Source organism: Polyangiaceae bacterium (assembly GCA_015075635.1).
Classification (GTDB): Bacteria; Myxococcota_A; Polyangia; order Polyangiales; family Polyangiaceae; genus JADJKB01.
Genome location: JABTUA010000002.1, coordinates 1,715,220 through 2,176,592, shown reverse-complemented (window position 1 = coordinate 2,176,592; position 461,373 = coordinate 1,715,220). Strand labels below are relative to the sequence as shown.

The 461,373-nt window shown below is 69.4% G+C and carries 394 protein-coding genes, 2 tRNA genes, 4 pseudogenes and 3 riboswitches (2 of these 403 running past the window's edge); of the genes and pseudogenes, 219 read left to right on the top strand and 181 right to left on the bottom strand.

The genetic code is table 11. The features are described from left to right. Positions 1-124, bottom strand: the 5' end (the start) of a protein-coding gene (locus HS104_25970; GenBank protein MBE7483412.1) for a cupin domain-containing protein. Its footprint begins 899 nt before the window's first position; only the first 124 of its 1,023 coding nucleotides appear in the window; its start codon is at positions 122-124; the stop codon falls past the left edge of the window. 141 nt (positions 125-265) lie between these two features. On the opposite strand from HS104_25970, the gene HS104_25965 reads away from it, so the two are divergent. Beyond that, positions 266-1,585, top strand: a complete 1,320-nt coding sequence (locus HS104_25965; GenBank protein ID MBE7483411.1) for a PhoH family protein — start codon at positions 266-268, stop codon at positions 1,583-1,585. Further along, positions 1,582-2,670, top strand: coding sequence for a DUF1704 domain-containing protein (locus HS104_25960; protein ID MBE7483410.1), 1,089 nt, complete (start codon positions 1,582-1,584; stop codon positions 2,668-2,670). The genes HS104_25965 and HS104_25960 overlap by 4 nt, the downstream gene beginning before the upstream one ends. Before the next feature lie 49 nt (positions 2,671-2,719). On the opposite strand, the gene HS104_25955 is transcribed toward HS104_25960, so the two are convergent. The 3 genes from HS104_25955 to HS104_25945 all read right to left on the bottom strand — a co-directional run bounded on the left by HS104_25955 (position 2,720) and on the right by HS104_25945 (position 3,793). Then, positions 2,720-3,112, bottom strand: coding sequence for a PIN domain-containing protein (locus tag HS104_25955; protein MBE7483409.1), 393 nt, complete (start codon positions 3,110-3,112; stop codon positions 2,720-2,722). Next, positions 3,109-3,297 (bottom strand): type II toxin-antitoxin system VapB family antitoxin, encoded by a 189-nt coding sequence (locus HS104_25950; protein MBE7483408.1) that lies wholly within the window; start codon positions 3,295-3,297, stop codon positions 3,109-3,111. Before HS104_25950 ends, HS104_25955 begins: the two co-directional genes overlap by 4 nt. A 190-nt stretch (positions 3,298-3,487) precedes the next feature. Then, positions 3,488-3,793: a hypothetical protein gene (locus HS104_25945; protein ID MBE7483407.1), complete on the bottom strand. Its 306-nt coding sequence runs from the start codon at positions 3,791-3,793 to the stop codon at positions 3,488-3,490. Positions 3,794-4,033: 240 nt separating this feature from the next. On the opposite strand from HS104_25945, the gene HS104_25940 reads away from it, so the two are divergent. Both HS104_25940 and HS104_25935 read left to right on the top strand, forming a co-directional pair. Further along, the gene (locus HS104_25940) at positions 4,034-4,768 is read left to right on the top strand and encodes a hypothetical protein (GenBank protein ID MBE7483406.1); all 735 of its coding nucleotides are present in this window, start codon (positions 4,034-4,036) and stop codon (positions 4,766-4,768) included. A gap of 10 nt (positions 4,769-4,778) precedes the next feature. Beyond that, positions 4,779-5,675 (top strand): hypothetical protein, encoded by an 897-nt coding sequence (locus HS104_25935; protein ID MBE7483405.1) that lies wholly within the window; start codon positions 4,779-4,781, stop codon positions 5,673-5,675. A gap of 346 nt (positions 5,676-6,021) precedes the next feature. Here the strand turns inward: HS104_25935 and HS104_25930 are convergent, their stop codons facing one another. Genes HS104_25930 through HS104_25920 form a run of 3 tightly spaced genes read right to left on the bottom strand, consistent with a single transcriptional unit; the run spans position 6,022 to position 8,710 of the window. Then, entirely contained in the window at positions 6,022-6,624 is a 603-nt protein-coding gene (locus HS104_25930) for a superoxide dismutase family protein (protein ID MBE7483404.1), read from the bottom strand. Positions 6,625-6,671: 47 nt separating this feature from the next. Continuing rightward, on the bottom strand, positions 6,672-7,439 hold the full coding sequence (gene xth / locus HS104_25925) for an exodeoxyribonuclease III (protein MBE7483403.1): 768 nt from the start codon (positions 7,437-7,439) through the stop codon (positions 6,672-6,674). A gap of 5 nt (positions 7,440-7,444) precedes the next feature. Continuing rightward, positions 7,445-8,710, bottom strand: coding sequence for a Glu/Leu/Phe/Val dehydrogenase (locus tag HS104_25920; protein ID MBE7483402.1), 1,266 nt, complete (start codon positions 8,708-8,710; stop codon positions 7,445-7,447). A 193-nt stretch (positions 8,711-8,903) separates the two neighbouring features. Here HS104_25920 and HS104_25915 point away from each other — a divergent pair, with 193 nt between their 5' ends. From HS104_25915 to HS104_25895, 5 genes are all read left to right on the top strand, one after another. Continuing rightward, a complete protein-coding gene (locus HS104_25915; protein MBE7483401.1) occupies positions 8,904-11,009 on the top strand; it encodes a hypothetical protein in 2,106 nt (701 codons plus the stop codon). 139 nt (positions 11,010-11,148) lie between these two features. Continuing rightward, a complete protein-coding gene (locus HS104_25910; protein ID MBE7483400.1) occupies positions 11,149-13,860 on the top strand; it encodes a TonB family protein in 2,712 nt (903 codons plus the stop codon). After that, the gene (locus tag HS104_25905) at positions 13,857-14,885 is read left to right on the top strand and encodes a hypothetical protein (GenBank protein MBE7483399.1); all 1,029 of its coding nucleotides are present in this window, start codon (positions 13,857-13,859) and stop codon (positions 14,883-14,885) included. Before HS104_25910 ends, HS104_25905 begins: the two co-directional genes overlap by 4 nt. Next, positions 14,882-15,274, top strand: coding sequence for a hypothetical protein (locus HS104_25900; protein ID MBE7483398.1), 393 nt, complete (start codon positions 14,882-14,884; stop codon positions 15,272-15,274). The genes HS104_25905 and HS104_25900 overlap by 4 nt, the downstream gene beginning before the upstream one ends. Next, the gene (locus HS104_25895) at positions 15,271-15,777 is read left to right on the top strand and encodes a DUF4863 family protein (GenBank protein MBE7483397.1); all 507 of its coding nucleotides are present in this window, start codon (positions 15,271-15,273) and stop codon (positions 15,775-15,777) included. Before HS104_25900 ends, HS104_25895 begins: the two co-directional genes overlap by 4 nt. Here the strand turns inward: HS104_25895 and HS104_25890 are convergent. The 4 genes from HS104_25890 to HS104_25875 form a co-directional block, all read right to left on the bottom strand. Next, positions 15,748-17,211, bottom strand: coding sequence for a hypothetical protein (locus tag HS104_25890; GenBank protein MBE7483396.1), 1,464 nt, complete (start codon positions 17,209-17,211; stop codon positions 15,748-15,750). The genes HS104_25895 and HS104_25890 overlap by 30 nt on opposite strands. Continuing rightward, positions 17,211-18,158, bottom strand: coding sequence for a hypothetical protein (locus HS104_25885; GenBank protein ID MBE7483395.1), 948 nt, complete (start codon positions 18,156-18,158; stop codon positions 17,211-17,213). The genes HS104_25890 and HS104_25885 overlap by 1 nt, the downstream gene beginning before the upstream one ends. Positions 18,159-18,184: 26 nt before the next feature. After that, complete coding sequence (locus HS104_25880; GenBank protein ID MBE7483394.1) at positions 18,185-20,032, bottom strand: serine/threonine protein kinase; 1,848 nt, start codon at positions 20,030-20,032, stop codon at positions 18,185-18,187. A gap of 63 nt (positions 20,033-20,095) precedes the next feature. Beyond that, positions 20,096-20,305: a hypothetical protein gene (locus HS104_25875; GenBank protein MBE7483393.1), complete on the bottom strand. Its 210-nt coding sequence runs from the start codon at positions 20,303-20,305 to the stop codon at positions 20,096-20,098. A gap of 62 nt (positions 20,306-20,367) precedes the next feature. Between HS104_25875 and sppA the strand changes: the two genes are divergently transcribed. Next, entirely contained in the window at positions 20,368-22,059 is a 1,692-nt protein-coding gene (gene sppA, locus HS104_25870) for a signal peptide peptidase SppA (GenBank protein MBE7483392.1), read from the top strand. A gap of 4 nt (positions 22,060-22,063) precedes the next feature. Here sppA and HS104_25865 read toward each other — a convergent pair whose 3' ends face one another. Beyond that, positions 22,064-23,398 carry a hypothetical protein gene (locus tag HS104_25865; protein ID MBE7483391.1) on the bottom strand — a complete coding sequence of 445 codons (1,335 nt, stop codon included), beginning with the start codon at positions 23,396-23,398 and terminating at the stop codon, positions 22,064-22,066. A gap of 92 nt (positions 23,399-23,490) precedes the next feature. Continuing rightward, a riboswitch (cobalamin riboswitch) is annotated at positions 23,491-23,615 on the bottom strand. 217 nt (positions 23,616-23,832) lie between these two features. Here HS104_25865 and HS104_25860 point away from each other — a divergent pair. The 5 genes from HS104_25860 to HS104_25840 all read left to right on the top strand — a co-directional run bounded on the left by HS104_25860 (position 23,833) and on the right by HS104_25840 (position 30,493). Next, the gene (locus HS104_25860) at positions 23,833-25,527 is read left to right on the top strand and encodes a protein kinase (GenBank protein ID MBE7483390.1); all 1,695 of its coding nucleotides are present in this window, start codon (positions 23,833-23,835) and stop codon (positions 25,525-25,527) included. Between the two features lie 223 nt (positions 25,528-25,750). Further along, complete coding sequence (locus HS104_25855; protein ID MBE7483389.1) at positions 25,751-26,467, top strand: hypothetical protein; 717 nt, start codon at positions 25,751-25,753, stop codon at positions 26,465-26,467. A 6-nt stretch (positions 26,468-26,473) separates the two neighbouring features. Next, a complete protein-coding gene (locus tag HS104_25850; GenBank protein ID MBE7483388.1) occupies positions 26,474-27,604 on the top strand; it encodes an alpha/beta fold hydrolase in 1,131 nt (376 codons plus the stop codon). A gap of 34 nt (positions 27,605-27,638) precedes the next feature. After that, on the top strand, positions 27,639-28,754 hold the full coding sequence (locus HS104_25845) for an isopenicillin N synthase family oxygenase (protein MBE7483387.1): 1,116 nt from the start codon (positions 27,639-27,641) through the stop codon (positions 28,752-28,754). A 5-nt stretch (positions 28,755-28,759) separates the two neighbouring features. Next, positions 28,760-30,493 carry an acyltransferase gene (locus HS104_25840; GenBank protein ID MBE7483386.1) on the top strand — a complete coding sequence of 578 codons (1,734 nt, stop codon included), beginning with the start codon at positions 28,760-28,762 and terminating at the stop codon, positions 30,491-30,493. Between the two features lie 9 nt (positions 30,494-30,502). On the opposite strand, the gene HS104_25835 is transcribed toward HS104_25840, so the two are convergent. Together HS104_25835 and HS104_25830 are read right to left on the bottom strand one after the other, a co-directional pair. After that, positions 30,503-31,669: a M23 family metallopeptidase gene (locus tag HS104_25835; protein MBE7483385.1), complete on the bottom strand. Its 1,167-nt coding sequence runs from the start codon at positions 31,667-31,669 to the stop codon at positions 30,503-30,505. Between the two features lie 61 nt (positions 31,670-31,730). Further along, positions 31,731-34,391 carry an aldehyde dehydrogenase family protein gene (locus HS104_25830; GenBank protein ID MBE7483384.1) on the bottom strand — a complete coding sequence of 887 codons (2,661 nt, stop codon included), beginning with the start codon at positions 34,389-34,391 and terminating at the stop codon, positions 31,731-31,733. Positions 34,392-34,458: 67 nt separating this feature from the next. On the opposite strand from HS104_25830, the gene HS104_25825 reads away from it, so the two are divergent. The 5 genes from HS104_25825 to HS104_25805 all read left to right on the top strand — a co-directional run bounded on the left by HS104_25825 (position 34,459) and on the right by HS104_25805 (position 38,177). Beyond that, positions 34,459-35,745 carry a HAMP domain-containing histidine kinase gene (locus HS104_25825; protein ID MBE7483383.1) on the top strand — a complete coding sequence of 429 codons (1,287 nt, stop codon included), beginning with the start codon at positions 34,459-34,461 and terminating at the stop codon, positions 35,743-35,745. Further along, positions 35,742-36,290, top strand: a complete 549-nt coding sequence (locus HS104_25820) for a response regulator (protein MBE7483382.1) — start codon at positions 35,742-35,744, stop codon at positions 36,288-36,290. The genes HS104_25825 and HS104_25820 overlap by 4 nt, the downstream gene beginning before the upstream one ends. A 92-nt stretch (positions 36,291-36,382) precedes the next feature. Then, positions 36,383-36,793, top strand: coding sequence for a FixH family protein (locus HS104_25815; GenBank protein MBE7483381.1), 411 nt, complete (start codon positions 36,383-36,385; stop codon positions 36,791-36,793). A gap of 17 nt (positions 36,794-36,810) precedes the next feature. Beyond that, positions 36,811-37,776 carry a hypothetical protein gene (locus HS104_25810; protein ID MBE7483380.1) on the top strand — a complete coding sequence of 322 codons (966 nt, stop codon included), beginning with the start codon at positions 36,811-36,813 and terminating at the stop codon, positions 37,774-37,776. Then, complete coding sequence (locus HS104_25805; protein MBE7483379.1) at positions 37,776-38,177, top strand: cytochrome c; 402 nt, start codon at positions 37,776-37,778, stop codon at positions 38,175-38,177. Before HS104_25810 ends, HS104_25805 begins: the two co-directional genes overlap by 1 nt. Before the next feature lie 148 nt (positions 38,178-38,325). Here HS104_25805 and HS104_25800 read toward each other — a convergent pair whose 3' ends face one another. Both HS104_25800 and HS104_25795 read right to left on the bottom strand, forming a co-directional pair. Further along, positions 38,326-40,827: a glycogen/starch/alpha-glucan phosphorylase gene (locus tag HS104_25800; GenBank protein ID MBE7483378.1), complete on the bottom strand. Its 2,502-nt coding sequence runs from the start codon at positions 40,825-40,827 to the stop codon at positions 38,326-38,328. A gap of 158 nt (positions 40,828-40,985) precedes the next feature. Further along, a complete protein-coding gene (locus HS104_25795) occupies positions 40,986-41,600 on the bottom strand; it encodes a helix-turn-helix transcriptional regulator (protein MBE7483377.1) in 615 nt (204 codons plus the stop codon). Between the two features lie 208 nt (positions 41,601-41,808). Here HS104_25795 and HS104_25790 point away from each other — a divergent pair, with 208 nt between their 5' ends. Next, a complete protein-coding gene (locus HS104_25790; protein ID MBE7483376.1) occupies positions 41,809-42,138 on the top strand; it encodes a response regulator in 330 nt (109 codons plus the stop codon). Here the strand turns inward: HS104_25790 and HS104_25785 are convergent. Further along, positions 42,128-43,483, bottom strand: a complete 1,356-nt coding sequence (locus HS104_25785) for an OmpA family protein (protein MBE7483375.1) — start codon at positions 43,481-43,483, stop codon at positions 42,128-42,130. The two genes, HS104_25790 and HS104_25785, sit on opposite strands and share 11 nt — an antisense overlap. Before the next feature lie 200 nt (positions 43,484-43,683). On the opposite strand from HS104_25785, the gene HS104_25780 reads away from it, so the two are divergent. Continuing rightward, on the top strand, positions 43,684-44,559 hold the full coding sequence (locus HS104_25780; GenBank protein MBE7483374.1) for a DUF481 domain-containing protein: 876 nt from the start codon (positions 43,684-43,686) through the stop codon (positions 44,557-44,559). Positions 44,560-44,563: 4 nt separating this feature from the next. Here HS104_25780 and HS104_25775 read toward each other — a convergent pair whose 3' ends face one another. From HS104_25775 to HS104_25755, 5 genes are read right to left on the bottom strand one after another with little or no spacing between them, the layout of a single operon-like run. Further along, positions 44,564-46,459, bottom strand: a complete 1,896-nt coding sequence (locus HS104_25775) for a SagB family peptide dehydrogenase (protein MBE7483373.1) — start codon at positions 46,457-46,459, stop codon at positions 44,564-44,566. A gap of 40 nt (positions 46,460-46,499) precedes the next feature. Then, positions 46,500-49,100 (bottom strand): winged helix-turn-helix domain-containing protein, encoded by a 2,601-nt coding sequence (locus HS104_25770; protein MBE7483372.1) that lies wholly within the window; start codon positions 49,098-49,100, stop codon positions 46,500-46,502. Further along, positions 49,097-49,693, bottom strand: coding sequence for a bifunctional precorrin-2 dehydrogenase/sirohydrochlorin ferrochelatase (locus tag HS104_25765; GenBank protein ID MBE7483371.1), 597 nt, complete (start codon positions 49,691-49,693; stop codon positions 49,097-49,099). The genes HS104_25770 and HS104_25765 overlap by 4 nt, the downstream gene beginning before the upstream one ends. Next, entirely contained in the window at positions 49,690-50,397 is a 708-nt protein-coding gene (locus tag HS104_25760; protein ID MBE7483370.1) for a hypothetical protein, read from the bottom strand. Before HS104_25760 ends, HS104_25765 begins: the two co-directional genes overlap by 4 nt. Then, positions 50,394-52,046, bottom strand: coding sequence for a BamA/TamA family outer membrane protein (locus HS104_25755; GenBank protein ID MBE7483369.1), 1,653 nt, complete (start codon positions 52,044-52,046; stop codon positions 50,394-50,396). The genes HS104_25760 and HS104_25755 overlap by 4 nt, the downstream gene beginning before the upstream one ends. A gap of 168 nt (positions 52,047-52,214) precedes the next feature. Here HS104_25755 and HS104_25750 point away from each other — a divergent pair, with 168 nt between their 5' ends. Continuing rightward, the gene (locus HS104_25750) at positions 52,215-53,267 is read left to right on the top strand and encodes a serine/threonine protein kinase (GenBank protein MBE7483368.1); all 1,053 of its coding nucleotides are present in this window, start codon (positions 52,215-52,217) and stop codon (positions 53,265-53,267) included. Between the two features lie 3 nt (positions 53,268-53,270). On the opposite strand, the gene HS104_25745 is transcribed toward HS104_25750, so the two are convergent. Beyond that, a complete protein-coding gene (locus HS104_25745; GenBank protein MBE7483367.1) occupies positions 53,271-53,660 on the bottom strand; it encodes a DNA-binding protein in 390 nt (129 codons plus the stop codon). Positions 53,661-53,781: 121 nt separating this feature from the next. Here HS104_25745 and HS104_25740 point away from each other — a divergent pair, with 121 nt between their 5' ends. After that, positions 53,782-54,177 (top strand): hemerythrin family protein, encoded by a 396-nt coding sequence (locus tag HS104_25740; GenBank protein ID MBE7483366.1) that lies wholly within the window; start codon positions 53,782-53,784, stop codon positions 54,175-54,177. 12 nt (positions 54,178-54,189) lie between these two features. Here the strand turns inward: HS104_25740 and malQ are convergent, their stop codons facing one another. From malQ to HS104_25705, 7 genes are all read right to left on the bottom strand, one after another. Continuing rightward, complete coding sequence (gene malQ / locus HS104_25735) at positions 54,190-55,710, bottom strand: 4-alpha-glucanotransferase (protein MBE7483365.1); 1,521 nt, start codon at positions 55,708-55,710, stop codon at positions 54,190-54,192. Positions 55,711-55,721: 11 nt separating this feature from the next. After that, entirely contained in the window at positions 55,722-56,684 is a 963-nt protein-coding gene (locus HS104_25730; GenBank protein MBE7483364.1) for a TerC family protein, read from the bottom strand. A 68-nt stretch (positions 56,685-56,752) separates the two neighbouring features. Further along, entirely contained in the window at positions 56,753-57,901 is a 1,149-nt protein-coding gene (gene pgsW / locus HS104_25725; protein MBE7483363.1) for a poly-gamma-glutamate system protein, read from the bottom strand. Then, positions 57,898-58,350, bottom strand: a complete 453-nt coding sequence (pgsC, locus tag HS104_25720) for a poly-gamma-glutamate biosynthesis protein PgsC (protein MBE7483362.1) — start codon at positions 58,348-58,350, stop codon at positions 57,898-57,900. Before pgsC ends, pgsW begins: the two co-directional genes overlap by 4 nt. Continuing rightward, entirely contained in the window at positions 58,350-59,573 is a 1,224-nt protein-coding gene (gene pgsB, locus HS104_25715; protein ID MBE7483361.1) for a poly-gamma-glutamate synthase PgsB, read from the bottom strand. The genes pgsC and pgsB overlap by 1 nt, the downstream gene beginning before the upstream one ends. Positions 59,574-59,642: 69 nt before the next feature. Further along, positions 59,643-60,449 (bottom strand): mechanosensitive ion channel family protein, encoded by an 807-nt coding sequence (locus tag HS104_25710; protein ID MBE7483360.1) that lies wholly within the window; start codon positions 60,447-60,449, stop codon positions 59,643-59,645. Between the two features lie 168 nt (positions 60,450-60,617). Continuing rightward, entirely contained in the window at positions 60,618-62,156 is a 1,539-nt protein-coding gene (locus tag HS104_25705; GenBank protein ID MBE7483359.1) for a GMC family oxidoreductase, read from the bottom strand. A 64-nt stretch (positions 62,157-62,220) separates the two neighbouring features. Between HS104_25705 and HS104_25700 the strand changes: the two genes are divergently transcribed. Further along, positions 62,221-63,852: a serine/threonine protein kinase gene (locus tag HS104_25700; protein ID MBE7483358.1), complete on the top strand. Its 1,632-nt coding sequence runs from the start codon at positions 62,221-62,223 to the stop codon at positions 63,850-63,852. 71 nt (positions 63,853-63,923) lie between these two features. Here the strand turns inward: HS104_25700 and HS104_25695 are convergent, their stop codons facing one another. Beyond that, on the bottom strand, positions 63,924-65,297 hold the full coding sequence (locus HS104_25695) for a hypothetical protein (GenBank protein ID MBE7483357.1): 1,374 nt from the start codon (positions 65,295-65,297) through the stop codon (positions 63,924-63,926). 297 nt (positions 65,298-65,594) lie between these two features. On the opposite strand from HS104_25695, the gene HS104_25690 reads away from it, so the two are divergent. The 7 genes from HS104_25690 (at position 65,595) to HS104_25660 (ending at position 72,167) form a co-directional block, all read left to right on the top strand. Beyond that, positions 65,595-66,080 (top strand): hypothetical protein, encoded by a 486-nt coding sequence (locus tag HS104_25690; GenBank protein ID MBE7483356.1) that lies wholly within the window; start codon positions 65,595-65,597, stop codon positions 66,078-66,080. Beyond that, on the top strand, positions 66,077-68,194 hold the full coding sequence (locus HS104_25685; protein ID MBE7483355.1) for a hypothetical protein: 2,118 nt from the start codon (positions 66,077-66,079) through the stop codon (positions 68,192-68,194). Before HS104_25690 ends, HS104_25685 begins: the two co-directional genes overlap by 4 nt. Before the next feature lie 87 nt (positions 68,195-68,281). Then, positions 68,282-68,518, top strand: coding sequence for a hypothetical protein (locus HS104_25680; protein ID MBE7483354.1), 237 nt, complete (start codon positions 68,282-68,284; stop codon positions 68,516-68,518). Positions 68,519-68,672: 154 nt separating this feature from the next. After that, on the top strand, positions 68,673-68,924 hold the full coding sequence (locus HS104_25675) for an antitoxin (GenBank protein ID MBE7483353.1): 252 nt from the start codon (positions 68,673-68,675) through the stop codon (positions 68,922-68,924). Next, positions 68,921-69,322, top strand: a complete 402-nt coding sequence (locus HS104_25670) for a PIN domain-containing protein (GenBank protein MBE7483352.1) — start codon at positions 68,921-68,923, stop codon at positions 69,320-69,322. The genes HS104_25675 and HS104_25670 overlap by 4 nt, the downstream gene beginning before the upstream one ends. Before the next feature lie 571 nt (positions 69,323-69,893). Continuing rightward, a complete protein-coding gene (locus HS104_25665; protein MBE7483351.1) occupies positions 69,894-71,723 on the top strand; it encodes a serine/threonine protein kinase in 1,830 nt (609 codons plus the stop codon). A 300-nt stretch (positions 71,724-72,023) separates the two neighbouring features. Continuing rightward, the gene (locus HS104_25660) at positions 72,024-72,167 is read left to right on the top strand and encodes a hypothetical protein (protein ID MBE7483350.1); all 144 of its coding nucleotides are present in this window, start codon (positions 72,024-72,026) and stop codon (positions 72,165-72,167) included. 36 nt (positions 72,168-72,203) lie between these two features. Here the strand turns inward: HS104_25660 and HS104_25655 are convergent, their stop codons facing one another. Beyond that, complete coding sequence (locus HS104_25655; GenBank protein ID MBE7483349.1) at positions 72,204-73,646, bottom strand: beta-glucosidase; 1,443 nt, start codon at positions 73,644-73,646, stop codon at positions 72,204-72,206. Between the two features lie 334 nt (positions 73,647-73,980). Further along, positions 73,981-74,604, bottom strand: a complete 624-nt coding sequence (locus tag HS104_25650) for a hypothetical protein (GenBank protein MBE7483348.1) — start codon at positions 74,602-74,604, stop codon at positions 73,981-73,983. Positions 74,605-74,869: 265 nt separating this feature from the next. Here HS104_25650 and HS104_25645 point away from each other — a divergent pair, with 265 nt between their 5' ends. After that, positions 74,870-75,034, top strand: coding sequence for a DUF559 domain-containing protein (locus tag HS104_25645; GenBank protein ID MBE7483347.1), 165 nt, complete (start codon positions 74,870-74,872; stop codon positions 75,032-75,034). 92 nt (positions 75,035-75,126) lie between these two features. Here HS104_25645 and HS104_25640 read toward each other — a convergent pair whose 3' ends face one another. The 3 genes from HS104_25640 to HS104_25630 are packed head-to-tail and all read right to left on the bottom strand — an operon-like array spanning position 75,127 to position 81,567. Beyond that, positions 75,127-76,521 carry a hypothetical protein gene (locus HS104_25640; GenBank protein ID MBE7483346.1) on the bottom strand — a complete coding sequence of 465 codons (1,395 nt, stop codon included), beginning with the start codon at positions 76,519-76,521 and terminating at the stop codon, positions 75,127-75,129. A gap of 8 nt (positions 76,522-76,529) precedes the next feature. Further along, positions 76,530-80,981: a FecR domain-containing protein gene (locus HS104_25635; protein MBE7483345.1), complete on the bottom strand. Its 4,452-nt coding sequence runs from the start codon at positions 80,979-80,981 to the stop codon at positions 76,530-76,532. A gap of 4 nt (positions 80,982-80,985) precedes the next feature. Further along, positions 80,986-81,567, bottom strand: coding sequence for an RNA polymerase sigma factor (locus HS104_25630; GenBank protein ID MBE7483344.1), 582 nt, complete (start codon positions 81,565-81,567; stop codon positions 80,986-80,988). Between the two features lie 201 nt (positions 81,568-81,768). Between HS104_25630 and HS104_25625 the strand changes: the two genes are divergently transcribed. Genes HS104_25625 through HS104_25615 form a run of 3 tightly spaced genes read left to right on the top strand, consistent with a single transcriptional unit; the run spans position 81,769 to position 84,276 of the window. Continuing rightward, positions 81,769-82,881, top strand: a complete 1,113-nt coding sequence (locus HS104_25625) for an aminoglycoside phosphotransferase family protein (GenBank protein ID MBE7483343.1) — start codon at positions 81,769-81,771, stop codon at positions 82,879-82,881. After that, entirely contained in the window at positions 82,878-83,399 is a 522-nt protein-coding gene (locus HS104_25620) for an adenylyl-sulfate kinase (GenBank protein MBE7483342.1), read from the top strand. The genes HS104_25625 and HS104_25620 overlap by 4 nt, the downstream gene beginning before the upstream one ends. Next, positions 83,392-84,276, top strand: a complete 885-nt coding sequence (locus tag HS104_25615) for a DMT family transporter (GenBank protein MBE7483341.1) — start codon at positions 83,392-83,394, stop codon at positions 84,274-84,276. Before HS104_25620 ends, HS104_25615 begins: the two co-directional genes overlap by 8 nt. Positions 84,277-84,329: 53 nt before the next feature. On the opposite strand, the gene HS104_25610 is transcribed toward HS104_25615, so the two are convergent. Then, the gene (locus HS104_25610) at positions 84,330-84,758 is read right to left on the bottom strand and encodes a ferritin family protein (GenBank protein MBE7483340.1); all 429 of its coding nucleotides are present in this window, start codon (positions 84,756-84,758) and stop codon (positions 84,330-84,332) included. Between the two features lie 256 nt (positions 84,759-85,014). Here HS104_25610 and HS104_25605 point away from each other — a divergent pair, with 256 nt between their 5' ends. Genes HS104_25605 through HS104_25595 form a run of 3 tightly spaced genes read left to right on the top strand, consistent with a single transcriptional unit; the run spans position 85,015 to position 88,177 of the window. Then, positions 85,015-85,920 carry a formamidopyrimidine-DNA glycosylase gene (locus tag HS104_25605; GenBank protein MBE7483339.1) on the top strand — a complete coding sequence of 302 codons (906 nt, stop codon included), beginning with the start codon at positions 85,015-85,017 and terminating at the stop codon, positions 85,918-85,920. A gap of 42 nt (positions 85,921-85,962) precedes the next feature. Beyond that, the gene (locus HS104_25600) at positions 85,963-86,433 is read left to right on the top strand and encodes a universal stress protein (GenBank protein MBE7483338.1); all 471 of its coding nucleotides are present in this window, start codon (positions 85,963-85,965) and stop codon (positions 86,431-86,433) included. 4 nt (positions 86,434-86,437) lie between these two features. Then, positions 86,438-88,177, top strand: coding sequence for a histone deacetylase (locus HS104_25595; protein MBE7483337.1), 1,740 nt, complete (start codon positions 86,438-86,440; stop codon positions 88,175-88,177). 1 nt (position 88,178) lies between these two features. On the opposite strand, the gene HS104_25590 is transcribed toward HS104_25595, so the two are convergent. The 3 genes from HS104_25590 to HS104_25580 all read right to left on the bottom strand — a co-directional run bounded on the left by HS104_25590 (position 88,179) and on the right by HS104_25580 (position 90,112). After that, the gene (locus HS104_25590; protein MBE7483336.1) at positions 88,179-88,661 is read right to left on the bottom strand and encodes a universal stress protein; all 483 of its coding nucleotides are present in this window, start codon (positions 88,659-88,661) and stop codon (positions 88,179-88,181) included. Between the two features lie 253 nt (positions 88,662-88,914). Then, positions 88,915-89,172: a hypothetical protein gene (locus tag HS104_25585; protein ID MBE7483335.1), complete on the bottom strand. Its 258-nt coding sequence runs from the start codon at positions 89,170-89,172 to the stop codon at positions 88,915-88,917. A 304-nt stretch (positions 89,173-89,476) separates the two neighbouring features. Continuing rightward, positions 89,477-90,112 carry an HNH endonuclease gene (locus HS104_25580; protein ID MBE7483334.1) on the bottom strand — a complete coding sequence of 212 codons (636 nt, stop codon included), beginning with the start codon at positions 90,110-90,112 and terminating at the stop codon, positions 89,477-89,479. 1,333 nt (positions 90,113-91,445) lie between these two features. Here HS104_25580 and HS104_25575 point away from each other — a divergent pair. Then, positions 91,446-91,832, top strand: coding sequence for an acyl-CoA thioesterase (locus HS104_25575; protein ID MBE7483333.1), 387 nt, complete (start codon positions 91,446-91,448; stop codon positions 91,830-91,832). A gap of 1 nt (position 91,833) precedes the next feature. Here the strand turns inward: HS104_25575 and HS104_25570 are convergent, their stop codons facing one another. Together HS104_25570 and HS104_25565 are read right to left on the bottom strand one after the other, a co-directional pair. Continuing rightward, a complete protein-coding gene (locus HS104_25570; protein ID MBE7483332.1) occupies positions 91,834-92,472 on the bottom strand; it encodes a bifunctional nuclease family protein in 639 nt (212 codons plus the stop codon). Positions 92,473-92,510: 38 nt separating this feature from the next. Beyond that, on the bottom strand, positions 92,511-93,521 hold the full coding sequence (locus HS104_25565; GenBank protein MBE7483331.1) for a retinol dehydrogenase: 1,011 nt from the start codon (positions 93,519-93,521) through the stop codon (positions 92,511-92,513). Between the two features lie 177 nt (positions 93,522-93,698). On the opposite strand from HS104_25565, the gene HS104_25560 reads away from it, so the two are divergent. Then, a complete protein-coding gene (locus tag HS104_25560) occupies positions 93,699-95,204 on the top strand; it encodes a hypothetical protein (protein MBE7483330.1) in 1,506 nt (501 codons plus the stop codon). Here HS104_25560 and HS104_25555 read toward each other — a convergent pair. After that, positions 95,201-95,629, bottom strand: a complete 429-nt coding sequence (locus tag HS104_25555) for an SRPBCC domain-containing protein (GenBank protein ID MBE7483329.1) — start codon at positions 95,627-95,629, stop codon at positions 95,201-95,203. The two genes, HS104_25560 and HS104_25555, sit on opposite strands and share 4 nt — an antisense overlap. Before the next feature lie 47 nt (positions 95,630-95,676). Between HS104_25555 and HS104_25550 the strand changes: the two genes are divergently transcribed. After that, positions 95,677-96,753 carry a hypothetical protein gene (locus HS104_25550; GenBank protein MBE7483328.1) on the top strand — a complete coding sequence of 359 codons (1,077 nt, stop codon included), beginning with the start codon at positions 95,677-95,679 and terminating at the stop codon, positions 96,751-96,753. Positions 96,754-97,055: 302 nt separating this feature from the next. Here HS104_25550 and HS104_25545 read toward each other — a convergent pair whose 3' ends face one another. Then, positions 97,056-98,105, bottom strand: coding sequence for a lamin tail domain-containing protein (locus HS104_25545; protein ID MBE7483327.1), 1,050 nt, complete (start codon positions 98,103-98,105; stop codon positions 97,056-97,058). A gap of 144 nt (positions 98,106-98,249) precedes the next feature. On the opposite strand from HS104_25545, the gene HS104_25540 reads away from it, so the two are divergent. After that, complete coding sequence (locus tag HS104_25540; GenBank protein ID MBE7483326.1) at positions 98,250-99,188, top strand: M28 family peptidase; 939 nt, start codon at positions 98,250-98,252, stop codon at positions 99,186-99,188. 7 nt (positions 99,189-99,195) lie between these two features. Here the strand turns inward: HS104_25540 and HS104_25535 are convergent, their stop codons facing one another. Together HS104_25535 and HS104_25530 are read right to left on the bottom strand one after the other, a co-directional pair. Beyond that, on the bottom strand, positions 99,196-99,729 hold the full coding sequence (locus HS104_25535) for a YcxB family protein (protein MBE7483325.1): 534 nt from the start codon (positions 99,727-99,729) through the stop codon (positions 99,196-99,198). Positions 99,730-99,833: 104 nt separating this feature from the next. Then, positions 99,834-101,663 carry a hypothetical protein gene (locus HS104_25530; protein ID MBE7483324.1) on the bottom strand — a complete coding sequence of 610 codons (1,830 nt, stop codon included), beginning with the start codon at positions 101,661-101,663 and terminating at the stop codon, positions 99,834-99,836. 185 nt (positions 101,664-101,848) lie between these two features. On the opposite strand from HS104_25530, the gene HS104_25525 reads away from it, so the two are divergent. After that, on the top strand, positions 101,849-103,447 hold the full coding sequence (locus HS104_25525; protein MBE7483323.1) for a hypothetical protein: 1,599 nt from the start codon (positions 101,849-101,851) through the stop codon (positions 103,445-103,447). Between the two features lie 54 nt (positions 103,448-103,501). Here HS104_25525 and HS104_25520 read toward each other — a convergent pair whose 3' ends face one another. Beyond that, a complete protein-coding gene (locus tag HS104_25520) occupies positions 103,502-104,254 on the bottom strand; it encodes a hypothetical protein (protein MBE7483322.1) in 753 nt (250 codons plus the stop codon). Positions 104,255-104,316: 62 nt separating this feature from the next. Here HS104_25520 and HS104_25515 point away from each other — a divergent pair, with 62 nt between their 5' ends. From HS104_25515 to HS104_25500, 4 genes are all read left to right on the top strand, one after another. Further along, positions 104,317-105,141, top strand: a complete 825-nt coding sequence (locus tag HS104_25515) for a TrmB family transcriptional regulator (protein MBE7483321.1) — start codon at positions 104,317-104,319, stop codon at positions 105,139-105,141. 191 nt (positions 105,142-105,332) lie between these two features. Then, complete coding sequence (locus tag HS104_25510; GenBank protein ID MBE7483320.1) at positions 105,333-107,021, top strand: hypothetical protein; 1,689 nt, start codon at positions 105,333-105,335, stop codon at positions 107,019-107,021. 24 nt (positions 107,022-107,045) lie between these two features. Beyond that, positions 107,046-107,414 (top strand): hypothetical protein, encoded by a 369-nt coding sequence (locus HS104_25505; GenBank protein ID MBE7483319.1) that lies wholly within the window; start codon positions 107,046-107,048, stop codon positions 107,412-107,414. Positions 107,415-107,451: 37 nt separating this feature from the next. After that, complete coding sequence (locus HS104_25500) at positions 107,452-108,114, top strand: hypothetical protein (protein MBE7483318.1); 663 nt, start codon at positions 107,452-107,454, stop codon at positions 108,112-108,114. A 2-nt stretch (positions 108,115-108,116) separates the two neighbouring features. Here the strand turns inward: HS104_25500 and HS104_25495 are convergent, their stop codons facing one another. Then, positions 108,117-108,722, bottom strand: coding sequence for a hypothetical protein (locus tag HS104_25495; protein ID MBE7483317.1), 606 nt, complete (start codon positions 108,720-108,722; stop codon positions 108,117-108,119). Between the two features lie 91 nt (positions 108,723-108,813). Between HS104_25495 and HS104_25490 the strand changes: the two genes are divergently transcribed. Further along, positions 108,814-110,349, top strand: coding sequence for a cobalamin B12-binding domain-containing protein (locus HS104_25490; protein ID MBE7483316.1), 1,536 nt, complete (start codon positions 108,814-108,816; stop codon positions 110,347-110,349). A gap of 48 nt (positions 110,350-110,397) precedes the next feature. Further along, positions 110,398-111,483, top strand: coding sequence for a hypothetical protein (locus HS104_25485; GenBank protein ID MBE7483315.1), 1,086 nt, complete (start codon positions 110,398-110,400; stop codon positions 111,481-111,483). Here the strand turns inward: HS104_25485 and HS104_25480 are convergent. Together HS104_25480 and HS104_25475 are read right to left on the bottom strand one after the other, a co-directional pair. Beyond that, positions 111,477-111,983 (bottom strand): CYTH domain-containing protein, encoded by a 507-nt coding sequence (locus HS104_25480; GenBank protein MBE7483314.1) that lies wholly within the window; start codon positions 111,981-111,983, stop codon positions 111,477-111,479. The two genes, HS104_25485 and HS104_25480, sit on opposite strands and share 7 nt — an antisense overlap. A 10-nt stretch (positions 111,984-111,993) precedes the next feature. Continuing rightward, positions 111,994-112,581 (bottom strand): hypothetical protein, encoded by a 588-nt coding sequence (locus HS104_25475; GenBank protein ID MBE7483313.1) that lies wholly within the window; start codon positions 112,579-112,581, stop codon positions 111,994-111,996. Between the two features lie 25 nt (positions 112,582-112,606). Between HS104_25475 and HS104_25470 the strand changes: the two genes are divergently transcribed. The 3 genes from HS104_25470 to HS104_25460 are packed head-to-tail and all read left to right on the top strand — an operon-like array spanning position 112,607 to position 117,103. After that, the gene (locus HS104_25470; GenBank protein MBE7483312.1) at positions 112,607-114,478 is read left to right on the top strand and encodes an adenylate/guanylate cyclase domain-containing protein; all 1,872 of its coding nucleotides are present in this window, start codon (positions 112,607-112,609) and stop codon (positions 114,476-114,478) included. A gap of 35 nt (positions 114,479-114,513) precedes the next feature. Next, positions 114,514-115,776 carry a hypothetical protein gene (locus HS104_25465; GenBank protein MBE7483311.1) on the top strand — a complete coding sequence of 421 codons (1,263 nt, stop codon included), beginning with the start codon at positions 114,514-114,516 and terminating at the stop codon, positions 115,774-115,776. 25 nt (positions 115,777-115,801) lie between these two features. After that, a complete protein-coding gene (locus HS104_25460; GenBank protein ID MBE7483310.1) occupies positions 115,802-117,103 on the top strand; it encodes a serine/threonine protein kinase in 1,302 nt (433 codons plus the stop codon). Between the two features lie 6 nt (positions 117,104-117,109). Here HS104_25460 and HS104_25455 read toward each other — a convergent pair whose 3' ends face one another. From HS104_25455 to HS104_25445, 3 genes are all read right to left on the bottom strand, one after another. After that, positions 117,110-118,135 (bottom strand): hypothetical protein, encoded by a 1,026-nt coding sequence (locus tag HS104_25455; GenBank protein ID MBE7483309.1) that lies wholly within the window; start codon positions 118,133-118,135, stop codon positions 117,110-117,112. Between the two features lie 13 nt (positions 118,136-118,148). Further along, positions 118,149-119,468, bottom strand: coding sequence for a hypothetical protein (locus tag HS104_25450; protein ID MBE7483308.1), 1,320 nt, complete (start codon positions 119,466-119,468; stop codon positions 118,149-118,151). A 181-nt stretch (positions 119,469-119,649) separates the two neighbouring features. Further along, a complete protein-coding gene (locus HS104_25445) occupies positions 119,650-120,708 on the bottom strand; it encodes a hypothetical protein (protein ID MBE7483307.1) in 1,059 nt (352 codons plus the stop codon). A gap of 143 nt (positions 120,709-120,851) precedes the next feature. Between HS104_25445 and HS104_25440 the strand changes: the two genes are divergently transcribed. The 3 genes from HS104_25440 to HS104_25430 all read left to right on the top strand — a co-directional run bounded on the left by HS104_25440 (position 120,852) and on the right by HS104_25430 (position 124,505). Continuing rightward, a complete protein-coding gene (locus HS104_25440) occupies positions 120,852-122,222 on the top strand; it encodes an insulinase family protein (GenBank protein ID MBE7483306.1) in 1,371 nt (456 codons plus the stop codon). Beyond that, on the top strand, positions 122,219-123,715 hold the full coding sequence (locus tag HS104_25435; protein MBE7483305.1) for an insulinase family protein: 1,497 nt from the start codon (positions 122,219-122,221) through the stop codon (positions 123,713-123,715). Before HS104_25440 ends, HS104_25435 begins: the two co-directional genes overlap by 4 nt. Positions 123,716-123,968: 253 nt before the next feature. Then, entirely contained in the window at positions 123,969-124,505 is a 537-nt protein-coding gene (locus tag HS104_25430; GenBank protein ID MBE7483304.1) for a hypothetical protein, read from the top strand. Between the two features lie 182 nt (positions 124,506-124,687). Here HS104_25430 and HS104_25425 read toward each other — a convergent pair whose 3' ends face one another. Beyond that, the gene (locus HS104_25425; GenBank protein ID MBE7483303.1) at positions 124,688-125,197 is read right to left on the bottom strand and encodes a hypothetical protein; all 510 of its coding nucleotides are present in this window, start codon (positions 125,195-125,197) and stop codon (positions 124,688-124,690) included. Positions 125,198-125,334: 137 nt separating this feature from the next. Further along, positions 125,335-126,339, bottom strand: a complete 1,005-nt coding sequence (locus HS104_25420; GenBank protein MBE7483302.1) for a hypothetical protein — start codon at positions 126,337-126,339, stop codon at positions 125,335-125,337. Between the two features lie 166 nt (positions 126,340-126,505). Between HS104_25420 and HS104_25415 the strand changes: the two genes are divergently transcribed. Continuing rightward, positions 126,506-126,844, top strand: coding sequence for a hypothetical protein (locus tag HS104_25415; GenBank protein MBE7483301.1), 339 nt, complete (start codon positions 126,506-126,508; stop codon positions 126,842-126,844). After that, positions 126,823-127,614, top strand: coding sequence for a ferritin-like domain-containing protein (locus tag HS104_25410; protein MBE7483300.1), 792 nt, complete (start codon positions 126,823-126,825; stop codon positions 127,612-127,614). Before HS104_25415 ends, HS104_25410 begins: the two co-directional genes overlap by 22 nt. A 357-nt stretch (positions 127,615-127,971) precedes the next feature. On the opposite strand, the gene HS104_25405 is transcribed toward HS104_25410, so the two are convergent. After that, positions 127,972-128,568, bottom strand: coding sequence for a class I SAM-dependent methyltransferase (locus tag HS104_25405; protein MBE7483299.1), 597 nt, complete (start codon positions 128,566-128,568; stop codon positions 127,972-127,974). Between the two features lie 122 nt (positions 128,569-128,690). Between HS104_25405 and HS104_25400 the strand changes: the two genes are divergently transcribed. The 22 genes and pseudogenes from HS104_25400 (at position 128,691) to HS104_25295 (ending at position 153,696) form a co-directional block, all read left to right on the top strand. Beyond that, positions 128,691-129,527, top strand: a complete 837-nt coding sequence (locus HS104_25400; protein MBE7483298.1) for a fibro-slime domain-containing protein — start codon at positions 128,691-128,693, stop codon at positions 129,525-129,527. 7 nt (positions 129,528-129,534) lie between these two features. Then, complete coding sequence (locus HS104_25395; protein ID MBE7483297.1) at positions 129,535-130,227, top strand: hypothetical protein; 693 nt, start codon at positions 129,535-129,537, stop codon at positions 130,225-130,227. Positions 130,228-130,231: 4 nt separating this feature from the next. Beyond that, complete coding sequence (locus HS104_25390) at positions 130,232-131,317, top strand: ferritin-like domain-containing protein (protein MBE7483296.1); 1,086 nt, start codon at positions 130,232-130,234, stop codon at positions 131,315-131,317. 13 nt (positions 131,318-131,330) lie between these two features. Beyond that, entirely contained in the window at positions 131,331-133,160 is a 1,830-nt protein-coding gene (locus tag HS104_25385; GenBank protein MBE7483295.1) for a VCBS repeat-containing protein, read from the top strand. 2 nt (positions 133,161-133,162) lie between these two features. Next, positions 133,163-135,520 carry a hypothetical protein gene (locus HS104_25380; protein ID MBE7483294.1) on the top strand — a complete coding sequence of 786 codons (2,358 nt, stop codon included), beginning with the start codon at positions 133,163-133,165 and terminating at the stop codon, positions 135,518-135,520. 78 nt (positions 135,521-135,598) lie between these two features. Beyond that, positions 135,599-137,977: a hypothetical protein gene (locus HS104_25375; protein MBE7483293.1), complete on the top strand. Its 2,379-nt coding sequence runs from the start codon at positions 135,599-135,601 to the stop codon at positions 137,975-137,977. Between the two features lie 34 nt (positions 137,978-138,011). Beyond that, positions 138,012-139,703, top strand: a complete 1,692-nt coding sequence (locus HS104_25370; GenBank protein MBE7483292.1) for a serine/threonine protein kinase — start codon at positions 138,012-138,014, stop codon at positions 139,701-139,703. 1 nt (position 139,704) lies between these two features. Continuing rightward, positions 139,705-140,589, top strand: a complete 885-nt coding sequence (locus HS104_25365; GenBank protein MBE7483291.1) for a hypothetical protein — start codon at positions 139,705-139,707, stop codon at positions 140,587-140,589. Positions 140,590-140,641: 52 nt separating this feature from the next. Beyond that, positions 140,642-140,869 (top strand): hypothetical protein, encoded by a 228-nt coding sequence (locus tag HS104_25360; protein MBE7483290.1) that lies wholly within the window; start codon positions 140,642-140,644, stop codon positions 140,867-140,869. Position 140,870: 1 nt separating this feature from the next. Beyond that, a complete protein-coding gene (locus HS104_25355; GenBank protein MBE7483289.1) occupies positions 140,871-141,173 on the top strand; it encodes a hypothetical protein in 303 nt (100 codons plus the stop codon). Positions 141,174-141,349: 176 nt separating this feature from the next. After that, positions 141,350-142,231, top strand: a pseudogene (locus tag HS104_25350) (RHS repeat-associated core domain-containing protein). Between the two features lie 761 nt (positions 142,232-142,992). Then, positions 142,993-143,271: a hypothetical protein gene (locus tag HS104_25345; GenBank protein ID MBE7483288.1), complete on the top strand. Its 279-nt coding sequence runs from the start codon at positions 142,993-142,995 to the stop codon at positions 143,269-143,271. A gap of 59 nt (positions 143,272-143,330) precedes the next feature. Next, complete coding sequence (locus HS104_25340) at positions 143,331-143,567, top strand: hypothetical protein (protein MBE7483287.1); 237 nt, start codon at positions 143,331-143,333, stop codon at positions 143,565-143,567. 173 nt (positions 143,568-143,740) lie between these two features. Continuing rightward, complete coding sequence (locus HS104_25335) at positions 143,741-144,016, top strand: DUF1778 domain-containing protein (GenBank protein ID MBE7483286.1); 276 nt, start codon at positions 143,741-143,743, stop codon at positions 144,014-144,016. Further along, a complete protein-coding gene (locus HS104_25330) occupies positions 144,000-144,530 on the top strand; it encodes a GNAT family N-acetyltransferase (GenBank protein MBE7483285.1) in 531 nt (176 codons plus the stop codon). Before HS104_25335 ends, HS104_25330 begins: the two co-directional genes overlap by 17 nt. Positions 144,531-144,715: 185 nt before the next feature. After that, complete coding sequence (locus HS104_25325) at positions 144,716-145,195, top strand: hypothetical protein (GenBank protein ID MBE7483284.1); 480 nt, start codon at positions 144,716-144,718, stop codon at positions 145,193-145,195. Between the two features lie 55 nt (positions 145,196-145,250). Further along, complete coding sequence (locus tag HS104_25320; GenBank protein ID MBE7483283.1) at positions 145,251-146,996, top strand: hypothetical protein; 1,746 nt, start codon at positions 145,251-145,253, stop codon at positions 146,994-146,996. 8 nt (positions 146,997-147,004) lie between these two features. Continuing rightward, positions 147,005-148,117: a DNA alkylation repair protein gene (locus HS104_25315; GenBank protein ID MBE7483282.1), complete on the top strand. Its 1,113-nt coding sequence runs from the start codon at positions 147,005-147,007 to the stop codon at positions 148,115-148,117. Positions 148,118-148,231: 114 nt separating this feature from the next. Then, positions 148,232-150,889 (top strand): Ig-like domain-containing protein, encoded by a 2,658-nt coding sequence (locus tag HS104_25310; GenBank protein MBE7483281.1) that lies wholly within the window; start codon positions 148,232-148,234, stop codon positions 150,887-150,889. Continuing rightward, positions 150,886-151,218 (top strand): Rieske 2Fe-2S domain-containing protein, encoded by a 333-nt coding sequence (locus tag HS104_25305; GenBank protein ID MBE7483280.1) that lies wholly within the window; start codon positions 150,886-150,888, stop codon positions 151,216-151,218. The genes HS104_25310 and HS104_25305 overlap by 4 nt, the downstream gene beginning before the upstream one ends. Positions 151,219-151,261: 43 nt before the next feature. Continuing rightward, a complete protein-coding gene (locus HS104_25300; protein MBE7483279.1) occupies positions 151,262-153,172 on the top strand; it encodes a hypothetical protein in 1,911 nt (636 codons plus the stop codon). Beyond that, positions 153,169-153,696, top strand: coding sequence for a hypothetical protein (locus HS104_25295; protein ID MBE7483278.1), 528 nt, complete (start codon positions 153,169-153,171; stop codon positions 153,694-153,696). The genes HS104_25300 and HS104_25295 overlap by 4 nt, the downstream gene beginning before the upstream one ends. Position 153,697: 1 nt before the next feature. Here HS104_25295 and HS104_25290 read toward each other — a convergent pair whose 3' ends face one another. The 5 genes from HS104_25290 to HS104_25270 form a co-directional block, all read right to left on the bottom strand. After that, positions 153,698-155,812 (bottom strand): TonB-dependent receptor, encoded by a 2,115-nt coding sequence (locus tag HS104_25290; GenBank protein ID MBE7483277.1) that lies wholly within the window; start codon positions 155,810-155,812, stop codon positions 153,698-153,700. 445 nt (positions 155,813-156,257) lie between these two features. Next, positions 156,258-156,551 (bottom strand): hypothetical protein, encoded by a 294-nt coding sequence (locus HS104_25285; protein MBE7483276.1) that lies wholly within the window; start codon positions 156,549-156,551, stop codon positions 156,258-156,260. Positions 156,552-156,571: 20 nt separating this feature from the next. Next, positions 156,572-158,992, bottom strand: a complete 2,421-nt coding sequence (locus tag HS104_25280) for an IS4 family transposase (protein ID MBE7483275.1) — start codon at positions 158,990-158,992, stop codon at positions 156,572-156,574. A 723-nt stretch (positions 158,993-159,715) separates the two neighbouring features. Then, positions 159,716-161,314, bottom strand: coding sequence for a hypothetical protein (locus HS104_25275; protein ID MBE7483274.1), 1,599 nt, complete (start codon positions 161,312-161,314; stop codon positions 159,716-159,718). Positions 161,315-161,346: 32 nt separating this feature from the next. Further along, complete coding sequence (locus tag HS104_25270) at positions 161,347-162,366, bottom strand: hypothetical protein (protein ID MBE7483273.1); 1,020 nt, start codon at positions 162,364-162,366, stop codon at positions 161,347-161,349. A 49-nt stretch (positions 162,367-162,415) separates the two neighbouring features. Here HS104_25270 and HS104_25265 point away from each other — a divergent pair, with 49 nt between their 5' ends. The 4 genes from HS104_25265 to HS104_25250 are packed head-to-tail and all read left to right on the top strand — an operon-like array spanning position 162,416 to position 165,932. Continuing rightward, the gene (locus HS104_25265; GenBank protein ID MBE7483272.1) at positions 162,416-162,910 is read left to right on the top strand and encodes a hypothetical protein; all 495 of its coding nucleotides are present in this window, start codon (positions 162,416-162,418) and stop codon (positions 162,908-162,910) included. Continuing rightward, on the top strand, positions 162,907-163,779 hold the full coding sequence (locus tag HS104_25260; protein MBE7483271.1) for an endonuclease/exonuclease/phosphatase family protein: 873 nt from the start codon (positions 162,907-162,909) through the stop codon (positions 163,777-163,779). Before HS104_25265 ends, HS104_25260 begins: the two co-directional genes overlap by 4 nt. A gap of 21 nt (positions 163,780-163,800) precedes the next feature. After that, on the top strand, positions 163,801-165,384 hold the full coding sequence (locus HS104_25255) for an aldehyde dehydrogenase family protein (protein ID MBE7483270.1): 1,584 nt from the start codon (positions 163,801-163,803) through the stop codon (positions 165,382-165,384). Beyond that, complete coding sequence (locus tag HS104_25250; protein ID MBE7483269.1) at positions 165,381-165,932, top strand: NUDIX hydrolase; 552 nt, start codon at positions 165,381-165,383, stop codon at positions 165,930-165,932. Before HS104_25255 ends, HS104_25250 begins: the two co-directional genes overlap by 4 nt. On the opposite strand, the gene HS104_25245 is transcribed toward HS104_25250, so the two are convergent. After that, a complete protein-coding gene (locus HS104_25245) occupies positions 165,933-167,780 on the bottom strand; it encodes an OPT/YSL family transporter (GenBank protein ID MBE7483268.1) in 1,848 nt (615 codons plus the stop codon). Positions 167,781-167,964: 184 nt separating this feature from the next. Here HS104_25245 and HS104_25240 point away from each other — a divergent pair, with 184 nt between their 5' ends. Then, positions 167,965-169,356: a hypothetical protein gene (locus tag HS104_25240; GenBank protein MBE7483267.1), complete on the top strand. Its 1,392-nt coding sequence runs from the start codon at positions 167,965-167,967 to the stop codon at positions 169,354-169,356. 65 nt (positions 169,357-169,421) lie between these two features. After that, complete coding sequence (locus HS104_25235; GenBank protein MBE7483266.1) at positions 169,422-170,456, top strand: SUMF1/EgtB/PvdO family nonheme iron enzyme; 1,035 nt, start codon at positions 169,422-169,424, stop codon at positions 170,454-170,456. On the opposite strand, the gene HS104_25230 is transcribed toward HS104_25235, so the two are convergent. After that, positions 170,437-171,153 carry an AgmX/PglI C-terminal domain-containing protein gene (locus HS104_25230; GenBank protein MBE7483265.1) on the bottom strand — a complete coding sequence of 239 codons (717 nt, stop codon included), beginning with the start codon at positions 171,151-171,153 and terminating at the stop codon, positions 170,437-170,439. The two genes, HS104_25235 and HS104_25230, sit on opposite strands and share 20 nt — an antisense overlap. A gap of 156 nt (positions 171,154-171,309) precedes the next feature. Here HS104_25230 and HS104_25225 point away from each other — a divergent pair, with 156 nt between their 5' ends. Genes HS104_25225 through HS104_25215 form a run of 3 tightly spaced genes read left to right on the top strand, consistent with a single transcriptional unit; the run spans position 171,310 to position 175,117 of the window. Continuing rightward, on the top strand, positions 171,310-172,596 hold the full coding sequence (locus HS104_25225) for a DUF362 domain-containing protein (protein MBE7483264.1): 1,287 nt from the start codon (positions 171,310-171,312) through the stop codon (positions 172,594-172,596). After that, on the top strand, positions 172,596-172,874 hold the full coding sequence (locus HS104_25220; protein MBE7483263.1) for a hypothetical protein: 279 nt from the start codon (positions 172,596-172,598) through the stop codon (positions 172,872-172,874). Before HS104_25225 ends, HS104_25220 begins: the two co-directional genes overlap by 1 nt. A 44-nt stretch (positions 172,875-172,918) precedes the next feature. Beyond that, a complete protein-coding gene (locus HS104_25215) occupies positions 172,919-175,117 on the top strand; it encodes a M3 family metallopeptidase (GenBank protein ID MBE7483262.1) in 2,199 nt (732 codons plus the stop codon). A 4-nt stretch (positions 175,118-175,121) separates the two neighbouring features. Here the strand turns inward: HS104_25215 and HS104_25210 are convergent, their stop codons facing one another. Beyond that, on the bottom strand, positions 175,122-176,528 hold the full coding sequence (locus tag HS104_25210; GenBank protein ID MBE7483261.1) for a prolyl oligopeptidase family serine peptidase: 1,407 nt from the start codon (positions 176,526-176,528) through the stop codon (positions 175,122-175,124). 299 nt (positions 176,529-176,827) lie between these two features. After that, positions 176,828-177,649 (bottom strand): amidohydrolase, encoded by an 822-nt coding sequence (locus tag HS104_25205; GenBank protein MBE7483260.1) that lies wholly within the window; start codon positions 177,647-177,649, stop codon positions 176,828-176,830. A gap of 25 nt (positions 177,650-177,674) precedes the next feature. Here HS104_25205 and sthA point away from each other — a divergent pair, with 25 nt between their 5' ends. The 6 genes from sthA to HS104_25175 all read left to right on the top strand — a co-directional run bounded on the left by sthA (position 177,675) and on the right by HS104_25175 (position 186,128). Next, the gene (gene sthA / locus HS104_25200; protein MBE7483259.1) at positions 177,675-179,078 is read left to right on the top strand and encodes a Si-specific NAD(P)(+) transhydrogenase; all 1,404 of its coding nucleotides are present in this window, start codon (positions 177,675-177,677) and stop codon (positions 179,076-179,078) included. Positions 179,079-179,140: 62 nt separating this feature from the next. After that, entirely contained in the window at positions 179,141-180,568 is a 1,428-nt protein-coding gene (locus HS104_25195) for a serine/threonine protein kinase (protein ID MBE7483258.1), read from the top strand. After that, the gene (locus HS104_25190; GenBank protein MBE7483257.1) at positions 180,565-181,521 is read left to right on the top strand and encodes a PEGA domain-containing protein; all 957 of its coding nucleotides are present in this window, start codon (positions 180,565-180,567) and stop codon (positions 181,519-181,521) included. The genes HS104_25195 and HS104_25190 overlap by 4 nt, the downstream gene beginning before the upstream one ends. Positions 181,522-181,524: 3 nt before the next feature. Beyond that, entirely contained in the window at positions 181,525-183,243 is a 1,719-nt protein-coding gene (locus HS104_25185; GenBank protein MBE7483256.1) for a hypothetical protein, read from the top strand. Between the two features lie 7 nt (positions 183,244-183,250). Next, positions 183,251-184,993: a hypothetical protein gene (locus HS104_25180; GenBank protein MBE7483255.1), complete on the top strand. Its 1,743-nt coding sequence runs from the start codon at positions 183,251-183,253 to the stop codon at positions 184,991-184,993. 337 nt (positions 184,994-185,330) lie between these two features. After that, a complete protein-coding gene (locus tag HS104_25175) occupies positions 185,331-186,128 on the top strand; it encodes a leucine-rich repeat domain-containing protein (protein MBE7483254.1) in 798 nt (265 codons plus the stop codon). Position 186,129: 1 nt separating this feature from the next. Here HS104_25175 and HS104_25170 read toward each other — a convergent pair whose 3' ends face one another. After that, positions 186,130-186,660 (bottom strand): hypothetical protein, encoded by a 531-nt coding sequence (locus HS104_25170; protein ID MBE7483253.1) that lies wholly within the window; start codon positions 186,658-186,660, stop codon positions 186,130-186,132. A 93-nt stretch (positions 186,661-186,753) separates the two neighbouring features. After that, complete coding sequence (locus tag HS104_25165; protein MBE7483252.1) at positions 186,754-189,024, bottom strand: potassium transporter Kup; 2,271 nt, start codon at positions 189,022-189,024, stop codon at positions 186,754-186,756. A gap of 372 nt (positions 189,025-189,396) precedes the next feature. Here HS104_25165 and HS104_25160 point away from each other — a divergent pair, with 372 nt between their 5' ends. Then, entirely contained in the window at positions 189,397-190,254 is an 858-nt protein-coding gene (locus HS104_25160) for an aminotransferase class IV (GenBank protein MBE7483251.1), read from the top strand. Between the two features lie 46 nt (positions 190,255-190,300). Then, positions 190,301-192,253, top strand: a complete 1,953-nt coding sequence (locus HS104_25155; protein ID MBE7483250.1) for a hypothetical protein — start codon at positions 190,301-190,303, stop codon at positions 192,251-192,253. A 3-nt stretch (positions 192,254-192,256) separates the two neighbouring features. Here the strand turns inward: HS104_25155 and HS104_25150 are convergent, their stop codons facing one another. Beyond that, positions 192,257-194,770 carry a hypothetical protein gene (locus HS104_25150; protein MBE7483249.1) on the bottom strand — a complete coding sequence of 838 codons (2,514 nt, stop codon included), beginning with the start codon at positions 194,768-194,770 and terminating at the stop codon, positions 192,257-192,259. Positions 194,771-194,833: 63 nt separating this feature from the next. On the opposite strand from HS104_25150, the gene HS104_25145 reads away from it, so the two are divergent. Together HS104_25145 and HS104_25140 are read left to right on the top strand one after the other, a co-directional pair. Then, complete coding sequence (locus HS104_25145; protein ID MBE7483248.1) at positions 194,834-195,478, top strand: hypothetical protein; 645 nt, start codon at positions 194,834-194,836, stop codon at positions 195,476-195,478. Further along, complete coding sequence (locus tag HS104_25140; GenBank protein ID MBE7483247.1) at positions 195,475-196,476, top strand: SPFH domain-containing protein; 1,002 nt, start codon at positions 195,475-195,477, stop codon at positions 196,474-196,476. The genes HS104_25145 and HS104_25140 overlap by 4 nt, the downstream gene beginning before the upstream one ends. 1 nt (position 196,477) lies before the next feature. Here HS104_25140 and HS104_25135 read toward each other — a convergent pair whose 3' ends face one another. Next, positions 196,478-197,017: a DUF4345 domain-containing protein gene (locus HS104_25135; GenBank protein ID MBE7483246.1), complete on the bottom strand. Its 540-nt coding sequence runs from the start codon at positions 197,015-197,017 to the stop codon at positions 196,478-196,480. Positions 197,018-197,065: 48 nt separating this feature from the next. Between HS104_25135 and HS104_25130 the strand changes: the two genes are divergently transcribed. Genes HS104_25130 through HS104_25120 form a run of 3 tightly spaced genes read left to right on the top strand, consistent with a single transcriptional unit; the run spans position 197,066 to position 199,779 of the window. Continuing rightward, positions 197,066-197,332 carry a hypothetical protein gene (locus HS104_25130; GenBank protein ID MBE7483245.1) on the top strand — a complete coding sequence of 89 codons (267 nt, stop codon included), beginning with the start codon at positions 197,066-197,068 and terminating at the stop codon, positions 197,330-197,332. Further along, on the top strand, positions 197,329-198,312 hold the full coding sequence (gene rsgA / locus HS104_25125; GenBank protein ID MBE7483244.1) for a ribosome small subunit-dependent GTPase A: 984 nt from the start codon (positions 197,329-197,331) through the stop codon (positions 198,310-198,312). The genes HS104_25130 and rsgA overlap by 4 nt, the downstream gene beginning before the upstream one ends. A 3-nt stretch (positions 198,313-198,315) precedes the next feature. Next, positions 198,316-199,779, top strand: a complete 1,464-nt coding sequence (locus HS104_25120; protein MBE7483243.1) for a DUF4339 domain-containing protein — start codon at positions 198,316-198,318, stop codon at positions 199,777-199,779. Between the two features lie 3 nt (positions 199,780-199,782). Here the strand turns inward: HS104_25120 and HS104_25115 are convergent, their stop codons facing one another. After that, complete coding sequence (locus HS104_25115; GenBank protein MBE7483242.1) at positions 199,783-200,604, bottom strand: hypothetical protein; 822 nt, start codon at positions 200,602-200,604, stop codon at positions 199,783-199,785. A 65-nt stretch (positions 200,605-200,669) separates the two neighbouring features. Here HS104_25115 and HS104_25110 point away from each other — a divergent pair, with 65 nt between their 5' ends. Continuing rightward, positions 200,670-201,956 carry a hypothetical protein gene (locus HS104_25110; protein MBE7483241.1) on the top strand — a complete coding sequence of 429 codons (1,287 nt, stop codon included), beginning with the start codon at positions 200,670-200,672 and terminating at the stop codon, positions 201,954-201,956. 6 nt (positions 201,957-201,962) lie between these two features. Here HS104_25110 and HS104_25105 read toward each other — a convergent pair whose 3' ends face one another. Continuing rightward, on the bottom strand, positions 201,963-203,246 hold the full coding sequence (locus tag HS104_25105; GenBank protein ID MBE7483240.1) for an AarF/ABC1/UbiB kinase family protein: 1,284 nt from the start codon (positions 203,244-203,246) through the stop codon (positions 201,963-201,965). A 107-nt stretch (positions 203,247-203,353) separates the two neighbouring features. Here HS104_25105 and HS104_25100 point away from each other — a divergent pair, with 107 nt between their 5' ends. Beyond that, a complete protein-coding gene (locus HS104_25100; protein MBE7483239.1) occupies positions 203,354-205,618 on the top strand; it encodes a DUF1343 domain-containing protein in 2,265 nt (754 codons plus the stop codon). 161 nt (positions 205,619-205,779) lie between these two features. Here the strand turns inward: HS104_25100 and HS104_25095 are convergent, their stop codons facing one another. Further along, complete coding sequence (locus HS104_25095; protein ID MBE7483238.1) at positions 205,780-206,145, bottom strand: hypothetical protein; 366 nt, start codon at positions 206,143-206,145, stop codon at positions 205,780-205,782. Positions 206,146-206,308: 163 nt separating this feature from the next. Between HS104_25095 and HS104_25090 the strand changes: the two genes are divergently transcribed. The 5 genes from HS104_25090 to HS104_25070 all read left to right on the top strand — a co-directional run bounded on the left by HS104_25090 (position 206,309) and on the right by HS104_25070 (position 212,532). After that, positions 206,309-207,664, top strand: coding sequence for an acetyl-CoA carboxylase biotin carboxylase subunit (locus tag HS104_25090; GenBank protein ID MBE7483237.1), 1,356 nt, complete (start codon positions 206,309-206,311; stop codon positions 207,662-207,664). 151 nt (positions 207,665-207,815) lie between these two features. Next, complete coding sequence (locus HS104_25085; GenBank protein MBE7483236.1) at positions 207,816-209,546, top strand: propionyl-CoA carboxylase; 1,731 nt, start codon at positions 207,816-207,818, stop codon at positions 209,544-209,546. Further along, positions 209,543-210,163: a hypothetical protein gene (locus HS104_25080; protein MBE7483235.1), complete on the top strand. Its 621-nt coding sequence runs from the start codon at positions 209,543-209,545 to the stop codon at positions 210,161-210,163. The genes HS104_25085 and HS104_25080 overlap by 4 nt, the downstream gene beginning before the upstream one ends. A 117-nt stretch (positions 210,164-210,280) precedes the next feature. Further along, positions 210,281-211,528 (top strand): thiolase family protein, encoded by a 1,248-nt coding sequence (locus HS104_25075; protein MBE7483234.1) that lies wholly within the window; start codon positions 210,281-210,283, stop codon positions 211,526-211,528. After that, a complete protein-coding gene (locus tag HS104_25070; protein ID MBE7483233.1) occupies positions 211,525-212,532 on the top strand; it encodes a hypothetical protein in 1,008 nt (335 codons plus the stop codon). The genes HS104_25075 and HS104_25070 overlap by 4 nt, the downstream gene beginning before the upstream one ends. A 21-nt stretch (positions 212,533-212,553) precedes the next feature. Here the strand turns inward: HS104_25070 and HS104_25065 are convergent, their stop codons facing one another. Next, the gene (locus tag HS104_25065; protein MBE7483232.1) at positions 212,554-213,054 is read right to left on the bottom strand and encodes a hypothetical protein; all 501 of its coding nucleotides are present in this window, start codon (positions 213,052-213,054) and stop codon (positions 212,554-212,556) included. 37 nt (positions 213,055-213,091) lie between these two features. On the opposite strand from HS104_25065, the gene HS104_25060 reads away from it, so the two are divergent. Then, the gene (locus tag HS104_25060; protein MBE7483231.1) at positions 213,092-215,080 is read left to right on the top strand and encodes a hypothetical protein; all 1,989 of its coding nucleotides are present in this window, start codon (positions 213,092-213,094) and stop codon (positions 215,078-215,080) included. Between the two features lie 79 nt (positions 215,081-215,159). On the opposite strand, the gene HS104_25055 is transcribed toward HS104_25060, so the two are convergent. Beyond that, positions 215,160-216,446, bottom strand: coding sequence for a metallophosphoesterase (locus HS104_25055; protein MBE7483230.1), 1,287 nt, complete (start codon positions 216,444-216,446; stop codon positions 215,160-215,162). A gap of 52 nt (positions 216,447-216,498) precedes the next feature. Here HS104_25055 and HS104_25050 point away from each other — a divergent pair, with 52 nt between their 5' ends. Then, a complete protein-coding gene (locus HS104_25050; GenBank protein ID MBE7483229.1) occupies positions 216,499-217,428 on the top strand; it encodes a hypothetical protein in 930 nt (309 codons plus the stop codon). Between the two features lie 3 nt (positions 217,429-217,431). Here HS104_25050 and HS104_25045 read toward each other — a convergent pair whose 3' ends face one another. Next, complete coding sequence (locus tag HS104_25045; protein ID MBE7483228.1) at positions 217,432-218,082, bottom strand: YceI family protein; 651 nt, start codon at positions 218,080-218,082, stop codon at positions 217,432-217,434. Between the two features lie 116 nt (positions 218,083-218,198). On the opposite strand from HS104_25045, the gene HS104_25040 reads away from it, so the two are divergent. The 6 genes from HS104_25040 to HS104_25015 all read left to right on the top strand — a co-directional run bounded on the left by HS104_25040 (position 218,199) and on the right by HS104_25015 (position 225,554). Beyond that, positions 218,199-219,149: a LysR family transcriptional regulator gene (locus HS104_25040; protein ID MBE7483227.1), complete on the top strand. Its 951-nt coding sequence runs from the start codon at positions 218,199-218,201 to the stop codon at positions 219,147-219,149. Between the two features lie 8 nt (positions 219,150-219,157). After that, positions 219,158-220,741: a GMC family oxidoreductase gene (locus HS104_25035; protein MBE7483226.1), complete on the top strand. Its 1,584-nt coding sequence runs from the start codon at positions 219,158-219,160 to the stop codon at positions 220,739-220,741. A gap of 6 nt (positions 220,742-220,747) precedes the next feature. Beyond that, positions 220,748-224,620, top strand: coding sequence for a protein kinase (locus tag HS104_25030; protein ID MBE7483225.1), 3,873 nt, complete (start codon positions 220,748-220,750; stop codon positions 224,618-224,620). Between the two features lie 35 nt (positions 224,621-224,655). Beyond that, entirely contained in the window at positions 224,656-225,045 is a 390-nt protein-coding gene (locus HS104_25025) for a hypothetical protein (GenBank protein MBE7483224.1), read from the top strand. A 102-nt stretch (positions 225,046-225,147) separates the two neighbouring features. Then, the gene (locus tag HS104_25020; protein ID MBE7483223.1) at positions 225,148-225,357 is read left to right on the top strand and encodes a hypothetical protein; all 210 of its coding nucleotides are present in this window, start codon (positions 225,148-225,150) and stop codon (positions 225,355-225,357) included. 32 nt (positions 225,358-225,389) lie between these two features. Next, positions 225,390-225,554, top strand: a complete 165-nt coding sequence (locus HS104_25015; protein ID MBE7483222.1) for a 23S rRNA (pseudouridine(1915)-N(3))-methyltransferase RlmH — start codon at positions 225,390-225,392, stop codon at positions 225,552-225,554. Here HS104_25015 and HS104_25010 read toward each other — a convergent pair. The 6 genes from HS104_25010 to HS104_24985 all read right to left on the bottom strand — a co-directional run bounded on the left by HS104_25010 (position 225,473) and on the right by HS104_24985 (position 228,912). Next, positions 225,473-226,060, bottom strand: a complete 588-nt coding sequence (locus HS104_25010) for a hypothetical protein (GenBank protein ID MBE7483221.1) — start codon at positions 226,058-226,060, stop codon at positions 225,473-225,475. The two genes, HS104_25015 and HS104_25010, sit on opposite strands and share 82 nt — an antisense overlap. Before the next feature lie 473 nt (positions 226,061-226,533). Beyond that, positions 226,534-226,965, bottom strand: coding sequence for a type II toxin-antitoxin system VapC family toxin (locus HS104_25005; GenBank protein MBE7483220.1), 432 nt, complete (start codon positions 226,963-226,965; stop codon positions 226,534-226,536). Next, a complete protein-coding gene (locus HS104_25000; GenBank protein ID MBE7483219.1) occupies positions 226,958-227,191 on the bottom strand; it encodes a hypothetical protein in 234 nt (77 codons plus the stop codon). Before HS104_25000 ends, HS104_25005 begins: the two co-directional genes overlap by 8 nt. Positions 227,192-227,491: 300 nt before the next feature. After that, positions 227,492-228,070, bottom strand: coding sequence for a hypothetical protein (locus HS104_24995; protein MBE7483218.1), 579 nt, complete (start codon positions 228,068-228,070; stop codon positions 227,492-227,494). A 151-nt stretch (positions 228,071-228,221) separates the two neighbouring features. Next, positions 228,222-228,680, bottom strand: coding sequence for a hypothetical protein (locus tag HS104_24990; GenBank protein ID MBE7483217.1), 459 nt, complete (start codon positions 228,678-228,680; stop codon positions 228,222-228,224). Positions 228,681-228,747: 67 nt separating this feature from the next. Beyond that, on the bottom strand, positions 228,748-228,912 hold the full coding sequence (locus tag HS104_24985) for a hypothetical protein (GenBank protein MBE7483216.1): 165 nt from the start codon (positions 228,910-228,912) through the stop codon (positions 228,748-228,750). A gap of 140 nt (positions 228,913-229,052) precedes the next feature. Here HS104_24985 and HS104_24980 point away from each other — a divergent pair, with 140 nt between their 5' ends. The 12 genes from HS104_24980 to HS104_24925 all read left to right on the top strand — a co-directional run bounded on the left by HS104_24980 (position 229,053) and on the right by HS104_24925 (position 238,104). Next, entirely contained in the window at positions 229,053-229,238 is a 186-nt protein-coding gene (locus HS104_24980; protein ID MBE7483215.1) for a hypothetical protein, read from the top strand. A gap of 318 nt (positions 229,239-229,556) precedes the next feature. Further along, a complete protein-coding gene (locus HS104_24975; GenBank protein ID MBE7483214.1) occupies positions 229,557-229,925 on the top strand; it encodes a hypothetical protein in 369 nt (122 codons plus the stop codon). 128 nt (positions 229,926-230,053) lie between these two features. Beyond that, a complete protein-coding gene (locus HS104_24970) occupies positions 230,054-230,251 on the top strand; it encodes a hypothetical protein (GenBank protein MBE7483213.1) in 198 nt (65 codons plus the stop codon). Continuing rightward, positions 230,248-231,678 (top strand): AAA family ATPase, encoded by a 1,431-nt coding sequence (locus HS104_24965; protein MBE7483212.1) that lies wholly within the window; start codon positions 230,248-230,250, stop codon positions 231,676-231,678. Before HS104_24970 ends, HS104_24965 begins: the two co-directional genes overlap by 4 nt. Positions 231,679-232,458: 780 nt before the next feature. Further along, the gene (locus HS104_24960) at positions 232,459-232,704 is read left to right on the top strand and encodes a hypothetical protein (protein MBE7483211.1); all 246 of its coding nucleotides are present in this window, start codon (positions 232,459-232,461) and stop codon (positions 232,702-232,704) included. Continuing rightward, complete coding sequence (locus HS104_24955; GenBank protein ID MBE7483210.1) at positions 232,701-233,447, top strand: hypothetical protein; 747 nt, start codon at positions 232,701-232,703, stop codon at positions 233,445-233,447. Before HS104_24960 ends, HS104_24955 begins: the two co-directional genes overlap by 4 nt. After that, the gene (locus tag HS104_24950; GenBank protein ID MBE7483209.1) at positions 233,444-233,764 is read left to right on the top strand and encodes a hypothetical protein; all 321 of its coding nucleotides are present in this window, start codon (positions 233,444-233,446) and stop codon (positions 233,762-233,764) included. The genes HS104_24955 and HS104_24950 overlap by 4 nt, the downstream gene beginning before the upstream one ends. Then, positions 233,757-234,200, top strand: coding sequence for a hypothetical protein (locus tag HS104_24945; protein MBE7483208.1), 444 nt, complete (start codon positions 233,757-233,759; stop codon positions 234,198-234,200). Before HS104_24950 ends, HS104_24945 begins: the two co-directional genes overlap by 8 nt. A 53-nt stretch (positions 234,201-234,253) precedes the next feature. Next, the gene (locus tag HS104_24940) at positions 234,254-234,484 is read left to right on the top strand and encodes a hypothetical protein (GenBank protein ID MBE7483207.1); all 231 of its coding nucleotides are present in this window, start codon (positions 234,254-234,256) and stop codon (positions 234,482-234,484) included. 394 nt (positions 234,485-234,878) lie between these two features. Continuing rightward, on the top strand, positions 234,879-236,216 hold the full coding sequence (locus tag HS104_24935; GenBank protein ID MBE7483206.1) for an IS4 family transposase: 1,338 nt from the start codon (positions 234,879-234,881) through the stop codon (positions 236,214-236,216). Positions 236,217-236,407: 191 nt separating this feature from the next. Continuing rightward, positions 236,408-237,052 (top strand): hypothetical protein, encoded by a 645-nt coding sequence (locus tag HS104_24930; GenBank protein ID MBE7483205.1) that lies wholly within the window; start codon positions 236,408-236,410, stop codon positions 237,050-237,052. Positions 237,053-237,228: 176 nt separating this feature from the next. Then, on the top strand, positions 237,229-238,104 hold the full coding sequence (locus HS104_24925; GenBank protein ID MBE7483204.1) for a matrixin family metalloprotease: 876 nt from the start codon (positions 237,229-237,231) through the stop codon (positions 238,102-238,104). A gap of 948 nt (positions 238,105-239,052) precedes the next feature. Here the strand turns inward: HS104_24925 and HS104_24920 are convergent. After that, positions 239,053-239,334, bottom strand: coding sequence for a hypothetical protein (locus HS104_24920; protein MBE7483203.1), 282 nt, complete (start codon positions 239,332-239,334; stop codon positions 239,053-239,055). A 26-nt stretch (positions 239,335-239,360) separates the two neighbouring features. On the opposite strand from HS104_24920, the gene HS104_24915 reads away from it, so the two are divergent. After that, on the top strand, positions 239,361-239,954 hold the full coding sequence (locus HS104_24915; protein MBE7483202.1) for a hypothetical protein: 594 nt from the start codon (positions 239,361-239,363) through the stop codon (positions 239,952-239,954). Between the two features lie 629 nt (positions 239,955-240,583). On the opposite strand, the gene HS104_24910 is transcribed toward HS104_24915, so the two are convergent. From HS104_24910 to HS104_24900, 3 genes are read right to left on the bottom strand one after another with little or no spacing between them, the layout of a single operon-like run. Further along, the gene (locus HS104_24910; GenBank protein MBE7483201.1) at positions 240,584-243,610 is read right to left on the bottom strand and encodes a hypothetical protein; all 3,027 of its coding nucleotides are present in this window, start codon (positions 243,608-243,610) and stop codon (positions 240,584-240,586) included. A gap of 24 nt (positions 243,611-243,634) precedes the next feature. Continuing rightward, the gene (locus tag HS104_24905) at positions 243,635-244,372 is read right to left on the bottom strand and encodes a hypothetical protein (GenBank protein ID MBE7483200.1); all 738 of its coding nucleotides are present in this window, start codon (positions 244,370-244,372) and stop codon (positions 243,635-243,637) included. Continuing rightward, positions 244,369-244,668, bottom strand: coding sequence for a type II toxin-antitoxin system RelE/ParE family toxin (locus HS104_24900; protein ID MBE7483199.1), 300 nt, complete (start codon positions 244,666-244,668; stop codon positions 244,369-244,371). The genes HS104_24905 and HS104_24900 overlap by 4 nt, the downstream gene beginning before the upstream one ends. A gap of 40 nt (positions 244,669-244,708) precedes the next feature. On the opposite strand from HS104_24900, the gene HS104_24895 reads away from it, so the two are divergent. The 6 genes from HS104_24895 to HS104_24870 all read left to right on the top strand — a co-directional run bounded on the left by HS104_24895 (position 244,709) and on the right by HS104_24870 (position 250,841). Beyond that, positions 244,709-245,152 (top strand): hypothetical protein, encoded by a 444-nt coding sequence (locus HS104_24895; GenBank protein ID MBE7483198.1) that lies wholly within the window; start codon positions 244,709-244,711, stop codon positions 245,150-245,152. A 1,105-nt stretch (positions 245,153-246,257) separates the two neighbouring features. Continuing rightward, entirely contained in the window at positions 246,258-246,851 is a 594-nt protein-coding gene (locus HS104_24890; protein ID MBE7483197.1) for a hypothetical protein, read from the top strand. Positions 246,852-247,121: 270 nt separating this feature from the next. After that, entirely contained in the window at positions 247,122-248,042 is a 921-nt protein-coding gene (locus HS104_24885) for a hypothetical protein (protein MBE7483196.1), read from the top strand. 497 nt (positions 248,043-248,539) lie between these two features. Then, complete coding sequence (locus HS104_24880) at positions 248,540-248,854, top strand: IS66 family insertion sequence element accessory protein TnpB (GenBank protein MBE7483195.1); 315 nt, start codon at positions 248,540-248,542, stop codon at positions 248,852-248,854. 239 nt (positions 248,855-249,093) lie between these two features. Continuing rightward, positions 249,094-249,609, top strand: a complete 516-nt coding sequence (locus HS104_24875) for a hypothetical protein (GenBank protein ID MBE7483194.1) — start codon at positions 249,094-249,096, stop codon at positions 249,607-249,609. Beyond that, complete coding sequence (locus HS104_24870; GenBank protein MBE7483193.1) at positions 249,609-250,841, top strand: tyrosine-type recombinase/integrase; 1,233 nt, start codon at positions 249,609-249,611, stop codon at positions 250,839-250,841. Before HS104_24875 ends, HS104_24870 begins: the two co-directional genes overlap by 1 nt. Here the strand turns inward: HS104_24870 and HS104_24865 are convergent, their stop codons facing one another. The 3 genes from HS104_24865 to HS104_24855 form a co-directional block, all read right to left on the bottom strand. Then, positions 250,842-251,570, bottom strand: coding sequence for a DUF4145 domain-containing protein (locus HS104_24865; protein MBE7483192.1), 729 nt, complete (start codon positions 251,568-251,570; stop codon positions 250,842-250,844). Positions 251,571-251,598: 28 nt separating this feature from the next. Then, positions 251,599-251,671: transfer RNA gene (locus HS104_24860), tRNA-Arg, on the bottom strand. 59 nt (positions 251,672-251,730) lie between these two features. Further along, a complete protein-coding gene (locus tag HS104_24855) occupies positions 251,731-252,435 on the bottom strand; it encodes a site-specific integrase (GenBank protein ID MBE7483191.1) in 705 nt (234 codons plus the stop codon). On the opposite strand from HS104_24855, the gene HS104_24850 reads away from it, so the two are divergent. The 4 genes from HS104_24850 to HS104_24835 all read left to right on the top strand — a co-directional run bounded on the left by HS104_24850 (position 252,434) and on the right by HS104_24835 (position 255,585). Continuing rightward, complete coding sequence (locus HS104_24850; GenBank protein ID MBE7483190.1) at positions 252,434-252,769, top strand: hypothetical protein; 336 nt, start codon at positions 252,434-252,436, stop codon at positions 252,767-252,769. The genes HS104_24855 and HS104_24850 overlap by 2 nt on opposite strands. After that, positions 252,766-253,122, top strand: coding sequence for an IS66 family insertion sequence element accessory protein TnpB (gene tnpB / locus HS104_24845; GenBank protein MBE7483189.1), 357 nt, complete (start codon positions 252,766-252,768; stop codon positions 253,120-253,122). The genes HS104_24850 and tnpB overlap by 4 nt, the downstream gene beginning before the upstream one ends. Positions 253,123-253,218: 96 nt before the next feature. Then, positions 253,219-255,045, top strand: coding sequence for an IS66 family transposase (locus HS104_24840; protein MBE7483188.1), 1,827 nt, complete (start codon positions 253,219-253,221; stop codon positions 255,043-255,045). Positions 255,046-255,147: 102 nt separating this feature from the next. Further along, positions 255,148-255,585 (top strand): hypothetical protein, encoded by a 438-nt coding sequence (locus HS104_24835; protein MBE7483187.1) that lies wholly within the window; start codon positions 255,148-255,150, stop codon positions 255,583-255,585. An 856-nt stretch (positions 255,586-256,441) separates the two neighbouring features. On the opposite strand, the gene HS104_24830 is transcribed toward HS104_24835, so the two are convergent. Then, a complete protein-coding gene (locus HS104_24830; GenBank protein MBE7483186.1) occupies positions 256,442-257,284 on the bottom strand; it encodes a hypothetical protein in 843 nt (280 codons plus the stop codon). 169 nt (positions 257,285-257,453) lie between these two features. Here HS104_24830 and HS104_24825 point away from each other — a divergent pair, with 169 nt between their 5' ends. Together HS104_24825 and HS104_24820 are read left to right on the top strand one after the other, a co-directional pair. Continuing rightward, positions 257,454-258,605 carry a hypothetical protein gene (locus HS104_24825; protein MBE7483185.1) on the top strand — a complete coding sequence of 384 codons (1,152 nt, stop codon included), beginning with the start codon at positions 257,454-257,456 and terminating at the stop codon, positions 258,603-258,605. A gap of 4 nt (positions 258,606-258,609) precedes the next feature. Continuing rightward, positions 258,610-259,167 carry a hypothetical protein gene (locus HS104_24820; protein MBE7483184.1) on the top strand — a complete coding sequence of 186 codons (558 nt, stop codon included), beginning with the start codon at positions 258,610-258,612 and terminating at the stop codon, positions 259,165-259,167. Between the two features lies 1 nt (position 259,168). Here HS104_24820 and HS104_24815 read toward each other — a convergent pair whose 3' ends face one another. The 3 genes from HS104_24815 to HS104_24805 form a co-directional block, all read right to left on the bottom strand. After that, positions 259,169-261,172 (bottom strand): OPT/YSL family transporter, encoded by a 2,004-nt coding sequence (locus HS104_24815; protein MBE7483183.1) that lies wholly within the window; start codon positions 261,170-261,172, stop codon positions 259,169-259,171. Positions 261,173-261,301: 129 nt separating this feature from the next. Further along, positions 261,302-261,592, bottom strand: coding sequence for a hypothetical protein (locus HS104_24810; GenBank protein ID MBE7483182.1), 291 nt, complete (start codon positions 261,590-261,592; stop codon positions 261,302-261,304). Next, on the bottom strand, positions 261,529-262,044 hold the full coding sequence (locus tag HS104_24805; protein ID MBE7483181.1) for an SRPBCC domain-containing protein: 516 nt from the start codon (positions 262,042-262,044) through the stop codon (positions 261,529-261,531). Before HS104_24805 ends, HS104_24810 begins: the two co-directional genes overlap by 64 nt. Positions 262,045-262,119: 75 nt before the next feature. Here HS104_24805 and HS104_24800 point away from each other — a divergent pair, with 75 nt between their 5' ends. Genes HS104_24800 through HS104_24785 form a run of 4 tightly spaced genes read left to right on the top strand, consistent with a single transcriptional unit; the run spans position 262,120 to position 266,896 of the window. Next, positions 262,120-262,476: a PilZ domain-containing protein gene (locus HS104_24800; GenBank protein MBE7483180.1), complete on the top strand. Its 357-nt coding sequence runs from the start codon at positions 262,120-262,122 to the stop codon at positions 262,474-262,476. 12 nt (positions 262,477-262,488) lie between these two features. Continuing rightward, the gene (locus HS104_24795; protein MBE7483179.1) at positions 262,489-264,390 is read left to right on the top strand and encodes an ATP-dependent metallopeptidase FtsH/Yme1/Tma family protein; all 1,902 of its coding nucleotides are present in this window, start codon (positions 262,489-262,491) and stop codon (positions 264,388-264,390) included. Then, complete coding sequence (locus tag HS104_24790) at positions 264,387-265,565, top strand: hypothetical protein (GenBank protein MBE7483178.1); 1,179 nt, start codon at positions 264,387-264,389, stop codon at positions 265,563-265,565. The genes HS104_24795 and HS104_24790 overlap by 4 nt, the downstream gene beginning before the upstream one ends. Next, positions 265,565-266,896, top strand: coding sequence for a hypothetical protein (locus HS104_24785; protein ID MBE7483177.1), 1,332 nt, complete (start codon positions 265,565-265,567; stop codon positions 266,894-266,896). Before HS104_24790 ends, HS104_24785 begins: the two co-directional genes overlap by 1 nt. Here HS104_24785 and HS104_24780 read toward each other — a convergent pair. Next, positions 266,890-268,098: a hypothetical protein gene (locus tag HS104_24780; protein ID MBE7483176.1), complete on the bottom strand. Its 1,209-nt coding sequence runs from the start codon at positions 268,096-268,098 to the stop codon at positions 266,890-266,892. The genes HS104_24785 and HS104_24780 overlap by 7 nt on opposite strands. Before the next feature lie 104 nt (positions 268,099-268,202). Between HS104_24780 and HS104_24775 the strand changes: the two genes are divergently transcribed. Then, the gene (locus tag HS104_24775; GenBank protein MBE7483175.1) at positions 268,203-269,048 is read left to right on the top strand and encodes a hypothetical protein; all 846 of its coding nucleotides are present in this window, start codon (positions 268,203-268,205) and stop codon (positions 269,046-269,048) included. On the opposite strand, the gene HS104_24770 is transcribed toward HS104_24775, so the two are convergent. Next, on the bottom strand, positions 269,035-271,158 hold the full coding sequence (locus HS104_24770; GenBank protein MBE7483174.1) for an enoyl-CoA hydratase/isomerase family protein: 2,124 nt from the start codon (positions 271,156-271,158) through the stop codon (positions 269,035-269,037). The two genes, HS104_24775 and HS104_24770, sit on opposite strands and share 14 nt — an antisense overlap. A 33-nt stretch (positions 271,159-271,191) precedes the next feature. Here HS104_24770 and HS104_24765 point away from each other — a divergent pair, with 33 nt between their 5' ends. From HS104_24765 to HS104_24750, 4 genes are all read left to right on the top strand, one after another. Then, positions 271,192-272,511: an SH3 domain-containing protein gene (locus HS104_24765; protein MBE7483173.1), complete on the top strand. Its 1,320-nt coding sequence runs from the start codon at positions 271,192-271,194 to the stop codon at positions 272,509-272,511. Positions 272,512-272,574: 63 nt separating this feature from the next. Next, on the top strand, positions 272,575-273,789 hold the full coding sequence (locus HS104_24760) for a hypothetical protein (protein ID MBE7483172.1): 1,215 nt from the start codon (positions 272,575-272,577) through the stop codon (positions 273,787-273,789). A 1-nt stretch (position 273,790) separates the two neighbouring features. Then, positions 273,791-274,198 carry an EVE domain-containing protein gene (locus HS104_24755; GenBank protein MBE7483171.1) on the top strand — a complete coding sequence of 136 codons (408 nt, stop codon included), beginning with the start codon at positions 273,791-273,793 and terminating at the stop codon, positions 274,196-274,198. A 45-nt stretch (positions 274,199-274,243) separates the two neighbouring features. Further along, the gene (locus HS104_24750; GenBank protein MBE7483170.1) at positions 274,244-275,920 is read left to right on the top strand and encodes a mechanosensitive ion channel; all 1,677 of its coding nucleotides are present in this window, start codon (positions 274,244-274,246) and stop codon (positions 275,918-275,920) included. Between the two features lie 16 nt (positions 275,921-275,936). Here the strand turns inward: HS104_24750 and HS104_24745 are convergent, their stop codons facing one another. Further along, positions 275,937-276,161: a hypothetical protein gene (locus HS104_24745; GenBank protein MBE7483169.1), complete on the bottom strand. Its 225-nt coding sequence runs from the start codon at positions 276,159-276,161 to the stop codon at positions 275,937-275,939. A 2,599-nt stretch (positions 276,162-278,760) separates the two neighbouring features. Here HS104_24745 and HS104_24740 point away from each other — a divergent pair. Then, positions 278,761-279,780, top strand: a complete 1,020-nt coding sequence (locus tag HS104_24740; protein MBE7483168.1) for a hypothetical protein — start codon at positions 278,761-278,763, stop codon at positions 279,778-279,780. 6 nt (positions 279,781-279,786) lie between these two features. On the opposite strand, the gene HS104_24735 is transcribed toward HS104_24740, so the two are convergent. The 4 genes from HS104_24735 to HS104_24720 form a co-directional block, all read right to left on the bottom strand. Beyond that, positions 279,787-281,286 carry an outer membrane protein transport protein gene (locus tag HS104_24735; GenBank protein MBE7483167.1) on the bottom strand — a complete coding sequence of 500 codons (1,500 nt, stop codon included), beginning with the start codon at positions 281,284-281,286 and terminating at the stop codon, positions 279,787-279,789. A gap of 92 nt (positions 281,287-281,378) precedes the next feature. Further along, positions 281,379-281,765, bottom strand: coding sequence for a hypothetical protein (locus HS104_24730; GenBank protein MBE7483166.1), 387 nt, complete (start codon positions 281,763-281,765; stop codon positions 281,379-281,381). Next, positions 281,762-282,925 carry a hypothetical protein gene (locus HS104_24725; GenBank protein ID MBE7483165.1) on the bottom strand — a complete coding sequence of 388 codons (1,164 nt, stop codon included), beginning with the start codon at positions 282,923-282,925 and terminating at the stop codon, positions 281,762-281,764. The genes HS104_24730 and HS104_24725 overlap by 4 nt, the downstream gene beginning before the upstream one ends. Positions 282,926-282,972: 47 nt before the next feature. Beyond that, positions 282,973-283,431, bottom strand: a complete 459-nt coding sequence (locus HS104_24720) for an NUDIX hydrolase (GenBank protein ID MBE7483164.1) — start codon at positions 283,429-283,431, stop codon at positions 282,973-282,975. A gap of 89 nt (positions 283,432-283,520) precedes the next feature. Here HS104_24720 and HS104_24715 point away from each other — a divergent pair, with 89 nt between their 5' ends. Further along, on the top strand, positions 283,521-285,080 hold the full coding sequence (locus HS104_24715; protein MBE7483163.1) for a L,D-transpeptidase: 1,560 nt from the start codon (positions 283,521-283,523) through the stop codon (positions 285,078-285,080). A 12-nt stretch (positions 285,081-285,092) separates the two neighbouring features. Here HS104_24715 and HS104_24710 read toward each other — a convergent pair whose 3' ends face one another. Beyond that, complete coding sequence (locus HS104_24710; GenBank protein MBE7483162.1) at positions 285,093-286,814, bottom strand: hypothetical protein; 1,722 nt, start codon at positions 286,812-286,814, stop codon at positions 285,093-285,095. A 196-nt stretch (positions 286,815-287,010) separates the two neighbouring features. Between HS104_24710 and HS104_24705 the strand changes: the two genes are divergently transcribed. Then, entirely contained in the window at positions 287,011-288,009 is a 999-nt protein-coding gene (locus HS104_24705; protein ID MBE7483161.1) for a DUF4325 domain-containing protein, read from the top strand. 10 nt (positions 288,010-288,019) lie between these two features. Here HS104_24705 and HS104_24700 read toward each other — a convergent pair whose 3' ends face one another. Next, positions 288,020-289,714, bottom strand: coding sequence for an acyl-CoA dehydrogenase family protein (locus HS104_24700; GenBank protein ID MBE7483160.1), 1,695 nt, complete (start codon positions 289,712-289,714; stop codon positions 288,020-288,022). 248 nt (positions 289,715-289,962) lie between these two features. Here HS104_24700 and HS104_24695 point away from each other — a divergent pair, with 248 nt between their 5' ends. Both HS104_24695 and HS104_24690 read left to right on the top strand, forming a co-directional pair. Continuing rightward, entirely contained in the window at positions 289,963-291,012 is a 1,050-nt protein-coding gene (locus tag HS104_24695; protein MBE7483159.1) for an amidohydrolase, read from the top strand. A gap of 40 nt (positions 291,013-291,052) precedes the next feature. Next, positions 291,053-292,648 (top strand): ABC transporter substrate-binding protein, encoded by a 1,596-nt coding sequence (locus tag HS104_24690; protein ID MBE7483158.1) that lies wholly within the window; start codon positions 291,053-291,055, stop codon positions 292,646-292,648. A 23-nt stretch (positions 292,649-292,671) separates the two neighbouring features. Here the strand turns inward: HS104_24690 and HS104_24685 are convergent, their stop codons facing one another. From HS104_24685 to HS104_24675, 3 genes are all read right to left on the bottom strand, one after another. Further along, the gene (locus HS104_24685; GenBank protein ID MBE7483157.1) at positions 292,672-293,676 is read right to left on the bottom strand and encodes a PEGA domain-containing protein; all 1,005 of its coding nucleotides are present in this window, start codon (positions 293,674-293,676) and stop codon (positions 292,672-292,674) included. Continuing rightward, on the bottom strand, positions 293,673-295,292 hold the full coding sequence (locus HS104_24680) for a serine/threonine protein kinase (GenBank protein MBE7483156.1): 1,620 nt from the start codon (positions 295,290-295,292) through the stop codon (positions 293,673-293,675). The genes HS104_24685 and HS104_24680 overlap by 4 nt, the downstream gene beginning before the upstream one ends. A 208-nt stretch (positions 295,293-295,500) precedes the next feature. Next, entirely contained in the window at positions 295,501-296,673 is a 1,173-nt protein-coding gene (locus HS104_24675) for a CAP domain-containing protein (protein ID MBE7483155.1), read from the bottom strand. Positions 296,674-296,766: 93 nt separating this feature from the next. Between HS104_24675 and HS104_24670 the strand changes: the two genes are divergently transcribed. Further along, on the top strand, positions 296,767-297,552 hold the full coding sequence (locus HS104_24670) for a thioesterase family protein (GenBank protein MBE7483154.1): 786 nt from the start codon (positions 296,767-296,769) through the stop codon (positions 297,550-297,552). 51 nt (positions 297,553-297,603) lie between these two features. Here HS104_24670 and HS104_24665 read toward each other — a convergent pair whose 3' ends face one another. Together HS104_24665 and ruvB are read right to left on the bottom strand one after the other, a co-directional pair. After that, positions 297,604-298,140, bottom strand: coding sequence for a hypothetical protein (locus tag HS104_24665; GenBank protein ID MBE7483153.1), 537 nt, complete (start codon positions 298,138-298,140; stop codon positions 297,604-297,606). A gap of 50 nt (positions 298,141-298,190) precedes the next feature. Continuing rightward, the gene (gene ruvB, locus HS104_24660) at positions 298,191-299,255 is read right to left on the bottom strand and encodes a Holliday junction branch migration DNA helicase RuvB (GenBank protein ID MBE7483152.1); all 1,065 of its coding nucleotides are present in this window, start codon (positions 299,253-299,255) and stop codon (positions 298,191-298,193) included. 123 nt (positions 299,256-299,378) lie between these two features. Between ruvB and HS104_24655 the strand changes: the two genes are divergently transcribed. The 6 genes from HS104_24655 (at position 299,379) to HS104_24630 (ending at position 306,023) form a co-directional block, all read left to right on the top strand. Continuing rightward, positions 299,379-300,824 carry a L,D-transpeptidase gene (locus tag HS104_24655; GenBank protein ID MBE7483151.1) on the top strand — a complete coding sequence of 482 codons (1,446 nt, stop codon included), beginning with the start codon at positions 299,379-299,381 and terminating at the stop codon, positions 300,822-300,824. 81 nt (positions 300,825-300,905) lie between these two features. Beyond that, on the top strand, positions 300,906-302,273 hold the full coding sequence (locus tag HS104_24650; GenBank protein MBE7483150.1) for a hypothetical protein: 1,368 nt from the start codon (positions 300,906-300,908) through the stop codon (positions 302,271-302,273). Further along, entirely contained in the window at positions 302,270-303,304 is a 1,035-nt protein-coding gene (locus HS104_24645) for a hypothetical protein (GenBank protein ID MBE7483149.1), read from the top strand. The genes HS104_24650 and HS104_24645 overlap by 4 nt, the downstream gene beginning before the upstream one ends. Continuing rightward, positions 303,294-304,955, top strand: coding sequence for a hypothetical protein (locus tag HS104_24640; protein MBE7483148.1), 1,662 nt, complete (start codon positions 303,294-303,296; stop codon positions 304,953-304,955). The genes HS104_24645 and HS104_24640 overlap by 11 nt, the downstream gene beginning before the upstream one ends. A gap of 352 nt (positions 304,956-305,307) precedes the next feature. Then, positions 305,308-305,559 carry an AbrB/MazE/SpoVT family DNA-binding domain-containing protein gene (locus tag HS104_24635; GenBank protein MBE7483147.1) on the top strand — a complete coding sequence of 84 codons (252 nt, stop codon included), beginning with the start codon at positions 305,308-305,310 and terminating at the stop codon, positions 305,557-305,559. Beyond that, the gene (locus tag HS104_24630) at positions 305,547-306,023 is read left to right on the top strand and encodes a PIN domain-containing protein (GenBank protein MBE7483146.1); all 477 of its coding nucleotides are present in this window, start codon (positions 305,547-305,549) and stop codon (positions 306,021-306,023) included. The genes HS104_24635 and HS104_24630 overlap by 13 nt, the downstream gene beginning before the upstream one ends. A 791-nt stretch (positions 306,024-306,814) precedes the next feature. Here HS104_24630 and HS104_24625 read toward each other — a convergent pair. The 5 genes from HS104_24625 to HS104_24605 all read right to left on the bottom strand — a co-directional run bounded on the left by HS104_24625 (position 306,815) and on the right by HS104_24605 (position 312,767). Then, positions 306,815-307,651 (bottom strand): nucleotide-binding protein, encoded by an 837-nt coding sequence (locus HS104_24625; GenBank protein ID MBE7483145.1) that lies wholly within the window; start codon positions 307,649-307,651, stop codon positions 306,815-306,817. Between the two features lie 121 nt (positions 307,652-307,772). Further along, on the bottom strand, positions 307,773-309,956 hold the full coding sequence (locus HS104_24620; protein MBE7483144.1) for a cytochrome c3 family protein: 2,184 nt from the start codon (positions 309,954-309,956) through the stop codon (positions 307,773-307,775). Continuing rightward, complete coding sequence (locus HS104_24615) at positions 309,953-311,317, bottom strand: hypothetical protein (GenBank protein ID MBE7483143.1); 1,365 nt, start codon at positions 311,315-311,317, stop codon at positions 309,953-309,955. The genes HS104_24620 and HS104_24615 overlap by 4 nt, the downstream gene beginning before the upstream one ends. Continuing rightward, positions 311,304-312,320 (bottom strand): cytochrome bc complex cytochrome b subunit, encoded by a 1,017-nt coding sequence (locus tag HS104_24610; GenBank protein MBE7483142.1) that lies wholly within the window; start codon positions 312,318-312,320, stop codon positions 311,304-311,306. The genes HS104_24615 and HS104_24610 overlap by 14 nt, the downstream gene beginning before the upstream one ends. Before the next feature lie 3 nt (positions 312,321-312,323). Beyond that, the gene (locus HS104_24605; protein MBE7483141.1) at positions 312,324-312,767 is read right to left on the bottom strand and encodes a Rieske (2Fe-2S) protein; all 444 of its coding nucleotides are present in this window, start codon (positions 312,765-312,767) and stop codon (positions 312,324-312,326) included. 222 nt (positions 312,768-312,989) lie between these two features. On the opposite strand from HS104_24605, the gene HS104_24600 reads away from it, so the two are divergent. The 10 genes and pseudogenes from HS104_24600 (at position 312,990) to HS104_24555 (ending at position 319,775) form a co-directional block, all read left to right on the top strand. After that, positions 312,990-313,688 carry a hypothetical protein gene (locus tag HS104_24600; GenBank protein ID MBE7483140.1) on the top strand — a complete coding sequence of 233 codons (699 nt, stop codon included), beginning with the start codon at positions 312,990-312,992 and terminating at the stop codon, positions 313,686-313,688. Beyond that, positions 313,685-314,224, top strand: coding sequence for a hypothetical protein (locus tag HS104_24595; GenBank protein ID MBE7483139.1), 540 nt, complete (start codon positions 313,685-313,687; stop codon positions 314,222-314,224). The genes HS104_24600 and HS104_24595 overlap by 4 nt, the downstream gene beginning before the upstream one ends. 2 nt (positions 314,225-314,226) lie before the next feature. Next, entirely contained in the window at positions 314,227-315,198 is a 972-nt protein-coding gene (locus tag HS104_24590; protein MBE7483138.1) for a 4Fe-4S dicluster domain-containing protein, read from the top strand. 16 nt (positions 315,199-315,214) lie between these two features. Then, entirely contained in the window at positions 315,215-316,477 is a 1,263-nt protein-coding gene (gene nrfD / locus HS104_24585) for a polysulfide reductase NrfD (GenBank protein ID MBE7483137.1), read from the top strand. Further along, positions 316,474-316,710 (top strand): hypothetical protein, encoded by a 237-nt coding sequence (locus tag HS104_24580; protein MBE7483136.1) that lies wholly within the window; start codon positions 316,474-316,476, stop codon positions 316,708-316,710. Before nrfD ends, HS104_24580 begins: the two co-directional genes overlap by 4 nt. Positions 316,711-316,918: 208 nt before the next feature. Beyond that, positions 316,919-317,233, top strand: coding sequence for a four helix bundle protein (locus HS104_24575; protein ID MBE7483135.1), 315 nt, complete (start codon positions 316,919-316,921; stop codon positions 317,231-317,233). A 315-nt stretch (positions 317,234-317,548) separates the two neighbouring features. Continuing rightward, a pseudogene (locus HS104_24570) lies at positions 317,549-317,833 on the top strand (four helix bundle protein). A 355-nt stretch (positions 317,834-318,188) separates the two neighbouring features. Then, the gene (locus HS104_24565) at positions 318,189-318,503 is read left to right on the top strand and encodes a four helix bundle protein (GenBank protein MBE7483134.1); all 315 of its coding nucleotides are present in this window, start codon (positions 318,189-318,191) and stop codon (positions 318,501-318,503) included. Positions 318,504-318,817: 314 nt separating this feature from the next. Continuing rightward, the gene (locus HS104_24560; protein ID MBE7483133.1) at positions 318,818-319,174 is read left to right on the top strand and encodes a four helix bundle protein; all 357 of its coding nucleotides are present in this window, start codon (positions 318,818-318,820) and stop codon (positions 319,172-319,174) included. 286 nt (positions 319,175-319,460) lie between these two features. Continuing rightward, the gene (locus tag HS104_24555) at positions 319,461-319,775 is read left to right on the top strand and encodes a four helix bundle protein (GenBank protein MBE7483132.1); all 315 of its coding nucleotides are present in this window, start codon (positions 319,461-319,463) and stop codon (positions 319,773-319,775) included. A 277-nt stretch (positions 319,776-320,052) separates the two neighbouring features. Here HS104_24555 and HS104_24550 read toward each other — a convergent pair whose 3' ends face one another. The 13 genes from HS104_24550 to HS104_24490 all read right to left on the bottom strand — a co-directional run bounded on the left by HS104_24550 (position 320,053) and on the right by HS104_24490 (position 340,618). Next, positions 320,053-322,176, bottom strand: a complete 2,124-nt coding sequence (locus HS104_24550; GenBank protein ID MBE7483131.1) for a cytochrome c3 family protein — start codon at positions 322,174-322,176, stop codon at positions 320,053-320,055. A 9-nt stretch (positions 322,177-322,185) separates the two neighbouring features. Then, positions 322,186-323,832, bottom strand: coding sequence for a NapC/NirT family cytochrome c (locus HS104_24545; GenBank protein MBE7483130.1), 1,647 nt, complete (start codon positions 323,830-323,832; stop codon positions 322,186-322,188). A gap of 13 nt (positions 323,833-323,845) precedes the next feature. Then, the gene (locus HS104_24540; GenBank protein MBE7483129.1) at positions 323,846-326,029 is read right to left on the bottom strand and encodes a cytochrome c3 family protein; all 2,184 of its coding nucleotides are present in this window, start codon (positions 326,027-326,029) and stop codon (positions 323,846-323,848) included. 435 nt (positions 326,030-326,464) lie between these two features. Next, positions 326,465-327,913 (bottom strand): ammonia-forming cytochrome c nitrite reductase subunit c552, encoded by a 1,449-nt coding sequence (locus tag HS104_24535; protein MBE7483128.1) that lies wholly within the window; start codon positions 327,911-327,913, stop codon positions 326,465-326,467. Positions 327,914-328,033: 120 nt separating this feature from the next. Continuing rightward, positions 328,034-328,783: a hypothetical protein gene (locus tag HS104_24530; protein MBE7483127.1), complete on the bottom strand. Its 750-nt coding sequence runs from the start codon at positions 328,781-328,783 to the stop codon at positions 328,034-328,036. A 66-nt stretch (positions 328,784-328,849) separates the two neighbouring features. Then, a complete protein-coding gene (locus tag HS104_24525) occupies positions 328,850-330,334 on the bottom strand; it encodes a hypothetical protein (GenBank protein MBE7483126.1) in 1,485 nt (494 codons plus the stop codon). 4 nt (positions 330,335-330,338) lie between these two features. Further along, a complete protein-coding gene (locus HS104_24520) occupies positions 330,339-331,505 on the bottom strand; it encodes a hypothetical protein (protein ID MBE7483125.1) in 1,167 nt (388 codons plus the stop codon). A 137-nt stretch (positions 331,506-331,642) separates the two neighbouring features. Next, positions 331,643-333,064, bottom strand: a complete 1,422-nt coding sequence (locus HS104_24515) for an amidase (GenBank protein ID MBE7483124.1) — start codon at positions 333,062-333,064, stop codon at positions 331,643-331,645. 34 nt (positions 333,065-333,098) lie between these two features. After that, positions 333,099-334,952 carry a HAMP domain-containing histidine kinase gene (locus tag HS104_24510; GenBank protein ID MBE7483123.1) on the bottom strand — a complete coding sequence of 618 codons (1,854 nt, stop codon included), beginning with the start codon at positions 334,950-334,952 and terminating at the stop codon, positions 333,099-333,101. Continuing rightward, entirely contained in the window at positions 334,949-336,346 is a 1,398-nt protein-coding gene (locus HS104_24505; GenBank protein MBE7483122.1) for a HAMP domain-containing histidine kinase, read from the bottom strand. The genes HS104_24510 and HS104_24505 overlap by 4 nt, the downstream gene beginning before the upstream one ends. Further along, the gene (locus HS104_24500; GenBank protein ID MBE7483121.1) at positions 336,343-336,915 is read right to left on the bottom strand and encodes a GNAT family N-acetyltransferase; all 573 of its coding nucleotides are present in this window, start codon (positions 336,913-336,915) and stop codon (positions 336,343-336,345) included. The genes HS104_24505 and HS104_24500 overlap by 4 nt, the downstream gene beginning before the upstream one ends. Positions 336,916-336,968: 53 nt before the next feature. Continuing rightward, complete coding sequence (locus tag HS104_24495; protein ID MBE7483120.1) at positions 336,969-339,512, bottom strand: serine/threonine protein kinase; 2,544 nt, start codon at positions 339,510-339,512, stop codon at positions 336,969-336,971. A gap of 92 nt (positions 339,513-339,604) precedes the next feature. Further along, complete coding sequence (locus HS104_24490) at positions 339,605-340,618, bottom strand: pyridoxal-phosphate dependent enzyme (GenBank protein ID MBE7483119.1); 1,014 nt, start codon at positions 340,616-340,618, stop codon at positions 339,605-339,607. A gap of 76 nt (positions 340,619-340,694) precedes the next feature. On the opposite strand from HS104_24490, the gene HS104_24485 reads away from it, so the two are divergent. The 4 genes from HS104_24485 to glnA all read left to right on the top strand — a co-directional run bounded on the left by HS104_24485 (position 340,695) and on the right by glnA (position 344,668). Further along, entirely contained in the window at positions 340,695-341,867 is a 1,173-nt protein-coding gene (locus HS104_24485) for an ATP-dependent 6-phosphofructokinase (GenBank protein MBE7483118.1), read from the top strand. 59 nt (positions 341,868-341,926) lie between these two features. Continuing rightward, positions 341,927-342,769 carry a hypothetical protein gene (locus tag HS104_24480; GenBank protein MBE7483117.1) on the top strand — a complete coding sequence of 281 codons (843 nt, stop codon included), beginning with the start codon at positions 341,927-341,929 and terminating at the stop codon, positions 342,767-342,769. Positions 342,770-342,891: 122 nt separating this feature from the next. After that, the gene (locus HS104_24475) at positions 342,892-343,230 is read left to right on the top strand and encodes a P-II family nitrogen regulator (protein MBE7483116.1); all 339 of its coding nucleotides are present in this window, start codon (positions 342,892-342,894) and stop codon (positions 343,228-343,230) included. Positions 343,231-343,255: 25 nt separating this feature from the next. After that, positions 343,256-344,668: a type I glutamate--ammonia ligase gene (glnA, locus tag HS104_24470; protein MBE7483115.1), complete on the top strand. Its 1,413-nt coding sequence runs from the start codon at positions 343,256-343,258 to the stop codon at positions 344,666-344,668. A gap of 108 nt (positions 344,669-344,776) precedes the next feature. Here the strand turns inward: glnA and HS104_24465 are convergent, their stop codons facing one another. Further along, the gene (locus HS104_24465) at positions 344,777-345,364 is read right to left on the bottom strand and encodes a Uma2 family endonuclease (protein MBE7483114.1); all 588 of its coding nucleotides are present in this window, start codon (positions 345,362-345,364) and stop codon (positions 344,777-344,779) included. Positions 345,365-345,471: 107 nt separating this feature from the next. Here HS104_24465 and HS104_24460 point away from each other — a divergent pair, with 107 nt between their 5' ends. Continuing rightward, positions 345,472-346,368: a GGDEF domain-containing protein gene (locus tag HS104_24460; GenBank protein ID MBE7483113.1), complete on the top strand. Its 897-nt coding sequence runs from the start codon at positions 345,472-345,474 to the stop codon at positions 346,366-346,368. A gap of 3 nt (positions 346,369-346,371) precedes the next feature. Here HS104_24460 and HS104_24455 read toward each other — a convergent pair whose 3' ends face one another. The 5 genes from HS104_24455 to HS104_24435 form a co-directional block, all read right to left on the bottom strand. Next, positions 346,372-347,661, bottom strand: a complete 1,290-nt coding sequence (locus HS104_24455; protein ID MBE7483112.1) for a hypothetical protein — start codon at positions 347,659-347,661, stop codon at positions 346,372-346,374. Between the two features lie 13 nt (positions 347,662-347,674). After that, a complete protein-coding gene (locus HS104_24450; protein ID MBE7483111.1) occupies positions 347,675-348,964 on the bottom strand; it encodes a hypothetical protein in 1,290 nt (429 codons plus the stop codon). A 151-nt stretch (positions 348,965-349,115) separates the two neighbouring features. Further along, the gene (locus tag HS104_24445) at positions 349,116-350,303 is read right to left on the bottom strand and encodes a hypothetical protein (GenBank protein ID MBE7483110.1); all 1,188 of its coding nucleotides are present in this window, start codon (positions 350,301-350,303) and stop codon (positions 349,116-349,118) included. Positions 350,304-350,650: 347 nt separating this feature from the next. Continuing rightward, complete coding sequence (locus tag HS104_24440; GenBank protein MBE7483109.1) at positions 350,651-351,901, bottom strand: methionine adenosyltransferase; 1,251 nt, start codon at positions 351,899-351,901, stop codon at positions 350,651-350,653. A gap of 139 nt (positions 351,902-352,040) precedes the next feature. Next, on the bottom strand, positions 352,041-354,674 hold the full coding sequence (locus tag HS104_24435; protein MBE7483108.1) for a response regulator: 2,634 nt from the start codon (positions 354,672-354,674) through the stop codon (positions 352,041-352,043). Between the two features lie 51 nt (positions 354,675-354,725). Here HS104_24435 and HS104_24430 point away from each other — a divergent pair, with 51 nt between their 5' ends. Continuing rightward, positions 354,726-355,739 carry an alpha/beta fold hydrolase gene (locus HS104_24430; GenBank protein MBE7483107.1) on the top strand — a complete coding sequence of 338 codons (1,014 nt, stop codon included), beginning with the start codon at positions 354,726-354,728 and terminating at the stop codon, positions 355,737-355,739. On the opposite strand, the gene HS104_24425 is transcribed toward HS104_24430, so the two are convergent. Next, positions 355,740-356,111 (bottom strand): hypothetical protein, encoded by a 372-nt coding sequence (locus tag HS104_24425; GenBank protein ID MBE7483106.1) that lies wholly within the window; start codon positions 356,109-356,111, stop codon positions 355,740-355,742. 83 nt (positions 356,112-356,194) lie between these two features. Between HS104_24425 and HS104_24420 the strand changes: the two genes are divergently transcribed. The 4 genes from HS104_24420 (at position 356,195) to HS104_24405 (ending at position 358,314) form a co-directional block, all read left to right on the top strand. After that, positions 356,195-357,244, top strand: a complete 1,050-nt coding sequence (locus HS104_24420; protein MBE7483105.1) for a heparin lyase I family protein — start codon at positions 356,195-356,197, stop codon at positions 357,242-357,244. A gap of 412 nt (positions 357,245-357,656) precedes the next feature. Then, positions 357,657-357,887, top strand: a complete 231-nt coding sequence (locus HS104_24415; protein MBE7483104.1) for a hypothetical protein — start codon at positions 357,657-357,659, stop codon at positions 357,885-357,887. Then, on the top strand, positions 357,880-358,056 hold the full coding sequence (locus HS104_24410; protein ID MBE7483103.1) for a hypothetical protein: 177 nt from the start codon (positions 357,880-357,882) through the stop codon (positions 358,054-358,056). Before HS104_24415 ends, HS104_24410 begins: the two co-directional genes overlap by 8 nt. Before the next feature lie 27 nt (positions 358,057-358,083). Further along, positions 358,084-358,314: a hypothetical protein gene (locus HS104_24405; GenBank protein MBE7483102.1), complete on the top strand. Its 231-nt coding sequence runs from the start codon at positions 358,084-358,086 to the stop codon at positions 358,312-358,314. Between the two features lie 9 nt (positions 358,315-358,323). On the opposite strand, the gene HS104_24400 is transcribed toward HS104_24405, so the two are convergent. Next, complete coding sequence (locus tag HS104_24400; GenBank protein MBE7483101.1) at positions 358,324-358,749, bottom strand: hypothetical protein; 426 nt, start codon at positions 358,747-358,749, stop codon at positions 358,324-358,326. An 805-nt stretch (positions 358,750-359,554) separates the two neighbouring features. Between HS104_24400 and HS104_24395 the strand changes: the two genes are divergently transcribed. Together HS104_24395 and HS104_24390 are read left to right on the top strand one after the other, a co-directional pair. Then, a complete protein-coding gene (locus tag HS104_24395) occupies positions 359,555-363,010 on the top strand; it encodes a hypothetical protein (GenBank protein ID MBE7483100.1) in 3,456 nt (1,151 codons plus the stop codon). Next, the gene (locus HS104_24390) at positions 363,011-365,086 is read left to right on the top strand and encodes a hypothetical protein (protein MBE7483099.1); all 2,076 of its coding nucleotides are present in this window, start codon (positions 363,011-363,013) and stop codon (positions 365,084-365,086) included. A gap of 87 nt (positions 365,087-365,173) precedes the next feature. On the opposite strand, the gene HS104_24385 is transcribed toward HS104_24390, so the two are convergent. Then, positions 365,174-365,389, bottom strand: coding sequence for a hypothetical protein (locus HS104_24385; GenBank protein MBE7483098.1), 216 nt, complete (start codon positions 365,387-365,389; stop codon positions 365,174-365,176). Between the two features lie 166 nt (positions 365,390-365,555). Then, positions 365,556-365,646: riboswitch (SAM riboswitch) on the top strand. Positions 365,647-365,651: 5 nt separating this feature from the next. Between HS104_24385 and HS104_24380 the strand changes: the two genes are divergently transcribed. Next, the gene (locus tag HS104_24380; protein MBE7483097.1) at positions 365,652-366,203 is read left to right on the top strand and encodes a hypothetical protein; all 552 of its coding nucleotides are present in this window, start codon (positions 365,652-365,654) and stop codon (positions 366,201-366,203) included. A 569-nt stretch (positions 366,204-366,772) separates the two neighbouring features. Here the strand turns inward: HS104_24380 and HS104_24375 are convergent. The 5 genes from HS104_24375 to HS104_24355 are packed head-to-tail and all read right to left on the bottom strand — an operon-like array spanning position 366,773 to position 369,386. Continuing rightward, positions 366,773-367,108: a hypothetical protein gene (locus tag HS104_24375; GenBank protein ID MBE7483096.1), complete on the bottom strand. Its 336-nt coding sequence runs from the start codon at positions 367,106-367,108 to the stop codon at positions 366,773-366,775. After that, a complete protein-coding gene (locus HS104_24370; protein MBE7483095.1) occupies positions 367,105-367,545 on the bottom strand; it encodes a hypothetical protein in 441 nt (146 codons plus the stop codon). The genes HS104_24375 and HS104_24370 overlap by 4 nt, the downstream gene beginning before the upstream one ends. Before the next feature lie 41 nt (positions 367,546-367,586). After that, positions 367,587-367,832, bottom strand: a complete 246-nt coding sequence (locus tag HS104_24365; GenBank protein ID MBE7483094.1) for a hypothetical protein — start codon at positions 367,830-367,832, stop codon at positions 367,587-367,589. A gap of 16 nt (positions 367,833-367,848) precedes the next feature. Next, on the bottom strand, positions 367,849-368,487 hold the full coding sequence (locus HS104_24360; protein ID MBE7483093.1) for a hypothetical protein: 639 nt from the start codon (positions 368,485-368,487) through the stop codon (positions 367,849-367,851). After that, on the bottom strand, positions 368,469-369,386 hold the full coding sequence (locus HS104_24355) for a hypothetical protein (protein MBE7483092.1): 918 nt from the start codon (positions 369,384-369,386) through the stop codon (positions 368,469-368,471). Before HS104_24355 ends, HS104_24360 begins: the two co-directional genes overlap by 19 nt. Before the next feature lie 175 nt (positions 369,387-369,561). On the opposite strand from HS104_24355, the gene HS104_24350 reads away from it, so the two are divergent. Both HS104_24350 and HS104_24345 read left to right on the top strand, forming a co-directional pair. After that, positions 369,562-370,665: a hypothetical protein gene (locus HS104_24350; protein MBE7483091.1), complete on the top strand. Its 1,104-nt coding sequence runs from the start codon at positions 369,562-369,564 to the stop codon at positions 370,663-370,665. 679 nt (positions 370,666-371,344) lie between these two features. Further along, positions 371,345-371,743, top strand: a complete 399-nt coding sequence (locus tag HS104_24345; GenBank protein ID MBE7483090.1) for a tyrosine-protein phosphatase — start codon at positions 371,345-371,347, stop codon at positions 371,741-371,743. 84 nt (positions 371,744-371,827) lie between these two features. Here the strand turns inward: HS104_24345 and HS104_24340 are convergent, their stop codons facing one another. Genes HS104_24340 through HS104_24295 form a run of 10 tightly spaced genes read right to left on the bottom strand, consistent with a single transcriptional unit; the run spans position 371,828 to position 400,599 of the window. After that, entirely contained in the window at positions 371,828-372,985 is a 1,158-nt protein-coding gene (locus HS104_24340) for a PD-(D/E)XK nuclease family protein (GenBank protein MBE7483089.1), read from the bottom strand. After that, on the bottom strand, positions 372,982-378,795 hold the full coding sequence (locus HS104_24335) for a DEAD/DEAH box helicase (protein MBE7483088.1): 5,814 nt from the start codon (positions 378,793-378,795) through the stop codon (positions 372,982-372,984). Before HS104_24335 ends, HS104_24340 begins: the two co-directional genes overlap by 4 nt. Then, the gene (locus HS104_24330) at positions 378,792-380,858 is read right to left on the bottom strand and encodes a UvrD-helicase domain-containing protein (GenBank protein MBE7483087.1); all 2,067 of its coding nucleotides are present in this window, start codon (positions 380,856-380,858) and stop codon (positions 378,792-378,794) included. Before HS104_24330 ends, HS104_24335 begins: the two co-directional genes overlap by 4 nt. Next, positions 380,855-381,805, bottom strand: coding sequence for a hypothetical protein (locus tag HS104_24325; protein MBE7483086.1), 951 nt, complete (start codon positions 381,803-381,805; stop codon positions 380,855-380,857). The genes HS104_24330 and HS104_24325 overlap by 4 nt, the downstream gene beginning before the upstream one ends. A 32-nt stretch (positions 381,806-381,837) precedes the next feature. Beyond that, positions 381,838-386,361: a hypothetical protein gene (locus HS104_24320; protein ID MBE7483085.1), complete on the bottom strand. Its 4,524-nt coding sequence runs from the start codon at positions 386,359-386,361 to the stop codon at positions 381,838-381,840. Next, positions 386,361-388,955 carry a hypothetical protein gene (locus HS104_24315; protein ID MBE7483084.1) on the bottom strand — a complete coding sequence of 865 codons (2,595 nt, stop codon included), beginning with the start codon at positions 388,953-388,955 and terminating at the stop codon, positions 386,361-386,363. The genes HS104_24320 and HS104_24315 overlap by 1 nt, the downstream gene beginning before the upstream one ends. After that, positions 388,952-390,340: a hypothetical protein gene (locus HS104_24310; protein MBE7483083.1), complete on the bottom strand. Its 1,389-nt coding sequence runs from the start codon at positions 390,338-390,340 to the stop codon at positions 388,952-388,954. The genes HS104_24315 and HS104_24310 overlap by 4 nt, the downstream gene beginning before the upstream one ends. Next, positions 390,340-392,328 (bottom strand): AAA family ATPase, encoded by a 1,989-nt coding sequence (locus HS104_24305; GenBank protein MBE7483082.1) that lies wholly within the window; start codon positions 392,326-392,328, stop codon positions 390,340-390,342. The genes HS104_24310 and HS104_24305 overlap by 1 nt, the downstream gene beginning before the upstream one ends. Continuing rightward, complete coding sequence (locus HS104_24300; protein ID MBE7483081.1) at positions 392,261-396,283, bottom strand: hypothetical protein; 4,023 nt, start codon at positions 396,281-396,283, stop codon at positions 392,261-392,263. Before HS104_24300 ends, HS104_24305 begins: the two co-directional genes overlap by 68 nt. Next, entirely contained in the window at positions 396,280-400,599 is a 4,320-nt protein-coding gene (locus HS104_24295) for a DEAD/DEAH box helicase (protein MBE7483080.1), read from the bottom strand. Before HS104_24295 ends, HS104_24300 begins: the two co-directional genes overlap by 4 nt. Before the next feature lie 339 nt (positions 400,600-400,938). Between HS104_24295 and tcmP the strand changes: the two genes are divergently transcribed. From tcmP to HS104_24280, 3 genes are read left to right on the top strand one after another with little or no spacing between them, the layout of a single operon-like run. Further along, positions 400,939-401,880, top strand: coding sequence for a three-Cys-motif partner protein TcmP (gene tcmP, locus HS104_24290; protein ID MBE7483079.1), 942 nt, complete (start codon positions 400,939-400,941; stop codon positions 401,878-401,880). Next, entirely contained in the window at positions 401,880-402,647 is a 768-nt protein-coding gene (locus tag HS104_24285; GenBank protein MBE7483078.1) for a phage Gp37/Gp68 family protein, read from the top strand. Before tcmP ends, HS104_24285 begins: the two co-directional genes overlap by 1 nt. A gap of 16 nt (positions 402,648-402,663) precedes the next feature. Further along, positions 402,664-403,932 (top strand): hypothetical protein, encoded by a 1,269-nt coding sequence (locus HS104_24280; GenBank protein ID MBE7483077.1) that lies wholly within the window; start codon positions 402,664-402,666, stop codon positions 403,930-403,932. Positions 403,933-404,080: 148 nt separating this feature from the next. Here the strand turns inward: HS104_24280 and HS104_24275 are convergent, their stop codons facing one another. Continuing rightward, the gene (locus HS104_24275) at positions 404,081-404,326 is read right to left on the bottom strand and encodes a hypothetical protein (protein ID MBE7483076.1); all 246 of its coding nucleotides are present in this window, start codon (positions 404,324-404,326) and stop codon (positions 404,081-404,083) included. Positions 404,327-404,448: 122 nt separating this feature from the next. Between HS104_24275 and HS104_24270 the strand changes: the two genes are divergently transcribed. Both HS104_24270 and HS104_24265 read left to right on the top strand, forming a co-directional pair. Beyond that, positions 404,449-404,763, top strand: coding sequence for a helix-turn-helix domain-containing protein (locus HS104_24270; protein ID MBE7483075.1), 315 nt, complete (start codon positions 404,449-404,451; stop codon positions 404,761-404,763). A gap of 44 nt (positions 404,764-404,807) precedes the next feature. Next, positions 404,808-405,116: pseudogene (locus HS104_24265) on the top strand (hypothetical protein). Between the two features lie 228 nt (positions 405,117-405,344). Here HS104_24265 and HS104_24260 read toward each other — a convergent pair. Both HS104_24260 and HS104_24255 read right to left on the bottom strand, forming a co-directional pair. After that, positions 405,345-405,680 carry a hypothetical protein gene (locus tag HS104_24260; protein ID MBE7483074.1) on the bottom strand — a complete coding sequence of 112 codons (336 nt, stop codon included), beginning with the start codon at positions 405,678-405,680 and terminating at the stop codon, positions 405,345-405,347. Between the two features lie 333 nt (positions 405,681-406,013). Beyond that, a tRNA-Thr gene (locus HS104_24255) sits at positions 406,014-406,088 on the bottom strand. A 56-nt stretch (positions 406,089-406,144) separates the two neighbouring features. On the opposite strand from HS104_24255, the gene argJ reads away from it, so the two are divergent. Continuing rightward, the gene (argJ, locus tag HS104_24250; GenBank protein ID MBE7483073.1) at positions 406,145-407,314 is read left to right on the top strand and encodes a bifunctional glutamate N-acetyltransferase/amino-acid acetyltransferase ArgJ; all 1,170 of its coding nucleotides are present in this window, start codon (positions 406,145-406,147) and stop codon (positions 407,312-407,314) included. Next, positions 407,311-407,655 (top strand): PDZ domain-containing protein, encoded by a 345-nt coding sequence (locus HS104_24245; protein ID MBE7483072.1) that lies wholly within the window; start codon positions 407,311-407,313, stop codon positions 407,653-407,655. The genes argJ and HS104_24245 overlap by 4 nt, the downstream gene beginning before the upstream one ends. Here HS104_24245 and HS104_24240 read toward each other — a convergent pair whose 3' ends face one another. Then, entirely contained in the window at positions 407,656-408,177 is a 522-nt protein-coding gene (locus HS104_24240; protein ID MBE7483071.1) for a TerB family tellurite resistance protein, read from the bottom strand. It lies immediately after the preceding gene. A gap of 235 nt (positions 408,178-408,412) precedes the next feature. Between HS104_24240 and HS104_24235 the strand changes: the two genes are divergently transcribed. Continuing rightward, on the top strand, positions 408,413-409,450 hold the full coding sequence (locus tag HS104_24235; GenBank protein MBE7483070.1) for a hypothetical protein: 1,038 nt from the start codon (positions 408,413-408,415) through the stop codon (positions 409,448-409,450). Here the strand turns inward: HS104_24235 and HS104_24230 are convergent. Genes HS104_24230 through HS104_24220 form a run of 3 tightly spaced genes read right to left on the bottom strand, consistent with a single transcriptional unit; the run spans position 409,438 to position 412,153 of the window. Next, entirely contained in the window at positions 409,438-410,346 is a 909-nt protein-coding gene (locus HS104_24230; GenBank protein ID MBE7483069.1) for an EamA family transporter, read from the bottom strand. The two genes, HS104_24235 and HS104_24230, sit on opposite strands and share 13 nt — an antisense overlap. Positions 410,347-410,348: 2 nt before the next feature. Continuing rightward, the gene (locus HS104_24225) at positions 410,349-411,989 is read right to left on the bottom strand and encodes a hypothetical protein (protein ID MBE7483068.1); all 1,641 of its coding nucleotides are present in this window, start codon (positions 411,987-411,989) and stop codon (positions 410,349-410,351) included. Continuing rightward, positions 411,986-412,153: a hypothetical protein gene (locus HS104_24220; protein ID MBE7483067.1), complete on the bottom strand. Its 168-nt coding sequence runs from the start codon at positions 412,151-412,153 to the stop codon at positions 411,986-411,988. The genes HS104_24225 and HS104_24220 overlap by 4 nt, the downstream gene beginning before the upstream one ends. A gap of 976 nt (positions 412,154-413,129) precedes the next feature. On the opposite strand from HS104_24220, the pseudogene HS104_24215 reads away from it, so the two are divergent. From HS104_24215 to HS104_24205, 3 genes and pseudogenes are all read left to right on the top strand, one after another. Further along, a pseudogene (locus HS104_24215) lies at positions 413,130-413,237 on the top strand (bacteriocin microcin). A gap of 157 nt (positions 413,238-413,394) precedes the next feature. Next, positions 413,395-413,811: a DUF420 domain-containing protein gene (locus HS104_24210; GenBank protein ID MBE7483066.1), complete on the top strand. Its 417-nt coding sequence runs from the start codon at positions 413,395-413,397 to the stop codon at positions 413,809-413,811. 148 nt (positions 413,812-413,959) lie between these two features. After that, positions 413,960-414,517 (top strand): hypothetical protein, encoded by a 558-nt coding sequence (locus HS104_24205; GenBank protein MBE7483065.1) that lies wholly within the window; start codon positions 413,960-413,962, stop codon positions 414,515-414,517. Between the two features lie 45 nt (positions 414,518-414,562). On the opposite strand, the gene HS104_24200 is transcribed toward HS104_24205, so the two are convergent. Next, positions 414,563-416,524: a protein kinase gene (locus tag HS104_24200; GenBank protein MBE7483064.1), complete on the bottom strand. Its 1,962-nt coding sequence runs from the start codon at positions 416,522-416,524 to the stop codon at positions 414,563-414,565. A gap of 148 nt (positions 416,525-416,672) precedes the next feature. Here HS104_24200 and HS104_24195 point away from each other — a divergent pair, with 148 nt between their 5' ends. The 5 genes from HS104_24195 (at position 416,673) to HS104_24175 (ending at position 420,250) form a co-directional block, all read left to right on the top strand. Further along, positions 416,673-417,122 (top strand): D-tyrosyl-tRNA(Tyr) deacylase, encoded by a 450-nt coding sequence (locus HS104_24195; protein ID MBE7483063.1) that lies wholly within the window; start codon positions 416,673-416,675, stop codon positions 417,120-417,122. A 40-nt stretch (positions 417,123-417,162) separates the two neighbouring features. Beyond that, positions 417,163-417,516, top strand: a complete 354-nt coding sequence (locus HS104_24190) for a histidine triad nucleotide-binding protein (protein ID MBE7483062.1) — start codon at positions 417,163-417,165, stop codon at positions 417,514-417,516. 3 nt (positions 417,517-417,519) lie between these two features. After that, on the top strand, positions 417,520-419,289 hold the full coding sequence (locus tag HS104_24185; protein ID MBE7483061.1) for a hypothetical protein: 1,770 nt from the start codon (positions 417,520-417,522) through the stop codon (positions 419,287-419,289). Further along, complete coding sequence (locus HS104_24180; GenBank protein MBE7483060.1) at positions 419,286-419,744, top strand: hypothetical protein; 459 nt, start codon at positions 419,286-419,288, stop codon at positions 419,742-419,744. The genes HS104_24185 and HS104_24180 overlap by 4 nt, the downstream gene beginning before the upstream one ends. 80 nt (positions 419,745-419,824) lie before the next feature. Further along, on the top strand, positions 419,825-420,250 hold the full coding sequence (locus HS104_24175; GenBank protein MBE7483059.1) for a GNAT family N-acetyltransferase: 426 nt from the start codon (positions 419,825-419,827) through the stop codon (positions 420,248-420,250). Between the two features lie 9 nt (positions 420,251-420,259). On the opposite strand, the gene HS104_24170 is transcribed toward HS104_24175, so the two are convergent. Continuing rightward, positions 420,260-420,436: a hypothetical protein gene (locus HS104_24170; GenBank protein MBE7483058.1), complete on the bottom strand. Its 177-nt coding sequence runs from the start codon at positions 420,434-420,436 to the stop codon at positions 420,260-420,262. Between the two features lie 70 nt (positions 420,437-420,506). Next, entirely contained in the window at positions 420,507-422,006 is a 1,500-nt protein-coding gene (locus HS104_24165; GenBank protein ID MBE7483057.1) for a radical SAM protein, read from the bottom strand. A gap of 106 nt (positions 422,007-422,112) precedes the next feature. Continuing rightward, positions 422,113-422,231, top strand: a riboswitch (cobalamin riboswitch). A gap of 295 nt (positions 422,232-422,526) precedes the next feature. Between HS104_24165 and HS104_24160 the strand changes: the two genes are divergently transcribed. Together HS104_24160 and HS104_24155 are read left to right on the top strand one after the other, a co-directional pair. Further along, positions 422,527-423,075 (top strand): hypothetical protein, encoded by a 549-nt coding sequence (locus HS104_24160; protein ID MBE7483056.1) that lies wholly within the window; start codon positions 422,527-422,529, stop codon positions 423,073-423,075. After that, complete coding sequence (locus HS104_24155; protein ID MBE7483055.1) at positions 423,066-425,024, top strand: TonB-dependent receptor; 1,959 nt, start codon at positions 423,066-423,068, stop codon at positions 425,022-425,024. Before HS104_24160 ends, HS104_24155 begins: the two co-directional genes overlap by 10 nt. 1 nt (position 425,025) lies before the next feature. Here HS104_24155 and HS104_24150 read toward each other — a convergent pair whose 3' ends face one another. Then, positions 425,026-426,120 (bottom strand): saccharopine dehydrogenase NADP-binding domain-containing protein, encoded by a 1,095-nt coding sequence (locus HS104_24150; GenBank protein ID MBE7483054.1) that lies wholly within the window; start codon positions 426,118-426,120, stop codon positions 425,026-425,028. 151 nt (positions 426,121-426,271) lie between these two features. Between HS104_24150 and HS104_24145 the strand changes: the two genes are divergently transcribed. Next, positions 426,272-427,003 carry a penicillin-insensitive murein endopeptidase gene (locus HS104_24145; GenBank protein ID MBE7483053.1) on the top strand — a complete coding sequence of 244 codons (732 nt, stop codon included), beginning with the start codon at positions 426,272-426,274 and terminating at the stop codon, positions 427,001-427,003. Between the two features lies 1 nt (position 427,004). Here HS104_24145 and arfB read toward each other — a convergent pair whose 3' ends face one another. Both arfB and HS104_24135 read right to left on the bottom strand, forming a co-directional pair. Further along, complete coding sequence (gene arfB / locus HS104_24140; protein MBE7483052.1) at positions 427,005-427,436, bottom strand: aminoacyl-tRNA hydrolase; 432 nt, start codon at positions 427,434-427,436, stop codon at positions 427,005-427,007. Beyond that, positions 427,433-428,305, bottom strand: coding sequence for an alcohol dehydrogenase catalytic domain-containing protein (locus tag HS104_24135; protein MBE7483051.1), 873 nt, complete (start codon positions 428,303-428,305; stop codon positions 427,433-427,435). Before HS104_24135 ends, arfB begins: the two co-directional genes overlap by 4 nt. Before the next feature lie 139 nt (positions 428,306-428,444). On the opposite strand from HS104_24135, the gene HS104_24130 reads away from it, so the two are divergent. Together HS104_24130 and HS104_24125 are read left to right on the top strand one after the other, a co-directional pair. Then, positions 428,445-428,750, top strand: a complete 306-nt coding sequence (locus tag HS104_24130) for a (2Fe-2S)-binding protein (protein ID MBE7483050.1) — start codon at positions 428,445-428,447, stop codon at positions 428,748-428,750. After that, a complete protein-coding gene (locus HS104_24125; protein MBE7483049.1) occupies positions 428,751-429,257 on the top strand; it encodes a TIGR00725 family protein in 507 nt (168 codons plus the stop codon). Here HS104_24125 and HS104_24120 read toward each other — a convergent pair. The 7 genes from HS104_24120 to HS104_24090 form a co-directional block, all read right to left on the bottom strand. Beyond that, complete coding sequence (locus tag HS104_24120; GenBank protein MBE7483048.1) at positions 429,254-429,805, bottom strand: hypothetical protein; 552 nt, start codon at positions 429,803-429,805, stop codon at positions 429,254-429,256. The two genes, HS104_24125 and HS104_24120, sit on opposite strands and share 4 nt — an antisense overlap. Before the next feature lie 313 nt (positions 429,806-430,118). After that, positions 430,119-431,339: a hypothetical protein gene (locus HS104_24115; GenBank protein ID MBE7483047.1), complete on the bottom strand. Its 1,221-nt coding sequence runs from the start codon at positions 431,337-431,339 to the stop codon at positions 430,119-430,121. Between the two features lie 174 nt (positions 431,340-431,513). Beyond that, the gene (locus tag HS104_24110) at positions 431,514-432,287 is read right to left on the bottom strand and encodes an ABC transporter permease (protein ID MBE7483046.1); all 774 of its coding nucleotides are present in this window, start codon (positions 432,285-432,287) and stop codon (positions 431,514-431,516) included. Beyond that, on the bottom strand, positions 432,284-433,210 hold the full coding sequence (locus HS104_24105; GenBank protein MBE7483045.1) for an ATP-binding cassette domain-containing protein: 927 nt from the start codon (positions 433,208-433,210) through the stop codon (positions 432,284-432,286). The genes HS104_24110 and HS104_24105 overlap by 4 nt, the downstream gene beginning before the upstream one ends. Next, positions 433,207-434,190, bottom strand: coding sequence for an NAD(P)H-quinone oxidoreductase (locus HS104_24100; GenBank protein ID MBE7483044.1), 984 nt, complete (start codon positions 434,188-434,190; stop codon positions 433,207-433,209). The genes HS104_24105 and HS104_24100 overlap by 4 nt, the downstream gene beginning before the upstream one ends. Before the next feature lie 208 nt (positions 434,191-434,398). Then, a complete protein-coding gene (locus HS104_24095; protein ID MBE7483043.1) occupies positions 434,399-435,358 on the bottom strand; it encodes a hypothetical protein in 960 nt (319 codons plus the stop codon). Further along, positions 435,355-436,167 carry a hypothetical protein gene (locus HS104_24090; protein ID MBE7483042.1) on the bottom strand — a complete coding sequence of 271 codons (813 nt, stop codon included), beginning with the start codon at positions 436,165-436,167 and terminating at the stop codon, positions 435,355-435,357. Before HS104_24090 ends, HS104_24095 begins: the two co-directional genes overlap by 4 nt. 277 nt (positions 436,168-436,444) lie before the next feature. Here HS104_24090 and HS104_24085 point away from each other — a divergent pair, with 277 nt between their 5' ends. After that, entirely contained in the window at positions 436,445-436,951 is a 507-nt protein-coding gene (locus tag HS104_24085) for a hypothetical protein (protein ID MBE7483041.1), read from the top strand. Here HS104_24085 and HS104_24080 read toward each other — a convergent pair. Further along, positions 436,941-437,819 (bottom strand): ROK family protein, encoded by an 879-nt coding sequence (locus HS104_24080; GenBank protein ID MBE7483040.1) that lies wholly within the window; start codon positions 437,817-437,819, stop codon positions 436,941-436,943. The two genes, HS104_24085 and HS104_24080, sit on opposite strands and share 11 nt — an antisense overlap. Next, positions 437,816-439,372: a Ppx/GppA family phosphatase gene (locus HS104_24075; GenBank protein MBE7483039.1), complete on the bottom strand. Its 1,557-nt coding sequence runs from the start codon at positions 439,370-439,372 to the stop codon at positions 437,816-437,818. The genes HS104_24080 and HS104_24075 overlap by 4 nt, the downstream gene beginning before the upstream one ends. 189 nt (positions 439,373-439,561) lie before the next feature. On the opposite strand from HS104_24075, the gene HS104_24070 reads away from it, so the two are divergent. Together HS104_24070 and HS104_24065 are read left to right on the top strand one after the other, a co-directional pair. Further along, the gene (locus tag HS104_24070; GenBank protein MBE7483038.1) at positions 439,562-441,097 is read left to right on the top strand and encodes a protein kinase; all 1,536 of its coding nucleotides are present in this window, start codon (positions 439,562-439,564) and stop codon (positions 441,095-441,097) included. A gap of 56 nt (positions 441,098-441,153) precedes the next feature. Further along, the gene (locus HS104_24065) at positions 441,154-442,602 is read left to right on the top strand and encodes a protein kinase (protein MBE7483037.1); all 1,449 of its coding nucleotides are present in this window, start codon (positions 441,154-441,156) and stop codon (positions 442,600-442,602) included. A gap of 1 nt (position 442,603) precedes the next feature. On the opposite strand, the gene HS104_24060 is transcribed toward HS104_24065, so the two are convergent. The 6 genes from HS104_24060 to HS104_24035 form a co-directional block, all read right to left on the bottom strand. Then, the gene (locus HS104_24060) at positions 442,604-443,830 is read right to left on the bottom strand and encodes a sigma 54-interacting transcriptional regulator (GenBank protein MBE7483036.1); all 1,227 of its coding nucleotides are present in this window, start codon (positions 443,828-443,830) and stop codon (positions 442,604-442,606) included. 118 nt (positions 443,831-443,948) lie between these two features. Next, positions 443,949-445,790, bottom strand: coding sequence for a PD40 domain-containing protein (locus HS104_24055; GenBank protein ID MBE7483035.1), 1,842 nt, complete (start codon positions 445,788-445,790; stop codon positions 443,949-443,951). A gap of 85 nt (positions 445,791-445,875) precedes the next feature. Continuing rightward, on the bottom strand, positions 445,876-446,895 hold the full coding sequence (locus tag HS104_24050; GenBank protein MBE7483034.1) for a hypothetical protein: 1,020 nt from the start codon (positions 446,893-446,895) through the stop codon (positions 445,876-445,878). Between the two features lie 127 nt (positions 446,896-447,022). Continuing rightward, a complete protein-coding gene (locus HS104_24045; protein MBE7483033.1) occupies positions 447,023-448,153 on the bottom strand; it encodes an acyl-CoA dehydrogenase family protein in 1,131 nt (376 codons plus the stop codon). A gap of 3 nt (positions 448,154-448,156) precedes the next feature. Then, positions 448,157-448,558 carry a hypothetical protein gene (locus HS104_24040; GenBank protein MBE7483032.1) on the bottom strand — a complete coding sequence of 134 codons (402 nt, stop codon included), beginning with the start codon at positions 448,556-448,558 and terminating at the stop codon, positions 448,157-448,159. Positions 448,559-448,572: 14 nt separating this feature from the next. Continuing rightward, on the bottom strand, positions 448,573-449,469 hold the full coding sequence (locus HS104_24035) for an alpha/beta hydrolase (protein ID MBE7483031.1): 897 nt from the start codon (positions 449,467-449,469) through the stop codon (positions 448,573-448,575). Positions 449,470-449,537: 68 nt separating this feature from the next. Here HS104_24035 and HS104_24030 point away from each other — a divergent pair, with 68 nt between their 5' ends. Beyond that, positions 449,538-450,989, top strand: a complete 1,452-nt coding sequence (locus HS104_24030; protein MBE7483030.1) for an SUMF1/EgtB/PvdO family nonheme iron enzyme — start codon at positions 449,538-449,540, stop codon at positions 450,987-450,989. Between the two features lie 94 nt (positions 450,990-451,083). On the opposite strand, the gene HS104_24025 is transcribed toward HS104_24030, so the two are convergent. Genes HS104_24025 through HS104_24015 form a run of 3 tightly spaced genes read right to left on the bottom strand, consistent with a single transcriptional unit; the run spans position 451,084 to position 453,769 of the window. Continuing rightward, complete coding sequence (locus HS104_24025; GenBank protein MBE7483029.1) at positions 451,084-452,298, bottom strand: hypothetical protein; 1,215 nt, start codon at positions 452,296-452,298, stop codon at positions 451,084-451,086. Next, positions 452,295-452,681, bottom strand: a complete 387-nt coding sequence (locus HS104_24020) for a hypothetical protein (protein ID MBE7483028.1) — start codon at positions 452,679-452,681, stop codon at positions 452,295-452,297. The genes HS104_24025 and HS104_24020 overlap by 4 nt, the downstream gene beginning before the upstream one ends. Next, positions 452,681-453,769 carry a hypothetical protein gene (locus tag HS104_24015; GenBank protein MBE7483027.1) on the bottom strand — a complete coding sequence of 363 codons (1,089 nt, stop codon included), beginning with the start codon at positions 453,767-453,769 and terminating at the stop codon, positions 452,681-452,683. Before HS104_24015 ends, HS104_24020 begins: the two co-directional genes overlap by 1 nt. A gap of 333 nt (positions 453,770-454,102) precedes the next feature. Between HS104_24015 and HS104_24010 the strand changes: the two genes are divergently transcribed. Together HS104_24010 and HS104_24005 are read left to right on the top strand one after the other, a co-directional pair. Continuing rightward, the gene (locus HS104_24010; GenBank protein ID MBE7483026.1) at positions 454,103-454,909 is read left to right on the top strand and encodes a hydrolase; all 807 of its coding nucleotides are present in this window, start codon (positions 454,103-454,105) and stop codon (positions 454,907-454,909) included. A gap of 17 nt (positions 454,910-454,926) precedes the next feature. Continuing rightward, entirely contained in the window at positions 454,927-456,270 is a 1,344-nt protein-coding gene (locus HS104_24005) for an NAD-dependent epimerase/dehydratase family protein (GenBank protein ID MBE7483025.1), read from the top strand. A 243-nt stretch (positions 456,271-456,513) separates the two neighbouring features. On the opposite strand, the gene HS104_24000 is transcribed toward HS104_24005, so the two are convergent. Then, positions 456,514-457,131, bottom strand: coding sequence for a DUF924 domain-containing protein (locus HS104_24000; GenBank protein ID MBE7483024.1), 618 nt, complete (start codon positions 457,129-457,131; stop codon positions 456,514-456,516). Between the two features lie 129 nt (positions 457,132-457,260). On the opposite strand from HS104_24000, the gene HS104_23995 reads away from it, so the two are divergent. The 4 genes from HS104_23995 to HS104_23980 all read left to right on the top strand — a co-directional run bounded on the left by HS104_23995 (position 457,261) and on the right by HS104_23980 (position 460,825). Further along, positions 457,261-458,637 carry a 4Fe-4S binding protein gene (locus tag HS104_23995; GenBank protein ID MBE7483023.1) on the top strand — a complete coding sequence of 459 codons (1,377 nt, stop codon included), beginning with the start codon at positions 457,261-457,263 and terminating at the stop codon, positions 458,635-458,637. Next, positions 458,634-460,073: a 2-oxoacid:acceptor oxidoreductase family protein gene (locus HS104_23990; GenBank protein ID MBE7483022.1), complete on the top strand. Its 1,440-nt coding sequence runs from the start codon at positions 458,634-458,636 to the stop codon at positions 460,071-460,073. Before HS104_23995 ends, HS104_23990 begins: the two co-directional genes overlap by 4 nt. Before the next feature lie 78 nt (positions 460,074-460,151). Further along, positions 460,152-460,412 carry a CopG family transcriptional regulator gene (locus HS104_23985; GenBank protein ID MBE7483021.1) on the top strand — a complete coding sequence of 87 codons (261 nt, stop codon included), beginning with the start codon at positions 460,152-460,154 and terminating at the stop codon, positions 460,410-460,412. Beyond that, on the top strand, positions 460,409-460,825 hold the full coding sequence (locus HS104_23980; GenBank protein ID MBE7483020.1) for a PIN domain-containing protein: 417 nt from the start codon (positions 460,409-460,411) through the stop codon (positions 460,823-460,825). Before HS104_23985 ends, HS104_23980 begins: the two co-directional genes overlap by 4 nt. Positions 460,826-460,833: 8 nt before the next feature. Here HS104_23980 and HS104_23975 read toward each other — a convergent pair whose 3' ends face one another. Next, on the bottom strand, positions 460,834-461,373 hold the 3' portion of the coding sequence (locus HS104_23975) for a glucosyltransferase-I (protein MBE7483019.1). It continues 1,317 nt past the right edge of the window; only the last 540 of its 1,857 coding nucleotides appear in the window; its start codon lies off the right edge, out of view; its stop codon occupies positions 460,834-460,836.

Here is a 461,373-nt window from a genome sequence, read left to right as displayed (position 1 = left end):
CGGCGAGCGGAATGAACGGCAACCCGTCCTTGGGTCCGGGCGGCGGCCACTTGGTTTCGGGCGCCGTGCGGGAGCAGCCAAGCAGGCAGAAGGCCGCGGAAAACAGCACGACCGTGCGCTTCATGCGCCGGAGGGTGGCTCGCTTCGCCGAGACCGGCAAGGCGTTTCGGCGATTGTGCGTTGCAGGGGAACCGACCTCAGAGGACACTGCTCATTCGACACGTACCGCGCACGTCCGATGGGAGGGGGGAGCCCAGGTCGCCTCATGAAGAAGAATTACGTCCTCGACACGAACGTACTGCTCCACGACCCATACGCGCTCTTCAAGTTCGAGGACAACGACCTGATTCTTCCGATCTACGTCTTGGAGGAGATCGATCAGTTCAAGCGCGACAACGCCGAGCGCGGCCGCAACGCCCGCACGGTGTCGCGGCTGCTCGATGGCCAGCGGGAGAAGTACGGCTCCCTGTCCGAAGGCGTGAAGACGGGCGAGGGCGGTACCCTGCGCGTCTACGTCCCGAGCACGCGACCCGAAGTGAAGATCGCGCTGCGCCCGTCCTCCGGCGATCACGCCATCTTGCAGTGCGCCGTCGAGCTGCGCGATCAGTACCCGGACCGGCCGACCATCTTCGTGACCATGGACGTGAACCTGCGCATCCGGGCGGACGCGTTCGGTCTGCGCACGGAGGCCTACGAGAACCAGTCCGTGGACGTGGAGCACCTGGACACGGGCGTGGTCGAGCTCCCGATCACGGCCGAGGAAATGGACCGGTTCTTCGAGACGGGAGCCATCCCCGCCAACGGCCGCGCCAACCTGTACGCGAACGTGTGCGTGCTGCTCCGGGACGACAGCCCGCGGCAGCGTACCGGTCTCGCGCGGTTCCACGCCGAAAAGGGCGAGATTCGTGCGCTTCGGACCCCGCGCGAGGGCCTGTCCGGCATTCGCCCGCGTAACAAGGAGCAGAGCTTCGCGCTCGATCTCCTGCTCGACGACTCGATCCGCCTGGTCACCATGGTGGGCAAGGCGGGCACGGGCAAGACGCTCTTGGCGCTGGCCGCCGGACTCCGGCGAACGGTGGACGACGGCGCGTACGCGCGCCTCCTGGTCAGCCGGCCCGTGATGCCGATGGGACGCGACCTGGGCTTCTTGCCAGGTGACATCGACGAGAAGCTGAACCCCTGGATGCAGCCCATCTTCGACAACCTGGAGTTCTTGTTGGCCGCGGGTGGCGGCAAGCGTCGCGGCGTGCGCGGCTTCGAGGAGTTGCTCGAGTCCGGGCAGATCCAGGTGGAGCCGCTGACCTACATCCGTGGTCGCAGCCTGCCGCAGCAGTACGTGATCGTGGACGAGGCGCAGAACCTGACGCCCCACGAGGTGAAGACGGTCATCACCCGCTGCGGCGAGGGCACGAAGATCGTCCTGACGGGCGATCCGTTCCAGATCGACAACCCCTACGTGGACAGCGCGACCAACGGCCTCAGCGTCGCGCTCGACCGGCTTCGCGGCGAGAACATCACCGCGCACATGTTGCTCGCGAAAGGTGAGCGCAGCGAGCTCGCGAACATCGCCGCAAACAAGCTATGACCGTCCGCCGCCGGGATCTCGAGCGGGGGCTCGCGCACGCCGAGCGTGTGATCGCGCTCGCCGAGCGCTGCCGCCCGACGAACGCCCGCGTCGAGCTCGAGCGCGTGCTCGAGGCGTGGCAACGCGGGCACGAGCGAGCGCCGGCGTGGCAATTCGCGCCGGCCGCGGGGCTCGCGGACGTGTGCGCCGGGCTCGAGCAGGTCGCACGGCACGCGGAGACCTGCTGCGGCTGGGGCCGCCTCTACGCAGACCGCGCGCGCGAGCTCGCCGTGGAAGCGGAGCTCGCGGAGCGGGTGGGGACCCCGGGTTTCGCGGCTCAGGCGGCGCGCCGCTACCCCGTCGAGTCCTCCGAGGACGGGAAGACCGCCCGGACCTGGGCCGAAGCCTGGGCGGTCGAGAGCCCGAGCGCCCAGCGCGGTGAGGCCGTCGACAGTGACGACGAGCACTGCCCAGAGAGCCTGCTCTCCGCCATGCGACGCGCAGTGGGTGCGCACCGGCTGCCGTTCCGCGTGGTGGTTCACGACGACCTGCTCTCCGCGGCTGCCACCGGGGATGGGATCATCGTCGTGCGCGGCGGCGCGCGTTACCGCCGGTTCGACGTCGAGCGCATCGTGCGCCACGAGATCGAGGGTCACGCCTTGCCGCGCGCCCGGGCAAGGTCCGAGAGCTCGGCCCTGTTCTCCGTCGGAACGGCGGGGGGCTCGGACGACGAAGAGGGGAGGGCCCTGTTGCTCGAGCAACGCAACGGCTGCCTGGGTGCAGAGCGCCGCGCAGAGCTCGGGCGCCGCCACCTGGCGGCCATCGCGGTCCGCCTTGGTGCCGACTTCGTCGAGACGGTGCGTCTGCTCCTCGCGCTCGGCGCGAACGTGGAGCAGGCGGTCCTGATCGCGAACCGGGTCCACCGGGGCGCCGGGCTCGCGCGGGAGATCGTCTACCTCACGGCGCTCGCGCGTGTGGGGCGGCTGCTCGCCCTGGACCCCGAGGCCGAGCGCTGGCTCGAGCGAGGGCGTATCGCCGTCGGCGCGGTCCCGGTGCTCCGGGAGCTCGGGGAGCCGCCGGAGCTGATGCGCGCGCGGGCGGCGTAGCAGGCAATTTCCTCGCGCACCAAAGGGACGGGCGTTGCGCCAGGCCTGGTCAAGGCGGCCATCGGCCCGGGAACGCGATGCCGAGAGCCGTCGCGACCTCGGTCAGCTTGCGGTCGGCAGTCCACAAGGTCGATGTCGCGACGAGCGCACTGGCCAGCAACTGCGCATCGACCCAGCCGATGCCGCGGCGTGCGAGCTTGCGCCGCTTGATGAACGTCAGGACTTCCTCATCCGTGATGTTTGGAGCGAAAGGCAACCTTCCGAAGAGGCTTTCTTCACGAGCCGAGAGCCCGCCAAGCACCAGCTCGCCAACTACCGCCGTGTGCACCAGTACAGCGCCGTCTTCGTCGAGAAGGGCCTCGAGCGATTGCCGGCTCTCTACACTCGACTTGCCCGCGAAGAAGCGCCGCCAGACGGACGTGTCGACGAGAACGGGCGTCATGAGCGACGTCGCGGAGTCGGTTCGAGGTCAGGCAACCTCCCAGCCAATGCGCTGAGGCGGCGCCTTGCTTCACGCTCCACCAAGAGCCGCAATCCCAGCTCGATGACCTCGGTCTTGGTCTTCGCCCCGCTCGCTCTCAGCGCCAGTCGTACCAGCTGGTCGTCGAGGTTCAGAGTCGTCCTCATGCATACGAGTATGCATGATTTCGATGCCTAGAGCCATCTCGCCGCACGCCAGTTCGGTTCTCCGCGAGTCGAGCGCTACTTCCGCCACCAAACACCATGGCGGTGGCCGGACGGGGCGGTGGGCCAACGCCGCCCAAGCACGAAACCCAGCCCAAGGAGCGCGAGCCACCCCGAGCCAACTCCACCAGTCCTACCCGCCGCGCGGCAACCACATCCCCCCTCGTCCGCCGGAGCCGCCGCTCCACCCCCGCCCGTGCCGCCCGTGATACCGCCCCCGGTGCCGCTCGTAGTACCGCCGCTGCCTCTTGACCAGGTACGGCGGCACCATACGCAGGCGTGGTGCGCCGCCCGCGTCCAAGAGCTGCACGCTGCCGGCGACGAGGCGCAGGCCCCGCACCTTGCCGCTCAGCGCCACCTCGTACTGGACCGACCGCTCCGCCGGTGCCTGCTCGAGCACCAGGAAGTCTTCTGTCCCCACCGCCGTCGGTCGGTGCACCGTGTCTTCGTCACCGCTGACGAGCGCTGCACACGCCGAGGGCTTCGACGTGGTCTTGCCGGGGGAGTGAGTCTCAGGAGCGCGTGCGCGTGTTGACGCGGTACCTCGAAGTCACGGCTGGAGGCGAACGCGAGCGCCAGGGCGAGAGCGAGGGCGCGGGCGCGCACCCGGATTTCACGCTCCGCGTGCGCCCCGTGGAAGCGGGTTGCGGCGCCCCGTCGGGTGGGCGAAGATGTGGGCATGAACCCAGCGGGGAGGTTGGCTCTGGCTTGCGCCGCTCTCGTGTGCGCCTGCACCGGCTCGACCGGCGGGGATTCCCCGAGCGGCGGGAACCCGAGCCTGGCTGGAGTCTGGGACGGTGTCGGCACCCGGTGGGGTAAGGACCCTGAGCAGGCGACTGTCGACATCGGCCCCGATCACTTCTTCGTCACCACGGGGGCGCGCGCTCTCACAGCCCAGCGCACGGCCACGGGCCTGCTGGTCATCTGGAACGACCCCACCGCTTGGAACGGGGATTCGAGCTTCGTGCTGACTGCCCACGGCGGTCCCGCGTTGTCCCTCGGCGCAATCCCGCTGAACGTCTCAGGGAACTGGACGGCCGACGCCCTGAACGGGAACCCGCTGTACGGTTGCTCGCTCTCGCTTCACACGACGGCCGATGGAGCGTGCAAACGGCTCACGGACAGCGACTTGGGTGGTCCGAAGGTCCCCGAGTGGCTGCCGAACCCCGAGAACGCGAAGTTCGCCGGCAGCCGCGTCTCAGCGGCGCCCTCGATTTTCGGTGACCTCGGAGGAGTGTGGAAGCTGGAGCAGCCCGGGGTCGGCAGCTGCACAGTCGAGTTCGCGGGCAACCGCATGGACGCTGCGTGCGCAGGCCATGGGAACACGAAGGGGACGCTACACGTCGAGGTGAACGGTTCGACGCTGAGCGGGTACACCAGTGCCGGTTTCGAGTTCTCGGCGCAGCGCCGTTAGGGCGCTCGGCGTGCTCGGCGTGCTCGGCGCATCCGGCCTGCTCGGATGGCGGATGTCGGGGCGCCGCACCGGCGGGAAGGAGCCCTGTGGCCCACTGCTCGCCTACCGCCAGGGCGTCGGAGCAGGCGCTGCGGCGGCGCGCCCGGGTGACGCGGTGTGGCTGGGCGTCATGACGCTGCCCGCCCGCGAGCGCGATCGGGTGCTGGAGCTGATGTCCGGTCTGCTGACGGCGCTGGAGGCTCGCACCAGCCCGACCGGCTTGGACCTCGTCTCGGGCGACCTTCGGGAGGAGCTCGCGGAGGTCAGAGGCTGGTTCGTGCCCGTGATGAACGCAGCACAAGAGGTGATCCAGGAGCGCTGGGTGGCCCACGATGTCGCGGTGCGGATCCTCCGCGAGGCCGCGCGGCCGGCTGACGGCGAGCGGCTCTTGGCGGCTTGGCCGAGCTCGACGCCCGAAGACGAGCTGGCCCGCCGAGCGCGCTTCGCCGCTTGGCCCATCACCGGCGGCGCCCTGGTGAGCGGGCTCTCGCCTGGGCAGCGCGAGCGCGTTCGGGATGCGCTCCGGGCCCGCATTCCCAGCACGGTGTCCGCGCTCGCGCTCGTGATCGACTCCGACCTTCAGGCCAGGCGCGACGCACCGGCTGCCCTCCGCTCCTTGCAGCAGGACTGCCGTGAGCGGCAGACCCACCTTCGCAAGGTGCGGGACCGCGACGCCTGGTCGCTTGCCGCGCTGGCCGAAGCGGACGACGCGCCGCTCTTACCCTGGCTGCCCCTCGGGACCGGAGAGCTCTTGGTCGTGCCGCGGCTCGGCGCGCTGGCGCGTTCGGCTGAGCTCCGGAGCGAAGTCGTCGACGCCCTGGCGGCGGCGCGGGCTCAGGGTCGCATCGCGTGTGCGCCGGCCGGGTGAGGACGAGGTCATCGTGCGCGACGCGAGGCCCTACACCCGGTTTGCAGGTAGGCGCTCTGCAGCTCCCGGCCGAGCTGGTCGCGCAGCGGGCCGTAGCCCCGCGGCAGCCGCCGCGCGATGGCATCTCCGCGGGTGAGTGCCTCGAGCGCGCCGCGGCAAGCACCGCGCTCGGTGTCGCCGAATCACTTCTTCCATGGCTTCCGATCGGCATGAGGCCGGCAGGTCCAGCGACCGCCTCATCCAATCGCGGCCGCTCTGGCCGATACCGATGACACTCTGCGTGGCCGGGCGCCCTCACAAAACCGGGGCGCCGCTCATCTCCTGTCGCCGATGATGGAACGGTGATCTAGCGCTTGATCACCCCGCAGCCGATTCTTCCGCCTGCGTTCCCGACGGGTTGCCCGCCGTCGTCCTTCTTCTCGTGGACGATGATGGCGCGGTCGAGGAACGAGCTCTTGTCGCCCGGCTTCAGGTTGGCGCCGGCGATGGTGATCTCGAGCTTGCCCTCGCCGTTCGCGGCGATCTCGATGTTGCCGAGATCTCCCAGGTGGCGCTCGGAACCGTGGGGCATGCCGTGCTTGTGACCGCCCGGGTTGAAGTGATCGCCGGCGCTCTTGCCGTCCGGTGAGCTGCAGTCCCCCTTCTCGTGGACGTGCGCGCCGTGCGGGCCCGGCGAGATGCCGCTCACGCTCAGGGTGACCTTCACGCCGTCCGCGGTCTCCTCGAGCGTGGCCTTGCCCGCGAGCTTGCTCCCGCTCTTGGCCTCCATCGTCACTTCGATGGGAGCGGGCGCGGGCTCCTTGGCCGCCTCGGGCTCGGCCTCGGGCTCAGGCTCCTTGGCGGCCGGCTCCTTGGCGGCCGGCTCGGGGCTTTCGGGCGGGGGCGGGGTGGAGCCTCCGCAGGCGGCGACCAACAGGGAAACACCCAGGAGAGGCAGGGCTCGGATCATGGTGGTCCGGTTCTTAACGCTCCCGGCCCGCGCTGCAAAGGCCCCCGTCAGACGAGGTCTACGAAGACCGGCGCGTGATCGGAGGGCTTGTCCCGCTGCCGCTCCTCCGCGTCGATGTGGGCGCCGGTGCAGCGCTCCGCCAGGTCGCCGCTCAGCAGCACCAGATCGATGCGCAGGCCTTCGTTCTTCGCGAAGCCAGCCCCCCGGTAGTCCCACCAGGAGAAGCGGCCGCCCTCCCGATGGTGCAGCCGGTAGGCGTCCACCAGCCCGAGCCCGAGCAGCTTGCCGAGCGCGCGGTGCTCGTCCGGGTGGAAGTGGAGCTGCCCGCGCATCCGCTCCGGGTCGAAGACGTCCCGCTCGTCCGGCGCGACGTTGAAGTCCCCGCACAGCACCAGCCCCCTCTTGTCGGGGGCCTGGTCCAACAGCGTCTTCGCCAGGCGATCGAAGAAGGCGAGCTTCACGGCGAAGCTCGGGCTGTCCACGGACTTCCCGTTGGGCACGTAGGCGGAGAGCACCCGGATCCCGCCGACGCTGGCGGCGATCAGGCGCTTGTCCGGGTCGTTCGCGCCGTCGGAGAGCCCGACCGACACGTCACGCATGGGCAGGCGCGAGGCGATGGCGACGCCGTTGTAGGTCTTCTGCCCGGCCATGGCCACCGCGTAGCCCAGTCGCTGCAGCTCGTCCGTCGGGAAGTCGTCGTCCACGACCTTCGTCTCCTGCAAACACAGGACGTCGGGCTCGTGGCGCTCGATCCACCCGACCACCGCGTCCACGCGCGCGCGGATCGAGTTCACGTTCCAGGTGGCGATGCGCATCGGGATTAGGCGTACAAGCCCCGCAACTCCGAGGCCTTGGCCACGCGCCCTATGGACACGATGAAGGCGGCGGTGCGCATCGGTACGTCGTGCTCGAGCGAGACCTTCAAGACCGTGTCGAACGCCGTGGTCATCATGTGCTCCAGATCCTCGAGCACGCGCTCGTAGCGCCAGTAGTAGCCCATGCGGTTCTGTACCCACTCGAGGTACGAGACGCCCACGCCGCCCGCGTTGCACAGGATGTCCGGGATCACGAAGACTCGCTTCTTCTCGAGGATGTCGTCGGCCTCGGGTGTGCAGGGACCGTTGGCGCACTCCGCGATGATCTTGGCCTTGATGCGGCCGGCGTTCTTGGCGGTGATCTGGTTCTCCAGCGCCGCCGGGATCAGGATGTCCACCGGCAGCTCCATCAGCTTCATCGGATCGGCCAGCTTCTCGACGCCGCGCACCTTCTCGAAGCCCTTGAGGTTCTTGTGCTTGTCCACGTGGTTGATGGCCACGTTCGGGTCGATGCCGTCCTTGCAGGTGAACGCCCCGGCGACGTCCGAGACGGCCACGATCTTGCAGCCTTGTTCCCGCAGCAGCTTGGCCGCGTAGGAGCCGGCGTTGCCGTAGCCTTGGATGGCCACGGTGGCGCCGCTCAGGCTCAGGCCCAGGTGCGCCGCGGCGCGCCTTACGCAGAACACCATGCCCTGCGCGGTGGCCGAGTTGCGGCCGACCGAGCCGCCGATCTCCAACGGTTTGCCGGTGACCACGGCCGGCAAGTAGTCGCCGCCGTGGTGCATCGAGTACGTGTCCATGAACCACGCCATCACCTGCGGGTTGGTGTTCACGTCCGGCGCGGGGACGTCACGGTCGGGGCCGAAGAGCTCGATCATCTCCGCGAAGTATCGGCGCGACAGCCGCTCGAGCTCACCGTGGCTGAGCTTCGTCGGATCGACGATGACCCCACCTTTGCCGCCTCCCATCGGGATGCCGATGGTGGCGCACTTGAAGGTCATCCAGAACGCCAAGGCCTTCACCTCGTCGAGGGACACGTCCGGGTGGAAGCGGACCCCGCCCTTCGCAGGCCCGCGGGCGATGTTGTGCTGCACTCGGTAGCCCTTGAAAGCGTGGATCGAGCCGTCGTCCATCCGAACCGGCAATTTGCACTCCACGATCCGTCGCGGCTCGCGGATGACCGCAACCTGGTCCGCGGTCAGCTTGATGATCTTGGCTGCTCTATTGAATTGAACGAGCGCGTTGTCGAACGCTGATGCAGGCCCTTTCAGCAAGGTGCCCTTCGAATTCGGAATGGGCCGTTTCTTCGTACTCGCCACGGTGAAGCTCCTACGTAGTCCGTTGTGGGACGCTGTCCGCACCTACCACGACTGCTGCCCGCCCGGAATTTCGCGGCTGCAAAAAGCGTAAGCGGATCGGAAGGCACACACGGCCCGAACGAGCGGTGTGTGGTAGGCTCGAGTCATGGTGGGATGGTGTAGGCTCACGGTTTCGGTCTTGTGTGCTGCCCCGCTGGCGCTCTTGGGCTGCGGCAGCGACTCGGGCGGCGACACCGGCTTGGGCGGCGACGCCGGCATCGACGGAGGCGGCAAGAGTTGCGTGGTCAGCTCGGACTGCGACGACGGCAACGCTTGCACCCTGGAGTCCTGCGCCAGCGGGAAGTGCAGCTGGCAGGTCGCGCCGGACGGGAACGCCAAGGAGCAGGAAGAGGGCGACTGCGCCAAGACCGTCTGCAAGAGCGGCATCCCGAGCCAGGTCCCCGACAACGGCGACGTCCCCAACGACGACGAGCAGTGCACGCTCGACACCTGCGAGAACGGCGCGCCCTTCAACAAGCCCGTGCTCGAGAACACGCCCTGCAAGATCGGTACGGGGGCTGGCCAGTGCAAATCCGGAAAGTGCCTGATCCTCTGCACGCCCTCCACCGCAGCCAGTCAGTGCAACGACGGCAACGGCTGCACCGATGACGCTTGCGTCCCGTGCAGCCTGCCGGAGTGTGCCGGCCAGGGGGTCTGCAAGAACCAGGGGCTGAGCGGCATCCCGACGCCCGGCGCGTCGCAGAAGACCGGCGACTGCCACGAACGCCGGTGCGTCGAAGGCAAGGACACGGACGACATCGACAACTTCGACGTGCCGGTGGACGGCAACGAGTGCACGGAAGACCTCTGCAAGAACGGCGAGCCGGCCAACCCGCCCGTCTCCGCGGGCACCACCTGCTCCTCGTCCGGCGGGGTCATGTGCGACGGCGCGGGCAAGTGCGTGGACTGCGTCAAAGACTCCGACTGCGATCCCACCAGCACCGGGAGCTGCACGATCCCGGCCTGCAAGAGCGGCAGCTGCTCGAGCACCTACATCCCGGCGGGCACGCCCCTGCCCGCTGCGCAGCAGACCCAGGGAGACTGCCGAACGATCGTCTGCAACGGCAGCGGCAGCACGACCTATCAGGCAGACTCCACGGACATTCAGGACGATCAGAACGCCTGCACGACCGACAGCTGCGTCGGCACCTCCCCGACCCACACCAAGCTCCCGGCGGGGACCGCCTGCGGCAGCGGGGGCCAGGTCTGCAACGCCAGCGGCACCTGCTGCGGGCCCACCTCCTGCGCGGCTGCGGGGAAGGTCTGCGGGAACTACTCGGATGGTTGTGGGACCACGCTCAACTGCGGCACCTGTCCGACGGGTCAGACCTGCACCACCGCTGGACAGTGCTGCACGCCCAAGGAGTGCGTCGCGGGCATCAGCTGCGGTTCGCAGAGCAACCTCTGCGGGGGCACCATCACCTGCGGCACCTGCGGCGCCGGTGACACTTGCCTGAGCGGCACCTGCGGCTGCTTCAACGGCGTCAAGAACGGCACCGAGACCGACGTGGACTGCGGCGGCGTCTGCGCCAAGAAGTGCGGCCAGGGCCTGACTTGCCTCGCAGGCAGCGATTGTACGACCGGATACTGCGCCGATGGCGTGTGCTGCGATGCCGCGTGCGCCGGCACGTGCAAGGCGTGCACCTCGATCAAGACGGGCCTGACTACCGGGACTTGCGGGAACGTGAAGGACGCCACCGATCCCGACAACGAGTGTCCCAACACGCTGTCCACCACTTGCGGGACGACCGGCATGTGCAAGGCCGGCGCTTGCGAGTACCACGCCGCAGGCACCGTGTGCGCCGCCGGTTCGTGCTCGGGGAGCACGCAGACCCTGGCGGACACCTGCAACGGCAGCGGCACCTGCGTCGACAACGGCACGGCCTCCTGCGGCGCGGGCTACGTCTGCTCCGGAGCGGCTTGCCAAAGCTGTTCGGACGGCTTCAAGAACGGGGCGGAGGTCGACGTGGACTGCGGCGGCTCCGGCGGCTGCCCGAAGTGCGCCACCGGGAAGAAGTGCACGCTCGCGGCCGATTGCACCTCCGGCAACTGCGTGGACGGCTACTGCTGCAACACGGCCTGCACGGGCACCTGCCAGAGCTGCGGCCTGGCCGGTTACTACGGGACTTGCAGCCCGATCGCCAACGGCGTGGACCCGGCCGACGAGTGCCCCGGCCAGAAGACCTGCAACGGTGCGGGCGGCTGCACCTGATTCCTCGCTGAACCCCCTTTTCACCTGCTGAGCCGCGCGCTACGAGTCGGGGCGGCGCGCCGCCGTGCTCGGTGCGCGTGAGACCCTCGTGCTCCGCCCCTCCGCGCGCCTCCCCCTCGCTCTTGGCACTGCTCTCCTGATGAGCGGTTGGTCCGCGCGCGCCGGCGCCCAGGACGAGGGCAGCGGGGCGGTGCCTCGCGGCGGGTCCGGCGCCGTCGTCAAGCCTCCGCCGGAGGAGGCCCAGCCGAAGAAGCCGGTCGTGGTGCCGCCCAAGCTGGTGAAGTTCGAGAGTGCGCCGTACCCGGCAGCAGCACAGAAGGCCGGCATCCAGGGCGACGTCGTGCTCAAGCTCAGCATCGACACCCAGGGCAAGGTGACCGACGCCGAGGTGGCCGAGCCCGCGGGCCACGGCTTCGACGAGGCAGCGCAGGCGGCGGCGCTGAAGTTCGAGTTCGAGCCCGCCACCCGCGACGGCAAGCCAGTCCCCGCCAAGATCCTCTACAAGTACTCCTTCACGCTGAAGGAGGCGCCCGCCGCCCCGGGCGAGAAGGCCCCACCCGCGGAGGCGCCCAAGACGGGAAACCTGGGCGGCAGCCTGCGCATCGCGGGCACGAACGTGCCGCTCGCCGGCGCGGAGGTGCTGGTCACCTTCCCGGACGGCTCGAGCCGGCGCATCACCACCGACGCCGACGGCAAGTGGGGCATCGAGAACCTCCCGCCCGGCAAGTACCGCGTGAAGCTCAGCGCCGACGGTTACCAGGCCCAGGAGAACGACGAGGATGTCGTCGCCGGCGAGGCCGCGGAGATCACCTATCGGCTGGCCCCGGAGGCGGAGGGCTTCGAGGTCACGGTCCAGGGCGAGCGGCCGCCGCGCGAGGTGACGCGTCGCACGCTGGAGCGCCGAGAAATCGCCCGCATCCCCGGGACGAGCGGCGACGCGCTGCGCTCCATCCAGAACCTGCCGGGCGTGGCGCGGCCCCCCGGGCTCGCGGGCATCTTGATCGTGCGTGGCTCGTCGCCGCAGGACACGAACATCTTCGTGGACGGCACGCTGGTGCCGCTCATCTACCACTTCGGCGGCCTGTCGAGCGTGATCCCCACGGAGCTGCTCGAGCGCATCGACTTCTACCCCGGCAACTTCAGCGCTCGCTACGGTCGGGTGATGGGCGGCATCGTGGACGTGGGGCTGCGCTCTCCGGACACGCGCTGCGACGGCCCCTACGGCAAGAAGACCGAGAAGAAGGGCTGCTACCACGGGCTCGCTCAGGTCGACCTGATCGACGCGCGCATGCTCGTTCAGGGTCCGATCGGCCCGCTGAAGGGCTGGTCCTTCGCCGCCGGCGCGCGCCGCAGCTGGATCGACACCTGGATCAAGCCGGTGCTCGAGGAGGCAGGCGCCGGCGTGACCACCGCGCCGGTCTACTGGGACTACCAGGTCATCGCCGAGAACAAGCCCGCGCAGAACAGCAAGCTCAGCTTGCGCGCCTACGGGACCGACGATCGCCTCGAGATCCTGATCCGGGATCCGCTGGCAGAGGAGCCGCTGATCGGCGGCAACATCACGCTCCGGACCGCCTCGCACCGCGCGCAGGTACTGTACACCGGCGAGCTCTCGAGGGACGTCGACGTGAACAGTATGTTCTCGGCCGGCAAGGACACGATCCAGTTCGCGCTCGGGAACCTGATGTTCGATCTCGCCACCTACCCCTTCTCGGTGCGCAACGAGTTCGGCTTCAAGGCGACGCGTGGCTTCAAGCTCTACGCCGGCTACGACTTCCAGATCGTGCCCTACGACGTGACGGTCCGCGCTCCGCAACCCCCGCGGGAGGGCGAGCCGGACCCCGGCCCCTTCGCCACGCGGCCCGTGGTGGAGGCGCAGCAGTCCGAGACCGGGTTCCGCCCCGCCTGGTATCTGGAAGGGGAGTGGACTCCGGCGCGGCGCCTGCGCGTCGTCCCGGGCTTCCGTGTGGACTACGCCCGCGACTCGGGACACGCCGACTTCAGCCCGCGCATCAACGGGCGCTACGATCTCGTACCCTCGACGGCCTCGCCCGAAGACGAGGCCATCGGCAGAAAGAGGCTGCGCACCACCGTCAAGGGCGGCGTCGGCCTCTTCCACCAGCAGCCGCAGTTCCAGGAGACGGACACCGTCTTCGGCACGCCGAATCTGCGCTCGAACCGCGCGGTGCACTACGCGCTGGGCGTCGAGCAGGAGCTGACGCGCCACATCGAGGTCTCGGTCGAAGGCTTCTACAAGGATCTGACCGAGCTGGTGAGCCGTGAGCCGTCCGCGACCGGCGCCTTCGCCTACAACAACCAGGGCGAGGGCTCCGTCGTCGGGCTCGAGACGCTGCTCAAGTACAAGCCGGACGCGCGCTTCTTCGGCTGGATCGCCTACACGCTCTCGCGCTCGGTGCGCCAGAACGGCCCGGACGAGCCCGAGTACCTCTACCAGTTCGATCAGACGCACAACCTGGTCGCCCTCGGCAGCTATCGCCTCGGTCGTGGCTGGGAGTTCGGCGCACGCTTCCGCCTGGTGTCGGGACCCCTGACCACGCCGGTGCTGCAGCCGCCGGCGCTGCCCTCGCTGTTCGCGGCGGACTCGGGCGCCTATGCCCAGCTGACCGGCGAGCAGAACAGCCGGCGCCTGCCCCTGTTCCACCAGCTCGACCTGCGCGTGGACAAGGCCTGGCAGTTCCAGGACTGGCGCTTCTCGGCCTACCTGGACCTCTACAATGCCTACAACAATCAGGCGGTCGAAGGCCTGACCTACAACTACAATTACACGCAAGAGAGCTACCAGACCGGGCTGCCCATCATCCCCAGCCTGGGCATCAGAGGTGAGTTTTGAGAGCGCGTGACCTGTCCTGCGTGGCGCTACTCGGCGTTGCGGCCCTGGGCTGCGGTGCGGAGTTCGACCCACCTCACGAGGTCAAGACGCTGCGGGTGCTCGGGGTGCAGAAGAGCGCGCCCTACGCCAAGCCTGGCGAGGACGTCGACATGCAGATGCTCTGGCACGACGGCTCGGAGAAGGCGCCGCGCCCCGTGCAGGTGGGATGGTTCTCCGGCTGCTTCAACCCGCCGGGTGACCTGTACGCGGGTTGCTTCGCCCAGTTCGCACAGGCGGGGCCGCCGGGTCCCGGTGGTCTTCCGCCCGGCATCCAGTTCGGCCTCGGGGACACCTTCACCTTCACGATGCCGGCGGACGTCATCTCCAGCCGTCCGCCCCCGGTGGATCCGAAGCAGCCGCCCTACGGTCTGGCCTACGTGTTCTTCGCGGCCTGCGCCGGCCAGCTCGGTCCGCCGCCGGAAGGTGAATCGGTCGCGTTCCCCGTCGCCTGCTACGGCCCGGGCGACGAGCTGCTCGGCGCCGACGACTTCGTGGCCGGATATTCGGCGATCTACGCCTTCGACGAGTACCGCAACGGCAACGCGATCATCACCGGCTTCCGCGTCGCCGGCCAGGACGCGAAGTCGAACTGCATCGACGGCGCCTGCGTCGGCAATCCGCCGCCCACAGCGCTCGACTGCGACACGGCGCCCTGCGTCGCTGCCTGCTCGGACGACGGCGACGACAGCTGCCCCGAGATCCCAATCCAGCCCGTCGTGGATCCGGCGAGCGCCGAGGTGGACCAAATCTCGGTGGACGCCTACGGCAAGAACTACGAGGAGCAGATGTGGATCCGGTATTACGTCAGCCGCGGAGGAGTGAAGAGCGACGCGCGCCTCTTGAACGACGCGCAGAAGGGCTGGAACGGCGACTACGGCACCAAGCTCTACGCGCCGAAGGAGCCGGGTCCGATGAGCATCTGGGCCGTCGTGCACGACAACCGGGGCGGCTCGGCGTGGGTGCGGCAAGAGGTGTTGGTCCAATGAGGCGCTGGTGGCTCTCCCTGTGTGCCCCCGCGGCGCTGGCGTGCCAGTCGCACAAACCCGAGGGCGAGGCTGGACCCGCGCCCAGCGCCAGCGCAGCGCCCAGCGTGCCGCGCGTCTACGCCAGGGACCAGCGGGGGGTGAAGTCGCAGGGCGCTGGTTCGGGCGTTCTGCCCGGGGTACCCGGCGAGACCGACGGGCGCGAGGTCGCTGCCGGCAAGAGCTTCCACGCCGAGGCCAAGAAGGGCTGCGGCGACACGCAGTGCGTGGGCAACAACTGCGCGAAGCTGTGCTCCAAGTGGACGAACGACAACCCCCCGAGCGCGCCAGAGCTGCGCAACAAGGTCTACTTGGGCTGTCTCGGGAATTGCCTGACGGAGGTGGACGAGTGACTGCCGAAGGCATCGAAGCCTTGCACGAAGCCCTGGCGCCAGTGCTCAGCGTCGTCGCTCGGATCGATCCGAGCGATCCGAGCGCCAAGGCGAAGCTCGACGCCGAGCTGCCGCTTCAGGGCCCCGCGCTCGAGAAGCTGCGGCAAGTGGTGCGCGCCGGCGTGGACGCGCGCTGGCTCGCGGACCGCGAGGCCGACGGTGTGCGCTGGTCGCGAGTGAAGAAGGCGGCGAGCCCGGGCGAGCTCAGCATCGACTGCGTCAACATGGATCGTCCGGGTCCCGGGCACACTCACCCGAACGGCGAGATCGACCTGTGCTTCCGCGTGGGCGGCGACCCGCGCTTCGACGGCCATCCAGAGGGCTGGACGGTCTACCCGCCGGGCAGCTGGCACGTGCCCAGCGTGTCCGGCGGAGTGATGGACATCCTGTACTTCTTGCCGGGCGGCGCCATCCGCTTCGAGCCCGAGCCCGCGTCAGCCGCAGCCGGGCGCAAAGACGTGTAGCGTGGTCTTCAGCGCGGGGGTGGTGCTGGGCGGAGTGAGCACGAAGCCGACCTTGCGGTTCGCCGCTACGCCGATCTGACCGACGCCGAAGGGCAAGACTGCGGTCGCCGTGCCCAGCGTGAGCGAGCTGCCGCTGCGCTGCACCGAGCGCACCAGCGTCTGCTGGGGATCCACCGGGTACGCCGTGGTCGTGAGCACGGTGTTCGCGTCCACCAGCGCGAGCGGCCCGCGGCGCACCGTGGACCAATCGGAGTCCGAGTAGCTGGCCAGATCGACCTCCAGCGCCGCATCGACGCTGTTCGCTCCCGCTGGCAGGGCCCAGCGCAGGGTCACCGCGTTGGTGAGCGGGTTGTCAGCGGTGTCGCGGAACACCTTGTTCGTGCTCCAGAGCACCGAGCCGTCGAACCCGCTCGCGAAGAAGTGAGTGGTCAGGTCCGGGGGCGCCTCGAAGGAGAGCGTCTGCTCGCTGCCGTTCTGAGCGTTCGACGTGCCGGCGCTCTGGACCAACGTGAAGGTCGGCACGACGGGGTTCGCCGTGGTGGCGACGCGGAAGCTCAGCAGGCGATCCCCGGCGGAGGCGACGATCGACGCGCCCGGGGCCAGCCCCGTCGAGGGGTACGCCGACACCGTGGCGTTGTTCGGCACCGGAGGCTGGAGCAGCGCCGCCGGGAAGAAGCTCGCCGCACTGTTCTCGACGATCAGGAACGAGCCGGAGCCCGCCGGGTAGATGGCGCTGGTCGCACCGGTGAAGTTCACGCCGACCTGGCTGAGCGAGAGCGCGGTGGCGTTCGGGTCCGCCGGCGGGTCCAGCCACGCCAGCTGGAGCTTGCCCGCGGCGACTGCCGACAAGATCAGCAGGCGTCCTTCGGCCGCGATCATGCGGGCGACGGTGAAGGTCGGCGCGTCGACGGTGAGCTTGACGGGACTGGCCGGGTTCGTGGTGCGCCAGGCGTGCAAGGTGCCGTCGGCGGTGGCGACGAACACCAGATCGGCGAACGCCGCCACGCAGCGCGAGGCGACGCCGTTGCAGCCGATGTTGTCGGTGAGCTCGATGCTGACGGCCTTGAAGCCGAAGCCCTCGGGCGCGCCGCACACCCCGGAGGTCTGCTCGCAGCTGCGCCCCGTGCACGCCGCGGTCGAAGGGCAGAGCTCGAACAGGCATTGCCCGCCGGCGCACAGGCCTTCGAGACAGGCGGCGTCGGTCTTGCATTGGGTGTCGGCGTCGCACGGGCCGCCGTCGCCTTTGCCGCCCGTTGCGCCGGAACCGCCGCTTCCGCCGGTCGAGCCGCCACCGCTGCCGCCGGCACCGCTTTGGCCACCGCTCGCGCTGGCGTCTCCTTTGTCGATCAGACTCTCGTCCAGGTCCAGCTTGCACGCCCCGAAGAGCGCGCCGAGCGCGGTCGCGCAGCCGGCCACGATCCAGAGCTTTTGCATCAGAACCGACCTCCAGCCATCACGGCGCCGGGGCCGAGCCGCAAGGTCAGCGCGCTGTCTGCCGGCGGCTTCTCTTTCTTCGACGGCCACACCACCAGGGTGACGCCCACCGCGGTCAGCACGCCGCCGGCGACTAGCATGATATTGGTGCTGCTCTCCAGGCCCTTGGCGTGGTCGAGGGTCTCCTGGCTCGGGCGCTTCTTGTAGGTGTCCTCGGCGTCTTTGGCCGAGAGCCCGAGCAGGACCCCGCCACCGAGCGCCGCGACACCGGCGCCGATGCCGACGAACCCGAGGGTCTTCCAGGGGCTCGGGCCCTTGGCGGGCTCGTCCACCGGCACCTTGCGCGGCTCGGAGAGCTTCACCTTCTTGACCTTGGGAGCGTCGGGCTGTGGCTCCGCCCGTTCGTCGGCGTCGACCTCCTGGGACTTGCCCGCCTCGAAGCTCAGCTTGCGTTCGTCGCTCGAACCGTCGGCGCGCGTGACGTAGAGCGTGTGCTCGCCGGGTGTGGCGTAGAGCTTGGCGGGAACGCCGACTTCCATGTGGTCGTCTAGCCGGACCCGCGTGCCTTCGTCGCCGTTCACCGCGACCACCCCGAGCTCCTTCGCGAGCTCGCTCAGGCGTTCGTCGGACTTCTGCTTCTGCGCGTCGTTCAGCTTCGGAGTGACGAGCGCGAGCGCGTAGGCGTCCGCGGCGCGAGCTGGCTCGCCGGCGAGCTCCCAGGCCTGAGCCGCGGTGTACAGCGCGACCGCGTTGGCCTTCAGGCGACCCGCCGCCTCGAAGGCCAGCGCCGCGTCCTTGTACTTCTTGTCACCCATCAGCTTCTTCGCCTCACCGTACAAGCGGCGAGCTTCGGCCGTCTGGGCGTCGTCATCCGCCCCGGCGCTCGCGCCCGCGGAGAGCACCGCGAGCGCCGCCACCAGGGCTGCCAATCGTTTGGAGCAACGCATCGGGGCGATTGTACACGACCCGGGGTTCAGAACGGATTGTCGGGGATGTCGACCTTGGTCGGGCCCTTGGGCTTCGGCTTGTCGCCGGCAGGCTCGCTCGCCTTCTCTCCGCCTGAGGTCGGGGCGCCGGACTTCGGCTCGGCGGGCTTTTGCTCTGCGAGCTTCTCGACCGGGATGGGTTGCTCGGCTACCGACTCTTCCTTGTCGAGCTCGAGCGCGATCTCCAGCTTCTCGGTCTTGTCGTCGAAGCGGAGCTCGCCCTCCTTGTACCCGTCGGCCCGCGCCGTGAGCTTCTTCGACACGCCGGGCGCCGGGCGCGCGAAGGAGAGCTGCCCCACCGGCTGGACGACGCCGTCGACCAACAAGGTCACGCCGCTCTTGGGGGTGACCAGCTCGACCAGGACCTCCGTCTGGACGGCGGTCGCCGCCGGCGCTGGTGCCGCAGCGCTCCCGGCCGCCGCGCCCGGCTGAGCTGCGGCGTGCGAACGCGCGCGCATCATGTACAGGCTGCCTCCGCCGACCGCGACCAGCGCGAAGACTCCCACGCCGATGGCGACGCCGAACAGCGCGGTCTTGGCGGCGCTCGAGCCGCCGCTGGGACGCGCCATGCTCTGGGACGGCGAGGTCTGGACCACCGGCGAGAATTGGCTGATGGCGCTCGGTGCCGAGGCGTGGCTGACGGTGCTGACGGCGCTCGGGGCAGAAGTGTGGCTGACGGTGCTGACGGCGCTCGGTGCCGAGGCGTGGCTCAGCGTGCTGACCGCGCTGGGTGCTTGTGCGAAAGAGCTGGAGGCCTCGTGGGGAGGCGGGGCGGCGAAGGGCGAGCTCGGTTCGGGCAGCGCCGAAGCCTCGGGCGCGGCGACGCGAGTTCGCTCCCGAATCCTCGCGATGCGCTCGTCCACGTGCCGGCCGACGCGCTCCCGCACCGTGGCCGCGACGTGGGCCTCGCTGACGACCGGACCGGAGTGCGCCAGCCACTCTTCCAGCGCCAGACGCATGGCATCGGCGCTGGGGAAGCGCTGGTCCGGGTCCATGCTCATCGCGGTGAGCACGATGGACTCGAGCTCTTTGGGGTAGCCCGCCACCACGGCGCTCGGCGGGTCGAAGCGGCCGGCGGCCAGGGACCTCATCACCTCGAGCTCGTTGGTCCCGGCGAACGGCCGGACCGCGGTCGTGATCTCGTAGAGCACGATCCCCAGGGCGAACACGTCGCTGCGTCGATCGATGGCCGCGCCGCGCGCTTGCTCCGGCGCCATGTACGCGACCTTGCCCTTCACCTGCCCGGCCATCGTGGCTTCCTGCTGCTTGGCCAGCGCCTTGGCCACGCCGAAGTCCGTGACCTTCACCACGCCGTCGAGCGAGATCAGGATGTTCTGGGGCGACACGTCGCGGTGGACCAACCCGACCAGCTGCCCGCTGTCGTCGCGGAGCTCGTGGGCGGCGTGCAGGCCCTTGGCCGCGTCCGCGACGATGCGCGCGGCGATGCGGGCGTTCAGCCGTTCGGACACGCCCTTCTCGCCCTTCGGAACGGGCGGCTTGACGATGCGGTTCAGCGCCTCGCCATTGACCCACTCCATCGCGATGTAGAGGGTTCCCTGCTCCTCGCCGAGGTCGAAGATCTCGCACACGTTCGGGTGATGGACGCCGGCGGAGAGGTGCGCCTCGTCGAGGAACATCGACTCGAAGGCGGGGTCCTTCGCCAGCTGGGGCAGGATGGTCTTGATGGCGACGAGCTTGCTGAAGCCGCGCTGCCCGTGCTGCTTGGCGGCCCAGACTCGCGCCATGCCGCCCTGAGCGACCGCGACCAGGATCTCGTAGCGGCCCAGACGAGTGCCAGCACGTACCTCGTGTACGGGGCCGCTCGGCAGGGACATGGTGACGTCAGTATACCAGGCGGCGGCGGATCCGCTCGGTTTGGGCCCTCGAAAAGGCCGGAATCAGCGGGAAGAAGCCAGCACCACCTTGTTCCCGTAAGCCGGGGGTGGCGCGATGAGCTTCGGCTCCTCCTCCCGGGGCTCGGGCTGGTCGACCCGGGTCCGCGGCTCTGCCGGAGGAGGCGGTTTGGGGGCTGGGGGCGTCGTGGTGGCGCACCCCCAAGCGAGGGCGCTCACGAGCAAGAGCGCGACGAGGAAAATTCGCCGCATCATGTCACCAAGCATAACGACGGACCCGTCGACGCGCACGCCGCGCCGCGTAATGATCCCGCGTCGTGCGCATCGTTTTCGCCTTGTTCTGGAACCTCGTCCTGCTCGGGCTCTCGCCGCTTCGCTGGCTGCGCAGGCGCTTCGCCGCGCCCCGCGGGGCCTGGCTCGAGGTTCGCATCGACGGCGGGCTGGTCGAAGTCGCACGGCGCGTGCCGTTCTGGCAGCGGCGGCACCAGCCCGTCGCGCTCCAGTCCCTCAGACGTCTGGTGTCCGTGGCGGCGATGGATGCACGCGTCCTGGGCGTGTTGATCCGCATCGAGTCGCTGCGCGTGGGCAGCGCCCGAGCGACCTCGCTCCGCGACGTGCTCTTGGAGTGTCGGCGTGCTGGCAAGCAGGTCGCGGTGTACCTGCCGCACGGCGGCGGCACGCTCGCCGCCTACGTGGCCAGCGCGGCGGATCTGGTGCTGCTCGGACCGGAGACGCACCTCGAGCTGACCGGATTCGCGGTCGAGGCGACCTACCTCAAAGCAGCCCTCGACCGGCTGGGCCTCGAGCCCGAGGTGTTCGCCAAGGGGCGCTTCAAGACGGCCGGCGAGTTCCTGGAACGGAAGAGCATGAGCGAGGCGCAGCGCGAACAGCTCGGCGCCCTGCTCGACGTCGCCCACGGCGCGCTGCTCGACGCGCTCGCCACGGGGCGCGAGGTCGAGCCGGACGTGGCGCGAGCTTGGGTCGAGGACGGGCCGTGGTCGGCCAAGGGAGCGCTGGAAGCCGGCCTGATCGATGGCGTCGTGTATCCCGACGAGCTGGCGAAGCACCTGGACTCCACCCGGCCGAACGGGGCGCCGATCCTCCCTGCGGCCCGCTACCTCCGGCGCCGCACGCCGCGCTTCGTTCCGCTCCGGCGTCCGCGCCACGTAGCTGTGATCGACGTCGTGGGGCCAATCGTCTCCGAGGCACCGCTGTCCCTCGTGCCCGTGGCCGCCGAGGGGCCGGTGTGTCGCACGCTCGAGCTCGCGCAGAAGGATCCCCGCGTGAGCGGAGTCGTCGTCCACGTCAGCTCGCGCGGCGGCAGCGCGCTGGCCAGCGACCGCATGCTGCGCGCCCTGTCGATGCTGGCCAAGGACAAACCCGTCGCCGTGTACATGGGGGACGTCGCTGCCAGCGGTGGCTACATGATCGCGGTCGGTGCACCGCTCATCGTCGCGCAGCCCACCACGGTCACCGGTAGCATCGGCGTCGTGGCGGCTCGGCTCGTGGGGGAGGCGCTGCTGTCGAAGCTGGGCGTCGCCATCGAGGTGGTGAAGCGCGGCGAGCACGCCGACATGATGAATCCGGCGCGCAGGCTCTCCGCCGGAGAGTCCCGCGCGCTCGCCCGCCAGCTCGACGACATCTACTCGAGCTTCCTCCAAGCCGTCGCGCGGGGGCGCGGCAGACCCGTCGAGCAGATCGAGCCGCTCGCGGGCGGGCGCGTCTGGAGCGGTCGCGACGCCCACGCGCACGGCCTGGTGGATCAGCTCGGCGGCTTCGACGTGGCGCTCCGCGACGTGTTGCGCCGCATCGGCCCCGGCGCGGAGGCGCTCGAGCCCGTCGTAATCGGGCCCGAACATTTCCGCCCGCCGGGGCCGCTGGCCCGCCTCGTGCGCGGCGGCTCCGCCGCGCTCGGGCTCGGCTCCGCGGTAGACCTGATCGCGGTGGCGCTCGGCGAGCCGCGCGCGCGCGCCTGGCTGTGGAGCGAGGTGGCGGGGGTGGGGGACTGACTCTTCAGCGCACCAGCGCGGTGCCGGACGCGGACGCGAAGCTCCCCGTCCACGGCGAAGCCACGACGCTGACCTTGGTCTGTGCGGTGAGGTCGTAGCGAACGACCTCGACGTTCGAGCCGGCGTCAGTGGTCGTGATGCTCACGCCGAGCAGGTGACCCTCGTCCTCCAGGCTCGGCGCCGCCGGGACGCCGGACAGCTCGGCGCCGAAGCTCGCCTGCGCGGTCGCCCAGGGGTACCAGTGCTCGCCGAAGCTCGGGTCGAAGGTGTTCACGAGCGCTTGGCCCGAGCTACGGACGAGGAGTCGCGAGAGGAAGTCCTGGTTCGGAGCCGTGTAGAGCGTGCTGGTCGTGCCGGCGCCGAGATCCACGGCCTCCACGCCGTGGCTCACCCGGATCGTGCCCCCGTCCGCCGGCGCGAAGCAGCCGGCGTTCAGCACCAGCAGCCGGTCTTGCGCGACGTCGAGCGCCGCGTCGACGGGGTTCACCAGCGACAGCTCGATGCCCTCGCCAGCCGCGCTGCCGTTCAGATCGACCAGCGTGTCGCTCGCCACGTCGATGGCCAGGAGCAGGGCCTTCACGCTCGGGCAGGCGAGCTGGTAGCTCGGCGCCGTCACCGTGGTTCGGTCGATGCGACCGAGCAGGAGGTAGATGCGGCCGGTGCCGGCGTGTTTGACGGGACTGGTCATGTCGACCGAGCCGTCGGCGTCGGAGCCGGCCTGATACGCCGCGAGGTCGATGGTCTTCGTCACGCTGCCGGCCGAGAGATCCACGACCGCCACGCGGTTCACGAGCTGGAGCAACACGTGCGCGCGCCAGCTCTTGCCCCCGTCGCTGTCGCTCTCGGTCGCGATCACGCCCACCGGATTCGTGGAGCCGGTCCCGCTGAGCCCGACGGCGCTCTGCCCGACGTCGATGCTCTTCGCCAGCTGGCCCGCTGCGTCCAAGTGATGCAGCTTGGACTTGGTGCGCTCGAGCACGAAGCCTTGCCCATTCGACTGTGCGGGGACGGCGTCGCCGTCGTCGAAGGTGACGGAGCCCAAGACCTGATTGGTCGCGAGATCGACGCTGGCGACCTCCGTCTTGGAAAAGAAATCGGTGCCAGCGACCAGGAGGCGTCCGGGAGTCGGCCCAGCATCCGTGCCGCCGCTGCCGGAGTCGGCCCCGGCGCTACCGCCGCTGCCGCCGCCGGAGCCCGCGCTGCCCCCGGAGCCGGCGGCCCCGCCGGTTCCCCCACCACCGGTTGCTCCGGCGCCCGCAGCCCCGCCGCTCCCCGGGCCGAGGGGCTCGTCCTCGCCACACGCCACCGCCAAAGCAACCGCGCAAGCGATCGCACCCATGCCAGCCGTTTTGTTCATTCTCGCCTCCGGACGCGACCCCCTCCGGGTCGCCAGCGCCTCTTCGCGAGGCGGGTTGTGGGGCACGCCGGGGCAGGTTTCCTGACTTCCGGTTCATCCTCCGGCGAGCCCTTCCCGGGCTCTTCGCCCAGTGGCAACGCTCGCCTTCGTTCCCGGTCACAGTGGCGGGGGCCGCGCCGGTCTTGCACCGGCTTCCCTTGGCCATCGACGTGAAGCCGGGATTTCGGTCCGGCCCGCCTCGGCCACTACCACGCCGCAGGCATTTGGGTCCACTCACCCGACTCGGTGACCACGGCGGGAACACCTGGCCAGGTTTTTCTCGCGCTTTCGCCTACATGGCGCGATGGACAATTGAATCATCGAGACAAATCGGGGACGCTACCTCCGGTGCTCGCGGGGGCGAGCCCAATCGCCGGATGTCCCAGTCCCCTCGAAACGTTCCGCCATTAGGGCAAGGCTCGGTGGTCAACGACCGCTACGAAATCCGCCAGAGCCTCGGCAAAGGTGGCATGGGCGAGGTGTTCCTCGCTTACGACCGCAGCACGCAGCAGCCGGTGGCGTTGAAGGTGGTGCGCGAGGAGTCGCGCATGCCCGGCGATGACGAAGCGCTCCGACAAGAGCTCCTGCTCGCCCGGTCGGTCAGCCACCCCAACGTGTGCCGGGTTCACGATCTGGCGCCGAGCCCGTGGGGACCGATCCTGGTTATGGAGCACATCGCCGGTCAGACGCTCCACACGCACATCCGTCGCCGCAAGGCCCAAGGTGGCTACACCTCGGACGAGTTTCGCAAGATCGCCAGCGAGGCTGCTGCCGGGCTCGCCGCGATCCACGCCCAGGGTCTGGTCCACGGGGATCTCAAGCCCGGCAACGTGATGGTGACCAACGATCGCGCCATCATCCTGGACTTCGGCTTCGCCCAGGAGCGCGCGCGGCTCAGCGCGCGTCGCCCCGGAGCACCTCCAGACGGCGGGACGCCGAACTACATGGCGCCGGAGCGGCTGCGCTCCGGCGGGGCCAGCCCCGAGGACGACATGTACGCGCTCGGGCTGACGCTCTGGGAGATGTGGACGTGTCGCGTCCCGGAGCCCGGGTACCGCCCGCGCGCCAAGCCGATGCGCTCGCAGATCATGTTCGACGTCCCGGCGGGGCTGTCGGTCGACGAGGTGAAGCAGGTCTACCGCTGCCTGGCGGAGGACCCGAACATGCGCCCGCAGGCCCGGCACGTGCGCTTCTTCAACCCGACGGCGCTCACCACCAGCCAGGTGCAGATCCCGCGCGAGCGCCTGAATCCAGGACCGCCGCTCGGCCGCCAAGCTGCGGAGTCCTTCATGCCCGGCGCCCAGGCGCTGATGTTGACCTTCGCCACGAACGCTCCCGAGGCGCCGTCCACACTGTTCTCGCTCGACAAGCCGCTGATGACCATCGGGCGTCGCAACAACCAGGACATGCTCTTGCCGGAGGCGACCGTCTCGGGCGCCCACGCCGTCATCCGCTGGCAGGCCGGCTCCTGGGTGGTGGAGGACGCCGGCAGCACCAACGGCACCTACGCGGACCACAGCTTCGATCGCAAGAAGAGCGTGGCGCTCTTGCACGGCGGCGAGGTGCAGCTGGGCGAGTGCCGCCTCAAGCTGGTGAGCTTCCAGGAGGGCTCGCCGCAGCACCAGCGCGCCAAGGCTTATCTGGGCAAGCGCGACGGACTGACCGGGTTGCTCCGTCAGGAGCACTTGGTGCGCGCGCTGAAGGACGACACCTCGTTCGCGGAGTGGGACGGAGTGCCGCTGACGGTGGCGCGCTACCACGTGCGCGGTCCCAACCGTCACGTCAGCGAGCGCCCGACCATCCTGGAGATGCTCGCGCTCAGACGCGCCGCGCAGCGGGTGATCGAGCTCACGGAGATGTTGCTCTTGAGCGTCGTCCCGGTCACCGCCGGGCTGAACGGCCCGCTGCGCTTCGCGGTGGCGATGACCGGGCCGAGCATCGACGAAGCTCGCCACGTGGTGGAGCAGGTCGTGTCCCAAGTACAGGGGCTGATGCCGGAGTCTCTGGACCTGGCGGCGACGTTGGTCAAGTGCGAACCAGGGCAGCCGGTCGAGTCGCTGCTCGAATCTTGAGTCGACGACCGCGCATCCGCGACGAGGCGCCCCGCGCTCCGCGATCGTTTCGGCGTCCGGCAGCGTCGGCGGCGGGTCGGGTCCTCGCACCCGTTCCGGCGGAGAAGTCCGTTCCGATATTCGATTCCTGGGGCCGTCGGGGCCCCGACCCCGACGGCGGCGCGCCGCAGCGGACCTCCGGAGCTGTCGCCGATGAGCGGCCGGTCATGTAGCTTGGCGGGGCATGAGCGTCCCGAGTCGCCCCTCCTTGCCCAGCGAGCCCAGCGTCAGGCGCCTCGGGGTCGGCGGCAGCGGCGGCGGCGGTGACCGTCCGTTTCGCGCGCAGCTGATCGTCGCGCTGGTGGTCGGCCTGGTCCTGCTGGCGGTTCCGCTCTACCTGTGGCGGCGGCCGAGCGGGACGGAGAACGCGCCGGTGGACGCTGGTGCTGCCGTCGACGCCCGTGCGCCGGCGCTCGATTCGGCAGCGCCCGCCCTCCCGGCGCCGGACGCCGGCGGTTCGACCGAGCGCGTGAAGCTCGGCAGCGTCCAGCGGGTGAAGTGCGGTGCTTCCGCCCGCAGCGGACAGGACGGCAGTGGCTGCGATCGGCTGCCGTTCTTCGAGGAGCAGCTCACCCGTGCGATCCGCGACAACGTCGACTGCGCGCCCAAGACCGGCAAAGAGGGCAGCGTGAACTACGTCCTGACGGTGGACTTCACCGCGCGCAAGGTCCACGTGTTTCCGGGCGCCAGCGGCAGTTGGAAGGGTCCGGCGGCCCGCAAGGCAGCCGCCTGCGTCAAGCGCGCGCTGTCGGCGCCGGACTGGGCAAGCCTCCCGCACCAGCACAAGTACTACTCGCTGGCGGTGCTCGCGACTTACCCCGCGCCGGCACCCCCAGCGCCGCCCGCGGCCTCCGCCGGACTACCGCCGACGGACGGCGGGCCGCCGCCGTTGTTCGAGTGAGGCAGCATGGCGCCGAGACGTTCCAAGAGTTTGGCGCGGCGAGCCCGCAAGTGGGCCGACCGCGCGGTGCTCTCCGCGGTGAACGGCTTCGTGTACGCCACCGAGGGCGCGGCGCGGCCGGGCAAGAACAGCGCCGCCAGCGACTTGGTCTTGTCTCGCGGCAAGCTCCGGCTCGAGCGGGTTCGTCCGATTCGCGACGTCGAATACGAGCTCGGGCCGGACGTCCACCGCATCTCCTTCGACCGGCATCCGACGCCACTGATGCTGATCCCGCCCCTGATGGTGCGGCCGTACGTTTATGACCTGCGGCCCGAGCACAGCATGGTGCGCACGCTGCGCAACGCGGGCTTCGACGTGTTCGTCGTCGATTTCGGCGTGCCCGATCGCCACGACGAGCAGGTGCGCCTCGACGACTACGTGCTCGATTACGTGCCGGCGTGCGTGGACGCCGCCCTCGGGGCGTCCGGAGCCCAAACGCTCACGCTCGCCGGTTACTGCATGGGTGGGATCTTCAGCCTCATGCACGCCGCGACTCATCGCGACGCCCGGGTTCGCAACATCGTGACCATCGGGGCGCCGGTGAACTTCACCAAGATGCGGGCCGCCTACGTCGCCTCGCGCATCGGCGCGCTGGGCATCGGCCCCTTGATGGACGTCGTCGGGAACGTGCCCGGCAAGGCCTCGTCGCTCGGGTTCAAGCTGATGAGCGGGGCTCGCGCGCTGACCAAGTGGGGCGACTTCGTCGCCAACCTCGACGACGAAGGTTTCGTCCGGTCGTTCGACGCAGTGAACACCTGGGTGAACGACCTGATCCCGTACCCGAAGGAGGCGTTCAAGCAGATGGTGCGCGAGGTGGTCAGCGGCAATCGACTGATCCGAGGGGGACTCAGCTTCGGAGACAAGCCCTGCGAGCTCTCCGCCGTCACGCAGCCGCTCCTGGCGTTCGCCGGCAGGAGCGACAACATCGCCACTCCGCAGGCGACCGCGGCCATCATCGACCTGGTGGCGTCCACCGACAAGTCGCTGGTGCCGGTGTCCGGCGGACACGTCGGCGTCGTCGCCGGCTCGGCGGCCCCAGAAGAGGTCTGGCAACCGATGATCGACTGGCTCCTGCCGCGCTCGCGCAGACCCGCATGACAGCGCCGAGCGAGCGGGGTAAGCCTCCCCGAGCATGAGCGAACCGGCCATCGTCACCGTCGACCTCGCCGACCTCGACTCCGGCGAACCGGCGCTCGCCCTGCGGGCGGCCAGCGCGATTCGTCAGGGCTTCGGCGTCTACGGGCTGGTTTACCTGAAGAACCACGGCGTCGATCCGGCGCTCCTCGATCGGCTGTACGACGCGTTCACGGCGTTCACGGCGCGCCCGGAGGCAGAGAAGCGGAAGCTGTGCCGCGCCGATCTGTGGTTTCAGCGCGGCTGGACGCCGCCGAACACCGAGCAGGCCGTGGTGTCCAGCGCCCAGCCCGACTTCAAGGAGTGCTACTTCGCGGCGCCGCTGCCGTCGCACACCGAGATGAAGCTCCAGTATCCCCAGATCCATGCGGACAACATCTGGCCCGAGGGCGACGGCGAGCTGCGCGAGCCCTGCTTGGAGGTCGGTCGCCAGCTGCACCGCGCCGGCCAGCGCTTGCTCGTCGGGGCCGCGTTGGCGCTCCGGCTCGCCTCTGACGAGCTGTCGAGCCGGGCCGAGGGCGGCCCCCACGTGTTCCGCCTACTGCGCTACTTGCCCCTCCGCCCGGAGCAAGTCGGGACGAAGATCGTCTGGGGTGAAGAGCACACCGACTTCAACCTGCTCACGCTCTTACCTGGGGGACAGTTCCGCGATCCGGAAGGGCGACGCTGTCCGCCGCCGGACGACGCCTCGGGTCTGTTCCTGCGCACCCGGCCGAGCGCGGAGCACCCGACCGGCGTCAAGGTGCGCGGCGTGGCCCCGCCCGGCTGCATCGTCGCTCAGGTGGGACAGGCCTTCGAGATCCTGACGGGCGGCGCGTTCCTGGCCACGCCCCACGTGATCACGGCGCCGAGCACGCCAGGTTACACGCGCCTCTCGGCAGCGCACTTCGTGCACCTGCACAGCCACCAGATGTTGTTCCCGCTGCCGGCGTTCCGCACCGAGCGCGCCATCGTCGACTACAGCCCGCCGGTGCTCGCAGGCACCTACGCGCTCAAGACGCTGGTCGACATCAAGCTCGCGCCTCCGGAGGCCGTCGACCGGCTGGGCTACCGCCACTACGACCGCCTGAGCTCGCTCCGGCACAGCGAGAAGCGCGGGCGCGAGATCGGTTGAGCTCCGTGGGCGCCTTCGCCGCGTTTCGGGCCAGGGCGCATTTCCCGTCCCTGGACGGCCTGCGCTGCCTCAGCATCTTGCCCGTGGTGTGGCATCACTCGACGCCGCGTCCGCTCGAAGGCGTGCTGGGCAAAGGGCCGCTGGGGGTTCACTTGTTCTTCGCCATCAGCGGTTTCTTGATCACCACGCTGCTCTTGCGCGAGCGGGACAGCCGCGGCGAGGTCGCACTTCGGAAGTTCTACCTGCGCCGGGCGCTCCGCATCTTCCCGCTCTACTACTTGGTGCTGGGCATCTACGCGCTCAGAGCTTGGCTCTTCCTCCCGGATTCGCCGCTCCGGGAGCACTTCTTCCGCAGCCTGCCGTATTACGCGACCTACACCGGCAACTGGTTCGTGGACTACGGCGTGCCCCATCCGGTCGTCTTCGGCTTCTCGTGGTCCTTGGCGACCGAGGCGCAGTTCTACCTGCTGTGGCCGCCGGTGGTGGCGCTCGCGCGCGGCTGGAAGCTCCCGACCGCGTTCATGCTGGGCCTGTTCGCGCTGGACTTCGGGACCGAGAGCGGCTGGCTCAGAGGCGTGTTCGGGGCGGAAGGCGCGGCCGTGCAGATCGTGACCAGCCTGTCGGCTCCCATCTGCCTGGGCTCGCTCCTGGCGCTGGGCCTGCATCACCAGCGGTCCTTTCGCCTGCTGGGTCTGCTGCTCGGGACGAAGCTCGGCGCGCCACTCGCGCTCTTCGGTCTCGCCGCCAGCGTCGCCGTCGACGCGCCGCTGCTGTTGATCCACGTGGCGATGGTGCTCCTGGTGGGAGCGGTCTCGGTTCGGCCAGATCATGGGCTCACGTGCGTCTTGGACGCTCGCCTGCCAGGCTACGTGGGGGAGGTGAGCTACGGCGTGTACCTGTTCCACGTCTCGGTGATCACGGTGAGCAAGTGGCTCCTGCCGGGGGCGAGCGCGTCGGTATTGTTCGTGCTCGCGTCGCTCGGCAGCGTGGCGGTGGCCGCGCTGTCCTACCGCTGGTTCGAGGGTCCGTTCCTCCGGCTTGCGGCGCGGCTCAGGCGAGAGGGAGCGAAGGTGGCTGCCGCGCTCACGGTCCTGGTCTTGCTGCTTCTGGGCAGCGGAGCCGCGCGCGCGGACACCTTTGGAGCACAGGCCCACTGGCTGCGCGGCTCGACGCACGTGCACCGGCTCAAGCTCGCGCCCAGCTTCGGGAGCTCGAAGCCCGCCGAGCTCGACGGCGAGCGCCCCAGGCTCTGGGGCTACGGCAGGCTCTCCGGAGTGAGCCTCCGCTTCGACGCTCTCTTCGGCTCGACCCGCGCCGGCGGCGGCCTGTCGTTCTTCGGTGTCGACGACGTCTCGGTGCACACGTCGGGCGGGACCAGCGTGCGAGCCACTGCGATCTGGGGCAGCAGCGCCGAGCTCTTCGTGGGGCAGGAGATCGGCCAAGGTCCCGTGTACCCGTACCTCGACCTGCGCGGCAGCTTCTCGCTGCTGCGGGCCGAGCTCGAGACCGCGACGGGCACGGCCGCCCAGTACCAGGCGTTTCGCCCCGGACTCGGGCCGCGCTTCGGCGTGTTGATCCCGATCGGACACTCCAGCGTGGTGGACGTGGCGATCTACCGGCGGCTCGTGGGCGGCGTGGAGGACACGACCATTGCGGTCGGCGTCGGCTTCTGGGAAAACGACCGCACCGACGACTTCTCGCAGTACCTGCGTGGCCACCGCTGGCGCGGCCAGATCTGATCCAGGTCCTCAGTTCTGCGACGCCGGCATCGCCATCGGGGCGCGGTCGGCGCAGCTCGACGCCGCCGACCACTCCTGGAACTGGATGGCCACCGTCGGGTAGGTGGCGCTGGACCAGAAGTTGCCCCACGGTACGCTGCCCGCCCCGCAGCCCGTCCCGGCGCTGCCGCACTCGCAGGTGGGCGCGCCCGTGTGGACCTTGGAGACCTGGAAGTGCAGGTGGACGCCCGTGGACCAGCCCGTGGTCCCCGCCTTCGCCAGCGCCTGACCTTGCTGCACCGTCGCGCCGCAGGTCACGCCCGACTGAAGCGTCATCCCGCCCAGGTGCAGGTACGTCCCCTGGGTCCCGTCGCCGTGATCGATGACGATGAAGTTCGCCTGGTTGACGCAGGAGCTGGAGCCACAGCCCGAGGTCGAGTTGATCTTGAGGTGCGTGATGGTGCCGCCGCGCGCCGCCGCGACCGTGAACGCGGTGCCGTTGGCGAAGTCCCAGGCGTACTTGTGGTCGCCGACGTGGTCGTTGCAGCAGGGATCGTTGCAGTCCTGCGTCAGCGTCATGGAGACCCCCGCCTTCCACGGCAGCTTGTAGCCCCCGGGCGAGGTGGTCGTCTTGCAATGGTCCGCCGTGCCGGCGGCTTCGACGACGCAGCCGTTGGGGCAAGGCGTGGAGCTGGTCGGCGGCTTGTTCGCGCCCGGGCACTGGTAGAGCGTGTTCGCGTCCGCGTCCTTCATCATGTCGTTGCCGCAGTACGCGCCGGCCTGCGTGCCGAGACAGATGGGGCTGCCGGGGGTGCCCCCGGAGCCACCGGTGTTGCCGGTGTTGCCGCTGCCGCCACTGCCGCCGGTGTTGCCGCTGCCGCCACTGCCGCCGGTGTTGCCGCTGCCGCCGCTGCCGCCGGTGTTGCCGCTGCCGCCGGCGTTGCCGGTGTTGCCGCTGCCGCCGGCGCCGCCGCCGGCGGCCCCACCGCCGCCTGCCGCGCCCGCGCTGCCGCCGCTGCTCTGGCCGGAAGCTCCGCCGGCCCAGCTGCCGCCGTTGCCCACGCCGCTCGAGCCGCCGCCGCCCGAGGCGACACCGCCGCCCCCGATCACGCCGCCTTCTTCGTCACTCCCGCCGGCGCACGCGACGGCGGACACGCACATCAGCGCCGCGCTCACACCCAGCCAAGCCCTGCTCATGGTGAACAGGATGGCCGAGGAGGGCAGGGACGCGCAATCCGGGCGATGGCGGAGGGGCCGTTCACAGTGCGGCTTCGTAGATTTCCAGGATCTCGCCCGGGTACGCGGGCCTCCGGGCAGCCGCCAGGTTCGCGATGTCCACGAAGGCGACCTCCGCACAAGCGGCGAGATCGCTCGCCGGCACGCCGACCTCGGCCAGGCTTGTCGGGTGATCGCAGGCGCGGAGCAGCTCGGCCACGGCATCGGCCGCCTTGGGTGCCGCGTCGGCGGCGGAGAGCCCGGCCGTGTCCACGCCCAGAGCCCGCGCGACCTCCAGCAAGCGCTCGTGCGTCACCCGCGCGCCGGCGTGAAAGCGCAGCACGTGCGGGAGCAGGATGCCGTTGCCCGTGCCGTGCGGCACGCCGTGGCGTGCGCCCAGCGTGTGGCTCATGCCGTGCACCAGCCCTACCTGAGCGCTCGAGATGGCCCAGCCCGCCAGCGTGGCTGCGCTCTGCATCTCCGCACGGGCTCCGAGATCGTCGCCGTGCTTGACCACCCGTGCCAGGTTCTTCGCGATCAGCCGAATGGCGTGCAGCGCCTGGGCGTCCGCCATTGGGTTGCTCTGTTTGCTCGTGAAGGCCTCGATGGCGTGGGTCAGGGCGTCCATGCCGGTGGCGGCGGTGAGGCGCGGCGGCAGGCCCACGGTCAGCGTGGGATCGAGCACCGCCAGGTTCGGCGTGATGAAGCGGTCCACGATGTACGTCTTGATGCGCAGCGAGTGGTTCTTGATCACCGCCGCGCTGGTCACCTCGCTGCCGGTGCCGGCGGTGGTGGGCACGGCGACGTGGAAGAGCTGCGGCTCGGTCAAGTGGTGCAGGCCGAGGGTCTCGATGGCGCGCAGGTCGCTGGCCAGCGCGACCGACACCGCCTTCGCGGTGTCGATGACGCTGCCGCCGCCGAGCGAGAGCACCGCATCCACGCGATGCTCCCGGCCCAGGGCTGCCGCGCGGTCGATCACCTCGAGGCCCGAGTCCTGCGGGATCTCCGCGAACACCGCCGCGATGCGTTCCCCCAGCACGGCCTCGAGCCGCGCGTACAAGCCTGCCGCCATCACGCCCGCGTCGGTGAGCACCAGCACGCGGGACTTGCCCTCTTGGGTGAGCTCAGAATGCAGTCGCGCCAGGCTGCCCGGCCCGGACACGATGCGCGTGGTTGGCTCGTAGTCGAAGGAGAGCGTCCGCGGCCGCTTGACCAGGAGCTTGTGCCCGAGCTTGGCGTTCGGGTCGAGCTGCGCTCCGACGTGGACGTGCTTGACCTCGGTGTACTCGGCCAGGCCGTGGTGGCCCATCTCGCGGCCCACCCCGCTCTCCTTGTAGCCGCCGAAGGGAGCGTGCTCGTGGAACACGTGCCAGTCGTTGATCCAGACCGTGCCGGTGCGGAGCTCTCGGGCGATGCGCTCCGCGCGGCCCAGGTCGCGGCTCCAGACGCCGCCCCCCAGGCCGTAGCGAGAGTCGTTGGCGATGGAGATGGCCTCCGCTTCGTCGCGGTATCGCAGCACCGAGAGCACCGGGCCGAAGATCTCCTCCCGGGCGATGGCCATGCCGTTGTCCACGTCGGCGAAGATCGTCGGCTTCACGAAGAAGCCGTCGAAGCCCGGCACCTCGGCTCGTTCGCCGCCCAGGACCAGGCGCGCGCCGTCGCGCTTGCCCAGCTCCACGTAGCGCTCGATGGTCTCGCGTTGCCGGGCGTTCACCACGGGTCCGATGCGCGTGCGTGGATCGAGTTGGTAGCCGACGCTGAGCTCCCGAGCCCGGCGCGCCAGCTCCTCCAGGAAGCGATCGTGCAGGCTGTCGGGGAGCAGGAGCCGCGTGCCGGACTCGCAGACTTGCCCGGTGTGCAAGAAGGTGGCGAAGAGGGCGCCGTCCACCGCCAGATCCAGATCGGCGTCGTCGAGCACGATGTTGGCGCTCTTGCCGCCGAGCTCGAGCGACACGCGCTTCAGGCTGTCCGCGCAGGTCTTCAGCACCTCCTTGCCGACGCTCGTGCTGCCGGTGAAGGCGACGCGATCGACGTCGGGGTGACGGCACAGGAGCTGTCCCGCTTCGCGTCCCGGCGCGACGACCACGTTGACGACGCCGGCTGGGATGCGCGTCTTCTGCACCAGCTTGCCCAGGGCGAGGGCCGACAGCGGCGTCTCGGGAGACGGCTTGAGCACGATGGTGTTGCCAGTGCAGAGCGCCATGCCGAGCTTCCACACCGCCATCAGGAGCGGGAAGTTCCAGGGGATGATCGCCGCGCACACGCCGATGGGCTCGCGGCGCACGCTGTTGGAAGCGGGGAAGAACGGGCTCTTGCCGGGCACGCGCTCGGTCCAGGGAAACTGGTGGGCGGCGTAGCGCGCCGTCTCGCGCAGGAAGCGAGCACCCTGGAACACGTCGCTGCCCGTGCGCGCGACCAGGCCACCGGAGTCGAGCGCCTCGAGCAGCGCGAGCTCGGCGATGCTGGCCTGGATCAGATCCGCGAGCTCCATCACGCGGGCCGCGCGCTCGACGGGATCGAGCGCGCTCCATTCGCCGGAGTCGAAGGCCCTCCGCGCCGCCATGACGGCGTCGTCGATTTCGCCCTCTCCGGCCGAGGCGACGGTCGCGATGGGGCTTCCGGTGCCGGGGTCCAGGGTCTCGAAGCGCGCGCCGTCGCGGGCATCGACGAGCTCTCCGCCGATGAACAAGCGGTGGTGGTCCATGACTCTGAGCTACCTCACCGGGTCACGGCCTGACAAGCGCGGGCGGCGGTGGTAGTCGTCGCCGCGCATGGCAACCCAGGCAGAGCGCACCCCGAGCTCCGAGCTGGCAGAGGTGAATCGCCTGAACCTGAGCTGGCTCGTGTGGCTGCGTTGGGCCAGCATCGCCGGTCAGTCCGCGACCATCCTGGGCGTGCACTTCGCCATGGCCGTGCCGCTGCCGCTGGCTCCCCTCGCAGCCATCGTGGCGGTCGAGGTGCTGACCAACGTCGCGTGTGCGCTCTGGCTGCGCAGAGACCCCGTGGTTCGAGAGCGCGGCATCGCGCTCCTGATCGCCCTCGACCTCCTGCTCTTCACCGGGCTCCTGTACCTGACCGGGGGACCCACCAATCCCTTCAGCTCGCTCTACCTGATCCACCTGGCTCTGGCTGCGCTGGCGGTGGGTGCGCGCTACACCTGGGCGCTCGTCGGGTTGACCTTGGCGTGCTCCGCGGCGCTGTTCCTCGGACACGTGCCGCTCGAGATGGGCGGCCACGACCACGCCGCGATGGGGCACTACGGCATGCACCTGAAGGGCATGTGGGTTGCGCTGGGGGTGTCCGCCTGCTTCATCGTCTACTTCCTGGATCGGCTGAAGCGAGCGCTCGTGGAGCGCGAGCTGGAGCTCCGGCGTGCGCGGGAGCGCACGGCGCGCCAGGAGCGGCTGGCCGGGCTGGCGGCGCTGGCGGCGGGCGCTGCTCACGAGCTGGCGTCGCCCCTCGCCACCATCGCCGTCGTCGCCAAGGAGCTCGAGCGGAGCCTCGCCCAGGAGCCCGACGCTCGGCGCTCCGAAGACGCTCGCCTGATCCGCAGCGAGGTCGGCCGCTGCAGCGACATCCTGGCGGAGCTGGCGGTGGACGCGGGGCAGGCTCGGGGCGAGCCGCCGAGCCGCGTCGGCGTGCGCGAGCTCGTGGCGGCGCTGACCAAGAGCGTCGGCGACGATCCTCGGGTGTCGGTCGAGCTCGCGCCCGAGGTGGCGGAGCGCCAGCTGGAGCTGCGCACGCGCCTGTTCACCCGTGCGCTCAAGAGCGTGCTCGACAACGCCCTCGACGCCAGCGGCGCGGACGGTAAGGTCCGGCTCGGCTGCGACTACCGCCAAGGCCGACTCTCGGTCGAGGTGAGCGACGACGGCCCGGGAATGGATCCCGACGTCAGAGCCCGCGCGCTCGATCCCTTCTTCAGCACCAAGCCCGAGGGCCAGGGCATGGGGCTCGGGCTGTTCTTGGCCGCCAGCGTCGCGGAGCAGCTCGGGGGGGAGCTGACTCTCGTATCCGAGACAGGGAGAGGCACCCGCGTGACCGTCGAGGTACCCGCATGAACGAGCATGAAGACCGCCAGAGCATCCTGATCGTGGACGACGACGAGGTGCTTCAGAAACGCCTGGTGCGCGCCTTCGCCGATCGCGGCTTCGATGCCCGCGGCGCCGGCGGCTTCGACGAGGCCGTGCGGCTCGCCGAGGCAGATCCGCCGGAGCTCTGCGTCGTGGATCTGCGCATGCCCGGGCGAGGGGGCCTCGAGCTGCTCACGGAGCTCAAGCGGATCGAGCCCCACACCGAGGTGGTGGTGCTCACCGGCTACGGCAGCATCGCCACGGCCATCGACGCCGTCCGGCTCGGCGCGGTGTACTTCCTGCCCAAGCCCGCCGACGCAGACGACATCTTGGCGGCGTTCGACCGCGGTCGCGCCCCGCCCTCCACGGACTCGGGGGAGGTCGCGGCGCCTTCCCTGGCACGCGCGGAGTGGGAGCACATCCAGCGCATCTTGACCGACACCGGGGGCAACATCTCCGAGACCGCCCGCCGTCTGGGCATCCATCGCCGCTCGCTCCAGCGCAAGCTGCACAAATTGCCGCCCTGGAAGTGAGCTGCTGCGGCATTTCGTCGCAGCCTGTCGCCCGTCAGCTGCGACAACGCGCCGCACCGCCGGGGCGGGCCAGCCGCGCTACGAAAGGGGGCATGTCGTCCCTGAAGTTGGGCCTGCTCCTCGCCTCGCTCGCGCTCGGCGCCTGCAGCAGCCAGAGCGAGCCGGGCAGCGAGAGTCTCGCCGGCGTCAGCTCGGAGAAGGGCGCGTTCATCGCCACCTTCTCCCCCGAGCCGAACCCGCCCAAGACGGGGGAGAACGCCCTCGCGATCTCGCTCGCCGGCGCCGATGGCGCGGCGATTACGGGCGCGGCGCTGCAAGTCGAGCCCTGGATGCCGGCCCATGGACACGGTACGTCGTACGAGCCCGTCGTCAGCGAGCTCGGCGACGGCGAGTACCGCGCGGAGAAGATCGACTTCATGATGCCGGGGCACTGGGAGCTCCGCATCGCGGTGACCGCTGGTGAGACGCGCGACGGCTTCGTGGTGTCTTACGAGGTGAAGTAGGCCCGCGAGGAGCCAGCGTGAGCAGGATCCTGACGTCCTTGGGGGTCGTCGCGGCGCTCCTCTCGGGAGCCCGGTCGGCGGCCGCGCAGGCCTGCTGCACGGCCACTGGCTCGAGCGAGCTCGGCGTGGTGGGGCGCTGCCACTTCGGGGTCATCGCGTCGCAGCTCGGCTACGACCGAGGGTTCGGCAGCTTCGACGCCGATGGCAGGTACGAAGAGCTCGAGGGCGCGGAGGTGGACGACGTGGTCTTGACCCTCGCCGGGGGCGTGCGCCTCGGCACGCCGGCGCTGCAGGTCCACGGCACGCTGCCCCTCCGGATGCAGTACCGCGAGCTCGCCGGGCTCACGGCGGCGACGCGCTTCGGCGCGGGCGACGCCTCCCTGGGGTTCCGAGCCATGCTGCTCGAGGACCTGGTCGCGGGCATCGACCTCTCGGAGCCCGAGACCCTCCTGCCCTTCGTCGAGCCGTTCCTCGGCGTGCGTTTCCCGACGGGTCGCGCCGCCAGTGACTCCGAGACCCCGACGCAAGCCGACGTGATGGGCGACGGAGCCTGGACGCTGCTCGGCGGCGCACAGGTCACGAAGTTCCTCACCCTGCACCAGGCGCTGGCGGTGACGGGTGCCTACGCTCACCGCTTCCCGCACCAGGTCTCGAGCGCGACGGGCCAGACCCGGCGCTACTCACCGGGTGACGAGATCGACGCGAAGCTCTCGTACGTGAACGTGCTCGACCTGTTCTGGTCGTTCAGCGTGTTCAGCACGGTGCGCTGGACGCTTCCCGCCGAAAGCGACGGCGACGAGATCCCGGACAGCGCCACCCGCCGCGTGCGCTTCGGCGCGGGCCTGTCTCATTACCTCACGTACCCGACCTGGCAGCTAACGGCGAGCGCGTCCTTCGATCCGCCGCTCGACGGGGTGAGCAAAAACGTCCCCTTCGCCGGTACCTCGGCAGCGCTGGGCCTTCAAAGGAACTTCACGTACTGATGTCCCGTCGCTCTGCGCTCCTGGTCTCCTTGGCGCTGGTCGCCTGCGCGAGCCGCTCCGGCTCGGGCCCGAGCGACGCGCAGCTCAGCGCCGCGCGCAAGGCCGCTCCCGCCGGCGCCAAGGTCTTCGCGTTGTACTGCTCCTCGTGCCACGGCGAGCACGGCGACGCCCCGTTCGCTCCGGCGGCGATGGGCAAGCAGGCTCTCAGGCGGCGACCCGGCCTGGAGAACGGCCTCGACCTGTTCCGCTACGTGAAGGCCCGGATGCCGCCGGGGGACAAGGCCGGCAGTCTGTCCGAAGAGCAATACTGGGCGGTCACGGAGTACATGCTGCGGGTGCAGGAGCGCCCGCTGCAGGAGCCGTTCGACGCCACGACGGCCCCGAGCGTGCGGCTCGAATGAAGCTCTGTCGAAAATTGGCCGGCCGATCGCCGGCGAAGCCGGCCCGCGTGGGGTGGGGCCCCAACGAATTCACTTCGTTGGGGCGGGGAGGCGCGTGCCTCCCGATGAAAAAGTGAAAGAGCTGTCGATTCTTTGACAGCTCTTGAGCTCAGGCTGGGTCCACGTACGGCTCGAGCTCGATGTGGACCGGCTCGACGTTCCAGATCTCTTTGGCGTACTGCCGGATGGTGCGATCGCTGGAGAACGTGCCAGAGTGGGCGATGTTCTTCACGACCATGCGCATCCAACCGGCTCGATCGGCGTAGCCCCGCTCCACTCGCGCCTGGCACGCGAGGTAGTCGGCGAAGTCCGCCGCGATCAGGTAGGGATCGTGCTGTCGCACGTAGCTCACGACGTCTCGGTAGAGCTCCGGTTCGTCGGGTGAGAAGAAGCCGCTGTCGAGCAGCTCGAGGGCGCCCGCCAGCTCCTCGCACGCCTCGATGTGCGGGCGCGGATCGTGACCGGCGGCGTAGGTCGCCGCCGCTTGCTCCGCGGTCAGCCCGAACAAGAAGAAGTTCTCCGCGCCCACTTGCTCGCGGATCTCGACGTTCGCGCCGTCCAGCGTGCCGATGGTGAGCGCGCCGTTCATCTGGAACTTCATGTTCCCCGTGCCCGACGCCTCCTTGCCGGCGGTGCTGATCTGCTCCGACAGGTTCGCGGCAGGGATGATGCGCTCCGCCCGCGAGACGCTGTAGTTCGGGACGAACACGCAGGCCAGGCGTCCAGCGACCGCGGGGTCCGCGTTCACGACCGAAGCGACGTCGTTGATCAGGCGGATGTGCTTCTTGGCGCGGGCGTAGCCGGGGGCGGCCTTGCCCCCGATGATGACCGCGCGCGGCAAGATGTCGCGGCTCTCGAAGCGCAGGCGCCGGTAGAGCACGATGGCGTGCAGCGCGCACATCAGCTGGCGCTTGTACTCGTGGATACGCTTGACCTGAACGTCGAACAGCATGTCGGGGTCGAGGGAGATGCCCAGCTCGTGCTGAATCGCCCGCGCGAACGCGGCCTTGTGCTGCTGCTTGATTGCCCAGAGCTCGTCCTGGAACCCGCGATCGTCGGCGAGCTCCGTCAGCTTCTTCAGCTCGTCGAGCTCCTTCTCGAACCCTCGGCCGATGCGCTGGCCGATGGCGGCGGAGAGCGGCCGGTTGCAGCCGAGCAGCCAGCGCCGCGGGGTCACGCCGTTGGTCTTGTTGTTGAAGCGTTCGGGCCAGAGCTCGGCGAACTCCGGGAACAGCTCGCGCTTCACCAGCTCGCTGTGCAGCGCCGCGACGCCGTTCACGCTGTGGCAGCCCACGACCGCCAGGTTGGCCATGCGGATCTGGCGAGGCGGCCCCTCGTCGATCAGCGAGAGGCGGCGCTTCTTCTCGTCGTCGCCGGGCCAGCGCACGTGCACCTGGCGCAGGAAGCGATGGTTGATCTCGTAGATGATCTGCAGGTGTCGGGGCAGGACGCGCTCGAACAGCTCCACGGGCCACTTCTCCAGCGCCTCCGGCAGGAGCGTGTGGTTGGTATAGGCGAGCGTCTTCTGCGTCAGCTCCCAGGCGCGCTCCCAGGGCAGTCCCTCTCGGTCCAGCAAGACGCGCATCAGCTCCGCGACGGCGATGGCCGGGTGCGTGTCGTTCAGCTGGATGGCGGCCTTGTTCGGAAGCTCGTCGAGGGTGGTGTGGAGCTTCTTGTAGCGACGCAAGATGTCGCGGATGGAGCAGGCGACGAAGAAGTACTGCTGCTTGAGCCGGAGCTCCTTGCCGGCAGGTGTCTCGTCCTTCGGGTAGAGCACCTTCGAGATGCTCTCGGAGAGCGCCTTCTCTTCGACGGCGCGCCGGTAGTCGCCGTCGTTGAACACCTCCAGGTCGAACTCCTGGGTGGCCCGCGCCGCCCAGAGGCGCAGCGTGTTCACGGTGTCGTTGCCGTGGCCCGCGATGGGGTAGTCGAATGGGACTCCGAGCACCCGCGTCCCGCCCACCCACCGCGGCGCGTAGCCGCGCTGGTCTTCGGACGCCTCGACGTGGCCGCCGAACTGGACCTCGACCGCGGTCTCTGGCCGGGCGAATTCCCAGGCGTTGCCGAACTCCAGCCAGTCGTCGGGGTGCTCGACCTGCTGGCCGTCGGCGATCTCCTGCCGGAAGATGCCGAACTCGTAGCGGATGCCGTAGCCGTAGCCGGGCAGCTCCAGCGTGGCCATCGAGTCGAGGAAACAAGCCGCGAGCCGGCCGAGACCGCCGTTGCCCAGGCCGGGGTCGCGCTCCTCGTCGAGCACGGCGTCGAGCTCGATGCCATACTCCGCGAGACCGCGCTCGGCGAAGTCGTACAGGCCCAGGTTGATCAGGTTGTTGCCCAGGAAGCGGCCCAGCAGGAACTCGGCGGAGAGGTAGTAGGCCCGCTTCGGGTCGCGCTCCTGATAGGTGCGCTGGGTCTTCATCCAGCGCCGCACCAGCCGGTCGCGCACCGTGTGAGCCAGCGCCATGTTGACGTCGAGCAGGGTGGCGGAGCGAAGATCCTTGGACTGCGTGAACGTGAGGTGGTCCAGCAGCGCCCGCTTCAGCGTCCTGGGGCTCATCCCGGTGCGGTCGTCCTCGACCTGGATCACCAGCTGCGCGTCTCTGTCGGCCATGAAGACCCTCCTCGGGCGGGGGACCGAAGATACGTCTGGCGAAGGTGCGAGTCGATAGGCCGGCTCAGACGAGCAGTCTCGATCGGTTCTCCCCGAGTCGAGCTGCGTCGCCACCACCGGCGGGGAAGTGTCTGTCCGGCCCGACCGAGCGGGGCTGCTCAGACGAGCCAGCGCAAGAGGTCGGTGCGCGAGTCGACTTCCATCTTCGACAGCACGTTGGCGACGTGAAAGCGCGCCGTGCGGTGCGTGATCCCCAGAGCCTGGGCGATGTCCGTCGTTCTCCGGCCCAAGAGCACGAGCTCGAGCACGGCGAGCTCGCGGGCCGAGAGCTTCGCGCGCTGCGCGCGCCGATCGAGGCGCGCCCGCGCGAGCCCGCTCACCACGGCGTCGGTGAGCTGGAGCACGTGCATCCGGAAGCGCCCATTGCCGAGCGGCTCCGCCAGGGCGATGCGGTAGCCCGCGCCCGGCGTGCCGAGCACGGCGATCTCGGTCTTGCTGCTCGAGCGACGAGGAGCCAGGGCAGGGCATCCCTTGCAGGGAAGCGGCTGGTTGAAGAGCGTCTCGTGGCAGCGGCCCGACCAACGCGGCGGTGCGCTCAGCACAAGCGGGTCGAAGTCCATGAGCTCGCCTCCGTCCACGGCGATCTCGTAGACCGCGGCCACGAAGCGGCCGTGCTCGCGCAGTCGAAGCTCGCTCGGGGTAGAGTCTCGACTCGGGGCCCCGGCCGCCCCCCGGCGCGTGCGGGGCGGCTTCGAGGGCTTCTTCGACGGCATGGCCCTCGATTCCCCCAGGGCTCGCGCTTCGGCACAACTGGCCTTTCGGCCAGGTACCCCCTCTCGCCTGGCCGAAAGGCCAGGTGACGCGGCCGAATCTGGCGCGCATTCTGCGCCTGGCTGGCCGGCGCTCGCCGGCGATGCACGGGGTGTGTGCGTGGCGGGGAGCTCGAGAGTCCGGATTCTGGTCATCGACGATGACGCCACGTTGCGTGGAGTCATCGCTCGCGCGCTCGAAGGGAGGTGCCTGGTGGACACGGCCGAGGATGCCGCGTCGGCGCGGCGCTGCCTGTCCGAGCAGGCGTACGACGCCGTCCTTTGCGACGTGATGATGCCGGATGAGACCGGACTCGATCTCTTGGGGACGCTGCCGGAACGCGACGCGGGGCGCTTGGTTTTCATGACCGGCGGTGTGGTCGGCGCCGACCTGCTCGAGCGCCTTCAGAGCTCGGGCCGCCCCGTGCTGCTCAAGCCCTTCCAGCTCGCTGCGCTCGAGCGCGTGATCGCCGAGATCGTCGGACCGAGGGTCACTGAGTGAGCAGCTTGAACTCGATGCGTCGGTTCTTCTGCTTGCCTTCGGCGGTCTTGTTGTCGGCGATGGGCTGATCGGGGCCGGCGCCGCGAGTAGTGATGCGTGCCGCGTCGACGCCCTGCGACACGAAGTATTCCTTCACCGCGTCCGCGCGTTTCTGGGAGAGCTCGACGTTCTTCTTGGCGTCGCCCACGTCGTCGGTGTGGCCGCTCACCTCGATGCGCACGTCGGGATTGTCACGCAGCACCTTCAGCGCCTCGTCGAGCACCGGCTTGGACTTGGGGCGAATGGTGGCCTTGCCGGTGTCGAACTCGATTCCCTGGATGACGCCCGTGAACTTCTTCACCTCGGCGGGGATCTCGTCCGGGCAGCCGTCCGCGTCCTGATAGCCGTTGGCGGTCTCGGCTTCGGTCGGACACTTGTCGTTGGGTCCGATGACGCCGTCCTTGTCGGGATCGGGATCGGGGCAGCCGTCGGGTGCGATGCCGGCCTGGTTCGGACACTTGTCGTCCCCGTCGGCAAATCCGTCGCCATCGGAGTCCTTGGGCAGCGGACAGCCGTGCTTCGTCGCGTCTTCGCTCTTCGGGCCGGCCTCGTTCGGACAGGCATCCTCGGCGTCCGCGATCTCGTCCGCGTCCGAGTCCGGGGCCTTCGGGCAGCCGTCCGGCGCAATTCCGGGCTCCTTGGGGCACTTGTCCGCGTCGTCGGCAATTCCGTCGCCGTCGCTGTCCTTGGGCGCAGGCTTTTCTTTCTTGCGCAGGTCCAGGGTGAAGGTGAGCCCCAACAACACCTCGGGGTGGTGGGCTTGCTGGCCCTTCGAGCCGCCGTTCTTCTGCGTCAGGTTGTCGCGCAGGTCCAGGCGCAGCCCGAGGAAGTCGTCCAGCGGCACCTTCACGCCAGCGCCGAAGTGCAGCGCCGGATCGCTGTCGCTGCCCAGCGAGTTGCTGCCAGCTCCGAGGCGGCTCATGCCAATCAGCGCAAACGGAGTCAGCCCACCGAGCGGCAGCTGTCCCAGCGCGTGAGCGCGCAGCGCCCACAGCCCCGCCGCCCCGTCGTCGTCTTTGGTCTTGGTGGGGGCGACGGCGCCTTCCACCTCGGCCCCCAGCATCGAGAGCGGGAAGTAGGCCACGCGGCCGCCGAGCTCGGGTGCGATCGACTTGAAGGACTGATGCGGCCGATTTTCGTCGTGGAAGTTGTGCTGCTCTGCGGGGAAGATTGCGCCACCGAACACCCCGACCTCGAAGTAGTTGGTCAGCGGTTTGCCTGTTTGGGCCTGGTCGGCGCGCGCCGACGGAGCGAGACCGAGCACGAGTGCGAGGCAGGCGGGGGCAAGGACGAGCGGGCTACGCATGGGGGATCTCCGGTGGGGAATGGCCCGCCAACCCTGCAACGCTCGTGCCGCGGGCGGGAGGCGTGAGTTCGGGGGAGTTTCCCCCGCCGCTGTCGGCTGCGTGCTTCAGCTTGTCGCTTCGAGCCCACAGCGGTCGGGTCTTTCGCTGACGAATGCGCGGCGCGCTCTGCTGGCACGTCGATTGCAGAGTTGTTTCGCCCATGACCTCCCGCATTTGGCTCCCCGCGACCCTCGCCGCCCTCGCCGCCTCTGCCAGTGCCAGCGCACAACCTGCGGGCTTGATGAAGCAAGACGCAGCGACGAGCGGGAAGACCGACGTCGCCGCGGAGGGCTTCCAGGCCGCCGAGAAGGATCAGGAAGACGCCAAGGACGCGACCGAAGCGAAGCTCCTCGCCGGCGGCCTGATGAGCACGGGCAACTCCCGCTCGCTCGCCGCGACCGGCTCCGGGCTCCTGCGCTTGCGCCGAAGCGCGAACCAGTTCAGCGCCGCGGCTGCCGTCAACTACTCGCGCTCCGCCGCCAAGCCCGGCGAGGACATGCAGACGACGGTGGAGAACTACCAGGGCAAGGTCCGCTACGACCGCTTCGTCAGCAAGCACGTGGCGCTGTTCTTGTCGACGTCGGCGCGTCGCGACCGCTTCCAGGGGCTCGACCTGCGCCTGAACCTGGACCCTGGCGTCGCGTACTACTTCATCGACGAGAAGACCCATCAGCTCTGGACGGAGGTCGGCTACGACTTGCAGTACGACGTGCGTCGAGACGACAACATCGAAGCCGCGGCGCTGAACGGCGAGACCGTGGACAAGACCGAGGTGCAGCACAGCGGGCGTGTGTTCGTCGGCTACTCGAACAGCCTGAACGAGCACGTGAAGTTCAACACCGGCCTCGAGTACCTCCAGGGTCTCCCCGAGACCGAGCGCTGGCGGCTGAACTGGGACGTCGGCTTGAGCTCGTCGATCGGCGGCGACTTCTCGCTCGCCACGACGTTCAGCTTGAAATACGACCACCACCCGCTGCCCGCCGTGAAGGAGCTGGACACCGTGACGGCGCTGAACCTTGTCTACACGGTGATGTGAGCGCTCACTTCTTCCCGACCGCGACCAGGTGGAGCGGTCGGGTGCCCGAGCCGAAGAGCTGGGCGAGCTCGTCGTCGAAGAACGCTCCGACGCCGCAGGCACCGAGCCCGCGCGCGCCCGCCTCGAGGTAGACCGCCTCGCCGGCCAGGCCCGCCTGCAAGAGAGCGTGGCGGAAGTCGCGGGGCTCGGCGGTCTCTGGCCGCAGGGCGAAGGTCACGACGAACGCCGCGCGGCCCAGCACCTCTTGACCGAGACCGGCCGCCTGAAGGCGCGGGGCGACGTCGGGGCTTGCTAGCGCGACCGCGAGAGCCTCGCCCAGCCGATAGGTGCCAGGGGCGAGCCCGGTCACGGCGCGGACCGCCACCAGCACCTCGACGAGCGCCGGCAGACCGAGCGCGCCGATGGCCCCTCGCGCCGCGTCGAGGACGGCATCGAGCTCCGCCCGGCTCACTGCCTGGCTCGAGAGATTGCGGAACGAGCGGCGCTCTCGCATCAGCGCCAAAGGATCGGCAGACCGGGCCCGCGGCTGCCACCCGAAGGCGGCGCCAGCGTCGCCCTCGGCTGGGGCGCCCTCGCCGAGTCGCCACGACGTCAGCCGGTGCGAAAGTCGGGTGAGCTCCATCAGGTCGGCGGAGTCCGGCAGGCTGACCGGGCCGTGCGCTGGGCGCTGCCGCGCCCCGCTGGGCGCTTGCCCGCCACATGCCGCCGCCAGGATCGCGCCCTCGCCGTCGGCGTCGAGCCCGAGCGCTGACGACAGCGCGTCGTCGTCGAACCAGGGCTCGAGCGTGCAGGGCAGGCCCAGCACGTCGGCGGCTTCGACGAGGTTCCATGCCACATGACCGGCGTCGAGCCCGACGTAGCGGTAGGCCCGGGTGTCGTACTTGAAGGCGCTCCGATCGAAGGTCGCACCGAGCACCACCACCAGAGGGGCGCTCCGCGCAGCGGAGTCGCCGGGCAACGCTCCGAGGGCGCGCGTCACGAGCTCGATCCCGCCGACGAACCGGAGCGCGTGCGCCTCGGGGTCGTAGTAGTGCACGCCGGCGGCGATGACCGCGTCACTCGGGGCGACGACGAACACGTCGGTCGGATAGAGCGCACCCGCGGACGCCGCGGCGCGGAACGGCAGCTCGTCGCCCGCCCGGGCAGTCACGCCATAGGTGTGGTGCAAGAGCTCTGAGAGCTTCGGCAGGTCGAGGCGCTCGGCCACGATGCGGGCGCCGGCGTCGGCTCGGGTCGGGTGGCCGAGCGCCCGAGGGCGGGGCAGGGTGACGCTCCGAGCGCCGTCCATCCGGCGCACGGCCGGCGGGCGCGGTGGCGCCACGCCCGGGGCTCGGAGCACTCCGCTCCGAGTGTGGCGCGACTCCGCCCACACGTACTCGGGCACGCTGACACGCTTGCCGTCGCGTTCGATCCACACGCTGCGCGACGCTAGGGCTGTGGCGCTGGCGGAGCCAGGGTTGGTGCCTCCCTCGATGCGGATGCGCTGGGCGGGCAGCGCGCGTCCGACCAACCAGGCGAGCGCAGGCGCGAGCAGCACGAGCCCGAACGCGATCGATCCGAGCGCGCGCATCGGCCGCGCGAAGCGCCTGCCGTCCGGGCTGAGCAGCCAAGCTGGGCTGGCACGTCGGAAGAACGCCGCCAGGCTCGGGACCTGAAGGGCCAAGTGAAGCGCGAGCACGAGCAAGAGGCCGTACCCGAACAGGTAGTGCCAGTCGAAGACGGGCAGATCCATCCTGGCGACCCAGAAGACTCCGAGGGCCGCCGTGACCACCACGTAGAGCAGGAGCACGAGCGCGACGGCCACGTTCGCCGAGCGGCGTGAGAGCCGGCCGCGCAGGAGCGCGACGGCTGCCCACAGCCCGAGCGCGAGGAGCGGTGCGGCTGCGATCCAGACTTTCACGCCCCGAGCGTACCCCCGAGCCTCTCGGGGTCGAGCTGCTTCAATCCGCGCCGTCCACGATCAAGCCCTCGGAGGCGACGAGTCGGTAGCCGTCCTCGTCCACCTCGAGCCCGAGCCCCGCCGGGGCCACGAGCTGGCGCAGCCGGCGCACGTTCTGCCAGAGCGGCGTGTCGTGCCGCAGCGGGTCGTAGTCGCTCCCCCACATGGCCCGCGTGAGCTCGTCTTTGGACACTACCGAGCCGGTGCGCGCCGCCAGGGTGTAGAGCAGTCTTCTCAGGACGGGGCGGCTCTTCAGCGAGGCTCCTCCGCCGGGCCAGCGGAGCTCGTGGCCGTTCACGTCGAGCACGGCGCTCGGCGCGCGCGCCGCCGGAGGCGGCTCCGAGACGGCTCCAGCACGACGGCGTGCCCACTCCTCGAGGGACACGAGCACTTCGGGGTCGGCGCCGGCGAGCGCGGCTTCGCGCCGAGCCTGGTCGATGAGACGTCGGGCCTCGCCGCTCTTGCCCGACCTCCGCGCCCCGAACGCCCGCGCGAGCACGGTGATGGCGAGGTCGAGCCCGAAGCTCTGGCCGTGTGCGCTCCGTTCGACGTCCGAGAGCGCGACCTCGGCGCTCGGGGCGTCGCCTTGCGCCGCGAAGCGCAGCGCGGCGATGGCTCGAGCTCGCACGAAGTCGCCCGTCTTGTCCCGCGGCGGCGTGGGCAGATCGGCCTCGAGCTGTGCGGCCGGATCGTAGCTCGGAGCTCGCTCCAGGCGCTCGGCCAGAGCTTGGCAGCCGAGCGCTCTCGCGCGGGCGAGCGCTGGCGCGAGCACGAGACGAGCCTCCCGGCGGCGCCCCAGCGCAAACAGGGTGCGCGAGTGCCAGAGCGCGCCGGTGAGCGCATAGTGCACGCCCCCCAGCGGCTCGTTGAGGCGCGCAGCCTCGCTCCGCAGGGCTAGCGACTCGACACGCTGGCCGCGGTCGAAGAGCAGCGACGCCTTGGAGGCCAGCATGAAGATCCGCGCGCTGTCGTCCTCCGGCTCGAGCTCGAGGTTCAGGCGAGCCAGGAGCGCGTTCGACTCTTCCATGCGGCCGGCACGGCTGTAGATCACCGCGAACGTCAGCGGCACGTAGATGGCGTTCTCGTCCAGCTGGGCGTCTTCGAGTAGCGCGCGCGCTCGCCCCAGGCTCGACGCCGCCTTCTCCCAGTTCTCCTCGGCGTTGTAGGTCATCGCCTCTTGCAGCGCGAGCCGAGCGCGCGTGTCGGGGTCGGTCTCTGTCTCGGCCGCTCGCGAGAGCAGCGCCCGCCCCGCTTCTCCGCGGCCCTGGAGCGTGAGCGCCGCAGCCAGCCTGACCACCGCGCGGGCTCGCTGCTCGGGGCTCGTGCTCGGCTGTTCGAGCAGCGGGAAGAGCAACGCCTCCGTCTCGTTCGGAAGGCACTGGTCGTAGGCCGCTTCTGCCAGCGCGTAAGCCAGCTCTGGAGGTGTCGAGCTGAGCTCGCGATGGAGGGCGCCAAGCTCCTCGTACGCGCGCTGCAGGTCGTAGTGGCGCCCGATGCAGCGCGCGCGCTCGATGCGCAAGGCCAAGCTGCGCCGCTCGGGCGGGACCAAATCCATGCAGCGCAAGAGCTCGCCGGTGGCCCCTGCACGGATGACCTCCGGCGCTCGCGAGCGCAACATTTGGTCGAGATCCTCGAAGCGTTCGAGCGCGACCAGCTGACGCGAGAGCTCCCGGACCAGGCTCTTGGGATCGAGCCCCGCGTTTGGCAGCACCCGGACCAGCTCGGCCCGCGCCGCACGCTGTTCCTCCGCCGACGCCCGCGCGAGCAGGGCCTCGCGGAACATGTCGTGGATGCGTGTCTCGCCCGTGCCCTCGACCTCGGCGACCAGCGAGGTGACCAGCGTGCGCAGGACCGGTCGAAGCCGGCCTTCTGGCAGGAGCTCCTCGAGCGCTGCGGCCCCGAGGGCGCGATCGGAGACCGCGAGCACCAGAGCGAGCAAGCGCGCGTCGCCGCTGAGCTCGGCGAGCTCGCCCCCGAGCAGATCTTCGTCGTCGAAGGGACCCGCGTGCGCGCGGCGCAAGAGCAGGGGATTGCCCGCACACTTGGCCTGGGCTTGGTCGAACCCGACGCGCGGGCCGTACAGCTCGTCCAGGGACTGCCAGAGCTCCCTCGACGCCTCGGCCGGCAGGCCTTCGATGGCGAGCTCGAGTCGATCCGGCGCGCGCGCGCCGACCGCCAGACGATGGCGCGAGGTGAAGATCGCCCGGCCTTGCCCCAGCCGGCTTGCCAGCACCTCCACCAAGCGGGCGGCCGGGCCGTCACCCAGCTCGTGGGCGTCATCGACGACCCAGGTAGCGCGCTGCGCGTTCAGGCGCGCGATCAGATCCCCGAGCCGCTGCTCGGTGTCCCGAGGCTCCGGGCGCGAGCGTGGGCCGAGCTCGCGGCGAGCGTCGTCGATGAGCGCGTCGAGCGGAGCGCTGCCCGCGTCGCAGAAGACGACCGGGCCCGGCGCGCGCCCGGCGAACACCCGCGCCAGCGTGGTCTTGCCGACCCCGCCGACGCCGTAGAGCCAGGCGACCGTGACTCGCGTCAGCGCCGAAGTGAGCCGCCCGAGCTCGTTGTCGCGGCCCACGAACAGGGGGGTGACGCCGAGGGCGCTCATTCCTCCCGACCTTCGGGCGACTTCGGCGCGACCTCGAAGCCCGAGAGCGAGAGCCTGTTTGCCTCTACTGTCAAGGCTCGCTTGCGCTCGCGCGGCTCGATGCGAGCGCGGAGCTCCGCCATGTGCTCGGCGAGCTCGGCCACGCCGGCCTCGCGCAGCCCCCGCTCGAGCTCGTCTCTGAGTCGTTTGCCGAGCGCCGGAGCCGTTCCGCCCGTGCTCACCCCGACGCTCAGCTTGCCGGCCCGCGCCACGGCGACGTGATCGAAGCCGTTGTGCCCGGGTTGGTCGACGGCGCAGAAGAGAATGCGACGCGAGGTGCAGGTCGGACCGACGCGCTCGAGCAGGTCGGCGTCGCGATCGGCGAGCACCACGAGCCAGCACTCGTCGAGGTCTTCCAGGGCGAAGTCCCGGGTCTCGAGCGTGATGCGGCCGCTCTCCGCCAGGAGCTCGAGCTCCGGACCAGGCGCGCTGCCGAGCGCGACAACGACGGCACCGGCGTCGGAGAGCTCGCGGGCGCGCCGCGCGGCCTCGCTGCTCGACCCGAGCACCAGGCAGCGCTTGCCCTCGAGCCTGAGCGCGACGAGGAAGCTCACTTCTTCTCCTTGGGCGGAGGTGGCGGCTTGTCGACCGCTGGGACGACGGTCTTGGTGGTGAACTTCAGCTCGCGCTCCGCCTCGCCGATGCGCTGCAGGAACAGCCCCGTGAAGGTGCTGAACAGCGCGTCGCCCGGCGCCGCGGTAGCGGTCCCGGTCGGACGGCTCACCCAGCGCTTGATCTTGTTGAGGATCTCGGTGCTGACCGGGTTCACCTGGACCTTGGCGGTCACGTAGATGCTGGCGCCGACCGAGACCTGCTCGCTGGTGCCCACCGGCAGGCGGCGCGCCTCGGCGCAGCGACGGATCACGCCGTCCACGGAGATTGCGGCGCTGGCTCGAGTTCCGCCGGGACGCGTCGTCTCGACCAGGTACACCTCGTCCCAAACGTGCCAGGTGATCTTGCAGGTCTGCGCCGTGGTGGAGACCGGGTCCTTCGAACCGACCTGGTGCACCGTGCCGGTGAGCACGATGGTGGTCGGCAGCCCGCGGCTGAGCTTGCGTCGGATCTCCGCGTCGATGATGTCGCGGAACGAGACGTCCACGAAGAGCTGCGTCTTCTGGTGGTTCCAGGTGAAGCGCGCGTCTCTGGGCGGGTCTTTCTTCTCCTGCGCTCGCGCCAGGCTGGTAGTGGCCAGCCAGACCACCGTGAAGAGCGCTGCCAGCGCGAAGCGTCGCCCGAGTCGCCGGGCGGTGGAGGTCACCGATTCCCCTCGTTGCGCACCGGCACGAAGCCGAGCACGTTGGAGAACGCGAACGCGAAGCCGCCGGCCGAGGTGTCCATGCGGAAGCCGACGTTGGCGGTGAGGTCCAGCGGGATCAGCTGCCAGCGCGAGTAGCCCCGAGGGGGATCCGTGAGATCGCGCCGGTGGGCGACCGCGTACATCCCCGCGCTCCCGAAGAAGTCGATGCCGTAGACCGCGCGCTGCCCACGATACAAGGGGATGCGGTACTCGCTGCCGATCTTGGCGGCATAGTGCCCGTAGCGAACCTCGACGATGGAGTTGTCCAAGAAGTTCGGCGGCGGGCGCCGGTCGACGTTCAGGCCCAGCACGCGCCCCGGCAAGAAGTCGCTGTAGTCACCGACGTAGTACTGCTCGAAGAACGGCGCGTCGCCGGAGATGGCGCCGCCGAACAGCTCGAGCCGGATGACGTGCTTCTTCCACGGCAGCGCCCACCAGCGTGAGGCGTGGAGATCCAGCTTCTGGTAGGAGTAGTCGCTGCCGAGAGGTGTGAGGCCGACCTCTCCCGTCACGCTCGCGAACCAGCCGCGAGTCGGCAAGAATGGGTGGTCGCGCGTGTCGTGCTGCAGGGTGCCGCGCGCCGTCGAGAGCACGCTGCGTCCCGGCAGGATGTCGAACAGAATCGGCTCGCGATCCAGGCCGCGGAGGTGAGACGCTGCCCGCGGCAGCTTGGCGTCGACGGACTCGAGCCGGTAGCTCAGCCAGAGCTGCGTCGGCACGGACAGGTCGCGTCCGACACCCAGCATTCCGCCGAAGCGTTTGTAGCGGACGACCGCGTAGTCGGGGACGGCGTCCAGCTGCGAGGTGTCGTCCCAGAGCACGTCGGCGTTGCCGAAGAAGTCCTTGGCGTCGTTGAACAGCACCATCCCGCTGGTCATCCAGCGCCCGCCCAGGAACGCGGGGTCGAGGAAGCGCACGCGAAGGGCGAGCTGCTCCTGCGCGAGCCCGACGGCGGCGCCCAGCGTGATTCCGGTGCCCGCCAGGTTGGTCTCGGCGACATCCAGGCCGCCATAGGCGGTCAGGGGCCGTGCGTTGCCGCGCTTGTCGGCGTCAGCGGACAGGCCCATCCACAGGTCGTTGACGATGACCGTGTTGCGCTCCTCGACGTCGATCACGAGCACCACCCGTCCGCGGGCCGAGCCCTTGCGGAGCGAGAACTGAACGTCGCGGAAGAAGCCGGTCCCGAGCAGGCGATACCGGGTGAGCTCGACCTCGGTGTCGTCCACGTCGATGATGTCGCCGAGCTTGAACGGCACGTAGCGCATCACCACGCGCGATCGCGTCCGGCGGTTGCCGCGCACCTCGATGGCCTCGAGCGTGTAGCGCACGCGGGACTCGCCGGACATGTCGGCGTCGGGCTCCGGCTCTGCGCGCGGCTCCTCCGGCGGGCCTGGCGGCGGCGAACGGCGCGACGGCTCCCCGCTCGCGGGCGAAGCGGGCGCGTCGGTGGTGCCCCAGGTGTCGGGCGGAGAGCTCGGTGACACGGCGGCGGACGAGGCCTCGGCGCTCGGCGGCGCCTCGGCGGTCAGGGGCGCCGCCGCCTGCGCGCGGAGCGCTCTCGGAGCGAGCGCGACGGCGAGCGCGATCAGGAGCGCGGCACTGTGCCGCATCCCGAGTTCGACGAAGGGGAGGTGGCGTCGATTCAAGCTGCTCTCTCCCCGTAAATGGGCGGCCGACGCCTCACGTTCCAGGAGCGTAGTCCAGGTCGGGGCCGCCGTCAGCGCGGCCGCTTTCGGCGCTCGAAGGGGTCCAGGGCGAGCGGTGCTAGACTGCCGGCCGTGCCGCTCACGAAAGGCAGCGCCATCGGGGGACGCTACACCCTGCGCCGACCACTCGGGGAGGGGGGCGTCGGTGTGGTGTGGGAAGCCGACAGCGCGCTGTTCGGCCCCGTCGCCGTCAAGCTCCTGAGGAGCGAGCTGGCGCGCGACCCCGATGCGGTCGAACGCTTCGCCGCAGAGGCGCGCTCCGCCGCGGCCATCTCCCACCCGCACGTAATCGCCATCTACGACATCGGTGCGACGATAGACGAGGTCCCGTTCTTCGTGATGGAGCTCTGCGACGGTGAGACGTTGGAGAGCGTCGTCGCGTCACGAGGCGCGGTCGGCTTCGAGTACGCCTGCGAGCTCTCGTGCCAGGTGCTCGGCGCGCTCGCAGCGGCTCACGACCACGGCATCGTGCACCGGGACCTCAAGCCCGGGAACATCATGGTCGTCCACCCGGAGCCGGACAAACACGAGGTCAAGGTGCTCGACTTCGGCATCGCCTGCCGGGTGAGCTCCGAGCCGGCGACGCCGGCGGGGAAGGTGTATGGGACCCCGAGCTACATGGCTCCAGAGCAGATCCTCGGCCGCGCGGTGGATCAGCGCGTGGACCTGTATGCCGTCGGTGCCATCCTCTACGAGCTCCTGACCGGGAGGCGCCCGTTCCAGGGCAGGAACGACGCGGAGATAATGACGCACGTGTTGCAGCGCCCGCCGATGCCGCTCCGCGCTTATGATCGCACGCTTCCGGCCGCGCTCGAGGAGCTGATCCGACGCTGCCTGTCAAAGGATCCGGCGCGGCGACCTGCCAGCGCCAAGGAGCTCCTCGGCGAGCTGGTGAAGTTCCTCCCGCCCCAGGCCCGTGGCGCGCTCCTCTCGACGCCCAAACGTGAGCGCCGGAAGAGCCTGCCGCTCCCCCTGGTGAAGCGCACCTCCGACGCAGTGGAGGACGTTCACAGCGAGCCCGCGCTGCCGCTGGTCAAGCGGGGTAGCGCGACTGGCCCGGGCTCCAAGCGTCGCGCCGTGCTCGAGCTGGTCGGCGACGCGACCAACCCCGGCGACGACGAGTGACTTTCATTTCTTGCCGCGGAAGTACTTGGTCGCGCGCTTCTGCCCCTTGCTGAAGAGCGCGCCCGAGGAGCCGAGCTTCTTAATCGGCAGCACCAGGTCCTTCGTCGAGACTTTGAGGGCCGCGGCGATCTGCGCAGCGCCCGAGCCGGGGTGCTCCGCGACGAAGCGCAGGATGCCGTCGGAGAGCGACTCGAGCTCCGTCGCCGAGCGCTTGGAGCCCCGGCCAGTCGGCTTCGGCGCCTTCGCAGTCTTCGCCCGACGCTTGGGCGCCGCCGAGGGCTTTTCGCCCAGCGCGTCCGCGACGGCATCGAGCGCCGCTCGGCGCACGAGCTCGCTGATCTCGGCGACGAAGACCTCGACTCGAGCGCGGATGACCCGCTCAAAATCCTTCATGGCCCGAGACGATTTCAGCCGGGTATTTCCCTGTCAAGCGGGGTCTCGCCAGGGCGCCCGTGGCGGGCGTCGGGAGAAAGTTGAAGTTGACGTAAGCTGCGGTTTCTCCAAATATCGCAGGGTGGATTCCCCGCGCTCGCGCATGCCGACGCTGCCGGACGGCGTCGCCGCCCAGCACGGTCACCTGTCGGCCAGCATTCGCAACCTGAGGCTCGTGCACGCCTCGGGGGTCGGGTGGGAGGAGCTGGCCGGTGTCATGGACCGGCTGATCGAGGACGTGCGCCAGCACTTCGAGTTCGAGGAGCTGCAGATGGAACGCGGCGGTTATCCGCGCGTCGACCATCACCGCATGCTGCACTCGTCGTTCATGGGCAGGCTCACCGCGCTCCGCGCCGAGTGCGATCGGCGAGAGACCGAGCTGATGGGGATCCTGGTCGAGCTGCTCGAGACCTGGCTCCAGAGCCACGAGGAAACCGCCGACCGGCACGCGATAGAGTATCTCAAGCTCGAGAGCTGACCCGAGCTCGACTCAGGCCCGCACGAAGGCGTGTCGATTGCCTTCGTTCCAGCGCGGCGTTCGTTCGTACAGGCCCGACAGCGCGCGCAGCCGGTCCGCCAGGTCCGGACCGAGCTGCTCCGCTCGGACGCGGTACGCCCAGTTCCCCTCGACGGTCGCCGGAGTGTTCATGCGCGCCTCGCTGCCGAGCCCCAGCGCGTCTTGGATGGGGAACACGGCGAGATTGGCCACGGAGGCCGCCGCGGCCCGGAGCATGTCCCAGTGGATCTGCTCGCCGCTCGCGCCGAGGTAACTCCTCGCGCGCAGGCGCTCCGCGTCCGAAGCGCTGGCGTACCAGCCCACGGTGGTGTCGTTGTCGTGGGTGCCGGTGTAGACCGCCGTGTTTCGCACGAAGCGGTGGGGCCGGTAGTCGTTGGCCTCGTCGCTGCCGAAGGCGAACTGCAGGACACGCATGCCCGGGAGCTGGAAGCGATCGCGCAGGGCGTGGACCTCCGGCGTCACGATGCCGAGGTCTTCGGCGACGAAGGGCAGCCCGCCGAAGACCTCTCGCGCGCGCTCGAAGAGTGCCTCACCGGGCACCTGGACGAAGCGGCCGACGCGGGCGTCGCTCGACCCGGCCGGGATCTCCCAGTAGCGGCGAAACGCGATGAAGTGATCGAGGCGCACGGCGTCGAAACGCTCGAGCGTCACACCCAGGCGCTCGAGCCACCAGTCGAAGCCGCGCTTCTGCATGTAGTCCCAGCGGTAGATGGGGTTGCCCCAGAGCTGTCCCGTGGCGCTGAAGGGATCCGGTGGCACGCCCGCCACGACCGTCGAGCGTCCGGTGTCGTCCAGGAAGTAGGCCTCCGGGTGACTCCAGACGTCCGCGCTGTCGTGCGCGACGAACATGGGCACGTCGCCCAGGAGCGCGACGCTTCGCGCGCGGCAGTGCTCGCGCAGACGCCGCCACTGGCGGCGGAACCAGAGCTGAACGTGCTCGTGGTAGAGCGTCTCTTCCTCGAGCTCGCGGCGGGCGGTCGCCAGGGCCTCCGGGGTGTGGCGCCGGAGCGCTTCCGGCCACTCCGTCCACGAGCCCGGGTGCTTGGCCTTCAGCGCCGAGAACAGCGCCCAGTCCGCGAGCCACGGGTTCGAGACGCGGAGCTCGGTGAGCTCGTCACGGTCGGCGCTGGAGCTTCGGTCGCGGGCCCGCGCGAAGGCCTTGCGCAGCCGCTCCTCACGGAAGCGCTGCACCTCGCCGAAGCTCGCGCCGGCGGGAGTCGCCTCCACGTCGGCCTCGCCGAGCAGCCCGTCCTCGACGAGGTCGCTCAGGCTGACCAGCCAGGGGCTGCCGGCGAAGGAGGACGGGCTGTCGTAGGGTGAGCCCGAGAATCCTGGGGGTACGACGGGGAGCATCTGCCACCAGGTCTGCCCGGCGGCCGCCAGGTAGTCGGCAAAAGCGCGCGCCTCGGCGCCCAAGTCTCCGAAGCCATGGGAGCCCGGCAGCGAGGTCGGATGGAGCAGAATTCCGCTCGCGCGTTCGTCGAGCTCGGCCACCCGCGACACGCTCAGGCGCCTCCGCCCGGGGGGGGCTCGGCCGGCGCGGGCTCGGCCTTCGGCGGCTTCAGGAGAGAGACCACGATGGACAACGTGAGCACGCCTGCGATGACGCCCAGGCTGGCGAGGTTCGGCACCTTCACGACCTGCGAGAGCAACATCTTCGCACCGATGAACACCAGAATGACCGCCAGGCCGAGGTCCAGGTAGTGGAAGCGGCTCATCATGCCGGCCAGCATGAAGTAGAGCGAACGCAGGCCCAGGATGGCGAAGATGTTCGAGGTGTAGACGACGTACACGTCGTCGGAGACCGCCAACACCGCCGGCACGGAGTCCACCGCGAACAGCACGTCGGTGAACTCGATGACGAGCAGTACCAGGAACAAGGGCGTCGCGTGACGAAGCCCGTCCTTGATGATGAAGAACTTGTCACCGTCGAACTGGTCGGTGGTCCGCATGTACTTGCGCGCGAAGCGCAGCGCCAGGTTCGACTCGGGATCGACGGACTCGCCCTCCTTCTTCAGCGCGAGCTTGATGCCGGTGATGACCAGGAAGCCACCGAACACGTACATCATCCAATGGAAGCGGTGGAGCAGCGCGCTCCCCGCCAGGATGAAGATGGCGCGCATCACCACGGCCCCGACGATGCCCCAGAACAAGATGCGCTGCTGCTGTCGCTCGCGGATGCCGAAGTACGAGAAGATCACCAGGAACACGAACAGGTTGTCGACGGACAGGGACTTCTCGACCAGATAGGCGACGATGTACGTCACCGCCTTGTCGAGGGTCATGCTCCAGTGCACGTAGCCGGCGAACGCCAGCGCGGCGACGATGGCCACGACGCTGCGCACGCTGGCCTCTCGGAACGAGACAGCGTTCGAACCCTTGCCGACGAGCAGGCGGTCGAGCAGCATGGTCGCGACGATGGCGGCGGCGAAGGCCGCCCAGTCGAGCCAGGTCGCGGTTCCGAGCATGAGCCGCGTTTGCTAACACGCCGGGGTCCGGGGGCGCCAGCGCCGAAACACGAGGAATTTGCCGGATCTCAGACCATTTGCTGAGGCTGCCTGGCCCGGTCCTTGCGGCGCCACACGCCCTGCAAGATGCGGGCCCCTACGTCCAGCCGGATGAACGCCAGCATGGCGATGAGCACGGCAAAGAGCCCGACGCCCGCGATCCAGCGGTTGTACTCCTCGCGGACGAAGACCTTGCCCTCGCCGACGCGCGGCATCCCCCGGGGCTCGACCGGGAAGCCATTCTGCTTGGCGAGCTCCTCGAGATTGGTGAGGTGGACGACCGGGACACCTCGCTCGGCGAAGCGCAGCATGACCGAGTCGGCCAGGCCGGCGCCGCCCGGGGGCTCCATGTTGAGGCCCGGCTTGAACTGCTTCTTCCCCACGTGGGTGCCCACCGAGGCGGTTCCGCCGCCCACGTTCACGTACGCCTTGATCTGCTTGCCGCCGGCTTTGGCGTCGAACATCTGCATGCGCTGGTCGATGCCGTCGGCCAGGTTCTTCGCGTCGATCTTCTCGACGCCGACCCGCTTGATGGCCTCGTCGATCAGGTTGCGTCCCTCCTGCGACATGCCGAAGCCGTAGTCCTCGATGCCTCCGCGCGACGCGGCGATGGAGCGGAAGGCGAAGATCCGCTTTTCGAACAGCGCCTTCTCCATGTCCAGCCACATGAAGCTGGGGTCGTTCGCTCCCCACTCGGAGGCGGAGGCGCTGGAGATGACGATGGGCGTGAGCTCCAGCGCCTGCACCGCGGCGAAGGTCGCGACGCAGAGCGCGGGGAACGAGCCGGAGGCGCCGACGGCGACGACGTCCCCCTTCTCCACCCCGGCCCTCGCCAGCCAGTGCACCACCAGCGCGGCGAAGTTCGGGTTCACGCTCAGCCGCTTGGCGGAGATGTAGCCGGTGTTGGAGGTGACCGGGGTGACCGAGCGGCCGATCAGACCGGTCTGGTTGGGGTCGGCCTCCGGGTCGATGCCCACGCCCCTGGCGATCTTCTCGGACTTGATCGCGTTGAAGGCCTCGAGCGCCAGGCGCGCGGCCACCAGCTTCTCCGGGTAGTTGCGCTGGCGCCGCGCCACCGGGAACTTCTCGACCGCCACCAGCGCCGAGACCGCGACCATGGCGATGAGCAGCATGGCCCGGCGCGGGACGCCCTGCGGGCGCCAGTAGACCTTCTTCATCCGCGGAGCTCCGCCCCAACCGCCAGGACCAGGATCAGGCGCACGACCACCGACGCGGTGATCAGCGCGGCCACCGTCTCGATCACGCCTTGGCGATCGAGCCAGAGCGCGATCAGCCCCGGGATGATGAAGCCGATCACGGTCATGTCCACGCTGTTGTGGGCGTAGACCCCGGTGGACCAGCGTAGCAGCATGCCGACCAGGTACCCGATCAGGATCATCAACACGGTGCGGCGCCGCCCGTAGATGATGGTGAAGGACGACAGGGTGTGGACGATGGCCCAGGTGGCGAAGCCGGCCCCGATGGTCAGCGCGACGTCGACCGGTTTCGTCAGGTTCAAGGCCACGTAGCCGGGCACGATCAGTCCGCCCGCGGCGATGCCGAACATCTCAGTGAACAACAGGCTGACGGCCAGGCCGATGCCGACCGACAGGGGCAGGTACTCCATCATGCGGATCGTTTCCGGGTGTTCGTGCCCTTGGGATGGGCGCGGTTGGCGAAATACCGCGTGAGGGGCAGACCCTGCCCGCCGATGTTCCCCATGCCGAACACCAGCGCGGAGTCGTCCACCAGGCCCACCACGCGCTCGAAGATCTCGTCCTCGCTGGCCTCTTCGGCGATCTCGAGCTTGGAGGGGTCGAGCCCGGCCTTCACGGCGGCGCGAGCGAAGAGGTACGTGCCCGTACCCATGGCGACCACGAAGTCCGCCGGCGTCCAGCGCGGCAGCTCCTGACCGAGCTGGAGCGAGCGATCGGGACGATCCTCCCGGCAATTGACCAGGGCGACCTTGGTGGCAAGCCCCGGGTATTTCCCGATGGACAGGTTCCAGAGCTGCTCCGTCGAGACCGGATCGTTGGCGGCGAAGCCGTTCACGAACACCAGGCGACGGCCGAAGAAGTCGAGGGCGTACTCCCTGAGCGCGCCCGGATCAGGGCGACACGACTGCATCCCCCCGAGCGCCACCTCGCGCTCGATGCCGAGGTCTTCCGAGACCTTTAGCGCCAGCGCGATGTTCTCGCGGTGCTCGGTGTAGCTGAATGCGGCGAGCTCGGCGGCGGTGATGGCTTCCGCCTGCTCCGGGCCGACCGCGACGAGCTCGGTGTCTCTGTCCTTGCAGGCTTCCTCCAGGATCGCCAGCTGCTTCCGCTCGGCGGTGTAGAGCTTGCCCTTCACCGGGATCATCGACGCCAGCGCCCGCGCCACGTCCGCGTCCTCCGGTCCCATCACGTCCAGGTGGTCTGGGCGGGCGTTGGTGATGACGCCGTGGGTCGCACGCACCAGCTCGAGCTCCGAGAGCCCCTGAAGCTCCGGTTGCAGCGCCATGCACTCGATGACGAGCGCCTGAGCCTCGTGGGCCGCGGCCACCGCCACGATGCGGCGCTGCTCGATCACGTTCGCGCCCGAGGGGCGGAAGATGGGCAGCTCGCGGCCGTCCGGTAGGATGAAGCGCGCCAGGGTTCCCGTGGTCTTGGCGCAGGTCACGGTGCCGTGGGCGCGCAGGGCGCCGGCGATCAGGCGCGTCACGCTGGATTTTCCCCGCGTTCCGTTGACGTGGACGCGCAGGGGGATCTTCCTCAGGTTGCGCCGGTGCACCACCCGCTCCACGGCCCCCGCGCCGACGAGCACGCCGGTCACGATACCGAGGGAGAGAGCTGCGGTCGCGAACGCCAAGGGGGCGGCGCAGGTTAGGGCATGTTCGTCGGGCGCACCACTCCGAAGAGCGGGCGCCCGAGGGAGGTGTCAGGCGACGTTCTTGATCCCGAAGTGCTGCTTCGGCGGCTGGAGGGAGGCCTCTCCGCCCACCTCGCGGATCACGCGATTGCCCTCGAAGTACACCTGCCAGTAGTTGTCCGTGTGCGTGTACGGCCGGACGGCGAGCACGGGCCCGGCGAGGGAGTACTCCAGGATCTCGACGTCCGGGGCGGGTTTGGCGACGACGTTGGGGATCGCCGCGAGCTTGTCCTTGAGGCGGGTGATGGTGTCGGCCACGTCGGCCGTGTGGTCGAGCTGTGCCTTCAAGTCCACGCGCCGGTAGGGGTTCGAGGAGAAGTTCTGGATCGTGTCACCCAGGACCTTGGTGTTTCCGATGTAGGTCTCGACGTTGTCGGGGGTGTCGATGACGGTGACGAAGAGGCCGATCTCCTTGACGGTGCCCAGCATCCCGCCGACCGACACGAAGTCGCCGACCTTGATCGGGCGCAGGATGACCAGGAACACACCGGCCGCGAAATTGCCGAGCAGCCCGCTCCAGGCCATGCCGATGGCGACACCGGCTGCCGCGAACAGCGCGGCGAACGAGGTGGTCTCGATGCCGAAGTAGCCCAGGATCGCCACCACCAGGGCGATGTGCAGGAGCACCGAGACGATGTTGCCGAGGTAGCGCTGCAGCGTGGCGTCGACGTTCCGCGCGGTCAGGGCGCGCTTCATCAACGAGACGGCGAAGCTGATCAGCCAGCGGCCGATCATGTAGCCGATGAAGGCGCCCAGGATCTTGAGCCCGATGTCGAGGCCGCGGGTGGTCAGGGTTTCGATCAGGGAAGCGGTCATTGGGTCACCTACTTTTCAACGAACGGATCAGCGGCTGGTTTCGTTGCGCCTGGCGCCGACGTCAAGCAAGGCATGTGCCCGGGTCGCGATCACGGGAAACGCGCGCTTTTCGCGCGGCCAGCTGTCGGCTGCGAGCGACAGCTGATGGCGGAGCCCCACAGGGGGCGCTCACGCGCGCAGATCGACGGCGAGCTGCGCACCGGCGCGGTGGGCGAGGGCCATCAGCGTCAGCGTCGGGTTCTTCTCGGGGTGCGTCGGAAACACCGAGCCGTCTACCACCAGGAGCCCGCGGACCTCGTGGCTCCGGCAGAAACCGTCCAGCATGCTGCTCCGCGGGTCGGCCCCCATGCGGCAGGTGCCGACCTCGTGGATGGCCTCGCCCGGGAGCTTGTGCGTCACCCGCGCCAGGCGGCACTTCCCGACGGTCGCCGTCACGAGCTCGAGCGCGACCTCCACCATGCGGCGGGCGAGCGCCTGGTCGCTCTCGGATCGCTGGTAGTCGGCGCGCAAGAGCGAAACCCCTTGCGGGCTCTTCGCACCCGTCAGACTGAGGCGATTGTCCCGTCGCGGCGTGGCTTCGGCGAGCCCCCAGAGCTCGAGCGTGGGCTCTTCGCCGCGCAGCGCCACGTATTGAAAGCCGCCGCGTAGGCCCGGCGGGTTTTCGAACGCGCGGCGATTGAAGCGCGGGACGAGCCCCACGCCCTCGCCTGCCGGGTGCCCCGTGAGCTCGGCCGGCGGCTCCTCGAAGGCGAGCGAGAGCTCCACCATCGGGTGGTCCATCAGGTAGCAGCCCAGCGTGCCCGAGGCGTTGCCGAGCCCGTTCGGGTAGCGCTGGCTCGACGACGCGAGCAGCACCCGCGTCGAGTCCAGGGTCCCGGCGGCCAGCACGACCGCCCGCGCCGGCTGCGTGACCTCTGCGCCGGTGCGCTCGTTCAGGTAGGTGACTCCGCTCACGCGGTTGGTCCCGGCGTCGGTCTCCACGCGCAGCGCCATCGAGCGCGCGCGCAGCGAGAAGAGCGGGCTCGCCGTCAGCGCTCGTCGAATGAACACGTCGGCGGCGAAAGGGCGGCCGCCGAGGGCCGTGGAGCGGCTGGCCCGGAGCTCGGTGATGGGAGCGCCGGCTCGGGCGAAGGCTTCACCGAAACGCTGCAAGAGCGCTGGCGTCCCCGCGCTGCGCACGAACTGCCCGTCCGGGCACTCCACCAGGCCAGCGGCGCTACCGGTGACCTCCAGCAGCCGCTCCATGGCGGCGTAGTGCGGGGCGAGCTCGTCGTAACCGACGGGCCAAACGTGCTCCGGGCCGAGCTCTCGCCCGTCCACAAAGTCCTGTGCGCTGAAGCGCAACGAGCCGCCGCCCCAGGCGGTGGTGCGCCCGCCGACGTGGCGGAACCGGCTCCAGACGAACGGCTTGCTTGCGGGCAGCTCGAGCGCTTCGCCGGGCGGCTCGATCAGCGGGTCGTCCGTTGGCTCCCGCGGGAACACCGGGCCGGTGGACAGCATCATCACCGGGACGCGGGCGTCGAGGAGCGCCTTGGCCGCGGCGACCGCGCTGGCGCCGGCCCCGACGACCACCACGGGTGCTTCGCGCCGGCGCGCCCACTGCCCCGCACGCCAGAGCGCCCCCAGGCCGAGGAGAGCGGCGCCTCCGGTCACCAGCGAGCGACGCGAGACGCGCTCGCCTTTGCTCGCCTTGCCGCTCTCGCCCATCGCCCCATGCTGCAACGGCTGGCGCCCCGCGACGAGGGTGATCTCGGCCTATACTCGGCTCCCCGTGTCCCCGCCTCCGACCGCGAGCCGCGCCAGCCTCGACTCGCCCCCGCTCGCCGCGGCGCCGTTCGGCAGCGAGCCCGGTCGAGCGTTGTTGCAGCGGCGGGTGGCGATGTTCGCGCGGATCCAGGCGCTCATCTCGCTGGCGTTTCTCACCACGGGCATCGTGATTGCGCTGGCCGTGCTTCCCGCCAGGCCGGTCCCTCGCTCGCTGTTCGGTCTCCCCAACCTCTTCCACCTCGCCGCGGTGCTCTGCGCGCTGGCCATCTGGCTGGTCGCGCGGCGCGGCCGCCTCGAACGCGCCCACCTCACGTGGCTCGACCTCGGCGCGACGCTCTTTCCGATGGTGGGTTACGCCGCGATGGCAATCTCGTCTCGAGGCCTGCAGCGCGATCGCAACGATCTGCTGGTGACGCTGATCGCCGTTCTCGTCTTGATGTTGCGCGCCACCCTCGTGCCGAGCCGGCCGAAGGTGACCGCGGCGATCAGCGCGGCGAGCTGCCTCCCCGTGCTGGTGGTCGCGTACGTGGTCGGTCTCACCGCGGATCCGAAGATCCCGAGCTACGCCCTCCCCGTCATGCTCGGCATCTGGTGTGGAGCGGCGACCTTCACGGCCACGCTCGCGACGCACGTCATCTACGGTCTGCGGAAGCAGGCCGCCAGGGCGGAGCAGCTCGGGCAGTACGTGCTCGACGACAAGATCGGCGAAGGCGGCATGGGAGCGGTCTACCGCGCCAGGCACGCGCTGCTTCGTCGGCCGACGGCCATCAAGCTGTTATCGGCGAGCAAGGCCGGCGAGCACGCGCTGTCGCGCTTCGAGCGCGAGGTCCAGCAGACCAGCCGGCTCACGCACCCCAACACGGTGGCGATCTACGACTACGGCCACACGCCGGACGGGGTCTTCTACTACGCGATGGAGTTGCTCGACGGGCTCGATCTCCAGGAGCTCGTGGATAGGTGTGGGCCGCAACCCCCGGAGCGCGTCGTCCACGTGCTCGCCCAGGTCTGTGGCTCCCTCGAGGAGGCTCATGGCGCAGGTCTCGTGCACCGGGACATCAAGCCGGCCAACATCATCCTGTGCGAACGCGGCGGCATCGCCGACACGGCCAAGGTGGTCGACTTCGGGCTGGTGAAGGACGTCAATACCCAGAGCGAGCCGGAGCTGAGCTCGGCGAACGCGATCCTGGGCACGCCGCTCTACATGGCGCCCGAGGCGATGCTCTCGCCGGACACCGTGGATGCTCGAGCGGACGTGTATGCGTTGGCGGCGGTCGGTTGCTTCTTGCTCACCGGCGAACCGATCTTCAGCGGCAGCTCGGTGCTCGAGGTGTGCACCAAGCACCTCCACGACCAGCCGCCGGCACCCTCCAGCAAGGCCGGCAGCGCCGTGCCGCCGGAGCTCGATCGCGTTCTCCTCGCGTGCTTGGCGAAGAAACCCGAAGAGCGGCTGCAGTCAGCCCGCGCCTTCCGGGACGCTTTGGTCGCGTGTGAGGTCCCGGCTTGGACCCAAGAGCGCGCCAAGTCCTGGTGGGCCGAGCATGTCGCGAGCCGTTCGGTCCCTTCCCAGCGCGACGCATCCTCCGACTCGCCGACCGTGGTGCAGGTCGACCTCGACGAGCGCGACGCGGCCGGGTGAGGCGTCCCGCCCGCCGGAGCGCAGCCGCCTGGGCCGGGGGTCATTGGCTCACTCCTTCACGGTCAGGACAGTCATCGCGGGGGCCTCTGCCGATGCGGACGCCGGCCTCGCGAGCTCTGCGCCCGAGGCTGCTGTTCTCGCGGCCGCTGTCCTTGGGGATGCTGGCCCTGCGGCACCTGCGCCTGCGGACGTTGCACCTGGGGGTGTTGCGTCTGTGGACGTCGTTGCTGCGCGGGTTGCGGTTGGGGACGCTGCCCCTGGGAGTGCGGCCCTTGCCCTCGCTGGCCATGCGGCCGCTGCCCCGGCGGCCGTTCCGGCTGGCGATGCTGTCCCGGCGCCCGCTGTTCCTCCGGCTGCTGCCCTCGAGGCCGTTGCCCCTGAGGATGCTTCCCGCTCCGAGCCGCGCCGGGCGGCTGCGGATCGCGGAGGTGCCGAAAGAACTTCAGGCCTTCATCGCGAAGCCCCTGATAGACGGGCGCGTCCTTCTTGGGAGCATCCCCTCGGCCTCGTTGCGGCGCGGCCGCGCGCGGCCCACGGCCGTGCGGGTCACGGCTCGGTCCGCCGCCGCCGTGTGATCGGTGTGTGGGCTGTGCGGGTCCGCCGCGGAGGCCGAGCGCGTCGCGTCGCCTTCGCTCGTCGCGGTTTGCGTCATCGATGAGGGCGAGCACCGACGCGGTGTTCGCGCGACGTTCCACCGCGCGGAAGTCGCCGCGGAGCAGCGTGTCGGGTGTCAGCAGGTTGCGTTCGTGGAGGCTCCACATCTCCTCGGCATACGGCAGGCGACGCGCGGACGGGACGTGGCGCGCGAGGAAGCGGTGGAGGTTGTCGACGTCACGGATCAAGAGCCTCCGCGCATTGGTGTTGTGCGCGGTGTCGATCGACTGCGGAAAGTCGATGACCACCGGACCATCCGCGCCGACGAGCACGTTGAACTCGGAGAGGTCGCCGTGAACGACGCCCGCACAGAGCATCTGGACGGCCGCTCGGATGAGGCGGTCGTACATCGCTCGAGCCGACACGGCATCGAACGAAAGATCGCCCAGGCGCGGGGCGGGCCTTCCTTCGGCGTCGGTGACGAGCTCCATCAAGAGGACGCCCTCGATGAAATGGTAGGGCACGGGAACGCGGACGCCCGCCGCGTGGAGACGGTGAATCATGTCCACCTCGGTCGAGCGCCAGGCGGCCTCGTCCTTCTCTCGACCGTGTCTGGAGCGGTTGGCGATCGCGCGCTGATCGCGGCTGTTCCGGACCCCGCGCCCCTCGGTGTACGCGGCGCGCTGCTTGAAGGAGCGGTGATGCGCGTCCTTGTAGATCTTGGCCACCGCGTAGCGGCCCCCGGCCACGACCAGGTACACCTGAGCTTCCTTGCCGCTCATGAGCGGTCGAACCACGTCGTCGATGACTCCGTAGTCGAAGAGCGCCGCCAGGCTGTCGGGCATCCGCATGCGGGCGGGACCCTACCTCATTCCTGGTGCGGTCACCTCGCGCAGTTCATGCCGGTGGTCTTGGCCGCGGGCGATCGGGGTCGATCAGCGGGTCGGCGGTCGCAGCCATGGGCGAGCTCGGCCCGTTTCGCGCTACGCTCGGGCGACCCGATGACCCCCGAACATGCTCGCGTGTTGGCTCGCTACAACCGATGGATGAATGATGATTCTGCGCGTGTGCCCGAGCCACTCCGTTTCCCGGATGAGACGCGGCGCAGCAGCTGATGTCGGCGGGGAGCTGGCCCGTGAGGTGAAGCGGTGCCCGTGAAGCTCCGCGGTCATCCCGAGCTGCCCGCACTGGTCGCGGGCCTCGTGCTCTTTAGCGGAGCGGCTGGGGTGATCGCGCTGAGCGCGCCGCCGCGCGGGACGGCGCCGGCCGCCCCGGGACCGAGCATCGCTCCGACCGCATCGAATTCGGCGAGCTCTCCCAAGCTCGGCCCGCTCGAGGTCGGAGCGGAGCTCGCCGGCGCGCGGATCGCCTCGATCGAGCTCCGCCCGCGCTCGGTGCGCATCGAGCTCTCTCTCGACGGCGGCCCCCCGCTCGTGATCGGCTTCGCGCCCATCGACGCCGGCGAGCCCCCCGGCCCAATCGCCTTCGCCGACCTGAACGTCTGGTACGAGGGCCGCGGCCAGATGCCGCCGGACTTTCTGCGCCTTGCCCAAGCGTTGGTCGAAACCCTGCGGCGAGCCAGCGCGCCGCGTTCGCCTTCCGCCGCTCTTCGAGACTGGAGGGGGGAACGGTGAGCGACGGGGAGTTCGGCGCTCGAGATCGCGTGCTCGCTGCGACGTCGCTGTCGCTGGGCACGTTCGTCGCGTTCAAGCTGATCTCGCTCTTCGTCGCGCCACTGAACCTGGTTCTCTCCCTGTTCCTGGTCGCACACCCGCTCGGCGTGTTGATCGGTGCGCGCTGGTTCGATGCCCCCGAGGCGAGGCGCCGTGCGCTCCAGGGCTACTTCCTGGTCACCTGCCTCACGCTGCTCGCGCTCTCGCTGTTGCGCTACGTCGCGCCCACGCTGGAGCCGCCATGGCTCAGCCGTGGCTTCCCGCTCGCGGCGCTGGGTGGCGTGGTCGCCGCGGCGGGCCTGGTGCTGGCGCCTTTTGCCCTGTGGAGCGGCGTGATCGAGTACCTGCTCCTGAGTCAGGGTCGCGCTCGGCCGTCCGGCTACGGTGGCGCGTATGGTGTCGTGCTCGGCGGTGCGGTCCTGGGGCTCGCGCTCGGCTACGCGCTTCTGCCCTGGCTCGGCGCTCTCGGCCTGTACCTCTTGGTCGTGGCCATGGCTAGCCAGGTCGCCTTTCCGCGCCTGGGCACGCGAGTGGCGTTGGGCTTCGTGCTCCTCGCGCTCACGAGCGCGGCGCTCGGGCTCGACCCGCGCTTCGTCGCGGCGCTCTCGCCGGCCTGGCCCCACACCGCCCGAGCGCTGCTCGACCAGGGCGCGCGGCTCGGTCGCGCCGAGTGGAACGCGCACGCCTACACGCAGATGATCGAAGACGAGAGCACGAGCTACGGCGCCTACGACAACCTCGTCTACTGGACGGTCCCGCTGGCCGAAGGCAAACCGCTGAGCGAAGACGACGTGGTGTTCGCGGCGCTGCCGAAGAACGCGCGGCTCGCCATCGTCGGCGTCGGCGGGGGGCGCCAAGTGCAAAGCGCCCTGCGCGCGCGGCCGGATCTCGAGATCGACGCCTTCGAGATCAACCAGACGGTGGTGAGCTACTTTCTTCGCGAGCGACCCGAAGCGAACCGTCGCGCCTTCCTCGACCCACGGGTCCACGCGCTGGCCGTCGAGGGTCGCGCGGGCGTGCTCGCCTCGCCGCGCGCCTACGACGGCATCTACCTGCCGGAGGTCGGGACCGTGCTCGGGTACTACCGTGCCCAAGCGCTGGATCTGAACTTCATCCACACCGAGCAGGCGTACCGCGACTATCTCGCGCGCCTCGCGCCCGGTGGTGTGCTCGCGACGGCGTTTGCGTCCTACGCCGATCCGGATCTGCAAATGAGCCGCCGCACGCTGACGACGCTGGTCCGCCTGGGCCTCGTGGCCCGCGGCTTCGAGAGCGCCGACTACCGCATCGTCGTGGCGACGCGTCCCGCCGACGCGCAGGCCCTCGACGCGAGCGTGGCCGTCGCTGCGGCCCGCGGCCTCCGCGAGCTCGGCCCCTCCAGCGGCGAGCCGCTGCCCAGCGACGACCTCGGTGCGAGCTGGGTGACGGTGTACACCCCTCGCCGGACGCTCTCGCACTGGGGGCTCGTGAGCGGCGCGCTCTCCGTCGGCCTCGTCGTCGCGGTCGTTCTCGCCCTCGGCGGCCGCCAGCGACGTCGGGCTGCCGGCGCCCCGGGGCAGACTCTCCGGCTGGCCATCGCCGCGGGCCTGGGCGCCGCCTTCGTGGTGCTGGAGAACGCCGCCATTCTCCAGCTCGCGCGCGCCCTGTTCAGCCTGGCGGACGCCGTGATCCTCGGCTCGATGGCGTTTCTCTCCGCCGCCGCGGTCGGCGCGCGCTTCGCCGAGCGCATCGCCGCCCGCGGGCTCTTGGCGGTAGGGGGCGCCGCCGCAGCCTTCGCGACGGCCGTACTGCTCTCACCCCAACCGCTCGTCGTGTTCTCGAGCGCGCTGCTGCTCGCCTGCATCTCGGGGGCGCTGCTCCCGCTCCTCTTGGACTCCGCCCGAGACGGCGCGCTGCCCTCGATCTACGCCTGCGACAGCGCCGGCGCGATCGTCGGCGTGGTGCTCGCGTGGTTCGTGCCGCTGCTGTTCGGCATGCGCGTGTTCTGTCTGGTGGCCGTCGCGGGCTACGCGCTCCTGGGAATGGGCACGCTGGCCGCCTCCAGGACATCGAGTCGTCGCACCGCCGCCTCGTGAGCGAGGTCGACGGTGAGGCGCACGCGCTCGGGTCTGCTATGTTCGGTCGGCTCGATCCCAAGGGACCGCCAAGCGAAGGAGCATTCAATGGCCACCTCACCTCTGCAGTGTCCGAAGTGCGAGAGCGAAATGGAACAGGGCTTCGTGCTCGACAACACGTATGGTGCGCGGCTGGTCAGCCAGTGGGCGCCGGGGGCGCCACTGAAATCGTTCTGGACACGCACGAAGTTGCCCGAAGAGGATCTGATCCCAATCGGGACCTACCGCTGTTCATCGTGCGGATACCTCGAGCAGTACGCGCGAGACGAGTTCGGCGCGAAGTAGTCCCAGGCGTTCGGCGGGGCCCGTGACCGATGAGCGCGGCGGCGGGATGACAGTGGGGAGGGGCCCCGGCGCCAGCGGAGCCGTTCGCCGAGCTCCATTCGCCGACGCCTGCGGGCGCTTGCGCATGCTGTCGTGCAGTCATAGACTGCACACAATGAAAGCATTGACGATTCGCGAGGTGGATCCGGCGTTGGCCAAGGCTCTCGAGCGTGAGAAGCGGCGACGCGGCGCGTCTTTGAACCAGACCGTGCTGCAGCTCCTGCGGCAGGCCCTCGGGCTCACGGGAGTCGCACGCAGATCGAATTCGCTCGGTAAGCTCGCGGGGACCTGGTCGAAGGAGGACCTGGCGCGCTTCGAGCGCGACACCGCGGTGTTCGAGAAGGTCGACGAGGAGCTGTGGCGGTGACGAGGATCTGCCTCGACACCTCCGCCTACAGCCACTTCAAGCGCGGGACGCCCAGCGCGGTCGAAGTGATCGACTCCGCGGAGTGGGTGGGGGTCCCCGCGGTCGTCCTCGGCGAGCTGCGGACCGGCTTCGCGCTCGGCCGCAAGGCGCAACAGAACGAGAGTGAGCTCTTGGCGTTTCTCCGGAACCCGGTGGTCGAGGTCCTCGACGTCGACGACTCGGCGTCTCGCGTCTACGCGGACATCGTCACAGCGCTGCGCAAGGCCGGCAGGCCGCTACCCACGAACGACATTTGGATCGCGGCAGTCGCCGCGCGCGAAGGCGCGGCGGTGGTCACTTTTGAAGCGCATTTCCGCTCCATCCAACGCATCGGGAGCATGGTGCTGGGCGCTCGGTAGCCCTAGGGGCGCGCGAGAGAGTCGTGCCCATCGAAGACGCGTCGGCCACGCCGTGAGGGCGCGGAGTGAGCGGTGGGCTGGGCCGAGACCCGCCCTCCCGCGCCCCAGTGCAGGCGTGCAGTACGAGCACCGCCGCGCCAGCGAGGAGTACGTGTTGCATGGCACGACAGTCTGCCTCGGATTCACGCCGCAACCGGAGCCTTGCTGGCTACCACTGGGTACCGGAGGCGCAGGCACGGATGGTTGCGACGGAGGTGGCAGGGCACGCCGCCCGCGGATGGAAGAGTCGGAAAGCCGCCTTCTATCTGCTCCAGCAGCCCTTGCTGCTCCTGGCGGTCGCGTTGATGCTGGCAATCCACGCGCTCGAGCACTGGCCCACGCGAAGCGGCGGCTCGTCATCGAGGTCGATGGTGGGATCACCGTAACGGCGTGGGCCGTGGAGCGGGTGAGCCTCGGCACGGCGCTCGACCTGGATGCGTGAGGCCGTTTCGCAGCCAATTTCCCCTCTTGCTCGGCGGTCGCTACAATCCTGGCGCCTGCCTACCTCGGAGGCTGGAGCACCGCTCTTCTCATGCCGCCCCCTGACGAGAAGCCCGGCGACGCACGGCCGAAGGCACCCACCGAGCGGCCCGACATGATCGGTCGGGTGCTGTCGGACCGCTACCGCATCGACGCTCGCATCGCCAGCGGCTCCTTCGGCTCGGTCTACCGCGGCGCGCACCTGCACATGCACAAGCAGGTCGCGATCAAGATCTTGCATCCCGAGGTCGAGAATTTCCCCGAGCTGGTGGAGCGCTTCGAGCGTGAAGCGGTCGCCGGCGCTCACATTTCACATCCGAACGTCGCGGTGGCGAGCGACCTGGGGAAGTTCGATGGAGAATCGTACTTTCTCGTCCAGGAGTACGTACCTGGCGAAACGCTGCGCGAGCTGATGAATCGCGGACCGCTGCCGGCAGCGCGCGCCGCCTCCATTGCCCGGCAAATCGCCGAAGGTCTGGCCGCAGCGCACCGCCACGGGATCATCCATCGTGACCTCAAGCCGATGAACGTGATGATCGTCGAGGGCACCGACGATCTGGTGAAGCTGATCGACTTTGGTTTCGCGCGGGTGCCGGTAGAGGAGCTTCCGCAGGTGCCGCAGGGCGATTCGGGCCCGGGTTGGGAGACGTCTCAGGCCGGTGTGGTGTTCGGCAGCGTGTCGTACATGGCCCCCGATGCTTTTCTGGGGATGAAGAACGTCGACGAACGTTCGGATCTCTACGCGCTCGGCGTGATCCTGTACGAGATGCTGGCGGGGAAGCACCCCTTCGACGTGAACCTACCAGCAGCCGAGCTGTTTCAGCTCCAACGCACCAGCCCGCCGCCGCCGCTTCGCGAGAGGAACCCCGATTGCGATGCGTCACCCGACCTCGAGTGGGTGATGATGCGCCTGCTCGCCAAGGCGCCCGAGGAGCGCTACCAGGACGCGGCCGCTGCTGCCTCCGCCATCGCCGGCGCGATGCGAGGCCTGCCAGGCTTCCTCGAGCGCCAGGACTCCTACCGGCCTCCGGCGCGTCTGCCCAAGCGGAGCGTCGCCGCCCCGCCCGAGGGGGAGGCTCCAAACGCACCGAGGCCAGTCTCGAGCTGGAAGCGTCCCCGAGCCCTCGGCGCGCTTGGGCTCGCGATCGCCCTCGTGGCGATCGTGTTCGGCCTCTACCTCACGATGCGCGAACCTCGGCCCGCTTCGCCTTCGGCTTCGGTTTCGGTTTCGGCTTCCGCCGCCCGAGAGGTAGCCGCGCCGATCCCCGCACCCCCCGCATCGGTGGCCGACGCTGAAAGCGACGCCTCCGCGCGCCCACCGGTGGAGGACGTCAAAGCCAAGTTCCTCTCCGCTGGTGATCAAGCGCCCGCCGACGCCGCACGCGCCTGGCTGCTCATGATGGAGGCCGATCCGAAGGCGCTGGACGACCCGGAGGTTCAGAAGCGCACTGCCGAGGTGCTCGAACGGGCGAACCCCGACGATGAGTCGGTCAGGAAAGTCTTCGACCATCTCACCCATCGGGCAGGGCCTGTCGGGCTCGACGTCCTGTATCGCGTGCTCGATGCACAGCCAGGCTCGAGCGGGGGTCAGCTCGCCGGGCAGATCCTCTTCCGGCCGCCGAGCGCGGAGCGCGCCTCACCCGCTCTGCGCGTCACGCTCGACATCCGGCGCATGAACTGCACGCGGAAGTTCGAACGATTCGACCGCGCCGCCCAGGAGGGCGACGAGCGGACCGCGCGCGAGCTCGAGAAGCTTCGCCCGCCGAGCTGCACGGTCCGGAAAGGCGTCTGCTGCTTCAAGGACGAAGAGAAGCTCGAACGGGCGCTCGCGCGGCTCCGCGACAGGAGCCACGCCGCGGACGGGGCGGCGCCGATGCGCTGATCGTCCCGATCGGCACGCGCTTCGAAGCCATGACCGACGGGCGCGGCGTCGCCCGCGCACCCATCCCCGACGAGCCTTCGCAGCCGGGGGCCGTGCTTCGATGGTCCGTCTTCGTCCGGGGCAGGAGGGCGAACGACATCGAGCTGGCGCGAGCGCCGTGATGCGGCGACGCGGTCGACGAGCGGACGCGGTCCCGGCCCGGCGGCTCGGCTACCGGGTGCTTCGGCTCGTCGAAGGCGCGGACGCGTACCCAACCGGGATTTTGACTTTGGTTCCCGAAGCGCGATAGGTGGGCTCCGGATGGTCGGCGTCATCACCACCCGGCACCTGGTCCTGCACGCAGGGCTCATCGTGCGTCTGTTCGGTGTGCGGACCTACCTGCGCTGCGTCGCCCATACCTTGCTCCACCCAGGTCGAGCGACGTTCCTGGGCGCGCTGCGCTGAGCGCGGGCGCCCTCGCCGACCGAGCGACCGGCTCGGCTAACGAGTGCTCCGGCTGGATGCGGAGCTCGTGCTCGGCGCGCCCGACTCCTGGATGGGCCGCGTGCGATGCGCTCGGTGGGCCTGTGCCCCGATCAGATCACGGTACCAGATCCCGCTGTCCTTGATGATTCGGTGCTGGGTCCGGTAGTCGATGTGGATCAGTCCGTAGCGTTTGCTCAGGCCTGAGGACCACTCGAAGTCGTCCAGCAGCGACCACACGAAGTAGCCACGCACGTCGGCCCCCGCCAAAATGGCCTGCTGCACCTTCTGCAAATAGGCTTGCAGGTAGGCCACCCGCTTACGGTCGTGCACCGCGCCGTCCTCGACTCGGTCCTCGAACGCCGCTCCGTTCTCGGTGACGTACAGAGGCAAGTGGCCGTAGTCGGCGGGATCTCGGGTCAGGACCTGGTAGATGGACTCGGGATAGACCTCCCAGCCTACGGCCGTGTATTGCACGCCGTCGAGCTCGTACTCCTTCTCTGCGATGTCCAAGCCGCTGAACCACATCCTGAGAAACGGCACCCACCAGGCGTGGTAGGCGCGGATGCGCGAGTAGTTGTTGATGCCGAGGAAGTCCAGCTGGGTCCCGATGGTTTCCATGTCGCCCGCCTGCACCTCGGGCGAGAACCGGCCGAGTATGTGGAGCAGCCGATCGGGGTATCGACCGCGAAACAGCGGGTCCAGACACACCCTGTTGAACAGAGCGTCACCGAGCTCCGCCGCCAGTCGATCCGACGGGGTGTCCTCGCGCGGATGAACCGGGATCAAGTTGAGGGTGATCCCGACCTTCGCCTCCGGGCGCGCGCTCTTCACCGCCTGAGCCGCCAGACCGTGGGCCAGCATCAGGTTGTGGAGGACCTTCAGGTAGAGCCAGGGTCGTCGCAAGCCCGGTGCGTGCACTCCTGCGGCGTGACCCATCATCGTGAAGATCTGCGGCTCGTTCAGCGTGATGAAATGACTCACGCGATCGCCCAGCGCCAGGGCCACGCGCCCGGCAAAGTCGGCGAAATGGCGGGCGCACTCCCGATTGGTGAACCCGCCCAGCTGCTCCTGCAATGCCGCGGGAAGGTCCCAGTGGAAGAGCGTCACGTACGGTGTCACGCCGGCCTCCAGCAGCGCATCCACCAATCGGTCGTAGAAAGCGATGCCAGCAGAGTTGGATGGTCCACGTCCGTCGGGCACCACCCTGGGCCACGAGACCGAGAAGCGGTAGGCGTCCAGCCCCAGCTCGCGGATCAGACGCGCGTCTTCGGCCACGCGGTGGAAGTGGTCGCTCGCCACGTCACCGGTACTGCGATCACTGATGTGCCCGCGGGTGTGCGTGAAGACGTCCCAGATGGAGGGCCCTTTGCCCTCCTCGTCCCACGCCCCCTCGATCTGGTAGGCGGCAGTCGCTGCTCCGAACACGAACGAAGGCGGAAACCCAAGGACTTCGGCCATGGCAGCTCCCAGGCTATGCCCAGTGAGCCTCGCGCCGGCGCGCGATGATTGCGCGATGCGCTCCGCCGGCTCGGCTACCGGGTGCTCCGTCTGGATGCAGAGCTCGTGCTCGGGGCGCCCGAGGAGGCGGGGCGCTCCACCGCACATCAGCGTTTCGTTCGAGCTCGCGAATGCACTTGCCCATCGAAATCGGCGCCGGCACCACGGGCTACAATGCGACTCAGCGCACGGCGATCTTCGACCGCCTGAACATCGCGCCTCCGTGAACGCGTCCGGAGCCAAGAACCCGTTGCGTGGAGGCAGCGCCGGAGCCCAGCACGGCCGCCCGAGGCTTTCAGCGCTTTTCGCGGAGCTCCCGAATGTGCGCGAGGTAGTCGTCGACGCGGGTGAACGCACCAATGGGGAGTGGCTTGTCGTGGCGGACCACGGTCTGCATTTCATGCGGGTCGAAGCTCGCGCCGATGTTCATGTTGCGTGTCTCGGACATGCCCGCGGACTGCTGCGACAATGGGTTCGGAGGCGGGCCGCCGAAACACTCGTGGTACCACTCCAACGGTGGGGGCGGTGGCTCCGTGTAAGCCGGATCGAGCTCACTGGGCTCCAGGTCTTCGGTTCCCAGAGACTTCGCCAGGTCGCTGACGAGGTACGCGGGGAGCCACTCGCTCAGCCCGGTGTGCCAAACCAACACGAACGGTGGCAACGCCGAGAGCGATAGCGACGTGAGGAGAACCGCCTTGGTCGTGGATTTCGCCGTCCCATCGTGATCGGCCCAGTACCATTGGGGTTCGGTCATTTTCGAGAGCTCGTGGATCACGGAGCGTATCAGCGAGCAGGCAGCTTTCACAGCCTCAGGCCCCGCCCGGGCCGTTGCCACCGGTGCTCGTCGTCGCGCCTGTTCCGCCGGCGGCTGCTCCAGCCGCACCACCGCCGGAGCCAGCCCCGTCTTCAGCGGCGCCATCGCCACACGCCCAAGCCAGGATCAGAGCCAACCCGACCGACACCCGTCCGATTCGTTTCATGCTGCACCCGCGCTGGCGCAACCTGTGCCACGCCGGATGATGGCGACGAGGGACGCAACGACCGTGCCGTTCCAGTCACGGGCATTCCGGGGCGGCGCCGAGCTTGACCGGAAAGGTGCCGTTGAACGCGTCACTCAGCGGGCCGCCTCCGCCTGACGTCGAGCGTACGGCGCAGATTTCGTCGTTCCTTCGGCGAAGCTCGTCATCGAGGTCGACGGTGGGTACCACCAGAGGCGGCGCGGGGCCGATGCTCGGCGGGAGCGCGCGCTCCGCCGGCTCGGCTACCGGGTGCTCCGTCTGGATGCGGAGCTCGTGCTCGGGGCGCTCGAGGCGGCGCTCGACCGGGTGCGCGCGGCGCTGCCTGGCTGAGCCTCGACTAGCTCGCGCGCGCTCTGCTTCTGAGCCAAGAAATTCTGCTTCTTCCGTGGCGTCGTGGCGTCCGTGGCGCAACTTCTCTTCTCTCACCAGGGGAACCACTCCCTCGGGATCTTCTGCCACGAGGTCGGCCTCCGACGGTCACCCTCCGGCAACACCAAGGACCCCACGAACTCCGCGTGCTCGTAGACGCTGCCGATGCTCTTGGCGATGGCGTCGAGGTCCTTCTCGTCGGCGACGCCGTTGCTGGTGGCTTTGTAGAACTGCACGGTGATGCGGATCGGGAACTGCGGGTCGCGCTCCAGGCGCAGGTTGCCGCCTTCCTCGAACGGGCCGCGGACCTTGCCGTGACCGAGCACGGCCTGCTCGACGTCGCTTTTGTCCTTGGCGCCCTCTTCCATCGGTGCGGATGCGGCCTTCTTGGCGGGCGCTCCGGCTCCGGCTGCCGCGGAGGGAGCCGCCATCTCGGCGTCGCCGTCGGCGAAGGCGCCGCCCAGACGGCCGCGGTGGCGGTGCTTGAGCGGGATCTGGATCAGGAAGAGGACGTCGGCGCCTTTGGCCAGGGCCGAGCGGTCGTCCTGCGTCTTCGGTCCGCCCTGGTCCTTGATGCGCTTCTCGACGTCGCTCTTGCGCTCGGCGGTGAAGGCGGAGCGCATCCCCTCGTTGTTGAAGTAGAGCTCCTGGCCGATGCCCTGGGACGCGGACTCCTCGGGGCGGTTCTCGATCACCTTCATGCTCGTGCCCTGGCGCGTGACCAGGAGCGTCAGGACCGCGGGCGAGCCCGGGGCGGACTGGTAGTTGAAGACGGCCGGGTTGAACTCCGCCTTGCCCTTCTTGGGGATGGGCAGGAAGACGGCCTGGGCGCTCACCAAGAAGTGCGTGTCCCGCGGGGCCAGCATGTTGCCGCTGCCCTGGATGCTCCAGGGTTTGGAGGCGAACTTCTTGAGGTCTCGGAGCACGTCGGTGAGCGGCACCGTGTCGAGCTTCTTCTTGTTCTTGTGGTTGCCGACGCGCACGAAGAACTTGTCGGCCGGGACGTCGCCGGTGCGATCGCTGAAGTTCGGGAAGCGGATCACCGGCATCAGCGCGCTGGTCTCCTGACCGGCTCCGCCGTCGCGGTAGCGCACCTGGAGCGTCACGTCGGAGATGTTGGGCCCGAGGGACGAACCCTCGGCGCGGCCGGTGTCCTCCCACATCACGTTGACCAGGTTGAGACCCCGGCGCTGCACGGCGTTCTGGATCTCGGAGTCGTTGATCATGCCCACGACCTTCTGCACCACGCTCGGGTACGCGGGGTCGGCTCCGCCGACGATGCCCCACTCGGGGTCCTCGCCGCCGGGCTCCTCGCCGTCGGTGGCGATGACGTTGCCGCCAGCGCCGCCCTGACCCGGGCCCCGGGCGACCTCGGCGTCGCGCCGGCCGCCGGCGCAAGCCACCAAGAGACCCAGGGTCAGAATGCTCCAGAGGTGTCGCGTTCGCATGATGTCCTTCACTCCCAACCACCACGCCAGCCGCCGCTTACAGGCACCAGGCGACTTTCCATGGCGATCTTGGCGATACCGACGGTCTCGCGGTTGCCGTTCAGGAGGAACGGTACCACCCGGCGGGCGCCGGCGACATTCACGACGACCTCGCCGCGGACCGGGCTCGAGCCCGAGCCCCGCACCACCTCGATCACGTACTCGCCGGGCTTGGCGCCGCGCAGAGCCAGGCCCTCGCGCTGCGTGCTGGCCACGTCCACGGCGCTGATCACGGCCTTGGTGGGCGCGCCGAGCCACGACACGCGGTTGCCGTCGGGGTCGATCAGCGCGATGTCGATGTCGGTGTCGCCGCCGAACCAGCTGGCCTCGAGGCGGAGATCGCCGGAGAGCTCGTCCTTGATGTTGTCGAACTTGCCGAGCTGAGCCTCGGCGGCCTTGCGCACCTTTTCGTCGGCGGCCTGGAGCATCTCGTCGGCCAGGCGCGCCTCTCCGGTGCGGCGCCCGCAGCTCGCGGCCTCGGCCAGGAGCGCGGCGTCGCCCGAGCGGAGCTGCGCCAGCGCCAGCGAGTGACGGCAACCGACGGCGGGGCGCCCCGCCCAGCGGTGCAGGCGCGCCAGGCGCTTCTGCGACGGGATGTCGTCGGGCCGCACGTCCACCACGCTGCCCAGGATGCGGATGGCTGCTTCGCGATCGCCGTTGCGGGCGGCGATGTCGGCGCGGGCCGTCAGCGCGTCCGGATCCAGGGGCTCCTTCTCGCTCCAGCGCTCGGCCAGGCTGCGGGCCTGCTCGGTGTCGCCGGCGATGGCGTACAGGGTGAACAGCTTGCGCAGCGCGCCGCGGCTGTTGGTGTTCGTCTGCAAGTCGCTCTCGGCCCTGCCGATGGCGCTGGGCGTCGCCGCCTTGGCGGTGATGCGGCCCTCGAGCACGCTGCCCTTGCGCTCCCAGATGCGGCGCATCGGGACCATGTTGCGGCCGCCCCCGGGGCGAATGGGCGGACGCCGCATGGAGCGCGGCGCCTCGTCCCGCATGACTTCCTTCTTGGCCTTCTCCTCGGCGAAGGGCATGGGCTCGGCGGGCGCGGTCGCGGCGGGCGGAGGGCCGGAGGGCTTGGCCGCGGGCTTGGGCGTCGCGGTGGCGCCACCGAGCGCTCCTTGGCCGAAGCCGCCGCCGCCCGAAGCCTCGCCGTCGAAGCCCAGATCGCCGGACTTCATCGGGGACTTCGCCCGTGCCGACGAGTCCTTGTCGAAGGCGTCGTCCTCCGGGGCCTCGAGCTCCTGCTGGCCCTTGGCGACGGTGCCGGCGGCGACCTCCTCGCCGGTCCACTGGTGCGAGGTACGGGTGTTGTCGAGGCCGAAGGCCTTGAACATGGCCTCGCTCTCCAGGACCAGGAGCGACGTGAAGCGGCTCGCCACGTCGAAGGCGCTCGAAAGCCGGATGGCCTCCTTCTTGGCGTCGGCGCTCGGCTCGCGCTCCAGATCGGTGATGCGAGTCGCAGCGAACAGCCGCGGCACGAACGAGTTGCCTTTGGCTTCGCTCGCCACGATGCGCACCGGGTAGCGCTGCTCGAAGCCTTCCTTGCCGAGCTTGCCGCGCACCACCACGCTGCCCTCGATGTCGGCCTTCTCCATGCGGGCCACGAGGACCTGCTCGCCGCCGGCCACGATGGTGTCCACGCGCCGCGGAGCGACCTCGACCAGGCCCGCCGGCAGCTCCACCGCCACGTCGCGCAGCGTGGTGCCGTAGGTCGCGCTGAGCGCGGCGAACACGGCCTCGGCCGTGGTCTGGCCGGGCACGAACGGCAGCATCACGCCGCCGCCGCCGCGGGCCATGGCGCCCAGCGTGTCGGTGTCGGAGTCGGCGCCGATGGCCACCGTGGTGACGGTGCCGGTGCCCGGAGGCATCGCCTCCTCGATGGCGCGGGTGACGTAGGCCGGGCGGATCGGTCCGACCGTCGGCATGCCGTCGCCGATGTAGACCAGGCGAAGATCCTTGTTGGCCGCGGCGCTGGCGGCCGAGCGCGCGGCCCGGATCGCCACGGTAGGATCGCTGGCGCCCTCGGGCACGATGCTCTCGAGGAAGCGCCGCGCCTCGAGCGCGGTCTGCCCGCTCGGGATCTGCATCCCACCCGGCATCGTGCGGCAGTCGGTGTCGCAGGCGAGCAGCGTGAAGCTGTCGCCGCGATCGAGCTCGCGCACCAGCTTGGTCGCGACGTTCACCGCGCGCTTGTAGCTCTCGCCGAACATCGAGCGGCTGCTGTCCACGACGATGGCGAAGGTGCGCTGGCCTTCCTCCCGCGACCGCGGCAGCTTGGGCCGGAGGGCGACGGCCACGTAGGGCGCGTCGTCGCCGAGCTTGGCCGCCACGGGCGGGGCCGCCTTCAGGATGGCGTGGTCGTCGGTCTTGGGCGCGGCCGTCTTGGCCTCGGCCTTCTGCTTCAGCTTCGAGGCCTCGTCCGCGCTCGGCTTGTAGGCCCAGGCGGTGAGCTCGGCGTCACGCTCCGGCAGCGCGTACTCCACCGTGAGGTCGCCGCTGGGCGAGAAGCTGGAAGCGTTCATCGCCAGCTGGTCGGCACCGTTCTGCTTGCTCTTGGCAAGCTCGTAGCCCTGCGCGCGTACGCCGAAGGCCTCGTCGTGGCCGCGCACCTGCACGTCCACGTCGAAGCGGCCGACCTTGGTCGAGCCGCCGGGCGAGTACGCCATGGGGTAGCTGTAGCGGCGAACGCCGCCGGTGGGCTTGATGGTCTGCGTGTAGGCGAGGATCACGCGTCGCGCGCCGCGCTTGGGGATCGGGTAGATGCGCAGCTCGAAGCGACCGCCGCGCTGCCACTCGAGCAGCGCCGGGTCGCGCCAGGGCCCGGGCACCCAGACGATCTCCTCGCGCACCTGCTGGCGCACCTGCGGGGCCGCGTTGACGATGGCGCCGCGCCAGATGGCGGCGGCGCGGTCGCGATCGACGAAGGCGCCCTCCTCCAGCTTGCCGTCCACCTCCAGCGCCAGGCGCTCGATCTTGGCGTCCGGCGGCACCGGGAAGCGGTAGATGCCCTCGAGCACCTCGTCGGTGTTGTTGGTGAAGACCTCGTCCACCTCGGTACGCGCCATGGCGCCGGCGATGCGCACCTTCACCGAGTGCGAGGTCAGCACGACCGCGTTGTCGCGCTCGCTGCTGTCCCCGGGCTTCTTTGCCTTGAGCTCGCCGAGCCCGCGCACCGCGACCTCTTCCTGGTCGTCCTCCGCGATGGCCGACTCGCTCCAGGCGATGCTCTCGCCGAGGGCCGTGGCGTTGCCGACGAACGGCGGCATGCCCGCGTAGGAGCGGCCCTGCTCGCCGGCGCGCACCGTGACCTCGCGGCCTTCGGCGTCCGCCAGCTTGACCGTGCCGCGGCTGACGTTGACCGTGGCGCTGTCGTCGCTCGTATTCAGCGAGAACTTGGTGCCGAGCACCTCGACGTGGCCCTTGGGCAGATCGATGCGCGCGGTCTTGCCCTCCACGTGGGCGACGTCGGCGACGATGTTGCCGCTCTCGAGCTTGGCGCGGCGCCCCTTGTCGCTGCCGAGCGCCACGCGCGTGCCGCGGTCCAGCGACAGCTCCGTGCCGTCCGCCAGCGTGACGCGTGCGCGGGTGTGGCCGTCGGTGACGAGCACCGAGCCGGCGGGGATCGCGCCCTGGGCTGCTGCCGTCGCGCAGCTCTGGCCGTCGGGAGCGCAGACCGAGAGGCCCGTGCCCGAGAGCTTGGCGACGTTGCCGTGCCACGCCTCGGCGGCGAGCTCGCTCCCCGAGCCGCCCTTCTTGCTCTTGATCACGATCGCGGCCGCTGCGGCCGCCGCCAGCGCAGCGCCGACGCCGCCGATCACCAGCCAGCGGGCGGCGTTCGACCTCTGCTTCAGGAGCGCCACGTTGGGCCGCTGCTCGAGCCCCGCCGGGCGAGGCTCGGCGTCCACGCCCGGCTCGGTCTTGGCGACGGTCGGCTGGGTCGCTGCGGGAGTCGCCTCGGTCTTGCTGACGGTCGGCTCGGGGGCCGCGGGGATGGGCTCGGTCTTGGCGACGGTCGGCTCGGTGGCTGCCGGGGCGCTCTCCCGCGCCGGCGCGCTCGGCAAGGTCGCGGTGACCGTCGCGGGAGCGGGAGCTTCGCTCTTTGCCTCGATCGGTGCCGCGCCGCTCGTGGGGCTTCGCGCCGGCTCCGGCGTGCCGGCGACGGGAGTCGGCAAACCGCTCGCCGGCGTGCTGCCGCCCTGCTTGTCCAGCGCCGCGAGCACGCGGGTCTCGAGATCGGCGGGCGGCGCGTAGTCGGCGCCTGCCGCCGCGACCAGCTCCAGGTGCTTCTCGGCGTCGTAGCGGGCGTCGCGGCAGCGATCGCACTCGGCCACGTGATCGAAGAAAGGCTCGGGGGCCGAGCCGTCCAGGATGTCGGCCATGCGCTCCTCGACCTCGGCGCAGGAGACTTGGATGTTCACGTCGGTCATGGCGTCACTCCTTCACGACTTCACGCAGCCGGGCCAGCGCCCGGGAAACACGTTTGCGCGCCGCGGCCTCGTCGATGCCGCACGCGATCCCCACCTCACGAAAGCTGAGCTCGCCGGCGTAGCGCAGCACCACTGCCTCGCGCTCGCTGGGGCGAATGTTGGACAGCGCCGAGCGCGCGGCGTCCGCGCGCTGGCGCAGGAGCATCAGCTCCTCGGCGCTGCCGTCGCGCTCCGCGTCGTGTACCAAGCGCAGGCGCGCGGTGCGCCGCGTCGTCCGCTCCACCAGCCGAGCGCACTTCTTGCGAGCGATGCCGAAGAGCCAGGAGCGCAGCGAGCCGTCGCCGCGAAACGCCGCGAAGCCGGCGTGGGCATCGAGCAGCGTCTCCTGCACCAGATCGTCGGCTTCGGCATGGGAGCCGACCAGGGCCATGCACAGCCGGCCGACAGCCGCCCCGTGGTCCCGGGCGCACAGCGCCAGGGCGAGCCGGTGGTCCCCGCTCCGGATCGCGTCTTCGATGGCTCGGTCTTCGGCCGAGCGTGGGACTGGGCTCTCGCCGTCCAGGTTCGTCGCTGCCTCTACGCCCATCGAAAGCTCCTTGTCCAAACCCATGTGGCCCTCGGCACGCGGTTCGTGACCGCCTTTTTCCTAACGGGGCTTCCCCGCCCGGACTTGCAGGGTCGGCGACGGGGACCGGGCCGGCAACCTGGGCCCCTTGGCGGCGGAAACCATGGGGGATTTCACCGAGCTGGCCGGCCCGACCGGCCCGGCGACTAAACTGCCGGCGCCGTGGCCAGTGGTTTCGCCCGTCGCGTCGCGCCCGCCCTCGAGCAGGTGGTCTCCCGGATCCTGCCCGGGGCGACCCTGCTCTCGGCCGAGCCGTTCGACGTGGACGACGCCGAGGAACAGGACGCGGCGACGGCCAAGGGGGTCGGGTACGGGGTTCCGCTCCGGCTTCGGGTGCGCGACGCAATGGGCGTCGAGCGGACCCTGGTCTTCCACACCGCCAAGAGCGATCAGTTCGGCCACGATCGGCGCGCGGATCGCGCCGCGGAGCTCCTGCTCGCGTTCGACCGCTTCGGCCGCATCCCCGGACACGTCCGCGCCTTGGACGTCGGCGCCATCGACAAGAGCGGGCAGGGTCTGATCTCGCTGGCCGACGCCGGGGAGTTCTACCTGGTGACGTCCTTCGCAGAGGGAACCCTCTACGCCGACGAGCTCCGGCGCATCGCCCGTCGCGGATCGGCGCTCGACGCCGAGCTGACGCACGTCGAAGCGCTGGCGCGCCACTTGGTCACCATCCACGCCGAGCGGCACGACGAGCCGCTCAGGTACCAGCGCGCGATCCGCGATCTGATCGGCAGCGGGGAGGGGATCTTCGGGCTCATCGACGCCTACGCGGCCGACGTGCCGGCGGCGCCGCCGGAGCGCCTCCGGGCCATCGAGAGCCAGGCCCTCGCCTGGCGCTGGCGTCTCAAGAGGCGCGCGCACCGCCTGCGGCGCACGCACGGCGACTACCATCCGTTCAACGTGGTGCTCTCGGAGGCCGGCGAGATCGCCTTGCTCGACGCCAGCCGGGGCTGCCTCGGGGATCCGGCGGACGACGTGACGTGTATGGCGGTGAACTACGTGTTCTTCGCGGTCGAGCACCCGGGGAGCTGGCAGGGCGCGTTCCGCGCGCTCTGGCACCGCTTCTGGGAGGTGTACCTCCGGGAGAGCGGCGACGCCGAGCTCCTGGAGGTCTCAGCGCCGTTCCTGGCCTGGCGCGGCCTCGTGGTCGCGAACCCGCTCTGGTACCCCAACGTCGAAGCCGACGCGCGCGACCGGGTGTTCCGGTTGATCGAGCGCGCCCTCGGCGCGGAGCGCTTCGACCCCGCCTTCGCCGACGAGGTGCTGTCGTGAACGGCGTGGTGGTCTGGATGACCGGCAAGCCGTCGTCCGGGAAGTCCACGTTGGCGGTGGCGCTGCGCGAGCGCCTGAGCGCGCAGGGAACGGCGTGTTGCGTGCTGGACGGCGACCAGGTGCGCGCCGCGTTCGTGCCGCGGCACGGCTATGACCCGAAGTCTCGGGACGAGTACTACGCGACGCTGGCGAACCTGGCGGGAGTCTTGGCTCGTCAGGGCCTGGTGGTGGTCGTGCCCGCGACGGCGCACCTGAAGCTGTTCCGTGAGCGAGCCCGCGAGCGCGCCCCTCTGTTCCTCGAAGTCTACGTCGAGGCGTCCCAAGCGGAGGTCGAGGCGCGGGACGCCAAGGGCCTGTATCGCGCCGTGCGCGAAGGGCGCGCCGGCGGCGTGCCCGGCGCCGATCTGGGCTACGAGGTGCCGGAGCGGCCGGACGTGGTGGCGCGAGGCGGGCACGACGAAGCGGCGGTCGAGCGCATCGCGCTCGCGATCACCGAGATGCTCGGGAAGAGTGACTGACGCTGCCGCCGGCGGCGAGCGCGGCCGCACCCGCGGCGCGCTGATGATCGCCCTGGCTGCCGGCTCCTGGGGCACATGGAGCTTGTTCTTCAGACCGGCCGAGGCGCGCGGGGGCGTCAACGCGGCGCTCGAGGCGTTCGTGGTCTTCGCGACCATCTTCGTCGCGTCGCTGCCCCTGGCGCTGCGAGAGCGACTGCGCGTGCGGCGGCCGCTCCGCGTCTGGGCGCTCCTCGGGTTGCAGGGCGTGTTCGACGCCGCGAACGCGCTCTTGTTCTTCTGGGCCATGCAGAAGACCTCGCTCGCCGTCGCCGTCTTGACCCACTACCTGGCGCCGGTGCTGGTGGCGCTGGGTGCGCCCTTCGTGGTCGGCGAGCGCGTGAGCCGGAGGACCTGGGGCGCGCTCGGGGTGGCGCTCGCCGGGCTCGTCACCTTGCTCGAGCCTTGGCGCGACGGCTCGAAGATCGCACTGGGCGGCGCGCTGCTCGGCGCGGGCAGCGCCGTGTTCTTCGCCATGTCGCTGCTCGCCGCCAAGCGCCTGGGCCGCCACTTCGCGCCGACCGAGATCCTGTGCTGGCACATCCCGACGGGGCTCCTCGTGATGCTGCCGTTCCTGCCGAGCAACGTGCTCTCCACCCCGCCGACCGCGCTCGGCCTCCTCGTCTTGGGGGGCCTCGGTCCCGGCGCGGTCGCCGGCGTCCTGTTCATCCGAGGCCTCGCCCACACCCACGCGAGCCGGGCCTCCATCCTGATGCTGCTCGAGCCCGTGGTCGCCGTCGTCGTGGGTGTGGTCGCCTGGAACGAAGTGCCGTCGTGGCCGGCGTGGCTCGGCGGCGCGCTGGTGCTCGCCGCTGCCTACTGGGTGCTCGCCGAGCGGTGAGGATCAGACTCGGGTCATCGCGATCAGCCCATGGCAAGACAGCGAAGGCTCCGTCAGAGCTCGACCTGCTCCAGACGCTTCGCGTGCTCCAGCTCGGTGTTGGCCAGCTGACGGAAGAACTCAGCCTCCGGCTCGGGGCAGAAGTCCGCGAGCGCGTCGTAGAACAGCGACGCCTTGATCTCGTTGTCGCGGGCGATCTTCAACGCGTTGTCCTTGGAGATGGTGTCTGCGACGAGCCACTCCGGCGCGGTCTCGACGCTCTCTACGGCCATGTCCGCCCGCTCAGGGAGCTCGCCGCCCACCAGGCGCTTGCCGCCCTGCTCGATCGATTGGGCGTGTTGGTCCTCCTGCTTCGCCATGTCCAGGAAGAACGCCTGGACTTCGGGCTCGAGATCGAGCGCAGCCAGGGCGCGGTAGAACTGCGCGGCGGCGCGCTCGGCAGCGACAGCGTTTCGGACGGCCTGCTGGACGGAGATTGCCATGCGCCGCGACGGAGCAACATTCGTGCCCTGTTTGGAGTGTCCCCCCACCCACCCCCACCGTAGTCCTCCGCCGGGGGCACGCCCCCGGTCCCCCGACGCGACTCGCTTTGCTCGTCGCGGGCTCGCTTCGCTCGCGATGCCGGGAGGGGCTGCGTTCGCCGACCATCCCGAGCGGTCGCGGCGGGCGCAATTGGTTCGCTCTCGCCCGAGCGGCCGGCACAATCTACCGCGGGCGAAGGCTAGACTCCGAGGCGTCATGCCGGAGCTCCCGGACGTGCTCGTCTACGTCGAGCGCCTCGCCGCGCTGATCGGTGGCCGCGTGCTCGAGCGCGCGCGAGTCGCGAGCCCGTTCGTCGTGCGCACGTTCGCACCGCCGCTCTCCGAGCTGCACGGCGCGCGGGTCGCCGGCACCGAGCGCATCGGCAAGCGCATCGTGCTCGCCTTCGAGGGCGACCTGTTCCTGGTCATTCACCTGATGATCGCCGGCCGCCTGCGCTGGCGCGAGCGCGGCGCGCCGCTGCCGAAGAAGCTCGGGCTCCTCGCCCTCGACTTCGAGCACGGGACGTTGCTCTTCACCGAGGCCAGCACCAAGAAGCGCGCGAGCGTCCACGTGGTGCGCGGACGTGCGGCGCTCGAGCCCTTCGATCGGGGGGGCGTCGAGCCGCTCGCGGCAAGCCTGCCGGACTTCGCCGCGGCGCTCCGGCGCGAGAACCGCACGCTCAAGCGGGCGCTGACCGACCCGCGCCTGGTCAGCGGCGTCGGAAACGCCTACTCGGACGAGATCCTGTTCCACGCGCGGCTGTCTCCGGTCCGACTGACCCGCCAGCTGGACGACGAGGAGCTCGCGCGGCTCCTGTCCGCGACCCGCGACACCTTGCTCACCTGGATCGAGCGCACCCGAGCCGAGGTCGGCGACGGTTTTCCGGAGAAGGTGACGGCGTTCCGCGAGGGAATGGCCGTCCACGGCCGCTACGGGCGGCCGTGCCCGGTGTGTGGCACCAAGGTCCAGCGCATTCGTTTCGCGGAGAACGAGGTCAACTACTGCCCGCGCTGTCAGACGGGCGGCAAGCTCTTGGCCGATCGCGGCTTGTCGCGGCTGCTCAAAGGCGATTGGCCGAAGAGCATCGACGAGCTGGAGGAACGCCTGGGCAAGGCCGAGTGACGCTCCGACCCGTCTGGGCTACAAGTGCCCCGCGAGGCGCGCATGAGCACTTCCCGCATCCTAGTCCCGGTCGAGTACTCCGAGCACTGCCGCCGAGCGCTGGAGCTCGCGGGTGCTTGGGCGGAGACTCTGGGCGCCGAGCTCGAGGTCATCCACGTCTGGGACCACCCATCGCTGGTCCCCGAGGACGTCACCGTCGAGCACGCGGGCGGCGAGAAGCGCTCGCTGTTCGAGCTGATCGCCGAGAACGCCGAGCGGGACATGAAGGAGTTCCTGGCCGGCGCGAGCCTGCCCGCGGGCGTGAGGATGACGCACCGCCTCGAGAGCGGGGAGCCGGCGAGCGCCATCCTCGCGGCGGCAGAGAAGAGCGGCGCGAACCTGATCGTGATCTCGACGCACGGCCGGCGCGGTTTCCGCCACTTCCTCATGGGCAGCGTCGCCGAGAAGATCGTGCGCCTCTCGCCGGTGCCCGTGCTCACGGTGCCGGCCGGCTCCGAGCGCCCGGACGCCTGACGCCATGCCGACGCTCCTCGGCTCGTTGGCGACTCGCGCTCGGCGCTGGGTCCACGGCCACCCCTACGCCATCTGGTACGATCGCGCCTACCGCCTGCCCTTCGCGTCCATCGAGGCCAGCACCGGCATCGATCCGCGGCGCGCGGATCTGGCGCTGTCGTATCTGGTGGGCTCCGGCTACCTGGTCGCCGAGGACGTGCGCACGCCGAGCCGGATCCGCTACGAGGATCTGGCGCGAGTCCACAGCGCCGAGCTGCTCGAGTCGCTGCAAGATCCCGTGGCCATCGGCAACGCCTTCGCGGTGGACCCGTCGGACGTCGTCGTGGACGAGGTGGTGCAGACCATCCGCATCGCGTGCGGCGGGACGCTGGACGCTGCGCGAGAGGCCCTCGGGACCCGGGGCCCGACCTTGAACCTGTTGGGCGGCTTTCACCACGCCGGGCCGAATCGCGGTGGAGGGTTCTGCATCGTCAACGACATCGCCGTCGCGGTGGCCGCGGTGCGCAAGGAGGGCTTCAGGAAGCGCGTGGTCGTGCTGGACCTCGACGCCCACCCTCCGGACGGGACGGCCGAGTGTTTCGTCGGCGACCCCAGCGTCTGGATCGGGTCGCTCTCGGGCGCCGATTGGGGAAAGCTCGACGGCGTCGACGAGACCGTGCTGCCGCGCGACTGCGACGACGGCAGCTACCTGTCGGCGCTACACGCCTTGCTCTCGCGCATGCCGCCGGCCGGGCTGGCTTTCGTGCTGGCCGGAGGCGACGTGCTCCGGCACGATCGATTCGGCGCCCTGGCGCTCAGTCTGGATGGGGTGCGCCGGCGCGATCTGGCCGTGCTGCGCTCGCTCGAGGGCGTGCCGTCCGTCTGGCTCCCGGGTGGGGGCTACACCGTGGACGCCTGGCGCGCGCTCGCAGGCACCGGCATGGTGCTCGCACGACAGACACTGAAGCCCATTCCGCCGCGGGTCGATCCGATGACCACGCAGTTCGCGACCGTGGCGCGGGAGCTCACTCGGGACAAGCTCGAGGGGCCGCTGTGGATCACGGAAGCCGATCTGATGGGCGAGCTCGACCGCCACGCCAGCCGCTCGCCGCGCTTCCTCGGCTACTACACCGCGGAAGGCATCGAGTACGCGATGTCGCGCTACGGCATCCTCCAGCACCTCCGGCGCCTGGGGTACGGCGGCTTCCGCGTCGCGGTCGATCGCGACGAGCGCGGCGATCGACTGCGGCTCTTCGGCCAGTCCGACGGCGTGGAGCACCTGCTCATCGAGACCGTGCTGGAGAAGCGCCGCGTCGCCGATGAGGACATGCTCTACGTACACTGGCTGACGCTGCGCCACCCCCGGGGCCGCTTCAGCGAAAAGCGCCCGCGCCTGCCGGGGCAGGAGGAGCCGGGGCTCGGCATCGCGCGGGAGGCGGGGCAGCTGTTCGGCCGCGTCGCCGAGCGGCTCGGGCTCGCCGGCATAGCGTTCCGCCCGGCGTATCTCCACACCGCCTACGCGGCGCGCTTCGCCATGGTCTTCATCGACCCGCGCCACCAGGCGCACTTCGACGCCTTGTTGCGCGATCTGGGGCACGTCCCCTTGGGCGACCTCTCGCGTGCTCTGTCGGCGGGGCGTGTCCACATGAACGGCGAGCGCTACACCTGGGAAGCCGGGGAGATGGCCTACTGGCTCGACCAGCGCCCGGTGGACCGCGCTGCGGTGGAGGCCGAGATGGAGCGCGTGAAGTTCAGCTTGGTGTGATTCAGCGCGTGACCAACACGGGACAGAGCGCCCGCTTGACCACCTCCGACGCCACGGACCCCACGAACAGGCGCTCCAGGCCCTTCTTGCCGTGGGTGCCGATCACGATCAGGTCGGCGTGGACGTCTTCTGCCAGGGCGAGCACGCCGTCCACGGGCTTGCCGAAATCGATGGCGGCGGCGACGCGCTTGCGATTGAGCTTCACCCCGCTCTGCTCGAACAGGTCGATCTCCTTCGCGATGAAGCGGTCCAGCGTGCGCTGCGCCTCGTCGTGGAAGGTCTGGTGCATCTCCGCGCTCTCGGCCGCGGGGCGACCCGGGCCGTAGCCTTCGGCGATGGCCAGGCAGTAGATCTGCGTGTCGCGGTAGAGGGCGATGTCCAGGGCCGCGCGCAACGCCCGCTCGCTCTGCTCCGAGTAGTCGACCCCGACCACGATCTTGTAGGTCTGCGGAACCGGTGGGGCGGGAGGCGGTGCGCTCGGCATGCGCGCTCTATCTGCCGCTTTCGCCGCGGAAGCAAGCTCCCCCGTCGCGCGCGCAGTCTCGATCGGTTCTCCCCGAGTCGAGCTGCGTCGCCACCACCGGCTGGGAAGTGGTGACCAGGGGACGGGGCGGTGGAGAGGTACATGGGCCGCTCAGGAGCAAGCGCCATCGAGCTCTACGGGGGCAGGAGCCCGAGGGCAGTGATCGAGGCGGAGTCTGTCGAAGAGCAGGTCGGCGCGCAGGCCTTGGCACCGCTCACGCAGGCGCCGGCGGGAGCCGGCGGTCTCTGGAGCTCGAGCCGCATGGGATCATGCCCATCTCGTTGGTGCTGGCTGGGATCGGGACGACGTCGATGACGGGTCGCGCGGTGGAGCTGGTCAGCGTGGCCGTGACGGTCCTGACCAGGCCGAGCAGGCGCTCCTCGGCCGTGGCCGTCTGACGCTGGGCGAAGAAGTCGTCGGCGGCAGGCACGCTGGTCGCCTTGCCGTCGAGCGAGACGACGCCGAAGGGCAAGCCGTCGGGCTCGAGCGCCTTGCGGCGCTGGGCGGCGCGCGTCGCAGCGTGCAGGGCCGGGCGGACGTCGTCGGGCTCGAGCGACGAGAGCGCGTCCCGTCGCGCGGGTCGCGGACCTCGTCGAGGCGCGCGTCGCCGAAGCGTTTGACCCGCATGCCGATGCCCCTGCGTTGACTGCGACCTGTTCGGCTCACGACGAGCTCCTCTCCTGCGCCCGCATTCGTGCCCACAGCGCTGCCGCTGGCAAGACCACCAAGGGCAATCCGTGCACACCCCATTCGACGTGGGGTGTGCCCGAACCGTCTCAGGGTGTGAGAATGGCGAGCGTAGCGCGAAGCATCGGCTCGAGCAGTGGCTCCACCTCGCGCACCCGCGCTTGCTCGACGGCTCGTCGCGCATCCGCTCGCTTGAACCCCATCCGAACCAGCGCTCCGAGCACCTTTTCGGACACGTCGTGATTGGGCGTCGGCGCCGGTGGCGCGCTCTGTCTTCGATTCGCGCGCGCCTCCGAGATCTTGTTCTGGATGTGCTCATCGCCGAAGACCTGGCGCGCTCGGTGGGCGTTGTGAGGCCTGCAAAGCAAGCAGCAGTTGTCCACCGTCGTGGGCCCGCCCTTCGCGAACGGGTCGACGTGCTCGATGGTCAAGAAGCGCTTGGCGGAGCAACGCCGCCCCTCGGCGTCGGAGAAGGTGCACTGGTCGCCGTCCCGCTCTCGCACAGCCCTCTGGACTTCCACGGGAACGTGCCGCGAGCCCGGCTTCGTCTCGCGGCGCTTGCGCGGTTTACCCGCGCCGGAGCGGCGTTTCGTCTCCCGCTCGATGAGCAGGTCCAGTGCGAGCTCGAGGATCGTCGCGGGGTCGCCGTTGGGCACCTTGTGGCTGAGCAGAGCGCTGGCTTGCTCGAGCTTGTCGCGGAACGCGACGCCGGCGGTGAGCTCCACGCGAACGCTCGCCGGCGAGAGCGGCTCGACGCGACCGCGAGGCGGTTGGGCCGGCGGGGCCGGGTTACCTGCCCCAGACCATGTGCACAGTTCCCCTGCGCCGGCTCGGGCGTGATCGGGGTGATGGTCGGCGGCACGTCCGGCCGCGGGAACCAGCGGGCGAGCAGCTCTTCGAGCTGGCGCTTCGACTTCCCTCGCGCCTCGGCGAGGAGCTGCTCGGCGTTGTCGTCCGTCAGGTGGCCGGAGAGCAGGAACAGCCCCGTCAGGTGGAGCTCGCCGCTCGCGAGGTCATCGAGCACCTGCGGGAATTGCTGGACCAGGCGGGCCACGCGGACGCGTTTGGTGGCGCTGTCCTCGGAGTAGCCGAGACGCTCGGTGCAGTAGGCGAAGAGGGAGGAGCACGCTTCGTCGAAATAGACAGTCCGGCCGAGCCGGAGGAACTCGCTTCCGGTCTGCCGCAGTCGAGGAATCGCTGTCGGTGGTGTGGCGTAGAACGGGAAACAACAGAGCCTGCGGCGGTCGAGCTCTGCCAGGTGGAAGATGACGTTGGCGCACGCCGACCGCTCCGAGCTCACGGCGGCCGAGAGCCGCTCGCGAAGCTCGTGGTCGGAGACCGAAGAGAGAGCGTTCATGCTCTCTGGCATATCACGCGATTTTTCGAGCTCACCGCTGGCACGCAGAGCGCGTTTCGAGCACCGGAAAGCGTCGCGCGTCGTCGCGCGCACGAACGCGCACGAGCGCGTCAGCACGGGCGAGCGAGAGGCCATCGGCGGCGTGGTCGTCGAACGCGAACGCGCGTCGCTCGAGAATGCGTCAAGAGAAATCGACGTCTCGATGCTCTTTCCTTCAGGTCACCGTACGCTGAAACGCTGCTCGCACGCCCGCAAACAAACGGGCGTGCACGGGATGCCCTTGGTGGTCTTTGTCAGCGGCAGCGCCGTGGGTACGAAAGCTGCGCGAGCGCGAGCTCAGTCGCACTCCCGCCCGACAGGTGCACGGACATCAGGTCTTCGTCGCGCGCTCGACCACTGCGCGGCCGCCTCCGGTGCTTCACCAGAGCCCGGCGCCACCCGATGGTCACGCCTTCGGCTCCAGCGCCGCCCGTCCTGACCTCAGTTGCGAATTTGCGCCTGCTCGAGCGCCCTACCCGTGACCGCCCTCAACTCTTCGAGAACGCGTCGCTTCTCACCCTCTGTCCGGCCGGACTACCGAGCGGGACTGGTCGCGCGCGCGCGGGCTCCTCGTGTAGGCTCCGCGCCCCGTGAAGTCGGCCCCGCCCGCCCATTGCCAGAGCCTGTACGTGGTCCGAGTCCGCTTCTGCGAGACCGACCTGATGGGCATCGTCCACCACGGCTCGTACCTCTCCTATTTCGAGGCCGGCCGGGTCGAGTACATGCACCGCCGAGGTGTCGAGTACCTCGAGTGGGCCAAGCAGGGCCTGCACCTGCCGGTGGTGGAGGCGCGGGTGCGCTACCGGCGCACCGCGCGCTTCGACGAGCGCTTGGTGGTGGAGACTCGGCTCGGGGAGCACACCCGCGTCACGGTGCGCTTCGACTACCGGATCTTCCGCGAGGGCGCGTCGCCCGAAGAGCTGGTGACCGAAGGGCACACGCTGCTGGCGTGCGTGGACGACAAGCACGCGCCGCGGCGGATCCCCGACGAGGTGTTGGCGGTGCTGCGCGCGCCGGAGACGCACCCGCGGGCCATCGACTCGGCCTGAGTCACAAGCTGATCGGCGGCGGCCTCTCGCCCTGGGGTGCGGGCAGATCGTCGATGTCCTCGCCGTCCATGTCCAGGCCAGCGTGGTCGATGACCTTGCGGGACACGTGGATGGGGACCCCGTTGCCGATGGCGATGGCGATGGCGTCGGAGGGTCTGGCGTCCAGCTCGATGTGCCCGCTGCCGTTCACCAGCACCAGCGTGCCGTAGAAGACGTTGCTCTCGATCTTGTCCACGCGCACGCTCTCGACTCGACCGCCGAGCTTCTTGATGGAGGAGTCCAGGAGGTCGTGGGTCAAGGGGCGGGTGAACGGCTGCTTCTTCAGGCGGAGCTGGATGGACAGGGCTTCGGTGCCGCCGATGAAGATCGGCACCGCGCGCTTGCGTCCTTCCTCGACCAGCAGCACCGCGTCCCCGCCGTGGGGGAGGCGGGTCACCCCCGCGACCCGGACGCGCGCATAGCCGTCGGGTACCGACACCGGCGCGGCGGCGCTCGGGGCGGGCGCTGGGGCCGGCGCCGCCGCGGCGCTCGAGCTCTGGCTGGGGGCAGCCGTGCTGGCCTTGTCGAGAGTGGCGCGGATCTTCGCGCAGCCGGAGCCGAGCACGAGCATCGAAAGGAGCAAGGCAACACGCTGCGACATCTACGTGTTCGGAAGCGTAGCGCGCGAGGGCAGCGCCGTCAGGCTCGAACGCGCGGGACACGGATGCGGGGCCCGAGGCGCACCGAGAGCTCTCTCAGTCCCTGAAACGCCTCGCCGTCGATGATGGGGGAGAGTGACTCGTCGCCGATCGCTTCGATGGTCATCTCGCGTCCGCTGATCTCGCGCAGGCGCTCGCTCGGGATCGCGCCGCCGCGAGCCAGCGCGGGGAGCGCGAGGATCATCTCCTTTGGCACGATTTCTCCGGCCTGGAAGTGCAGCGAGCCGTCGTCGCGCGCCAGCGGGAAGACGCGGAACACGCCGCCCAGGTGCAGGTCGATGGCGCCTGCGTGAATGGCGCCGTGGGTAGTCCCCGGGACGAGCTCTCCGTCGATGCGCACCTTCGCCGAGGTGGGGCGGAACACGGCCTGTCCGTAGTCGAGCAGCTGCTCCGGCAGCGGCAGGCGCAGCGTTCCCGCGACCCTGGAGGCCACCGCCTTGGCGACCACGCGCACGATGGCGCCGGCGCCCAGGCGCTTTTCTTCGTAGTATTTCGAGAAGAAACGCTGGCCGATGCCGCCGGCAGCGAGGGCGAACCCCAGTCGATCGAAGCGCTCCCCGCTCTCCGTGCGTCCGGTCAACCAGAGCGAGTCGAGCTCCAGGACTTGGGGCATCCGTTCCCGATCCAGCTCGCGCACCAGGGCCGCGACGATGCTCTCGGCGTGTCCACGGATCCCGACCTTCCTCGCGACGAAGTCGATGGTGCCGCCGTTCGTCGGTAAGAGTGGCGGTAGCTTCGTGACGTCTGGAGACAGCTTTCGTGCCTCGTTCAGCACCCAGTGCAGCGTGCCGTCGCCGCCGTCCGTGACCAACACTTCGGGCGGGCTCTTCAGGATGTCCCGCACCGCGTCGCCCAGCTCGTCGAGGGTGCGCGTCGCGTAGACGGCGCCGCGCCAGCTGATGATCCGCTCCAGCCGGCGCGCCCGGCCGCTCATCGCGCGCTGTCCGCCGCGAGCGTTCGGGTTGAGTACGACCGCGATCTTTCGTGTCACACCGGCTCCAAGGGCCGAGAGTGCGGCCGGGCGGAGTCTACGGGAAAGCGGCCGGCCGCGCCGGTGGCTGGGGAAAAGAGAGCCGAAAAGGCACCGAAGCGCGATTTCCAGGCTAATCTTCCGCCCCGAGGGATGAGCGACCGAGAGAACCGACCCGCGCGCCCGCGAACCTCCCTCGTGGATCGTGGGTGGGACGAGATCCCGAACGCCATCCCCGACGACACCGTCGTCGATCCCACGGTGGACTCCAAGGAGCTCACTTCGCCGGATCCGTCGCGGCGGCCGGCGGAGCTCGCCGCGAAGCTCGCCCGCGCGCCGGGTCCGAGCGCGCTCGGCCTGCCGCCGGCCAGCAGGACGCCCACATCCGCTCGGGCCTCCACGCCGCCGCCGCCCCCCGCGCGCGCGGCGGGGCGGCCGTCGGTGCCGCCGCCTCCGCCCTCGGGGCGTGCCTCGGTTCCGCCGTCGGCGCCCCTCAGGCCCTCGGCGCCGCCGCCGCCGTCGCAACGAGCGTCGAATCCTCCGCCGCAGCCTGCGACTCCGCCGCCGGCTCCCCAGCGCGTCTCTCGCCCACCGCCGCCGGCCGCCATGCTGGACACGCTCAGTGAGTCGCTCGACGCCATCGTCGCCGAGCCGCCGCAGGTCGAAGCGCCGCCCGTCGGGTCGCCGATCGTGGCGCCGCCGCGTGGGCTCAGCTCGGCCAGCCTCGCCCCCACTCAGCCGAGCCCGAGGGTCGAGGCACCCGCTCCGCCGTCTTCGGCCTGGCCCGGGCCGCCCTCGTCCCGCGCGCCAGCGCTCGAAGAGCTGCCCACGTTGCAGGAGGCGCTGGCGCAGCGAGTGCGGGTCGGGCAAGGCGCTGGTCCGCTCTGGGGCTTTGCCGTGATCGCGGTGGCGCTCGGGCTCGGCGCGATGGCGTTGTTCTCTGGCAGCTGCTCCGCGCTGCTCGCGCGCGGCACCGCGCCTCAGGCGGCGCCGACGGGCGCGAAGGGCGCGTCGAGCGCGCTCGCGTCGGCGGCACCACCGTCGAGCACGCCGTCCCCGGCGCCCGAGCCGCCCGCGCCGCGTCCGGCGCAGCCGGAGCCCGGCCTGGACGAGTCGGCGCTCCAAGCGGTGGAGGCGCGGCCGCCGCGCCAACGCAGCGTGGACGATGTGCTCGCGTTGGGCGGCGCGCGCGCCGCCGCGAAGCGCCGTGCGGTCGGCGACGACGCGGCCAAGGCCAGCCAGAACCAGCTCTACGCCGGCAGCCCCGAGCTCTCGGCCAAGCTCAAGACCGCAGCGTTGGATCCGGACACCATGCGCGAGGCGCTCGGTGCCATGGCGAAGCTGCCGTCAGCGACGGGCGCGGATCTCCTGTACTCGATCTGGACGACCCGCAAGAAGAACGATCCGGCGGCGCTACTGGCAGAGGCGCTCCTCACCACGGACGAGGTGCGCAAGAAGGCGTCGCCGGCGCTCCTGGTCGTGCTCGACTTGCGCGCTGCCGAGAGCTGCGACTCCGTGAAGGACGCGTTGACCCGGGCGCTCGAGCACGGCGATCGGCGCGTGGTGCCGCTGCTCGGCCGCTTCTCGCAGAAGAAGGGCTGTGGCGACGACAAGCGTGACGACTGCTGGGCGTGCCTGCGCGAGGGTGAGGAGCTGAAGGCGGCCGCGAAGTCCGTTGCGACGCGAGCGCCGCCGAAGCTCTAGCGAGCTTCCACACGCCGCTTCAGCGCCTCGTTCATCCCCACGAAGCCCCGGGCCATGGCGGTGAGCCGCGGCCCCATGTGCTGAACCATCGCGCCGCTCAGGTCCTCACCGTGGACCAGGCGCGTGCGGTCACCGTCGAGCGAGACGAGCTCGAAGTAGTGCTCGCCGTCGAACAGCCGGCGCAGCAGGAACTTGCTGGTCCAGCGCAGGGTGCTGCCCGGCTCGAGCTTCACCACCGTGACGACCTGGCGCCGCTCGCTGCCGTCGGCGGGCGTGAGCGTGAGCGTGAGCCGCTCCCCGACCCCGAGCTTGCCCTCGACCGCCTTCACGTAGGGGTTCCACTCGGGGTAGCGGGCGAAGTCCAGGAGCGCCTGCCAGACCCGCTCGGGGGACGCCGCGATCTCGATCTCGGTCCTGAGCTGCATCGGTCGGGGGGATTTTCGCATGGTTCGCGCTAGACTCCGAGCCGCGCATGTTCCTCAGCTCGGCTCGCCTGATCTTCGTGGGTCCGTTCGACGATCTGGTGCTGCCTTTCTCGGACGACGAAGGGCGACCGCGCCGCGTGACGGTGATCCACGGCGCCGGCGGCGTCGGCAAGACCACCCTCCTCTCGGCCCTCGCCGCCACCCGCCCCGGCAACACCGTGGCGCTCTCCCCCGGCGTGCTGGGCGGCGCGCCGCCGGATCCCTCGTTGATGCGCCCGGTCGCTCCTCAGGCCATCTGCGAGTACTGGCTCGGCCAGGACGACGCCGAGCGCCCGCACACGCTCCGCGTCGGCACGCCGGGCGCGCGCCTGGGGCACAGCGACGAAGAGGAGGCGTTCCGTCGTCGCGAGCAGGCGCTCTTCGACAAGCGCGCAGCCAGCGGCGGCTTCGCGTTCCTGCTCCTGCCGGCCAACCGCTTCTTCTCGCGACAGCCCCTCGCGATCAGCGCGCCAGCGCGCACCGTCGCCCGCTACGACGTGCGCGGCCCGAGCAGCGTGGACGAAGCGGCGCGAGCCGACCTCACGCGCGAGACGAAGCAGGCCCTGGCCTACGCGGCCATCGGCTCGGCGCTGTCGCGCGGGGGAGGCGACCGCGGGCGACGCCTCGACCTCTTGGGCGGCGCGATGCACTCCGCCGTCGATCACCTGGTGTCGCTCGCCGGCTTCGCGTATCGGGGCCTCGACGCGGCGACCTTCGAGCCCGTGTTCATCGACTCCGACGATCGCGAGCGCTTCTTCGACGCGCTGCCCACGCGCGCGCGGCACCTAGTGGCCTTCGCTGCGCTCTCCACCCGTCTCTTGTGGGCGGCGTACCCGGGGCAAGATCCGCGCACCTCCGAGGGCGTCATCGCCATCGACGAGGTCGATCTGCACCAGGACGCTGCGACGCAGGCCGGTTTGGCGAGCGCGCTGGGGCAGGCGCTCCCCGGCGCGCAGTGGATTCTGACCACCAGTTCGACCGGCGTCGCTGCTTCGGTGGACGCGCGCGACGTGATCGCCCTCCGGCGTGCCGCCGACGCAGACCACGTGGAGCTGTACGTCGGCGACGAGGCGCGGACGCACTGATTCTCGCTCCGCGGGAGTGCCCGCGCGCCTCGCGACGCTGATACGCGCGGGTGTTCGAGCAAAAGAAATGCGCCACGTCGCCACGCGCGCCACGGACGCCACGGCTTTTGTCTCGCCGAACCGAGGAGGACCTTCCGACCTGAATGCCCTGAATCAGGTCGGATGACGGGCTGGGACGAGCGACCGGGGGAACAGAAGCATCGCAGCGCGCGAGGCGCTCTCGGGCTTGATACCAAAATCTCTTCTTCTGCTTCTTCTTCCGTGGCGAGCGTGGCGCCGTGGCGTTCGTGGCGCAAATTCTCCTACAGGCAGGTGTTCTTGGTGCCGGGGCTGGGTGAGGCCTGGGACTTGAAGCTCGTGGCCATGTCCTCGCTGGTCTCGTCGTGACCCGTCATGCCGTTGCCGCCGCTGAGCTTCTCGCTGCTCTCGATGGCGCAGCGCTCGATGGCCAGGTTGGCGCCGCCGTCACCGGCTACGCCTTGGTTCGCCGACTTCTGCGCGGCGCGCGCCGTGTCGGCCTTGTAACCGGTGACCCCGGTCTTGTCGATGCGGGTGTTGTCGTCGAAGGTCGCGCCCCAGGTCACGTAGTCCACGTCTTCGACCGTGGCTGCGCTGCCGTTCCAGCGGAACAGCACTATCATCTCGCGGTCGTTGCTGATCAACGCGCCGGCCTGGTTGCCCACGCTGCCGTTGGTCGGGATGTTCATCGCGGGCACGTTGCCGCTGCCGCAAGTGAGCGGCGTTCCGGTCGAGTTCAGCGTGTAGGTCGGGCACTTGCCGAACTTCGCCTCGAAGGTGGGGTTGCCGCTCGCGCTCTCGGGGGCCACGACCAGCACGGCGCCCGCGGCGAGCTTCGCGCCGGAGGGGAAGCGCGCCAGGAAGTCCGTCTCCGGCGTGCCCTGCGGGCTCCAGGGGCCGCTGGCGATCTTGTAGTAGGCCGAGTTGTCGGACAGGTAGTAGTTGGCGAGATCCACCTCGGCGTTGGTCGGGTTCCAGATCTCGATGAACTCGGCGCCTCCGGGCTGGATGCCGACCTCCGTGATGAGCAGGTGATCGCCGGGCGTGCCGCCGCCGTCGGTGCTGGCGTCGCCCGCGCCGCCGCCGGAGCCCGCTGAGCCCCCGGAGCCCGCCGCGCCGCCGGAGCCCGCCGCGCCGCCGGAGCCCGCCGCGCCGCCGGTCGCGCCGGTGCCGCCGCCGGTGCCGCCGCCGCCGGTCGCGCCGGTGCCTCCGAAATTCCCGGTGCCGCCGCCGCCAGCGGACGAGGCGCTGCCGTCCGAGGAGCAGGCTGCGGACGAGAACGCGACAGCGAAGCCAACCAGGGCGAGACCGAAGACGAAGTGAGACGTGCGCATGACACGAGTCTCCCCTTCGCGCATGGCGGGCGTCAATGACGGGCACGATTGTCGTGTTATCGTCGGCACCTGCCGACTCGGAAGGGCTCCCTCGCGTGGCGGCTGGCGCTGGCGCTGGTGGGCACCGTAGTCTTCGCGGCGATCATGGCTTGGGGCTCGTGGCTCAAGATGCCGGGGAGGAGTCACTCGGGACCCCTCGAGCCGCTGTCGCCGGAAGCGCAGGAGCTGTCGCGCGCCCTGGAGCACGACGTGCGTGTGCTGTCCGTGGACATCGGCGAGCGCAACGTGGGACGGCCCGAAGGCCTCGCCCGCGCCGCCGAGCACGTCGAGCAGGCGCTCGGGCGTTCGGGGCTCCGCGTCGGCGTGCAGCGCTACGAGGTGGCTGGCGTCGAGTGCAAGAACCTGGAGGTCGAGCTCATGGGGCGCGAGCGGCCGAACGAGATCGTGCTGGTTGGGGCGCACTACGACTCGGCACCCGGCACCCCCGGCGCGGACGACAACGCCAGCGGCACCGCGGCCCTGCTCCAGATCGCCGCGCGGCTCGTGCGGCGAGGACCGCTTGCGCGCAGCGTGCGCCTGGTCGCGTTCGTGAACGAGGAGCCTCCGCACTTTCAGACCGCGGACATGGGGAGCTGGCGCCATGCCAAGCGCGCGCGCGAACGGGGCGAGCAGATCGTCGCGATGCTGAGCCTGGAGAGCATCGGCTACTTCTCCGACGCCGAAGGCAGCCAGAAGTACCCGCCTCCGCTCGGCTTCTTCTACCCTTCGCGGGGCGATTTCATCGGCTTCGTGGGCAATCCGGCCTCGAAGGAGCTGGTGCGCCGTGCGCTCGGCGCGTTCCGCGAGAACGCCCGCTTTCCCTCCGAAGGCGCGGCGGTGCCCGGGCTCTTGCCCGGCGTCGGCTGGTCCGATCACTGGGCCTTCTGGCAGGAGGGCTTCCCCGCCATCATGATCACCGACACCGCGCCCTTCCGGAATCCGCACTACCACGCCGCGAGCGACACGCCGGAGCGCTTGGATTTCGAGCGATTGGCGCGCGTGGTGCTGGGTGTGGAGCACGTGGTCACCGAGCTCGCGAGGTGAGCTCGAGTCAGCTCCGCGGCGTTCGAGCCCTGACGTAGTCCGCGAAGGCTGCACACTCGTCGGCCGAGGTGAAGGCGCGCTTCGGGACGACGTACGCCAGCATGCGATCGACGAACAAGAACAGGTGCTCGTTGGTCTCGCGGACCTCCACGATCGCGCTCCATTTCACGAACGCACGCCCGGAGCGACCCTCGACGTGGAATCCATCCTCATCGACCTCGAGCGTGTGCTCACCCAGCGTCGCGCCGTCGTCCCGCGGCAGGCGGCGCACCCAGAGGCGGAGCGCCCAGAGCAGGGCGCTGATCGCCACGAAGGCCCCGACGGCGATGCCGATGGCCCAGAGCAGGGGGCGGAGCAGCGGCGCCTCGTCGACCCACGCGAGGCCGCCGTGGAGCAGCGTCAACAGGCCCATCAGCCCGACCATCACCCCGAGCAGCAGCGCCAGGACGAGCAGCCTCTGCCGCGTCATCCGAGGCGGGGATGCTTTGTGGAACGTCAGCGCGGCGTAGTCGTCGCGGGTGAGCTCGAAGCTGACGCGCATGGCGTGTGGCCTCCTACGTCTCTCGAGACCGAGCCTTCCTCCACAAAACACCAGCGCGCGCCGGAACGAGTCCCGGCGCGCGCCGATATCCTCGGGTCAGCTGCTCACTTCAGCTTCTTGGCCACAACGCTGACCGTCGTGCCCGGCGTCTTGCTGCGCGCGCGCACGAAGTAGGTGTTGCCGTTGAACGAGACGTTGGCGGTGCAGGTCTGGTTCGAGGTGCCCGCCGTGGTGCTCTTGCAGTCGTAGGCGTACACCGTGGGGTTACGGCCGACGCGGACGTAGAGCTCCGCGGCGCCGGTGCCAGTCATGGTGACCTCGAGCTTCTTGTAGCCCGGCTCGACGACCACCGAGCCGTACTTGCTCGCCCAGCTGGTCCCGGTCTGCTTGACCACCACGCCGTCGAGCACGGTGACCGTGTCCTCGACGACCGGCGCGGCCGCCGCCTCGTCGTTCAGCGCCTTGACCTCTTCGTAGGTGATGAGCCCGCCGGCCTGCTTGCTCAGCGGCTTGCCCGTGGGCCACCAGGCGAAGTCCGGGTGGTTGGTGCGGCTCTCGCCGACCCACTCGCCGCCGATGATCTTGCCGCCGTCGTCCGCCTCCAAGATGTACTTGTAGTGCTTGGTGGTGGCGTAGCTCGAGAGCGCCTGGTCCACGTGCGACTGCTTCGCGGGCTTGGACTCCACGATGTAGGTGAAGTCCATCTCCACGTAGAAGAAGCGCTTGGCCAGCGTGTTGTAGGTGTAGCCGCCGCCGGAGCCCGGCACGGCTGCGCCCAGGGTCACGGTGCTCTCGTCGCCGTAGCCCTTGACCATGTAGAAGACCTTCTCGCCGGCCGCGAGCTTGATCGGGCACTCCTCGTTGGAGTTGCCGCCGTAGGGGCGGCAGTCGTAGTCGGACTCGGTCGGGGCGGAGCCCTTCTTGACGTACAGGTCCGCGTCGCCGTTGCCGCTCATCTTGATGGTGTAGTCGCCGGCCGCGGTGGCGGTGTACTCGCCAGCCTTGGTCTCGTCCTTCTTGATCAAGACGTTCGGGAAGATCTCGGTGAGCGTGAGGTTCGCGCCCAGCATGGAGATCGCCTCGTCCTTGCTGATCTCCTTCAGCTTGCCGTCCACCGGATTGGTGATCTTGTAGCCGTACGCCGGCTGGTTCCAGACCTGCAGGTCGTAGGTGGCGTCGATGATGAAGCCCTGGCGGCGAAGTCCCATCAGGTTGGTCGTGATGACGTGCCAGCTACCCGGGTTCATGTCACGGCACTCGGCCGCGGTGACGCGTCCGGTGCCGTCCGTGACCGGCTCGTCCTTGTTGCAGCGGCGCGAGACGAACTTCGTCGGGACGTCGGTGTAGAGCAGCGACATCAGGCCTTCGAGATCGCCGGGGTAGAAGGTGACGCCGTTCTTGGTGACCGGGTTGATCGCCGCGGTCTCCGCCAGCGCGTAAGGCGCCCAGCCGTGGCAGATGCCCCACCAGCCGGGGATGCAGCGACCCTTGGTCGCGCCCTTGGGGATCGAGCAGCTGCCGCCGTCGGTGGAGCCGGCGCACTCGTTTCCACCCTGCGTGCACTCCTTCTGGTACGAGGCGGATTCGATGCCGTGGTACTTGGTGATGTTCGCCGGCACCGCGGCCTTGCCGAAGGCCTTGGCGTATTTCTCCGCCGGCGAAGAGCCCGCGCCGTCCCACTCGTGGTTCAGGTTGTCCTTCTGCGTGGCCCAGTAGTCACCCGGGATCGGCACGGGGCCGTGGCCGTCGAGCGGGAGCTGGTGGACGAAGTAGGAGAAGTTCGGATCGACGTTGGCCGGGTTGTTCGCGTAGTCCCACGCGTCGAACTTGCCTTCGCCGTCGAGGCCCGCTTGGTCTTCGGGCTCGAGCTGATCTTCCGGAGTCGAACCTCCGTCGTCGCCCCCACCCGAGCAAGCAGCAATGAACAAAGTCACGAGGACCGAAGAGATGTGACGTACTCGCATGATGGCGGAGAGTATTCCCAACTCTCGTGCTCGCCAACGCGAAACGACATGGACGCAGCTGCTCTCACATGGACGCACGTGGCCCGGTCGCGGGTGCGGCGTGTTCCAACCGGGCGCAGGTGCGTCGTAGGATGATCCAGATCATGACCGGGCAAATGAAGAAGCGCTCCCTGATCGCCGGAGCCATCGCGGCGGTCGTCCTCGCGGCGCTCTGGCTCTGGCCTGCTTCGCGCCCGCAAGCGGGCTACCCGTTCGCGCGGCGGGTCACCGGCACGGCGGTGAGCCCGCTCTGGAAGCTCTCGCCCGAGGCCTTGGAGCAGCTGACCGGAGACGACGCGGAGCGCCTGGAGCGGTACGCGTCGCAGCTCGATCGCGCCGTCGCCGACGCGCGCGCCGCCGAGGCGCTCTTGAAGATCGAGAGCACGGATCAGCTGAAGGCAGAGGACCGCAAGAAGATCCGCGAGCTCTGGTGGAGCTTCTTCGAGCCCATGCTGGCCCTCGACGAGCTGAAGCGACGCTACGAAGGATGGTTCGGAATCGACTATCTGGCGCACCCGGGGCTGCACGCCAGGAGCTACGGCATCAGCTACGCCGCGCTCTGCGCGCAGGTCGCAGGCGGTCAGGCCTTCCTCGACGTGGTGGCGGGCAAAGACCTCGCGCCCAAGCTCTTCGACGAGGCCATGCCGGAGCTCGGGCTGCCGCGCGGCACCTTCAGCGCAATGCGCGCGCGCCTGGGCCGCGCCCGCGACTACTCCTTCGTGCCCGCCGGTGCCGAGTGGTACGAGCAGTGGATCGACAAGCACCTGGCAGGCAAGCCTGGCGAGCGGATCCGCGCGCTGGTGGGGGTGCGCAGCAAAGCGGCGCTCGCGAAGCTCACCGAGGTCAAGGGCGCGCTGCGCACCGCGGAGAACAAGGCGGAGCTGCTCAAGAGCACGGCGTTCTCGGCCTGGTTCCCCATCCAGAAGGAGGTCGCGGAGTGGGCCGGCGACACGCGCTTCGCTCCGGAGTCGCGGCGCCTGATCAACGACGCTCAGCTCGCGGAGATGAGGAGGTTGCTCCGGCCGGGCGACATCCTGGTCGAGCGCCGCAACTGGTACTTGTCCAACGTGGGCCTGCCCGGGTTCTGGCCCCACGCCGCCCTCTACAGCGGCTCGCAACAAGACATCCAGAAGACCTTCGACGCCGACGCCGAGGTGCAGAAGCGCTTCGACGGCTCGTTCAGCGCCCACCTGGCGAAGAAGCACCCGGCGGCGTGGAAGGCGCTCGGCGAGAGGGACGCGGCGGGACACCCGCACTCGGTGGTCGAGGCGGTGAGCGAAGGCGTGGTGGCGCAGAGCTTCGAGCACTCTTGCGGGGCGGACTACGTGGCGGCGCTTCGGCCCAAGCTCCCGCTGGTCGAGATCGCGGCGGGGCTCGAGCGGTCGCTCCGCTACTTCGGCCGGCCTTACGACTTCGACTTCGACTTCGCCACCGACGATCGCGTGGTCTGCTCGGAGCTGGTGATCAAGGCCTACGAAGCGACCGAGCCCGGCGCCGGCCTGAAGCCGCCCTGGGTCACGGTCGCCGGGCGCCGTGCGGTGACTCCCACGGAATTCGTGCGGCTCTTCGTCAGCGAGCGCGGCAAGCCGGAGGCGCAGCTCGAGTTCGTGTACTTCTTGGAGGGTCGCGAGCGGCAGAAGGGCGCCGTGGTCGCCGACGCCGACGCGCTCGCCAAGACGCCCGAGCGACCGAAGTGGGACGTGGCCCAGCCGTAGCTCGGCGCGCGCCTGCCGCGGGTACGGTTCAGGGCGGCTCCTTCGGTGACGAGCCTAGCGCAAGGCCGCGCGAAGCACCGACAACGCTTCGCGGTGTCGCCGCGCTCGCCGGCGAGCGATCCACACGGTCAGGGCAGCGAAGCCGAGCTCGAAGCCGGCGACGACCCACGCCGCCGTCGAGCCGTCCTGCGACGGTCGCGCCAGCAGCACCAAGCACGCGACCGGCGCTGCCGCCGCCGGGAGCAGGCGCCGCCGCCCGCGCCGTCGCTCCGCTTCGAGGGCGCGGTCGAGCGTCTCGAGGAGCGAGGTCCAGCGCCGCGCGGCGCTCGATCGGTAGTCCCCAGTGCCCTCTTGCGCCGGCTGCGCGCCGAGCCCCGCATCGAGCAGCCGGCGCGCCGCGCCGGCAGGAGCATGGTCCTGCACCAGGGTCCGCACGCTCTCGCGATCGTCGGCGCGCAGGTGGGCGGCGAAGGCCTCGAGCAACTCCCGACCTGCGGGCTCGCCCCAGTGCCGACCCGACAGCACCAGCGCTAGGATCGGTCCGCCGAGGCCCGGCCACAGGAAGAACAGAGGCGGATCGAGCTCGGCCAGCCCGACCAGGGTGGCGTACGCGACCAGCAACAGCAGGCCCAAATACGCGGCCATGGCGCAGCCGAAGCGCAGCGGCTGGTCCGGCCAGCGGAAGGACAGCCTGAAGCCGAACAGCCGGGTCGTGCCGAACGTCTGCTCCCGGACGCTGTGCACGACGTACCAGCCGAGCACGGCCACGGTGAACAGCATCAGGGTGACGACGGCGAAGCTCTGCAACGGCCCCGGCCGGTTATCCGCCGACTTGCGCGACAAAGTCCAATCGTGCCAAACAGCCTCGCGTGAGCGACGATCTCGTCGAGGCGCTACAGGAGCTCGGCTTCACCTCTGCCGAGGCGAAGGCGTACATCGCGTTGCTCAAGGTGAGCCCCGCGACGGGCTACGAGCTGGCGTCGCGCTCGGGGGTGCCCCGGTCGGCCATCTACGGCGTGCTCAAGCGGCTCGAGGGCCAGGGCCTGGTCAACGTGGCGGGACGCGAGCCGGCGCGTTACGTGGCGCTGCCCCCCGCGGATCTGGAGAAGATCATCGAGGCCCGCTTCGCCAAGCGCTTGCGCGGGCTGAAGAGCTCGCTCGAGAGCTTGGCGCAGCCGGCGAGCACGAGCATCACCTGGACCATCCAGGGTTATGCTTCGGTGCTCGAAGAAGCAGAGCGGCTGATCGGCGGAACCGAGAAGCAGCTCTACGGCTCGCTGTGGGGGCGCGAGGCGGCGCGGCTTGCCCCGGCGTTTCGCGACGCGCGACGCCGGGGCGTCGAGATCATCCTGTTCTCGTTCAACCCGCTGGAGAGCGCGCTCGGCACGGTGCTCAGCTACGGCATCGACGAGCACGAGCTCGAGGCGTATTGGCCGCACAAGCTGATCCTGGTGGCCGACCAGCGGCGCGCCCTGCTCGGCGGCGCCGACGAGCTCCCGAGTACGCGCGCCGTCTTGACCGAGGAGCGCGCCTTGGTCGAGATGGCCGTGGCCAACCTGGTGCTGGACATCACCTTGCTCGGGCAGCGCCGGGGGGTGGACACGGCGGCGGTGGTCACCCGGCTGACGGCCCTCTTGGCCCCCGTGGAAGAGCTGGCCCCGCGGCGAAAAGGCCCGGGGAAGAAGCGCGCTTGACGGGCCCCGGGCCCGGGCGTAGAGCGTGACTCAGCGCTGAGTCACGCTCTCCTTGGCCGGGGGCGCGGCTCAGCGACTCACTGCTCTTCTGCGGCAAATAGGAGCGTAACTCACAAAAGAGTTACGGAAAAACGATGCGGGGCACACGGCACAAGCTGGGACTGATTCGGTCGGCGCTCGCTCTTCTCTCCGTGCTCCTCGGAGCCGGCTCGGCGCAGGCCCTCAGCCAGCCGGACGGCGCGCCGATCCCGGCGCAGCTCGGCTGCGACGGCGGCTCGCCGACGGGCCTCGCTGCGGCGTTCGCCTGCCGCTGCAAGGAGCCGGGTCTCTGCAACATCGGCAAGGCGTGCCCCGGCGGCTCGCCGAGCTGCGACCTCGGGCAGAACGGCACCTGCGAGACGCGCCTCTGGCACAGCGAGAACGACAACGCCTGCATCCCGTCGAACCTCGCGGGGCTCGATCCGTGGAAAGAAGCGGTCGTCGTCCCGGAGACATTCCATCCGACCTGCCCGCAGACCTTCACGCTGATCACGCGCGGCACCGCGCTCTTCAAGAACGGCTTTGGTTGGTACAACGCGACGGGGCAGAAGCCGAAGCTCGAGGATCTGCACCTGATGCTCGACTGCAACTCGAAGCCGGGTGACGCGGTGGTGCTCGATCTGTCCAAGGAGCCGGCCTACGCCGGCGGCGAGATCGGCTTCTTCCTGGTCACGCCCGAGAAGGGCGACGGGAACGGCGGCGGCAGCGGCAGCTGCGGCGCCCTGGGCTGCTGCGCGACGCTGGCGGCCGCGGCGCAAGGGCACGGCTTCATCTACTACTCGGAGCGCAAGCACAACCCGGACTACGCCGGTGGCGCGTCGTGGATCCACCTGCTCACCTACGGCAGCCACGTCTTTCAGGACACCTTCTATTTCGCCTGGGAAGACAGCAACAAGAGCCCCAACAACGACTTCACCGACATGCTCACCAGCGTGAGCGGGATCCGCTGCTCCGGCGCCGGAGTTGCCTGCGACACCGGAAAGACCGGCGTCTGCGCCAGCGGAGTCACCGTCTGCGACCAGGGGCAGCTCTCCTGCTCGCCGCTGTTCGAGAGCTCCGGCGAGCAGTGCAACGGCCTCGACGACGACTGCGACGGTCAGACCGACGACGGCGCGACCTGCCCGAAGCAAGATCAGCTGTGCCATCACGGGAAATGCGTCGGCCACTGCGAGCTCGCCGAGTTCCCGTGCCACGGCGGCACCGCGTGCGACAAGGACACGGGGCTGTGCGTGGAGCCGAAGTGCGTGGGCGTGGGCTGCGGTGCCGGGGAGGTGTGCCGCGACGGCAGCTGCGGCGCGCCCTGTACCGGAGTGGTGTGTCCCCAGGGGCAGACCTGCGTCGGCGACCAGTGCGTGGACCTGTGCGCCGGCGTGAGCTGCCAGAGCGGCGAGGTCTGTCAGAGCGGCAAGTGCTTTCCGCACTGCGCCCAGTGCGACGGGCTCTCGTGCGCGGCCCCGCTCGAGTGCGACGTGAAGACCGGCAACTGCCTGGATCTCTCCTGCCCCGGTGGTTGCCCGAGCGGCTCGCTGTGCTCGGCCGGCAGCTGCAAGGACGCTTGCGACGGGGTGAAGTGCCCGAGCGGACAGGCGTGCGTCGCCGGAACGTGCTGCGCCGGCGGCGAGTGCGCGGCGGGCGACGGCGGGCTCGCGCTCGGCACCGGCGGAGGTCAGAGCGACGCGGGCGCCGCGGGAGGCGGCGCGCTCGAGAGCGCGGGCTCCGACGACGGCTCCGGCTGCGGCTGCCGCGCCAGCGCCAGCGGCGACCAGGCCGCGATCGGCTTCATCGGGCTCTGGTTCGGGCTCTGGGGTGGCCGCCGCCGGCGCCGCGCTTGCCGTCACTGATCCTATCGTGTCAAAACCGGCACGATGGCGACGCGTCGTTCGCTCCCGCCCCGCCCGGCGCCGCCCCGCCCGCCGCCGCGCAAGCAGACCCAAGAGGTGGACGTGTCGTGGCTCCTTCCGGACGAGCACGCCGCGCGGCTGAGCGAGCGGCCGAAGAGCTCGCGCCGCGAGACGCTGGAGGTGAGGCTCGAGTGGCTCGAAGAGGAGCGCAAGTCGTCGCGTCCGAAGCGCGGGCCGCCGCCGTTGCCCGAGGCCGCCGCCGCGCCGAAGCGCGCGTTGCCCCCGCCGCTGCCGCCGGGGCACGCGCCCAAGCCTCGCCGCGCCCATCCCCCGCCGATCCCGCGCGAAGAGCCGCCGGAGAGCCGTCGGTCACGCCGGCCCGGCAAGCGCTGAGGAAGACCCGCGCCCGCTGCGCGTAGGAGAGCCGCAGGTGACTCGACATCGGGCAGCGTTGGCTCTCGCGTGCGTCTTGCTGTCGCCCGCGTTCGCGCACGCCGAGAGCATCGCCCGCGACGAGCCCGCCGAGCCGCCGCCCGAGCTCGACATCGACGCCATCGGATCGGTGCGCGTCGGCGTCGGGTGGTCACGCCTGCTGGACACGCGCGTCTTGTCGCTCTCGTTCGAGGATCAGCTGCGGGTCTACCGGCTGTCCCCGAACGTCGGGCTCACCGCCATCTTCGGCATGGATGGCCAGCGCCCCCTCGACTTCGACTCGCCCCGGCGAGGTTTTCTCGCCACCGGCTTGGGCGCGGGCCTGCTCGTCCACGACGCGCCGGGGCCAGCGCTCACCCTCGGCCTGACCGCGGCGCCGCTCTGGCAGAGCCGTGACGACTCGAGCAAGCTGGTGGGCTTCGGCGCGGGCCTGCGCGTCGAGGTCTACCCGTTCTATCAGTCGCTGAGCGAAGCGGTGCACTGCCGACGTGGCGCGCTCTCGACCTACGTCCTGAGCGGCCTGCACGCCTTCGTGCTCGGACGCTACGACTCCATCGGGCAGAGCGGCGAGAGCTACGCCGTGGGGCTCGGCTTCGACCTCGGGCGCAACGTGATCCTGCCGGTGCTCGGCGCGGTGCTGCCGGCTGCCTGCGGTAAGTGACTTCAGTTGGGCTGGGCGCACTTGCCGAGCACGTATTTGGCTTCGCACTCGCACTTGCACATGGCCGCGAGGGCCGCGTCCGTCTGTGCGCACATCGGCTTCACGCCCAGGCTGGCGCTGCCCAGGCCCGGGCCCTCGAGCTCCTCGACGATGACCTCGAGCTTCCAGAGAGCGTCGATCAGGACGACGTCGTCATAGTTGGGACAGGCCGGGATGTGCGTCACCTGGCTGACGCTGCGCAGATCCGGCTCCATCCACTCGGGCTGCCCCGGCACCGGCCGCATCACGATGTCGCGCGCCTCTTCCATCTGGATCGCGTTGGTCACGGGGTCGCGCAGCCGCGTGCGCAGGTTCACCGTGTCCGAGCCGAGGCCGCGCACCCGCGCGCCGATGTGGATCACGTGGCCTCCTTGCGGCGCCGCCACGAGCTGGATGCCGTCGCCTTCGCTCAGCATCTTCATCGGCTGGTCCTGGGCCACGAAGTCGGCGGGGAGCACCTCGAGCGGGACCACCACGTCCGACTTCGGCTTCGACTGCGGCTCGCTCTCTTCTTTGCAGCCCGAGGCCAGCCCGACGATCGGGAAGAAACAAAGCCACCGGAGACGCACCCGAGAAACCTGCTCGAAACTCCGCGTCGTTGCAAGCGCGACGCGGCACGGTTGACCGGAGGACCGAGGCCGCCGACGCTAAGCGCGAGTCGTGCGCATCCTCTGCATCAACCCCAATCGCGAGCAGATGCCTTGGCCGGTGATCCCCGTGGGGCTCGCGCTGGTGGCCACGGCGACCGAGCGCGCCGGACACGACGTCAGCTTCCTGGATCTGACGTTCTCGCGGGATCCGGCCCGAGATGTCGCCCGCGCCGTCGGGCGCGAGCGCCCCGAGCTGGTCGCGCTCACCATCCGCAACCTGGACAACTGCAACTTCGAGCGACCGGTGTTCTTCCTGCCGGAGATCCGCGATCAGGTGGTGGCGAGCATTCGCGAGCACGCGCCGGACGCCGAGCTGGTGGTGGGCGGCGCCGCCGTGAACGTGTGCCCCGCCGAGATCCTCGAGTACCTGGGCGCGGACTACGCGCTGGTCGGAGAAGGTGAAGAGGCGCTGGCGGCGCTGTGCGCGGCGCTGGAGGCCAAAGCCGACCCGCGCAGCCTGCCCGGCGTGCTCGGGCGCCGGCGTGGGCGCGAGCTGCCCTTGGCCAGCAACCGCCGCGGCGAGCCCGCCGCCGGGCGCGCGGTGGTCTCGGAGCTTGGCCGGGGCGCGTGGAGCCGCGCCCACCGCTGGGTGGACGTGAAGCGCTACGCGTCGCTCGGCACGCCGTATTCGATCCAGACCAAGCGCGGCTGCGCGCTCGAGTGCTCGTACTGCGTCTACAACAACATCGAGGGCCGGCGCTACCGCCTGCGCGAGCCCGTGGACGTCGTGGACGAGATCGAGGCGGCCATCTCCCACGGCGTCCGACACGTCGAGTTCGTGGACTCGACCTTCAACCTCCCGCTCTCCCACGCGCGGGCGCTGTGCGCGGAGCTCGAGCGCCGCCGCTTGCCGGTCGAGCTCTCCACCATGGGGCTGAACCCCGCCGGCGTGACGGAAGAGCTGGTCTTGGCGATGAAGCGTGCCGGCTTCAAGACCTTGATGTGCACGCCGGAGAGCGCCGCCGAGACCACGCTCGCCTCGCTCCAGAAGGGCTTCGGCAAACACGCCATCGAGCGCACGGCGAAGGCGCTCCGCGACGCGGACATCCCCACCTGGTGGTTCTTCCTGATCGGCGCCCCCGGCGAGACCATGGCCACGGTGCGGGAGACGCTGGCGTTCTGCGAAAAGCACATCCCGCCTTCGCACCTGGTGCTGTTCACGACGGGGATCCGCGTCTACGCCGGCACGCCGCTCGAGCGGTACTGCCGCCAGACCGGTTGGTTCTCGCCGGACGAGTCGCTGTTCGAGCCGTCCTGGTATCTCTCGCCGGAGCTCGACGTGGCCGAGCTCTACGACACGCTGGTGAAGGCCGCCGTGGCACACCCGAACTGGATGACCAACGCGGAGACGGTCATCAGCCCGACGCTGGCCACGCTGATGAAGCGCGGCTTCCGCGCCGCCGGCATGAAGGGGCCGTTCTGGCAGCACCTGCCCCGGCTGTTCTCGCTGGTGACCCGGGTCGGTGCGCGCCAGCGGGGATTGGCACAGGCGGCGCAGAGCCTGCGCGGCATGACCGACGTGCGGCACCACCGGGGAACCTACTGATGACCGACCGACTCGACAGCGCCGCGCTCCGCGGGTAAGCCTCGGGCCATGCGCGCGCAGATGGTTTGGGCGGTTGTCGGTGCGGTCGCGAGCGTCGTGGCTTGCGCCGCGGGTGAGAGCACGAGCTCCGGCGGCGGCGGACAGAACGCCGGCGGCTTCGGCAACGTGTCGGGGACCGGTGGTCAGATCTGGGGCGACGGCAGCGCGGGCAACGGCGCCACCGGCGGCGTGCCCGCGGGTGGCGGAGGCGCGGCGGGCTCCGGCGGCTCCGCGGGGTCGGGAGGCGGCGCCGCCGGCAGCGGCGGCGGCAACACCGGCGGCGCGACCAGCGGCGGCGGCGGCAGCAGCGGTAGCGGCGGCAGCGGCGGTGACGCCGGCCCGAGCTGGCCCACCTGCGACACCCAGCCGAGCGGCGTTCCCACCAAGACCGTGCAGCAGATCTGGGCGGACAACCCCACGACCGAGACGCAGGTCTGGGTGCCCGGCGTCTACGTCACCGCCATCAGCGGCTCGGGCTGCGCGAACAACACCACCTGCCAGATCTTCGTGCAACAAGCCGAGAGCTACGCGAGCCTCGCGGCGGGGGCGAAGCAGGCCATCAAGCTGCGCGTCGCCAGCACCGTCGCGCAGTACTTCACCGGGCTCGCGGTGGGCGACAAGGTGGACGTGCTCGGCTACGCCTGGCGCTACAACCTGAGCGGCGCCAATGAGATGGCCATACAGATCAACTCGCAGCTCCCGGGCTGCGCGAAGAAGGTCGGCACCGGCACCCCCGCGCCCATCACCGGCGTACAGCTCACGGACCTCTCCGTGGGCTTCTACGAGCAGACCCACGGCCCGCTCCTGGTGCAGCTCTCGACCGTGACCGGCAAGCCCGCGGGCGCTTCGGAGATCTTCGGACTCTGGAAGACCGGGGTCGGCATCGGCGACGCCGGTCCCGAGAACCTGGTCAACGCCAGCCCGTTCTTCTTGCCGAACGGCGCCTTCACCGGCCTGCCCACCAACGGCACCACAGCCGTGGACTTCACCACCCTGACCGGCGTGTTCTCGGTGTTCATTCCCGTCACGGAGGCGGGCTCGCCGCCCAAGTACATGGTCATGTACCCGCGCGCGATGTCCGAAATGGTTCACTGAGCGCCGAGCGCGCGCCGCTCGGCGTCGCTCCACGCCGCGAACGGGCGCTCGGAGAGCGCGGAGTTCGCCAGCCGCGGATCGTCGGTGACGTCTCGACCCAACCACGGGGGAGGAGCCGAGAGCGCACGCTCGAAGTCGGCCTCGTCGGCGACCTCGAGCTCGGCCACCAGTAGCCCGGCGTTGTCTCCCGTGAACTCGTCGAGCTCCCAGCGGAAGCCTCCGTGCTCGATCACGTGCCGGGTCTTCTCGACCAGCGAGCCCTTGCACAGCGCGAGCAGCTCGGTGGCTTCTCCGGCGGGGATCTCCAGCTCGATCTCCGTGCGCCGTGCGCCCTGCGCGCGTCCCTTGACCGTCAGGTAGCCGCGCGCGCCGCTCAGTCGCACGCGCACGACGCGATCCGGATCCGTCGAGAGATAGCCCTGGCGGATCGAGCGGCTCGCGCCCGCGCCGCGCCAGCCCTCGCCAACGACCAGGAACTTGCGCTCGATCTCGACGCCCACGGGCCCGAGCCTAGCGCAGGATCGGCGCCAGCAGGGCGGCCTGCGCCAGGAGCGCGACGAAGGCGATGGGCAGCGCGCGTGACCAGGCGAGGCGGTGGACGGCGACCACCGCGCGGGCGACGAGCGCCCACTCGGCCAGCATCAGCCCGAGCCCGGTGAAGCGCACCAGCTTGCCCAGGCTCGCGAAGCCGAGGCTCAAGTAGGCGACGAAATCCGGCAGCACGAACAAGACGGCGAGGGGCAGCGCGTAGGCGAAGCCCGCGCTGGCCAGCATGCTCGCGCGACCGCCCGCGCCGCCGGCCCAGCGCGAGAGCAGCTGGCACACGCCGCCCACCACGATCCAGCCGAGGAGCAGCGCGGGGATCAGCCACAACGCTTGCCCGAGGTAGTAGCTCTCCTTCGGCAGCGGGACGAGGCTCCGAGACGGCGCGTGCCCGTCGAGCCAGAGCAACACGCACAGTGCGGACCACGCCGCGCCGGTGGCGACGACCGGGATCGCGGCGGTGCCGACGGACGGGCGGAGCGCCACCCGATCGAGAGTTCTCCCGGGGCTCGTGAGCAGCCCCAGACTGATCGCGCCGGCTTCGACCACCTTCACGAGGCCATGATAGCGTCGTTCCGCGATGGCCTCTGCCGGCGATCTCGTGACGGCGCCCCCCAGCCTCGGCGAGCTCCTGTCCCGCCATCCTTGGCCGAAGGAGCTCACCGACAAGGGCCGCCCGCTGGAGTTCCTGTGGCACTTCGAGCTCGACGCCACCCCCAGCGAGCTCTGGCCGTTCATCAGCGACACCTCGCGGCTGAACCGCGCCATGGGCGTCACGCGCATGAATTTCGAGGAGCGCGACGGCGTGCTGCACGGCAGCGCCGTCAACGGCGGCTTCCTCCAGGAGTGGGTCGAGGTGCCCTGGACCTGGGTGGCCGAGCGCGAGATGACCTCGGTGCGCCTCTACAGTCGTGGCTTTGCCCACTCCGTGCGCGGCATCTTCGAGCTTCACCCGCTCGGGGAGCGCACGCGCGTGAGCGTGTACTTCGGCTGGGTGCCCCGGGGCTTCTGGCAGCGCTGGTTGCTCGGCATCGGCATGCGCCCGCTCGAGCGCGAGTTCTCGCGGGTGCTCGGCGAGGTGGAGCGGACCATCGGGGACGCGCGCCGGGCCTCGAATCCCTTCGTGATGGCGCCGCCTGCGCTGTCGGAAGAGGCGCGACGTCGCCTGGACGAGCTCGGCAAGCGGCTGGTCGCCGACGGCGTCGAGCCGGAGCTGGTGCGCCGCATCGCCGAGCACCTGAGCTCGGAGGACGAGATGGACCTGTTCCGGATCCAGATCCTGCCGCTGGCGCGGCGCTGGAAGCAGGCCGAAGACGCGGTGCTCGAGGCGTTCCTGAAGGCGACGCGGATCGGGCTCCTGTCCTTGTCCTGGGACGTCATCTGTCCGCACTGCCGAGGCGTGAGATCCGAGGTCCGCACCCTCGGTGAGCTGCCGAAGAGAGGTGACTGCAAGGCTTGCGGCATCGACTTCGAGACCGCCAGCGACGAGGCCATCGAGGTGACGTTCCACGTTCACCCCTCGATCCGCGAGGTCCAGCGCCAGTTCTTCTGCAGCGCCGAGCCGGCGTTCAAATCGCACATCAAGCTGCAGCAGCTGGTGCCGCCGGGCGAGCGCCTGCGCTGCACCACGGCGCTCGCTCCCGGACGCTATCGCTTGCGCGTCTCGGGGCTGCCCGAGGCGAGAGCGCTCGAGGTGCGGGAAGAGTCCGAAGCGGCGGAGGTCGAGTGGAGGCCCGGCGCGGACATTGCGCCGGAGTCCCGCCCTTCGCCGGAGCTGGTGCTCGAGAACGACGCCGACGAGCCGCGCACGTTCGTGGTCGAGACGCCGACCTGGTCGGACGACGCGCTCCGGCCGGCGCGCCTGCTCAGCTTCCAACAGTTCCGGGATCTGTTCACCGAGGAGTACCTGGGCTCCGACGTGCAGCTCTCGGTGGGCCGGCAGACCATCTTGTTCACGGACGTGGTCGGCTCGACCAAGCTCTACGCCACGCGCGGGGATCCCGGCGCGTTCGTGGACGTGAAGCGGCACTTCACCGAGATCTTGGAGGTGGTGAAGCAGCACCACGGCGCCATCGTGAAGACCATCGGCGACGCGGCCATGGCGGCGTTCCCGAGCCCGGTGGACGCGCTGGCGGCGGCGGAGCAGATCCAGCTCCGGCTGCCGCCCGGTCGCGAGGACTTGTCCATTCGCGTGCGCGCCAGCATCAACGCGGGACCTTGCATCGCGGTGAACCTGAACACCAACCTGGACTACTTCGGCAACACGGTGAATCTGGCCGCCAAGCTCCAGGCCTGCGCGGAGGCGGGGCAGATCGCGTTCCCCGCCGCGTTGCTCGACCAACCCGGTGTGAAGGAGCTGCTGGAGTCCAAGCAAGCAGAGCTCCACGAGGAGTCGTTCGAGACGCCGGGCGCGGGCAACCTGCGGGTGCTCCGCTGGGACGTGAATCCTTGAGTCAAGGGTCCCTGCTTCTGGGATAGATTGGCCGGGTGAGCTTCCGGTCGAAACCGATGCACGCGGGTCTGCTCCTCGCGGGTGCTCTCCTGCTCGGCGCGTCCTCGTGCCGCGAGCTGGTCGGTGTCGAGGAGCGAGCGAGCGCGTGCGGTGGCCTGCCGTTCGCGGAGGCGACCTGCGCCGCCTGCACCGACCAGGCTTGTTGTGCCGAAGGGGCGACCTGCTCCGAAGACGCCAAGTGCGCGGCGGCGGCCAACGCCGTGCACGCCTGCGCGGACTCGGATCCCGAGTGCAGGGTGGCCGCGGCGAGCACCGCACCGGTCGGAAACTCCGCGCTCGACGCACTCGGCAAGTGCACGCGGGCAAAGTGCTCGCTGGCGTGCAAGGCGTGCGGGGGGCTCGTCGACCGCTTCGGCGCCGGGTGTGACCGTTGCATCCAGCAGGCCTGTTGCGGCGTCGCGACGACCTGCGCGGCCGACTCGTCGTGCGCAGCCGCCCTCACCTGCGTCCACGAGTGCAACGACCTTCCAGACTGCATTCGGCAGTGCCTGAACGGGCCGCTCCGAAACCAGGCGGTGGCCGAGCTTCAGAACTGCCTCGTGCATCCCTGCGCAGACGCCTGCGATACCGGACGCGCGTGGGAGTGCGTCGACAACTACAGCTGGGGTACCGGCTCCACGACACCAACGCTGTCCTATGCCATCACGCTCGTCGACATTTTGACCCAGGAGCGGGTTCCCGGCGTGCACGTCCAGCTGTGCAACGCGCTGACCCTGGACTGCTCCGTGCAAGCGACGAGCGACGAGAACGGCGTGGCGTCGCTCATCATTCCGCTGGCGCCGTCCGCGGTCTTCCTGGGCTACGCCCGGCTGACCAAGGCCGGCCACAAGACCATGCTCGTGACCACCAGCAAGGCGCTGTCCAAGGACGCCGCGGAGACGTTCTTCATGGTGACCGATCTGCAGTTCCTGGGGCTGATCACGCAGTTCTCGGTGAACTACGACCCCCAGAAGGCGGTGGTCTTCGCCACGGCGCTGGACTGCCGCGGCTTCAACGCTCGCGGCGTCACCGTCGAGATCGACCCGGGGGACCCGGGGATCATCACCTCGTACTTCCGCGCCGCGGGCGTGAAGACGATGCAGACGACAGAGTCCGGAACGGCTGGGATCATGAACGTTCCGCTCACCCAATCCTACGTCACCATTCGCCTGCTCGTGGGCAGCGAGCTGGTGGGCCAGGCGGCGGTGCCCATCGAGGCAGGTGCCATCACGCAGTCGCGGATCTTCCCGCGCACCTGAGCCAAGGTTGTGGGATCATCGCCGGGTGAGCTCCTTGCCCCCGCTCGTCGCCGGCCGCTATCGGCCGCTCCGTGTCCTGGGCAAGGGTGGTATGGGAGTGGTGTACGTCGTCGAGCACGTCCACACCGGCGAGCAGCTGGCGCTCAAGGTGCTGAGCGCCCAAGCCGTCGGGAGCACCACCGCCGTCGAGCGCTTCAAACGCGAAGCCCGCGTGCCCGCCCAGATCAAGAGCGAGCACGTCGTCCGTGTGACCGACGCTGACGTCGCGCCCGAGCTCGGCGCCTTGTTCTTGGTGATGGAGCTGCTCGAGGGCAGCGACCTCGATCGGCTGAGCGACGGCACACCGCGGGCGCCGGAGCGGGTGCTGAGCTGGTTCCGCCAGCTCGCCCGCGGCCTCGACAAAGCCCACCGCATGGGCATCGTGCACCGCGACCTGAAGCCCGAGAACCTGTTCCTCACGCACCGGGAGGACGGCAGCGACTGGATCAAGATCCTCGATTTCGGCATCGCGAAGTTCGTCGCCGACGGCGGCGCGGAGGGTCGGGCCACGGAGACCGGCAATGTCGTCGGCACTCCGCGCTACATGGCCCCCGAGCAGGCGACGGGGGAGGTGAGCCGCATCGGGCCTGCCGTCGACGTGTGGGCGCTGGGGATGATCGCGTTCCGGTTGCTCGGCGGGCGGGACTACTGGACGGCACCGACGATCGCGCAGCTCATCCACCAGATCGTGTACGAACCGCTGGCGCCGCCCTCGGCGCGCGGAGTGGATCTGGGCCCGGCGTTCGACGCCTGGTTCGCGCGCTCCTGCGCCCGCGATCCCGCGGACCGCTGGCCCAGCGTCGGCGAGCAGGTCGAGGCCCTTGCCCAAGCCGTTCTTGGCGTGGAGCCGCAGCTGGCCCCGTCGGCCATCGAGCGCATCGGGGTGGAGACCACGCTGGCGGTCACGCCCGGCGAGCGCAGCGCGCCGCCCGTCGACGCCATCCGCGCGAACGCCACGGGCTCGCTCGCCGGCGCCGCGAGCGCCGCAGTGGATGTGCGGCGGCGTGGTCGAGGCACGCCGCTCCTTTTGGGCGTCCTGACGGTCCTGGTCCTGGGGGTGGGCGTGTGGTTCGGGTCGCGCGCGGCGGGCCCCGCCACGGATTTGGCACGCACCGCCTCCGGTCCCGCACAGTCGCCGACTGCGCCCATTGCTCCTTCGGAAGAGGTCCGTACCCCCGAGCCGTCCGCGAGCGCGATCACCGAGCCTCCGGACGCCGGATCGGACGCCGGACCGCGGCCGAAGGCCAAGCCGCGGCCAGCGGGTGATCCGCTGCAAGAGCAGTTCTGACTCCGCTCAGAAGCGCGCGCCCACCGTGGCTTTCGCTCCCCCACGTCCCACGCTTGGCTGCAACCAGAGGCCTCTTCGCTCTCGAGCGCCCGAGTCCGCGCTGAAGTAGAGGAACGCGCCGGCGCCCAGCGCGGTGGCGCCGACGACGATGCACAGGGTCGAGAGATCTGCCGCGCTGCGCGCCTGGTCCGCCGCCTCTGCTCCGGCCGGAGTGCAGCGGTCGTTCGGGCAGTTGGCGTCGCTGTCGGACCATTTCGAAAAAGCGCGCAGCCCGAAATAGGTGCCGGCGCCGACGCCGATCAGACCGAGGCCCCCCATCACCAGTCCTGCCGTGCGCTGCGTGGCGCCGGGACGGTTTGGCTCACGCGGCGTTGGGGAGACGAGGAGTGGCGCTGCCGCGGGCCCGACGGGCACCGGCTGCGCCTCGGGTGGTGCGCTGTCTTCGGGCGCAGCTTCCAGCGCCGCGATGCTCACGCTCTGCGCGTCCGCGGTCGCGCCCACCTGCACCTTGCGGCGCCAGATCTGTCTGCCCGGAGCGCGAGCTTCGATGGTGTGCTCGCCGGGGTCCACGGGCATCGCGGTGCCCCAGGCGCCGCGGCCGACCTCGCTGCCGTCGCGGAACACCCGCAGCTCCGGCAGGTCGGCGTCCGGGGCGACGCTGATGGTGATGCGCGACAGCCTCGGCTCGAGCTTCGCGATGTGGGCCTCGGCGAGCTTCACTCGCTCCGCTTGCCTGTCGCGCTTGGCCCGTGCCCGGGCCTCGACGAACGCCGCGTAGGCGGTCGCCGTCTTGCCTTGCTGCTCCTGGCAAATCGCCAGGTTCAGCAGCGTGCCGGTGGCGGGCACCAGGCGCTGGCTCTCGCCGAGCTTGGCGCACGCCTCGGCGACCTTGCCCTGGCCCAGGAGCCTCCGTCCCTCCTTGAAGAGCTCCGTGGAGAGCGCCTTGTCCTCCGCCGAGGGCTCGGCGAGCGCGAGCGACGGCAGGAGCCAGAGCGCGACTCCCACCGTCCTGACGACCCGCCCCGAAGGCATGACGCCGAACTTATCACGCCGACTTCGCCAGCTCGACCACGCTCGCCACCGCCTGCGCGATGCTGCCGAAGGCGTTCTCACCGCCGCCGAACTGCGTGACCTTCACCTCGCCGAACTTCTGGCCGACGGCGGCCGCGAGCTTGGGCAGGTTCTCGGCGGTGAGCACGCGCGCCTGGGCTTCGGCCCGCTCGCGCTCGGCGCGGGCGTGGGCCAGCGCCCCTTCGGCCTGCGCGCTCTGCTCGACCAGGATCACCTCCGCGAGCGCCCGCCTGCGCTCGACGTCGCCGCTCACCTCGACGCGCGCGAGCTCCGCCCGCTTGGCCAGGGCCTGGGCGCGGATCTCGTGGGCCTCGAGCTCCGCGCGCGCCTCCTGCACGGTGCGCTCGTGGGCCAGCACCGCGTCGCGGGTACGCGCTTCGGCCTCGCGGCGGGCGATGTCTGCGGCCTGCTCGCGCAGCTTCGCGGCGGCCGCGAGCTTCGCTTCCTCGACCTCGCGGACCATCGCCGCCTCGCGCAGCGCCAGGGCCTTCTTCGCCTCGGAGGCCATGCGCTCGAGCTCTTCCTTGCGCTCTCGCACCACGAGCTCGCTCTGGATGCGCGCTTCCTCCACTTGGCGCGAGAGATCCGCCTCGCGCGTCGCGATGTCCTTCTCCGCCTGCGCTCGCGCCTGGCGCGCGCTGCGCTCGAGCTCGGCGCGGTAAGGCGCCTGCATGGCGGCGAACACGCTCTCGCTCAGGATGCGGACCTCCTGGATCTCGATGGTGTCGATGACGATGCCCCAGCCCTTGGTGGTGAAGTCGTCGAGCTTGCCCTCGCCGCCCACGACCGGTGAGACCTCACGCAGGAGCTCCTCGGCCAGCGCGCTCTTGCGCTTCTGAAGGCAGTCCTCCACGCTCAAGTTGGCGACCAGGCGGCGCGTGGCGCCCACGAACATCCCGGTCAGCGCCTCCTCGAGCTTCACCTGCGCGCGCTCGGGGAAGCTGAAGTTCAGCACTCGGTAGGCGATCAGCGGCTCCGCGATGCGGTACACCGCGAGCCCGACGATCTCGACTCCGACCTTCTCCAGCGTGACCTGATCGGCGCGGAACATCAGGCGCTGGAACGAGGTCGGCACGACGGCGACGGCGTCCCACGGCCACTTGAAGCAAGTCGCGCCTTGCCCGGAGCTGCGCCGGCGCACGCTGCCGCGCCGGACGTGGACCAGGTACTCGCTGGGCTTTGCCGTGACGAAGCCCCAGCGCTTGGTCTTCTCGGGATCTTCGACGGGCTTGCCTTGGCGCCAGCCGGCGGCCTCGGTGGGGAGCTGACTGACCTGAATTTCTGCGCGACGCATCGTGTGCCTCCTGCGAAGGCTGCCTCGCACGACGCGTGCCAGCGCGGATCTGCCTCGAATCCTCGGGTGCGCGCCAGCGTGACGCGTCCTTCGGGAGCGCCGCGCCCCAACCCGAAGCACAAGAGAAAAGAACCCCGACCGGTGGCGCGGGGAGACGCCACCGGTCGGGGCCCAAGACCAATCAGCCGCAGTACGTGACCTTGTCCGGGCAGCAGTCGCCGGCGCCTGCGCAGGCCGAGTCGCAGTAACAGCTCCCCGCGGACTTGCCGCCGCAGTACCCGTTGCAGGTGCCCGTCGTGGTGCTGCTCTTGCAGTAGCCGCCGGAGCAGGTCAGGCCCGTGCAGCAGTCGGAGCTGTAGGTGCAGGCCGAGCCGCTCGACTTGCAGGGCGTCTTGCAGGTGCCGCTTTGGCAGGTCAAGCCGGTGCAGCAGTCGGAGCTGTAGGTGCAGCTCAGGCCGCTCGACTTGCAGGCGGTGCCGCAGTAGCCGCTGTTGCAGGTGAGGCCTGAGCAGCAGTCGGAGCTGTAGGTGCAGGTGGAGCCGCTCGACTTGCAGGCGGTGCCGCAGTAGCCGCTGTTGCAGGTGAGGCCTGAGCAGCAGTCGGTGTTGTAGGTGCAGCTCAGGCCGCTCGACTTGCAGGCGGTGCCGCAGGTGCCGCTGTTGCAGGTGAGTCCCGAGCAGCAGTCGGTGTTGTAGGTGCAGGTGGAGCCGCTCGACTTGCAGGCGGTGCCGCAGTAGCCGCTGTTGCAGGTGAGTCCGGAGCAGCAGTCGGAGCTGTAGCTGCAGCTCAGGCCGCTCGACTTGCAGGGCGTCTTGCAGGTGCCGCTCTGACAGGTGAGTCCGGAGCAGCAGTCGGAGCTGTAGCTGCAGCTCGAGCCCGAGCTCTTGCAGCCAGGGCCGCCCGCGGCGCCACCGGAGCCCGAGGTGCCGCCGTCGCCCGCCGTGCCGCCGAACGCGCCTTCACCGCCGAAGCCCGCGGCGCCGCCGCCCGCCTCGCCGCCGAATCCCGCCGCGCCGCCGCCGCCGGCCGCGCCCCCGAAGGCCGCGCCCCCGGTTCCGGGGCTTCCCGCCTCGCCGCCGGTTCCGGAGGTGTTTCCAGTGTTGCCGGAACCTCCGACGTTGGCGCCGCCGGTGCCGACGCCGGCGTCGTCGAAACCGACGCCCCCGCTCGTGCCGGCGCCGCCGCAGGCGACGACCAGCGAAACCAAGCCCACAACCGAAGCGAATCGAACGATCTGCATGACGAGTCTCCCCGAAAAAACCTGTTCGAACCCACACGGGGGTCCGAGGCGGCTCCTCCTACGACGCCCCCCCGGACCACCTTCCCCGCCTTTGCCCCACATCCCCTTGACGTCCCGGTGACTCGCCCAGAAAACCCTCCCCGATGCGACTTCGAGCCCTGCTTGCCACCTCCGCGTTGATCGCGGCCGCCGGCGTTGCCCAGGCGACGCCCCCTCCCAAGCCCCCTGCGGCGCTGAGCCTGCCGGTCGAGCAGTACCAGCTCGACAACGGCCTGACGGTGCTGCTCTCCGAGGACCACCGGCTGCCCGTGGTGGCGACGGAGATCCGCTACCTGGTGGGCTCGGCCCACGAGAAGAAGGGGCGCAGCGGCTTCGCCCATTTGTTCGAGCACCTGATGTTTCAGGGCAGCAAGCACTTCGACGACGAGTACTTCAAGCCCTTCGAGCCCATCGGCGGCAGCGTGAACGGGACCACGACCCAGGACCGCACCAACTTCTTCGAGCGGGTGCCCTCGAACTACCTGGATCTGGCGCTCTGGATGGAGTCCGATCGCATGTTCAACCTGCTGCCGGCGCTCACCCAGGACCGCCTCGACAACCAGCGGGACGTGGTCAAGAACGAGCGCCGCCAGCGCTACGAGAACCCGCCTTACGGCATGGCGTGGATCTACCTGACCGAGGCCCTCTACCCCGCGAGCCACCCCTACGGCCACTCGGTGATCGGCTCGCACGCCGACCTGACCGCGGCGTCCCTGGACGACGTGAAGGGCTTCTTCCGCGAGTACTACGGGCCGGCCAACGCGGTGGTCACGCTGGTCGGCGACTTCGAGTCGGCCCAGGCGAAGGCGCTGGTGAAGAAGTACTTCGGCGGCGCCGAGGGCAGCGCGGGCAAGCGCGCACCAAAGCCGACGGCCAGCGTGCCCAAGCTCGAGTCCGTCGTGCACGTCGTGAAGACCGACGACGTGAAGCTGCCGCGCATCTACCTGGCCTGGCACACCCCGGCCATCTTCGCTCCCGGCGACGCCGAGCTCGATCTGTTCTCCAGCATCCTGACCAACGGCAAGACCAGCCGCCTGTACAAGCCGCTGGTCTACGACAAGAAGGTCGCCAAGGACGTCGAGGCGTTCCAGGCATCCATGCAGCTCTCCAGCTTCTACGTGGTGCAGGCCACCGCCGCGCCCGGCAAGACGCTGAAGGAGCTGGAGACCGCGCTGATGGAGGCGCTGGAGAAGGCGCTCGCCACGCCGCCCAGCGACGACGAGATGAAGCGCGCGGTGAACGGCTACAAGAAGGAGTTCTACCAGCGCGTCGAGGGCGCCGTGTCCCGCGCCACCACGCTCAGCACCTACTACCACGCGACCGGCAAGGCCGATTACCTGAAGCAGGATCTCGCGCGCTACACCGGGGCCACCCCCAAGAGCGTGCACGAGACGGCGCAGAAGTGGCTCGACCTGAAGCACCACGCGCGCATCGACATCGTGCAGGGCCCCAAGGCCGGAGGAGCGCAGCAATGAACCGCCGAGGCTACGCCGTCGCCGCGCTCTTCGCCTTCGGTTGCGGAGGTGCACAGCAGGAACCGGCCAAGCTGCCGCCGCTCCCGCCGGCGCCCACCGCGGCGCCGACCACGGCCCGAGGGGACGCGCCGGATCGCGCCAAGCTGCCCGCCCCCGCGCCCACGCCCGCCTGGGCGTTGCCCCCGCCCGAGATCTTCGCGCTCAAGAACGGCATGAAGGTCTACTTCGTGAAGCAGGGACCCACGCCGCTGGTGAGCGTGGTCCTGGTCGTCCCTCGGGGCAGCGCCACCGATCCGAAGGGCAAGGCGGGCCTCACCGCCCTCACCGCCGACATGCTCGACGAAGGCGCGGGGGGCAAGGACTCGCTGGCGCTCTCGGAGGAGCTCCAGCGGCTCGGCACCGACTACTCGGCGAACGCCGACGTGGACAACGTGATGCTGGCGATGAACACCATCGCCGACAGCCTCGAGCCGAGCGTGAAGCTCCTCGCCGACATCGTGCAGAAGCCCGCGTTCGACCCGAAGGAGTTCCAGCGCCGCAAGGACCAGCGCATCGCCGACGCGCTGGCCGCGGAGAGCGAGCCGGCCTCCGCGCGCGCCATCGTGCTCAGGCGTGCCCTGTTCGGCGACGGCTACGGCTCGGACCTCGCGAGCGGCACGCGCCCCAGCCTGAGCAAGCTCCAGCTCGCGGACGTGAAGGCGCACTACCGAGCGCTGTTCGCACCGGAGGGCGCCGCCTTCGTGGTCGTCGGCGGCATCGACAAGGAGCCGGTGAAGCAGGCGCTGGAGGCGAGCTTCGGCGAGTGGAGCGGCGCGGCGAAGGCCAAGAGCCCGGCGGTCTCCAGCGCCAAGCCGGAGAAGGCCGTCTTCTTCGTGGACTTCCCCGGCGCGACGCAGACCGCGATGACCATCGCGCGCCGCGCGCCCGGCGAGGGCACGCCCGAGTACTTCCCGGCGCTGGTGATGAGCCGCGTCTTCGGCGAGGCCTTCACCAGCCGCCTGAACCTGAACCTGCGCGAGGCGAAGGGCTACACCTACGGCGCCGGCTCGAGCTTCCGCCGGTTCAAGGACACGGGCCTGTTCGGCCTGTCGGCGTCCGTCAAGCGCGAGGCCACGCGGCCCAGCATCGACGAGTCGTTCAAGGAGCTCCGCGATCTGTGCGCCTCGCGGCCGATCAGCGCCCAGGAGCGCGACGAGGCGGTAGGCGGGCTCCTGCTCGGCTTCCCCGGGCGCTTCGAGCGCGGCGGCGACGTCGCCGGTCAGCTTGCGGCCATCCCGCTCTACTCCCGCCCCGACGACTGGCTCGAGAAGTGGTCGGAGCGCGTGAAGGCCGTCACGGTCGAGCAGGCCAACGAGCTCGCCAAGGGATACTGCAACCCCGACGAGTTCGTCGTGGTGCTGGCCGGTGATCGCAAGGTCGTCGAGCCGACGCTCGAAGGGCTCGATCGCAAGCTCTTGTTCTTCGACGCGCAGGGCAACCGCGCGAAGAAGTAGTCGAAGGGCGCACCACTGAACCGGGCGCGCTGGGCGCCGAGGGGCGGCGAGCGCCGACCGAGGCGCGGCGCAGGGCGTCAGGAGTAACGCGCATGCGCGCGCGGAAACGGGGCTGAGCGCAGGCGAGGACGGGGCACGCTCGCGATCGAAGGCATCCTGAAGGGGAGTGGTCGGCCGCGTCGGCGGCGCGCTGATCGTCAGCGCGGTACGGCAGCCCCGGGTAGGTGACACGCCAAGTCGCGTATGAGCCCAGGTGGAAAGCCCTGGCTGGCGGCACGCGCTCCTGGCGAGCTTTGCCGCGCTCTGCGCCGGCTGCTCGGCGCTCGCCACCCTCACCGGCGGGTACGCCATGCCGGTCCCGAAGGGTGAACGCGAGGGCGGTTCGGCCGTGCACGCGGGCTTGGGTTTGGGCTCCGGCTCCCGGGGTGGCGGCGGCGGGCTCGGCGTACACACGCGCTGGAAGAGCACCGGCGACGGCAGCGAGCTCGGGTTCGGTCCTCACCTGTACGTGCTCACGATGGAGGTGGTGGACCCGGGCCTGGTCTTCAATCGAACGGGCAGCCTCGGCGGCTACGCGCGCTTCGGCTTCAACGCGATCGAGCTCGAGGAGCACGCCGGCAAGGACTACGTCGGCACGCTCGGTCCCTCCCTCGATCTGGGCGTGCTGTTGCCGCTGGCCCTCAGCGCGGGAGTCTCCGTCGAGCACGACGTGCGCTTCGCCGGCCGCGACGATCGGACCTTCGTCCTGTTCATGCTGGGCTTCGGGGTGGGCGGTGTGGGGCCGTTCTGAGCGCCGGTCGACGATGAACCTCCCATCTGGGCGGTGACGGCAGCGACGCGCAGGGTATCGGTGGCGCCGGGGGAGGTCGCGCCGGCGTTCAGCGCTCAGGTCCGCGTGCTCGGCCGCTGAGGGTCTCGACTGACTCGAGCGGGGGGAGTCGCGCTACCGTTCGCGGGCGAGGTCGGAGCGTTCTACGCACAGACGCAGGTGAGCGTTTGACCGACCAGCGTGCCGCTGCAGCTCTCGGTCGGCGCATGGCAATTCGCGTCGCCGCCACAGGGAGAGCAGGTGATCGTGCTGGCGTCCACGCAGGACGGAGGGGCTGGTTTGCAGGCGCTCCCGCCGTCGGTCGGCGCGCCCCCACAGCAGTGGTAAACGCAGATCTGATCCGCAGTGCAGGTCTCGGCGCCGCAGGGGAGGCTGCCGGCATCTGCGATGGTCGGATGGCACCCGGCGTCGGCGGCACACTGATGGGCGTCGATGGTTCCGGGCGGGCACCCACAGCAGCCGTACTCGACCGGAGTCTCCCCGCACGCGTGCACGCACTGGCTCGGAGCGAAGCACTCCTCGGGACACCCGCCGGTTCCGCCCCCACCACTGGAGCCTCCGGCGCCAGCGGACCCGCCGCTACCTGGTGACGACTCGCCCGAGCTGCACGCAACGACCCCTGCCACGATCGCGAACGCGATGACCCGCTTCATGCTCACCTCTCGTAGCACGGCACATGCCAGACGAGTCGAGGAGCCCTTCGGCCGAGATCGAGCGGGCCCGGCGGCACACCGTGTGCCACGGGCCCGGAAGGGTCGCAGCCGTGCTCTCGATTGACCTCGGGCCGTGCTCACGGACCCCCGGCGCCCGCCTTTCGAATCCGCTCGATCCAGGGCAAGCGCAGCGCGCCGCGCCGCTCGTGGATCACGACGGGCGCGCCGACTTCCCTCATTTCGAAGGCGTCGTCCCCTGGCGGGCGGAGACCGAGGCAGGTCCCGGGCAAGCTCTCGGACTGGAGACAGACTGCGCCGACGAATCCGGCCCTGGTGCGACGGAGTGCGCTGACCGTCGCTTCGCGCTGCGCGGCGGCCTCGCCGTCGAGCGCGCGGTTGGCGATCGGAACGAGGTGCAAGATGGCGACGCCCAGCGCGACCGCCGCCAACAGGGCGCGCTCGAACGCGATCTGGTGGGACGTCGTGCGACTCGCGCCGAGCCGGCGAGCCGCCGCCCGCGCGACCACGAAGACGGCGCCAGAAGCGAGCGCGGCACAAGCGACGACGAGCGCGGTTCCCGGCGGCATCAGCCGGGCGACGTCGAAGGTCACGCTGGCGAAGATGGGCCCGAGCGCCAAGACGATCAGCGCGACCACCAGCGCCCGCCCACCGCCGTGCAGCTCGACAACGGCGCTCTGTGGCAACGCGCGCGACGCTCCCGCGATCGCCGCGGCCGCCGCGATTAGCTCGGGGACCTCTCCAGCCGGCACGCCGTCCTTGCGGCGCGGGGGGATCTCGACATGGACGAAGTTGGGGCGGACCTGCACTACCGCGGCGTGCTTGCCGACCGCGGAGGCGATCGTTCCTTGGGCGGACTCCGGCAAGAGCGCGCGAACGGTCGCGTCGTCCAGATCGGTCTCGACGAAGGCGACGCCGTCGAACCGCTGGTCGAGACCACGAACCTCGCGCGCGACGCCGTCACGAACCGCCCGGCGGTCAGCCGCGTAGAGCGGGCGGATCCGGAGCAACAGCGGCGAGCGTGCCGCCGGTGGAGTCGGCCCGTAGATCGCGAGCGGGCGCCGGGCCTGTGGGGAGCGCGAGACGACGAAGGTGCCGAGCGCGGTTTCGAAGGTCGAGACCACGGATCTCTGAATATCACCGCTGCCCGCCGGGGGAGGCGCGCGACGGGCGCTCCTATCCGTTGCTGGGAATGCAACGAAGCATTGCGATCATTCTAATGGCCGCAATTGCGCGGGCGACCCAAGCTCAGCTTCGTCAACGGCCCGGTCGGGCCCGAGGAGGTGGCAAATGCGCTTGGAGTCCTTGTTCAAGGTGCTGGTGGTGGGCGGGCTCTCGATGGCCTGCTCGGATGATGGCGGTGGCGGCGACTCGAGCGCCGGCGGCGCGGCGGGGGTCGCGAGCGGCGGCGCGAGCGGCAGCGGCGGGAGTCAGATCGCGTCCGGCGGCGCCGCGACCGGCGGCAGCACCGCGACCGGCGGGAGCGCGGGTCAGAACGCAGCCGGCGCGGCGGGCAACGCGGGCAACGCGGGCAGCGCGGTCGCCGACGCGGGCAGTGAGGCGACCGATGCTGGGACCGAGGACGCGGCTCAAGACGGAGTGGACTCGTGGCTGTCGTGGTTCTCGTGAGCGGTGCAAACGAAGAGCGGCTGGAGCTGCCGGACGCGGGCGCGCTCGCGCCGCCGGCCCGGCGCACTCTCGCGGGGGTGTGGGCGTTCCGCGCCAACGCCGAGCGCGAGGCGGAGCAACGCTTCGCGCGCCTCGGGCGGGAGCTCCGAGTGGTAGGGAGCGCCACCCAGGCCATCGAGCTCGCAGAGCGCGCCGTCGGCGAGGAGCGCCGGCATCACGCGCTGTGCCGCGCCATGGTCGAGGCCTACGGCGGAGATGCCCCGCTCGAGCCGCTGGTGAGCGCGCTGCCCCTGGGCGGCACGCGCTTCGCGCACCGCGATCGCGTGCTGTACGAGGTGGTGGCCTTCTGCTGCATCACCGAGACCCTGAACTCGGCGCTGATGCGCGTTTCGCACTCGGAGGCGCGGGAGGCCGGCGCGCGGGCTGCCTTGCGCACCATCCTCCGAGACGAGGTCCACCACAGCCGCATCGGCTGGGCGCACCTCGCCCACGAGCGCGCCCGGGGGCGTGGTGACTTCCTCGCCGCGGAAATCCCGCGCATGCTCGCGGGCGCCGTGCGGGAGGAGCTGTTCTCGCCCTCGCCCGCCGGTGAGCACGAGGTGGCGCTCCGAGCGCACGGCGAGCTGCCCGAGCCGGTGCGCCTCGCGATCTTCGAAGCGGCCGCGCGCGACGTGATCGCGCCGGGGCTCGAAGCGCTCGGCCTCGACACCGGACCGATGTGGCGCTGGGTCGAGGGCGCGCGCCGGTCCGGCTTCCGCGTGCTCAGCTGATCAGACGCATTCGCCCGCCTGACGCCGTCGCAGTTGCCGTAGCCCGAGCTGCACGCGATGCCGCAGACACCGCCGGTGCAGACGGGGCTCGAGCTCGGGTAGTCCGTGCAAGGGTCGCAGCTCGGACCCCCGCAGCCGTTCGCGGTGGTCGCGGCGAAGCAGCCGCCGTCGCAGAGCTTCATCGAGGCGCCGCAGCCGCCGGCGGCGCCGTCGTCCGCGTCTGCGTCGCCAGCGTCGATCGCGCCTCCGCTTCTCGCCACCCCGCCGGAGCCGCTGGCTCCGCTCACGCCGGCAGTGCCTCCTGGCACGCACACGCCGCCGAGAGCATGGCGGCGACCAGGGCGGCCAGAGCGAGTCCTACCTCGGCTTGTCCGCGATGAACCATGCGAACTCCCCCACCAGATCCTCGCTGACGCGCACCTCGAAGCCCGCGTCCGCGAGCGCTTCGGCGAAGGTCTGGCGATCGAAGCGATCGGTCAGCGGGTGGTCGAGCACCCGGCGCCAGAGCGGGTTCAGGATGAACTTCGCCAGCACCTCCTCGGCGAAGAAGCGACCGCCGGGCTCGAGCACGCGGAAGATCTCCACGAGCGCGTCGCGCCAGGCCGGCACGTGGTGGATGATGCCGAAGTCGAACACCGCGGCGTAGCTCCGATCCGCCGCGCGGATCTCGGTCACGCTGCCCTGCCAGAGCTTCACCCGATCGCCGTGGTGACGAAGGCGGTCGCGCGCCAGCTCGACCATCTGCGTATCGAGATCGAACGCGTCCACCCGAGCCGCTCCGAAGCCGTCGAGCAGGAGCTCCACGCCGGCGCCCCGGCCGCAGCCGACCTCGAGCACGTGCTTACCCTCGACCGTGCCGCCCAGGCGCCGGAGCTTCCGCGCCTCGTAGTGGCGCTGCACGAAGGCGCGCACGCCGTTGTTCATCATCGCCTTCTCGAAGCGGTTCAGCAGCATCGCCCGAGCATACGGCGAGAAGAGGTGTATGTCCGTGTGCGCGAGCGGCGCGGTGGCGTTTGCCCTCGGGTGGGCCTCGTGATTCAATCGAGTGCGGTTCCCTTCACTTGGCGGAGGTTCGAATGCGCCTGGTTTTCTCCTGCACCCTCGCGCTGGCGTTCGTCGCGATCGGCTGCGGCGGCGGCGACGACGGGAAGACGGCGGGCGGCACCGGGGGTGTCGTCGGCAAGGGCGGCAGCGGCGGCGGTGGAGGCGGCGGCGGCATCAACATCGGCGGCGGCGGCAGCGGCGGTGACGGCGGCTCGGCGGCCAGCGGCACCGGCGGCGGTAGCGGTGGCTGCGGGCTGAAGCTCACCGGCACGGTGCGCGACTTCCAGGAGAGCCACCCCGACTTCGAGGACTTCACGGGCAACGGCGAGACCGGCATCGTGGAAGCGACGCTCGGCGCGGACAAGAAGCCCGTGTACGTGGACGCTCCCCACCAGTTCACGACCACCAAGGCGAACTTCGATCAGTGGTACCGGGACGTGGCCGGGGTGAACCAGGCGTTTCCGTTCACCTTCAGCCTGACCAAGAACGGCAGCATCTACACCTACGACAACGCCGCGTTCTTCCCCATCGACGGCCAGGGCTTCGGCAACGAGGGCAACCCGAACAACTTCCACTTCACCTTCGAGCTCCACACCGAGTTCCTCTACAAGGGCGGCGAGGTGTTCACGTTCACGGGGGACGACGACCTCTGGACGTTCATCAACGGCAAGCTCGCCATCGACCTGGGCGGCGTACACCCCTCGCAGAACGGCAGCGTCGATCTGGACGCCAAGGCCGCGGAGCTCGGCCTCGAGAAGGGCAAGACCTACCCGCTCGACGTGTTCCAGGCCGAGCGCCACACCGACGAGTCGCACTTCCGCATCGACACCAGCCTGGAGTTCACCAACTGCGGCGAGCCGCCGAAGTGAGGTCGGGATGAGAGTCGCCAACGCGCTGTTCATTCTGGCCCTCCTCATGGGCGGCTGCGGCGGCTCCACGTCAGGTGAGGGGACGGGTGGGAGCAGCAGCGGCGGGAGCAGCAGCGGCGGCGCCAGCAGCGGCGGGACCAGCAGTGGCGGCGCCAGCAGCGGCGGAAGCGGCGGCACCGGTGCCGTGTCCGGCTCCGGTGGCGCGGGTGGGAGCCCGAGCTGGACGGCCTGCAAGGACCCCGGCACCTGCCAGCTCCTGCCCACGAACTGCTGCGGCTACTGCGGGCCGGCGCCGCTCTCCGGCTTCGAGGCGGTCAACGAGAGCCACGTCCAGGACTACACGGCCCAGACCTGCGCCGACCCGCAGGCGTGCCCGGACTGCATCACGTTCGAGGAGCCGAACTACCTGGCGCTCTGTCGCAACGGCACCTGCACCGAGGTGGATCTCCGGCTCGACGCGCTCAGCGCGTGCAGCGGGGACGGCGACTGCCGGCTGCGCTACGGCGCGGGCTGCTGCGAGAGCTGTGGCGGCATGGGGCTGGTCGCGCTGAACAAGGACGCGAAGCTCGGCGCCGAGGTCTGCTCACCGTTCGCGGGCGCCTGCCCGCCGTGTGTGCCGCCCCCTTACCCCAGCACCGCGCTGGCGGTCTGCCAGGCCGGTCACTGCGTGGTGAAGAACACCGGACTCGGAGGACCCTGAATCGATGCAGTACCCGCAGAAGAACCCCGTCCCCATGCCCGAGACCGGCGCCTACAAGAGCGTGAAGGCGACCATCGAGACCGTCTTCGACTGGAAGTACGCGCTCGAGGACCAGAAGCTCATGGCGCTCTACGAGAAGGGCAAGAGCTTGGGCTGGAACGCGACGGACATCGACTGGAGCCTCGACGTGGACATCGCGAAGCTCGCCACCGAGTCGCGGGCCGACTTGTTCATGAACTCGCTGATGGATCCGCCGGTACCGTTCACGCTGGAGACGGCCATCGAGTTCCGACAGCACATGAACGCCTTCATGCTGTCGCAGTTCTTGCACGGCGAGCAGGGGGCGCTGATCGCGACCGCCAAGATCGTGCAGACCGTGCCCTGGGAGGAGGCCAAGTTCTACGCCGCCAACCAGGTCGCGGACGAGGCCCGGCACGTCGAAGTCTACCACCGCTACCTGACCGAGAAGCTCGGGCTCTCGTACCCGGTGCACCCGAGCCTGGGCGAGCTGCTCGACTCCATCGTCAGCGACTCGCGCTGGGACGTCACCTACCTGGGCATGCAGATCCTGGTCGAGGGCCTGGCGCTCGCGGCCTTCGGGACCATGCGCCTGGTGAACCAGAACGAGCCGCTGATCCAGGACATCACCGATCGCATCATGCAGGACGAGTCACGGCACGTGGCCTTCGGCGTGATCTCGCTGTCGAAGATCTACCAGGGTGAGCTGAGCGGGCAGGAGCTCAGGGAGCGCGAGGACTTCGTCATCGACGCCACCCACCTGCTCCGCGATCGTCTGCTCGGCACGCCGGTGTTCGAGCGCCTGGGCTGGGACCAGAACGTGTGGGTGCCCTGGATGATGAACACGCCGTTTCAGCGCGGGTTCCGCCAGATGATGTTCAGCAAGATCGTGCCCAACCTGAAGCGGCTGGGGCTCTTGACCCCGCGCGTGCGCGAGGCCTTCGCAAAGCTCGACATCCTGCGCTTCGAGCACGAGAAGGACTCGGTCGAGGAGCCCGAGGTGACGCCGCCGGCGGAGCTCGTGCAGATGATGATGCAGTACATGCAGGAACGCATGGCGACGGCAGAGTGAGATCGGAGGACCCATGGACGCTCGACGATGGCTCGGTTTGGCTCTGCTCTGCGGCGGTAGCGCGCTGGTCGCCTGCGGCGGCGACGACTCCGGCGGCAAGGCCGGCACCGGCGGCAGCGGCAACGCCAGCGGCAGCGGTGGGAGCGGCAACGCGAGCGGCAGCGGCGGCGGCGGCGGCAGCGGCAACGCCGGTGGAGGTGGCACCGGCAACACCGGCGGCGCGACCAACCCCACCTGCGAGAAGGGCGAGAGCGCCGGCCCCGTACAGGCCCCGACCTTCTGGAAGAACCTGAAAGGCGAGACCAGCTGGTTCGCTTCTCCGGTGGTCGTCGATCTGGACAAGGACGGAAAGAACGAGCTGGTGAGCGCGTATTACTCGCTGTTCGTCTTCGACAGCCAGGGCACGCTGCTTTCGAGCGCCAAGGACGGCGGCGGGCGCGTCTACGCGCCGCACGTGGTCGCCGATCTCGACGGCGACGGCACCACCGAGATCGTGGTCGGCAACGACAACGAGGTGATCGCCTACGAGTGGAAGGGCGGCAAGCTGGTGATGAAGGCGGGCTGGCCCGCGGACACCACCACGGCGGGGAACGCCCCGGAGGTGCGGGGCCTCGCGGCCGGCGACCTGAACGGCGACGGGAAGATCGAGATCGTCGCGACCACGACCCAGACCGCGAGCACCAAGGACGGCGGTGCGCAGGTCTTCGTCTTCTCGCCGGACGGCAAGCTCTACCAGCCGGGTGGCACCTCGTGGCAGGCCTGGCCTCGCTACAACAACAAGACCGGCACAGGGAACGACGCCGACCGGAACGGCATGGGCCACAGCGGCTACGGCTGCTACGGCCTGAACGTGGGCGTCGGCAACATCGACGACGATCCGGAGCTGGAGATCCTCGCCACCTACGACAACCACCACATCCAGGCCTTCGACCACGACGGCGTGTCCATCGACTCTTCGCCCTGGTTCACGAACCGCGACAGCAAGTACTCGGGCCAGCGCCTGACCTGGGGTCAGTTCATCCGCTGGGCGGATCCGAAGGTCGAGTCGGACCACTACCACGATCACACCGGCACCTGGCCGCACCCGAGCTGGGCCGAGTGGCTCCAGTGGACCGCGTCCCCGCCGAACGTGGTGGACCTGGATCAGGACGGCAAGAACGAGGTCATCGGCGTACCGAACGTCGAGAAGAACGAGCCGTACGAGACGCAGGCCTACGCCATCCTGGCGCTCGAGGGCAATCACGGCGACGGCAGCCGCTCGGCGATGCGAAAGGCCGGCTGGGAGAGCATGCCGCGGGGCGGCGCGCCCATCTCGGTCAGCGGGTGGTACCCGCCGGGCGGCGTGCCCGCCGCGGCGACGGTGGATCTGCAAGGCGACGCCAAGCCCGAGATCATCGTGTCGCTGAACGACGGCCACATGTACGCCTTCGACTCGAGCGGCAAGCAGCTCTGGAAGTTCAACTACCTGTTCGGCAAGACCATCATGTACGCCTCGGAGCCCATCGTGGCCGACCTGAACCAGGACGGTTCCCCCGAGGTGTTGTTCTCGACCTTCGGCGATCCGAACACCACCGACTCCGGGCACCTGGTGATCCTGGCGCAGGACGGCGCGCTCTTGCACGACGTGCCGCTGCCGAACCCGGGCCACAACGGCAACGGCAACGGCGCGCCGGCGGCTCCGGCCGTGGGTGATCTGGACGGAGACGGCGTGCTCGAGGTCTTCGTGCAGACCTTCGAGCACGGCATGGACGTGTTCAAGATCCCCGGCTCCGGCACCAAGTGCCTGCTCTGGGCCACGGCCCGGGGCGGCCCGCTGCGCATGGGACAGCCCAACGGAACCTGACCATGATCCGTCTCTCGCTCCTGACCCGCGTGCTCCTGCCGGCGCTCCTCTTCGGAGCCCTGGCCTGCTCCGTGCTCGGCTCGGATCTGGAGCATTTCACCGAGGGCGGCGGCGGCGCGACCGGTTGCCCGAGCGGGCTCGACGCCTGCGGCGGCGAGTGCGTGGACACGAAATCGAACCCGGCGCACTGCGGGGCGTGCGGCAAGGTCTGCCCCGGCGGTCAGGTCTGCGACAACGGCGGCTGCTCGGACACCTGCTCGTCGGGCAAGGCGAACTGCGACGGCGCGTGCGCGGACTTGAACAAGGACCCGCTGCACTGCGGCGACTGCGCCGTCGCCTGCAACGCCGGCGAGATCTGCGCCAGCGGCAGCTGCAACCTGAGCTGCTTCCCCGGGCAGACGGCCTGCGGCTCGTCCTGCGTGGACGTGCAGACGGACGACCAGCACTGCGGAACCTGCGACAACAACTGCCCGAGCGGCCAGGCCTGCAAGGCCGGCAAGTGCGAGGTGTCGTGCACGAGCGGCCAGACCGAGTGCAGCGGCGCCTGCGTGGACACGCAGACGAACCAGAACCACTGCGGCGCCTGCGGCAAGGCGTGCAACGCCGGGGAGGTGTGCAGCGCCGGCCAGTGCAAGATCGCCTGCCCGGGAGGTCAGACCGAGTGCAGCGGGCTCTGCAAGAGCCTCGACAGCGATGACCAGAACTGCGGCGCCTGCGGCAAGGCCTGCGTAGGCAGCGAGGTCTGCTCGGCGGGTCAGTGCACGCTCGGCTGCGGCACGGACGAGACCAACTGCAGCGGGTCGTGCGTAAACGTGCAGACCGACAGCGCCAACTGCGGCTCCTGCGGCGCGCCCTGCGCGACCAACCAGGAGTGCGTCGGCGGAAGCTGCGTGATCGCCTGCAAGACGCAGCTCAATCAGGCCATCAGCGACCCCTGGGGCTACTCCTGGGACGGGCTCGAGCGGCCGGCGGCGAACGTGACTCAGGCGAGTCAGATCTGCACCAGCCTGGGCGGACGCCTGCCCACCGCGAGCGAGCTCTACCGGGTGGCGGCCACGCAGTCGGCGACGGTGGGGCAGACCATCCACACCAATTTCCTGTGGTCGCTCTCCCCGCACGGTGACTCGAACCAGATCCGGGTGCGTCTGAGCGACGCCAGCACCTCCACCGTCGGCAAGACTTCGAATCTGAACTACCGCTGCGTGTGCCCGCCGCCCTTGCCGTCGGCCTTCTCGGGCAAGGCCTGCTACGGCCCGGCCGCCGGCAGCTGCTACGGCCTGGACGCCGAGAACAAGAAGCTCAACGTGGATCTGGCGGATCGCCCGCCGCTGCCCAAGGGCTCGGCCATCTGGGAGTGCGGGTTCTACCGCGGGCACCTGGCGACGCCGGGGCGGCTGGTCGAGGCGATCCAGCAGGGCGTGGGTCCCGGCAGCAACGTGTACCTGCACACCGCCGACGACGTGCGCAACGACTCGGATCTCATCTTGCGCTGGCTGACCCCGGCGACCTTCGCGCTCGGCAGCGGCGTCAACCACGGCGCGACGACGAACCTGCGCCCGTTCCGCTGCGCCGGCTCGAGCCTGGGCGGCACGCACCCGAGCAGTGTCGCCGACGAGTGGGTCGCGCCGAAGAGCGGTCAGAAGACGGAGGCGACCAACAGCGTCGCCAGCGGCTGGGCGGCGGCGGCCAGCGCATGCTTCGGCAAGGGTGGCCACGTGCCGACCACGGCGGAGCTCGCGGAGCTCGTGGGGCAGGGGCTTCCGGGCGGGACCAACGCCTGGCTCTGGGGCGCCGACACGAGCAGCATCGTGCTCAACGTCGCCTCGCTCTCGGTGCTCCGCTGGACCGCGACCGCGACTCCCATCTACAACAGCGGCAACGACCTCTCGGCGCTTTCGAAGACGACGAGCCAGGCCTCTCGCTGCGTCTACTATCCGATCGACGCGACCTACACGGGCCCGTCGGCTTCGGCCTGCGCCGGCGGCTGCAAGGAGATCGCCCTGCCGGGCGGCTCCGGGGCGAAGCTCTGGTTCGACACCTTCGACCGCGCGCCGTCGGCCAACCTCCAGACCGCCATCGACACCTGCCGCAAGAACGGCGGGCACCTGGCCTCCGGTCGCGATCTGCTCGAGGGCATCCGCGCTGGCCTCGCCAACGGCTCCGGAGCCTTCATCTGGACCGGTGACTTCTCGCTCTTCCTCCAGAGCCCACTCAACAGCACCTACGTCCTGCGCGCCGGCAGCGTCAGGTGGACCGGCACCGATCTGGCCTTCGCCGATGCGTTCGGGAGCTCGTCTTCCACGGCGGATCCGACGGCCGCGCTGCCGTATCGCTGCGTGTGGACCAACGAGAGCCGATAGAACGGCTCGCACCTCGGCCTACACTTGGCGTTCGATTGGGCCGGCGCGCCGGGTCCGGTGCTATCCTGAACGCCTGAAATGAGCGCTCCTTCCGCGCGGTTCTCTTCGCTCTTCAAGCTGCTCGGCGCGGCACTGGTCGGCGCGTGCTCGGTGTTCGGTTCGTCGCTGGACCATTTCACCGAAGGCGGAGAGGGCGGCGGGGGCACCAAGTGCCCCACCGGCCAGACCGCGTGCGGAGACACTTGTGTTCGGACCGAGCAAGATCCGAACAACTGCGGGGCCTGCGGCACGGTGTGCCAGGGCGCTCAGGTCTGCGACAACGGCAGCTGCGCCGACGCCTGCTCCGGCGGCCGCACCGACTGCGACAAGTCCTGCGTGGACACGAGCTCCGATCCCGCGCACTGCGGCGGCTGCGCCACCTTCTGCACCGAGGCCGAGACCTGCTCCAGCGGCAAGTGCTCCTCGTCGTGCGCGACCGGGCAGACGCAGTGCGGTGCTTCCTGCGTGGACACCCAGACCAGCGATCAGCACTGCGGCGGCTGCAACAACAACTGCGGCACCGGCAAGAAGTGCCAGGCCGGGAGCTGCGTGGTCTCGTGCACCACGGGTCAGACCCTGTGCGACGGCGCCTGCGTGGACACCCAGATCAACCAGAACCACTGCGGAAAATGCGGCGCGGCGTGTCCGGGCGGTCAGGTCTGCAACGCCGGCGAGTGCAAGATCGCCTGCCCCGGCGGGCAGACCGAGTGCAGCGGCCTCTGCAAGAGCCTGGACAGCGACGACAAGAACTGCGGCGCCTGCGGCAACGCTTGCCAGACCGGAGAGGTGTGCAGCAACGGCCAGTGCACCCTGAACTGCGCGACCGGGGAGACGAACTGCAGCGGCTCCTGCGTGAACCTGGACACCAACGGCTCGAACTGCGGTGCCTGCGGCACGGCCTGCGGCGCGAACCAGGAGTGCAGCGGCGGCCAGTGCGTGATCGCGTGCAAGACGCTGTTGAACCAGGGCGTCTCCGATCCCTGGGGCTTCTCCTGGGACGGGCTCGAGCGTCCGGCCGGCAACTTCGCCGCCGCCAAGCAGACCTGCGAGGGCATCGGCGGGCGGCTGCCCACCGCCAGCGAGCTCTACCGCGTGAGCGCCACCCAGTCGGCCACCGTCGGGCAGACCATCCACACGAACTTCCTCTGGTCGCTCGTGCCGTACAACGCCACCAGCCACGTGCGCGTGCGCCTGAGCGACTCGAACACCTCGACCCAGGCGGACACCGGCAACCTGAACTACCGCTGCGTGTGCCCGCCGCCGCTGCCCAAGCCCTACGTCGGCGGCAACTGCTTCGGTCCGGCGGGCACGGCCTGCTACGGGCTCGACAGCGACGGCAAGCGCTACAACGTGGACGTGCAGGATCGCGCGCCGCTCTCCAAGGGCGCCGCCATCTGGGAGTGCGCGTTCTACCGCGGCCACCTGGCGCGGCCGCTCCAGCTCGCCGAGGCGATAAAGCAGGGCATTGGCCAGGGGAGCAACAGCTGGCTCCACACCGCCGACGAGGTCCACTACTCCAACGGCGCGCTGGTCTCGTGGAAGGACAACGCGACCTGGGCCTTCCAGTACACCGCTGGGCTCAACGCCCTGAGTTGGAGCGGGACGACGGACTTCCGACCGTTCCGCTGTGCGGGAGTGAACTACGACGCGGGCCCCCATCCGGTGAGCGTCGCCGACGAGTACGTGGGCCCGCTGGGCGGCTACAAGGGTGAGACCAAGGACTCACCCGCGGCGGTGAGCTGGGTCGAGGCCCACGACACCTGCTTCACGCGCGGCGGTCACCTGCCCACGGCGGCGGAGCTCGGCGAGTTGATCCAGCAGGGGCTGCCCGGCGGCAGCGGCACCTGGCTCTGGACCAGCGACCAGGAGGGCTGGAACGGCAGCGGGTTCCTGGTCGCGATCAAGCGCTGGACCGGCACCGACCTGAGCCACATCTACGCGTACGCGACGGACCAGAACTGGAGCTACCGGCACTCGACGAACCCGTTCCGCTGCATCTACTACCCGGTGGACACGGCGTTCACGGGACCCGCGAGCACCGCTTGCGCGGGCGGCTGCTTCAGCGTGACCCCCGGCGGCAGCTCCGGCGCGAAGATGTGGTTCGACAGCTTCGATCGCGCGCCGCCGGCGAAGCCTCTGGACGCCATCGACGTCTGCCGCAAAGCCGGCGGGCGACTGCCCTCGGAGCGCGATCTGACGGAGGCCATCCGACAGGGTCTGCCCAACGGCTCGAGCGGCTCGATCCTGACCAGCGATCTCGAGATCGGCGACGGCTCGAACGGCGGCCTGTTGGTCGGCGTCGTCAAGTGGTCCGGCGTGGACAAGACCTTCACCGACCAGTACTCCACCTACAGCAACTGGGGCTGGGCCTACAACGCGCTGCCCTACCGCTGCATGTGGACGAACGAGCTTCGTTGAGGAGAGCCGGAAGAGAATGCAGCATGGGCCGCCGATGACAGGAGGAACCGGACCCGGGACCGAGCGCCTGCTCGGTCGCTACGCGCTCTTCGACGAGATCGCGGCGGGCGGCATGGCCACGGTGCACCTCGGGCGCATGCTCGGGCCCGTCGGCTTCTCCAAGACGGTGGCCATCAAGCGGCTGCACCCGCACCTGGCGCGGGATCCCGAGTTCGTCAGCATGTTCCTGGACGAGGCGCGGCTCGCCGCGCGCATCCAGCACCCGAACGTGGTCGCTACGCTGGACGTGGTCGCCGCCGAGGGCGAGGTGTTCCTGGTCCTGGACTACGTGCAGGGCGAGAGCTTCTCGCACCTGCTCAAGGCCACCCGGATCAAGGGCGTGCCGGTGGCGCCGCGGGTCCTGGCGAGCATCCTGGTCAACACGCTGCACGGCCTACACGCCGCGCACGAGGCCACGGACGAGCACGGGCGTCCCCTGGGCATCGTGCACCGCGACGTCTCGCCGCAGAACATCCTGGTAGGCGTGGACGGCGTGGCGCGCGTGCTCGATTTCGGCGTGGCCAAGGCCGCCGGCCGCCTTCAGAACACCCGCGACGGCCAGCTGAAGGGCAAGCTCGCCTACATGGCGCCGGAGCAGATCCGCGGCGACGCGGTCGATCGGCGCACGGACATCTACGCCGCGGCCGCGGTGATGTGGGAGGGGCTGGCCGGCCGCCGGCTGATCCACGGCCTGAACGAGGGGCAGGTGCTGGCGGCGGTGCTGGCCGGCGGTTTTCCTGCGCCCTCCACGCTGCACCCCGGGACGCCGCCGGAGGTGGACGCCCTGGTGATGCGCGGGCTGGCGATGGACCCCGCCGAGCGCTGGAGCACGGCCCGCGAGCTCGCCATCCACCTGGAGCGCACCATCGGCGTCGCCTCGCCCTACGAGGTCGCCGAGTGGGTGCAGTCCGTGGGCGCCGAGACGCTGGCGATCCGCGCCGCCCGCGTGCGCGAGATGGAGAGCACGAGCGCCGTGCGCGTGTCACTGCACGACGAGGCGGGCCCGCAGATCTTCCACGAGCCACCGCGCTACGACGCCTCGCGCTCCGGCGTCACCCAGTCGAGCGTCTCGTCGCCCGGCCGGCCGCTGCCCCCGCCAACCAGCCTGCCGGAGAGCTCGGTCTCGTTTGCCTTGCACCCGTCACTCTTGGCACACGAAGCGTCGCAGCCGGCGTATCAGCTGCCGCAGGCTCCCGCCGCCGCGTGGCCGGGCCCCGCCGCGGCGCCCGCGGCGCCCGCGCCGACCTCGAAGCTCAAGATCATCCTGGCCTCGGTGGCCATCTCCGCCGTGTTCGGGCTCTCGGTCATCATGCTGCTGTTCTGGCTGCGCGCGCGCTCGCGGGCGCCGGAGTCGGGAGTCGAGGGGGACACCGCCGCCGCGACGACGCCTGCCGCGCCCGCCGCACCCACGCCGCCGCCCGCGGCCCCAGCGGAAGCGAGCGCCATCCCGGTCGTGGACATCCCGCCCGCCGAGGCCAAGCCCGAGCCGCCGCCGGCCGAGAAGAAGCCGGTGGCCGAGGCCAAGCCCGAGGCGAAGCCGGAGACCAAGCCGACCCCGCCCACGACCAGCGCCAAGCCCACGACCAGCGCCAAGGCGACGGCCACCGCGAAGCCGCCCAAGGGCTGCGACTCGCCGTTCTACGTGGACAGCAGCGGCATCAAGCACATCAAGCCGGAGTGTTTGTGACATGAACAGGAACGGACTCGGACTCATCGGGCTCGCCGCGCTGGCGGCCCTCTCCGGCGTGTGCGTGGCGCCGCCGGCCCTGGCCGGGAAGAAGGAGTGCGCCGCCGCCTACGTGGAGGCGCAGAAGCTGAAGGCGTCGAGCTCCTTCAAGAAGGCACGCGAGCAGCTGATCTTGTGCGCCAAGGACGAGTGCCTGGCGGCGGTGAAGAAGGACTGCGTGGCGTGGCTCGACGAGGTGAACGCCGCGCTGCCCTCCATCGTGATCGAGGCCAAGGGTCCCGACGGCAAGGAGACCTTCGACGTCAAGGTGAGCATCGACGGCGAGGTCGTGGCGGAGAAGCTCGACGTGAAGGCCATCGAGGTCGATCCCGGCACGCACAAGCTCACGCTCGAGTACGCCGGCGAGGAGCCGGTGGAGCAGGAGCTGATCCTGCGCCAGGGCCAGAAGAACAAGACCATCGAGGTCAGCTTCGCCAAGAAGAAGGACGACCAGCCGCCGGCCGCCGGCCCCGAGCCGGAGCCCGAGCCGGAGCCCGAGCCGAAGGCCAGCGGCACCGGCGGGCCGCCGACCCTGAGCTACGTGCTCGGCGGCGTGGGCCTGCTCGCCCTCGGCGGCACCGCCTACTTCTGGCTCGGAGCGAGCTCCGCGGAGAGCGATCTCGAGTCCAAGGGCTGCGAGCCGAACTGCCCGCAGGGCGACGTGGACTCGATCAAGCAGAAGCGTCTGATCGGCGACATCGCCCTCGGCGTCGGCGTGGTCGCCATCGGCGCCGCGGCGTACCTGTGGCTCGCGCCCGGTAAGAAGGCGCCACCGAAGGAGGCCGCGGCGCTCGACGTGCGCGTGGGACCGAACGGCGCGTGGGCGGGGTACGGCGGCAGGTTCTGAGGCTCTGAGCGCGGGCTCGGCGTGTGCGCGGGGCGGTGCTACGCTCGGCCGTATGGACGCTCTGAAGGCGCACGTGAAGAACGGGCAGATCGTGCTCGACGAGCCGGCGGAGCTCGCCGAGGGAATGCCCGTCAGCGTGTACCTGTGTGACTCGAGCGGAGACTCGCTGAACGACGACGAGCGCGCAGCGCTGCACCGGTCTATTCGGCGCGGCCTCGCGCAGGCCAACGCTGGCGAGCTGATCGACGCGGACGAGGTCCTGGCCGAGCTCGAGCGCTGACGTGATCGTCCGTTTTGCTCCCGAAGCGCGCGACGCGATCCGCGAGAAACGCGCCTGGTGGGAGAACAATCGAGACAAGGCTTCATCGCTCTTCCGAGATGAGCTTCGCGAAGTGGTGATCAAGCTGCGCCGAGCACCACGCGAGGGCCAGCGATACGCCGTCGAAACCGGCGAGCTCGTCTGGCGTTTACTGATGCCCAAGACTCGGACTCACGTGTACTACCGCATCGACGCTGCCGGCGACGTGGACGTCGTCACGGTGTGGAACGCGCAGGGCGGGACCGCGCCCGACTTCTCCCCTTAGCCGCCGAAAACACGCGTCCCCGTGCGCGTGCGCGTCGGCGCTCGCGTCTCGGCGAGCACGAAGCTAGGCTGAAACTCGCGTCAGGGGTTTTCGTCGCCGAGCGAGGACCTCGCCTCTGGTCTCTGACTTTCTAAGCTGCGAATCGCGCCCGGGAAACCCGAGATGCGCGCTGCGCGCTCGCGTCGGAGTCGAGCTTCACAGGGAAGGAAGAGGACGTCGAGGTCGGCCTCCAGTACTTCGGGAAGAGGTACTACGCGCCAGCGCTGAACCGGTGGGTGAGTGCGGATCCGTTGGAGGTCCACACGCCTACGCAGTCGCGTGAACCGAACGTGTACGCGTATGTCAGCGGGAAGGCGCTGCAAGCGATAGATCCATTCGGGCTCGCGGGCGAAGAGCCTGCGCGCCCGTGCGGGGGAGTTTGCGAGGCAGCAGCCGCGAACGCCCTGAAGCTGATGGAGAGCCGCAGTCTGTCGACCCAGTTTTTCCGGCCAGCGCCAACGAACTTCGGCACTCTTCGGGAGAACTTCGCGGGCGAAGGGCTGTACTACCGTGGGCAAATCTCGATGAAGGCGAGCTCCTGGCGCAGCCTCGGCCCCAAAGTGCGCGGTGGCATGGGCAGTCTCACTACGTTCGTGCATGAGGTAACGCACCGCTCGTTGCCGAGCAAGGCGTCGGACACCTTCAAGGCAAAGGCGATCGGACAGCTAGGTTCCGCACACAGCGACCTGATCAAGCACAGCCGAACGACTGCGTCGCTATTGCACGAGACCGTCGCGTACCAGGTGGAGCACTGGGTGCAGACGTACATGGAATTCTCGGAGAAGGTAAAGACTCCCGGACGCTACGGCGGTCTCTACGAACTCTCGAAGCAGTACGAGGCGCGAATGGACGTCGAAGTTCGGGCGATGTCGTATCAAACGTATGACGCTGAGGGGAAACCGGGTGCCAAGCTGGTGGGCCGTGTCGGCCTGACAGGGGAACTCCGGAAGCAGCTTCTCGGCGAGGTGTTCCCGGGCGTTTCGGGGGGGGGGCGGGACAGGACTTCTCGCGGATGCTGATGGACCCGAAGATGGTTCAGCTTGCTGACCAGCACTTCCAGTGGATCGAGCAGCAGAAGGCTCAGGGTTGGGGCGCAGGCAGTCAACAGGGGTCGACGACCAAGTGAACGACGGTGACGTGCACGATGGTGGCCAGGATGGGGGCTTCTTCTACTGCGCGTGTCGAGACGACGCGGGAGCTTGCCCGCCGCAGTGCGTGCTCGATTGCCGGACCAACAAGGATTGTCTCGAGATCACACCCGAGTGGGGGCCAAACTACGAAGGACGCCGGACCGGGCAGCAGGATGCAGCCGACACGAACGGGAATGCTCCGCACCACGGCGGTTGCGCTGGTTGCGCCATGGTTGCTGGGCCCAGCGGCGACGGCGTTCTGGCTGCCGTCGCCGTGGTGGGTATTCTCCAAGCCATCAGGCGCGCCGCCAGGGCACGGTGAACGCAGCCGCGGTCCGAGTAATGGCGCGTTGGCCCGCGGCGGGCGGTCCATCGGTGCACCTCGCTGCCCCGCGTGGAAGTCGGGCTGCGTCTCGCCGAGCTCCCGCCGTCGAGGCCAAACGCACCATTACACGGCCGCAGTGACGAGCAGCGCCCGAGGTGTCGCGTGGTGAGGGCCGGCGCGGCCGCGCCCGCCGCGCCGGCCGAGACTCTGCGGCTGGCGTCGCGCGTGGGCGCAACCAGCCTCGGAACGGCGCGTCCCCTCCATCCGCGCGCAGCGCCGGCCGCGCGCAACTTCCACTTCATCAGTTCCACGCCGAGGCCAGCCGATGCTTCCTTGCAGCGAGGCCGGCGCGAGCACGGATAAGGAGGGGACAGACGGGCGCGGAGCCGCGCGGAGCGCGGCGAGCACCTGGCAGGGGAGGCAGGACAGCAAGCAGAAGCGTCTGATCGGCGACATCGCCCTCGGCGTCGGCGTGGTCGCCATCGGCGCCGCGGCGTACCTGTGGCTCGCGCCCGGTAAGAAGGCGCCACCGAAGGAGGCCGCGGCGCTCGACGTGCGCGTCGGGCCGAACGGCGCGTGGGCGGGGTACGGCGGCAGGTTCTGAGGCTCTGAGGCTCTGAGCGCGGGCTCGGCGGTGCGGGCTGCGGTGCCACGCTCGACCGTTTGAACGCCCTGAAGGCGCACGTGAAGAACGGGCAGATCGTGCTCGACGAGCCGACGGAGCTACCCGAGGGCGCTGAAGCGGAAGTGCTCCTGCACGTGGCCGATCCGCACGATCGCATGGACGAGCAGGAGCGAGCGGAGTTGCTGCAGTCGATCGACGAAGGCCTCGCCGAGGTCGATCCTGGCGACGTGTGCGAGCTCAGGGAAGTGATCGCCTCGCTCGGAACGCGGACGTGAGGATCAACGTCACCAAGAGAGCTTGGCGTCAGGTACTTCGCGTCGACGCCTGGTGGCGAGAACATCGGGCCAAGGTCCCCAGTCTTTTCAGCGTGGGCTTGCCTTCGTCCAGGTAGCGAGCTAGTTTTGCCATGGTCACACATGGTTTCGCATGGCGGCCGATGGAGGCAACGATGAGCGACCAATCGCAGATCTCGGCGACGGTTTCGGCCGCCACGAAGGACAGGCTCGATCGCTTCACGGAGAGCCACGGGCTCAAGAAGAACTTCGTGGTCGAGCAAGCGCTGCTGTACTTCATGGAAGCGCGACGGGAGCTGCCCGACGAAGCGCTCATCCCGGTGCGCGTCGTGCTCGACGACAAGGCGTTCGATCGGGTCGTAACGCTGCTCGAGAGTCCGGCGGCGCCGACCGCAGCGCTGCGCGAGCTGATGCGTGGCCAGGACCGTTGAGCTTCGTCCGCTCGCGCGGGACGACGATCGAAGTGCCTTCTCCTGTGGTCAGGCCGATCTCGATCGCTTCTTCGAGCACTACGCTGGCCAGAATCAGTTCAAGCTACACCTGGCGGTCACGTACGTGGCGCTGGTCGAAGGGCGTATCGTGGGCTTCGCCACAGTTGCCCCGTCTTCGATCGAGCGCGCCTCCGTACCGAGCGCGCGCCTGCGGAAGCGACTGCCGGGCTACCCGCTTCCCGTCTTGCGGCTGGCGCGCCTCGGCGTCGACGCGCGAGCTCGGGGACTCGGCATCGGCAAGGCGCTCTTGCGTCACGTGCTCGGCCTGGCGCTCGAGCAGCGAGACCGTCTCGGCTGCGTGGGCGTGGTGACCGACGCCAAGCCCGATGCGGTGAGCTTCTACGAGACCCTCGGCTTCCAGGCGCTCGAAGGAGTCCGCGAGGGCCTCCTGGTTTCGGAGCCGATGCCGATGTTCCTCGGCATAGACACGATCGCCACGGCGCTCGCTCCGTGAGCTCAGGCTGGCCGCTTGCATGCCCGCACGAACCCTGAGGACCTCGGGCAACTCGGGTTCCGATTCGCTTGCCATCCTGGCACTCCGCGCGCTCGGCGCGTGACTCATTGCCACGCCCGACCGCGTGCTCGACGCGCTTCGCGCGCGATCCACGCCTGGCACGAAGCTCGCACGGGAGCCCGTGCATGCGGAGCGCGTTTCGTTGGATCCTCTGGGGTGTCCTGGTGCCGTCGGCGCTGTGCCTGGTGAGCGCGCTGCAAGCTCGGGGCGTGGTCGCGCTGATCGAGCACGGCATCGGCCAGCCGACTCCGCCGCCGGTGCCGGCGTGCCCGCCGCCGCCGCCCGTCGCGGACCCTCCGCGCTTGGCGCGAGCGGCCGGTGCTCCGACTCCGCCTCCGGTGCCGCCGAACGCTTCCGCGCCGCTCGCCGGCGCGCGAGTCGCCCTCGCGCCCCGCGGGCTCGCGCTCCGCGGGGTCCGCCCGGGCTCCTTGCTCGACGCCATCGGGCTCGTGGACGGGGACGTGCTCACGCAGGTGAACGGCGTGGACGCCCGCCGGCCGGAGGCGGCGCTGCTCGCGCTCGCTCGCCTGAGAAACGGCGGTGATTTCGCGGTCGGCGTGCTGCGCGGCGACCGGGAGCTGGTGATTCGCTATCGGGTGCGCTGAGCGCGCGCTGGACTCGGGCCTCGGGCGCCTGTCATGTTGAGGGGGGAGGCGACCCATGTTGCGCAGCGTTTCGGGGATCTTCGCGCTGGTCATCGCGTTGCTGATTTCTGCCTGCGGCTCGGACGACGGCGGCGGCAAGTCGGCGAGCGGCGGTGCGAGCGGCAGCGGCGGCTCGTCCGGGAGCGGCGGCTCGTCCGGGAGCGGCGGTACGGGCGGCGGCGCGGGCACCGGTGGCGGAGGCGGCGTGGTGTCGGGCGAGTGTCCGCCGGGCATCGTCTCCGATCCGGACATCGCCCAGGCCTTGCCCCAGGCCAGCGTGGACACGACCTACGTCGCGCCGAGCGGCAAGAGCACCAAGGTGGCCTCCGGCGGCGACCTTCAGGCAGCGCTCGACGCGGCCGCGCCGGGCGACGAGCTCCGGCTCGAGGGGGGCGCCACCTTCAAGGGACCCTTCACCCTGCCGAAGAAGACCGGCGACGCGGTGATCGTGATCCGGTCGGACGTGCCGGACTCGGAGCTGCCGCCGCCCGGCCAGCGCATCGACCCGTCGTATGCGTCGAAGCTCGCGAAGATCGTCGTGCCCGCCAACGTCGGCAGCGCCATCGGCACGGCGGCGGGCGCGCACCACTACCGCCTGGTCGGCCTCGAGATCTCCCCGGAGCCCGGCGCCTACGCCACGAACGTCGTCGACTTCGGCTCCGGCGCGAAGAGCGACGCCGACCTGCCCCACCACCTGGTGATCGATCGCTGCCTGGTGCGCGGCGATCCCGCCGCGGGAGCCCGGCGCGGCGTCGCGCTGAACTCCCGCGACACCGGCATCGTCGACTCCTGGTTCGCCGACTTCAAGGAGCAGGGAGCGGACTCCCAGGCCATCGCCGGCTGGGGCGGCCCGGGCCCGTTCAAGATCGTCAACAACCACCTGGAGGGCGCCGGGGAAAACGTCATGTTCGGCGGGGCGGACCCCGCGATCCAGAACGTCGTGCCCTCCGACATCACCATCTGCCGAAACCACATCGTCAAGCCCACGGCGTGGAAGAGCCTCTCCTGGTCGGAGAAGAACCTGTTCGAGCTCAAGAACGCGCGCCGCGTGCTTCTGGCCGGCAACGTGCTGGAGAACAACTGGGCCGACGCCCAGGTCGGCTTCGCCATCGTGCTCACCCCGCGCAACCAGGACGGGAGCGCGCCGTGGTCCAGCGTGGAGGATCTGACCATCGTCTACAACGTGATCCGGCACACCGCGTCGGGCATCGCCATCTCCGGCGAAGACGACAACCACCCGAGCCAGCAGCAGCAGCGCGTGCTGATCCAGAACAACCTGCTGGACGACGTCAATCGCGACGTGTGGGGCGGGGACGGCCGCGTGTTCCAGATGACCGCGCCGCAGAAGCCCAGCGTCAAGGTGAAGATCGATCACAACACCGCGACGCGCGCGGGCAACGCCTGCCTGGTGATGGGCGACAGCGTCGTCGTGGGTCAAGAAGCGCGCTTCACCAACAACATCGTCGCCAGAGGTGACTACGGCGCGTTCGGCTCCGGCAAGGGTGAGGGGACCGGGGCCCTCGCCTTCTTCTTGCCCGGCGTCGTGTTCGAGAAGAACGCGATCGTCGGCGCGACCGCGGCGAGTTATCCGGCAGGGAACTTCTTCCCGGCCAGCATGACCGACGTGGGGTTCAGCGACTTCGCGGGTGGCGACTTCTCGCTCGCGGCATCGAGCTCACTGAAGGCCAAGGGCAGCGACGGCAAGGATCTGGGGGCGGACTTCGCTGGCCTCGGCAGCGCCATCGCCGGCGTCGTGCAATAGCCGGGGCCATGGCCGCGAGCCTAAAACGCTTCTTCGACCGCACGGTGGTGAGCGCGATCGCGAAGGAGATCCGCGCGGCGCACCCCGCGTTTCCCGGCGCCGCCTTCGAGCGGCAGGCCCTCGCCGGTCTCGGCCGGCTGGAGCTGATGGACCGCGGGCGCCACATCGCGGAGGCGCTGCGCGCGCACCTGCCCGAGGATCCCGAGCACGCGATTCGGATCCTGACTCGCTCCCTGGGCCCCGACATCCCCGCGGACGGGTCGCCGGGCATGTCGCCATTTCGCTATCTGCCCCACACCGTGTTCGTCGCCGAGCACGGGCTGGACTGCTTCGAGACCAGCATGCTCGCCCAGCGCGAGCTGACCCGGCGCTTCACCGCCGAGTTCAGCATCCGCGCATTCATCGAGCGGCACCCCGAGCGCACGCTGACCCAGCTCCGGCGCTGGGCCCGCGATCAGGACCCCCACGTCCGGCGCCTGGTGTCCGAGGGCACGCGTCCGCGCTTGCCCTGGGCGCCCCGCTTGCGGGCCTACCAGCGCGATCCGAGCCCCGTGCTCGCGCTGCTCGAGCTGCTCAAGGACGACGCCTCGCTCTACGTCCGGCGCTCGGTCGCCAACAACCTGAACGACATCGGCAAGGACCACCCGGAGCTCCTGGTGGAGGTGTGCCGGCGCTGGATGCGCGGCGCGTCCGCGGAGCGACGCTGGGTCGTCGAGCGCGCGCTGCGCTCGCTGGTGAAGCAGGGCCACCCGGGCGCGCTGGAGGTGCTGGGTTTCGGCGCGCCGACGCGCATCGAGCTGGTCTCGGCGCAAGTGCAGCCCGCGCGGGTCCGCATTGGGCAGAGTGTGCGCGTCGAGCTGGTGCTCGCGAACGCCGGAAAGGGGCCGGCCCGCGCCGTCGTCGATCTGGCGGTGGGCTTCGTGAAGCAACGCGGCCAGACGAGCGACAAGGTGTTCAAGCTGCGGGCGCTCGAGCTCGCGCCGGCGGAGCGGGTGAGCCTCGGGAAGAGCATCTCCCTGAAACAGCACACCACCCGCGTGCACCACCCGGGGGAGCATCGGGTGACGCTCCTGATCAACGGCAAGCGCTACCCGGCCGGGAAGTTCCAGCTATTGCGCTGAAGCATATGCGCTCAGTTGCTCGGCAAAAGGCCGGGTGGTACAGGGGCGCCGACTTCGCGCCCGGGGCGGGCGCGTTCGGGAGCACCAGTCGTGAACAGAGCCTCCGCTTTTTGCTTGCTGATTTTCTCTGCCGGTCTGGCCTTCTCTTGCGCCGAGAGCGAGTCCAGCAGCACCGGCACCGGCAGCTGCGGCGACGGCAAGCGCGCCGCCACCGAGATCTGCGAGGGCACCGATCTGGGCGGCAACAGCTGCGTCACCGAGGGGTTCGCCGCGGGCCAGCTGAAGTGCTCCGCGGCCTGCGGCCTGGACACCAGCGGTTGCTGCAACAACGTCTGCGTGAACGTCGGCGACACCACCTGCGAGGGCAACGTGGTGATGAAGTGCGCCGAGCTGGCGAGCGGGTGCCGCACATGGATCAAGGACGACGACTGCGCGGCGACGGGCAAGACCTGTTCGGCGACCGGCGGGGGCGCCGTGTGCAAGAGCTCGAGCTGCCAGGATGCCTGCACCACCGTCAGCGCGACCCAGTGCAACGGCACTGCCATCGAGTCGTGTGCCACCGGCCCCGACGGCTGCAAGGCCTGGACGAAGTCCAGCGATTGCGCCGACCAGGGTCAGAGCTGCGACGACTCGAGCGGAGCCGCCCAGTGCTCCGGCAGTTGCGTGGACGCCTGCAAGGCCGGCGAGCTCCAGTGCAGCGGGAACGTGCTTCGCGAGTGCGCCAAGCAGAGCGGCGGCTGCCTGGGCTGGGTCACCAAGACGGACTGCGCCGCGTCCGGGGGCGTGTGCTCCGCGGCGAGCGGCACGGCCGCCTGCGATTCGAGCTGTCCCGCCAAGTGCGCCAAGGAAGGTCTTCAGATCTGTTCCAACAACGCCATCCAGACCTGCACGAAGGGCACGAACGGGTGCCTGGACCTGGTCAAGACCCAGGACTGCGGGAGCCTGCTCTGCAAGCTCGGGGCCGGCGGCACTGCGAAGTGCGAGGGCGTCTGCAACAGCCCTTGCCCGACCCTGAACGCCAAGCAGTGCAACGCGAACGTGGTCGAGGAGTGCCAGGCCACCACCGGCGGCTGCCAGGAGTGGAAGATCACCACGACCTGTCCGCTGGGTCAGGCCTGCGACTCGACCGGCGGCACCTTCAGCTGCAAGGCCGCGACGCCCACCGGCGAGGACTGCGGCCATGTCATCGTGGTGCAGAAGGGCCTCAACACGATCAACTGGACGGCCAGCAAGAACGACTACCTGACGACCGCGCCTTCTTGCTCCTGGGCCGACGTGGACGGCCCCGACGTCGTGTTGGTCTACCAGCCGACCTTCACCGGCACGGTGGACTACACCTTCGAGAAGCCGGTGGACACCCGCTGGGTGGCGGTGGTCGGCAGCGGCGTCTGCGGCAACCTGTCGAGTCAGCTCTCTTGCGTCTCGGAGTACAGCGACGTCTCGATGGGCGACAGCTTCTCGGTCACCGCCGGGACGACGTACTTCATGTACGTCGCCGACACCACCAGCGGCTCGTTGCCCCTCAGCAAGCCGCTCAAGCTCCAGATCACCGAGATCGATTGCAGCAGCTTCAGCGCGGGCACCGTGAGCACGAGCCCGGCGAACGGCGCCACCACCAGCTCGCTCAAGCCGAAGCTCTCGGTGACCTTCGAGACCGCCGTCACCACCACGACCGGCACCGTCACGGTGACCGGCAACAAGGGGACGAACCTGAGCTACAACGTCGCGACGGCCAGCGAGATCAGCTTCTCGACCGACGACAAGACGATGTACATCGAGCCGGTCAACCCGTTCCCGGCCGGCGAGGTCGTGACCGTGAGCTGGACCGGCCTGAACGACGCCAAGTGCTCGAAGCCGCTGAAGGCCGCAGCCTGGAACTTCACGGTGATCACGCCGCCTTGCGCCCCGGGCACCGGGGGCATGATCGGCAAGACCGTGACCAAGCTGCCGACGGGCACCGCGTCGAGCTACCCGTCGGTCTACTACGTGGTGCCCGATCAGGCCCCGACGGGCAACGTCTACTTCGGCGGCTCGACGGAGCTCTGGCGCGTGCCCAAGTCCGGCGGCACGGGCGTGGAGGTCACCACCGCGGCGGGCCTCGGCTCCTCGCACCTGGGTTACGACATGGTCGTGAGCGGCAACGACCTCTTCACCATCGAGTCGAAGTCGTCCGGCACGACCGGCTTCGTCTGGCGCATTTCCAAGGACGCCGGCGCGAGCTTTGGGCTCACCGACTTCGCCACGTTCCCGGCGGCTCCGGCCGACACCATGGACTCGGCGAACCTGTATAAGGGGCGCATCTACATGGTCACCACCGACTCGGTGCAGATCTGGTCGGTGGACGCCCTGGCCGCGAGCCCGCCGACCACGGCCAAGCTCGAGGCCAGCGTCCCGAGCGAGGGCTCGTGCTACGGCATCGCCGTGGACGACAAGTTCTTCTACCTGACCTGCGGCGACGACGACCGGCTGGTCCGCGTGGACCGCACCACCTCCGCGGTCACGCTGCTCACCAACTCGCTCGATCTCTCGACCACGCAGAACTACCTGCACGCGAAGGACACGACGGGCGACGGCACGGCCGACTTCCTCTACTTCAAGGCTGGGGACGACATCGTCTACTTCACCTGCAACCCCGGCGGGGCCACGCCCTACAGCGACGTCTTGGCCAGCTACGGCACGGGCTACGGCAGCTACGGGCTCGGGCTCGATGCCGCCGCCAACAAGCTCTACGCCTGGGACGACTCGACCTACGAGCTGGTCGTCATTCAGTGACGAAGCCGGTCGGCCGCCTGCCCCTCGCCCGTCTGCAACGCGAGGGGCTGGTGCGCCTGCACTTCCCTCCCTTCGACGTGTGCGTCGCGCTGGTGGACGGCGTGCCCTGCGCCATCGAGGACGGCTGCAACCATGCCGGCGCGAGCCTGTCGGAGGGGACGCAGGACGGAGAGACCGTCAGCTGCCCGATGCACGGCTACGTCTTCTCGCTCCGCACCGGCGCCCTCGTCGCCCCCGCTGGCCTGTGCGGTGACCAGCGGCGCTTCTTGGCCCGGGTCGAGGGCGACGAGGTCGTGGTCGAGGACGACTTCGAGCTCGAGGTGCGCTGACCGAGCTTGCGCCCGGTCGCGGGCGCCGACAGGCTTGTCGTCGATGAGACCCCGTCCTCTCTTGGCGAGCCTCGGGCTCCTCGCCGCCTCGGGCCTGGCTCACGCGACCCCCATCCCGAGCTACTCCGAGCTCCTCGGTCGGCCCAAGCCGAGCGTGCTGCCCAAGCCGCTGTCGTCCCCGCTCTTCGTGAGCACGCAGGTGCTCGCCATCGACACCGTGCTCGACGTGGTGCCGGAGACCGGCGCACTCGTCGGGCACCTTACGCTGAAGCTCTCGGCGCACTCCGCCGTGGGCGCCGTGTCGCTCCTCTTGGACAGCGGGCTGAGCGCCGCGACCGCGACCGCGGCGGGCAAGACCGTGGGCATGTCCAACCAGTCCTATCAGGGCTACACGATGGTGACGCTCGACGTGAGCCCGCCCCTCGCGAGCGGCGAGTCGATCAGCTTGGCCGTGGACTACGCCGGCACGCTCGAGTGCAAGAACGAGGGCTGCTACTCGGGCAAGCCGCTGGCGTTCCTGTCGGAGAACGGCGCCATCGCCGGCGTCTACGACCAGGACAACGTCGGCGGCTACAACGCCTGGGGAGCCAGCCGCTCCCTCGAGCTCACGGTGCCGGCCGGCGTGAACGTGGTGGCGAGCGGCGACAAGGTCTCGGAGTCGAGCGGGGGCGGCAAGACCACCAGCAAGTGGAAGATCCCGGGCTACCACAGCTACGGCGGCAACATCGTGATGATGGGGGAGCTGGCGTCCAAGCCGGTCAGCGGCGTGAGCCTTCCGACCAGCGTGTTCACCACCAGCGTCGCGCCGAGCTACGGGCCCGAATTCGCGAGCTGGATGCAGAACATTCTGCCCTTCATCGACGCGCAGGCGGGCCAGAAGCTGCCCTACTCGGAGCTCAAGGTGTTCAAGCTCCCGCTCGGGTGGCTGAACATCTTCCGGGGCACGGCGGGGCACGGGCTCACGCTCTTGAGTGAGGACTACGCGAGCGGCAGCGCAGACTACTTCGAGGAGACCCTGGCCCACGAGAACGCGCACCAGTGGTGGGGCGTGCTGGTCTCGCCGACGGACATCATCACCACGCGCTGGTTGGTGGAGGGCCTCGCGACGTTCAGCCAGATCGACTACGCGGCCCAGTACCAGCACGCGGACGTGCCCCGGGACGAGTACCTGGCGCGCCGCTACCGCGAGCACTGGATGCTGGTCAGGTACATGGGCGACGCGACCCTGCCCCTGGTGGCCGGCAGCTCGTCCGAGATCCCGAACGACGGCATCCAGAACACGCTCTGGGCGTACATCCGCTCGTCCGCCTTCGTGGAGTACCTGCGCGTCGTGGTCGGCGACGCCACCTTCGCGACGCTCCTCCAGAGCTGGGCCAAGGACTGCGGGCAGAAGCTCTGCGACACCGGCGACTTCCTCGATCTGCTCGAAGAGAAGAGCGGCGAGGACTTCGACCCGGTGTTCGCGCAGTGGGTCTACTCGGGCACGGGGGCGGAGCCGCGCATCGGCTGGAGCCAGACCGCCGGCGAGCTCAGCGTCACCGCCTCGGACGTGGACGACCTGGTGATCCCGCTCGAGCTCCTGATCACGCTCGCCGACGGCAGCGTGAAGAAGCAGCGCGTGCGCTTCGAGGGCTCGAAACCGGTGCAGATCAGCGAATCCGCCGCGGTGCGCAGCGTGCGCCCGAGCCCGCGCCAGGACGGCCTGATCTGGAGCCGGTCGGCGGTGGCTGGCGATCTCGACTTCGACGGCGAGGTCGATGGGCTCGACGTGATCCACTGCGCCTGGCGCCTCGGCAAAGTCGCCGATCCGAGCCAGCCCGGCGGCGAAGGGATCTGGTCCAGCGATCTGGACTTCGACCCGCGCTGCGACGCCGACGGCAACGCCAGCATCGGCGACTCGGATCTCGGCGCCGTCGTGAACGCCTTCGGCGCGCTGAAGGGAGGTGGCGCGTGAAGCGCTTCATCCTGCTCTTCGCCTTCGTTCTCGCGGCCTGTGGCTCGGACAGCGGCGGCAGCGGCGGGTCCAAACCCAAGGGCAGCTTCGTGTTCGAGCCCGCGTCGAAGCCCGCCGGCACGGCGGTGACGCTGCGCCAGAAGGAGCTCGGCAAGGATCGCCTCGTGCTCGAGCTCGTCGGGCACTCGCTCGCCGATCTCTACGGCGTGGCGTTCCGCCTGAGCTACGACCCGGCCACGCTCGCCTTCGAGAAGCTCGAGGCGTCGCCGGCCTGGCCCGGCTCGCCGCCCATCGCGCTCGGTTCGGCGAAGACGCCGGGCCTGCTCGTCGGCACAGTGACCGAGAAGGGCAAGGCGGCCGGTCTGTCCGGCGGCGAGGTCGTGATCGGCACGCTGACCTTCGCGCTCACCCGAGCGAAGCCCGGGCCCATCGACTTCGTGGCGGACCGAAGCGCCCTCGTCGCGACGAGCGGCAAGCGCGTGAGCGGCGTGGGCTGGGCAGGGGGAGCGCTGGTGCAGAAGTGAGTCAGGGCATGTACAGCGTGACTCGCCCCAGCACGGTACGCGGCCAGCCCGGCGTGTAGTGTACGCCCGTCACCGGAGCCGGCTCGTAGGAGAGTCGGCTCTCCGTCGCGAAGCTGACCTCACGCCAGCGCGCATCCGTGACGTTCTGCACGTCCACCCCGGCCTCGATCCGCTTCCAGCGCAGCCCGGCGGAGGCGTCGAGCAGCGTGTGACCCTCGGCGACGAGCGCGCCGTCCTCGCTGGCCGCGCGATCCGCGAGCGCCCGCAGGCGCAGAGCTCCGAAAGGTGTGTACGCGCCGAGCTCGTGCCGCGCGCCGATGCCGGCGGTGAAGGTGCGCGTGGGCGCGAGCGGGACAGGGCTCCCTGACTCCGGGCCGTCGCGGTACTCCGCCCGCGTCAGCGTGAGGTCGGCGTCGGCGTAGAGCCAGCCCCCGAGCTTCGCCCGCGCGCCGAGCTCCAGCCCCAGGCGCCGCGTGGCGCCGGACGCCTCGGTCGTCCCCTCGTCGCCGACCCAGACCTGCTCCGAGCCAAGGTCGAGCCAGAAAGCGCTGGCGTACGCGCTCACGCCGCGCCAGGGCTCGACGCGAGTGCCGACCTCGTAGCCGAGCGCCGGCGTCAGGAGGTCCACCGTGCCCGTGGCGCGCACGGCGCCGCGCGCGTCGTTGGAGTGAAAACCGCGTCCGTAATGCGCCGACACGTCCCAGCCCGACACCGGCGTGACGACCACGCCGAGCTTCGGCAGCAGGAGCGAGGCGCCGTCCGAGCCGCTCGAGCGGTCTCCGAGCACCGACAGATCTTCGAGGCGGTCCTCGACGCGTACGTCCACGCGTTGCACGCGCAGGCCCGAGAGGAAGCGCAGCGCCGGCGCCAGCCGGAGGTCGCCCTCTACGTACAGCGCCGACTGCGTCTCGCTCACGTTGGCGCCGACCCGCTGCGCGAGCCGTTCGCGCTGGCGCTGACCCCAGAGCGCGTTGTCGATCGAGTCGGCTCTGAGCTCCGCGCCGAAAGCGGCGGCGAAGCGCGTCCGCCCGTGGTGGAAGTGGCGGAGCACCCGGGCGTGGCCGCCCAGGGTGGTGCGGTCGTCCACCTGCTCGATGCCGTCGCCGTTCTGCGGGTCGCGCGCGAAGAAGGTGAAGTTCGAGTAGAGGTTCCAGCGCGAGAGCGTGACGTAGCTGAGCGCGTGTAGCTCGGCGCTGTGCGCGACGAGCGCATACGCCAGTGCAGCCGAGTGCCGCGCCTGCGAGCCGCCCTCGCTCGCATCCACGGAGTCGAAGGGCTCGAGGCAGGGCTCGCCGTACGCGGATGGAGGCGCGGCGCCGGGCTCGCCCTCTCCGCACACCGCCCGCGCGGGGATCTGGCCCGAGCCGTACCAGCGCGCGGCGTACGAGGACAGCGTGAGCGAGAGCTTCTGTCGCGGTCCGAGGTCGTGCGAAGTACGAGCGAACAGGCTGCTCCGGCCGAGCTTCTCGGAGTGCACGAACGGCCCTTCCTGGACGCTCGCGTCGGCGGCGACGACGGCGCGCCAGTCGTCGGCCAGCGCGGGCGAGGCGACCACCAGCCCGCGAGCGACACCGTACTGCCCCACCTGCGCGCTCGCGTAGGATTCGGGAACGACCTCCGCCAGCTGAAAGTCGATCGCACCCGCCGTGGCGAAGTCGCCGAACCGCGCCCAGTTCGGGCCCTTGTACGCATCCACGTTGACGACCAGCTCCGGGATCAGGAAGCCGAGATCGGTGTAACCCTGCCCGTGCCCGTGGCTCGGCAGATTTACCGGCACGCCGTCCACGAAGAAGGCGACGTCGGTGCCGTGGTCCGCGTCGAAGCCGCGCAGGAAGTACTGCGCGGCCTTGCCACCCCCGGCGTGTTGCACCGCGAACGCGCCCGGAACTGCCTCCACGAGGTCGGCCGGTCGCCGGCGCGGCCTGAGCTCGAGCTCGCGGCGCCCGACGAGCAGCCGCGATGCCGCCTCCGACGCCCTGGGGTCCTCGCGGACCTCGACCTCCAGCGCGTCGTGCTCCTCGTGATCCGGCCGCGGCGCATCGTCGTGGGCCGCGGCCGGCGCGCTGGTCAGCCAGGCAACGGTGCAACACACCGAAAGTGCCGCGCGGCGAGCCACGCGCCAGGAGTAGCACGAAAATTTAAAAACGTGCTACTGATGCCGAGCTTCGCCCGGATTGGCGGCGTGAGCTCATCAGTCAGCTGCTCGACCTCGCGCAGGCTCCTGCTTCCGGCCACCATCCCGAGCAGCGCGGCCAAAATAGAGAGTCCGGCCGAGCCGGAGGACTTCGCTCCCAGCGAGGCGTTTGTCGCGACAGCGCCACCTGGCGCGAGGCGCCGAACACGAAATGTACGGGTTGCGCGGGTCGCGGACCTCGTCGAGGCGCGCGTCGCCGAAGCGTTTGACGAGCATGCCGATGACTCTGCGTTGAGTGCGACCTGTTCGAGGCACAGATGAGCTCCTTTCCTTCGTCCGCATGCGTGCCCACGGCGCTGCCGCTGACAATGACCACCAAGGGCAATCCGTGCACACCCCATTCGACGTGGGGTGTGCCCGAACCGTCTCACGGTGTGAGAATGGCGAGCGTCGCGCGAAGCATCGGCTCGAGCAGCGGCTCCACCTCGCAGAGGCGCGCTTGCTCGACGGCTCGCCGCGCGTCCGCTCGCTTGAACCCCATCCGAACCAGCGCTCCGAGCACCTTTTCGGACACGCCGCCCTCGGGCGCGGGCGTCGGCGCTGGTGGCGCCGGTGGCGTGCTCTGTCTTCGCCTCGCTCGCGCCTCCGAGATCTCGTTCTGGATGTGGTCCTCACCGAAGACCTGGCGCGCTCGGTGGGCGTTGTGAGGTCTGCAAAGCAAGCAGCAGCATCGGTGATCGCTTAGGCCGCTGCACGACGTGAACTCGCTGAGTTTCCGGGGGCTCGATAGGCATGTGCACGGCGCTCGACGGACTGAAGCAGGTGAAGGCGACGACGGTTCGGGTCTGGGGCCTCGTGGAGCAGCAGGTCGAGCAAGACTGGGTCGTCGCGGCCTTCGATGACGACGGCGAGCAGGTCGGTTGCGTGCTGGCTCATGAGCACGCTCCAGCGTCGTGCCGGGAGAAGGAATCCCGGGCGGACCGCGCTGCGCAAGGCGTGAAGGAGCGCTCGGCTCGCGGCCAGCGAGAGAAGAGCGGCGTAGAGCATGGCCTCTACGACGGCGCGCTTTCGGCTCGGGATCTGGTCGAGCCGGTAGTGCGACTTCAGCTCCTTGAAGAGCAACTCGACTTCCCAGCGGACGGCGTACACGCGGGCGATATCGGCCGGCTGGAGCGCCTCGACGCCGATGTTGGTGATGTACAGGTGGTACTCGCCGGAGGCTTCGTCCCGCACGCCGACGACACGGAAGGTGCGGACCTCGCTGGAGCAGCGCCCGGCGTAGACGCGATGGCGGGAGCGAACCTGTACGGTGACGTCGAGTTCCTCGCGCTGCAGGCGGTCGACGACATCCCAGATGCACTGCCCGACGACGGCGACCGACCGGCCGCGCCAGCGTCGATTCTGAGCAACGATGACCGGGTTGGAGCTGCGCTTGAGCCGGGACACGAAGTAGCCACGGATCTCGTCGAGGCGGCGGAAGAGGCGGAAGTCGAAGTAGCCGAGGTCGAAGAGCAACAACTTGCCGCGAGCCCACGGGCCGAGGACGAGGGCACGGCGATCATGGCGGCGCTCGGCGGTCACCTTGACGGTCTGCTTGCCAGCCCCCGCCACGCACATCACCACATGCACCTTCGCGGCAGCCCGGGTGTGGTTGGTGCGGCAGGCCGGAAACGTCTTGGCCAGCAGCTCGTGCAGGCGGATGACCGTCGAGTCCGCGATCAGGATGTCGCGGAACTGATTGAGCCGCCCAGATGCGGGCCGGCTCAGCCCCAGGACTGCTGGAGCACGCCGTCGAGCAGCTGCCGGAGCAGCCTCACCAGCGCCGGCGTGAACCGGCGGCAGAAGCTGCTCTCCTCCAGCGTGGTCCGCGAGACCCTCTCGTAGACGCGACGCAGGCCCGCGATGGTCCGGACTTTCCCGGCGGAAAAGCCGAGGATAAGGCTCCAGACCAGGGCGTAGGCGTCGACCTTCCGGACGCGCTGGAACGCGCCCGTCGCCCGAGCGCTCGCTTCGACGAGCGACGGCGGAAGGAACTTGCGGAGCGTGCGGTGAATCGGTACCGATGGCGAGCGGGGCATGCGTCCTCCGAGCTGTGTCGCAACCGCGAGGTCGCACGCTTGCCCCGTTTCCACAACTCCGCGCACCGCGCGAACGGTGGATCACGCGCGCAAGCGATCGGAATGATCCAGGATTCCGCTTACCCGAACACCCATGCAAGCAGCAGTTGTCCACCGTCGTGGGCCCGCCCTTCGCGAACGGGTCGATGTGCTCGATGGTGAGGAACTCAGTCGCGTTCAGCGTCTTGCCTCGAGTCAGCGCCTCGCGTCCGTTCGCATCAGGAGACGGCGCTCCTCCGGCCCGGCCGGACTGTCTATTTGCCGAACACCGCCGCCCTTCGGCGTCGGTGAAGGTGCACTGGTCGCCGTCCCGCTCCCTGACCGCTCGCTGGACTTCCACCGGAACGTGCCGCGAGCCCGGCTTCGTCTCGCGGCGCTTGCGGGGCTTGCCCGCGCCGGCGCGGCGCTTCGTCTCCCGCTCGATGAGCAGGTCCAGCGCGCGCTCGAGGATCGTCGCGAGGTCGCCGCTGGGCACCGTGTGGCTGAGCAGCGCCCGGGCCTGCTCGAGCTTGTCGCGGAACGCAGCGTGGGCGCTGAATTCCACGCGAACGCTCTCCGGCGAGAGCGGCTCGACGCGAGGGCGAGGCGCCTGGGCCGGCGGGGCCGGGGTACCTGCCCCGGACCATGTGGACAACTGCCCTTGTACCGGCTCGGGCGTGACCGGGGTGATGGTCGGCGGCACGGCCGGCCGCGGGAACCAGCGGGCGAGCAGCTCCTCGAGCTGTCGCTTGGACTTCCCTCGCGCCTCGGCGAGGAGCTGCTCGGCGTTGTCGTCCGTCAGGTGGCCGGAGAGCAGGAACAGCCCCGTCAGGTGGAGCTCGCCGCTGGCGAGGTCATCGAGCACCTGGGGGAACTGCTGGGCCAGGCGGGCCACACGCACACGCTTGGTCGCGCTGTCCTCGGAATAGCCGAGGCGCTCGGTGCAGTAGGCGAAGAGGGAGGAACACGCATCGAAATAGACAGTCCGGCCGAGCCGGAGGAACTCGCTTCCGGTCTGCCGCAGTCGCGGAATCGCTGTCGGTGGTGTGGCGTGGAACGGGAACAACACAGCCTGCGGCGGTCGAGCTCTGCCAGGTGGAAGATGACGTTGGCGCACGCCGACCGCTCCGAGCTCACGGCGGCCGAGAGCCGCTCGCGGAGCTCGTGGTCGGAGACCGAAGAGAGAGCGTTCATGCTTTCTGGTCTATCACGCGAGTTTTCGAGCTCGCTGCTGACATGCTGAGCGCGTTTCGAGCACCAGAACGCGTCGCGCGTCGTCGCGCACGCGAACGCGCGCGAGCAGGCGACGACGCGCGAGCGAGAGGCCATCACCCGCGTGGTCGTCGAACGCGAGCGCGAGTCGCTCGAAATTGCGTCAAGAGAAGTCGACGAATCGATGCTCTTTCTCTCAGGTCACCGTACGCTGAAATGGTGCTGGCACGCCCCCCAGCGACTGGGGCGTGCACGGGATGCCCTCGGTGGTCTTTGTCAGCGGCAGCGCCGTGGGTCCGGAAGCTGCGCGTCGAGCTCGAGTCCGATGGCGCTCCAGCCAGGCAGCTGCACGCAGTGCCGCACTCGCGGTCATCGAGCTCTGCGTCGTGCGCTCGACCACTGCGCCGACGCCGCCAGCGCTTCACCAACGCCCGGCGCCACCCGAGAGCCACGCCCCGACCTCCAGTTCCGGCCCGTCCTGACCTCGAGTGCGAATTTGCGCCTGCTCGCGCGCCGTACCCGTGACCGTCCTCAACTCTTCAAGAACGCGTCGCTTCTCAACCTCTGTCCGGCCCGACTACCGAGCGGAACTGGGCGCCACCGCCTTCGCGGTGTCCTCGGCGGCCTTCTGGCGATCTTTCGCGTCGCGTTTCTTGGCGGCGTCGGCGAGCTCCGCCGCGGCCTTCCCGTAGCGATCGGCGACGGCCTTGAAGTAGGCGGCGTCAGCGCCGGCGGGGCGCGCGATCTCCAGCAAGCGTGCCGCGTCGAACGCGGCCAGGCCCGCGCGATTGCCTTTGCCCTTGGCGAGCTCGTCGAGCTTCGCCACGTCGCCCACCCCTTTGGGCAGGTGCGGTCCCCGGAGCATCATCTCGGCGGCGTCCTTCGGGCCGCTCTGGAGCGCCGCCGACAACGCGGCGACGAGCTCTGCTTCGTCCTTCAGCGCGCCCCCGAGCTTGCCACCGGCTAGCGCGCTCGCCGCGGCGCTGAAGTCCGCCGCGCGCCAGTAACGCTGGCCCAGCGCGAACAGGGCGCGGCCGAGCAGACGCCGCGTCTCCGCGGCCAGGTTCTTGTCCGCCTCGAGCTTGGCGCGTGTCGTCTTCGGCAACCCACGCTCGACGAGGGCGCGCAGGAGCGCCGCGTCGCTCGGTTTCGCGGACGCGAACACGCGCTCGGCATAAGGCGTGGGCAGGAGCGTGGCCAAGCGTTCGGCGTCGGTCTTCGGCGCCGCCGCCGGCAGCTCCGGCAGCAGCAGCGAGTCCAGCGCGTCGATGCGCCGGCCCGCGTACACCTCGGACAGGAGCTTGCGCGCGCGCTCGACCCGCGCGTCGTGGACCACGCCGGCCTCGGCGAGCTTCTTCAGGCCCACCAGCGCCGCGTCGCGACCGCGGTTCTTGCGGGGCTCGAGCGCCTGCTCCAGCGCGCCGAAGTAGGCCTCCTTCAGCTCGGGATCCTTCGCCATCTCGTCCGGCACCGGCGCCGAGCGGGCCACTTCGACGAAGCGCAAATCGGCCAGGCCCGCCTCCACCGCCACCACGGCCTTGCCGTAGCCCTCCAGGTTCGAGCCGTGGAGCGACACGGAGTAGATGGCCTTGGCCTGCCCCTCGATCCAGTGCTTGAGCGGACCCGACACGAACTGGTTCACCCGAGCCTTGCTGTAGGGTGCCGCAAGCTTGGGCGCCTCCCGCACCAGCCGCGCCGCCCGTGCGGCGAAGCCGAGCCCCATCAGCGTGTCGCGCAGCTCCGGTTCGAGGCCCGCGGGCGGTTTGGCCAGGTACGGCTCGACGAGGACGTCGCCGCAGGCCACCGGGGCGAGCTCGGCGCGGAGCGCGCGCCCGAGGCCCACCGGCAGCTTCCCGCAGCCTTCGAGCGCGGCGAGCGCGCCGTCCCGCTCCGCCGCGTCGCTCTTGCCGAGCGCGTCGGCCAGGAGCCCGTGCGTGTTCCTGTCGTCGCAGCTCGCGGCGGGGGCGCTCCGCTCGGCGAAGGCTCTGCACTCCGCGGGCGGCGGCGGGACCTTGTCCGCGTCACCCGGGAGCTGCATCCCGGGCTCCTCGGTCTGAGCGGTGGGAGCCGCGGCAGGGGGCGGCGTGCTGGGCGGCGTGGCGGCGGGCGGCGGCGCACCGGCGCAACCGGTGGTGAGAGCAGCGAGCGAGACGAGGATCGAGAGCGAACGGCGCATGCGTCCCGTCTAGAGCGGCTCGGCGGCGGACGCTAGCGCCGACACGTCTTCCGCACGCTGCCGGCGCCGTCGGCGTCGATGGTCGTGAAGTAGACCGCGTTCTGGTCGATCGCCACGCCCATGACCGAGAAGTCGCCGGACTCGAGCAGCGCCTTCGGGCCGCTGGTGAAGACCGCGCCGTAGGTCGGGTTTGCCGGGGACTGGCGCACGCCCCAGTACGCGCCTTGAGCGTCGGCGGCGATGCCCTCGACGGAGCCGAGGGCCGCGTGCAGGAGCTCCGTGGCGCCGCCGCTCTCGGGGCAGCGGTACACGCTCGAGAGCTGATCCGGCTCCATCGCGGACCAATGGACGAAAGTGCCGTCGAGGGCGACGTTGCGTGGCAGCCAGTAGCCGCTGGCGAGGACCGTGGATTTTCCGCCAGTGTGCGGCACACGCTGGATGGTGCCGTCGCCGGCGACGTTGCTGAAGTACACGCCGCCGGCGTTCACCGCGACGTCCCAGGGCTCGCCGAGCGCGGAGCCGAGCGTCTCGACTGCGCCCCCGCTCTTTGGCTTGCGCATGACGCGGCCGTTGCCGGGCGGACCCACGCCGTCCGTGAAGTAGACTTGGCTGCCGTACAGGGCGACGCCTTGCGGCCGGGTCAACCCACCCGCGAAGGTCTCGGTGCCGAGCGCAGTCGAACGGATGACGGCGCCGTCGGTTCCGCCCAGTCCTTGCGTGACCCAGAAGGCGGCGGCGCCTTCTGACGCCAGCTGGTTCACGGCCGGCTGCCCGCTGGCGATCACCACCGCTGCTCCGCCGCCAGTTGGGACGCGCACCACCTTGCCCTCGAAGGACCAAGCCGCGGCGAACACCCACGCGCCCGATACCGCGATGGACGCGGGCTGAAAGTCGAGCTTGGCCAGAACCTCCGCCTGGCCCGGCGGAACGCCGCACTCCTCGGGCACACCCGCCTCCACGTCGAGCACGACGGGCGGCTCGGGGAGGCCGGAGCGCGAGCCACAGGCGAAGAGCGCGAAGGGCAAGAACACGAGCAACGGGAGGCCGTGCATCCGGTCCCGGTTCTACCCGCGATCGCCGGCCGCGAGCTATAGTGCCGCCGTGTCGCGTACGCCGGCCCTGATCGTCGCGCTCGTTGCCCTCGCGGCGTGCGAGTCCCAGAGCGCTCCGGCGCCGAGCGCGTCCTCGAAACCGAGCGTGCGTCAGCTCGGACAGCGGGTGGTGGCGGCGATGGCCGCCGGCGACGCCGCGCCCATCGCGGCGCTACTGCCCAAGACCGGCGCCGAGGTGCGCGTGGAGATCCGCCAGTCCCTGGTCGAGACGGACGAGCGCACCGCGGACACGCTGCGCTCACCCGCGGACGTCGAAAGCTGGCTCGCCAAGACCCGCCCGAAGTGGACCTGCTCGGGCGAAGGCTGCGCCTGGCCCGGCGGGCTCAAGACCGGGGAGCTCGCCCGCTGCATCGGCGACTGCTGCTTCTCGGACTGGCCCAACGGCATCGAGAAGCACGCGCTGTACGTGCGCCGCGTGTGCGTGGCGGCCCGCGAGGCGGGGGAGCCACGGCTCTCGTACATCGGCTTCGTGGAGGCAAAATGAAGACGCGACTCCTGCTCACCGCGGCGCTCCTCTGCATGGGCTGCGGCGAGGATCCCGAGGAGACCGAGACGCTCCCGCCGAGGCCGCTCAGCGTGATGACCTTCAACGTGCTCTGCTCGCTGTGCGGCGGCAAAGAGTACGATCCTTGGGAAGAGCGCCTCGGATATTTCGCCGACATCTTCGCGCGGCACGATCCCGATCTGATCGGGCTGCAAGAGCTCACGCCGCTGGCGGGTGAGGTCGACGCGCTGCTCGAGGCGGCGCCGGGGCGCGGGGCGCTCTTCTTCGAGCAAGAGGGCTGGCTGCCCTACCCGGACGCCGCGATCTTCTATCGGAAGTCCCGCTTCAGCGTGCTCGAGCAGGGCACGTATTGGCTGAGCCCGACGCCGGACGTGCCGCGCTCGACGGGGTTTGCCGATCCGCAGCTGGCGCGGCTGGTGGTCTGGGCTCGCCTGCTGGACAAGGCAGGGAACCGGGAGATGTTCTTCGCCAGCACCCACTTCGACAACAACTCGCCGAGCCAGGAGAAGAGCGCCCCGCTGGTGCTGGAGCGCACGGCGCCCTTCGCCGCGGCGATGCCGGTGGTGTTCGTCGGTGACTTCAACTCCCAGCCGAGCGATCCGGCCTACGCGACGCTCGAGAGCGCGTTCCAGAACGCCTACGATCTGGCGCCGAGCCCTGGCGTCGCCGAAAACCAGGATCCGGACCCGGTCTACGACCCTGCGAGCCGCATCGATCACGTGTTCGTGGCGGGCGCCGGGGTGACCTGGAGCGCGTCGAGCTGGTTGGCGGATCTCTACGTATACGGCTCGCAGAAGCGCTACCCGTCGGATCACTTCGCCATCGTGACCACGCTGGACAGGCAGTGAGCCACGCGCGATAACGCGCGCATGTTCTCCGAGAAGAACCCTGCGGATCTGTCCCCGCTCTCCAAGGTCCTTGCCACCGGCAAGGACGAGGTTCACCGGATCGTCGAGGCCGCCCGGAAGGCGCAGCCGGACTGGGCCGCCCGCTCCGTGGACGCCCGAGCCGAAGCCCTGCTCGCGCTGGCGCGGCGCCTGATGGAGCAGCGGGCGGAGGGCCTGCCGATCTTGGCCGACGAGACCGGTCGCAGCGAGACCGAGTGCCTGATGAGCGAGATCGCCAGCGCGCTCGAGTTCTTCAAGCAGGCGATCCGCGCCGGCAAGAAGGCGCTCGCGCCCGAGAAGATCAAGCTGTCGGGTCTCGACTACCCCGGGAAGAAGGCGGTGGTCGAGCTCGTGCCCCGGGGCGTCATCGGCATCATCGCGCCCTGGAACTACCCGCTCGGGAATTTCATGAAGTCGCTGGTGCCTGCGCTGCTCTCCGGCAATGCCGTGGTGCTCAAGCCCAGCGAGCAGACGCCTCGCACCGGAGCGTGGCTGGCCAAGGTCGCCGGCGAGGTGTTGCCGAAGAACCTGGTGGGGCTGGTGCAGGGCGCCGGCGAGGTGGGCGAGGCGCTGCTCGACGCGCCCATCGACGCCGTCGTGTTCACCGGCTCGGTCAAGACCGGCAAGCGCGTCGCGGTGCGGGCGGCGGAGAAGCTCATCCCGTACTCCGTCGAGCTCGGCGGCAAGGACGCCGCCATCGTGCTCGCGGACTGCGACCTCGATCGCACCGTGGCCGGCATCGCCCAGTGGGGGATGCACAATTGTGGGCAGAACTGCGCGGGCGTGGAGCGCGTGTACGTCGAAGCGGCCATCGCCGATCAGTTCGTCGAGAAGCTCGGCCGCTTCGTGGCCTCGCTGCGCGTCGCCCCGCAGAAGGGCGCGAGCGATCTCGGCCCGCTTCAGAACGAGCCGCAGCTCCGCATCGTCGAGCGGCACGTGAACGACGCCAAGGAGCGCGGCGCGAAGGTCGTCTGCGGCGGCGAGCCCACCGGCAAGGGCTACGGATTCGCGCCCACGGTGCTCGATCGCTGCACGAACGAAATGGCGGTGATGCGCGAGGAGACCTTCGGCCCGGTGCTCGGGGTGGTTCGCGTCAAGGACGCTGAGGAGGCGCTCCGGCTCGCCAACGACTCCGCCTACGGGCTCAACGGCTCGGTCTGGACGCGGGACGTCCAGCGCGGGGAGGAGCTCGCGCGGCGGATGGCAGTGGGCGTCGCGCTGGTCAACAACCACGCCATCACCGGCATCTTGCCGGAGACCCCCTGGACGGGCGTGAAGGACACCGGTCCCGGCGTCGCGTCGAGCCGGCACGCGTACCTGACCTTCACCCGCCCGCGCACCGTCTTCGTGGACAAGTCGAGCAAGCCCGATCCGTGGTGGATGCCCGCGGACGACAACCTGCGCGCGCTGGGCGAGGCGCTGATCGAACGCCAGCTCCACGGCGGCCTCGGCGTGCTGCTCCGCCTGGGCGGCCTGGTGGGCAAACGCGTCAAGGCCATTCAGGCCGCGGTGAACGCACCGGCGCCGAAGGCACTGCCCGCAGCCAAGGACGACGCCGCCGAATGAAGCCCTGGCGCATCGTCGACAGCGCGGTGGTGCTCGAGCGGCGCTGGCTCACCGTGCGCCAGCAGCGCATCGAGCTGCCCCACGGCGGCGAAATCGACGAATTCCACCTGATCGAAGCCCCGGACTGGACCGGCATCCTCGCGCTCACCGACGACCAGCGCCACGTGGTGATGGTCGAGCAATACCGCCACGGCGCGGGGCGGGTGAGCCGGGAGCTCCCCGCCGGCGTCGTGGACGGGAACGAGTCGGTGCTCGACGCGGCGGTGCGGGAGCTGCGCGAGGAGACGGGCTACGAAGCCGAAGACTGGGAGCCGCTGCTCACGGTGAACACCGAGCCCAGCCGCCACACCAACCGCGCGCACTTTTTCTTCGCGAAGAGCGCCCGGCGAGTCGCCGAGCAGAAGCTCGACGCGAGCGAGCACATCCGCGTGGAGCTGGTGCCGGTCAGCCAGCTCGTGCCGAAGATCGAGCAGGGCGAGATCTTCCACGGGGTCCACGTCGCGGCCATTCTGCTGGCTGGGCACCGCGGACTGATCTCGCTCCGTTGACTACTTCCCGGCGAGCCCCGTCACCGTCTGCCACAGCGCCAGCCCCACGCCCACCAGCGACTCGCCGGCGATGAGCCCCGCGGCGAGCACGATCATGAAGCGCTTCGACCAGCCGGGCTGGAGTTTGGTGACGACGGCGGCGAGCACCGCGCCCACGAACATGGATATGGAGTTGTAGGCCGGTACGACGGCGGCCAGGCCCAGGCTGTTGGCGCTCGGCACGTAGCTGCGGATCTTCTCCGGCGCGAGCTTCTCGAGGGCTGCCAGCACGACGCCGAGCGCGACCGCGATGGCCATGGCCTCCAGCGCCTTGGGGGGCATGGCGGAGAAGCCCACCTTGAACAGCTCGGCGACGGCCTTCCACGCCGCCACTGCCGGCGCCGGCCACTCCGGCGTGAGCAGCATCTTCTTGGGATCCGGCACCAGCACCAGGTATCCGGCGGAGCCGACGACCGCGCCCATGAGCACGCCGCAGGTCTGCCCGATGGCCTGCTGCCGGGGAGACGCGCCGATGAGCGCGCCGGTCTTGAGATCGTGCAGCAGATCACCAACCTGGCTCGCCGCCCCGCCGGTCACGTTGGCGGCCATCAGGTTGCCCGCCACGTCGCCCGGCGAGAGCACGCCGAAGAGGAGCTGCGTGACCTTGCCCATGGGGCCGACCGGCGTGATGCCCGTCTCGCCCGAGACACGACCGGCGACCACGGCCAAGAGGAAGGTGAACACCACGGCGCCCGCCGCCAGCCAGAGCGGCACACCGAAGAACGCCACCTGCGGAACCGTCGCGAGCACCAGCACCACCACGATGCCGGTGATGAAGACCTTGCGCGGCACGTCCTCCGGATCAGGCGCGACGTTGCCCGCGCCGCCTCGCAGCGCGCTCACGATGCTGCGCCAGCTGAAGGCGAAGCTGGTCAGGGAGGCGGCCACCATCATGCCCACGCCGGGCCAGAGCAGCCACTTGTTGATGGCGCCGAACCACGGCGTGGTCGCGTCGAGCTTGCCGGGGCTTGCCCAGCCGGCATCCAGGGCGATGGGCGACAAGATGCCCCAGGCCACGACGGTGCCGAGCAGGAGCGAGACCCCGGCGCGAAGCCCGATGATGGCGCCGACGCCGATCATGAGCACCGAAGGATCGAGCGCGAGCCCCAGGTTCGCGAAGGTGTAGCTCTGCGCGCCGCTGGCACCGCCGGCCTTCGCCGCGATGGACGCCGGCGGGCCCCAAGCGTGGAGCTTGGCGAAGTGCGCGAGGAGCTTGGTTCCGCCGCCCACCGCGGCGCCCGCCAGGAGGAGCTTCACGCGCGCCATGGCTTCCTTGCCGTGGGCGTAGATCTGCTTGATGGTCTCGGCGCTGGCGACGCCGCCTGGGAAGGGGAGCTTGTCGACCATGATCATCTGGCGCCGGAGACCCACCGCCACCACCACGCCCACCAGGCTCACCGCGGCGGTCCAGATCACCAGCGCGGCCCAGCCGAGCTTCTCGCCGGTCAGGATGGTGTACGCGGGAATGGGCGCGACCAGCCCGGCGGAGCTGATGGACGCGGCCGCCGAGGCCGCGGTCTGGTTGATGTTGTTCTCCAACATGCCGAAGGGGCGGCTGCGGCTCGCGACCTTGAACAGCGCGAACGCCAGCAGCATCGCGGTGATGCTCATGTTGAAGCCCCAGCCGATCTTGAGGCCCGCGTAGATGTTGCTCAGGGAGAGCACTCCACCGAGCAAGCAACCGGTCAGCACCGCGCGCAGCGTGAGCTGGGGCGACTCGCGGTCGAGAGGCGGGTACTCGCTCGGGGACTCGACTTCGGCGGCTGCTTCGACGGTGGGCGGCGTGGTCGCGCTGGGTGTCTCGCTCATCGTCGATCCGCATAACCCAAGCGCTCCGGTTCACCAAGCGCGAAGCCACGGACCGCCGGCGCTCCGCCGGCGCATGCGGGGCACACCGAGTCCGGGTTGCTCGAGCCTCCGGACGCGCCTAGCCTGACCGCATGACCTTCACGAGGGCGGCGCTCGCCTGTCTCGTGCTGAACGGGGACGAAGGGTGAGCGCGCGCACGACCGGCTCGCGTGCCGGCTTGGCCCTCAGGGTCATCGCGGTCCTGGAGCTGGTGTCGGTGGCGCGCCTGCTGGCGATCAGCTTCCTGCGCGAGAGCGCGATGGACGAGCTCCGGAGCGGCAGGCGAGCGAGCGAAGAGGTCTTCGCGAAGCTGGCGACCCTCTCGTCGATCTCGCTCTGGGGACACGTGGCGCTCGTGACCGGCATCGTCGCAGCCGTCGTGCTCTTCGCCGTGTCGGCGAAGCAGGCACGAGCCTGGGCTTTCGGCGCCGCTGGCGCGCTGTTCGTACACTTCGCGCTGCTGGTGGCGTCGCGGCTCCGGGAGGCGGGGGCAGAGCTGACCGCTTGGCACAAGCTCACCTGGTGGGCGGATGGCGCCACGCTCGCGGTCGGGCTCGCGCTCCCGCTCGTGGCGGCGCTGCGCGCTGCGCCAGGGTCGCTCGGACGCATCGGGGTCGCAGGCGCCGGCGTCATCGTGCTGGTGGACCTGGGCGCCTCGGCGTACGGCCTCTCCGCCGAGCGCTACCCGCCGATGCTGGCCTGGATCGAGCGCCTCATCGCCCTGGTCGGCGCGGTGTGGTTCGCAGGCATCGCGTTCCCCTTGGCCAAGCGCGTCGCATCCGGCGAGGACTCGGCCCCCGCGCGCGCTGCGCCCGACTACATCGACGGCACGCCGCTCCGCCTCCTCGGCTGGGCGCTCATCGCGCGCATCGGCGCCGGCATCGCAGTGCAGATCCCGCTGACGCTCTCCATGGTGAACGGCGACTACGACTCGGCCGGGATCTTCACCACCCTCGGCGTCGGCCTCGGGGTGCTGATCAGCATCGGCGTATTGGCCGCTCTCGTGCAGTATCAGCGCTTCCCCGAGACCCATCGCAGCGACTCCGTCGTGCTGGCGGTTGGCCTGCTCCTCTTGGGCGTGGCGCTCGACATCTACGCAGGCGTCGCCGCAGACAAGCTCTTCTCGCTCGCCGGTCAGGCCAAGCGCGCCAGCTCCTTCTGGAGCATGCCCAGCTTCTCGGAGATCGAGACGCTACAGGCGACTCTCACCTGGGGCGGACGCGCGAGCGTGCTGGTCGGCATCGGCGCGGGCCTGGCGCTGATGAGCTCGCTCAAGGCCACGGCCCGAGCGGTCGGCTCGGACGAGCTCGCCGAGCGCGCCGGCCGAGCGGTCGGTCTCCTGATCGCAGCGGGCTTCGGCGCCGTTCTCACCGGCGTGCTGATGGAGTCGCTGAAGCGCGACGCGATACCCATCCTGCTGCTCCTGGCTGCCGCGCTGCTGATCGTCGCCGTCCTCCTGCTCGCGACCTGGACGAAGCTGCTCTTCGGCCTGGCGAACGAGCTCGAGCGCGGGCCGCCGTCGAGCCGGAGCGAATAGCGTGGCCCGGTGCCGCGCGGCTCAACGGCCTGTCACGCTTCGGCGTAAAGTCCGCGCGTCACCCCATGCGACTCTGCTGGCTCACGTTGGCACTGGCTCTCGGTTGCGCGGAGCGCCCGCGCGAAACGCCCGCGCCCGCGCTCGCGCCCGCCGCCTCGTCGGCCCCGGCCTTGCCGCCGCCGGTCGTCCTGCCCGCGGACGCCTCTCCGCCCGCGGGTCCGCGCTTGAGCGCCCTCGGCTACGCCATCACCGAGACCTACCGCATGCCGCGGCTCGAGTGGCGCCGCTGGCAGGAGCTCTACTGGCAAGGAGTCGCCGACGCGCTGCCGCCGCTGCCGCCGGAGGCCGCGGCGGGCTCGGCTGCCTGCCCCGCGGGCATGCTGCGGGTGAAGGGCGGCTTCGTGCTGGACGACAAGGGACGCGCCGACACCGACCAGGTCGCCGCCTACCAGAACGCGGTCTGCACCTTCTGGCGCACGCCGGATCACGGCGAGAACGGCCTCTGCGATCGCTTCGACGCTGACCGGTGGCGGGCGAAGGTGGCGACGCTGCCCAAGCAGCCCATGGACTTCTGCATCGACCGCTACGAGTACCCGAACGCCCACGGCGAGTTTCCGCTCGTGGTGGTGACGTTCTCGGAGGCGGAGGCCTTCTGCAAGAAAGAGCGGAAGCGGGTGTGCAGCGAGAACGAATGGACCTTCGCCTGCGAAGGCGAGGAGGCGCTGCCCTATCCGTACGGCTTCGAGCGCGACGCCGAGAAGTGCAACATCAGCGTCCTCGGCCCGGGGCCGACCAAGGACATGTTCAGCCCGCGCACCACCAAGGACACGGCGAAGGGCATCGATCTCTCGTGGCGCGGCAAGCGCTCCGGTGAGATGGCGGCCTGCAAGAGCCCCTTCGGGGTGATGGACCTGACCGGCAACGTGGACGAGTGGACGGTCAACTCTCGCAAATACGGGCGCAAGATGATCATGAAGGGCGGGCACTGGGGACCGGCGCGGCAGCGCTGCCGCCCGGCGACCCGCGGGCACGGTCCGTTCTACGTGCGCTACGACCAGGGCTTCCGCTGCTGCGCGGAGGTCACGGGATCCGCACGCTGACCTTCGCGGGCGCGCCGCGCGCGGCGACCAGCCCCGCGGCGCGGAGCCCGCGCAACGCCTCCACGATGCAGTCGGAGGCGCTCTCTGCCGTCTCGTTCGGCGGCGCCACCCCGGCGGTCAGCACTTCTCCTTTGGCGCTCAGGTAGGCGGTGGCGACGAAGCCCTTGGGCAGCCCCTCGCGGCACTTGCGCGTGGCGTAGCTCGCCTGGCGCGCGAACAGCGAGGCACGCGGCGCCGGCACCTCGCGCGGCGCGTCGGCAGCCTCCACCTCGAAGGAGGTCTCGGCCAGCCCTTCGCCGCTCTTCGGGCGCGGCCAGCGCCGGCTCTTGACCAGCTCGAGCACGCAGCTCTCCGCTTCGCGATCGCCGAGCGTCGTGTCGGTGAGGTAGGCCCAGCGCACCTGACCCGAGCGATCGACGCGCATGCGCACGTTGACCCGGCCGCCGATGGCGCTGAGCCGCTCGCTGGCCCGCTCCACGCAGGCGACGAAGCGCGGGTGCAGCTCCGCGAGCTTTCGCTCGACCCCCTCCTGACTCATGCCGCCGATCTCCGACTCCAGCGAGAGCGGGCCGGGATCCACCGCCTCTTCCACCACGGGCCCAGCGCCCGGCTCGGCCACGCGTGCGGGCGGCGCCTCCACGGACGCGCACGCACCCAGAAGGAGCGCACTTGCTGCCAAGCGGAGGCCGGATCCCATGCCGTCGTCCCACTGACACGCCCCGGCCGGGGTCTTGCACGAAAGCGGGAAATCGCGGCGTTTTTGCCGTCCCAAGGTGCAGGGCGTTTGGAGCTTTGGTGCAGGCGGGATCCAGCCCTTGGCGAGCGGGCGAAAAAGCGGCACATACCCCGCGTCATGGCTACTTCCAAGGTCGCAATCGTCCGCACTTCGCCAAAGACCGTCCTCGAGGACTACCACCGCCTGATGAACCTGGCGGGCTACCAGGAGGTGGTCGACAAGACCGCGGACACCGGCCTGAAGGTCAACATCTCCTGGCACTTCTTCTACCCCGGCTCGTCCACCACCCCCTGGCAGCTCGAGGGCGTCATCCGCGCCATGAAGCAGGACGGCTACAAGAGCGAGCTGATCCACGCCTGCCACAACCGCACCGTGGTCATCGACGCCCACCTGGGTGAGCGCGAGAACAAGCAGGTGGACGTGGTCGAGGCCCACGGCCTGCGCAACGTGCACCTGTACGAGGGCGAAGAGTGGATCGACGTGCGCGACGCCGTCGGCGATCTGACCAAGAAGTTCCTGTGCCTGAACGAGGTCTACCCGAAGGGCTTCAGCATCCCGAAGCGCTTCATCGGCGAGAACATCATCCACCTGCCCACGGTGAAGACCCACATCTTCACCACCACCACGGGCGCGATGAAGAACGCCTTCGGCGGCCTCTTGAACGAGCACCGCCACTGGACGCACCCGGTCATCCACGAGACCTTGGTCGACCTGCTGATGATCCAGAAGAAGATCCACCGCGGCGTGTTCGCGGTGATGGACGGCACCTTCGCCGGAGACGGCCCCGGTCCGCGCTGCATGGTGCCCCACGTGAAGAACGTGCTGCTCGCCAGCAGCGACCAGGTCGCCATCGACGCAGTCGCCGCCAAGCTGATGGGCATGGACCCGATGCGGGACCTCAAGTTCGTGCGCCTGGCCCACGAGCAGGGGCTCGGCGTCGGTGATCCGCGGGACATCGAGATCGTCGGCGACGCCGACGCGGCCAAGGAGAACTGGCACTTCGACGGCCCCTTCAAGCAGATGACCTTCGCCAGCCGGAACCAGCACCGCATCTACTGGGGCCCACTGAAGAAGCCGGTGGAGTGGTCGCTCAAGACCTGGCTCGCGCCCTGGGCCTACGTGGCGAGCGTCGCCTACCACGATCTGTTCTGGTACCCGTACTACGGCAAGGCGCGCGTGGAAGAGACGCTGCGCAGCGACTGGGGCCGGCTCTTCGCCAACTGGGGCAAGGTGCAGCCGGACGCGGCCGGTCTGGGCTACCCCGACGTCGGCGCGGAGCACCCGGAGCTGGTGCGCACCGGGCTCAAACACTTCGCCGAGGGCTTCCGCCTGGTCGGCATGGCCGTGGCGGAGAGCCCGGAGATCCAGGCGCGCAAGCGTCGCGCCGCGCAGGCTGAGCTCTGATGCCCAGCTGCGCGGACTGCGGCAAGGACACGCCCGCCGACCAGGCCGCGATGACGGCTGACGGCCCGATCTGCAGGGCGTGCCACGACGAGCGACTGGTCCAGGCTCAGGACGTGCGCGTCCGTGCCGCGAAGGCCCTGGGTCGGCACGATCCGGAGAACGCCTTCGGCGACGCCACCTTCAACCCGCGGAAACGCAAGGCCGCGGTGGCCCTGTTCGTGGTGTCGCTCGGCCTCTTGCTCGTGCTCTACGCGATGAAGCTCGCGAACGTGCTCTAAGTCGACCTTCGCTGTGGTATTCGGCCGACATGTCGCGCCGTCTCATGATCCCCTCGCTCGCGCTGGGCCTGGCCCTCGGCTGTGGTCCGACCCAGAGCGCGCTCCCTCCCGAAAACCCCACGCCCGCCGAGGCAAAAGTGAACCCAGCAGCAGATCTCCACCGTGCAGCTCTCGCCGAGGTCGCGCGGCTGCGCAAGGCGGCCGACCAGGATCCGATGCTCGCGGTGTGGAGCGGGCCCTACGGTGGCGTGCCGCCCTGGGACAAGGCGAAGGCCGAGCACTTTCCCAAGGCCTTCGAGGCCGGGATCGCGCTGCTCTTGGCCGAGGTGGACGCCATCGCCAAGAACCCGGAGCCTGCGAGCTTCGACAACACGCTTCGGGCGCTGGAGGACGCCGGCCGGCATCAGAGCCGCGCGGAGACGCTGTTCAGCGTTCTCTCCGGCAACCTGAACACCCCCGAGGTGCAGGCCGTCGACCGCGAGTGGTCGCCGAGGATCACCGAGGCCTACGACAAGATCACCTTCAACGAGCAGCTCTTCGCGCGGATCTCGGCGGTCCACGCGGCCCGGAACGCCGCGGGGCTCACGGCGGAGCAGAGGCGCCTGGTCGAGCGGGTCTACGACAACTACGTGCGCGCCGGCGCCAAGCTCAGCGCCGAGCAGAAGAAGCGCATGGGCGAGATCAACCAGGAGCTCGCCGTCCTCTACACCGACTTCGGCAACAAGGTGCTCGCCGACGAGGACACCTGGATCGTGCTGGAGAAGAAGGAAGACCTCGCCGGCCTGCCGGACTCGCTGCGCCAGAGCTACCAGGCCGCGGCGAAGGAGAAGAAGCTCGAGGGCAAGTGGGCCGTGGTCAACACGCGCTCCAGCGTCGATCCGTTCCTGACCTCGTCCGCGCGGCGCGATCTGCGCGAGAAGGTCTGGAAGGCGTTCAAGAACCGCGGCGACAACGGCGACAAGAACGACACCAACGCCACCATCGCCAAGATCGTGAAGCTCCGGGCCGAGCGCGCGGCGCTGCTGGGCTACGCCTCCCACGCCCATTGGCGCATGTCCGACACCATGGCCAAGGACCCGAAGAAGGCGAGCGAGCTGATGCTGCGGGTCTGGCCGGCTGCGGTCGCTCGGGTCAAGGAAGAAGTCGCGGACATGAGCGCCCTGGCCAAGAAGGACAAGGTGCAGGTGTTCGAGCCCTGGGACTACCTCTACTACGCGGAGAAGGTGCGCAAGGCGAAGTACGCCCTCGATCAGGCAGAGCTGAAGCCGTACTTCGAGCTGAACAACATGATCCAGGCCGCCTTCTGGATGGCTGGAGAGCTCTACGGCCTGAGCTTCACGGAGATCCCCGGCAAGGTCCCGGTCTTCCGCCCCGACGTCCGGGTCTGGGAGGTGAAGGACAAGGCCAGCGGCAAATACGTCGGTCTGTTCTACGGAGACTACTTCGCGCGGCAGCACAAGCGGTCCGGCGCCTGGGCCTCCGGTTACCAGGGGCACGAGACCTTCACCGGCAAGGTGCTCACCCCCATCACGTCCAACAACAACAACTTCGTGGCGGGAGAGGCCGGGAAGCCCGTGCTCATCTCGCTGGACGACGCGCAGACGCTGTTCCACGAGTTCGGGCACGCGCTGCACGGCCTGCTCTCGGAGGTGAACTACCCCGGTCTCGCCTCCACACCTCGCGACTTCGTCGAGTACCCGTCCCAGGTGCACGAGATGTGGGTCCTGACCCGGCCGGTGCTCGACCGCTTCGCCAAGCACGCCGAGACGGGCAAGCCCATGCCGCAGGCGCTGGTGGACAAGGTGATGGCGTCCCGCAAGTTCAACACGGGCTACACCACCGTCGAGTACCTGTCGGCGGCCATCGTCGACATGGAGCTCCACACCAAGGCCGACGGCGTCGTCGATCCGGACGCCTTCGAGCGCGAGACCATGCAGAAGATCGGCGCGCCCAGGGAAGTGGCGATGCGCCACCGCGTGCCGCAGTTCAACCACCTCTTCACCAGCGACTCGTACTCCGCCGGGTACTACAGCTACCTGTGGTCGGAGGTCATGGACGCGGACACCCGCAAGGCGTTCGAGGAGGCCGGCAACGTGTTCGACAAGGCGACGGCGGACAAGCTCAGGAAGTACATCCTGGCGCCGGGCAACGGCACCGACCGCGCCGAGGCCTACCGCCAGTTCCGCGGCCGCGATCCGGACGTGAAGGCGCTGCTCGAAAAGCGCGGTTTCCCGACGAACTGAGCGGTCACTTCCACTCGGCGCAGCCGCCGAACAGCGCGGACGCCGCGCCGTTGGAGTTGACCGCGGTGCAGAGCGTGCCGCAGATCTTGCTCGCGCTCTGCCCTGGGCAGCACTTGTTGGTCGCGTTCACGAAAGGCATCGCCCCGGGGATGCCGCCGCCGCATTGGGCGCCGGCGGCCTCGGTGGCAAAGCAATCGAGCACGCTCGCGTCCGCCGCGCCGCCGGCCGTCGCGTCCGCTTCGCACTTCGTCAGGCAACCGCTGCACTCGGTGTGCTTCGGGCCGCTGAAGCCCAGCGCCTCGAGCTGCGGGCCCAGCACCGGCTCGACGGTGGCGTTCTCGGCGGCGCAGTCGCCGATCAGCTGGCAGTAGGTCTGGCACTTCGCGGTGGGGGTGGTGCCGCAGCTCACCTCGTTCGGGTTGGTGAAGGTGGCCGCGCCTTCGCTGCACTGGAAGTTGGCACTGGCGTCCGGCGCCGTGAGCTTCCAGGGGCTCCCCTTGGCCAGACCCTTGGGGTGGAAGAGTAGGTAGTCGATCATCCACGCGTTGGCCTTGGAGAGCCAGGCATGACCCAGGTTCTTGCCGTGGCAGTGCGCCTGCTCGACCTTCTGCTCGTAGTACTGGCTCGCGAGCGCGGCTTGCTCGACGAAATTGAACTCGGGCACCGTCACGCCCGAGGCGCTGCCGCTCCAGGCGTCGTTGTCGCCGCCCCAGGTGACCAGCACGGCGACGTCGTCGAGCACCGGCGGCGGCTCCGGCGCGGTGAAGTCGAAGATGCCCGAGGCCGGGATACCACCGGCGAGCAGGCTCGAGCGCTCGCGCAAGACGCGGTTGGTGAAGATGCCGCCGGCGGAGTGCCCCGAGACGTAGATGCGCTTCGCGTCCACCGGGTGGTGAAACGCGACGCACTTCACCAGCTGGTCGAAATACTCCAGGTCCGCGTTGGGCAGGCTCTCGTCTTCCGGCGCGCGCAGGCCGTCCCAGACCGGCCAGAGCGTGCCGTTGCCGGCGCTGTCGGGCGCCAGCACGATGAAGCCGGCGGCGACGAAGTCCTGCAAGTCGGCGCGGTCGTAGATCTGCTTGCCGGTCTCGCCGGTGCCGTTGAAGGCGACCATCAGCGGGCGGGGCCCAGGGCTCGCGGGCAGCTCCAGGTAGAAGCTGCGCGCCTGACCGGCGACGTCGAAGCCTCCGTGCTGACCGCTCGCCGGCGCGCTCTGGAACGCGGCCGGGCAGTCCGTGGCGCTCGACGCGAGCGCGACCGGGGGCACCAGCACCAGCGGATCCGAGCTGCCGCCGCCCGAGCCGCCGGTGCCGCCGCCGCCGCTGCCGCCACTACCTCCGCCGGAGTCGTCACCGCCGCAGGCGGAAGCGAGGAGGGCGAGGCCGAGCGCGGGCAGGACACGGAGCGACATGGGGCTCGGAAGGTACGGCAGAACACCCGCGCGGAAAAGCAGAGCTCGGGGACGTCGGAGAATTTGCGCCACGAACGCCACGAACGCCACGGAAGAAGAGAGGAAGAAGAAGATCTTGGTGTCAGACCCGAGGGCGGGTCGCCCGCTGCGATGGTCTTGTTCCTCCGTGCGCTGGTCCCAGCACGTCATCCGACCTGACAGGACATCCAGGACGGAAGGTCCTGCTCGGTTCCACAAGACGAGAACCGTGGCGTCCGTGGCGCCGTGGCGCTCATTTCTGATTTCCAAACGTCCAGCGTTCAGAGCCGGAACACCTTGACCGCGTTGTCGTTCAGGAAGGCGCGGCGCGCTTCGGCGTCCAGGCCGAGCTCGTCCAGCTGGGCCAAGCAGTCCCCCGGCAGGATCATCGGGTAGTTCGAGCCGAACAGCACCTTCTTCCGGCCGTGGCTGCGGAGGAAGGCGACGAGCTCGGGCGGGAAGCGCTTGGGCTTGTACGCGCTGGTGTCGATGTAGACGTTCTCGTACTTGGTCGCGAGCGCGATCATCTCGTTGTGCCAGGGGTAACCGATGTGACCGCCGACGATGGAGAGCTCCGGGAACTCGAGGGCGACCTCGTCCAGGTAGGGGATGGGCCGGCCCGGATCCGAGGGCGCGAGGGGGCCGGTGTGGCCGACCTGAAGACAGAACGGAATGCCGAGCTCCACGCACTCGGCGTAGAGCGGGTAGTAGCGCCGGTCGTTCGGCGGCAGGTTCCAGAGCCAGGGCAAGATGCGCAGGGCCTTCATGCCCAGTTGCTTCACCGCTCGCCGGAGCTCGCGCACGCCGTCCATGGGGCGCCCGAGGTCGACCGACGCCACGCCAGTGAACAGGTCGGGGCGCGCGCGCACCGCGTTCGCGACCTCGTCGTTGGAGATCAGCGCGCCGCCCGGACCGTGCCAAGCCGCGAGCAGCGCGTGCCGGACCCCTGCGCCCTCGAGCGCCGCGACGGTCAGCTCCAGGGGGATACTGGACGGCAGCTCCTCGGCGCCCATCCAGCGCCGGAGCGAGGCGAACATGGGGTGAGCGACGAAATCCCGGGTGGGGTGCTGAATCCAGGCGTCGACGACGGGCTCGGCGGACATGTCCCGATCGGTCTACGATGTCGGCATGGGGAGCGAAAGCGCCGAACACTTCGACCTCGTCGTCATCGGCTCCGGGCCCGCGGGCGAGAAGGGCGCGGCTCAGGCCGCGTACTTCGGCAAGCGGGTCGCGGTGGTGGAGTCCGAGCCCGAGCCGGGCGGCGCCGCCGTCCACACCGGCACCCTGCCCAGCAAGACGCTGCGCGAGACCGCGCTCTACGTGTCGGGGTACCGCGCCCGCAACCTGTACGGTGTGGCCGTCGAGCTGGCCTCCGACGCGACGGTGCCGGCGCTGATCGCCCGCAAGAACGCCATCGCGGCCCAGGCCTCGCGCACCATCCGAGAGAATCTGGCCCGGCACACCGTGACCTACGTCCGGGGCCACGGCAGCTTCGAGGACGCCAACACCGTGCTGGTGAAAGGCCCCGAAGGCTCGCGGCGGCTTCACGGCGACTTCGTGCTGATCGCCACCGGCTCGCGCCCGCACCGTCCGAGCGACATCGACTTCACCGATCCGGGCATCGACGACAGCGACGAGATCCTCGGCATCGAGAAGCTGCCGGCGTCCCTCGCCATATTGGGTGGCGGTGTGATCGGTTGCGAGTACGCCTGCATGTTCGCTGCCCTGGGCGTGAAGGTGACGCTGGTGGATGCTCGCCCCGACATCTTGCCGTTCTTGGACGCGGAAATCGTCGAGCGGCTACGCGAGGCGATGGGCAACCTGGGCATCCGCATCGTGCTCGGCCAGCGCTGGAATCGCGTCGCGCGCGAAGGCTCGGTCATCGTCGCGGATCTCGGCGCCGAGCGCCTGGAGACCGAGTACCTGCTATTCGCCGCCGGCCGCATCGGCAACACCGAGAGCCTGGGCCTGGACCGCATCGGAGTGACCCCCAACGCCCGCGGATACCTGCAGGTGGACGCGACCTACCGTACGAGCGTGCCCAACGTGCTCGCTGCGGGTGACGTGATAGGGTTCCCCGCGCTCGCCTCCGCCAGCATGGAGCAGGGCAGGGTCGCGGTCTGCAAGGCCTTCGGCTTCGACTACAAGCAGGCCGTCGCCGAGATCGTGCCCTACGGCATCTACACCATCCCCGAGGTCAGCTCGGTCGGCGAGACCGAGCAGAGCGCCCGAGTGAAGGGCATGGACGTGGTGGTGGGCCGGGCGCTCTACCGCAACAACGCCCGCGGGCAGATCACCGGAGACGTCGAGGGCATCACGAAGCTGGTCGTCGAGCGCGGCAGCCGCCGCGTGGTCGGCGTCCACGTCATCGGCGAGCGGGCCACGGAGCTGGTGCACATCGGGCAGACCGCGCTGCACTGCGACGCGCAAGTCGATCTCTTCATCGAAATGGTATTCAACTATCCGACACTGGCGGAGAGCTACAAATACGCCGCCTACGAGTGCCTGGGTGCCCTCGCCCGGTCCCCCTGACGCCTCCGTTGAAATTCCGTAGGCCACCGGACCGGCCACCGGAGTATCATTTCGAGACTTACGTGACGGAGGGATTGGGCAAGCTGCCTGTGGCCGGCGACAAGCTCGCCGGCAAGTACACGATCCTGCGGGTGATCGGCGAGGGCGGCATGGGGGTGGTCTACGAGGGTCGCCACGACCGCCTTGGCCAGCGCGTGGCCATCAAGGTCCTGCGCGAGGCCGAGCGGAAGAACCCCGAGGTCGTGGCGCGGTTCGAGCGCGAGGCGCGCCTGGCGGCGAAGCTCAAGAGCCACAACGTCGCCCGGGTCAGTGACGTCGACGTGCTCGCGGACGGCACACCGTTCTTGGTCATGGAGTACCTCGAAGGCGTCGATCTCGACTTCGAGCTCACTCAGAGAGGACGCCTGCCCCTGGCCGAGGCGGTGGGCTATGTGCTCCAGGCTTGCTCCGCCGTGGCGGAGGCGCACGCCCTCGGCATCGTTCACCGCGATCTCAAGCCGCACAACCTGTTCCTGACGGACGACGGCGACGAGCGCGTGGTCAAGCTGCTCGACTTCGGCATCTCGAAGATCACGCAAGAAGAGCCCGACTCGGTCACGCTCACCCGCTCGTCGCTCGGGACACCGCTCTACATGTCGCCGGAGCAGATCCGCTCCGCCCGGGTTGCCGACCGGCGCTCGGACGTCTGGTCGCTCGGCGTGATCCTGTACGAGCTGACGACGGGGCGCCCCCCCTTCGACGGGGACGGCCCGGCCGCGGTGATCGCGGCCATCACGGCGGACGCACCGACGAACCCGAGCGAGCTCCGGCCGGAAATGAGCCGAGGGCTCGCCGACGCCATCATGCGCGCGCTCGAGAAGGATCCCGCTCGCCGCTTTCAAACGGTGGTCGAGCTCGCGGAGGCCCTGAAGGGGTTCGGCGCCGAGGGCTCCTGGGCGCCGCCGCCCCTGCACACCTCGTCACAACCGCGCATCACCATCCCCGACCTGCCGCGCATCTCCGCGGAGGCCATCACGATGCTCGACCCGCACGCCGGGCGCGACAGCTTCCCCGATCTCGGCGAGTCGCACGCGCCCGTGGCGACCTCGGCGCGGCCGGCGCCAGAGCCCGCTGCCTCTCCTCAGCGCCGTTCGCGCGCCCTGCTGTTCGCCGCGCTGGCCGTGCTCTCCGCCGCGGGTGCGGTCGTGGCCTGGCGATTCTCCCAGACCGGCCCCGAGCTGGCTTCGAGCCCGGCGGTCGCGGCGCCACCCGTCACGGCGCCCGCGCCGGCGCAACCCGAGGCCGCCCGCGAGCGGCCGGCTGCCCCAGTCGTCACTCCAGCGAACGAAGCCCCGAGCGTCGATGCAGGCCCGCGCGCCCCCAGGCACAAGGCAGTGGTCGGTGGGGCGAGGGTCGGCGCTCCCGTGCCGAGCGCTGTACCCTCGCCCAAGCCAAGCGCGGCGCCACCGCCTCCTCCGCCTCAGAACCCCGACAACCCGCTGCACCTATGAGCCAGCTCGCCCGCCTCCTGCCGCTCGCGCTCGCGGTCTTCGTGCTGTGCACGCGCGCGCCGAGCGCCCGGGCCGACGAGAAAGTGCCCCCTGCGGAGACCGAGGGCGCTTCGGCGAAGGCTGCCGCGTTGAAGTCCCAGGGCGACGACGCCATGCAGCGCCTCGACTACGGCGCGGCGCTCGCCCTCTACGACGAAGCCTACGCGCTCGAGAAGAACCCGGCTTTGCTCTACAACCGGGGGCGCGCGCTGCAGGCGCTCCGCCGTTTCCCCGAAGCGCTGGACGCCCTGGAAGCATTCGAGCGCGAGGCGCCACCCGAGCTCCGGGCTCGGGTGCCCAAGCTCGCCGAGTTGGTCGGCGAGGTGCGCGGCAAGGTCAGCTCGCTCTCGCTGAGCGCGAACATCGCCGGTGCGCGCATCGTCGTGGGCCAACGCGTGATCGGGACCACGCCGCTCTCCGGCCCGCTGCGACTCAACGCCGGGACGGTGAGCCTGGAGGTGTCCGCGGACGGCTACCACCCGTTCAAGAAGCGAGTCGAGCTGCCCGCTGGCGGACGCGTCGAGCTCTCGGTCGAGCTGCGCTCCAAGAGCACTTCCGGCGTCCTCGAAGTCAGCTCCCCCGTGGCGGGCGCTGCCGTCTGGGTGGATGGCAGGCGCGCGGGGACGGTACCCGTGCAGTCCGTGCTCGGCGCCGGCACTCACGAGGTCGTGGTGCGACGGGAGGGCTACGAGGCGGCGACCACCACCGCCGTCGTGCGGGTGGGCGAGACCAGCCGCCTCGACGTGCCGCTCAGCGCACCGCCAGGCATCACCTCGCGCTGGTGGTTCTGGACTGGCGTCGGCGCGGTGGTCTTGGGCGGCACCGCGCTCACCATCGCCTTGCTCACCGAGCGCGATCCCGAGTCAGGAAACATCCCGCCAGGACAAGTCTCCGGACCGTTGGTCCGCTTCTGAGTCATGAAAACTCCGCGAACACCCCGTCTCCGCTGGGCGCTGATCGTGCCGGGGCTCGCGTTCGCGGCTTGTCGCGAGCCCACTCAGGTCACCTTGCACCTCAGCACCGACGCGAAGTGCGTGGACGTGCAAGGCACCAGCATCACCGTCGGCGCGCACGGCAAGACCGAAGACAAGGACCCGGCGGCGCGCACGACCGCGTGCAGCGACCCCAGCGGGACCATCGGCACGCTGGTCGTGGTCCCGAGCGGAGACAAGGACGACGAGGTGTCCGTGCGGGTCGTTACCGGGGTGGGGAAGAGCGCAGAAGCCTGCGTGAAAGACGGCTACGTCGGTGGCTGCATCGTTGCCCGCCGCACGCTGCGCTTTTTGCCGCACACTCCGGTGGACCTGCCCATCGCGATGAGCGTGGACTGCCTGGACGTGCCGTGCGAGGCCACCCAGACCTGCGTCGGGGGCAAGTGCGTGTCGAGCCAGACGCTGTGCAGCGAAGGCGGCGACTGCAAGCTGAAGCAGCCGGCGCCCGACGGGGGCGCGCCGGACACCGGGACCGGCGGGGCGGCGGGCTCCGGCGGGACCGGCGGCGCCGGTGGCGGCGGTGGCGCCGCAGGCGGCGGTGGCGCCGCAGGCGGCGGTGGCGCCGCAGGCAGCGAAGCGGGCAGCGACGCCAGCGATGCGGGCAGCGACGCGGCCGACGCGCCCAGCGACGTGAGCGTCACCTGCAGCGGTACGATGGCGGAGTGTGACGGCAACCTGGCCCAGACCTGCGAGACGGATCTCGCCACCAGCGCCGCGAGCTGCGGCAAGTGTGGGCGCAGCTGTCTCGGCGGGACGTGCACCGCGGGAACGTGCTCGCCGGTGACGTTGTACACCGCCACCACGGGCTTCCCGTCGCGCCTCGCCCTCGACGCCACCCACGTGTACTTCGTGGACTACACCGGCGGCTCGGTGCGCCGCATGCTGAAGGACGGCACCGGAATCGAGTTGCTCGCCGGGGGCAAAGAGTGCAACCGGATCGCGGTGGACGCGACCCACGTCTACTGGACGGAGGCCGTCTCGAAGCTCGTGCGCCGCGTGCCGAAGACCGGCGGCACTCCGGAGAACCTGGCCACCGGCAACAACTCGGCCATCGGCATCGCCCTCGATGGCGCGAACGTGTACTTCAGCGAGAACTCTTCGGTGGGCGCCGTGAACAAAGTGGCCAAGACCGGCGGAGCCATGGCCGCGCTTTCCACCAACGTGCCCTGGCCCCTCGAGCTCGCCCTCACCTCGACCCACGTCTACTGGACCACCTTCGAGAACAACGGCGCGATTCGCCGGGCACCGCTGGGCGGCACTACGCCGGAGGTCGTGGCGACGAACGTGACCAACAGCTTCGCCATCGCGATCGACGCCGGGAACCTGTACTTCACCGCCATCGGCGTCGGCGCCAACAAGGGCCAGATCCAGTACATTCCGCTGAGCGCCGCGCTGCCGGCGACCCCCACCACGCTGGCGAGCGCGCAGCCGAACCCCCGCGGCATGGCGGTGGATGCGACTCACGTCTACTGGACGAACGCCGACGGCCCCAGCGTCGTGAAGATCGCCAAGGATGGCAGCGACCAGCTGAAGCCCACGGTGATCGCCACCGGTGGCGTCGAGCCGCTGGGTATCGCGGTGGACGACGTGGCGGTCTACTGGGCCGACGACAAGGCCGGCACGATCAAGCGCATCGCCAAGTGAAGCTCGGATGGCCCTCATCAAGCGCCGCCCCAAGGTGCAGGTGCTGGTGCCCCGACTGGTGCACCCGGGTGAGAAGTTCGAGACGGTGTTCGAGCTCGACGTCGCCCGGCCGGTGCCCATCGAGCACTTCGACGTGGAGCTCCGGGGCCGAACCCGCGTCGCCGTGGGCGATCAGGGCTACGCGGACGCAGGTGTGCCGCTGCACCTGGCCGCGCGGCTCTCGGGCCCCACCGAGCTTCAGCCGGGCAAGCTGCGCTTCCCCTGCCGGTTCTCGCTGCCGCCGAGCGCGCCGCCGACCTTCCACGGCCGCATCGTCCGAGTCAGCTACGTGCTCGGCGCCGAGATCGCCATCCCCTGGTGGGTGGACGTGGAGCGCGCGTTCGAGCTGACGCTGGCGCCGACGCCCTACGGCGGCGGTCGCTCGCCCAAGCCTCTGCTCTACTCGAGCGCGCCGGACGGTCCCGCCGAGCGCGAGCCGCACGCCGAGGTCAGCCTCGCCGACGGCGTCGTGCAACCGGGCGAAGTGCTCCGGGGCGCCGTGGCACTCGGGAATGTGGCCTTCGCCCGCTACACCGGCATCCGCATCACGCTCACCGGCTGGGAGTACGCCCACGGTATGGAGCGGCAGGGAGAGTTCGGGGGCTGGCAGATCGACGTCCCGGTGTCCGAAGCCCGCGAGGGAGAGCCCATCGCGTTCGACCTCCGTGTTCCGGACGTTCCGCCGAGCTTCTCCAGTGAAACCTTTCGGGTGTGGTGGACCCTCGAGGTCACCGTGGCCCGACGGCTCGCCGGGGCTCTGGTGGTGTCGTTGCCGATCGTGATCTTGCCCCCCGGGGGCGGCGGCGAGGACAAGGGTGCCCTGCGCCTGATGCGTGCGCCGCCCACCGTGGGCAACGCGCGGGTGCAGCGGGTGTGGAGCGACGTCGCGACGCGAGCGGGGATGCGCCTCGAAGGAGAGCGGCTCGAGGCCCGCGCCGGCGCCGTGGACGTGGCGCTCTACCGCGACAGCGCCGAGGGCCGCCCCAGGTTGGTCGCCGAGCTCGGGTTCCCGAACCTTGGGCTGGACCTCCAGAGCGGCTCCGGCGGCGTGCTCTCGCGGCTCTGGAGCAAGGAGGGCGTCGTGATGCGCGAAGGGACCGTGTTGACCGGTCGTGACGAGATTCAGGTGCGAGCGCTGGTCGCGCTCGTCGAACCGGGGCTTCGCTTCGTCAAGGTCCGCCGCTTCGACGACGACCGACTCGTGCTCGAGCGGGCCGGCGCTGGACTCACGGTCGAGCCAGTGCTCGACCTCGCGCGCTCGGCACTCGAGCTCGCTCGCCGCGTCCCCGAGATCGCGCTCTCTCTGCCCGCTCCCGCCGGCATCGAGCTCGCGGCGTGGCAGGAGGCCGCCCGCGCGTTGTCCGGCGAGCTTCGCCCCGCCCGCCCGTCGGTCACGGGTGAGCTCGGCGGGCGGCGCGTCGAGCTCACCCAGCTCTGGGCGCCCGGAGCCGCGGCGTCCGGGGTGGAGATCGCCGTGCTCGCCAGCTCGCCCATTCCGGAGCGGTTCCACGCGGGCGTCGGCAGCTTCACCGGCGAGGCGCGGGCCATCGCCGACGAATGGGCGGATCAGGACGCGGAGCTCGCCGTGCGCGCGGACCGAATCACGCTGGTCATGCCCGGAACGCTCACCGAGGCCGAGCCGGTGCTCGCCCTGGCGGAGAGCCTCGCGAAGCTCGCGGACGCGCTCGGGCGGCGAGGCGCGTACCGCTGACTCGGCATTCGCAGTCTTGGCATGAGCAGATCGCGATCTGCCACGGAGGCCCAGACCCACGAGAACACCGGCGAACGCGCTTCGCGACGACCCTTGGAAGTCCCACCCCTCCGGGTGTTCCGCAGCGGCTCCGGAGGGGGATACCCGGAGGGCCGGAGGGGTGGGCCGGAGCACTCCCGCTATCCGGTGGGGGTTGTCGCCTGGCGATTCCTCATCGGGTCTCGAGGGAACCTCGAAGGAAGCAGGGAGGTGCGGCTATCGCGGGCCGCGAAGAAGCAGAACCCGAGGATGAAGCCGAGGTGTTGGAGCCGCTCGCTCGGGTGGTAGAGTCGCGCCCATGCTGAAGCGCGCGTATCCGGCCCTGCCCCTCCTCGGTCTTCTCGTCGTCGCCTGCGACGACGAGAAGAAACCCGAGCCGACGAAGGCGTCCGCGACCCCGGCCGCGACGGTCGCCCCGGCGCCCGCGCCGTCGGCGACGGCCGACAAGCCGAAGGAAGAGAAGAAGGCGCGACCGAAGAAGACCGCCGCCGACTGCCCCAAGGGGCCCGCCGTGGCCTTCGACGACAAGGCGGTCGAGGCGGAGGTCAGGAAGAAGATCGGCAAGGCCGACGGCGACATCACGCAGGCCGATCTCGGCAAACTGAAGAGCCTGAACATCTCTCAGGTCGAGACGCACCAGCTCGACCCCTGCGTGATGCCGCACGCCAAGAACCTGAAGGAGCTGTTCCTGGGTCCGGGGGATCTCGACGACCTGTCGCTGCTCTCCGGCATGTCGCAGCTCGAGTCGCTGCGCGCCAGCATCAACAAGGTGGCCGACCTCACGCCGCTCGAGAAGCTGACCAAGCTCGATCGGCTCGATCTCGGGCGCACACAGGTCACGAACCTCGCCCCGCTGGCCAACCTGAAGAACCTCACCGAGCTCGCGATCGACGACACACCGGTGCGCGACCTGTCGCCGATCGCGGGTCTGACGAAGCTCGAGCGGCTGAGCATCCAGCGCACTCAGGTCAAGGACTACACCCCCCTCAAGGACATGAAGGCGCTGAAGTTCCTGTACGTCGCGGGCACCCCCGAGGGCGATCTCGGCCCGATCCAGCCGCTGCGCGACAAGGGCCTCAAGGTCATCGACCAGTGAGTCAGCTCGCGGCGCCGGCGATCTCCGGCGTGCCCGCGGGTGCTCTCGCGGGCGCCCGCATGCGAGTGAGCTCCACCCACTCGTCCCACTCGGCGCCCCAGCCGGCGTAGTGGATCTTGTAGAACCCGTTCTTGACGGCGACGACCTCGGCGGGCCACCAGCTGCCGTGCCACTCGACCTCGATGCGCTGGCCGACCCGGGTGCTCTTCAGCGCCACGGCCGGCCGCCGGGGAGCGGCCGGGGCAGCCGTTCGCAGCCGCTCCGGCCCCACCCACTCGTCCCACTCGGCGCCCCAGCCGGTGTAGTGGATGCGGCTCACGTCGCCGCGGGTCTCCAGCACCTCGGCTGCCCACCACTGCCCACCCCAGAGCACCTCGACGGCGCGAGCCGTCGCGACGCGCGGCGCCACGGCGCGGGCGGGTCGGGTCGGTTTGGCCTGGAAAGCCGTCGCCGGTCGGGCGGGCTTGGATTCTGCGGCCGCAGGCAAGGCCAGGAGGAGCAGCGACAACCCGATGACCATCCGACGCAGCATGGGGACCACCTTTCCTCGAAAACGCGCGGACCCAGTCCCTCCTTACGCGCGGGACGCGCCGAAGATTTCTTCGCCCCCTGGCGGGAGCCGTGCCTACAGCTCGATCTGCGAGCCGACTTCCATCACCCGGTCCGAGGGGACGTTGAAGAAGGTCGAGGCGCGCTGGGAGTTGCGGCTCATGAAGGCGAACAGGTGCTCGCGCCAGACGGCCATGCCCTCGCGCTTGGTCGCGAGCAGGGTCTCGCGCCCCAGGAAGAACGTGGTGTGCTCGAGCGACCAGTCCTCGAGGTGCCGCTCCTCGAGCAGCTGGGGGATGTCCGGCTGCTCCATGAAGCCGTAGCGAGCGACGACGCGCCGGAAGCCTTCTGGCAGGTCCTCGACCGTCACGCGTTCGTCCGCCATCACGCGGGGCTGCTCGGTCGTCAGCACTGTGAGCAAGATCACTTGCTGGTGCACGACGCGGTTGTGCGTGAAGTTCTGCATCAAGGCGGGCGGCGTGCCGTCGGCGTTGCTGGTCATGAAGACGGCGGTCCCCGGAACGCGCGCCGGACGCTCGATGCGCATCAGCTCGAAGAAATCGCCCAGCGGGATCATCTGTTCGCGCCAGCGCTGGCCGAGGATGCCGCGCCCGTCCTTCCAGGTGGTCATCATCGCGAAGATGGTGCCGGCGATGACCAGAGGGACCCAGCCGCCGTGCGGGATCTTGACCAGCTGCGCGCCCCAGAAGCCCACGTCCACCACCAAGAGGAGCAGCGTGAGGCTGACCGCCGCGGGCGCGCTCCAGCCCCAACGATGCCGCGCCACGACGTATGCCAGGAGCGTGGTGATGACCATGGTGGTGGTGACGGCGATGCCGTAGGCCGCCGCGAGCTTCGACGAAGAGCCGAAGCCCAGGACCAGCACGATGGTCGAGATCATCAGCATCCAGTTGATGGTCGGCACGTAGATCTGGCCGATCTGCGTGGACGAGGTGTGCTTGACCTCGATGCGCGGCCAGAACCCCAGCATCATGCCCTGGCGCGTGTAGGAGAACGCGCCGGAGATCACCGCCTGAGACGCGATGATGGTGGCCATCGTCGCCAGCACCAACATCGGGTAGAGCGCCCAGCTCGGGGCCGAGCGGTAGAACGGATTCGATGCGAGCTCCGGGCTCTCCAGCAGGAGCGCTCCCTGGCCGAAGTAATTCGTGAGCAGCGCCGGTCCGACCAGGAAGATCCAGGTGACCTGGATCGGGCGGCGCCCGAAGTGTCCCATGTCGGCGTAGAGCGCCTCGCCCCCGGTGACGACCAGGAAGACGGCGCCGAGCACGAGGAACCCGGCGAGCTTGTTCTCCGCGAGGAAGCGCACCGCGTGGTGCGGGCTCAGCGCCTCCAGGACCCCGGGGTGCGCGATGATGTGGGTGGCGCCGATCACCGCGAGCACGGTGAACCAGATCAGCATGATGGGGCCGAACACGGCGCCGATGCCGGCCGTGCCGCGCTTCTGCACCATGAACAGCCCGATCAAGATCACGATCGTGGTCGGGATGACGAAGCGCTTCAGCCCCGGCGCGGCGACCTCCAGCCCCTCCACCGCGCTGAGCACGGAGATGGCAGGGGTGATCATGCCGTCGCCGTAGAGCAGCGAGGCCCCGAAGATGCCGAGCACGATCACGAGCTTCGGCCCGAGCTTGCCTTTGATGCTCGAGAGGGCCAGGGCCATCAGCGCGAGCTCGCCACCTTCGCCGCGGTTGTCCGCGCGGAGCACGTAGACCAGGTACTTGATGGTCACGACGATGAACAGGGCCCAGGCCATCAACGACAGCACGCCCAGCACGTTGCCCCGCGTCGCAGCGATGGCGTGGTCGCCGTGGAAGCACTCGCGGAAGGCGTAGAGCGGGCTCGTGCCGATGTCGCCGTAGACGACGCCGAGGGCGCCCAGCGCGAGCGGACCCAGGCGGCCGTGACCGCCCTGACCGCCATGACCGGCGGCACGGCGGCTGACCGCTCCGGGAGCCGCTGCCCTCGCGCTCCTCGCAGCGGGCTCGGGCTCGGGGGCCGGCTCGGGTTCGGGCGCAGGCTCGGGTTCGGGTTCGGGTTCGGGTTCGGGTTCGGGTTCGGGCGCAGGCTCGGGTTCGGGCGCAGGCTCGGGCTCGGGAGCACGCTCGGGCTCGGGAGCCGGCTCGGGCTCGGGCTCGGGAGCCGGCTCGGGCTCGGGCTCGGGAGCCGGCTCGGGCTCGGGCTCGGGAGCCGGATCGGGCTCGGGCTCGGGAGCGGGCTCGGGCTCGGGAGCCGGCTCGGGAGCCGGCTCGGGCTCGGGCTTGGGAGCCGCCTCGGAGACCGGTTCTGGAGGCTCTCCGTCGCTCGGAGCGGCGGGGTCTTTGATGTCGGAGTCGCTCACGGCGTACTCCAGCCCCGGGCACGAGACGCAAAACGGTGATGTCGTGTCATCTGTCGCTCCTCGACTTCCTACCGAGCGTCAGCGCGCGAGCAGCGCGCCCTGGGGTGTCGGAATCGGAGCGAGGTGCCCCGGGGATTTCTCCCTTCTCCCCGAGCCAGCCCGAAGCATTCGTGCTGGCACCCAGACCCGGCTCCCGCCGAAGGTCGGCGGGATTCGGCTGTGTGTCTCTCTCTTCGTTCTTTGGGGTCGAGAGACGCCATCGATCTACCGCCGGGCGTCACGCGGGTCAACCGCGGAGCCAGGTGCCCGATTGCGCTGGTGGAGCCCGCCGTCGCGGGGCACGCTCGCGTCACGCCCATGAGCGCTCCGACCGTTGCCTGGTTCGACGGCGCCCTCGTGCCGTTCGCCGACGCCCGCGTCCCCATCGAAGACCGCGGCTTGCAGTTCGGCGAGAGCCTGTACGAGGTCGTCGCGGTGAGCGACGGCGAGCCCCGCTTGCTCGATCAACACGCGAAACGCATGAGCGAGTCGGCGAAGCTCTTGGGCATCGAGTCGGGTGTGCCGCTGCCCGAGCGCTGGCAGGAGCTCACCCGCGAGCTGCTCCGGCGCGAACGACTCGTCGAGGCGCTGCTCTTCGCGCAGGTGACCGGAGGCACGGCGCCGCGCGCGCACCTGCCGGCGGAGCCACCCGAGCCGAGCTTCTTCGCCTACCTCCGGCCGTTCCGTTTCCCGCGCGCCGAGGAGGTCCGACGCGGCATCCGCGCCATCACGCGGCCCGACGTGCGCTGGGCGCTCTCGGATCTGAAGACCTCGATGCTCCTGCCGGCGGTGATGGCCCGACGCGAGGCGGCGGCGCGAGGCGCGGCGGAGGCGCTGTTCGTGGGAGAGGACGGCAACGTCCGCGAGGGCGCGGCGAGCAACGTGTTCCTGATCGAGCGCGATCGGCTGCTCACGCCCGCGCGTTCGCACCACCTCTTGCCGGGCTTGACCGGACCTCTGGTGGAGGGTCTGGCGAGGCGCCTGGGCCTGGAGGTCGGCGCGGCCGAAATCCCGGTCGAGCGACTGCTCCGCGCGGGCGAGGTCTTCGTGACCTCGACCACGCTCCTGGTGATGCCCGTCGTGGAGATCGACGGCCACGCCATCGGAGCCGGCTGCCCGGGGCCGCGGGGCGAGGCGCTCGGGGCGCTGCTCCGCGAGGCCTGGAAGCTCGACTGACGTTCCGGATTGACGGGTCGCCCACCCGCGAGAACTCTCGGGCGCCATGGCGGTCGAGCGGGGCGCGCGTGCGCGCCTTCGGTACAGGTGGGAAGAGTTCCTGAGCGGTGGAGCGGGCAAGCAGCTGCTCTTCCTGTTCGCGCTGACGATGCTCTTGGTCGTGCTGTTCGCAGCCATTTCGCTGGCCGCTGGGGCTGTCGGGGTCGAGATGGCCGAAGGTGGCCTGCTGGACCGCGCGTGGTTCTATTTCACTCGGGTGATCGACCCGGGGACCATGGGTGGCGACGCCGGCAATCCCAATCGGTTCGTCTCCACGCTGGCGACCGTCGCCGGTGTGGTCGTCGCGGGCCTGCTCATCTCCTCTCTGGCCGGCAACTTCCAGGAGCGGCTCGATGCCATCAAGCGCGGCATCTCGCCGGTCATCGAGCACGACCACTTCCTGATCCTCGGTTGGTCCGAGAAGGTCTTCAGCGTCATCGACCAGCTCTCGGAGGCCAACATCGAGAAGGGGCGCATCGTGGTGGTCGTGATGGCCGAGCAAGACAAGGTCGCGATGGAGGAGGCGCTGCGCGACAAGGTGCAGCACCCGAAGCGCGTCAAGCTGGTGGTCCGCTCCGGCAGCTCGGTCGCGTTGAACGACCTGGCGAAGGTCAGCTTCGAGCGCGCGCAGGCGGTGGTGGTGCTGGTGGACGACGCGCAGCGCGACCAGCCCTACCGAGCGGACGGCCGCGTGATCAAGACGCTGATGGCCCTGTACAACCACCCGGACGGGCGCGGCCGCATCGAGCAGATCAAGGTCACCGCCGAGGTCATGCTGTCCGAAAGCCGGGAAATCGCGCTGATCGCCAGCCGCGGCCGGGCTCAGGTCATCAACACCAACGAGATGATCTCCAAGGTCATCCTTCAGACTTCGCGCATCAGCGGGCTGTCCCTGATCTACGACGAGCTGTTCCGCTTCGAGGGCAACGAGGTCCACTACGCGCGCTTCCCGCAGGTCGTGGGCCGGCGCTTCGCCGACCTGTTGCTCGAGTTCCCCAACGCCTGCCTGGTCGGTGTGGGCAAGGCCGATGGCTCGGCCCACCTCCTGAACCCACCCGCTGACCACGTGATCGCGCCGGACGAGGAGCTCCTGCTCCTGGCGGAGGACGATCACATCCGCTGGCAACCCTACCAGGGGCCCCTCCGGGTGGAGCAGATCCAGATCCCGTCGCCGCCCGCGGCGGACAAACCCGTCGAGCACCTGCTGGTGCTGGGCTACAACGAGAAGCTCTTCCCCATCCTCAAGGAGTTCGACTCCTACGTGGGCCAAGGCTCGACCGTCACGCTGATCAACTCGGTTTCGCTGGAGGAGCGCGAGCGCGAGATCGCCGACAAGTGTGGCTCGCTGGGGAACATCAAGGTGCAGCACCTGGTGGGTGACTTCACCAATCGCCATGTGCTCGAGCAGGTGCGTACCGAGCGTTACCCGATGGTCATGGTGCTGGGCGACGCCTCGGGTGCGCACGGGCTGGACGAGAGCGAGGCCGCGGACACCCGGGCCATCATCGCGCTGCTCCTGCTCCGCGACTTCCGCCACCGCGCAGGGGTCCACGGTCAAGAGGTGTGCAGCGAGATCCTCGACCCCAGAAACCGCGATCTGGCGGCGACGACCGAGATCAACGACATCGTGATCAGCAACGAGATGGTGAGCATGGTGCTGGCCCAGGTCACCCACGAGCCCCGGGTTCGGCCGGTGATCGAGGATCTGTTCCAGTCCGAGGGCAGCGAGATCTACCTGAAGGACCTGACGCGCTACGTCCCGCCGGGGCAGCCGACCACGTTCGAGTACCTGACCGTGGCGGCCAAGGCCCGCGGTGAGGTGGCGCTGGGGATCCAGATCCACGTGAACGACCCCGCGCAGCGCTACGGTGTCCACCTGAACCCGTGGCAGTTCCGCCAAGCAGCCATCACGCCCAAGAAGGGCGATCGCCTGATCGTGCTGGCCGAGGACGACGGCTGAGGCCTACTTCACGGCGAGCAGCGCGTTCACGTCGAAGAGGCCGCCGTCGATGGGCGCCACGGCCGAGCCGCGGGAGTAGACGTCGAAGCCGGCGTAGCCCGCCTTCTTGTAGTGCTCGAAGTCCTGCGCCCAGGTGTTGGAGGTGCTCATCTGCACGTTCAGGCGCACGTCCGCCGAGGCCGGGGAGGTGAGGGCGAGGAGCGCGTAGAGCACCGGCTGTTCGGCGTGCGGGTCGAGGCCATCGGCCAGCTTCACCAGGTTGTCGAACAGGGCCAGGGCCTCACGGGCTCTAGCCTGGCTCAGCGAGCCGGCGGTGGCCTTGTCGTAGTCGGGCCGGTTCCCGGCATCGACGGGGAAGCGGATCTCCACGGTCCGCGGACCCACCGGCCCGATGTTCTGGATCACGGCCTTCTCCGCCGCCATCAGCTTCTCGTAGCCGAGTGCGCGGGCTTTGTACTCTGCCGCCATGGCGTCGAGCACGGCGCCGTCCTTGGCGTCCGGAATCGAGGCGCGCTTGGTCTGGATCGCGGCCTCGCTCGCGCCGCGGTCGATGAGGACCGCGCGCAGGTACGCCGAGAGCGCGTTCCTGAGCTCGAACTCGCTCTTCTTGGTGAACATCGCGCCGAGCGCCTCGTCGTCGAGGCGCAGATCCACGACCAGAGAGCTGGGCGGCCCGACCAGCGACGCCGCCGGCTCGAGCGTGGCCTGCGCGGTCAGCCGCAGCGTGCCCGCCTTCATCACCAGGTCCTTCGCGGCGGGCTCGAGGCCGCTCAGCGTGGCGGCGAGGGCGCTCGCGCCGTCCGCGCGGAGCTGAACTACCTTGGGGTCGTCCAGCACGGAGAGGCGGCAGGGGTCGAACGCCTGGCTGTTCGGGCAGGACTCGACCACGTAGCGCTGGAGCTCGTTGCCCGGCTTCTCGACGGCCTCGAGCGCCGGCTTGCCGCCCAGGCTCTGGATCACCGCATCCAGGTGATCGAGCAGCTTGTCGCGCTCCATGTAGTCGTCTCCCTCCTCGACCTGGAGGATCAGGTTGGCCTCTCCCTGCGCCGGCAGCGTCGGGTCCTCGGGGTCGAACACCAGACCGCTCATGCCGATGCGCGTGTAACCGTGAGAGGAGAAGAACCAGCCGCTCTGCTTGTGCAGTCCGTCGAAGAGCAGCGTGCGCGCGCCGCCCGGGGTCTGGATCACCACCGACCCCTGGGTCTCCTCGATGGTCTTGAAGAAGCTCATGCCGAACACGTCCACGCCGGCGTGGGACGTCGCCGACACGCCGGAGCGCGACAGGTCGAACTCGGCGATCACGCCCGGGTCACCCTGCGTCGAGAGCGCCTGCGCCAGTCGGATGTCGCCGCGCAGGGCCTGGGCCAGCGCCTGCTCCAGCGCCTTCGGATCGGTCGGGGCGTCGAGCCGGAAGCGCAGGCGCGCCACCGAGAGCCGGGTCTCTTGCTTGGTCTTGGCGGCGCGTGTCGCGATGAAGCTCAGCTTCGCGTTCATCTGGTTCTGGAGCGCCTTCTCCACCAGGCGTCCGAGGTCGAGGTCGAAGCCCGCGACGGCGACCTTGCTCTTGACCAGCCCCTGGATGCCCCAGCCGTCGGTGAGCGCGACGCTGGCGCTCTGCACCTTGGCGTTGGACACGCCAACGTCCACCACCACCTGATCACCGGACAAGCGCACGAGCTGCACGTCCATCTGCCCGCGCAGGTGCGCGCGCAGGCCGCCGGAGAGCACGAGGTTGTAGCTGACGCCGGCCGCGGGCGTGGCCACGAGCAGCGGCACGCCAACGCCGAGGTTCAGGCCGACGCCGCCGGAGCCGCTCAGCGCCAGGAGCTCCCCGGGCTTCATCGCGCGAACGTCGTTCACGCTGCGCGGCATCACGAAGCCGCGCGCGCCTTTCAGCGCCGCGAGCGGGGCTCCGCCCAGCGCTCCGGCCTCGCTCTGGAATGGCGCGATCACGCGGGTCGTGAGGTTTGCGCCCAGGTCGAAGCCGAGCGCCACGCTCGCCCCGCCCAGGCCTCCGACGGAGAGGCCCCATTTGTGGCCGAATGCGGCGGACGTCTGGAAGGCGAACTCGCCGTACACGGTGTCGCCCGACGAGTGCAGGTGATCGCGGCGGAGCTGGTTCACCTCGGTGGTCAGCTCGCGCTCGCCGTAGGCGACGGCAAGGCCGGTGGCCAGGTTGTCCAGGTTCCCGAGCGTCAGGTCGTTCTGGGCCTTCGCGGCAGTGGCGTAGACCATTGGCTCGCCGAGCTTGATGCCCGCGTAGTCGCTGATGCTCAGCGCGTCGTTCAGGCCGTCGGAGGCGAAGCCTGCGCCCACGCTCAGGAGGTCGCCCAGATCGAGCTTCTTGGCGTCGCGCCAGAGGGCGGTGATGGAGCCCCAGCCGTCGCATTTGCCCTCGCAGCTCACGCCCAGGTTCTGCCCGGGCTCACCGGGGTCGCCGCCGGCGCTCTCCGAGGTGCTGCAACCCAGGGCCAGAGCGCCGATCAGCGCCCATGACAAGCTCACGGTCCGGATCATCCGGTCAGCTTAGCGCGGGCCCCGTGGCGCGCGGGAGCGCCAATGTTGCATGCTCTCGGGCGCATGCGCGTCCTCGGCTTCGTGGCGCTGGCCGGAGCGGCGCTGTTTCTGCCCGCCGCTGTTGCCGCCGCGTGGCTATACCCCGGCGGCACCTGGTGCGATCCGAGCGCCATCGGGCACCGATTCTGGGGGAACTTCGTCTGCGATCTGCTCCACGCGACCAGCCTGAACGGGCGGCCGAATCCCGGGGCGACCGTCGCGCGACTCGGGATGTTCGCGCTGATCGGCAGCATGGCGTCGCTGTTCGCCGGCCTGCCGTCGCTCTGGCCGGCGCGGCGCCGGGTGGGCGTCGCCGTCCGCTGCCTGGGTCTGCTCGCGACCCTCGGCATGATCGGCGTGCCGCTCTTGCCCTCGGACCGCTACGGCGCGTGGCACGGCGTGGCGGTGATGGCGGCGGGCGGCCCCGGCTTCGTCGCCGTCGCGCTGGCGCTCCACGCACAGCTCCGCTCCCCGAGCACCGCGGCGACCGGTCGAGTTGGAGTCGCAGCGCTCGCCGTTTCCGCCGTCGACATGGCGCTCTACGTCCATCACTGGTCCTCGAGGAGCGACTGCTCGACGCTCTTGCCGATCGTGCAGCGTTTCGCCATGGGCCTGACGCTCGCGTGGATGGTGGCCTCGGCGCGCGACCTGATACGCTCTCGGGTATGAACGTGCTCGCCCTCGAAGCGGTCCACCACACGAGCTTGCTCCAGCGCGCGGCGTCGCCGGCCTTCGTGGGCGCCACGGCGCGCATCCTGCCCAGCCAGGCCCTGGCCTTCGTGGCTCGAGGCCACGTCGCCGGGGTGCTCGGTCCCGGCGAGCACGTGCTGGATCCGCGTGTCATCGCCTTCCTGGGACCCATCGTGCAGCAGCGGCCCGGCACCGCCATCCTGGGTGACGACGTGTTCTGGGTGAAGATGGGCGTGGCGGAGAGCTTCCAGGTCGGCGGCGCGCTGGACCCAGTGCTGGATCCTGCCGTGGGCGAGAAGGTGACGCCGCGGCTCGACGCGCGCGTGTCGCTCGTCGTGAGCGATCCGGTGCGCTTGATCCACGGGCTCGCGGGAAAGACCGACCAGGGCGCAGTGGAGCAGTGGGTGAAGGCCCACCTCTTGCGCCACGCCCTCGAGCTCGCGAAGCAGGTCCCGCGCCTGAGCGAGCTGGTGGCAGAGGCGAAGCTCCCAGAGCGCGCGCAGGCGCTGGGTCGCGCCGCCGCGCCGGGCCTCGCGGAGCTCGGGCTCGGGCTCACGAGCGCGGAGATCGTCGCGTTCGTGGTGCCCGATCACGTGGCCTCGCGCCTCCGGCTGATGGGTGGAACGCTGACCCACTACTCCGACGCGCCCGGTCCGCCGTCGCTCGGCGAAGGCGCGCGAGTGCGGACCAGTCGCGGCTCGGAGTGGTACTCGGGGCGCGTGGGGAAGGTCGTGGAGAACCGCGCCGAGATCATCTGGGACGTGTCGGGGGAGCGCTCGGAGGTCGCGCTGGCCGAGCTCGAGCCGGAGCCGGCGTACCCGGGCGCGTTCACGCCGGGCACGCGCCTCCTGGCGCAGTGGCCCGACGGGGGCTTCTACCCGGCGACCGTGCGCGTCTACAACGGCACGCTCTACGAGGTGGTGTGGGCCGACGGCTCGACGTCTTGGCTCGGACCGGGGCAGGTGAAGATGGGCTGAGTCAGCCCTTCTTGGACTGCTCGAGGCGCACCGTGCGCTCGATGGGCTTCGTCTTCTCGATGGGCTTCGTCTTCTCGATGAGCTCGGTCTTGTCTTGTCGCAGCGCGGCGATGTCGTGCTCGAGCGTCGCTTCGCCCGGGCTCTTCTTCATGCGCATCAAGCCGAAGCCCGCGGCGACCACGCCAGCGAGCTCGATGGCCAGGAACAGGAGCACGGTGGCGCCGGGCCAGCCTTCCACGGTCATGCCGTAGATGCGCGCAGCCGCGACGCCGAGCAGCGACAGGAGCGCGCACAGGAGGCCGGGGAGCTGCCACTCGCGGCGCATGGCGGTGACCGCCAGGAAGATCCCCAGTCCGATCTCGATGCCGCCGTAGAAGGCGCGGAGCTCGATGGATCCGAGCTTGCCGGCGGCCGTGATGCCGGCGAACGCGGCGAGCTTGGTCGGAGCCAGGAGGAAAGCGACGCCGAACGCGACGAAGGCGGCGGAGAGCGCGAGCAAGACGGCGCGGGGCGCGCCCGAGGTCGGCTCGGGATCGGACATGGGGCGAATCTAGCCAGCGGCGCCCAACGGAGCCACAATCATCGAGTCATGAGCCCGGCGGAGCGCAAGCGCGAGCTGGTCGCCTTGGTGGAGAGCGTCACCGAAGCGCGGCTTTCGGCCCAGACTCGCCGGCATGCCTGCTGCGTGGCGCCGGGGCTCGGCCCGGTGATGCTGGCGAAGAAACTGCGGGCTGACCGCCTGCCGGAGGAGCGGGAGCTCCGCCGCTTCGCGGAGCAGCTGGTGGACTGGGCGCTCGGGCTCGCTCCCGGCGCGCCGCGTCCCTTCGCGGACGGCGACCTGGAAACGGGCGGATGAACCTCCGGGCGCTGGGCTTCGACGACGGCTTCGCGCGCGCGCTGGCGGGGCTCGCGCTGGCGGACGCGTACGTGGGGCGGGTCGCGCGCGTCGACGCCGACATCGCGCAGCTCCTCGTCGAGGCGGGGGAGCAGAGCGCGCGGGTGCCGCGGCGAGTGGTGCGTGCCGCGCTCGGTCGGCCGGTGACAGGCGACTGGGTCGCTTGTGTGTCGGCCGGGGAGCCCGTGGTCGAGGCGGTGCTGCCGCGCCGCTCGGAGCTGGTTCGCCGCGCCGCTGGTCGGCGCGCCGCCGCGCAGCTGCTCTGCGCCAACGTGGACGTGCTCTTCGTGGTGATGGGGTTGGACGGCGACTTCAACCTGCGTCGGCTCGAGCGCTACCTGACGCTGGCGGCCGAGGGGCGCGTGCGCCCGGTGGTGCTCTTGACCAAGGCGGGGCTGTGCGCGAATGCCGCGGCGCTCACCGCGGAGGCCAGCGCCGTCGCGCAGGGCGTGACGGTGCATGCCCTCGACGTACTCTCGGGGATCGCCGCCGACGTGCCGCTCGGCTACCTGGGCGAAGGCGTGACCGCGGCCGTCGTCGGCTCGTCCGGCGCCGGCAAGTCCACCCTGGTCAACCATCTCCTGGGTGAGGACCGCATGCGCATCGCCAGCGTGCGCGTCCACGACGATCGCGGCAAGCACACCACCACGCACCGCGAGCTGTTGCCGCTGCCGATGGGTGGCGCCGTGATCGACACCCCCGGCCTGCGGGAGCTGGGGCTCTGGGCCGACTCGGGCGCGCTGGAGACGGCATTCTCCGACGTGATCGAGCTCGGGGCCGGCTGTCGCTTTCGCGACTGCGCACACGGGGCGGAGCCGGGCTGCGCGGTGCGCGCGGCGGTCGCAGAAGGCAGGCTCGACGGCGCGCGGCTCGCGAGCTACATCGCGCTCGGAGCGGAGCTCGCGCGTCGAGCCCGAGGCACCCGCAGGGATTGGCGCTGAGGCATGGCCGAGAACGAGTGGCGCTGGGTCGGCCCGGATGGCTTCGAGTACACCGGGAACCTCGAGACCTTGAAGGCAGGGCTCGCCGAAGGCCGCCTGCCCAGGTCCACGATGGTCTCGGGGGCGCATCTGGGGGGCTGGCTGCCGGCGGCAGACGTGCCCGAGCTCGAGGCGCCGCGCATGGAGCCCGCGCCCGTCGAGGCCGCGCCGCTGCCCGCGTTTCAGGTCGAGGACGAGGCGCTCACGCAGCGCGACAACCCCATTCCGGAGCCGCCGCCGCCCGAGCCGCCCACCGAGCGCCGTCCGGCCGTCGCCGCGCCGGTGCCAGCGCCGGTGCACAAGCCGCTGCCCGTGCTGCTCATCGCGGGCCTGGTCGGCGTCGCCGCTTTCGCGCTCGGTGGGATCACGGTGCTGTTCTTCCTCGCGCGCGATGGTGACGAGCCTGCGCCCGCGATCCGCGCGTCGGCGGCGCCGAGCGCGGCGCCGCCGGCGCCACACGCCCGCGCCTGCGTCGCCCAGCGCGCGGGGCTGGTGTCGCGCCCCGTGTTCGGGAAGATCCCGCTCGAGGTCGCGGCGGTGGGCAAGGATCGCGTGGCGGTCGCGTTCGCGTCGAGCCCGAGCGAGGCCAAGGTCGTGGTGCTGGGCGCCGAGACTCTGGAGAAGCACCACGAGAAGCGCCAGCCGAGCAAGGCACCGGTCGCCGGCGCGCGCCCTCTGGTGCGCGGCGACGCGGTCGAGCTCGTGCTCGACGGGGAAGAGCCCAACCTGCGGGGCGCGCGCAGCATCTTGGGCGACAAGCCCTTGCGCATCGGCGCTGCTCCCTCGGGCATCGCGCGCAGCGCCGGCGACGGCGAGCCGGAGGTGGTTTGGCCGCTCGCCGAGAAGGATCTCACCCCGATGCGCGTCGAGAGCAGCGACGCAACCGGCCACTTCGTCGCGCTGCGCAGCGGCGGGCAAGGGGGCAAAGTGCTCGCCGGCTGGCTCGCCCACGACGGCAGCAAGAAGACCGAGCTCCTGTCGCCCGAGCTCGGCGTCCACGCGGTCGGCACGCCGGCGCCGGCGCTCGGTCCGACCGCGACGCTCTTACTCGTGGCCGCCAAGCCGGGCGCGGGGTCGGACTGGCAGCTCTTCGCCGGGAAGGGCCCGCTCGGTCGCGTCCCGGCGAAGCTCGCGCCGCTCGCGCTCGGGGACGACTCCGCCGTGCGCATCTCACCCGCCGCGATCGGGTTGCCCTCGGGGCGCTGGCTCCTGCAATGGACCGAGGGGTCCGACGGCGCCCACGTGGTCAAGGTGCAGGAGCTCGGCGCCGAGCTCGACCCGGTCGGCAGCGCGCTCCGCGTTTCGCCGCAGGGAAGCGACTCGGGTCAGGGCCGCGTGTGGTCCGACGGCGAGCGCGCGGTGTCGTTCTTCCTGGTCTCCACCGGGGAGTCCCACGAGCTCTGGGCTGCGCCGTTCAGCTGCAAGTGAAGCTCAGGGCTTCGGAGCGTAGAACCACTTCGGGCCGTGACACAGGCTGCCGGCGCCGTCGCAGGCGGTGACGGTGCCGCTCTTGCGGAAGCCGTCGAACAGGGTCGCTTGGAGCTCCGCGTCGTTGTTGCACACGTGGTAGTCGGCCAGGGTCTCCTGCGCCGCGGCCACGATCTTGCCGAGCGCGTCGTCGAAGCCCAGCGACCAGTCGAAGCCCGAGGCCCAGGTGCAGTTGGGCAACACCGCGAGCACCCCGGCGATGTCTCCCGTCTCGAGCTTCTGGACCAGGCCCGCCGCGTCCACGGAGCCCGTGCAGGTCAGGTGTGCCAAGACGTAGGCCTTGATCTCCGCCACCAGCTTCTGCACGGCGGCGTCGCCGAGCGCGTCCATGCTCAAGAACTTCGTGCCGCACTCGCAGGCCTCGTAGGCGGACACCAGCGCCTCGAGCTCGCCGAACGTCGCCGTCGCCTGCATGGAGCCCACCGGGACCAGGAACACTGCGCCGGTGGCGTCCTTGTCCTCCGGCTTGGTGCCGTGGTTCTCGCGGAACGTGCTCTTGACGACCTGACCGTTGCAGGCGACCTCGAGCGTGGTCGTGGTGTGCGGTGGCCAGAGATCGCTGCTCCGACCCGCGGTGTCCTTGTAGGCGTCCTTCTGGAGCCAGGTGAACTTCGCCTCGCAGCTCTCGGTCCCCGCGACGCCGCCGGAGCCGCTCGTTCCGCCGGCGCCGCCGCTGCCTCCGCCTCCGCCCGACGGCGTCACGCCGTCGTCCGAGGAGCAGCTCGAGAGGGCCAGGGCGGAGACGAGGAGCCAGGAGGCGCGCATGGCTCGAGAGTAGATCGAAACCCGCTCGCTTGCCCGGTGCCCGCGTCCGCGTGAGACTGTCCCGGTTGCTGCGACGTGGACTGATCCCCGTGTTGGTCGTGGCCGCGTGCTCGCGGGAACCCTCGTCCCCGAGCGCCGATGCCGCACCGGCCCAGGTCGCCGACGCGGCCGCTCCGGCCACCGAGAAGCCCTGGCCCGCGCTGCCGGAGAGTCCGGAGGATGCGGCGGGCGTGCTCCGCGACCACACGCGGCGCGCCCCCCGCAGCGAGCCGGCGCTCGACCGCGCGCGCCTTCAGTCGAGCCTCGGCAAGAGCGCGGAGAAGGACGAGCTGGTCGCTGGCTGGCCCGCGATCGCGGCGCTCTTGTCCGCCCGGGCGGAGCGCGCGATGAAGGAAGGCCGCTCGAGCTTCGTGCTGTTCGGCACCCACCACGACGCCCCGGCGCAGCTCACGGCGTTTCGCAAGCTGACCGGCCCGCTCGGCTACGGACCGACGCACGCCGTGCTCGAGCAGTTTCACGCCACCGGACGCTGGAGCAACGTCGAGGCCCGGGAGCAGGCCGGGGACACGGCGGCGCTGGAGAAGCTCGGGCGCGACGGGGACCGCGCCGCGCTCGACGCCGTGATCGCGAGCCAGCGCGATCACAACCACACCGCCTGGAAGTACGACTACCTGGAGGAGCTGCCGGCGCTGGCGGCCACGCTGCGCGCGAGCGGCGTCGCGCTCCACTCTTGTGACATGCCCACGGCCTTGCAGGCTCGCGCTCGCGCCGTCGGCGACGTGGCGCTGCTCGGCCTGCGGGAGCTGCACTGCGCGCTCGCGCTCGGCGACCGGCTGCGCGCTCCCGCGAAGGTCGCGATGCTATGGGGAGCAAGCCACGCTGGTGCGGACGCCGCCCAGCGCTTCCTTCCCGTGGAGGCGGACGTGGTCTCGGTGCAGCTCTTCGGCGGGCGGCCGGAGGGCGAGGCTCCGGTGAGCGTCAAGCTCAGCGAGCCCGTGCTCTTCCCGGTACCGGGTCACGATCGCTTCGTCCTGCTGCTCGCCGAGGGGCCGCTCGCCGCGCGCGTCGATCGGGCGCGCACGCAGGCGGAAGCCGGCGATGCGTCGCGTCTGGGCAAGCTGGTCGTGACGGGCGAGCCCGAAGTCGAGCTCCACGTCGGTGGAAAGACCGCGCGCGTGGGCGACAAACCCGTCGAGATCGCGCTCGGCGCGGGACACCACGGTTTCCTGGCCCAGTCGCGCGACGCGCTCTCCATCGCCGGCGGCGTGCCGATGCCCGAGCACGGTTTCGTCGAGCTCCACCTCGAGTCGCGCGCCGGCAGCGCGCGCTTCGTCGTGCACCGGGGCAGGTAGCCGACCTCAGCGCGCGAGCAGGCCGGCCTCGCCGAGGAAGTCGCGCTCGATCCGAGCGTAGTCCACGGACACGTCGAGCCGCGCGAGCACCGAGTAGAAGCCGAACTGCAGGCGGTTGATCAGCACCATCCCCGGTGGCATCTGGACGAACCCGGAGTCTTTCGAGAAGAGGTGGCGCTTCATGTCGCGAGCGTCGTCCACCAAGCTCGCTACGTAGCCGCGCGTGATGTGATAGGGCGCCTCGAACAGCGGCGCGAAGCAGCGCCGCGTGTAGGCGACCGCGGCGTCTTCGTAGGGACCGGCCCGGCTCCCGATGACGGCGCTGGCCGCGGCGGGGAAGGCGCCGGAGTCCCCGGCGAGCGCGACCAGATGGAGCTCGAGCGCGGCCGCTCTGCGCGCAGGCTCGATGGGTTGGACGCAGCCGAAGTCGAGGAACCAGATGCTCCCGCCGTCGCGGAACAGGTAGTTGCCGGGGTGGGGGTCGGCGTTGAAGCGCCCGCCGACCAGGTTCCCCTTGAACACGAAGCGCCAGAGTGTCTCCGCCCAGGCGCGGCGCTCGCCCTCGCTCCTCAGCGCGGCCTGCTCCAGGGACAGCCCCTCGACGAGCTCGCTGGTCAGCACGCGGCGGCTCGAGCGAGCGGGCATCACCTCCGGGATCCGGATGCGCTCGTCCTCGGCATGAACGCGGGCGAAGTGTCGCTGGTGCTCGGCCTCCAGCCGATAGTCGAGCTCCTCGCGGAAACGCTCGGCCACTTCGTCGAACACGCGCTTGGTCTCGAGGGTGCTCGGCCCGGCGAGCGCCATCATGCGCTCGAGCACGCTCACGTTTTGGAGATCGCTCTCCACGGCGCGCTCGATGCCCGGGTGCTGGACCTTTACCGCCACCAATCGACCGTCTTCGAGACGCGCGCGATGGACCTGGCCGATCGAAGCGCTGGCGAACGGTTCGTCGTCCCACTCGGCGAACAGCCGATCGATGGGCGCGTCGAGCTCGCTCTCGACCAGAGCCCGGATGGCTTCGGGGGAGGAGCGGGGCGCCGCTGCGCGCAGCTTGGAGAGGGCGTTCTCGTAGGCGTCCCGGTGGGCTTCGGGGACCATGCCGTCCACGTAGCTCGCCATCTGGCCGACCTTCGCCGCGAGGCCGCGCAGCGAGCCGAGCACTTCGGCGGCCTGCTGCGCCGCGCCTTCACCGCGGCCGGAGAGCACCATGCTCGCGCCGGTCCGCGCTCCGAGCGCCGCGAGCCGCGCCATGCGGCCGAGCCGACCCGAGGGCAGGTTGCGGTGCGACACCGCCTTGGCTTCTAGAGCCCGCCGCCCCCGCGCGCCAGAGGCGGGAATCCAGATGCGTGGCTCGCGCGTTTTCCCTCCGGCACATGGGGCTCGGGAGAAGCTTGCTGGTGGCCGCGCTCCTTCTGGCGGCCGACGCGGCGCCCCGCGCGGCCCGGGTAGAGCTCGCACGCGCGCCGCGGCTCGCGCTGCCGCGCGTGGTGTCGCCGGCGCCCGCGCTGGCCGAGGCCCGGCTGCGCCTACCGGCCCGCACTCAGCTCGCCATCGAGCGCGAGATCGATCGCGCCATCGAGCGCGGCGAGATGCCGGGGGCGATGGTGATCGCCGGAAACCGTGCGGGGGTCTTCTTCCGCCGTGCCTTCGGCCTGCACAGCGTCGAGCCGCGCCGCCCGCTCGGCGAGGACGCAGTCTTCGACCTGGCCTCGCTGACCAAGGCCGTGGCGACCGCGACGGGTCTGGCCGCGCTGGTCGAAGACGGGCGCGTTCGTTACGACGACCTGGTCGCGAAGCACCTGCCGGCCTTCGCCGCGGAGGACAAGCGCCGCATCACGCTCAGGCACCTCTTGACCCACACCTCGGGCTTGCCCGCGGTGAACGCCGTGCCCCTGAGCAGGCTCGAGGGCATCGCCACGACCCCGCTCCTGGACGAGCCTGGCGCGCGCTACCGCTACAGCGATCTGGGCTTCATCGTGCTGGGCGAGGTCGTGGCGCGGGCGGCGCGCGAGCCGCTCGAGCGCTTCGTCGCCCGGCGCCTGTTCGAGCCCCTCGGCCTGGGGGACACCGAGTTTCGCCCCGGTTCAGGGCCGCGCCTGGTCCCCACCGAGCGAGAAGGCGAGGCGTACTTGACCGGGGTCGTGCACGACCCGCGGGCGCGGGCGCTGGGGGGCGTCGCCGGTCACGCCGCCTTGTTCTCCAGCGCCGACGACCTCGCGCGTTTCGCGCGCTGCCTGCTCGCCCGCGGCAGCCTCGACGGACGTCGCGTGCTCCGCGAAGAGACCGTGCGCGAGATGACCCGCGCGCTCGAAGTGCCCGGCGCGCGCGTCGCGCTGGGCTGGGACGCCCCCGACGAGCCCGCGACGGCGGCGCTTTCGGCCCGGAGCTTCGGGCACGAGGGCTTCACCGGCACCTCGCTTTGGATCGATCCCGTGCGCGATCGCTTCGTGGTCTTCCTGAGCAGCCGCTTGCACCCCGACGGCAAGGGGCGCATCGCGCCGACCGCCCGGGCGATCCGCGCGCTGGTCGCCGGCGCCGCGCTCGATCCCGAGCAGCCGCGCGTGGAGCTCGGGATCGACCGGCTGGCGCGAGAGGGGTTCGCGCGCCTCACGGGCCGGCGCGTGGCGCTACTGACCCACGCGCCGGCGCGGGATGCGTCCGGCCGGCGCACGCTGGATCTGCTGGCTTCCGCGCCTGGGATTTCGCTGGTGCGCGTCGTCACTCCGGAGCATGGTCTCTCGGCGTACGAGGAAGGAGCGGTCCCGGATGGTCGCGATGCGCGCACCGGGCTGCCGGTGCTCAGCTTGTACGGAGCGGGCGCCTCGAGTCGGGCCTGGGCCGGCGTGGACACGGTGGTGGTCGACCTGGTGGACGTCGGCGCGCGCTTCTACACCTACGTCGCGACGCTGCTCGACGCGCTCGAGTCCGGCCGCCGCGTCGTCGTGCTCGATCGTCCGAACCCCAGCGGCGGCCTGCGCGTCGCCGGCCCCGTGTCTCGGGGCGTGCCGCGATCGCTGGTCGATCCGCACCCGCTGCCGGTGATGCACGGCATGACACTAGGCGAGCTCGCGCGCTTCCTCGCGTACGAGCGCCGCATCGATCCCCTGCCAGAGGTGGTGCCGCTCGGCGGCTGGCGCCGCGAGATGCGCTTCGAGGACACCGGCTTGCCCTGGTTCGACCCGTCACCGAACCTGCGCTCACCCCGAGCGGCGCTCCTGTATCCGGGCATCGCGCTGTTCGAATTCACCAACCTCTCGGTCGGGCGCGGCACCGCGACGCCCTTCGAGCTCGTCGGCGCGCCCTGGCTCGACGCCCCGGCGGTCATTCAGCGCGTCGGGCCGGTCGCCGGCGTGCGCCTCGAGGTCCGAGACTTCACACCGGCGAGCGGGCCATTTCGCGGCCAGGTCTGCCGGGGGATCCAGCTCGGCGTTCACGACCCGGCACTTCTCTCGCCGCTCAGCCTGGCGCTCGCGCTCGCTCGCGCGCTGCGGCAGGTACACCCGCGACAGTGGCAGTACTCCGGTATCGGCGTCCTTCTGCGCAGCGACGCCACGCTGCGGGCGCTCGCGGCGGGCGCCTCGGCGGAGGAGGTCGAGGCGGGCTTCGCGCTCGAGCTCGAAGGGTTGGCCGTGCGCCGCCGCCAGTGGTTGCTCTACTCGTGAGCGGTTTGCGCGAGCCCCGACCGGATGTCATGGTGGGGCTCGTCGATGCGAACACGCGGGTCATTGCTTTGGGTGTGCGCGCTCTTCGCTCTAGGCTGCGGCGAGCGCCCGCTCGAGCCGCGAGGGCCGACGCCCGGGGTGCCTCAGTATCGCTTCGTGACCTACAACATCGCCCACTTCACCTCCGGCGACCCGACGCTCTCCGCGGTGGGCGAAACGAATGGGGAGACCGCCTCGAACCGGAGCTTCGCGCCCAGGGTCGGGAAGTCCCAGTCCGTGCGGTTGGCGAGCGGGTCCACCCAGTAGTAGGCGGTCCCGATGCCCACGAGCACGACGGACTCTCCGGCGGCCCGGAGGTATCGCGGCTCCCGGCGCGCCGCGGAGAACCAGGCGTCGTAGCTCTCCCGGAAAGGACGCCAGTGTCCGCGCGTGTCCTGGAAGCGGTCGCTCGGGCTCGGCTCGGCCGCCGCTCCGCCGGGCGGGAGCAGGACGAGCAGGGCGGCGAGGGCCAAGGCGGCGCGTGCCATGATGGCCTCTCCCCCGGAGCGATGCACCGCACGTGCCACGCCGGAACCGCTGGGCCCCGCGCGCTCGTTTACGCAGGCGTTGCGTCGTTCGTGCGCGCTGGCGACAAATGCGCGGATCGGGCCTTCCTTGGGATTTCGCCGGGATGCTAGCCTCGCGCCTCCGATGCCCCTCTCCTTTCACCGCGTGCTGATCGCCAATCGCGGCGAAGTGGCCGTGCGCATCGCGCGGGCCTGCGACGCGCTCGGCATCACGCCGGTCTTCGCGGTGAGCGAGGCCGATCGCGACGCGCCGTACACCCGCGGGCGGGAGTCGGTGTGCGTGGGAGGAGGGCGCTCCGCGGAGAGCTACCTCGACATGCAGCGCGTGGTGCAGGCGGCGAAGCAGACGCGCTGCTCGGCGCTGCACCCGGGCTGGGGCTTCTTGAGCGAGAACCCGACCTTCGCCGCGCTGTGCGAGGCCCACGGCGTGACCTTCGTGGGACCGCCGGCGCACGTCATGCACTTGATGGGCAAGAAGACCCCTGCCAAGCGAGCCATGCGTGCGGCGGGGCTGACGCTCATCCCGGGCAGCGAGGGCGTGCTCGGCAGCCTGGACGAGGCCCGCCGCGTGGCGGACGAAGTCGGCTTCCCGGTGCTGATCAAGGCCGAGAGCGGCGGCGGCGGGCGCGGTATGCGCATCGCGCGCGGGCCGGAAGAGCTGGAGGAAGCCTTCACCGGCGCCCAGCGCGAGGCGGCGGTCGCGTTCGCCGACGACCGCGTCTACCTCGAGCGCCTGCTGGAGGGCGGCCGCCACGTCGAGATCCAGATCATGGCGGACCGCTACGGCAACGTCTGCCACCTGGGCGAGCGCGACTGCACGGTGCAGCGCAAGCACCAGAAGCTGATCGAGGAGTCGCCGTCACCGGCGCTTTCATCGGAGGAACGCGCGCGCACTACCGAGCTGGCGCGGCGCGCGGCTGCCGCCATCGGCTACGTCGGCGCTGGCACCATGGAGTTCTTGCTCGACGAGACCGGCACGCTGCGCTTCATGGAGATGAACACGCGCCTCCAGGTCGAGCACCCGGTCAGCGAGATGCGCACCGGCATCGATCTGGCGGTGGAGCAGCTGCGCGTGGCCGCGGGCCACCCGCTCTCGTTCGCGCAGAGCGACGTCCGCTTCGACGGTCACGCCATCGAGTGCCGCATCAACGCCGAGGACCCCGCGAAGGACTTCCGCCCGAGCCCCGGCACCATCACCCGCTGGTCGCCTCCGCCCGAGAGCGAGCATGTGCGCGTGGACACGCACGTGTGCGAAGGCTACAAAGTGCCGCCCTACTACGACTCGCTCATCTGCAAGCTGATCGTGAAGGGCAAGGACCGCGAGGACGCGCGCCAGCGCATGCTCGGCGCGCTCGGCGCGCTCGGCGTGGAGGGCATCAAGACCACGGCGGCCATGCACGTCGCCGTGCTGTCGAGCGAGGCTTTCGTGAGCGGGCGCTACGACAATCGCAGCATTCCCGGTTGGGGATCATCCACATGAGTGGCATCCGGCATCGCCAAGCGACGAGCGCGAGCATGAAGCAGAGGGGTGCCGGCCTCGCCGGTTTTTCTAGGTGGGGTTCCGCCCCACGCCCCGCGCGGGGTCCCCAACCCCGCGCCGCCACCATTCCACGCAGAGGGGTGCCCTAGGCATGGCTCACGTCCCCGTCGTCCCGATTGGCCGCCCGCGCGAGAGCGTGGCCGACGCCGCCACCTTCCAGAGCCAGCGCGACGCGCTGGGCGCGCTGGAAGCGACGCTCCGCGAGCGGCGCGCCAAAGTCCACGCCGGCTGGGGCGAGAAGTACCGGCAGCGCGTCCACGACAAAGGCAAGCTCACGGCGCGCGAGCGCCTGGCCAAGCTGTGCGATCCCGGCACGCGGACCTTCGAGGTCGGGACCTTCGTCAACTACGGCATCGAGTTCGAGGGTGGCCTCGAGTCGCCGGGCGCCGGCGTGGTCACCGCGTTCGCGCGCATCGAGGGCCGCTGGTGCATGGTGATCGCCAACGACAACACGGTCGCCAGTGGCTCGTGGTGGCCGAAGACACCGGAGAAGATCCAGCGCGCGCAGAGCATGGCGCTCAGGCTGCACATCCCCACGGTGTACCTGGTGGACTCGAGCGGCCTGTTCTTGCCCGAGCAGTCCAAGGCGTTCCCCGGCATGCGCGGCGCCGGTCACATCTTCAAGATGAACAGCCTGCTCAGCGATGCTGGGGTACCGCAGATCGCCGGTGTGTTCGGCGACTGCATCGCGGGCGGAGGCTACATGCCGATCATCAGCGATCGCGTGTACATGACCGAGCAGGCCTACATGGTCATCGCCGGCGCGGCGCTGATCAAGGGTGCGAAGGGCCAGAAGATCACCTCCCTGGACATCGGTGGCCCCGAGGTCCACGTGCACCAGAGCGGCTGTGCCGACGTGCGCGTGCCGAACGACGAGGTCTTGCTCGAGTGCATCCGGCGTGACGTGCGGAAGCTGCCGAGCTCCGGCGCCGACTACTATCGCGGCGAAGCGCGTCCGATCGAGCCCGCGTACCCGAGCCACGAGATCGCGGGGCTGTTGCCGCCCGATCACCGCGTCTCCTACGACGTGACGGAGATCTTGGCGCGCCTGTGCGACCAGAGCTTGTTCTGGGAGGTGATGCGCGACGTGGGGGAGGAGATGATGGTCGGCGTGGGCCGCCTGGGCGGGCTCTGGGCCGGCTTCATCGCCAACCGCCAGGGGCTGGTCGGCGACCCGGAGCACCCCGGCAAGCAGCGCCCGGCCTCGATCTTCTATCGCGGCGGCATCGCCAAGGTGAGCGCGTTCTCCCGAGCCTGCAACGCCGACGGCATTCCGATCGTCTGGCTCCAGGACATCTCCGGTTTCGACATCGGCGCCGAAGCCGAGGCTCAGGGGCTGCTCGCCTACGGGTCGAACCTCATCTACTCGAACTCGACCAACACGGTGCCGATGTTCACGGTGCTCCTGCGCAAGGCGAGCGGCGCCGGCTACTACGCCATGAGCGGCCTGCCCTACGATCCGGTGGTGCAGCTCTCCACCAGCATTTCGCGGCTGAGCGTGATGGAAGGACGCACGCTGGCCATCGCCAGCTACAACACCAAGCTCGACGAGCACTTCGAGATCGTCACCCAGGATCCCGTCGAGCGGCGCAGCATCGAAGAAGGAATGAAGGCTGTCGAGCGCCGCATCGAGGCCGACATGGACCCGTTCGTGGCCGCGCGGCAGATGGACACGGACGAGATCGTCGAGCTCGCCGAGCTGCGTGACTACCTCGGCATGCTCACCGAGGCGGCGTACCAGTCCACTGGCGCGCGTCGCATCAAGAACAGCCGCATCTGGACCCTGCACGACGTCGCCGTGATCACCGAGGCAGTGCGATGACCACGGGCAATCGAGGGCATGCCCTCGACGGGCGGGTCTTCCGCCGCAAGCTGGTGGTCAAGGCCGTGAAGGTGGCGGAAGGCCGCGTCGAGCTCCGGAGCCCGGGCGTGGGCCTGTGGCGCGGCGCGCCGGCCCCGGGGACGCTGGTGCTTCCGCAGAGCTTCCTGGGCGAGCTCGAGGTGCTCGGCGTCTTGCACGAGCTGCACGCCGACGAGCACGCCCACGGGCTCGTGCTCGGCGAGAGTCACGGCGCTCGCGCGGCGCGCTTGCCGGTCGGGCAAGGCGACGTACTGTGCACCCTCGACACCAGCGTGGGCGCCGTGGTGGCGATCGAAGAGGAGGCTGAGCACCCTTGGGCTTCGGGAGGGCTCGTGTTCCGCTCACCGTCGAGCGGCCGCTTCTTCGGCCGCGCCGCGCCGGACGCGCCGCCGTTCGTCGGGGTCGGCAGCGAGGTCGAGCAGGGCACCACCGTGTGCCTGCTCGAGATCATGAAGACGTTCCACCGGATCAGCTTCGGCGGCCCCGGGCTGCCCCGCCGCGCGCGGATCAAAGCCGTGTTGGTGGAGGACGGCGCGGACTTGGAGCCCGGGGATCCGATGTTCGAGCTCGAGGTCTGAGCCGGTCTCGCCAGCGCGCGTCACGGCAAACTTTTCACGCCCAGCCACGGCCCGGACCCTGGTCGCGTCGATCGCGCCGGGGGTAGACTCGCGCACCACCCGAGAGGAGTCGGCCCAATGAGGAAGGTTGGCATCGTAGGCGCTGGCATCACCGACTGCAGAGGCCGCTGGGTCGAAGCCACGTATTGGGACTTGTTCCAGCAGGCGACCCGCCGCGCTTGCGAAGACGCCAAGATGAGCACGAGCGAGATCGACTCGGTCGTGTACGGCATCTACAACGACATCTTCGAGCACCAGGCCATTCCCGAGAGCAGCCTCACGGGTCTGATCGGCATGGCCAACAAGCCTGGCACCCGCGTGACCAGCGGCGGCGCCACCGGGTTCTACGCCATGCGCACGGCTTACATGGAGGTCGCCAGCGGGACCAGCGAGTGCGTGCTCTGCATCGGCGGCGAGAAGGCGACGGACTGCTTCGACCCGCGCTCGAAGACGGCCACGCCGATGGTCATCGACACCATCGCCAAGAGCTGGGACCCGTTCTTCGAGTACCCGCTCGGCGCGACGGCCAGCGACTCGTACATGCAGATCTGCATGGCGTACAACGACAACCACCCCGGTGACATCGGAGACCCGGAGGTGCGGGCCAAGATCGTCGAGATCCTTTGCCACGCCGGCAATCGCAACCCCTATGCCCAGCGCCGCGACGAGACCGTCACCGTGGAGCAGGTGATGAATTCGCGCTGGATCATCGCGCCGTTCCTGCGCCTGCTCGAGGTGTGCATGTACACGGAGGGCGCCGGCGCCATCATCTTCGCCTCGGAGAAGAAGGCAGAGGAGATCTCCGAGCGCACGGGGCAGCCCATCGTCTGGGTCAAGGGCGTCGGCGCCGCCAACGAGAGCTACTCCCCCGGTCGCGGCGGGAACTACAAGCGCCTGCACCGCATCGACTCCGACCGCATCGCCGCCGAGCGCGCCTACGCGAATGCCGGGGTCAAACCCAGCGACATCCCCATCGTGGAGATCCACGACGCCTTCGTGGCGCAGCTGATGATCACCATGGGCGAGCTCGGCTTCGTGCCGGCGGGCAAGACCCGGAAGCTGATCGACGACGACATCATGATGGATCCGAAGCGGCTCCGGGACGACGAGGCGCCCCCGAAGGGCAAAGTGCTGGTCAACCCGTCGGGTGGCCTGATCTTCGGCGGACACTTCGTGGGCGGCTCGAACATGTTCTCCACCTGGTCGTGCCGGCGCGAGATGATCAACCGCAAGGTCCCGCTGGGGATGATCCACGGAACCGGCGCGATCAACGCGGTCTTCGGCGGCGCCATGATTCTCGAGCTCGGTAAAGGAGGTGCGTCGTGAAAGTTGCCAAGGGCCAGCCGGCATTGCCGCTCGACTTCAACCTGCCGCGCCAGACGACCGAGCTCAAAGGGCGCGACGGCGAGACCTACCTGCAGTTCACGAGCCACATGGTCACCTTCTACGAGCAGACCTATGGCGAGCACTCGCGCTTCTTCATGGCGCTGCGCGACTGCAAGCTGATCGGCTCGAAGTGCGACAAGTGCGGCAACGTGATGGTTCCGGCGGCCACCTGGCACTGCCCGAACTGCAACTTCGCCGAGATGCGCGAGGTCGAGCTGCCGCACAAGGGAGTCCTGGCGCAGACCGCACCCATCACCATCTTCCCCTCCGCCTCGTTCATCGGCGATGCGCCGTTCGCGCGAGGCTACGTGGACGTGGCGACGGACGCGCCCATCGCCTCCTATCTGATGGCGCGCCTCCGCACCACGACCGGGCTCGAGCGCCCGGGCATCTTCGTGAAGGGCACCGAGCTCAAGCTGGTGTTCGAGGACGAACGCCAGGGCTCGATACGGGACATGTTCTTCGTGCCGATGGCGGAGGTCCCGGAAAAGCTCAGGGGCAAGCAACCGCTGATGGCCTCGGAGCTGAACTTCGCGAGCCCGGCGACGCCCGAGGTGAAGCGCGATCCGGCCAAGCTCGAGGCCAAGGAAGCCGCGCTCGCCGCCATGACCAAGCTCGCCGCGGACGTCGAGAAGAGCCGGCGCGCTCAGGCAGATCTCGCGAACCGCTGCTACACCCTCGGCATCAAGACGGGAGGAGGCGACTTCTCCATCCGCGTCGCGGGCTCGCGCCTGGCCGTGTTGGACGGCCTGCCCGACAAGCCCGACTTCATCCTGGTCGCGGACGACCCCGGCGTGTTCAGCGCCTGGGTGGATGACGGCTCCCTCACGGATGCGGCCGTCGAGGGTGCGCTCTGGCTGCCGAGCAAGGAAGCCTTCCAGGTGCTTCCCGCGCTCGACCGTCTACCGCGCTCCACGCGCCGGGACCTGCGGGACAAGAAGTAGCGAGCTTCGGCCGGCTCCCCTTCACGGCGGCGTACAGACCCCGATACCCGGGATGATCTGGAAGCACTTGTAACCTTCGGCCATGCGGCACTCCGCGTCCGAAGCGCAGGGCGGCGTGCAGAGGGTCAGCGTCGTGCTGACGCGTCCGCCGGACTGGCCGATGGAGGCGCAGCCGGCCTTCTCGCCGCACTCCTTCTCGGTGGACTGGGTGTCGCAAGTCTTGGAGCAGAAGCCGCCCGGGAAGGTCACCGTGGGGACCGGCCCACCGCCGATTGTCGTGTAGCACTCCGCTCCCGGCACGGCGCTGCAGTCCGCGTTCGACGTGCAGGGCTCACCGATCTCGCCGCTGCCGCCGCTCTGGGCGCCGGTGCCGGAGCTGCCGCCGCTCCCCCCGCCGCCGCTGCCGCCTCCGCCACCGGAGGTGCCGGCCTGCCCGGCGGCGCCGCTCGCGCCCCCCGAGCCCCCACTGGCGCCGCAACCCGCGACAAACACCATGATCGACAGCCAGCTCAGGCGGCTCATGCGGGCGAGCATAGCTCAATGTTAGCGTCGGCGGACCATGACGCACGTCCTGCCGATCCGCCGCGTGGTCCTGTTCAAGCATGGTGTCGGCTACTTCGAGCGCGAGGGCAGCGTCGAAGGCGACGCCAGCATCGATCTCGCGTTCAAGGCCGCCGAGATGAACGACGTGCTCAAGTCCCTCACGGTGCTGGATCTGGGAGAGGGGCACATCTCCAGCATCAGCTACGAGTCCACTCTTCCCACCGAGAAGCGGCTGGAGGACGTGGCCATCCGCCTGCCGGACGGCAACAGCCTGAGCGGTCTGCTCGAGCAGGTGAAGGGCGCGCGCGTGAAGGTCATCGCGGGCAGCGACGAGGTGGAGGGGGTCGTCGCCGGCATCGAGACGCGCTGGCGCAAGGTCGGCGAAGACACGCTGCACGAGCACCAGCTGGTACTCTTGGTGGGCGGGTCGAGCCTGCGCGCCTTCGAGCTGGCCGAGATCAAGGCCCTCGACTTCCTCGACGATGGGCTGAGGAAAGACCTCGGACACCTGCTCGAGATCCTGATCGGCGCCAAGAAGAAGGATCTGAAGCGCCTGACCATCTTCGCCAAGGGCGCCGGCTCGCGGCCGGTGCAAGCCAGCTACGTGGTGGAGACGCCGGTCTGGAAGACCTCGTACCGCGTGATGCTCGGCAAGCCCGAGACTCGCATCCAGGGCTGGGCGCTGGTGGACAACACGCAGGACGAGGACTGGGACGACGTCGCGCTGACGCTGGTCGCGGGGCTGCCCATCTCCTTCGTGCATGACCTGTACTCGCCCCGGCACCGGCGCCGGCCCACGGTGGAGGTGCAGGAAGAGGAGGCCTACGCCCCGCCCATCTTGGAGCAGGCGGCCTACGCCGGCGCGGCGGAGGAAGATTCGGAGATCCGCACCATGGCCGGGATGATGCCACCCCCGGCCCGCCCTGCCGCGATGGCGGCGCCCGCCCCCCGCATGGCCCCGCCGCCGCCGAGCCCCGGCACGCGCGCGCAGGCGCGGGAGCGCAGCACCGTGGTGCAGACCCGCACGGTGCAGGTGGGGGATCTGTTCCAGTACGTGCTCGACCGGCCGGTGACGGTGAAGCGCAACCAATCGGCGCTGGTGCCGATCTTGTCGGCGGCGCTCTCGGGCAAGCGCGTCGCGATCTACAACCAGAGCATCCGGGACAAGAACCCGCTCTCGGCCATCTGGCTCGAGAACACCACCGGGCTCACCCTCGAAGGCGGACCGCTGACGGTGCTCGAGGACGAAGCCTACGTCGGCGAGTCGATGCTCGAGACCTTGAAGCCTGGCGAGAAGCGCCTGGTTCCCTACTCCGTGGAGCTCGGCTGCGTGGTCGCCATCGACCACGAGAGCGACACCCGGGACGTGCATGCCGTGCGCATCGTGAACGGCGTCTTTCACCTCTTGCGCTTCAAGATCGCGCGCACGATCTACCGCGTCACCAACAAGACCGACGTCCCGATCGACCTGTTCTTGGAGCACCGCTTCGAGCACGGCTGGAGGCTGGTGGACACGCCGAAGCCGATGGAGACCACCGAGAGCTACCAGCGTTTCCGCTTCGACGTGCCGAAGGGCGAGACCCATTTCGTGGTCAGCGAGCAGGGGGATCAGTGGGAGAGCATCTACCTGAACCAGACCACCCGCGATCAGCTGAAGGTCTGGACGGCGAGCCGCTACCTGGACCAGGCGGCCCACGACGCCCTGGCCGGGATCGTGGCCCTGAACGAGCGCGTGGCCGAGTCCATGCGCCGGCAGACGGAGCTCCAGCGGCTGATCGCCGAGATCGGCGAGAAGCAGAAGCGGGTGCGCGAGAACCTGGGCGCGCTGCGCGACTCGCGGGACGAGCAGCGCCTGCGCGAGCGCTACGTGGCCGAGCTCACGCGAGACGAGGACGAGCTCGCCCGGCTGAACGCCGAGCTCGCGCAGTCGCGCCAGGACAAGGTGTCGGTCGAAGCCGAGCTCCGGCAGCGGAGCCAGGAGCTGAAGTTCGACGCCATGCTTTGAGTTGGGGCCCGCTCATCCGCCCCGCGCTCCCGCCGCCCCTCCGTGCCCGTGCCAAGACGGTGACGAGCGGGTGTGAGCCTCAAGGCAGCGGCACTTCGAAGGCGTCGCGCTCCTTGCCGTCCACGTCGATGGTGCGTCCCTTGATCGAGCTCGGCCCGACCTCCAGCACTGTCATCTGGTAGAAGGCGCCGGAGCTCTTGCGCATGCTGCACGTCGGGCGGTCGATGTTGGCGTCGATCTTGCCGATCAGGCCGCCGCCCCCGCCCACCGTCAGGTAGGTGAGGGTCTTCGTCGGATCGGCCGCGGTCGGCACCTCGAAGCGCTCGTAGCCGTGCATGTGGCCCTGGAGCACCAGCCGGACGCCGTGTTGCTCGAAGAGCGGCTGGAGCTCGGCGCGCATGCCGTCGTTCTGGCTCATGTCGCCGCAGGTCAGCATGGGCTTGTGGTAGGTGACGATGCTGCCGCGGTAGCCGGGCCGCTTGGCCGCGTCCTCCAGCTGCGTCTTGAACCACGCGACCTGGGCCGAGCCGGGGTCGAAGTCCGTCTCGGTGTTCAGGAAGAAGAACCAGAGGCCGCCGGACTCGGCGCGGAACAGGCCGTCTTTGCCGTCGAACCCGGCTTTGTCCCAGAAGCGTTCGTAGTAGAGCTCGAACTCCTGGTTCTGCTCGTACTCGTGGTTGCCGACCGCCGGCAGGAACGCGCCCTGCTCGAACATCGGGGCCATCAGCCCGAACCAGTGCTGCCAGCTCTCGAGGCCCGAGGCGTAGTACTGGATGTCGCCGGCGTGGAGCGTGAGGTCGTAGCCCTCCTTGTCCATCAGCGCGAGGAGCTTGACGGTGGTGTCGTTGAGCCCGGGGTTGGTGTCGCCCATGGCCAGGATCTTGAAGCTCTGACCGCTGGGACGCGCGGTGCAGAAGCGACCCTTCCGGGCGGAGTCCTGGGTGAGCTGATAGGCGTAGCACTTGCCCGGCTCGAGCCCTCCGAGCGCCGCCTCGTACATGTAGTAGGTGCCGGCCAAGTCCTGAGGTTGCTTGGGCGCGAGCGCAGCCAGGTAGGTGACCGGGATCTCCACCGGCGTGAGCGTCGCCGTCGCCTTCTGGTCGAGCGCGCCGCCTTCGACGCCGAAGCTGAGCTCACCCGAGGTCCCCTCGCGGCAGGCCTCCCAGCGCAAGAGCGCGCTCTGCCCGTCCACGTGGAGCGCCCACGGCCCTTTGCTCACGCCGCTCGCGCCGCACCACTCGATGCCGCCGTCCACGCCGGCGTCGGTGTCGGTATTCGTCGGCGCGGGTTCCTCGTCGCTGCCACAAGCGTTCAGAGCTCCGAAGCCCAGGAGGGTCGAGCAGACAAAGAGAGTGCCGAAGCGCATGCTGGGAAGGATAGCTGGAGGTTCGCCGGTTGTGGCGCTAGCTTCGCTGGAAATGCGTGCCATTCACTGCTCCCTTCTGGCGCTCTCCCTCCTCGTCGGCTGCGGCGGAGCCGCCCAGCCGCCCGGCGAGACCCCCGAAGAAAGCCCCGCACCCCCAGGCTCGAGCGCCCCTTCGGAGCCCGCCGCGGCGAGCGAGGCGCCGAGCGCCGATGGCAAGACCTCGTTCGCGTTCGTCCTGCCCAAGCCCGGCAGCCAGCGCAAGGACCGCGAGTCCTTCGTGCTGGCGCTGGAGGTGCAGATGACCGAAAACGGCAAGCTCGTCGCCAGCGAGAAGAGCGGCGAAGGCAAGCGCATGGTGCGCAGCACCACCGTGCTCGCCAACGACGGCAAGGCGGTGACCAAGAAGAAGGTCCACTACGAGGAGCTGGTCAAGGTTTCCAAGAAGGGCGAGCGCGAGCAGCGCGTGCCGAGCCCGCTCACGGGCAAGACCTACGTGATCGCGCTCGAGCAGGGCAAGGTCGTGATCACCGGAGGTGGCGGCGAGCCGGTCAGCGAGGTCGAGCGCGAGGCGCTGCTCGAGGACAACAAGGAGTTCGGCAAGCCGCCGCAGTTCGCCGCCTTCGTCCCCAAGCACCCGATGGCCCCGGGGGAGAGGTTCACCCCGCCCAAGGAGGTGCTGGCCGACATGTTCGGCGACGGCAAGAGCTACGGCGACGTGGAGTTCACCTTCGTGGGGCCGGAGGAGCGCGCCGGCAAGAAGGTCGGAAAATTCGAGTTCGTGATGACCATCACCGATCAGCGCCAGGGCGCGACCACCACCATCCGCTCCAAGGGCGCGGTGCTGCTGCTCCTGGAGAGCGGCTGGCCCATCGAGCTCGAGCTCGGGGGCCAGGTCACGGTGACGGCGCCGGGCGACAAGCCGAATCGCAAGGTCGCCGGCTCCGGCACCCTCGAGATGAAGCTCGCGGCGGAGTACCGGTGAACGTCAGCTCGGCTTGGCGCTCGCGCGGATCGTCAGCTTGATCAGCACGTCGTCCCGGATCAAGTCGTCCACCTTGCCCGGGTAGTTCAGGCCGAAGTCCTTGCGGTTGATCGAGAACTCGGCGTCCACCGACGTCGAGCCGTTTTCGGTCTTGATGGTGGCGGGGAAGGTGATGCTCTTCTTCTCGCCGTGCAGCTCCAGATTGCCGGTCACGGTGTGCGTGGCGCCCTTGTCCCCGCCCGCCTTGATGCTGGTGGACTCGAAGCGCGCCTTCGGGAACTTCTCCACGTCGAAGAAGTCCGGGCTCTTCAGGTGGCCGGTCAGCTTGGGGTTGTCCGAGCTGATCGAAGCTGCGTCGATCTCCACGCTGACCTGGCTCTTGGTCGGGTCGCCGGAGACGAGCTTTACGTTGCCGGTGAACTGCCCGAAGGAGCCGTCGTGCTTGCCGGTCACTTTGGCGCCGACGAACTCGATCTTCGAGCCGGCGGCGCTGAAGGACAGGGTCTGCGTGTCGGCTGCGGGAGCGGCGGCGGCGGTCGCCACAGGGGCCGCGGCCCCGGCCTTCGGCTTGTCCCGGGTGGGGTCTTCGCAGGCGACGCTGAACGAGAGGGTCAGGCCCAGGACGAGGCCGAGGGTGGTACGCGAGGTGGTCATCGGGAGTCTCCTTTTGGTTTGGCCAGCCGAATCTGGCTCGCCCTCCCGGCACGCGGTACCCGCCGGCGAGGGAACTCACCGTTGCATTTATGCAACAATCAGGGAAACTCGTTGCGATGCCAGCGATTTCGCGCGCTGCCGCCGCTCCCGCCCTGGACGACCTCTCCGGCTTCGTGCGCGTGGTCGAGCTGGGCGCCTTCGCCAAGGCGGCCCGGGAGCTCGGTGTTCCGACCTCGACGCTGAGCCGCGCGGTGTCGCGGCTCGAGGCGGCGATGGGTGTGCGCCTGCTCCACCGCACGACGCGCCACGTGCGCGTGACCGAGGAGGGGGCGGAGCTGCACCTGCGCGTCGCGCCTGCGCTGCTCGCCCTGCGCGACGCCGTCCGAGACGTCGAGGCGAGCGAGACGGTCCCGCGCGGACGGCTGCGGGTGACCGCGCCGACGGACATCGCGGCGACCTTCCTGTCGGACGTGATCGGCGACTTCCTCCGCGCCCACCCGGAGGTGGACGTCGAGCTCGTCGCCACGCAGCGCGTGGTCGATCTGGTGGCGGAGGGCTTCGACGTCGCGCTGCGCGCCGGCGTTCTCCGCGACTCGTCGCTCATCGCCCGCCGCCTCGGCGAGGTCGAAGGCTGGCTGTGCGCGTCACCCGACTACCTCGCGCGTCGCGGCGAGCCACGTGCGCTCGCCGAGCTCGCGCGCCATGACCTGGTGTTGTTCCGCCCCACCCGGGGTCGCGCGCGCTGGGAGCTCCGGGTGGGTTCTCGCGAGACGGCGCTCGAGGTGCGCGGGCGCATCGCCTGCGACGACTTCAGCATCGTGCGCGCCACCCTGCTCGCCGGCAACGGCATCGGGCTCGTCCCGTCCAGCGCGATCGCGCGCGACGTCGCGGAGGGGCGGCTGGTCCACGTGCTCGGCGCAGCCACCGCGGGGCTCGGCTCCCTGAACGTGGTCTACGCCTCCTCGCGGCACCTGCCCGCCAAGGTCAGCGCCTTCCGAGACTTCCTCGTCGAGCGCTTCGCGAGCTACGCCGCGGCGGGCGTGCCACGCCGGCGCCGTTCGCGATAGGCTGAGGCATGACCGAGCCCTGGGACTACGTGATCATCGGCTCCGGCTTCGGCGGCAGCGTGTCGGCGCTGCGCCTGGCCGAGAAGGGCTACCGAGTGCTGGTCTTGGAGAAGGGCCGGCGCTTCGCCAAGGAAGACTTCGCGAAGGACAACTGGGACCTCAAGCGCTGGATGTGGAACCCCGCGCTCGGTCTGAGCGGCATCTTCCAGATGACGTTCTTGCGGCACGTCACCATCCTCCACGGCGTGGGGGTAGGGGGCGGCTCGCTGGTGTACGCCAACACGTTGCCCACGCCGCCCGATCCCTTCTTCGCCAATCCGTCCTGGAAGGATCTGGCCGACTGGAAGAACGAGCTTCTGCCGCACTACGCCACGGCCAAGCGCATGCTCGGCGCGACGCCGAACCCGCGGGTCACCGTCGGCGACCGCGTGCTCCGGGAGATCGCCCGCGACATCGGACGGGAGGACGGCTTTCGACCCACCGAGGTCGCGGTTTTCTTCGGGGAGCCCGGCAAGGAAGTCCCCGACCCCTACTTCGACGGCAAGGGGCCGGAGCGTACCGGCTGCACGCACTGTGGCGCGTGCATGACGGGATGCCGGGTGGGCGCGAAGAACACCCTGGATCGCAACTACCTCTACCTGGCGGAGCGGCGCGGCGCCCGAGTGCTTCCCGAGACGGAGGTGACCGCGGTCCGCGCGCGCCCCGGCGGCGGCTACCTGCTCGAGACTCGCGGCAGCTTGGACCCGGCGAAGCGGAGCAGCTTCGAGGCGACGAACGTGGTGTTCGCCGGCGGAGTGCTCGGCACCATCCCCTTGCTCTTGGCGATGCGCGAAGACCCCGACGGGTTGCCTGCGCTCTCGCCGCGGCTCGGTGAGTTCGTGCGCACCAACAGCGAGTCCCTGATCGCCGTGAACGCGCCGGACTCGACGGAGGACTTCACCCGGGGTGTGGCCATCACCTCGATCCTCCACACCGACGAGCACAGCCACATCGAGCCCTGTCGCTACGGCGCCGGCTCGTCGTTCTTCCGGACCCTGACTCTGCCGCACTCCCCGAGCCGGAATCCGCTCGCGCGCCTGCTCGGGGTGGCGCGCGATTACGTGGCGCATCCCAAGAAGTGGTTCGGGGTCTACACCACCAAGCGCATGTCGGAGACCACGCAGATCCTGCTCTACATGCGCACGCTCGAGGGCAGCCTGCGCCTGCGCCTGGGCAAGAGCGCGTTCACCGGCTTCCGGCGCGGGGTGGTCAGCGAGCTGTCGCCCGGGGCGCAGGCGCCCACGGCGTTCATTCCGGAGGCGACCGATCTGGCGCGGCGCTTCGCCGAGAAGGTCGGAGGCGTGCTGGCCACGCTGGCCACGGAGACGCTGATGGGCATCCCGACCACCGCGCACATCCTGGGGGGTGCGTGCATGGGACGCGACGCCCGCGAGGGCGTGATCGACCACCGGCACCGCGTCTTCGGCTACGACGGCCTGTTCGTCGTGGACGGCGCGGCGGTGAGCGCGAACCCGGGCGTGAACCCGTCGCTCACCATCACCGCGCTGGCCGAGCGCGCGATGAGCTTCATCCCTGCGAAGGACGCGAGCTAGCGCGGGATGTCCGACACGCAGCTCATCGCCGACCGCTTCGAGACCGAGGCCCTGGCGGGAGCCGGCGGCATGGGCTCGGTGTACCGGGCGAGGGATCGGCTGACGGGCTCGCTGGTGGCGCTCAAGCTGCTGAATGCCGCACCCAAGAACGAGTGGCGCTTCGCGCGGGAAGCCGAGCTTCTGGCCCAGCTCACTCACCCGGGAATCGTGCGCCACGTCGCGCACGGGCGCCTGGACGAAGGTCGGCTCTGGCTGGCCCTCGAGTGGCTCTCGGGCGAGGACCTGGCGGCGCGCCTGGCCGGGCGAGGGCTGACCATGCGCGAGTCGCTGATCCTCGCGCGCCGTGTGGCAGAGGCGCTGGGCGCGGCCCATTCCATCGGCGTCATCCACCGTGACGTGAAGCCCAGCAACGTGTTCCTGGTCGAGGGCGATCCGCTCCGGCCCAAGCTCCTCGACTTCGGCGTGGCCCGCGTGGTCGCCGCGAACGCCACACGCACCGGCACCACCCTGGGCACGCCGGCCTACATGTCCCCGGAGCAAGCGCGGGGTGAGCGCGACCTGGACGCGCGGGCGGACGTGTGGTCGCTCGGCTGCCTCCTGTTCGAGTGCCTGACCGGCTCGCCGCCGTTCACCGGCGAGCACCCGATGGCCATCCTGGGCAAGATCGTGATCGCGCGCGCGCCGCGGGTCACCGAGCTCTGCCCGGAGGTGCCAGCGCCAGTGGACGAGCTCGTCGCGCGGATGCTGGCACGCGAGCGCGAGCAGCGGCCGCTGAACGGCAACGCAGCGGCCGTGGAGATCGCCGAGCTCGGGGAGCTGGGCGTCGCGGACCGGACCACGCGCAGCGCGCGCCGGCCTTCGCTCACGGCGACGGAGCAGCGCCTGCTCGGCGTGATCATGGCGGACTCGTGGCGGGGTCAGGAGGTGGACCTGGCCACGGCTCCGACGCTGACGCCGGTCGAGATGGACGACGCGCTCGGGCGGGCGAGGACCATCGCGGCGGGCTTCGGCGGTCGTCTGGAGGCCGTGGCGGCGAGCTCGGTGATCGTGACCTTCACCGTCGGCGGCACCGCTGCCGAGCAGGCGACGCGGGCGGCACGCTGCGCGCTGGCGCTCAGATCAGCGCTACCGGCCATGCGCTTCGCCGTGTCGCTGGGCCTGGGCATGATGGCGCAGCACACCGCGTCCGGCGAGGTGATCGACCGCGCCGCGTCGATCCTGCGCGCCGTCACCAGTCTGTCGCCGGACGGCTCGCCCATCGCGCTCGATTCGGCGGCGGCCGGACTGCTCGACGCCGCGTTCGAGATCGAGACGCACGGCGAGCTCAGGCTCCTGGTCGCCGAGCACGATGCGCTCGACGTCGGCCGCACCTTGCTCGGCAAGCAGACCCCGTGCCTCGGCCGCGACAACGAGATCCGCACGCTGTGCGACGTGCTCGAGGAGTCGATCGGAGATCCGGGCGCGCGGCTGGCGCTGGTGACCGGCGCCGCCGGGCTCGGCAAGTCGCGGGTCGTGAGCGAGCTCGGCCGGGTGGCTCGGGCGCGCGACGTCGAAGTCTGGGTCGGGCGCGGCGATCCGATGAGCGCCGGCGCTCCATACGCGCTCGCCGCGCGGGCGTTGCGCCGTGCGGCGCGTGCCCTGGACGCAGAGCCGCTGGCCGTGCAGCGCGACAAACTGCGCGGCCGCGTGTCGCTCCGAGTCCCGCCCGGCGACGTCGAGCGCGTCTCGGCCTTCCTGGGCGAGATGGCGGGCATCCCCTTCGAGGAAGGCGAGCAGGTGCAGCTCCTGGCCGCGCGTCGCGACGCGCAGCTCTTGGGCGATCAGATCGGCCGCGCCTGGGTGGATCTGTTCCGCGCGGAGGCCGCCGCCGGGCCCCTCTTGCTGGTGCTCGACGACCTGCACTGGGGCGACCTGGGCAGCCTCAGCCTGGCGCTCTCGCTGGCCACGAGCTTGCCGGAGATGCCCGTCTTCACCGTGATGCTGGGCCGTCCGGAGGTGTTCGAGGTCTTTCCACGGCTGCGCGAGGTGCGCGATCTGGTCGAGCTGCCGCTGCGCAAGCTGAGCAAGAAGGCCTGCGCGGAGCTGGCGCGGGACGTGCTCGGTCCGGGGACCCAAGACGAGCGCATCACGCAGCTCGTCGCGCAGGCCGACGGCAACGCGCTCTACCTGGAAGAGCTGATCCGCTCCATCGCGTCGGGCGCCGGGGACGGCCCGCCGGAGACGGTGCTCGCCATGGTCGGCGCCCGACTCGAGGCGCTGGAGCCGGAGGCGCGGCGCGTGCTGCGGGCGTGCAGCGTGTTCGGCGAGACGTTCTGGCCCGAGGGCGTGTCGCGCCTGCTCGGCTCGCGCCACGCCCCGCGCGGCGAGGACTGGATGCCGGAGCTCTGCGCGCGAGAGCTGGTCACGCGCCAACCCGGCACCAAGCTGCCCGGACGCGAGCAGTACGCCTTTCGTCACTCGCTGCTGCGCGACGCGGCGTATCGCATGCTGACGCCGGAGGATCGGGCGCTCGGCCACCGGCTGGCGGCGGAGTGGCTGACGGAGGTCGGCGAGAGCAACGCGCTCTTGCTCGCCGAGCACTGGGATCAAGCCGGCGAGTCGCAGAAGGCCGCCCTGGCCTATCGCCGCGCGGCCGAGCAGGCGCTGGCGGGCAACGACTTCGCTCGGGTCTCCGCCTGCGTGAAGCGGGCTCGGGAGATCGGCGCCGAGGGCGAGACCCTGGGCCAGCTCTTGATGATCGAGTGCGACGCCATCGAATGGCAGGGGCGGCACGCCGAGGCCGCAGAGCGTGCGGAGGAAGCCGCCCTGGCGCTTCCCTCGGGCAGCCTGGGTGAGATCCATGCCCGACTCGAGAGCGGGCTGCACGAATCGCGGATCGGCAAGCTCGACCGCCTGGTGGGCGCCGTCGAGCGGCTGGCGGAGCACCCCGAGGCATTCGGAGACACTCGCGTCGCGGCGACGCTGAGCCGCGCCATCCCTCAGCTGCTCCGGGCCGGGCGCCACGAGCTGGTGCGCGCCGCGGTCGAGCACCTGGGGCGCGAGCGCAGCGCGCGCACGGACGATCCCGTGCTGGAGCACGCCGAGCACCTGGCCAAGGCCTGGGTCGCGCTCTTCGCCGGCGATCTCTCGGGGAGCCTCGCGCACGACGAAGCCGGCTGTGCGGCCGCCGAGCGGGCCGGCAACCTGCGCGTCGCCTGCAAGCAGCGCGCGGACGCGAGCTACGAGCGCCTCTTGCTCGGGGACTACACCGGAGCCCTGGCGGGCTTTCAAGCCGCGCTCGCGCAGGCGGAGCGCATGGGTCTCGAGAACGTGCGCCTTTCGTGTCTGCACAACGGCGGGCTGGTCCTGGCGCGGCTCGGGCGCCTGGCCGAAGCCCTCGACTACGAGGAGCGCGCGGTGCAAGGCTACGCGAAGGTGAAGGACTGGCGCCTGCAGGGCGCTTCGCACTGTTACCTGTCGTTGATCCAGCTGGCGCGCGGCGAGGCCGAGGCTGCCGAGATCGAGGCGCGGATGGGCTCGGCGCTGATGGCCGAGACCCCAGCCACCCACGGCTTCGGCCTGGCTTGCCTGGCGCAGGTGCTGCTCGGGCGGGGCAAGCTGGAGGAGGCGCTCGACGTGGCCGGGCAAGCCCACGAGAGCCTGGAGATCGCGGGACAGGTCGAGGACGGCGGCCAGTTGATCCGCCTGACCCACGCCGAGGCGCTCGCCGCAAACGGGCGCACGGACGAGGCCCGGGAGGCCATCCGGCGCGCCCGCGACGCCCTGCTCGACGCTGCCCGTCCCATCCAGGACCCCGAGTCCCGGCGGAGCTTCCTGGAAAATGTGCCGGAGAACGCCCGCACCCTGGCGCTGGCGAGCGACTGGCTCGGGTCGGGGTGAAACTGACTGGGCGCGGATCGCGTAGTCTAGTCCCGATGCGGGTCTTCCTTCGGCTGGGCGCCGTTGCTGCGCTCGTCTTCGCCGTCGCCTGCGGGCAGAGCTCCCCCGCTGGGTCCGGCAGCGCCGCCGGCGGAAGCTCCGGCAGCGTCGGCGCGAGCGGCGGCGCCTTCGGCGTGGGCGGCGGCGCTGGCGCCAGCGCTGACGCGAGCACGGACGCGCCCGACAACGGCGGCGGCGTCTACCCGTCGGGGCCCTACGGCACCCAGACTGGCGACGTTCTCGCGAACCTGACCTTGCTCGGCTACGTTCGCGACGCCACGACCGGCCTCGCGTACGAAGCTGCCCTCGCCCCGACCAGCTTCGCCGACATCCGCGCGTCGACTCAGAAGCAGCACGCGGTCTTCCACGTCTCGGGCTTCACGTGAAGCGCGTGCAAGGCAGCGGCCCGTGATCTGGCCCTGAAGTACCCGAGCTACGCCGACCGCTTCCTGTTCGTCGAGCTCCTGGGCGAAGGCGGCTCCCACAGCGTGCAGGCGGAGGTCGTGCACCTCGACGCCTGGGTGGGCGACCGCGAGATCCCCTTCACGACCGCCATCGACCCCGCCGGCGCCGGCATGCGCATCGTGGAAGACCTGGCCCCCCGCGAGACGGCCTTCATCATCGAGCTCTCGAGCATGAAGGTCGTGCTGCGCACCACGAGCCTGGCCACGCTGTACGCGACGCTCGATTCGATGTGAGTGCGTCGCAGCTGCGCCTGAGCCCATCGAGCATGACCCCGCCGCACCGCCTGGCGCGCGTGGTCCTGCTCGGGCAGCTCCACCGCGGGCTCAGCATCCTGAAGGGCGAGCCCTACTACTGCTTCGTGAACGTCAAGACCTGCGTGGTCGCTCCCGCGGTGACGATCTGCTTGAACTCGGTCGTCGTCGACGAGTAGCCGGAGCTGAAGGTCAGCCCGTTGCTCGGGCAGGTGACGGTGACGTCGAACGAGGTGCCCGACAGCGTGACCGTCCAGGTGTCGCGCCGTATCGGCAAGCCGGTCGACTCGACCACGTTCTGCGCCGTCGTCCCCGTCAGCTCGGTGGTGATCTTGTGCTTGGTGCTGGTGGCCGCGCTGCCCGGGTAGACCTCCAGCTTGGTCAGCACGTACTTCCCGTCCGGCGGCGTGGGGCCCCCGGCGGGGGTCGGCGCGGTGCCGGTGCCCGGCGTCTCGGCGACCTCCGTGCCGATGTTCACGAGCGTGTTGCAGGCCGCGCCGGCGGCGCCGCCGGTTCCCGAGCCGGCCGCACCCCCCGTGGCCGAGCCCGCAGATCCGCCCGTGGCCGAGCCCGCAGAGCCGCCCGTGCCGCCCGCAGAGCCACCGCTGCCGCCGCTGGCCCCACCGCTGCCACCCGTCGAGGTGCTTCCTCCGATTCCGTTGCCGCGTCCAACACCGCCGTGCATTGGGCTGGGGACGAACAGAAGTATATCGGCGTCCAACCGTCGGGGACGCAGCTGTCCGAAAACTTCCAACACGACTTGTCCGGAGCGATCCCGCAGGTGCCGGACGTGCTGCCCACGCACCAGTGAGCACAGCCCGCGAAGCCGAAGCTGCCAGTCGAGTAATTCTGGCCATACAGAGCAATACAACCGGAAGTGCCCTTGCAAGTCGGCTCATCCAGGCCCTCACAGACCGGGTCTGGCTCGCCAGAATCGACGTCCTGGCCCGCGTCGTTCGCGTCTCCACCGCCCGTATCCCCTGCGGACCCCGACGTGCCTCCGCTCGCATCGGTTCCGGAGTCGCCAGCATCGGTCGTCGAGACGTCGGAATGCCCGTCGTCTGGAGAAGCGTCACGGGGTAAGGATGAGTCGTCGGCCGTCGAACATCCGGTGCAGGCGCTGAACACGATCGTGAAGAGCGTGGATTTCATGTGCCGCTACTCGATGCGGCCAAATCCTTCCACCTGGTCGAACCCCTGGTCGAAGGACGCCACGCTGTCGATCACGCCCTCGCGCCGAAGCACTACCAGCAAGGCGTCGTTGAAGTTCAGCGTGCCCTGCGTCGCGAGCACCACATCGAGGATGTCCTCGGCCAGCCTCGTGGCCTCGCCCTGGACGCCCGTGACATCGCCCGCTTGAAACCACTGCCGGACGAACCCGAGGGCGGGCTCGAGCTGCGGCGGCTGCGTGCGCCGGTCCCGTCGCCGGCACAGCACGGACACGGCTTCCCCGACCAATACGTCCAAGAGCACCGTGGAATGCCCGTCGGCCTGGAGCCGGTCGACGAGCGACCTTGCACGCGCGTGATGCACGTCCCCGGCGTCGAGCAGCCCGACGAGGACGTTCGCGTCGAGGACGACCTCAGCCATCGTAGAGGGCTTCGCAGTCCTCGATGGCGTCCCCGCCGAGGTTCACCTTGCCGACAGCGGCGAGCAGGTGATCCCAGGGAACCGGTCGAAGCCTGAGCGTGCTGTGCTCCCGCCGCGCCGCGTGAATCACGGCTTCCCGCTGCTCCTCGGGCAACGACGCGAGCTGATCGACGAGGGGCTTCAGCGCCTCTGGCACCGGGTCCGCCGGGAGCTTCGGTTGCGCCATCGAGGGCATCATAGCACCCCACGGCGAACGCAGCCGGGCCCGCGCCTGACTGGCACCGGCTCAGCGCCCCCGATACGATTCGAACGTACGACCCACGGTTTAGGAAGTCGCTTGCACCTGGTGCAGATTGAGCCATCACGTGCTCAATCAGCATGAAAAACGCGGTCCGAGCGCCTCGACCATCGGTACAAGCGCCACCAACGGTACAAAATTTCGTGGTGCAAACCGGTCTGCACAAGGTGCAAGCCGGTGGGTGCAAAGTGGGCTGCACAAGGTCGAGGGAGGGGACGGACTGGCCGGCTAGCTCACCGAGAGCAGTTCGGCGGCGCTGCTTGCTGTGGGCATTCGGTCGATCAGCTTTGGCAGAACGTTCCAATCCTTCGCCTTCTTCTCGATCTCGCGTGCCTGGGGCTTCGTGACTGAATGTCCACGGTCTTCCAGTTCCCGAACGAGCGCCCGACCGATCTCGAAGCGCCCAAGGTCATCTGTTCGTCTTACAGCCCAGCGGGCCAGCCGAACTCCGGTGACCTGAGTGCGGTCCTGTCGAAGATCGTCTTGGAGAGCAGGGATCTCGTAGCCAACGAATTCGGCAAGGTGGTCAATGTTAGACCTGTCGTTTACGGGGGCCGGAAGGTAGCCCGGATGGCAGACCGCGTTGCGGAGGGCGAGCAGCGACAACTGCTTCTCGTGCCTGACCGGATCGAGCTGATCCGGTGTGACCTCGAAAACGCCCCCGGCTCGGCGTTCCTCGTTGAAGAGGGTGGCGAGCAGCTCGGAGACCAGCGCACACGCGATGGTGACAGCCAAGTACGAAGCACATGAAACCACACCGTCCGAGCAACCGGCACTGGCCAGCCCTACAAGCTGGCTGAAACTCATGGGGCCTTGATCGTTCCGCCGTTCGGACGGTCCAGCGGCTTTTCCGACTACCAGATCGTTTTGGCGTTGGATCCGAATCTCGTCCAGGAATCGGACACACTCCGGCGAGTGCATCCAGGATCGTCGAAGCGTCCGGCCCAGCTTCTCGGCTTCACTCGGCATCGATGCGTCGGACTTCAAAGACGACGGTCGGGTAGTCATCGCGGGCACGGACGCGGGCTTCGCGCCCGAACCTCCGCTCGACTTCCTGGAGATCAACTTCCTGGAGCGGAGGGAAGCAGTCGAAGACCCGACGGGTCGCCCCCTCGAAGGTCACGAAGCGCCAGGTCTCTCCGTCGAAAAGCCCTGTCGTGTGAAAGTAGGTAAGCACGGCGGCATGAGATAGCGGTCGCCAAATGCCGTCATTGAGGCGCACCAGGGACAGGGCGTGGGTTGTCACGTCTTGGTTGACGTGCCCCGCGAGCAGGATCGCACCAGTCGGGTCGTACTGCGGCTTGTTCACCGGCAGCTCGTCTCCCGGCTCAATCCAGTACCCCGTGAGCTGACCGTCGATCTCCGCTTGCACCGGGTCGGTCCGGGTCGGCAACTGGACGAAGGCGGTTGCGCTCATGACGCTCGCAATCCTAGCACCGAACGCGGGGTCGGGGTGCAAGCCGGGTAACGGGGCGCTATCAGGGTCACCGGTCTCCCGAATTGGGGACCAGATAGAGCCGCATCGAGCGGCCGAGCAGCGTCGTTGTACAGGTGGCAGTGACCTCGTCGAGGGGGACCTCTCCAGGTGCCGAAGTGCCCTCGGCGGTGATCAGGAACCGTGTCAGGAACATGATCTCCGCCTCAGACATCGTGTCTGAGCATTCTACCCGATTTGCAGAGCCAGGCACCGACCGCCGCGTGTGTATGTCGGATTTCTGAGGGGTCTGCGCGAAAGTCCTTATCAGCTTCCTCCTAGTGGAGCAGTTGCTCCGCCTAGATGAGGTTGACCATGACAGACAAGCCCAAGCGAGTGTTGAACGTCCGCATCGAAGAACCACTCTTCCTTGAGGTTCGAGCGGTGGCTGGGGGTACAGACCGGACAAATGCCGAGGTCGTCACCGAGGCCCTGAAGTGCTTCTTCGATCGGGAGCGCTTCGAAAACACCAACCCCAACCACGCCACCACCGTCGGCTGACAGCACTCGGCCCCGGGAACCCCGCCAGACTCACCAGTAGGGAAGGGCACCCGAGGCCGATTGGAGGACTTTGGGATGACCTCTCAGAATGATTGTACACCGGAAGTCTCAGGTTCGCCCGGTTCGACCTGCGGAATTTGCTCAGGCACCGGAGGCCGGTACGAGCATCGACGTGGCCATCGCGTGCTCGGCGAGTCCTACGAGTGGACCGTGTGGGTCTGCTGCGAGTGCCAACTCGACGAGCACTTTGTCCGCCGGTACCCATACATCCCGCTGCCGAACCCTCGGACAACGGTGGCTTCATCTGGTTCGAGGCGGATGTTCATCGTCGCTCCTTGGGACAACTTCAGCCGGTGGCTCTCACCAGTCCTCTATTCGAGTCTCGCCGATCCAACACCGCCGAAGGTCATCAACGACGAGCACCTGACACGGGCCTATGTGACCGAGTCATCCTCGGGCGGCGTGGCACCACTCGCCGAGTACGCCGGCCTTCTCGTCCTGGTCCTCGGTGTCGCCTCTGGGAACAGCGCAACCGGCGAGGCCGTGGCCTCGGCCATCATCGCACGGGATTACCGCCCCATCTGGATCTACTCGCCCCTACCCTTGGCCGAGCTGCCAGGAAAGAACTTCAAGTGGACCAGTCTTGAGGGGTCCCTCATGGGGTTCAACCGGAGGACGCTGCCATGACCCCTGACCAACTGCTCGGCCCGATTCGAGACTCAATGCTGGAGTTGATGGGCGCCCTGGTTGATTTTCCTGATCATCTACCGGCAGCGCGGAGGCGATGGTCAGCGTTCAAGAGAGCCGTCAAAGACATGTCCGAGAACCAGACGCCCCTCTGGGCACACAGCGTGCTCAACGACATCTACACGACCAGCGAGTTCAGGATATTCCGGGCTCTGGCCACGAGGGAGGTGAAGAAGACCTCGGACTACAAGACCTACCACCGCAAGTACATGCGGGAGTACATGCGGGAGAAGCGGGCAACGCTCAAGAAGGGCCGGGCAGGATGAACCCCGTTCGGCTACTCCGCTCGACGATCAACTTGGGCAAAGACGACCCCGAGTTGCTTCGAGTCAACATGTCTCGGCTCATTGGAGCGACGTTTGCGCCCCCGGAACCCTGGGCTCGTTCAATCTTCGGCTTCGTGAAGGGCCACTTCGCCCACCACCTGGAGTGTCCCAGCATCCAGACCGTACGAGACTACTTCGAAGCGATCGATGAGATCGAGGTGCTGGAGCATGTCCGCGACATCCAGGCTACCCCGCTCTACGGCCGCACCGACTTCGCAGCACTCCTCGACAATTGGACCCAGGAGCAACTCGACATCCGCGTGGCGACCGTCGCCCTTGAGGCCAAGGACATCGCCATCAAGGGCCGAACTATCAAGAACGGGAAGAACCCCGTTACCCAAAAGGGCGCCAAGGACGCCCTGGATTTCCTGGCCGCAGAGACTTCCAACATCGTGCTCGGGCCTGGTGAGCAAAAGTCCCACGGGGAGTTTCGTCGGGATGCCCGAGAGACCTGGGAGGATTATCTCGCCGCCGAGGCAGATCGAGGCAAGTCGGCCGGCAGGTTCGTCGGCATCGAGGAGATCGATGTCGTCTGCCGGGGTGTCAAGAAGGGCGAACTCTGGTTGCACGCTGGGTTCCCCGGCGAGCTGAAGACCTCCCTCGCGCTGACCTGGGCGTACAATCTCGTCACCAGGTACCGCTGCAACGTTCTCTACGTGAGCCTGGAAATGACCCGGAAGCAACTTCTCAGGTTGCTCCACGTCATGCACTCCGCCCACAAGCGGTGGGGTGGCAGGCCGACCCTGGACTACCGCAAGGTCCGCGATGGAGAGTTGTCTGCCGACGACAAGGCGTTCCTCCAGGGGTGCATCACCGATATCGAGACCAGCCCGGAATACTGCGCCCTCGACATTTGGTGTCCGGACCGTGAGGTTACGCTCGCCGAGATCAAGCAGTACGCGGAGCAGATGCACCGCCGCAAGGAAGTCGGGCTGGTGATCATCGACCACGGAGGGCTCGTGCGACTCGACGGCCGGTGGCGTGAGTACACGGTCGCATTGAACACCGTCCTTCGGGACTCGAAGAAGATGGCTCTCCAGTTCAATCACGGAGGGGGAATTCCGGTGCTAATGCTCTTCCAGATCAACCGTCAGGGGAAGGACGAGGCGGACAAGGCAAACGGCCGGTACAAGATGAGCGCCTTGTCCTACGCCAACGAGGCCGAGAGATCGGCCGATGTCATCACCACTACATACCTGAACGACGAGCACCGGGCGAACGGGACCACTCTCATCGGGAACCTGAAGAACCGGGACAACCCCCTGTTCAAGCCCTTCCTTGCTTCGGTGAACTTCGGTTGCCGCTACCTCTCAGGAGGTTGCCTTGGACCGGCTGGTGAGGACGGGTTCTCAGAGGGAGACCTCTAACCGAAGAGCCACGCCGGTGTTAGGGAATACACATACATATTCTGGATCCCCTGATCTTGATCAGAGATCAGGATCAGGAGATCAGAAGCTATATGTGTGTAATCCCTAACAGGGCCGAACTCCCTGGAAGTCCTTCTTGGAGGCTCGAAGAGTGCAGGGCTCTTTGGGAAGTAGTAGCTCAGACCATCGATTGGCCCGTGCCCTTGGAAAGAACGGGCAAGACCCGACGGTCGATGAACTCCTTGTTAACCGGCATGTGCAGGAGGACACGCACATGCCTGACGACAGTGACGACCCGCACAACCTGCAAGACTGCTGGGATGAGCTGCGGCACCGAGCACCAGCCGCCACCGCTCCAAGAACGCCAGACCCCGCTCCTACACAGCAACAGGAAACACCGCTTGACCTGCGACTGTACGCTCATGAGGGGGTCATGCTGACCAACATTCTTCGCGATCTTAACGGACGACGCACTGAGACCACTCTGAGAAGAGACATCCTACGAAGCGGTTTTCGTAACGGACTCAGTCCTCAGGATGTCCCGGATGCGCTATGGGAAGCGGACGACGAACTCCAGCGGATACGACAAAGTGCTCTGGACCACGGCTTCGTCATTCCACCAACGCCCTCGTCGGCCTTCGGTCAGCTCCTCCTAGAACTGGCCCTTCGGCTGCGTGGGGCAAGCGCCCGAACCGTGGTGGCAATGGACCTACGAGTCCTAATCAATCGCCTGGCAGGGCGGTAATGCATTTGTTGCACGGCAAGGACAGGAGGCACCTCATGTCCAACCCTCGAAAGAGTTCTGTAGCCATCAGATTCGACTTGCCCAGCCAGCACCACGATCTACTCCGGCATCTCGTCGTCTCCGAGCACCGGCCCGCGAGTGAACTGATGATCGATGCGGTGGAGTTGCTGCTTCGATACCACGGACAGAGCCGGGGCATTCCAGCACCGGCCAGGACGCCCTCCGTCATCGAGGAGATCGCGGCCGAGCAAGGCGTCGATATCGAGGAGTCCAGCCCGTGACCTCCCTGAACCGCAAGATGCGACGGGCCATGGTCTCACGGCGAAGAGACCCAGAGGCCAAAGAGTTCACCGACTTCCTCCGCAAGGAAGCCGGCCGGCTCGATGACCACGAGTACATGGCCGGTCTCGAAGCCGAAAACGAGCAGCTCAGCAAGACGCTCAGGATGACCTCCGAGGAGCTTGTTCCCCATATCGCCACGCTGCCCGAGCGGTACGAGTCGGCCATGGAGGTTCAGGCCCTCGCCCACCGGGTAGCGGTGTTGGAGCAGCTTCGGCCAGACATCAAGCGCTTGCCCGAGTCCCTTCTGGAGGTCGTGGACCTGGCCGCCAAGCTGTTCGGAGACAAGATCACCTTCACGGAGGAAGCCAGGAGATCGGCTGCGATCTCCAAGTTCGCCGAGATCAACACGGCCTGGAGAGCGCTTCGAGCCGTAGCCACCCACCTCTACGACATCTACCGAACCGGCTGCGACTTGGAGGTCGAGTTCCGCAACAGGTCGGGGTTTGAGCTGGCTCTGACCGAGTCGGCCGAGACGAAAGCCGACAAGGATCTGGTCCGGCAAAGGTTGGTCAAGTCCGGGAGCCGGTACGTGTTTGCCGGCGGTCACATCAAGGCTGGGAACAAGCGACCGAATGTCCTCCGCATCCACTACTACTACCCGCCTGAGGCGACGACGATCTCGATCTGGCACTGTGGTGACCACCTTGAAACCGCAGGCACAAAGAGGGGACGGGGCCGATGATCGTCAGTATCAAGGTGGTCGAGGACGGTAGAAGCGCGACCCTCATCGGACAAGTGGACAACCGAGTCTACCCACCCGTGCAAATGCCGAAGACGATGACCCGCTTCGAGGTCGAGCTTGAGGGCATCCGGCGGTTCCTCCGAAGACACCAGAACCACTACTACGTCTCGTTCGTCGTGGATCCGTACCTGGCCGACGTCTTGTCGTACAGGAGGAACCCCTCGTGCTCGACCATCGACATGGGAGTGAATCGTATCTGGTACTTGGTCAAGCGACGCCCCGGGCCGGTTCACTTTCGGGGAAGAGCCGATGCCTGATGCACACCAGGTCTGGGAGGACGACCCGATCGACTCCGAGTGGGAGAACCTCCGTCGTCGTACGGGCAACGACGAGCAGCACCAGTCCTTCCCCGCGCCTCCTGGGTTTCCTGACGCCAACCTCCTCCCGGAGGTACGGGGCGCCGTACAGCGGCTCAGGGCAGGATCGGCGATCAACATTATGCAGAGGACGCTTGTTGAACTCGCCATCGCGTTCTCCATCCGGCCGGAAGATGTCCCCGACGGTCTGCTCCTCGAACGCGAGAAGGCCACGCTCCGGTGGGTATCAATGAGCCCGTACTACCCGATGTCGAGCCCACGAGAGGCCATGGAGCTGGTCAGAGTCGCCGTCTGGCTCAAGACGAAGCCCGGCCAAGAGGAACGGGCTGCAAGGGCAGATGCACTTTGGCGGGTGTTGGAGCCCGCTCTGAGATGACGACATCCAGGCTGAGGCTGAGTGCCTCAGGGTAGGGATTACAAATGACCAACATGACCAAGGCCGACTACGAGAACGACTACTACACGACGTTTGTCGCCGAGATGTCCCGAGCTGGCAGGGACACCCGGCACCACAACGGCAGGCACGGCTACTCCGGACCGGCCGTAACTGCCGACCGGGACGACCTCCAGGCCATCATCCGTGAGACCACCTTGCCCTTGGCCTGGGAGGAGCTGGGGCTTGACCTCATCATTTATCCGGACGCGAGCCGGCAGGGATGATCTTGGAGTAGGGGCATCCCTGCCTCAGCCCACGGGATTCGACTGGGCCAGGGCGTGGGTGGCGTCGGGGGTGGTCCGGATGAGCACAGTGACGATGGTTGTCGTGCTCGAAGTGTCGCTTCTCCCTCCAGACCCTCCAGACCTCAGGCGGGCATCGAGCTGCGCAACGTTTCCGCGAACCCAGCGCATGAACCGCTTCAAGGGCAAGGCAATCAGCGCCAGGATAAGTGGCCAACCCGAGTGGGCTTGTGCGCCTCTCATGGGTGTTCGGGTAAGCGGAATCCTGGATCATTCCGATCGCTTGCGCGCGTGATCCACCGTTCGCGCGGTGCGCGGAGTTGTGGAAACGGGGCAAGCGTGCGACCTCGCGGTTGCGACACAGCTCGGAGGACGCATGCCCCGCTCGCCATCGGTACCGATTCACCGCACGCTCCGCAAGTTCCTTCCGCCGTCGCTCGTCGAAGCGAGCGCTCGGGCGACGGGCGCGTTCCAGCGCGTCCGGAAGGTCGACGCCTACGCCCTGGTCTGGAGCCTTATCCTCGGCTTTTCCGCCGGGAAAGTCCGGACCATCGCGGGCCTGCGTCGCGTCTACGAGAGGGTCTCGCGGACCACGCTGGAGGAGAGCAGCTTCTACTGCCGGTTCACGCCGGCGCTGGTGAGGCTGCTCCGGCAGCTGCTCGACGGCGTGCTCCAGCAGTCCTGGGGGCTGAGCCGGCCCGCATCTGGGCGGCTCAATCAGTTCCGCGACATCCTGATCGCGGACTCGACGGTCATCCGCCTGCACGAGCTGCTGGCCAAGGCGTTTCCGGCCTGCCGCACCAACCACACCCGGGCTGCCGCGAAGGTGCATGTGGTGATGTGCGTGGCGGGGGCTGGCAAGCAGACCGTCAAGGTGACCGCCGAGCGCCGCCATGATCGCCGTGCCCTCGTCCTCGGCCCGTGGGCTCGCGGCAAGTTGTTGCTCTTCGACCTCGGCTACTTCGACTTCCGCCTCTTCCGCCGGCTCGACGAGATCCGTGGCTACTTCGTGTCCCGGCTCAAGCGCAGCTCCAACCCGGTCATCGTTGCTCAGAATCGACGCTGGCGCGGCCGGTCGGTCGCCGTCGTCGGGCAGTGCATCTGGGATGTCGTCGACCGCCTGCAGCGCGAGGAACTCGACGTCACCGTACAGGTTCGCTCCCGCCATCGCGTCTACGCCGGGCGCTGCTCCAGCGAGGTCCGCACCTTCCGTGTCGTCGGCGTGCGGGACGAAGCCTCCGGCGAGTACCACCTGTACATCACCAACATCGGCGTCGAGGCGCTCCAGCCGGCCGATATCGCCCGCGTGTACGCCGTCCGCTGGGAAGTCGAGTTGCTCTTCAAGGAGCTGAAGTCGCACTACCGGCTCGACCAGATCCCGAGCCGAAAGCGCGCCGTCGTAGAGGCCATGCTCTACGCCGCTCTTCTCTCGCTGGCCGCGAGCCGAGCGCTCCTTCACGCCTTGCGCAGCGCGGTCCGCCCGGGATTCGTTCTCCCGGCACGACGCTGGAGCGTGCTCATGAGCCAGCACGCAACCGACCTGCTCGCCGTCGTCATCGAAGGCCGCGACGACCCAGTCTTGCTCGACCTGCTGCTCCACGAGGCCCCAGACCCGAACCGTCGTCGCCTTCACCTGCTTCAGTCCGTCGAGCGCCGTGCACATGCCTATCGAGCCCCCGGAAACTCAGCGAGTTCACGTCGTGCAGCGGCCTAAGCGATCACCGATGGTGCGCCTCTCGGGATGGAGCGAGACTGACTACGCGGAACAAACGGGGCCGCTGGCTTTGGCCGCACATCGGACCGAGCAGGGGATGAAAAATGAAAGCGACGCGACGAATTCGGCGAACGTGGCGGCTACTGGCAGTAGTCTTAGTACCGATCGGAGCGACGCTGCTCTGCGCTTCCGTGCCAATTGCCAACACCGCGATGGAAGGACAAGGTGGCGGGGCGCAGCCAACTTCGAAGACCGCGTCGCCCGCAGTCGCGCCGCGTCACCCTCTTGCTGATGTAGCGTCGATCTTCGAGGCGACCGTCTCCTCGACCTACGAGAAGTACGATCCAGAGCTGGGGCCACGGACCTACTTTGTCCTGTCTGACATGGTCACGCACGCTGGAGTTACACCAGACTCTAACGAGTTCTCTCACCTTGGTGGCAAGACGCCAAACGGCGAGGAAATGGTGGTCTTCGACTTGCCCGAGGTGCTTCAAGGCAAGCGATACCTCTTCTTTGTTTCGGCCCGGGCTAGCTTGTACACCCCAATATGGGCCGGTCTCCTGTTCTCCGTTCAAGACACGCCGTCGGGGAGCTTCGTGGTTGGGCCGACTGGTCGTGTCGTTACTGGTGCGGGCAAGGCAGGGATCGCGTTTGGCGAGAGTTATTCAAATGCCCCAGCAGCGCCACCAAACGGCATGAAGAAGTCGGACTTCATTCTCGCGATGGCAAATGCAGCCGCCGAAGTTGGAGCGCCCTTCGAAGCAGTAGTCTCGTTGAAGCCGGAGGCCGGCCTCTCTTGGAAGGTCGCAGAAACGTCGCCAGTGCCCACTGAGTGAGTAGGAGCGCAAGAATGAAAGCTGCAAGGATCTCCTCGTTTTTGGTTGCCGGCGCGATGTTCCTATCGGCTCCTAGCTCGGAGGCGTACGTTTGGAACGCGACTGGTTGCGGTGGCCTGCCGGGTACCATCTGTAGTTGGTTTCCAGGTGTCAGGATGTACCGCGATAGGTGCAGCATGCCGGATGGGTGGGATTCGGACTGGTCGTATTGGAATGCGGGCGATCAGTGGGACAACGTCGCCGCCGTCATGGATTGGAACTGGTGGTACAACGACGGGTGTGTCATCACCGCTCAGAACGGACGAAGCGAAACCGCAACGGTGAACCCGGCACAGATCGGCGGGTTGAATGGCCTGGCGACTTGCTGGAAATCGTGGTTCGGGTGGAGCGAGTGCGACATCAAGCTGTCGAACCAGCTCAACTACTGGAACGAGGACGAGAGCTTTTGGAACTGGAGCAACACGAACCAAGGCCGGGTCGTCGTACTTCACGAGTTCGGTCATGCAATGGGTCTCGGGCACGACAACAATCAATTTGCTGTGATGCGCTCAAATACTCCGTACCCGCTCAATGGTGGACCGGGTTTCCACGGTGAACCATTCCCAGATGATGCAGCCGGTGTAAGAGCTCTATACGGCACGTACCATTCGCCCGGGGCCAATCTGTTCGCCACGGCTCAGAAGTACGTGAACGGCGTAGTGCAGGCGACAGAGTCCGGGTCTTGCGTCACAATTAACCGATGTAGAGGCCAGACCCTGAGCGTCACGGTCTCCATTGGGAGCAATGGGTGGATGGCACCCCTGTCCCACGGTGTGCGGATCTTCCTGAACAACTCCCCGAGCGGATACTCGGGCGGATGGAACATGTTCGTTGGGACTGCATATAACCCACCTGGTACCTATTCCACCCAGACCCTGAATCTCACCGTTCCCAGCGTCCCCAACGGGATTTACTGGATCCTGTGGCAAGTTGATACGCAGAACGGGACCGCAGAATCCAATGAACAGGACAATGCCGTTCACGCCTGCAAGACAGTGAACGTTACGTGCTAGGAGGGCGATGAAGATGGCAAGGGAACTCGTGTGCTTCTTCGTTTGCGCATCACTGATCGGGTGTGCTTCAGACCCGCCACAAAAAAAGAGTAGCCAGGGGAGCAGCGCACCACCGCCCTCGGTTCTGACCATTGTCACGTCGGAAGGGACATTCGAATCGACCTCACCAGCCGTTCTCTTCGTCACGCCCACCTCGCAGGAACTGCGCGTCCAGGCGAGTAACGGCCCTGACGTTTGGACAGCCATAGGAACGCTTGAGGTGTCAGATTTGAGCACTGGCGCAAAGACGCTTCGTGTGTCTGCGACGCCTCCGGATCCCGGTGTTGCCAACGTCACCCGACAAGGTGCATCGGGCACAGTTCAATCCTCAACGGGGGACCTCCCGTTCAAACTCGGCAAGGGGAAGGTCTCCGGAACGGTGACCGGAGCCACACCGCCAAGTCTAAACGCGACGTTCACCGGATCACTGTCCGTCGAGTGCTGGGTCAAGCCGGGCGATATCCCGGGTGGTAACAACCAGCAGCAGGGTGGGTTGATCAGCGATGAAGCTCTGGTCTTGGACGAGAAGCTCGCATCAACGACGTGCGCGGGCCTCACTGCTTGGCTTCCGTAGCAGTTAGGCGCCCAGTCGAAATTATCGAATCCCGAGATGGAAATAGACTGACGGGGTTGGTGGTTCGTCGTGCGACAAAAGGGAGCGGTAATTTTGATCGGGCTTCTAAGTCCCGAAGAGAGGTATGTGCGACGTCGAAGGTCCTCGCTGGCACTAGCGTCCGTTGTGCTGCTCCCAGCCGGTCTGCTTCCATTGGCATGTGGTGGCGGACAAGACGCCACGCGCCCCGAAGAATGTCCGTCCTACAAGGTCACGATAGACGGCGGTGCTTCCGGATTCTCATCCGTGGGCGAGTGGCGCACTGACGCCGTCTGCCAGGTGTACTGTGCGGATGGTTATCCTGTTTGCCAACTGGTGGACGCCACGACCGTCAAGTGCCAACGGGGTTGCGGGTAACGTCGGAGCCCTACGAAGCCCTCCACCTCGCACGCCTCATCCTCACCTCCGCCCAGGCCCGAGGCGTCCGGCTCGAACAACGCTTCTTCCGCCTCGAACGTGGACGCCCCGTGCTTCACGTGCGACTCGGTGGTCGAGCCCTTCGAGGCTGCCACGTGGAGCTTCCGGCCGATCCCGCCGTCGCCGATCACGGGTACGCCCCCGACGTGATCACCGTCCACGGATCGGGCAATCGAGCATCAAGGATGTGGCCGAGGCAACGGATGGACAGTTCAAGATCGAGGCCGTCGTCGATCATGTGCTCGCCTTGGTCGAACAAGAGCTGTCGAGGGTCGTTCCCGACCTGGCAGTCCCGAGCGGCATCCCGGCATCGAGATCCGGCCTGGTCATGCTGCACCTGGCGGCGGTGAGGCTCGGCCTGGTCGAGCCTGGATCGCAGGCCGAGCTGCTTGTCGAGAACGTCACCGACAGCGAGATCCAAGAGCGCATCGAGGATCACCTGACCCGAGGCGGACTCGCAGACAGTGATCTTCACCGACTCGCCGACGCCAACGGGATGTTCGCCTCCAGGTCCACCAAGATCGACTTTGACCCGTTCGAGCTTCACTCAGAGCGCTGGGTCGAGGTGCTCAGGCTTGGCAGAAAAGTGAACGGCTATGTCGAGCACCGGTACGTGATCATCCTCGACGACCACGACCTCACCGAGTTCACGGTGGCCGATCCGGCTGGGGAAGGGCTGGTGAAGGTCACCCGGGACGAGCTGACCGAGACTTGGAAGCTCGGGGCCAGGAAGAACGTGAAGTGGGTGGGGACGGTGAGTGCGAGGGATCGGGAGAAGTGATCGGCGCACCGCAGAGGGCTATGGCGGATCTGGAACAAAAACCCACTGATCCTGGCCGATGTCGGTCTGTGGAGTGGCTTCGGCGTGCTTGATCCTTCCGGTCAAACTCACGGAAGTTCTTGCGGGGAAAGGACAAGTCCTGAAGCAAGCATCAGCGCAGCTAGTGGAGTGGCACATGTACTTGTTGAGGACATCGAGGTCCATGATGATGAGTGCGTGGCCATTGCGTTCGCATTGCGCCATTGTCGCAGTGCCAGGTGGCACGAATGCGGCACGGCTGGTGCAGAGGGCGCAGCGACCGCAATAAGTCCCGCATGCGTTTCCGGCATCGCAGGGAACCACCCAACCGGCGGTGGTCACGCGCTTCGCAGCGTAGGTTGCCGGCTCAGCGATCAGACGCTCAATAGAGACCTCCACCGCGACCTCACCGACCGATGTGCCGTCGCTGGCACCGCTGTCCGAGGCGGGAGTGCCAGCTTCACGCACTACCTGTTGCACCGGGACAACAGCCGGCCCGGTACCTCTGGATGGTCCGGGGGTTGGACCGCATGTCGTCGCAACAACAGCACCGAGCAAAGGCAACCACAGGCTCCGCGCAGAGACCGCAACTTCGGCCAAGCTCATCGCTGTCAGAGACCGAGGAACTGTTGGCTGGGCTGGGACTTCGAGGCCTGCTTGGCGCTCGTGATAGGGACTGTAGGCGCGGCGGGCATGAAGAATGTGACTTCCGCGCTGTTTATCGCTCGCAGGAGGGCGAGAATGTCGGCAGCGTTGGCAGAGGTCCATCCGCAGGCGAGTTGGCTGACCAGCAGAGACTCTGCGGCTGCAATGGCATCAGAGACAGAGATGTTTCGCGTGTAGACAAACGCATTCGCTAGGTTCTCGCCGCCCGCAGCTCTCGCAACGACGTTGAGCTTGGCCGCCAGCAACTCGGAGTACACCTCAGCCATGATGCGTGCGGCGCCTGTCGCATCACCGTGGGACAGGTGCGCCTGGAGTGCGGGTGCCCCGACGACGAGCATGTGAGCTTTCGCCCCTTTCTGCCCAGGGGGCACGTGGCACACTGCGACGTGTGAGCTGTTGGCTCCACCAAACTCGGGGGCCATGCGGGCGAGAATGGCCAACGCCTCGGCCGCTGAACTTACTGTCCTCCCGGCGATCGTGATCGGCAAGAATCCACTCGGGTCAGCAGCGAACCAAGTCTCGACAGGGACAGCGCCACTTGGGCTCAACCTGCGGGTTGGCTGACCGAAAACTTCGTACGTGACCGGAGAACCTACCGGCGCCCAAATGCGGACGTTGTTTTGAACTCGCACGTTTTGCCAACGCCACTCCCACGCGCCCGGAGTGCCCTGCACGGAGACCGTCAACCGCTCTTCGTCGGTGACATTCACGCTATCGTTGTTCCCCGAGGGGTTCGTATTGGCGAGCACAACCGCCCCAGAGGGGTTCAGCACGTCGTATCGGATGTCCGCGCTGGCACCGGTCGCCACGCCATTTGCCTTCACATCGAGTGGTCCGCGCTGGCCAACAACCGCCGGGTCGTCGTCCACCAAGATGTCTGCGTCCGCATCTCGAAGCATCATCGAGACCGAGGCGGTACCCACATCCACGAAAAACCGAAAGACGCCGTCATACTTCGTGTCCGGCATCGCAGTGTCGGCGAGCGGACCCACAGCGAATGGCCCCGAAAGGTCACGGGCGATGAACGCAAAGTCATTGGCGATCGTGCTGACCTGACCAGCAGCTCGCACCTTGAAGCTGTTCGTCAGCCCGGCGGTGACGGGAACGACCGCCTGACCGCAGTTCCCCTGGGTCAGGTACACGTCGAGAATGTAGAAGTGCGCCCCGCTTCCGCTGGCTGTCCCGAAGGTCGGCCCGCCGTAAACGGTCCCCCAAGCGGCATCTGGAAGCGCAGAATCCTCCACGACTTTCGCCGGCACGGGCGTTTCGGGGTTCGCCTTATCCTTCGAGCTGTAAAGCTCGTAGCACGTACGAGTGCCGCTGTTGCTGCCTGTGTCGTAGAGACTTCCCAGAGCTTGGTCGCCATCGAAGACCTGAACTGCGAAGGTGTTTTGGCCCGGCGGCACACCGATGAGGAACCGGGTGCGCTGGTTCTGAACCGTGGCGAACGGTTGCCCCGTCACGGTCACGAAGCGCCCATCATCTCCGTCCGCAGTTGGGAATCCCGAGAGCGGGACGCCTTTGGTGGGTCCGTTGGCCCCGCCGAAGTACAGGTCTCTGGTCCCGTCTTCGCGGATCAGCTCTAGATCAACGAAACCGTCCTTGTCGGCGTCCCCTGTTGAGTATTCGACGTACGTTCCAACGAGCAGGGGAAAGAGCCATGGCGTCAACGTTGCATCGAAGAATATTGCTTGCCCGCCAGCAACCACGACGAAGTCCTGGACGCCGTCATTGTCGAAGTCGCCCAGTGGAACGAAAGAGAACTTGTCGGCCTGCTGCTGCGAGACGGGCAGCGTGGTGTCATACGACCCGAGGAACGCAGCATCGAGATAGATGTTGATCCACAAGGTGCCTTGGTTCTCGTAGAACGCCAAGAAGTCGTCGACAGCCCCGTCCAAGTCGTAGTCGTACGCGACTGGCAGCCACTTGCGCGGGATCTGCTTCAGGTCTAGCGCGATCCCATGGTGGTTCAAGAGCGGGCACGTAGGTGCGCCCTGTCCGGTCGGGAAACAGTCACGCTCACAGCCGGTCGGGTCGAGAACGATATTCGGCCCGGCAATGACCATTCCGGAGACCGTACCGGATGGCGTCAGGACCGGAGCGCCGCTAGAGCCCGGTAGAAGGTCCGCCTCCACGGTGAACGTTCCCGGACCGCCATTAGTGTTGAACTGTTGTCCAATGGCGGCAATGCTGACTTGATTGTCCAATTTGAGGGGAAGCCCAGAATTGTGGGTCCAAATGAGGTTGTTCTGGGAGATCGCTGGGGGCGCGGCAGCCGGAAAGAGGGGCTCGCGATCCGTCGTCAGCGGGCCGCCCGTGCCCGTTCCTCCGCTGACCGGACGGTCCACCCGGAACACCACCCAATCATCCGGCAACCCGCTGGTCGCCGGCAGCGCACTCGGACCGTGAGCGAGGATCGCATCGCAGAAGTAGATGTGCCGCGAAAGGATGTTCTGGTTGCCCATCGGGAAATTCGGGCTGCTCGTCCGCCAACGCATCACGACGGAGCGCTGGGCGCACTCCTGATCCCATCCGTTCCACGGAGCAACTAGGTCGGTCATGCAGTGAGCGGCAGTCGCGAATCGGTCGGGTCCAATCATGAATGTCGTGCAGGCCGCGTTCGGCAACTTTCGCTCGGAGGCGAAAAGCTCACCTGCACAGAACCCGGAGGGCGTGGTGGACATGATCCAGGTGCAGTCAGTCGCAGTCGGCGGCACCGGGCAACTGAAGGAGGTTGAATCTAGGGCCGACTTGTTTGCCATCAGCCCGACCGCCGTGCCGTACTCCTGATGAGCTGGGCTCGATACGTTTTCAAAGTTCTTCAGGTTGGCGTTACCCCAGATGACCTCGGCACCCTGGGATGCGAGGTTCGCTGATCCCGAAACGTCAGGGCTACACCCGGCGAAGGCGGCACCGGTCACGCCGACGGTTGAAACACCAAGCACGCGCAATGCACTAGCGAATCCGCCCATACGCCACCTCCCGCACGTTCGATTCTATCCGGGAGCGTGCGACTGTCCACCACTTGGCGGCCAGCGTGGTCTTTGACGTGTAGGTCGCATGAGACGGCAGGTGTAGGCGAGTTGACGCTCGTCAACTGCCACCTGGACGCCATGGCTGAACCCTTGCCGAACATGCTGGGAGCGAGACGGGATTGCCTTTGCGTGTAGTGCTCCTGGCACCTCCTCTTCGTCCTCGCCCTCACGAACCTTCAGGCCGAGGATCGGCCCGATTCCTCGCTTGTGCCAGGCGTCGAAGCTTGTGCGGCTCAGCGCCACTCCAGAGCGAGGGTGACGGCAGAGCACCCTGGCCTTGATTGCGCGGCGAACGAGAAACTCAATCGCCTCTCGTGGAGCGGCGAAATTGTAGGTGATCCAGATGAGATCGGCTTGCGAAGGCGACTGCCGAAAAAGTCGTTCGATCAGCGACCACGCACCATTGCGCTGGATGATCCCGTGGGCGGCGTTGGGAGCCGGGTGACGATTGTCGTTTTCGCTGTCGTCCTCGGCATTGCTGGAAACGTTGCTGTTCGCGTCGTGCTGAGCCTTGTAGCCAAAGTGCCCGTTTAGCTCGTTCAAGATCGCCTCGTAGGATTTTCTGCGCGGAAGGGCCAGCCTCTCTTCGAGGAAGTCATTCCATTCATCGCGTTCCCACGGTCCGGTAGGGCGAACCAGCCGGCTCAGGTCGTTGCCAAGCTCGCGACAGATCCCGTCCATGTTGAACTTGGGCTTCACAGCCTCGGCCCTCGTTCACGAGGAGCACCCCAGACCGCGAGGACGTGAACGACGCCCTTCGCCTCGTCCACTCGGAAGTAGATGTGGTTCAACGTACGGGGCATCAAGATCCGTCGAAGGTCAGGACGTTTCGAAGTCGGCCATCGGACACCCGCTGCGGTCGTGGTCCGGATGTGCTCGAAGAGTTCCTCTAGCTCGTCCGTGAAGAGACTTGGTGCCGCTGGCCGGTTCTCGACCCACCACTCTTCGATCCGGTCGGCCTGTCGCTGAGCCCGCTTACCGACTCGCAGCTTCACGTTTGGCTCGTAGCTGGGCGATGAACTCGAAGCCGTCCATGTGGTCGCCTCGCTCGAAATCTTCGACCCCGTCCTCGATGGCCTGGAGCAACCGAGCCTTCTCCTCTGGGGCGAACTCTTCGTCGTCCAGGACAACAAGCTCGACCTCTCTGCCTTCCGGCAGATCAGTCGGTTCGTCGAGAACGAGACGGCCGTTCTTCACGTGGGCCTTCAGGGCGTGCATCGGGTTCAAGATTACTCCTTCCTGGTCGAGTCGTCGAAGATCACGGACATCACAGCCGTGTTCGGCTTCTTCAGCGTTGGGGTCGCTTCATCGGGATCGCTCAGCGGGATTCGTCACGCTGGCCTCCAACCTCGGTCCGACCTGGCAGAACGAAACCGCTGCCACATCATCCTCGTCGATCACGATCGCCGATGGCCCTCTTGGAACCCTGTCCACGGTCGAATCTGGGAGTGTCACATTCTCCTCGATCGCGAGGGATGATGTTGTCGTGTGGGCCACCCAAACCGCTGCCGGGAAAGGTGTCCTGCGTGCGTTTCGCCCAGCGGCAAAGACGGTATGGACGCTTGTCGATCAGGAGGGGCTCAACCCTGTGCGCGTTTCCGCATCTGCCACCGACTTGTACTGGGTGGCCGTCGGCGGCCCGGATTGGAGCACTGGCACATACGCGAAGGCGTCACTTTGGTATGCAGCGCTATCGGCCGACACAACGGACGTCAACCCCGCATTTGTCGCAGACCTGCCCGCGACTACGGGACTCGCGGACCTTCACGTCGGCGGCGGATTCGCCTCAACTATTGGCTGTGGCCAGGACGCTGACGTAGGCGCCGTCACCTGTTCTCTTCTGGTTGTTTCGCTCTCTGCCGCCAAAGTCTGGAGAATCCAGAATCGCCCGGGCAAGTCGTTCCAGCGCGTCTTGAACGTGACGAGCAGCGAGATCCTCCTCGGAGAGGCGGACCATATCGCTGACCCCTCGGCTGCGCAGCGCATTGACTCTCTCGTGAGGCTCTCGACGGTCGATCTGGGGAAGCTTGCTAAGGGGTGGCCACGGTGAGGGGCTTCACGCGCTGGCAGCTCTCGTGCGTGGCACTCGTCTCCTGCCTATCGTGCGGGTCTGATGACGAATCGTGTGTCGGCTCGGCTGCTGCCTCGATCATTGTTGAAGTCCACGAGATGTCGTCGAAGGCGACAGTCTGCGAAGCAAGTATCCACGCAACGGCGCCAGGATACGACCAGACCGTCGTGTGTGGGGTAGACGGCGGTGTGCCTTTCACGTGGTGCGGTACGGGCTGCCAGTTTTCGATCTTTGGTCCGACGAACGTTACCTACTTGTTGGAGGTCACTGCGGCCGGATTCGCACCGGCCAGTTCGAGTGTATTCGTCCCAGGAGATGAGTGCGATCAGCCCAAAACGCAGTCGGTTGTGATTCAGGTTCAACACCTATAGGGGCAGCGACCTCAGTCCCGAACCTAGCAACACCGGGACCGCCCGCCCTGTCCTGGATGCTCGAAGTGCTAAGACCACCGCCCCCGGAAGCGTGTATGCTCCCCCGGTTCGGGCGGGGGCCTACCCCAAGATGGAGATGAACATGGCCACGAAGAAAGCCTCGAAGAAGAAGTCCTCTACCTCCAAGCCCAAAGGCTCCGGTCCGAGCAAGAGCGACTTCATCAGGGAGAAGCTCAAGGCCGGCATGAGCGCCGTCGATATCGTCAAGGCCGGGGCTGAGGCGAAGATGACCATCGCGCCCTCGTTCATCTACAAGCTGAAGTCGAAGCTTTCCGGGGGTGGCGGGAAGAAGACCCCGAAGGCCAAGGCCAGCTCCAAGAAGAAGGGCGGCAAGGGTTCGGCATCAGCCTTCGTTCGGAAGTACCCAACGAAGACCGCGAACGAGATCGCAGCCCTGGCGAAGAAGGCCGGCATCAAGATGAGCGTCGGCCTCGTCTACACCACTCGTGCGTACGACAAGAAGAAGGGCGGCACATCGAAGACCAAGGGCAAGCCCGGACCGAAGCGCAAGACGCCCGTGTTCCAGGTCTTCCCCGGTGGTGGCGGTGGTGGCAGCGAGTCCGAGCTGAAGAAGGCGGCGTTGGCCGTTGGGTTCCCTCGTGCGCTCAAGGTCGTTGAGGACTTGGGGAAGAAGTTCGAGTCGGTCCAGCGGCAGTACCAGGCGTTGCTGGGGTGACCTTGCTCTTTCGATGAGAGCATTCGCGGGGAGCGCCCATCCCGCGAGCCTCTTTGTGGGAACGACCGCCGCACGGCCGCTCGATGCCTCTTGTCACTGGAAAGCAAGGCGAAAGCCAGTTGGTGCTGGTCGGCAAAGGAAAGCCCACCCAGGGCGATGAACGTCCTTTCCCTGTTTGCTCGTGATGATTTCTCCGTCAAACGAGCCCGCCAGCACCACGCACGGAATTCCCCACCCTCGGCTGACGTTCAGGCATTCGGAGGTGCTTTCGTGGGTTCTACCGTCTTGTCTTTTCTTCAAGTCGCCGGGGAGCCGAGGCCGTCCAGTGAGCCCGAGCCGTGCTTCGAAGTCGAAGTTCGGTATGAACTGACCGGAGGTGCTGACGTTGCGGCGTTCGTCTTCTGCAACCCGAGGGCTGACGTTCACCTTGGAAGCCACCTTCTCGAAAGGGTCCGAGTTGAGGTTGTCCGCGTGGGGCACTCGCACGCGGCGCGGGAAGGATCTGGATCGCTCTTGACACCGACGTTTGGCGATTCGCACGTGCCGATCACGTTCCGTGTGCCGCTTCCCCTCTCGCTCATCGAAAGCATTCAGCAAGAGCGGGTCAAGCGCGGAGGGGACAAGGAAGTGCTCTTCGACATCAACCCAAACCTGGGGATGACACCCATCCTCCCCGTTTCCAGCGGTGCTGAAGTCGCCCACGTCGCCGGTGTCACCCAGGTCATTCACGACCGACAGCTCCAGCGGGAACCGGTCAGATTCTCGCGTGACGAGTGGCTCACTTTGATAGAGCAGGTGGGCTACACGAGCGTTCTGGTCGTCGAACTACCCGTCGCGAACGCGACTCATGCGAACGTCCGGGCAGCGCTGGAGCACCTGAAAACCGCTAGGTCGTCGTTTGCTCACGGCAATCTGGACGACGTTGGAGTGAAGGCATTCAAAGCATTCGAAGCGCTCGTTCCCAACGCCGGCAGGCAGCAAGTCTTCGACGCCATCAAGGACGACTACTTCGCGAACGCGAACGGTGAAGTAGCTGAAGCCGCCAAGGAAATGCTCGTGAAGCTCTCGAAGCTGTATCACATTGGAGGCCGCCATCACGCTGGGGGCATCCCCGTGGCTCGACACCATGCAAGGTTTCTTCTCGGGGCCGCCGAAATGGTTGTGGCATGGTGCGCTGAGCTGTCGACATAGCTGACCTTGGTCGTCCGGCCACGGCTCGGCCTATCGGAATGCTCCTGATGCTCCGCACGCCTTGACCGACGGGGTGGTTCCCGCTACACGCAGCCGAGAGAGCGGGAGAACTCCCGGGTCAAGGATCTGCCTGACTTCGCGTTGCTGGGCATGACCGGCCCCTTCGAGAGTGGCCATCTCCGAGCTGCAATCGAGGCGACGTTCTCCTTTCGAGGAACGCATCCGCTTCCCGATGCTCTGCCCGCTCCCCCTGAAGGATGGAAGCCCGTGTACGAATGGATGGCTCGGGAAGATGATCTTCCCTGGCCCACGCTGGACGCGGTCTACGAGGTGGCTCGGAGCTTCCTTGATCCGGTTCTCGGAGGAACGGGTGGAACTTGGGATCTGGACTCATGGCGCTGGGTGTAGTCCATGAAGGACGCAATTGCGCCAGCCGTTGAGCTGTGCCAGACGGAACCGCGCCACCGGATCGTTGCGGTTCGGCTCGTGAGGTGACCTTGCTCGACCTTTTCATCCCTCGGCAGATCAACAAGGTGCTCATCTACCCGAAGCCGATCAGCATGCGCTGGGGGACGACGAGGCTCCGCTCGTTTTGCGCCGACACGCTTGGCGTGGAGCCTCAACCCGACATGGCGTTCCTGTTCACCAACAAGAAGCAGGACACCCTCCTGCTCTACCTCGTGAGCGAGGACGGGGATCAGACCCTCATGAAGAAGCTCGACCGAGGAGCCTTCATGGTGCCTACCGCCCAGCCGGACGGGCCGCCCTTCGTCTCCGTGCGCCGCTCGGCGCTCTCCAAGCTGTTCCGGTAAGCTTGCTGCTGTCGGCGTTTCGAACGTGCTTGCCCAGATCGGTCCGGGCACACCACCCGAGCAGGCGTCGGTCGTTGACCCATCTGCATCCGGGCTCGCATCTGGGATCGGCCAAGCCGAAACGCTTCACCCTGCAAGGTTACCTTCGGCCGAGCAGAGCTGGCAGAACCAGTCATCGGCGAATCATCTGCAACCGGCGGCAGGGGTTGATCGCCAAACGGCCGGCGCGTACTCCGGTCATGAGTACCGTTGGCCAAAGCGCCCCGACAGAGGCAAACCCCCGGAAACCGCTTCGATTCCGGGTCAAGATCCCAAAGATCGACCCCGAGAATCCGGAAGCGCCACCCCACGCGGTCGTGGACTACGAGTCCGTGGACGACGCCATCGAGTACGGGGAGCGTGTCCGGGGTCTCGACCGTGAACGTCACCAGGCGGAGATCATCGGGCTGCTCGGGCGGCTGGTCAGCGCGGGGGCGTCGTCATCTGAACGAGCGCCGCCACCGCCCGTGCCTCCAGCGCCAGTTCCACCCGCACCGAAGCTGGTTGAGCGGCGGAAGATCAAACAGAAGGAGTTCGCGGTCCGGCATGCCGTGAGCCTCTCCATGGTCCGGAAGTGGTGCATGCACGGCCTGCCCACAAATGGGGTGAAAGGTCGAGGCGTGCGGATCCTTCTCCCCGAAGGCGACGCATGGGTGGAGAGCGGCGGACCCGATCTGGTCCGGTTGCGAGAGCGTGGCAGGAAGGAGTCGCCCTGATGCTCAGGCGGCCCGAGAACTTCGGCATTCCGTACCAGCGTGCTGACGGGCGATGGGTGGTCCCGTACCGGGTTGCCCCGAACCAGTGGAAGCCGATCACCATTCCGAAGAAGGAGCCGGTGGTTGGCAAGCGGCAGGCGCTTGAGTGGGCGGCGGCGAAGATCCTGAACGGCCGGATCAGCGGAAGCATCCCGAAGCCCCGGACCACGAACGATGGGCCAAGTGTGCGGGAGTTGTTCGAGCGCTGGATGAAGCTTCGGGAACCGGATGAGGAGCTGTCGGCCGCGACCATCTCGAACAACAAGTCCCACTTCAAAATCCACGTTCTCCCCGAGTTGGGCGACATCGCTGTGAAGAGCTTCGGCACCATCGATGGGCAGAAGAAGATCGCCGAGTTCATCAGGAAGCTGAAGGGCAAGGCCGGCCGGCAGACGGTGAACAACGTGGCCGCCACGCTCAGGACGTTCCTGGACTTCACGACGAGCCCGGAGGGAGACGCGATCCTCTCGGAAAACCCACTTAGGAAAGACTGGGTCCGGAACCTCCTGCCCCAGCGGCACAAGCAAGACGGCCGGTTCGCTACCCTGGACGATGCCCCGCTCAACGTGGCCGATGTCCAGAAGCTACTCGACGGGAAAGGTGTCCCACTCGGTCGAGCAGCCCGGTACACGCTGGCCTTCACCAGCTTGCTCAGGGACGGAGAGATCGCCGGACTGCGGGTCCGAGAAGCGCATCTCGACGCACCGATCCCCTTCGTCGAGATCAACAAGGCATGCTCGCTCCGGCATCGAGACGGGTTTGCCAAGCTCGGCCCTACGAAGACGCCATGGTCGATCCGACGGCTTCCGCTTCACGCGGCTGCCGTTGCTGCTCTCCGAGCATGGCTTGATCTCGGATGGGAAGATCTGGTCGGGCAACTTTCCAAGCCGGACGATCCGCTCTTCCCCCGTGACGATGGTGGTTTCGCTCGACCCCCAAGCGCTGCCTTCTTCCGGGCTGATCTTGTCTCGGTTGGCCTTTCGGACAAGCGGGCCGGAACCAACCTGTGCTTCCACGACGCCAGGGGATGTGGGGCGACCTGGCTGGTGAACGCCAACGTCGAAAGTGCTCTTGTCCGGCGGTTCCTTGGGCACGCTCCGGTTGGCGCGGCCGAGCTGAGATATTTCAAGGGGGACTTGTTGGCGGCACTCGGCGAGGCGCAGAAGAAGATCGGGCTCGTCTGGAGGCGATAGCTACTTCTTCCGCCGCGCCCGTCGGTGGTTCAACTCGGCGGCAACAGCGGGGAGTTGGTAGACCGAGGCCAGGACAGCTTCCAGAGCGTCCAGAGCCTTGGGCAACTCGTCCTCATCGGGGGCGAGCATTTCGTGGACGGCGTCGTTGCCCATGAACCGGTGCGCCGTTAGTACCTGCTCCTGGGTAGTGGATACCGCGCCCGATGAAACAAGCGCGTCGATCCGCTGCTTCAAATCGCGTCCCGTACAACCTCGCTCAATGCACACAGCCTCGACCGTGGCCCGGATTCCAGCAGCGGTCAGAACCCTGGCGCCTGCGTTGAACACTCGAATTGTTTCTCCGTACATCCTGGCGACATCGGCCGGCAGGTACCGCTCAGCGTCTATGGGTGCGCGGATCTCCACGCGACTCGGAAATAGGGTTTCGTAGGTTTCCGGTAGACCCGTCTCGGGGTCGAGACTCTCGCTGCACCAGGACGCCTCGCGGAACGAAACCCGCTCACACCCGAGGCACCGGATCACCTGGTGGTCGCGGCTGGCGTGGATGTCGTGCTCCTCGGAGCCTTCGTCCGTCGCATGCCCAAACAGCACCTCATGGTTCGTGGGCTGTCGGCATGCGGGGCACGGAACTTTGAGCTTCTGATTCTGCGCAGTCGTCATGACCTTCGGTCCGCGTTCGATCCCGATCTTGTGCAGCTTCTTGTGCAGAATCTTGTGCAGCTTGCACAAGGTCAGGCGGATTCCTCAGCGATATCAGCGCCCCCGATACGATTCGAACGTACGACCCACGGTTTAGGAAACCGTTGCTCTATCCCCTGAGCTACGGGGGCAGGGATTGCTTCGCAAGCTACCGAAAGTTTGGACGAAGCACGGCGCGTCTTCTTCCACGTCACCTCGCGATGGTCAAGCGCCGTGCCTTTTCGGTGCCTTTTCGAAGTTCGGGGATGAGTCGATCGAGGGGCCGCAGCCACCCGAGATGAAGCTCCGCGGCGGAGCGAGCAGCGCGACGGTAGCGGTTGATCATGGCGCTCGACTTGTGGCCGGTGCGGTCGGCGACCCACGTCTCGGTCTTGCCGTCGGCCAGGGCCAGCGTGACGAACGTGCCTCGGAGATCGTGGGCGCGAAGATGCATGCGCTGCTCGGATTGGCTGAAGAGCGCCTCGCGCTGGACTCTGGCTCGTTTCAGCGCATCGCGAAGACGCTTGGCGAGCTTGTTCAGATCAAAACGGCAGCCATCGTGCACGAGGATGAATTCGTCCGGCTGCGCGTCCTCGTGAAAGAGCTTCTGCCAGAGCCGCAAAGCTCGTAGCACGCCGGGGTCGAGCACCCAGGAGCGAGGGTCATCGGTCTTGTTGACGTCCAACGCGATGGTGCCGCGGTCAAGATCGACCTCGCGCCAGGCAAGCTCGCGCAGCTCTGAAGCGCGGAGGCCCTCACGCCCAAGAATTCCAAACGCGAGCCGATCAAGGATCGATATGTCGGTGCACGCCGAGAGCTTGGCGTCCTCGTCAGGGTAGTCCGAATTACCACGCGTATCCGGAGCACGGACCCCGTTCTTCCGACAGGTCGCGCGAGTCGGCAGAGTGGGAGGCATGACAGAGACGGAATCGAAGTGGGCTGAGCGGATCAGGGAGTGGAAGAGCAGCGGCAAGGGGGCGGAGGAGTTCGCCTCGGGGCGAGCCTACAAGCCCTCGACGCTGAAGTGGTGGGCGACGGAGCTGCGGCGCCGGGCCGATGGTCGCCAGCGTGCGACCAAGCCGCGAGCGGCCAAGGCGATTCGCTTGGCTCGGGTCGTTCGGCGGACGCGAGCACCGGCCGCGGGCCAGGCGATGGTCGTGGAGGTCTCGGGCGCCCGAATCTCGGTCGCGCGGGGCTTCGACGCCGAGTTGCTCGCGGACGTGGTTCGGGCGCTCGGAGGTGCACGATGATCCCGCGCGGCGTGCAGGTCTTCGTGGCCCTCGAGCCGGTGGACATGCGCTGGTCGTTCGATCGGCTGGCCGGAGCAGCGCTGGAGCGCATCGGGTACGAGGCGCGCTGCGGTGCAATGTTCATCTACTTCGGCAAGCGGCGCGACGCGGTGAAGGTGCTGTTCTTCGACGGCTCCGGGATGTGCTTGTTCTACAAACGTTTGGACCGTGGAGTGTTTCGCCTTCCAGAGTCCTGCTCTCCGGATGCGCGGCACGTCGAGCTCGACGAGGCGCTGCTCGACGCGTTGCTCGACGGCGTGGACCTGGCAGAGACGCCGAAGCGGGCGCCGCGTTCGCGCATGCGCATCCACTGACTCGTCGCGAGCGACGCGTCGGGGTGCGCGTCGCTCGCATTTTCTTTGCGTTCGCACTCGACAGATCACTCCTACTTCGGTAGGAGCTGATTCTGCGTGAGCGCTGTTCAAGCAGAGTCGTCATCGACGCCGTCGAAGCGCGTGCAGGAGCTCGAGGCGCTGGTGAATCGCATGCGTCTCGAGCTCGCCGTCACGAGCGACCAGCTTGCCGCCACGAGCGAGCAACTCACCGGCGTCATCGCGGAGCGCGACAACCTGAAGCGCGCCTACCGCCAGCTCATGGAGCAGTTCGAGCTCTTGCGCCGACGAATCTTCATCGCCAAAGCCGAGCGCGTCGACTCGACCCAGCTCGAGATGGAGTTCGAGAAGACCAAACAGAAGCTCGACGAGCTCGCGGCGAAGCTCGGAAACGATACTGCTGCGGACGCAGGGACGCCGGCCACGGACACCGAGAATGCGCCATCGACAACTCCGGAGCCCGTCGGCTCGCGTCCGGCGGGCAAGCCGGCGGCCCAGCCGCGGCCCAAGCCCAAAGGCCGAAGAAACCTAGCCGAAGCCGATCTTCCCGAGCGGCGCATCGAGATCCGTGACCTCGAGCTCGAGGCCAGCGGCGCCGCTCCGATCGACTGGGAGTTGAGCTACAAGCTCGGCTACCAGCGCCCAGGGTCCGTGCGGGTCGTACTCGCGCGGGCCAAGTACAAGGTCGCGGTCCCGCAGCCCGTGCCCGCGCCTTCGCCCGAAGACACCACGGTCATCGAGCAGGACGGGCCTCGTTTCACCATCATCACGGCCCCGCTGCCTCCGCTGCTCGTGCGGCGGGGCCTGCTCGCGCCGACCATGCTCGCGCACATCATCGTCCAGAAGTTCCGCTTCGGCATGCCGTACTTCCGTCAAGAAGAGCAGCTCGCCGCGGACGGTATCGACCTCGATCGCGCCACCATGGCGCGCTCGATCGAGGAAGTCGGGGCTTGCCTCGGCGCCATCGTGCTCGCGTGCGCGGAAGATGCCCGCAAGAACGCGTTCTGTCTGTCCACCGACGCCACCGGAGTCGCGATCCGCCCGGAGCCACTTGCGGATGGGCGGCGGCAGTCCTGTAGGAAAGGTCACTTCTTCGTCGTCTTGGCCGACAAGAAGCACGTCTTCTTCGAGTACCAGCCCAAGCACACGAGCGCTGCCGTCTGCGACATGTTTCGCGGGTTCTCCGGCTACATTCAAGCGGACGCGCACGCCGTCTACGACGCGCTGTTCCGCGGAGACGCCGTCGAAGACCCGAATGATGCGCCCAGCGAGGTCGCTTGCTGGAGCCACGCGCGCAGGCGTTTCTGGGACGCTGCTGTCAGCGGCTTCGCCATCGGCCGGGAGGGCTTGCTCCGGATCCGTGCGCTCTACAAGCTCGACGAAAGCTGGAACACATTGCCGCCAGCGACGCGCCGGCAGAGACGCAAGACCGTCCTCGAGCCGCTCGTCGCCGAGTTCTTCGAGTGGGCACGCGCTCGAGCCGGGCCCGCGACCGAGGAGCGGGGCCTCGTCAACAAGGCCCTCGGCTACGTCCTGCGCCAGGAGCTCGCGCTGCGCCGCTTCCTCGAAGACGGCAGGCTGCGCATGGACAACAACCACAGCGAGGGCGCGCTCAGGATCGTCGCCACCGGCAGAAAGGCTTGGCTCTTCTTCGGCTCCGACGATCACGCCCACGCCGCCGCCAACCTCTATTCCTTGATCGCCAGCTGCAAGCTCCACGACCTCGATCCCGAGCGCTATCTGACCGAGATCATCCGCGTCATGCCGTACTGGCCTCGCGACCGCTACCTCGAGCTCGCTCCCGCCTACTGGGCGGCAACGCGGGCGCGCCTCGTCCCCGGCGAGCTCGACGCTGAGCTCGGCACGATCACCGTCCCGCCCGCACTGGCTGACGCGGCCGAGTAGGCGCCTCCGAACCGACTTCGCCTGCTGGGTCACGCCGCGAATATCGCGTCACGCGATCCGTTCCTCAAGAACGGGGTCCGTGCTCCGGATACTACCACGCCAATGCGCTGCGGGCTGCGCCTGCCTTTTTCAAGAATTGAGGTCGAGCCCGACCGCATGAATCTTGTGATGGCCGAAGCTTTCCCCTGTCCGAACGGCACAACACCGCCATGTCGCGTGACCAACGTGCCGGGGGCGGACCTAACGCAGGCAACCGCGGTGTTCTGGGGCGAGTTGCTCGATCTAGCTCAGTCGTTTGGCGTCGGTCTCGTTGCGCCCGGCTTCGCTGCGCCCTCCTGTTTCCCCGTGCGGGATGAATTCTGGGGCGGACCGAACCTGGAATCAGCGGAAGAAACCCACGACATCCTCCATCCGCGCGGCTCAGGCCCGATGGGCTTCGTCGGCGAGGGCAAACGTGGAAACAGCTGGCTCACAGCGGTAAACTCGCCAATCTGTGGATGGCAAAATGCTCCGTTGGCATCTGCGGCGGTCGCTCAGTAGGGCCGCTGTGGCATCTGTAGCCGTGGCCTGCGGGCAGGAGCCCTCGGAGCCGGTGTGCCCGAAGCATGTTCGCGTGTACGTCTATGACGGCGGGGGAGGCCCGAACATCGCCTTCGATCACGCGCGCATTTGTGCCGATGAATGCGTGGTTGTGGACCGGACGTGCAACGTTCTGGAGGGAGGGGTTGTTAGCTCTATTTGCTCCGACGGCATCCGTGTGACTCTTTCCGTCAAGAGCTTCTATACGGTTGTCACTCTGTCGGTAATGGACGATACGGGAGCCGTGGTTTACTCTGATCAGTACAACGGGGGAGCGCCGCCTCCCACGAGTGCGTCGTGTCCAGCTCTGGATGTCGCATTCGGCTTCAACTGGGCTAACGGCGGCGGAGGAGCTGTGGGCGATGCCTCTTTGTGAACCGCGCCGAGCCTGCCTTGCGATCCTCGTTCTGCTTGGTTGTCACACCATCGCCGGTTGCTCCGGGGAGACTGCGTGTTAGCGGGCACCTGAAAGCGCGGAATTCTGGGCGTCCCGCCCCGGCGACGTAGTTGGCCCTTCCGCGTGAGCCGCCGGACGATCCGCACCACCGCCACCAAAGAGAAGGGCCCGGAGTCACTAGCTCCGAGCCCCGGGTCGCCGCGAGTGGACGCGTTCGACAATCGGGTTGTCGCACGAGTCTCACGAGGTAGCCGAATTTCCGGTGGTCGCTCTCGCGAGTGGACGATCTTGGCAAGCCCAGTGCGTTCAGGACGATTGCCGGGCCGTGTTCTGCCTGTGCCGCGACTGTGATCGCGGGCACCTCTACTGCCCAGACGGATCCCCTGAGCTACGGGGGCTCGGGAAAGCCGACTCTTTAGCTCAGCTACAGGTCGAGGACCAGGACGAGCAGGTGTAGCCGCTCGGGAGCGAGATGCAGATCTTCTGGCCCGAGCAGGTGCAGCAACTGGCCGCGGACCCGCAGGTGACCGTGCCGCAGACTTGACCCGTGCCGCCGCCGCTGCCGCCGGAGCCGCTCGAGCCGCCGCTGCCGCCGCTGCCGCCGGAGCAGCTGCCGCAGCCGAAGGAGGTGACCTCGCTCACGCAGGTGCTGTCCCAGTCGGTGGAGCAGCAGTAGCTGTCCTGCGCGCACACGCACGCCTGGATGCTCGCGTTCGTGCAGCCCGGCGTCGAGTGCACCGTGCAGCAGGTGCCGGCGGATCCTGAAGAGCCGCCGCTGCCGCCGCCGCCGCTCGGGGGCACGCCGCCGCTACCACCGCTGCCGCCGCTGGCGCTCGAGCCGCCGCTCCCTCCGCTTCCGCCGCCGCCTGGTGGAACGCCGCCGCTGCCACCGAAGCCACCGGTTGCCCCGCTGCCGCCGCTGGCGCTCGTGCCACCACCGCCGCTCACGCCGCCGGTCGCGCTCGAGCCACCGAAGTTGCTGCCGCCGCTGCCGCTGGCGCCGCCGAAGCCGCTGGCGCCGCCGAAGCCGCCGAAGCCGCCGGAGCTGCTGCCGCCCGACGTGCTGCCGCCGGAGCTGCTGCCGCCGAAGCCGGCGCCGCCTTCGGGAGCGATGCAGTAGCCCTGCACGCAGGTGAGGCCGGGTCCGCAGAGACCGGCGTCGTCACAGGGCGCGGCGCCGCCGCTCGTGCCCGCCGAGGAGCAGCCGAGCGCCCAGAGCGCGAAGCAGGTGGAGAAGAACGGAAGGCGAAGGCGGAGGAGCATGAAGGAGCGACCTTTCGGGTTCTATGCGCGGAGGGACGGAACCTTCCCCCGACCGCGGCGATCGCGCAAACGCCCCAATTTCGCCGAGATGCGGGCGCTTGGGTTGAGCCCCTGGCCAGACCCGCTATGGTTCGATGGCATCTTGGAGGTTCGTTTGGGCCGTTGGTTGGTGGCAGGTTTTGGGGCGGCGGTCGCCTGGGTTCTCGGCGCGGGCTGCACCGTCGAGGCCGTGGATCTCGAGGGCAAGAAGTGCCCCTGCGCCGACGGCTACTATTGTGACTCGACGAGCGGAAAGTGCGTCGCCGGTGACAAGCCGAGCGGCGGCACCGGCGGTACGGACGGCGGCGGTACGGGCGGGACCGGCGGCAGCGGGGGCGTCGCGGGGAGCGGGGGCGCCGCAGGGAGCGGCGGCGTCGCGGGCGCGGGAGGCGCAGCGGGCGGTGGTGGCAGCGGGGCGACCGGCGGCACCGGCGGCACCGGCGGCACCGGCGGCACCGGCGGCACCGGCGGCACCGGCGGCACCGGCGGCACCGGGGGTTGCCTGAGCACGCAGAAGCTCTGCTCCGGAGCGTGCGTCTCGAAGTACAGCACCACCTATGGCTGCAGCTCGACGACCTCGTGCAGTCCTTGCCCGGCCCCGCCGAGCGGCACCAACTCGCAGGCGTCGTGCACTGGTACGGGGCCGGTCTGCGGGCTCAGCTGCACGTCCACCAACTTCGGCAACTGCGACGGTGAGTTCGGAAACGGCTGCGAGAAGGCGCTGAACACCAGCGATCCGGCTCACTGCGGCAAGTGCAGCCGCACGTGCTCGATGGCCAACGCCAGCTCGACCGCGTGCTCGGGGAGCAGCTGCGCCCCGACCTGCAACGCCGGCTGGGGCAACTGCAACGAGAGCAGCAAGCTCGTGCCCGACGACGGCTGCGAGTCGAACCTGAACACCGACTCGAGTGACTGCGGCGCTTGCGGGAACGTGTGCAGCTCGCAGGGCGGCCTGGTCTCGAAGTTCTCCTGCTTCAGCGGCGCCTGCGGGTGCAGCACGACGGCGCAGTGCGAGGCCTCGAACGGCCTCTCAGGCGTGAGCTGCAACACGACCTCGCACCTCTGCGTGTGCGCCGGCACGACGTGCAAGCTCGGCGAGGCTTGCATCAAGTCCGGTCCCGACGCCGTCTGTAGCTGCAACGGCGGCGCGGCCTGCTCGACGGGCTCCCTCTGCTGCCCGGGAGCGGGCTGCGTCAATCCGCTGACCAACCTGGACAACTGCGGCGGCTGTGGGCGGAAGTGCGGCGCGGGCAAGAGCTGCAGCAACGGCCAGTGCGTTTGAGGGCATGAAGGCCGCCGATCTGCTCCACGCGAGCTCGCGTGAGCTCCGCGAAGCGTTCGCGGCGGGACACCGCTTCGACGCGGCCGCGCTCGACGACACCGAATACAAGGGCGTGAGCCTGAACATGCCTCGCTTCGTGGAGAAGCTGACGTGGAAGAAATTCAAGAAGGTCTTCCATCGCGATCCGAAGACCGGCGTGCTCCGGGGCTGGAACGTCCGGCTCGAGCAGAACGAGCTCGACGGGCCGTGCCTGCCCAAGCTCCGGCGCGGCGACAGCATCAGCTTCGGCCACTTCCACGTCGTGGAGCCGGGGCAGCGCAAGATGCCCGTGCCGGGACGGCCGCCGGTCTTGCTCGACTACGGGGTCGGCGAAAACGGCTGGTTCGACGTCATCCGCTTCATGCGCGATCCGCTGGTCGCGCTGAACCATGGCGACGCGCGCCTCCTGCTCGGTTGCATGTACGTCGAGCTCGGGCCGCTCCGCTTCCCCACGCCCAGCTTCTTCACGCTGGAGTGGGACTCGGAGCTCGGCGAACCGGTGAAGCCGCCGGGTCGGCGCTGACTCAGAGCACGAAGTTCTCGATCAAGATCACGCCGATGCCCATCAGAGCGCCGCCGGCGATGAGCCCGGCGCAGGTGGGCTCCATGTTCTTCACGAACACCTGGTGCGCGGTGCTCTCTTCCTTCTTGAACAGGCGCTCCGCCAGCCAGAACAGGAACGAGCCGATGAACATGGCCAGGCAGGTGTTGAACGGGATCACGAAGGCCAGGCCGATGCCCACGCCGGAGATCCAGAAGCGACCCTTGCTCGCGAGCTTGCCGACCTCGAGGGCGATGCCGACGATGGCGCCGACGAGGGCCATCCAGCGCGCGCTGACCTCCAGGTTCGAGAGGCCCTTGGTCAGCACCTCCGCGACGGCCTTCCAGATGGTGGCGCCGGGCATGGGGTACTGATCGGTGACCAGGTTCGCCGGTCCGTTGCGCATGAACACCAGGTAGAAGACCGGCACCGAGACCAGCGCGCCGGCGATGATGCCGAGCACGTGGCCCACGGCCTGGTGGCGCGGCTTGCCGCCCAGCATGTAGCCCGGCTTGATGTCCATGAGCAGGTTCGAGGCGTTGCCGGCGACCTCGCCGGTGATGCCGGCGGTCATCAGGTTGGTGGTGATGTTGCCCGGGGCGATCACGCCGTAGGTGAGCTGGGTGAGCTTGCCCAGGGCGCCGCTCGGCGTGATCGAGGTCAGGCCCGTGGAGTTCACCGCGATCAGCGTGAACACGAAGATCAGCGGGATGGCGATGATGCCCATCCACACTGCCACGTCGAAGAAGTGGGCGGCCAACGCGACCACGATGCCGCCGACCACCGGAATGCCGATCACGAACACGTTCATGGGCAGCTCGATGTCCTTGAGGACGTCGCTCTGCTTCGTCGGGTCCTTCTTGCCGAACAGGCCCTTGAAGGCGCTGACCAGGATCTGCGGCTTCGAGAAGAAGGCGAACAGGCTGGCCGTGGTCATCATGGCGACGCCCCCCCACAGCGCCCACATGGTGATGGCGCGGAAGCCGTAGAGCGTGACGCCGTCCTTCAGCTTGCCGTGGATGTCGCCGTTGGCGATGGCCCAGGGGGCGAGCACCAGGTAGTTGACGCAGGCGCCGATCATGATGGAAACGCCGGTTCGGATGCCCATCAGGCCGCCGGCGGCCATCATCACGAAGTCGGTGTCCGGGCGCACCGTGAGCTGGCGCAGGTCCACGCCGCCGACCTTCAGCGTGGTCAGCTTGTACAGCCAGTCGTCCAGGTACTCCGGCACGTGCAGGAACGTCGCGCCGAGCTTCTTGGTGATGGGCTCGCTCTGCGCGACCTTGAGCAACGCGGCCAGGCCGCCGGTCACGACCAAGATCTTGGCCTTCAGCAAGCCGGCCTTGGCGTCGCCGGAGTGCAGCGCGTCCATCACCACGCCGGCGGCGCGACCCTCGGGGAAGGGTAGCTGCTCGTCGTTGATGAAGCGACGCTTGAGCGGAAAGGCGAACAGCACGCCCAGGACGGCGACCGCGGTGATCCAGATCATCGTGGTCATCATCGGGATGACCTTGCCGGTGACCATCATGTAGGCGGCCAGGCTCGAGATCATCGGCGCGGTCATGTAGCCCGCGCTCGTGGCGATGGACTGCATCGCGTTGTTCTCGAGCAGGGTGAACTCACGGCCGAGCTTGAAGCTCGACAGGATCTTGAACATCGCGAACGCCAGGATGACGCTGGTGATGCCGACGCCGAGGGTCCAGCCCGTCTTCGCGCCGACGTACAGGTTGGTCAGCGAGAGCAGGCCGCCCAGGAACATGCCGGTGAGGCCGGAGCGCAGCGTGAGCTGCGGCATGTCGCCCTTGAACACGTTCTTCAGCCACCAGCGGTCCTTCTGCTCGAGGGTCCAGGTGCGGATCTCCTCGTCGGTGAGCTGGGGAAGCCCGGCGTGTTTCTCGTCTACGTGGGTCTTCTCCGCGGCCGGTTCGGCGTTCGCGTCCACGTCCCCCGAGCCCGCCTCGGGCGAGCTGCCCTCGTCCTTCTCCATGGCGGCGCTCGATGCCACCGGCCCCCCGGGGCCGCAAGTATCCTGGGCCGAGCGCTGCTCGACCCGGCCAACACCGCGGTGAACGCGAACGAGGAGCTCTGGCGCTTCGCGTCGGGATTTTCCCGCTGATCAGAACTGCCCGCCCACGAACCCGGCGGCGCCGCGGGAGGTCGGGCGCACGTCGAGCCAGAGCGGGGCGCGCGCGGCTGCCTGCTCCTTGCTCGGGCTGGCCGAGAAGTAGAAGTAGGCAGCGCCCGCCAGCGCGAGCACCCCGACGCCGAGGGACACGTCGCCGAGCAGGTAGCTGGTGCGCGCCGACTGCACGTCGTCGCTCGGGCAGCTCGGCTTGCACTTCTTCAGGTCGTCTTCCTTCCGGCTGCCGTCGAGGGCGAAGTAGGTGAAGCCGGCCAGGCCGAGCACGCCGACACCGCCGAGGATCCAGGTCGCTGCCGGCACACCGCCGCCCTTGGACGGCCCGGGGTCGGCCTCCGGCGGCGGGGCGTCACCGTTGCCTTCGCCGGGGGGAGCCGAGCCCCCTGCGAGCTTGGGCGAGAATTGCACGTCGATGCGACGATTGCGCTCGCCGACGCGCACGACCAGCTTGCGCTCGATAGCTCGAAGCACGCGATGGACCACGCGCCCTCCTTCCAGTCGTTGGCGCGCCACGCCTGCACGATGCGGTTGCCCTTCGAGAGCTCCACGTTGAAGCCCACGATGTAGCCGTCGTAGGCGCTGAAGGTCCCGCCGACCTTGCCGTCGTTGGTGGCCCGGCTGCCGGTCATGGCCGCGTGGTGCTTGGGGTCGACGAGCGCGCGGTAGACGACTGCGGGCGTCGCGTCGAAGGTCACTGCCTGGGAAATCTCTCGTGCCATGGTCCCTCCTCGGGGTCTTTCTGCCCGTATACCAGCGTTTTCGCGGGCGGCGGAACCGCGCTAAGCTCCCGCGCCATGTCCCGCCGAGAGAACGAGCGCTACCAGGTCTGGATCCCCGTCAAAGTCGACGCGCTGCGCGAAGGCATCGCCGTGACCCACGACGCCAGCAGCCGTGGCGTGTTGATGCTCACCGCCAGCACGCTGGACCCCGGCGCCAGCGTCGAGGTCGCCCTCAAGCTCCCGGACGAGCCGGTGCCTCGGCGTGTCACCGGGCGAGTCGTGCGCATCGAGCAGAACCAGGAGGATCCGCACGGTCTCTGGCCGCACCGCATGGCCATCGAGTTCGACGAGGTCGTCCCGGAGCTCGAGTGGGTGGTGGGAGCCTCCGCTGCCCCGGAGCGGCGCCGCGATCCCGAGCGGCCCGAGAGCTGAGTCGAGGGCGCGATGTCCCAGAGCATGCCGCCCGGACAGCCGCCGACGGAGCCGCCGAGGCCCGAAGGCGACAAGCCGGCGGCAGAGCGCCCGTCGTGGAAGGGCTGGATCATCTTGGCGCTGCTGCTCGCGGGCTTCTGGGCCTGGCAGTACTTCGGAGCTGCCGAGGAGGCGCACCCCGAGATCAGCTACACGCAGCTCTACCGCTTCGCGGACGAGGGCAAGGTCGAGAGCGTGACCGTGCGCGGGCAGACCATCACCGGCAAGCTGAAGCACCCGGAGACCGTCGCTGGGCGCCCGCTCCAGACCTTCAAGTCGATGGTCCCCGCGCAGGAGGACAAGGATCTCATCCCGCTCTTCCGCAGCAAGAACGTCGAGATCTCCGTCAAGAGCGAGGAGCAGCCGTTCGCGCTCCAGCTCCTGGTCAACCTGATCCCGTTCGCGTTGATCATCGGGCTCTGGGTCTGGTTCTCGCGGCGCGCGCAGCGCATGCTCGGCTCCGGCGGCCCGTTCGGCGCCGGCGGTGTGCTGAAGGGCCGCTCGCACCGGTTCGAGCGCGAGGGCCAGGTGGCCGTCAAGTTCGACGACGTCGCCGGGTTGGCCTCGGCCAAGCAGGACCTGCGCGAGGTGGTCGAGTTCCTGCGGCACCCGGAGCAGTTTCGTCGCCTGGGCGGCAAGGTGCCGAGGGGCATCTTGCTGGTTGGCCCGCCGGGCACCGGCAAGACGCTCTTGGCGCGGGCGGTCGCCGGCGAGGCTCAGGTCCCGTTCTTCTCCATCAACGGCTCGGAGTTCATCGAGCTGTTCGTCGGGGTCGGCGCCGCCCGCGTGCGCGAGCTCTTCGACGAGGCCAAGAAGGTCGCCCCCGCCATCGTCTTCATCGACGAGATCGACGCCGTGGGGCGCTCCCGCGGGGCGGGCATGGGCGGCGGGCACGACGAGCGCGAGCAGACCCTGAACCAGCTCTTGTCGGAGATGGACGGCTTCTCGCGCAACGACCTGACGATCGTGCTCGCGGCCACCAACCGGCCCGACGTGCTCGACTCCGCGCTGCTCCGGCCCGGGCGCTTCGATCGACGCGTGATGGTGGATCGGCCGGAGTGCGCCGCGCGGCGGGCCATCCTCGCCGTCCACACCAAGGACAAGCCTCTCGCGGAAGACGTCGATCTGGACGCCACGGCCAAGAACACGCCCGGCTTCTCCGGCGCCGACCTGGCCAATCTGGTCAACGAAGCGGCGCTCGGGGCAACGCGCCGCGGAGCCGAGTCCATCGCGCAGAGCGATTTCCTGGCCGCGTACGACAAGATCGTGCTGGGCGACCCCCGAGAGACGAAGCTCGACCCGAACGAGAAGCAGCGCGTCGCCGTACACGAGGCGGGGCACGCCGTGATCGCCCACTTCACCCCCGGCGCCGAGCCACCCGAGCGCGTCACCATCATCCCGCGCGGCATGGCCCTCGGCGTGACGCAGCAGACTCCCGGCGCCGATCGCCACATCATGACGCAGTCCGAGCTCTCGGCGCGGCTCAGGGTGCTGATGGGCGGCTACGCGGCGGAGAGCGTGGTGTTCGGCGACGTGTCGAGCGGCGCCGCCAACGACCTTCAGAAGGCCACCGACATCGCCTTCAAGATGGTCGCGCACTTCGGCATGAGCGAGCGCGTCGGCCCCGTGTTCCACGAGCACCGGACCGAGCACCCGTTCCTGGGCCAGATGCTCGCGACCGAGGGCGGGACGAGCGACGCCACGGTCCACGTGATCGAACAGGAGACGCGAAAATTCCTGAGTGACGCCGTCGACGTCGCGAAGTCGCTGGTGCGCGAGCGCCGGGCGGAGCTCGACCGGTTGGTCAGCGCGCTCATGGACGACGAGACCATCGAACGCAAGCGCCTCGACGAGCTGTTGGGCAGCCGAACATGACGCGGCTCGCGTTGCTGCTGGTCCTCGGGCTGTCCTCCGCGGGTCTGGGCTGCGCGGCGCTCCGGGCCCTGGCCGGGAAGAACACCGTCGATCTCGAGGGCGCCGACGTGCGCTCGATGGGAGTGGACATCCGCAAGTCGGAGAAGACCATCTGCCCGCGTGAGAGCGTGCAGATGGCGGTGTTCGCCGAGGTCGTGCTGAAGGGGGAGTCCCAGCAGAAGAAGCTCGAGACCTGGAGCGGTGGCCCGGACACGAACCGCAACGGCAAGCTCGACTTCGCCGACTTCGCCTTCCACAGCGACCAGGGCCGCTTCGACGACAGCGGTTGGTTCACGCCGAAGTCGGACCTCTCGGCCACGGTCTCGAACGAGCTCACCATCAAGACCGTGTTCCGGCGGCGTCCCGACAAGTTCTCGTTCACGACCAGCTACAAGCCGGACTACCGCTGCATCCGCGAGGCCGGCGGCGTGGGCGGCGCGGGGACGACCGGCAGCGCGGGGGCAACCGGCGCAAACGGCGAGGCCGGGCAGAGCGGCTCTTCGACCAGCGCCGGCACGCCGGGGCGAGACGGCGCGGCCGGCTCGGCCGGTGGTGCGGGCGCGCAAGGTCAGAGCGGCCCGAAGCTCGTCGCCTACGCCAGCTTCGTGAAGACGGCGTTCTACGACAAGCTCGTCGCGCTGCGCATCGAAGGTGGGGCGAGCGACTTCGTGCTGTTCCACCCCGAGCAGAAGCTCGTGCTCTCGGCGCGCGGCGGAGCCGGGGGCGACGGCGGCAGCGGCGGGCGCGGCGGCGACGGCGGCAGCGGTGGCAGCGGCAACCCGCCGGGTGCCGGAGGCAATGGCGCGGCCGGCGGCAACGGTGGCAACGGCGGCAACGGCGGCGTCGGTGGCAGCATCGAGCTCGTGTTCGACGAGCGCTTTCCGGAGCTCGCCAAGCTGATCGCGCTCGACGTCGCGGGCGGCAGCGCCGGCACCGCGGGGCTCGGCGGTCGGGGCGGCGGAGCGGGGCGCGGCGGCAGCGGCTACGGCACGGCGAGCGCGGCCGCCGACGGCAGCGCGGGCCCGGACGGCGCCGCGGGAGGCGCGGGCAGCCCGGGGCCCGCGGGCACCTCCACCTCGCGAGCAGGCGCCATCGCGGAAAGGCTCGGGGGCCTCGAGGGGATCACGCCGCTCTGATGCCCACGCGTCGGGACTTCCTCTTGGCGACCGCCGTGGTGACCACGTTCGGCTGCGCCCGCCGTGCGCCCGAGACGCCGCTCGCCCACCTGCACGGCAGGGCCTGGGTCACCGGCGCCTACTCGCACTACGCCGAGGCGTACCTGAACGTGGAGCGCGGGGCTCGTGCGCGGAGCTTCGACGCCTACAAGCTCCTGGCGCAGAAGGGCATCACCGCGCTCGATGCGCTGCAACGCCGGGAGGTACCGTTCTACGTGCGCGTCGCGGACGACGCGTCCGGCTTCCGCGTCGAACGCCAGCTGCCGGAGCGGCTGACCTTCAGTGCAGAGATGACGCCCGCGGAGCGCGAGCGGGCCACTCGCGCCTGGAAGCTCGCGCGGGAGCACATCCATACCGACTACGAGGAGATCCAGCGCTTGGATTTCGCGCTCGGCGCGCTGCTCGCGCAGGTGTCCCGCGTGCGGCACGCGGTGGACGAAGGTCGCGCCGAGCAGTTCCGTCTGGTCCGGCAGCTCGGCACGCTGGACTCGGGCGGGAGCCTTCCGTTCGAGCTGCCGTATCAGGTCAGTCGGGACGACTACCACTCCGTGCTCCTGCTCCTGCTCGCGCGCATCGAGGCCGACCGCGAGCGCTTACGGCACACCGAGGCCGCCATCGTCGCCGTCGGGCTGTGCGCGCGGGCCACCGACGCGCGGTGCGCGAGCCTCTCGTCGAACGTGAAGAAGGTGCTGCTGGGTGTGGTGCGGGACGCGGCGGACGAGCCGCCTGGCGCCGCCTACCCGGAGCGCGACGACGAGCGCGCCCCGCTCCTTCAGCGCGCTCGCCAGCTCTCCCACGGAATCGCCCAGAGCGCCGAGTACCGCGCATGGCTGGCCGCCCGGCTCGAGGAGGAGGATGCGCTCGGCAAGCTCCTCATGGTCCTGGACTCGATGACGGGGCTGCCGACCTCCAACGTCTACCGGCAGGTGATGCGGATCTGGCGCGGCGGCGGCGACTACCTCGACTACCTGAAGCTCGCGGTCTCCATTCTGCCCTCCGGCTCGGGCGTGGGGAGCACGCTCCGGGACGCCAGCGAGCGCACCGAGAGCTACCGCAGGGAGGTGCAGAAGCTGGGCGGCGCCGCCGAGCTGGCCAAGCGGCTCGCGTCGGATGGCGGCTCCGGCTACGGCGGCGCTTTGCTCAACGTCGCCACCGAGCACTCGCGCCGAAAGCTGGACCGCCAGCTGGCCTTCTTCGCCGACGCCGAGGAAGAACAACGCGTCGCCGCCGAGCTCGCCGAGACGGCGCTCGCGAAAGACCCGCTGCCCGCCGTTCCTCGCCGCGCTCAGTGAGCTGCTCCGGCGTCGACGCCGTCGGTCACGAGCTGGAAGAAGCTGCCGTAACCGCGGCTCTTGTTCCGCCACTTGAAGTGGTCGAACGAGGCGAGCAGCGTCGCGGTTCGGTGCCCCTCGAGCTGGAGCGGGTGGCGGCGCCCTTGATCCAGGTAGCAGCGCAAAAACAGGCTCTGCTCGTTCGCAGGCAGCGCGTCCACGTTCTTGGCCCACGCCTTCCACTTGTCCGGTTCCATCAGGTACTGCTCGACGTTCGAGGTGTAGAAGACGCTGACCGGCAGGTCGCGCTTCCTGAGCTCGTCTCCCACGCGCCTGAGCGCGTGCTCGCCGGCGAAATCGCCGACCACGGGGATCAAGCGGTTCTCGCGCTGCATGCGCTGCACGCTGCGGAAGGCGCTCTCGCTGCCGAGAAATCCGCTCTGGGTGCCCGCTGGGTCCTTCGCGGCGAAGAGCTCGCGCAGGCGCGGGTACTTGCGGCCGTTCTTCTCGTGCAGCTCGAAGGAGAGGTCGAGCCCGCGCTCGAAGAAGGCGCGGTGGGTGGCCTCGAGGGTCTTCTCGTCCTCCGCGCCGAGCGTGAAGCCGCGCGCGCGGATCTTCTTCAGCAGGCGTGCGTGGGTCTCGGCGAAGACCTTCGCGTCAGCCGGCGCGCGCGCGGCGTGAGCCAGCACGTCCGCGATGCGCGCCTCCGCGCCGGGATCGGAGGTCTCGTCGTGGCGTCGCCCGATGAGCAGGGCCACGAAGTGCGCGCGGCTCGTGGCCTCCTCGAAGATGGCCTTGTAGAGCAGGTGCTGAAGGGCGTTCCCGCGGCGGATGTCCACGATGAACGCCAGCTTCGGCTGGGTCAGGGCGATGTAGCTGAAGTTCTGCTCCGGCCCGACACCGATGTAGGCGCCGCCCCTGGCCGCGCGCGCCCCGAGCTCGGCGCTCACCTGGAGATAGCTGGTCTCGTTGGAGACGTAGTTGTCGCTGAAGAAGTAGCGGTCTGGCTCCGAGAGCTCACGGAACAGCCGGGTCAGCTCGGCGTCCGAGAGCGCGCTCGAGCTCGGCGCGGGGTCTGCCGCGCTGGCCGGTGGGGCAGGGGCCGCGATGCTCGGAGGCGGGGCGGCGGCCTCCGGCGGGCCCGGGGTGGCCCCGGCCTCGGCGCCACGGCAGCCGCACAGCAGCGCCCCCAGAACCCAGAGATGGCCCGCGCGTGCTCTCATTCTCGCTCCAGAACGCCGCCCCCACCCTAGCGGATTCCGCGCCGCGCGCCCGCCCGCGGAACCGGCGCCGGGAAGCGGTGTCACAATCCGCCGTGGCTGCCGTCATGACCGAGCCCCTGCGTCCCGCCCTGGCTGTCTCGGTGCTGGTGCACGTGGCCGTCTTGGGTGTGGCCATGCTGCTCACGGTTCGCCAGGTGCAGCCCGCGGCCGTCGCGGACGGTGGCGCGAGCGTGCATGGCGAGACCTTCGACGTGGACGAGGTGCTGCAAGCGAGGAAGCAGGAGCCAGCCGCCGAGCCCGCGCCCCGCGCCGAGCCCGCGCCCGCGGGGGACAGCGTACCGGTGGTGAAGCCCGTCGTCCGAAAGCCGCGCAAGGAGACCAGCGCCAAACCGGACAAACCCGAGCCCGCAGGGGAAGGACCGTCGGCTGCCGCCGCGACCGCGAGCCCGCCCGGCAGTAGCGGGGGCGAGCCCGCCGCGAGCCCGAGCGCGGGGACCGCCGGCGCCGATCCCGGCGTCGCGAACCTGGCCAAGGCGTTCGCCAAGGCCGTGACGGCGGCCACGCACAAGGACCCGACCTGGGACGAGCTGCCGCTCGGCTCGGCCGGCTCGGTGCGCGTGGCCGTCCACGTCGACGCCGAAGGGCGCATCGAGCGGAGCCTGGTGGCAGAGCGCGACGAGGCGCCGGCGCACCTGGTGAAGCTGGTGGATCGCACGTTGCTGCTCCTGCGCGCCGGGCGCTTCGCGCTCAGCAAGGGTGAGGCGAAGGCCGGCTCGGAGACCCTGCGCATCGAGGTCACGCTGTCCAGCGTCGAAGCCCAGGAGGACTACGAGGATCCGCGCCACACCGTCGCGATGGGCTTCGAGCCACCGCGGCCGGGTCAGCCGGGGCGCGCGTATTTCGTTCACGCCGCCGGCCGGCGCTTCGACGCCAAGATCAGCATCGAGTGAGGAGCGACGCGCCCGTGCGCGCGCAGTCGGCCAGGTACGGCGCGGGCTCGAAGATCGGCTGAGCGAAGCGATCGCGCCACTCGACCAGCGCCGCGTGGACGGCCGCCGCGCCGATGCCGTCGGCCCAGCGCATCGGCCCGCCACGAAAGGCCGGGAAGCCCATGCCCAGATTTGCGGCGACATCGATGTCACTCGGGCGGAGCACGATGCCTTCCTCCAACGCCCGGCACGCCTCGTTCACCACGCCGAACAAGAGGATGCGTGGGATCTCTGCGTCCGCGAGCGCTACCTCCGCGGGTGAGCCGGCGAGCTCGCGTGCGCGGGCGACGAACGCGGTGAGCTCGGGATCCTCTTCGGCGCGTCCGCTCTCGTGGCGGTAGTGGCCAGCGCCGGTCTTCTCGCCCAGCCTGCCGGCTTCCACCAGCACGCGCCTGAGCGCGGAGCGGTAGGCCCGCGTGGGGTAGGCCGCGTCGAGGATCGCGCCGGCGGCGACACCGACGTCGAGCCCGGCCAGATCGCTCATGCGCGACGGTCCCATCGGCATGCCGAACTCGGAGAGCGCGCGGTCGATGCGGTACGGATCCACGCCGCGATCGATCAACAGCCCGGTCAGTTGCGAATACGGCATGAAGATGCGATTGACCAGGAAGCCGGTGCAGTTGCCCACGGTGACGCTGGTCTTCTTCATGCGCTTGCAGAGCGCGAGGGCATCGGACAGAGCGCGGGCCGAGGTGCGGGGCGTACGCACCACCTCGACCAGCTTCATCACGTGAGCCGGGCTGAAGAAGTGCAGGCCCAGGACCCGCTCCGGGGCGCCGCTCGCCTCAGCCAGGAGCTCCAGGTCGATGGTCGAGGTGTTGCTGGCGAGCCAGGTGTCCGGTCCCGTCCGCCGCCCGAGCTCCGCGAACAGCTGGCGCTTGAGATCGAGCTCCTCGGTGGCGGCCTCGATCACGAAGCCCGCCTCGCCGAGCGCATCGAGCTCGGTGTGGAGCGACAGGCCCGCGACTCGCTGCTCCGCCGCTGCCGCGCTGAGGCGTCCCTTCTCGATGCTGCGCGCGAAGTTCTTGCGGATGCGCGCGGCCGCCGCGTCGCCGAGGGCCGCGCTGGCCTCGACCAGACCCACGCCGACGCCGGCGTCGAGCAAGGCCGTCGCGATGCCGGAGCCCATGGTCCCGCCGCCGATCACCACGACCCGAGAGGGGTGGCGCGGGCTGAGCCCCGCGTCCGTGACTCCGGGCACCTTCGCGGCGGCTCGCTCCGCGAAGAACAGGTGGATCAGCGCGCGGGCGGGCTCGCTGGCGAGCGCCTCGAGGAACAGCTCGCGCTCGCGCTCGAGCCCGGCGCAGCCGCCGTGGACCAGGCCGTGCTCGATGGCCTCGAGGCAAGCGCTCGGGTGGGTCACGTGGGGCTGCTTCTTTTGGAGCTCGCGACCCGCGCGAGCGAGGATCTCGCGCCACTCGGCCTCGGGCTCCAGGCGATCGCTGCGCTCGAGCGCCAATCGACGCTCCGTCTTCCCGAGCTCCCGAGCCAGCGCAGCGGCGCGGGGGACGAGCTCGTCCGAAGGCACGACCTCGTCCAAGATGCCGAGCCGCAGCGCTTCTTCCGCCTTCACCTGCCGGCTCGAGAGCATCATCTCACTCGCGGCGCGCACCCCCGCCAGACGCGGGAGCCGCTGCGTGCCGCCGGCTCCGGGGATCAGCCCGAGCAGGAGCTCCGGCAACCCGACGCGGCAGAGCGGCGAGCCCACGCGCGCGTGGCAGCCCAGCGCGAGCTCGAGCCCGCCGCCGAGCGCGAAGCCCTCGATGGCGGCGACCGTCGGCTTGACGCTGCTCTCCAGGGTCGCGATCAGCTCCGGGAGACGGGGCACGCCGGCCACGTCCAAGGGCGCCCCGCGCGCGATCTTCTCCAGACGCGTCACGTCGGCGCCAGCGACGAAGCTCTTGCCGTTGCCCGTGAGCACGATGCCGGCAACGGCCGGATCGCCGAGCGCCGCCCGAAGGCACTCGCCGAGCCCGACCAGCACCTCCGCCGAGAGCGCGTTGACCGGCGGGCTGTCGATGCGGATCACCGCGACGCCGTCGTGGCCCTCGAGCTCCACCGGATGCGTCATGCGGGCGTCCTACCATGGTAGCGTCGGCTCGACATGCGCCCCCTGGCCGTGCTCCTGCTCGCCCTCCTCGCGCTCGGTTGTCGCGATGGTTTGACGCGTCCGGCGCCCACCGGAGCGGCGAGCGCAGCGCCGAGCCCGAGCGCGGTGCCGAGCGGCGAGAGGGCCCGCCTCCGCGCCACGAATGTCCAGGGCGTGCCGCTGCACCCCGAGGAGCGCGCCGCGGCGGTGTCGGGCCGTCTGCCGGACGGCGCGGAGGTGGAGATCCTCGCACGGAGCACCGACGGCCAGTGGCTGGAGGTGCGCGGCAAGGACGGAACACGCGGCTGGATCACGCGCCGCTACCTGGCCGGCGCTGGTCCCGCGCCTGCGTCCCCTGCCGGCGTGTCGCCGAGCACCGACTCGCCCTGGTCGTCGCGCGCCGCCTGCGAAAAGGCGCTGTCCGAAGGGCGGCGGCTCGAGCGACCCGACGGCGTCGCGCGCTTCGGCACCTGGAACGTGCGCTGGTTTCCCGACGGCAAGCCGGGCAAGGGCCAGGAGGGCAAGGGGACGGACCTCGCCTGGCTCGCTTGCGCGATCGCTTGGTCCAATGTGGACGCGCTGGCCGTGCAGGAGTTCAAGACGACCGAGCGCGCCATGCAGGCGTTGGCCGAGGTGCGCCGCGCGCTCGACCGCCACACCGGAGGCAGCTGGGAGGCCGCCTTCGACGACTGCCCGAACCGCGACTCGCAGCACGTCGGGGTGCTCTACGACGGCAAGCGGGTCAAGGCGCGCGCTCCGACCACCCTCGCCGCGCTGAATCCCCACGGTGAGCCGTGCAAGAACAGCCTGCGTCCGGGCCTCGCGCTCTACGTGACGCTGCCCGGCGGTCTCGATCTCCACTTCGTGTCCGTCCACGCGAAGAGCGGCACCGAGCGGCGCTCGCTCGAGCTCCGCGACAAGAGCCTGTCCGCCCTGGGCGAGGCTGACAAGGCGTTGCAGGCGCTGGTGCAGGACCGCGACGTGCTCCTCGCTGGCGACTTCAACACCATGGGCTGCAAGGACTGCTCGCCGCCCGTCTCGGCCGACGAGGAGCTCGGGCGCGCCGACGGCGTGCTCGGCCGGCAGGGGTACCGGCGGGTCGCCGCCGAGAAGCCGTGCTCGGAATACCACGACGGTCGGGGCACCTTGCTCGACCATTTCGTCGCGTCCAGCTCCTTCGCGGAGCTGCCCAAGCAGGCTCGGGTGGTGGTCTCCGGTATCTGCGGCGACACCTCCTGCGCCGTCGGACCCGCGGCGGGTCCGGGGGCGGCCCAGCGCGAGCTTTCCGACCACTGCCCGCTGTTCCTGGACATCCCCGATCGGGACTTGGACTAGAGCCCCTCTCGGAGGCTATCCTCGACGGTGATGCGAGTGGTGGCCGGGCTTATCGGAGCGGGGATGCTCGCCGCCGTCGCGCTGCACTCGTGCAAGATCTACGACGAGTCGCTGCTCGGGGGGAAGGCGGCGAGCCCGGTGCCGCCCGAGCAGTGGGGCAGCGGCATCGGCTGGTGGAGCAAGAAGGACAAGGACGGCTGCATCAGCGCAGGCCTCCCGACGCAGGCGGATCGACCGAAGAACACCCCCACGGACACCATCCCCGCCGAGGTCTTCGCCATCAGCTCGATGGCGCTCGGCTCCCTCGATCGCAACGGCGAAGCGACCGAGGGCGCCTGGAAGGGGCTGGGCCTCGATCTGGACGGCATCTGCACCAACTCGGAGACCTGCAAGAAGGAGCCGCTCGAGCTGCCGTGCACGCCGACCGCCGCGATGCCCAGCGACGGCCGCGAGTGCCGGGACAACACCTTCGGGCGTCTCGAGTCCGAGGCCATCGCCTTGCAGGGCCTGGGCAAGGACTTCGGGCTCAGCAACGACGCATTCAACTGCGCGCTCTGCCGCGGCGACTACAACTTCGTGTTCCGCATCTCGGGCTGGAATGGCACACCGAACGACGAGAGCGTGCGCCTCGATTTCTACCCCTCTCCCGGGCTCGAGAAGCCTCCGGCGTGGCAGTGCTCGCTGACCGGGGCCACCGGCGAGTGGAAGAAGAACGCTTGCTGGGGGCCGACCGACAAGTGGACCATCCAGAAGGGCAGCTTCGACGGGACGCTCGAGCCGGGCAACCTGCCCAACGCCCTGCTCAACGATCCGAACGCCTACGTGCGCGAGGGCTACGTCGTGGGTCAGCTGCCCGAGAACACGTTGTTCTGGTTCCCGGGCAAGAGCGCGGCCTGGGCCTACCCGCTGAAGCTGCAGCGCGCGATGGTGGTCGCCAAGCTCGTCGAGAAGGATGGCGCGCATCGCATCGAGGACGGCACCATCGTGGGTCGAGCGCGGACGACGGATCTGATCTCGGCCTTCGAGGATCTCGGGCTCTGCGAAGGGCACAACCTGTACGTGCTGATGAAGTCTCAGGTCGGCCTCAACGCCGACGTGCTCTGGAACGGCACCAACTCCGAGTCGGCGACCTGCGACGCGCTCTCGGTCGGGATCGGCTTCGAGGCCGATCCGGCGAGCTTCGGCGGCGTGAAAGACGCCGTGACGCTGCCCGGCTGCCCGGCCGCGAGCGACGGCGGCAGCGACGGCGGCAGCGACGGCGGCACCGACGGGGGTTAGCTTGGCGACCTGGCTCCTCAAGACCGAGCCGAGCGCCTACTCGTTCGCCGACCTCGTGCGGGACAAGAAGGCCGTCTGGGACGGCATTCGGAACCCCGAAGCGCGCAACAACCTGCGCGCCGCCAAGAAGGGAGACCTGGTGCTCGTCTACCACACCGGTGACGAAAGGCGGGTGGTCGGTCTCGGCAGGATCACCCGCGAGGCCTACCCGGATCCGGCCGACGCCGACTGGCTGGCGGTGGACATTGCGCCGGGCCGGGCGCTCGCCGAGCCGGTGACACTGGGAGAGCTCAAGGCCGAGAAGAAGCTGGCCGACTTCGCGCTGATCCGCCGCAGCCGCCTGTCGGTGGTGCCGGTCACGGACGCCGAGCTCGGGGTGATTCTGGCGCTGGGCAAGACCAAGCTTTGAAACGACCCCGCCGCTCTGGAAAGCTCCGGGGCCTCGGAGGGTCCATTGCGCCAGATTCTTCTCAGCTTCCTCGTGCTCGTCGTTGCGGTCCTCTTCAGCCGGAGTGCCGGCGCCGAGCCGCCTGACCACTGCAAGTCGCCGCGAGCGGCGGTCGAGTCGGTGTTCGGGTGGCTCGGGCCCGAGCACCACAACCCGGCCAAGGCCACCCGCTGCCTCGAACGCACCGGGCGCTCCGCCCGCGAGATCCGCGAGAGCGCGCTGCGCATCCACGCGATCTACTCGGCGCGCGCGCTGAAGATCGACCCAACACGCTTCAGCGACGAGCCCGGCTGGGTCAACCCCGAGACGCGTCGGGCCTCGGTCGCGCCCCACGCCGCCTTGCCGGAGGTCGTGGTCGAGAGGCAGGCGGACGGCGCGTGGCGCTGGACGAGGAGCGCGCTCGATTCCGTCGACGAGCAGTACGAAGACTCGCTCCTGCTCGGCGAGCGGGGCCTGGTCAGGTACATGCCGGACTGGCTCCGCGCCCGAGCGCTCGGCGTCGAGCTCTGGCAGGCGCTGGCGCTCGTCATCATCTTCGTGGTCGGGCTCGGGCTCCGGCAGGTGATTCGCGTCGTACTGAAGCACCGCCTGGCGAGCTTCGCCGAGCGCCGTGGCGCTCGCCTCGCTGCCGAGATCGTCAAGGTGGTCGCGACGCCGGGCGCCATGCTGATCGGGGCGCTGATGCTGAGGCTCGCCTATCCGAAGCTCGGGCTCTCGCTGGATGCCGCCGTGGCGCTCGCCACGCTGGCGCGGGGACTGGTCGTGGTCGCCGTCGTGTTCGCCCTGTACCGGCTCGTCGACGTGTTGGCCGCCCACATGTCGCTCAGAGCCGAGGTCAGCGAGTCACGGCTCGACGATCAGATGGTGCCGCTGGTTCGCACCTCGCTGAAGCTCATCCTGGTCCTGGCGGGTGTCTTGATCGTGCTCCAGAACCTGAACGTGAACGTGGCCTCGCTGCTGGCGGGCCTGGGCATCGGCGGCCTGGCCATGGCGCTGGCGGCCAAGGACACCATCGCCAACTTCTTCGCGAGCGTCATGATCTTCGTCGATCGTCCGTTCCGCATCGGCGACTGGATCAAGGTGGAAGAAGTGGAGGGCTCGGTGGAGGAGGTGGGATTCCGCTCGACCCGCATTCGAACGCTGGCAGACTCGCTGGTCACGCTGCCGAACGCCCGACTCGCGGAGGCGAAGATCGACAACCTGGGCGTGCGCCGCCAGCGGCGCATCGCGGCGACGTTCGCCTTGGCCTACGACACGCCCGTCGAGCGCGTCGAGGCCTTCGTCGAAGGCGTGCGCGCCATCATCTGGGCGAGCGACAAGACCCTCAAGCACAAGTTCGAGGTACACCTGAAGGACCTGGGAAGCTCGTCGCTCGACGTCATGCTCCACTGCTACGTGGAGGTGACGAGTTGGTCCGAGGAGCTCACCACCCGCCACGACATGTTCTTGGAGATCTTGCGGCTCGCGGAGGCAATCGGCGTCCGCTTCGCGTTCCCGACGCGAACGCTGCACATCGAGTCGCTGGCGGGCGCCACGCCGGTGGTGAAGCGCTCCGAGGCCGACGCGGCGGAGCTTGCACGGCTGGTGAACGGGTTCGCGTCGGGAGGCGCGGCGTCGCGGCTGGGCAGCGTGCGTGTGACGGACGGCCACTGGCCGAAGAGCGAGGCACCTCAGGCGGAGTGAGTGGCCAGGCAGCGGCTCACTCTTCCGGCTTCTTCGGCGCCGGCTTCTTGTTGTTCGGGTCCCGCGCGTCGTGGATCTCGATCAACACGCTCAGGGCCTCGATTTCGCGCTTGGCCTGGATCTCGCGCTGGCGCAGCGCCTTGATCTCGGCCTCCAGCTTGCGCTGATCAGCCTCGATCTCGCGCAGGCCTTCCTTGAGCTTGTCTCGCTCGGATTTCAGCGTGTCGACGTTCAGCGGCACGGGATCTCCTCGGGTGAGTCGCGGTGTTACCACCGATCCGGCGCTGGCCGGCACGAAAGTTGGTGCCCGGCGCGAGGCGAGCTTCTCCGACTGTTGGAGCCAGCCGCACGAGACGGCGCTAGGAGGCGCTCCGGCGTGGCGTCGCAGAATCCTGCCTTGCGGCCATCAATCACAGAAGCGTGCCGCCACATCAAACAATAAATCAATTGGCATTCAAACGTATAACTCAACCAATGTTTCTCCGCGGCGGCACGCCGGCGGCCGGCTGGGCTCCAGAGAAAAAGTTAACGATTACCTGTTGTTGTGCCGGAAAATCGGGCCTCGGGCGCCACTCGGGGCGCTTCCTGTGGATTACTTGTGGCTGACCGTGTGGATAAAAAAATCGCATCTACGCCGATTTTCTTGTTGCTTAGAGAGGCGACCTGACGCATTAATAGCCCTCGGAAGTTCGCGGCACATCTGCCGGCGAGCGACCGGTTCGTAGAGAATCTCAGAAGCGCCGTGGCGCGCTGTCTGCCGTGCGGGTCGCAAGCCCCGCGGTGGATGGACGTCACCGCCACCCGTCTCCGGTCGTCCCGTCAAGGTCGGCCCAGGCGGCTGGTGAAAAAGGCGTGAGGGTGACCCCAGGCTTTCACCTCGTGTGTCAGCTTTCTTCGGAAATTGGGGCATCCCGGCCAGACGGAGTAGCGCCTCTGTCTAGGCTTTCTAGGGGATTCGAAGGCACCCCGGCTTTCAGGACCACCTCACCCGTTCGCGCGGGCGGTGAGAGCGGAGGCCTCGGCTGGCCAGTCGACTGTGCGAGTCTCTTCAGGTTCACGCAGCGGCTAGTCAGCGACAACGGGGTGTTCGAGACGTGGCCGAGTGGGCCTCTGCGTCGCAGCACGCACAGCCAACTCACCGCGCCTCGGCCGGTACGGCAGGTACCTTCGGGGTACCAGCCGGAGTTTCTTTCGAAAGGGAGAGGTTCCGGTGCCGTGCTGCTCACAGCTCGGGTCGATTTCGGTCGGGTCGGGCAACCAAGCACGCGAAAGTGGCGCTTGGTGTGAGGAATGGTCGCCCGTTGGTGTGCTCGGGTTTCGCGTTGACAAGGTTGCAGAATCTGGTGAGCGGCGTCTGGCTCGAGAGGCGAGCCTCGGTTGTGGCTGAGGCAAGCGGACGGGGCCTAGCGCACAGTGGCTAACACCCACTGTGGGCGAAGCGGCGGCGTGAGTTGGACCCGATGCTCGGCACTACCGAACGCGGGGACCAACGAAGGGCCCGAGAAGGGCTCCTCTCCAGAGGAAGATGCTTCGGGCCAGGAAAGTCGTCGCCATTCACGCACTGCGGCGGCGGAACTGGTCTCGGTCGCACGGGTGGAGCTGGCCTAAAGAGCCGGCGAAGCTCGGGCGGTGACGGGAGCATCAGAGGTGACGGAGCTCCAACGGAGTGGAGAGCGGAGAATGCTCACTGCACCGGGGGAAGCGCCGGCCGAAGCGAGTGATTGCGGCGTGAACCGCATCGCTCATCGCAGCGCACCAGGGGCAACTCTGGTAAGCGACTCGGTAGCCGCGCGAAACAACGAGTGCTCGTTTTTGAAATGTGGGATTGCAGTCGTCGATCGGACGTATCTTTGGTCGGGCTGGTTCGTCTGCCGAAAGGCACGAATCGGGCTCGGCATAGCTCGAACGGAACCGAGGTGCTCTTGACGGAGCGTCGCGGCAAAGCGGGCGAGCGAACGGGTACGCGGTATCACCAGCTTCGCGTGGACAACCGAGCGGGTGGTGCCGAGTGTGAGGGTAAAACTTCGCACGTCGCGGATACGACGGCAGGTGTTCTGGATCGTGTGTAGCGCCGTTCTTAAACCGTTCGGCTCGAGCGCGGTCCTGATCGCAAGGGTCAATGCGGCTTCGAGAGAGCGCTCGCGCGAGCGAGTGGCGTTCGGAGTCAGCCAGCGGGTAGTGAGAGCCTGAGGTCTCGCTGACCGTGCCCGGGCGACGACAGAGAACATCAGAGGCTGGGTATACGTTGGTGAAGGCTCCTCCAGTTGACGAGACGCGGGGGGTCAGCATCCGTGACCGCGACAACGCGAGTCATGCCGAGGCTCCGGTGGGCGAAAGCCGACCGATTGAGCGGTGCGCCGACGGTACTCTTCGCCAAAGCTGGCAGCGGCTAACAACCCTGCCACCGCACCAGGCCAAGCGATCGCGAAATCTGCGGGCCTGAGCTAGTGGAGCCCACGTTGAGGCGATGATGCCACCCGATCCGTTTGCAAACGGCGGCGTGGAGACCGGTGATAGCAAAAGCTGAAACATGCTCGGGGCGTGTCCCGCCCACCACCGGTAAAAGGTGACTTCCCAAGGGCGATCTGGGTGACCAGATCGCCCTTGTTTTTTTTGTCCTCGGCGCGAGAGAACGATTTGGACCTTCGTCTCGGCTCCGAGACGAGCGCGCGCTGCGGCCCCATGCCGACTCTGGCTCGACAACTTCTACAGCCGCCGCGCTCTGGCGAAGCAAAAGGCCAGCTTCAGCCCCGGCGGCTGAGGCCGAGCTCAGCTCGCGGTCGGCCGGGTTCGCCGCGCCGGGTTTGCCGTTCGACCCGCTGGCCGGTAGATTCGTACCCATGCGGGCCATCGTCCTCGGGGTGAGCGCGGCGCTCTGCCTGGTTGGGTGCGGTTCCTCGGACGCCGAGCGGGACCAGCCGACCGGGCCGAACCTCGGCTCCACTCCGGAGCAGGGCGCACCGCCGAACGCCGTGGGCGGCTTCTCGATCACGATCCCGAAAGAGACTCTCGCGCCGGGGGACGAGACGCTGCCGTGCTGGTTGTTCCCGCTCGAGCTCGAGGGGCCGAGCCGTTTCGTCGCGGCCGCTTCGCTGAGCGTGGGCGACGGGCTGCACCACGGCAACATCACCACCCGCAAGAAGACCGGGGAGGGCGTGCGTCCCTGCCCGAAGGACGACAACCCCGGCATCGTGGGCGGGGAGGCCGGCGACATCATCGACGGAGGTGCGGTGCTGTTCGGCTCGTCCACGCAGCTCGTCGGGACCGAGTGGCACCGCTTCCCCGAGGGCAAGGCCTACCGAGTCAAGGACGGCTACGAGGTCGTCGCGCGCATGCACTACCTGAATACCGGCAGCGCGGCCATCAGCGTGGAGCCGAAGTACCGCTGGTACACCATCCCCGAGGCGGACGTGGTGGACGAGCTCGCGCCCTTCGCCTGGGTGCTGACCGACTTCGAGATCCCGCCGCTGGCCGAGCACTCGGAGAGCCGCGACTGCACGTTCTGGAAGGAGATGCGCGTCGTGGACGCGATGCCACACATGCACGCGCTCGGCACGCGCTTCCACGCCAGCTATCGCGGCGGTCCGCGCGACGGCGAGCTGTGGCTGGATCACCAAGGTTACGACGAGAACACGGACATCCTGAGCTACGATCCTGCCGTCGATCTGTCCCAGGGCGAGGGCGTCAGCTTCGGCTGCGACTGGAAGAACACCTTCACGAAGCCGATCCACGAGGGCATCGGCGACAACGAGATGTGTATCCTGTTCGGTTACGCCTACCCCGCGGTGAATTCCTTCAGCGCCTACGCCGGCGCCGGAGGCTGCGTGGTGGTGCTGCCGCCGGAGCCGGGCTCGCCTTGACGACGCTCAGAAGCGCGTGACGGCGCCCAGCGAGAACACGTTGGCGTGTTGGCTCACCTTGCCGCCGTTGACGGCGTGGAACGAGCGGTTCTCGGGCTGGTTGCCGGTCGCGGCGATGGCCCGCTGCTTTCCCTGTCCGTCGTTGTCGGCGCCGGCGTTCCAGATGTGCTGGTAGCCGGTCTCGATGTCCACGCTCTGGACCCGGAGCACGACGCCGGCAGCGAGGCCGCCGCGCAACGCCGGCACGCCGGTCACGGACAGGTACTCCTTCTTCAAGGCGCCGGTCTCGACCCAGGTCCCGGTGCGCAGGCCCAACAGGTTGCGGATGGCGTTGTATTGCATGCCCAGGCGCGCGCCGAACGAGTCGCGCCAGCCGGTCGGGCGATCGGCGTTGGTGGGGACGGTGCCGAGGTTCTCGACGAAGATGCCGTCTGCGAAGCGGACTTCGGTCTCGTCGGCGCTGCCGTTGTTCGCCCAGGTCAGGTCGAGCTCGAGGTCGTACAGGTCGTCGCGCAGCGGATCGCGCACCCGGTGGGCGTCCTTGCGGAAGCGCTCGGCCTCGAGCGGGGCGGTGGATTTGCGCGGCATGTGCCAGCGCGCCCCGATCCGGGCCTCCATCGGGATGGTGAGCACGAGCTTGGCGGCGTCGTCGCCCTTCTGGTCCTTGCTCTTGGTGACGTTGGCGTTCGGGTTCTTGATGCCGCCGGCGTTGTAGTACTGCGCCGTGACCTCGAGGTCGCCCTTGGCGCGGATCTTGTCGCTGTAGCGGTACCAGGCCGCCAGATCGAGGTGGCTGGTCGCTTCGTACAGGACGCTGGCGACCACGCCCGGCACGAACAGATCCTTGGCCTTGACCTGGCTCAGCGAGTCCGTCGTGAAGTTGTCGTTGGGGTTCGTCGAATCGACGTTGCCCATCGACATCGAGCGCACCTCCAGGATGGCGATGCCGGCGACGAAGCCAGCTCCCACGTGCAGGCGATCCGTCAGCGAATAGCCGGCGGAGAGCGTCGGAAACAGGATGGTGCCCTTGGTGTAGAGCGAGAGGTAGCGCTGCGGCGCCGGGATCGGTGCGGTGCGGTCGCCCGGGTTCTCGGGCGGGGACACCAAGTCGGGCCACTCGAGCTGGCCGAAGGACGACGGCGGCACGATGGTCAGGCCCAAGCCGAGCTTTTCGCTGGCGCGCCAGACGAAGGCGACGTTCGGGATCGCGTTGGGGTGCCCCGCGTTTTCGTTGCAGACTTCGCGGTAGGTCAAGCCTTGGTTCGCGAAGCTCGCGCTCGGCCCCACATCTTCGCCGTCGGCTCCCTCGCGCTCGAAGCAGATGGTCTGGAACGCCAGGTTGAGCCCGATGCCGAAGCCCGTGGCCTGCGTCGCGAGCGCCGCGGGGTTGTAGTAGCCCGCGATCGGGTCGGTTGCGGTCGCCAGCCAGGCGCCGCCCCGGGAGAACTGCGCCACGCCGTTGTCGGGGTACTCGAGCGCCGTCGATGCGCGCGCGAGCGTGGGCACGGCGCTCAGCGCAAGAAGGCTCGCGAGAACAGATGTCGCACGTCGCACCGGGGACCCTCCGCCGAGGAGCAGAGCAAGGGACGCGAGGCGGGTCAACGGGATCGGCGCGGGCGGCCGGGTTTTTCCTGGGCGTCCACCAGCTCGCCGCGCGGGTTCACCAGGAGCTCACGGCGGCGGGTGAGCCGCGGCTGGCTCTTGCGCTGGTCGCCGAGGTAGTCGAGCGCGTCGCGCGCCGGCTCGGGGCGCGGCACGCTCTCGACGCGGCACACGCGCGTCCCGACCGGGAGATCGACGGCGATACGATGCTCCCAGACCGTTCCCGGGCCCGCAGAGAGGCGCTCGCTCTCGGCGTTCGGGTGCGCGCTGGCCAGGACCCAGTCGTCGTTGTGTCGGATCAGGTAGCTGACCTTCTTGCGCCCGCGCTCCACGATGGTCTCGCTCTCGAAGAGCTCGACCTTGACGCAGGCAGGGGGCGTCACTTCGGCGACGGCTGCGGCGCGTAGCCGGGCTTGTTGGGGGGAGGCACGATGGCGTCGTCGCCTCTCTTCTTCCCGTTGCCCTCCTTCTTGCCTTCGCCCTTCTTGCCGTCGGGCTTCTTGGCTTCACCCTGCTTGTCGTCGGCCTTCTTGCCGTCGTCTTCCGGGTCGGGCCCGCTCCGGCCGAAGCGCGGTGTGCTCGAAGGGTCGCAGCCGGGGCCGAACCCGCTGGCGTCGAGCTCGAACTCGATGCTGCCGCGGCGCTCTTCGCCTTCGGTGCTCTGGTGCGTGACCTCGACGCGCACGCGGCGCACGCCGGCCCGCGCCGGCGAGCAGTACGCAAGGAGGTACTGGCGCTCCAAAAGCGCGTCCACCTTGGTCGCCGCCTCTTCCAGCGTGGGGCCAACGCCGGAGAGCGACGGCGCCCAGAGCGTGCCGTTCCTGCCGAGCGCGCTGACGTCGAACGAGGCTTCCGCGCCGACGGCGACTACCAGCATCTGGTAGGGCGAGGCGTCCACGGTCTGCTGCAGCTGCTCGGCGCTGGCGCGGCCGGCCAGATCGGGGCCGGCGGTGAGCACCACCAGCGTGCCGACTCGGATGGACTTTTGCTGGGTCATCAGCCGCGCGCCCAGCTCCTTGAGGCCGTTCTGCACCGCGCCGTTCAGGTTGCGCGAGGGGTCCTTGCTCGCGTAGCCGCTGAGCTCTGGCAGCTCGCTGGGACCGCTCTCGCCCTTGGCGAACTCCCCGACCGACTTCAGGTCGGCGGCACCGTCGAACGCGTAAACGGTCACGGCCTGGCTCTTGCGTACGTTCGCCACGAACCCGGCCACGGCGCGGCTGAGCCGCGTGCGGGTGGCCTCGTCCTTGGCCGACGACACGTCCACCAGGAGCAGCGTGCGGTGGTGCGCGGCCAGCGCGCGGTCGAGCAGCACCTGCTTGCTCTCGTCCGGCGAGATGAGCTGGTCGTTCTCGTAGATCGCGAAGCTCTGCTCGGTCAGGTCGGTGATCGCCGCGTCCCCTTCGCTCACGGACAGGTACACCGCGACGTTGCTCGGCTTCTGGACCGAGTGGCCTGGTGACTCGACGTCGAGCTGCTTGAACAGGCCGCAGCCGACGCAAAGGGGAACGAGGAGGAGCAGGATCGCCGCGCGCCAGAGCGCCATGGGACAACCCTGCCATGCGCCGGGCGCGGCGGGTAGGGGCTCTGGGATCACTCCCAGCTCGGCTTGCCCGCGACGGCGTCCTCGAGCATGCGCGTCATGCCGTGGGCGAGGGTCGCAGGTAGCTCGGCGGTCTCGAACAGGCGAACCTCGGCGATCTCCATCGGGTTCAGCGGCGGCCGCGTCGGCTCCGCCACGCGAGCGTGGACCACGATCGTCACCGCGTGGAAGCGCTGGTCGCGGCCCGGCTCCGAATACACCCCGGAGACCTCCCCCAGCTCGGCCGCGTCGACGCCGGCCTCTTCGTCGAGCTCGCGCAGGATGGCGTCTCTCAGCCGCTCGCCCCACTCCAGGGTGCCGCCGGGCAGGGCCCACTCGCCGGTGTCGGTGCGGCGGATCAGGAGCCAGCGACCATCAGGGGTACGCGCGGCCGCGGCGATGCCCACGACCGGGCGGCGCAGCAGGTGCCGCGCCACCTCCTTCACGATGGTCCAGAGGCCTCTGGGGATGCGCACGCCGGGAGAATCAGATCACGTTCGGAGGGCGAAGACAAAGCGACCCTCCACCTGATTCGTGCTAGGCGAGCCCCTCTGCCGCCATGCCCCGCCGCGCTCGGTCCAAAGAAGCTCTCGCGCTCGCCGCGCTCGCCCTCTCCGCGGTGGCGTGCGTGCGGCGCGAGGAGCCGCCCGGAGCGTCGCCCGAGCCAGGTCCCTCTGCGGGGCTGGTCAGCGCGGACGAGAGCCAGAGCAGCGCCCCGGGTGCGGCGGCGCCGGCGGAGGCGGGCGGGCAGGAGCCGGGTACGCCGGACGACAACCTGCCGTTTACGCCGGACGGGACCAAGATCGCCAGCATCGCTTGGCGCAACTGGGTCTACACCGACGTGGGCCGAGACCGCACCCGTTACGGCTACCTGCGCGCCGGGCAGGTCGTGGACGTGCGCGGACCGCCCATCGTCAACGCCGGCTGCGAGGGCGGGTGGTATCGAGTGAACCCGCGCGGCTTCGTCTGCGTGGGCAAGGGCGCCACCAGAGATCTCCAGCACCCGGTCGTGATCGCTTCGGCGACGCGGCCGGTGCGCGGCCAGGGGCTGCCCTACGTCTACGCGATGGCGGGCGAGGTGCCGCCGCTCCTCTACTTCCGCCTCGCCAGCAAGGGAGAGATCGAGAAGGTCGAGGGCGACGGAATGCTGGCGCGGGCCGCGCGCTGGCGCGAGGCGCTGGCGGTGAACGGCCTGAACAAGGTGCTGGGTGAGCCCGGCGCGCCGCCTGAGTTCCTGAGCGTGAGTCGCGCGCTGGACAAACCCTACGGCGTGGAGCGCAAGCTGCACTTCTCGGTGCACGCGGGCCGCGCGGCCGTCGACTCGGGCTTCGCCATCGCCCGGGTCTTCTCCCACGAGGGACGGGTATGGGGGCTGACCACCGAGCTCGACATCATCGCGCTCGACCGTACCCGGGTGGTGCGCCCGAGCGCCTTCCACGGCGTCGAGCTGGGCGAAGGGGAGACCTTACCGGTGGCGTTCGTCGAGGGGCACTTCGCCCAGCGCTACAAGCTGAACGACGCAGGCCAGATCGCGGCGGACGGCAGCTACCAGCGCCGCGCGGGGGTGAAGCTGACGGGTCAGACCCGGCCCGGGGGCTTCCAGGAGACGCGCGACGGCCACTGGATGGCTGCCGAAGGGGCGCGCCTCGTGAAGCCCCGGGACTCGTACCCGAGCTTCGCCACCGGCACCCGCAAGTGGATCGACATCTCCATCCGCGAGCAGACCCTGGTGGCGTACGTCGGCACGAAGCCGGTGTACGCGACGCTGGTGAGCACGGGCCGGGCGGGCCTGGGAGATCCGGAGAAGGTCCACGCCACGGTGCGCGGGACCTTCATGGTCTACCAGAAGCACGTCACCGCCACGATGGACGGTGAAGAGGACAAGAGCGACAGCTACGCGCTCCTCGACGTCCCCTTCGTGCAGTACTTCCACAAGGGCTACGCGCTGCACGGCACCTACTGGCACGACGAATTCGGCAAGGTGCGCAGCCATGGCTGCGTGAACCTGTCGCCCATCGACAGCGCCTGGCTGTTCGAGTGGACGGACCCTTCGGTGCCGGCGGAGTGGCACGGCGTGGTGAACAAGGATCGCGGCACGGTGGTGCTGGTGCGCCCTTGACCCCAACCCAGGTCAGGGCAAGAGATCCTCACGGTCCGCGAACGCCTCGAACGCCACCGGCGGAGCGCTGGCCTTCGACACGTCGAGCTTGGCGCGGGCGGTGACCCCGGCTTGGGCCGGCAGCTCGCCGCCGAGCGCGAAGGTCGCCTCGGCCACCACGTTCGGCGGTCGCTCGGTGGGCTCGCTCGGGTTCACCGCGGCGTCCAGGCCGCGCACGCGGAGCCCGAGCTTGTCCCGGGTCTCGTTGCCGGCGTTGAAGACGCAGGCTTCGACCGCGCGCTCCGCGCCGTCCCCGGTAACGCGCAGATTACACGTCCTCACCTCGGAGAGCGCTCGCACCAGGCGGTCCAGGTAGGGCTGCTCGTCGTCGCGCATCGCCTCCTTGAGCTTCAGGGCGGCCTCCTTGGCGCGCGGGTCGCCCAGGTAGCCGAGCAGCATGGCGCCGTGCAGGCGCACCGGTCGGTGGTTCGCGTTCAACAGGTCCGCGATCATGTTGGTGGGTGCCGCGCCGTCACCCGTCGGGCCGAGCTCGCCGTGCAGCGGGCGATCCACCTCGAAGGCCGTGCCTCGAGCCTCGACGTTCCACTTGATGGCCTGCCCCGGGCCGAGCGGTCCCTCGAAGTAGACCGCGCGATTCGCGACCGGGTAGCGCTTGTTCGAGGGCGGCGGATCTTGCTCGTAGAACGTCATGCTCATGGCGATCTCGCGCAGCTCCTGGTCGCCGTTGTTGACCGCGGCGATGTCGATTTCGAGGCGGCTACGCACCGGCCCGCTCACCAGCTTGCGCGCGAGCACCAGCACTCCGAGCTTGGGAATCGGCGTGCTCCACAGGAGCGAGCTCGAGCGCGTGCAGCTGCAGCGGCCCTCCAGCGTGGTGCCCGGTGCGGAGGGCTGAGCTGGCTCCGCGCTCGGCGGAGGCGCCGGAGCGGGGGAGGGCGGCGCCATGTTCTTGGGCTCCTCGAGCTGCGGCTCCGGGCGCTGGGGCTCTCCGGTGGCGAGCACGGCCAAGTCGCGGGCCTCACGCGCCGGCGCCAGCAACCAGCGCGCGGTGAGCACGGCTCCCAAGAGACACGCCGTGAGCGTGATCACCACGGCGGCGGTGGTGCGTGGCAGCCAGCCCTCGAACGAGGGCAGCGTGAAGGGCTTCTCGGCCGGCGCGGGCTTCTGTTTCAGGCGCACCAGCGCGGGCAGGTAGCGCGACAGCTCCATGGCGAACGCCTCGCGGGCCGCGTCGCCCTCCACGCCGGCGCGGCCGAGCTGCCGATCGGCCAGCAGGCCCACGCCCAAGATGGCCAGCGCCGCGAGCCCGCCGATCGCCATCGCCGCGCCCGCGCCCGCCCGTGGGGCGAAGCGCGGCAGCGTGAGCGCCGAGAGCATGGCCACGACCAGCGCCGCCGCGCCCGCACCGATCCAGACTACGAGGCGCTGCTTGAACGCCTCGCGGTGGTGCGCGTAGTCGCCGGTCGAGAACGCCGTGAGCACCATGCGATGGTGCGGCGTCAGCTCCGGGTCGAAGGCAAAGAACAGCTGGTCGCCTTCGACCCGCGCTTCTTGCACCTTGGCCCAGGGCACGGTGATCCGCGTGCCCATGGTCAGGGCGCCGGGCGCATAGCCTTCACTGAAGGCGCCGACGCCCAGGTAGGCGACCGAGAGCCCGTGCGGCGTGCACTCGAGCTCGACGCTGCCGATGGCGTTGGCGCGCTCGGCAGCCACCGCGGTGGCCCGGACCTTCATGAGACGCACATCGTAGCCGCGAGTGAGAACCCTGGCCGACTCGCTGACCGCTGCACCGATGAGCAGGCTCAGCGAGAAGCAGCGCAAAAAGACGCCGATGCTCAGGGTTCTGGGTTTACATTTCGGGCGCCGTTCTGGGCTCGAGGTTTACGTTCGGAAGTTTACCTTCGACCTGGCCCGGGTCACGATCGGCAGGATGGCCACGCGCAAGCTCGCGCTCGAGCTGCTCGCCGAGCACCCGTCGCTCAGCTCCGGCGAGCTGGCGCGCGCGGGCCGGGTGAGCCGGCAGGCAGCGCATCGACAGCTCCGGCGCCTGGTCGGCGAAGGCGCGCTGGTCCGGGAGGGCGGCGGACGTGGCGCGCGCTACCTGCCGCCGCGTCAGCGAGCGGAGCTGCGCTTCTCCACGGCCGACGCGGACGCACCCGGCGTCTACCGAGCGCTGTCCTCGGCGCTGCCCGCCCTCGGGCTCGTGCGGGGACCCGCAAGGGAGCTGCTCGAGCACGCCCTGATCGAGCTCGCCGACAACGCCATCACCCACGCGGCGAGCGCGGAGCTGCGGGTGCTGGTGGAGCTCGGTCCGACGCGCGTGGACGTCGAGGTGGAGGACGCCGGGGTCGGCGTGTTCGAGAGCGTCCGTCGCGCCCTCCGGCTGGCGTCGAGCCTGGAGGCGTTGCTCGCCCTCGCAAAGGGGCCGGTCGCCTGCGATCCCGCGCGACACCGCGGCGAGTCGCTGTGGTTCGTGGCGAAGACGGCCAGGCGCTTCGAGCTCGAGGCCAACTCCCTCTCCCTGTGGCTCGACGAGGGCGGGCAGAGCGGGTTCGGCGTCGCCAAGGCACGGCCGGGTACCCGAGCCCGCGCCAGCGTGGGCCTGGACACCAAGCAGCGGGTGCGCGACGCGCTCGAGGCGGTCACGCTCGATCACGCCTTCGCACGCACCAAGCTCGCGCTGCGCCTGTTCTCGGTCGGCTCACGCCTCACGTCGCGGGCGGAAGCGCGTCGAGTCCTCTCGGGGCTCGAGCGCCTGAGCGAGGTGGGCATGGACTTCTCCGGCGTGGAGTGGGTGAGCCAGAGCTTCGCGGACGAGGTGTTCCGCGTCTGGGCCTCGGCGCACCCGGAGACGCGGCTCTACCCGACGCAGATGAACGACGACGTCGCGTTCGTGGTGCGCCGCGCGCTAATGCCGCCGGTGCGCTGAGGGTCAGCAGTCAGAGCCCGGGCGGGCCCAGCAGAGCCGCGGGAAGCGCGCCCGCCGGCTGGAGCTCGGTCTTCAGGAATCGCTCTTGGGTGACAGCGATTGCCGCTCGCTTCTGGGCGTCGGAGGGCTCGGCCGAGAGCTCCTCGAGCATGCCGACGACCTGCAGCAGCACCGCCGCCTGGTCCACCAGCACGCGTCCGAAACGCTGATCCCCCTCGCCGGCTGCCAGCCGGTCGAAGCCGCGGCCGAGCGCGGCGAGGCCTTGCTCGGCGCGCGCCACGAGCGGGCGGTCTTCCGCCGGCAGCGCCACCTGCTTCAGCGCCTCCCCGAGCTCCTTCTGGAAGGCGAGGTGAGCGCCGTAGCGGGCCGAGTCCTTGAGCACCTGCTGCACCAGCACGTTGTGCGTGCCCTCCCAGCTCTCGAGCACCATCGCGTCGCGGTAGAGCTGCACCACCGGCGAGAAAGTCTCGATGGTGCCGTTGCCGCCCAGCACCTCGATGGCGCGCTGCGCCGACTGCGTGTTGCGCACCGCGGTCCAGTACTTGTTGACGTTCACCGCCACCCGCCAGGCGAGCTTCTCCTCGTCGCTCGCGCCGTGGACCAGCATGCGGTCGGCCTGCGCGGCGATGCGCAGGCACCCGGAGATCGACGCCAGGGCCTCGGCGCGGAGCTCCGCCAGGGCCTGGCCCACCAGCGGGAAGCTGGCGATGGCCTCGCCGAACGCGCGCCGGTGCTGGGCGTAGGTCGCGGCCTCGCGGTAGGCGCCGGTGATGGCGCCGGAGCAGCATACGGCGTTGTACAGGCGCGACGTGTTCAGCACGATGGAGACCACGTTCTTGAAGCCGCGGTCCAGCGGGCCGATGGGCTCGGCCCATGCCCCCTCGAAATCCGCCTCGCCGCTGGCCATGGCGCGGGTGCCGAGCTTCTGCTTCAGTCGCCGCACCGTGAAGCGATTGGTCTGTCCATCCACGTTTCGCGGCACGATGAACAGCCCGAGGCCCCGCGTGCCCGCGGGTGCACCTTCTGGGCGCGCCGTCATCAGGAACAGCTGCGCGTCGATCACGCTGCAGAACCACTTCTCGCCGTACAGGCGGTAACCGCCGTCCTCGGCCCGCGCGACCACCGCGTTCAATCCGACGTCGGAGCCGCCTTGCACCTCGGTCAAGAACTGCGAGGCGTGGATGCGCTTGTCGTAGTCGCGCTCGAACAGGCCCGGCAGGTACTTCTTCTTCTGCTCCTCGGTGCCGAGCTGCTGGATGCTCTTGATGATGCCCGCGGTGCAGGCGAGCGGGCACAGGTGGCCGGCTTCGCCGACCTGAGCGAACAGGTAGAGGAGGGCCATCTGCAAGGTCTCGTTGCCGGGCCTCGCGTAGTCGCTGAGCACGCCGGTCTGCCAGATCAAGCGGCCCGCCTCGTGGTAGCTCGGGTGGAACACGACGCGTTCGTGCCGCACGCCGAGCCCGTCGAAGCGCTCGAGGCGAGGCAGGTTCGGATCGTGGTTGGTCTCGACGGCCAGGTGGCGCAAGCGGGTCCCAACGGCCTCTCCCGCCTGCGAGAGCCGCGCTTCTTCCTCCCGGAGACGCTCCCTGCCGAGGCGCAACGCCAGCACCCGCGACAGGTTCTGGTCCCAGCTGAAGTAGTTGGCCGGCTTCTGCGCTTCCCACGCGAGCAGTGCCTCGCGCCCGCGCTCGATCTCGGTGGTCATTCGGCTCGGTTAGCACCGCGCCGCGGGAGCGACTAGCCTCGACTCGAGCACTTTCACGCCCGCGAAAAGCCCGCCGCGGCAGCGTTGCGTCGAGGTTGTCCGAGAGGCGTCACCTGCGAGAAATTCGCGACTCATCCCACGGGGACGACGAGGCATCCGCCGGCCGCGCCGGCAGTCTCCGTGGGTTTTCGTCACTCCCTATGATCGTGATCTGATCATGGCAAGATCGAGACTAGCCTTCCATGCCGATGGCGGATTTCCCGACTCGCTTCGAGAGCACCCTCGACCTCGCCCGGCTGCCCTGGTTCGAACGCCGTGGCGACCGGCTCTTCCTCGCCGATCGGAGCATCGGGCCTCTGGTGGACGTCCACACGCACCTGGCGCTCGCCTACGTCTTGCCGCAGCGCCTCGACCTCCGGCGCGAGCACGCCGTCACCGAGCACTACCTGCCGGTCGAGCGCCGGCTCGACCTCGACGTGTACGCGAACCGGAATTTCTCGCCCGAAGATCTGAAGCGCCTCGAGCGGGATCTCGCGCTCGGCAGCCTGAGCGCCGGGGGCATGCGCCGGACCCACACCATCCCCAACCTCGAGCGCGAGATGCGAGGGCTCGGGGTGGTGCGCTCGGTGCTCCTCGCCATCGACTTTCCCGTGCTGAGCGACAACGCGGGAGAGTGGCTCGAGGCCGCGAAGGGTCATGAGGACTTGGTCGTCTTCGGCTCGGTGCACCCCTACCGGCCCAACATGGAGCGCGAGCTTCGGCGCCAGGTCGCGCTCGGCGCCCGCGGCATCAAGGTCCACCCCGCGGTGCAGACCGTGCTCCCCGGTGATCGGCGCGCCATGAAGCTGTACGCGCTCTGCGCGAGGTACCGGCTGCCGGTGCTCTTCCATTGCGGGCCGGTGGGCATCGAGACGCGCCTCGGCCGGAGGCTCTCGCAGGTGCGCCACTACTTCCAGCCCATCGAACGGAACCCCGACACCACCTTCGTGCTGGGGCACTCTGGCGCGCTACAGATGGAGCAGGCGCTCGAGATCGCCCGCCGCTACCCGAACGTGTACCTGGAGATCTCGAGTCAATCGCTGACCAACGTCCGAAGAATCCTGGACAACGCCGACACCGACCGCGTCCTGTTCGGAAGCGACTGGCCCTTCTATCACCAGGCCATTCCGCTCGCGAAGCTCCTGATCGCCACGGTCGGCCGCGAGGCGCTCCGGCCCAAGGTGCTGCACGAGAACGCTGCGCGGCTGCTCGGCCTGGACGTGGCCGCTCTCCGCGCCGGGCAGACGGCCCGGATTTAGGGCGGCGGGGAACTCGTGCTACCGTTCTCCGCAATCGGGGATGCGCCGCACGCACACACTCTACGCAGGGCTCGCCGCGACCCTCGGGCTCGCCTTCGGGACCGCCACCAGCTCCTGCAACGCGATCGTCGACACCGACGTAGTGCAGTGCAAGACCACCGCCGACTGCGCGAGCAAGGGTGGGGAGTTCGCCGACTCGGTGTGCTCCGCGGGCGTGTGCACGCTTGGTGACTGTACGTCGAACCAGGAGTGCAGCGGGCGCTTCGGCGGCGCGCCGGCCATCTGCCGGCGCCCCGGGCGCATCTGCGTGCAGCTCACGACGCCGGAGTGTCAGGAGGTAGTGCCGCTCGACGCGCTGGCCGAGGATCAGACCGTCGTGCTCGGGTTCATCGGGCCGCTCTCGGGCGCCGACGTCTCGAGCGGCGTCCCCGCCTGGCAGGGCGTGAAGCTCGCGTTGAACGAGCTGGAGCAGAGCGCGGTGGGCTTGCCGGTCAAGGACAGCACCCAGCGACGTCGGGTCGCCGTGGTGGCCTGCGACGACGCGAACGATCCCCAGAGGGTGGCGAGCCACCTGGCCAAGGACGTGCGCGCGCCGCTGATCATCGGCCCGGCCTTCAGCAGCGTCACCTTGGACATTTCCACCAAGGTGACCATCCCCGCGGGCTCGCTCCTGATGTCGTTCTCGGCCACCAGCCCCGCCATCACCGACTTGAACGACCAAGGTCTGGTCTGGCGCACCTGCCCGAGCGACGCCTTGCAGGCGATCCCCATCGCGAAGCTGGTGTCGGAGCTCGAGCAGGAGCTTCGCACCGAGCAGAGCATCCCGGCCACGACGCCGATCAAGGTCGCGATGACCGTGCTCGGCGACGCCTACGGCACGGGCCTGGCCAACGCGGCGAGCGGCCTCATCGAGTTCAACGGCAAGCCCGCGAACGACAACGGCGACAACTTCCTGCGCATCGACTACAAGCCCGACACCACGGACTTCGCCAGCACCGTGAGCGCGGTCCTGAGCGAAAATCCGCAGATCGTGCTCCTGGTCGGCACCACGGAGACGGTGACGAGCCTATTCGCGACGCTCAAGGACGACGCGAACGCACTGAAGCGCTACTACGTGTTCAGCGACGGCGGGAAGATCCAGCAGCTGCTCGACTCGACCGCCCCGAACGCGGCGCTCCGCCAGCGCGTCTTCGGCACGGCGCCGGGGCGCGCGACCGCGCAGTACCAGGCGTTCAAGAGCCGCTACAAGGCATTCTACCAGAACCAAGATCCGGGCACCTACGCGGAGCACGCCTACGACGCCGCCTACCTGGCAGCTTACTCGCTGGTCGCGACCAGCGAAGCCGCTCCGACCGGCGCGCTGATGAACCAGGGCCTTGCGCGCAGCATCGGCGGTGAGCCGATCCAGGCGGGGCCCAACCAGGTCAACACGGCGTTCGGCGCGCTGCTCCTGCCAGACGGCAAGATCGACTACGACGGCGTCTCGGGTCCCCTCGACTTCGACGTGACCAAGGGCGAGGCGCCGGCGGACGTGGATGTGTGGTGCATCGACGGCACGGGCAAGTTCGCCTCGAGCGGCCAGTTCTACAACTCGATCACCGAGCAGGTCGACGGCGCGCGAACGAACTGCAACTAGCTCGGACTCGATCGAAGCCCGCGTCAGAACGTGCCGGCGAAGCTCACGCTGGTGGGCCCGACGCCCAGCCAGACCTCGCGCTTGTCGGCCGCCTTGTCCTGCTTCGGGTCCTCGGGCTTCTTGATGAAGGTGAGGTACGAGGCGTAGCCCCCGGCGGCGATCGTCCCCACCAGGAGCACGTCGGTCACGATCGCGAGCGTGCGCGTCTTGGTCGCGGCATCGTCGAGCGTGTCCTTGCCGGAGGGGTGCTGCTTCTTGTCGTCGAGGTCCTTCTGAGCGCCGAGCGTGAGCACGCCGGCCACGGTAGTGCCGGCAGCGAGCCCACCGGTCACGCCCCACCAGAGCCAGGGGATCTTGCGGCGCGGCTCGTCTTTGGGCTTGGGCTGGTCGGGCTTGCCCGAGGGCGGGGTCCCGGCGCCTTTGGCCGCGGGCTGCGCCGGCGTCGAGCCCGTGCGGAGCTCGAGCGACAGCTGCTTCTTGTCACCGCCGGCGACCACCACCACCTTCGTCACCGTCGCGTAGCCGCTCTTCTGCACCGAGATCTTGCGCTTCCCCGCGTTGACGATCAGCGGAGCGTCCAGCGGGGTCTCGCCCACGTCGAGATCGTCCACCGAGACCTCGGCGCCTTCGACGTTGACGCTGAGCTCGATGCTGGCGACGCGGGCCTGGAGCTTCTGGATCTCCTTGTCGATCTCCGCGCGTCGCTTCTGGTCGATCTTCTTGCCGCCGTCGTCCAGGTACTTCTTGAAGTTGCGGAGCGCGCCTGCGTAGTCGTTCAGCTGCAAGTAGACCAGCGCGACGTTGTAGAGGATCTTGTAGGAGGGAGCCAGGTCGTAGGCGCGCTGGAGCTCCGTCAGCGCCGCGTCGAACGCGCCCTCCTCGTAGAGCTCGAGCCCCTTCTTGTAGCGGGTCCGCGCCTCGGCCTGCTCTTCCGGCTTGGGCGCGGTCTCGGCGTGCCCGACGCCGGGGGCGAGCAATACGAAGCACGCGGCGGCGAGCGCGAGGGCCTGCGCGAAACGACGGCTCACTTCCATGGATCGTCCGGATCGAGCTGGGTCGAGGGCGGCTTCTTCTTGATCTTGATCTCCGGCTCCTCGGGCTTGGGTGGCGGGGGCGGCGCGACCGGGCCGCGCACGTTGCCGGCGGTGCTCTTCCTGAGCACGATGGCCTCGTTCAGCTCCCGGTCGAACTTCACCACTCGGCTCTCGGGCTCGTAGCCCGGCGCTTCGGCGCGCAACGTGTGCTCCTGGCCGTCGCGGGGCACCAGGTCGACGTAGGGGATGTCCTTGATCGCCTTGCCGTCGAGCGTGAGCTTGGCGGACTCTGGCGTGACGCTGACCCGGATCTTCACCTGGTCGGCGGTGGGGGCCGCGGTGGGCCCGGGCTCGCTCGGCTCGCTCGCGCCGATGGCCCGGATCGGCTCCACGTCGGAGGTTTGTGCTTCCTCCGAGCCAGATGTCCTCATCACGAGCACGGTGCCTGCGACGATCAAGAACACGAACAGCGCAGCGGCGACGCCGACGGCGGCCGCGAAGGTGCGCCGCGGCCGAAACGCCTGAACCTCCACCGAGGGAATGGTGCGGCTGCCGCCGAGCTGCATGTTCCCGCCGGAGGTGCCCACTGCGGAGGGCTGCGAGCCCATCAAGTACTGGCCGCGGGCGGAGCGCGAGGGGTTCGAGTCGGCGCTCTGGCCGCCCGCCGGCGGCAGCGAGTCGAGCGGGGTCGGGGCCTGGTGGGGACCGGTGAGCTGCTCCTGGATCACCGACTGCAGGCCGGCCCGCTCCTTCTCGAACTGCTTGGCGATGAACTCGCCCACGGCCCGCGGATCGACGCGCGCGGTGTGGCTGAACAGGAAGCTCTCGAGCGCGCGGCGGAAATCGTGGGCCGTCTGGTAGCGGTCTTCAGGGCGCACGGCGAGCGCGCGGTTCACGATGCCCTCGAGCTCCGGATCGACCTTCGGGTCGACGTCGCGGATCCGCGGCACTTCACCCTGACTGAGCGCCTGCATGATCTGGATCTCGGCGTAGCCGTCCCAGATCCGCGCCCCGGTGACCGACTCCCAGAGCATGACGCCCACGGAGAACAGGTCGGCGCGGTGATCGATCTTGGCCCCGAGCACCTGCTCCGGCGCCATGTAAGCGACCTTGCCCCGCAAGATCCCGGCCCGCGTCTCGACCGACGAGACCAGGCTCTTCGCGATGCCGAAATCACACAGCTTGACCTGGCCGGTGTAGGTCACGAAGACGTTGTGGGGGGTCACGTCGCGGTGCACGAGCTTGAGCGGCGTGCCGTCGTAGTCCTTGAGCTCGTGGGCGTACTCGAGACCGCCCAGGACCTCGCACAGGACGTGCAAGTGCCAGTGCAGGGGCAGGTAGCTCTGGGTCTTGTGCGCGCGGCGCAGGATGCGGTGGAGGGGCTGCCCGTCCAGGTACTCCATCGCCATGAAGTACTGCTCACCCTCGATCTGGACCTCGTGGGTCTGGACGATGTTCGGGTGGTTCAGGCGGGCGGCGAGCTTGCCCTCGTCGAGGAACATCGCCTTGTGCTCGGGCTCCTCGAGCAGCTCCGGCTTCATCAGCTTGACCACCAGGAGCTTGTTGAAGCCCGCTGGTCCGGCCACGGCCGCGAGAAACACCTCGGCCATGCCGCCCTGACCCAGTCGGGCGATCAGCCGATACTTTCCCAGCGCTTTGCTCTGCGTGCTCGTGACGAAAAACCCCTCGGTTTCGAGCCGTTAGGCGGCGTGCCGACGGTCCCGGGATTATCCCAGCCCCAACCAGGCCGGGCAAGCCGACGGATCTCCGCTCCCGTCCACCGCGAGAACCTACCGATATTGGTCAGCTTTCGCGAGGCTAGTTACAGCTCACGACCTTGACTTCGTAGCTGATCGGCTGGCTCGTGCCGCTGACGCTGACCGAATAGGTGTGGCCGGCCTGGGTCGTCCAGCCCTGGGGATTGAAGCGGATGGCGTGGGTCGAGCCATAGCCACTCTGGAGCTGCGTCACCGTCACCGGCTTCGCGGCGCCCGCGTCGGTCACCGTGACCTGCGCTCCGCTCAGGCTGATGCTGTCGCTCTGGATGGTCCAGCCCGTCGAGTCCAGGGAGGTGTACGACGCGGTGAACATCTGGATGGGCACCTCACCGCCGGGCGGGAAGGCCACGAAGGGCTTGCCGGCGCTGCCGCTGCCGCCGATGACCTGCATGCACGAGTAGGTGTTCGTCGTGCCGAGGCCGATGGGCCCGAGCGAGTTGGAGAGGATCCAGCGGCGGTGGCCGATGGTGGTCGAGTTGCCCGGATCGGCCATGTAGAGATCGACGGCCGCGACCCCAGGGGTGGTGGCGATGTTGCTCTTGCCCGCGGAGCCGGCGCCGGTGGCCGTGTAGCACTGCCAGCTCGACGGCGGCGTGTGCGACAGCGAGTTGTTGGCGTCCATCATCAGCGCACAGGCCTGCGCGCTCGCGTCCATGCTCGCGCTGTTCGTGACCTCGGGCATGCCGGTCAGGAAGCGGTACAGGTTCACGATCTTGAGGGCGTTGGCGCGGCCGTTCGCGCTGATGTCGCCGGCGTTGCAGCTCGCGACGCTGCCGCTCCAGGTGCCCTCGCTCATGTCCGCCCGATCCGCCTTCCAGCGCGCGCACACTCCGGTGGCGCCGCCGCCGCTGCCGCCGCTGCTGGTGCCGCCCCCGCCGCTCGGCGCGCCGCCGGAGCCGGTGCCACCGCCACTCGTCGTGCCGCCGCCGCTCGGCGTGCCGCCTCCCCCGCCGCTGGTGGCGCCGCCGCTGCCGCCGCCGACCGCGCCGCTGCCACCGCTGCTCGAGCCCGCAACCCCACCGACCGCGCCGCCGCCCGCCGCGCCGCCGAGCGGGGCCCCAGCTGCGCCGCCGCCGCTCGAGCCACCACCGGCGCCGCCCCCCGGCGCGCCCGCGCCGCCGTCCTCGGACTCGAACTGGATGTCGTCGTAGCCCAGCACGTTGCTGCAAGCCACGACGAGCACGCTCGACAGAGCGAGTAGGAGGCGCCGCATGCCACTAGGATGCGCGAGCCGGAAGGAACGAGCAACCGGCGTTTTTTCCGGGTTCTCGCGCAGAAATCGTGCCAAGTAGCGTGACGGCCCGACGTGTACGAGCTCGACGACGACACGCGCATGACCGAGCTCTCCCCCGGCTCGTTCCGCGCTCGGGTCTCCGATCGCTGGAGCATCGGCGCGGTGCCGAACGGCGGTTACGTGATGGCCCTCGGGGTGACGGCCCTCGAGCGCGCCCTGCCGCACCCCGATCCGGTGACCGTGACCGCGCACTTCCTCCGACCCGCCGAGCCGGGCGACCTCGACGTGTTGGTCGAGGTCGCCAAGGTCGGCAAGAGCTACTCGACCGCCTCGGCGCGACTGGTGCAGGGCGGCAGCGAGCGCGTCCGAATGCTCGCGACCTTCGCCGATCTGTCGCGCGCCGAGGGGCCGACGCACATTCGCGCGCAGCCGCCCGTGGTCCCGCCCCGGGACGCGCCGCGTCCACCGCGCCCCGCCGGGCCCGCGATCACCGAGCGCTTCGAGATGAGCCTGGCCGAGGAGACCATGCGCTGGGTGAACGGTGAGAAGTCGGGCGACGCCGAGATCCGCGGTTGGATCCGCTTCGCCGACGGTCGCATGCCGGACTGCCGCTCGCTGCCGCTCTTCGCCGACGCCTTTCCGCCGCCGGTGTTCAACGTGATCGACGTCGGCTGGGTGCCGACCCTCGAGCTCACGGTCCACGTGCGCGCGCGCCCGGCGAGTGAGTGGCTTCGCGCCGTCTTCCGCACGCGCTTCCTGTTCGGCGGCCACCTCGAAGAAGACGGCGAGCTCTGGGACGAGCACGGGACGCTGGTGGCGCTGTCGCGACAGATCGCCGTCGTGCCCCGGCGCAGCTGAGCCCCCGCGGGCGGACGCCTTCTGATCGCGTGGCAGTCTTGGAGCGCGGAGCTACCCCGGCGCGATCTCCACCACCACCGGGGCCCTCGCGAGCTTCCGGTAGACGTGGCGGTTTCGCCTGAGCGGCCACCAGTCGTAGAGCAGGATTTCGAGCGGGCGCCACATCGCGACCCAGCCGCCGATGAGCAGGCTCTCTTGGGCGATGGCCGCGAGCGGGGTGGTCGAGAAATTGGCGAGCAGACGGCTCGCGCCGACGCACGCGCCCAGGAAGGCCAGGCCGATGAGCAAGCTGGTGCGGCCGCGCCGGAGCAGTTGGCGGAACTCGCGGTCCGCGAGCTCCGCGCGGTAGGTGAAGTAGTGGTGGAGCGAGGCTTCGGCCAGCTCGTCCGGCTGCGTGTCGGCGGGGAGCTCGCGCAGGTGGATGATCACCTTCAGCGGCGCGGAGTCGGGAAACTCCTTGGCCCAGCTGACCAGGAAGGCGTCGATGTCGTCGTCGAGGTCCTTCTCGGGGAAGGGCGCGGGGTCGATGGAGTTGAAGAGCTGCCCGAGGCTCCGGAGCTCGAGCTCGATGACGCGCTCGCCGCCAATCTCGCTGCCATGCTCGCTGGCGTCGTCGGCGCGGGTGTCGTCGCGCGAGCTCAGAACAGCTTCCCCTGTCCCGGGCGCGGCGCGAGCTCCTTGCCCAAGTGCTCGTAGGCCTTCCGGGTCGCGACGCGACCGCGGGGGGTGCGACCGAGGAAACCCTGCTGCAAGAGGTACGGCTCGTACACGTCCTCGACGGTGTCCCGCGGCTCGGCCAGGGCCGCGGCGATGGTCTCCACGCCGACCGGACCGCCCTCGTAGTGCTCGATCAGGATGCTGAGCAGGCGCCGGTCCATCTCGTCGAGCCCGGCGTCGTCGACCTCGAGGCGCTCGCAGGTGAGCTTCACGATCTGGTCGTCGATCTGCCCGCTGCCCTCCACCTCCGCGAAGTCGCGGGCGCGTCGGAGCAGCCGGTTGGCCACGCGGGGCGTGCCACGCGAGCGCTGAGCCAGCGCGCGGGCTCCGGACTCGGTGCAGGGCACCCCGAACAGGCGTGCGCTGCGCAGCACGATGCGCTCCAGGTCCGCGACCGGGTAGAAGTCGAGGCGCAAGGTCACGCCGAAGCGCTCCTGCAGCGGCTTGGTCAAGAGGCCCGTACGCGTGGTGGCGCCGACCAGGGTGAAGGGCCGTAGATCGAGCGGAAAGCTGTCGGCGAAGGCGCCGTCGCCCGTCACGACGTCCATGCGGAAATCCTCGATCGCCGGGTAGAGCGCCTCCTCGACGGCCGCGTTCAGCCGGTGGATCTCGTCGATGAACAACACGTCGCCACGCTCGAGCCTGGTCAGGATGCCGGTCAGTGCGCCGCGGTGCTCCACGGCGGGCCCGCTGGTCAAAGACAGGCTCACGCCCATCTCCTTGGCCAGGATGTGCGCCAGCGTGGTCTTGCCGAGGCCGGGCGGGCCACACAGGAGGATGTGATCGAGGGGCTCGCGGCGACGCTTGGCCGCTTCCACGAAGACCTGGAGGTTCTTCTTGTGCTTGTCCTGGCCGATGAACTCCTCGAGGGAGTCGGGGCGGAACAGGCGGTCGAAGCGCTCGTCCTCGCCGCCGGCGGTCGGGGACGTCACGCGCTCCGGCGGCGGAGCCGGCGCGTCGTCGACCTTCTTCTTGCGGGAGGCCATGGGCGGGCGACTCTACTCTGGCGGCCCTGGGCTGGCCACGCCGCGGGGCCCCGGAGCTCGGCCAGCCAAGGCCCGGGCCGCGCGAGGCTTTTCAAGCGCGCCGACCTCGGACACGATGCGGGCGTGACCCGCGTCGCTCCGCTCCTGGTCGTGCTTGCGCTGTGCGCGCCGGCGCTCGCCCAGGCGCCGAAGCCCGAGCCCGCGAAGCGCATCTGGAGCCGAGGCCAGACCACCTGGGTCTACGCCGAGGCCCAGCGCAGCAAGAACCCGCTCGGCTACATCCGGCTCGGGCAGTCGCTGCCGCTGCGCGCCGAGGCACCGGTCAAGGGACCCGGTTGCAGCGGGCAGTACTACCCGGTGGAGCCCTACGGCTGGGTGTGCTCGGACCGCACCGCCAGCTTGGACGGCGGCAGCCGCTGGCTCCGGGCGATGGAAGCGGCGGCCCCGCGCGCGACCCTGATGCCCTTCGAGTACGCGCTTTCCAACGGCGCGCCGATGTACCGGCGCTTGCCGACGCGGACCGAGGTCGAGCGCGAGGTGAGCAGCTTCGGCAAGGCTGGCAGCTTCAAGCCCCAGTCCTGGGGCAACCGCGGACACGAGAAGTTGGCCGAAGAGCGCGCGATCGGCGCGGGCGGGGCGCTGCCGTGGTTCTTGAGCAGCGGCGGCGGCGCCGGTGAAGAGAAACCCCTCGAGGCTTTGCGCCGGCAGATCCCCCACGGCTCGATGCTGGCGTACACGTCGAGCTTCGAGCACGAGGGCCGCACCTATCTGCTCAGCGCCGACGGCACGGTGGTGCCCGCGGATCGCGTGCGACCGTTCCGCGTGAGCAAGTTCCGGGGCGTGGAGCTCGGCAAAGACGCGGAGCTGCCCATCGCCTTCTTCCGGCAGAAACCCAGGGCCAAGCTCAAGCGCGTGGGTGACGGCGTCGAGCCCACCGGCGCGAGCTTTGCGGCCCGGAGCTTCGTCGGCCTCGACGCGGCCGCGCCGCCCCTGTTGGTGAAGGGCAAGCGCTACCTGGCGACTCGCGAGCGCGCCGGCAGCGACGTGATCTGGGTCGCGGAGGACGACGCGACCGTGATCAAGCAGCGCGAGCAGCTGCCGATCGGCGTCGCGCCGGGGTCGAAGTGGCTCTTGCACAGCATCACGCAGGGCACGCTGATCGCGTACGAAGACACGCGGGCGATCTACGCGACCTTGGCCTCGCCGGGCGCCGGCGGGGTGCCCGTGAAGGGCAAGGACCCGGTGAAGATGAGCACCACACCGCTGGGCGTGTACCGCGTCACCTTCAAGCACCGCGCCACGACCATGAGCCCCGAGTACGGCGAGAACCGCAAGTTCTGGATCGCGGACGTGCCCTATACGCAGTACTTCAACGCGCCCTTCGCGCTGCACACGGCGTACTGGCACGAGGACTTCGGCGAGCCGATGAGCGCGGGCTGCGTCAACGTGTCGCCGCTCGACGGCAAATGGCTCTTCGATTGGACCACCCCGGTCGTGCCCGAGGGCTGGGCCGGCTCCGGGCCCGGTGGCCGACACGGCGTGGGCACCTATGTGGTGATCGCGCGCTAGGGTCAGAAAAAGCTGCGCCGCGGCCAAAATACGCAATTCTTTCATTCCAATTTCGGAGCGTTTTGGCCCACGATTGACGGGATGAAACCGCGCCGCGCGTTGGGGAGCATTCTGCTCACCGCCGGCGTGCTCGTCTCGTCACCCGCCCGGGCCGACAAGCCCGAGGACGCGGCGCTGGAGCCGGAGATCCTGGTGCGCAGCGAGACGCACTTCCGGCTCTACCAGCGCGCGCTGCTTCCGGGTCCCTACGGAGCGGTCGTCAGCGAAGAGGTGGCGGCGCCGGTCGTGGAGTACGCCTCGCTCAGCGCCCACGATCTGGATGCGTTCGGGCAGAAGAACAGCCTGGATCTCGAGCTCGACGTCTGGGGCAGTGCGACCTTCGGCGAAGCAGGCGCGGGTCGGCGCATGGACGGCGACGTGCAGAACGCGAACGTGCGCTACCGCGCCGGCCCCGGCTGGGTGCGGCTCGGGCGCCAGCACGTGGCCGGCGGCGCCGCGCGCTACTCGCGCTTCGACGGGCTCTCCGCCGGCGGCACCCTGCCGATGGGCCTCGGCGCCGACGCCTACGCGGGGCTCACCGTGCTGCCGCGCTGGGCGGCGCGCCCCGGCTACCACCAGCTCGGCTCCGCCGTGGACACCCTGGCGCGGGACGTGGACGCTCTACCCGAGCCGAACCGCGCCGAGCACTGGGTCGCCGGCGGCCGCGTCTACTACGACTCACCCCGGCTGGACGTGGGCGCCTCCGTGCACGAAGAGCGCGACCGCGGTGAGCTCGGGCACCGGAATCTGGGCCTCGATGCCCGCGGGGATCTCTCGAAGAAGGTGAGCCTGGGCGGCACCGGCGTGATGGATCTGGACGCGACCCGCGTCGCTGACGCGCGGGCCTGGGGCCACTACGTGCCGATCCCGGAGATCCAGCTGGAAGCCGAGGTGCTGCACGCGGAGCCGGCGCTGTTCCTGTCGCGCCAGAGCGTGCTCAGCGTGTTCTCGACGGATGCCTACCAGGAAGGCGGCGGCAGCTTCCGGGTCAAGCTCTGGCGCGAGCTCAGCGTCACTGGGTCCGGCTTCGTGCAGCTGTACGCCGACGACGAGCTGGGCCAGCGCGGCGAGCTCGGCGCGCGCATCACGCCCGGACGCACCGACCGCACCGTGCTCATCATGACGGTGTCGCGCGTGATCGCGCCGGAGAACGGCTACCGCGCCCTGCGCAACGCCTGGCGCCAGCGCATCGCGTTGCCCCTGTTCGCCACCGTCGAGGCCTATCACTACCTCTACGACGACCCGATCCGGGGATACGACAGCTCCAGCGTCTACGCCGGCACGCTGGAGTGGAAGTTCGCTCGGGACCTGTCGCTGCTCTGGGGCTCGTCGTTCGCGCGCACTCCATACGCGGCCTCCGACGCGCAGACGCAGCTCCGGCTCCGCTACTTCTCCGGGGGGCTGCAATGAGGGTGCTCCGGTCCTCGACCCTGTGGCTGGCGCTGGCCTGCGTGGTGGCGCTGGTCGTGGCCTGCGCGGACCGCGCACCCACGCGCTTTCCGCACTCACAGCACCTGTCGGGCATCGCCTGCGGCGGGCCGGGGCTGCCGGACTGCCTGACTTGCAACACCTGCCACCGGTTGGCGACGGACAACAAGCAGGCCTTCCCGGACAAGAAGCTCTGCACCAACTGTCACAAGCCGGGCGACGAGCACATGCTGGCGGTCCGTCCGCCGACCCATGTGCCCGCCCCCATCGCGTACACCATCCGCTTCGATCACAAGAAGCACCTGGAGATGCGCGAGGTGAAGGGCCAGTGCATCCCCTGCCACGCCGGCGCGGCCCAGAGCGAGTCGGCGCTGTTCCCGGCCATGGAGCGCTGCTTCCAGTGCCACGAGCACCGAGCGCAGTGGGATCGCGCGCAGTGCACGCCGTGCCACGTGCGCAAGGATCTGGAGCGCCTGCTCCCCCAGTCGTTCGCCCGCCACGACTCGGGTTTCCACCGGAACCACGGCCAAGCCGCGCGCCAGCAGCAGAAGCTGTGCCAGCAGTGCCACATCCAGCAGCACTGCGACGACTGTCACGACGTGACGCAGGATCTGTCGGTCGAGAAGCGGCGGCCCGAGGCCATCGAGCGGAACCTGGTCCACCGCGGCGACTTCCTGTCGCGCCACGCCATCGAGGTCCGCTCGCAGCCGGCCCGCTGCGCCCGCTGCCACCAGCCCAGCTTCTGCGACACCTGCCACCTGGAGCGGGGGGTCAGCGGCGGACGCCTGAACGGGCGCAATCCCCACCCGACCGGGTGGGTGAACGGCGAAGGCCACGGCCGCGACGCGCGTCGCGACATCCTGGCCTGCGCCGGCTGCCACGACCAGGGTCCGGCCACGAACTGCATCCGGTGCCATAAAGTGGGAGCCTACGGGGGTAATCCTCACCCCAAGGGCTGGAAGAGCGCGCGCTCCGAGTCCGCGGCAATGTGCAGGTACTGCCATGAGAACTGACCGCATCCGCTCGCTGCCCCTCTGGCTCGCGGTCGCGGCGGCCGCGGCCCTGGCGCTGGCCCCGGGTTGTCAGGACAAGCGCGAGGGCGTGACGAACGACAAGGACACCGCTTGCACGGCCTGCCACGGCGATCCCAACCGGGCCGGCAGCGCGCTGGAGCGGGCGGCGCCGCCCCTCGACACCCAGGGCAACACCGATCCGAGCTTCCCCGGCGTCGGCGCGCACCAGATCCACCTGACCGCGGGCAAGACCCACGCCGCCATCGCCTGCACCGAGTGTCACGTCGTCCCCAAGGCGGTCGCCGACGTCGGGCACGCCGACGGCACCAGCGACCAGGATCTGGTGTTCGGCACGCTGGCGAAGACCGGCGGACGCTCGCCGGCCTACGACGCCGCGAACCGGCGCTGCAGCGACACCTACTGTCACCGCGGCTCGGACGCGACCTGGGCTTCGCCGCGCAGCTCGGACGAGGCCTGCGGCAGCTGCCACGGTCTGCCGCCGCCGGCGCCGCACCCGCAGAGCTCGAAGTGCCACACCTGTCACGGTGACGTGATCGGCGAGAGCGGCTTCGTGAACCCCGCGCTGCACGTGGACGGCACGGTGCAGCGCGAGCAGGGCAAGTGCGACTCGTGCCACGGCAGCGACGGCGTGGCCGCGCCGCCGCAGGATCTCTCGGGCAACACCCTGGTCACGGCGCTGGGCGTCGGCGCGCACCGCGTTCATCTGGCGGGCGGCGACTCGAGCCGGCCCGTCCAGTGCAGCGAGTGCCACACCGTACCGGAGAACGAGAACGATCCGGGTCACCGCGACACCGATCTGCCGGCGGAGGTCGCCATGCAGGGCGTCGCGGCCAGCGACAACCGAGTCCCCGTCTGGGATCGCAAGGTCCGGCGCTGCGCCGACGCCTGGTGCCACTCGCCTTCGGCGCCAGCGGCTTCGCCGCAGTGGACCAGCGACGCCGGTCGCCTGCCTTGCACGGGCTGCCACGGCGCGCCGCCTCCCGCGCCGCACCCGCAGATGACCGACTGCTCGCGCTGCCACGGCGCCGTGGTGAACGACGACGACAAGAGCATCAAGGACAAGGCCCGGCACGTGGACGGCACGGTGGACGTGCTCGTCCCGGAGCAGTGCAACGGCGGCTGCCACGGCAGCACGACGAGCGCTGCGCCGCCAACGGACGTCGCGGGCAACACCGCCACGACTTTCCCCGGCGTCGGCGCGCACCAGGCGCACCTGGTCGGCAGCGGGCGCGCGCGCAAGGTGCAGTGCGCGGAGTGTCACATCGTGCCCGCCAAGTGGGACGACAAGGGCCACGCCGACACGCTCGCGCCCGCCGAGCTCACCTTCAGCGGCGTCGCGACCACGGGCGGGGCCGCACCGGTCTACACCACCGGCGGCTGCGAGAAGACCTACTGCCACGGCGCCAGCTTCCCGTTCGGCGATCCCTCCGGTGGCACCGTCACCACGCCGATCTGGACCAAGGTGGACGGCACGCAAGCCCCCTGCGGCGGCTGCCACGGCCTGCCGCCGCCGCCGCCGCACGCGAAGATCGACACCTGCTCGATGTGTCACAAGAACGTGGACTCGTCGCTGAACTTCCTGTTCCCGGACACGCACGTGGATGGGCTGGTCACGGGCGCGGTTCCCTGAGGCGCTCGCTTCAGTTGCAGCTCTTCTTCACGAGCTTCAGGTCGTCGACGTTCCAGTTCGACACGGCGTAGCGCCCGACCCCATCCGATCAGCACCGACTTGGACGTTCCGGCGCTCGGGTGCAACGTGGGCGCCACCTCACTGAACGGAGTAACTGATGGAACTTCCGTCGCGGAGGGCACGTCCGCGAGTGGTAGCGAACGCTCGCGGACGGTCGTGGACTGCGCGTGGGCTTCAGCGCGGCGGGGGACGTTGCTCGCCCGGGTCCAGCCAGATCGCGCACCTCACGTACGCTCGTGCCTCTCGGACCGGACCGGTGGCCGTTCCGGCGTCGATCTGGTATTTGAATGCCATGCGAACCACCATCGACAAGGCAGGCCGAGTGGTCATTCCGGCAGCGGCCCGGGCGCGGATGCACCTCCGACCGGGGACCGAGCTCGAGGTTTTGGTAGACGACGTTTCCATCCGGCTGGTGCGCAGAGTCTCTCCGCCGAAGCTCGTGCGCAGCGGAAAGAGGCTCGTTGCTCGTCCGACTGCGGCGAAGCTCCCCGACGTCGACATCGCACGACTGATCGAAGAGGAGCGGAACAGGTGGCCCGGGTAGCCAGGGTCTTCTTCGACACGAGCACCATCCTGGCCGGACTGATCGAGCTGGGCGCTCGAGGCGCGCCTGCCCAGCGGCTCCTGGATGCCGTGGCCGATCGTCGGATTGTCCCCCACACGGCGTGGCATTGCTGCCTGGAGTTCTATTCGGTCTCGACCCGGCTGCCCGAGGAGCTGCGGCTGTCGCCAGCCGACGCACTCAGGCTGGTCGAGGGAGAGATCTGCGGCCGGTTCGAGATCCACCAGCTCCCCCACAACGCGCGGCTGCCGTTCTTCCGTCTCGCCGTGCAAGAGCGTGTCGCGGGCGGCCGAGTCTACGATGCTCACATTGCGGAGATTGCCCGAGCGGCGGGCGCGCGAACGGTGGTGACCGAGAACGTCCGCCATTTCAGCTCCCTCCTGCGCCATGGGGTCCAAGTCATGACCGCGCGCGAGTTGCTGGAAGCGATGGGTGGCCGCGCCTGAGCGGCGCGCAGGCCGTTGGCGCGCCGCCGCCGCCCACACCCGCGCTCACGCCTGACGCCCACGCGCTGGCCCGCGCCCACGCGCTCGCCCACGCCCACGCGCTGGCCCGCGCCCACGCGCTCGCCCACGCGCTCGCCCGCGCCCGCGCCCACGCGCTCGCCCGCGCCCGCGCCCGCGCCCACGCGCTGGCCCGCGCCCACGCGCTCGCCCGCGCCGCGCGCCCGCGCCCACGCGCTCGCCCACGCGCTCGCCCGCGCCCGCGCCGCGCCCACGCGCTCGCCCACGCGCTCGCCCGCGCCCGCGCCCGCGCCCACGCGCTCGCCCACGCGCTCGCCCGCGCCCGCGCCGCGCCCGCGCTCGCCCGCGCCCGCGCGCTCGCAGTCGCCCGCGCCCGCGCGCTCGCCGCGCCTGCGCGCTCGCAGTCGCACTCGCCCGCGCCCGCGCGCTCGCCCGCGCCCACACGCTGGCCCGCGCCCACACGCTGGCCCGCGCCCCACGCTGGCCCTCGCCCGCGCGCTCGCCCGCGCCCGCGCGCTCGCCCTCGCCCGCGCGCTCGCCCGCGCGCTCGCCCGCGCAGTCGCCCTCGCCCGCGCGCTCGCCCGCGCCCGCGCGCTCGCCCGCGCCCGCGCGCGCTCGCCCGCGCCCGCGCGCTCGCCCGCGCCCGCGCGCCTACGCCCGTCTCCGCGCGCGCATGCGCGCTACTCTCGCCGCACCTCGCCGCACCTCGGTCGCCGCGCGCCGCGCATCGCCGCCTTGCGCGCCCGTTTCCTCGGTGCGTCCTTCAGTTGCGCTCACTTCACGCTGACGGCGTCTTCGAGCAACGCGTCGTACTTGTAGCCAGCGCCCAGATCCTTGTCCAAGACCAGCACGCCCTCGAGCAGCACGGTCTGCCCCTTTTGGGGGTTCTCCACCGTGGTCACCGTCAGGTCGTTGTTCTTGGCCTGATCGCTGCCGCTGCCGTCGCGCAGGTGCAGGAAGGTCCGGTTCATGATGCCGCCCATCGCTTTCACCACGACGCCGCGCACGCGCACCTTCTTGCCGGCGAGCTCGGTCTTCTGTGCGAAGATCTCCTCCACCGTGCGGCCGTTCGGACCCCCTGCTTTGTCGACCTTGCCCACCTCGATCGCGGCGGGCGCGGCGGAGGCCGTCGGATGCCCGGGCGGCGCTGCGGCGCCAGCGGCGGTCCCGGCGCCGGCCTGCGGGTGTCCGGGCGGGAGAGCGCCGCCGCCGGCAGCGGTCTTGCCGTCGTCGAGCGTGCCGAAGTGGATGCTGGGGAACTTGCGGTTCAGCGTCTTGCTCTCGAAGTCGGTCATCACCGTCTGCGAGCGCACGCGCACCTGGTCTCCGACCTTGAGCGGCGTCTCCGAGACCGCAGCCCACGTGCCCTCGGTGCCGGTGGCGCCGATGCGCACGTAGGTGTAGCCGGACGCGGCCATCGTCTCGAGCACCTGACCTTCGATCAGCTGCGTGGTCTCTTCGGGTTCACCGGGGTTGCCCGGGACGGCAGCCGCCGGCAGCGGCTTCGGAGGCTCCGCCGCGGCGCTCGGCCCGCGCGATCCGCCGCCGCCGTAGAGCGCGACTCCGCCAGCGACCAACACCGCAGCACCCAGTACGTATCCCATCTTCATGTCGCACGACCTCAGCAAGAACCAGACCGCCCCGAAAGGGGGCTTTCTGGTCCGTTTTGGCACACGCTAGCGCAACCCCTGCGGTGGGCGCCACTTGCGGCGAGATTCCTGCGCGCGGCGGTCACTTGAAGGGGTGACAGCCGAAGCAGCGCTGCGCCTGCGGTTGGTGGTTGGCCATGTTCGTGTGGCAGGCCAGGCACTCGGTGCGGCCCGGGAGCGAGGCGCCGTGCGCGTCGTGGCACTTGGTGCACTCGGCGTGCTCCTTCACCTTGTGCGCGGCTTTGCCAGCGGCGTCGGCGTGGCACGACTTGCACTCCGGCGGCTTGAACGAGTGCGGCTTATGGCAGTTCTGGCACTGGCTGTGGGACTTGGATGCCTGGACCTGCTTCTGGTGGCAGCTCGCGCAGCGGTTCCACCAACCCTTGGTGTCCTGGGCCGGCGCCTGGTGCGGCGCGTGGCACTGCTTGCACTGATGGCGTCCGCCGGTGGCGCTCTGCTGCTGCTTCTCGTGGCAGCCGCCGCAGGCGACCGCCGCGCGCACGTCGTGGGGCTTGTGACACTTCTCGCAGGCGTCGCGGTGGGCGGAGCTCGCGGGCCAGAGCTCGGCGATCTTCTTCTTGTCCGCGTGGCAGCTCGAGCACTTGGTGGCGGCAGCGCTGGCCGCCCGGTGCGGCTGGTGGCAGGAGCCGCAGCGCGAGTGGTCGGCGTTTCCGGGTGGCGCCTTGTAGGCGAGCTTCTCGTGGCAGCCCAGGCACTTCTCCCGGGGGACCTTGGGACTGCCGTGCGGAGCGTGGCAGTTCACGCATTTGCCGCCGTGGCTGCCGCTCGAGGCGTTGATCTCCGCGTGGCACTTGGCGCAAGGCTGCGCGTTCTGGTCCACGGAGAAGCGGTGCGGCGCGTGGCACGACACGCAGCGCGTGTGCGGCTCGGGGCCGGCCTTGGCGACCAGCGCGACCTTCGCCTTGTGGCAGGCGGAGCAGGTCTTGGTGTCAGCGCGCGGGTTGCCGTGGGTCATGTGGCAACCCGTGCAGCTCGCCTTGAGGTGGGCGCCGGGGCCGAGTGAGACCAGCTGGTGCAGCGCGCCCTTGTGGCACTCGGCGCAGGTGGCCGGCACAGCCACGTTGGGCGAGTGGGGCTTGTGGCAGCTGATGCAGTCCTGGTGCTTGGCCGGTGCGTTGCGCTGCTTCGCGGCGTTGCCCTTGTGGCAGCCGCCGCAGGTCGCGCCCGAAGGTGGGGCGCCATGGACCTCGTGGCAGTTGTTGCAGCGCTGGTGCTTCGGTGGGCTCTTGTTGACGATGTCGCTGGCCTGTTCCTTGTGGCAGGTGACGCACTCGTTGGGAGCGGCGACCCAGGTGTGCGGCAAATGGCAGCTGGCGCACTCGTCGTGGCGGAGCGCGGTGGAAGCGGCGCCATTGCTCTTGGCGCGGGCCTGCTCGTGGCAGGTGACGCAGCGGGCGCCCGCCTGGGCCACGGGCTTGTGCTGCTTGTGGCAGCTCTCGCACTTGATGTGGTCTTCCGGCAGGTTCGGGCTGCCGGACAGGATCTGGATCTGGTGGCAGCTCTTGCAGGGGCGCGCTGCGCCCTGGCCGCTGGACTTGTCGTGGGGCTGGTGGCACTGCTTGCAGTCGACGTCGCCGTGCAGATCGCTCGGGCGGATGGCGCTCGCCGGCACGACGTCCTCGCTCTTCACCGCGCCGTCGCTGTGGCAGCGCGTGCACGCCGCCGTGGTGAGCGTCGCGCGCTCGGGGCGCTCGGCGCTCACCACGGAGAAATTGTGGCAGGACAAGCACTGGGGCTTGCCGGCCTCGTCGTGCTTGGTCTTGTCGTGGAGAAGGGCGTTGCCGTGGCACTCGAGGCAGTTCTTGGCGGGGTCCACCTGCTGATGCGTCGTGCGGTGGCACGAGAGGCAGTCGAGGGCCGCGACTCCCGTGGGGTGAGTACGATGACCCTCGGTGCTGGAGACCCGCAGCCACTCGCCGCTCTTCGGGTTGTGGCAAGAGGTGCACGAGACCGAGCGCACGGCGCCGTGCTTGGCGCTGCCCTTCTGCCCGAGCAGTCGGCTGGTCGCGAGACGGATCCCGGCGCCCACGGCGATCGGATGGCACGACTGACAGGAGATCTGCTCGTGACCGGGGGAGGCGTGAGTCCGCTCAGGCGTGTCGACGTGGCAGCCCTGCGTGCAGAACGTGGCGCTCTTCTGCGAGCGCGCGCCGCCGAGCGCGGCGAGCCCCAGGAGCACGACCGCCAGCGCCCCGAGAGCGATGGCCCAGACGCGCCACCCGAAGCGGCCGCCTCCCACGCTCATGGCTCACTCCGCCGCCTCCGGCGTGCGAGCTGGACCGACTTGAGGACCAAGAGCAGGAACAACAGCGAGGCCACGCCGATGGCGGCGAAATACCCGCGGCGCTCGAGCTGCCGATCGCGCCGGGCCCGGGTGAGGACCTCGCGCGCCTCGGCCGCGACCGACTTGGCCTGATTCGCGTCCTCGGTCAGCTGGCGGACGTCGAGCGTGTGAACCGTGGCGACCAGCCGCACCCGGGCGGTGCGCAGGCGATCGAGGGCGTAGCTCGCGTCCGGCACCAAGAGGCCGGCCTTGCGGGCCTCGGCGACGTCGATGCTGACGCTGTTCTCCTCCGCCTCCACGCCGCGCAGAATGGTCGCCACCTCTTCGGCCACCTTGCGCGGCTTCTCGTCCTTGGAGTGGCACTTGCTGCAAGCAGAGTCCGGCGTCATGCCGGCGAGCCAGCTCGAGCGCGCCACGTCGTGGTCGCCGTGGCACGGCACGCAGTCGGCGAGACCCAGGCGGCGGAAGGCCCGGGAGTGGGGGCTCTTCAGGAACAGGTCACGCTCGTCCTGGTGGCAGCGATCGCACAGCGCGGCGACGGTGGCCGTGCCGGGCAGCGTGCCGGCGTGCGGGCTGTGGCAGCCGGTGCAGGTGGGCGCCTTGTCGTGGCCATCGGCGAACGCCTTGCCGTGCACGCTCTTGTCCCACTTCTCTGTCTGCGTGGACGGAAGCCCGTAGGGCTTCATGTACTCCTTGTCGGCGTGGCACTTGGCGCAGAGGTCCTTGACCTGGCGCCGGTTCACCAGCGCATTCGGGGAGTCCACCGGCAAGATGGCGTGGCTGCCGTGGCAGTTGGTGCAGGTCGGAGAATTCTCGTCGCCTGCGCCGGCGATCTTGCCGTGCCGGCTCAGGTCGTAGAGCTTGCGCTGATCGACGGCGAGGCGCGCGTTGAAGCGTCGGACGAAGGTCGGATCCTCGTGGCAGCCGCCGCAGATCGCGGAGATCTGCTGGTGCGTCGGGCGCACCACGAAGCCCGCCGTCTTGTCGTGAGCCTGCACCGTCGGGTCCACCGGGTTGCCCTTGTGACAGGCGACGCAGCCGATGCGCTCGTCACGGTGGACACTGTGCTCGTACTCCTCGGCGACGACCCGGAGCTTCTTGTCGGTGAGGGTGCGGTGACAGGTGAGGCAGGTGTTGGCGTCGCGCTCCGGGCGCTTCTTCTTGCCGCTCTCGTCCGGGGCCGCGCCAGCGTCTGCCTCTTCCTTTTTCTGCGCCGCCGGCGCGCCCGCAGGGGGATCACCCGGCGCGGCCGCCGCCCCCGCGGTGAACGCGGCCAGGCTGGCGCACAAGAGCGCTGCGCGGAGCTTCTCAAAGGACTGCATGGCCGGTCAGGAGCGCGATGATGACGATGAAGACGGCGCCCACGACCATCGTGATGCGCGAGCCGCGCCGGTCGATGAAGGGAAGCGCGACGACGAACGCGGCGAGGATGGAGAGCGCCCCCAGGATGAACTTCGCGCTCTCGAGACCGAGCAGTCGGGGTGGCGCGGCCCGCAAGAGCTCGTGGAGGAACAGGAAGTACCAGGGGGGATGGGCGTCGGCGGCGCTGACCTCGCGCAGATCCGCCGGCGTGCCGATGGGAATTGGCGCGAAGGTGGCGAAGGAGACCAGCACCACCAGGAGCGCGGTGCAGAGCGCCGCGACCCGGAGCGTGAAATCAGGGTGCGCGGGGATGGTCGGACCCGTGGTCTCGGTCGGACGGCGCTGCACGATGGCTACGTGGACCGCGATCACCAGCGTGGTCGCTGCGGGGAGCACTCCGGTGTGGAAGCCGAAGGCGTGGTTGAGCGTCCAGGGGCTCACGTGCTCCCCGCCACGCAAGAGGTGCTTGAGCCAAGGCCCGAACAGCGGCCCCTGGCCGATCATCTCGCTGCTCACGCGGGCCTGGAGATAGGCGTTCTGGCTCCAGGGCAGGATGGACCCCGTGAAGGCCATGCCGATGCCGGTCGCGAGCAGGAGCAGGCCGGACCACCAGATGAGCTCGTTCGGCTCGCGGAATTTGCGCAAGAGCAGCGTGATGGCCAGGTGTGCGATCAGGAGCGCGACGAAGAAGTGGCTGGCCCAAGCGTGGATGCCGCGCACCAGGCTGCCGTAGGGGAGCCTACCGACGATGGCGGTGAGCGAGGCGTGCGCGTGGGCCGGATCCGGTCGATAGGGCAGGAGCAGCAGGATGCCGCTGGCGACCTCGATCAGGAACAGGAACACCAGCATCGCGCCGATGTAGTGGGTGACGGTGTTCGCCGGGATGCGGCGTGCCCGCATGCGTTCCAAGATCGCCGACGAGCCGGTGCGATCCGCGAGCCACTTGCGAGCGAGAGACGCCATGGCTCAGGTCTCGCTCACCGTGACGATGCCGTTCACCACGGCCACGCTCAAAGCGTCGAGCGGGCGCGGGGGTGGACCGGAGACGTTCTGACCCTCTAGCGAGTAGACGCCGCGATGGCACGGACACTCGATCTGCTTGCGCTCGGGCGCGTAGGCGACCACGCATTGCAGGTGCGTGCACAGCGCGCTGAACGCCCGGAACGTGCCGTCCTCCATGCGGATCACCAGCACTGGTCGGTCGCCGACCAGCGCGGTCTTCGCGGTGCCGCGCAAGAACAGCTCGGCCTTACCCAGCGTCGTACTGCGGGGGCCGGCGTCGTCGCGGGGCGTGAGAAACTTGGCGACCGGGTAGACCGCCATCACTCCCAACGCGGCGGCGGTGCTGGAGATGGCGACGCCCAGGAAATCGCGCCGACCTTGCCCTTGGTCAGGATCGTCCTCACCCATCGCACCCGACTCTAGAGCAACGGCCGTGCCATGTCCTCGAAGGGCGCGCCGGAGCCGCGAAACCTGCCGTCCAAGCCCGGGCGCGCCGCCGATCTCGGCATACTTCGCGCAGTCGCTGCGCCAGATGGGACCAGTTTCGCAATTGTCACGCGAAGTGGAGCGACTGGAGCGCGAATTGGTCGCGCGGCATCCATGGCATGGGCGTTGCTAGGGTGCCCCCACGTGCGCTCGCTGGTGCCGTTGACATGCGCGGTCTTGCTGCTCGGGGGCTGCGAGCCGCAGCCGCGGACCGGTCCTTTCAAGGAGCCGCCGCCCGCGCCGACCTCCGAAGACTCCATCCACGTCGGCCCGCTCAGCGGCAAGATCGACGGCAAGGAGTTCATCGGGAAGTCCGCACGCTACTATGTGGACCACCGACCGGGCTACGAGAAGATCGACGTCAAGATCTACGGAGTCGGCTCCAAGACTCCCTGCGGCGACCTCGACGAGCCCAAGCCCCCGAGCGTGTGGTTGCGCCGCGTCGGCGCCGCGAAGGTGACCGCCGAGAAGACCACCACCACGGTCGCCGAAGGCGGCAAGTGGGAGGTGCACTACCAGATTCAAGACAGCGGCTACTGGATCGGCAACGGTGACGCCAACGCGCTGGTGGTGACGGAGGAGGTCGGTCCGGATCTGAAGCTCTCCGGCGTCCTGTCGGCGTGCTTCCGCGATACCACTGGGAGCTGCGTCGCCGGCGAGTTCGCCGCGAGCTTCTGCCGAGTCAGCTTCGACGAGCCAGTACGCGGCACCGAGGCGATGGAGCGGCCAAAGCAAGTCATGCCGTTCGCTGCGCCGAGCGCCAGCGCCGCGCCGGCCCCGAGCGCCGGCGCCGCGCCCGCCCCCAGCGCCAGCGCTGCCTCGGCCAAGGAGCCGCGGCCATGAGGCGGCAAACGGCTCCAGTGCTGGTCGCGTTGCTCGCGCTCGTGGCCTGCCACGGTCCGGAGCCGCGACGCGAGACGAAGCCGGCGGTTCAGGGACCCGACGCGCGGCACGCCGCCGTCGAGCCCCGCTCCCAGCTCTTACCAGCGTATCCGTGCTCGGGCTGCCACGCCGGCCGCGAGGCGCGCACGCAGCGCTACGAGCTCAAGGAGTTCCACGAGGTGCGCAACCACGAGTTCTCCCACGGCGAAGACGCCTTCTGGTGCTTCCAGTGCCACTCGTCGAAGGATCCGGACAAGCTCGTCACCTCGAACGGCGAGATGGTGTCGTTCGACGAGGCGTACAAGATATGCACGTCGTGCCACGGGGACAAGATCAACGACTGGCGCAACGGCGCGCACGGTCTGATCGTGGGCAACTGGAACGGCACACGAACCAAGAAGTCGTGTCCCGCCTGCCACGATCCGCACGACCCGCGCTTCCCCTCCATCAAGCCCGAGGCGAAGCCGGCTCCCCCGAAAGGCCTGAAGGCGCTCTAGCCATGAAGAAGTCGCTGCCCGTCTACCGCGAATCGAGCCCCTGCTCCGGGGGAGGATGCGGGGATTCGCCGGAGGGGCACCCGCTCGAAGACGAGGCGTCGCGCCGCGACTTCTTGCGCGTCGCGGCCAGCGCCGCCGTGCTGCTGGCCGGCGCGCCCTCGTGCAAGACGGACTCGCCGGAGTTCGAGGAGCTCCTGCAGAAGCACTACAAGGAGCTCTCGGCGGACGACAAGAAGAAGATCTTCGCCCGCCTCGAGGCGCGCACCCGCGCGCTGACCGGCGTGAAGGTGAAGGTGTCCGATCCGGCGCCGATGGACGGCGTCCATTTCGCTTACGCGCTGAACCTGAGCCACTGCAACGGCAACCGGCGCTGCGTCGAGGCCTGCGCCCGTGAGAACAACCTGCCGAACGATCCGCAGATGCGCTACATCCGCGTGATCGAGGTCGACAACGGCTCGCAGCACCTGGAAAAGGGCACCGCCTACTACGACCCCGAGCGCGTGCCGCGGCCGGGCAAGTTCTACCTGCCGGTGCAGTGCCACCAGTGCGACAACCCGCCCTGCGTCCGGGCGTGTCCGACCAAGGCGACCTGGAAAGAGCCGGACGGCATCGTGGTCGTCGACTACAACTGGTGCATCGGCTGCCGCTACTGCCAGGCGGCCTGCCCGTACCACGCCCGGCGCTTCAACTGGGTGGCGCCGTCGATCGAGCCCGACCACGTGAACCCGGATCAGGGCTACCTCTCCAACCGCATCCGTCCCGTCGGCGTGGTGGAGAAGTGCACCTTCTGCCTGCACCGCACCCGCAACGGGCGCTACCCGGCCTGCTACGAGGCCTGCCCCACGGGCGCGCGCAAGTTCGGCAACCTCTCCGACCCCGAGAGCGAGGTGCGCAAGATCGTCGAGAACAAGCGCGTATGGATCCTCAAGGAGGAGCTGGGGACGGAGCCGAGGTTCTTCTACTTCTACGGCTGACCGAGGACGGAGCAGCATGGGACAGTTCGTCAAATACTGGATACGCATGGCCCGCTGCGCGGTCGTTGGCAGTCGTGCGTATTACGTCTGGATGGGCACGCTGCTGCTGTTCATCGTGATGGCGGGGCTCGAGTTCAACCACACGCTGCGCGCCGGGCTCATCGTCACGAACATGTCCGACGACGTGAGCTGGGGCATCGGGATCGCGAATTTCGTCTACTTCGTCGGTGTGGCGGCCGGCGCAGCGGTGCTGGTGGTTCCCGCCTACCTCTACCACCGCGAGGACATCAAGGAGCTCGTGCTGCTCGGCGAGCTGCTCGCCGTGGTCGCCGTCTCGATGTGCCTGCTCTTCATCATGACGGACGTCGGGCGTCCGGATCGCCTCTGGCACCTGACGCCGGGGATCGGTCACCTGAACCTGCCGAGCTCGCTCCTGTCCTGGGACGTGGTCGTGTTCACCGGCTACCTCTTGATGAACCTGCACATCCCCGGCTACCTGCTCTACAGCCGCTATCGCGGCAAGAAGCCGACGGCGTTGATGTACCTGCCGTTCGTCTTCCTGTCGATGATCTGGGCGATCAGCATCCACACCGTGACCGCGTTCCTGCTCTCGGGCCTCGGGAGTCGCCCGTTCTGGAACACGCCGATCCTGGCACCGCGCTTCCTGATCAGCGCGGGCGCTTCCGCACCGGCGCTCCTGATCATGCTGTTCACGGTGATCAAGCACTTCACGAAGCTCAACGTGAAGCAGAGCGTGTTCGACTATTTCTTGTACGTTCTGCGCATCGCCATGCCGATCAACTTGTTCCTGGTCGGCTGCGAGATCTTCCAGGAGTTCTACACCGGCTCGCTCCACTCGGCGTCGGCGTACTACTTGTACTTCGGCCTGCACGGCCACGCCATGCTGCCGGCCTTCATCTGGACCGCCGTCGCCTTCAACGTGTGCGCCACCATCGTCTTCCTGGTGCCGAAGCTGCGCCAGAACACGAAGCTGATGTACGCGGCCTGCGGGCTCACCGTGGTCGGCATCTGGACGGAGAAGGGCATGGGCCTGATCTTCCCGGGCTTCGTGCCGAATCCGCTGGGCGAGATCGTGGAGTACGCGCCGAACGCCGGCGAGATCATCCTGAACCTGGGCATCGTCGCGCTGGGCGCGTTCCTCTACACGGCGATGGCCAAGGTGACCATCGCGATCCAGTCCGGCGACCTGCGGGCAGAGGGCGCGAAGGCCCTGGACGCGGAGCCTGCTCCCGAGGCGGAGCCGAGCGGGGCCGAGTGAGATACGACGGGGACGGCCGCCAGCTCTCGTTCTCTTCGAAGGAGGAGGTCGAGGCGTTCCACGCGGAGCTCAGCGCCCTCATCCGCGGCGCGATGGTCGGCGCCACGCGCCACATCGAGGACCCCGCGGCGGCGACGGAGGCCTCCCGGGAGGTGATGAAGGAGTTCCACACGCTGATGCGTGCGCTGAACATCCTGCGCGGGAGTGGGGAGCTGGAGCGGAAGGGGGCCTGAGCGCGAGAGGGCGCGGGCGAGAGCGGGGGCGCGGGCGGGGGGAGTTTGCTCGCTCGCTCTTCCATTCTACCGCCGTGCTCGACCGCCTCCAGGCCAAGCCGCGGCTGACGCCGCGGTCGCCCGTCGCTCCGCGACGGGCGAGCCTGGACCCGGTCTGCGCGCGGCGGAGGAGCGCATGCGCTCTCACGAGCAGAAAGAGAGATGCGAGATGTTGCGAATCTACCCCATCACCGTCGAGACCATGCGCGAGCTCAGGCCGTTCATCGAGCGCATCGAGAGGAAGGATGGCGACCTGTGCCGACAGATGAGGAAGGCCGCGTCCAGCGTCGTCCTCAACATGTCCGAAGGCATGGGGTCGCGGGGCAAGCTCAGGCAGGTCAGGTATCACACTGCGCTCGGGTCGGCGCGAGAGACGCTCGCGTGCCTCGAGGTCGCGGAGGCGTTCGGGTACATCCCCGAAGTGGATGCCGACATCAGGGCGCGCTTGGACCGCATCATCGGCACGTTGGTGAGGCTCGTGTAGAGCGAGGGCGCGGGCGAGAGCGAGGGCGAGAGCGCGGGCGCGGGCGGGGGCGAGGGCGCGGGCGAGAGCGAGAGCGAGAGCGAGAGCGAGGGCGTGGGCGGGGGCGGGGGCGGGGCGAGAGCGCGGGCGCGGGCGCGGGCGTGAGCGGGGGCGCGGGCGAGAGCGGGGGCGCGGGCGGGGGGAGTTTGCTCGCTCGCTCTTCCATTCTACCGCCGTGCTCGACCGCCTCCAGGCCAAGCCGCGGCTGACGCCGCGGTCGCCCGTCGCTCCGCGACGGGCGAGCCTGGACCCGGTCTGCGCGCGGCGGAGGAGCGCATGCGCTCTCACGAGCAGAAAGAGAGATGCGAGATGTTGCGAATCTACCCCATCACCGTCGAGACCATGCGCGAGCTCAGGCCGTTCATCGAGCGCATCGAGAGGAAGGATGGCGACCTGTGCCGACAGATGAGGAAGGCCGCGTCCAGCGTCGTCCTCAACATGTCCGAAGGCATGGGGTCGCGGGGCAAGCTCAGGCAGGTCAGGTATCACACTGCGCTCAGGTCGGCGCGAGAGACGCTCGCGTGCCTCGAGGTCGCGGAGCGCGTTCGGTACATCCCGAAGTGGATGCCGACATCAGGGCGCGCTTGGACCGCGTCATCAGAAGCGCGAAGGCGTGAGAGCGAGGGCGCGAGGAGCGCGGGCGGGCGTGAGCGCGCGGGCGGGCGCGGGCGGCGGGCGAGCGCGGCGCGGGCGCGGGCGGGCGCGGGCGCGGGCGAGAGCGCGAGCGGGGCGCGGGCGGAGGGGGCTCGCTCGGAGTTGCTCATTCTACCATTTACCGCCGTGCTCGACCGCCTCCAGGCCAAGCCGCGGCTGACGCCGCAGGCAATCGCCCGTCGCCCCGACGGGCGAGCCTGGACCCGGTCTGCGCGCGGCGGAGGAGCGCATGCGCTCTCACGAGCAGAAAGAGAGATGCGAGATGTTGCGAATCTACCCCATCACCGTCGAGACCATGCGCGAGCTCAGGCCGTTCATCGAGCGCATCGAGAGGAAGGATGGCGACCTGTGCCGACAGATGAGGAAGGCCGCGTCCAGCGTCGTCCTCAACATGTCCGAAGGCATGGGGTCGCGGGGCAAGCTCAGGCAGGTCAGGTATCACACTGCGCTCGGGTCGGCGCGAGAGACGCTCGCGTGCCTCGAGGTCGCGGAGGCGTTCGGGTACATCCCCGAAGTGGATGCCGACATCAGGGCGCGCTTGGACCGCGTCATCGGCACGTTGGTGAAGCTCGTGTAGAGCGAGGGCGCGGGCGCGGGCGCGGGCGAGAGCGAGAGCGCGGGCGCGGGCGCGGGCGAGAGCGCGGGCGAGAGCGAGAGCGAGGCGAGCGCGGGCGGGGGGGGCGGGCGCGGGCGCGGGCGCGGGCGAGAGCGAGAGCGCGGGCGCGGGCGCGGGCGAGAGCGCGGGCGCGGGCGGGGGGAGTTTGCTCGCTCGCTCTTCCATTCTACCGCCGTGCTCGACCGCCTCCAGGCCAAGCCGCGGCTGACGCCGCGGTCGCCCGTCGCTCCGCGACGGGCGAGCCTGGACCCGGTCTGTGCGCGGCGGAGGAGCGCATGCGCTCTCACGAGCAGAAAGAGAGATGCGAGATGTTGCGAATCTACCCCATCACCGTCGAGACCATGCGCGAGCTCAGGCCGTTCATCGAGCGCATCGAGAGGAAGGATGGCGACCTGTGCCGACAGATGAGGAAGGCCGCGTCCAGCGTCGTCCTCAACATGTCCGAAGGCATGGGGTCGCGGGGCAAGCTCAGGCAGGTCAGGTATCACACTGCGCTCGGGTCGGCGCGAGAGACGCTCGCGTGCCTCGAGGTCGCGCAGGCGTTCAGCGGTTGGAGCGCACATCCCGAAGTGGATGCCGACATCAGGGCGCGCTTGGACCGCATCATCGGCACGTTGGTGAGGCTCGTGTAGAGCGAGGGCGCGGGCGAGAGCGAGGGCGAGAGCGCGGGCGCGGGCGCGGGCGTGAGCGGGGGCGCGGGCGAGAGCGGGGGCGCTTGGGGCGCATCGGCGGGGAGTTTGCTCGCTCGCTCTTCCATTCTACTGCGCCGTGCTCGACCGCCTCCAGGCCTGCCTTCCATTCTACCTGACGACCGCGCTGCCGCGTCGCCCGTCGCGCTCCGCGACGGGCGAGCCTGGACCCGGTCTGTGCGCGGCGGAGGAGCGCATGCGCTCTCACGAGCAGAAAGAGAGATGCGAGATGTTGCGAATCTACCCCATCACCGTCGAGACCATGCGCGAGCTCAGGCCGTTCATCGAGCGCATCGAGAGGAAGGATGGCGACCTGTGCCGACAGATGAGGAAGGCCGCGTCCAGCGTCGTCCTCAACATGTCCGAAGGCATGGGGTCGCGGGGCAAGCTCAGGCAGGTCAGGTATCACACTGCGCTCGGGTCGGCGCGAGAGACGCTCGCGTGCCTCGAGGTCGCGGAGGCGTTCGGGTACATCCCCGACGTGGATGCCGACATCAGGGCGCGCTTGGACCGCATCATCGGCACGTTGGTGAAGCTCGTGTAGAGCGCGGGCGCGGGCGAGAGCGAGGGCGTGGGCGGGGGCGTGGGCGAGAGCGAGGGCGTGGGCGAGAGCGAGGGCGTGGGCGGGGGCGCGGGCGCGGCGCGGGCGTGGGCGGGCGTGGGCGGGCGGGGGCGGGCGCGGGCGGGGCGGGGCGAGCAGGGGGCGCGGGCGCGGGCGTGAGCGAGGGCGCGGGCGCGGGCGAGAGCGAGAGCGCGGGCGAGGGCGAGGGCGTGGGCGCGGGCGAGAGCGCGGGCGGGGGCGGGGGCGGGGGCGCGGAGGGTCAGTGACTGATCAGCGCCCAGAAAATGGTCCCCGCCAGGGTCAGCCCGAGGGCGATGGCCGCGGCGCCGAAGATGTTCACGATGAGCTTCCACTGGGCCCACTCGCCGAGTTGCTTGTGCCCGTCGAGGGTGCCCTCCGCGGTCATGCGTTCGTATTGCGCCGCGCGCTCGTGCTTCAGCTCTTCCTCGGTGATGTGGCCCGAGAACATCACCGCGTCGTACGGGAACTTCTCGGGGCGGAAGTGGCTGTTGAAGAAGTGGAAGGTGAAGATGAAGCCCGCGGCGAGCAGCGCCTCGTCGCTGTGGATGATGTGCGCGACGTTGATGGACCAGCCCGGCAAGAAGCGCGAGAAGGCCTCCGGGTACCACATCACCAGGCCCGAGAGCCCGATGACCGTCACGCCCCAGAACACGGCCATGTAGTCGAACTTCTCCCAGTAGGTGAAGCGATCGAACTTGGGCTTGGGACCGCGGCCGAAGAACCACTTGAAGTGGGCGGTGATGTCCTTCAGGTCCTGCCAGCGCGGGAAGGGCGAGTCCGGACCGAAGGCCAGGCCGAGGAAGCGCCGGAGGCTGAAGCTCCCCTTGTCGTCGACGTATTTGTGTCGGTTGCGCCGGACGAGCACCATCAGGCTGCCGATGTGCAGGACGAAGTAGGTGAGGGTGATGATGGCCGCGAAGCGGTGCACGCTGGCGGCGACGGCCGCGCCGCCCATTTGCTCGAAGATGGCGTGAGCCCAGGGCTTGGTGTGGAACTTGAGCGGCATGCCGGTGATGACCAGCAGCATGAAGCTTACGATGACCAGCGCGTGCACGAAGCGATCGATGGGGCGGAAGCGCCGGTAGAGCTTGGCGCCTTTCTCTTCCCGCACGCGCCGCTTCATCTCTTTGAACGCGACCGGATCTCGGAAGCGCACGATCAGCGTGCGCATCAGCCAGAGTAGGCTGTGGATGCCGAAGAAGCCGAAGGTGCCGACCAGGAGCCCGGTCATGCTGACGTAGGCCCAGTACAGGTTCGGGTAGTTCTTCTTGTCGCCGTGATCGGCGTGCGCCAAGAAGCCGGCGAAGTTGGGGGGCGCGCCGACGTGGCACTTCTGGCACGTGCCCAGGCGGTTCTCGGCGGAGAGCGTCGAGGCGGCCTCCTTGGAGGGCCAGATCTCGTGGGTGCCGTGGCAGTCGTGGCAGGCGGCGACGGCAGTGTCCCCGAGGTCGTGTGCGCGACCGTGGTAGGTCTCGAGGTAGCGCTTGGTGCGCTCTTCGTGGCACTCGCCGCAGATGCGGTCCTCCGCGAGCTTGAAGCGTCCGCCCGGTTCCACGATCGAGTGCGCGCTGTGGCAGGTCGGGCAGGTGGGGGCCTTCTTGTCGTCCTCGAGCTTCTCACCCTTCGCTTCCTTCACCAGCGCCTTGGCGTGGACGCCCTTCATGAACTCGTCGCGAGGCCCGGTGTGGCAGCTGCCGCAGGTTGCGGCGACCTTCTGCTTGTTCACGGTCGAGCGCGGGTCGGACGCCGCGAAGATCCGGTGTGCCTTGCCGTGACAGTCCGCGCAGGAAGGCGCCACCACCAGTCCGTAGGTGAGCAGGCCCTTGCCGTGGATGCTCTCGACGTAGCTCCGGACGGCCTCCGGCTGCTTGATGCCGAGCTTCTTCGCGAGCTCCGGGTTCTCATGGCACTTGCCGCAGGTCTTCGGCGTGTTGCGCGCCGAGACGCTCGAGCGCTCGTCGCTGGACTTTCGCACGTCGTGGACGCCGTGGCAGTCCTCGCAGGTGGCTGCGTCTTCCTTGCCGTCCTTGAACTTCACGGCGTGGATGGTCTCGGCGTAGGCCGCCGACGCTTCCTTGTGGCACGAGGTGCACTGGCCCTTGCCGACCTCGCCCGGCTTCTTCTCACCCTCGGGCGGCGCGTGGCAGTCGGAGCAGTCGAGCTTGGCGTGGACGGAGGCCTTGATGGCTTCGGTGATCTTGTCCGGGTTGGTCTCGAGGGCCGGCCGGGGATCGACGGGGGCTGACGGCTTGGGCGGGGCTTGCTTGCGCGCGCGCCCGCCGCGCCCGCAGCCGGCCAGCGCCTGCATTCCGACCAGCGCCGCCAGGCACAAGGTCAAGAGGAGGACGAGCTTCGCTTTCATCTTCGCGCCTCACTTCTCGTGGCAGTCGTTGCACTCCCTGCTGGGGCGTTGGCCGGCGTTGTGGCACTGGTGGCACATCACGGTGTCGTGACCCTGCACGTCCAAGTGCTCCTTGGGCATCTGCCAGGGGTGCCAGTCCTCGTGGGCCTTCGGGTCCACTTGGCCGAGCGCGGTGGGTGCGCCGCGCACCGGCTTGGTGTGGCAGGTCGACTCGCAGTCGTGGGCCAGCACCTTGCCTTCGGGGGACACGTGCTTGCCGTCGTGGCAGCGGAAGCACCCCGCCCAGTAGCGGTGGCCCAGGTTCTTCGGGTAGGTCTGCCAGTCCACCTTCATCTCCGGGAACACGCCGCGGTCGAACAACTTCTGCGAGACGTCGATGGCCGTGTCCACGTCCTTGGCCCGCTGCTCCAGGACCTCCGGCTTCTCCTTCTTGTAGAAGTCCAAGATGTAGCTGCGGATGCCGTCGTGGGCGGACTGTCGGTCCGGGTAGACGCGGAACAGCGCCTCCACCGACGCCTTCTTGATCCAAGGTAGGTCCGCCGGAATGCGTCCCTTCAAGAGCGCCTCGTCCACGCCCGAGTCCGGGGTCGGGAAGTCGTGAGCCGGCCGGTTGTGGCAGTCCATGCAGTCCATGGCTCGGTGCGGAAGCGCGTCGATGGCCGCCTGCGACAGCTTCGTCTTCTTCGCCGTGTAGGTGGTCTCGGAGCCGTCGGCGTGCACGACCTTCGTCCAGGGGATGACCTGGAGCTTGTCGTCCGCGGCGACGTAGGTCACCTTGTTCGTCACGAGCATGTGCCAGTGGATGCCCTGGCTCTGCCCGTGGGCCATGGCGCCGCCGCCGGTCTTGAGCGTCAGCGAAATCTGCTCCGCCTCGTTCGCCTCGTTGTAGCGGAAGTGGGGCAGTTGCAGGAGCGTCGCCCCGAAGAACTTCTCGGGCCAGTGGCAGCGCTCGCACGTCTCACGAGCCGGTCTGAGGTGCGCGATGGGGGTGGGGATCGGGCGCTGATACTTGCCGCTCGCGACCGCCAGCACCTGGCGCACTCCGGACAGCTTCGAGCGCACGTACCAGCTGGCGCCCTCGCCGACGTGGCAACTGACGCACGGCACGCGGGCGTGGGCGGAGTCGGAGTAGGCCACGAACTCCGGCTTCATCGGCACGTGGCACATCTGGCCGCAGAAGTAGACGCTCTCGGTGAAGTGGAAGCCCTGGTAGCTGGCCCACACCACCAGCGTCGCCACCAGCACGCCACCCACGGTCGAGTAGGCGAAGATCTTCCGCTGACGGCGGTCGTTCAGATCGATCTTCGGGTAGGGCAGATCCTGGAGGCTCTCGACCTTGCGCCGGCGGCCCGCCTCCCAGCGCATGCCGAGCAGGAACAGCACCACGCCGAAGCCCAAGAGGCCCGGGAAGACCATGTACGTGAAGATGCCGACGTACGGGTTCGGCGCGCCGGAGCGGAGCTCCATGACCATCGAGATCGCGATCAGGATCGCCGCCAGGACGACGATCAGGCCGCCCAGGTGGCTGACGATGTTGAAGTAGAGCGGCGGCCGCACCGGGGCCTTGGAGACCGGACTCTTGGACTTGGGCGACTCGGACACCGGAAGCTCGGTGCTCTCGGGCTTGGAGGAGGGGGGCGGGGTCGGCGTCGTCATCTCACGAGGCTCCTCACTTGGAGTTGAAGATGTGGCACCCGTAGCACTGCTGGGCGTCCGGGTTGTGATTGGCGCGGGTGGTGTGGCACTTCAGGCATTCGGCCCGACCCGGGAGCTTCTTCCTGTGGGTGTCGTGGCAAGCGTTGCACTTGTCGTGGCCCTTCGCCGTGTGCGCGCGGGGCAGCGACTTGTGGCACGACGAACAGCTCGGCGGCGTCACGTCGTGCTGCTGGTGGCACGACTTGCAGTCGGAGTGCTTCGGCCCGCGGGTCTTCACGGCCGCGACCACGGTGCCGTGACACTTCACGCAGGTCCCCCAGAGCTGGTTCGGTTGCTGGTGGGCGTCGTGGCACTGCGTGCACTTGTGCTTGGTGCGCTGGACCTTGAGCTCTTGGGTCTTGTGGCACTGGCCGCAGGGCTTGGGGCTGGTGGGCGTGTGGGTCTGGTGGCACTGCGAGCAGGCCTCGTGCGTTCGCGGCTTCCACAGCTTCACCGAAGCCTCCTGCACGGCGTGGCAACCCGTGCACGGCTTCGACTTCACCTCGCCGTGCGCGCTCTTGTGGCAGGTGTCGCATTTGGCGTGCTTTCCAGCGGGTTGTGCGATCTCCTGGTGGCAGTTCTTGCACTGCGCGGCCTTGCCGACCGGCGGCCCGTGCGCCTGGTGGCAGTCGTTGCAGGCGCCCGTGTGCACGCCGGTAGTCGGGTTCTTGTGGCAGCTCTGGCAGGCGGCCACGTCCGCGCTGAACGAGTGGTTCTGGTGGCAGCTCGCGCAGCGGGTGTGCTTGTCAATCTTGGCCGTGACCACGGCCTGCGTCTGCTTCGCGTGGCAGGCCTTGCAGGCGTTGCCGGTCCCGGTCGCGGTGTGCGGCTGGTGGCAGGTCTGGCACGCCGCGGCGCGGTGCCGGCCGGGGCCGCGCTCGGTAGCCGCGAGCTGGGGTTTGTGGCAGCCGCCGCAGCTCTTGGTCTCGGTCTTCGACTGATGCGGGTCGTGGCAGGTGGTGCACGATTGGTGCTTGTGCCCGGGCTTCTTGTGGCACTTGATGCAGGTGGTGTCCTCTTCCTTCACGCTGTGCGGCTTGTGGCAGTTCGTGCACTCGGCGTGGGTGTTGCTCTTCCAGCCGGCCAGCATCGTGACCTGGTCCTGGTGACAGTCGCGACAGCCGGCGAACGTCGCCTTGAACTCGTGGGGCTTGTGGCACTCGGCGCAGCGGTCGTGGCGGGCGGCCACGGACTTCGTCGCCTGCGCCTGCTCCTTGTGGCAGTTGTGACAGCCGGTCTTCAGGTCCTCGCGTGAGCCGTGGGCCTCGTGGCACGAGCCGCAGTCGAACTTCTCCGGCTGCTTCTGGTCGTGAAACTCGGTGGTGATCTTGGCGTGGCAGCGGCCGCAGTCGGCGCCTTTGGAGTACTTGTCAGCCTTCTCCTCGTGCGGGCTGTGGCACAGGCTGCACGCCTTCAAGTTGCCGTGGATCTGTGAGGGCGGGACGCCCTTCGCCTCGATCACCGTCGCGTAGCGCTGGCTGCGCTCCGACTTGTCCACGCCGCCGTGGCAGCGCCGGCAGTCGTGCGACGGGGTCTGCGCGCCGCCGCCGACCTTGGCCAGGTAGTTGTGGCACGACACGCAGCTGATCTTCTCCGGACGCCCTTCGAGGCGGTGCTTGCCGAAGACCTTGATGTCGTCGTGGCATTTGCCGCAGGCGTCCGGATCGGGCTCCGAGCGGTGCTCCTTCCAGACGTGGCAGCGCGAGCAATCCAGTGGCTCCTCCGCCTTGAGCACGTGCTTGGCGTGCCCCAGGCTCTTCGCCATCTGCCAAGGCTCCGTGTTGCCGCTGGTGTGGCACCTCTTGCAGGAGGTCTTGTCGAACTTGCCGTGGGGCGTGGTCTTGGTCTTCGAGCTGAGCCCGTAGGCCCACTGCCGCACGTTCTGTTCGAACCGGCTCTCGTGACAGTCCGTGCAACGCTGGTTCTTGTGTGCGCTGTCGTGGGCCTCCTTCACGGCGCCGACGTGGCAGGAGTCGCAGAAGGTGGGGTCCTTGGCGATGCGATCGACCTTCCAGGCCCCCGCGAGGCTCGTGAGCGCGAGCACAGCGATGACGATCAGCATCCACGGACCACGACGCGACCACCAAGGGCGACGCGGGGGTGCGTCGTCCTTGGAGTCTTCGGGCGGGGGCGGTGGATCGGGGCTCTCGTCGCTCAAGGTCGAACCTCCTGCCGGGCCTCAGTGGCGGCAGGCGCAGGACCCCCTCGGTGCGCGGAGCGCACGTTCCCGAACGCTGCGCGAGCTACAAAGCACGCTCGCACGCCCAGGACCGCCATCTCCGTTTCTCTTCCTTCGCTCGGTCTCGCCGTGCAGAGTAAGCAAGCTACATGCCTTTCGCGAAATTTGGATCCTGCTGCTCCGGTCGGGACTTCTGGAGAGAGTCTGCGCAAGGCGTGCAGCCGGGGTGCTAGATGCCGCAGATTTCGCTCGCATCCTCGCGATCCCCTCGTGCGACCGCGGCTCGTCTTGGTCACTGAGCGGTTCAGCGGCGCTTCGTCTCGTGGGCCGGATGGGAGCACAGCGAGCCACAAAACCGCGAGCCCCCTCGCCGTTTGTGGCGGGGGGCTCGTGGGTTCCCGGAGGGGTTCGTGCTCAGGGTCGCGTGGGCATCGCGACGGGTGCACCGCCGGTGATGGCCTTGACCGAGTCCCAGAGCAGCTGCTTCACGTAGAGCGGGTTGTGCACGCCCTTCGCGCCGCCGCGTGCGACGAGCAGGTAGTTGTAGAGCGCGCCCGCTTGGTCGCCGGTGAGCCCGCTGATCGGGCGAGGCTCGTCGTGGTTGTACTCCGTGTCGGCCAGCTCGGCCGTGGTCAGCGCCGCGTACGGCGCCGCTTCCGAGCGCGTCAGCATGTTGGCGTTGTTCAGCGCCACGCGCAGCTCCTGGATCAGCGCCGAAACGGTGGACTGGCCGCCGCCGACGTTGAAGCTGGTCGCGTTGGTGTGGCAGCCGGTCTGCTTGCAAGCGCTGAGCTGCGGGTAGAACGAGTGATCGCCGATGTTCTGGTTCCCAGCCACCTTCGGCATGTGGCAATCGGCGCAGCCGCGGCCGAGGCCCTGGTGCGTCGACGTGCCGTAGGTCACCGACGGGAAGTGATAGCCGCCCTTGCCGGAGTAAACGTCTGACTGCGGTCCCAGGTGCGGGCCCCAGTGGATACTGGTGACGTTGTTACCCGTGGCCTTGATGTAGTTGGTCACGTCCTTGCGGGACTTGTGACACCACACACAAGCGTTGCCGACGCCGTACTTGCCGGCCTTGGTGCCGTCCGAAGTGGCCGCTGCGGAGCTCTTCTCGATCAGCACCTCGTCGTTGGCGCCGGTCTTCGAGCGTAGCGGGAACGAGCCAGCGGTGTACTGTGCGCCGGTCACGTGCGGATCGGTGTTCTGGTTGGCGTCGTGGCAGGTGGTGCAGTGCACGACTGCGACCTTCGCCGTTCCGCCGTAGGTGGCCTCGGCGATGGCGCTGGAGGTCGAGTTCTTGTAGTTGAGCTGACCGTCTGCCGCGCCGGCCGGACCGGTCGTGCCGCTGTACTTCATGGTGCCGGCGATGCGCTGCTGGATGCCGTCGATGGCGTGGCAGTTGCCGCAGGTGCCGCCGCCCGTCCAGGTATCGGCCTCTTCGCCGCCCAAGTTCGAGACGTAGACCGCGAAGTGGGTGCTGGTCTTCCACTGCTCCACGATGCCGCTGAAGCCGTGGCACGGGCTGAGGCAGCTGCTGGTCAGGCCGCCGTCAGCGCTGCCGCCGGGACCGGTCGCGCCGGTCGGGCCGTCGGGACCGGTCGCGCCGGTCGGGCCGTCGGGGCCGGCGGGGCCGGTCGCGCCCGTCGGGCCCGCGGGACCCGTTGGGCCTGCCGCACCGGCGGGGCCGGTCGCGCCCTTGGCGCCATCTTCTCCGTCCGAGCCACACGCGATAGCGGACGCTCCCACGGAAACCGCGCACAGCAGCAGCCACGCGTAAGGTGTTCTCTTCATGACAAGTGACCTCCGGTAACGAAGGGCATCCTTCCCCAGTCCGTAGTTCTGCGTCAATGGCCAGTGGGCCATTTGGGTGCGGTTTTTCAGCGTTCTCTCGGGAAATCGCGCAAGTCTTGCATCTGATGCGGGTTCCTTGGGCCGAAGCCGGAAAATTCTGCGTACTTTGGGGCCTGGCCGCTGGATCGATTGCTATCTCGTCGCTGGCTCGATGGCCTCGGCCTCGACCAGGACCGCGTACTTGTAGCCGCTGCCGAAGTCCTTGTCGGTTGCGACCTTGCCGCGCACGAGCACCGTGTCGCCAACCTTGGGAAGCGAGTCGAGCAGCGTCGTCACCAGGAGGTCGTTCGTCTTGTCGCTCGCCGACCCCGTGCCGTCGGCCAGGTGGAGCCAGGTCTTGCCCATGATGCCACGGTTGAGCTTCACGATCACGCCACGCACCGCCACGGGCTTGCCGTCGTGCGCCTTGGGCGCGCGCGCGATCTCTTCGATGGTCTTGGCGTTGGGGCCGCTCGCTCTCTCGACCTTCACCGGGGCCCCGCTCGGGGACGGCGCGGCGCTCATCCCCGCGTGGGGATCGCGCCCGCTGCTCGGAGCACCCGCCAAGACGCCGAAGTAGACCTCGTCGAAATCGCGTCCGAGCGCAGCGCTGCGGTACGCGGTCATGAGCACCGCCCGCGTCACCGTGACCCGCTCGCCGACGGGAACTTCCGCGCGTGGGACGGCCGCCCACACCTTCTCCTGGCCGGTGTCGAGGTTCAGATACGTGTAGGAAGGCAGGCTCAGGCTCTCCACCACGACGCCGCTCACGCTGGTGACCTTCGCTCCGGGCGTGGGTCGCGGGACCTCGTCGAGCACCCGCGCACTCGACGAAGGCATCGCGCCGGCGTCCTCCGCCTCGACCGGCGCGGGGCGCTTCGCGCACGAGACCAGGGCAATCATCAGAACCGGGGACCAGGGTGGCTTCATCGGCGCGTAACGTGGCGCGGTCAGCGCTCTTCGTCAAAGTCAGTGCCGGATGCCCACCAGGCGAAGCTCACCTTGGTCGGAGTAGAAGTGGACCTCCATGGCCCGCGCCGCGGGGCGGCCCCGACGGCTCACGGTCACGCTCACCACGAAATACGGGCGTTCCAGCTCCGGCAGCGCGATCTCGACCTCGTCGAGGGTGGGCGGAACCCGGCGCGGCGGCGAGAGCTCGCGCCCGTCGTCCCCGAGGAACCGCAGCTCGTAGTGGGTGCTGTCGGCGTTCTCGACGCCGGCGCGCAGCGCCTCGTCGGCGAGCACGAGCGTGCGCGCGGAGACCGCCTCGACCTCGCAGGGTGTGACCCGAGAGAACCAGTAGGAGATGAGCGTGCGCCGCCGGGCCTCGAGCGCGCGCACCAGGTGCCGCTCGAGCTCGGGATCCGACAGGTCAGCCGCCCGCACGCTCGCTTCGAGCGTGCGGGACGGGACCCGCGCCAGGCGCTTGGCGATCCAGTAGCCGTCCGACGCTAGCAGGCGGTCCACCGGCTCGTAGGGGTGCCCGAGCTCGTAGCGCGGATCGAGCTCGGGAAGGAACACCCGCAGCGTGCGCTCGAGGGGTTTGCTGCTCGGGCGCGGGCGGGCGAGGCCCAAGGTCAGGAGGTTCTTCCACGCCGCTCCTTGGACCGGGCCGACCGCAGACACGCGGTGGTGGGTCGGAGCGAGCCCCGCCGCGCCCAGCGCGTCGTGCAGGCCGACGACGTAGTGCCTGACGTGACCAAGTCCCGGACGCCCGACGTAGGCATCGACCAACCGGCTCGGCCCGAGCTCGCGCAGGTCGAGCCAGGCCGCCAAAACGCCGAGCGCGCGCAGCGTGCGGCGATCGCGGTGGGGAATGCGGTCGTTCGGGTCGTCGCCCCGCGGGTAGGTCATGTCGGTCGGACCCAGCGTCACGCCGACAGGCCAGCGCACGGCGACCCAGCGCCCGCTGTCCGGTCCGTCGCTCCGCGAAAGGCCCAGCGGTCTTGGCTCGACCAGCCAGGTCTCCGGTGTCAGGTAGCCGATCGCGCGCACCAGCCGGCTCGCGATCAACGCCGCGGCGGTGTCGGTCGCCGGCAGGCCCGGGTGATCGCCGAGCAAGCGGTAGGCGCGCCCGCGCGCGTCAGTGAGCAAGAACGAGCCGCCTCGGCGCTCGACTCGCGCCGGCGGTTTGGGCGGCCCGTCTGCGGCGTAGGCGCGCTCGAACGCTTCGCCGTCGAGCGCGATCGGGGAGAACCAGCTCGAGCGCGGCACCTCGTCGAGCGCGTTGACGTCTCGCGCGTAGGGGAAGCGCTCGGCGTCCAGCGCATCCACGACAGGGCGGCGCAGGAACACGTCGGACAGGTAGAAGGCCTCGATGAAGGCGTTGCTGCGCGGGATCGCGATGGGCCGGTCGTCGCGCGCGTCCGTGACGGGGGGGCGATCGCGGAAACGTGCGGGCTGGTAGGAGCAGCCGCCGAGGGCGAAGCAGAAGAGCAGCCAGCGCGCGATCATGCCATCAGCTCCTGTGCTGCCGGTCCCCGAACGACGACGCCACGCCGAAGTACAAGAAGAAGCGCGCACCGTCCGGGCTGCCGGAGATCGCGATGGAGCCGAGCGGCGCGTTCTTGCTGTAGACGTCGAAGCCGAAGCCACCGGCGTAGCGCAGCCCTTCGAGCCGGAGCTCCGAGAGGCTCGGCGCCACCGTGGCGACGTCACCGAACGCGCGCGCCGCCAGGTAGCGCGCGATGGCCCAGCGATAGTCCAGGGACGCGACCGCCGAGACGAAGTCGCGCCGGTCGTCGAAGCCGCGGAAGTCGGGCTGGCGCGGCAGCTCGACGAAGGGCACGGGCCCCTCGGTCACCTGGAGGCCGTCGAGCACCAGCTTCGGCGACAGGACGTTGCCGGGCTGGAGGAGCTGGAAGAACCCGGCGACTCGCCCGCCGGCGCGCACGAAGTTGTGACGCGATTCGCTGACGCCGTCGCCCCGGCCAGCGTAGCCCTCGAGCAAGAAGCCCGGCGCCGGGCCGGCGCGCGAGGCGCGGGTGTCGAGGCGCAGCGCGAGCTCGCTGTAGACGGTCTGCACCGAGGAGTACGCGCCGGGCACGCTACCGGGCTCGAACACCGCGCCCAGCGTGTTGGCGGCGTCCGGGGGATCGAGCAAGCGGCGTCGCGAGTAGCTGGTCGAGATGAACAGCTCGGTGTCCGCCGCGGGGCGCACCCCGGTGCTGGCGATGAAGCGCTCGCGCTGCTCACGGTAGGTCGCGGAGAGCTCGGGCGCGGTCGGCCGGAAGCGGTTGCGAGGGTCGCGCTCGGGCTCCTGGCCGACACCTCGGTAGCCCACCGAAGAGCGCTCGTCGTGCAGCGCCTCGAGCGACAGCGCGAAGGGCAGCGGCTCGCGGAATCCGAGCCTCAGGCGCGACTCCGTCACCAGGTCGTGGGCGCCGCCGTAGCCGGCGCGGACCGTGGTCGCGACGTTGCCGGCCCGGCCGATGACGCGAACGCCGACGTTCGCTCCCGTCCCCGTCTCGACGAAGGCGGTGGGGAAGATGCGGATCTCACCTTCGCCGGGGTGCAACATGTCGTCGATGCGGGGGACGACCTGCTCTTCTTCGATCAGGCCCGCAGCGGTGCCCGTCGTGATGAACACGAGCTCGGTGGCGGTGCGCGGCACGTAGAGCAGCACGTTGGCCGCACGCCGAGCCGGATCTCCGGGCTCCGACTCCTGTCGTTCGACGCCGGTGATCTCCGGCGGCTCGGCCGCAGGCGGGTCCTCCGCCCGCGCCGGGAGTGCCCAGAGCCCGAGGCACAGCGCCGCCCGGGTCAGCGCGCGATGGGCGGGACGCGAGACGCCCAGGGGCGAGCCTCCTCGAGCTGGGCCGACAGCCTGAGCAGCGTGGCTTCGTCACCGTACCGCCCGACGAGCTGCACACCGACCGGCAGCCCGTCGGCGTTCCAGAAGAGGGGGACGTTCGCCGCGGGCTCGCCGGTCATGTTCTGCAGCGGTGTGAAGGGCGCGTATTCGGCCGCGAGGAACAGACCCGCGAGGGGATTGTCGGGGACGTCGAAGCTGCCGAGGGGCGCCGGTGGTCGCGCCAAGGTGGGCGTGACGAGCACGTCGAGGTCGGCGCGCTGCTTCGCCCACTCCCGGGAGAGGCGCTGCAGGATGCTGATCGAGATCAAGTACTCGTGGGCCCCGCGCTGTCGGCCCGCCTCGGCCAGCGCCCAGCTCATCGGCTCGACGTTGTCGGGGCTGGCCTTGCGTCCCGTGAGCAGCGCGAGCCCGTCGAGGGTCGCCGCGGCTCCGGCGGTCCAGAGCACCGAGAACGCCTCCATGAACATGTCAGCCGGCAGGAACACGTCGCGCTCGACGACGTCGTGGCCCAGCTCGGCGAGCAGCTTCTTCGCGTCGTCCAGCGCAGCCACGCAGTCCGGGTGCACGTCCACCCCGGAGATGGGCCGGGCCGACACGCCGATGCGCAGCTTCCCCGGCCGCGTGCGCGCCTCCTCGACGAAGGGGCGCAGGGGCGGCACGGCGAAATACGGGTCGCCGATCGAGGGACCGTGCGTCGCGTCGAGGATGGCCGCGCTGTCGCGCACCGACAAGGTCACGGCGTGCTCGGCCACCAGGCCGCCCATCACGTCGCCCAGGGCGGGTCCGAGGCTGTTGCGGCCGCGCGTGGGCTTGAGCCCGAACAGCCCGCAGCACGCTGCCGGGATGCGGATCGAGCCGCCGCCGTCGTTGGCGTGGGCGGCGGGCACCATTCGCGCGGCGACCGCCGCCGAAGAACCACCGCTCGAGCCGCCAGTGGAGTGCGCGAGGTTCCAGGGGTTCTTGCAGGGGCCGAACAGGACCGGCTCGGTGGTCGGCAGAAAGCCGAACTCCGGCACGTTCGTCTTGCCGACGAAGATGAAGCCGGCCGCCCGCAAGCGCTCGACCAGCACGCTGTCCTCGTGCGCCACGAAGTCGGCCAGCATGCGTGAGCCGCTGGTGTAGCGAACGCCGTCCACCGCCGCGAGGATGTCTTTGACCAAGAACGGAACGCCGGCGAAGGGACCCGAGCCCAGCGGCTTCCTCGCGGCATCGCGCGCCGAGTCGAACATCGGCGTGACCACGGCGTTCAGCGCGGGGTTCAGCTTCTCGATGCGGCCGATGGCGTGCTCGACGAGCTCGAGCGGCGTGGCCTGCTTCGTTCGCACGAGCTCCGCGAGCGCGGTGGCGTCCAGGCGGTCCAGATCGGTCATGGCCGGGCATCATACGGAACAAATCCGGGGCGCGTCACTCTTCCACGCCGACCGGGATGCGTACCGTGAAGACACTGCCCTTCGTTCCGCGGTCCGTCACCGCGACGCTGCCGCCGTGGAGCTCGATGATGGCTCTCGCCAGGGAAAGCCCGAGCGCCAGGCCGCGGTGCTCCCGCTCCCCGGGGTCGGGGTTCGGGTCGAGCATGCCGGCGAGCTCCCGAGCCGGCACGCGTGTGCTGGGGACTTCGACGTCGATGCGAGCGCCGCCGGCGCGCGAGGGCGCGGCGCGCATGCGGACGTGAGCCCGCTCGCTGGAGCGCAGGGCGTGACCGATGATGGTCGCCAGGGCCCGCGTGAGGCGCAGGCGATCGACGTGAAGGTCGGGCACTCCGCCGACGATCTCGGCGATCACCTCGATCTCCGGGTCACCTCCCAGATCTCGGCCCTTGGCCAGCGCCTCCTCGAACAGCTCCTCCACCCGCACGCGCTCGCGCACCAGCGTCAGCTGCCTCGCCTCGACGCGCGATGCGTCCAGGATGGTCTCGATCAGCGCCAAGAGCTCGCGGCCGCGCTTGGCGATCAGGTCCAGGCTCTCGAGCTGGCCCGCGCTCAGCGTCTCGGTGTCGCGCACCAGATCGGTGAAGCCCAAGATGGCGTTCAGCGGGCTCTTCAGATCGTGGCTCACGCTGGCGAAGAACAGGCCGCGCATGCGCGCCGCGCGCTCTCGTGCGGCGATGGCCCGCTCCTGCGCGCGGGCGAAGACGCGGAAGCGATCGGCCAGGCGTTCGATGGCCAGGCCCAGCTCCTCCACCACACGAAAGCGCACCGGGCGCATCACGCGGGTACTGCCGCCGATCACGCTGTCGGTGCCGAGCAAGCGTACCCCGCGCGTGGCGGTGGCGACGTCGTCGTTCAGCGCGCGGCCGAGCCCGAGCCCGAACAGCGCGGCCAGCGCCACGGCCAGGAGCGAGACCACCATGGACACCGGGCCGAACACGCCCACGCTCGAGGCGCCGAAGCGCACGTGGGCGGTGCCCTGCTCGAGCGGCGTGGAGACCTCGATGGCGCCGCCTCGCTCATGCTCCGTCCGGGCAGGTGCGACCCAACGGTTGAGCGTGACGACGTAGCCCGCTCGCTCGGCCACCCAGATGGCCTCCTCCACGCCGGCGGCTTCGAGCGTGCCAGCGCTGGCGTCCAGCGCGGCGCGGGCCAGCAGGCGCGCCAGCGCCTCGCGGTCCCGCTCGTCCGCGCGCCGCACCACCGCGTTGGTCACCAGGGCGGCGCCGATGGAGACGAGCGCCACCGGCAGGGCCACGGCGAACAGCAGCCGGCGCGGGATGTAGCGCTTGAGGGTGCCCTGCTTCTCTTCGGCCTCGATCACCGAGCGCATCGCGTCCGGCGGCACCCGCTCCAGGGTCTCGGCGAAGGCCCCACGCACGAGCACGCTGAGCGGCAGGCTCGCTGCAGCGACGAACACCGTGCCGAGCAACGCCACGCTGACGCCGGTGGTCAGGTCGACCAGCGCGGGACGAAACAGCGTGCCGGTCAGCGCCAGTCCAGCCAAGGGTGGAGCGACCCAACCCGTCACGACGCGACCGCTGTCTTCACCGAAGGCGGCCAGGTCCACGGGAGAAACCGCGCCCGGCGTGCCGCCCAGCGAGCCGAGCAGCGGGCGATGCCGGCTGAGCACGATGGCGTTGTGCACCAGCGCGACCGCTCCCCCGGTTCCGACGGCGTAGAGCAGCACCCGAGTGATGGCCTCCTGGACCGCGCCGGACAAGAGCAGGAGCCGCGGTACCAGCGGGGCCACCAGCACCGCAGTGCCCAGCGCGAACGCGGCTTGCCAGCCGAGCACGCGGACCTCGAGCGGGGACAGGCGCGGGATCACGCCTGGGCCTCCTCGGCCTTCGGGGCCGGGGCCTGTCGCGGCAAGAAGATGCGGAACACCGAGCCCTCGCCCAAGCTGCTCTCGAGATCGATGCTACCGTCGTGCATCTGCAAGAGGCGCCGTGTGATGGCGAGGCCCAGGCCCGAGCCGGCGCGTCGCGTGGCCACGTCGCCTGCCTGGCGGTATTCGTCGAAGATGCTGGCCTGATCCTCCGGCGCGATGCCCGGGCCGGTGTCGCGGACCGAGATCTTCGCCCAGCGCTCCGACTGCGCCTCGACGGAGACCGTCACCTTGCCCTCGCGGGTGAACTTCACCGCGTTGCCGACCACGTTGGCCAGGATCTGCCGGATGCGGCGCGCGTCGCCCCAGATCTCGAGCGGCTCGCCGTCGAGCACGACCTCGAGAGGTTTGTCCTGGGCGTTGATGCGAGCTTCGCGCACCACGTCCTCGGCGACCGACCAGAGGTCCACCGTTTGCGGCGACAGCTCGAGCTCGCCGCTCTCCAGGGCGGACAGCTCCAGGATGTCGTCGATCAGCTCGCGCAGGTGCTGGCCGCTCGAGCGCACGACCTCGAGGTTCTCGCGCGCGTCGGCTCCCAGGGGCCCGTCCACCTCGGCCAAGAGCACGTCGGCGAAGCCCAAGATGGCGTTCAGTGGCGTCCTGAGCTCGTGGGACAGCGCGGCCAGGAACGCGCTGCGGTCGCGATCGTAGGCCAGGGCGCCGGCGAGATCCTGGCGGTAGGCGCGCTCGGCGGCCGTGAACCGCTCGACGAGCCCGTTGAAGGCGACCGTCAGCCTGCCGACTTGGTCGATGGTGCGAGCCGGGATCAGCTTCCCGGCCGGCTCCCGGTCCTCGCGCGCCATCTCGGTGATGCGGCGCTCCACGTAGGCGACGTCGGAGCGTACGTCGCGCGCGATGGCGAAGGCCACGAGCGCCGCGGCCCCCACCAGGATCCAGGTCAGCGCCGCCACCGACGCGAAGAGCGAGCTCGGGTCGGGGCGTACACTCGCGAGCTCGGCGTGCACGGCCAGCTTGCCGCTTCCGCTCGGGGAGAGCACCCAGTCCTCGGCAGCGTCGAAGGGGGCGTCTCCGCTCTGGTGCACGACGGCGCCGCCCTCGTCGAGCAGCGCGACGCTCAGCCCGGAGCGCTCGGCTGCCCGCGCGATCACAGCGGGCTTCGCCTCGGGCTCGGTGGCCTGGAGGCGTGCGGCGAGCGCCGCGGACAGGAGCTGCGCGCGGTGCTGCGCCGCCGCGTGGCTCTGCTCGTCGAGCTGACCGAGACCCACCCAGGCCACGACCACCGCCGTCGCGACGCCGAGCGCGATCACGGCGAGGGGAGCGAGCGGGAGGAAGCTGAGCCGCCGTCGTCGCTCGAGGGCGGGCGCAGCGCTCACGGGTCCGTCGCCAGCCGAGCGAACACGGCGTGGTCGAGCCAGCGCGAGCCGACGAACTCGGCCTGACGGGCGATGCCCTCGAAACGGAAGCCGAGGCGGGCGATGACGCGCAGGCTGGCGTGGTTGTCGGTTGCAGCGGCGCAGCGCATTCGGTGCACGGCCAAGCGCTCGAATGCGAATTGGACCGCGGCACGCGCGGCCTCGGTCATCAGGCCGCGCCCCGTCGCGTCTCGGCGCAGCCAATAGCCGAGCTCGCACGAACGGTGCAGGTGGATGCAGGAGTCGAGCCCCGCGACGCCGAGCAGCTCGCGGCTGACGCGGTCGCGGATCGCGAAGCGCACCGCGCGCCCCGCATCCCAGTCGGCCGCGCACGCGTCCGCGTAGCGCTGACTGGCATCGGGGGTGTTGTTGAAGGGCACCCAGGGCAGCCAGCGCTCCAGGTGCCAGCGCGAGCCGTCCACCGCGTGCCAGAGCTCCCGGCCGTCACTCTGCTCGATGGGCAGGAGCACGAGGCGGGGGGTCTCGATGGGCGAGCGCCGCAGCGTGGAGCGCGCGGGGATCGACAGCATCTGATGCGTCGGGGCCACCAGACGAGCGGATGGGGGAGACGAGCTCGGACGGTTCACTGACACTCAGCCCGGACCACGTAGGCTTCGAGATGCCCGGATTCGTAGTCTCGCCAGGAAATGTACCATTGACCGGGCTTGGGCCCCGCCGCGATCGCCGGGTAGGGCTGAATGCCGCCGACCTTGGCCACCACCCCCGCCGGCTCGACACCGTCGCGGGTCATGTTGGCGAGCCTCACGCGGTTGCCCTCGAAGTAGGTGAGCATGGCGCCGGTCGGGCTCTTCGCCAGGGAGGGCGCCGAGCCGCTCCGGGCGAACTCCCGGTGCCAGATGGTCTGACCTTTGGCGCGGTCGAAGAACGCCGCCAGGGCCCCCGACTTGCCGTCGTCCCAGACCACGAAGCAGTCGGCCTTCTCGCACGCGACGCGCGCCTCGCCCTGCTTGCCCTGGGTGTTGCTGACCGCGAAGAGCTTGCCGACGCTGCGGTCCTCGAGCTTCTTCTTGCCCGTGGCCTTCACGCCGGCGGCGAGCCCCGGATCGGTCATGGCGACGTCGAGCAGCATCACGCGGCGCTTCTTGTCGCGCTCCAGCGCGAACGCGATCACCAGCGATCCCTCGGCGATGTCGAGGCTGGGCCGGCTGGCGATGCCGCCGTGGCCGTCGCGGCCGGCGCCCAGGGCCGTCAAGCGCACTGCTTCGCCCAGCGGCTCGAGCTCGGCCGAGAGGTGGCGCGCCGCCAGGTCCACTCCGTCCTCGAACGTCTCCTCCCACACCACCCAGTACGAGCCGTCCAGCGCTCGTGAAATCGTCGGGTAGTACTCCTGGCGCTTGACCGCCGACACGCGCTTGCTCGGCCCCGCCATGCGCCCGTCGCTCTCGAGCAGGCGCGCGTACACGCCGGGCTCGTTGCCTCCGTCCTCCCAGAACAAGAGCGCGAGCCTCTCGCCGGCGGCGAGCAGCTGCGTGTGTCGCGCCGACGTGGCCTCCGGGGTCACCAGCCGGGCCGGTGACACGCGGCGCAGCGCGCTGTCGAGCAGCGCGGTGAACGCCTGGCGGCGCGCCGCGTCCTGCTGGTTGTCGACCCAGACCACCACCGGCCCCGCCGCCGTGACCACCAGATCCGGCCGCGAGCTCGGCGTCGTGCGCTCGAACGGGCGCGGGCGCCCGAGGCCCGTGGCCTTGCACTTGCCGCCGCTGGAAGGGATGGCCACCGCGGCGTGGCTGAGCAGACCGCGCGCGACGCCCGAGCCGCCGTTGTTGAACGCCTCCTTGAAGGCAGCGAGGGAAGCCTCTCCCTTGCCGTTTTGGAGCAGCTCCTGGGCCTCCGAGACGTGTTTGGCGTAGCCGTCGGTCTCGAGCGGGCGATCGTAGGTGGGCGCGGTGGGCGCGGTGGCGGCGGATGCGCTCGGGGCGACCGAGGCGCTCGGCGTGGGCGCCGCGCCGGTAGCTGGCGGGTGCAGCACGTAGAACCAGACCGCGTACCCGCCGAGGGCGAGCGCCGCGACCCCGAGCAGCGCGCCGACGGGCCCGAGCCCGCTCTTCTTGCTCGGCGTGGGGACGCTGAGCACTTGCTCCGCGGGGCTCGAGGCGGGGGCCGGAGCTCGCGGTGCCGCCGACGGCGCGGCCTTGCTCTCGTCGACCAGCTGGTCGACCAAGGCGCCTTCTTCGGCGCTCGGCGCCGAGCTCTGCCGCCAGGCGGGTGGGGCCACGCTGGTAGCCGGCGTCAGCGCCTCGGCCAGCGTTTGGGCCAGCTCTTTGGCGTTCTGGAAGCGCTTCTGCGGATCGCGCTCGAGCGCCTTGACGAACCACTGGTCGAACTGCGGCGGCAGGTCGGGGCGCAGCTTGGACGGCTTCGGGATCGGTGCTCCGGCGATCTGCGCCAGGATCATCGCCACGCCCTGGTCGACGTTCCACACCGTCGTCCCCGTCAGGCACTCGTAGACGATGCAGCCCAGCGCCCAGAGATCGGCGCGGTGATCGACCTCGCCCTGTCCCTTGGCCTGCTCCGGGCTCATGTAGGCCGGCGTGCCGAACAAGGCGCCTTCCCGGGTCAGGCGCGGTGAGGCCGCGTCGCCGGTCTGCTCGTAAAACTTCGCCAGGCCGAAATCCAAGAGCTTGACCACCATCTCGCCCTCGGGCGTCTTGGTCACGAAGATGTTCTCGGGCTTCAGATCGCGGTGGATGACGCTCGACTCGTGAGCCTTTTGCAGGCCGCGCGCCGCCTGGGTGATGACGGCCAAGGTCGTGTCCGCGTCGATGCGGCGCACGCGCGTCATCATGTCGTACAGGCTCTCGCCCTCCAGCAGCTCCATCACCAGGAACGGGCGGCCGTCGTACATGCCGGAGTCGTAGACGTCGCAGATGTTGGGACTGCGAATCGCGGCAGCCGCCCGCGCTTCGCGCAGGAAGCGCTCGCGCACGATGCGCGAGGTCACCAGCTCGGCGGCCAGGATCTTGACCGCCACGCGCTTGCCGAGGGTGATGTTCTCGGCCTCGTAGACCGCGGCCATGCCGCCGCGACCGATCTCCTTGGTGATGCGGAACTTCCCCTCCAGGACGGTCCCCACCGGGACCTGCGATTTGTTCGAGGGGGAAGCCATTCGTGTGCGCGGCGCCTAACGGCGTCACGTTAGCAAGGGAGGCCAAGGAGCGCGAGAAAGCACGGCCCTCGGGCGGCGAAAATCCGCCGGAATTACCGGGAGCTCAGCCCTCGAGGCAGAAGGCTCGCGAGCTCGCTCGGGACGCTCGCAGGCGCGTTTTCGAGCAGCGGCGCGAGCGGGGCTGCCGAAAGGGTGTGCCAGTACAGGACGGTCCGCCGGGAGGGCGCGGGCACCCGGAGCTCCTCCAGCGCGCGCGCGAAGGTCTTCGCGGTGTAGGTCGGATCCAGCTCGAGCCCGACGCTCGCCGCGTCGCGCGTCGCGCTCTCTCCAGCCGGGGTCGAGTGCCCGTAGCCGGCTCCCAGGTGCGCGTCGTCCACTTCCAGCGCCCGCCCGAGGCGAAGCAAGCCGGCGTCACCGCCGTCGGTGCGGGTCGCCGCCCGCCCGAGGGCGAGGACGACGGCCCTTCCGAGCGGTGCTCGGACCGCGACCGACACACCGACGACCCGGGAGCGGAGTCCCTCACGCAGCACGCCGGCGAGGAGCCCCGCCACCGTGCCGCCGGAGCCGAGCGGCGCGACGATGACGTCCGGCTCCGGAGCGTCGCCGCGGCGGATCTGGTCCAGGAGCTCCGTCACGGCGTGGGCGTAGCCCAGCGTGCCCAGCGTGCTCGAGCCGCCGGCGGGCACGAAGAAGTCGCCGCGACCGAGGTTCCGCGCGACACCGAACGGCACGGCGCGCATCGAGCCCACCACGGCGACGTCGATGCCGAGGCCCAGGGACGCGCGCAGGGTGGTCTCGGCGTGAGGCGTCCAGGGCTGGGGGCAGAGCACCGCGAACACGGGAATGCCGACGGACCGGGCGTAGGTGGCGGTGGCGAGCACGTGATGGCTGCCCCCTGCTCCGGTGGTCACGATGCGCTTGGCGCCGCGGCGCACGGCCTCAGCCAGGATCAGCTCGAGCTTCCGCACTTTGTTGCCGCCGTACGGCTCGGCGGAGAGCCCGTCGTTCTTGATCCAGAGCTCGGCGCGCTCCGAACAGAGCACGTCGGCGCGAAACACCGGGGTGGGGTAGCGCCCGAGCTTCAACGGAGAAGGAGGCTGCTTCATGTAAAAACTGCGCGGTCTTCTGCCGCGTTCGCCATGGGAGACACGCGCCGCGAGCGAGTCTACATTGCGGACCGCCATGATTCGAAGGATTGCCGTCAACACGGGTGGAGGTGACGCGCCGGGCCTCAACGCGGTGATCCGCGCGGTCGCCATCAGCGGCATGAGCCGCGGCTGGGAGGTGCTCGGGATCCGTCACGGCTATCGCGGCTTGCTCGACGAGCCGGACGGGGTGGTGTCGCTCGACCGCAACAGCGTGCGTGGCATCCACCACTTGGGCGGTACCATCCTGGGCAGCACCAACCGGGGGGACCCGTTCCACTATCCCGTGTTGCAGAACGGCGAGCTGGTGCCCACCGACGTGTCGGGCCGGGTGATCCAGCGCCTGGACGAGCTCGGCGTGGACGCCCTGGTGGCCATCGGCGGCGACGGTTCGATCAAGCTGGCCGCCAAGCTGCTCGAGCGCGGCCTCCGCCGCGTGATCGCGGTGCCCAAGACCATCGACAACGACCTCTCCGGGACGGATCTGACCTTCGGCTTCGACACCGCGGTCGCGACCGCGACCGAGGCCATCGACAAGCTGCACACCACCGCGCAGGCCCACGAGCGAGTGATGACCGTCGAGGTGATGGGACGAAACGCCGGCTGGATCGCCCTGTACTCCGGCATCGCCGGCGGGGCCGACGTGATCCTGATCCCGGAGATCCCGTTCGACATCGAGCGCGTGTGCGACAAGATCCGCTGGCGCGAAGCCATGAACCGACGCTTCGCCATCGTGGTGGTCGCGGAGGGCGCGATGCCCGTCGGCGGCGAGGCCTTGTTCAAGGAGCAGGCCGACGAGTTCAAGGAGCACGGCCAGCTCGGCGGCATCGCCGAGCGCGTGGCGCGGGAGATCCAGGCGCGCACCGGCAAGGAGACCCGCAGCATCGTGCTCGGCCACCTTCAGCGCGGCGGCAGCCCAGTGATGACCGATCGCGTGCTGTCGCTCCGGCTCGGCTGCGCGGCGACGCGCTTCATCGCCGAGACCAACGTGAGCGGTCTGGTCGCCCTGCGAGGCAGCGACATCCGGCTGGTACCGCTCGCGGAAGGCACGCAGCGCATCCGCACCGTGCCCCCGGACTCCGACGTCCTCGTGACCGGGCGTCAGCTCGGCGTGTGCTTCGGCGACGAGCCGCCCGAGTCGTTCGAGCCGTCGATGTTGCCGCCGCCGCCGTCGCTGCCCGCCTACCGCATGCTCAAACGGACGTCCTGAACCCGGGCCCCCGGGCCGGCGCCGCCGCAAGTCGCGCGACTCACGACGGAATCGCGAACGTGCTCGCCGAGCCGCGCGATCTCGGGGAGCCTCTCGCGGTGGCGCAGCTCTCGCTCCCCGAGCTCCTGCTCGCGCTGATGGTGCAGCACGGGCACCCGGGCCAGTCGCCGTACTCGCGCGAGCTCGTCCCCGAGTGTGGCACGGACCCGAAGACCCCGAGCTGCGAGCTCGCGCCGGCGTGCGCCGAGCCGTCGGCCTCGTGCCGGGCGCCAGCGTACTCCGCGGTCCGCGGCGGGTGGGTTCGGGTCGAGACACGGACGCGCGCGCTCTCACGCTTCGCCGGCATCGCCAAGGCGCTGGCAGGTACGTCGTCGCGCCTGATGGCCTGCGGCGCGCCGGACTGCGAGCCGCTCGGCTGGCCGGGCACCGCCCGCACGTTGGCGCTCGCGACGCTGACGGTCGTGCTCCACGAGTCGGGGCTGCGCGAAGACATTCAGTTCGGTCATCCGCCGCTCGGTCGGGGGCCGAACCGCGAGGCGTGCTTGGTCCAGGTCGCGCTCGATCAAGGACCGCGCGTGGCCAGCTGGCTCTTGCCCGACGAGCGCGCGCGCGTACTCGCGGATCCCGCGCGACGCGAGGCATTCGCCAGCTCGCTGCTCGGCGATGACCCCGACGCGCTCGGGCGCTGCTTCGAGGTGGGGATGCGGCTCTTGGCACGGGCGCGGCGCGGCTGCGGCGCCGCCGGCGTGGCCTGGGACTACGGCATGTTCAGCTCGTACGGCGGGGGCAGGAGCTGCCGCGTGCCGCCCATCGGGCAGACACGTACGAAGACTTTTCGCACCCTGGCCGCCGGGCGACCCCGGAGCTCCCCGGAATTTGCGGCGCTTCTCGGCGATCCCTAGCGCTCGGACCTGTGCACAACTTGTGGTTTCCCTCGGACCTCGCGCCGAAACATTTCCGAAACATGCCAGGGGCTACTCCCTCCGGGCGCCGAGCGGAGCTCTCGGCGCCCTGGAGCACCGTCATGAAGAAGGTCGAAGCAATCATCAAACCCTTCAAGCTGGACGAGGTGAAGGACGCCCTGTCCGAGGTCGGCATCCAAGGCATGACGGTCACCGAAGTGAAGGGCTTCGGTCGCACCGGCGGCAAGAAGGAGGTCTATCGAGGCTCGGCCTACGTCGTCGACTTCGTGCCCAAGGTGAAGCTCGAGATCATCGTGCCCGAGGCCATGGTGAAGGAAGTGATCGACGCCATCGAGAAGAGCGCCAAGACCGGACGCATCGGCGACGGAAAGATCTTCGTCATGCCGATCGACGAGGCCGTGCGGATCCGCACCGGCGAGCGCGGTGAAGAAGCCATCTGAAATGGAACCAGGAGAACGAGAGCCAATGAATCCCAAGGAAGTCATCGAATTCGGCAAGAAGAACGGCGCGGTCATGGTCGATCTCAAGTTCATCGACCTGCCCGGCAAGTGGCAGCACACCTCGGTCCCCTTCGAGCGCCTCGAGATGGAGAGCTTCGAGGACGGGTTCGGTTTCGACGGCTCGTCCATCCGCGGCTTCCAGCCCATCAACCAGAGCGACATGCTCCTGATCCCGGATCCCGCCACCGCGGTCATGGATCCGTTCACCAAACACCCCACGCTGAGCCTGCTCTGCACCGTGCAGGATACGATCACGCGCCAGAACTACTCGCGCGACCCGCGCCACATCGCGAAGAAGGCCGAGGCGTACCTGAAGAGCACCGGGATCGCCGACACATGCTTCTTCGGCCCGGAGGCGGAGTTCTTCATCTTCGACGACGTGCGCTTCGACGCCAGCGGGCACGAGGCCTACTTCAGCATCGACTCGGTGGAGGCCGACTGGAACACCGGCCGCGACGAGGGCCCGAACCTGGGCCACAAGATCCGCCACAAGGAGGGCTACTTCCCGGTCTCGCCCCAGGACTCCCAGATGGATCTCCGCACCGACATCTGCCTGACCATGAAGCAGGTCGGCATCGAGGTCGAGGTCAGCCACCACGAGGTGGCGACCGCCGGTCAGGGCGAGATCGACATGAAGTACGACAGCCTGCTGCGCTGCGCGGACAAGCTGATGTGGTTCAAGCACATCGTGAAGAACGTCTCCCACAAGAACGGCAAGACGGCGACCTTCATGCCGAAGCCGATGTTCGGCGACAACGGCAACGGCATGCACTGCCACCAGTCGCTCTGGTCGGAGGGCAAGCCCCTGTTCGCCGGTGACGGCTACGCGGGCATGTCGGATCTGGCCTTGTTCTACATCGGCGGGATCCTCAAGCACGCGAAGAGCCTGGCCGCGCTGACCAACCCGACCACCAACAGCTACAAGCGCTTGGTGCCGGGCTACGAGGCTCCGGTGAACCTGGCCTACTCGAGCCGCAATCGCTCCGCGGCCATCCGCATCTCGACCTATTCGCCGTCGCCCAAGGCCCGACGCATCGAGGTTCGCTTCCCCGATCCGACCGGCAACCCGTACATCATCTTCTCGGCGATGATGATGGCCGGCCTCGACGGCATCCAGAACAAGATCGACCCGGGCGATCCGCTGGACAAGGACATCTACTCGCTCTCGCCGGAGGAGCTGAAGGACGTGCCGCACATGCCGGCCTCGCTCGAGGAGAGCCTCGACGCCCTGGAGCGCGACCACCAGTACCTCTTGAAGGGCGACGTCTTCACCAAGGACGTCGTCAGCATGTGGCTCGAGTACAAGCGCGAGAACGACCTGAAGCTCACGCGGCTGCACCCGACGCCGATGGAGTACTTCCTGTACTACGACATTTGAGTGAGGAGAGAACCTGGTGCACCTCGCGTCGGGGAAGGGCCTGGTGCACCTCACCGCCAACCCCTCTCCCTCACGGGAGAGGGGAGCCGGCGTGCACTGACTGGTGGGTCACCCGACCAAGGACTGACCCGTCAAGGCGTCGTGGCAGACGTCATCGACGGAGAGCGCGCAGCCGAGCGAACCGAGCTCCGCCGACTGTCCGGGTCCGAAGCTGTCGTGCCTCCACTCCCCGGAGTCCGTTCGGGTGAAGACGTCGAGCCGGCGCTCCCGGTGGGAGACGAGCGTGATCTCCTTCACGCTCGGGATGTGTTGGTAATGCTCGAGCTTCTCGCCTCGGTCGTAGTCCTCCGTGCTCTTGCTCGTCACTTCGACCAAGACGCTCGGATTGACGATGGTGCTCGGGTCCGCGGGATCCGACTCGGCCGCCCCGCACACGACCGTCACGTCCGGGTAGGTCGCGAGGCCGGTCTGACGGACGCGCACCCGGAGGTCGGCGCTGTGGACGCGGCAGCGCCTCCCGCGGAGCGCGACGCCGAGCAGCGTGGTCACGTTCGCTGCCAGCGCGGCGTGCTCCGGCGTACCTCCCGCCATGGCGTAGATTTCGCCGGCGAAGTACTCGTGCTTCACGTTCGCCGTCTGCTCGAACGCCAAGTACTCCTCGTAGCTGTAGCGCCGTCGGGGGGCGGGAGCGATCATGGCCGCGCACGAAGCCTAGCACCGTTTCGAGGCCTACCCGCACACGCCCCTACATCATCGCCCTGGCACGGGTTCCCCCGGCGTGTGATACGGTTCACTCTCCCGAAGTGGCTGGAGACGACCTGTTCGAGACCACCGTGGAGGTCACGGTCACGCGTGACTTCACCCGCTCGTGGCGCAAGAGCACGCCGGGTCAGGCGTTTCTCGTCGTCATCGCCGGCCCGCGACTGGGCCATCGCGTCCTTCTGGGGGAGGAGACCCTGGACATCGGGCGCGGCGTGGGCTGCGGCTTCCAGCTCGACCTCGACAGCGTGAGCCGGCTCCACGCCCGGGTGCGCTGGGACGGCACGCGGCACTTCATCGAGGACCTGCGCTCGACCAACGGCACCTACGTGAACGAGAACCGGGTCGGCGAGCACCCGCTGGCGGACGGTGACCGGGTCGGCATCGGGAAGGTGCTGCTCAAGTACCTCGCCGGTGGCAACGTCGAGGCCGCGTACCACGAGGAGATCCAGCGCCTCATGCGCTACGACGGTCTCACCGGCATCTTCAACCGCAGCCACTTCGACGAGACCCTGCACAACGTGCTCTGGCGAGCGCGCTTCGACGGCTCTGCCGTCAGCCTGATCCTCTTCGATCTCGACCACTTCAAGCGCGTCAACGACACCCACGGCCACCCCGCGGGCGACGCCGTATTGCGCCAGGCATCGGCGATCGTGTCCCAGGTCGTCCCGCCCGGTACCATCTTCGCGCGGACCGGCGGCGAGGAGTTCGCCGTGCTCTGCCCCGGCGTGCCCGCCGCGCACGCCTGGCAGCTGGCGGAGCACATCCGCCGCGCCGTCGAGGCCTCGGCCTTCACCGCGGAGGGAACGCGCATCCCCGTCACGGTCAGCCTCGGCGTGGCCGAGCGAGCGGCGACCGACCAGACTCCCGAGGCGCTCTACGAACGAGCCGACACCCAGCTCTACGCCGCGAAGAGCGCCGGCCGGAACTGCGTCAGGTGAGTGTCACTTCGGCGTAGGGACTGGCTTCGTCGTGGTGCCCGTCGCCTCGTCGGCGCTGAACTCGAAGTTGTCGATCAGCACCGTCGAGTCCAGCACGTGGTCGCCCGCGTCCCAGATCGCGAAGCGGAGGATGACCTCGCTGCCCGGCGTCACCGGGCTCTTGGTCTCGAGCCAGCCGGTCGCGCCGTGGTCGTCCCATTGGGTCGTGTCCATGCCGAAGCCGGTGCCTTGCAGGATGGTGGTGCCGAGCGCGCAAGGGAAGGTCTTGCCACCGGCCACACACGGCGGGCCGCCGGTGCAGCCGCAGGCGTCCACGAAGCTGTTGTTCACGCTCACCGGGTTGCCCTGGCTGTCGAACGAGATGTTGTCGAGCTTCGCGTTCGGCGGTGCCGGTGATTGCAGCGCCACGAACGAGTCGTTGAACGAGGAGCACACGAAGTCGGGCCACTCGTAGGTGTAGAAGTTGAAGTTGAAGGAGAAGCTCTTGGCGTTGGTCGGAACGCGGATCTTGAGCTCGAGCCCCGCCGGGTCGTTCGCCGTCGAGCCGGTGGTGTTGTTGCCAGGGCAGCTGGGCGAGTCCACCGGGAAGCCCGCGGGCGGCGGGCTGGTCGTGCCCATGTCCTCGCCGCCCACGTCGGCGTAGTCGGCGTCGGTGGGCTCGCGCGCCGTGCCGCTGGAGAGGCCGAGCATGCGCTTGCCCTCCTGGCAGTTCACGTTGGGGCCGAACTTCGGCAGCATGCCGTGGCCGAGGTCGTTCATGCCGGCGGAGCCGTCGGCCTTGACCCACTTGGCCTCGAGCACGCCCCACTTCTTGTCGCCGGCCGTGGCCTGCGCGCACAGGCCGATGGCGCGCGCGCCGTTCATGGGGTCGTTGTCGGCGACGCTGGTGATGGCCGAGTCGCAGTCCACGGCCGTGTCGTCGGGCGTGCCGTTGCAGTCCTCGTCCACGTTGTTGCCGGCGACGTCGTAGGCGCCGGGGTTGGCGTTCGCGTCGCAGTCGTTGCAGTCGCCGTCCTGGCTGGTGAAGCCGTCCTTGTCCTGGTCCTCGGTGGGGCCCGAGTTGCAGTTGACGGTCCCACCGCCGGTGGCGCCGCCGCCGTCGATGACGAGGCCGCCGCCGCTGCCGCCCAGGCTGATGCCGCCGGTGGCTCCGGTGCCGCTGCCGTTGCCGGCCCCCGCGGCGCCTCCGGTGAACGTGTTGTTGCCGCCGCTGCCGCTGGCGCTGCCGCACGCGGCCGCGGCCAGAGCCAAGGCAGCGCTGCCAGCCAAGAGGCCGATCGCTCGATGGTTCATGACTTCCTCGGGCTCACTTCGGCGTGGGCACGGGCTTGGTGGTCGGCGTGTTGGAGGCCTGGTCGGCGCTGAACTTGAAATTGTCGACCAGCACGCTGGAGTCGAGGATGTGATCGCCGGCGTCCCAGACCGCGTAGCGCAGGATCATCTCGCTGCCGGGGGTGATGGGCGCGACCGTCTCCAGCCAGCCGGTGGCGGCGTGGTCGTTGTCGAAGCCGGTGCCCTGCAAGATGGCGACGCCCAGCGTGCAGGGGAAGTTCTTGCCGCCCGGGTTGGTGGCGCCGATGGTGGGGTTGCACGCCTCGAGGAAGGCGTTGTTCACGCTGACCGGGTTGCCCTGCGTGTCGAACGAGATGTTCGCGTACTGCGGCGGGTTGGCGTTCGTCGCGGGGTTCAAGAGCGCCACGAAGAAGTCGTTGAAGGTGGTGCACACGTAGTTCGGCCACTCGTAGGTGTAGAAGTTGAAGTTGAACGAGAAGCTCTTGGCGTTCGTGGGTACGCGGATCTTGAGCTCGAGCCCTGCCGGATCGTTGGCTGTGTTTCCGGACACGGCGCCGCTGCACGACGGCGACTCGATGGGGAAGCCGGTGGGGCAGGCGCTCTTGACCCCGCTGCTGTAGCCGTTCACCCCCTGGTAGCCTGGATCGGTGGGCTGGCGCGCCGTGCCGCTGGAGAGGCCGAGCATGCGCTTGCCCTCCTGGCAGTTCACGTTGGGGCCGAAGGCGGTGAGCAGCCCGTGCCCGTTGTCGTGGGCGGGGTTCAGCGGCGAGCCGTCCGCGGCCACCCACTTGGCCTCGAGCACGCCCCACTTCTTGTCGCCCGGCGTCGCCACCTGGCACAGGCCGATGGCGCGGGCGCCGTTCATCGGGTCCATGTCGGCGACGTCGGTGATGGCGCCGTCGCAGTCGGTCGGGGTGTCGTCCGGCGTGCCGTTGCAGTCCTCGTCCACCTGGTTGTTCGCGACGTCGTAGGCGCCGGGGTTGGCGTTCGCGTCGCAGTCGTTGCAGTCGCCGTCCTGGATGGTGAAGCCGTCCTGGTCCTGATCCTCGGTGGGGCCGGCGGTGCACGTCGTGCCGCCGCCGCCACCGCCCGCGGCGCCGCCGATGTTCAACCCGCCGCCGCTGGCGCCGCCGCCGCCCACGCTGGCGCCCGCGCTGCCTCCGGCGCCGGACGCATTGCCCGCGCCGCCCGCGCCGCCGGTGAAGAGGTTGTCGGCGGTGCCGCCCGCCGTTCCCCCGCAGGCTGCCGCGGCTGCGCCGAGCGCGAGCGCCCCGGTGATCACGACGATGGTTTGGGTCTTCATGGGCCTCTCCGTTCACTGGTGGGGACGGGCTTGGTGGTCTTGGCACCTCGAGCGGAGCGCACCCGGCTCCGCCATCGCTTCGACACAGTCTACCCGATGCAACCTGCTTGTCGATTTGGTCCAACTACGGATCGCGAAGCGCACGTGCGCCTCACTTGGGAACGGGGACCGGGCTGGTCACGGGAATGTCGCCGCCCTCGGTGGACCAGGTGAAGTTGTCGATCACGACGCTGGAGTCGAGGATCGGGTCGCCCATGTCCCAGATGGCGAAGCGCAGCGTGAACTCGCTGCCGCCGGACACCGGCGAGGCCGTCTCGAGCCAGCCCGTCGCAGCGCCCGACTCGAAGCCGGTGCCCTGGAGCCCGGTGGTGCCCTGCGCGCAGGGGAACTGCTTCCCGCCTGCCGTCTGGGGCGAACAGACCTCGAGGAAGCCGTTGTTCACGCTGACCGGGTTGCCCTGGCTGTCGAACGAGATGTTGCCCTGCTGGGCGCTCGGCGGCGCGGGGCTCTGGAGCGCGACGAAGAAGTCGTTGTACTGCGTGCAGACGTAGACCGGGAACTCGTAGGTGTAGAAGTTGAAGTTGAACTTGAAGCTCTTGGCGTTGAGCGGCGCCTTGATCTTCACCTCCAGCGCCACCGGGTTCCAGGCCGTTGGATCGCTCGCGGTGTTCACGCCGGGGCACGACGGGGAGTCGATGGGGAAGCCGGGTGGCGTGGTGCCCATCGAGCCGGGGTCGAAGCCGCTCACCGGCTGGTAGCCGAGATCGGTCGGATTGCGGGCCGTGCCGCTCGACAGCCCGAGCATCCGCGTGCCCTCCTGCGGGTTGACGCTGGAGCCGAACTTGGAGAGCAGGCCGTGCTGCAACGAGACGTTGGGCGCGGCGTCCACCGGGGCTCCGTCCGCCTTGACGTATTTGGCATCGATGACGCCCCACTTCACACCATCGGAGATCTGACACAGCCCGATGGCCATCGCTGCATGCATCGGGTCGTTGTCCTCGACCTGCGTGATGGTGGAGTCGCAGTTCGCCGGCGGACCGTTGTCCGGCGTGCCGTCGCAGTCGTCGTCCTTGCCGTTGCCCGGGATGTCGATGGCGCCCGGCTCCGGCTGGCCCGGCGTGCACGTCCAGCCCGGCGAGCCGCCGCCGCCGCTGCCGCCGGCGCCGTTGCCGCCCAGGTTGATGCCGCCGCCGCTACCGCTGTTGCCGCCACCGCCGCCGACGCCCGCCGCGGCGCCATTGCCGCCGCTGCTGCCGCCGGCCCCGGAGCACCCGATGCCGGCCGCGGCGATCAGCGCCAAGCCCAGTGTCCCAACCAGAGTCAGTGTCGAACGTGCCATTTTGCTCATCCAAAGAAGTGAGGGTTGAGGGGGAAGCCAAGTGCCTGCGCGCGGCGCGACGCCAAGCCGCTGCTCGGCGCGAGCAGAGGAAGAGCGAGAGCCGTGCGAGGTCGGAGCCGCATGACCAACCGTGAGCGCGTGCCGAGCACGCCACGGCTGGCACCCAGGGGACAGGAGCCCGCCGCCACGAAAAGGTAGCTGGCAGGGGACCCACTGTCACGCAGGTCCCCACATGGACACACAGGGAGAAGACTAGCTCAGACGGAATTTTCCGAGCTGGGTGGACGTCCTGCCTCCGTGCGGCGTCCCAGCACCGGGGGCGGGGACGGGGGCGGGGACGGGAGACGCTACGCGCGGGCTTGGGCGCCGCCCTTGGCCTTGGCCCGGGCGGGCTTCTTCTTGCCGTGCCCGTTCGAGCCGTTCGCGACCTTCTTCGCCTTGCCGGGCAGGAGGTCGTCGGCCATCTGCTTCGCGCGCTCGGTGCTCTCCCAGCTGAACTCCTTGCGCCCGAAGTGACCGTAGGCGGCGGTCTTGCCGTAGATGGGGCGCAAGAGGTCGAGCTCCTCGATCAGCGCCTTCGGGCGCATGTCGAACTTTTCCGCCACGTACTTCTGCAAGACCTCGTCGGCGACGACGCCGGTGCCGAAGGTGTGCACGTACACGCCCACCGGACGCGCCACGCCGATCGCGTAGGCGACCTGCACCTCGACCTTGCGGGCGAGCTTCGCGGCGACGATGTTCTTGGCGACGTAACGCGCGTAGTAGCAAGCGGAGCGATCGACCTTGCTCGGATCCTTGCCGCTGAAGGCGCCGCCGCCGTGCCGGCCCATCCCGCCGTAGGTGTCCACGATGATCTTGCGGCCGGTGAGGCCCGCGTCGCCGAACGGCCCGCCGATGACGAAGCGCCCGGTCGGGTTGATGAAGTACTTGGTGTTCTTGTCGAGCAGGCTCGCCGGCAGGCTCTTCTTCACGCAGAGCTCCATCACGGCTTCCTTGAGCGTCTTGTACTTCACGTCGGCGCTGTGCTGCGTGGAGACCACGACGGCGTCGATGCGCTTAGGGCGGTCGTCCTCGTACTCGATGGTGACCTGGCTCTTGCTGTCCGGCCGGAGGAAGTCCACCTTGCCGGCCTTGCGCACGTCCGCCAGCTTCTTCACCAGATGGTGCGCGTACATGATCGGGGCAGGCATCAGCTCCGGGGTCTCGTCACAGGCGTAGCCGAACATCAGGCCCTGATCGCCGGCGCCCTGCTCCTTGTGCAGACCCTCGCCCTCGGTCACGCCCTGGCTGATGTCCGGGGACTGCGGCTCGATGGCGGCCAAGATACCGCAGGTGTCGGCGTCGAAGCCCATGTCCGAGCTGGTGTAGCCGATGTCGCGGATCACGCCGCGGGCCAGCTTCCCGAAGTCCAGGTCGGCGGTGGTGGTGATCTCGCCGGCCACGACCACGAAGCCCGTCTTGCACAGCGTCTCGCAGGCCACGCGGCTCCGGGGGTCGCGTTTCAAGCAGGCGTCCAAGACGGCGTCGGAGATCTGATCGCACATCTTGTCGGGGTGGCCTTCGCTGACGGACTCGGACGTGAAGAGGTAACGGCTCATGTTGGCTCTCGTGTGAAGCGTGCTCGGTCTCTCGCGTTCGCCGGTGGCCGGTAGTGCCCACGGGCGCGCGAAGCGGCGCACCCTAGCACCGCTCGGCGGAGCCGGCGCGGCAAAACTGCGAGGCGGGGAACCCGTCGATTTACCCGGACTTCCGCTTGGCGAGCAGCGAGTCCAGCGCCCGCACCAGCTCGCCGGCGTCGGCGGGCTTGGTCAGGTAGAGGTCCGCGCCCGCGTCCATGCCGCGCAGCGTGTCGATGCGCGCGTCCTTGCTGGTGACCATCACGATCGGCACCTTCTCGTAGCGCGGATCCTTGCGCAGCGCGCGCGTCAGCTCGTAGCCGTCGAGCTTGGGCATCATCACGTCGGTGCTGACGGCGTCGAACTGCTCGGCGCGCGCCCGCTCCAGCGCGACGGCGCCGTCCTCGGCGGCCACCACGTCGAAGCCCGCGCGGCTGAGCTCGCGACGGATGGCCTCGCGGATGACGTCGCTGTCTTCCGCGACCAGCACCTTCGCGCGCGACTTGGAGCGCACGGCCGGACGCAGCGGCGCGGCCCGCGTGGCGGCGGGCTCGCGGGCACGGCGGGCGACCTCGAGCAGGTCCACCACCAGGAGCACGCGGTCGCCGATCAGGGTGGCGCCCGCGGCGCAGGTCGCGCCCGCCAGGAGCGGGCCCAGCGACTTGATCACGACCTCGTGCCGGCCGAGCAGCTGCTGCACTGACAGGCCCAGGCGATCGGAGCCGACGTCCACGATGACCACCGCGCTCTCTCCGGCGTCCGCCAGCGAGCCGTCGTTGGTGAGCCCGAGCACGTCGCACAGATCGACGACGGGGACGAGCTGCTCGTTGACGCGCAGGCAGACGCCGTCGGCCACGTTCTCGAGATCGCCCGCGCGCAGCGTCTCCCCGCTGACCACGGCGTCGAGCGGGATGGCCACCAGCTCGCCGCCCACCCGCGCGGCGAGAACCTGCGTGATGGCCAGGGTCAGCGGCAGGCGGAGCTCCATCCGCGTGCCCCGGCCGAGCTCCGACGAGATCACGATGCTGCCCTTGAGCTTGCCGATGGCGTCGCGCACCACGTCCATGCCGACGCCGCGACCGGAGACGTCCGAGACCTGGCTCGCGGTGGAGAAACCGGCGCGGAAGATCAGGTCGAAGCTCCCGCGGTCGTCGAGCGCCGCGGCCTCCTCCGGGCTCAGGATGCCCTTCTCGATGGCCTTCTGGCGCAGGCGCTCGGGATCCATGCCGCCGCCGTCGTCGCTGATGGTCACCACGATCTGACCGCCGCGCTGGTGGGCGGCGAGGCGCACCAGACCCGCCCGGGGCTTGCCTCGCGCCGCGCGCACGTCCGGCAGCTCCACTCCGTGGTCCACCGCGTTCCGCACCAGGTGAAGCAGCGGATCCTCCAGGCGCTCGACCAGCACCTTGTCGAGCTCGGTGTCGGCGCCTTCGAGCTCGACGCGCACCTCTTTGCCCAGCTTGCTGCCGAGCTCGCGCACCGTGCGCTGGTACTTGGTGAACAGGCGCGCGATGGGCACCATGCGGAGCTTCATCACGTTGTCGCGGAGCTGCCCCACCGCGAGGCCCAGGCCGCCGAGCCCCGCGTCCAGATCGCTCCAGGTCTCGCGCAGCACGCGCTCGGTGCGCTGCAAGTCGTCGAGCGCGCCGGCGGTGCCGGGACGGCCGCTCTCTGCGGGGAGCACCAGCGCGAGCTTCTTCCGGAGCTGGCTCACCTCGCGCAAGAGCGCGCCCTGCACCTCGGCGGCGGTGGAGAGCCGGCCGCGGGCGAGCACGACCTCGCCGACCAGGTTCAGGAGCTGGTCCACCTTCTCGAACTCGATGCGCAGCGTGCTGGCGGCCGCGGGGGCAGCGGCTGGGGCTGGTGCGGCGGCCTCCCGGGGCTTTTCCGCGCTCGGGGCCGCCTCGGCGACGGGCTTGGGGGCGGCGGCGCCCTTGGGCGCCTTCGGATCCTTCAGGCGGCGGAGCAGATCGCTCACGTCCACGTCGATGGGCGCGCGCGCTCGCGCTCGCTCGACGATGGCGCGCAGCGCGTCGAGCGTCTCCAGCAGCAAGTCGACCAGCGCGCGATCGCAGCTCCGCTTGCCGTCGCGCAGCTCGCCGATCAGATCTTCGGCCAGGTGCGCGACGCGGTTCAGCTTCTTCAGCCCGGCGAAGGCGCTGCCGCCTTTGAGCGTGTGCAGGTCGCGGAAGACCTCGCTGACCAGCTCCTTGTTGTCGCTCTGCTCCTCGAGCACGAGCAGGCGCTCCGCCAGCCCGTCGAGGCGCTCGCCGCACTCGTCGAGGAAAGCGGCCACCATGTCCTCGGCCAGCGCCGGCACCCAGTGCGTCTCGTCGTCCGCGGGCACCGGAGCGGCGGCGGCGGGGCCCGCCGCCGGCTCCGCGGCGCTCGGTTCCTCGCTCTCGCCGACTGCCGCTCGAAGCTCCGCGGCGCGGGCGAGGAGCGCGGCCTCGTCCACGCGCGCGCCCGACTCGTCGCCGTGGCTCAGCGCCTCGATGCTCTCCTCCAGCGTGTCGAGCCCGCGCTCCTGCTCGGCGCGGGGCGCCCCCGGCGAGTACGCCAGCGCCCGGGCCAGAGCGGTGATGCCGTCGGCGCCGAGCAGAGCGGCGTCGACCGCGAAGGGGACGAGCGCCGCGCACAGCTCCCGCGCCCGCTCCTCGGGCTCGGCGAGCTCGAGCGCGGAGCGCGCGGCGCCGATGCGAGCCGGCGCGAGCGCCAGAAACAGCTCGTAGATCTCGGCAGACCCCGCGCTCACGGTGGACGCACGCTAGCACTCATTGGGCAGCGCCATATAATCCCCGTCCCCATGGGCTACGGAAAGAGCGCCGATCGCGTGGCAGGGGCCCTGTCCCGCCTGCTCCACGTGCGCGGGGCCAAGCAGAACACCATCGGCTACCTGCACCCGTACCTGGATCTGCCGCCGCCTCAGCTCTTCCCGGAGCCGCGTCCCATCAGCGACCTACGCATGCGCCGGACGCTCGTGGACCGCGCCCTCCGCACCTCCACTCTGAGCTGGACCAGCACGCACGAGGTGATCTGTCCGCGCTACCGCTCGCGCCACGAGCACGAGTACGCGGCCAACCTGAAGGCGCAGGCGCGCTGGATCCGTCCGGCGGGCGCGCCGCGCACGACCTGCCTGATCTACGTGCACGGCTGGCTGGAGCCGGGCTCCTGGGCGGAGGAGACCACGCTGTTCCGCAAGTGGGCGAAGGAGCTCGACACGGACATCGTGCACGTCGCGCTGCCCTTTCACGGCTCGCGCAAACCCAAGGAGGCGCTGTTCAGCGGCGAGTTCTTCTGGACCGCCGATCTGGTGCGCTCGATGGAGGGCGTGCGCCAGGCCGTGTGCGACGTGCGCTCGGTGATGACCTGGCTGCGGGGCCAGGGCTACTCGCGCATCGGCGTGACCGGAATCAGCCTGGGCGGAGCCATCACCATGTTGCTGGCGTGTCTCGCGCCGCTACCGGATTTCATCGTGCCGATCATCTCGCACCTGGAGCTCGAGTCCGCGGTGGAGGAGGCGCCGATCCTCTGGCGCATGAAGCAAGATCTCGAGCGCTGGGGCGTGGACGCCGAGCAGCGGAAGGATCTGTTCCGCCGCCTGGGTCTGTCGAGCTACCGGCCGCTGCTCGCGCCGGAGCGCCAGCTCTGGATCCAGGCGCGCGAGGACGTGTACATCGACGCCGATCTGGCCGAGGCGCAGTGGCGGCAGTGGGGCGAGCCACCCGTGCTCTGGATCGAGGGCGGACACATGACGTTCCCGCTCCACGTCGACGCGATCACCAAGCGCATCGACGGGTTCCTGAAGACGTTGCCGTAGTCAGGGCTGACACGCCGGACACGCCGACTTCGCGCAGGCTCGCAGCGCCTTCGCGGTCGAGCCCGCCGAGACCTCGAGGGTCGACCAGCACCCGCTCGCGGGCAGGCACTTGTCGAAGCAGTCCTTCTGGTCGAACTGCCCCTGCAAGCAAGCGGGCACTGCGTCGCACGCCTTCAGCTCGGGCACGCACGCGGTGGTCAGGCAGTTGGCGCAAGCCGTGAAGTCCACGCAGCCCGCGTCGCTCGTGCCCCCGCCGCTGCCCGCCGCCCCCGCGGTGCCGCCGCTCCCGCTGCCGCCGGTGCCCTCACTGCCGCCGTCGTCGCTCGAGCAAGACACGGAGAGGGAGCAGAGCAGGAGGAGCAGACGCCGCATGCCGTGCTGAGCCTAGATCACGTCGCATGCCCAGGCGACACGGGTCGCTCGACGCGCACCAGGCGCGGGCGTAGCCTCGAGGCGTGGCGTGGTCGGAGCAGACAATCGCGCTCGTGCTCGGTGCGGCGCTCGGCCTCGCGTGCAGCTCGGGCGGCGACGACGGAGGCGGCGGAGAGTCCGGCGGCGGGGGCAGCGCGGGCTCGACGGGCGGCGGCGCGGGGACGGGCGGCGCAGCAGGCGGCGGCGGCAGCGGCGGCTCGACGGGCGGCGCGGCCGGTGCAGGCGGCGACGCCGGCGGCAGCGGCGGCGCGACCGGCGGCGCGGGCGGCGGCAGTGGCAGTGGCGGAAGCGGGGGAGCGGTGGTGGGGAGCCCCGGCCTCTACACCCAGTCCGTGTTCGAGATGGACTTCGCACAGGGGACGAACGGCAGGTACCGAGCGAACGGCGGCGGCTGGCAGGACTTCGGTCCATGGAGCGGCGCGGGCACGAACGGAGGCTGGTCGAACGCCGGAGTCTACGTCCAGACCACGAACGCGAACCGGACCGAGCTCGTCCCGAACGCGCACGGTCCCGGCTCGGTGCTCCGCACCTGGATCCAGGCCGGCGACCAGTGGAAGTCGAGCGCGACCTACCCGCGCACCGAGCTCACCAGCAGCTTCACGGGCAGCGTTCCCTTCGGCAGCGAGTGGCGGATGGAGTTTCCGTTCTACGTGACCGGAGACGTCGCCAACACGGGCGACAGCATCATCGGCTTTCAGTTCCACCACAACGGCAACACCGGCTCGCCGCCCTTCTCGCTCTCGCTCAACCAGGGCGCGCTTCGGTTCTCGCTCCGGCAGGTCCCGACCGGCGGGACCACCCTGCACACTCCCATCTTCCCGCTGCAGGCCGACACGGTGGTCGAGCTGGTCTTCGAGGTGAAGTTCGGGTACGCGACCGACGGCGCCTACGTGCGGCTCTGGGCCAACGGCACTCAGTACGTGAACATCACCGACAAGAACGTCGGCTACCCCGACCTGGAGCCGAACGCCGGCTACTGGAAGTTCTGCTCGCTCTACGACTGGGGCAATCAGGTGAACGGCACGCGGAGCGTCTTTTCCGGCCCGGTCTTCAAGCTCTTGAGGAAGCCGTAGGCGAGGGGAACCTCTAGAGCCAACTTCGAGACTCGAGCTCGAGACCTACGGTTTACGAAACGACCGCGTGAACGACGGTGTCGCGACGGCGGAGAATGGCGCGGATGCAGCGGGGGTGTGCAGCAAGCTCCGCAGCACCGATCTCCGTTGCGAGCGAACTGACACCCGCGGCCGAGTCGTGTGGCCCGTGCAGCCCTTTCTCCGGCGTCCCTCATGGTCTTTGCGCTCGTGGACCCAGCCGACGGCTCATCGAGCGGCTGAGCGTCGCGGCGACGGCCAGCCTCGGCTGAACGTGGGATGCGGTCGCGCGCCTGGGTGGTCGGCTCATCGAGCGGCTGAGCGTCGCGGCGACGGCCAGCCTCGGCTGAACGTGGGATGCGGTCGCGCGCCTGGGTGGTATCATGAGGCCGTCATGGCCCAGCCCAGGCCCACTCCAGAGCCCGTCGTCGTTCCCGAGTCGCTCAAACCCTTGGTGGAGCAGCTCGCCAAGCTACAGCCCAGCGACCGCGACCTCGTGGTGCGTGCCGCCGAATCCAGCCCGCGCTACAGGCCCGTCACCTGGGAGCTTCTCGAAGCGGCCCGAGGCGTCGTGAGCCTCGGCGGCGACGCCGTGGAGGACTGCAAGGCGCTCTACGATGGCTGAAGTCGTTCTCGACGCCAACGTCATCGTGGGTTGGCTCGACAAGGCGGACCTCCACAACGCTCGCGCCACGGAGCTCATCGACGGGCTGAAGCGTGACGGTCACGTGGCCTTGCTCTTTGACGTCTTCGTGGCCGAGGCCGTTTCAGTGATCTGCCGGCGGGCTCAATAGCGGCGCTCGAAGTCCACCGATCTGTCGATGGCCACTTCGGTCGTGCGCCGTTGGCACGAAGCCGGACAGATTGCTCCTGTCAGCGGCGACGTCGGCCGCCGCTTTGGTGCGATCATGGACGTCGTCGAGGCATCGGCCGGCGCGCTGAACTTCAACGATGCGCTCCTGGTCGTGCTGCAACGCGAGGGCGCAATCGGGGACGTGGCTTCGTTCGACAGGGCGCTCGATACGGCCGAAGGCTTTCGTCGCCTCGGCTGATTTTCGCGGTCAGTCGTCGTCCGCTCGATGCCTCGTCGCCTCCTCGTCCACCCAGTCCTCCTCCTGCCAGCTCATCCCCTTCCGCCCCGGCACCTTCCTCGTTGCGCCCGCCCGGTAGAGCGAGCACGACTTCGGCCCGTAACAGGGTGTTTCGGCTCTCCACTTCACGTTGGTCGGCTTCCACTGGTCGATGATCATCTCGACGGCCATCTTCGCGCCCCACCTGCAGGAGCGGCACTTCCCCTCGTACGTTTTCGGATCGAGCCGGCGATGGCCACGTGCTCGGTACACTTCGAGCGCAGGCGGGACGTCGAGCCACGGCGGCGGCGATGAAAGGTTCGCCGCCGGCCGGTTCCTCACCTCGAGCTTCGCGGTCTTGTACAACCCGGCAATCTCGGTGCGCGGATCCTCCACGGGCTCCGACTCGCCCGACACCTGGTCGCCCGCGCGGAAGCGGCCGCAACGGTAACACCGACCTGGAGGTCATGCGGAAGGCGGTCGAGAGCATCAAGCTCGACCTCCGGACCGTTGCGATTGCTGCACCGGTGCAGCAAGCGGTCCGGGATTCCGCTGCAATCTCCTGGAGCCAGCTTCGAGACTTGAACTCGAGACCTACGGTTTACGAAAGGGTGGCGCTCAGCGGACACGAGCGGGCGGAAGAGTGTCAGCGAGTGCCACGTGGAGAAAGTGCGGTGGAGCGCCGGTGTCCGGTGGTGGCCGCGGGTGTCACTCTGGTGGGCGCGGCGGGCAACGGTTTGGCGGCGAAGTCGGTTGCTGCACATGCAGCATGGGTGCGCAGCAAGATCGAGGAGGTGGTGCGGCTGCTCGATGATGGGGATGTGGGTGGCGCGCGACAGCTGCTCGGGGAAATTCTTGAATCGTAGTCGTCGGGCCTTTGGGCATGTGGGCAAGCCGAAGGCTTGTCCAAGCGGGTGTGGGCAAGCAGCGCGGGCAAGCGGGGTTCATCGCCGAGCAGTGGTGCTTGCCCAAGGCGGCGCAAGCCGCCGGCACCCGTGGCATGGCCATGGGCCTGCCCATCATCCTCCCGCAAGGGAGTCGTAGGTTCCAATCGCGGGTCGCCTATGCGCAACCCCTTCGCTTGATCGGCGTCAACTCGCAGTCGTGCGCACGAAGCGCCGCGCTCCCGAGCATTCGCGGCTTCCTGCGACGGCCCTTGTCGCACGATTTCGCCGTCTCCGCGATCGGTGTAGCTTCCTGCGTTCCAGGGAGGCGCTTCGCAATGGACACCGGGGAAATGCTCGAGCGACTCATCCCGCTCTTCGAGGAAGGCGGGCGCTTCCATGGCCGGTACCGCCTGTCGGGTGAACCTGACCAAGCGCCGACAGAAATAGTCCCGAACGCGATCTGGGAAGTGCCGATCTTCCCTGAGGGTGCCGCCACGTGCGACCTGCTGCGCGTGTACGGATTCGACACGACCGCGGGACCATTGCTTCACGCACACTGGCGAAACGAGACCCGTGCGCTCCTGAGGCTCAGCACGCGCGGCCATCGGGCGCTGCCGCGACTCCGGGAAGCCGAGTACATCCACGGGCTGGAGCTCGGCTACCTGATCGTGGCCGACTCCGGCGTCGAGCTGGCTGAACAGCAGGACTTGCTCGAAGCCCTCGGAGCGGATCGAAAGCGCGCGTTCTTGGCGTATTTTGCGATAGTCGAAGCGGTCGCCGCGATGCACGAAGAGGGGCTGCTTCACCGGAACCTTTCGCTTCAGGCGCTTCGCGTCGCCGACGAACAGGGCTCGTTGGTTGTCGATGGCTTTCAAATGTCGTCCTTTGTCTCGGCGTGGTTTCGACCAAGGCCTGACATGCGCACGCCAGCGTTGGCGCCGACCGAAGTAACCTCTCGGTGGATGCTCGCCCCCGAGCGCCTCGCAGTGGTTGAGGGACTGCCAGCACAGGACGTGGAAACCTACGCGACCGATGTGTTCAGCCTCGGAATGGTGGGTATCGCCCTGCTCGCTGGTCCACTGGCGCCACCACACGAGACGTACTCGCCGGAAGCCCATCGCCGATGGGCGGAAGAACGCCGGACACAGCTCCGCCAGGCCCAGCTCCCAACGACCCTGGAGCGCCTGCTGGACGCGATGACTGCGACTGACCGCCGGAACCGCGTACCGAGCGGCGTGGCCGCGCACGATCTTCTGTCGACGGCGTATGGCGCGATCCTGGGGGACCTCGAGTGGCGGGCCGGCGACGAGGCGCCAGCCTACGAGTTGCTCTACCTCTCCGAATCGATCGATCGCCTCTACACCGACGGACGCGCACAGTCGCATCCCTCCGACCCGGACTTCAGGGAGTACAACGAGCTCATCGAGAATGACCTCGCGCGCGCGGTACTCGCGTGGGCCCCCGACGGCTTCGAGCCCTGGGAGCGGCGCGGCGATCGGGCGATTGCCGCCGCGGCGAAAGTGGTCCTTCTCGGACGCGCGTACGCATACTTCTGCCAGCACCTCGACCACAACCGGCCCGGGGAGGACCGCGCTCGGCTCGTGGTGAAGCACATGCTGCCGGTAGATCGGGCGGGCGTACTCCGGCGCGCTCCGCGCCAAAGGGCCGCGCCGCGGGTGATGTGCTCGTACTTGTCCGCGGTGCCCGCACGGGGTCGCCGCCCGGCGAGACCGGCAGGCACGGGGGCCTGGAGCGACCTCGTGCCCACTGTCCAGTACGACGGCGGGCGGAGCGTTCAGGACCCCGTCCTTGCCACCGCGCGTTGGCTCGTGGATGTTCAGCGGGCTGACCTTCGTCGGCGATGGTTTTCCGTCACCCGGGAGCATGAGCAAGGGGACCTCATCTTCCTGCGAGCTGTGGAAACTCCACCGACCGCATCCGACGATGCGCAGGGCGCGTTCGATCGGCTCTGGGCGACGGTTTCGCCACAGGAGCCCATGGGCCAGGTGTTCGGGGACCTGGCCCGCAGGGCTGCAGAGGCAGACGAATCGCTGAAGTTCTGGCTGAAGTTGCAGCCCGGGGACCGGGAGCCCATCGCCAGGCTGCAATTTGAGCGCGTACTGGATCCGTATGCCTGCGCTTTTCGCGTTGAGAGCGCTGTGCTTGGCCTCCCGGACGCGGGCTGGCTAATGCCCGACGACACCGGAACTCTCTCGAATCTCTCGCGGCAGACCGACGCGATACACGAGGTGGAGCAGCGGTATGGTCACCTTGCTGCCCAGGTTCGATCGCCGCGGGCGGTTCGCATCCCGTCGCAGTTGGCTCCGTCTACCATCACCGCCGACGACACTCAGCAGCTGCTCGAAAGGATTCACGAAACCTGGCCAATCTTCGCCCTTCAGGGCCCCCCCGGTACCGGCAAGACATATACAGCTGTTGAACTGGTCAGGCGGCTCGTCGCGGAGGACCCGTTCGCTCGCGTTCTCGTGTCCGCGCAGAGCCATCACGCCCTCGACAACCTGTTGGAAGGGGTCATCGATCGAGTCGATGGTCTCTCGGCGCTCCGAATCGCAAGCGCAGGGACGATCGACAGTGTGAGCCCCCGCGCGAGGGACTACCTCCTCGCGTCTCGCGCCGCGATGCTCCTGCGGGAGATCTCCGAGGCGAAGACTCCCCACGGTCGCATGCGTTCTCTGGTTTCCGAGTGGCGGAATCGGGCAAGTTCAGGAGACGTTGAGCTTCGCGCTGATTTCCTGCGACGCCTGCCGCGCGCGTCGAGTCTCGTGTTCGCCACATCCGGACAAGCCACGCACGAGGCGCTTGGCAGCTCTCGCGGGGCGAGTTCTTTCGACTGGGTAATCATCGAGGAAGCGGCGCGCGGGTGGATCACAGAGTTCTTCATTCCCATGGTTCATGGCGCCCGGTGGTGCCTCGTCGGCGACCACGCTCAACTGAAAGCCCATCGGCAGGACGAGCTGGAGCGTCTGCTCCAACGTGACATCGACGACCAAATCACGGCTGAAGCCGTCGGCGCCAGGCCGACGCCTGAGTGGCGTCGTTACCTTCGCCACTTCGATCACCTCATGACGGTCGCTACTGGTCGGCGTGATCCGCCAAGGGGCGCCCTGCGCGTCCAGCGACGCATGCATCCCGACATCGCCGGCCTGATCTCGGAGGCGTTCTATCCGGACCTTGGCATCGAAACGGCCGACGAAGTTCGTCACGAGCGAGAGCACGGCATCACGGTCGCGCCATACTCGGGGACCGCTCTCGTGTGGATAGACACGAGCTCTCTGAAGGAGAACTCGTACGAGAATTCGGATGGTGGGCTCATGAACCTGTGTGAGTGGCGTGCGATCGACTACTTCTTTCGCAATCGCGTCGGGACGGTCAGAGCCTTCGACGCGCGGATCCCCTCGCTCGCTGTCCTCTCCCCCTACAAGAGGCAACGGCGCCTCCTTGAAGAAAAGCTGGGGCTTGAGGAAGGCACGGTCCGGACAGTCGATTCCTACCAGGGACGGCAGGCCGAGGTGGTCGTTGTCAGCCTCGTACGTAGCAACCCGATCGAGGAGACGAGCAAGGCAATCGGATTCCTCGATGATCCCTCGCGGGTCAACGTCATGTTCAGCCGTGCTCGACGTCTTCTGATCGTCGTCGGCTGCCTCGAGCACTTTGCAGGGCACGGCAAGGGAACGTTCTGGGAGGCGGTGGTGACCTACTTCCGGAGCGAGCGTCGCTTCGTGATAGATGCAGCCGCGGCAGGGTTCCGCCACGTGCGAGGGAGAGCGTAGATGCAATCAGTGCTGATTCCCTGCAGGACCTTCGAAGTTGAGGTCGTGCTAGGCCCGCATGACGGGCTCAGCCTCGTGGAGCAAACAGTCGTGCGGGCGGTTGCGCTGGGCGCGTCGAGAGTCGACCAGATTGCGGCGACGCTCGTGGTCCCAAGTCGAATGGTGCTCGATGTTGCCATCGATCTGCTTGGACGTGGTCTCGTGGACGCGGAGCCCGACGGTACGCTCCATGTCCATGAAAGCGTCCTCACTGCCATTGGCGACCCTGAGCGACCGGAGAAGGATTGGTTCGTCCGCTTCCAGTCGGCCCAGGTCCCCGAGCCTTCAACGGTGCGTCTGGCGCAGGACCTGGTATCGGGCGAGGTCTTCTCAGTGCCTCGAATTCCGCCTCTCGAAAGGCAGCGCTTGCCGCTGATGCCCGAGAACACCACGGTCCCCGCCCCCGACGAGCTACCTGCCGGGGTGTTGCTGACCGCGGTCACACAGGCGATGCGAGCCAGGCGCGCGCGCGACGCGGCAGGCTCCGAGCTCCAAGGTGACCCTCTGCCCCGAGACGCGCGCATCCTGAACGTGCGAGTTCGCCGTGCGAAGGGCCCGACCAACTCTGGAGGGCACGTTGGATCGCAGCGGCTTCTGCTCCAGAGCGTGATCAATGCCACCGAGCGCAGCGAAGATGAACCGCCTCGCGTGACCATCTTGGAGCCGGTCGGCCTACCAACGCTTGTCCGTCGTCGCATCTCGAGTGCGCTCGACGATCTTTGGATGCGTGGATTCGGTCGCGGCTCAGGACAGTTCTTCCAGAAGATCAAGGTTGCTGGGCCATCGACCGAGGAAGATGAGCTGGCGATCGTGGCGCTTCCCACTGCGGTCATCGCTCGTATGGGGGCCCTGCTCGCGAGCGACGCGCCCGACCCCACGACCGTGCACGCCGAGTTCGCCGCGCTCGAAGCACGTGCCCGCCCGGCCGTGGAACTTCTGGCCGCGTATTCTGCGGAACCGACGCTGGTGTCCGCAACAGCCGCCGGATTCCAGGACGCTGCCATTCGTGCCCTCGGCACTGCGAAGCAGCAGGTCGTGCTGGCGTGCCCATGGATCGGCCAGCTAGGAAATCCTGGCCGCATCCAGGAGGCCTTCCGCTCCGCGCTCGAACGCGGGACAAACGTCGTGCTCGTCTGGGGTATCGACACGGGCCCGCCGGTCGTCGATGCAAGCTGGAGATTCTTGCAGCGCCTCGCCGATGATACCCGCCCGTCCTCCGGCAGCCTTATCTTCGCGAGCCGAGGCGCAGGCTCCCATGCGAAGGCGATCGTCTGCGATCTGGAATGGGCGGTCGTTTCGAGCTGCAACTTCCTGAACGCCTCCGGCGACCGAAAGACCAACGAACTGGGCGTTCATCTTCGGTCGGGTCCGGACGGTGTAGTGCCTCTGGGACTGCAAGCGATTCTGGCCTGGATTCGCCGCATCATCCCCGACTATCGGGTCCAGGAGCGCTGCCTCGATGATCCCATGTTGTTCGGTCGCTCCGAGCGGCGCGGTTCAGTCCTGCTCGATGTACAGCCTGTAGCACCGCCAAACCTCCTCTTTGGAGCGACTGGCGTTGCCACCTGGCGCCGTGCTTGCGAGAGCCGAACGAGCTACGTTCGTGGGTTGGCAGCGGCGGCGTCCGGCGCAGCTGTACCCATACACGATGGCGAGCATCGAGAACTCCTAGTCCAAGCTATCAGTGCCGCCACCAAGCGACTCCGGATCAACTCGCACCGAGTGACGACGCGCGGCCTAAGTGAGCCACTGGTCGATGCTCTCGAGCGCGCTGCGCGCAGGGGCGTGGAGGTGCGCGTGATCCACGGCGCGGCGGATCTTGAGCCGGCAGCTCGCTTGCGCCTGGAGCGCCTTGCAAGCTCCGGCATTTCCGTGGAGGCACGGGACACGCACGCAAAGGTTGTCGTCTGCGACGACTGGGCGCTCGTGACGAGCTTCAACTTTCTCAGCGTGGAGCCTGGAACGCGCAGCGCGCGCGAGCTGGGCGTGCAGGTCCACGACCAATCGATGCTCGACGCGCTGTGGACGGCACCCTGAATCCCCGCAGGAAGCGCTCTCGCTCCGCTCCTTGGCATTACCGGCCAGCGCGGCATCCCGAACGGGGGCAATTCGCGGCCACTGTGATCAACGGTCGCAGGTGGCCACCATGAAGACCTCGGTCCACGCCTTGAGTTCGAGTTGGGTGCGCTTCTCCTTCCACACGCCGTCGAGGACCCGGAGCACCTGACCTTCAACGTGCTTAGGGAGAAGTTTCGCGACGGGTGCCACGCAGACGACGGCGATCTCGGCAGCGGTGCGTGAAAGAGCGAGGAAACCGTAGTCGCCGGCCTTCGCCTTCACGACCAGCTCGGCGTCGCCCCGACCCTCGACGAGCGCAGCCTCCTCGCCGACGGCCCAGCCCGCCGCGCACCGCGCTCGTACCGCGCACGTGTGACAGCCGGTGCCGCGGCGGCGCGAGGTGGGTGGCCGGCTGGCTCGATGCCAATCGCGAGCTAAGCTTCTGCGAATCCCATCCAGACGGGCTGAGGGACAAGGCCCCGCGACGCCCGGCCAACCGACCTTCAACGGCACGGTGGCAACGCCTGAATCGATGAGGTCCGGCATGACAGATTTCCAGATCCCGGCCGAGGCGCGCCGCGCGCTGCGCGAGCTCGCCCGCCTGAAGCGCGAACCCGTCCCGACCGCACGGGAGAAACGTCTGGCGCGGCAGCGGCAAGACCGCGAACGTCAACGCCACGAACAGGCCCTCCTCGTCGCCCGTCGGGTGATGGTGTGGGCCAGAGAGCTTGCAGCAACAGGAGCCCTCGCGGGCCTCGGCGACGTCGTGATCCTTCGCGATCAGGTGGGGCGAACCACGACGAGCGTCGCGGTCAACGGCAGCGGAGAGGTCCACCTCAGCGCCGGTAGCTACATGGGCGGAGGATCGTGCCGCTGCACGACTGCGCAGGAGCTGGCGCGGAACTTCGTGCCCCTGGAGCGCGTCGAGACGGCGATCGCCTCCGGCGAGGCGAGGGGTGGCCTGGGCGCGTACGTGCGCGTCTCCGGCGAGCGCATCGAGGCGGCGATCGCCTCCGGCGAAGTGTGGGAGCACCTGGTTCACGCCGTCACGGGTAAGCCGCGGAGGAAGCGGCTCCCCCCGCGCACCGCGAAGTAGCCCCCGGGCGCCGCCTGTCAGTGCGCCCGCAACAGCGTGGCAATCATGCTGCTGAGCCTCGATCCCGGCGATTCTCTCGTCAACCTTCACCGCCGCTTCACCGCCGTTTGCGACTGTTTGCGGTGGCCCGCTCGCACACCTAGCCGCTCGACAATCTTCACCATCGCGAGCGTGTCCATCCTCCGGCCGCGATCGGAACATGGCGTGCGCCAGCGCCAGGTTGTCGTCCGCCAAGTCGTCCGCGCCGGGGACGCGCGCGAGCAGCGTGATCAGGTGCCAGTGGCGCTCGGGCAGGGCGCCAGCCAGGGACAGCACTCTCTCGGGAAAACGCGCCAGGAAGTCGCGGGCGGCCAACGAAGCGCGGGTGGGTCGCCGCGCCGATGCGCCACCGGATGGGCTCTCCCGGTCGGCAACCCCTCCACGGCTGGCCCACGCTTCGAAGCCACGCCCTCGGGTCCGGCCACCCGCGCAGCACGGTCACGCGCGTGTCCTCGAACACGAGGAGCTCGTCGTCCTTCAGCACCCAGCCGCGGCGGAAGAGCGCGTCATCTGATGATGACTCACCGCGCTCATCGCGCGCGCGCCCGCTCCGCCCGGCGCAGCATGATGTCCAGCACACGAAACATCGGGTTTTCGGGCTCCGCCGCGCGGGCGAGCGCGAGCTCCCGCCGGGCCGCGTCGAGGTCGCCAAGCTCCAGGTACGCACGCGCACGGCTCGCTCGGACCGTTGGCCGCAGGCCGTGTCCGACGGGAAGCGCCAGCGCTAGCCGCCCGAGCAGAGGGAGCGCACGCCGATACTCGTGCGCGAGAAACGCGCCCAGCGCCTCATCGTGGAGGGCGAGCAACGCAACCGGGACGGCAGGGCGCGTTGCGAAGGTGATGGGCAGGACTGACGGCTGTTTCATCGCCACCTGGGTTGGCTCACACCCTGGCGCCACGCTCCGGCTGCCCTCACGACATTCGCTTGCCACGGGGCCTCCGGCCAGCGGACGCGTCCGCGAGCCCTGTTCAGGCGATCGAGGTACTCGATGACCGAGCCAGGCTCATTCCCCAAGCCCGCCGTGAGCCGATCGAGCACGCGATCCACCTGCCGCCGAACGAGCTCGAGCTCGGCCGTTGGATCGCGAGGCGGTCCTCCATAGACGAGGTCCTCCAGCTCGACGGCTCCGATGAGCTCGAGCGGCGACGGGTCGTACTCGGGGTTCGCGCCCGCCAGGCAAAGCACGCCGCGCGCTCCTGCGGCGGCGAGCGCCTGCCAGGCTTCGCGCGCGCGACTCGTGGGGTAAGGCATGCCGAACAGCGGCGCCGGGGCGAGCGCCACGCAGTAGAGATTGCGGGGCACGTCAAAGCCGGCGACTCTCGGCATCGCGTCGAGCGCGAGCGTCACCGGCGCGCCGCCGCTTCCGGCCGGTTCGTCTCTTCATTCGTTTCGGTGGCGCTCGCGCGCGGGGCTTCGTCGCGCAGCGCGTTCGTGGTGCGGTGTCCGCTCGCGGGCGACGGCACTGGCGTGCTGCTCAGCGCCGGAGTGCCCCGGGAGGCCGCCGGATCCGCGAAGACCCGGCACATGCGGGCGGTCTCACCCTCGCAGCTCAGTCCCACGAACAACATGATCATCGTCGTCGTCTCCATTCGCTTCCTCCTTGGCTCACTTCCCCAACACGTCGACCTCGAACTTCTTGGCGTACCGTTCGTCTATCTTCACGCGCTTGGCGTCCGTTCCGGCGTGCGACTCGAAGATGCCGTAGTGCATGCTCAGCGCGTGAAAGAGCTCGTGCACCCAGACCTTCTGCCAGAGCAGGCCCGGCTTCCCGTTCACCTGCACCTGATTGAGGATGAAGATGAAGCGGTGGTTCAGGCTCGTGTAGCCCCAGACCTCGACCTGCGCGGACCGCCTCGAGAAGCGGTAGGTCATGTCGTTCAAACAGCGGTAGCAGTCCTCGTCGGGGATCACGGAGACGCTCCAGGTGAAGGGCTGGGAGTGGACGCGCGCGAGCCCGTGGCGGTCGATGAACCCCTCGAACGCGCCGAGCGCGCGGTTGCAAAGCTTGTCGATCACGCGGATGGCCGCGGGCGTGGCTTCGGTCCCCGGGCCTCCTTCGCGCCACTCCCGCACCACAACGCCGTCGCACTTGTCGCTGAGCGTGATCGGCTCCGAGAGCATCTCCTCGGCCAGCGGCGTCATCGTGAACGACTTCGCGCCCAACTCCGCCCGAGCGACGCCGGTGATCAACGTCGCCGCGAGAGCCACCGCGAACATCACGTGCATCATCTTCGGTTGAGCCATGCGTCCTCCCGCAGTGTGACCACTCCATCGACGAGCCCAACCCGGCGTCGGACACGGAATGTCCGCCTGCACGGATGTGACCCCCTCCGCCCGCTCGACCTCAGGCATGCGCCCTCGCGAGCTGAGCGACCACGCCGGTCGCCGCCGAGCGCCCACTCGATGAACAGCACCGCCGAGGCTTCGAAGGCCCGGGCCGCGAGCTCCGTCAGGACCTGGTCCGCGTCCGCCAGGAGCTGCAGGGCCGTGCGGCGCACCTCGTCCTCGATCGCTGCCGGCCCAAGCGCGAGCTCCGCGGCCCGGATCCACGCGAGGTTCTCCAAATCCCGGAGCGCCGCTTCATCTTCGAGCAAGTCCGCGACCTCCGCTGCCGCGGCGCATAGCGACACGTCCTCCACGAAGGGGCGGACGCGCAGGTAGATGGGCGCCCGGACCAGATGGACGAGCGCGTGGGTCGCGTTCAGGTGGCCGAGCGCCCAGCGCCGATGCGCCAGCGTGCGGCGCGCCCGGGCCAGGAGAGGCATCGCGATCGGTCGCGGCTCCTGGCCGGCGCAGATCCGCGTCCAGCGCGCGGCCGCGGCCTGCAGCGGCCCGCGCGCGACGACCAACGCGGTGCGTGCCTCGCACTCGGACGCCGGATCCAGCCCGAATCGCACCCATTGACGCACCACGGCGAGGCCCGTCTTCGCGACCGGCTCGCGATGCGCGCCGATCGGCTGCCGGGCGCCGATGCAGCGCAGGAGCTCGTACGCGGCGACCACGAGGCGCTGGTGGTCACGGCTGTCTCGCTTGACGGTGAGGTCAATCGGGGCGGCGCAGGCCCAGGGTTGGGCGCGGCCGTCGAGGCGCGCGACGAGCAAGCGGCGAAGGCGGTCGTCGCTCTTGGTCTTGATCTTCGTCAATCTCACCTCCGGCGGATGGGCTCCGACAGCGGTGGACACGCGAAGTGCCCAGGGCAATGGGTTCAACGTGCGGGGTGCGACAGGATATGTCCGAGGCGGACCTGGTGCCGCACGCGAACGGTGTACGCCGCGGCGGGGCGCGGTTACTGTCGCGAGCGCAGCGTGAGGTGTAACGATGCGCTACGCAATCTTGGAACCGTTCGGCGACGCGGTCCACGCTCGCGACATTCCAGACAGCGACGCGAAGTTCGCGTGCCCTTGTTCGGGATGCCACGCCCAAGTCTTCCACGTGAGCGCGGCTACCCCGCACTTTCGACACGAGGTCAACGCTCCGCATGACTGCATCTACCGATCTACTGGTGGGGGCGGGGGCGCGGCGGTGCAGCGTGACGCCGGTTGGGATCTTAACGTCGCGTTGTCGTTCGCCGATGAGTTGCGTTTGCCAGCTGCCGCATCCAGTCCGGAGGTCGAGGTGGCCGTCGCCCGCGTCCTGGCAGTCTCCGCGGGACGATGGTCGCTCGGGCAAGGCGAAGCCGCAGATGTAGCCTCCAACATGCTGTCGCTACTGCGAACGGCCGACTACACCCCATTCCTCCGCCGGTGCATCCTTGGAGTCGCACGTGATCACCGCCATCTCCTAGAGCACTCGCTTCGCCTCGCGGATGCCATACAGGTGTGGTGCAAGGAACAGAACTGGGCGCGCCTTTGGAACGATTTCTGGACGCGCGAAGGACACGGCTACGTCCGGTTCGTACACCTTGGGCGGCATCCGATCCGGCCCGAGCAGGTTGAGAGCCTTCTTCTGCAGGTCAATCCAGTGTTCTGCTTCACGAACTCGACCGCGCGTGTCGCGAATTTCGAACACACGGCTCCATTCAAATTCGTCATCCGGCAACCCTACAAGACCGCCCGCCCCGCACGTCTCCACCGAGTGCGACTAACCGAAGAGCGAATCGAAATTCAATCGACGGACGTGGCTCTGGCCGGTGGGCTGGAATTGGCGGTTGCACGGAACGAGGCACTCGTGATCACACCGGCCCAGAGCGTCGGGATGCGGCGTGCCCTGCTCTATGCCATCCCCGCATGCGAGAGCGTGCTGCGATCCTTGAGCAACCGCCCGCCTGACACGAAGCCCGCGAAGCCGGCCGGTGCATGGGTCGTCGAGACCAGCGATGCGGAAGGGGACTTCGTCAGGGGTGAGCACCGTGGTGAAATCAACCACCACAAGTTCGTGGTCAAGTACGCACCAGGCCAGAGGCAGAAGGGGCGTACGCGATAGGAAGACGTGGACCGCGTACTACAACAAAGGGCGGAATGAATCCGATTCGCGCTACGTCGATGACACGCTTCACGGTGCGTCAAAGCGCTGAGACTCGGACGCAGTTGAGCGAGTAGGACCAGGGGGTTCGGCGACGGTGGTGATGCGAGCGCCGAGCCGCGGCGACACTCGCGTCACGAGCATCTCGCGCCTTCCGGGCCCCGGTGATCTCGGTGGGATTGGTGATAGGTCAGGTCGCTGCTGACAGCGGTCAGGCCCCGCTCGACGCTGCCCAGTCTTGGCACTAGAATCCCCTTCTGTGGCTCCGCAGTTCGATCGGCTCCTCCATCGCCTCCGGAACAACGAGCTAACGGAAGGCGAGGTCAGAGAACTTCCGTGGAACTTCAGGCTCCCGGCGGAAATACGAGACGAAGCGCGAGCCTGGCTCCGTAGGCGTGCGCGGCCCCGATGTGAGTGCAGTGGAACGGACTGCGTAAGATGTGGGAGGTTCGGGGGCCATGGCGGCGGGGCGACCCCCGGCGACCCTGGGTGAGAACCCAACTGTTGGCGGGACCTCACGCCAGGTTCCCGTCGCCCACCGTCTACCCTCGGGCGAGCCATACGCATCCACGCTGATCATACAGCTTCGCCGAGATGTTGCCTTCTCTGGCAGGCGCTGCTCGACGGAGGAGCGCGCGGCGTGCTCTGCCTGGCCGACGAGAATCCGGGGTACGACTCGTCACCACTCGAGCTTATCGGTGCAGTCGAGCTGGAGGACCTCTTCCACGGAGGACCGCCCTGCGAGCCGACCGTCGAGGTCGCGCTAGTCCGCGGGGCGGTGGGCCTGGTGCTCGACCGACTCGAGCAGCGCGCAGGCGCGGTCGTTCACTGCGCCGGCGGGACCGGCCGCACCGGCACTTTGCTCGGCGTCGTGTTGGCGCGCTTGGGGCACGAATCGGACCGCGTCGTCGAGTCCCTGGACGGAGTGCACCGCGCCCGCCGGCGCGCGGGATGGCCGGAGGCGGAGTGGCAGGCCGTCGCCGTTCGTGAAGCGGGGTCAGCGAATGAAGGCGTTCACAGCGAGTTCAGGCGCCTCTAGAGGCGCCGCTCAAAAAACCCACCGCCTTGAGGCGGTGGTGGTTTTAGCTGGCTTGCCCCCCATGCAGCTTGACCTCGGGGCGTGTCATCTTGCACCGCGAGACGCCACCACGAAGACCTCGGTCCACGCCTTGACCTCGAGCTGGGTCCGCTTCTCCTTCCACACCCCGTCGAGCACGCGGAACACCCGGCCCTCAACCAACTCCGGAAGGAGCTTTGCGACGGGTGCCTCGTAGACGACGGCGATCTCGGCAGCGGTGCGTGAAAGAGCGAGGAAGCCGTAGTCGCCGGACTGCGCCTTCACGACCAGCTCGGCATCGCCCCGACCGTCGACGAGCGCAGCCTCCTCGCCGAAGGCCCACCCTGCGGCGCAGCGCGCGCGCACCGCACACGTATGGCAGGCGGTGCCAGGCTTCGCCGCTGCGGGGTGGTCGCGCAGCGCGTCGGTCAGCAGCGGGAGCTTCTTTGCGAGGTCGGCTTCGACGTCTTCGAGCACCCCCCGAGCGACCGGCCACGACTCGACGCCGTCGAGGTACTGGGCACTGACACGCACCGGAGCTTCACCAGTCTCGCGCCACCAGAGGAGCGCGTAGCGGAGGAGCTGCGTTCGGTGCTTGTCGCTCGGCTTGCCGGTCTTGAAGTCGACGACCTCGACTCCCTCCCCCGTGTGCTGCACGCGGTCCAGGATGCCGAGGAACGGAAGCTTACGATGCCTCAGCTTCACCTCGGAGAGCGCTCGCTTCTGCTTGAGGAGCGCCTTCATGTCCGCGGGCGTGTCCGCCGCGCGCTCGGCGACCGGCGAGGCGGCGTGCCCGTCGGCCTTGTACTGCTCGCGGAACATGCGCACCGCGCGGTTCGCCAGCTCCTCGCCGCTTGCGCGCAGCCGGAACGCGGGGCCAGGCCTGGGGTGCGTCGTGAGCCGTTGCTGCCATTCTGTGACAGCCCGCGCGAAGCCCGGGAAGAAGTCGGCGTCGTCGAGCGCCGCCGCGAAGTCGGCGCTTCCGAAGGCCGGGTTGCCTCGCTGGCCGCAGGCGCGTGTGAGCCGGTCGAGAGCTTCATGAATGATCTGCCCTTCGATGGCCGCTGGGTGCGGCCGCACCGGGAAGCGCTCGAAGTCGCCCCAGCGAGAACGCAGGAGCTGCCAGCGGCGCGGGCAAGCCTCGACCTCGTCGAGGCTGGTGGTGCTCCATGTGGGCGGAGGGTCAGCCCACGCCGTGGGCCCTTGCAGCTCGTAGAAGCTCATCCCGCCGCTCCGCTCGGCAGCTTCAGGCGCGCCACGGCGGCGGGGAGATCGTGCAGTAGGTCGAACGCGTCGAGCGACACGGCCTCGAGGAACTGCGAGCGCGCGGCAGCAATCACCGGAGATTCGTGGGCGAGCGGATCGATGAGCGGATGGTGGACGTCGATGCAGACCCGCGAGTTGGGCAGTTGGATGATGAGCGGGACGCGCGTGCCGCCGACGTTCGCGTTCTCGTCACACGCGATGCCACGCAGCGCGAGGAGCTGACGAAGCGCGACGAGCGCGCTCTCCTTGTCCTGGTCGGTCAGGCCCGGCAGCTCGCCCGTGCGCAGGTGGCGGAGGAGCGCGAGCGCGAGGTGGCGGTCGAGCGAGGCGTGAATCCAGTTGTTGCCGTAGTGGCGGATGCACCGGTAGCAGGACGACGGGCAGTCACATCCGCCGAGCAGCGCCTCGGCGGCGTCGAGCACTGCGGGCAGATCCTTGCCGACGGCCCGCGCGTAGCCCGCACCGCCGGGCAACAGGTCGTAGAGGTATAGCTGCGCCTCGTCAGGGCGTCCACTCATCACGGGCGTCCACCAGCCAGACAACTCGCCCTCGTCGATCTGCAGCGTCCGCGACGCGGCGAGCCCGAGGGCTTCGACCAGCGATGACAGAGCCATGCGCGAGGCGCGCGTGAGCAGCCCCGTCGTGGTCGCCGCGCCGAGCTGCACCGGCGCCGTCACGCGCAAGCGCAGAAGAAGCGCATCGGTGGGGAACTCGTGTCCGAGATAGAACGGGCCGTCGGCGACGCCCGCGCAGACCTTCCCCCGCTCGAGCGGGTGATCGTGCGAGGTCGGTGCGCCCTTCTTCATGAGCTTTGTCGCGGTGAAGCCAGGGCCGTACTCCGGCTCCGAACGACCGCAGTCGGGGCACACGCGGAAGCCACGCTGGCCGACGCCCTTGTTGACCATCACGAGGCGGCGCGGGCCGGTCCACCGCAGGAGGCGGCCGTCGCAGCCCTCCGCCCACGCCGAGGGTGGGTCCTGCGGTTCGAGCCGCGCGCGGTCGGTCATGCCCGCGTAGCTGATGGCCTGACCGCGATCGACCTCGCGCTTGGCGTTTAGGTCCGGTGCGAAGCCTGCTGGCGTGATGAACGCGGTCCGCGTGAGCTGGTCGCTTCCGCACACCGGGCACAGCGTGGCTTGCGCCATCGAGCCGTCCATCGTCGCCCACGAGCAATCGCTGCACGACGTGTACGGCCGCTGCCGCTGGATCGTGTGCGCTGGGCTCGGCTCATAGGGCGAGTAGAGCGCCGCCGACTCGAAGCGCCATTTGTCGATGGTGAGGCTTCGGCCGGGCGCGTACTCGGTGAGTGCAAGCTGAAGGTCGCGCTGCGGTTCGTAGTCGAAGGTCCGCTTGTTGGGAGCGTCGCCTTGTTGCCTAGGCTTCGAGACCCAGAACGTCACGACGTCCGTCGGGAACGCATAGCGCGGGAAGACCGCTTGACAGATGAGCGTGTCGAGGAGTTGCTCGCCAAGGCGGCGTTCGAGCGACTCGCGTTCGAGGTCGGGGAGACTCTCACGGGCCGCGTATTCCGCGACCGGGAGCACGTCGCGAATGCGCCTCTTGGCGTTGGGGATTGCTTCACGGATTGTGCCCTCGACCTCGGCGATGGGCTCGTTGAGGCCGAAGCTGAACGCGGGCACCCAACCCGCGAGCTCACGCTGCAGAACGTCGGCGTTCTCATCGAGCCACGCTTCGAGCTTGAGCAGCGAGCAAGGGTGCGCCTCGGAGAGGAACTGCTCAACCGACCCCAGGGAGCCGAACAGATCGTAGCTGGTAGGGTCCGGTGGCACGCGCTCATGGAAGAAGCGCTGCACGAGATAGGCGTGCACGTGCCGCGCAAGCACCTGCTGGTTCTCGACGTAGACGACCGGCGCGTGTACGTCGCCCGAGATGATCTGCTCAGGGTGGTCAAAGAAGTGAGCGTCGTGAGAGGTGCCGTGGGCGTAGGTGATGACCGACGCGATCGAGCGGCCACGACGGCCCGCACGACCTGCCCGCTGCTGGTAGTTCGCGACGTGAGGCGGCACGTTGCGCAGCGCAACGCCGGAGAGCGCGCCGATGTCGATGCCGACCTCCATCGTCGTCGTGCAGCTCAGCACGTCGATCGGCGGCAGGTTGTCGAGCGGCACGTCCTGGAAGCGCAGCTCGTACTCCTCGACCTTGTTGAAGGCGCTCTCGTCGGGCTGGCCCGTGAGCTGTGCAGAGTGCTCTGCCGCCAAGAGACCGAAGGGCTCGATCGCGCGCTCATCGAAGGCTCGCTGCATCTGCTGCCTGTAGAACCCGGTGCGGGCGTCGAGGTAGTCGGGATCGACATCGACGACGGCGCCCAAGCACGCGGGGCACGCATTGGCCAGCGCCTCGGGATGAATGCGCGCGCAGTCCTGGCAGCGCAGCCAGTTGGAGTCGAGCCGAAGGTTCAGGCTCAAGCCCTCAAGACGCAGGTAGTAGAGGTCGCTCTCGAAGTGCAACAGGCCCTTGTCGCGCACAAAATGCTGGAACCACTTGCTCACAGCTTCGACCTTGGCGGCATCGCCACCTAGAACGTGGGCGAGGTACTGGTCGAAGCGGTTGGGAAGGACATGCTCGAAGCGCGTGGCGTTGATGCCTTGCGGGTGTGCCCATCCTTCACCGAGCTCGCGCGTTTCGGCACCGTTGGGGCTGAACGAGCGCCGCTCGAGATGCTGGCGAAGCCACGCACGGAAGAGGACCTTCTGCGCGTCAGCGTCGAGACCGACGGTCGGGAAGTCATCGAAGATCATGAACGCCGTGTCGGGGTCTTCTTCGATGGTCGCGAGCGCGAGCGCTTGCAGCGAGTAGTAACGGTCAGTCAGCTCGCTGAAGATGGCCTGCGCGAACGAACGCGTGGCGCGCAGCATGCCGCGATCTGCGAGCTTCCTTACCTCTGCGAGCGAACGTCCATTCGCTTGCTTCAGATGGTTGTGGAACTCGCTCTCGTCGGCGGCAGGAAACAGGTCGTAGCCGCGCTGGGCGCAGAGATGCACGACGGCGGGATAGAGGTACTGCATCGCCGACATGCCCGCCTTGTCACGAAGCTCGTGGGCAGCAAGCGCGACGACCTGGCGGAACAGATCGCGTGCGTGGCTGTGCTCGAGCGCGGGTGCCAGGCGTGCAGCCTTCTGCCGGCCGTCGCTGAAGACCAGGACCTTTCGCCCGTGGTTCGGTAGGCGACGGTCCTTCTTCTGCGGCGGCTGTTCCGCGAACTGCGCCTCGATGAGCGCCGTGAAGGGCTGCTCGCCGCGCGTCCTGAAGTCGTGGATGCGGCTCCTCGCGTTCGCCGAGGGCTGGCACATGGCGCAGCGGTCGAACGAGGCCTCGCGCTTGCCATCGCTATCGAGCCAGAGGGCCAGGTTGCGAACCTCGTCGTCAGGGAAGCGATTGCCGGTATCGAGGTAGCCGGTGCGCAGGTGGAGCCGCACGATCTCGGTGCGGTCGGTGTAGCGCGGCGCGGTCGGCAAAAGCTGCAGACGGAACAGCGCGCCCTCGGTCTCGCCCCAGAGGAAGGAGAGCCGGTCGAGCGACTCCTCCTGCGAGTAGGCGAGCAGGTACGGGCTGCCGCAGTCGCGGCATGACGCGATCTCGAAGACGCGGCAGCCGCAGGCGTCACACACCGCGCTCGGAGTGGTGAATAGCTTGCCCAGGATAGCCTGCTCGCCCGGCTCGCTCTGGCGTCCACCGCACTGCGGGTTCACGCAGGCATAGAGCCCGTGCAGGCCACGGAAGAGCCCATGCACGCGCGTCGGCACTAACCCCGGTTCGTCGGCCTTGTTGCGCGCGAGCGTGGACACCGTGAGAAGCGCTTCCAGCGCGCGGCGAGCCTCCGGGTGACCCGGGAACACGCGCGGAGCGAGCTCGCTCACTGCGACCGCGTGGCCAGCCGCTTCCTTCACCAACTGGTTGACCCACGGCTTGTTCTTCAAGGCTGCATGCAGGGCCGCGAGCACTTCGTTCTCGCTGGCGTCAGTCGCGATGCTCGCCGGGAGCAGCGGCGCGAGCTTCTCGCGGAGCGCGGGTGCGTCGAGCGCCTCGTTGATGCCGTCGAGGTCGAGCGAGGCCAGCGTGTCGGCCACGTCCTTCGGGGCGGGGCTGGCAGGCGTCGGAACCTCGCGCGTGCCCGTGATGGCCTCGAAGCTCTCAGGGCGCTTGCCGGTGATGTCAGCGGCGAAGCGCTTGACCGCATCGACCGCCGCCGCGCCTTCGCCGAGCGAGGCGGATGTGGCGATGACGCGCAGCTTGTCGGGGCGGTCGTGGATGCCAAGACGCGCGCGCAAGCGGCGGATGAGGAACGCGACCTCCGCACCCTTGGCTCCCCGGTACATGTGCGCCTCGTCGAGGACGAGCAGGAGCTGCGTGCCGTCCCGGTCGAGCCAGCCCTTCGTCTCGGCGAAGATGGGGCGCTCGAACGGGCGCATGAGCATGTACTCGAGCATCGAATAGTTCGTGACCAGGACGTCGGGCGCGTGGCCCGGGCGGCTGCCTGCGCCGTGGACCATCTCCTGCCGCGTCAGCAGCTCGCGATCGGCAGCCCCGGTATGCAGGCGCCGCTCCCAGTTGTGGTCCGTATACTCCTGCCCGGTGCGCTTGCCGCTCTGGTACGTCTTGCGGCGCGCCTCGTTCTGCGCGTAGAAGGCGCGGAGATCCTTGGCGGGATAGCGTCCCAGACGACGGAGGCGTTCTTCGACCTCGGGCGGCAGGCCCAAATAGTAGTCAAGCAGCGGCTTCACACGCTCGCCGTCTCGCGAGGTCGTTCGCGGGCCGGGGTACGGCGTGCGCCCGGTGTACATGCCGAAGCGCGGGAAGCGGCGATCCTTCCCGAGCCCCTTGAAGGCGTCGGCGACGGCAGGGTCGCCGAGTAGCAGGCGCAGGCGCGAGAGTTGGTCATTCACCAGCGCGTTCATCGGGTACAGGATCAGCGCGCGCACGCCGGGCTGCTCGAACGTCCTCGGCGACCGAACGGCCTCATCGTAGAGCGAGCCCAGCATCGGCACGAGGAAGCACTCCGTCTTCCCGGAGCCCGTGCCCGTCGCCACGACGATGTCCTTCCGCTCCACGAGGAACTCGCGGAAGGCGCGCTCCTGATGCATGTAGATCGACGGAAGAAGGACCGTGCGTTCGTCCTCCGGAGTGCTCTGCGCCGACGGCGTCTTGGCCAGTTTCGAGAAAAAGCCTGCGATCTCCGGCGTGAACCCGATGTCACCGTAGGTCGCCTTCGACGTCGCGTAGCGCGTGGTGGTCTCGATGTAGGGCTCCTGCGCGAGCAGGTGGCCGCCCGCCTCCTCTTTGAGCAGGCGGCGACGTGAGCGGACCAGCGTCGGGTCGTTCAGCGGGTATGCGCTCTCGATGTAGCCCTGCAGGGCCTCCTGAAGACGGCGCACGAGGCGCGTGGGCGTGAAACGCTCGTCGCCCGTCGGGTCGCGTTCGAGGACCGAGGGCGGGCGCGGCGACTGCGCCGGCTTGCGCACGGTGGCTTTGCGCGTGGTCTTCTCTGCCTTCGTGACCTTGCCGCCCGCGCGATCCGACCACGCAGCGAGCGCCCTGTCGGCGGCCGGGCTCAGCTCAGCGATGACCTCGGCCACTTGCTCCGGCGACCAGCCGTCGAAAAGCGCGTCGAGCACCGCGTCGGCCACCTCGACTATGTTCGTGAAATCAAGCTTGTCGCCCTTGTCGAGCTTCTTGCGGAGGAAGCCGACGATGTCCGCGTCGACGAGACGACCTTCATCGGCGTAGTTGTGGAGGTTCACATTGCTCATGGGGCGCTCTCCACGTGCCAGTGGTTGAGGTCGAGATCGACGACGGCGGGATGCCGACATCCTTGTGGAGAAATCAGCATCAAGCCGCGCATCGCGCGGGTGAGCCCGACGTAGAGCACACGCCGCTCGTGGCGTGCGCGCTCAGCGAAGAGGTCCGGTTCTTCGAAGTCCTCGGGCACGGGCCAGTTGCCGCTGTCGAGGCCAGCGACGATGACGATGGGAAACTCCAGGCCCTTGGCCGCGTGCAGCGTCAACACGCGCACGACGTCGGCCTTGAGGTCGAGATCGCGGCCAGGGAAGAAGCGAGCCGGGACGCCCTGCGCCTGAAGCTCGGTGGCCAGCGTTTCGCCTGCGGCAGCCACGGGTACGAGCACGGCGGCGGTGCTCGCCTTCAGGTGAAGGTGACGCGCCATTTGCCGGACGAAGCGTGCCATCCACTCGGCCTGCTTGTCGGCGGCGATGCCACGTACCAGCACCGGAAGCGGCCCTTCGTGGACGCTATTCGAGGCCACCAGCTCCTCGTCCTCACCGGGCACGAGCACCGAGAACGCGGCGCGGTCGATCTCACGCGTCGAGCGGTAGTTGCGAGAGAGCAGCGCCGTGCGCCCTCGGAACTGGAGGCGCGGGTGCGCCGAGCTCCACGTGTAGTTGCGCGAGTAGAGCGACTGCTTGTTGTCGGCGGCGAAGAACAGGCCCTCGGCGGTCTTGCAGACCTCGGCCATCAGCGCGAGCGAGACGGGGCTCAGGTCCTGCGCCTCATCGACGACCACGTAGTCGTAGCGGACCGCCTTGGCGTCTTCGGCGAGCAGCTTCAGCGCCTCGCAGCGCAGCGCCGGGTAGCGTTCGCCCGCGCCCCTGCTGAACGCCTCGTACAGTTCCCAAACAGCCGCGCGAGCACGCTCGTTGAGCGGCAGCCCTCGACCCGGACGCGCCGCCGCCTGGTACTCGGTGAGGCTCGTCAGGCCGCGTCCCTCGATGATCCACTCGAACTCTTCGAGCAGCCACGCGTCCGTCAGGCGCTCCAGCGCCCGCGCACGCAGCTTCGCTTCGAAGTCGGAGCCGCCGGGCGCGTGCGTCGCCCGGAGCTTGGCCAGGCGCTTGAGCGCGTCGTTGTCGGATTCGAGCTGGCCGACCTTGCGAGCCTTGCCGACGATGCGCCATGCAACCTGGTCGCACGTCGCGACATCGACACGGCGAAGCTGGGCGGGCGTGAGGAGCTGTTCGAGGAGCTGCTGCGTTACGGTGAGCAGCGAGCGCGTGTAGGTCGTGAACAGCACGCGCTCGGCGCCTGTCGCGCCGGGCCGTTCGAGGAGGGCCTTCACGCGGTAGAGGGCGACGGTGCTCTTGCCCGTACCTGCACCGCCACGAACAAGCGTGGGTCCCTTCATCGCCCACTGGGTCAGCTTGAGCTGGTCCTCGTCGAGCCGCAGCAGGAAGCCGAGGAGGTCGCCCTCCTTGAAACGAACCAGGTCCTTCGTGGACGCGACGACGAGATCGGGCTGCTCGTCGAGCCGTTCGATGGTCGGCGGGAAGAGGCGGTCGACGACGCGACTGAGAACGTCGGGAGGCACGGGGGCTTCGAGCAACGCTTCTTCCGTCTTGCAGTGCAACAGAGTCGGCACCACCGCGACGGGCACGCCGAGCTCGCGCAGCAGCTCCTGCGTGATGGGCTCGGGCAGCGTTGTCTCGGGCGCGGTCGTCTTGAGCTGGAAGACCTTCGGCTGCGCGGCTGCGATGAGCGCATCGAGGTTTTCGTCGCCGTCGTCGGGCGCTTGGGCGCCGGCGGTCTCGTCGGGCACGCCGTCGTAGGTGTCTTCGGCGCGCCGCCGGATGCCGAGCAGGCTGAGCCAGTCCTCGCCGAAGCGATAGAACACGCGGTGGTCCGTCACGCGCATGCGGTAGACGCCGTCGGCGCCCTTGAGCTTCTTCTTCACCTTCCCATCGGGGAGTGGGTCGGAGACGAGCGCGTCGATCTTGTCCCAGAGCAGCGCGGCGCGGTCCGAAGGGAACGTCGCGATCTCCCGCATGCAGCTCGGTTTGATGGTGAGCTGTCGTCGCGTCACGTGGCCTCCACGACGAGACCGAGACGCTCGGCCAGCAGCTTCGTGATCTGGTCTTCGCTATCCGTCGAGGTCTCCCAGCGCATGCCCTTGCTCTCCGCAACGGCCACCGCGTGCAGCGAGAGCCAGCGGTACTCGGGGCGCGGCAGCCAACCGGGAACCTCGATAGTCACGCGCTTGCCGGCTCGCTCGACACGCAGGACCGAAGCCGCAGCGATCTCGCGCGAGAGCGCGAAGCGGGCGCGGTCGGCGTCGTCGGGGCTCAGCGCGACGAACGGGCTCGTCGCCGGAGACGCGCTCGTCGTCCACGCGCGATGGTGGCTGCCGAAGCGCGTACGCGCCCACCAGAGTTGGCCTTCGTTGCTGCGCCGCCACCGCGCCCCTTCCGGCGTGACATGCCAGGCACGCCATTCGAGCGCCCCGTCCTTCTCAAGCGAGCCTGCGCCGAGCGCCTGCCATTCGAGCCTCTGGTCGAGCTTCCCAAGGAAGGCCGCGTCGGCGTTCGGCGAGCGGTCGAGCCCGGCCCACGCTGCGGGTGGGACCATCACGCCGCTCACCTTGGCGACGGCTTCGGTGAGCCCTTCCACCGAGGTGATTGTGCGCGAGGCGCCCTTCGCGGAGATGTCGCGTCCGAGCGCCTTCGCAAGCGCGCGCGTCGGCACGCTGCTGAAGGTACGAGCACTCGTCTCAGTGGCAACCACGCGGGTCGGCGTTGCGTAGAGGATGCCGCCCGGGTTGAGCATCACGTCACCCTCGCGCTCGAGCGCGTCGCACACCTCGTCGAGGCGCTGCTCATCGAGCGTGATGGCGGGCGCGAGCAGTCGTGCGACGCGCGAAAGCGTCGCCGCGCGCGGCGCGTGCTTCCGGGCGTGAACCTCGGCGCGCAGGAAATCGCACAGCGCTTCGATGGAGTCTGGGGCACCGGCTTGCCTCTCAGCGAGCCGCTTCACTGCCTCTTCGCGAGTGACATGCGAGAGCGTCATCACAAACCCTCCGTGAGGTCGTTCAGCATGTCGTCCACGCTGCCGAGATTGATTGCGCGGTCGAACGACCACTCGCGCCGCCGGAGTTGGCGGTCGCCTTTGCGGTGCGTCGCCCACCGGGTGCCGTCGGTGACGATCGCGTCGCGCACCCTCGCTGCCGCGCAGGCGCTGTCGATCCACTCGCGCAGGTCGCGGAGCACGCTGTCGACGTCGGTCGTGAGCACGAGGAGACGCGACGGCGACCGCGTGATGCTTCCGTTCGTCCGCTCGTCGATGGTGAGCAGGTACGCGGCGAGGTCGTGCGGCGCATCTGCGCCGTCGGGTATGGCGAGCGATTCGACGCCATAGCCAAGGCGTGTCGTCGTCGGCTCGAACCACGTGGGCATGAGCTGCAACCACATGCCCTTGCGGCTCTGCACGAGCTCGGAGCGCTGTTGCCAGAGAGCGATGAGCTGCGCGCGGATTTCCTCCAGCGAGGCGCGGCCCTCGAGAGGGACCAGACGGCGACCCAGCTCGCGGAAGTCGACGACGAGGTCAGCGACGGATGCTCGTGCGGCACGGGCCTCGAGGAGTGGATGGACATCCTCGAAGGACACGGTCCGGTCGTCGTTGCCGTAGACCGTCGCGATCGTCTCCTCGTGTGCGGCGAGCCCACCCCAGCGCACGGAGACGGGCCACCCAGGCGGGGCGGTCGCTTCGAGCGACGCCAATCCGTGCGGCACGCCCGTCGTCCACGCCGCGCTGACGTACTCGGTGACGCTCCGCGCGACCTCGAAGACCAGCGTCGCGGTCTGCACGTTGGTCCGCGAATGCAGCAGCGCGCAGGCCCACCGTCCCGCCGCGGGTTTGCCCAGGGAGACGAGCCCGCTCGTCGAGAGAGCCAGGCGTTCCGTGCCTGCGGGGCCGTGGAGGGACAGCATGGCCTCGTCGCCGTCCTCGAGGGCGACGGCGTTCAGGTTCACGAGGAGCTCCATCCCCTCGTCGAACACCGGATAGCTGTCGCCACGCGCGTTGGTGCGCCACGCTGAAGCAGGGGCCAGGGCCCACTCGAGGCGCGGCGATGCTTCGCCCACGTCAACGCCGATGGCCTTCAGTGCGTCGCCCGTCGACGGCGAGAGCTGCGCCGGCAGGTCGAGCGTCCAGATCCTCCACCCGTCAGCCAGCGCCGTGCCGACCTCCCCACCGACGTTCGGCGGAAGCAGCAGCCGATAGGACTGCCCGAGGGAGAGGGTGGTGCTCGTGACGAGCTGGCCCACGCCCTCTGTGTCGACGCGGAACACGCGCGGCGTCGTGACGTCGAGCGCGCCGAGCGCGAGCTGGTCGAGGCCGAGGTCTTGCTCGTCTTCGAAGCCCACGGCCTCCCACTGCCACGGACCGGTTCCGGGCCGCACAGACACCCGCGTTGGGCGCAACTTCGCGTTCGTCGCCAACACGAAGGCATCCCACTCGGTGCCGAGGACGCGGAGCTTCTTCACGAAGGGCGGGAGACCATCGAGCGGACCGATCTCGAGCTGGAGGCCGCCCGCAGCGACGTCGAGGCAGACGAGCTTCGTCTGCCACGCGACGCTCGAACTTGCGGTCGTATCTTCGTCGTCTGCGTCGGAGGTCGCGCCCTCGAAGAACGACGCCACGCGGCGCCGCAGGCGCTTTGCCTGCTCGTCGAGCCCTGCTTGGCCGGTGATGTTGCGTTGACCCGGACGTGCTGCTCCGTGGGGGCGGTGCTGGCCGCTAGTTGACCGAGGTCCGCGAGCGCCGTTGGCGTGCGGCCCGGTCGGTTCTGCTTCGGGGCTTTCGTCGTTGGTGTCGCTCCCCGCTGGCTCATCAGCGTCGGCCACGGTCAGGTCGGAGGCGTCGTTATCCTCCGAGGCAGCCGCATTGGCGACGCTGAGGGCGTCGTCAGCATCATCGCTGGCCTCGTCGACCTCCGCGGCCTGCGCCTCCGCGCCTTCGTCCGCCGTTTCATCGTTATCGGTCGCCGCTTCATCAGGCGGTGAGGGCGGAGGCTTGTTGGCGATGCCGATGCGGGCCAGATCGGCGACGCTGGTGATGCCGAGCTTTCGCAGCAGGTCGAGCGCTGCGGGCTCGATTCCCGCTTCCTTCGCGAGTTGGTCGATGATCGGCGGCTTGAACGCGATCTTGCTGAGGAGGAACGGGTTGGCCTTCCAGCTGAGGCTCTCGAAAGTCACGAGCGCGGGACGCACCAGATCGCCGCTGGCATCGGGCACCCATGCTGCCTTGGCGAGACGACGGAGGAAGGCGGCCGGGAACGGCGGTGCCTTGCGCTGGCCGTAGTGCGTCCACGTGTAGGAGCCCTCGAACACGCCACGCCCGCGTCGCTCCTCGAGGTCGCCCAAGGATTCCCAGAGCAAGCGCGCGCGTTCAGCGCGCTGCTCTTGGGAAAGCGTCGGCAGCAGAGCGAGAAGCGCTTCAATACCCAGCAGTTCCCAATCCGTCACATCCTCGTACTGCCCAAGTTGTTCATGGCCGGTTTGGCGTCGGAGTTCCCGGCGCGCCTCCGGCGAAAGCGCGTTCGGGGTCGGCACCGGGCGCAGGTACCTCAGCGCTCCGCAAGCCTCGAGCAGCTCACGGACGGCCTCTCCGCGAAGGCACTCGTAGTTGTCGTCGACGACGAGGACGTCAGAAACGCCAGCGAAAAGCGCCTTCAGTCGGTCTGTCGCGATGTACACCTTACCGGGACTAGCGACGTAGCCCTCCCCGTCACCGGCATCGACCACCATCACGAACGACGTCTCTCGCAGCGCCGAGACCAGCTTGTCTCGCTGCGCCTTCGAGTCGGTGTTGAAGGCGACGCGGATGCGCTCGATGTCGGCGGCATAAGCGTTGTCGTCGCCCTCGACTGCGGGCGCTGGGTATTTCGGCAGCACGTTCCACACGACGTCATCGACCGGATCCGGTGCCGTGAGCCCGAGTGAGACGAGGAAACTGCGCGCCTCGGGAGACCCACACACGGCGTGACGGACGGTCGGGAAGCTGGTCTCTATGTCGCTGGGAAGGAACGCATTCGACTTCCCGTTCTCGCGCGCGACGACGTGCGTGCCGTCGTCGAGGCGAACCAAAGGAAGCCCGCTGAAGAGGCCCGCGATCGCCTTCTGCGCGCTCAAGAAGGCATAGAGGCGCGTCAGCCACTCGTCCGACTGCGCTTCGAGGAATGCCTTGTCCAGCTTCACGACGATCTTGTCGGGCGTGAGCTCTGGAACCTGGAGTTCCTGCAGCAGGTACCTTCGAAGCTCAGGCGCGCGGTCCTGCGTGATGTCTCCCGTGAGCCACGCGCAGTCTTCGGCGTCGAACAACTCCTCGAGCTGCCCGGCGCTGAACAGCTCTCGCAGCTCCTGGGTGCGCGCCAGCCTTGCTTGTGCTGCAGTGACGTGGCCGCCGTCGTTGCGCGGGAGCAGCGCTTCTTCCAAGAAGGCCTCGCGCACCGCCTCGAAGAGCGGCGTGAACATCGCGCCCTCGGGGAATTTGGCTCGGTCCGTCGGGAGGCAACGCAGCGCCGAAGCGTCGAGCATCCCGTTGTCGCGAAGCCAGCGAACGGCCTCTACCAGCAAGTCGGCCGTCTCTTGCACGAGCTGTTGGTTCCAAGGGTCGTTGCGCTGCACGTTGTCGCGGCTGGGCGTCGTGCGGTACGGCCCCTGCACGAGGAAGCCAAGGTTCGTGGAGACGACCGTGGGGAAGAAGACCACCAGATGCGACGCCACGAGCTGCTGAACCGCCCATCGCCCGGGTTCGTCGTTGCTGGGCATGAGCGAGAAGGCGATCTCAACGCGACCGACCTTCTCGGCGGCGTTCGAGGACACGTCGCGGTGGAACACCAGCCAGTTCTGGTCGACCTCGGGCTTGCCGGTCTCCTGGCCGATCACCTTGATGCGGTGGACGTTCTCAGCGAGAGCTTCCGGGGCGCTCCGCATGTAGACGCCGGAAGCGCCGCCCTCGATGTTCCAGTTGATCTCGTCGATGTGTCGAAGGAACAGCAGCGCGCCAGGGCCGAGGCGCTGGAAGCCGTTCGCGATCTCCTGCTCCGCGCTGCTGTCGCCCAACTTGAGGGGCAGGATGATCTGGGTCTCGCCTGCGACGCGCGCCGACGGCGCCACCGCCTTCGGCTGGACGTAGTTTTCGACTGCGAAGTCCTCCTCGCCCGAGTGAATTTCCGGGCAATCCGTGAACGTGTAGACCGACTTGAAGCCGATGCCGAAGCGGCCTATGGAGTGCTGGTCCTTGGTGCTCTGCGCGATGCCGCAGACGCCACGCACGTCAGCCTCGTCGAACGGTCTTCCGAAGTGCGAGAGCTTCAGGCGCCAGGGCGACAGCGTGAAGGTGACGCTCCGAGGTCCCCTCGCGTCGCTGCGTCGGCCAAGCGCGTCCTCGGCGTTCTGGAGCAACTCGAAGATGAAGTGCGTGCGGTCGTCGTAGCGGTCCGCGAGCAGCATCGGGCCGACGATGCCGATGTCGGTGCCGTAGCGCGTTCGGTTCTCGTCGCTGATTGCAGCGTAGTTCGACGGCGCCATCACAGATTCTCCGCGAGGTCGCCGAGCATCTCGTCGATGCTGCCGAGCCCGATGGCGTGATCGAGGCTCCACACCTGCTGCTTGAGCTGCTGGCTGCCCTTGCGGTGCGTCGTCCAGCGGGCGCCATCGGTGATGATGGCGTCACGCACCTTCGCTGCCGAGCACGCGCTGTCGATCCACGTGCGGTGGTCGCGCAGCACGGCGTCAAGGTCCGTGGTGAGCACGAGGACACGCGAGGGCGAGCGCGTGATGCTGCCCATCATGCGCTCGTCGACCGTGAGACCCCACGCGGTGAGGTCATGAGGAGCCTCGACGTCGGCGAGCAGCGTCGCCTCCTCGAGGCCGTAACCGAAGAGCTCCGTGACGGGCTCGAACCACGGCTTCCTGAGCTGGAGCCACGCGCCCTTGCGGCTCTGCACGAGGCCGGAGCACTGCTGCCAGAGGGCCGTGAGTTGCTCACGCACCTGCTTCAACGACGCGCGGCCGTCGTGGGCGAGGATGCGTCGCCCCAACTCGCCGAAGTCGATCAGGAGGTCGGCGATGCGACTCCGCGCGGCGCGGGTCTTGATCGTCTCCGCGACATCGCCGTCGACCGGCACCGTCCCGTCTTCGTTGCCGTAGACGGTCGCCAGCAGCTCCTCGTGGGCGGCGAAGACGCGCCAGCGCAGCGTGACGGGCCAGCCGGGCGGTGCCGCCGCTTCGAGCGAAGCCAGTCCGCTGTGGGCGACCGCCGAGTACGACGCAGCGATATCCTCAAGCGCGTCCTCCGCGACCTCGAAGAGCAGCGACGCGGGCTGCACGCTGGTGCGCGAGTGCACGAGCGCGCAGGCCCAGCGCCCTGCTGCGGGCGCGCCCAGCGAGACGAGGCCGCTCGACGGCAGCGGCAGGCGCTCGGTCCCCGAGGGGCCGTGGAGGAACAGCACAGCCTCGTCGCCATCCTCCACCGCGACGCTGCCCACGTTCACGAGCAGTTCCGTGCCCACTTCGAAGACGGGGTAGCTCTCGCCGCGCGGGTTGGTGTGCCACGCGGAAGCCGGAGCCAGCGCCCACTCCAGTCGCGGCCACGCCTCACCGACATCAAGCCCGAGCGTGAACAGCATCTGCCGCGTCGCGGGCGCGAGCTGCGCCGCGAGGTCGAGCGACCAGATACGCCAGCCGCCATCCAGCTCGGTGCCGAGGTCATCTCCGACGTTCGGCGGGAGCAGCAACCGGTAGGCCTGCTCGAGCGCGAGGGTCGTGCTCTTGATGCGCTGGCCGACGCCGTCGGCATCGACGCGGAACACGGTGGGCGCCATTACGTCGAGCGCGTCGAGGGCGAGCTTGTCGAGGCCGAGGTCGTGCTCCTCCTCAAAGCCCACAGCCTCCCAGCGCCACGGGCCCGTTCCAGGACGTACCGCCGCGCGCGTCGGGCGCGTCTTGGCGTTCGCCGACAGCACGAAGCCATCCCACTCCGTGCCCACGACGCGCAGCTTCTTCACGAACGTCGGGAGACCATCGAGCGGGCCGACCTCGAGCTGCAGACCGCCAGCGGCGATGTCGAGGCACACGAGCCGCGTCTGCCAGCCGGTGCTCGTCGCCGTGGTCGCGCCCTCGTCGTCGGCCTCGGGCGCGGTGCCATCGAAGAACGACGCCACGCGACGGCCGAGCCTCGTGGCCTGCTCGTCACCGGTGAGGTTGCGCCGACCCACGCGGCGTTTCGCCTTGGGGCGCCGCTCGTAGTCGTCGGTCGAGAGCGCCTGCACCACCTTGGCCACGACGGTGATGTCATCGTCGTCCTCGGGCTGCAGCTCGATGCTCGGGTAGCGCTCCTTGTTCGGGTTCAGCGAGACGAGCGAGACCTTGTTGTGGCGACCCTCTTCGTCGCGCTGGTCGGCCACGTACTTCTTGACCGCGTAGTTGCCGGTCTCCGGGTCGGAGAAGGCGCCGCGCACCAGCACGCTCAGGTTCTGCTTGGTGCCCGACGGCCAGAGCTCGAAGACCGCGTAGCCGCCGTCGACGAGGCCGCTCCTGCCGTCGTCCATGCTGTGACCCTCGATGGCCGCGATGAACATCCGATCGTTGAGCCGACGCCCGGGCAGCGAGACGCGCACCCAGCCGAGCGTCTCGATGACCTGGTCCTGCGCACGCTTCCCCCACTCGCCGGCGGGCTCCGAGGCGGCGGCTGCCTTCAGGCTGTGGAGCGGCAGGTGCGTTCGGTACTTCTCAAGATCGCCGATCTTGCCCTCAACCACCGGCTGGCGCGACAGCTCACTCGCCGCGAGGTGGACCGCGTCGTGGCGCAGCACGAAGCGCGGGTCGTCGGCGCAGAACACGCTGCGGCGCCCGAACACCTCGCCCGCGCGCTTCAGCGCGGCGTCGAGCGCGACCGAGCTGCGCCGCTCGGCGTGGAGCCAGCGGTAGACCGCGTCGTTGACGACGAGGTCCTCGGCGAGCATCCAGCGGCCCCAGGGCGTCTCGCGGAAGCGCAGGTCCTCGCGCAGCCGCGCGTCTTCGCCGAGGCTCCAGTGCGAGGGCTCGAGCAGCTCACGCTCGCTGAACGTCGTGGGCGACTCGGCGAGGCGCGTGACGAGGACGTCGAAGGAAGCGCGGGTCATGCCGTGGCCTCCACGGGCGCCGCCGCTGCGAGGTCGAGACCTTCACGGACGATGACCGCGAGCTCGTCGGCCAACGCCGTCTTGCCTTCGCGCGTCCAGAGCTTCCGGTTCAGGTCGACGAAGCGCACGCCCACCGTGCCCGCGTCCGAGTCGTTGCGCCCTCGTGCATTGAGGTCGCGCGTCTGGATGCCCGCCGCCTTCGGATAGAGCAGGTGCGCGCGCTGGCAGTCGTAGCGGTGCAGGTAGGCGTAGAGCTGGTAGAGGTCCGATCGGCTCGGGCGACCGCCATCCTCTTCGGAGAGGCGCTTCCACTTCGTGTCGATGATCAGCGTCTTCGTCTTGGCTTCTTCGATACCCGCCGTCTCGTGAACGAATACGAGGTCGGGCGCCATGCGCAGCACCTTCTCCTGCCCGTCGAGGTAGAGGTTGTGACGCTGCCCCTTCGCCTGCGGAAACAGGCTCGCGTCGGCAAAGCGGTACATGACCTCGGAGGCGAGGAATGCGGCGATGTAGCGCTCGAACACCTGCTCCATGTCGAACAGCAGGGAGAAGGTCTCGACCTCGCCGCTGCGCGCGTCGGGCGCCTGGCCTTCGAGCAGCATGCAGGCGAAGCCGTAGATGTCGGCGAAGCGCTCGTTCTGGCGCGTGAACACCGGGTCGGGCTCGCGGTGGCGGAACGGCAGGTCGGGCACGTCGTCGAGCAGCGCGAGCACCTGATGGCACTTCACCAGTACGGTCACGGGCAGCACGCGGCCGGCGAGCACGCGGCACGCCTGCTTGAGCCGCACGGAGATCTGCGTGGCCTCGGTGAGCACGTCGTGCCGGCAGTAGAAGCGGGCCTTCTGCGCGGCGTTCAGCGCCACGTGCCGCGAGAGCACGAGCTTGCCTCGCAGCGTCGCGAGGTTGTCTTCCTCGGTGGCGTAGCCGCGATCGAGCCCACGCCGCAGCTCGAACAGCGTGCGCTCGAGGAAGGCGGCGACGAGCTGATCGTGAAGGTTGCCGCGCTTGAGGGCGAGGTCGGCGATGCCGCGCGCGCGCACCGCTCCGAGCCCCCCGCGCAGCAGCATCTCCATCAGGTTGCTTCGGATGTCGCGGACATCCTGGTCGCTGTCCTGCGCCGCGCCCTCGTCGGTCTTCGGCAAGATCTCGAGCTGCAAACCGGGGATCTGCATCACACCAACCCAGGGGCCGACGAAGCAGTGGTTACGCCGCCAGCGAAACACCGCCGCCTCGCCTCGGTCTTCGCGAGCGCCCTCGCTGCGATAGAGCCGGTCGTACAGGCGCTGGGGCAGCACGCGGCGCGAAGGTGTCCCAAGCTCGACGCTGTCGGCGTCGGAGTCAGACCGCACGATGCGGCCACGCTCGAGGACAGTCACGCGCAGCATCAGGTCCCCTTGGCTCTAACCAGCTCTTCGAAGGCCTGCTTCAGCCACGTATCGCCAGCCTTGCCGCGCGGGCGGAAGGCCGGATGCACGTCCCACGCGACCTGGTCGACGTACTCGTCGTGGTCGAAGCCCAGCACGGTCTTCTCGTCGAGCTTCTGCGTCGTGAGGAAGGTGCCGCTGCCGTGCTCGGTGCCGCGCACCTCCTTCGGCGTGCCGTCGGCCTTGATCGGGTAGCCGAGTGCGAGTGCGACCTTGTCCCACTGGCCGTAGAAGTACTCCTGAAGCAGCGGGAGGATGCAGTCGGCGAAGACGGCACGCAGACCATCGAACGAGCGCACGCCGAAGAAGTAGGCGTGCCCGATCTGGTGCTCGCGGTCGTAGAGGTAGCGCAGGCGCTCGTTGAGCTTCGTGAACACCGCGACGACAAGCGTGCGCAACGCCTCGTCGACGTTCGCCTCGGCGAGCGCATCGCTCAGCGCGTCGGCGTCGGGCATCATCTCCTCGAAGGTGAACCGGCGGCGCAGCGCGACGTCCATCAGCGCGATGGAGCGGTCGGCGGTGTTCATGGTGCCGACGACGTGCAGGTTCGGCGGCACGCCGAACCACTCCTTCGACGACGGGAGCTGCACGCGCAGTTCGTTCGGGTTGCCGAGCCGCTTGTCGGGTTCGAGCAGCGTGATCAGCTCGCCGAAGACGCGCGCGATATTGGCGCGGTTGATCTCATCGATAACGAGGACGAAGGCGGCCTTCCGTTGCTGCGCCGCCGTGGCGGCGATGCGCTTGAAGATGCCGGGCTCGACTCGGTAGTGGACGTCGCCTTCTTCGTCGGTGATGGCGCGCAGGCCTTCGACGAACTCCTCGTAGGCGAAGGCCTGGTGGAACGTGCAGAAGACGATCTGCCCCGCCTGGCGCAGCCGCTCCCACTCGGCTTGCACATGATCGTTCGGTGCGTCGGTGGCGGTCGCGTCGCCCAGCAGCTCGAGGGCGCGCCTTCGCACGTTGTACGTCTTCCCGGTGCCGGGCGGGCCGTAGAGGATGATGTTGCTCGGGTCGGTGACCGAGAACGGGACGGCTCCGCTACCGCCGACGAGCGTCTCGAACTTCTCCTGCGGCAGCTCGCGCAGCGTGCGCGTCCAGTCTGCCTGGTCCTCGATGTCGCGCGCGGTGGTGTCGTCCCACTTCACCTTGATCTGGTGCGGGAAGTCCTCGCCCTCGACGGTGTGCTCGCCGGGCCGATACCGGTAGCCCTCGGTGACGGTGCCGACGCCGAGGATCGACGTCCTCCCGTTGTTGGCGATGACGCGGTCCCCGGGCTGAATCGCGCGGAACAGCCACACCTGGTACGGCCCCTCGCTGCGCTTGCTCTTGTTGTACTTGGCCTTGGAGAGCGCTTGGAAGTCAGCCTCGGCGAGCGTGGAGATGTCGCCGAGGTCGGGCCAGCCGATGGCCGCGATGCCTCGCTGTCGCCACTCGGGCCACGCGATGCCGTTTCGACCGGGAGCGACCTTCCAGTAGCGCGCGCCAGAGGCGGCCGTGGTGGTTGGCGTCGCCGTCGCGACGCTGCTCGCGGGCACGTCGCGAAGGACGGCGTCGATGCCGACCTTGAACTGCTGGGCCTCCGTGCTTGTGACCTCGCGCAGCTCCGGCGTCGCCGACAGCTCCGGCGCCTCCAGCATCGGTAGGCGTCGCCAGTGCAGCGAGCTCGCACTGTCTAGCGCCAGCACGCGCGCGAGCGCCGTTACGGTGTCGCCGTCGTGCAGAGCGAGCACGTGGCCCGCGCGAATGCCCTCTTGATGGAGCTTTGACGGGACGTTGAACGACGCGGGCAGGTCGCTCGCGCGCACGTCCTCCTTCGCGGCGAGCTGGGCTTGCTGCTCGGCGGGCGCGATGTCCTTCAGGGGGACGAACCAGAAGCGGGCATTACTCATCGTCTTCCTCGGGGGGCACGCTCGCGGCTGCCGCCGCACCTCCGACCAGGCGGAAGGCATCCGGCCACCCGCCGCACGTCTCGATGGTGCGATCGATCTTGCTCTGCTCCTCGATCGTTTCTCGGAGAGCGTTGAGCACCAGCGCGAACCTCCGGGACTCGTCAGTTGAGAGAGCGCGTCCACGCCGGGCGGAGAGCCACTTCTTGCAGACCTCGTAGCTGCCGATCTTGAATCCCCAGACAGCAGCGGAGACTCCTCCGAACCACTGCTTCGTGTTGATCCAGAGTTTTCCTTCCTTAGCGTCGAACTTCGGCATCCCAGGCGCGACGACTCCGTCCCCTTTTCCCTGGAGTCCCTCATCGGGCCCGAGCGATTTCGGCGACGTCTTCAGCAGGTGCAGTTCGACGAGGCGCTTCCCGTGCTCGCCAAGCGCCTTGAACACCTCAGCCGACGAGGGGCGAGGCACGCGAGGGAACTCTCGGATGAGGAGATCGTTGTACCGCCGTCTGTAGGATGGACTGGAGAGTACGGCGTACCAGTACTCGAACATCGCCATGGGCGTGGCCGCCTTCCCCGCGATGTCGGTGTACGCAGCCACCACGTGGCGGTCGATGTTGGGCTGGTTGCGCTTCACGAGTCCGTCGGGATCGCGGAGGAACAGCGGGAACACGAACGCGTTGGCCGAGGTCTTCGACGAAAGGCTGATGACCTCTGTGATCTGGTCGGACAAGAAGACGTGGTTGAAGTCGTCTCCCTTGGTCATTCGCGTCGTGAGGAGGGCGACGTTTCCCGGATCCAGGAGATGGGCGTTCACGCGCTCTCGGCGATGAACAAGGACGCTCGGGTCATAGACCGTCCATCGCTCATCGAAGGGACGGTACAGGCACGACACCAACTGCTTTCGCCATCCGCCGGTAGCCAGGACCTTCTTGGCGTTGGCGTACTGCCACTGCGACTGCGTGCAGAGCTTGAACTGGTCGCGCGCGTCCGCCTCGGATTTCGTGGCGAGCAGCGTGGTTACATGGTCAGAGATTTCTTCTCGGGTGAATGCGATCGCGAAGTCGTCGTGCGTGGTCAGGAAGCCAGGCGCAGGTCTGCCATTGGGGGAGAACACCGCGTCGATGGCATCAAACTGCGCGAACTCGACACTCGCATCCGTGCCCGTACGAGTCGCGAGAAAGAGGAAACGGTCATCGTGCTGGACGTCGGTGAGCCAGACGATGGGCGCAACGCCCTCGAAGGCTGCGCGAAGCCGCTGCAGCTTCGGTCCACGCGCACCCCACAAGTCAGCGGTTCGGAAGGTGGCCAACCCATCGGCAGCAGCGTCCGGAGTGCGCCGCGCGCACAAGATCGCAACGCCTTGCATGATGTTGAAAACGTTGTCGTCAGCCCCGCCATCGGGGGGAGCTTCGCGGCGGGCGAGATTCCCGTGGAGGTTCAGCACGTCCACGTTCGAAAAGGTGGTCAGGAGGTGATGCCTCAGGCCCGGGAACGTGTCGCCATCCAAGTAGCTGTGGTCGGTTATGAACCCAAGCACTCCGAACCCAGTCGCAGCAAGTCTGCGTTCTGCGTACGCGATGAACTTCACGTAGTCGTTCTGGAGCCACTTTCCTTGAGCGAGGCGTAGCGCCTTGCCGCCGATACTCCGGTACGGCTCGACAAGGCCTCGCGCCCATTCGCCGTTGTTCTGCGAGTGACCGGCGTAAGGCGGGTTGCCCACCACGACAGTGACGCGGATGGATTTCTTGGCACGCTCTGCCTCCTTCGCCTCCTCCGCGACGTGTTCTCCTATGAATGAGAGCTGAGCTGCCGTGTGCGGCTCGAGCGAGTTGGTGAGGAACACACGTAGGCGATCGTTCTTCGTGAACGTGAAGCCGGTCTCCTGCAGCGCGAGTCCGAGGCGCAGGTGGCTCACGATGTAGGGCGCCATCATCAGCTCGAAGCCGTTGATGCGCGGCAAGAGGTCCTTGCGGACGTAGCTGACCCACGCCTTGCGCGCGGCCTCCTCGTCGAGCCCCTGCTTCTTGAACTCGGCCTGCATCGTCTCGTGGATGACCTCGATGACGCGCAGGATAAAGGTGCCCGTTCCGAGCGCCGGGTCGAGCACCTGGACGAAGGGCGCCTTCGGGTCGACGCCCTCGGGCACCGACAGCTTCTTCGCCTTGGCGAAGGCGGCCCACGCCGTCGTGTCGGCGAGACCGAGCGGGAGACCGAAGTCATTCTGGAGCGAGGCGTGCGCGGTCCGCACGATGTACGAGACCACCTCGTCGGGCGTGTAGTAGACGCCCTGGTCCTTGCGTACCTGCGGGTCGTAGGCGTCGAGGAAGTCCTCGTAGAAGTGGATCGACGGGTCGCGCTTCTCGTCCTGGAATACCTCTTTGACCGAGGTGCGCGCGAGCAAGCTGGTGATGTCGTCGAGAAGCCAGGTCAGGTTCTTGTCGAAGTTGGAGTTGTTGACCAGCTTGTCGAACAGGTCCTTCAAGAACGCGCTCGTCTCGGGGAGCAGGTCCTTCAAGTTCTTGCGCGTGAAGAGCGGCTTGTTCTCGTCGTCGCTCGAGATCCAGCGCGCGGCCAACATGCCGTAGGTGATCGTCTGCGCGTAGGCGTCGGCGAACTTCTCGACGGTGAGCGTGGCGAGCGCGGCGTTGAAGGTGTCGAACAGCTTCTTGAGCGGGCCCCTGTCGTTGCCCGCCGCGATCTCCTTCTCCAGCTCCTCGACGGCCAGCGCCTTCAGATGCTGGGCGCGCCACGCCAGCTCGGTGGCCAGCTGCTTCGGCTTCTCGATGGCGCTCTTGCTGACGACGAAGAAGCGCGAGAGGAGCTGGACGACGCCGCCCTCGCCGTCGAACTGAGTCCGCTTCGGGCCTCGCGTGAGGCGACCACGGAGCGGCGTGCTGCCCTGCCAGAGCTCCAGCTCCGGCTCGGCGCTGTCGGGGTAGATGACGAGGACGTTGTGGAAGTGGTTGTTGTTCGCGAGCGCTGCGCGCAGCGGCTCGACCTTCGCCTTGGTCGAGGCGACGTACACGATGAAGCCGAGGAGCCGCTCGTTGCGGTCGTAGATGCGAACGCCCTGGAGCGGGTTCTTGAAGCCTGGCTTCTGCGATTCGACGGGATCGGCGCCGATGCCGTGGTTCACGGGCAGCTCGATCATGTCGAGGCGCCGGTTCTGGTTCGCGCTCTTGCGGTGGATGCCGAACGAGCCCGCGATCTCGTCGAGCACGTCGCGGAGCTTCTTGCGCAACTCCTCTTCGGCGATCCCGAGCAGGCTCCCCTGCGTGCAGACCGCGAGGAGGTCCTTGATCTTCTTGCGCTCGGCGCCCGTGATGAAGGCGTCCTGCCACTTGGCGCCGCTAGCGAGCTTCTCGAAGTGACGGCTGAAGAGCTGATCGAGGTGCTCCTCGGCCAAGGGCCGATCCCAGTCTCGCACCTCCTCGCGAAGCGTGAACACCTCGAGGGCGCCGGTGGTGGTGCTCTTGGTTCCGAAGCAGACGATCTGGCGGCCTGCAGAGGAGGCGCGGTCGTCGACGATGGAGACGACGCAGAGGGTCTCGGTCTGAGCGCCCTGCCGGGCGGACGCCGTGCGCTTCTTCTCGAAGCCCTCGAGGACGTCCTGAACGATGCGGTGGAGCGCGTCTTCGAGCTGATCGGTCTGCCGGAAGAACGGGTCGGCCAGCAGCTCGCGCCCCTTCTTGTCGAGCTCGAAGAGCACGATGTGGAACGGGCGCTCGTTGGTCTTCGGCCAGTAGATGCCGGCGTTCGGCAGGAACTTGCTGGTCCTCTGGTCGCCGAGGACGATCTCGTCACGGGGCTGCGCCTCACCGTGCGCGAAGACCTCCTCGAGGAGGAGCTGAGCGAAGCGCGTATCGGCGGGCGGCGGAACCGAGGGCGTGGTGGTGTCGTCGTTGCCGAAGACATCGTCTGCGCTGAACGAAGCGGCCGAAGTCGACTTCGACGCCTTCTTCGGCTTGGGCGCGACACCATCGAGAATGCGGCTAACGAACTCTTCCTTCTTCATGCTTCCTCACTCGGTCTCACGGGCGCAGCCTCGTCGAGAACACGAAGCTGAAGGAGTCGAAATCCACTGACGGCGATGGCGCGCCGATCGGGCTCCGCGCCAAGGAAGCCCGCCGAGATGGCCGACGCACCTTGCAGGAGGGGGCGGCGCATGTCGCCGAGCTCTTCCAGGGCGGTGTCTTCGTCGACAAGGCGCCGCGAGGCCGCGAGGAGGTCCCAGGCGGCGATGGGGCGCGAGGCGTCCTCGGAGAACGGAAGGCCGGTGCGCGTCGCCGCCGGGAAGGTCTTGCTGTCGAGTGCGAGCCAGAAGTTGAGCAGCGAGTCCGCGGGCTTCGCCGTCGTCCACAGCCAGTGCGGAACACCGTCAACGAGGCGCGGTTGGAGCTGCCGCGTGTAGACGGTGGTCTCGCCGCCCTTACGGCCAAGCTGCGCCCACGCGAGGATGCGGTCGTCTTGGCGCCCGCCGACCTCACGGAGCCAGCCGTTCCACGCGGCGAGCCACTCGGCGTCGATGCCGCGCTCGCTCATGAGGCGGCGAAGGCGTTGTTGGTAGCCCGCGATCTGCTCGATGGCGCGGTCGCCCTGCCAGGCGTTGAGGGCCGAGATGCCCCGGAAGCGGTAGTCGGCCATCCAGTCAGCTTCGGCGCCGGTGCCCTGTTCGAGGCCGAGGGTGAAGTCGATGGCGAGCGTCTTGTTGGCGATGCGCTCGCGGAGCTGCAGCTCGGCCTCGAGCTCGTCGGGCAGGAGCAGGTTCACGGTGACGGGCGCGGCGCCGGCGTGCGCGTGCCACCAGTAGCGCGGCGGCGGAACGCCGAGGTCACGCGCGAGCGTTTCGAGGTCGGGGAAGCTCGTTGCCTCTTCGATGGCGGGGTTCAGGCGGCGGTCGATGCGGCCCGCGCGCTGGATCATCCGCACCGGGTTCCAGTGGACGTCGAAGTTGATGAGCAGCGCGGCGTCCTGGAGGTTCACGCCCTCGGCGAGAACGTCAGTGGCGAAGAGGACGTCGGTGGGCTGCTTGAGCGCCTGCGTCCAGCCGTTGGTCCACAGCGCATCGAGCTGCTGCTGTTCGAAGACCGAAGCGCCGGGCAAGCGCGGGCGCGACGGGCCGAGACGGTAGAACGGCGCGAAGGCGTGGATGACCGCATCGCGATCTTCGGTTTCGCCGCTGACGACGGCGCTGCGGTCTACGAGGGCGAGCACGTCGTCATGGCGAACCGCGCGCCCGACGTCGGCACCGAGCAGCCCCGTGACGATCGCCCACTCCTGACGCGAGAGCGCGTGCGTCGCTCGCAGCACCGAGTCGACGTAGGCCAGGGTGTCGGTGAACTGCGAGAAGACGATGACCTTCTGGCCGTCGGCCCGCGCGCGCAGCAGGCGCGCCACCAGGCGGCGCAGCTTGCCGTCGGTGACGATGCGCATCGCCCACGCCGCCGACTTCGGCCAGTCGACCTCCTGACCGCCATTGATGAAGCGCTGCGGCCAGTCGCTCTGCGCGAAGCGACCGAAGACGATGTCGGCGAGGCCGGGCGCTACGCGGAGCAGCGTGGCCAGATCGCGCGTGAGGTGCTCGCGCAGGTTCCACAGACGATCGAGCTGCTCCTTGCGCTCAGACGACTTGTCGTCGTCTCGTCCGAACAGCTCGAACTGGGGCGGCGGCGGGTCGTCGCTGTCGGCGGCAGCACGCGCGCTGTGGGCACCGCTCCACCGCTCGAGCAGATCGTTGCCGCGCGCCCTCGCCTTGCCGCCGGTAAGCAGCGTGTCGATGCGCTCACGCTCCAAGGGCTTCACCGCGTCGACGAGGTCCGCCAGCTCGGCAGCGAGAGCCTTCTCGCGCTTCTTGTCGCCGACCTCGCGACACAGCTCCCCGAGCTGCTTGAGACGATGCGCATGCAGCGCGAGCAGCCGGAGCAGGGTGATGAGGAACGCGACGGGCGACGACTCGAGGCGCTTGAGCACCAGCACGCGCTGCAGGCCGACGACCGACGAAACCTCGCCCGCGTCGCGGATGCCGTCGCGAACGTCGGCCCACATGTAGATCTTGAGCGAGAGCGGCGGCGTCTCCGTGTCGGTGGCCTCGGCCTCGGTCTCGAAGAGCGGGAGGAAGCGCGCGAGCACGTCGCGGGTGTCGTCGTAGACGTCCTCGTAGACGAGCTTCTCGGGAGTGGCCGCGTCGGGCCGGAACAAGAGCCGCGCGTTCGAGCCCTGCTCGCGCTCGATCTGCTTGCAGAGCGCGCGCGAGCGTTGGACCACGATGCGGTCGAGCAGCTCGCCCGCGATGCGCGCAGGCACTTCTGCCGGAGGCTGGCCGCTCTGGATGGCGGCGCGCACGGCGGCTTGCTGCGCGGTGAGCCGTTTCTCCTGCTCCCTGAGGTAGTCGCCCACGCGCGGCACTTGCACGCCGAACTGCACGTCGTCGCGGAAGTCGGGCGCGTAGGCAAACTTCGCCGAGGCGTCGCCGTGAATGAGCAGCGCCGCGACGTCGGCCGCACCTTTGCCCTTGGTGGCCTTCGCCACGCGCTCCTCGACGTCCTTGAACACGCGCGTGCGGTACTTGTCGGGCGTGAGGTTGTCGTTGAAGAAGAGCGGCTTGCCGAACATCAGCGCCGCCTGCTGGCGCAGGTCTTCGAGGCTGTTGTTCACGGGCGTGGCGGTGAGCAGCAGCACCTTGCGACGCAGATCCTTGCGCGGCTGCAAGCGCAGGAGGTCACGCAGCACCGTGGTGCGGCGCGCGCCGACAGAGCGGAAGTTGTGCGCCTCGTCCACCACCACGAGATCCGACAGGAGCAGGTGCTCCATGTCGCTCATGCCCGCGCGGCCGCGCGTGAGGATGTCGCTCGACGGCACGATGCGCGAGAGCTTCGAGTGCGAGATGACGCGGATGGTGGCGAGCGGAACGCCGTGCGCAGCGAGAGGCGCGATGGCCTCGCGCACCCAGGTGCTCACCACCGAGTTCGGCGAAAGCACCGTGATTCGGAACGGGTCGTCGGTCGCCGAGCGCTTCGTGTCGGCGAGCTGCTCCCGCCACTGGTTCGCGTAGTGAACGGCGACGGTGGTGGCGACGTAGGTCTTCCCGAGGCCGACGCCGTCGCAGAGCATCGCGCCGCCATACTCCTCGAGCTGGGCGACGAGCCGCTGCGCGGCCTGACGCTGATAGGCGGCGGCCTGGTAACGCTCCGTTGCGGCGTGCAGCGTGCGCTGCTGGCCGACCATGCGCCCGATGTGATCGAGGAGCACGAGCCATGCCTTCTCGCGCGGGTTGCACTCTTCGAGCGACGAGACGCGGCGCACAGGACGGGCGAAATGGGCGTCGACGAAGGCGCGCGCTTCGCGGTCCCACTGCCGATGGGGCGTCGGCGAAAGCGAGGCCTGCGTGTCCCAGTGGCCGCACGCATCGCCCGGGCGAACGTGGCCGAGCGTGAGGTGCGCGCAGAGGTGGAGCAGCATCTCGGCGACCAGCGAGGCGGGCTGCTCGAGGTCGACGGCGACGACGACGCGGTCAGCTTCGGGCACGAGACGCGCGATGGCGCTCGCTTCGGGCGGGACGACGAAGGTGCCCTCGGGGGCGGCTGTCTTGTCGACGATGGCCCACGCGAACGGGATGTCGAAGTGCGCCGCGAGGTGGAAGTGCAGCTCGTTCAGCGCCTCGCGCGGGGTGCGCGTGAGCACGTCGTACTGCTCCCACCAACCGGCCTCGGGTACGCGCGGCTTCGACGCTGGCGCGAGGCCGTTTACCCACAGGGCGACGGCTCCCTCCGAGCTTGCGGTGCTCCAGACGGCGTCGCGGAGCGTGCTGCGGACCGGCTGGGCGGCATCGTTCGACTTCGTCGTGTTCCAGGAGAGCGGATGGTCGCCGGTGAGCTCGGCCTCCTCGAAGCCGCCACACCGGAGCGCGAGCCCGACGAACGCGTGGGCGGCGTCGAGCGCGAGCGCCTCAGCGGTGGTCGGGAGCGCCAGCGCGGGGATGGGCGCGACCACGTCGACGTCGGACTGGAGCCACAGGCGCGCGGTGGCGGGGCCGCTCGTGAACGGCGCGCGGATAGCGACGGAACCCGGTTCCGAGCCCAAGAGAGCGAGCTCGACGGCGATCGCGTGCTCGCCGAGTTGGAGCGCGAAGCGGAGCTTGTTGATGCCTGCGCGCTCGAGCCGATCCGCGATTTCTTCGGCGGCGAGGTCTTCGCGGGGCGCGCCCGTGGTGAGCGTCGCGGTGACCTTGGTGCTCGCGCCAAAGAGCAGACTCGTGAGCGCGCGGAGATACCGGGAGGCCTCGGCAGCCGACCCGAAACGCAGGCGCACGTCGAACGGTTCGGCGCGCTCCACCGCACGTAGGGCCCTCGCGGGCTCGAGTCGTCGGTCGTCTCTGGTCTCCGCGCTCCGCATCATCGCTTGCTCTGGTTCCTCCTCCATCGACGACGCTCGTGGCTTGGCCCGCCCGGACCGGCTCGGGCCGAGGCTTCAAGAAAGGCGCGAGCTGCCGCCGCGGGGTTTTCCGCGCCTGGACCCACCGGTGCCGGGAGCTCATGGGTGCCCCCGGCGTGTATCGAGACGCCCCAAACTTACTCGGGTTTGGGACCGAAGAGTTCAATGTTCTCGGGATCTCAGGTACTTTGCTGCTGCGTGATACCGCAGGCGGGGTATACTGAACGTAGGGTCAGTATCATGGCGAAGTCGCGATCCACGTCCAAGGGGAACGCCCATCGTTTCGGAGGGGACTGGACCCAGGCGAAGCTCGACGTGCTCAGGGACTACCTGGCCGCGTACACCAAGGCGTTGAAGGACAAGCCGAGTGGCGGCCAGCCGTTCCGCAAGGCGTACATCGACGCGTTCGCCGGCACCGGCTCTCGCACGGCGCGCGAGCGCGGGACGGGCGAGGCGACTGAGACGCTGCTGTTTCCCGATCTCGCCGAGCCCTCACCGCAGAAGCTGCTCGACGGCTCAGCGAGGCTTGCGCTGCAGGTCGAGCCCCGTTTCGACAAGTACATCTTCATCGAGCGGAGCCCGGAGCGCTGCTCACAGCTCGAAAGCTTGAAGGCAGAGTTCCCCGCGCTCGCCGGCGACATCGCGGTCCGCCAGGGTGAAGCGAACGAGGAGATCCAGAGGCTCTGTGGGTCACCCGACAATTGGAAGTCTCGTCGCGCGGTGCTGTTCCTCGACCCCTACGGAATGCAAGTCGAGTGGAAGACGATCGAGGCCGTTGCTGCCACGAAGGCGATCGACCTCTGGCTGCTCGTGCCGCTCGGAATGGGGATGAACCGGCTCGCAACGAAGTCCGGCAGGTTGCCGGAGTCGTGGCGTCAGCGAATGGACGCCTTTCTCGGCACCACGGCGTGGTACGAGGAGTTCTATAAGGTCGAGACGAAGCCGACGCTCTTCGGCGATGACCAAGTCCAGGTAAAGGCGTCGATGGACGTGATGGCTCGTTACTTCAACGACCGCCTGAAGCAGGTGTTCGCGGGCGTCGTCGAGGAGCCGGGAGTGCTCTGGAACTCGGCGAACAACCCGCTGTACCTCCTCTGCTTCGCGGTGGGCAACGAGCGCGGGAAGGACATCGCGCTGCGCATCGCCAACCACACACTCAAGCGACTGAGGGATGTGCCCTGATGGCGCTCGGCTCCGGCATCGAGTGGACCGAGTCCACGTGGAACCCGGTCACGGGGTGCAGCAAGATCAGTCCGGGCTGCAAGTACTGCTACGCCGAACGCATGGCGGAACGGCTGCAGGCGATGGGCCAGGCGAACTACAGGAACGGCTTCGAGCTCACGTTGCAGCCGCAGATGCTGGAGCTTCCGCTGCGGTGGAAGAAGCCGCAGGCGATTTTCGTCAACTCGATGAGCGACCTGTTCCACAAGGATGTGCCTTTCGAGTACATCCAGCGTGTCTTTGACGTCATGCGACGCGCGCACTGGCACCGCTTTCAGGTGCTCACGAAGCGCGCGCGCCGGCTCGTCGAGTTGAGCCGCGCGATCGAGTGGCCCGCGAACGTGTGGATGGGGGTTAGCGTCGAGAGCGCCGACCACATCGACCGCATCGACGACCTTCGCAAGACCGGCGCGCACGTCAAGTTCCTCTCCCTCGAGCCGCTCTTGGGCCCCTTGCCCAAATTGAAGCTCAAGGACATCGACTGGGTAATCGTCGGTGGCGAATCCGGTCATGGAGCGCGGCCGATGGACCCAGCCTGGGTGACCAACATCCGCGACCAGTGCGCACGCGCTGGCGTGCCGTTCTTCTTCAAGCAGTGGGGCGGCAAAAACAAGAAGAAGGCAGGTCGACTGCTCGACGGGCGAACGTGGAACGAGATGCCGACCGCGTACGCATCAACCTCGTTGCGACCCGCGTCGCGCGGGCGCTCGCTCCCCGTGCGCGTGTGAACCGACCGCTCGTCTCATGTCACGCGAAGTCACATCTCCACCCTCTGCATCGCGAAACGGCGCCGAAGAACGCTGGGGCGTCGCAACCACGTTGCTCCTGCCCGCCGTTGAGGCTGCCAGAAGGCACGTCGGCATCGACGAGGCGACCTTCCGCACTCACACCTTCCACCGAATGCCGCGCGAGTTCTTCTTGTGGACGGCGCTCGACGAAGTGCTCAAAGCGTGCGTGTTCCTCATGAAGCTCGACGGATTCCTCGCCGATGATGAGCCTCGCTCGGCCGAGGCGGATGATATCGACTGCATCGAACGAGCGATCGAAGCCGTGTTGCTCGAGGAAGAACGCTTGCGAACGCGTCGACTTTGCGAGCTCCTTGTTCAACTCGTGCTGTTCTCGCGGAAGGACACGCCGGAAGTCTACAAGCACTTTCTTCTTCTTGAGGAGCTGGTGCGGGCGGCGGCTTTCAACCAAGAGCTCGCGGAGTTTCACGGCATGCCCAGCGCCTGGATCGGCGCGACGATCGAGATGACGGTGGAAGAAGCCCGCAAGGTCGAGTCGTTGGTGGACGCCAGCGACGCCTGGTACGCCCGTGCGTCCGCGCGGCCGGCTCGCGCGGATGACTGGCAACGAACTCTGACATCGGCCCGCCAGCGGGTTGTTCGGGCCCTGCCCTTGATGACCGACTTCGAGCGACTTGCGATCGGCACCACCTACGGTGAGGCATTCGGGAGTCCCAGCGAGAGCATCCACTTTCGCGCGGGTGCAGATTCGGTCGACCATTCGCGGGATAGCACGGTAGTGGTCGAAGGAACCAAGCTCGGTCTGATGGGCCTGTGCGTGATGCGTCGCGTTCACGAGCTGCTGGGCCGACCTCCGGTGCCACCGCTCACACAGATCGCGACGGTGCTCGACTCCAATCAAGAGCCGACCCGGCTGATGGAGTCCTTGAACTTCCGAGCTGCTGTTAGCGTAGGGGACTTCGTCCTTGCACGCGGGTACCTCGGTCAAGTCGTGGACGAGACCGTCTCAGACTTTGGCTACCGGTCCGTGAGAGTCGAGCTCCTCGCAGAACGGCCCCTGCCCGGTCTCGCCGCGGACTGGTTCAGGGTACGGGACGTCGTCCGCCTTTTCTCGAAGCCGAATCTTGTTGCGCGCGTTCGCGCAGCCCTTGGCGACCCAGCCGCTGCGGTGGACGACGAGGCGCTCCGTTCGGCGGCTCTGAGTGCGTGGGAGCTGGGTCTACGCGCGGACGTGGGCTCCCGAAGTCGTCGGCGGGCGAAGACGTAGTGACCTGGGACGGCCTGTGGACTTGCCGCGCCTGGGGGACAAGCCGTCACTTCACGTCGATGTCCGCCTCGCTTGTCCCCAGGCGCTTGGACAAGCCTGCGGCTTGCCCACAAGTCCACAGGCCCGACGACGACGACGATTTATTCGTCTACGAACCTTCGATCCGCACGTTCAGCCACTCCGCCGCCGGTATCGCGCCCTGCGTGAGTTTTTCGATCCGGAGAGCGAGAGCAAGCCCAGGACGGCATCCACCGCGGCAGACCTTGTCCAGGTGAGTGCGGTTTATCCCGAGCGCGACGGCGACCTCGTCGCGGTTCATCTTGGAGGCGTCGATCCAGCGCGAGAACTTGGTCTCGCGTTTTCTTGGCCGGCCGGGCGATCGCTTCGCAGCCATCGCTCGGGAGTGTTCGCCCACGCTGCCGAAATCGTCAAGTCGCAGCGAGAAAAGCGTTGCTTGTTTACGCTTACTTGATTATATTCCGGGTGCGTTTGGGGAGTGGCTGGATGGCGTCTGATGTGTTCTCCGATCTCGTGGCGGCCGCGATCATCGAGGCCCAGAAGCCGCTGGTCGGCGTGCTCGAAGAGCTGCGCACCGAGCTAGCAGAAACCCGGCGAGAGCTTCAGGAGCTTCGGGAGGAAGCCAAGCCGCAGCCCGCGCCCGAGATCGTTTACCTCTCGCTCCCGCAGGTCGCCGAGCGCCTCGGTGTGTCGCAGCGCACCGCGCGCCGTTGGCTCGACGCCGGTCGCCTGCCGCACGTTCGCCTGCCGGGCGGCGGCGTTCGCGTGAGCGTGGCCCAGCTCGAGCAGGCGCTGGCCGGGAGGGCAGCGTGACCGCCTCGTGGAGCGTCTACCAGCGCGGCGACAGCGGCGACTGGATGCTGCGATTCAAGGACGGCGAGAAGTGGCGCGACAAGCGCATCCCGCGCGATGCGGGGGTTCGAACGAAGCGCGCGGCGGAGGACTGGGCCCGCGAATGGCTGCGCGAGCAGGCCGCAACCACGAGCCACTCGCAGTCCACGGTGGCTGACTACCTCGACCGCTGGGTCGAACATCGGGAGAAGAACCCGAAGGTCCGCGCGTCCACGCTGGCCAACAACAAGGGCCACCTCGAGCTCCACGTGAAGCCCGCGCTCGGTGCGTCGCTCCTGTCCCAGCTCCGGCCGAAGCAGGTCCGGGACTTCGTGGTCGGCTTGCGCACGAAGACGGTGACTCCGCGTGGCGCGAAATCGTCGCAGACGCCTCGCCCTCTCGCCGCCCACACCATCCGCAACATCGTCGCAACTCTTCGGGACGCCCTCGACGACGCCGTCGGCGAAGAGCTGATTCCCTCCAACGCCGCCCGCGCCGCCCTGGTCAGCGCCGAGATCCCCGCCGCGGAAACGCGCGCTGGCGAGAACGTCATCGTGCATCTCTCAATCGCCGAAGCCCAACGACTCCTGAAGTCCGAGAAACCCCCGGAAGAGCGCCGCGTTCGCTACCTGCTGGCCTTCACCAGCGGCATGCGCGACGGCGAGCTCGCCGGTCTCACCTGGGCCGACCTCGACGACTCCACCGTGCGCGTCGCCAAGCAGGTCTCCACGCGCGCGCTGAAGGTCACCCGCCCGAAAACCAAGCACGCCCACCGCGTGCTCCCGCTCCACTCGCTCGCCGCCGATGCCCTGAAGACCTGGAAGTCCCACGGCTGGATCCTCCTCGTCGGACGCCAGCCCCAACCCACCGACCCGGTTTTCGCCGACGAGCACGGCCACCCCCATCGCCCCCGAAGCGCCGAGCTCCTCCGCGAAGACCTCGAGGCCGCTGGCTGCCCCACCAAGTACGCGGGCGAGTACCCGATCGACTTCCACGCGACCCGGCGGAGCTTCGCGAGCTGGCTCGAGGCGAACGAGGTGCCCGGCGACATCGTCGATCGGCTGCTGGGTCAGGCCGGGAAGAGCGTCCGGAAGCGGCACTACAGCGCGACCGACCTGGAGGTCATGCGGAAGGCGATCGAGACCATTCGGCTCGACGTCCAGACCGTTGCGTTTGCTGCATCGCTTGCTGCACCCGTGCAGCAAGCCATCCGGGATTCCGCTGCAATCTCCTGGAGCCAGCTTCGAGACTTGAACTCGAGACCTACGGTTTACGAAACCGTTGCTCTACCACTGAGCTAAGCTGGCGACCCTGTTGGGGCGCGCGAGAATACGCACGCGCTCGGGTGAGTCAAGTGAGCCTGATGAGAGTCCCTTCGGGGTTTCGTTTCGCAGCAGTTTCGGCCGGGATCCGCAAGGACGGGCGCATCGACCTCGCGCTCGCGGTGAGCAACGAGCGCGCGGTCGCCGCCGGTGTCTTCACGCGGAACCTGGTGAGGGCGGCGCCGGTGGAGGTCGCGATGCGGCGGGTGGTGGCGGGCCGCGCGCGCGCCGTGCTGGTGAACGCGGGCTGCGCGAACGCCTGCACCGGTGCGCCGGGTGAAGCGGCGACGCTCGGCTCGACCGCCGCCGTGGCGCGGGCGCTCGGCGTCGAGCCGGACGAGGTGCTGCCGGCCTCCACGGGTGTGATCGGCGCGCTCTTGCCCGCCGACGAGATCGCGGCGAAAGCCGGCGAGCTGGTCGCGGGCCTGTCGGTGGAGGGCTGGGACGCGTTCTCGCGCGCCATCCTGACCACCGATCGCGGGCCGAAGCTCGCGAGCGCGGAGCTCCCGGGGGGAGGCTCGGTGCTCGGGATCGCCAAGGGGGCGGGGATGATCCACCCCGATCTCGGGCCGCCTCACGCCACCATGCTGGCGTTCCTGTTCACGGACGCGCGGGTCGAGCACGCGGCCCTCCAGCGTGTTCTCGAGGCGGCGTCCGAGCTGACCTTCAACGCGGCCAGCGTGGACGGCGACACCAGCACCAACGACACGGTGCTCGCGCTGGCCTCGGGCAAGAGCGGCAGCGCACCGACCGAGGCGGAGCTCGGCGCGGCGTTCCAGAGCGTGTGCGGCGAGCTGGCGCGGGCCATGGTGGCCGACGGCGAGGGAGCGAACCACGTAGCCGAGATCGTGGTGACGGGCTTGGGCGACGCCGCCGCGGCGCGAATCGTCGCGCGCACCGTCGCCACCTCCCTGCTGGTCAAGACGGCGCTGTTCGGCAACGACGCGAACTGGGGCCGGCTGCTCGCCGCGGCAGGGCGAGCCGGGGTGGCCTTCGACCCGAGGCGGGCGGAGATCCGAGTGAACGACGTGGTGATCGTCGAGGGCGGCGTGGCCGTGGGGACCGACGCCGAGAAGCGCGCGGCGGAGATCCTCGCCGGCCCGAGCTACACCATCACCCTCGCGCTCGGTGACGGACCCGGTCGCGCGAGCTACCTGACCTCGGATCTCGGCCACGGCTACGTCGACGTCAACGCCGGCTATCGCTCGTGAAACGCGCCTCGTTCCTCGTCGCCTGTTTGGGCTTCTACCTATCCTGCGCGGGCACGCAGGGCACCGTGGGCGCGGTGTTCGCCCAGCAGGACGACGGCCGTCTGATCGTGCACGAGGTGCCCGAAGGCCTGGCGGCGGACAAAGCGGGCCTGCGCGAGGGCGACGAGATCCTCTTGGTCGACGGCATCGACGTCCGGCAGCTCGACGCCAAGGCTCTGCACGAGAACCTCTCTGGCGGGGTCGGCACCACGGTTCGCCTGACCGTAGTGCGGGGTGAGGAGGTGCTGCGTCTCACGCTGAAGCGCACGCCGGCGAAGAAACGCACGCCTCTGTCGAAGTGACTAAGCCCGCCGCGACTTCGGCGCGCGACCCCGCGCCACCGAGGCCGGTCCCGCGTCGAGCTCGTCGAGCAGGCGCCGCCAGCTGACGCCGTTGTCGAGGTGGAGCAGTCCGGCGATCTCGGCGAGCGCTGCCTCCTCTTCGGGTGACACGTTGGTGGGCGAGTCCAGGGAGGCCGCCGTGGCGCGGGCCACTGCCTCCGCGTGCGAGAGCAGCTCGTGCAGATCCTCGGCGTGCACCAGGGGCTCGCCGGTCTCGGTCTGCGCCATCAGAAATAGCGTCTGCATCCCCTCGTCGAAGTACTGCTTCGGGATCGGCGCGCCGAGCCAGCCGTCCAGGATCGCGAGGCCGCGGGCGTCGAGCATGAAGCGCTCCTTGGCGATGTCGTCGAGCACCGCGATCTCGACCTCGTCCATGTGCCCGTCGGCCCAGGCCACGTAGACCAGCGGCAGCAGCATCAGCACGCGATAGTTCTTGGGGGTGATGCCCAGGGCATCGAGCGAGCTCTTGATCTCAGGGTCCATGGTTCGTCGGCCGGGCGCCCCTCCGCGCGAGCACCATCGCCTTCCCGCTGGGAGCCGGCAACACCCCAGAGTGGTTGAACCACTACACGTCCAGTGGCGGCGGATTCACAGATTCGCAGTGAGATTTGCCGTGGATCTGCCGAAGAGAGGTTGAGCCTCATTGAAATCATTCAGCTCACCCCCGCGTCGGACGCTTCGCGGGGAGGCGGGCACGGAGGCTGCTCTTGGGCGGGGCATGAACACCTCCGAGAACCTCCGCTGGACGCTCCTGGCCGCCGCTTTCTTCGCCGCGCTCGCTCCCACGCCGGCCCTCGCTGACGAGCCCGCGGCCGAGGCGACCGACGCACCCGCCGCGACGCCGGCGCCCGCGCCGGCGCCGGTGCCCGCGCAGCCGCCGCCGCCCGGCGCGGTTACAGGGACGACCTGCCTCACCTTCAACAACGGGCTCGACCCGGCGTCGGCGGCGACGGGCGGACAGATCGTGTGCGACGAGATCCGCGCCCAGGGGGTGGCGCAGCTCGCTGCGGGTACGCCCAGCGCGAACGCGTACCGCGTTCACTTCGACCGCCTGGGGTCGCAGCTGGTGGTGCGGGTGACCTACGAGGCGCCGCTCGGGACGGTGAAGCGCTCGCGCCGGATCACGGTGAACGGCGTGGAGCAGGTGCCGGTCGTCGCGCCGCGCATCGCTCGGGCCATCGTGCAGGACGAGTCGTTGGAGAGCAGCCAGAAGGTCGACAACCTGGTGGGAGAGGAGACGCGCAAGTACGAGAAGAAGTCCGGCGAGTTCCTCTGGGGTCTCGGCATCGTCGGCACGAGTGCGCCGACCGAGAACCGATGGATGAGCCCCGGCATCGAGCTCATCGGCTACTACGAGACGCCCGACTACGGCTACGGCTTCTCGCTGCGCACGGCGATCGGCGCCGGCGACAAGTCGCTGCGTGCAGCCAGCGCCGGCGTGGGCGGTCGCTACTTCTTCTCCGCCGGGGACACCTCCGTGTTCGTCGGGGGCGGCCTCGCGGTGGGCTACCTGGACCTCGAGGTTGGGGACGCCGACTCGGGTGAGCCGTCGCTGGAAGGCTCGGGTCTGTCGGCCTTCGGCGAGCTGGGCATCGAGGCGATGCGCCTGCACTCCTCGCGCATGATCGTCGGACTGCGCGCCGAGGCCCCGTTCTACTCGGTGAAGCAGCGCTCGTACGACTACGGCTCGGGCCTGGCGTCGGAGGAGAGCCGCTGGGTGCTGCCCGTCAGCGTGTCGGCGACCTATGCCTGGTGAGCCCCGCGACCGAGCTCGCGCAGGCGCCGCGCCTTCAGGAAATCGAAGGTCGTGCGCGCCGCGGTGGCGCCCAGGATGACCGCCCCGCCGGCGAGCGACCACGCGCCGGGCGACTCGGCGTGCACGAGCCACGCCCAGAGCGGCGACAGCACCGGCTCGACGAGCAAGAGGAGCGAGGCCTCGAGCGCGGGCACCGACTGCACGGCGCGCATCAAGAGCAGGTAGGCGAGGCCGATCTGGATCAAGCCGAGGTAGGCGATGACGCCGGCGTCCTTCAGCGACAGGGCAGCGACGGGCAGCGCCCAGGGCAAGCAGGCGAAGAAGGCCACGAGGTTGCCGAGCAAGACGGCGCGCGCGCCGCCACGCTCGGGCTCGCGTTGCTCGATCCAGCGCAGGCCGAACACCGTGAGCGCCCAGGACAGACCGGCTGTGGTGGCCAGCACGTTGCCGAGCACGGGATTGGGCGCGAGCGCGTCAGGCGCGCGCACGCCGACGAAGAACAGCGCGAGCCCGCCGGCCAGGACGAGCATGTAGAGGAGATCTTGGCGGCGGACTCGCTCCTTCAGCACCAGCGGCGAGAGCAGGAGCACGTAGAGCGGCGCCGAAGACTGGAGGAAGATGGTGTTGGCCGCGGTGGTCAGCTTGTTCGCGCTGACGAAGAGCACCATCGTGGTCGCGTAGGCGAGCCCGACCAGGGCCGCCCGCCACGACCAGCGCGCGCGCGCCGCGGGCAAGAGCGCCAGCATGGCCAGCGCCGCGACGCCGGAGCGGAAGCTCGCCACCTGGAAGCTGGTGAGCGCCGTGGCCTTGATGGCGGCGCCGCCGGTGGAGAAGCACAGCGCGGCGAGGATCACCTCGAGCCGCCCGCGCCCAGAGCTTGCGTTGGATTCGTGCACGGTCAGTCGGCAGACAGCTGGTAGCCGACGCCGATCCAGCCGCTGATGTAGCTGTCGAGCGCGCCGCCCGCGATGAAGCGATCGCCGGGCTCGGGGTTCATGCTGTACCAGTAGCGCCGGTAGAGCGCGCCGGCGAGCACGTCCAGGCGGGGGATCAGCGCGTAGCCGGCGAAGGCCCCGGCATCGAGCCCGGCTACCTCCAAGCGCGGGAACCAGGCGGCGGTCTCCACCGTGCCGGCCTCGCTGACGTGTCGGTAGCCGAAGCTCCCTCCGACCGAGAAGCTGCCGGCGCGGTAGCGCGCGTCCACGCCCAGCCGGACGAAGCGGTAGGCGACGTCCGGCACCAGCGGGAAGTTGGGGTCGTCGTCCACGTTGAAGCTGTGCTCGCCCAGACCCAGATCGGCGCCGAGCTCGAGCGCCCCGAGCGGCAGGCGACCGTGCAGGCCGAGCTGCCACTCGCGGGCGGTCGTGGGGTACGTTTCGCCGTCGGCCTGGCTCTCGATCAGGAAGGCCTGCTCGAAGGAGGCGGCGATGCCGACGTGGGCGATGGGGCCGCCTTCGAAGTGAGCCGCGGGATACCAGCGCACGGCGACGAAGGCCGCGGGTGTCGGGCCCATCTTGTAAGCGCGCAGCGCGCCGAACAGATCGTCGCTGTAGCGGAAGTTGCGCGTGCCGCCCCGCAGCGCCAGCATCGCCTCCAGCGGCGATGGGCGCAGCGTGGGCTGCTTCGGCGCGGGCTCGTCCTCCAGGGTCTCCTCCTCCGCTTCTTCACGCGGCGGCGTGGGGCGCGCGGCTTCGGCGAGGATCGGCGCGAGCTTCTTGACCAGGTCGGCGTCGATGGCGCGCCGAAGCCCGGGCAACCCGGCGCCCTTGAGCGTCACCTCGCCGAGGTCGTCGCCGTTCTTTCCGTTCAGCACCCTGAGCGTGAGCTCCGTCCGGCCCGCGACCTTGATCTCGCCGCGCAAGAGCGCCGTTGCCCCCAGGGCTGCGGACACGAGCACGCGATCCGCCGGCTTCTGCGCCTCCTCGGGCCGGGCAGCGGCGGCCTCCGCCTCGGGCACCAGCTCCAAGGTCGGACTCTTTCCGAGGGCTTTCTCCAGGGCGGCCCGCACCTCGGCGGCCTTCGGACCGCTGAGCTCGGTGAGCACCAGGCGCTGCTTCGCTCCGGCCTTCGCAGGCTCGGCGTCGCTGATGGCAGCCCCGAGCTTCTGCCACCCGGACTCGGTGAGCTGCTTCACCAGCGCGCGCTGGGTCTTGGCAGCGAGCTCTTGGGTCTCGGCCACCTCGCCGTCCGCGCCGCGGACGCGCAGCGTCAGGCTGACGCCGTCCTCCGTCTGATCGACTTCGCCCTCGAGCACCACCGCCACGCCGAGCGCGCGGCAGACGGCCTGGTTTCCCTTCGCATCCTTCGGCGACACGCCGAGCCGAGCGGCGACCTTCTCGAAGTGTGCGCGGCTCACGAGCTCGACGCCGGACTGGGAGAGCAGCAACCGCACGAGCGCGTTGCGCGCGCTGGGGCTGTCGTCTCCGTCGAGCTCGCTAACCACGACGCGGACCGAGTCGCTGGCGTGCGCCGCGCCCGGCGCGAGGACTACCAGCGCGAGCGCGAGACCGACCAGCAGGGCGAGAAGTCGGCGGATCACTCGTCGCCTCCGGCGTCGCCAGCGGTGCTACCGCCGCCGCCCGGCGTCGCGTCCGGCTCGCCGAAGCGGTCCGGATCTTCGAGCTCGCCAGGACAGCCCGCGGTGAGCGCCGCGAGCGCGAGGGCGATCAGCAGCAGAATTCGATGTGGGTTTCGCGCGCACACTGTGCGGCGATACTAGCGCGCGCTTGTCTCCCCCGTCTCGATCGTGGAAACTGCGAGGATGCGCTGGCGTCATTTGGCAGGTCTCCTGGTCGTCGGGTTTGCGATGGGTGTGGGTTGCGGGGGCGGCTCGGACGAGGACGCGAGCACCGGTGGAAAGGGCGGCTCCTCCGGTGACAGCGGCGTGGGCGGCGCCAGCGGCGCCGGGGCAAGCGGCAGCGGCGCGACGGCGGGGACCGGCGCGACGGCGGGGACCGGCGCGACCGCGGGGACCGGAGCGACGGCGGGGACCGGCGCGACGGCGGGGACCGGCGCGACCGCGGGCACGGGCGGCACCGCGGCCTGCGTGCAGCTCACCTGCCAGGGCAAGGTCTACAAGTGCGGCGACTGCCTCGACAACGACGGCGACGGCAAGGTGGACATGGCGGATCCCGATTGCCTCGGGCCCTGCCACAACGCCGAGGACACGTACTACGGCTCGATCCCCGGTCAGGCGGGCCCGGCCTGCATCGTGGACTGCTACTTCGACCAGGACTCCGGTCCGGGTAACGACAACTGCTACTGGAACCACAACTGCGATCCCTTGGCGGTCGGACCGAACTACCCGCCGGAGGGCAAGGACCAGAACAACAAGCCCTACTGCGAGTACAACGCGAACGCGAACACGCCCGGCACGTCCAGCAGCTGCACGGAGCTGAACGCCAAGCAGTCCGCGACCTGCGAGAACGTCTGCGGGCCGCTCACGCCGAACGGCTGCGACTGCTTCGGCTGCTGCGAGCTGCCGGCGGGCGGCGGCAAGTACGTGTGGCTCGGCTCGGAGATCAACGACGTCGGCAGCTGCTCGCTCAAGGACGTGGCGGATCCGACCAAGTGCCAGCCCTGCACCCCGGTGCAGGCCTGCCTGAACAAGTGCGAGAAGTGCGAAATCTGTCTGGGCAAGCCGACGCTGCCCGCCGAGTGCTACCCGCCGCCTCCCGACGGCGGCGTGGGCGGCAGCGGCGGCACGACCGGCACGGGCGGCAGCGGCGGCACGACCGGAGGCACGGGCGGCACCGTCAGCACTGGCGGAACGGCCGGCACCGGCGGCACCTGCGGCGGCCAGATTTGCCCGGTGGGCAAGCAGGCCTGCGGGCTGTCCTGCCAGCCGCCTTGCCCGAGCGGTCAGTTCTGCCTGACCGGCTGCTGCACGGCGCTGCCGCAGTGAGCCGCGCCCGTCCGGGGTCGTCCGTGTTAGGACGGCCCCGGTGCCCGGCACACTGGCCACGCTCAACGCGATCCTGAACGGCGCCGCCACGCTCTGCCTCGTGGCGGGCTGGGTCTTCATCCGTCGCGGGGATCGCGCGCGCCACCGGCTGTGCATGCTGAGCGCTTTCGGCCTCTCGATCATCTTCCTGATTTCCTACCTGATCCACCACGCGCAGGTCGGCTCGGTCCCGTTTCGCGGGACGGGAAGCCTGCGGACGATCTACTTCGCGATCCTGATCCCGCACGTGCTCCTGGCGGCGGCGGTGGTGCCGCTGGCGCTGGTCACGCTGGTGCGGGCCCTCCGTGAGCGCTTCGATCTTCACAAGCGCATCGCTCGGGTCGCGCTTCCGGTCTGGCTCTACGTCTCGGTGAGCGGCGTCGCGATCTACTTCATGCTCTACCACCTGCCGGTCTGAGCCCGGTCGGCCCTGGCCCTCCATTGGCCGGCGATTGCCTGCCGGTGCTCGACGTTCTGTGGGGAAAAGCTGCGCGTTTCGCGCTGGCACCGCAGTTGCTGTGGGCTCAACTGCGCGCGGCTCCACCCCCGGGCGCGGAGAGACCACCATGAATCGCTTCGACCTTCACATTTCGAAATTCGCCACGCTGCTCGCCTGCCTCGGCTTCGTCGGCGGCTGCTACATCGAGGCCAACGACGACAAGGACGAAGGCACCGGTGGCGCGGCCGCTGGCGGCGGCGGCCAGTCGAACAGCGGCGGCCAGTCGAACAGCGGCGGCCAGTCGAACAGCGGCGGCCAGTCGAACAGCGGCGGCCAGTCGAACAGCGGCGGCCAGTCGAACAGCGGCGGGAGCGCCGGGCAGGCCTCGGGCGGCACCGGCGGGCTGCCGGGCGTCGGCGGCAGTGCGGGCGCCGCGGGCTCGGGCGGCGGCTCGGGGTTGCCCTGGCCAGTCACCAGCTGCGGCGATCTGTGTCAGTACCAGCCCGTCGTGGACGCCGGGGAGACGCAGTGCGCGACGATCCAGGCGGAGCTGAAAGGCTACCCCGTGACCAGCACGCCGGCTTGCTTGGGCATCCTCAGCGTCCAGCAGTGCAACGCCTGCTACGCCGCGGTGAAGATGAGCGACGCGGACTGCGCGGCCATCGGCAACACCTGCCTGAAGTGAGGGCGGGGCGACATCCCCCAGCCCGGGAGCGTGGCGCTTCCGGGCTCAGGCCGGGCGCGTCTTGTCCAGGGCGAGGGAGCGAGACTCGAGCACGCCGCTGTCCACCGTGACGGCCACGACCATGCCCGACTCGGCCAGCAAGCTGATGAAGGGGGGGCGCCAGGTGGAGTTGTCCCAGGCGCGCTTCCAGCCACGGTGAGCGCGGTTGGTCCAGATGCAGCCCGCGCCGGCCGCCCACTCGTTGCCGACCACGTCGATGGCGACGGCTGCCAGATCGGGACGGCCCTCCACGTTCAGTGATTCGGTCTTGTCCCGCTCGACGCGCACGATGCTGCCGTCCGTCCCCACCGCGACCGCCAAGCGGCGCTCCGGTCGGCTCGCCACGGCGAGCAAGGCCCGGCCCTCCGGCGCCTCGACGGGCACGATGCTCCAGTCCAGCGGCCGATGGATCGCGGCGAAGCAGCGCCCGCTGGTGCTGCGCCCGATCACCAGCCAGCGCTCGTCGTCGATGCGCGCGATGGCCGAGACGCTGGCGGCGCCCTCTACCGGCATCGGGCGCATGAAGCGGCGCGCGGCGTAGCCGATGACGAAGGGGCGGCGGGTCTCGTCCTCGGCGGCGATCACCGCCAGATCCCCGAGCTCACCGTGGGCGTCCACCAAGCGCAGGCTCGAGTCAGGCAGGCGCGCCAGCTCGCGCACGCCTTCCCGCGAGTACTCCGACAGGACCCCGCTCTCGCTACCGATGAGCCAGCTGGTCGGGGTGAGGCGCCGCACGAAGCGGACGCGTCCCGTCTCGCCCCAGCTCTCGGTGGGGACCGCGGCCCAGTGCGTGCCGTCCCAGTAGACCAAGCCCTGGGTCGACGCGGCCAGGCAGTGACCGCTGCCGTTCCAGGCCACGCTGGTCAGCAGCCGATCGGCGCCCGGCGGGTGGCGCACGACCCAGCTCGAGCTGACCTCCGGCACGGTCGCCAGGAGGTCCATGCTGGTGATCCAGCGCCGGCTGGGCTTGGCGCCGGTGGAGTCCCGCGCCAGCCAGGGCAAGAGGCTCTGGACGAACAAGGTGGCGGAGCGCGGGCGCTCGCCCGGATTGGGCGCGGTCGCGCGGGCGAGCGCCAGATCGATGGCCTGACAGGCCGCCTCGCGCTCGCGCAGCTCGGGCGAGAGCGTCGCGGCCTCCAGCAGCGTGCGCCGCGTCGGGGTGCTGACGGCGACGATGGCCTGGGTGGGCGAGGTCACGTCGAAGTAGCGCTGGCCGGTGAGCACGAAGTAGACGATGGCCGCCAGGCTGAAGATGTCGCTCTGCGCGCTGAGCGGGCTGTTGCCGCCGAGCTGCTCGGGGGCGACGTATCCCGGCGTGCCGACGATGGCGTCGCCGAAGGTCGCCGCCAGGCCCGTCGGGCGCGCGATGCCGAAGTCGCTGATCTTGTACAGCTCCGTGTCGCCGGCGCCGCAGCAGAGCACGTTCCCCGGCGTGAGGTCGCGGTGCACGACTCCCACGGCGTGGATCTCCGACAAGCCCCGCGCCAAGCTGTCGATGGTGCGCGCCGCGCGCTCTGGATCGAAGGCGTAGCCGGTGTTCTTGACGGCGTAGTCGACGCGCTGCTCCAGCGTCGTGCCCTCACCGCCGCCGTGCACGTACTCGAGGGCGATCCAGGGCAAGCGGACCTTGCGACCGAAGTACTCGTAGTCGGTCGTGCCGGTGTCCATGAGTCGCACCACGTGGGGCGTGGGCGGGATCTGCTCGTTCAGGCGACCGAGCGCCACGGCCTCCTTCTTGACGATGGTCAGCGCCGTCTCGCCGGACTCCACGGCGATGCGCGGTTGGATGATCTTCACGACCGCCGGCGACTCGCCGTCGCTCGCCATTCGGGTCGCGAGGTAGGCGACGGCGGTGCCGCCCTGGCCCAACACGCGTTCGAGGCGATACGACACGCCCGGGTGCAGATCGGACGCGAACGTCATGCCCGTGAAGGGCAGGCGGGCCCCACTCGGCACCGGCTGGCGCATCCGCCGCAGGATACTCGATTTGCGAGCGCACCCGCGGCTATCTCCCGGAGCGCTCGTTCCTGCCGAAAGTCCGTCTCCCAGGTGGGAGGCGGTGAGGTCCGGCCGCGGGGCTGGGATCGACCCGAGCGCTCATGCTAGCTCCGGCAGCATGCGAGCCGTGGTGCAGCGCGTTCGGAAGGCGAGCGTTCGGGTCGGGGACGAGGTCGTCGGCGAGATCGGAGCCGGGCTGTGTCTGCTGGTCGGGGTCGGGCGCGACGACGTCGAGGCCGACGCCGACGGGCTCGCCGACAAGGTGCTGGGCCTGCGCATCTTCGAGGACGACGAGGGCAAGATGAACCGGAGCCTGCTCGAGACCGGGGGAGCGCTGCTCGCCGTTTCGCAGTTCACCCTCTTCGGCGACGCGCGCAAGGGCCGGCGCCCGAGCTTCATCGAGGCCATGGAGCCGGTCCGGGCCAACGAGCTGTTCGAGCGCTTCTGCCAGCGGTGTCGCGAGGGTGGGGCCGCGGTCGCGACCGGACGCTTCCGCGCCGAGATGCTGGTGGCGCTGGAGAACGACGGGCCAGTGACCATCCTGCTCGACACTCGGAAGACTTTTTGAGGGCTCGCGGCCCGAGGGACCGGGTACCATCCGGGTCGAGATGGACGGCTGCCTATTCTGCAAAATCGTGAAGGGTGAGATCCCGGCGACGGTCGTCCATCAGGACGACCGCGCGCTCGCGTTCCGCGACATCAACCCGGTCGCCCCGACCCACGTGCTGGTGATCCCGCGAGCGCACGTGTCCACCATCAACGACGTGGCGGCCGAGCACGAGCCCGACATGGGGCACCTGTTCCGGGTGGCCGCCGAAGTGGCGAAGGCCGAGGGCCTCGCGGAGAAGGGCTACCGCGTGGTGATGAACTGCGGCGCCGGCGCGGGACAGAGCGTGTTTCACGTCCACCTGCACGTCGTGGGCGGGCGGGCCCTGGGTTGGCCGCCGTTCCCTGGAGCGTGAGCCATGCGAAGCGTGCTCGCGTTCCTGGTGGCGCTCTCGGTGTTGGCGTTCGTGCGCCGGAGCGAAGCGCAGGAGCGCTACGCGCTCGGCGTGTTCCACTTCAACGTGCAATACGTCGCCGGAGGCATGATGGGCTTCTCGTTCCTGCCGAACGAGGCGCTCGATCTCGACAACGACGCGGTCGAGGACCTGATCGTCACCGAGAGCTTCGCGCCGGTGATCGACCTGTACGAGAAGCACCCGAGCTGGGGCGTGGACATCGAGCTCCAGGGCTACTTCCTGGACGTGCTCGCGGCGCGTCACCCGGCGGTCCTGGCGAAGCTCCGGAAGCTGGCCAAGAGCGGGCAGATCGACGTGGTGAGCTTCCACTACTCCGATCAGCTGTTCATCGGCTACCCGGCGGAGGACTGGCGGCGCTCCCAGGCCTTGACCCAGGCCACCTTCACCAAACACGACGTGCCGCTGTCGCGCACGGTGTTCTGCCAGGAGGGGCAGGCCGGCGAGGCGCTGGCGGCGCGCATGGCCGACCTCGGCTATCGCAACATGGTCTGGCCGAAGAACCTGTGGAGCTTCCAGCACGGCGACAAGCCGGCGGAGCCGCTCTACGCCTTCGGTGACATCTTCCTGATTCAGGGCGGCAAAGGCGCGAGCTACCAGCAGGGCAGCGTGGACGTCGGCATGTCGTGGACCTTCCTCGACGACGGCGAGCTGCTCGCGACCGGAGATCTCAACCCCTACCTGCCCGACGTGTTCAAGCACAAGCCCGAGGAGGTGAAGAAGTACGAGGACGAGCTGCTCGGGCTCGAGGCTCAGGGCTACAAGATCGTCACAGTGGACCAATATGTGGACGCGCTGAAGGACCGCGTGCCGCACGCGCCGATGCCGCCGCTCTTCGACGGTACCTGGCAGCCCAACAGCACCAACGGCGTCCTGCGCTGGCTGGGCGGCAAGGGGATCTGGGAGGGCGAGCGGGACAACGAGGTACGCACGCTCGGCGCGCTCGGGCATCGCGAGCTCGTCGCCGCCGAGACCGCGGCCAAGGTCGCCGGGATCGACGCCCGGGCCGATCTCGACGCGGCCTGGCGCCTGCTCGCGCTCGGGCAGGTCACCGACGCCTCCGGCATCAACCCGTTCCGCGGCGAGGCAGAATACGGAATCGCGCACTGCACGGAGGCGCTGCGCATCGCGCGCGAGGTGATCCGTCGCGCCAAAGACGCGGCCGGCTTCGGCAGCGCCAGCATCGATCCCGAGCTGGGCACGATGAGCTCGGGGAGCAGCCTGGAGCTCCGGGGCGAAGCGGTGGCGGCGCTCTTCGAGCCCAGCGTCGAGGCGGGGGATCGCCCGGTCCTAGCCAGCTGGGAGAGCCTGGGCGCCGGGCACTACCGGCTGGAGCTCGCCATCGGTCCTGGCACCTCGACCGCGATCGTCGTCGGCTTTCCCGGCGAGCTCGAGGACGAGCTGGTCATCACCCGTGCCCTGGACGACGACAACCTGGCCAAGTACCGGCGCAGCGACTTCAGCTTCGAGAGCTTTCAGCTGGCGCTGCCGACGGGCCTGGTGAGCCTGGGCAAGAACCGCTTCTTGATCAAGGACCAGGCGCGGGTCCACCTCGCCGCGAAGATCACCCGCGAGAGCGGCGACATCGAGATGCGCGACGAGACCCTCGCGGACGGCGAGGGTGACACCTGGGTGTTCCACGTGGTGGAGGGCACGGCGGAGCAAGCGCTCGCCGTCGCTCGGAGCGTGAACGTCGCCCGGAGGCTGTCGCGATGAGGCGCTCGACCTGGTTCGTCCCGCTCTTCGGGCTGCTCGGCTGCGGCAACGCCGAGGTGGCGAGCCCGGACGTGGAGACGCTGGAGCTCGACGTCGACATCCGTGAGCACGCCCAGGTGCGCATCGAGCGGCGCGGCGGCGAGCTCGGGGTGCGCGTGACGCTCAGCCGCGGCTTCGGCGTGGCCGGAGATCTCGCGACCCTGACGGGCCACGGCAGGCTCGAGCGCTTCCCCGAGGCGGACGTGGTGCTCTACACGGCGAAGCTCTCGAGCCCGGCCGTGAGCGGCGGTCCTTGCGGCAGCGAGCCGGTCTCGCTCGCGCTCGCGCTGCACCGACGCGGCTCGGCGAAGCGGGTCTCCGGCTCCTTGACGCCGTACTGCGGCAAGGAGGTGTGGGCCGGGATCCCGGCGCGGAATCCGCTTCGGCTCAGCAGCTCCGTCCCCAAGGAAGAGTGAGAGCGCGCAAACGCTGCGTAGCGACCTTCGCGCGCTGCCGGGAGCTGACGCGCGCCCGTTCGCTCTGCTAGAACGCGCGCATGGACATCCGAGGCATGCAGGACGGCGACGTCGCGGGCGTCGCGGAGCTCTACCTGGCCGCGTACCACGCGAAGTGGTCGCTCGACGGAGCGCGCGCCTACATCGAGAAGTTCTACCGCTTCGAGCCGGCTTCCTGCCTGGTGGCCGTGGAGGACGGGCGCCTGGGCGGCGGCATCCTCGCGTATTCCTTCGAGCGCGAGACGGGGCACGTGCTCTACATCCAGGAGCTGATGGTGCACCCGGAGCAGCAAGGCCGCGGCATCGGCAAGCAGCTGATGGCGCGGCTGCGCGAGGCGCACAGCGAGCGGGGGCCGAAGGTCAAGATCACGCCGCTCGTGAAGGCGGACACGACCGTGCTGAACTTCTACAACAGCCTCGGCTTCGAGAAGGACAAGGTCGTCAGCTTCTCACTCGACATCGAGTGAGAAGACGGCTCACGCCTCGGCGTCGGGAGGCGGCGGACGGCTCGAGAGCGGACGGCCGCGGGCGAACCACTCACCGTCGAGCTCGGGGTCGGCGACGGTGGGCTGCTCCGTGGAGATGGGCGCCGGCTCGGCGAACCACGGATCTTCGAGCTCGGCGACGGGCTTCTGGCTCGGTACAGGGTTCATGATGCGCGCTCCTTTAGCTCCATCTCGGGTCGACATACAAGGGACCTCGGTGGACGCAGCTGCGTCCCGATCAGACTCCGGCGTAAGCAGGCGCGAAGTAGCCGCGCGCGGCGCCGCTCGCCGCGAGTCGCCGCCGGAACGCGACGTGGCGGCGCCGCGCGGCCTCCACCATCGGGTGCCAGACGCGGGCCGTGAGCCCTCGCTCGATGAGCAGCGGCCAGAGTGCGTTGCTGCGTTTGTAGAGGGCGCTCATCGCCAGGTAGCTCGGCAGCTCGCTCGCCCGCGCCGGGCGGCGGCGCCAGATGGAACCCGCGGAAAATAGGCGCGAATAGCACTCGGAATAACCCTCCGCGAGCTCGCGCTCGCTCATCCTGGCCGGCCGGAACACCACGTGAGCCGTGTCGTACAGGTCCCAGTCTTGGTGGAGGATGCGCCCCTCGGCATTCAAACGCGCGTAGAGCGGCGTGCCCGGGTACGGCGTCAGGATGTGGAAGGTCGCGCACTCGAGCCGGGCCGCCTCGATCCAGTCCACCGTGCGTGCGAATACGTCGGGCCCGTCTTGGTCGAAGCCGAGCACGAAGCTGCCGTTCACGGCGATGCCGACGTCGTGCAGGAGCTCGACGCGCCGCGCGTAGTCCTCCGGGCGCGGCGTCTTCTTCCGGGCCTCCGCCAGGTTCTCGCCGCGGAGCGACTCGAAGCCCACGAACACCGCCGTGCAGCCCGAGAGCGCCATCTGCCGCACCAGCTCAGGCCGGTCGGTGACGTCGATGCTGACCGCGGCGCTCCAGATCTTGTCGAGCGGCGCCAGGGCCTGGCACAAGCGGGAGAGGTAGCCAGGGCTCGAGCTCAGGTTGTTGTCGAGGAACACGGCGTACGGCGTGCCCTCGGCCCGCCACTCGGCGGCGATCTCTGCGGGGTCGCGCATCTGGTAAGGCATCGCGAGCCCGCGGGTGGCCAGGTAGCAGAAGCCGCAGCGGTTGTGGCAGCCGCGGGTGGCCATCAGGCTCGTCGAGGTGAGAAAGTGCTGCCTCGGCAGCAGCGCGCGTCGTGGCGGCGGGTCCTCTCGGAATGGCGCGGTGAAGCTGCCGAAGTAGCGCGGCTCGAGCGCGCCGCGGTCCGCGTCCGCCAGGATGCGCGGCCAGAGCCCGACGCCCTCGCCGAGCGCGAGCGCGTCGGCGTGGAGCGCCGCCTCGTCGGGGCAGGAGAGCACGTGGAGCCCGCCGAGCACGACCTTGGCGCCGCGTTGCCGGTAGTAGCGACTGAGCTCGTAGGCGCGCCGCGCGAAGGTGAGGTGGACGCTGATGCCGACCACGCTGGGAAAGGGCTCGAGAGGGGGAGGTCCCTGGAGCAGGTTCTCGTCCCAGTAGGCGACGCTCCAGTCCGGCGGCGTGGCCGCGGCCACGCTCGTGAGCGCCAGGGTCGGCGTGAGCACGTGCTTGCCGAAGCTCGCGTGCGGGTCCTTGCGGTAAAACGGGTTGACGAGCAGCGCGTGGCGCCGGCGCGGCGGCGGGCTCTGGCGGGGATCGAGCGCGGGAGGGTCGGCCATCTTCTTCGGGAGCTCATGGGTCATCGCCTCATCCAACGCTCGTCGCGTGCTCGGCCGAGGGAGAGCGCGTGGAGCGGTCGGGGTGATTGCGTGGCGGGTAGGGCCGTGTTACCGAATCGGGACCGACACCAAGGGAAGCCGGTGAGAATCCGGCACGGAGCCGCCGCTGTAACTCGGGACGGTCCGGTCAACGAAGCCACTGGCGAGAGCCGGGAAGGCGACCGGGCCAAACGGGAAGTCAGAAGACCTGAACGTCGGGACCTCGGAAGCGCCGCCATTTCGGCGACGTGGGATCCGAGGAGGTGAATCACCGAATGGGCGCGCGCCTCGCCCGGAGGTCACGATGACGAATCAGGATCGGCTCTCGACACTCTTGCTCGCGCTGTGCTTGGCGGGATGCGGTAGTGAGGACTCGGGGGGCGCCGCGGCGGCGTCCGGTGGCAACGGGGGGCACGGCAGCGTCAGCGCCGCCGGGGGGGCACCTGCGAGCGGCGGCGCTTCAGGCGCCGCGGGCAGCGCGGGCGCCGACCCCTGCCCGCGCTTCGTGACGAGCGCCGTCGATCACGCCTTCGGATCGGGGCAGAACATCGGGCAAGCCGCGTTCCCGGGGCCCATTCTCGGGCCGCCCCGCGGCGGCGGCGACGAGCAAGGCTCTCTGGACGTGGTCTCCCTCGGCAACGGCGGGCACGTCACCGTCGCCTTCGGGCAGACCCGGATCGTGGACGGTCCGGGTCCGGATTTCATCGTGTTCGAGAACGCGTTCTTCGCCGGCGGTGATCCGAACGCGCCCTTCGCAGAGCTCGGGACGGTCGAGGTCAGCACCGACGGCAAGAGCTGGACGGCCTTCCCGTGCACGGAGAGCGCCGCGCCTTACGGCAGCTGCGCCGGCTGGCACCCCGTGTACGCGAACGCGGACGAGAACGCGGTCGACCCGCTGGACCCGGCGGTCGCCGGCGGCGACGCCTTCGATCTGGCCGACGTCGGCGTCGCCGAAGCGCGCTTCGTGCGCGTCACCGATCGCGCGGATCTCGAGGGTATGAACGGGGTCTTCGACCTCGACGCCGTCGGGATCGTGAACGCGGCGTGTCCGTGAGGGCAGCGGGCCTCGTCCTCGGGCTCGGACTGTGTGCCTCGGTGGCGAGCGCCGAGGAGCCCCCCGTCGAGGTGGTGGTGCGCGACGACAAGCTCGAGCGCTCGTCGCGGCGCGAGCCGAGCGCGGCGTCCACGCAGATCCGGCGCGAGGAGCTCCAGACCGCCGGCGCTGATCTGCCGGACGTGCTCGAGCGGGTGCCCGGAGCGCAGCTCCAGCGCAGCGGCAGCAGCGCGGACTTCGCGACGGCTTCGGTGCGCGGCGCAACGAGCGCCCAGCTGCCGGTGTACCTGGCCGGGATCCGACTGAACGACGACGTCACCGGCGCCGCGGATCTCTCCCAGGTCCCGCTCTGGATGCTCGACCGCGTCGAGGTGTTTCGGGGCACGGCTCCGGAGGACGCGGACCGCATGGGCATCGGTGGCGCCGTCTTGTTGGAGCCTCGCTTCCCGCGACGCTCCACGCTGGGCGCGGGCTTCGGTATCGGCAGCTTCGGCGAGCGCTCCGGCTTCGTGGCGGGCGCGAGCGTCGGGCGCGGGGCGGGCGCGCTGGTCGGAGTGCGCTACGCGCGGGCCGACAACGACTACGAATACGTGGACGACGCCGGCACGACCACGACCGACGCCGACGACCGGGTGGTGCGCCGCCCGAACGCCGACGCCGCGGCCTGGGACGTGTGGGCTATCGGTCGCAGCGGGCTCGGCCGCGGCGCGCAGGTCACGACGCTCCTCACGAGCTTCCGCCGCGAGCAAGGGGTGACCGGCCTCGGCGTGATCCCTGCGCAGCACGCCCGGGCTCGCATCGAGCGGACCTTGGCCGGCGTGCGCTCGTCCTTGCCGTGTCCCGGGGGCGGCGAGTGTCGCCTCGAGCTCGCGACCAGCGCGCTGCTCGGCCGGCACCACATTCGGGATCCGCGCGCGGAGCTCGCCACCGGAGCGCCGGAGCTGACGAGCCGGGGCGCGCGCGTGGGCCAGGCAGCGCATGTCGTCTGGTATGCCTCCGAGGCGCTCCGCCTCAGGGCGGGCGGCAGCGAAGAGCTGGAGCTGCTCGGGATCGACCGCGCCGGGGCGAGCGGCCTACGGGCGCGCCGCGAAGCCTCGCGCGCCGACGCCAGCGCGCGCCTCGCGCTCTCGCCGGAGCTCTCGTTGGGCCTGGCTGGCGCGCTGGAGCGCCACGCGACCTCGGGGGGCTCCGAGGCGCTCTCCGAGTGGACCCCGGCTGCGCGGCTGGGCGCGGAGCTCCGCTTGCTGGAGGAGCTGTCGCTCCTCGGCAACGCGGGCCGCTACGCGCGCGTCCCGACGCTGGGCGAGCTCTACGGAACCAGTGCGGTCGTGCTCGGCAACCCGGATCTCGCGGCGGAGAGCGGGCTGTCCTTCGACCTCGGCGTGCGTGGAGCGGCGAGGGGCCGAGCGCTCTCGGTGTCCGGCGATCTGTTCGCGTTCGCGCGCTTCGCCGACGACCTGATCGCCTACCGGCGCTCCAGCCTCGGCGTGGTGAGGCCGTACAACGTGGCGAGCGCCCGGGTCCTGGGGCTCGAGCTCCAGACGGCGGCCCAGGCCTTCGACCACGCGCGGCTCGAGCTGGCGGCGACGCTCACCGATCCGCGGGACGCGAGCGACGACCGGCAAGTGCGGAACGACTTGCTGCCGTATCAGTCGCGCCTCACGGCGCACGCGCGGCTCGAGCTGTACAGCAAGGATCTCGGCGGCGTGGACCGCGCGGCGCTCGGCGCGAGCGGGCGCCATCGCGCCTCGCGGGTCGCCGATCCGGCCGGCCTCGTGGTGATCGGGGAAGACTGGTCCCTGGGCCTGGACGCCAGCGTGCTCCTCTTGCAGGAGCGCTTGGCCTTCCGGGCGGCGGTGGAGAACCTGCAGGGCCGGGAGCGCTACGACACGGTCGGCATGCCGCTGCCCGGACGGAGCTACCACGCGAGCGCGGAGCTCTGGTGGTAGGTCAGAGCTCGTGGCGGCTGAGCGTCACGCCGAACGGCTCTAGCGCCTTCAGGAACGCCTCGGCGCCGAAGGCCTGATCGGTGGAGATCACGCCCACCGCCTTGGGTTCGCCCTCGCAGAGCAGCTTCGCGCCGAGCGCAGCCATGACGCCGGTGATGCCGTAGGCGTCGTGCCCCTTGACCAACACGCCTCGCTCGGCGACGTCGCTCTTGCCCCGCGCCAGCACCTTGAACCCGCTCTTCGCGCGGGCCTCGTCGCTCGGGCCCTCCGGTCCGGCCTGCACGATGCGGCGCAGCGGCTCGAACAGCCCCGCCTTCGACGCAGCCCGGAGCAGCGGCCGCGCGCTCCAACCCGCCATCAGCGGCAGCGCCACGCGCGCCGGCATGGCCAGGTTCGTCGTCACGTTCAGCACCTCCGGGTGCGAGCGCACCAGGTGCAGCGCCTCGCCTCCGGGGAACGGGCTCGCGGGCTCGCGCTTGCCGCTGTCGGGCCAGGTCACCCAGAGCGGCAGCGGCGACAGGCCGCGCCGGGTCAGGCGGCCGTTCTTGCGCACGAGCGCGTCCTCCACCAGCTGGTACAGGGCCGACTGCTGCGTGCCGCGCGTGGCGCCGAAGCCGTAGACCCGGTTGAACACGTCGATGGTGTGCAAGGCCGGATCCCACTCCGCCAGCAGTGCGGCGGCGCAGTAGCCGAGCCCGAACTCGAAGGCCTGCGCGTTGACTACCGCGACGCGCTTCTCGCAGGCGGCGCCGTGGTAGCGCTCGAGGATCCTCGCCATGTAGGCCTGCTCGCCGGTCGTGTCGAGGAAGTGAGCGCCTTCGGCCAAGGCGGCGCGGACCACGGGCTCTCCGTAGCGCGTGAAGGGTCCGGCCGTGCTCACGACGACGTGCGCACCGGCCACGAGCGGGCCCAGCGAGCGCGGCTCGAGCGCGTCGGCCACGCGCCAGGGCAGGCCCGCGTGGCTGAGCGACAGCTCGCGCAAGCGTTCTTCGCTGCGCCCGCCGAGCACGATGTTCCGCACTCCCTGCGCGATCAGCGACTCGACCACCAAGCGGCCGGTGAACCCAGTGGCGCCGAACACGACGACGGTCTTCATCAGAGGCTCGTCAAACCAGATCGGCCCGGCGGCGTAAAGCTCACTGGAAGTTGATGGCCGCCCAGCCGCCGGCGGAGCTGAAGCCGCAGGCCGAACCAAATCAGTCTGCCCCCGGCGGGACTCCGCGTCGAGCCTGAGCTAACGTCACGCCGTGCGCCTGGGGCTTCCCGCTTCGATCCTGCTCGCGACGGGCGTGGCCCTCGCGGCGCCGGACCGCGTGCTGCCGAAGCGCTTCACGAAAGCGCCTTTTTCGCTGATGTCGCTGACGGTCGGGCACCCGAACGCGGGCTGGCAGGTCCGCGCGAAGCGGATCAAGAAGAACAAGTACCTGGCGATCAAGGCCGGCAGCGAGGACAGGAGCTACGGGCACCCGGCGCTGGTCTTGATGCTGGGGCGCAGCGCGAAGGAGATCGCCAAGGCGGCGCCCGGCTCGGTGATGCTGGTGGGGGATCTCTCGACCAAGCACGGCGGTGCGCTCAGCGGGCACCGCTCGCACCAAAGCGGCCGCGACGCCGACGTCGGCTTCTACGTGCTCGACCCGAACGGCAAGCCCGTGACGCCGGAGAAGTTCCTGACCTTCAGCGCCGACGGCAAGGCCACGGATGGCAGCGGCTACACCTTCGACGATCGGCGCAACTGGCTCCTGGTGCAGTCCTGGGTGCGCGACAAACGCGCTGGGCTCTCCCACATCTTCGTCTCGCGGGGCTTGCGCCAGCGGCTGCTCGGCTACGCCGCCAAGCAGCCGGCCTTCCAGAAGCACGTGGCGGAGGTCGCCGCGCTGCTCAAGCAGCCGGAGGACGCGATGCCGCACGACGATCACTTCCACGTGCGCGTGTCGTGTCCGAAGGACCAGGCGGAGATCTGCCGGGAGGAGTCGAAGTAGCTCAGTCGTCCCGGCTTCCGCGCGCCTGCTTCTTCGCGGACTGCTTGCGCTTCGCGTCCAGCCTGCGCTCCTTCGAGGCGCGGGTGGGCTTGGTCGCGCGACGGCGCTTGGGCACCACCAGGGCGGCGCGGATCAGCGCCGCCAGCTTGTCCCGGGCGTCTGCCAGGTTTTGCGCTTGCGAGCGCGTGACCTGGCTGGTGATCAGCACGCGCCCGTCGGCGTCCAGGCGATTCTCCGCCAGGCGGCGGAGGCGCGCCTTCACCGGCGCCTCGAGCGCGGTGGACCCCGGTAGGTCGAAAGAGAGCTCGACCTTGGTCGAGACGCGGTTCACGTTCTGACCGCCGGGGCCGCTCGAGCGCACGGCGCGCACGCTGAGCTCGCGCTCGGGGATGACCAGGCCGGGTCGGATCGGCAGGCCGTCAGCGTCGCTCATCGCGCGCCCTCGACCAGCACCTTGAGCGTGCCCTTCCGGCCCGCGTGAGCAAGGGCCTCGGCGGCCCGAGCGAGCGGATAGCGCGCGGCCACCAGCGGGGTCGGGTCGAGCCCGGCCGCGAGCGCGGTCACCGCGCGCTGCATGTCGCCGCAGCGCGAGCCCACCACGCGCAGCTCGTCGATCACGATGGGCGAGAGATCGACCTCGGAGCGACCGGCGACGGTGGTCTTCAGCACCAGGGTGCCGCGCGGCTCGGTCAGGCTGAGCGCCAGGGCGAGCCCCGCGTTGCTGCCGGTGGCCTCGACCACGAGCGGCGCGCGCTCCGCCCCGCGGTCGAGCTCGGACTCGAGCAGCGTGCGCGCGCCGAGGTCTCGGCCAAGGGCGAGCTTGTCCGGGTGGTGGCCGACCAGCGTCACCGGCAAGTCCGCCGAGGCCAGCGCCTGCGCGATCAGGAGGCCCAGCTTGCCGTCGCCGAGCACCAGCGCCTTACCCGAGAAGTCCTCGGGCAGCTCGTCGAGGACGTGCAGCGCCGCGGCGAGGGGCTCGGCGAACACCGCGCGTTCGTCCGGGACCGCTTCGGGAACGGAGACCAGGCAGCGCTCGGGGACCACCAGCTCTTCTGCCAGCGCGCCGTCACGCGCCAGGATGCCCAGCACGCTGCGCGTCGGGCAGTGGTGGCCACCCGCCTCACGGCAGTCCTGGCAGCGCCCGCAGCCGGCGTTGATGTCGGCCACCACGCGCCGGCCCAGCCAGCCGGCGGAGTCGCACTCCACGACCTCGGCGACGACCTCGTGGCCGAGCACGCCGCGGTAGCCCATGTAGCCCCGAGCGAGCTGCAGATCGGTGTCGCAGATCCCTGCCAGGCGCATGCGCAGGCGCGCTTCTCCCGCCCCGCGTGCGGGTGGCGGATGGTCCGAGACCAGCCGCGGGGGATCGGCGCAGACCAGAGCGAGCACGCCGCGAGCTTAGCATTGCGCTTCGGCGAGGGGCGCTCAACAATTGCGCTCCGTGCCCACCATCGTCTTCGAAGGAAACGCCATCGGTCGCGAGAAGCGCGTGGAGGCGCCGGACGGTGGCGAGCTGGTGGACGTGTGCGACGAGGTGTTGGCGCCGATCCCGTTCTCGTGTCGCTCGGCCAGCTGCGGCACCTGTCAGGTGGAGATCCTGGAAGGCGCGGAGTTGCTCGAAGCGCCGGGCGACCTCGAGCGCGAATTGCTCGAGCTCCTGGCGGGTCCCGCGAACAACCGGCTCGCTTGCCAGGCGAGGGTGCGCGGTCAGGACGGGCTGATCCGCCTCAAGCCGGTGGGGGCGTAGGTGCGGCGGCGGGTCGTGGCCGTGATCGGCAACGGCTTGGCGCCGCCGGAGATCTGCGCCATCGCCGAAGAGCTCGGCAAGCGCTTGGTCGAGCGCGGCTACCGGCTGGTGACCGGCGGACTCGGCGGCGTGATGGCGGCGGCGTCGCGGGGCGCGCGTCGCGCGTCGAGCTATCGCGAGGGCGACGTGCTCGGCATCCTACCGGGGAGCGATCCGAGCGAGGCCAACCCTCACGTGGACATCGCCATCCCGAGCGGGCTGGGCATCGCGCGGAACGCCCTGGTCGTGCAGAGCGCCGACGCGGTGATCGCCGTGGGTGGCGGCTCCGGCACGCTGAGCGAGATGGCGATGGCCTGGCAGCTCGGCAAGCTCGTGGTGGGCGTCGCCGCGCCCGGCTGGAGCGAGCGCCTCGCAGGCAGCCCCATCGACGAGCGGCGGGACGACACGGTCGAGCGCGCGGCGTCCGCCGAGGAGGCCGTCGAGATCGTCGCGCGGCGGCTGGGTTAGGGAGCGCACGCGGCCGCGCACTGCCAGCTCACCAGGCACTGGTTCAAGTGGAAGTAGTTGCTCACCTGCGGTGAGCTGGCGCACCCCGCCTGCGCGAGCTCGTTCGGACAGGGGAAGTTCGAGCTGGTCGGATCGCCACAGGCCTGGCCCAGGCAGCTCGCACCTCGAGCGCAGGCCGCCAGCGCCTGGCAGCCCGCGTTGCTCCAGCAGGCGGAGGCGCTGCAGAGCCCGCAGGCGCAGAGCGCACACGCATCGTCACTTCCGGACTTCGCGACGCACTCGTCGCGAGCGGAAAGCGGAAGCCCGCCCCCGGGGACGCACATGCCGCGCCAACACGCCGCGGGATAGGGAGTTGCGGCGCAGTAATTGGTGTCGGGACCTAGGCAAGCTGCCACGGCCGCTTCGAGCTGGCCGTACTCGGTCTGGTCGTAGCTCTTGCTCAAGTAGAACCCGCCCGAACAGTGATCACGAATGTCCGACCGCGAATACACGAAAACACAGTCCTGATCGGCGCCACACGACTTGTTTGCCTTGACGAAAGTGATCATCGAGGCTTGCTCGCCAAGACACTTGCCCGCCTCGTTGCCGTAGCCGCCCGATCCGCAGGCGGTAGCGCCCGTTCCTCCCGCGCCTCCAGCGCTGGAACCAGCTAATCCACCCGATCCAGCCGCCTCCTCGACGCCTTCCCCGTCGCTGTCAGCTGTAGCGTCGCCGCCGCCAGCCGCGCCCGCTCCGGCTCCTCCCGTGCTCGCTGTGCTTGCCTGCCCGTCCTCACCGCAGGCTTGCGCACCGAGCCAGAGGACGAGCGCACCGATCACGCCCAGCCGATGTTGCAAGTTCATCCGCCGTCTCCATGTGACATCATGGGCTAGCGCTCCAGGCAACACCGAAAGTAGTGGCCGGAAGGCCGTTCCACGCGACGACGTACAGCTTGATCGTGTAATCCCTCTGCACTCCGGAGGTGTTGGTGAACGCGGTGTACTTGTAGTTGTTGTTTCCGTTGAACGACCAACCAACCAACGTGGATCCGTCGTACACCAGCAGCCAAAACAGGGGATACGGATTCGCGGTGCAGGACCACGACCCAGGGCTCGCAGGACAAGTCGGACGAGTCTGAAAGAAAGCCGCGACCCGAAGCTGCCACCCGTTCAGAGCGCGCGCCTTGTATTGCTCCGAGTAGAAGGCCCACTCGGGGGTTGATGAGGCGTAGATCGTCCCGTAGTCGTGACCGTAGAAGCTGGGAGAGTTGCCGCCATCCAATTTCGCGGTGGCAACATCGGTGCTGCGGTACGCGTTGACGAGCCCCGCACCATCGCGGTCGTCGACACCGTCCTCCAGACTGAGCAGCGTGTTATCAGTGTCCTCGTCGGCGCCGGCCATGATGATCGGCACCATCGCCTCTGGCCAGTACTTCAGCGAAGGGTTCAGTTCCTGCATCGTCGCTGCCATGCCCGCGACTTGGGGCGCCGCCGCCTCAACCGGCAGGAGCACGTCTGTAGTGACGTGGACCCCTGCGGTTTCGAGCTTTCCGGCTAGATTGATCGCAGCCGAACGGATCCGTGACTCAGCCACCGCTGCTGCGGCCGCGCCCGCGTCCTTCTCGCCGGCGAGCCACTCCTTCGCCGGCAAGTCGCTTTGATCGACGTAGAACCAGATGTAGACATCCCTGTCCATGGACGCGTCGGTCTCCAAAAGTGCCCGAAAGGCGGGCTGAATGCCGGAGTGCCATGAATGAAAGGCAGCGCTGTCTGCGTCGAGGAGATTGGCGATGTCGACTTGCTTCGCGGTCGCGTCCTCCGTCGCGATGATGGTCGGAGGTTCAGAACCCGTGGGCCTGCAAATCTGGCTCGTTACCGTGGTGTCGATATACCGAAAGTAGATGTGCTCATCCGCCAGGGCTCCGTTTGGGCAGGAGCTAACCGCTGTCGTGAGCTTGGCGGACTCGGACCTGACCGCCTCGACGTCGGAGTGTCCGGGACCACACGCCACACTTCCAAACACAGCGGCGCCCAGCAGCGCCCAGTGACACGCCAACTGTGCCGTGCCGCGCCGCGCCGTGCCGTGCCGTGCGGCGTCAAACACTTCCCACCTCCTACGGGACTAACGGTACGCCGGCCGTGGTGGCACGTCAACGCGCGGTCCGGTCATGCCAGTCTTGATCGGTTGCCGGCCAGACTACCGAGCAGGACTAGCGGTGATGCCGGCGATGATTGCCGAAACGGAGATCGGCAAATCGTCGCATCGTCGAACGGGCCCTCAAATCCTCAGCCGCCGTCGCAACAGCCCCGCGGCCAGCGCGTACGCAGCCAGGGCGTACACCCCGAGCACCGCGGCGTGACCGGCAGTGCCGACATCGGGGACTCCGCGCACGAGCGCCCGCGAGATGGCGACGACGTGGGTGAGGGGCAGCACTTGCGCCAGCGCGAGCGCCCAGCGCGGCGCCTGCTCGAGCGGGAAGAACACGCCGCTGAACAGGAACATCGGCGCGACCAGCAGCGTGAAGTAGTAGTTGAAGAACTCGTAGCTCTTCGAGAGCGCCGTCATCGAGAGGGCCATGGCGTAGAACATCGCGCCGGCCACGAACCCGAGCGGGATGGTGCACAGGGCGAGCCAGGAAGGCACCAGGCCGAAGACGGTCACCACGGTCAGGACCACACTCGCGCCGAACATGCTCTTGATGCCGCCCCAGATCACCTCGCCGGCGACGATCTCCGGCACCGTGACCGGTGTCGCCAGGATGGCGTCGAAGGTGCCCTGAGTGGTCAGGCGAGTGTAGGCGCCGAAGGTGCCCTCGAAGGTCGCCGTGTACATCACCGTCGAGACGATCAGGCCGGGCGCCAGGAACTCCGCGTAGCTCTGGCCGTTGATCGGCGGCACCACGCGGCCCAGGCCGTAGCCGAGGGCGACCAGGTAGAGCAGGGGCTCGCCGAAGTTGCCGAGGGCGCTAGCGGCCGCGTAGCGCCGCCAAACGATCAGGTTTCGGGCGGCGACCTGCGAAGCGCCGTGGACGAAGCCGGTGGGTGTCGTCACTCGCCCAGCTCCCGTCCCGTCAGCTTCAGGAACACGTCCTCGAGCGTGGCGTTGCGCAAGAGGTAGCGCGAGCCGGCCTGGCGCGCGCGCTCCATCAAGCGCTCCGACAGCTCGCTCCGCTTGCCCAGGAACACGGCCAAGACGTCGCCGGTGTGCTCGTGCTCGGCGCCGCCCAGGTCCAGCTCCGCGAGGAACGCCCGGGCTTCGTCCGCGGACGCCCCGAGCTCGAACACCTCCTGACCCACGTGGGTCTCGATCAGCGCGCGAGGCGCGCCTTCGGCCAGGATCTTCCCGGAGTCCATGATCACGAGGCGGTCGCAGAGCCGCTCGGCCTCGTCCATGTAGTGGGTGGTCAGCACCATCGTCACGCCGCGGGCGCGCAGCTCGCGCAGCTTCGACCAGATCAGGTGGCGCGCCTGGGGGTCGAGGCCGGTGGTGGGCTCGTCGAGCAGGAGCAGCTCCGGGTCGTTGATCAGCGCGCGGGCGATGACCAGGCGGCGCTTCATGCCGCCGGAGAGCTCCGGGATCGGGGCGTCGCGTTTCTCGCCGAGCGCCACGAAGTCGAGCAGCTCGTCGGCGCGCCGGGCCGTCACAGCCTTCGGCTGGGGGAAGTAGCGGCCGTAGACCAGGAGGTTCTGGTGGGCCAGCAGATCCGGATCGAGGTTGTCGGCCTGGGGACAGACGCCGATGCGCGCGCGGATGAGCTTGCCGTCGCGGCTCGGGTCCATGCCCAGCACCCGGAGCTTGCCCGCGCTCGGCAGGCTCACGGACTGGAGCATCCGCATGGTGCTGGTCTTGCCCGCGCCGTTCGGTCCCAGGAAGCCGAAGCACTCCCCCTTGTCGATGCGGAAGTCGATGCCCGCGACCGCGACGAAGTCCGCGTAGCGCTTCTCGAGCAGAGAGGCTTCGACGACCGCGCTCATGGCGAGAGCGTCAGCACGATCTTCCCCACGTTCGCGTTCTCTTCCATGCGCTCGTGGGCGCGGCGCGCCTCGGAGAGCGGGAGCACGCTGTCCACGACCGGCGCGAGCTTGCCGGTCGCGAAGCGGGGCAGCCAGTTGCGCGCGAAGGCCTGGCTGATGGCGATCTTGTCCGCCACCGGGCGCGAGCGCATCACCAGGCCCAGGATCTGGTAGCGGCGCATCAGGAGCTGCGCCAGGTTCACCTCCGCCATCGGCCCGCCGAGCACGCCGATCACGACGACGCGCCCGCCCACCGCCAGGCAGCTCGCGTGCTTCTCCCAGTACGCGCCGCCCACGAAGTCGAGCACCACGTCGGCGCCGCGGCCGTTCGTGGCGGAGCGCACGGCCTCGGCGAAATCGGCGGTCTTGTAGTTGACCGCGACGTCCGCGCCCAGCGCGCGCACGCGCGCGAGCTTCTCGTCGCTGCCGGCCGTGGCGATCACGCGGGCGCCGTGCTCGTGCGCCAGCTGCACGGCCGCCGAGCCGACGCCGCCGGCCGCCGCGTGCACCAGCACCGTGTCACCCGGCGCGACGCGCCCCAAGGTGAACAGCGCTTCTTGCGCGGTGAGGAACGCCTCGGGGATGGCCGCGGCCTGCTCGAAGGAGAGCCCCTCCGGGATCGGCAGCGCCATCCGCGCCGGAACGACGACGCGCTCCGCGTAGCCGCCGCCGGGCAGGAGCGCCATCACCCGGCTGCCGATCGGCGGACCACTCGCCCCCGGCCCGTGCGCCGCGACCACCCCTGCGCATTCGAGACCGAGGATCTCGCTCTCGCCCTTGGGCGGCGGATACAGGCCGCGGCGCTGCAGGAGATCGGCGCGGTTCAACGCGGTCGCCCGCACGTCGATGGCGATCTGCCCCTCGCCCAGGCGAGGCTCGGGCACCTCTTCGAGCGACAGCACCTCGGGGCCGCCGGGCTCCCGGATCACGATGGCTCTCATGACCGGAGTGGTTAACCCACACGGCCGCCGGCTGCTATGGTCTGTCGAGCCGTGAGGACCGCGCGAATCACCGAGCGGCGCCCGCTCTTCGACCGCTCGGGCGCGCACGTGCGCGCCCGGAAGGACCCTGGCCTTCGCGGTGCTGGACGCCGACGACCCGGATGTTCCTGCGGAGCTCTGCCGCGTCGAGCTCGATGGGTTCTGACGCTCAGGGACGGAGCTCGAGCAATGCGACCATCGTGGTGGGGACGCTGGGGGACGGGTTCGGCCGAAGCTCGCCCGCCTCCCGCGCGAAACACTCGAGCGCGAGGGGATCCTCCAGGCGGCTGCCGACAGTGGACACGTCGAGGATCCGACCGTGGCGGCCGACGAGCGCCGTCAGGCGCACGCTGCCGCTGAGCTTGGGCGCCTCGACGAGCCCCGCCGCATAGCAGTACCGAAGCGCGCTCGAAGCTTCGACCGCGCGCCGGAGCGGCTGGCTCGCGGAGTCCGCCGTCGCTCCGAGCCGGAGTCGCCCCGGGTGTTTCGGTGGCGCCTTGGCCTCGCTCGGACAGCGCCCGTAGCTCACCGTCGTGGTTCGCGGTGTACTGGGGCAGTGTGGCGGAGAGGCCAGGAAGTCGAGGAAGCGCTCGCAGCGATGGATGTCCTCGCCAACGAGGCCACCAGCGCTGCACTCCTCGGAAAAAACATGCTTGGCCATCGCGCCGTCGTAGGGTCGCACCAGCTCGCCGAGTGCGCGACATGAGCCAGGTTCGGCGCTCCTGCACGCGTTGCCGAGCCGCTCTGCGCGCTCTGCGACCTCCCGATCGAAGTGAGCGCAAGACAGCTCCTCGCCATTCGTGCCCGAGATCCACGCCCGCGGGTCGAGCTTGCACCCGCGGGTCGCGAGGCGCTCGAACTCGCCGGCGCGCTGGCCCAGAAACGAGACGGCGGCGCGCAGACACAGCGGAGCTCGCCCGAGCTCGCAGCCTCGGAGCAGCGGCTCGCGGCGCCCTGCTTCAGGGGCGAGGAGAGCGGCGGGCTCACACGCCGAAGCGTCTCCAGCGCGGCAGCACGCGAGCGGCGTGTCGCACCCCGGCATGGCGTCGGCGGTCGTGGTCGTGCTCCCCGGGCCATTGCAGCCTGCGATGAGGAACGCGGCGAAAGCCAAGCGACCGAAGGAGATCATTGCTCCGCTCTCGGACGGTAGATGCCCCCGAGGTCGTGGTCATACGGGCCGGCCTTCTCGGACGCGAAGGCGTGCCACTGCCCTCTCGAGTCCTTCTCGAGGCTCGCCCAGCGCTGAGTCACTTCGTCGAAGGCCCAGACCCGACGCTCTACCCCTCCGCGATCGGCACGACCCCCGGCACCCCAGGAAGAGTCGACCTCGAGAAGATGAAAGCGCGATGCACCTGTTCCAAGCGCTCGGGCCAGTCGGTCGTGCATCTCCGTACCACGAGGGACTTCGTGACGGGCGTAGACGATGACCTTGTGGCCCGTACCGTCGCTTCCGTTGGTCAGCAGGATCACATCTCCCGGACGGGCGCTCCGCGGATGCACGCGCTGGAAGACCGACCCAGACGGTGACTGGAGCCCAGAGGTCAAGGCGTCGCCGAGACCAAACCGGGAGGCGCCGCCGCGGACCGCCAGGAAGGCGTGGTGTACGTACCCCGAGCAGTCCATCCCAATCCCGTGATCCCACATCAGCTGCCGGATGCCAGCTTCGGTCGTCGGGTAGCGCCCACCCACCGGAGAGTCGATGATTGCCTGGGTCACTCGACGCACCTGGTCGGGAGTACCTTTCCCCGCCGTGACATACCCGACGTCGGCGGCGATCCGACGGTAGGCGTCGGGCCCGAGCGCTTTTCGGATACGCGCGACGGACTCGGTCGCCGTGCCCTGATTCATGCCTCCCACCATGCGGAAGGCCGGAGCCACCTGGATGTCTCGTCCGCCGACGCGATAGGGCCCTCCGGTGTGCGCCATGAAGTCGTTCATGCGGGCCTGAACACGCGCGGCGTCGAGCGGAGCTGCTGACAGGCTGCTCGCCCTGGCGACCAAGCTTCGTGCAGCGGGAGTCAGCGGCGGGGCTTGGGCTGGTCGCGCTCCGGAGCGGGCGGCTTGCTCGCGGGTAGCGGAATGTTCGACCGGGATCGAGGGACGTCGGTGCGCGACGGGTGCAGTCATGGCGACCCATCGGGGACGGTTCGGCTCCGGTTGCGCGCTATCTCGGGCCCGGTTCCCCGCCGGCCCCGCCGGTGGCAGGCTCCAAGGCATGCGGCGCTGGGCTCATTTCGTGGTGCTGGTGGTCGCGGCGTTTGCGCTGCTCGCGACCTCGCAGGCGCGCTGGAGCGTGAACCACAAGCAGGGCGGGGTGCTCGACCTGCCCGCCGGGCAGCAGTCGGCGCGCTTCTCCCTCACGGCGGACTCGAGTCACGCGCTCAGCCTCCAGCTGCGCCTCCACCCGAGCTTCGTGCGTCCCGGGGACTCCGGCGCGACCGTCCGCGCCCGCGTCGTCGCGCGCGGGCTCAAGTTCGTTCCGAAGGAGGCCCGCATGAGCGACTCCGCCGACGCCGGCACGTTCGAGGAGGGCATCGTCACCTTCCGGGAGGTGGTGATCACCCAACCTTCGCACGCCGAATTCGACGTCGTCGTCGAGCGGGTGAGCGGCGAGCAGGCGCTGAGCATCGCCTGGGAGGCGGAGGCTGAGACCGGCGAGCGCGGTGACTCGACGGTGCCGAAGAGCGCGTTCGTGCGCGTGGTGGAGACTCCTAGCCCGTGAGGTGCGCCGCGCCGAGCACCCCCGCGCCGTCGCCGAGCTCGCTGACGAGCAGCGGCACCTCCGCGGTAGGCGGACCGAACACCGACTCGCGGAGCGTGTCGCGCAGGGTCGGCTCGATCAGCTCGAACGACGCGCTGACGCCGCCGCCGAACACCAGCGCGTCGAGATCGAGCAGCTTCTGAGCTTGGGCCAGGCCGCGACCGAGCGCGCGTCCCATGCCCGCGAACACCTCCAGCGCGGCGGCGTCGCCTGCTCGCGCGTGTGCGGCGATCTCCGCGGGCGCCTCGGCTTCGCCGCCGAGCTCGGCGTAACGTGACAGGAGGCCCCGGGTGCCGGCATAGACCTCCATGCAGCCTCGCTGGCCGCACACGCAGCGGCCGGCATTGGCGGAGCTGTCTACGGTGAGGTGGCCGATCTCGGCGGCGAAGCCGTGGGCGCCGCGCCGGAGCGCGCCCCCGATCACCAGGCCCCCGCCCACGCCAGTGCCCAGCGTCGCGACGAGGAAGCTCCGGTAGACGCGACCGTGGCCGAACAGGAGCTCGCCGAGCGCGGCAGAGGTCGAGTCGTTCTCTACCGCCACGCGGGTGCCGAGGCGCGCTTCGAGCTCGGCGCGGACGTTCACGCCCTCGAAGCCCGGAACGTTGGGCAGGCGGTAACAACGGCCCGTCGCGTCCACCTCGCCCGGGATCGCCACCCCGACGTGGCTCGGCGCTTGGCCGAGGCGGCCGACCAGCTCGGAGATCTGATCGAGGATCTCCCCAGGCGCTCCGCCGGCTCTGGTCTTCACCATCTCGGAGGCGACGATGCGGCCGGCCTCGACACGCCCGGCCTTGATGCGGGTTCCGCCGAAGTCGACGCCGACCCTCACGCGCTCGCGACCTTCGCGCCGGTCGTGACGTGAAGCTCGATGGGCTTGCCGAGCTCGCGCTCGAGCAGCTTGCCCTTGCGGCGCGCGCCCCACACCTCGAGCTCCGCGTCGCCCTGGGCCAAGACGTTGAAGTGGAGCACGCCCTCGCGCTCCTCGATCTCGACCCCGGAGACGAACTGGTGGTGGCTGCGATCGAGGCCGTCCGCCAGGCGCAGGATGCCGGAGAGCACCCGCACGGCGCGACGCCAGCGGGTGGTGAGCGCGGCGAAGTCCGGATCGCGGCGCTTGGGGCGAGCCTTTCGGTGGTAGCGGGCCAGCATGGCGATGAGCGTGCGCTCTTCGTCCGAGAAGCCACGCAGCTCGCCGTATTTTATGATGTACGCGGCGTGGTGCTCGTGACGCTCGTAGCCGATGTGCTGCCCCACGTCGTGGAGGACGGCCGCGTATTCGAGCAGGCGCCGCTCGTCGTCGCCCAGGCGGTGCAGGTGCCGGGTCTGATCGAAGATGGCCAGGGCCAAGCCGCCCACGTGCTCCGGGTGCGGGCCGGACTGCCCGCAGCGGCGGGCGAGCTCCATGACGCTGTGGCTTCGGATGTCCTTGACCACCTCGAATTGGCGGATGCTGTCCGCGCGGCTCTCCAGGTAGTCGAGCACCAGGCCCTCGCGCAGCGCCGCCTCGCACAGCGTGATGCGGTCCTGCTTGGCCAGCTCGAGCAGCGTGCAGAGTAGCACCGCGCCGACGTGGATGGAGTCCGCGCGCGCGACGTCGATGCCGCCGATCAGGGCGCGCTCCGCCGGGCTCACGGCGAGCAGGCGCTCCGCCAGTGACTTCAGCTCGTCCAGGCGCACGACCTGGCCGGTGCTGTTGGTCCAGGCCTCACCGCCCTTCAGGCGGTGCGCCGCCTGGCCCAGCGCCAGGATGGTGCCGCTGGTGCCGATGCAGAGCTCGAACTTCGCGGCCCGGGCCTCGAGGAGCGCCGGCTCCGCGAGCGCGCGCACGTGATCTTCGAGCTCCTTCCGCTCGCGCTTGCCTAGCGGCGCGCCGCCGCCGAACTCCGCGCGCAGGCGCTGCACGCCCAGCTTCAGGCTGCGACCGAGCCACATCGAACGCGCGTCGCCGACGATGGTCTCCACGCTGCCGCCGCCGATGTCGAAGACGAGCGCGCTGCGGGCGGAGAGGTCGATGGCGTTGCGAACCGAGAGGTAGATGTAGCGGGCCTCCTCGGCGCCGGTGATGACCTGCGGCACGATGCCGGTGTGCTCGGCGATGGCGTAGAGGAACTCGCCGCCGTTGTCCGCCTCGCGTACCGCGGACGTGGCGACCGCGCGCACGTCGCTGACGCCGTGTCGGAGCGCCAGCTTGTGGAACTTCATGATGGCGCCGAGCCCTGCGGCGACGGCTTCGTCGGTGAGCCGGCCGTGGTCGAACACGCTCTTGCCCAAGAACACCATCTCCTTCTCGCGATCGAGGATCTCGAAGGTGTGGTTGTCGCGCGTGCCGGCCACGATCATGTGGACGGAGTTGCTCCCGATGTCGATCGCAGCGAGCTTCATGCTGTGCCTCGGCGCCCGAACGGCGTGGACGAGTGAGAGGTGCCCCTGGGTGTGCATGGCGCGCGGCGGAATGTGCCCCCGCTCGGTGACAGGTACGTGACGCAAAGGCAGTACTACGTTTGCGTTCAGGTGAAAACGGGGGACCCCGGGGCGGCGGGCGACCGAGCGGTTCGTGTATCCTGCCCCGGCATGCGCGACTGGGGCAGAGATGCCCGGGCGCCCGAGCAAATTCCCGAGGTTTTAGGGCGCTACGAAATCCTCCTGCCCATCGCCAGCGGCGGTGTGGCGACGGTGTACCTCGCCTCCTCCACCGGGGCCGTCGGCTTCGAGCGGGACGTCGCCATCAAGCTGACCCACCGGCACCTCCGGGACAGCCCCGAGTTCTTCACCCAGCTGGTGGACGAGGCCCGTCTCGCCGGGAGGATCCACCACCCGAACGTGGTCAGCGTCCACGACGTCGGCTTCGCGGACAAGAGCGTCTTCATCGTCATGGACTACGTCGAGGGCGAGTCGCTCGCGGCGATCCAGCAGCTGCTCAAGCACCAGGACGCGCGCATGCCGCTCGGCGTCGCGTTGAAGATCCTGGACGACTTCCTGGCGGGCTTGCACGCGGCGCACGAGCTCCGCGGTGACGATGGCGCGTTGCTCGAGGTGGTGCACCGCGACGTCACGCCGCACAACATCCTGGTGGGGGTGGACGGCGTCTCGCGCATCACCGACTTCGGCGTCGCCAAGGCGGCGTCGCGCCTGACCTTGACCCTGCCGGGCTTCGTGAAGGGCAAGATCGCCTACATGTCGCCGGAGCAAGCCCAGGGCAAGGGCATCGGACGCACCGTGGACGTGTGGGCGGCGGGGGTCGTGGCCTGGGAGCTGTTCAGCGGGACGCGGCTCCACGACGGCACCAACGATCCGGTACTGATGCTGAAGATCGCGCGCGAGCCGCCGATGCGCCTGCGCCACGTGCGGCCCGACGTGCCCCGGGAGCTCGACGGCGTGCTCGCGAGCGCCTTGGCCATGGACCCGCGCTCGCGCCTGCCCACCGCCGAGGCGCTGGCCGAGGCGCTGCGCGGGGCTGCCGAGCGGGCCGGTATCGCCCGCGCCGATGCGCGCGAGGTCAAGGCGTTCCTGCTCGGGCTCGCGGGGCCGGAGCTCGAGGCGCGGCGCGAGAAGATCGCCAAGATCCGCGCGCTCCGCAAGAGCTGGGTGGATCTCGGCGCCCGCGCCGCGGCGGAGACGAACACCGACTCGGAGTCCACGCGGGCCGCGACGGAGATCGTGCCGAGCGTGCCGCTCTCGGACCGCCTGGAGCCGACGGTCGTTCGCGGGCCGGTGCGCCCGCTGCCCGAGGCGCGCCGCTTCGCCAGGATGAGCGCGCTGCTCTCCGTCCTCCTGACTACGCCCCTCCTGTCGCGGGCCTGGGTGGTGCTCTCCGTCATCCCCGCGATTTCCCTCGCCTTGGCGTGGGTCGTCGCTGGCGCCGGCGGGCCGGAGCGGACGAGCGGCGTGCCCGCTGCGCTTGCGACCAGCGTGGCGCCGCCCCCCACGGCATCGAGCGCGCCGCTCCCCGCGCCGACGGAGCGCGTGCTCACACCAGCGGATCTCGCCGTGGCGACGGACGCCGAGAGCGACGCAGGCCCGCTGCTCCCCCCCGACGGCGTGATCACGCCCTCGGAGCTCGGCGTGGAGCCGGAGTCGCCAGCGGGTGGAAGTCGGAGGCGGCGCTGACGCTCGAGACGCCGTATCTCGCGGCGGTCTCCGCCGGCCTCGAGCGCCTGGACCGCGTGCTGACGCGGGTCTGGCAGATCCTGGCCGTGCTCGGCGTGCTCACCGGGCTCGCCTACGCAGCGTTCATCTCGCGCTCGCTCGGCTTTGCCTGTGCCGTCGGCTCGTCCTTGTTCCTGATCTGGTTCGTGATCGCTGGGCACCTGGTCGATCGTGGCGAGGCGCCCAGGGCGCTGTCCAGCGTCAACGCCGTCGTCGAGGCGCTCATCCCCTGGGCGTTTCTGGTCGCCGTCACCGCCAGCAAGGGCGCGGAGTACGCCCTTGGGTCCTGGGTCCCGCCCTTCCTGTTCTGTAGCGGCATCGTGTCGCAGGTGGCTCGGCTCAGGCTCTGGGGGCCGGCGATCTTGGGCCTGTCGGGCGCGCTCGCGTACCCGGTCACCTACTGGCTCTTCGTCGTCGAGCGCTTGCCGCCGAGCGCGCGCGACTTCTTGCTCAACCAGCCTGCCACCCAGCACGTGCGCTCGGTGACGCTGGCCGTGTCCGGGCTCATCGGCACGCTCCTGGTCCTGGGGCTGCACGCGGTAATCGTCGGCGCCGAAGGAGCAGCGAGGGAGCGCGAGCTGGGCGGAAAGTTTCGCATCGTGCGCGAGCACTCGGTCGGAGCGACGGGCGTCGTCTACGAGGGCGAGTACTGCCCCGAAGGGGGCTTCGCGCGGAGGGTCGCCATCCGGCGCTTTCATCCGCATGTGGCCGAGCACGCGGACCTGATGGACGGTTTCAAGCAGGCGGCCGACATCGGTGCGCGGCTCGTTCACCCGAACATCGTGCAGGTCGAGGACTTCATGCGCGCGGACGGCGCGTACTTCTTGGTGCTCGAGTGGGTGGAGGGTGCGTCGCTCGACGCTCTCACGCGCACCGCGCGGGCCACCGGGCAGGGGCTGGCGCCGGAGGTCGTGGCGTACGTGGGGCTCGAGCTCTTGGCGGGGCTCGCCCACGCCCACGCCGGAGCGCTCGGCGAAGACGGCCGTCCGCTCGGCGAGCTGCACCGCGATCTCTGCCCAGATTGCCTGCTGGTCTCCGGCGCCGGCGAGGTGAAGATCGGCGGGTTCGCCGTGGCCCGCACGCTGCGTGACTTCAACCGGGTGAGCGAAGGGCACATCGGCTACATGCCCCCGGAGCGCGCGAGCGGGGTGGTGGACGTGCGCGGGGATCTCTACTCCGCCGGGGCCATCCTCTGGGAGCTGCTCCTGGGCCGGCGGCGCGCTCCCGGCGAGAGCTCGAGGCCGAGCGAGCTGCGGGGAGATCTGCCGCCCACCTGGGACGCCTTCTTCGCGCGGGCGCTCTCCGACGTGCCGGAGGCTCGCGCCGAGAGCGCGATGGAGCTGATGTCGCTCTTGGCCGCCGTGCCGCGGCGAGACGCGAGCGCGACCCGCGCCGAGCTCGCCGCGCTCGTCGGCCACGTGCGCGCCAGCCAGGCGGCGCGCACCGGTGCCTACAATCCGCTTTGATTCAGCGTTGCCTGTAGGGGCGCGGATCGATGTTCAACCGGCGCAGCGCCTCGTAGAGCGCGGAGCGGCCCATGCCGAGCAGCGAGGCGGCCTCTGCGACGTCGCCGGAGGCTTGCGTGAGCGCGTCCGCGATGCGGCGCTGCTCTTGCTCCGTGCGGCCCGGCGGCGCGCTCTTCGAGGACGCCCTCACCAGGAGAGGAAGCACGTCCTCCTCCGCGATCTCGCTCCGTCCGCGACGCCGCGCGACCTCGGCGGCGGCGGCCATCACGTTGCGCAGCTCGCGTACGTTGCCGGGCCAGGGGTGCAGCGCCAGGAGCTCGAGCGCTACCGTCGCGACCTCCGCGCCGGCTCCCGCCGCAAAGCTCCTCGCCAGGACCGGCACGTCCTCGCGCCGCTCGCGCAGCGGCGGGAGCCGCACGCGGAGCCCGGCCAAGCGGTGCAGCAGATCGCCTCGGAAGCTGCCGGAGTCGATCAGCTGATCCACGTCGCGGTTGGTCGCGGCCACCACCCGGGTGTCCACCGTCAACGACTGGTCGTCCCCCACCGGGCGCACCTCGCCAGTCTCCAGCGTGCGCAGGAGCTTCGCCTGGACCGGAGCGGGCATCTCGCCGATTTCGTCGAGGAACAGCGTGCCGCCACTGGCAGTGCGGAACAGGCCCGTGCGCTCCCGCGTCGCGCCGGAGAACGCGCCACGGGCATGTCCGAACAGCTCCGCGTCCACCAGCTCCGAGGGCACGGCGGCGCAGTTCAGCGCCACGAAGGGGCCCGTGCGCCCGCTGTAGTGGTGCACCAGCCCGGCGATCACCTCCTTGCCGGTGCCCGTCTCGCCCAGCACCAGCACCGGGCTCCGGGTCGGCGCGATGGTCAGGACCGAGTCCCGCGCTTCGTCGAGGGAGGCGCCGCCGATCAAGCCGGGCAGCTCCGCCGGACGCGGTCGCCCGTAGGGCGCGACGTCCGCGACCACGAACAGCGTGCGGCCGACCCGTACCACCGCGCCGGGTCCCACCAGCGCGCCCGACTTGCCGACCTGCGCGCCGTCCACCCAGGTGCCGTTGCGGCTGCCGAGGTCGCTCACCAAGACTGCCTCGCCCCGCCGCTCGAAGCGCGCGTGCAGGCGCGACGCGCCCGGATCTTCCAGCACGAGATCCGCGGCGTCGCCGCGGCCCGTCGTGACCGGGCGGGGCAGATCCACCACGCCGGGCGGCGCCCCGCCTCGCGCCGGCGTCATCACCAGGCCGAGCGCGGGCGGCAGGCCCGTGCCCGCGACCGACGGGCGGACGTGCTCGGTGACGGTGCGTTCGGACACGGGCGGGCATCTTAGCCGAAGCGCCCGGCAGATGCAGGGCTCACTTCGGCACGGCGCAGGCCGGGTCGTCGCCGTCGATCAGGCCGTCGCCGTCGTCGTCCTTGCCGTTGCCGCAGATCTCCTCGTTGCAGTCGTCCACGACGCAGTCGCAGTCGTCGTCCTTGCCGTTGCCGCAGATCTCGGTCGGCTCGCACTTCGCCACGCAGTCCGTCTCGTCGGCGGTGCCGTCGCAGTCGTTGTCGAGCCCGTCGCCGCAGATGTCCACGCACAGGCACTGCTTGTCCGTGTCGGTGTGGGTCCAGAAGGCGCGGTGGTTCCCCTCGTCCACGCTCTGGAACGGCGCCCAGAACCCGGAGTAGCCCGGATCGGTCGCGGTCGGGTCGATGGCGGCGATCCAGATCTGGTCCTCCTTGTCGTCCTTCGGGCGCACCACCGAGTAGGGGCGGAGACTGGAGAAGGCGAGCCAGAAGATCCCCGGCTTCGTCGAGGGTGCCCAGGTCGGCATCGAGTTGCCGATCGCCGTCACGCCGTCGGCGTTGTTCACGCGCTGATTGAGGCGGGTCAACGTGACGGGCGTTCCGCCCGCGGCCGGGACCAGCTTGAGCACGGCGCTGACGGCGTCCTTGCTCTTGGCCTGCGCGTTCACGTAGGCGATCCACTTGCTGTCCGGGCTCCAGACCGGGAAGAAGTTGTTGTCCGGCGCGGCACCCGCGGCGACGATCACGTTGGGCGTGCCCCAGGCGCCGCCGTTGTACGGCAGGATCGCGATGGAGGAGCCCTCGATGTCCTTGTTGCCGCCCTTGGTGCCGAGCGCGATGGCGACGCTGTCGCCGAGCGCGTTCCAGTCCGGGTGCGTCGCGAGCTTGCCGGCGGGGATGGGCACCGCGCCGGCGTTCGGGCCGACGGGATCCCCGGTGTCCGCGTCGATCAGCGTCAGCTTGCCCCCGCTGGCCACGAGCAACAGCTTCCCGTCCGGCGAGAACGTGGTCCAAGCCGAGGCGCGCTCCGCTTGACCCGCGGTGGGCACCACGGTGGTCCGATCCTTCACCCACGCCTCGCGCAACTTCTCACCGCCGTAGCCCACCGCCAGGCGCTTGCCGTCTCGAGACAAGGTGTGGCACGCGACGCAGGTGTCTTTGTCCGCGGCCTGCGGGTCGGTGTAGAACTTCACCGGGATGGGGTCGGAGATCAGCGCCTTCATCACGCCTGCCGTGCCGGTGGACCAGTAGTAGATGGCCCCCTCCACCTCCGAGTCGCTGAAGTAGAGCGTGATGGGCTTCGACACCCACTGCTCGGTCGGGGTCGCGCTGGCGACACCGGAGACCGTCAGCTCCACGGCGTAGCCGCGGTTGCTCTCCGCGATCCAGTCCCAAGCCGCCTCGTCGGGCTGCCAGGTCGGGCTCTTGGTGTAGACCTTCACCGTGGTCTTCGGGCCCTTGAAGGTCAGCATGAAGAGGTCGTTGCCGGTACCGCCGGACCAGTCGTGGCGGATGTGCGAGACGTTCACCGGGAACATCGTCTCGTGGCTCGGGTAGATGACCGCCGGCTCCTTGTTGGGATCCGTGCCCGGGTTCTTGGGCGTGGCGCCCTTGAAGGTGTTGCTCGCGTCGCCCGGCGCCGTCGGATCGGAGAACTCTTTCTCGCCGGTGTAGTTCGCGCACGGCTTGCCGCCGCACATGTCCCCGGAGCCCCCGCCGCTTCCGCCGCTGCCGCCGGCCGCACTGCTGCCGCCGGCGCCGGCGCTGCCGCCGGCTCCGCCGGTCGTGCCCGCGTCAGCGCCGGAGCCGCCGGTCCCTGCCTTCTCGTCGCCGTCCGAGCCGCCGCACGACGCGCCGAGCAGACCGGCGCAGACCAACACGACTCCAAGAACGACTCCGCGCATGAGGGCCTCCCAACGCTCGAGATTAACCGAAGATCGCTGGCGCAGGCAGGCCTACACCTGCCGACACGCGACGAGCCGCCCGGAATCAGCGTTCGCGGCGGCGCGAGCGGGCGAGGCACGCGGCGAGAGCGAGAGCCAGCAAGCTGGCCGAGCTCGAGCGCTTTCCACCGACGGCGCAGCCGGAGCTCTCGGCGGAGCCGTCACCCGTGTTGGTCGGGCTCGTCTCCCATGGCGGCGCCTCTTCGGCACCATCGGTCTTGCCCGCGCAGTAGAGCTTCAGCAGGTTGCACCACTCGACGGGCGCGCTGGTGTCCACCACCGGCGCCGGCGCGGCGAGATCGAGGGCGCTCTCGTCGCCGGCGCACACGTCCACCGTGGGGGCGCTCGGGTCGATGGTGAGAGAGCTCCCGAGCTGATCGCGCAGCGCCCCGACCACCAGCGAGTTGTTCCAGCGCCGGTCCACGCCGTCCCAGCTGGCCCCGCTTTTCAAGAAGTCGCACACCCCGCCCCGCTTCGGCCAGAACTGCGCGGGCTGGCTCGTCGAGCCCGGCTCCTGGGGCGGCGGCGGGGTCGGGACCTTCACCTGCTTCGCGAAGGTCTCGAACGCGAGGGCCGTCTCCTTCTCGGCACACGCCACGGCCTCGGGCTGCACGTCCGGGCTCGACTTCGTGTCGGTGCAGGTGTCGGAGACCGAGAACCAGGCGTGCTGCTCGTTCGGCATGCCGGAGTGCGCGCAGTTGTCCTGGAGCGTGTGCAGCACGCGCCCGAGGGCGACGGCGAGCGCGGGGTCGTAGTCGGCGCCGGCGTCGGAGATGGCGCGCACCTCCTGGGCCAGCGCCCGCACGCGGCCGAGGGCCTTGTTCGCGGCTTGACACTTCGTCTCGCCCGCCTCGGGCTGGGCGTGCGCGGAGAGGTCGTCCCACTCGTAGTGGTCCACGTTGTAGGCGGCGGCGCCGACCTCCGCGCAGAACTCGCTGGGCAGCTTCTGCTTCCAGCAGGCGGTGGTGCTGAGGTCGCGGTGCGTGCCCTGCGAGAGCGCGTAGGCCGACGTCGGAACGAGCGAGACGGCGGCCAAGGCCACCGTGTGTCGAAGGAAGGAGCTCACGAGGCGCGGCAGCTTAGCGCATCACGCGCAGCGGACCAACGCCGCGCGAGAGCGCACGTGGGCCCTGGCCTCGGACTTCGGCCGTGGTCGCTCGCGCCCTGCGTCTCGCCCAGCCTGTCGAGACCGGTCAGAGCCCCAGCCCCTTCGCGATGATCTCGTTCATGATCTCGCTGGTGCCGCCGCCGATGGGCAAGAGGCGCGCGTCGCGGCTCAGGCGCTCGACCCGCGTCTCGCGCATGAAGCCCATGCCACCCAGGATCTGCACGGCCTCGTAGCAGACGCGTTGGGCGACGTCGGCGGAGAAGTTCTTGGCCATGCTGACCTCTTTGACCAGGTACTCGCCGTCCCTTACGCGCAGCGCGCAGCTGTAGTTCAGGGTCCGCGCCGCTTCGACCTCGGTCGCCATGCGCGCGAGCTTGTGCCGCGTGACCTGGAAGCCGACCAGCGGGCGGCCGAAGGCCTGGCGCTCCTTGGCGTAGGCCAGGGCGTCTTCCAAGGCGATGGCGGCGGTGGCGTGGCCGTAGAAGGCCAGGGCCAGGCGCTCGTGCTGGAAGTTGCGCATCAGCGCCTGGAAGCCCGAGCCTTCCTCGCCGATGCGGTTCTCCTCGGGTACCCGCACGTCGTCGAAGGACAGCTCCGCCGTGTCGCTGGCGCGCCAGCCGGTCTTCTTCAGGGCGCGCGAGACCGTGAAGCCGGGCATGCCCTTCTCGACCACGAAGAAGGTGAGCCCGCCGTGTTTGTCGGGGCCGGTGCGGGCCAAGACACTCACGTAGTCGGCGCGCACGCCGCTGGTGATGAACAGCTTGGCGCCGTTCAAGACGTAGTCCTTGCCGTCGCGCACGGCGCGGGTGGAGATGCCGGCCACGTCGCTGCCGGTGCCGGGCTCGGTGATGGCCAGGGCCGCGATCTTTTCCCCGGCGAGCACCGGCGGGCAGAACCGCTGCTTCTGCTCCTCCGTGCCGAGCACCAGGATCGGCGGCAGCGCGATGCCCAGGCTGCCGAGCCCGGCGACGATGCCGCTCGAACCGCCGGTGAGCAGGGACTCCAGGCCGATCAGCCCGTGCAGCATGTCGCCGCCGCCGCCGCCGTACTCCGCCGGGTAGGCCGCGCCGAGCACGCCGGCCTCCGCCGCCTCGCGGTAGAGCTCCCGCGGGAACAGCTCCGCCTCCTCCCAATCGGCGACGAAGGGCGCGATCTTCTCCTTCGCGAAGCGCAGGCAGGTCTGGCGGTAGAGCTCGTAGTGTTCTTCGAGCTTCATGGCTCAGTGGCAGTTCTCGAAGGTCATCGAGGCCACGACCGTGTTGCCGCCCCCCGTGCAGTTCGCGCTCACGGTGCCCTTGATGTTCTTGACCCCGTTCACTTCGCTGTTCTGCATTTCCATCGTCATGTTGCCGCAGCCTTCGCCCAGCATGTCGGTGTAGCTGGCGCCGGCGGGGAAGAAGTAGACCTGCACTTTGCCGTTCGGCTGCTGGAGGAAGCGCACGCGGCGCCCGCCGCCGTCGAGGAAATCGACGCCGCTGAACTGAGGCATGTTGGCCTGGCCCGAGCGGCAGGTGTCGACCTCGAAGGGCGCGCCGTTCACGGTGATGGTCCCGCTCGACTTGCTCTTGCACGCGAGCAAGGCCCCGACCAACAGCATCCCAACCACGATGGAAGACCGCATGTCCACGGGAAGTATCACCCTCGCGAGCGAGCCGCAACGCCGGGCGCTGGGTCGCCGAGCGCTTCGGCGAGGAGCGCGTCGACCTGCTCGGGCACTTCTTGATGCGCGAAGTGTCCGGCACCGCGCAGGATGTGCAGCGAGAGCTCTGGAGCGAGGCGACGGTGCGCCTCCGCCAGCTCGAGCACGAAGCAAGCGTCGTGCTCGCCCCAGAGCAGCGTCACAGGAACGTCGATGCGCGGCAGCTCGTGGCGTTCGCCGCGCCAGAGCGCGCGCGCCGCGCCGCGGAGCGCGCTCCGGTAGTAGGCGAGCGGCGGCCCGAGGGAAGAGATGCGTCCGACCGCTGCCCGCGAGGCGTTCACCACTTCGCGCGGCGCACGCTCGGCGCCGGGGGTGCCGCGGAACATCCCCGCCAGGTTCTTGGCGCCGCGGGACGAGAGCCAGAGCTCGGGGACCAGCGGCAGCTGGAAGAAGAACATGTACCAGCTCTTCGCGAGCTGCCGCGGGTTCGAGCGAAGCGCGCGCTCCATCAAGATCGGGTGGGCGCAGTCGATGACGACCACCCGCTCGAGCAGGTCCGGGTGTCGCGACGCGACCAGCCAGGTGATGGCGCCGCCCCAGTCGTGGCCGACGAGGCGCACCCGTCCGTTGCTCACGTGGCGGCACAACGCGACCACGTCGGCGACCAGCGTGTCGAGGTCGTACCCGCCGGCCGGGCGCGCGCTCTCGCCGTAGCCGCGGAGGTCCGGAGCGATCACCCGGTAGCCGCGCGCGACCAAGAAGGGGAGCTGGAGGTCCCACGAACGGTGCGTCTCCGGGAAGCCGTGCAGCAGGATGACGGGCGGTCCCGAGCCGGCCTCCACCCAGTGGAGCCGGACGCCGTTCACTCGGGCGTAGTGGTGCGTGAGTTCCACGTGGCCTCCGAGGGTATCGCTTACCATCGCGCGCTGGGGTAGTCTGGAAAGACTAGGGAGTGCTTCACATGGCCAACTTGCGCGTGCTGGTTCGGAGCCTTTCGGCCCTCGGAGTCGTCTCGTATCTGGCGGTGTCCTGCGGCGGAGACGACCGGCCCGGGAACATCCCCCACGGAACCGGCGCTACGGGCGGAGGGGACGCCTCGAGCGGCGGCGGCAGCGGCGGCAGCGGCGGCAGCGGCGGCAGCGGCGGAACGACAGGGGGCGCTGGCGGAACCGGCGGCACGACCGGAGGGACCGGCGGGACCAGCGACGCCGGCACCGACCAGAGCGTGGACTCCCCGACAGATGTGGGCAGCGACTCTCCCGGCGACGCTGGCGACGGCGAGGCGAGCCTGCCCCCGCATTGTTCGAACACCCAGAAGGACGCGGACGAGACCGACGTGGATTGTGGCGGCAAGGACTGCGCCGGGTGCGACACGGGTAAGGTCTGCGCGGTCGCCACGGACTGCGCCAGCAAGAAGTGCAACAGCACGAACAAGATCTGCGACCCGCCGCTGTGCACGGACGGCATCAAGAACGGAGCGGAGTCCGACACCGACTGCGGTGGCGCCAACTGCCCGCTCTGCGCGGACACCAAGACGTGCAACTCGGGGACGGACTGCGCGAGCGGCGTCTGCGCGGGCGCACCGAAGACCTGTCAGGTTCCAAACTGCTCTGACAACGTGAAGAACGGGAACGAGGGAGACAAGGACTGCGGCGGCACGTGCCCGTCGAAGTGCAGCCTGGGTCAGTCGTGCAAGGCAGCGGCCGACTGCGGCAGCAACGTGTGCACCACGAGTCAGTGCAAGTGTCCGGCGGGAATGGCGCTGGTCGCTGCTACCGGAGGAGGTTCCTACTGCATCGACCAGCTGGAGGTATCCTACGAGCAGTACGAGACCTTCTGGCAGGCGGGGCCGACCTTCAACTTGCCGGCTTGCAGCTGGAACACGAGCTACACGCCGACCAGCAACTGGCCCGCGTCCAGCTTCAACAAGAAGAAGCCGGTTCGCAACGTGGATTGGTGTGACGCCTGGGCGTACTGCCAGTGGGCCGGCAAGCGACTCTGCGGGAAGCAGAACGGCGGGGCAGTTGCTTACGGTGATTTCGCGAGCGCTGCGCAAAGTCAGTGGATGAACGCCTGCACGGCTGGCGTGAACACCTATCCGTACGGGAGCGCCTTCGTCGCGGGGAACTGCGTGGGTCAAGGCTATGCCTTCCCCGACGCCGGAGTCGGACCTCAAGACGTGAACCGAAGTGCCAACAACTGCCTGGGCGCGGCGCCCGGCCTCTACGACATGAGCGGCAACGTCGCCGAGTGGGAAGACTCCTGCAACGGGACCACCGGGACTGGCGACGACTGCCGCGTGCGCGGCGGCTCCTACCCCGACGGCAGCGCGGCACTGGAGTGCAAGGCCGACCGCTCGCTCAAGCGCGACGCCAAGCTCGACGACGTCGGCTTCCGCTGCTGCTTCCCCTGACGGTTGCCCGCACAGAGCATCGGAAAGCTCGCCCTGGCGCGGCGCGCGCGTATCAACACCGAAGGTTTCGCCCGGTCGTGCGCCCGGTGTTCACCTACTTGGTTGCTTTCATGATCGTGCCGTTGTTCATGCTGGCCCAGTAGACGTGCGTGGAGTCCGTGGCGATGGCCTTCACTCCGCCTTGGCCGGTGGCGATGGTCGTCTTGTTCGTGCCGGTCTTCGTCGCCGACTGCACGCCGGCGTAGCTGCTCCAATACACGCCGGCAGCGTCGACGGCGACGCCGTCGGCGGCGAGCAAGCCGCTCGCGACCGGTGAGCCCAGCTTGAGCGACGACTTGTCGGCGATGTGCACCATCGTGGATGTCGTCCAGACCACCGAATCCGCGTCGACGGCGATGTCGCCCACGCTCGACGCAACCGCGATTGTCTGGGGGAACCCCCCGCCGTAACTGCCCTTCTTGAGCGCGATCTTCTCGGAGAAGAACAGGTTGAACTCGTCCGCCACCATCGGCGAGCCGGCGGTCCCAGGTCCGTAGATCGAGGTCGGACTAGTTCCGTCCTTGTTGGCGCGCGTGACGCTCGTGCCGATCACCCAGACGAGCCAGGTGGAGCTCACCGCGATCGAGGTCCCGCCCGTGGTCGACAGCGTCTGCTTGCCGGTGCCGTCTTTGTTCACTTTGACGACGCTCGGCGGCGAGTTGGCGAGGTAGTAGACGCTGGTCGCATCGAGCACGAGGCGCGAGGGCGAGTCGCCGTGCACGAGCGTGGTCACGCTGCCGCCCGCTTTGGGCACCGAGCGCACGCCGGCCGGGTTTCCCGAGACGAAGAACACCGTCGTCGCGTCGAGCGCGAGGTCGGTGACGATCCCTTGTCCGTTCGCGAGCTCGGTGCAGCCGACGCAGATCGGCAGCGCGGCGTCGCCGGCGTCCGCCCCTGCGTCGACCGCGGCGGCGTCGCTGCCGGCGTCGCCTGGCGCGCCGCCCGTCGCTGCGCCTGCTGCGCCGCCCGTCGCGCCGCCCGAGCCTGCGGCGGCGTCCGCGCCGCCCGCGCCCGCCGCGCCGCCGGTCACGCTGCCCGCCGCGCCGCCGGCGCCGCCCGAGCCGCCGAGCGCTCCGCTGCCTCCGTTGCTCGTGCCTCCGGCGCTCGTACCCCCGCTGCCGCCGCCGCCGCTCGCCGCGCCGCCGAGCGCGCCCGACCCGCCCGTGCCTGCGCCGGCGGCTCCACCGCCGCCCGCGCCTCCGGAGCCCTCGCTCGCGCAAGCCGCCGCCAGCAACGAAACCGCCGGAAACACGACCCAAGCCCGTTTCATGTCGGGATGGTACCGGTGGCGAGGCGCTGGTCTCCCCTGAAAGTAAATGAAGATCCCACCAGCAGGCGCAGGCCGGACTCGTCGTGGATGAAGCGAGCCCGGCCGGGCTCCTGGGCGACGACCGGGCGCGGCGGCGCGTTGCCGCGATCGGCTCGGGGCAAGGCCCGCTCTGCGAAGCGCTGCTCGAACCCGTCGCGGAGCAGCTCGGAGGCCGGCGGCACCGTGGGCGCGGGCGGCGCCCGATCCGAGCCCGCGTCGAACACCGGAGTGGGTTCGACGGCGCTGGGCTGGGGGACCGGCGAGGCCGGGGGCGGGTTGGGCGCGCTGGGCGGCGGCGGCGTGCCGCACGCGAACGCCACGAGCGCGAGGACGAGCGCCCGCATCACGGCATCGGGTGGTCGAGGAAGAACTTCATCACCGCCTCGCCCCACTTGAAGGGCGAGCTCTGGTTGCACTTGAACGAGAAGACCTGGCCGGGCTGGCCGCTCGGGTCGGTGCTGCCGGGGTAGCAGTGACCCTGGATCAGCGTGGCTCCGGTGTAGTCGTGCTGGAGCATTTCGAACACCGTGCCCTTGGCGTTGGTGTAGCGGTCCCAGAGGTGCATCGCGTCCGAGGAGACCGGCGTGCCCTTGGTCATCCCGAGCACCTGGATCACGGCGTCGCGTGAGGCCTGCGCGGTCGAAAACGCGACCAGCGCGTCCTTGGTGCCGTGCATGTAGAGCATGGGCATCTCGCGGGTCGGCGCCTTGCCCTTCGAGAAGCAGCCCTCCTGCGCGGACTGACCGAAGGCGGCGGGAGCGGCGCTGGCGATCACGTCGGAGTGATCGCAGATGAAGCGCCAGGTCATGTCGCCCCCCTGGGAGAAGCCGGTGAAGTGCACGCGCTTCGCGTCCACGTGGAAGGCCTTGATGGTGCGCTGCATGAAGTCGAACACCTTCGGGTCGTCGTCCGCGGCCACCCAGCCGGAGAGCGGCGGGGCGGGGTCGGCGTTGGGGTTCACGACGATGAAGCCGTTCTGCGCGCCGAGCGCCACCAGGTTGGTGTTGGCGTCCTCCATCTTCCCGCTCATCGAGAAGCCGTGGACGTCGAAGATGAGCCCGCAGGCCTTGGTCAGGCAGGCGGGCGGGACGGACATGTTCCACTTCAGCCCGCTGCAGTCGAAGACGTGGTCGGGCTTGGCCGTCACGTCCTTGATGCAGTCGTCGGCCACCGGGGCAGGGAACGCACCGCCGCTGCCGCCGCCGCCGCTCGCGCCGCCGCCGCCGGACGCGCCGCCGCTCGAAGTGCCTCCCGAGCCGGCGCTGCCGCCGCTCGAAGCGCCGCCGGAGCCGGCGCTGCCGCCGGTCGAGCTGCCGCCCGACCCCGCGCCGCCGCCGCTCGAAGCGCCGCCAGTGCCTTTCTTCTCGTCGCCGTCGTCGGACCCGCAGGCCACGACGAGCGCGATCAGCCCCACACCTAGCCAGCCTCGCATGCGCCGAGGTTAGCGCGTTTCGCGCGTGCCGAGGCGCGCTACAATCCCTCGACCATGGTGCGGCTCTCGCTGGCCTCGGGCCTCGCTGGCCTGGGCGTCGCGCTCGCGGCGTCCTGCGGCTCGGACAGCGCCGAAGACACGGGCTTCAGCGCCGGCAACGACGCCGCGGCGGACGTGTTCCTGGGCAGCGACGCCATGATCTGGCCCGACGCGGACCCGAGCCCCGACGCGGGTCCCGGACCGAGCCCCGGCTTCGACGCCGGGGAGGCGGGCAGCCCGGCGCCGACGTGCAGCGGCAAGACCGGCGACAAGGGCAGCGGCATCTCGCTCAGCATCCAGAGCGGGGGCCGCACGCGCACCTCGCTCCTGCACGTGCCGGACAAATACGACCCGGGCAAGGCCGCGATGCTGGTGCTGAACTTCCACGGCTTCATGTCCGCGGGCTGGCAGCAGGCGCTGCTCACGCGCATGAGTCAGGAGAGTGATCAGCGCGGCTTCATCGTGGCCTATCCCGAGGGAGTGGCGGCGAGCTGGAACGCGGGCGCCTGCTGCGGCACCGCGTGGACGGACAGCGTGGACGACGTGAAGTTCGTTCGCGAACTGCTCGACGAGATCGAGGGCAAGTGGTGCATCGACAAGAAGCGCATCTACGCCACCGGCATGTCGAACGGCGGCTTCTTCTCCCACCGGCTGGCCTGCGAGGCTAGCGACCGCATCGCCGCCGTCGCTCCCGTGGCCGGCGTCCTCGGCGTCGACCCGGCCAAGTGCAGTCCCTACCGCCCGGTGCCGATCTTGGACTTCCACGGCACATCCGACGGCATGGTGCCCTACAACGGCGGCACGCCGCTGGTGCCGCAGCTCGGTCTCGGGCTGGTGTTCCGCTCGGTGCCGGAGACGATGGAATTCTGGCACAAGAAGAACGGCTGCTCGACCTTCGAGCAACAGTTCTACGCGAGCGGCGACGCCACCTGCGTGAGCTGGCCGGACTGCAAGGGCGGGGTGGGGACGGCGCACTGCAAGATCGACGGCGGCGGCCACACCTGGCCCGGCGGCATCGCGATCCCGGCGGGCAAGACCTCCACGGACATCAGCGCCACGACCACCATGCTGGACTTCTTCGAAGCGCACCCGATGCCTTAGGCTGATAGGGTGCGAGCGTGAAGGTCGTCGTCACGGGTGGGTCCGGCCAGCTCGGCTCGCTGGTGCTCGCGCGCCTGGCGCAGAGCCGAAAGGTGAAGCGCATCGTCTCGCTGGATCTCGTGCCGCCCAGCATCCCGAGCGCGAAGCTGGACTGGAAGATCGCCGACCTGCGCGATCCGGGCCTCGACCGCCACTTCGAGGGCGCCGACGCTCTGATGCACTTCGCCTTCGTCGTGGCTCGCCGGACGCCGCGCGAGGTGATGTATGCGGTCAACGTCGAGGGAAGCCGGCGCATGTTCGAGCACGCCCTGAAGGCCGGGCTCCGAACGGTCGTCTACAGCTCGTCCGCCTCGGCTTACGGCAACCCGCCGGGCCGCACCGGGCCGCTGACGGAGAGCTCGCCGCGCGTGCGCTGGACGGAGCTGCCCTACGCCGCCGACAAGTTCGACGTCGAGGCCTTCCTCGACGAGCTCGAGCCCGCGCACCCGGAGCTCCGCGTCGTGCGGCTGCGCCCGGGTATCCTGGTCGGCCGGCGCATCGCCCACGATCTGGGCCGCTCGCTGGTCTCGCGCGTGTTGGTCGAGGTCACGCCGGCGCCGATGCCGCTGGTGTGGGACGAGGACGTCGCCGACGCCGCGATGACGGCGCTCCTCGGCGACGCCCGCGGCGCCTTCAACCTGGTGGCGGACGAGCAGAAGTCGCCCGGCGAGCTGGCCCGCGCCACCGGCTTCCGGCTGATCCGCGTGCCGCGGCGGGCGTTCGCCGTTGCGGCGCCGCTGCTCGGCAAGCTGAGTAACACGGACGCGTCCTGGTTCGAGGCGGTGGACGCTCACTTGCCCGCGTCGTCCGAGCGTGCGAAACGCGAGCTCGGCTGGTCGCCCCACTGTCCGACGGTGACGGAGGTGCTCCGCAACTTCGACGCCGTGACGCCACGCCGGCTCGACCGGCGACTCGCGGTCTACTTCCGCCTGGTGGACACCCTCGGCCGGCGGGTGCCGCCGAACCTGCCCGACGACGCGAGGCGCGTGAGCCTCGACATCCACCTGGATCTCACCGGCCCTCGCGGCGGCGACTTCGGCTGGCACATCCACGAGGGCAAGGTGCGCCTCTCACCCGGCATTCCGCGCCCGCCCAGCGCCAGCATCACGCTCTCGCCGGAGACTTTGCTCGCGCTCCTGACCGGGCAGGACGACCTGTCCACGGCGCGGATGGCCGGTCGCGTGCGCGTGAACGGGGAGCCGACGGCGGGACTGGCGTTCGCCGGCATGATCACCGTGTTCCGCAACAACGCGCGAAAGTCCGGCCTCGAAGGCGCGGTCGCGCGCCGCCTCGAGCGCTGGTTCTCCGGAGAGAAGGGCTAGGGGGTGTCCCTAGTTCGGTGTGCGACCGAGCGGCTCGATTCGCGCCGCTCGGCGGTCAGCCGAGCCCCGGAATCACTTGGACAGTCTGGTCATGATCAGATCTCGATCCGCCAATGAGGCGTGAGTGCGAAGACCGGCCGGGGCCGGCGCCGGCCGTTTCGACCAAACGGAAGCGTCGCGTGGCGCTTGCTGCCGCCAGCGGAGCGCGAATTAGGGACACCCCCTAGCGCGGGTGAGCTCGGGTCAGAACCCCGATCCCGGCTGCTTCAGGAACTCGAGCTCCTCCGGCGTGGACGCGCGGCTGAGCGTCACGTTCCGGTGCGGGAAGCGACCGAAGCGTGCCACGATGTCGCGGTGGCGGCGCGCGAAGTCGGCGCCGCCTTCGAAGCGTTTCCGGAGCCCGGGCTCGCTCACGAACTGCGCGAGCTCGTCGAACAGCTCGACGCAGCGCTCTTGCAGCCCGAGATCCTCGGCGTGCATCAGCGGCATGATCAGGAAGTAGGCCTGCATCGGCCGGAGCGTGCGGTGCTCGCCGGCGTCGAGCCCAGCCACGGCGAGCGCGGCCGCCTTGTCGTCTTGCGCGAAGCTCTTCGGGTCGCCCCGGTACAAATTGCGTGAGAGCTGATCGAGCAGGATGACCAGCGCGACCCGCCCGCGGGGCGTGGCGGCCCACGCGTCGAGCTCGCCCCGCGCTGCCCGCTCCGCGAGCGCGCCGAAGCGCTCCCGGAGCTCGGCGTCGAAGCTCGGGTCTTTGCGCCAGTAGCGGGCGAAGGTCTCGTCGGAGACGTCGCCCGCGGGATCGGCGTCGCCGCCCAGCCAGAAGCTCAGCACCTCGTCGATTTCGGACATGACCGGAGTCATGGAGCAGTCGAGGGCTGGGCGGAAGACAGCAACTTTTGCGGACGCCCGAAGGGAGCACCAGGCCTAAGCTCGAAGCAACGATCCAGCCCGGGGCGTGTGCCGATTGGAGCCGCTCCGAAGGGAGCTGCCATGGCCAAGGAAAGACCCGAGGTCCTCATCACCTCCGAGCTGTGCAAGGGGTGTGGGCGCTGCATCGAGGCGTGCCCGAAGCATGCCATCGCGCTCGGGACCGACATCAACCAGACGTCGGGCCTCATCCCGGTCCACATCGACTACGAGATCTGCAACCACTGCGGCCTGTGCATCAGCGCCTGCCCGGAGCCCTACGGCCTGGGCCACGAGGTGTACGAGCTGGAGCACCCGGCCCAGCTGTTCGGCGAGAAGGCCCCGCGGCCGAAGCCCGAGAGCGTCCCCTCCCGGCGCATCGCCCTGCCCAAGGTCGAGCCCATGGTGCTGAAGGGCAACCACGCCGCGGCGGTCGGGGCGCTGCTCGCCGGCTGCCGCCACGTCTTCGGCTACCCCATCACGCCCTCGACCGAGGGGGCCGAGCTGCTCGCCAAGCTCCTGCCGAAGCTGCACGGCGTGTTCCTCCAGGCCTGCAGCGAGGTCGCCACCGTGAACCACATGTACGGCTGCGGCGGTGCGGGCCTGCCGACCATGACCTTCACCAGCTCCCCGGGTTTCAGCCTGATGCTGGAGGGGATCTCCTACATGATCGGCGCGGAGCTCCCGGCGGTGTTCATCAACGTGATGCGCCCGGGGCCGGGCCTCGGTTACATCGGTCCGGAGCAGGCCGACATCAAGCTCGCTTGTCGGGGGCTCGGTCATGGCAACACCCACGCCATCGTGCTGGCCCCGACCTCGCCGCAGGAGATGCTCGATCTCACCCTGGAGGCCTTCGAGCTCTCGTTCAAGTACCGGAATCCGGTGGTCGTCGCCGCCGACGGCTTCCTGGGTCAGATCACGGGCCGGGTGACCTTGCCCGACTACATGGTCGAGCCGGGGCTGCCCGACTGGGCGGTGTGGGGTGACGCCGCGCACGCAGGCAACCTGAACAGCTCCATCTTCCAGGACTGGCACGACCTCGAGCAACACAACGAGAAGATCAGCGCCAAGTACCGCGAGATGCAGAAGAACGAGCAGCGCTCCAAGGGCTACCGCACCGAGGACGCGCGCACGCTGGTCGTCGCCTGTAACACCCCGGCGCGCATGTCGAAGGCGGCGGTCGAGAGCTTGCGCCGCGAGGGGCGCCCAGTCGGGCTGTTCCAGCCCATCACGCTCTGGCCCTTCCCGATAAACGACCTGAAGCAGCTGCTCGGCCACGTCGACCGCCTGGTGGTGGTCGAGGCCAGCGACGGACAGCTGGAAGACGAGATGCGCCTGGCGATGCAGCACGCTGGAATCCACGGCGTGGACATCCACCACCTGCGCCACATGGGCGGGATCCTGCCGGCAGCCAAGGAAGTCTACGACACCGTTCGCCCCCTCACGGAGGTAGTGCAATGACCACCGGCTCCGCCTTCTTCGAGCACTTCGATCGTCACGCTCACGGCAAGGGCCTGAAGGGCGCGACCACGCACTACTGCCCCGGCTGTGGCCACGGCCTGGCGCACAAGTACCTGGCCGAGGCCCTGGTCGAGCTGGGCGTCCAGGACCGCACCGTAATGGTATCGCCGGTCGGCTGCGCAGTGTTCCTGTTCTACTACTTCGACACCGGCAACACCCAGGCCGCCCACGGGCGCGCGCCGGCGGTGGCCCTGGGCCACAAGCTCGCGAACCCGAGCTCCATCGTCGTCTCCTATCAGGGCGACGGCGATCTGGCCTCCATCGGCCTGGCGGAGATCATGCACGCGGCGCAGCTCGGCATCCCGATCAGCGTGGTGTTCATCAACAACGCCATCTACGGCATGACCGGCGGCCAGATGGCGCCGACCACGCTGATGGGTCAGTGGTCGAGCACCACGCCGGAGGGTCGCGGTCCGATGCAGGGGCCGCCCATGAAGGTGAGCGAGGTGATCGCCCAGCTCGACGGCGCGATGTACGTGGAGCGCTGCGCGCTGTTCGACCAGAAGCAGCGGAAGCGCGCGAAGGTCGCGATCAAGAAGGCGCTCCAGCTCCAGGTCGAGGGTAAGGGCTTCGGCTTCGTGGAGATCCTCTCGGAGTGTCCGACCCACTGGCGCATGACCAGCCAGGAGTCGGAGGCCCACGTGCGTGACGTGCTCACCCGGGTCTACCCGCTCGGCGTGGTGAAGGACGCGAGCCGCGAGGCCTGGTTCGCCCTCGAGAAACCGAGCTTCGACGCGGGGCAGTTGCTCGAGGTGGTGGACGCCGGGCGCGAGCCGCCGCCGACGTTCTGCAAGAAGTTCCCGGAGCACTTCGATCCGGTGGACGTCTCGATCAAGCTCGCAGGCTCCGGCGGCGACGGCGCGCAGACCGTGGCGCTCCTGGTCACCAAGGCGGCCATCAACGAGGGCTTCGACGCGACCCACATCCCGAGCTACGGGCCCGAGTCCCGCGGCGGCACGAGCTACGCCGACGTACACATCGCGAAGGAAGAGGTGCTCTCGCCCGGAGCGCCTTCGCCCCACGTGCTCATCGCCTTCAACGCGCCCAGCCTCGACAAGTTCTCCGAGACCGTGCGCCCCGGCGGCGTCGTGATCTACGACTCGAGCGTGATCTCGCACCAGCCCAAGGTCGCCGAGGGCGTGCGCGTCATCGCGGTGCCCTGCGCCGCCGTCGCCCAGAGCCTGGGCAACGTCATGGTCAAGAACGTGGTCGCCCTGGGCGCGCTGCAAGAAGCCACGAAGCTGCTCGAAGAGGAGTCGTTCCTCACCGTGCTGCGCCGTAGCCTGAAGAGCAAAGCGGCGCTCATCCCGCTGAACGAAGAGGCCTTCCGCTGGGGCGTGAAGGCGGTGCGCGAGGGGATCGAGAAGCTGGATTGAAGCAGGCGGCCTCGGGCACCATCCCTCGGCTGGTACCTTCCGATTGACGTGCGGTCCCGCGCCTGTCATACATCTCGTATGACGGAGTCCCGTATCAACGCTCGACTGGATCGCGCGACGGCGAGGAAGCTCGCGTTGCTCAAGCGCCGCACGGGTCTCACCACGTCCGAGATAATCAGAGATGCCTTGGAGAAGCTGTACCAGGAGGTCGGCGCTCCCAGTGCGGCCGCGGCGATCCTGGAGCGGAGCGGCTTCATCGGGTGTGCGGCCGGGCCCGAGGATCTGTCGGCGAGCTACAAGCGTTTGCAGGGGGAGACTCTGAAGCGGAAAGCAACATGATCATCGCCGACACGGGGTTCTGGCTCGCGCTGGCAAACTCCCGCGATCGGCATCACCAGGCCGCCAAGCGCGCGCTCACGAGCCTCTCCGAGCCGCTGATCACGACCTGGCTGGTGGTCGGTGAGACGTGTCACCTGCTCGCGACTCGGCTGGGCGTCGACGCGGAGCTGGCGTTTCTGGACGGCGTCGCTCGAAAGGCGGTCGAGATCTTCCCGCTGTCGGTCGATCATGTGCCGCGCGCGCTGGAGCTGGTGGAGAAGTACCGCTCGCTTCCCATGGACCTCGCGGACGCGTCCCTCGTGATCCTCGCCGAGGAGCTCGGCTCTGGACGGATCCTGTCGACCGATCAGCGTGACTTTCGGACGTATCGGTGGAAGTCGCGCAAGCCCTTTCAGAACCTGCTCGAGCTCTAGAACGCCCTCTACTGCTTCCCCCGCCCGCGCCGGAGGATCGTCCCGTCCCAGCCCACCGCGAACACCTCGTCGGCGGCGCTGCCCCAGACTCCGGTGAGCACCAGGCCGCCGCGCTCGGTCGAGGTCTTCCAGGTCGCGCCGTCGTAGTGCATGACGATGCCGCCGGCGGCGACGGCCCAGACGTCCTTCGGCCCGCTGCCCCAGACGCCGTGGAAGATCTCCTTCTTCGCGGCGATGGCGCCGAGGCCTGCCGTCATCGGCTTCCAGCGCGCCCCGTCGTAGTGGACCACCGTGCCGTCGTGACCGACGGCGAAGACGTCCTTCGGCCCGCTGCCCCAGACCGCGGTCAAGATGGCACGGGTGCCGCTCTCCTGGGGTTTCCACGCGGCGCCGTCGAAGCGGAGCACCGTGCCGCCCTCACCCACGGCGAAGAGCTGCTCCCCGGTGCCCCAGACCGCGTTCAGGAAGACCTGCGTCCCGCTCGGCTCGCGTCTCCAGGCGCCGCCGTCGTACCGGATGATCGTGCCGCCGCGGCCCACGGCCACGGT

Bases quoted from the DNA above. Each gene is read 5' to 3' on its own strand.
- HS104_25000 (MBE7483219.1), bottom strand. From the start codon at position 227,191: ATGGCGCAACCGAAGCTCCCGGCGGACCCGGTGCCAGAGGCGCTGAAG.
- HS104_24550 (MBE7483131.1), bottom strand. From the start codon at position 322,176: ATGAAAGCGAAGCTCGTCCTCCTCTTGACCTTGTGCCTGGCGGCGCTG.
- HS104_25055 (MBE7483230.1), bottom strand. From the start codon at position 216,446: ATGCGCTTCGGCACTCTCTTTGTCTGCTCGACCCTCCTGGGCTTCGGA.
- HS104_24390 (MBE7483099.1), top strand. From the start codon at position 363,011: ATGCAATCAGTGCTGATTCCCTGCAGGACCTTCGAAGTTGAGGTCGTG.
- HS104_25060 (MBE7483231.1), top strand. From the start codon at position 213,092: ATGACGCACGTCCTGCCGATCCGCCGCGTGGTCCTGTTCAAGCATGGT.
- HS104_25335 (MBE7483286.1), top strand. From the start codon at position 143,741: ATGAGCGACCAATCGCAGATCTCGGCGACGGTTTCGGCCGCCACGAAG.
- HS104_24565 (MBE7483134.1), top strand. From the start codon at position 318,189: ATGTTGCGAATCTACCCCATCACCGTCGAGACCATGCGCGAGCTCAGG.
- HS104_25675 (MBE7483353.1), top strand. From the start codon at position 68,673: ATGAAAGCATTGACGATTCGCGAGGTGGATCCGGCGTTGGCCAAGGCT.
- HS104_25380 (MBE7483294.1), top strand. From the start codon at position 133,163: ATGATCCGTCTCTCGCTCCTGACCCGCGTGCTCCTGCCGGCGCTCCTC.
- sthA (MBE7483259.1), top strand. From the start codon at position 177,675: ATGGGGAGCGAAAGCGCCGAACACTTCGACCTCGTCGTCATCGGCTCC.
- HS104_25525 (MBE7483323.1), top strand. From the start codon at position 101,849: ATGAAGAAGCGCTCCCTGATCGCCGGAGCCATCGCGGCGGTCGTCCTC.
- HS104_24180 (MBE7483060.1), top strand. From the start codon at position 419,286: ATGAGGCGCTCGACCTGGTTCGTCCCGCTCTTCGGGCTGCTCGGCTGC.
- HS104_24590 (MBE7483138.1), top strand. From the start codon at position 314,227: ATGAAGAAGTCGCTGCCCGTCTACCGCGAATCGAGCCCCTGCTCCGGG.
- HS104_24015 (MBE7483027.1), bottom strand. From the start codon at position 453,769: ATGCGAGGCTGGCTAGGTGTGGGGCTGATCGCGCTCGTCGTGGCCTGC.
- HS104_25780 (MBE7483374.1), top strand. From the start codon at position 43,684: ATGACCTCCCGCATTTGGCTCCCCGCGACCCTCGCCGCCCTCGCCGCC.
- HS104_25095 (MBE7483238.1), bottom strand. From the start codon at position 206,145: ATGGCACGCGCCGCCTTGGCCCTCGCCGCCCTGCTCGTCCTGCTCCCG.
- HS104_24170 (MBE7483058.1), bottom strand. From the start codon at position 420,436: ATGAACCCTGTACCGAGCCAGAAGCCCGTCGCCGAGCTCGAAGATCCG.
- HS104_24795 (MBE7483179.1), top strand. From the start codon at position 262,489: ATGTCCCAGAGCATGCCGCCCGGACAGCCGCCGACGGAGCCGCCGAGG.
- HS104_25370 (MBE7483292.1), top strand. From the start codon at position 138,012: ATGACAGGAGGAACCGGACCCGGGACCGAGCGCCTGCTCGGTCGCTAC.
- HS104_24995 (MBE7483218.1), bottom strand. From the start codon at position 228,070: ATGAGTTTCAGCCAGCTTGTAGGGCTGGCCAGTGCCGGTTGCTCGGAC.
- HS104_24605 (MBE7483141.1), bottom strand. From the start codon at position 312,767: ATGGGTGAGGACGATCCTGACCAAGGGCAAGGTCGGCGCGATTTCCTG.
- rsgA (MBE7483244.1), top strand. From the start codon at position 197,329: ATGAACCTCCGGGCGCTGGGCTTCGACGACGGCTTCGCGCGCGCGCTG.
- HS104_24040 (MBE7483032.1), bottom strand. From the start codon at position 448,558: ATGCGGTCTTCCATCGTGGTTGGGATGCTGTTGGTCGGGGCCTTGCTC.
- HS104_25040 (MBE7483227.1), top strand. From the start codon at position 218,199: ATGCCAGCGATTTCGCGCGCTGCCGCCGCTCCCGCCCTGGACGACCTC.
- HS104_24335 (MBE7483088.1), bottom strand. From the start codon at position 378,795: ATGAGCAATGTGAACCTCCACAACTACGCCGATGAAGGTCGTCTCGTC.
- HS104_24135 (MBE7483051.1), bottom strand. From the start codon at position 428,305: ATGCGCCTGGCAGGGATCTGCGACACCGATCTGCAGCTCGCTCGGGGC.
- HS104_24780 (MBE7483176.1), bottom strand. From the start codon at position 268,098: ATGAGAGCACGCGCGGGCCATCTCTGGGTTCTGGGGGCGCTGCTGTGC.
- glnA (MBE7483115.1), top strand. From the start codon at position 343,256: ATGAATCCCAAGGAAGTCATCGAATTCGGCAAGAAGAACGGCGCGGTC.
- HS104_24760 (MBE7483172.1), top strand. From the start codon at position 272,575: ATGCTCGCCGCCGTCGCGCTGCACTCGTGCAAGATCTACGACGAGTCG.
- HS104_25210 (MBE7483261.1), bottom strand. From the start codon at position 176,528: ATGTCGCTCCGTGTCCTGCCCGCGCTCGGCCTCGCCCTCCTCGCTTCC.
- HS104_25570 (MBE7483332.1), bottom strand. From the start codon at position 92,472: ATGTCGCAGCGTGTTGCCTTGCTCCTTTCGATGCTCGTGCTCGGCTCC.
- HS104_24775 (MBE7483175.1), top strand. From the start codon at position 268,203: ATGACCGAGCCCCTGCGTCCCGCCCTGGCTGTCTCGGTGCTGGTGCAC.
- HS104_24020 (MBE7483028.1), bottom strand. From the start codon at position 452,681: ATGCGGGCGCTCGTCCTCGCGCTCGTGGCGTTCGCGTGCGGCACGCCG.
- HS104_25030 (MBE7483225.1), top strand. From the start codon at position 220,748: ATGTCCGACACGCAGCTCATCGCCGACCGCTTCGAGACCGAGGCCCTG.
- xth (MBE7483403.1), bottom strand. From the start codon at position 7,439: ATGCGCATCGCCACCTGGAACGTGAACTCGATCCGCGCGCGCGTGGAC.
- HS104_24100 (MBE7483044.1), bottom strand. From the start codon at position 434,190: ATGAGAGCCATCGTGATCCGGGAGCCCGGCGGCCCCGAGGTGCTGTCG.
- HS104_25155 (MBE7483250.1), top strand. From the start codon at position 190,301: ATGGCGGTCGAGCGGGGCGCGCGTGCGCGCCTTCGGTACAGGTGGGAA.
- HS104_24430 (MBE7483107.1), top strand. From the start codon at position 354,726: ATGGGCTACGGAAAGAGCGCCGATCGCGTGGCAGGGGCCCTGTCCCGC.
- HS104_25845 (MBE7483387.1), top strand. From the start codon at position 27,639: ATGAGCGAACCGGCCATCGTCACCGTCGACCTCGCCGACCTCGACTCC.
- HS104_24185 (MBE7483061.1), top strand. From the start codon at position 417,520: ATGCGAAGCGTGCTCGCGTTCCTGGTGGCGCTCTCGGTGTTGGCGTTC.
- HS104_24535 (MBE7483128.1), bottom strand. From the start codon at position 327,913: ATGGCCCACTGGCCATTGACGCAGAACTACGGACTGGGGAAGGATGCC.
- HS104_24975 (MBE7483214.1), top strand. From the start codon at position 229,557: ATGTTCATCGTCGCTCCTTGGGACAACTTCAGCCGGTGGCTCTCACCA.
- arfB (MBE7483052.1), bottom strand. From the start codon at position 427,436: ATGAGCGACGCTGACGGCCTGCCGATCCGACCCGGCCTGGTCATCCCC.
- HS104_24310 (MBE7483083.1), bottom strand. From the start codon at position 390,340: ATGCTGCGCGTGACTGTCCTCGAGCGTGGCCGCATCGTGCGGTCTGAC.
- HS104_25090 (MBE7483237.1), top strand. From the start codon at position 206,309: ATGCCCCTCTCCTTTCACCGCGTGCTGATCGCCAATCGCGGCGAAGTG.
- HS104_24680 (MBE7483156.1), bottom strand. From the start codon at position 295,292: ATGGCCGAGGTGTTTCTCGCGGCCGTGGCCGGACCAGCGGGCTTCAAC.
- HS104_25665 (MBE7483351.1), top strand. From the start codon at position 69,894: ATGCCGCCCCCTGACGAGAAGCCCGGCGACGCACGGCCGAAGGCACCC.
- HS104_24935 (MBE7483206.1), top strand. From the start codon at position 234,879: ATGCCCCGCTCGCCATCGGTACCGATTCACCGCACGCTCCGCAAGTTC.
- HS104_24525 (MBE7483126.1), bottom strand. From the start codon at position 330,334: ATGATCGCGCGCTGGCTGCTCTTCTGCTTCGCCCTCGGCGGCTGCTCC.
- HS104_25050 (MBE7483229.1), top strand. From the start codon at position 216,499: ATGCGTGCCATTCACTGCTCCCTTCTGGCGCTCTCCCTCCTCGTCGGC.
- HS104_24950 (MBE7483209.1), top strand. From the start codon at position 233,444: ATGATCGTCAGTATCAAGGTGGTCGAGGACGGTAGAAGCGCGACCCTC.
- HS104_24640 (MBE7483148.1), top strand. From the start codon at position 303,294: ATGAGAACTGACCGCATCCGCTCGCTGCCCCTCTGGCTCGCGGTCGCG.
- HS104_24625 (MBE7483145.1), bottom strand. From the start codon at position 307,651: ATGAAGATGGGATACGTACTGGGTGCTGCGGTGTTGGTCGCTGGCGGA.
- HS104_24870 (MBE7483193.1), top strand. From the start codon at position 249,609: ATGCTCAGGCGGCCCGAGAACTTCGGCATTCCGTACCAGCGTGCTGAC.
- HS104_24695 (MBE7483159.1), top strand. From the start codon at position 289,963: ATGGCGGATTTCCCGACTCGCTTCGAGAGCACCCTCGACCTCGCCCGG.
- HS104_24395 (MBE7483100.1), top strand. From the start codon at position 359,555: ATGGACACCGGGGAAATGCTCGAGCGACTCATCCCGCTCTTCGAGGAA.
- HS104_24375 (MBE7483096.1), bottom strand. From the start codon at position 367,108: ATGAAACAGCCGTCAGTCCTGCCCATCACCTTCGCAACGCGCCCTGCC.
- HS104_24200 (MBE7483064.1), bottom strand. From the start codon at position 416,524: ATGCGCCAGCCGGTGCCGAGTGGGGCCCGCCTGCCCTTCACGGGCATG.
- HS104_25130 (MBE7483245.1), top strand. From the start codon at position 197,066: ATGAGCCCGGCGGAGCGCAAGCGCGAGCTGGTCGCCTTGGTGGAGAGC.
- HS104_24190 (MBE7483062.1), top strand. From the start codon at position 417,163: ATGGACGGCTGCCTATTCTGCAAAATCGTGAAGGGTGAGATCCCGGCG.
- HS104_25045 (MBE7483228.1), bottom strand. From the start codon at position 218,082: ATGACCACCTCGCGTACCACCCTCGGCCTCGTCCTGGGCCTGACCCTC.
- HS104_25220 (MBE7483263.1), top strand. From the start codon at position 172,596: ATGCCCAGCTGCGCGGACTGCGGCAAGGACACGCCCGCCGACCAGGCC.
- HS104_24790 (MBE7483178.1), top strand. From the start codon at position 264,387: ATGACGCGGCTCGCGTTGCTGCTGGTCCTCGGGCTGTCCTCCGCGGGT.
- HS104_25545 (MBE7483327.1), bottom strand. From the start codon at position 98,105: ATGCGCACGTCTCACTTCGTCTTCGGTCTCGCCCTGGTTGGCTTCGCT.
- HS104_25805 (MBE7483379.1), top strand. From the start codon at position 37,776: ATGTCCCGTCGCTCTGCGCTCCTGGTCTCCTTGGCGCTGGTCGCCTGC.
- HS104_24300 (MBE7483081.1), bottom strand. From the start codon at position 396,283: ATGAAGAAGGAAGAGTTCGTTAGCCGCATTCTCGATGGTGTCGCGCCC.
- HS104_25015 (MBE7483222.1), top strand. From the start codon at position 225,390: ATGACCCCGCCGCACCGCCTGGCGCGCGTGGTCCTGCTCGGGCAGCTC.
- HS104_24855 (MBE7483191.1), bottom strand. From the start codon at position 252,435: ATGCCTCCCACTCTGCCGACTCGCGCGACCTGTCGGAAGAACGGGGTC.
- HS104_23990 (MBE7483022.1), top strand. From the start codon at position 458,634: ATGACCACCGGCTCCGCCTTCTTCGAGCACTTCGATCGTCACGCTCAC.
- HS104_25185 (MBE7483256.1), top strand. From the start codon at position 181,525: ATGAAAACTCCGCGAACACCCCGTCTCCGCTGGGCGCTGATCGTGCCG.
- HS104_25940 (MBE7483406.1), top strand. From the start codon at position 4,034: ATGAACCCAGCGGGGAGGTTGGCTCTGGCTTGCGCCGCTCTCGTGTGC.
- HS104_25710 (MBE7483360.1), bottom strand. From the start codon at position 60,449: ATGACCGCTTCCCTGATCGAAACCCTGACCACCCGCGGCCTCGACATC.
- HS104_25135 (MBE7483246.1), bottom strand. From the start codon at position 197,017: ATGTCCGATCCCGAGCCGACCTCGGGCGCGCCCCGCGCCGTCTTGCTC.
- HS104_25745 (MBE7483367.1), bottom strand. From the start codon at position 53,660: ATGAAGGATTTTGAGCGGGTCATCCGCGCTCGAGTCGAGGTCTTCGTC.
- HS104_24940 (MBE7483207.1), top strand. From the start codon at position 234,254: ATGACCAAGGCCGACTACGAGAACGACTACTACACGACGTTTGTCGCC.
- HS104_24690 (MBE7483158.1), top strand. From the start codon at position 291,053: ATGCGCCGCACGCACACACTCTACGCAGGGCTCGCCGCGACCCTCGGG.
- HS104_25255 (MBE7483270.1), top strand. From the start codon at position 163,801: ATGTTCTCCGAGAAGAACCCTGCGGATCTGTCCCCGCTCTCCAAGGTC.
- HS104_24305 (MBE7483082.1), bottom strand. From the start codon at position 392,328: ATGCCTTCCGCCTGGTCGGAGGTGCGGCGGCAGCCGCGAGCGTGCCCC.
- HS104_24440 (MBE7483109.1), bottom strand. From the start codon at position 351,901: ATGAGCCGTTACCTCTTCACGTCCGAGTCCGTCAGCGAAGGCCACCCC.
- HS104_24165 (MBE7483057.1), bottom strand. From the start codon at position 422,006: ATGACCCATGAGCTCCCGAAGAAGATGGCCGACCCTCCCGCGCTCGAT.
- HS104_24465 (MBE7483114.1), bottom strand. From the start codon at position 345,364: ATGATCGCTCCCGCCCCCCGACGGCGCTACAGCTACGAGGAGTACTTG.
- HS104_24500 (MBE7483121.1), bottom strand. From the start codon at position 336,915: ATGCTGTCGATCCCCGCGCGCTCCACGCTGCGGCGCTCGCCCATCGAG.
- HS104_25190 (MBE7483257.1), top strand. From the start codon at position 180,565: ATGAGCCAGCTCGCCCGCCTCCTGCCGCTCGCGCTCGCGGTCTTCGTG.
- HS104_25630 (MBE7483344.1), bottom strand. From the start codon at position 81,567: ATGGGCGTAGAGGCAGCGACGAACCTGGACGGCGAGAGCCCAGTCCCA.
- HS104_25910 (MBE7483400.1), top strand. From the start codon at position 11,149: ATGAGCGGTTGGTCCGCGCGCGCCGGCGCCCAGGACGAGGGCAGCGGG.
- ruvB (MBE7483152.1), bottom strand. From the start codon at position 299,255: ATGGCCTCCCGCAAGAAGAAGGTCGACGACGCGCCGGCTCCGCCGCCG.
- HS104_24610 (MBE7483142.1), bottom strand. From the start codon at position 312,320: ATGGCGTCTCTCGCTCGCAAGTGGCTCGCGGATCGCACCGGCTCGTCG.
- HS104_24280 (MBE7483077.1), top strand. From the start codon at position 402,664: ATGTCACGCGAAGTCACATCTCCACCCTCTGCATCGCGAAACGGCGCC.
- HS104_24645 (MBE7483149.1), top strand. From the start codon at position 302,270: ATGAGGGTGCTCCGGTCCTCGACCCTGTGGCTGGCGCTGGCCTGCGTG.
- HS104_25230 (MBE7483265.1), bottom strand. From the start codon at position 171,153: ATGGGATCCGGCCTCCGCTTGGCAGCAAGTGCGCTCCTTCTGGGTGCG.
- HS104_24490 (MBE7483119.1), bottom strand. From the start codon at position 340,618: ATGAAGCAGCCTCCTTCTCCGTTGAAGCTCGGGCGCTACCCCACCCCG.
- HS104_25445 (MBE7483307.1), bottom strand. From the start codon at position 120,708: ATGCAGATCGTTCGATTCGCTTCGGTTGTGGGCTTGGTTTCGCTGGTC.
- HS104_25950 (MBE7483408.1), bottom strand. From the start codon at position 3,297: ATGAGGACGACTCTGAACCTCGACGACCAGCTGGTACGACTGGCGCTG.
- HS104_25250 (MBE7483269.1), top strand. From the start codon at position 165,381: ATGAAGCCCTGGCGCATCGTCGACAGCGCGGTGGTGCTCGAGCGGCGC.
- HS104_25470 (MBE7483312.1), top strand. From the start codon at position 112,607: ATGGCCTCTGCCGGCGATCTCGTGACGGCGCCCCCCAGCCTCGGCGAG.
- HS104_24990 (MBE7483217.1), bottom strand. From the start codon at position 228,680: ATGAGCGCAACCGCCTTCGTCCAGTTGCCGACCCGGACCGACCCGGTG.
- HS104_24805 (MBE7483181.1), bottom strand. From the start codon at position 262,044: ATGGCACGAGAGATTTCCCAGGCAGTGACCTTCGACGCGACGCCCGCA.
- HS104_25660 (MBE7483350.1), top strand. From the start codon at position 72,024: ATGGTCGGCGTCATCACCACCCGGCACCTGGTCCTGCACGCAGGGCTC.
- HS104_25965 (MBE7483411.1), top strand. From the start codon at position 266: ATGAAGAAGAATTACGTCCTCGACACGAACGTACTGCTCCACGACCCA.
- HS104_23980 (MBE7483020.1), top strand. From the start codon at position 460,409: ATGATCATCGCCGACACGGGGTTCTGGCTCGCGCTGGCAAACTCCCGC.
- HS104_24945 (MBE7483208.1), top strand. From the start codon at position 233,757: ATGCCTGATGCACACCAGGTCTGGGAGGACGACCCGATCGACTCCGAG.
- HS104_25425 (MBE7483303.1), bottom strand. From the start codon at position 125,197: ATGAAGCGGGTCATCGCGTTCGCGATCGTGGCAGGGGTCGTTGCGTGC.
- HS104_25855 (MBE7483389.1), top strand. From the start codon at position 25,751: ATGAGCGTCCCGAGTCGCCCCTCCTTGCCCAGCGAGCCCAGCGTCAGG.
- HS104_25640 (MBE7483346.1), bottom strand. From the start codon at position 76,521: ATGCGAACGCGACACCTCTGGAGCATTCTGACCCTGGGTCTCTTGGTG.
- HS104_25655 (MBE7483349.1), bottom strand. From the start codon at position 73,646: ATGGCCGAAGTCCTTGGGTTTCCGCCTTCGTTCGTGTTCGGAGCAGCG.
- HS104_25435 (MBE7483305.1), top strand. From the start codon at position 122,219: ATGAACCGCCGAGGCTACGCCGTCGCCGCGCTCTTCGCCTTCGGTTGC.
- HS104_24830 (MBE7483186.1), bottom strand. From the start codon at position 257,284: ATGCTCCTCCGCCTTCGCCTTCCGTTCTTCTCCACCTGCTTCGCGCTC.
- HS104_25795 (MBE7483377.1), bottom strand. From the start codon at position 41,600: ATGCCGTCGAAGAAGCCCTCGAAGCCGCCCCGCACGCGCCGGGGGGCG.
- HS104_24045 (MBE7483033.1), bottom strand. From the start codon at position 448,153: ATGAAGCTCGAAGAACACTACGAGCTCTACCGCCAGACCTGCCTGCGC.
- HS104_25575 (MBE7483333.1), top strand. From the start codon at position 91,446: ATGGGCATCGTCCACCACGGCTCGTACCTCTCCTATTTCGAGGCCGGC.
- HS104_25180 (MBE7483255.1), top strand. From the start codon at position 183,251: ATGGCCCTCATCAAGCGCCGCCCCAAGGTGCAGGTGCTGGTGCCCCGA.
- HS104_24235 (MBE7483070.1), top strand. From the start codon at position 408,413: ATGAACACCTCCGAGAACCTCCGCTGGACGCTCCTGGCCGCCGCTTTC.
- HS104_25215 (MBE7483262.1), top strand. From the start codon at position 172,919: ATGATCCCCTCGCTCGCGCTGGGCCTGGCCCTCGGCTGTGGTCCGACC.
- HS104_25680 (MBE7483354.1), top strand. From the start codon at position 68,282: ATGGCCACCTCACCTCTGCAGTGTCCGAAGTGCGAGAGCGAAATGGAA.
- HS104_24635 (MBE7483147.1), top strand. From the start codon at position 305,308: ATGCGAACCACCATCGACAAGGCAGGCCGAGTGGTCATTCCGGCAGCG.
- HS104_25450 (MBE7483308.1), bottom strand. From the start codon at position 119,468: ATGCGTCGCGCAGAAATTCAGGTCAGTCAGCTCCCCACCGAGGCCGCC.
- HS104_24150 (MBE7483054.1), bottom strand. From the start codon at position 426,120: ATGAAGACCGTCGTCGTGTTCGGCGCCACTGGGTTCACCGGCCGCTTG.
- HS104_25850 (MBE7483388.1), top strand. From the start codon at position 26,474: ATGGCGCCGAGACGTTCCAAGAGTTTGGCGCGGCGAGCCCGCAAGTGG.
- HS104_25885 (MBE7483395.1), bottom strand. From the start codon at position 18,158: ATGCGTTGCTCCAAACGATTGGCAGCCCTGGTGGCGGCGCTCGCGGTG.
- HS104_24725 (MBE7483165.1), bottom strand. From the start codon at position 282,925: ATGGCGCTCTGGCGCGCGGCGATCCTGCTCCTCCTCGTTCCCCTTTGC.
- HS104_25705 (MBE7483359.1), bottom strand. From the start codon at position 62,156: ATGGGCGAGAGCGGCAAGGCGAGCAAAGGCGAGCGCGTCTCGCGTCGC.
- HS104_24120 (MBE7483048.1), bottom strand. From the start codon at position 429,805: ATGATCACTTTCGTCAAGGCAAACAAGTCGTGTGGCGCCGATCAGGAC.
- HS104_25930 (MBE7483404.1), bottom strand. From the start codon at position 6,624: ATGATCCGAGCCCTGCCTCTCCTGGGTGTTTCCCTGTTGGTCGCCGCC.
- HS104_25865 (MBE7483391.1), bottom strand. From the start codon at position 23,398: ATGGGTGCGATCGCTTGCGCGGTTGCTTTGGCGGTGGCGTGTGGCGAG.
- HS104_25395 (MBE7483297.1), top strand. From the start codon at position 129,535: ATGAGAGTCGCCAACGCGCTGTTCATTCTGGCCCTCCTCATGGGCGGC.
- HS104_25440 (MBE7483306.1), top strand. From the start codon at position 120,852: ATGCGACTTCGAGCCCTGCTTGCCACCTCCGCGTTGATCGCGGCCGCC.
- HS104_24195 (MBE7483063.1), top strand. From the start codon at position 416,673: ATGCGAGCCGTGGTGCAGCGCGTTCGGAAGGCGAGCGTTCGGGTCGGG.
- HS104_24025 (MBE7483029.1), bottom strand. From the start codon at position 452,298: ATGAAACGGGCTTGGGTCGTGTTTCCGGCGGTTTCGTTGCTGGCGGCG.
- HS104_24055 (MBE7483035.1), bottom strand. From the start codon at position 445,790: ATGCGCGGAGTCGTTCTTGGAGTCGTGTTGGTCTGCGCCGGTCTGCTC.
- HS104_24765 (MBE7483173.1), top strand. From the start codon at position 271,192: ATGCGCCCCCTGGCCGTGCTCCTGCTCGCCCTCCTCGCGCTCGGTTGT.
- HS104_25610 (MBE7483340.1), bottom strand. From the start codon at position 84,758: ATGGCAATCTCCGTCCAGCAGGCCGTCCGAAACGCTGTCGCTGCCGAG.
- HS104_23995 (MBE7483023.1), top strand. From the start codon at position 457,261: ATGGCCAAGGAAAGACCCGAGGTCCTCATCACCTCCGAGCTGTGCAAG.
- HS104_24000 (MBE7483024.1), bottom strand. From the start codon at position 457,131: ATGACTCCGGTCATGTCCGAAATCGACGAGGTGCTGAGCTTCTGGCTG.
- HS104_24815 (MBE7483183.1), bottom strand. From the start codon at position 261,172: ATGGAGAAGGACGAGGGCAGCTCGCCCGAGGCGGGCTCGGGGGACGTG.
- HS104_24785 (MBE7483177.1), top strand. From the start codon at position 265,565: ATGCCCACGCGTCGGGACTTCCTCTTGGCGACCGCCGTGGTGACCACG.
- HS104_25275 (MBE7483274.1), bottom strand. From the start codon at position 161,314: ATGCGCCGTTCGCTCTCGATCCTCGTCTCGCTCGCTGCTCTCACCACC.
- HS104_25650 (MBE7483348.1), bottom strand. From the start codon at position 74,604: ATGGCGCCGCTGAAGACGGGGCTGGCTCCGGCGGTGGTGCGGCTGGAG.
- HS104_25595 (MBE7483337.1), top strand. From the start codon at position 86,438: ATGCCGACGCTCCTCGGCTCGTTGGCGACTCGCGCTCGGCGCTGGGTC.
- HS104_24875 (MBE7483194.1), top strand. From the start codon at position 249,094: ATGAGTACCGTTGGCCAAAGCGCCCCGACAGAGGCAAACCCCCGGAAA.
- pgsW (MBE7483363.1), bottom strand. From the start codon at position 57,901: ATGAAGAAGGTCTACTGGCGCCCGCAGGGCGTCCCGCGCCGGGCCATG.
- HS104_24530 (MBE7483127.1), bottom strand. From the start codon at position 328,783: ATGATTGCCCTGGTCTCGTGCGCGAAGCGCCCCGCGCCGGTCGAGGCG.
- HS104_24740 (MBE7483168.1), top strand. From the start codon at position 278,761: ATGCGGGCCATCGTCCTCGGGGTGAGCGCGGCGCTCTGCCTGGTTGGG.
- HS104_24205 (MBE7483065.1), top strand. From the start codon at position 413,960: ATGAATCGCTTCGACCTTCACATTTCGAAATTCGCCACGCTGCTCGCC.
- HS104_24105 (MBE7483045.1), bottom strand. From the start codon at position 433,210: ATGAGCGCGGTCGTCGAAGCCTCTCTGCTCGAGAAGCGCTACGCGGAC.
- HS104_25830 (MBE7483384.1), bottom strand. From the start codon at position 34,391: ATGGACCACCACCGCTTGTTCATCGGCGGAGAGCTCGTCGATGCCCGC.
- HS104_25730 (MBE7483364.1), bottom strand. From the start codon at position 56,684: ATGCTCGGAACCGCGACCTGGCTCGACTGGGCGGCCTTCGCCGCCGCC.
- HS104_25140 (MBE7483247.1), top strand. From the start codon at position 195,475: ATGAACGTGCTCGCCCTCGAAGCGGTCCACCACACGAGCTTGCTCCAG.
- HS104_24800 (MBE7483180.1), top strand. From the start codon at position 262,120: ATGTCCCGCCGAGAGAACGAGCGCTACCAGGTCTGGATCCCCGTCAAA.
- HS104_25075 (MBE7483234.1), top strand. From the start codon at position 210,281: ATGAGGAAGGTTGGCATCGTAGGCGCTGGCATCACCGACTGCAGAGGC.
- HS104_24030 (MBE7483030.1), top strand. From the start codon at position 449,538: ATGGCCAACTTGCGCGTGCTGGTTCGGAGCCTTTCGGCCCTCGGAGTC.
- HS104_25035 (MBE7483226.1), top strand. From the start codon at position 219,158: ATGACCGAGCCCTGGGACTACGTGATCATCGGCTCCGGCTTCGGCGGC.
- HS104_24710 (MBE7483162.1), bottom strand. From the start codon at position 286,814: ATGAAGGTCCGGGCCACCGCGGTGGCTGCCGAGCGCGCCAACGCCATC.
- HS104_25555 (MBE7483329.1), bottom strand. From the start codon at position 95,629: ATGCAGCTCAGGACCGAGATCGAGATCGCGGCGTCCCCCGAGCGGGTC.
- HS104_24575 (MBE7483135.1), top strand. From the start codon at position 316,919: ATGTTGCGAATCTACCCCATCACCGTCGAGACCATGCGCGAGCTCAGG.
- HS104_24835 (MBE7483187.1), top strand. From the start codon at position 255,148: ATGCGCTGCGGGCTGCGCCTGCCTTTTTCAAGAATTGAGGTCGAGCCC.
- HS104_25325 (MBE7483284.1), top strand. From the start codon at position 144,716: ATGCGGAGCGCGTTTCGTTGGATCCTCTGGGGTGTCCTGGTGCCGTCG.
- HS104_25755 (MBE7483369.1), bottom strand. From the start codon at position 52,046: ATGCGGCACAGTGCCGCGCTCCTGATCGCGCTCGCCGTCGCGCTCGCT.
- HS104_25835 (MBE7483385.1), bottom strand. From the start codon at position 31,669: ATGAGCAGGGCTTGGCTGGGTGTGAGCGCGGCGCTGATGTGCGTGTCC.
- HS104_24960 (MBE7483211.1), top strand. From the start codon at position 232,459: ATGTCCAACCCTCGAAAGAGTTCTGTAGCCATCAGATTCGACTTGCCC.
- HS104_25550 (MBE7483328.1), top strand. From the start codon at position 95,677: ATGTTCCTCAGCTCGGCTCGCCTGATCTTCGTGGGTCCGTTCGACGAT.
- HS104_25415 (MBE7483301.1), top strand. From the start codon at position 126,506: ATGCGCTTGGAGTCCTTGTTCAAGGTGCTGGTGGTGGGCGGGCTCTCG.
- HS104_25345 (MBE7483288.1), top strand. From the start codon at position 142,993: ATGCTTCCTTGCAGCGAGGCCGGCGCGAGCACGGATAAGGAGGGGACA.
- HS104_24340 (MBE7483089.1), bottom strand. From the start codon at position 372,985: ATGAGCTTCTACGAGCTGCAAGGGCCCACGGCGTGGGCTGACCCTCCG.
- HS104_25405 (MBE7483299.1), bottom strand. From the start codon at position 128,568: ATGCTGCTGAACCGCTTCGAGAAGGCGATGATGAACAACGGCGTGCGC.
- HS104_25365 (MBE7483291.1), top strand. From the start codon at position 139,705: ATGAACAGGAACGGACTCGGACTCATCGGGCTCGCCGCGCTGGCGGCC.
- HS104_25085 (MBE7483236.1), top strand. From the start codon at position 207,816: ATGGCTCACGTCCCCGTCGTCCCGATTGGCCGCCCGCGCGAGAGCGTG.
- HS104_25785 (MBE7483375.1), bottom strand. From the start codon at position 43,483: ATGCGTAGCCCGCTCGTCCTTGCCCCCGCCTGCCTCGCACTCGTGCTC.
- nrfD (MBE7483137.1), top strand. From the start codon at position 315,215: ATGGGACAGTTCGTCAAATACTGGATACGCATGGCCCGCTGCGCGGTC.
- HS104_25915 (MBE7483401.1), top strand. From the start codon at position 8,904: ATGGTGGGATGGTGTAGGCTCACGGTTTCGGTCTTGTGTGCTGCCCCG.
- HS104_25900 (MBE7483398.1), top strand. From the start codon at position 14,882: ATGAGGCGCTGGTGGCTCTCCCTGTGTGCCCCCGCGGCGCTGGCGTGC.
- HS104_25600 (MBE7483338.1), top strand. From the start codon at position 85,963: ATGAGCACTTCCCGCATCCTAGTCCCGGTCGAGTACTCCGAGCACTGC.
- HS104_25205 (MBE7483260.1), bottom strand. From the start codon at position 177,649: ATGTCCGCCGAGCCCGTCGTCGACGCCTGGATTCAGCACCCCACCCGG.
- HS104_25695 (MBE7483357.1), bottom strand. From the start codon at position 65,297: ATGCGGATGCCCGACAGCCTGGCGGCGCTCTTCGACTACGGAGTCATC.
- HS104_24070 (MBE7483038.1), top strand. From the start codon at position 439,562: ATGCGCGACTGGGGCAGAGATGCCCGGGCGCCCGAGCAAATTCCCGAG.
- HS104_24090 (MBE7483042.1), bottom strand. From the start codon at position 436,167: ATGAACGACTTCATGGCGCACACCGGAGGGCCCTATCGCGTCGGCGGA.
- HS104_25455 (MBE7483309.1), bottom strand. From the start codon at position 118,135: ATGCCTTCGGGGCGGGTCGTCAGGACGGTGGGAGTCGCGCTCTGGCTC.
- HS104_24060 (MBE7483036.1), bottom strand. From the start codon at position 443,830: ATGACGCCGGCGCGAGGCGGGGCGCCGCCCGGCGTGGTGGATCTGCCC.
- HS104_25160 (MBE7483251.1), top strand. From the start codon at position 189,397: ATGAGCGCTCCGACCGTTGCCTGGTTCGACGGCGCCCTCGTGCCGTTC.
- HS104_24675 (MBE7483155.1), bottom strand. From the start codon at position 296,673: ATGCGGCGCCTCCTACTCGCTCTGTCGAGCGTGCTCGTCGTGGCTTGC.
- HS104_24925 (MBE7483204.1), top strand. From the start codon at position 237,229: ATGCCGGATGGGTGGGATTCGGACTGGTCGTATTGGAATGCGGGCGAT.
- HS104_25385 (MBE7483295.1), top strand. From the start codon at position 131,331: ATGGACGCTCGACGATGGCTCGGTTTGGCTCTGCTCTGCGGCGGTAGC.
- HS104_25635 (MBE7483345.1), bottom strand. From the start codon at position 80,981: ATGACCGACGTGAACATCCAAGTCTCCTGCGCCGAGGTCGAGGAGCGC.
- HS104_24650 (MBE7483150.1), top strand. From the start codon at position 300,906: ATGAAACCGCGCCGCGCGTTGGGGAGCATTCTGCTCACCGCCGGCGTG.
- HS104_25170 (MBE7483253.1), bottom strand. From the start codon at position 186,660: ATGCTGCGTCGGATGGTCATCGGGTTGTCGCTGCTCCTCCTGGCCTTG.
- HS104_24820 (MBE7483184.1), top strand. From the start codon at position 258,610: ATGAAGGCCGCCGATCTGCTCCACGCGAGCTCGCGTGAGCTCCGCGAA.
- HS104_24545 (MBE7483130.1), bottom strand. From the start codon at position 323,832: ATGACGACGCCGACCCCGCCCCCCTCCTCCAAGCCCGAGAGCACCGAG.
- HS104_24485 (MBE7483118.1), top strand. From the start codon at position 340,695: ATGATTCGAAGGATTGCCGTCAACACGGGTGGAGGTGACGCGCCGGGC.
- HS104_25485 (MBE7483315.1), top strand. From the start codon at position 110,398: ATGCGCGCGCAGATGGTTTGGGCGGTTGTCGGTGCGGTCGCGAGCGTC.
- pgsC (MBE7483362.1), bottom strand. From the start codon at position 58,350: ATGGAGTACCTGCCCCTGTCGGTCGGCATCGGCCTGGCCGTCAGCCTG.
- HS104_25770 (MBE7483372.1), bottom strand. From the start codon at position 49,100: ATGAGCGCCCTCGGCGTCACCCCCCTGTTCGTGGGCCGCGACAACGAG.
- HS104_25120 (MBE7483243.1), top strand. From the start codon at position 198,316: ATGGCCGAGAACGAGTGGCGCTGGGTCGGCCCGGATGGCTTCGAGTAC.
- HS104_24405 (MBE7483102.1), top strand. From the start codon at position 358,084: ATGGCCACTTCGGTCGTGCGCCGTTGGCACGAAGCCGGACAGATTGCT.
- HS104_24455 (MBE7483112.1), bottom strand. From the start codon at position 347,661: ATGAACCATCGAGCGATCGGCCTCTTGGCTGGCAGCGCTGCCTTGGCT.
- HS104_25260 (MBE7483271.1), top strand. From the start codon at position 162,907: ATGAAGACGCGACTCCTGCTCACCGCGGCGCTCCTCTGCATGGGCTGC.
- tnpB (MBE7483189.1), top strand. From the start codon at position 252,766: ATGATCCCGCGCGGCGTGCAGGTCTTCGTGGCCCTCGAGCCGGTGGAC.
- HS104_25820 (MBE7483382.1), top strand. From the start codon at position 35,742: ATGAACGAGCATGAAGACCGCCAGAGCATCCTGATCGTGGACGACGAC.
- HS104_24360 (MBE7483093.1), bottom strand. From the start codon at position 368,487: ATGGCTCAACCGAAGATGATGCACGTGATGTTCGCGGTGGCTCTCGCG.
- HS104_24095 (MBE7483043.1), bottom strand. From the start codon at position 435,358: ATGATCTCCTTCGGTCGCTTGGCTTTCGCCGCGTTCCTCATCGCAGGC.
- HS104_24450 (MBE7483111.1), bottom strand. From the start codon at position 348,964: ATGAAGACCCAAACCATCGTCGTGATCACCGGGGCGCTCGCGCTCGGC.
- HS104_25860 (MBE7483390.1), top strand. From the start codon at position 23,833: ATGTCCCAGTCCCCTCGAAACGTTCCGCCATTAGGGCAAGGCTCGGTG.
- HS104_24495 (MBE7483120.1), bottom strand. From the start codon at position 339,512: ATGGCTTCCCCCTCGAACAAATCGCAGGTCCCGGTGGGGACCGTCCTG.
- HS104_24620 (MBE7483144.1), bottom strand. From the start codon at position 309,956: ATGAGCGTGGGAGGCGGCCGCTTCGGGTGGCGCGTCTGGGCCATCGCT.
- HS104_24970 (MBE7483213.1), top strand. From the start codon at position 230,054: ATGTCCGAGAACCAGACGCCCCTCTGGGCACACAGCGTGCTCAACGAC.
- HS104_25960 (MBE7483410.1), top strand. From the start codon at position 1,582: ATGACCGTCCGCCGCCGGGATCTCGAGCGGGGGCTCGCGCACGCCGAG.
- HS104_25010 (MBE7483221.1), bottom strand. From the start codon at position 226,060: ATGCACGGCGGTGTTGGACGCGGCAACGGAATCGGAGGAAGCACCTCG.
- HS104_25225 (MBE7483264.1), top strand. From the start codon at position 171,310: ATGGCTACTTCCAAGGTCGCAATCGTCCGCACTTCGCCAAAGACCGTC.
- HS104_25375 (MBE7483293.1), top strand. From the start codon at position 135,599: ATGAGCGCTCCTTCCGCGCGGTTCTCTTCGCTCTTCAAGCTGCTCGGC.
- HS104_25815 (MBE7483381.1), top strand. From the start codon at position 36,383: ATGTCGTCCCTGAAGTTGGGCCTGCTCCTCGCCTCGCTCGCGCTCGGC.
- HS104_23985 (MBE7483021.1), top strand. From the start codon at position 460,152: ATGACGGAGTCCCGTATCAACGCTCGACTGGATCGCGCGACGGCGAGG.
- HS104_24425 (MBE7483106.1), bottom strand. From the start codon at position 356,111: ATGCGGCGTCTGCTCCTCCTGCTCTGCTCCCTCTCCGTGTCTTGCTCG.
- HS104_24445 (MBE7483110.1), bottom strand. From the start codon at position 350,303: ATGGCACGTTCGACACTGACTCTGGTTGGGACACTGGGCTTGGCGCTG.
- HS104_24700 (MBE7483160.1), bottom strand. From the start codon at position 289,714: ATGACCACCGAGATCGAGCGCGGGCGCGAGGCACTGCTCGCGTGGGAA.
- HS104_25145 (MBE7483248.1), top strand. From the start codon at position 194,834: ATGCGCGTCCTCGGCTTCGTGGCGCTGGCCGGAGCGGCGCTGTTTCTG.
- HS104_25300 (MBE7483279.1), top strand. From the start codon at position 151,262: ATGAGACCCCGTCCTCTCTTGGCGAGCCTCGGGCTCCTCGCCGCCTCG.
- HS104_24075 (MBE7483039.1), bottom strand. From the start codon at position 439,372: ATGAAGCTCGCTGCGATCGACATCGGGAGCAACTCCGTCCACATGATC.
- HS104_25360 (MBE7483290.1), top strand. From the start codon at position 140,642: ATGGACGCTCTGAAGGCGCACGTGAAGAACGGGCAGATCGTGCTCGAC.
- HS104_25315 (MBE7483282.1), top strand. From the start codon at position 147,005: ATGGCCGCGAGCCTAAAACGCTTCTTCGACCGCACGGTGGTGAGCGCG.
- HS104_24085 (MBE7483041.1), top strand. From the start codon at position 436,445: ATGCGGCGCTGGGCTCATTTCGTGGTGCTGGTGGTCGCGGCGTTTGCG.
- HS104_25025 (MBE7483224.1), top strand. From the start codon at position 224,656: ATGCGGGTCTTCCTTCGGCTGGGCGCCGTTGCTGCGCTCGTCTTCGCC.
- HS104_25320 (MBE7483283.1), top strand. From the start codon at position 145,251: ATGTTGCGCAGCGTTTCGGGGATCTTCGCGCTGGTCATCGCGTTGCTG.
- HS104_25540 (MBE7483326.1), top strand. From the start codon at position 98,250: ATGGCTTGGGGCTCGTGGCTCAAGATGCCGGGGAGGAGTCACTCGGGA.
- HS104_24365 (MBE7483094.1), bottom strand. From the start codon at position 367,832: ATGGAGACGACGACGATGATCATGTTGTTCGTGGGACTGAGCTGCGAG.
- HS104_24980 (MBE7483215.1), top strand. From the start codon at position 229,053: ATGACAGACAAGCCCAAGCGAGTGTTGAACGTCCGCATCGAAGAACCA.
- HS104_24770 (MBE7483174.1), bottom strand. From the start codon at position 271,158: ATGACGCATCCGGTGGAGCTCGAGGGCCACGACGGCGTCGCGGTGATC.
- HS104_25800 (MBE7483378.1), bottom strand. From the start codon at position 40,827: ATGGCCGACAGAGACGCGCAGCTGGTGATCCAGGTCGAGGACGACCGC.
- HS104_24985 (MBE7483216.1), bottom strand. From the start codon at position 228,912: ATGTCTGAGGCGGAGATCATGTTCCTGACACGGTTCCTGATCACCGCC.
- HS104_24515 (MBE7483124.1), bottom strand. From the start codon at position 333,064: ATGACCGATCTGGACCGCCTGGACGCCACCGCGCTCGCGGAGCTCGTG.
- HS104_24965 (MBE7483212.1), top strand. From the start codon at position 230,248: ATGAACCCCGTTCGGCTACTCCGCTCGACGATCAACTTGGGCAAAGAC.
- HS104_24320 (MBE7483085.1), bottom strand. From the start codon at position 386,361: ATGGCGCCGTCGAACTACGCTGCAATCAGCGACGAGAACCGAACGCGC.
- HS104_24555 (MBE7483132.1), top strand. From the start codon at position 319,461: ATGTTGCGAATCTACCCCATCACCGTCGAGACCATGCGCGAGCTCAGG.
- HS104_25235 (MBE7483266.1), top strand. From the start codon at position 169,422: ATGCGACTCTGCTGGCTCACGTTGGCACTGGCTCTCGGTTGCGCGGAG.
- HS104_24380 (MBE7483097.1), top strand. From the start codon at position 365,652: ATGACAGATTTCCAGATCCCGGCCGAGGCGCGCCGCGCGCTGCGCGAG.
- HS104_25080 (MBE7483235.1), top strand. From the start codon at position 209,543: ATGACCACGGGCAATCGAGGGCATGCCCTCGACGGGCGGGTCTTCCGC.
- HS104_25065 (MBE7483232.1), bottom strand. From the start codon at position 213,054: ATGAGCCGCCTGAGCTGGCTGTCGATCATGGTGTTTGTCGCGGGTTGC.
- HS104_24240 (MBE7483071.1), bottom strand. From the start codon at position 408,177: ATGGACCCTGAGATCAAGAGCTCGCTCGATGCCCTGGGCATCACCCCC.
- HS104_25270 (MBE7483273.1), bottom strand. From the start codon at position 162,366: ATGCACGGCCTCCCGTTGCTCGTGTTCTTGCCCTTCGCGCTCTTCGCC.
- HS104_25605 (MBE7483339.1), top strand. From the start codon at position 85,015: ATGCCGGAGCTCCCGGACGTGCTCGTCTACGTCGAGCGCCTCGCCGCG.
- HS104_24415 (MBE7483104.1), top strand. From the start codon at position 357,657: ATGGCCCAGCCCAGGCCCACTCCAGAGCCCGTCGTCGTTCCCGAGTCG.
- HS104_24850 (MBE7483190.1), top strand. From the start codon at position 252,434: ATGACAGAGACGGAATCGAAGTGGGCTGAGCGGATCAGGGAGTGGAAG.
- HS104_25875 (MBE7483393.1), bottom strand. From the start codon at position 20,305: ATGATGCGGCGAATTTTCCTCGTCGCGCTCTTGCTCGTGAGCGCCCTC.
- HS104_25955 (MBE7483409.1), bottom strand. From the start codon at position 3,112: ATGACGCCCGTTCTCGTCGACACGTCCGTCTGGCGGCGCTTCTTCGCG.
- HS104_25880 (MBE7483394.1), bottom strand. From the start codon at position 20,032: ATGTCCCTGCCGAGCGGCCCCGTACACGAGGTACGTGCTGGCACTCGT.
- HS104_25245 (MBE7483268.1), bottom strand. From the start codon at position 167,780: ATGAGCGAGACACCCAGCGCGACCACGCCGCCCACCGTCGAAGCAGCC.
- tcmP (MBE7483079.1), top strand. From the start codon at position 400,939: ATGGCGAAGTCGCGATCCACGTCCAAGGGGAACGCCCATCGTTTCGGA.
- HS104_25390 (MBE7483296.1), top strand. From the start codon at position 130,232: ATGCAGTACCCGCAGAAGAACCCCGTCCCCATGCCCGAGACCGGCGCC.
- HS104_25115 (MBE7483242.1), bottom strand. From the start codon at position 200,604: ATGCGCGCCTCCTGGCTCCTCGTCTCCGCCCTGGCCCTCTCGAGCTGC.
- HS104_25590 (MBE7483336.1), bottom strand. From the start codon at position 88,661: ATGCCGAGCGCACCGCCTCCCGCCCCACCGGTTCCGCAGACCTACAAG.
- argJ (MBE7483073.1), top strand. From the start codon at position 406,145: ATGAGAGTCCCTTCGGGGTTTCGTTTCGCAGCAGTTTCGGCCGGGATC.
- HS104_24285 (MBE7483078.1), top strand. From the start codon at position 401,880: ATGGCGCTCGGCTCCGGCATCGAGTGGACCGAGTCCACGTGGAACCCG.
- HS104_24560 (MBE7483133.1), top strand. From the start codon at position 318,818: ATGCGCTCTCACGAGCAGAAAGAGAGATGCGAGATGTTGCGAATCTAC.
- HS104_24175 (MBE7483059.1), top strand. From the start codon at position 419,825: ATGGACATCCGAGGCATGCAGGACGGCGACGTCGCGGGCGTCGCGGAG.
- HS104_25825 (MBE7483383.1), top strand. From the start codon at position 34,459: ATGGCAACCCAGGCAGAGCGCACCCCGAGCTCCGAGCTGGCAGAGGTG.
- HS104_25400 (MBE7483298.1), top strand. From the start codon at position 128,691: ATGCGCCTGGTTTTCTCCTGCACCCTCGCGCTGGCGTTCGTCGCGATC.
- HS104_24615 (MBE7483143.1), bottom strand. From the start codon at position 311,317: ATGCAGTCCTTTGAGAAGCTCCGCGCAGCGCTCTTGTGCGCCAGCCTG.
- HS104_24910 (MBE7483201.1), bottom strand. From the start codon at position 243,610: ATGGGCGGATTCGCTAGTGCATTGCGCGTGCTTGGTGTTTCAACCGTC.
- HS104_24410 (MBE7483103.1), top strand. From the start codon at position 357,880: ATGGCTGAAGTCGTTCTCGACGCCAACGTCATCGTGGGTTGGCTCGAC.
- HS104_24350 (MBE7483091.1), top strand. From the start codon at position 369,562: ATGCGCTACGCAATCTTGGAACCGTTCGGCGACGCGGTCCACGCTCGC.
- HS104_24275 (MBE7483076.1), bottom strand. From the start codon at position 404,326: ATGGCTGCGAAGCGATCGCCCGGCCGGCCAAGAAAACGCGAGACCAAG.
- HS104_24715 (MBE7483163.1), top strand. From the start codon at position 283,521: ATGCCCCGCCGCGCTCGGTCCAAAGAAGCTCTCGCGCTCGCCGCGCTC.
- HS104_24315 (MBE7483084.1), bottom strand. From the start codon at position 388,955: ATGACCCGCGCTTCCTTCGACGTCCTCGTCACGCGCCTCGCCGAGTCG.
- HS104_25175 (MBE7483254.1), top strand. From the start codon at position 185,331: ATGCTGAAGCGCGCGTATCCGGCCCTGCCCCTCCTCGGTCTTCTCGTC.
- HS104_25535 (MBE7483325.1), bottom strand. From the start codon at position 99,729: ATGCGCGTCAGCTTCGAGCTCACCCGCGACGACTACGCCGCGCTGACG.
- HS104_24705 (MBE7483161.1), top strand. From the start codon at position 287,011: ATGGCCACGCGCAAGCTCGCGCTCGAGCTGCTCGCCGAGCACCCGTCG.
- HS104_24595 (MBE7483139.1), top strand. From the start codon at position 313,685: ATGAGGCGGCAAACGGCTCCAGTGCTGGTCGCGTTGCTCGCGCTCGTG.
- HS104_24475 (MBE7483116.1), top strand. From the start codon at position 342,892: ATGAAGAAGGTCGAAGCAATCATCAAACCCTTCAAGCTGGACGAGGTG.
- HS104_25005 (MBE7483220.1), bottom strand. From the start codon at position 226,965: ATGGCTGAGGTCGTCCTCGACGCGAACGTCCTCGTCGGGCTGCTCGAC.
- HS104_25890 (MBE7483396.1), bottom strand. From the start codon at position 17,211: ATGCAAAAGCTCTGGATCGTGGCCGGCTGCGCGACCGCGCTCGGCGCG.
- HS104_25505 (MBE7483319.1), top strand. From the start codon at position 107,046: ATGGCGACGCGTCGTTCGCTCCCGCCCCGCCCGGCGCCGCCCCGCCCG.
- HS104_25150 (MBE7483249.1), bottom strand. From the start codon at position 194,770: ATGATCCGGACCGTGAGCTTGTCATGGGCGCTGATCGGCGCTCTGGCC.
- HS104_24890 (MBE7483197.1), top strand. From the start codon at position 246,258: ATGGCCACGAAGAAAGCCTCGAAGAAGAAGTCCTCTACCTCCAAGCCC.